Source organism: Yoonia sp. BS5-3, from assembly GCF_038069655.2.
GTDB classification, from domain to species: domain Bacteria; phylum Pseudomonadota; class Alphaproteobacteria; order Rhodobacterales; family Rhodobacteraceae; genus Yoonia; species Yoonia phaeophyticola.
Genome location: NZ_CP150951.2, coordinates 1,785,688 through 2,242,821 on the forward strand (window position 1 = coordinate 1,785,688; position 457,134 = coordinate 2,242,821).

Annotated in this window: 458 protein-coding genes, 4 tRNA genes, 2 pseudogenes and 1 riboswitch (2 of these 465 cut by a window edge); of the genes and pseudogenes, 218 read left to right on the forward strand and 246 right to left on the reverse strand. The window is 55.9% G+C overall.

The features are described 5' to 3' along the window. The 5 genes from AABB29_RS09000 to AABB29_RS09020 form a co-directional block, all read right to left on the reverse strand. Positions 1-224, reverse strand: the beginning of a protein-coding gene (locus AABB29_RS09000; protein WP_341367242.1) for a DUF4962 domain-containing protein. 2,104 nt of this gene lie to the left of the window's left edge; the window shows 224 of its 2,328 coding nt (coding positions 1-224); it begins with the start codon at positions 222-224; its stop codon lies beyond the left edge, outside the window. An 82-nt stretch (positions 225-306) separates the two neighbouring features. Next, positions 307-1,872 (reverse strand): sugar ABC transporter permease, encoded by a 1,566-nt coding sequence (locus AABB29_RS09005; protein ID WP_341367241.1) that lies wholly within the window; start codon positions 1,870-1,872, stop codon positions 307-309. Between the two features lie 27 nt (positions 1,873-1,899). Beyond that, entirely contained in the window at positions 1,900-2,781 is an 882-nt protein-coding gene (locus tag AABB29_RS09010) for a carbohydrate ABC transporter permease (protein ID WP_341367240.1), read from the reverse strand. 13 nt (positions 2,782-2,794) lie between these two features. Continuing rightward, positions 2,795-3,808: an ABC transporter permease subunit gene (locus AABB29_RS09015; protein WP_341367239.1), complete on the reverse strand. Its 1,014-nt coding sequence runs from the start codon at positions 3,806-3,808 to the stop codon at positions 2,795-2,797. A 2-nt stretch (positions 3,809-3,810) separates the two neighbouring features. Further along, positions 3,811-4,914, reverse strand: coding sequence for a sn-glycerol-3-phosphate ABC transporter ATP-binding protein UgpC (locus AABB29_RS09020; RefSeq protein ID WP_341367238.1), 1,104 nt, complete (start codon positions 4,912-4,914; stop codon positions 3,811-3,813). A gap of 342 nt (positions 4,915-5,256) precedes the next feature. Here AABB29_RS09020 and AABB29_RS09025 point away from each other — a divergent pair, with 342 nt between their 5' ends. Further along, positions 5,257-5,940 carry a GntR family transcriptional regulator gene (locus AABB29_RS09025; protein ID WP_341367237.1) on the forward strand — a complete coding sequence of 228 codons (684 nt, stop codon included), beginning with the start codon at positions 5,257-5,259 and terminating at the stop codon, positions 5,938-5,940. A 2-nt stretch (positions 5,941-5,942) separates the two neighbouring features. On the opposite strand, the gene AABB29_RS09030 is transcribed toward AABB29_RS09025, so the two are convergent. Both AABB29_RS09030 and AABB29_RS09035 read right to left on the reverse strand, forming a co-directional pair. After that, the gene (locus tag AABB29_RS09030) at positions 5,943-7,310 is read right to left on the reverse strand and encodes an MATE family efflux transporter (RefSeq protein ID WP_341367236.1); all 1,368 of its coding nucleotides are present in this window, start codon (positions 7,308-7,310) and stop codon (positions 5,943-5,945) included. A gap of 88 nt (positions 7,311-7,398) precedes the next feature. Further along, a complete protein-coding gene (locus AABB29_RS09035; protein WP_341367235.1) occupies positions 7,399-8,160 on the reverse strand; it encodes a hypothetical protein in 762 nt (253 codons plus the stop codon). A 62-nt stretch (positions 8,161-8,222) separates the two neighbouring features. On the opposite strand from AABB29_RS09035, the gene AABB29_RS09040 reads away from it, so the two are divergent. Continuing rightward, on the forward strand, positions 8,223-8,885 hold the full coding sequence (locus AABB29_RS09040; protein ID WP_341367234.1) for an SDR family NAD(P)-dependent oxidoreductase: 663 nt from the start codon (positions 8,223-8,225) through the stop codon (positions 8,883-8,885). Continuing rightward, positions 8,882-10,396 (forward strand): cryptochrome/photolyase family protein, encoded by a 1,515-nt coding sequence (locus AABB29_RS09045; RefSeq protein ID WP_373636887.1) that lies wholly within the window; start codon positions 8,882-8,884, stop codon positions 10,394-10,396. Before AABB29_RS09040 ends, AABB29_RS09045 begins: the two co-directional genes overlap by 4 nt. 82 nt (positions 10,397-10,478) lie before the next feature. Here the strand turns inward: AABB29_RS09045 and AABB29_RS09050 are convergent, their stop codons facing one another. Continuing rightward, a complete protein-coding gene (locus AABB29_RS09050; RefSeq protein WP_341367233.1) occupies positions 10,479-11,888 on the reverse strand; it encodes a 2-isopropylmalate synthase in 1,410 nt (469 codons plus the stop codon). 153 nt (positions 11,889-12,041) lie between these two features. On the opposite strand from AABB29_RS09050, the gene AABB29_RS09055 reads away from it, so the two are divergent. Genes AABB29_RS09055 through AABB29_RS09065 form a run of 3 tightly spaced genes read left to right on the forward strand, consistent with a single transcriptional unit; the run spans position 12,042 to position 14,727 of the window. Beyond that, positions 12,042-13,709, forward strand: a complete 1,668-nt coding sequence (locus AABB29_RS09055) for an NAD+ synthase (RefSeq protein ID WP_341367232.1) — start codon at positions 12,042-12,044, stop codon at positions 13,707-13,709. A gap of 35 nt (positions 13,710-13,744) precedes the next feature. Continuing rightward, complete coding sequence (locus AABB29_RS09060; protein WP_341367231.1) at positions 13,745-14,281, forward strand: hypothetical protein; 537 nt, start codon at positions 13,745-13,747, stop codon at positions 14,279-14,281. 17 nt (positions 14,282-14,298) lie between these two features. Beyond that, positions 14,299-14,727: a DUF1801 domain-containing protein gene (locus AABB29_RS09065; protein ID WP_341367230.1), complete on the forward strand. Its 429-nt coding sequence runs from the start codon at positions 14,299-14,301 to the stop codon at positions 14,725-14,727. Between the two features lie 38 nt (positions 14,728-14,765). Here AABB29_RS09065 and AABB29_RS09070 read toward each other — a convergent pair whose 3' ends face one another. Continuing rightward, on the reverse strand, positions 14,766-15,674 hold the full coding sequence (locus AABB29_RS09070; RefSeq protein WP_341367229.1) for an MBL fold metallo-hydrolase: 909 nt from the start codon (positions 15,672-15,674) through the stop codon (positions 14,766-14,768). 190 nt (positions 15,675-15,864) lie between these two features. Here AABB29_RS09070 and gltX point away from each other — a divergent pair, with 190 nt between their 5' ends. Continuing rightward, positions 15,865-17,184, forward strand: coding sequence for a glutamate--tRNA ligase (gltX, locus tag AABB29_RS09075; protein WP_373636888.1), 1,320 nt, complete (start codon positions 15,865-15,867; stop codon positions 17,182-17,184). Here gltX and AABB29_RS09080 read toward each other — a convergent pair. Genes AABB29_RS09080 through AABB29_RS09090 form a run of 3 tightly spaced genes read right to left on the reverse strand, consistent with a single transcriptional unit; the run spans position 17,181 to position 20,919 of the window. Further along, the gene (locus AABB29_RS09080) at positions 17,181-17,717 is read right to left on the reverse strand and encodes a gamma-glutamylcyclotransferase family protein (RefSeq protein ID WP_341367228.1); all 537 of its coding nucleotides are present in this window, start codon (positions 17,715-17,717) and stop codon (positions 17,181-17,183) included. The two genes, gltX and AABB29_RS09080, sit on opposite strands and share 4 nt — an antisense overlap. Then, positions 17,714-20,230 carry an FtsX-like permease family protein gene (locus tag AABB29_RS09085; protein ID WP_341367227.1) on the reverse strand — a complete coding sequence of 839 codons (2,517 nt, stop codon included), beginning with the start codon at positions 20,228-20,230 and terminating at the stop codon, positions 17,714-17,716. Before AABB29_RS09085 ends, AABB29_RS09080 begins: the two co-directional genes overlap by 4 nt. Beyond that, on the reverse strand, positions 20,227-20,919 hold the full coding sequence (locus tag AABB29_RS09090; RefSeq protein ID WP_341367226.1) for an ABC transporter ATP-binding protein: 693 nt from the start codon (positions 20,917-20,919) through the stop codon (positions 20,227-20,229). Before AABB29_RS09090 ends, AABB29_RS09085 begins: the two co-directional genes overlap by 4 nt. Between AABB29_RS09090 and AABB29_RS09095 the strand changes: the two genes are divergently transcribed. From AABB29_RS09095 to AABB29_RS09105, 3 genes are read left to right on the forward strand one after another with little or no spacing between them, the layout of a single operon-like run. Beyond that, positions 20,918-21,601 (forward strand): arylesterase, encoded by a 684-nt coding sequence (locus tag AABB29_RS09095; protein WP_373636913.1) that lies wholly within the window; start codon positions 20,918-20,920, stop codon positions 21,599-21,601. The two genes, AABB29_RS09090 and AABB29_RS09095, sit on opposite strands and share 2 nt — an antisense overlap. 21 nt (positions 21,602-21,622) lie before the next feature. Continuing rightward, complete coding sequence (locus AABB29_RS09100) at positions 21,623-22,186, forward strand: SOS response-associated peptidase (RefSeq protein WP_341367224.1); 564 nt, start codon at positions 21,623-21,625, stop codon at positions 22,184-22,186. A 38-nt stretch (positions 22,187-22,224) separates the two neighbouring features. Then, positions 22,225-22,428, forward strand: coding sequence for a dodecin family protein (locus AABB29_RS09105; RefSeq protein WP_341367223.1), 204 nt, complete (start codon positions 22,225-22,227; stop codon positions 22,426-22,428). Between the two features lie 75 nt (positions 22,429-22,503). Here AABB29_RS09105 and AABB29_RS09110 read toward each other — a convergent pair whose 3' ends face one another. The 15 genes from AABB29_RS09110 to AABB29_RS09180 all read right to left on the reverse strand — a co-directional run bounded on the left by AABB29_RS09110 (position 22,504) and on the right by AABB29_RS09180 (position 40,581). Next, positions 22,504-22,713, reverse strand: a complete 210-nt coding sequence (locus AABB29_RS09110; RefSeq protein ID WP_341367222.1) for a cold-shock protein — start codon at positions 22,711-22,713, stop codon at positions 22,504-22,506. Between the two features lie 238 nt (positions 22,714-22,951). Beyond that, entirely contained in the window at positions 22,952-23,158 is a 207-nt protein-coding gene (locus tag AABB29_RS09115; protein ID WP_341367221.1) for a cold-shock protein, read from the reverse strand. Between the two features lie 262 nt (positions 23,159-23,420). Beyond that, entirely contained in the window at positions 23,421-25,076 is a 1,656-nt protein-coding gene (gene ettA, locus AABB29_RS09120; RefSeq protein ID WP_341367220.1) for an energy-dependent translational throttle protein EttA, read from the reverse strand. Positions 25,077-25,167: 91 nt separating this feature from the next. Next, positions 25,168-26,091 (reverse strand): type IV pili methyl-accepting chemotaxis transducer N-terminal domain-containing protein, encoded by a 924-nt coding sequence (locus AABB29_RS09125; RefSeq protein WP_341367219.1) that lies wholly within the window; start codon positions 26,089-26,091, stop codon positions 25,168-25,170. 288 nt (positions 26,092-26,379) lie between these two features. Continuing rightward, positions 26,380-27,834, reverse strand: a complete 1,455-nt coding sequence (locus AABB29_RS09130) for a type IV pili methyl-accepting chemotaxis transducer N-terminal domain-containing protein (RefSeq protein WP_341367218.1) — start codon at positions 27,832-27,834, stop codon at positions 26,380-26,382. Positions 27,835-27,953: 119 nt separating this feature from the next. Next, positions 27,954-29,537 carry a substrate-binding domain-containing protein gene (locus tag AABB29_RS09135; RefSeq protein WP_373636889.1) on the reverse strand — a complete coding sequence of 528 codons (1,584 nt, stop codon included), beginning with the start codon at positions 29,535-29,537 and terminating at the stop codon, positions 27,954-27,956. Positions 29,538-29,992: 455 nt separating this feature from the next. Further along, a complete protein-coding gene (locus tag AABB29_RS09140) occupies positions 29,993-31,069 on the reverse strand; it encodes a BMP family ABC transporter substrate-binding protein (RefSeq protein WP_341367215.1) in 1,077 nt (358 codons plus the stop codon). 30 nt (positions 31,070-31,099) lie between these two features. After that, on the reverse strand, positions 31,100-32,014 hold the full coding sequence (locus AABB29_RS09145) for an ABC transporter permease (RefSeq protein ID WP_341367214.1): 915 nt from the start codon (positions 32,012-32,014) through the stop codon (positions 31,100-31,102). Next, the gene (locus AABB29_RS09150) at positions 32,014-33,102 is read right to left on the reverse strand and encodes an ABC transporter permease (RefSeq protein WP_341367213.1); all 1,089 of its coding nucleotides are present in this window, start codon (positions 33,100-33,102) and stop codon (positions 32,014-32,016) included. Before AABB29_RS09150 ends, AABB29_RS09145 begins: the two co-directional genes overlap by 1 nt. 51 nt (positions 33,103-33,153) lie before the next feature. Then, on the reverse strand, positions 33,154-34,677 hold the full coding sequence (locus AABB29_RS09155) for an ABC transporter ATP-binding protein (protein ID WP_341367212.1): 1,524 nt from the start codon (positions 34,675-34,677) through the stop codon (positions 33,154-33,156). After that, positions 34,674-35,414 carry a xanthine dehydrogenase accessory protein XdhC gene (xdhC, locus tag AABB29_RS09160; protein ID WP_341367211.1) on the reverse strand — a complete coding sequence of 247 codons (741 nt, stop codon included), beginning with the start codon at positions 35,412-35,414 and terminating at the stop codon, positions 34,674-34,676. The genes AABB29_RS09155 and xdhC overlap by 4 nt, the downstream gene beginning before the upstream one ends. Further along, a complete protein-coding gene (xdhB, locus tag AABB29_RS09165) occupies positions 35,411-37,729 on the reverse strand; it encodes a xanthine dehydrogenase molybdopterin binding subunit (protein WP_341367210.1) in 2,319 nt (772 codons plus the stop codon). The genes xdhC and xdhB overlap by 4 nt, the downstream gene beginning before the upstream one ends. Beyond that, entirely contained in the window at positions 37,726-39,081 is a 1,356-nt protein-coding gene (locus tag AABB29_RS09170; RefSeq protein WP_341369111.1) for a xanthine dehydrogenase small subunit, read from the reverse strand. The genes xdhB and AABB29_RS09170 overlap by 4 nt, the downstream gene beginning before the upstream one ends. 160 nt (positions 39,082-39,241) lie before the next feature. After that, positions 39,242-39,559 carry a metalloregulator ArsR/SmtB family transcription factor gene (locus tag AABB29_RS09175; RefSeq protein WP_341367209.1) on the reverse strand — a complete coding sequence of 106 codons (318 nt, stop codon included), beginning with the start codon at positions 39,557-39,559 and terminating at the stop codon, positions 39,242-39,244. Between the two features lie 89 nt (positions 39,560-39,648). Further along, positions 39,649-40,581 carry a glycoside hydrolase family 5 protein gene (locus AABB29_RS09180; RefSeq protein WP_341367208.1) on the reverse strand — a complete coding sequence of 311 codons (933 nt, stop codon included), beginning with the start codon at positions 40,579-40,581 and terminating at the stop codon, positions 39,649-39,651. Between the two features lie 71 nt (positions 40,582-40,652). On the opposite strand from AABB29_RS09180, the gene dnaE reads away from it, so the two are divergent. Then, a complete protein-coding gene (gene dnaE / locus AABB29_RS09185) occupies positions 40,653-44,156 on the forward strand; it encodes a DNA polymerase III subunit alpha (RefSeq protein ID WP_341367207.1) in 3,504 nt (1,167 codons plus the stop codon). 132 nt (positions 44,157-44,288) lie between these two features. Here the strand turns inward: dnaE and AABB29_RS09190 are convergent, their stop codons facing one another. After that, a complete protein-coding gene (locus AABB29_RS09190; RefSeq protein ID WP_341367206.1) occupies positions 44,289-45,146 on the reverse strand; it encodes an AraC family transcriptional regulator in 858 nt (285 codons plus the stop codon). A gap of 200 nt (positions 45,147-45,346) precedes the next feature. Here AABB29_RS09190 and AABB29_RS09195 point away from each other — a divergent pair, with 200 nt between their 5' ends. Beyond that, a complete protein-coding gene (locus AABB29_RS09195) occupies positions 45,347-45,844 on the forward strand; it encodes a hypothetical protein (protein WP_341367205.1) in 498 nt (165 codons plus the stop codon). Between the two features lie 151 nt (positions 45,845-45,995). Here AABB29_RS09195 and AABB29_RS09200 read toward each other — a convergent pair whose 3' ends face one another. Together AABB29_RS09200 and AABB29_RS09205 are read right to left on the reverse strand one after the other, a co-directional pair. Then, on the reverse strand, positions 45,996-46,199 hold the full coding sequence (locus AABB29_RS09200; protein WP_341367204.1) for a SlyX family protein: 204 nt from the start codon (positions 46,197-46,199) through the stop codon (positions 45,996-45,998). A gap of 9 nt (positions 46,200-46,208) precedes the next feature. Further along, entirely contained in the window at positions 46,209-47,000 is a 792-nt protein-coding gene (locus AABB29_RS09205) for a phenylalanine 4-monooxygenase (protein WP_341367203.1), read from the reverse strand. Positions 47,001-47,104: 104 nt separating this feature from the next. On the opposite strand from AABB29_RS09205, the gene AABB29_RS09210 reads away from it, so the two are divergent. From AABB29_RS09210 to AABB29_RS09230, 5 genes are all read left to right on the forward strand, one after another. Continuing rightward, entirely contained in the window at positions 47,105-47,566 is a 462-nt protein-coding gene (locus tag AABB29_RS09210) for an Lrp/AsnC family transcriptional regulator (protein WP_341367202.1), read from the forward strand. A gap of 48 nt (positions 47,567-47,614) precedes the next feature. Further along, the gene (gene hisS / locus AABB29_RS09215) at positions 47,615-49,090 is read left to right on the forward strand and encodes a histidine--tRNA ligase (protein WP_341367201.1); all 1,476 of its coding nucleotides are present in this window, start codon (positions 47,615-47,617) and stop codon (positions 49,088-49,090) included. Beyond that, on the forward strand, positions 49,090-50,163 hold the full coding sequence (locus tag AABB29_RS09220; protein WP_341367200.1) for an ATP phosphoribosyltransferase regulatory subunit: 1,074 nt from the start codon (positions 49,090-49,092) through the stop codon (positions 50,161-50,163). The genes hisS and AABB29_RS09220 overlap by 1 nt, the downstream gene beginning before the upstream one ends. Then, positions 50,163-50,855 (forward strand): ATP phosphoribosyltransferase, encoded by a 693-nt coding sequence (hisG, locus tag AABB29_RS09225; RefSeq protein WP_341367199.1) that lies wholly within the window; start codon positions 50,163-50,165, stop codon positions 50,853-50,855. Before AABB29_RS09220 ends, hisG begins: the two co-directional genes overlap by 1 nt. A gap of 384 nt (positions 50,856-51,239) precedes the next feature. Beyond that, complete coding sequence (locus tag AABB29_RS09230) at positions 51,240-52,175, forward strand: type IV pili methyl-accepting chemotaxis transducer N-terminal domain-containing protein (RefSeq protein WP_341367198.1); 936 nt, start codon at positions 51,240-51,242, stop codon at positions 52,173-52,175. Positions 52,176-52,215: 40 nt separating this feature from the next. On the opposite strand, the gene AABB29_RS09235 is transcribed toward AABB29_RS09230, so the two are convergent. The 3 genes from AABB29_RS09235 to AABB29_RS09245 are packed head-to-tail and all read right to left on the reverse strand — an operon-like array spanning position 52,216 to position 54,372. Then, positions 52,216-52,998: a YkgJ family cysteine cluster protein gene (locus AABB29_RS09235; protein ID WP_341367197.1), complete on the reverse strand. Its 783-nt coding sequence runs from the start codon at positions 52,996-52,998 to the stop codon at positions 52,216-52,218. A gap of 39 nt (positions 52,999-53,037) precedes the next feature. After that, entirely contained in the window at positions 53,038-53,931 is an 894-nt protein-coding gene (locus tag AABB29_RS09240) for a DMT family transporter (protein ID WP_341367196.1), read from the reverse strand. 9 nt (positions 53,932-53,940) lie between these two features. Further along, positions 53,941-54,372 (reverse strand): DUF1489 domain-containing protein, encoded by a 432-nt coding sequence (locus tag AABB29_RS09245; RefSeq protein WP_341367195.1) that lies wholly within the window; start codon positions 54,370-54,372, stop codon positions 53,941-53,943. Between the two features lie 172 nt (positions 54,373-54,544). Here AABB29_RS09245 and AABB29_RS09250 point away from each other — a divergent pair, with 172 nt between their 5' ends. From AABB29_RS09250 to AABB29_RS09260, 3 genes are all read left to right on the forward strand, one after another. Next, the gene (locus tag AABB29_RS09250) at positions 54,545-57,061 is read left to right on the forward strand and encodes an adenosylcobalamin-dependent ribonucleoside-diphosphate reductase (protein ID WP_341367194.1); all 2,517 of its coding nucleotides are present in this window, start codon (positions 54,545-54,547) and stop codon (positions 57,059-57,061) included. 410 nt (positions 57,062-57,471) lie between these two features. After that, positions 57,472-57,657: a hypothetical protein gene (locus AABB29_RS09255; protein ID WP_341367193.1), complete on the forward strand. Its 186-nt coding sequence runs from the start codon at positions 57,472-57,474 to the stop codon at positions 57,655-57,657. 78 nt (positions 57,658-57,735) lie between these two features. After that, a protein-coding gene (locus AABB29_RS09260) for an IS3 family transposase (protein ID WP_341365916.1) occupies positions 57,736-59,087 on the forward strand; the annotation gives its coding sequence in 2 pieces (ribosomal slippage) (positions 57,736-58,072 and positions 58,072-59,087; 1,353 coding nt in all). A 555-nt stretch (positions 59,088-59,642) separates the two neighbouring features. On the opposite strand, the pseudogene AABB29_RS09265 reads toward AABB29_RS09260, so the two are convergent. From AABB29_RS09265 to AABB29_RS09295, 7 genes and pseudogenes are all read right to left on the reverse strand, one after another. After that, a pseudogene (locus tag AABB29_RS09265) lies at positions 59,643-59,828 on the reverse strand (DDE-type integrase/transposase/recombinase); the annotation flags it as partial. A gap of 76 nt (positions 59,829-59,904) precedes the next feature. Beyond that, positions 59,905-61,125, reverse strand: a complete 1,221-nt coding sequence (locus AABB29_RS09270) for an amidohydrolase (RefSeq protein ID WP_341367192.1) — start codon at positions 61,123-61,125, stop codon at positions 59,905-59,907. Beyond that, positions 61,095-61,886: an arginine deiminase-related protein gene (locus tag AABB29_RS09275; RefSeq protein WP_341367191.1), complete on the reverse strand. Its 792-nt coding sequence runs from the start codon at positions 61,884-61,886 to the stop codon at positions 61,095-61,097. Before AABB29_RS09275 ends, AABB29_RS09270 begins: the two co-directional genes overlap by 31 nt. A 14-nt stretch (positions 61,887-61,900) precedes the next feature. Continuing rightward, on the reverse strand, positions 61,901-62,593 hold the full coding sequence (locus AABB29_RS09280; protein WP_341367190.1) for an ABC transporter permease subunit: 693 nt from the start codon (positions 62,591-62,593) through the stop codon (positions 61,901-61,903). Next, a complete protein-coding gene (locus tag AABB29_RS09285; RefSeq protein ID WP_341367189.1) occupies positions 62,593-63,306 on the reverse strand; it encodes an ABC transporter permease subunit in 714 nt (237 codons plus the stop codon). Before AABB29_RS09285 ends, AABB29_RS09280 begins: the two co-directional genes overlap by 1 nt. A 40-nt stretch (positions 63,307-63,346) precedes the next feature. Then, a complete protein-coding gene (locus AABB29_RS09290; protein ID WP_341367188.1) occupies positions 63,347-64,117 on the reverse strand; it encodes a transporter substrate-binding domain-containing protein in 771 nt (256 codons plus the stop codon). Positions 64,118-64,134: 17 nt separating this feature from the next. Further along, on the reverse strand, positions 64,135-64,932 hold the full coding sequence (locus AABB29_RS09295) for an ATP-binding cassette domain-containing protein (RefSeq protein ID WP_341367187.1): 798 nt from the start codon (positions 64,930-64,932) through the stop codon (positions 64,135-64,137). A gap of 62 nt (positions 64,933-64,994) precedes the next feature. On the opposite strand from AABB29_RS09295, the gene AABB29_RS09300 reads away from it, so the two are divergent. Beyond that, positions 64,995-65,642 (forward strand): TetR family transcriptional regulator C-terminal domain-containing protein, encoded by a 648-nt coding sequence (locus AABB29_RS09300; RefSeq protein ID WP_341367186.1) that lies wholly within the window; start codon positions 64,995-64,997, stop codon positions 65,640-65,642. A gap of 381 nt (positions 65,643-66,023) precedes the next feature. On the opposite strand, the gene AABB29_RS09305 is transcribed toward AABB29_RS09300, so the two are convergent. After that, positions 66,024-66,719 (reverse strand): helix-turn-helix domain-containing protein, encoded by a 696-nt coding sequence (locus tag AABB29_RS09305; RefSeq protein WP_341367185.1) that lies wholly within the window; start codon positions 66,717-66,719, stop codon positions 66,024-66,026. A 152-nt stretch (positions 66,720-66,871) separates the two neighbouring features. On the opposite strand from AABB29_RS09305, the gene AABB29_RS09310 reads away from it, so the two are divergent. From AABB29_RS09310 to AABB29_RS09330, 5 genes are read left to right on the forward strand one after another with little or no spacing between them, the layout of a single operon-like run. Then, positions 66,872-67,333 (forward strand): SET domain-containing protein, encoded by a 462-nt coding sequence (locus AABB29_RS09310; protein ID WP_373636914.1) that lies wholly within the window; start codon positions 66,872-66,874, stop codon positions 67,331-67,333. A gap of 13 nt (positions 67,334-67,346) precedes the next feature. Further along, a complete protein-coding gene (locus AABB29_RS09315) occupies positions 67,347-68,285 on the forward strand; it encodes a ThiF family adenylyltransferase (RefSeq protein ID WP_341367184.1) in 939 nt (312 codons plus the stop codon). A 34-nt stretch (positions 68,286-68,319) separates the two neighbouring features. Beyond that, complete coding sequence (locus AABB29_RS09320) at positions 68,320-68,865, forward strand: hypothetical protein (protein ID WP_341367183.1); 546 nt, start codon at positions 68,320-68,322, stop codon at positions 68,863-68,865. Positions 68,866-68,916: 51 nt separating this feature from the next. Then, a complete protein-coding gene (locus tag AABB29_RS09325) occupies positions 68,917-69,645 on the forward strand; it encodes a YqcI/YcgG family protein (RefSeq protein WP_341367182.1) in 729 nt (242 codons plus the stop codon). A gap of 15 nt (positions 69,646-69,660) precedes the next feature. Beyond that, positions 69,661-70,449 (forward strand): carbon-nitrogen hydrolase family protein, encoded by a 789-nt coding sequence (locus tag AABB29_RS09330; protein ID WP_341367181.1) that lies wholly within the window; start codon positions 69,661-69,663, stop codon positions 70,447-70,449. A 9-nt stretch (positions 70,450-70,458) separates the two neighbouring features. Here the strand turns inward: AABB29_RS09330 and AABB29_RS09335 are convergent, their stop codons facing one another. Continuing rightward, on the reverse strand, positions 70,459-71,322 hold the full coding sequence (locus AABB29_RS09335; RefSeq protein WP_341367180.1) for a DMT family transporter: 864 nt from the start codon (positions 71,320-71,322) through the stop codon (positions 70,459-70,461). Between the two features lie 1,105 nt (positions 71,323-72,427). Between AABB29_RS09335 and AABB29_RS09340 the strand changes: the two genes are divergently transcribed. The 4 genes and pseudogenes from AABB29_RS09340 to AABB29_RS09355 all read left to right on the forward strand — a co-directional run bounded on the left by AABB29_RS09340 (position 72,428) and on the right by AABB29_RS09355 (position 76,191). Continuing rightward, entirely contained in the window at positions 72,428-72,826 is a 399-nt protein-coding gene (locus AABB29_RS09340) for a GtrA family protein (protein ID WP_341367179.1), read from the forward strand. Between the two features lie 81 nt (positions 72,827-72,907). Next, the gene (locus AABB29_RS09345; RefSeq protein WP_341367178.1) at positions 72,908-74,698 is read left to right on the forward strand and encodes a hypothetical protein; all 1,791 of its coding nucleotides are present in this window, start codon (positions 72,908-72,910) and stop codon (positions 74,696-74,698) included. A gap of 140 nt (positions 74,699-74,838) precedes the next feature. Continuing rightward, a pseudogene (locus AABB29_RS09350) lies at positions 74,839-75,564 on the forward strand (IS6 family transposase). A 279-nt stretch (positions 75,565-75,843) separates the two neighbouring features. Next, positions 75,844-76,191, forward strand: a complete 348-nt coding sequence (locus AABB29_RS09355) for a hypothetical protein (RefSeq protein ID WP_341367177.1) — start codon at positions 75,844-75,846, stop codon at positions 76,189-76,191. A 139-nt stretch (positions 76,192-76,330) separates the two neighbouring features. On the opposite strand, the gene AABB29_RS09360 is transcribed toward AABB29_RS09355, so the two are convergent. The 5 genes from AABB29_RS09360 to AABB29_RS09380 form a co-directional block, all read right to left on the reverse strand. Then, positions 76,331-76,696: a hypothetical protein gene (locus AABB29_RS09360; RefSeq protein WP_341367176.1), complete on the reverse strand. Its 366-nt coding sequence runs from the start codon at positions 76,694-76,696 to the stop codon at positions 76,331-76,333. A gap of 143 nt (positions 76,697-76,839) precedes the next feature. Continuing rightward, on the reverse strand, positions 76,840-77,253 hold the full coding sequence (locus AABB29_RS09365; protein WP_341367175.1) for a hypothetical protein: 414 nt from the start codon (positions 77,251-77,253) through the stop codon (positions 76,840-76,842). 10 nt (positions 77,254-77,263) lie between these two features. Beyond that, complete coding sequence (locus tag AABB29_RS09370) at positions 77,264-77,740, reverse strand: hypothetical protein (protein ID WP_341367174.1); 477 nt, start codon at positions 77,738-77,740, stop codon at positions 77,264-77,266. Between the two features lie 323 nt (positions 77,741-78,063). Next, positions 78,064-78,270: a hypothetical protein gene (locus AABB29_RS09375; protein WP_341367173.1), complete on the reverse strand. Its 207-nt coding sequence runs from the start codon at positions 78,268-78,270 to the stop codon at positions 78,064-78,066. A 292-nt stretch (positions 78,271-78,562) separates the two neighbouring features. Continuing rightward, the gene (locus AABB29_RS09380) at positions 78,563-79,063 is read right to left on the reverse strand and encodes a porin (RefSeq protein ID WP_341367172.1); all 501 of its coding nucleotides are present in this window, start codon (positions 79,061-79,063) and stop codon (positions 78,563-78,565) included. Positions 79,064-79,420: 357 nt separating this feature from the next. On the opposite strand from AABB29_RS09380, the gene AABB29_RS09385 reads away from it, so the two are divergent. Continuing rightward, entirely contained in the window at positions 79,421-79,903 is a 483-nt protein-coding gene (locus AABB29_RS09385) for a hypothetical protein (RefSeq protein WP_341367171.1), read from the forward strand. Positions 79,904-79,956: 53 nt separating this feature from the next. After that, a complete protein-coding gene (locus AABB29_RS09390) occupies positions 79,957-81,159 on the forward strand; it encodes an alpha/beta fold hydrolase (protein WP_341367170.1) in 1,203 nt (400 codons plus the stop codon). 556 nt (positions 81,160-81,715) lie between these two features. Here AABB29_RS09390 and AABB29_RS09395 read toward each other — a convergent pair. Further along, positions 81,716-82,618 carry a LysR family transcriptional regulator gene (locus AABB29_RS09395; protein WP_341367169.1) on the reverse strand — a complete coding sequence of 301 codons (903 nt, stop codon included), beginning with the start codon at positions 82,616-82,618 and terminating at the stop codon, positions 81,716-81,718. Between the two features lie 108 nt (positions 82,619-82,726). Between AABB29_RS09395 and AABB29_RS09400 the strand changes: the two genes are divergently transcribed. The 4 genes from AABB29_RS09400 to AABB29_RS09415 are packed head-to-tail and all read left to right on the forward strand — an operon-like array spanning position 82,727 to position 85,805. Further along, positions 82,727-83,200, forward strand: coding sequence for a nucleoside deaminase (locus AABB29_RS09400; protein WP_341367168.1), 474 nt, complete (start codon positions 82,727-82,729; stop codon positions 83,198-83,200). A 33-nt stretch (positions 83,201-83,233) separates the two neighbouring features. After that, a complete protein-coding gene (locus tag AABB29_RS09405; protein WP_373636890.1) occupies positions 83,234-84,229 on the forward strand; it encodes an ABC transporter substrate-binding protein in 996 nt (331 codons plus the stop codon). A 5-nt stretch (positions 84,230-84,234) separates the two neighbouring features. Continuing rightward, positions 84,235-85,014, forward strand: a complete 780-nt coding sequence (locus tag AABB29_RS09410; RefSeq protein ID WP_341367166.1) for an ABC transporter ATP-binding protein — start codon at positions 84,235-84,237, stop codon at positions 85,012-85,014. After that, positions 85,014-85,805, forward strand: a complete 792-nt coding sequence (locus AABB29_RS09415) for an ABC transporter permease (protein WP_341367165.1) — start codon at positions 85,014-85,016, stop codon at positions 85,803-85,805. Before AABB29_RS09410 ends, AABB29_RS09415 begins: the two co-directional genes overlap by 1 nt. A gap of 258 nt (positions 85,806-86,063) precedes the next feature. Here the strand turns inward: AABB29_RS09415 and AABB29_RS09420 are convergent. After that, a tRNA-Lys gene (locus AABB29_RS09420) sits at positions 86,064-86,139 on the reverse strand. An 86-nt stretch (positions 86,140-86,225) separates the two neighbouring features. On the opposite strand from AABB29_RS09420, the gene dapF reads away from it, so the two are divergent. Genes dapF through AABB29_RS09440 form a run of 4 tightly spaced genes read left to right on the forward strand, consistent with a single transcriptional unit; the run spans position 86,226 to position 89,566 of the window. After that, complete coding sequence (gene dapF, locus AABB29_RS09425) at positions 86,226-87,053, forward strand: diaminopimelate epimerase (protein ID WP_341369110.1); 828 nt, start codon at positions 86,226-86,228, stop codon at positions 87,051-87,053. Continuing rightward, positions 87,038-88,309, forward strand: a complete 1,272-nt coding sequence (mtaB, locus tag AABB29_RS09430) for a tRNA (N(6)-L-threonylcarbamoyladenosine(37)-C(2))-methylthiotransferase MtaB (protein ID WP_341367164.1) — start codon at positions 87,038-87,040, stop codon at positions 88,307-88,309. The genes dapF and mtaB overlap by 16 nt, the downstream gene beginning before the upstream one ends. Positions 88,310-88,314: 5 nt before the next feature. Beyond that, complete coding sequence (locus tag AABB29_RS09435; protein WP_341367163.1) at positions 88,315-88,956, forward strand: glutathione S-transferase; 642 nt, start codon at positions 88,315-88,317, stop codon at positions 88,954-88,956. A 10-nt stretch (positions 88,957-88,966) separates the two neighbouring features. Next, positions 88,967-89,566 (forward strand): glutathione S-transferase, encoded by a 600-nt coding sequence (locus AABB29_RS09440; protein WP_341367162.1) that lies wholly within the window; start codon positions 88,967-88,969, stop codon positions 89,564-89,566. Positions 89,567-89,584: 18 nt separating this feature from the next. On the opposite strand, the gene AABB29_RS09445 is transcribed toward AABB29_RS09440, so the two are convergent. Continuing rightward, positions 89,585-90,232, reverse strand: a complete 648-nt coding sequence (locus AABB29_RS09445) for an outer membrane beta-barrel protein (RefSeq protein ID WP_341367161.1) — start codon at positions 90,230-90,232, stop codon at positions 89,585-89,587. Positions 90,233-90,661: 429 nt separating this feature from the next. Here AABB29_RS09445 and petA point away from each other — a divergent pair, with 429 nt between their 5' ends. The 3 genes from petA to AABB29_RS09460 are packed head-to-tail and all read left to right on the forward strand — an operon-like array spanning position 90,662 to position 93,475. Then, complete coding sequence (gene petA / locus AABB29_RS09450) at positions 90,662-91,246, forward strand: ubiquinol-cytochrome c reductase iron-sulfur subunit (protein ID WP_341367160.1); 585 nt, start codon at positions 90,662-90,664, stop codon at positions 91,244-91,246. A gap of 12 nt (positions 91,247-91,258) precedes the next feature. Further along, entirely contained in the window at positions 91,259-92,602 is a 1,344-nt protein-coding gene (locus AABB29_RS09455; RefSeq protein ID WP_341367159.1) for a cytochrome b N-terminal domain-containing protein, read from the forward strand. Positions 92,603-92,617: 15 nt separating this feature from the next. Then, complete coding sequence (locus AABB29_RS09460) at positions 92,618-93,475, forward strand: cytochrome c1 (protein WP_341367158.1); 858 nt, start codon at positions 92,618-92,620, stop codon at positions 93,473-93,475. Positions 93,476-93,506: 31 nt separating this feature from the next. Here the strand turns inward: AABB29_RS09460 and AABB29_RS09465 are convergent, their stop codons facing one another. The 4 genes from AABB29_RS09465 to AABB29_RS09480 all read right to left on the reverse strand — a co-directional run bounded on the left by AABB29_RS09465 (position 93,507) and on the right by AABB29_RS09480 (position 98,236). Further along, positions 93,507-94,238 (reverse strand): ATP-binding cassette domain-containing protein, encoded by a 732-nt coding sequence (locus AABB29_RS09465; RefSeq protein ID WP_341367157.1) that lies wholly within the window; start codon positions 94,236-94,238, stop codon positions 93,507-93,509. Beyond that, positions 94,225-95,754 carry a thiamine/thiamine pyrophosphate ABC transporter permease ThiP gene (locus AABB29_RS09470; RefSeq protein WP_341367156.1) on the reverse strand — a complete coding sequence of 510 codons (1,530 nt, stop codon included), beginning with the start codon at positions 95,752-95,754 and terminating at the stop codon, positions 94,225-94,227. Before AABB29_RS09470 ends, AABB29_RS09465 begins: the two co-directional genes overlap by 14 nt. After that, positions 95,730-96,719, reverse strand: coding sequence for a thiamine ABC transporter substrate binding subunit (gene thiB / locus AABB29_RS09475; RefSeq protein ID WP_341369109.1), 990 nt, complete (start codon positions 96,717-96,719; stop codon positions 95,730-95,732). Before thiB ends, AABB29_RS09470 begins: the two co-directional genes overlap by 25 nt. Positions 96,720-96,754: 35 nt before the next feature. Continuing rightward, positions 96,755-96,853, reverse strand: a riboswitch (TPP riboswitch). A gap of 60 nt (positions 96,854-96,913) precedes the next feature. After that, the gene (locus tag AABB29_RS09480) at positions 96,914-98,236 is read right to left on the reverse strand and encodes a dicarboxylate/amino acid:cation symporter (protein WP_341367155.1); all 1,323 of its coding nucleotides are present in this window, start codon (positions 98,234-98,236) and stop codon (positions 96,914-96,916) included. Positions 98,237-98,372: 136 nt separating this feature from the next. On the opposite strand from AABB29_RS09480, the gene aroC reads away from it, so the two are divergent. Further along, positions 98,373-99,476 carry a chorismate synthase gene (gene aroC, locus AABB29_RS09485; RefSeq protein WP_341367154.1) on the forward strand — a complete coding sequence of 368 codons (1,104 nt, stop codon included), beginning with the start codon at positions 98,373-98,375 and terminating at the stop codon, positions 99,474-99,476. 33 nt (positions 99,477-99,509) lie between these two features. Here aroC and AABB29_RS09490 read toward each other — a convergent pair whose 3' ends face one another. The 13 genes from AABB29_RS09490 to AABB29_RS09550 form a co-directional block, all read right to left on the reverse strand. Next, positions 99,510-99,923: a thioredoxin family protein gene (locus tag AABB29_RS09490; RefSeq protein ID WP_373636891.1), complete on the reverse strand. Its 414-nt coding sequence runs from the start codon at positions 99,921-99,923 to the stop codon at positions 99,510-99,512. A gap of 12 nt (positions 99,924-99,935) precedes the next feature. Continuing rightward, on the reverse strand, positions 99,936-100,649 hold the full coding sequence (locus AABB29_RS09495; protein WP_341367152.1) for a cytochrome c biogenesis CcdA family protein: 714 nt from the start codon (positions 100,647-100,649) through the stop codon (positions 99,936-99,938). A gap of 173 nt (positions 100,650-100,822) precedes the next feature. Next, positions 100,823-101,113 carry an HU family DNA-binding protein gene (locus AABB29_RS09500; RefSeq protein ID WP_341367151.1) on the reverse strand — a complete coding sequence of 97 codons (291 nt, stop codon included), beginning with the start codon at positions 101,111-101,113 and terminating at the stop codon, positions 100,823-100,825. A 131-nt stretch (positions 101,114-101,244) separates the two neighbouring features. Beyond that, positions 101,245-102,726, reverse strand: a complete 1,482-nt coding sequence (locus tag AABB29_RS09505) for an AMP nucleosidase (RefSeq protein ID WP_341367150.1) — start codon at positions 102,724-102,726, stop codon at positions 101,245-101,247. Further along, on the reverse strand, positions 102,723-104,519 hold the full coding sequence (ade, locus tag AABB29_RS09510) for an adenine deaminase (protein WP_341367149.1): 1,797 nt from the start codon (positions 104,517-104,519) through the stop codon (positions 102,723-102,725). The genes AABB29_RS09505 and ade overlap by 4 nt, the downstream gene beginning before the upstream one ends. Positions 104,520-104,575: 56 nt before the next feature. Further along, the gene (locus tag AABB29_RS09515) at positions 104,576-106,069 is read right to left on the reverse strand and encodes a response regulator (protein ID WP_341367148.1); all 1,494 of its coding nucleotides are present in this window, start codon (positions 106,067-106,069) and stop codon (positions 104,576-104,578) included. 94 nt (positions 106,070-106,163) lie between these two features. Further along, positions 106,164-107,129 carry an ATP-binding protein gene (locus AABB29_RS09520; RefSeq protein ID WP_341367147.1) on the reverse strand — a complete coding sequence of 322 codons (966 nt, stop codon included), beginning with the start codon at positions 107,127-107,129 and terminating at the stop codon, positions 106,164-106,166. Between the two features lie 130 nt (positions 107,130-107,259). Continuing rightward, positions 107,260-108,276, reverse strand: coding sequence for an ABC transporter ATP-binding protein (locus AABB29_RS09525; RefSeq protein ID WP_341367146.1), 1,017 nt, complete (start codon positions 108,274-108,276; stop codon positions 107,260-107,262). Then, complete coding sequence (locus tag AABB29_RS09530; protein ID WP_341367145.1) at positions 108,276-109,529, reverse strand: hypothetical protein; 1,254 nt, start codon at positions 109,527-109,529, stop codon at positions 108,276-108,278. Before AABB29_RS09530 ends, AABB29_RS09525 begins: the two co-directional genes overlap by 1 nt. A gap of 1 nt (position 109,530) precedes the next feature. Next, complete coding sequence (locus AABB29_RS09535; protein WP_341367144.1) at positions 109,531-110,745, reverse strand: carbohydrate ABC transporter permease; 1,215 nt, start codon at positions 110,743-110,745, stop codon at positions 109,531-109,533. Continuing rightward, complete coding sequence (locus AABB29_RS09540; RefSeq protein WP_341367143.1) at positions 110,742-111,986, reverse strand: sugar ABC transporter permease; 1,245 nt, start codon at positions 111,984-111,986, stop codon at positions 110,742-110,744. The genes AABB29_RS09535 and AABB29_RS09540 overlap by 4 nt, the downstream gene beginning before the upstream one ends. 107 nt (positions 111,987-112,093) lie before the next feature. Next, positions 112,094-113,446 carry an extracellular solute-binding protein gene (locus AABB29_RS09545; protein ID WP_341367142.1) on the reverse strand — a complete coding sequence of 451 codons (1,353 nt, stop codon included), beginning with the start codon at positions 113,444-113,446 and terminating at the stop codon, positions 112,094-112,096. A 33-nt stretch (positions 113,447-113,479) separates the two neighbouring features. Continuing rightward, the gene (locus AABB29_RS09550) at positions 113,480-114,544 is read right to left on the reverse strand and encodes a LacI family DNA-binding transcriptional regulator (RefSeq protein ID WP_341367141.1); all 1,065 of its coding nucleotides are present in this window, start codon (positions 114,542-114,544) and stop codon (positions 113,480-113,482) included. Between the two features lie 260 nt (positions 114,545-114,804). Between AABB29_RS09550 and AABB29_RS09555 the strand changes: the two genes are divergently transcribed. Next, on the forward strand, positions 114,805-118,869 hold the full coding sequence (locus AABB29_RS09555) for a hypothetical protein (RefSeq protein ID WP_341367140.1): 4,065 nt from the start codon (positions 114,805-114,807) through the stop codon (positions 118,867-118,869). A 61-nt stretch (positions 118,870-118,930) separates the two neighbouring features. Here AABB29_RS09555 and AABB29_RS09560 read toward each other — a convergent pair whose 3' ends face one another. Beyond that, positions 118,931-119,830, reverse strand: coding sequence for a LysR family transcriptional regulator (locus AABB29_RS09560; protein ID WP_341367139.1), 900 nt, complete (start codon positions 119,828-119,830; stop codon positions 118,931-118,933). A 118-nt stretch (positions 119,831-119,948) separates the two neighbouring features. Here AABB29_RS09560 and AABB29_RS09565 point away from each other — a divergent pair, with 118 nt between their 5' ends. Together AABB29_RS09565 and AABB29_RS09570 are read left to right on the forward strand one after the other, a co-directional pair. Next, on the forward strand, positions 119,949-121,478 hold the full coding sequence (locus AABB29_RS09565; protein WP_373636892.1) for a trimethylamine methyltransferase family protein: 1,530 nt from the start codon (positions 119,949-119,951) through the stop codon (positions 121,476-121,478). Between the two features lie 10 nt (positions 121,479-121,488). Next, complete coding sequence (locus AABB29_RS09570) at positions 121,489-122,388, forward strand: NAD(P)-dependent oxidoreductase (RefSeq protein ID WP_373636893.1); 900 nt, start codon at positions 121,489-121,491, stop codon at positions 122,386-122,388. Between the two features lie 2 nt (positions 122,389-122,390). On the opposite strand, the gene AABB29_RS09575 is transcribed toward AABB29_RS09570, so the two are convergent. From AABB29_RS09575 to AABB29_RS09610, 8 genes are all read right to left on the reverse strand, one after another. After that, positions 122,391-123,176, reverse strand: a complete 786-nt coding sequence (locus AABB29_RS09575; RefSeq protein ID WP_341367136.1) for a hypothetical protein — start codon at positions 123,174-123,176, stop codon at positions 122,391-122,393. A gap of 35 nt (positions 123,177-123,211) precedes the next feature. Continuing rightward, positions 123,212-123,574 carry a hypothetical protein gene (locus AABB29_RS09580; RefSeq protein WP_341367135.1) on the reverse strand — a complete coding sequence of 121 codons (363 nt, stop codon included), beginning with the start codon at positions 123,572-123,574 and terminating at the stop codon, positions 123,212-123,214. 83 nt (positions 123,575-123,657) lie between these two features. Then, a complete protein-coding gene (locus AABB29_RS09585; RefSeq protein ID WP_341367134.1) occupies positions 123,658-124,554 on the reverse strand; it encodes a dynamin family protein in 897 nt (298 codons plus the stop codon). Further along, complete coding sequence (locus AABB29_RS09590) at positions 124,554-126,638, reverse strand: dynamin family protein (RefSeq protein WP_373636894.1); 2,085 nt, start codon at positions 126,636-126,638, stop codon at positions 124,554-124,556. Before AABB29_RS09590 ends, AABB29_RS09585 begins: the two co-directional genes overlap by 1 nt. A 160-nt stretch (positions 126,639-126,798) precedes the next feature. Beyond that, the gene (locus AABB29_RS09595) at positions 126,799-128,238 is read right to left on the reverse strand and encodes a hypothetical protein (protein WP_341367132.1); all 1,440 of its coding nucleotides are present in this window, start codon (positions 128,236-128,238) and stop codon (positions 126,799-126,801) included. Then, on the reverse strand, positions 128,238-129,314 hold the full coding sequence (locus tag AABB29_RS09600; RefSeq protein WP_341367131.1) for a protein phosphatase 2C domain-containing protein: 1,077 nt from the start codon (positions 129,312-129,314) through the stop codon (positions 128,238-128,240). Before AABB29_RS09600 ends, AABB29_RS09595 begins: the two co-directional genes overlap by 1 nt. Then, the gene (locus AABB29_RS09605) at positions 129,298-130,131 is read right to left on the reverse strand and encodes an FHA domain-containing protein (RefSeq protein WP_341367130.1); all 834 of its coding nucleotides are present in this window, start codon (positions 130,129-130,131) and stop codon (positions 129,298-129,300) included. The genes AABB29_RS09600 and AABB29_RS09605 overlap by 17 nt, the downstream gene beginning before the upstream one ends. 63 nt (positions 130,132-130,194) lie before the next feature. After that, complete coding sequence (locus tag AABB29_RS09610) at positions 130,195-132,531, reverse strand: protein kinase (protein WP_341367129.1); 2,337 nt, start codon at positions 132,529-132,531, stop codon at positions 130,195-130,197. Positions 132,532-133,006: 475 nt separating this feature from the next. Here AABB29_RS09610 and AABB29_RS09615 point away from each other — a divergent pair, with 475 nt between their 5' ends. The 7 genes from AABB29_RS09615 to AABB29_RS09645 all read left to right on the forward strand — a co-directional run bounded on the left by AABB29_RS09615 (position 133,007) and on the right by AABB29_RS09645 (position 140,223). After that, positions 133,007-133,975, forward strand: coding sequence for a glyceraldehyde 3-phosphate dehydrogenase NAD-binding domain-containing protein (locus AABB29_RS09615; protein ID WP_341367128.1), 969 nt, complete (start codon positions 133,007-133,009; stop codon positions 133,973-133,975). A 179-nt stretch (positions 133,976-134,154) separates the two neighbouring features. Further along, positions 134,155-135,081 carry an ABC transporter ATP-binding protein gene (locus AABB29_RS09620; protein ID WP_341367127.1) on the forward strand — a complete coding sequence of 309 codons (927 nt, stop codon included), beginning with the start codon at positions 134,155-134,157 and terminating at the stop codon, positions 135,079-135,081. Further along, positions 135,078-135,839 carry an ABC transporter permease gene (locus tag AABB29_RS09625; RefSeq protein ID WP_341367126.1) on the forward strand — a complete coding sequence of 254 codons (762 nt, stop codon included), beginning with the start codon at positions 135,078-135,080 and terminating at the stop codon, positions 135,837-135,839. The genes AABB29_RS09620 and AABB29_RS09625 overlap by 4 nt, the downstream gene beginning before the upstream one ends. Before the next feature lie 38 nt (positions 135,840-135,877). After that, positions 135,878-136,672 carry a S49 family peptidase gene (locus tag AABB29_RS09630; RefSeq protein WP_341367125.1) on the forward strand — a complete coding sequence of 265 codons (795 nt, stop codon included), beginning with the start codon at positions 135,878-135,880 and terminating at the stop codon, positions 136,670-136,672. 160 nt (positions 136,673-136,832) lie between these two features. Then, positions 136,833-137,609, forward strand: a complete 777-nt coding sequence (locus AABB29_RS09635; RefSeq protein ID WP_341367124.1) for an SDR family oxidoreductase — start codon at positions 136,833-136,835, stop codon at positions 137,607-137,609. Between the two features lie 286 nt (positions 137,610-137,895). Continuing rightward, positions 137,896-139,752 (forward strand): excinuclease ABC subunit UvrC, encoded by a 1,857-nt coding sequence (uvrC, locus tag AABB29_RS09640; protein ID WP_341367123.1) that lies wholly within the window; start codon positions 137,896-137,898, stop codon positions 139,750-139,752. 12 nt (positions 139,753-139,764) lie between these two features. Beyond that, positions 139,765-140,223 carry a CYTH domain-containing protein gene (locus AABB29_RS09645; RefSeq protein WP_341367122.1) on the forward strand — a complete coding sequence of 153 codons (459 nt, stop codon included), beginning with the start codon at positions 139,765-139,767 and terminating at the stop codon, positions 140,221-140,223. Positions 140,224-140,236: 13 nt separating this feature from the next. On the opposite strand, the gene AABB29_RS09650 is transcribed toward AABB29_RS09645, so the two are convergent. From AABB29_RS09650 to AABB29_RS09660, 3 genes are read right to left on the reverse strand one after another with little or no spacing between them, the layout of a single operon-like run. Then, entirely contained in the window at positions 140,237-140,614 is a 378-nt protein-coding gene (locus AABB29_RS09650) for a methylglyoxal synthase (RefSeq protein ID WP_341367121.1), read from the reverse strand. Between the two features lie 5 nt (positions 140,615-140,619). Continuing rightward, positions 140,620-140,844, reverse strand: a complete 225-nt coding sequence (locus AABB29_RS09655) for a DUF1150 family protein (protein ID WP_341367120.1) — start codon at positions 140,842-140,844, stop codon at positions 140,620-140,622. Between the two features lie 3 nt (positions 140,845-140,847). Further along, on the reverse strand, positions 140,848-141,261 hold the full coding sequence (locus AABB29_RS09660) for an Hsp20 family protein (RefSeq protein WP_341367119.1): 414 nt from the start codon (positions 141,259-141,261) through the stop codon (positions 140,848-140,850). A gap of 232 nt (positions 141,262-141,493) precedes the next feature. Here AABB29_RS09660 and AABB29_RS09665 point away from each other — a divergent pair, with 232 nt between their 5' ends. From AABB29_RS09665 to AABB29_RS09680, 4 genes are all read left to right on the forward strand, one after another. Then, the gene (locus tag AABB29_RS09665; protein WP_341367118.1) at positions 141,494-142,606 is read left to right on the forward strand and encodes a hypothetical protein; all 1,113 of its coding nucleotides are present in this window, start codon (positions 141,494-141,496) and stop codon (positions 142,604-142,606) included. A gap of 177 nt (positions 142,607-142,783) precedes the next feature. Beyond that, positions 142,784-143,002, forward strand: a complete 219-nt coding sequence (locus tag AABB29_RS09670; protein WP_341367117.1) for a DUF465 domain-containing protein — start codon at positions 142,784-142,786, stop codon at positions 143,000-143,002. 136 nt (positions 143,003-143,138) lie between these two features. After that, positions 143,139-143,627 carry a 5-(carboxyamino)imidazole ribonucleotide mutase gene (purE, locus tag AABB29_RS09675; protein WP_341367116.1) on the forward strand — a complete coding sequence of 163 codons (489 nt, stop codon included), beginning with the start codon at positions 143,139-143,141 and terminating at the stop codon, positions 143,625-143,627. Continuing rightward, on the forward strand, positions 143,620-144,696 hold the full coding sequence (locus tag AABB29_RS09680; RefSeq protein ID WP_341367115.1) for a 5-(carboxyamino)imidazole ribonucleotide synthase: 1,077 nt from the start codon (positions 143,620-143,622) through the stop codon (positions 144,694-144,696). Before purE ends, AABB29_RS09680 begins: the two co-directional genes overlap by 8 nt. Positions 144,697-144,710: 14 nt before the next feature. Here the strand turns inward: AABB29_RS09680 and AABB29_RS09685 are convergent, their stop codons facing one another. The 9 genes from AABB29_RS09685 to ccoG form a co-directional block, all read right to left on the reverse strand. Further along, complete coding sequence (locus AABB29_RS09685) at positions 144,711-145,436, reverse strand: alpha/beta fold hydrolase (RefSeq protein ID WP_341367114.1); 726 nt, start codon at positions 145,434-145,436, stop codon at positions 144,711-144,713. Between the two features lie 41 nt (positions 145,437-145,477). After that, on the reverse strand, positions 145,478-146,098 hold the full coding sequence (locus tag AABB29_RS09690; RefSeq protein ID WP_341367113.1) for a DMT family transporter: 621 nt from the start codon (positions 146,096-146,098) through the stop codon (positions 145,478-145,480). A 296-nt stretch (positions 146,099-146,394) separates the two neighbouring features. Further along, positions 146,395-147,777: a DUF3179 domain-containing (seleno)protein gene (locus AABB29_RS09695; protein WP_341367112.1), complete on the reverse strand. Its 1,383-nt coding sequence runs from the start codon at positions 147,775-147,777 to the stop codon at positions 146,395-146,397. A 375-nt stretch (positions 147,778-148,152) separates the two neighbouring features. Next, entirely contained in the window at positions 148,153-149,799 is a 1,647-nt protein-coding gene (gene groL, locus AABB29_RS09700; protein ID WP_341367111.1) for a chaperonin GroEL, read from the reverse strand. A 72-nt stretch (positions 149,800-149,871) separates the two neighbouring features. After that, a complete protein-coding gene (locus AABB29_RS09705) occupies positions 149,872-150,156 on the reverse strand; it encodes a co-chaperone GroES (protein ID WP_339929426.1) in 285 nt (94 codons plus the stop codon). Positions 150,157-150,277: 121 nt separating this feature from the next. Then, positions 150,278-150,436 carry a cbb3-type cytochrome oxidase assembly protein CcoS gene (gene ccoS, locus AABB29_RS09710; protein ID WP_341367110.1) on the reverse strand — a complete coding sequence of 53 codons (159 nt, stop codon included), beginning with the start codon at positions 150,434-150,436 and terminating at the stop codon, positions 150,278-150,280. Then, on the reverse strand, positions 150,433-152,580 hold the full coding sequence (locus AABB29_RS09715; protein WP_341367109.1) for a heavy metal translocating P-type ATPase: 2,148 nt from the start codon (positions 152,578-152,580) through the stop codon (positions 150,433-150,435). Before AABB29_RS09715 ends, ccoS begins: the two co-directional genes overlap by 4 nt. Next, positions 152,577-153,029, reverse strand: coding sequence for a FixH family protein (locus AABB29_RS09720; RefSeq protein WP_341367108.1), 453 nt, complete (start codon positions 153,027-153,029; stop codon positions 152,577-152,579). Before AABB29_RS09720 ends, AABB29_RS09715 begins: the two co-directional genes overlap by 4 nt. After that, a complete protein-coding gene (gene ccoG, locus AABB29_RS09725) occupies positions 153,026-154,441 on the reverse strand; it encodes a cytochrome c oxidase accessory protein CcoG (protein ID WP_341367107.1) in 1,416 nt (471 codons plus the stop codon). The genes AABB29_RS09720 and ccoG overlap by 4 nt, the downstream gene beginning before the upstream one ends. A gap of 340 nt (positions 154,442-154,781) precedes the next feature. On the opposite strand from ccoG, the gene AABB29_RS09730 reads away from it, so the two are divergent. The 5 genes from AABB29_RS09730 to AABB29_RS09750 all read left to right on the forward strand — a co-directional run bounded on the left by AABB29_RS09730 (position 154,782) and on the right by AABB29_RS09750 (position 160,614). Beyond that, positions 154,782-157,211, forward strand: coding sequence for an EAL domain-containing protein (locus tag AABB29_RS09730; RefSeq protein ID WP_341367106.1), 2,430 nt, complete (start codon positions 154,782-154,784; stop codon positions 157,209-157,211). Positions 157,212-157,250: 39 nt separating this feature from the next. Next, positions 157,251-158,483: an MFS transporter gene (locus AABB29_RS09735; protein ID WP_373636895.1), complete on the forward strand. Its 1,233-nt coding sequence runs from the start codon at positions 157,251-157,253 to the stop codon at positions 158,481-158,483. Positions 158,484-158,564: 81 nt separating this feature from the next. After that, the gene (gene msrA / locus AABB29_RS09740; RefSeq protein ID WP_341367105.1) at positions 158,565-159,215 is read left to right on the forward strand and encodes a peptide-methionine (S)-S-oxide reductase MsrA; all 651 of its coding nucleotides are present in this window, start codon (positions 158,565-158,567) and stop codon (positions 159,213-159,215) included. Between the two features lie 72 nt (positions 159,216-159,287). Beyond that, entirely contained in the window at positions 159,288-160,172 is an 885-nt protein-coding gene (locus tag AABB29_RS09745; protein ID WP_341367104.1) for a 50S ribosomal protein L11 methyltransferase, read from the forward strand. A gap of 25 nt (positions 160,173-160,197) precedes the next feature. Continuing rightward, positions 160,198-160,614, forward strand: coding sequence for a hypothetical protein (locus tag AABB29_RS09750; protein WP_341367103.1), 417 nt, complete (start codon positions 160,198-160,200; stop codon positions 160,612-160,614). Between the two features lie 86 nt (positions 160,615-160,700). Here AABB29_RS09750 and AABB29_RS09755 read toward each other — a convergent pair whose 3' ends face one another. Continuing rightward, complete coding sequence (locus tag AABB29_RS09755) at positions 160,701-160,910, reverse strand: DUF1127 domain-containing protein (RefSeq protein ID WP_341367102.1); 210 nt, start codon at positions 160,908-160,910, stop codon at positions 160,701-160,703. Positions 160,911-161,217: 307 nt separating this feature from the next. Between AABB29_RS09755 and ruvC the strand changes: the two genes are divergently transcribed. The 16 genes from ruvC to folD all read left to right on the forward strand — a co-directional run bounded on the left by ruvC (position 161,218) and on the right by folD (position 176,625). Further along, positions 161,218-161,724, forward strand: coding sequence for a crossover junction endodeoxyribonuclease RuvC (gene ruvC, locus AABB29_RS09760; protein ID WP_341367101.1), 507 nt, complete (start codon positions 161,218-161,220; stop codon positions 161,722-161,724). Then, the gene (ruvA, locus tag AABB29_RS09765; protein ID WP_373636896.1) at positions 161,721-162,374 is read left to right on the forward strand and encodes a Holliday junction branch migration protein RuvA; all 654 of its coding nucleotides are present in this window, start codon (positions 161,721-161,723) and stop codon (positions 162,372-162,374) included. Before ruvC ends, ruvA begins: the two co-directional genes overlap by 4 nt. 40 nt (positions 162,375-162,414) lie before the next feature. Continuing rightward, positions 162,415-163,434, forward strand: coding sequence for a Holliday junction branch migration DNA helicase RuvB (gene ruvB, locus AABB29_RS09770; protein ID WP_341367100.1), 1,020 nt, complete (start codon positions 162,415-162,417; stop codon positions 163,432-163,434). 59 nt (positions 163,435-163,493) lie between these two features. Beyond that, positions 163,494-164,111 carry a hypothetical protein gene (locus AABB29_RS09775; protein WP_341369108.1) on the forward strand — a complete coding sequence of 206 codons (618 nt, stop codon included), beginning with the start codon at positions 163,494-163,496 and terminating at the stop codon, positions 164,109-164,111. Next, complete coding sequence (gene ybgC / locus AABB29_RS09780; RefSeq protein WP_341367099.1) at positions 164,108-164,494, forward strand: tol-pal system-associated acyl-CoA thioesterase; 387 nt, start codon at positions 164,108-164,110, stop codon at positions 164,492-164,494. Before AABB29_RS09775 ends, ybgC begins: the two co-directional genes overlap by 4 nt. A gap of 113 nt (positions 164,495-164,607) precedes the next feature. Continuing rightward, positions 164,608-165,282, forward strand: a complete 675-nt coding sequence (tolQ, locus tag AABB29_RS09785; protein WP_341367098.1) for a protein TolQ — start codon at positions 164,608-164,610, stop codon at positions 165,280-165,282. Positions 165,283-165,284: 2 nt separating this feature from the next. Continuing rightward, the gene (locus tag AABB29_RS09790) at positions 165,285-165,761 is read left to right on the forward strand and encodes an ExbD/TolR family protein (RefSeq protein ID WP_341367097.1); all 477 of its coding nucleotides are present in this window, start codon (positions 165,285-165,287) and stop codon (positions 165,759-165,761) included. A gap of 3 nt (positions 165,762-165,764) precedes the next feature. Next, positions 165,765-166,910: an energy transducer TonB gene (locus tag AABB29_RS09795; RefSeq protein WP_341367096.1), complete on the forward strand. Its 1,146-nt coding sequence runs from the start codon at positions 165,765-165,767 to the stop codon at positions 166,908-166,910. Between the two features lie 160 nt (positions 166,911-167,070). Continuing rightward, positions 167,071-168,387 carry a Tol-Pal system beta propeller repeat protein TolB gene (gene tolB, locus AABB29_RS09800; RefSeq protein WP_341367095.1) on the forward strand — a complete coding sequence of 439 codons (1,317 nt, stop codon included), beginning with the start codon at positions 167,071-167,073 and terminating at the stop codon, positions 168,385-168,387. A 76-nt stretch (positions 168,388-168,463) separates the two neighbouring features. Then, positions 168,464-168,991 carry a peptidoglycan-associated lipoprotein Pal gene (pal, locus tag AABB29_RS09805; RefSeq protein WP_341367094.1) on the forward strand — a complete coding sequence of 176 codons (528 nt, stop codon included), beginning with the start codon at positions 168,464-168,466 and terminating at the stop codon, positions 168,989-168,991. A 24-nt stretch (positions 168,992-169,015) separates the two neighbouring features. Continuing rightward, positions 169,016-169,831, forward strand: a complete 816-nt coding sequence (gene ybgF / locus AABB29_RS09810) for a tol-pal system protein YbgF (protein WP_341367093.1) — start codon at positions 169,016-169,018, stop codon at positions 169,829-169,831. Continuing rightward, on the forward strand, positions 169,822-171,087 hold the full coding sequence (gene tilS, locus AABB29_RS09815) for a tRNA lysidine(34) synthetase TilS (RefSeq protein ID WP_373636479.1): 1,266 nt from the start codon (positions 169,822-169,824) through the stop codon (positions 171,085-171,087). The genes ybgF and tilS overlap by 10 nt, the downstream gene beginning before the upstream one ends. A 104-nt stretch (positions 171,088-171,191) precedes the next feature. Beyond that, positions 171,192-173,090 (forward strand): ATP-dependent zinc metalloprotease FtsH, encoded by a 1,899-nt coding sequence (ftsH, locus tag AABB29_RS09820; protein WP_341369107.1) that lies wholly within the window; start codon positions 171,192-171,194, stop codon positions 173,088-173,090. 155 nt (positions 173,091-173,245) lie between these two features. Continuing rightward, positions 173,246-173,824 carry an MOSC domain-containing protein gene (locus AABB29_RS09825; RefSeq protein ID WP_341367089.1) on the forward strand — a complete coding sequence of 193 codons (579 nt, stop codon included), beginning with the start codon at positions 173,246-173,248 and terminating at the stop codon, positions 173,822-173,824. 144 nt (positions 173,825-173,968) lie between these two features. Beyond that, positions 173,969-175,645: a formate--tetrahydrofolate ligase gene (locus AABB29_RS09830; protein WP_341367088.1), complete on the forward strand. Its 1,677-nt coding sequence runs from the start codon at positions 173,969-173,971 to the stop codon at positions 175,643-175,645. An 80-nt stretch (positions 175,646-175,725) separates the two neighbouring features. After that, a complete protein-coding gene (gene folD, locus AABB29_RS09835) occupies positions 175,726-176,625 on the forward strand; it encodes a bifunctional methylenetetrahydrofolate dehydrogenase/methenyltetrahydrofolate cyclohydrolase FolD (protein ID WP_341367087.1) in 900 nt (299 codons plus the stop codon). Here the strand turns inward: folD and pdeM are convergent. The 16 genes from pdeM to AABB29_RS09915 all read right to left on the reverse strand — a co-directional run bounded on the left by pdeM (position 176,622) and on the right by AABB29_RS09915 (position 193,256). After that, the gene (pdeM, locus tag AABB29_RS09840; protein WP_341367086.1) at positions 176,622-177,287 is read right to left on the reverse strand and encodes a ligase-associated DNA damage response endonuclease PdeM; all 666 of its coding nucleotides are present in this window, start codon (positions 177,285-177,287) and stop codon (positions 176,622-176,624) included. The genes folD and pdeM overlap by 4 nt on opposite strands. 39 nt (positions 177,288-177,326) lie before the next feature. Next, entirely contained in the window at positions 177,327-179,732 is a 2,406-nt protein-coding gene (locus AABB29_RS09845; protein WP_373636480.1) for a ligase-associated DNA damage response DEXH box helicase, read from the reverse strand. 30 nt (positions 179,733-179,762) lie between these two features. Next, complete coding sequence (locus AABB29_RS09850) at positions 179,763-180,560, reverse strand: NAD(P)-binding domain-containing protein (RefSeq protein ID WP_341367085.1); 798 nt, start codon at positions 180,558-180,560, stop codon at positions 179,763-179,765. A 72-nt stretch (positions 180,561-180,632) separates the two neighbouring features. Continuing rightward, positions 180,633-181,943, reverse strand: coding sequence for an ATPase (locus tag AABB29_RS09855; protein ID WP_341367084.1), 1,311 nt, complete (start codon positions 181,941-181,943; stop codon positions 180,633-180,635). Positions 181,944-182,068: 125 nt separating this feature from the next. Further along, positions 182,069-182,590 carry a prepilin peptidase gene (locus tag AABB29_RS09860; protein ID WP_341367083.1) on the reverse strand — a complete coding sequence of 174 codons (522 nt, stop codon included), beginning with the start codon at positions 182,588-182,590 and terminating at the stop codon, positions 182,069-182,071. Positions 182,591-182,599: 9 nt separating this feature from the next. Further along, positions 182,600-183,463, reverse strand: coding sequence for a tetratricopeptide repeat protein (locus AABB29_RS09865; protein WP_341367082.1), 864 nt, complete (start codon positions 183,461-183,463; stop codon positions 182,600-182,602). 27 nt (positions 183,464-183,490) lie between these two features. Next, positions 183,491-184,057 carry a tetratricopeptide repeat protein gene (locus tag AABB29_RS09870; RefSeq protein WP_341367081.1) on the reverse strand — a complete coding sequence of 189 codons (567 nt, stop codon included), beginning with the start codon at positions 184,055-184,057 and terminating at the stop codon, positions 183,491-183,493. A gap of 13 nt (positions 184,058-184,070) precedes the next feature. Continuing rightward, on the reverse strand, positions 184,071-185,030 hold the full coding sequence (locus AABB29_RS09875) for a type II secretion system F family protein (protein ID WP_341367080.1): 960 nt from the start codon (positions 185,028-185,030) through the stop codon (positions 184,071-184,073). Between the two features lie 12 nt (positions 185,031-185,042). After that, positions 185,043-186,008: a type II secretion system F family protein gene (locus tag AABB29_RS09880; RefSeq protein WP_341367079.1), complete on the reverse strand. Its 966-nt coding sequence runs from the start codon at positions 186,006-186,008 to the stop codon at positions 185,043-185,045. Between the two features lie 5 nt (positions 186,009-186,013). Further along, positions 186,014-187,474, reverse strand: a complete 1,461-nt coding sequence (locus AABB29_RS09885) for a CpaF family protein (protein WP_373636481.1) — start codon at positions 187,472-187,474, stop codon at positions 186,014-186,016. Positions 187,475-187,485: 11 nt separating this feature from the next. After that, the gene (locus tag AABB29_RS09890; protein ID WP_341367078.1) at positions 187,486-188,730 is read right to left on the reverse strand and encodes an AAA family ATPase; all 1,245 of its coding nucleotides are present in this window, start codon (positions 188,728-188,730) and stop codon (positions 187,486-187,488) included. Positions 188,731-188,981: 251 nt separating this feature from the next. Then, entirely contained in the window at positions 188,982-189,638 is a 657-nt protein-coding gene (locus AABB29_RS09895) for an OmpA family protein (protein WP_341367077.1), read from the reverse strand. A 15-nt stretch (positions 189,639-189,653) separates the two neighbouring features. Next, positions 189,654-191,048: a type II and III secretion system protein family protein gene (locus tag AABB29_RS09900; RefSeq protein ID WP_341367076.1), complete on the reverse strand. Its 1,395-nt coding sequence runs from the start codon at positions 191,046-191,048 to the stop codon at positions 189,654-189,656. A gap of 512 nt (positions 191,049-191,560) precedes the next feature. Next, positions 191,561-192,391 (reverse strand): Flp pilus assembly protein CpaB, encoded by an 831-nt coding sequence (gene cpaB / locus AABB29_RS09905; RefSeq protein ID WP_341367075.1) that lies wholly within the window; start codon positions 192,389-192,391, stop codon positions 191,561-191,563. A gap of 341 nt (positions 192,392-192,732) precedes the next feature. Then, positions 192,733-193,041, reverse strand: coding sequence for a Flp family type IVb pilin (locus AABB29_RS09910; RefSeq protein WP_373636482.1), 309 nt, complete (start codon positions 193,039-193,041; stop codon positions 192,733-192,735). Between the two features lie 35 nt (positions 193,042-193,076). After that, positions 193,077-193,256, reverse strand: a complete 180-nt coding sequence (locus tag AABB29_RS09915) for a hypothetical protein (RefSeq protein WP_341367073.1) — start codon at positions 193,254-193,256, stop codon at positions 193,077-193,079. 349 nt (positions 193,257-193,605) lie between these two features. Between AABB29_RS09915 and AABB29_RS09920 the strand changes: the two genes are divergently transcribed. Next, positions 193,606-194,448, forward strand: coding sequence for a lytic transglycosylase domain-containing protein (locus AABB29_RS09920; RefSeq protein WP_341367072.1), 843 nt, complete (start codon positions 193,606-193,608; stop codon positions 194,446-194,448). Between the two features lie 2 nt (positions 194,449-194,450). Here AABB29_RS09920 and AABB29_RS09925 read toward each other — a convergent pair whose 3' ends face one another. From AABB29_RS09925 to dprA, 5 genes are all read right to left on the reverse strand, one after another. After that, positions 194,451-195,077 carry a 3-oxoacid CoA-transferase subunit B gene (locus AABB29_RS09925; RefSeq protein WP_341369106.1) on the reverse strand — a complete coding sequence of 209 codons (627 nt, stop codon included), beginning with the start codon at positions 195,075-195,077 and terminating at the stop codon, positions 194,451-194,453. After that, positions 195,074-195,769 carry a CoA transferase subunit A gene (locus tag AABB29_RS09930; protein WP_341367071.1) on the reverse strand — a complete coding sequence of 232 codons (696 nt, stop codon included), beginning with the start codon at positions 195,767-195,769 and terminating at the stop codon, positions 195,074-195,076. Before AABB29_RS09930 ends, AABB29_RS09925 begins: the two co-directional genes overlap by 4 nt. 77 nt (positions 195,770-195,846) lie before the next feature. Further along, entirely contained in the window at positions 195,847-196,506 is a 660-nt protein-coding gene (locus tag AABB29_RS09935) for a hypothetical protein (RefSeq protein ID WP_341367070.1), read from the reverse strand. Between the two features lie 94 nt (positions 196,507-196,600). Then, positions 196,601-199,198, reverse strand: a complete 2,598-nt coding sequence (topA, locus tag AABB29_RS09940) for a type I DNA topoisomerase (RefSeq protein WP_373636483.1) — start codon at positions 199,196-199,198, stop codon at positions 196,601-196,603. Between the two features lie 104 nt (positions 199,199-199,302). Further along, positions 199,303-200,436 carry a DNA-processing protein DprA gene (dprA, locus tag AABB29_RS09945; protein WP_341367069.1) on the reverse strand — a complete coding sequence of 378 codons (1,134 nt, stop codon included), beginning with the start codon at positions 200,434-200,436 and terminating at the stop codon, positions 199,303-199,305. Between the two features lie 428 nt (positions 200,437-200,864). Here dprA and AABB29_RS09950 point away from each other — a divergent pair, with 428 nt between their 5' ends. Next, positions 200,865-201,578, forward strand: a complete 714-nt coding sequence (locus AABB29_RS09950) for a metallophosphoesterase (RefSeq protein ID WP_341367068.1) — start codon at positions 200,865-200,867, stop codon at positions 201,576-201,578. A 114-nt stretch (positions 201,579-201,692) separates the two neighbouring features. On the opposite strand, the gene tldD is transcribed toward AABB29_RS09950, so the two are convergent. Beyond that, a complete protein-coding gene (gene tldD, locus AABB29_RS09955; protein ID WP_341367067.1) occupies positions 201,693-203,114 on the reverse strand; it encodes a metalloprotease TldD in 1,422 nt (473 codons plus the stop codon). Positions 203,115-203,295: 181 nt separating this feature from the next. Here tldD and coxB point away from each other — a divergent pair, with 181 nt between their 5' ends. The 10 genes from coxB (at position 203,296) to AABB29_RS10005 (ending at position 212,361) form a co-directional block, all read left to right on the forward strand. Further along, entirely contained in the window at positions 203,296-204,117 is an 822-nt protein-coding gene (coxB, locus tag AABB29_RS09960; protein WP_341367066.1) for a cytochrome c oxidase subunit II, read from the forward strand. Between the two features lie 82 nt (positions 204,118-204,199). Next, positions 204,200-205,132: a heme o synthase gene (gene cyoE, locus AABB29_RS09965; RefSeq protein WP_341367065.1), complete on the forward strand. Its 933-nt coding sequence runs from the start codon at positions 204,200-204,202 to the stop codon at positions 205,130-205,132. Next, positions 205,133-205,336 (forward strand): hypothetical protein, encoded by a 204-nt coding sequence (locus tag AABB29_RS09970; protein WP_341367064.1) that lies wholly within the window; start codon positions 205,133-205,135, stop codon positions 205,334-205,336. It abuts the gene before it with no gap. Beyond that, a complete protein-coding gene (locus AABB29_RS09975; protein ID WP_341367063.1) occupies positions 205,333-205,947 on the forward strand; it encodes a cytochrome c oxidase assembly protein in 615 nt (204 codons plus the stop codon). Before AABB29_RS09970 ends, AABB29_RS09975 begins: the two co-directional genes overlap by 4 nt. A gap of 26 nt (positions 205,948-205,973) precedes the next feature. Beyond that, entirely contained in the window at positions 205,974-206,777 is an 804-nt protein-coding gene (locus AABB29_RS09980; protein WP_341367062.1) for a cytochrome c oxidase subunit 3, read from the forward strand. Between the two features lie 91 nt (positions 206,778-206,868). After that, positions 206,869-207,549, forward strand: a complete 681-nt coding sequence (locus AABB29_RS09985) for an SURF1 family protein (RefSeq protein ID WP_341367061.1) — start codon at positions 206,869-206,871, stop codon at positions 207,547-207,549. A 5-nt stretch (positions 207,550-207,554) separates the two neighbouring features. Further along, the gene (gene thrC / locus AABB29_RS09990) at positions 207,555-208,940 is read left to right on the forward strand and encodes a threonine synthase (RefSeq protein ID WP_341367060.1); all 1,386 of its coding nucleotides are present in this window, start codon (positions 207,555-207,557) and stop codon (positions 208,938-208,940) included. After that, positions 208,937-210,205, forward strand: a complete 1,269-nt coding sequence (locus tag AABB29_RS09995; RefSeq protein ID WP_341367059.1) for a pitrilysin family protein — start codon at positions 208,937-208,939, stop codon at positions 210,203-210,205. The genes thrC and AABB29_RS09995 overlap by 4 nt, the downstream gene beginning before the upstream one ends. Next, a complete protein-coding gene (locus AABB29_RS10000; RefSeq protein WP_341367058.1) occupies positions 210,205-210,789 on the forward strand; it encodes a GNAT family protein in 585 nt (194 codons plus the stop codon). Before AABB29_RS09995 ends, AABB29_RS10000 begins: the two co-directional genes overlap by 1 nt. 162 nt (positions 210,790-210,951) lie before the next feature. After that, a complete protein-coding gene (locus tag AABB29_RS10005; protein ID WP_373636484.1) occupies positions 210,952-212,361 on the forward strand; it encodes an FAD-binding oxidoreductase in 1,410 nt (469 codons plus the stop codon). Positions 212,362-212,620: 259 nt separating this feature from the next. On the opposite strand, the gene AABB29_RS10010 is transcribed toward AABB29_RS10005, so the two are convergent. Both AABB29_RS10010 and AABB29_RS10015 read right to left on the reverse strand, forming a co-directional pair. Then, on the reverse strand, positions 212,621-213,151 hold the full coding sequence (locus AABB29_RS10010) for an adenine phosphoribosyltransferase (protein ID WP_341367057.1): 531 nt from the start codon (positions 213,149-213,151) through the stop codon (positions 212,621-212,623). Between the two features lie 12 nt (positions 213,152-213,163). Continuing rightward, a complete protein-coding gene (locus AABB29_RS10015) occupies positions 213,164-214,030 on the reverse strand; it encodes an S-methyl-5'-thioadenosine phosphorylase (RefSeq protein WP_341367056.1) in 867 nt (288 codons plus the stop codon). Between the two features lie 174 nt (positions 214,031-214,204). Here AABB29_RS10015 and AABB29_RS10020 point away from each other — a divergent pair, with 174 nt between their 5' ends. Further along, positions 214,205-215,821, forward strand: coding sequence for a SulP family inorganic anion transporter (locus tag AABB29_RS10020; protein WP_341367055.1), 1,617 nt, complete (start codon positions 214,205-214,207; stop codon positions 215,819-215,821). A gap of 18 nt (positions 215,822-215,839) precedes the next feature. Here the strand turns inward: AABB29_RS10020 and AABB29_RS10025 are convergent, their stop codons facing one another. Then, entirely contained in the window at positions 215,840-216,445 is a 606-nt protein-coding gene (locus AABB29_RS10025; RefSeq protein WP_341367054.1) for a flavin reductase family protein, read from the reverse strand. A 70-nt stretch (positions 216,446-216,515) separates the two neighbouring features. Here AABB29_RS10025 and AABB29_RS10030 point away from each other — a divergent pair, with 70 nt between their 5' ends. Next, a complete protein-coding gene (locus AABB29_RS10030; protein WP_341367053.1) occupies positions 216,516-217,016 on the forward strand; it encodes an N-acetyltransferase in 501 nt (166 codons plus the stop codon). A 30-nt stretch (positions 217,017-217,046) separates the two neighbouring features. Further along, positions 217,047-217,850, forward strand: a complete 804-nt coding sequence (locus tag AABB29_RS10035; protein WP_341367052.1) for an EcsC family protein — start codon at positions 217,047-217,049, stop codon at positions 217,848-217,850. On the opposite strand, the gene ptsP is transcribed toward AABB29_RS10035, so the two are convergent. Further along, positions 217,841-220,084 carry a phosphoenolpyruvate--protein phosphotransferase gene (gene ptsP, locus AABB29_RS10040; RefSeq protein ID WP_341367051.1) on the reverse strand — a complete coding sequence of 748 codons (2,244 nt, stop codon included), beginning with the start codon at positions 220,082-220,084 and terminating at the stop codon, positions 217,841-217,843. The genes AABB29_RS10035 and ptsP overlap by 10 nt on opposite strands. Before the next feature lie 38 nt (positions 220,085-220,122). After that, the gene (locus tag AABB29_RS10045) at positions 220,123-221,361 is read right to left on the reverse strand and encodes an aspartate kinase (protein WP_373636485.1); all 1,239 of its coding nucleotides are present in this window, start codon (positions 221,359-221,361) and stop codon (positions 220,123-220,125) included. Between the two features lie 174 nt (positions 221,362-221,535). On the opposite strand from AABB29_RS10045, the gene AABB29_RS10050 reads away from it, so the two are divergent. Then, entirely contained in the window at positions 221,536-221,745 is a 210-nt protein-coding gene (locus AABB29_RS10050; protein WP_341367050.1) for a hypothetical protein, read from the forward strand. A 12-nt stretch (positions 221,746-221,757) separates the two neighbouring features. Here the strand turns inward: AABB29_RS10050 and AABB29_RS10055 are convergent, their stop codons facing one another. Genes AABB29_RS10055 through AABB29_RS10065 form a run of 3 tightly spaced genes read right to left on the reverse strand, consistent with a single transcriptional unit; the run spans position 221,758 to position 223,361 of the window. Beyond that, positions 221,758-222,408, reverse strand: a complete 651-nt coding sequence (locus tag AABB29_RS10055; RefSeq protein ID WP_341367049.1) for an SDR family NAD(P)-dependent oxidoreductase — start codon at positions 222,406-222,408, stop codon at positions 221,758-221,760. A 21-nt stretch (positions 222,409-222,429) separates the two neighbouring features. Then, positions 222,430-222,834 carry a DUF1178 family protein gene (locus AABB29_RS10060; RefSeq protein ID WP_373636486.1) on the reverse strand — a complete coding sequence of 135 codons (405 nt, stop codon included), beginning with the start codon at positions 222,832-222,834 and terminating at the stop codon, positions 222,430-222,432. Positions 222,835-222,860: 26 nt separating this feature from the next. Continuing rightward, positions 222,861-223,361, reverse strand: a complete 501-nt coding sequence (locus AABB29_RS10065; RefSeq protein WP_341367047.1) for an NUDIX hydrolase — start codon at positions 223,359-223,361, stop codon at positions 222,861-222,863. A gap of 33 nt (positions 223,362-223,394) precedes the next feature. Here AABB29_RS10065 and AABB29_RS10070 point away from each other — a divergent pair, with 33 nt between their 5' ends. The 4 genes from AABB29_RS10070 to modC are packed head-to-tail and all read left to right on the forward strand — an operon-like array spanning position 223,395 to position 227,084. Further along, positions 223,395-224,552 (forward strand): acetoin utilization protein AcuC, encoded by a 1,158-nt coding sequence (locus AABB29_RS10070; RefSeq protein ID WP_341367046.1) that lies wholly within the window; start codon positions 223,395-223,397, stop codon positions 224,550-224,552. 38 nt (positions 224,553-224,590) lie between these two features. After that, positions 224,591-225,331 carry a molybdate ABC transporter substrate-binding protein gene (gene modA, locus AABB29_RS10075; RefSeq protein ID WP_341367045.1) on the forward strand — a complete coding sequence of 247 codons (741 nt, stop codon included), beginning with the start codon at positions 224,591-224,593 and terminating at the stop codon, positions 225,329-225,331. Next, positions 225,328-226,023, forward strand: a complete 696-nt coding sequence (gene modB / locus AABB29_RS10080) for a molybdate ABC transporter permease subunit (protein WP_341367044.1) — start codon at positions 225,328-225,330, stop codon at positions 226,021-226,023. Before modA ends, modB begins: the two co-directional genes overlap by 4 nt. Continuing rightward, positions 226,023-227,084: a molybdenum ABC transporter ATP-binding protein gene (modC, locus tag AABB29_RS10085; RefSeq protein WP_341367043.1), complete on the forward strand. Its 1,062-nt coding sequence runs from the start codon at positions 226,023-226,025 to the stop codon at positions 227,082-227,084. The genes modB and modC overlap by 1 nt, the downstream gene beginning before the upstream one ends. On the opposite strand, the gene AABB29_RS10090 is transcribed toward modC, so the two are convergent. From AABB29_RS10090 to AABB29_RS10130, 9 genes are all read right to left on the reverse strand, one after another. Next, positions 227,081-228,388 (reverse strand): glycosyltransferase N-terminal domain-containing protein, encoded by a 1,308-nt coding sequence (locus AABB29_RS10090; RefSeq protein WP_341367042.1) that lies wholly within the window; start codon positions 228,386-228,388, stop codon positions 227,081-227,083. The genes modC and AABB29_RS10090 overlap by 4 nt on opposite strands. Continuing rightward, positions 228,389-229,606 (reverse strand): 3-deoxy-D-manno-octulosonic acid transferase, encoded by a 1,218-nt coding sequence (locus tag AABB29_RS10095; protein WP_373636487.1) that lies wholly within the window; start codon positions 229,604-229,606, stop codon positions 228,389-228,391. 19 nt (positions 229,607-229,625) lie between these two features. Beyond that, the gene (neuC, locus tag AABB29_RS10100) at positions 229,626-230,750 is read right to left on the reverse strand and encodes a UDP-N-acetylglucosamine 2-epimerase (protein WP_341367040.1); all 1,125 of its coding nucleotides are present in this window, start codon (positions 230,748-230,750) and stop codon (positions 229,626-229,628) included. An 84-nt stretch (positions 230,751-230,834) separates the two neighbouring features. After that, complete coding sequence (locus AABB29_RS10105) at positions 230,835-231,485, reverse strand: ABC transporter ATP-binding protein (protein ID WP_341367039.1); 651 nt, start codon at positions 231,483-231,485, stop codon at positions 230,835-230,837. 2 nt (positions 231,486-231,487) lie between these two features. Further along, positions 231,488-232,261, reverse strand: coding sequence for an ABC transporter permease (locus tag AABB29_RS10110; RefSeq protein WP_341367038.1), 774 nt, complete (start codon positions 232,259-232,261; stop codon positions 231,488-231,490). A gap of 5 nt (positions 232,262-232,266) precedes the next feature. After that, on the reverse strand, positions 232,267-233,496 hold the full coding sequence (locus tag AABB29_RS10115) for a hypothetical protein (protein ID WP_341367037.1): 1,230 nt from the start codon (positions 233,494-233,496) through the stop codon (positions 232,267-232,269). A gap of 3 nt (positions 233,497-233,499) precedes the next feature. Further along, entirely contained in the window at positions 233,500-235,572 is a 2,073-nt protein-coding gene (locus AABB29_RS10120) for a capsular polysaccharide biosynthesis protein (RefSeq protein ID WP_373636488.1), read from the reverse strand. Next, positions 235,572-236,702: a polysaccharide biosynthesis/export family protein gene (locus AABB29_RS10125; RefSeq protein WP_341367035.1), complete on the reverse strand. Its 1,131-nt coding sequence runs from the start codon at positions 236,700-236,702 to the stop codon at positions 235,572-235,574. The genes AABB29_RS10120 and AABB29_RS10125 overlap by 1 nt, the downstream gene beginning before the upstream one ends. Positions 236,703-236,704: 2 nt before the next feature. Then, complete coding sequence (locus tag AABB29_RS10130; RefSeq protein WP_373636489.1) at positions 236,705-237,847, reverse strand: hypothetical protein; 1,143 nt, start codon at positions 237,845-237,847, stop codon at positions 236,705-236,707. Positions 237,848-238,279: 432 nt separating this feature from the next. On the opposite strand from AABB29_RS10130, the gene AABB29_RS10135 reads away from it, so the two are divergent. The 3 genes from AABB29_RS10135 (at position 238,280) to AABB29_RS10145 (ending at position 239,662) form a co-directional block, all read left to right on the forward strand. Then, positions 238,280-238,353: transfer RNA gene (locus tag AABB29_RS10135), tRNA-Cys, on the forward strand. Positions 238,354-238,476: 123 nt separating this feature from the next. Continuing rightward, on the forward strand, positions 238,477-239,394 hold the full coding sequence (locus tag AABB29_RS10140; RefSeq protein WP_341367032.1) for a DUF6538 domain-containing protein: 918 nt from the start codon (positions 238,477-238,479) through the stop codon (positions 239,392-239,394). Beyond that, positions 239,384-239,662: a hypothetical protein gene (locus tag AABB29_RS10145; RefSeq protein ID WP_341367031.1), complete on the forward strand. Its 279-nt coding sequence runs from the start codon at positions 239,384-239,386 to the stop codon at positions 239,660-239,662. Before AABB29_RS10140 ends, AABB29_RS10145 begins: the two co-directional genes overlap by 11 nt. 270 nt (positions 239,663-239,932) lie before the next feature. Here AABB29_RS10145 and AABB29_RS10150 read toward each other — a convergent pair whose 3' ends face one another. Then, on the reverse strand, positions 239,933-240,133 hold the full coding sequence (locus AABB29_RS10150; RefSeq protein ID WP_341367030.1) for a winged helix-turn-helix transcriptional regulator: 201 nt from the start codon (positions 240,131-240,133) through the stop codon (positions 239,933-239,935). 139 nt (positions 240,134-240,272) lie between these two features. On the opposite strand from AABB29_RS10150, the gene AABB29_RS10155 reads away from it, so the two are divergent. Further along, a complete protein-coding gene (locus AABB29_RS10155) occupies positions 240,273-241,286 on the forward strand; it encodes a 1-aminocyclopropane-1-carboxylate deaminase (protein WP_341367029.1) in 1,014 nt (337 codons plus the stop codon). Between the two features lie 72 nt (positions 241,287-241,358). Then, entirely contained in the window at positions 241,359-243,755 is a 2,397-nt protein-coding gene (locus AABB29_RS10160) for a transketolase (RefSeq protein ID WP_341367028.1), read from the forward strand. 687 nt (positions 243,756-244,442) lie between these two features. Here the strand turns inward: AABB29_RS10160 and AABB29_RS10165 are convergent. Both AABB29_RS10165 and AABB29_RS10170 read right to left on the reverse strand, forming a co-directional pair. Continuing rightward, positions 244,443-244,518: transfer RNA gene (locus tag AABB29_RS10165), tRNA-Ala, on the reverse strand. Positions 244,519-244,622: 104 nt separating this feature from the next. Beyond that, positions 244,623-244,949, reverse strand: a complete 327-nt coding sequence (locus AABB29_RS10170) for a TIGR02300 family protein (RefSeq protein WP_341367027.1) — start codon at positions 244,947-244,949, stop codon at positions 244,623-244,625. 111 nt (positions 244,950-245,060) lie between these two features. Between AABB29_RS10170 and AABB29_RS10175 the strand changes: the two genes are divergently transcribed. Together AABB29_RS10175 and AABB29_RS10180 are read left to right on the forward strand one after the other, a co-directional pair. Beyond that, the gene (locus tag AABB29_RS10175) at positions 245,061-245,750 is read left to right on the forward strand and encodes a SprT family zinc-dependent metalloprotease (RefSeq protein WP_341367026.1); all 690 of its coding nucleotides are present in this window, start codon (positions 245,061-245,063) and stop codon (positions 245,748-245,750) included. Positions 245,751-245,781: 31 nt separating this feature from the next. Then, positions 245,782-246,432 (forward strand): GntR family transcriptional regulator, encoded by a 651-nt coding sequence (locus AABB29_RS10180; protein ID WP_341367025.1) that lies wholly within the window; start codon positions 245,782-245,784, stop codon positions 246,430-246,432. On the opposite strand, the gene AABB29_RS10185 is transcribed toward AABB29_RS10180, so the two are convergent. The 10 genes from AABB29_RS10185 to sucC all read right to left on the reverse strand — a co-directional run bounded on the left by AABB29_RS10185 (position 246,422) and on the right by sucC (position 257,901). Continuing rightward, complete coding sequence (locus tag AABB29_RS10185) at positions 246,422-247,261, reverse strand: TerB family tellurite resistance protein (RefSeq protein WP_341367024.1); 840 nt, start codon at positions 247,259-247,261, stop codon at positions 246,422-246,424. The two genes, AABB29_RS10180 and AABB29_RS10185, sit on opposite strands and share 11 nt — an antisense overlap. Before the next feature lie 290 nt (positions 247,262-247,551). Then, positions 247,552-248,940, reverse strand: coding sequence for a dihydrolipoyl dehydrogenase (gene lpdA / locus AABB29_RS10190; protein WP_341367023.1), 1,389 nt, complete (start codon positions 248,938-248,940; stop codon positions 247,552-247,554). Between the two features lie 64 nt (positions 248,941-249,004). Then, a complete protein-coding gene (locus AABB29_RS10195; RefSeq protein WP_341367022.1) occupies positions 249,005-249,415 on the reverse strand; it encodes an MAPEG family protein in 411 nt (136 codons plus the stop codon). A gap of 59 nt (positions 249,416-249,474) precedes the next feature. Next, the gene (locus AABB29_RS10200) at positions 249,475-250,020 is read right to left on the reverse strand and encodes a L,D-transpeptidase family protein (RefSeq protein ID WP_341367021.1); all 546 of its coding nucleotides are present in this window, start codon (positions 250,018-250,020) and stop codon (positions 249,475-249,477) included. A gap of 519 nt (positions 250,021-250,539) precedes the next feature. Further along, positions 250,540-251,724, reverse strand: coding sequence for a 2-oxoglutarate dehydrogenase complex dihydrolipoyllysine-residue succinyltransferase (odhB, locus tag AABB29_RS10205; RefSeq protein ID WP_341367020.1), 1,185 nt, complete (start codon positions 251,722-251,724; stop codon positions 250,540-250,542). Positions 251,725-251,728: 4 nt separating this feature from the next. After that, positions 251,729-254,680 (reverse strand): 2-oxoglutarate dehydrogenase E1 component, encoded by a 2,952-nt coding sequence (locus AABB29_RS10210; RefSeq protein ID WP_341367019.1) that lies wholly within the window; start codon positions 254,678-254,680, stop codon positions 251,729-251,731. Next, complete coding sequence (locus AABB29_RS10215) at positions 254,677-255,165, reverse strand: DUF805 domain-containing protein (protein ID WP_341367018.1); 489 nt, start codon at positions 255,163-255,165, stop codon at positions 254,677-254,679. Before AABB29_RS10215 ends, AABB29_RS10210 begins: the two co-directional genes overlap by 4 nt. Before the next feature lie 93 nt (positions 255,166-255,258). After that, complete coding sequence (gene sucD / locus AABB29_RS10220; RefSeq protein WP_341367017.1) at positions 255,259-256,140, reverse strand: succinate--CoA ligase subunit alpha; 882 nt, start codon at positions 256,138-256,140, stop codon at positions 255,259-255,261. A 13-nt stretch (positions 256,141-256,153) separates the two neighbouring features. Further along, positions 256,154-256,711 (reverse strand): hypothetical protein, encoded by a 558-nt coding sequence (locus AABB29_RS10225; protein ID WP_341367016.1) that lies wholly within the window; start codon positions 256,709-256,711, stop codon positions 256,154-256,156. After that, positions 256,708-257,901: an ADP-forming succinate--CoA ligase subunit beta gene (gene sucC / locus AABB29_RS10230; protein WP_341367015.1), complete on the reverse strand. Its 1,194-nt coding sequence runs from the start codon at positions 257,899-257,901 to the stop codon at positions 256,708-256,710. The genes AABB29_RS10225 and sucC overlap by 4 nt, the downstream gene beginning before the upstream one ends. A gap of 189 nt (positions 257,902-258,090) precedes the next feature. Here sucC and AABB29_RS10235 point away from each other — a divergent pair, with 189 nt between their 5' ends. Further along, positions 258,091-259,113, forward strand: coding sequence for a glycosyltransferase family 2 protein (locus tag AABB29_RS10235; RefSeq protein WP_341367014.1), 1,023 nt, complete (start codon positions 258,091-258,093; stop codon positions 259,111-259,113). 72 nt (positions 259,114-259,185) lie between these two features. Beyond that, positions 259,186-259,551 (forward strand): hypothetical protein, encoded by a 366-nt coding sequence (locus AABB29_RS10240; protein ID WP_373636490.1) that lies wholly within the window; start codon positions 259,186-259,188, stop codon positions 259,549-259,551. Positions 259,552-259,666: 115 nt separating this feature from the next. Here the strand turns inward: AABB29_RS10240 and mdh are convergent, their stop codons facing one another. Then, positions 259,667-260,635, reverse strand: coding sequence for a malate dehydrogenase (gene mdh / locus AABB29_RS10245; protein WP_341367012.1), 969 nt, complete (start codon positions 260,633-260,635; stop codon positions 259,667-259,669). A gap of 403 nt (positions 260,636-261,038) precedes the next feature. After that, complete coding sequence (locus tag AABB29_RS10250; RefSeq protein WP_341367011.1) at positions 261,039-261,353, reverse strand: hypothetical protein; 315 nt, start codon at positions 261,351-261,353, stop codon at positions 261,039-261,041. Between the two features lie 201 nt (positions 261,354-261,554). Between AABB29_RS10250 and AABB29_RS10255 the strand changes: the two genes are divergently transcribed. The 9 genes from AABB29_RS10255 to AABB29_RS10295 all read left to right on the forward strand — a co-directional run bounded on the left by AABB29_RS10255 (position 261,555) and on the right by AABB29_RS10295 (position 267,451). Continuing rightward, on the forward strand, positions 261,555-262,400 hold the full coding sequence (locus AABB29_RS10255) for a CoA ester lyase (protein WP_341367010.1): 846 nt from the start codon (positions 261,555-261,557) through the stop codon (positions 262,398-262,400). Beyond that, positions 262,397-262,951, forward strand: coding sequence for an NnrU family protein (locus AABB29_RS10260; protein WP_341367009.1), 555 nt, complete (start codon positions 262,397-262,399; stop codon positions 262,949-262,951). The genes AABB29_RS10255 and AABB29_RS10260 overlap by 4 nt, the downstream gene beginning before the upstream one ends. A gap of 4 nt (positions 262,952-262,955) precedes the next feature. Next, on the forward strand, positions 262,956-263,159 hold the full coding sequence (locus tag AABB29_RS10265) for a DUF1737 domain-containing protein (protein WP_341367008.1): 204 nt from the start codon (positions 262,956-262,958) through the stop codon (positions 263,157-263,159). A 236-nt stretch (positions 263,160-263,395) separates the two neighbouring features. Continuing rightward, complete coding sequence (gene sdhC, locus AABB29_RS10270) at positions 263,396-263,779, forward strand: succinate dehydrogenase, cytochrome b556 subunit (protein WP_341367007.1); 384 nt, start codon at positions 263,396-263,398, stop codon at positions 263,777-263,779. A gap of 8 nt (positions 263,780-263,787) precedes the next feature. Next, the gene (sdhD, locus tag AABB29_RS10275; RefSeq protein ID WP_341367006.1) at positions 263,788-264,165 is read left to right on the forward strand and encodes a succinate dehydrogenase, hydrophobic membrane anchor protein; all 378 of its coding nucleotides are present in this window, start codon (positions 263,788-263,790) and stop codon (positions 264,163-264,165) included. Between the two features lie 17 nt (positions 264,166-264,182). Then, positions 264,183-265,988, forward strand: a complete 1,806-nt coding sequence (gene sdhA / locus AABB29_RS10280; RefSeq protein ID WP_341367005.1) for a succinate dehydrogenase flavoprotein subunit — start codon at positions 264,183-264,185, stop codon at positions 265,986-265,988. Beyond that, positions 265,988-266,326 carry a succinate dehydrogenase gene (locus AABB29_RS10285; protein WP_341367004.1) on the forward strand — a complete coding sequence of 113 codons (339 nt, stop codon included), beginning with the start codon at positions 265,988-265,990 and terminating at the stop codon, positions 266,324-266,326. The genes sdhA and AABB29_RS10285 overlap by 1 nt, the downstream gene beginning before the upstream one ends. Then, positions 266,326-266,631, forward strand: coding sequence for a hypothetical protein (locus AABB29_RS10290; protein WP_341367003.1), 306 nt, complete (start codon positions 266,326-266,328; stop codon positions 266,629-266,631). The genes AABB29_RS10285 and AABB29_RS10290 overlap by 1 nt, the downstream gene beginning before the upstream one ends. 40 nt (positions 266,632-266,671) lie before the next feature. Continuing rightward, positions 266,672-267,451, forward strand: a complete 780-nt coding sequence (locus AABB29_RS10295; protein WP_341367002.1) for a succinate dehydrogenase iron-sulfur subunit — start codon at positions 266,672-266,674, stop codon at positions 267,449-267,451. Positions 267,452-267,527: 76 nt separating this feature from the next. Here the strand turns inward: AABB29_RS10295 and AABB29_RS10300 are convergent, their stop codons facing one another. Next, positions 267,528-267,866: an H-NS histone family protein gene (locus AABB29_RS10300; protein ID WP_341367001.1), complete on the reverse strand. Its 339-nt coding sequence runs from the start codon at positions 267,864-267,866 to the stop codon at positions 267,528-267,530. 250 nt (positions 267,867-268,116) lie between these two features. Here AABB29_RS10300 and AABB29_RS10305 point away from each other — a divergent pair, with 250 nt between their 5' ends. The 4 genes from AABB29_RS10305 (at position 268,117) to AABB29_RS10320 (ending at position 272,941) form a co-directional block, all read left to right on the forward strand. After that, the gene (locus AABB29_RS10305; protein WP_341367000.1) at positions 268,117-269,487 is read left to right on the forward strand and encodes a 1-acyl-sn-glycerol-3-phosphate acyltransferase; all 1,371 of its coding nucleotides are present in this window, start codon (positions 268,117-268,119) and stop codon (positions 269,485-269,487) included. A gap of 310 nt (positions 269,488-269,797) precedes the next feature. After that, positions 269,798-270,619, forward strand: a complete 822-nt coding sequence (locus tag AABB29_RS10310) for a LuxR family transcriptional regulator (protein WP_341366999.1) — start codon at positions 269,798-269,800, stop codon at positions 270,617-270,619. A 100-nt stretch (positions 270,620-270,719) separates the two neighbouring features. Beyond that, a complete protein-coding gene (locus tag AABB29_RS10315; protein ID WP_341366998.1) occupies positions 270,720-271,355 on the forward strand; it encodes an acyl-homoserine-lactone synthase in 636 nt (211 codons plus the stop codon). 59 nt (positions 271,356-271,414) lie between these two features. Then, positions 271,415-272,941, forward strand: coding sequence for an AAA family ATPase (locus AABB29_RS10320; protein WP_341366997.1), 1,527 nt, complete (start codon positions 271,415-271,417; stop codon positions 272,939-272,941). A 6-nt stretch (positions 272,942-272,947) separates the two neighbouring features. Here AABB29_RS10320 and AABB29_RS10325 read toward each other — a convergent pair whose 3' ends face one another. The 13 genes from AABB29_RS10325 to trpS all read right to left on the reverse strand — a co-directional run bounded on the left by AABB29_RS10325 (position 272,948) and on the right by trpS (position 284,269). Next, complete coding sequence (locus AABB29_RS10325) at positions 272,948-273,697, reverse strand: TIGR02186 family protein (protein WP_341366996.1); 750 nt, start codon at positions 273,695-273,697, stop codon at positions 272,948-272,950. Continuing rightward, the gene (locus tag AABB29_RS10330; RefSeq protein ID WP_373636491.1) at positions 273,697-274,617 is read right to left on the reverse strand and encodes a sulfite exporter TauE/SafE family protein; all 921 of its coding nucleotides are present in this window, start codon (positions 274,615-274,617) and stop codon (positions 273,697-273,699) included. Before AABB29_RS10330 ends, AABB29_RS10325 begins: the two co-directional genes overlap by 1 nt. Positions 274,618-274,752: 135 nt before the next feature. After that, the gene (locus tag AABB29_RS10335; RefSeq protein ID WP_341366995.1) at positions 274,753-275,559 is read right to left on the reverse strand and encodes a purine-nucleoside phosphorylase; all 807 of its coding nucleotides are present in this window, start codon (positions 275,557-275,559) and stop codon (positions 274,753-274,755) included. Next, complete coding sequence (locus tag AABB29_RS10340; protein WP_341366994.1) at positions 275,543-276,511, reverse strand: ABC transporter permease; 969 nt, start codon at positions 276,509-276,511, stop codon at positions 275,543-275,545. The genes AABB29_RS10335 and AABB29_RS10340 overlap by 17 nt, the downstream gene beginning before the upstream one ends. Further along, positions 276,512-276,937 carry a hypothetical protein gene (locus tag AABB29_RS10345; RefSeq protein ID WP_341366993.1) on the reverse strand — a complete coding sequence of 142 codons (426 nt, stop codon included), beginning with the start codon at positions 276,935-276,937 and terminating at the stop codon, positions 276,512-276,514. 2 nt (positions 276,938-276,939) lie between these two features. Beyond that, complete coding sequence (locus tag AABB29_RS10350; protein WP_341366992.1) at positions 276,940-278,025, reverse strand: ABC transporter permease; 1,086 nt, start codon at positions 278,023-278,025, stop codon at positions 276,940-276,942. Continuing rightward, a complete protein-coding gene (locus tag AABB29_RS10355; protein WP_341366991.1) occupies positions 278,025-279,563 on the reverse strand; it encodes an ABC transporter ATP-binding protein in 1,539 nt (512 codons plus the stop codon). The genes AABB29_RS10350 and AABB29_RS10355 overlap by 1 nt, the downstream gene beginning before the upstream one ends. 80 nt (positions 279,564-279,643) lie before the next feature. Further along, positions 279,644-280,639, reverse strand: a complete 996-nt coding sequence (locus tag AABB29_RS10360) for a BMP family ABC transporter substrate-binding protein (protein WP_341366990.1) — start codon at positions 280,637-280,639, stop codon at positions 279,644-279,646. A 186-nt stretch (positions 280,640-280,825) separates the two neighbouring features. Continuing rightward, positions 280,826-281,245, reverse strand: coding sequence for a GNAT family N-acetyltransferase (locus AABB29_RS10365; RefSeq protein WP_341366989.1), 420 nt, complete (start codon positions 281,243-281,245; stop codon positions 280,826-280,828). Next, positions 281,242-281,901 carry a tRNA (adenosine(37)-N6)-threonylcarbamoyltransferase complex dimerization subunit type 1 TsaB gene (gene tsaB / locus AABB29_RS10370; RefSeq protein WP_341366988.1) on the reverse strand — a complete coding sequence of 220 codons (660 nt, stop codon included), beginning with the start codon at positions 281,899-281,901 and terminating at the stop codon, positions 281,242-281,244. Before tsaB ends, AABB29_RS10365 begins: the two co-directional genes overlap by 4 nt. Then, the gene (locus AABB29_RS10375) at positions 281,891-282,454 is read right to left on the reverse strand and encodes a NifU family protein (protein WP_341366987.1); all 564 of its coding nucleotides are present in this window, start codon (positions 282,452-282,454) and stop codon (positions 281,891-281,893) included. Before AABB29_RS10375 ends, tsaB begins: the two co-directional genes overlap by 11 nt. Positions 282,455-282,548: 94 nt before the next feature. Continuing rightward, on the reverse strand, positions 282,549-283,004 hold the full coding sequence (locus AABB29_RS10380; RefSeq protein ID WP_341366986.1) for a universal stress protein: 456 nt from the start codon (positions 283,002-283,004) through the stop codon (positions 282,549-282,551). A 248-nt stretch (positions 283,005-283,252) separates the two neighbouring features. After that, positions 283,253-284,269: a tryptophan--tRNA ligase gene (gene trpS / locus AABB29_RS10385; protein ID WP_341366985.1), complete on the reverse strand. Its 1,017-nt coding sequence runs from the start codon at positions 284,267-284,269 to the stop codon at positions 283,253-283,255. Between trpS and AABB29_RS10390 the strand changes: the two genes are divergently transcribed. Then, on the forward strand, positions 284,268-285,074 hold the full coding sequence (locus tag AABB29_RS10390) for a rhomboid family intramembrane serine protease (protein WP_341366984.1): 807 nt from the start codon (positions 284,268-284,270) through the stop codon (positions 285,072-285,074). The genes trpS and AABB29_RS10390 overlap by 2 nt on opposite strands. Here AABB29_RS10390 and murJ read toward each other — a convergent pair. From murJ to AABB29_RS10405, 3 genes are read right to left on the reverse strand one after another with little or no spacing between them, the layout of a single operon-like run. After that, positions 285,071-286,624, reverse strand: a complete 1,554-nt coding sequence (murJ, locus tag AABB29_RS10395; RefSeq protein WP_341366983.1) for a murein biosynthesis integral membrane protein MurJ — start codon at positions 286,622-286,624, stop codon at positions 285,071-285,073. The genes AABB29_RS10390 and murJ overlap by 4 nt on opposite strands. Positions 286,625-286,634: 10 nt before the next feature. Then, complete coding sequence (locus AABB29_RS10400; protein WP_373636492.1) at positions 286,635-289,448, reverse strand: [protein-PII] uridylyltransferase; 2,814 nt, start codon at positions 289,446-289,448, stop codon at positions 286,635-286,637. Next, positions 289,408-290,592 (reverse strand): penicillin-binding protein activator, encoded by a 1,185-nt coding sequence (locus tag AABB29_RS10405; RefSeq protein ID WP_341366982.1) that lies wholly within the window; start codon positions 290,590-290,592, stop codon positions 289,408-289,410. The genes AABB29_RS10400 and AABB29_RS10405 overlap by 41 nt, the downstream gene beginning before the upstream one ends. An 88-nt stretch (positions 290,593-290,680) precedes the next feature. Between AABB29_RS10405 and rsmI the strand changes: the two genes are divergently transcribed. The 3 genes from rsmI (at position 290,681) to gshB (ending at position 292,905) form a co-directional block, all read left to right on the forward strand. Beyond that, on the forward strand, positions 290,681-291,541 hold the full coding sequence (rsmI, locus tag AABB29_RS10410; protein WP_341366981.1) for a 16S rRNA (cytidine(1402)-2'-O)-methyltransferase: 861 nt from the start codon (positions 290,681-290,683) through the stop codon (positions 291,539-291,541). Further along, positions 291,538-291,900 (forward strand): YraN family protein, encoded by a 363-nt coding sequence (locus tag AABB29_RS10415; protein WP_341366980.1) that lies wholly within the window; start codon positions 291,538-291,540, stop codon positions 291,898-291,900. Before rsmI ends, AABB29_RS10415 begins: the two co-directional genes overlap by 4 nt. Positions 291,901-291,966: 66 nt before the next feature. Further along, positions 291,967-292,905 carry a glutathione synthase gene (gene gshB, locus AABB29_RS10420; protein WP_341366979.1) on the forward strand — a complete coding sequence of 313 codons (939 nt, stop codon included), beginning with the start codon at positions 291,967-291,969 and terminating at the stop codon, positions 292,903-292,905. Here gshB and AABB29_RS10425 read toward each other — a convergent pair. From AABB29_RS10425 to cobU, 4 genes are read right to left on the reverse strand one after another with little or no spacing between them, the layout of a single operon-like run. Then, the gene (locus tag AABB29_RS10425; RefSeq protein ID WP_341366978.1) at positions 292,902-294,416 is read right to left on the reverse strand and encodes a YifB family Mg chelatase-like AAA ATPase; all 1,515 of its coding nucleotides are present in this window, start codon (positions 294,414-294,416) and stop codon (positions 292,902-292,904) included. The genes gshB and AABB29_RS10425 overlap by 4 nt on opposite strands. A gap of 51 nt (positions 294,417-294,467) precedes the next feature. Then, positions 294,468-295,157 (reverse strand): glutathione S-transferase, encoded by a 690-nt coding sequence (locus AABB29_RS10430; protein WP_341366977.1) that lies wholly within the window; start codon positions 295,155-295,157, stop codon positions 294,468-294,470. 57 nt (positions 295,158-295,214) lie between these two features. Further along, positions 295,215-295,793: a histidine phosphatase family protein gene (locus AABB29_RS10435; protein WP_341366976.1), complete on the reverse strand. Its 579-nt coding sequence runs from the start codon at positions 295,791-295,793 to the stop codon at positions 295,215-295,217. Continuing rightward, complete coding sequence (gene cobU / locus AABB29_RS10440; protein WP_341366975.1) at positions 295,790-296,311, reverse strand: bifunctional adenosylcobinamide kinase/adenosylcobinamide-phosphate guanylyltransferase; 522 nt, start codon at positions 296,309-296,311, stop codon at positions 295,790-295,792. The genes AABB29_RS10435 and cobU overlap by 4 nt, the downstream gene beginning before the upstream one ends. Before the next feature lie 96 nt (positions 296,312-296,407). Between cobU and AABB29_RS10445 the strand changes: the two genes are divergently transcribed. From AABB29_RS10445 to AABB29_RS10475, 7 genes are all read left to right on the forward strand, one after another. Continuing rightward, entirely contained in the window at positions 296,408-297,286 is an 879-nt protein-coding gene (locus tag AABB29_RS10445) for an RNA polymerase factor sigma-32 (protein ID WP_341366974.1), read from the forward strand. 64 nt (positions 297,287-297,350) lie between these two features. Then, positions 297,351-298,544, forward strand: a complete 1,194-nt coding sequence (coaBC, locus tag AABB29_RS10450) for a bifunctional phosphopantothenoylcysteine decarboxylase/phosphopantothenate--cysteine ligase CoaBC (protein ID WP_341366973.1) — start codon at positions 297,351-297,353, stop codon at positions 298,542-298,544. Continuing rightward, on the forward strand, positions 298,541-298,996 hold the full coding sequence (gene dut / locus AABB29_RS10455; RefSeq protein WP_341366972.1) for a dUTP diphosphatase: 456 nt from the start codon (positions 298,541-298,543) through the stop codon (positions 298,994-298,996). The genes coaBC and dut overlap by 4 nt, the downstream gene beginning before the upstream one ends. Further along, positions 298,993-300,048, forward strand: coding sequence for a molybdopterin-synthase adenylyltransferase MoeB (locus AABB29_RS10460; RefSeq protein WP_341366971.1), 1,056 nt, complete (start codon positions 298,993-298,995; stop codon positions 300,046-300,048). The genes dut and AABB29_RS10460 overlap by 4 nt, the downstream gene beginning before the upstream one ends. Positions 300,049-300,084: 36 nt before the next feature. Continuing rightward, on the forward strand, positions 300,085-300,873 hold the full coding sequence (locus AABB29_RS10465; RefSeq protein WP_341366970.1) for a transporter substrate-binding domain-containing protein: 789 nt from the start codon (positions 300,085-300,087) through the stop codon (positions 300,871-300,873). A gap of 48 nt (positions 300,874-300,921) precedes the next feature. Then, positions 300,922-301,710: an amino acid ABC transporter permease gene (locus tag AABB29_RS10470; RefSeq protein WP_341366969.1), complete on the forward strand. Its 789-nt coding sequence runs from the start codon at positions 300,922-300,924 to the stop codon at positions 301,708-301,710. Positions 301,711-301,760: 50 nt separating this feature from the next. Continuing rightward, a complete protein-coding gene (locus AABB29_RS10475; protein ID WP_341366968.1) occupies positions 301,761-303,788 on the forward strand; it encodes a M3 family metallopeptidase in 2,028 nt (675 codons plus the stop codon). A 61-nt stretch (positions 303,789-303,849) separates the two neighbouring features. Here AABB29_RS10475 and AABB29_RS10480 read toward each other — a convergent pair whose 3' ends face one another. Next, a complete protein-coding gene (locus tag AABB29_RS10480) occupies positions 303,850-304,377 on the reverse strand; it encodes an SH3 domain-containing protein (RefSeq protein ID WP_373636493.1) in 528 nt (175 codons plus the stop codon). Between the two features lie 109 nt (positions 304,378-304,486). Here AABB29_RS10480 and AABB29_RS10485 point away from each other — a divergent pair, with 109 nt between their 5' ends. After that, entirely contained in the window at positions 304,487-305,473 is a 987-nt protein-coding gene (locus AABB29_RS10485; protein ID WP_341366967.1) for a D-glycerate dehydrogenase, read from the forward strand. A gap of 110 nt (positions 305,474-305,583) precedes the next feature. Next, positions 305,584-306,804, forward strand: coding sequence for a hypothetical protein (locus AABB29_RS10490; RefSeq protein ID WP_341366966.1), 1,221 nt, complete (start codon positions 305,584-305,586; stop codon positions 306,802-306,804). A gap of 9 nt (positions 306,805-306,813) precedes the next feature. Here AABB29_RS10490 and AABB29_RS10495 read toward each other — a convergent pair whose 3' ends face one another. Beyond that, positions 306,814-307,470: a hypothetical protein gene (locus AABB29_RS10495; RefSeq protein ID WP_341366965.1), complete on the reverse strand. Its 657-nt coding sequence runs from the start codon at positions 307,468-307,470 to the stop codon at positions 306,814-306,816. A gap of 177 nt (positions 307,471-307,647) precedes the next feature. On the opposite strand from AABB29_RS10495, the gene AABB29_RS10500 reads away from it, so the two are divergent. After that, positions 307,648-310,143, forward strand: a complete 2,496-nt coding sequence (locus AABB29_RS10500; protein ID WP_341366964.1) for an FAD-dependent oxidoreductase — start codon at positions 307,648-307,650, stop codon at positions 310,141-310,143. 54 nt (positions 310,144-310,197) lie between these two features. Beyond that, on the forward strand, positions 310,198-310,497 hold the full coding sequence (locus AABB29_RS10505; RefSeq protein WP_341366963.1) for a hypothetical protein: 300 nt from the start codon (positions 310,198-310,200) through the stop codon (positions 310,495-310,497). Positions 310,498-310,509: 12 nt separating this feature from the next. On the opposite strand, the gene AABB29_RS10510 is transcribed toward AABB29_RS10505, so the two are convergent. From AABB29_RS10510 to AABB29_RS10525, 4 genes are all read right to left on the reverse strand, one after another. Then, entirely contained in the window at positions 310,510-311,586 is a 1,077-nt protein-coding gene (locus AABB29_RS10510) for an FAD-dependent oxidoreductase (protein WP_341366962.1), read from the reverse strand. Further along, positions 311,583-312,515, reverse strand: a complete 933-nt coding sequence (locus AABB29_RS10515; protein WP_341366961.1) for an aldo/keto reductase — start codon at positions 312,513-312,515, stop codon at positions 311,583-311,585. The genes AABB29_RS10510 and AABB29_RS10515 overlap by 4 nt, the downstream gene beginning before the upstream one ends. A gap of 78 nt (positions 312,516-312,593) precedes the next feature. After that, positions 312,594-313,028, reverse strand: a complete 435-nt coding sequence (locus tag AABB29_RS10520; protein WP_341366960.1) for a hypothetical protein — start codon at positions 313,026-313,028, stop codon at positions 312,594-312,596. Continuing rightward, entirely contained in the window at positions 313,028-313,258 is a 231-nt protein-coding gene (locus AABB29_RS10525) for a hypothetical protein (RefSeq protein WP_341366959.1), read from the reverse strand. The genes AABB29_RS10520 and AABB29_RS10525 overlap by 1 nt, the downstream gene beginning before the upstream one ends. A 170-nt stretch (positions 313,259-313,428) precedes the next feature. Between AABB29_RS10525 and mgrA the strand changes: the two genes are divergently transcribed. From mgrA to dacB, 3 genes are all read left to right on the forward strand, one after another. Continuing rightward, positions 313,429-314,457: an L-glyceraldehyde 3-phosphate reductase gene (mgrA, locus tag AABB29_RS10530; protein ID WP_341366958.1), complete on the forward strand. Its 1,029-nt coding sequence runs from the start codon at positions 313,429-313,431 to the stop codon at positions 314,455-314,457. A 208-nt stretch (positions 314,458-314,665) separates the two neighbouring features. After that, a complete protein-coding gene (locus AABB29_RS10535; RefSeq protein ID WP_341366957.1) occupies positions 314,666-315,262 on the forward strand; it encodes a nicotinate-nucleotide adenylyltransferase in 597 nt (198 codons plus the stop codon). Further along, positions 315,259-316,725: a D-alanyl-D-alanine carboxypeptidase/D-alanyl-D-alanine-endopeptidase gene (gene dacB, locus AABB29_RS10540; RefSeq protein ID WP_341366956.1), complete on the forward strand. Its 1,467-nt coding sequence runs from the start codon at positions 315,259-315,261 to the stop codon at positions 316,723-316,725. Before AABB29_RS10535 ends, dacB begins: the two co-directional genes overlap by 4 nt. A 3-nt stretch (positions 316,726-316,728) precedes the next feature. Here the strand turns inward: dacB and AABB29_RS10545 are convergent, their stop codons facing one another. Continuing rightward, positions 316,729-317,148: a tellurite resistance TerB family protein gene (locus tag AABB29_RS10545; protein WP_341366955.1), complete on the reverse strand. Its 420-nt coding sequence runs from the start codon at positions 317,146-317,148 to the stop codon at positions 316,729-316,731. Between the two features lie 115 nt (positions 317,149-317,263). On the opposite strand from AABB29_RS10545, the gene AABB29_RS10550 reads away from it, so the two are divergent. The 14 genes from AABB29_RS10550 (at position 317,264) to ureG (ending at position 329,321) form a co-directional block, all read left to right on the forward strand. Next, entirely contained in the window at positions 317,264-318,832 is a 1,569-nt protein-coding gene (locus AABB29_RS10550) for a lysine--tRNA ligase (RefSeq protein WP_341366954.1), read from the forward strand. 110 nt (positions 318,833-318,942) lie between these two features. After that, entirely contained in the window at positions 318,943-319,347 is a 405-nt protein-coding gene (locus AABB29_RS10555) for a DUF4864 domain-containing protein (RefSeq protein WP_341366953.1), read from the forward strand. Between the two features lie 180 nt (positions 319,348-319,527). Then, the gene (locus tag AABB29_RS10560) at positions 319,528-321,816 is read left to right on the forward strand and encodes a glycosyl hydrolase family 28-related protein (protein WP_341366952.1); all 2,289 of its coding nucleotides are present in this window, start codon (positions 319,528-319,530) and stop codon (positions 321,814-321,816) included. 118 nt (positions 321,817-321,934) lie between these two features. Next, complete coding sequence (locus AABB29_RS10565) at positions 321,935-322,855, forward strand: urease accessory protein UreD (RefSeq protein ID WP_341366951.1); 921 nt, start codon at positions 321,935-321,937, stop codon at positions 322,853-322,855. A gap of 4 nt (positions 322,856-322,859) precedes the next feature. After that, the gene (locus AABB29_RS10570; protein WP_341366950.1) at positions 322,860-323,162 is read left to right on the forward strand and encodes an urease subunit gamma; all 303 of its coding nucleotides are present in this window, start codon (positions 322,860-322,862) and stop codon (positions 323,160-323,162) included. 37 nt (positions 323,163-323,199) lie between these two features. Beyond that, on the forward strand, positions 323,200-323,505 hold the full coding sequence (locus AABB29_RS10575; RefSeq protein WP_341366949.1) for an urease subunit beta: 306 nt from the start codon (positions 323,200-323,202) through the stop codon (positions 323,503-323,505). A 112-nt stretch (positions 323,506-323,617) separates the two neighbouring features. Then, entirely contained in the window at positions 323,618-324,319 is a 702-nt protein-coding gene (locus AABB29_RS10580) for a hypothetical protein (RefSeq protein ID WP_341366948.1), read from the forward strand. Between the two features lie 12 nt (positions 324,320-324,331). After that, complete coding sequence (ureC, locus tag AABB29_RS10585) at positions 324,332-326,092, forward strand: urease subunit alpha (RefSeq protein ID WP_341366947.1); 1,761 nt, start codon at positions 324,332-324,334, stop codon at positions 326,090-326,092. Positions 326,093-326,313: 221 nt separating this feature from the next. Then, the gene (locus AABB29_RS10590; protein WP_341366946.1) at positions 326,314-326,541 is read left to right on the forward strand and encodes a hypothetical protein; all 228 of its coding nucleotides are present in this window, start codon (positions 326,314-326,316) and stop codon (positions 326,539-326,541) included. Positions 326,542-326,634: 93 nt separating this feature from the next. Beyond that, a complete protein-coding gene (locus AABB29_RS10595; protein WP_341366945.1) occupies positions 326,635-327,228 on the forward strand; it encodes a hypothetical protein in 594 nt (197 codons plus the stop codon). 2 nt (positions 327,229-327,230) lie between these two features. Then, complete coding sequence (locus AABB29_RS10600) at positions 327,231-327,689, forward strand: urease accessory protein UreE (protein ID WP_341366944.1); 459 nt, start codon at positions 327,231-327,233, stop codon at positions 327,687-327,689. Beyond that, the gene (locus AABB29_RS10605; protein ID WP_341366943.1) at positions 327,637-328,314 is read left to right on the forward strand and encodes an urease accessory UreF family protein; all 678 of its coding nucleotides are present in this window, start codon (positions 327,637-327,639) and stop codon (positions 328,312-328,314) included. Before AABB29_RS10600 ends, AABB29_RS10605 begins: the two co-directional genes overlap by 53 nt. After that, positions 328,311-328,712: a DUF3995 domain-containing protein gene (locus tag AABB29_RS10610; protein WP_341366942.1), complete on the forward strand. Its 402-nt coding sequence runs from the start codon at positions 328,311-328,313 to the stop codon at positions 328,710-328,712. The genes AABB29_RS10605 and AABB29_RS10610 overlap by 4 nt, the downstream gene beginning before the upstream one ends. Further along, on the forward strand, positions 328,713-329,321 hold the full coding sequence (gene ureG, locus AABB29_RS10615; protein WP_341366941.1) for an urease accessory protein UreG: 609 nt from the start codon (positions 328,713-328,715) through the stop codon (positions 329,319-329,321). A gap of 2 nt (positions 329,322-329,323) precedes the next feature. Here ureG and AABB29_RS10620 read toward each other — a convergent pair whose 3' ends face one another. Next, the gene (locus AABB29_RS10620) at positions 329,324-329,986 is read right to left on the reverse strand and encodes a hypothetical protein (protein ID WP_341366940.1); all 663 of its coding nucleotides are present in this window, start codon (positions 329,984-329,986) and stop codon (positions 329,324-329,326) included. Between the two features lie 242 nt (positions 329,987-330,228). On the opposite strand from AABB29_RS10620, the gene acs reads away from it, so the two are divergent. Together acs and AABB29_RS10630 are read left to right on the forward strand one after the other, a co-directional pair. After that, positions 330,229-332,190, forward strand: a complete 1,962-nt coding sequence (acs, locus tag AABB29_RS10625) for an acetate--CoA ligase (protein WP_341366939.1) — start codon at positions 330,229-330,231, stop codon at positions 332,188-332,190. A 292-nt stretch (positions 332,191-332,482) separates the two neighbouring features. Then, the gene (locus AABB29_RS10630; protein ID WP_373636494.1) at positions 332,483-333,355 is read left to right on the forward strand and encodes a hypothetical protein; all 873 of its coding nucleotides are present in this window, start codon (positions 332,483-332,485) and stop codon (positions 333,353-333,355) included. 52 nt (positions 333,356-333,407) lie between these two features. Here the strand turns inward: AABB29_RS10630 and AABB29_RS10635 are convergent, their stop codons facing one another. From AABB29_RS10635 to AABB29_RS10645, 3 genes are all read right to left on the reverse strand, one after another. Further along, the gene (locus AABB29_RS10635) at positions 333,408-333,902 is read right to left on the reverse strand and encodes an ATP-binding protein (protein WP_341366937.1); all 495 of its coding nucleotides are present in this window, start codon (positions 333,900-333,902) and stop codon (positions 333,408-333,410) included. A gap of 70 nt (positions 333,903-333,972) precedes the next feature. Then, the gene (locus AABB29_RS10640; RefSeq protein ID WP_341366936.1) at positions 333,973-335,622 is read right to left on the reverse strand and encodes a di-heme oxidoredictase family protein; all 1,650 of its coding nucleotides are present in this window, start codon (positions 335,620-335,622) and stop codon (positions 333,973-333,975) included. 166 nt (positions 335,623-335,788) lie between these two features. Beyond that, positions 335,789-337,171, reverse strand: a complete 1,383-nt coding sequence (locus tag AABB29_RS10645) for a mechanosensitive ion channel domain-containing protein (protein WP_341366935.1) — start codon at positions 337,169-337,171, stop codon at positions 335,789-335,791. Positions 337,172-337,354: 183 nt separating this feature from the next. Here AABB29_RS10645 and AABB29_RS10650 point away from each other — a divergent pair, with 183 nt between their 5' ends. From AABB29_RS10650 to AABB29_RS10670, 5 genes are all read left to right on the forward strand, one after another. Then, positions 337,355-338,308, forward strand: coding sequence for a calcium-binding protein (locus tag AABB29_RS10650; protein WP_341366934.1), 954 nt, complete (start codon positions 337,355-337,357; stop codon positions 338,306-338,308). Positions 338,309-338,521: 213 nt separating this feature from the next. Continuing rightward, positions 338,522-339,925 (forward strand): 3-isopropylmalate dehydratase large subunit, encoded by a 1,404-nt coding sequence (gene leuC, locus AABB29_RS10655; protein WP_341366933.1) that lies wholly within the window; start codon positions 338,522-338,524, stop codon positions 339,923-339,925. Beyond that, positions 339,925-340,530: a 3-isopropylmalate dehydratase small subunit gene (leuD, locus tag AABB29_RS10660; protein ID WP_341366932.1), complete on the forward strand. Its 606-nt coding sequence runs from the start codon at positions 339,925-339,927 to the stop codon at positions 340,528-340,530. Before leuC ends, leuD begins: the two co-directional genes overlap by 1 nt. Before the next feature lie 247 nt (positions 340,531-340,777). Beyond that, positions 340,778-341,650, forward strand: a complete 873-nt coding sequence (locus AABB29_RS10665; protein ID WP_373636495.1) for a hypothetical protein — start codon at positions 340,778-340,780, stop codon at positions 341,648-341,650. An 89-nt stretch (positions 341,651-341,739) separates the two neighbouring features. After that, positions 341,740-342,657: an endonuclease/exonuclease/phosphatase family protein gene (locus tag AABB29_RS10670; protein ID WP_373636915.1), complete on the forward strand. Its 918-nt coding sequence runs from the start codon at positions 341,740-341,742 to the stop codon at positions 342,655-342,657. On the opposite strand, the gene AABB29_RS10675 is transcribed toward AABB29_RS10670, so the two are convergent. Further along, positions 342,592-343,503, reverse strand: a complete 912-nt coding sequence (locus AABB29_RS10675) for an epimerase (protein WP_341366929.1) — start codon at positions 343,501-343,503, stop codon at positions 342,592-342,594. The two genes, AABB29_RS10670 and AABB29_RS10675, sit on opposite strands and share 66 nt — an antisense overlap. Before the next feature lie 90 nt (positions 343,504-343,593). Here AABB29_RS10675 and AABB29_RS10680 point away from each other — a divergent pair, with 90 nt between their 5' ends. Next, positions 343,594-344,490, forward strand: a complete 897-nt coding sequence (locus AABB29_RS10680; protein ID WP_341366928.1) for a LysR family transcriptional regulator — start codon at positions 343,594-343,596, stop codon at positions 344,488-344,490. On the opposite strand, the gene AABB29_RS10685 is transcribed toward AABB29_RS10680, so the two are convergent. After that, complete coding sequence (locus AABB29_RS10685) at positions 344,487-345,029, reverse strand: hypothetical protein (protein ID WP_341366927.1); 543 nt, start codon at positions 345,027-345,029, stop codon at positions 344,487-344,489. The genes AABB29_RS10680 and AABB29_RS10685 overlap by 4 nt on opposite strands. A gap of 110 nt (positions 345,030-345,139) precedes the next feature. On the opposite strand from AABB29_RS10685, the gene leuB reads away from it, so the two are divergent. The 3 genes from leuB (at position 345,140) to AABB29_RS10700 (ending at position 347,985) form a co-directional block, all read left to right on the forward strand. Continuing rightward, positions 345,140-346,246 (forward strand): 3-isopropylmalate dehydrogenase, encoded by a 1,107-nt coding sequence (gene leuB / locus AABB29_RS10690; RefSeq protein WP_341366926.1) that lies wholly within the window; start codon positions 345,140-345,142, stop codon positions 346,244-346,246. 108 nt (positions 346,247-346,354) lie between these two features. Beyond that, positions 346,355-346,909 carry a DinB family protein gene (locus AABB29_RS10695; protein WP_341366925.1) on the forward strand — a complete coding sequence of 185 codons (555 nt, stop codon included), beginning with the start codon at positions 346,355-346,357 and terminating at the stop codon, positions 346,907-346,909. Between the two features lie 107 nt (positions 346,910-347,016). Continuing rightward, positions 347,017-347,985, forward strand: coding sequence for a DMT family transporter (locus AABB29_RS10700; RefSeq protein ID WP_341366924.1), 969 nt, complete (start codon positions 347,017-347,019; stop codon positions 347,983-347,985). Positions 347,986-347,995: 10 nt separating this feature from the next. Here the strand turns inward: AABB29_RS10700 and AABB29_RS10705 are convergent, their stop codons facing one another. Both AABB29_RS10705 and AABB29_RS10710 read right to left on the reverse strand, forming a co-directional pair. Beyond that, positions 347,996-349,558, reverse strand: coding sequence for an FMN-binding glutamate synthase family protein (locus tag AABB29_RS10705; protein ID WP_341369102.1), 1,563 nt, complete (start codon positions 349,556-349,558; stop codon positions 347,996-347,998). A 135-nt stretch (positions 349,559-349,693) separates the two neighbouring features. After that, positions 349,694-350,503, reverse strand: a complete 810-nt coding sequence (locus AABB29_RS10710; protein ID WP_341366923.1) for a division plane positioning ATPase MipZ — start codon at positions 350,501-350,503, stop codon at positions 349,694-349,696. A gap of 392 nt (positions 350,504-350,895) precedes the next feature. Between AABB29_RS10710 and AABB29_RS10715 the strand changes: the two genes are divergently transcribed. Beyond that, entirely contained in the window at positions 350,896-352,179 is a 1,284-nt protein-coding gene (locus AABB29_RS10715; RefSeq protein WP_341366922.1) for a DEAD/DEAH box helicase, read from the forward strand. A gap of 40 nt (positions 352,180-352,219) precedes the next feature. Here the strand turns inward: AABB29_RS10715 and AABB29_RS10720 are convergent, their stop codons facing one another. From AABB29_RS10720 to AABB29_RS10810, 19 genes are all read right to left on the reverse strand, one after another. After that, a complete protein-coding gene (locus AABB29_RS10720) occupies positions 352,220-353,032 on the reverse strand; it encodes a M90 family metallopeptidase (protein ID WP_341366921.1) in 813 nt (270 codons plus the stop codon). 17 nt (positions 353,033-353,049) lie between these two features. After that, complete coding sequence (locus AABB29_RS10725) at positions 353,050-353,364, reverse strand: DUF1992 domain-containing protein (protein WP_341366920.1); 315 nt, start codon at positions 353,362-353,364, stop codon at positions 353,050-353,052. A gap of 27 nt (positions 353,365-353,391) precedes the next feature. Then, positions 353,392-354,333: a hypothetical protein gene (locus tag AABB29_RS10730; RefSeq protein ID WP_373636496.1), complete on the reverse strand. Its 942-nt coding sequence runs from the start codon at positions 354,331-354,333 to the stop codon at positions 353,392-353,394. A 103-nt stretch (positions 354,334-354,436) separates the two neighbouring features. Next, a complete protein-coding gene (gene rpmE, locus AABB29_RS10735) occupies positions 354,437-354,658 on the reverse strand; it encodes a 50S ribosomal protein L31 (protein ID WP_341366917.1) in 222 nt (73 codons plus the stop codon). Between the two features lie 11 nt (positions 354,659-354,669). Further along, positions 354,670-355,053: a 50S ribosomal protein L19 gene (rplS, locus tag AABB29_RS10740; protein ID WP_341366916.1), complete on the reverse strand. Its 384-nt coding sequence runs from the start codon at positions 355,051-355,053 to the stop codon at positions 354,670-354,672. A gap of 321 nt (positions 355,054-355,374) precedes the next feature. Continuing rightward, on the reverse strand, positions 355,375-356,796 hold the full coding sequence (locus AABB29_RS10745; RefSeq protein WP_341366915.1) for a type IV pili methyl-accepting chemotaxis transducer N-terminal domain-containing protein: 1,422 nt from the start codon (positions 356,794-356,796) through the stop codon (positions 355,375-355,377). A gap of 94 nt (positions 356,797-356,890) precedes the next feature. After that, positions 356,891-357,691: a tRNA (guanosine(37)-N1)-methyltransferase TrmD gene (gene trmD, locus AABB29_RS10750; protein ID WP_341366914.1), complete on the reverse strand. Its 801-nt coding sequence runs from the start codon at positions 357,689-357,691 to the stop codon at positions 356,891-356,893. Between the two features lie 38 nt (positions 357,692-357,729). After that, positions 357,730-358,122 (reverse strand): VOC family protein, encoded by a 393-nt coding sequence (locus tag AABB29_RS10755; protein WP_341366913.1) that lies wholly within the window; start codon positions 358,120-358,122, stop codon positions 357,730-357,732. A gap of 81 nt (positions 358,123-358,203) precedes the next feature. Next, complete coding sequence (gene rimM / locus AABB29_RS10760; protein WP_341366912.1) at positions 358,204-358,710, reverse strand: ribosome maturation factor RimM; 507 nt, start codon at positions 358,708-358,710, stop codon at positions 358,204-358,206. Then, positions 358,710-358,850 (reverse strand): hypothetical protein, encoded by a 141-nt coding sequence (locus AABB29_RS10765; protein WP_341366911.1) that lies wholly within the window; start codon positions 358,848-358,850, stop codon positions 358,710-358,712. The genes rimM and AABB29_RS10765 overlap by 1 nt, the downstream gene beginning before the upstream one ends. Positions 358,851-358,911: 61 nt before the next feature. Continuing rightward, positions 358,912-359,316 carry a 30S ribosomal protein S16 gene (gene rpsP / locus AABB29_RS10770; RefSeq protein ID WP_341366910.1) on the reverse strand — a complete coding sequence of 135 codons (405 nt, stop codon included), beginning with the start codon at positions 359,314-359,316 and terminating at the stop codon, positions 358,912-358,914. Positions 359,317-359,364: 48 nt separating this feature from the next. Next, a complete protein-coding gene (locus tag AABB29_RS10775; RefSeq protein ID WP_341366909.1) occupies positions 359,365-359,661 on the reverse strand; it encodes a chorismate mutase in 297 nt (98 codons plus the stop codon). Continuing rightward, entirely contained in the window at positions 359,654-360,223 is a 570-nt protein-coding gene (locus AABB29_RS10780) for a GNAT family N-acetyltransferase (RefSeq protein WP_341366908.1), read from the reverse strand. The genes AABB29_RS10775 and AABB29_RS10780 overlap by 8 nt, the downstream gene beginning before the upstream one ends. Further along, positions 360,220-360,720 (reverse strand): GNAT family N-acetyltransferase, encoded by a 501-nt coding sequence (locus AABB29_RS10785; protein WP_341366907.1) that lies wholly within the window; start codon positions 360,718-360,720, stop codon positions 360,220-360,222. The genes AABB29_RS10780 and AABB29_RS10785 overlap by 4 nt, the downstream gene beginning before the upstream one ends. Beyond that, a complete protein-coding gene (locus tag AABB29_RS10790; RefSeq protein ID WP_341366906.1) occupies positions 360,717-361,229 on the reverse strand; it encodes a GNAT family N-acetyltransferase in 513 nt (170 codons plus the stop codon). Before AABB29_RS10790 ends, AABB29_RS10785 begins: the two co-directional genes overlap by 4 nt. After that, positions 361,226-361,774, reverse strand: a complete 549-nt coding sequence (locus AABB29_RS10795; protein ID WP_341366905.1) for a GNAT family N-acetyltransferase — start codon at positions 361,772-361,774, stop codon at positions 361,226-361,228. Before AABB29_RS10795 ends, AABB29_RS10790 begins: the two co-directional genes overlap by 4 nt. 40 nt (positions 361,775-361,814) lie before the next feature. Further along, entirely contained in the window at positions 361,815-363,302 is a 1,488-nt protein-coding gene (gene ffh, locus AABB29_RS10800) for a signal recognition particle protein (RefSeq protein ID WP_341366904.1), read from the reverse strand. A 156-nt stretch (positions 363,303-363,458) separates the two neighbouring features. Then, on the reverse strand, positions 363,459-363,917 hold the full coding sequence (locus AABB29_RS10805) for a hypothetical protein (RefSeq protein WP_341366903.1): 459 nt from the start codon (positions 363,915-363,917) through the stop codon (positions 363,459-363,461). Positions 363,918-363,969: 52 nt separating this feature from the next. Beyond that, positions 363,970-364,542: an NAD(P)H-dependent oxidoreductase gene (locus AABB29_RS10810; protein WP_341366902.1), complete on the reverse strand. Its 573-nt coding sequence runs from the start codon at positions 364,540-364,542 to the stop codon at positions 363,970-363,972. 104 nt (positions 364,543-364,646) lie between these two features. Here AABB29_RS10810 and AABB29_RS10815 point away from each other — a divergent pair, with 104 nt between their 5' ends. The 3 genes from AABB29_RS10815 to AABB29_RS10825 all read left to right on the forward strand — a co-directional run bounded on the left by AABB29_RS10815 (position 364,647) and on the right by AABB29_RS10825 (position 367,011). Beyond that, complete coding sequence (locus tag AABB29_RS10815; protein ID WP_341366901.1) at positions 364,647-365,525, forward strand: LysR family transcriptional regulator; 879 nt, start codon at positions 364,647-364,649, stop codon at positions 365,523-365,525. Further along, positions 365,522-366,415 (forward strand): DMT family transporter, encoded by an 894-nt coding sequence (locus AABB29_RS10820; RefSeq protein ID WP_341366900.1) that lies wholly within the window; start codon positions 365,522-365,524, stop codon positions 366,413-366,415. The genes AABB29_RS10815 and AABB29_RS10820 overlap by 4 nt, the downstream gene beginning before the upstream one ends. Before the next feature lie 89 nt (positions 366,416-366,504). Then, on the forward strand, positions 366,505-367,011 hold the full coding sequence (locus AABB29_RS10825) for a hypothetical protein (RefSeq protein WP_341366899.1): 507 nt from the start codon (positions 366,505-366,507) through the stop codon (positions 367,009-367,011). A gap of 283 nt (positions 367,012-367,294) precedes the next feature. On the opposite strand, the gene AABB29_RS10830 is transcribed toward AABB29_RS10825, so the two are convergent. From AABB29_RS10830 to AABB29_RS10840, 3 genes are all read right to left on the reverse strand, one after another. After that, complete coding sequence (locus AABB29_RS10830; protein WP_341366898.1) at positions 367,295-368,428, reverse strand: Hint domain-containing protein; 1,134 nt, start codon at positions 368,426-368,428, stop codon at positions 367,295-367,297. Between the two features lie 146 nt (positions 368,429-368,574). Further along, positions 368,575-368,895, reverse strand: a complete 321-nt coding sequence (locus AABB29_RS10835; RefSeq protein WP_341366897.1) for a metalloregulator ArsR/SmtB family transcription factor — start codon at positions 368,893-368,895, stop codon at positions 368,575-368,577. Between the two features lie 42 nt (positions 368,896-368,937). Then, entirely contained in the window at positions 368,938-369,123 is a 186-nt protein-coding gene (locus AABB29_RS10840; RefSeq protein ID WP_341366896.1) for a hypothetical protein, read from the reverse strand. Positions 369,124-369,233: 110 nt separating this feature from the next. Between AABB29_RS10840 and AABB29_RS10845 the strand changes: the two genes are divergently transcribed. The 7 genes from AABB29_RS10845 (at position 369,234) to AABB29_RS10875 (ending at position 373,710) form a co-directional block, all read left to right on the forward strand. After that, positions 369,234-370,121, forward strand: coding sequence for a LysR family transcriptional regulator (locus AABB29_RS10845; RefSeq protein ID WP_341366895.1), 888 nt, complete (start codon positions 369,234-369,236; stop codon positions 370,119-370,121). A 178-nt stretch (positions 370,122-370,299) separates the two neighbouring features. Further along, positions 370,300-370,638 carry an AtpZ/AtpI family protein gene (locus AABB29_RS10850; RefSeq protein WP_341366894.1) on the forward strand — a complete coding sequence of 113 codons (339 nt, stop codon included), beginning with the start codon at positions 370,300-370,302 and terminating at the stop codon, positions 370,636-370,638. Then, positions 370,628-371,386: a F0F1 ATP synthase subunit A gene (locus AABB29_RS10855; RefSeq protein ID WP_373636497.1), complete on the forward strand. Its 759-nt coding sequence runs from the start codon at positions 370,628-370,630 to the stop codon at positions 371,384-371,386. Before AABB29_RS10850 ends, AABB29_RS10855 begins: the two co-directional genes overlap by 11 nt. A gap of 57 nt (positions 371,387-371,443) precedes the next feature. After that, the gene (locus tag AABB29_RS10860) at positions 371,444-371,665 is read left to right on the forward strand and encodes a F0F1 ATP synthase subunit C (RefSeq protein ID WP_341366893.1); all 222 of its coding nucleotides are present in this window, start codon (positions 371,444-371,446) and stop codon (positions 371,663-371,665) included. Between the two features lie 79 nt (positions 371,666-371,744). Continuing rightward, positions 371,745-372,290 carry a F0F1 ATP synthase subunit B' gene (locus AABB29_RS10865; protein ID WP_341366892.1) on the forward strand — a complete coding sequence of 182 codons (546 nt, stop codon included), beginning with the start codon at positions 371,745-371,747 and terminating at the stop codon, positions 372,288-372,290. Between the two features lie 3 nt (positions 372,291-372,293). Further along, complete coding sequence (locus AABB29_RS10870) at positions 372,294-372,854, forward strand: F0F1 ATP synthase subunit B (RefSeq protein ID WP_341366891.1); 561 nt, start codon at positions 372,294-372,296, stop codon at positions 372,852-372,854. Between the two features lie 115 nt (positions 372,855-372,969). Next, entirely contained in the window at positions 372,970-373,710 is a 741-nt protein-coding gene (locus AABB29_RS10875) for a CPBP family intramembrane glutamic endopeptidase (protein ID WP_341366890.1), read from the forward strand. On the opposite strand, the gene AABB29_RS10880 is transcribed toward AABB29_RS10875, so the two are convergent. The 3 genes from AABB29_RS10880 to AABB29_RS10890 form a co-directional block, all read right to left on the reverse strand. After that, positions 373,711-374,478: a FadR/GntR family transcriptional regulator gene (locus AABB29_RS10880; protein ID WP_341366889.1), complete on the reverse strand. Its 768-nt coding sequence runs from the start codon at positions 374,476-374,478 to the stop codon at positions 373,711-373,713. Between the two features lie 107 nt (positions 374,479-374,585). Then, complete coding sequence (locus AABB29_RS10885; RefSeq protein WP_341366888.1) at positions 374,586-375,242, reverse strand: OmpA family protein; 657 nt, start codon at positions 375,240-375,242, stop codon at positions 374,586-374,588. Between the two features lie 117 nt (positions 375,243-375,359). Continuing rightward, positions 375,360-376,208, reverse strand: coding sequence for a bifunctional helix-turn-helix domain-containing protein/methylated-DNA--[protein]-cysteine S-methyltransferase (locus AABB29_RS10890; protein ID WP_341366887.1), 849 nt, complete (start codon positions 376,206-376,208; stop codon positions 375,360-375,362). A 93-nt stretch (positions 376,209-376,301) separates the two neighbouring features. On the opposite strand from AABB29_RS10890, the gene nth reads away from it, so the two are divergent. From nth to AABB29_RS10905, 3 genes are all read left to right on the forward strand, one after another. After that, a complete protein-coding gene (nth, locus tag AABB29_RS10895; RefSeq protein WP_341366886.1) occupies positions 376,302-376,946 on the forward strand; it encodes an endonuclease III in 645 nt (214 codons plus the stop codon). Then, entirely contained in the window at positions 376,943-377,932 is a 990-nt protein-coding gene (locus AABB29_RS10900) for an adenosine kinase (RefSeq protein ID WP_341366885.1), read from the forward strand. The genes nth and AABB29_RS10900 overlap by 4 nt, the downstream gene beginning before the upstream one ends. A gap of 293 nt (positions 377,933-378,225) precedes the next feature. After that, positions 378,226-379,419, forward strand: coding sequence for a C4-dicarboxylate ABC transporter substrate-binding protein (locus AABB29_RS10905; RefSeq protein WP_341366884.1), 1,194 nt, complete (start codon positions 378,226-378,228; stop codon positions 379,417-379,419). A gap of 59 nt (positions 379,420-379,478) precedes the next feature. On the opposite strand, the gene AABB29_RS10910 is transcribed toward AABB29_RS10905, so the two are convergent. Both AABB29_RS10910 and AABB29_RS10915 read right to left on the reverse strand, forming a co-directional pair. Next, the gene (locus AABB29_RS10910; protein ID WP_341366883.1) at positions 379,479-380,186 is read right to left on the reverse strand and encodes a hypothetical protein; all 708 of its coding nucleotides are present in this window, start codon (positions 380,184-380,186) and stop codon (positions 379,479-379,481) included. A gap of 93 nt (positions 380,187-380,279) precedes the next feature. After that, positions 380,280-381,077: a sulfotransferase family protein gene (locus tag AABB29_RS10915; RefSeq protein ID WP_341369101.1), complete on the reverse strand. Its 798-nt coding sequence runs from the start codon at positions 381,075-381,077 to the stop codon at positions 380,280-380,282. A gap of 147 nt (positions 381,078-381,224) precedes the next feature. On the opposite strand from AABB29_RS10915, the gene AABB29_RS10920 reads away from it, so the two are divergent. Together AABB29_RS10920 and AABB29_RS10925 are read left to right on the forward strand one after the other, a co-directional pair. Next, positions 381,225-382,802 (forward strand): DUF5928 domain-containing protein, encoded by a 1,578-nt coding sequence (locus tag AABB29_RS10920; protein WP_341366882.1) that lies wholly within the window; start codon positions 381,225-381,227, stop codon positions 382,800-382,802. 8 nt (positions 382,803-382,810) lie between these two features. Further along, positions 382,811-383,173, forward strand: coding sequence for an HIT domain-containing protein (locus AABB29_RS10925; protein ID WP_341366881.1), 363 nt, complete (start codon positions 382,811-382,813; stop codon positions 383,171-383,173). A gap of 25 nt (positions 383,174-383,198) precedes the next feature. Here AABB29_RS10925 and AABB29_RS10930 read toward each other — a convergent pair whose 3' ends face one another. Continuing rightward, complete coding sequence (locus AABB29_RS10930) at positions 383,199-384,134, reverse strand: ABC transporter ATP-binding protein (RefSeq protein WP_341366880.1); 936 nt, start codon at positions 384,132-384,134, stop codon at positions 383,199-383,201. A gap of 88 nt (positions 384,135-384,222) precedes the next feature. Here AABB29_RS10930 and AABB29_RS10935 point away from each other — a divergent pair, with 88 nt between their 5' ends. From AABB29_RS10935 to AABB29_RS10950, 4 genes are all read left to right on the forward strand, one after another. Then, positions 384,223-384,402: a zinc-finger domain-containing protein gene (locus AABB29_RS10935; protein ID WP_341366879.1), complete on the forward strand. Its 180-nt coding sequence runs from the start codon at positions 384,223-384,225 to the stop codon at positions 384,400-384,402. A gap of 536 nt (positions 384,403-384,938) precedes the next feature. Beyond that, complete coding sequence (locus tag AABB29_RS10940; RefSeq protein ID WP_373636499.1) at positions 384,939-385,742, forward strand: glycosyltransferase family 32 protein; 804 nt, start codon at positions 384,939-384,941, stop codon at positions 385,740-385,742. Beyond that, on the forward strand, positions 385,714-386,439 hold the full coding sequence (locus AABB29_RS10945; RefSeq protein ID WP_341366877.1) for a hypothetical protein: 726 nt from the start codon (positions 385,714-385,716) through the stop codon (positions 386,437-386,439). The genes AABB29_RS10940 and AABB29_RS10945 overlap by 29 nt, the downstream gene beginning before the upstream one ends. Positions 386,440-386,504: 65 nt before the next feature. Then, entirely contained in the window at positions 386,505-388,163 is a 1,659-nt protein-coding gene (locus tag AABB29_RS10950; RefSeq protein ID WP_373636500.1) for an ABC transporter permease, read from the forward strand. A 48-nt stretch (positions 388,164-388,211) separates the two neighbouring features. Here the strand turns inward: AABB29_RS10950 and AABB29_RS10955 are convergent, their stop codons facing one another. Next, a complete protein-coding gene (locus tag AABB29_RS10955; protein ID WP_341366875.1) occupies positions 388,212-389,234 on the reverse strand; it encodes an extracellular solute-binding protein in 1,023 nt (340 codons plus the stop codon). A 218-nt stretch (positions 389,235-389,452) separates the two neighbouring features. On the opposite strand from AABB29_RS10955, the gene comD reads away from it, so the two are divergent. Together comD and comE are read left to right on the forward strand one after the other, a co-directional pair. Further along, positions 389,453-389,959, forward strand: a complete 507-nt coding sequence (comD, locus tag AABB29_RS10960) for a sulfopyruvate decarboxylase subunit alpha (RefSeq protein ID WP_341366874.1) — start codon at positions 389,453-389,455, stop codon at positions 389,957-389,959. Then, complete coding sequence (comE, locus tag AABB29_RS10965) at positions 389,956-390,519, forward strand: sulfopyruvate decarboxylase subunit beta (RefSeq protein WP_341366873.1); 564 nt, start codon at positions 389,956-389,958, stop codon at positions 390,517-390,519. Before comD ends, comE begins: the two co-directional genes overlap by 4 nt. A 48-nt stretch (positions 390,520-390,567) precedes the next feature. On the opposite strand, the gene cbiB is transcribed toward comE, so the two are convergent. From cbiB to AABB29_RS10980, 3 genes are read right to left on the reverse strand one after another with little or no spacing between them, the layout of a single operon-like run. Continuing rightward, positions 390,568-391,467 carry an adenosylcobinamide-phosphate synthase CbiB gene (gene cbiB, locus AABB29_RS10970; protein ID WP_373636502.1) on the reverse strand — a complete coding sequence of 300 codons (900 nt, stop codon included), beginning with the start codon at positions 391,465-391,467 and terminating at the stop codon, positions 390,568-390,570. Continuing rightward, positions 391,464-392,399 carry a threonine-phosphate decarboxylase gene (locus AABB29_RS10975; protein ID WP_341366872.1) on the reverse strand — a complete coding sequence of 312 codons (936 nt, stop codon included), beginning with the start codon at positions 392,397-392,399 and terminating at the stop codon, positions 391,464-391,466. Before AABB29_RS10975 ends, cbiB begins: the two co-directional genes overlap by 4 nt. After that, a complete protein-coding gene (locus AABB29_RS10980; protein ID WP_341366871.1) occupies positions 392,396-392,770 on the reverse strand; it encodes a DUF1636 domain-containing protein in 375 nt (124 codons plus the stop codon). The genes AABB29_RS10975 and AABB29_RS10980 overlap by 4 nt, the downstream gene beginning before the upstream one ends. 201 nt (positions 392,771-392,971) lie before the next feature. On the opposite strand from AABB29_RS10980, the gene AABB29_RS10985 reads away from it, so the two are divergent. Beyond that, positions 392,972-393,358 carry a response regulator gene (locus AABB29_RS10985; RefSeq protein ID WP_341366870.1) on the forward strand — a complete coding sequence of 129 codons (387 nt, stop codon included), beginning with the start codon at positions 392,972-392,974 and terminating at the stop codon, positions 393,356-393,358. On the opposite strand, the gene AABB29_RS10990 is transcribed toward AABB29_RS10985, so the two are convergent. The 7 genes from AABB29_RS10990 to AABB29_RS11020 form a co-directional block, all read right to left on the reverse strand. Continuing rightward, entirely contained in the window at positions 393,327-394,301 is a 975-nt protein-coding gene (locus AABB29_RS10990) for a glutathione S-transferase family protein (RefSeq protein WP_341366869.1), read from the reverse strand. The two genes, AABB29_RS10985 and AABB29_RS10990, sit on opposite strands and share 32 nt — an antisense overlap. A 501-nt stretch (positions 394,302-394,802) precedes the next feature. After that, the gene (locus tag AABB29_RS10995; RefSeq protein WP_341366868.1) at positions 394,803-395,579 is read right to left on the reverse strand and encodes an anti-sigma factor; all 777 of its coding nucleotides are present in this window, start codon (positions 395,577-395,579) and stop codon (positions 394,803-394,805) included. Further along, positions 395,576-396,082: an RNA polymerase sigma factor gene (locus AABB29_RS11000; protein ID WP_341366867.1), complete on the reverse strand. Its 507-nt coding sequence runs from the start codon at positions 396,080-396,082 to the stop codon at positions 395,576-395,578. The genes AABB29_RS10995 and AABB29_RS11000 overlap by 4 nt, the downstream gene beginning before the upstream one ends. Positions 396,083-396,245: 163 nt before the next feature. Continuing rightward, a complete protein-coding gene (locus AABB29_RS11005; RefSeq protein ID WP_341366866.1) occupies positions 396,246-396,632 on the reverse strand; it encodes a hypothetical protein in 387 nt (128 codons plus the stop codon). A gap of 124 nt (positions 396,633-396,756) precedes the next feature. Continuing rightward, entirely contained in the window at positions 396,757-398,322 is a 1,566-nt protein-coding gene (locus AABB29_RS11010; RefSeq protein ID WP_373636503.1) for an alpha/beta fold hydrolase, read from the reverse strand. A gap of 279 nt (positions 398,323-398,601) precedes the next feature. Further along, entirely contained in the window at positions 398,602-399,069 is a 468-nt protein-coding gene (locus tag AABB29_RS11015; RefSeq protein WP_341366864.1) for a pyridoxamine 5'-phosphate oxidase family protein, read from the reverse strand. A 68-nt stretch (positions 399,070-399,137) separates the two neighbouring features. Continuing rightward, positions 399,138-399,620, reverse strand: a complete 483-nt coding sequence (locus tag AABB29_RS11020) for a hypothetical protein (RefSeq protein ID WP_341366863.1) — start codon at positions 399,618-399,620, stop codon at positions 399,138-399,140. Between the two features lie 365 nt (positions 399,621-399,985). On the opposite strand from AABB29_RS11020, the gene AABB29_RS11025 reads away from it, so the two are divergent. Both AABB29_RS11025 and AABB29_RS11030 read left to right on the forward strand, forming a co-directional pair. After that, positions 399,986-400,696 carry a hypothetical protein gene (locus AABB29_RS11025; RefSeq protein WP_341366862.1) on the forward strand — a complete coding sequence of 237 codons (711 nt, stop codon included), beginning with the start codon at positions 399,986-399,988 and terminating at the stop codon, positions 400,694-400,696. A gap of 314 nt (positions 400,697-401,010) precedes the next feature. Then, positions 401,011-401,994 carry a PIN domain-containing protein gene (locus AABB29_RS11030; protein ID WP_341366861.1) on the forward strand — a complete coding sequence of 328 codons (984 nt, stop codon included), beginning with the start codon at positions 401,011-401,013 and terminating at the stop codon, positions 401,992-401,994. Position 401,995: 1 nt separating this feature from the next. On the opposite strand, the gene uvrB is transcribed toward AABB29_RS11030, so the two are convergent. The 4 genes from uvrB to AABB29_RS11050 all read right to left on the reverse strand — a co-directional run bounded on the left by uvrB (position 401,996) and on the right by AABB29_RS11050 (position 406,960). Then, complete coding sequence (gene uvrB / locus AABB29_RS11035) at positions 401,996-404,188, reverse strand: excinuclease ABC subunit UvrB (RefSeq protein WP_341366860.1); 2,193 nt, start codon at positions 404,186-404,188, stop codon at positions 401,996-401,998. 32 nt (positions 404,189-404,220) lie between these two features. After that, entirely contained in the window at positions 404,221-404,847 is a 627-nt protein-coding gene (locus AABB29_RS11040; protein WP_341366859.1) for an aminoglycoside phosphotransferase family protein, read from the reverse strand. Positions 404,848-404,946: 99 nt separating this feature from the next. Then, the gene (locus AABB29_RS11045) at positions 404,947-406,059 is read right to left on the reverse strand and encodes an N-acetylglucosamine-6-phosphate deacetylase (protein WP_341366858.1); all 1,113 of its coding nucleotides are present in this window, start codon (positions 406,057-406,059) and stop codon (positions 404,947-404,949) included. Next, positions 406,052-406,960, reverse strand: a complete 909-nt coding sequence (locus AABB29_RS11050; RefSeq protein ID WP_341366857.1) for an ROK family protein — start codon at positions 406,958-406,960, stop codon at positions 406,052-406,054. Before AABB29_RS11050 ends, AABB29_RS11045 begins: the two co-directional genes overlap by 8 nt. A 205-nt stretch (positions 406,961-407,165) precedes the next feature. On the opposite strand from AABB29_RS11050, the gene AABB29_RS11055 reads away from it, so the two are divergent. Together AABB29_RS11055 and AABB29_RS11060 are read left to right on the forward strand one after the other, a co-directional pair. Next, positions 407,166-407,477: an ETC complex I subunit gene (locus tag AABB29_RS11055; protein WP_341366856.1), complete on the forward strand. Its 312-nt coding sequence runs from the start codon at positions 407,166-407,168 to the stop codon at positions 407,475-407,477. A gap of 63 nt (positions 407,478-407,540) precedes the next feature. Continuing rightward, a tRNA-Arg gene (locus AABB29_RS11060) sits at positions 407,541-407,617 on the forward strand. 56 nt (positions 407,618-407,673) lie between these two features. On the opposite strand, the gene AABB29_RS11065 is transcribed toward AABB29_RS11060, so the two are convergent. After that, on the reverse strand, positions 407,674-409,725 hold the full coding sequence (locus AABB29_RS11065; RefSeq protein ID WP_341366855.1) for a sulfotransferase: 2,052 nt from the start codon (positions 409,723-409,725) through the stop codon (positions 407,674-407,676). A gap of 220 nt (positions 409,726-409,945) precedes the next feature. On the opposite strand from AABB29_RS11065, the gene AABB29_RS11070 reads away from it, so the two are divergent. The 4 genes from AABB29_RS11070 to AABB29_RS11085 all read left to right on the forward strand — a co-directional run bounded on the left by AABB29_RS11070 (position 409,946) and on the right by AABB29_RS11085 (position 412,837). Continuing rightward, positions 409,946-410,149 carry a hypothetical protein gene (locus tag AABB29_RS11070; protein WP_341366854.1) on the forward strand — a complete coding sequence of 68 codons (204 nt, stop codon included), beginning with the start codon at positions 409,946-409,948 and terminating at the stop codon, positions 410,147-410,149. Between the two features lies 1 nt (position 410,150). After that, positions 410,151-410,273, forward strand: coding sequence for a hypothetical protein (locus AABB29_RS11075; RefSeq protein ID WP_341366853.1), 123 nt, complete (start codon positions 410,151-410,153; stop codon positions 410,271-410,273). Between the two features lie 101 nt (positions 410,274-410,374). Continuing rightward, positions 410,375-412,387, forward strand: a complete 2,013-nt coding sequence (locus AABB29_RS11080; protein ID WP_373636504.1) for an autotransporter domain-containing protein — start codon at positions 410,375-410,377, stop codon at positions 412,385-412,387. A 159-nt stretch (positions 412,388-412,546) separates the two neighbouring features. Beyond that, positions 412,547-412,837, forward strand: a complete 291-nt coding sequence (locus tag AABB29_RS11085; protein ID WP_341366851.1) for a hypothetical protein — start codon at positions 412,547-412,549, stop codon at positions 412,835-412,837. Here AABB29_RS11085 and AABB29_RS11090 read toward each other — a convergent pair whose 3' ends face one another. Beyond that, a complete protein-coding gene (locus AABB29_RS11090; protein WP_341366850.1) occupies positions 412,838-413,317 on the reverse strand; it encodes a hypothetical protein in 480 nt (159 codons plus the stop codon). It abuts the gene before it with no gap. 304 nt (positions 413,318-413,621) lie between these two features. Between AABB29_RS11090 and AABB29_RS11095 the strand changes: the two genes are divergently transcribed. The 5 genes from AABB29_RS11095 (at position 413,622) to AABB29_RS11115 (ending at position 418,934) form a co-directional block, all read left to right on the forward strand. After that, on the forward strand, positions 413,622-414,287 hold the full coding sequence (locus AABB29_RS11095) for a sugar transferase (protein WP_341366849.1): 666 nt from the start codon (positions 413,622-413,624) through the stop codon (positions 414,285-414,287). 99 nt (positions 414,288-414,386) lie between these two features. Beyond that, positions 414,387-414,644: a hypothetical protein gene (locus tag AABB29_RS11100; protein ID WP_341366848.1), complete on the forward strand. Its 258-nt coding sequence runs from the start codon at positions 414,387-414,389 to the stop codon at positions 414,642-414,644. Positions 414,645-414,647: 3 nt separating this feature from the next. After that, entirely contained in the window at positions 414,648-416,249 is a 1,602-nt protein-coding gene (locus AABB29_RS11105) for a hypothetical protein (RefSeq protein ID WP_341366847.1), read from the forward strand. A gap of 88 nt (positions 416,250-416,337) precedes the next feature. Beyond that, positions 416,338-418,365, forward strand: a complete 2,028-nt coding sequence (locus AABB29_RS11110; RefSeq protein WP_341366846.1) for a YjbH domain-containing protein — start codon at positions 416,338-416,340, stop codon at positions 418,363-418,365. Further along, positions 418,362-418,934 (forward strand): YjbF family lipoprotein, encoded by a 573-nt coding sequence (locus tag AABB29_RS11115; RefSeq protein WP_341366845.1) that lies wholly within the window; start codon positions 418,362-418,364, stop codon positions 418,932-418,934. The genes AABB29_RS11110 and AABB29_RS11115 overlap by 4 nt, the downstream gene beginning before the upstream one ends. A gap of 278 nt (positions 418,935-419,212) precedes the next feature. Here AABB29_RS11115 and AABB29_RS11120 read toward each other — a convergent pair whose 3' ends face one another. Further along, on the reverse strand, positions 419,213-421,138 hold the full coding sequence (locus tag AABB29_RS11120; protein WP_341366844.1) for a Wzz/FepE/Etk N-terminal domain-containing protein: 1,926 nt from the start codon (positions 421,136-421,138) through the stop codon (positions 419,213-419,215). A 176-nt stretch (positions 421,139-421,314) separates the two neighbouring features. Between AABB29_RS11120 and AABB29_RS11125 the strand changes: the two genes are divergently transcribed. From AABB29_RS11125 to AABB29_RS11155, 7 genes are read left to right on the forward strand one after another with little or no spacing between them, the layout of a single operon-like run. After that, on the forward strand, positions 421,315-422,526 hold the full coding sequence (locus AABB29_RS11125; protein ID WP_341366843.1) for a hypothetical protein: 1,212 nt from the start codon (positions 421,315-421,317) through the stop codon (positions 422,524-422,526). Beyond that, entirely contained in the window at positions 422,511-423,857 is a 1,347-nt protein-coding gene (locus tag AABB29_RS11130; protein WP_341366842.1) for an oligosaccharide repeat unit polymerase, read from the forward strand. Before AABB29_RS11125 ends, AABB29_RS11130 begins: the two co-directional genes overlap by 16 nt. Next, a complete protein-coding gene (locus AABB29_RS11135) occupies positions 423,847-424,431 on the forward strand; it encodes an acyltransferase (protein ID WP_341366841.1) in 585 nt (194 codons plus the stop codon). The genes AABB29_RS11130 and AABB29_RS11135 overlap by 11 nt, the downstream gene beginning before the upstream one ends. Next, positions 424,428-425,558, forward strand: coding sequence for a glycosyltransferase (locus tag AABB29_RS11140; RefSeq protein ID WP_341366840.1), 1,131 nt, complete (start codon positions 424,428-424,430; stop codon positions 425,556-425,558). The genes AABB29_RS11135 and AABB29_RS11140 overlap by 4 nt, the downstream gene beginning before the upstream one ends. Next, complete coding sequence (locus tag AABB29_RS11145; RefSeq protein WP_341366839.1) at positions 425,555-426,097, forward strand: acetyltransferase; 543 nt, start codon at positions 425,555-425,557, stop codon at positions 426,095-426,097. Before AABB29_RS11140 ends, AABB29_RS11145 begins: the two co-directional genes overlap by 4 nt. Then, complete coding sequence (locus tag AABB29_RS11150; RefSeq protein ID WP_341366838.1) at positions 426,094-427,014, forward strand: glycosyltransferase family 2 protein; 921 nt, start codon at positions 426,094-426,096, stop codon at positions 427,012-427,014. Before AABB29_RS11145 ends, AABB29_RS11150 begins: the two co-directional genes overlap by 4 nt. Continuing rightward, positions 427,011-427,766: a glycosyltransferase family 2 protein gene (locus tag AABB29_RS11155; RefSeq protein ID WP_341366837.1), complete on the forward strand. Its 756-nt coding sequence runs from the start codon at positions 427,011-427,013 to the stop codon at positions 427,764-427,766. The genes AABB29_RS11150 and AABB29_RS11155 overlap by 4 nt, the downstream gene beginning before the upstream one ends. Here AABB29_RS11155 and AABB29_RS11160 read toward each other — a convergent pair. The 14 genes from AABB29_RS11160 to AABB29_RS11225 form a co-directional block, all read right to left on the reverse strand. Continuing rightward, entirely contained in the window at positions 427,757-428,698 is a 942-nt protein-coding gene (locus tag AABB29_RS11160) for a phosphatidate cytidylyltransferase (protein WP_341366836.1), read from the reverse strand. The genes AABB29_RS11155 and AABB29_RS11160 overlap by 10 nt on opposite strands. Next, on the reverse strand, positions 428,695-429,336 hold the full coding sequence (locus AABB29_RS11165; protein WP_341366835.1) for a lysophospholipid acyltransferase family protein: 642 nt from the start codon (positions 429,334-429,336) through the stop codon (positions 428,695-428,697). Before AABB29_RS11165 ends, AABB29_RS11160 begins: the two co-directional genes overlap by 4 nt. 78 nt (positions 429,337-429,414) lie before the next feature. Further along, positions 429,415-429,696, reverse strand: a complete 282-nt coding sequence (locus AABB29_RS11170; protein ID WP_341366834.1) for a hypothetical protein — start codon at positions 429,694-429,696, stop codon at positions 429,415-429,417. Between the two features lie 29 nt (positions 429,697-429,725). Further along, complete coding sequence (locus AABB29_RS11175) at positions 429,726-430,406, reverse strand: PspA/IM30 family protein (RefSeq protein WP_341366833.1); 681 nt, start codon at positions 430,404-430,406, stop codon at positions 429,726-429,728. 92 nt (positions 430,407-430,498) lie between these two features. After that, positions 430,499-431,092, reverse strand: a complete 594-nt coding sequence (locus tag AABB29_RS11180; RefSeq protein WP_341366832.1) for a TetR/AcrR family transcriptional regulator — start codon at positions 431,090-431,092, stop codon at positions 430,499-430,501. A 68-nt stretch (positions 431,093-431,160) separates the two neighbouring features. Next, entirely contained in the window at positions 431,161-431,868 is a 708-nt protein-coding gene (locus AABB29_RS11185; RefSeq protein ID WP_341366831.1) for a phytanoyl-CoA dioxygenase family protein, read from the reverse strand. 4 nt (positions 431,869-431,872) lie between these two features. Beyond that, on the reverse strand, positions 431,873-433,105 hold the full coding sequence (locus tag AABB29_RS11190) for a mandelate racemase/muconate lactonizing enzyme family protein (RefSeq protein WP_341366830.1): 1,233 nt from the start codon (positions 433,103-433,105) through the stop codon (positions 431,873-431,875). A 66-nt stretch (positions 433,106-433,171) separates the two neighbouring features. Further along, positions 433,172-434,251 carry a zinc-binding dehydrogenase gene (locus AABB29_RS11195; RefSeq protein WP_341366829.1) on the reverse strand — a complete coding sequence of 360 codons (1,080 nt, stop codon included), beginning with the start codon at positions 434,249-434,251 and terminating at the stop codon, positions 433,172-433,174. Between the two features lie 73 nt (positions 434,252-434,324). Continuing rightward, positions 434,325-435,542, reverse strand: coding sequence for a TCR/Tet family MFS transporter (locus AABB29_RS11200; protein WP_341366828.1), 1,218 nt, complete (start codon positions 435,540-435,542; stop codon positions 434,325-434,327). A 45-nt stretch (positions 435,543-435,587) separates the two neighbouring features. Further along, on the reverse strand, positions 435,588-436,385 hold the full coding sequence (gene pcaD, locus AABB29_RS11205) for a 3-oxoadipate enol-lactonase (RefSeq protein ID WP_341366827.1): 798 nt from the start codon (positions 436,383-436,385) through the stop codon (positions 435,588-435,590). Then, positions 436,378-437,577, reverse strand: coding sequence for an endonuclease/exonuclease/phosphatase family protein (locus AABB29_RS11210; protein ID WP_341366826.1), 1,200 nt, complete (start codon positions 437,575-437,577; stop codon positions 436,378-436,380). Before AABB29_RS11210 ends, pcaD begins: the two co-directional genes overlap by 8 nt. Then, positions 437,574-438,545 (reverse strand): threonine/serine dehydratase, encoded by a 972-nt coding sequence (locus AABB29_RS11215; RefSeq protein WP_341366825.1) that lies wholly within the window; start codon positions 438,543-438,545, stop codon positions 437,574-437,576. Before AABB29_RS11215 ends, AABB29_RS11210 begins: the two co-directional genes overlap by 4 nt. After that, a complete protein-coding gene (locus tag AABB29_RS11220; protein WP_373636506.1) occupies positions 438,542-439,360 on the reverse strand; it encodes an alpha/beta fold hydrolase in 819 nt (272 codons plus the stop codon). The genes AABB29_RS11215 and AABB29_RS11220 overlap by 4 nt, the downstream gene beginning before the upstream one ends. Beyond that, positions 439,360-440,037 carry a haloacid dehalogenase type II gene (locus AABB29_RS11225; RefSeq protein ID WP_341366824.1) on the reverse strand — a complete coding sequence of 226 codons (678 nt, stop codon included), beginning with the start codon at positions 440,035-440,037 and terminating at the stop codon, positions 439,360-439,362. Before AABB29_RS11225 ends, AABB29_RS11220 begins: the two co-directional genes overlap by 1 nt. A 130-nt stretch (positions 440,038-440,167) precedes the next feature. On the opposite strand from AABB29_RS11225, the gene AABB29_RS11230 reads away from it, so the two are divergent. Continuing rightward, complete coding sequence (locus AABB29_RS11230; protein ID WP_341366823.1) at positions 440,168-440,602, forward strand: peptidylprolyl isomerase; 435 nt, start codon at positions 440,168-440,170, stop codon at positions 440,600-440,602. 320 nt (positions 440,603-440,922) lie between these two features. On the opposite strand, the gene AABB29_RS11235 is transcribed toward AABB29_RS11230, so the two are convergent. From AABB29_RS11235 to fabB, 3 genes are all read right to left on the reverse strand, one after another. After that, positions 440,923-442,026 carry an Imm7 family immunity protein gene (locus AABB29_RS11235; RefSeq protein ID WP_341366822.1) on the reverse strand — a complete coding sequence of 368 codons (1,104 nt, stop codon included), beginning with the start codon at positions 442,024-442,026 and terminating at the stop codon, positions 440,923-440,925. A 175-nt stretch (positions 442,027-442,201) separates the two neighbouring features. Beyond that, positions 442,202-442,993: an enoyl-ACP reductase gene (locus AABB29_RS11240; RefSeq protein ID WP_341366821.1), complete on the reverse strand. Its 792-nt coding sequence runs from the start codon at positions 442,991-442,993 to the stop codon at positions 442,202-442,204. Positions 442,994-442,997: 4 nt separating this feature from the next. Beyond that, complete coding sequence (fabB, locus tag AABB29_RS11245; protein WP_341366820.1) at positions 442,998-444,227, reverse strand: beta-ketoacyl-ACP synthase I; 1,230 nt, start codon at positions 444,225-444,227, stop codon at positions 442,998-443,000. 376 nt (positions 444,228-444,603) lie between these two features. Here fabB and AABB29_RS11250 point away from each other — a divergent pair, with 376 nt between their 5' ends. Genes AABB29_RS11250 through AABB29_RS11260 form a run of 3 tightly spaced genes read left to right on the forward strand, consistent with a single transcriptional unit; the run spans position 444,604 to position 448,574 of the window. Further along, the gene (locus tag AABB29_RS11250; protein WP_341366819.1) at positions 444,604-446,985 is read left to right on the forward strand and encodes a methyl-accepting chemotaxis protein; all 2,382 of its coding nucleotides are present in this window, start codon (positions 444,604-444,606) and stop codon (positions 446,983-446,985) included. A 49-nt stretch (positions 446,986-447,034) separates the two neighbouring features. Beyond that, entirely contained in the window at positions 447,035-448,030 is a 996-nt protein-coding gene (locus AABB29_RS11255; RefSeq protein WP_341366818.1) for a CheB methylesterase domain-containing protein, read from the forward strand. Positions 448,031-448,037: 7 nt separating this feature from the next. Beyond that, positions 448,038-448,574 (forward strand): chemotaxis protein CheD, encoded by a 537-nt coding sequence (locus tag AABB29_RS11260; protein ID WP_341366817.1) that lies wholly within the window; start codon positions 448,038-448,040, stop codon positions 448,572-448,574. A gap of 490 nt (positions 448,575-449,064) precedes the next feature. Here the strand turns inward: AABB29_RS11260 and AABB29_RS11265 are convergent, their stop codons facing one another. The 3 genes from AABB29_RS11265 to fabA all read right to left on the reverse strand — a co-directional run bounded on the left by AABB29_RS11265 (position 449,065) and on the right by fabA (position 450,476). Next, the gene (locus tag AABB29_RS11265) at positions 449,065-449,349 is read right to left on the reverse strand and encodes a transposase (RefSeq protein ID WP_341366816.1); all 285 of its coding nucleotides are present in this window, start codon (positions 449,347-449,349) and stop codon (positions 449,065-449,067) included. Further along, positions 449,346-449,579 carry a hypothetical protein gene (locus AABB29_RS11270; protein WP_341366815.1) on the reverse strand — a complete coding sequence of 78 codons (234 nt, stop codon included), beginning with the start codon at positions 449,577-449,579 and terminating at the stop codon, positions 449,346-449,348. The genes AABB29_RS11265 and AABB29_RS11270 overlap by 4 nt, the downstream gene beginning before the upstream one ends. 387 nt (positions 449,580-449,966) lie before the next feature. Beyond that, complete coding sequence (gene fabA / locus AABB29_RS11275; protein WP_341366814.1) at positions 449,967-450,476, reverse strand: bifunctional 3-hydroxydecanoyl-ACP dehydratase/trans-2-decenoyl-ACP isomerase; 510 nt, start codon at positions 450,474-450,476, stop codon at positions 449,967-449,969. Positions 450,477-450,636: 160 nt separating this feature from the next. Here fabA and irrA point away from each other — a divergent pair, with 160 nt between their 5' ends. The 3 genes from irrA to AABB29_RS11290 all read left to right on the forward strand — a co-directional run bounded on the left by irrA (position 450,637) and on the right by AABB29_RS11290 (position 452,462). Further along, entirely contained in the window at positions 450,637-451,053 is a 417-nt protein-coding gene (gene irrA, locus AABB29_RS11280) for an iron response transcriptional regulator IrrA (protein ID WP_341366813.1), read from the forward strand. A 71-nt stretch (positions 451,054-451,124) separates the two neighbouring features. After that, positions 451,125-451,859 (forward strand): hypothetical protein, encoded by a 735-nt coding sequence (locus tag AABB29_RS11285; RefSeq protein ID WP_341366812.1) that lies wholly within the window; start codon positions 451,125-451,127, stop codon positions 451,857-451,859. A 57-nt stretch (positions 451,860-451,916) separates the two neighbouring features. Beyond that, positions 451,917-452,462, forward strand: coding sequence for a transposase (locus tag AABB29_RS11290; RefSeq protein WP_341366811.1), 546 nt, complete (start codon positions 451,917-451,919; stop codon positions 452,460-452,462). Here the strand turns inward: AABB29_RS11290 and AABB29_RS11295 are convergent. Beyond that, positions 452,401-453,267 carry a hypothetical protein gene (locus AABB29_RS11295; RefSeq protein WP_341366810.1) on the reverse strand — a complete coding sequence of 289 codons (867 nt, stop codon included), beginning with the start codon at positions 453,265-453,267 and terminating at the stop codon, positions 452,401-452,403. The genes AABB29_RS11290 and AABB29_RS11295 overlap by 62 nt on opposite strands. Before the next feature lie 111 nt (positions 453,268-453,378). Between AABB29_RS11295 and miaB the strand changes: the two genes are divergently transcribed. From miaB to AABB29_RS11315, 4 genes are all read left to right on the forward strand, one after another. Next, a complete protein-coding gene (gene miaB / locus AABB29_RS11300; protein WP_341366809.1) occupies positions 453,379-454,695 on the forward strand; it encodes a tRNA (N6-isopentenyl adenosine(37)-C2)-methylthiotransferase MiaB in 1,317 nt (438 codons plus the stop codon). Between the two features lie 164 nt (positions 454,696-454,859). After that, positions 454,860-455,873, forward strand: coding sequence for a PhoH family protein (locus AABB29_RS11305; protein ID WP_341366808.1), 1,014 nt, complete (start codon positions 454,860-454,862; stop codon positions 455,871-455,873). After that, positions 455,870-456,388 carry an rRNA maturation RNase YbeY gene (gene ybeY / locus AABB29_RS11310; RefSeq protein ID WP_341366807.1) on the forward strand — a complete coding sequence of 173 codons (519 nt, stop codon included), beginning with the start codon at positions 455,870-455,872 and terminating at the stop codon, positions 456,386-456,388. Before AABB29_RS11305 ends, ybeY begins: the two co-directional genes overlap by 4 nt. A gap of 7 nt (positions 456,389-456,395) precedes the next feature. Then, on the forward strand, positions 456,396-457,134 hold the 5' portion of the coding sequence (locus AABB29_RS11315; protein WP_373636508.1) for a hemolysin family protein. Its footprint extends 152 nt past the window's final position; 739 of the gene's 891 nt are visible here — the first part of the coding sequence; it begins with the start codon at positions 456,396-456,398; its stop codon lies off the right edge, out of view.

A 457,134-nucleotide genomic window follows, 5' to 3' on the forward strand; every position in this document is an offset into this window, starting at 1 on the left:
GTAAAGAAATTAAGCGGCAGGTTGGTGAATGTCTGTGTCGACTTCGCCGGATAGGCCGGATCGGTGGAAATACGCAGCGTATAGCGTGCCTCGTCTTCGATGACGGGCAACCAGCTGAAACGCGGCGGATTTTCGGCAAGCTGTGTGTTTTCGTCGGGCCCGTATTGGATGGTCAAACGCCCAGTTTTGGGTTCATCAAGGACAATTTGGGCGTGGCCGGACATCGGTTGGTCTTTCTAATTGAGGTCTGAGAAAAGGCGGGAAGAGCAGCGTGAGCACCGCTCTTCCCAGGGAGGTTAGGGTCGATCAGCCACCGTATTGGCGTTGATAGGCTGAATTCATGACAGCGATCAGATCCTGGTAGCCCATGTTGTCGAGAGTCTCGATATAGGCGTCCCAGTCTTCCATCACGTCGCCATTGCCCAAGATCCAGCCTTGCTGGCGTTCGAGCATGTAGTCACGGATCGATGGGAAGGTGCGGTCATAAACACGCTGTTCGTCGGCTGTAAATGCAACGCCCAGGAACTGGTCGATCAGATAGTCACCTTCGTCATAAAGCGCGATGCCTTCCAGGGCGAACTCATTCGACCATTGCTTTTCATACTCGTAGTCTTGGAAGTAGCCACGGGCCTGAAGCTGCGATCCAACAGCATAAAGCTGGTTGTTCACAGGCTCACCATTGGTCAAGAATTCTTCGGTGAACTGCGGCGCGCCATCAACCATTGTATATTGCTCGCCTTCAACACCGAAGTTTGCAAGGCGGCGGCCTTCTTCGGTGAACCAGAAGTCGAAATACTTGATGGTTTCAACGGGATGCTCGTTCGAGATACCGATTGCCCATCCGTCAGGTTTGATCGGAATGCGGCGATGCTCTTCCATGCGGACGCCGGATACGGATGCTGGTGGGGCGAATGCCTTAAAAGCGAACCCATCAATCCGATCAGCCAAAGACGTGTTGTAGCCAGCGGTTGATGCGAACCAGTCATGGGTCATACCGCCAAGGTTTTCAGACAGCAGATATTCGCGTGCAGATGAGCCGCGGGTAAAGACCTCTGCATCAATAAGACCTTCTTCATACCACCGCGCCAGTCCGGCAATCCCATCGCGATAGCCTTCGCCTGCATAGGGGTGCTTTACTTCACCATCATCAACGTAGAAGTCGTGATAAGTGTCGGAACCAGACGAACGTCCGTCCCACAATGTGACCAAACGGATCAGCTCTGGCCATTGACGGGCAAAGTAAGGCACTTCGTCAGCGACACCGTTGCCGTTTGGATCGTCGTTTTTGAAGGCGCGCAGCACTTCTTCGACTTCTTCGACGGTCTCAGGAACTTCCAGACCTAGCGCATCCAGCCAGTCATAGCGGATAAAGTAAGCCCGGCCATATTTACCGTCTGGCAGATATGGGATGTAGTACATGTTGCCGTCGGCAGCTGAAATCGCGCTGGCGATCTCTGGACGCGCGTCGAAATAGGCCTTCATGTTTGGTGCGTGCTCTTCGATCAGATCGTTAAGCGGGTAGAATGCACCTTCTGGACCGTACTGGTTGACGAAGTCTTTCAGACGGCTGGAGCCAACGATATCTGGGATCGCACCGGCGGCCAGCATCAGGTTCAGCGCTTCGGTCCGGCCTGTGTTTTCCGACGTGCGCATGTTTGCACCCACGGTATCGTCGATCAGGTGGATATTGGTCAGCTTGCGTGCTGCCTGCTCGACCGGCCAGTCTTCGTTATATGTTGGATAACGTGCGTGGTTCATCTGGATCGTCAGTTCCAGAGGCTCGTCAACGATCAGCAGGTGACCATCGGCGAAAGCCGGTGAAGTCATCGCTGTCGTCGCAAGGATTGCAGACGTTATGGATAGTTTGCGCATGGTTTCCTCCCTATATGCGTTCGGTTTTTATTCTTTCACTCCGCCCAGAAGGATACCCTTTTCAAAGTACTTCTGGATGAATGGGTAGATAATCAGTACCGGAATAATTGAGCAAACAATAATCGCCGCAGAGACTGTTTCGAACGAATAGCTGGCATTCAGCTGCGTGGCTGTGAACTCAGGATCATCAGACAGGGTCGCGATTGTGTGACGCAGATAGACCTGAAGCGGGATCTTGTTTTCGTCTTGCAGTAGAACCATGGCCCAGAAGAAGCCGTTCCAACGGGCAACCATACAGAACAGGGCAACTGTTGCGATGGCTGGCTTGGCCAGTGGGACATACACTTTCCACAGAACCTGGAAATCATTGGCCCCGTCCATACGGGCCGCTTCCTCAAAGGAATCCGGGACACCTTCAAAGAAGTTGCGCAGCAGGATCAGGTTAAACCCGTTAACCGCAAAACCAATGATGATCCCAAAATAGCTGTCCAGCAGCCCAAGATCACGCATGTTCAGGAAGAATGGGATCAAGCCAGCGTTGAACCACATGGTGAAGGCCACCATCAGGTTCCAGAACCGGCGCCCGAATAGTTGCGGGCGCGACAGGGCATAGGCACCCGGGATCAAAAAGGCGAGCGATACCAGTGTCCCGCCGATCGTGTAGATGAAGGTGTTCCCGTAGCTGATCCAGAATTTTGAGTCGCCAAGGATATACCGGTAAGCCTCAACCGTGGTTTCAACCGGTGTCAGCACCACTGTACCAGCCGTTGCCGCAAAGCCCGAGCTGAGCGAGATCGCCGTGATATAGATGAACGGGTATAGCGTGGAGAGCGTGAAAATCCCAATCAGCACCATGTTGATGATGACGAAGGTTTTGTCGCCACGCGAATAAAGGTTCATATTTGCCATCAGCCTGGTCCCCCTACCACAATGATGTGCGCGAGAAGCGCTTGCTGATTGCGTTTGCGCTCATCACCAGGACGAATGCGACGACGGCGTTGAACAGGCCGGCTGCTGCGGCGAAATCGTATTGTCCGCTTTGCAGGCCCTGCCGATAGATGAAGGTGTTCACAACATCGGCCGTTTCATAGGTGGCAGGCTGATAGAGCACGATGATCATCTCAAACGACACTTCCAGCATGTTCCCGATCCGGATGATCAGCATGATGATGATCGTCGGCAGGATAGACGGCAGCGTGATCTTCCACATCATCTGCCAGCGGCTGGCACCATCGACCACGGCGCTTTCATAAAGCGTCGGGGACACACCGGCGATCGCCGCAAGATAAACGATGGATTGGAAGCCCGCCTCTTGCCAGATGGTTGTCCCGATAAAGATCGGGCGGAACCATTCGGGCCGCGTCAGGAAGTAGATCGGGTCAGCCCCGAACCAGCCCAAGACGGTATTCACGATCCCCACCGAAGGCGAGAAGGTTGTGATGACGATACCGGCGATGATCACAGATGAAATGAAGTGTGGCAGATACACGATGGTCTGTGCCGTCCTTTTGAAGGACTGGTTCAGCACTTCATTGAACATCAGTGCCAGCAGGATCGGCACCGGAAAGCCGATTAAGAGGCTGTAAAGACTGATGTAAATCGTGTTGCGTAAGGCGCGGAGGAACTGTTCGTTCCCGCCGGTCCAGAATGGATCGTCGGTGCCCAATGCGCTCCAATCAAATCCAAGCAGATTTTCAAAATGCTCAAGCCCGATCCACGGGCTGTTCGCGATGCCGCGAAAGATGCTGTAATCCTTGAACGCGATCTGAAGCCCGTACATGGGCTTGTAGAGGAATACGATCAGCCAAACGATGGTCGGCAGCAACATGGCGTAGAGCCGCCATTCGTTGCGCAGGTGGTCTTTGATCTTGGTCGCGCGGCTACGCTGCGCGAACTGCGATTTTGCGGGCGCGGTGCCGCTTTGGGTCTGCGCCATGGTCATGCTGCGCGCGTCTGCCCGGAAAGGGCGACCCCTGTGTCGGCGTCAAAGACTTTGATCAGGTCAGGCGCTGCCGTGAAACCGTTCACCGCATTCAGCATTTCCATATTACCCAGCGTTTCCGTACGGATGACGAATGGCTCGCCGCCAATGGACACGTGCAGCAGCGCCTCGGAGCCGAGTGTTTCCACCAGATCCAATTCGCATGACACAGAACCCGGTGCGGGCTCGGTCAGGATTTGCGCGTATTCCGGGCGAATGCCGACAATCACCGGACGCCCGACGGCGTTTTGCAAGCCGGGCAGCGCAGGCAAAGCCAAGCGGCCGCCAGAAAACTCGGCCACCGGACCGTCTGCGCCACTTGCGATTGTAGCTTTGATCTGGTTCATCGGCGGCGCACCAAGGAAGCCAGCAACAAACGCGTTGGCCGGGTTCAGGAACAGTTCCATCGGCGTGCCGATCTGTTCAATGCGCCCGTCATTCATCACTACGATCCGGTCGGCCAAGGTCATCGCCTCAACCTGGTCATGGGTCACATAGATGCTGGTCGCGCCAAGCCGTTTATGTAGTCTTTTGATCTCTGCACGCATTTGAGTACGCAGTTTCGCGTCCAAATTTGACAGCGGCTCATCAAATAGAAATACTTTTGGACGCCGAACAATGGCGCGGCCCATCGCAACCCGCTGGCGCTGACCGCCGGACAAATCTGCGGGACGACGCTCCATGTAGTCGGTCAGACCAAGGATGTTACCAACTTCTTCGATGGAGGATGCGATTGTATCAGCGCCCTCTTTGCGAATCCGCAGACCAAAGGCGATGTTATCGGCGACGTTGAGGTGTGGATAAAGCGCATAGTTCTGAAACACCATCGCAACATCACGGTCTTTCGGAGCGACGCGGTTCATCACGCGCCCATCGATGGTCAGTTGACCGTCCGAAATTTCTTCCAGCCCGGCGATCATTCGCAGGGTCGTGGATTTGCCGCAGCCCGAAGGCCCGACCAATACGACGAATTCTTTTTCTTCGACCTTAAGATCGATTCCATGAACGACTTGCAACGCCCCATAGGCCTTGACGATGCTTTCCAACTCTACGCCAGACATGGTTCCTCCCCTGATGCGCTTTTGCGCGGTCCCACTATTTTCATGCCCGACCGTTTGAGATTCGCCGGATTTCCAGCTGGTATACCAGTGGGCTAACTAGAATACTAGTATTGATTTAATCCTAGTAATCGTTTCAAATAGGTCGAACAATACAAAGGGTTAATAAGATGATCGCGGACATTCACACGGTAAAGGTTGCAGTGTCTGCTATGTCGAAATCCCATGACGTGCATTATTGCTGCGGCAATGCCGCAAAGCGGGGTGATGTGCCGTTGTTGCCCGTCAAAAACTGGAATTTTTCAGTAAGAGCGACTATTTACCCGCAACTACGGAGAAGAAGACATGCCTAACATGACCCAGACGCGGGACCGTCGTACAAGCGTGGATGTTGTATTTGACCACCTGTATGATGAAATCTCATCGTTGAAATTATTGCCTGGCGACAAGATTTCAGAGGCGGATATTGCCGCGCAATTTGGTGTGTCGCGTCAGCCGGTCCGCGATGCGTTCAGCCGCCTTGAAAACCTTGATCTTCTGCTGATCCGCCCGCAACGCGCGACCGAGGTAAAACGCTTTTCATCCCGCGAAATCACCAAATCCCGCTTTGTGCGGGCCGCTGTCGAATCTGAGGTCCTGCGCCGCGCCGCCAAAGAATGCGACCCGATCGGTGCCGCCCAATTGGATGCCGCGCTCACGCTGCAAGCTGCGACAGTGGCTGCTGGCGACTATGATAAATTCGGCGCGCAGGACTATGCATTTCACCAGACCCTTTGTGAGATTGCCAAGGCAGAATTTGCCTTTGAGGTGATCCAACAGGAAAAAGCGCGTGTTGATCGTCTGTGTGTTTTGAGCCTGTCAAAAGAAAACCGCATGACCCAATTGTTGAAAGATCATGAAACGATTGCGGCACGTGTGAAAGAGCATGATGCAGAGGGTGCTGTCGCCGCCGGTATGCAGCATTTGTCGCGTTTGGATGACACAATCACGGCGATCTCAAACGCTAACGAGGATTATTTCGACCCTTAGGATCAGTCGTCAAGCACCTGTGAATTTTTCCAATCCCCTTTGAGAAGGCGCAGATGGAAGGGCGGAAATTTGAACAGCTCTTCCACAAGCACGAGCGCAAAAACCCAAGCGACGTGCAGGTCAAGATAGAGAACGAAAAACGCGGTCAACGGGACTTTGCACAGCCATTGCCCGGCGATGAAGATGTTCATGACCCGGACTGTGTCACCCGATGCCCGCAAGGTCTGCCCGCAAATCGCGTTTGATCCTTTGGGAAAGGGCAGGATCAGCAGGATCGGTAGAAACGTGAACAACGCGGCAACCGTTTCAGGCTGCAGATTGTCATAAATCCGCTCTGACATCAGGCAGATCGCCAGATAGGACAGTGCGACTAATCCGGCTGCCACAAACGCCCCGCGCCATGCCCGCGATAAGAACGCATCCAGTGCAGGCTCTGCTGTGCCTTTTCCCAAAAGCTGCGCCATGGCGATCCCCGTGGCTTGCGCCCAGGCCATACCAAAGGTTCCCGCCGTTTGTACCCAGGGCAGGATCAACGCCAGCGCCGCAAACTCAAAGACGCTCATCTTGGCATAGATCAACATGCAGACTTGGTTGCCGAAGGTCACGCTAATGAAGGTGCCTGCAATGGGCACTGAAAAGACCCAATGGCGGCGCAGTGCCGCGCCAAATGTCGGCTTTGACCAGCCGGTGGCCTGCAGAGTATGCCGATCCGTGCGCCAAAACCGAGCGGCCAGAAAAATCATCCGCGTTGCCGAGGCCGCCGCGCTGCCCCATGCCGCACCGACCAGTCCAAGCTCTGGGAAACCATAAAGCCCGTAGATCAGCGCGATGCTGAGCCCAATATTGATCGGGACGGCGATGAGGAAACCAAAAAAGGTGATTTTGGTGCGACCGCAGCCATTGAAGTGCCCTTCAAAGCATTGCGCAACGGCCTCAAACAATACGACCAACAAAAACACATATAGATATGACGTCCCCTGGGCTGCGATTTCCGGGGTGTGCGCGAATGTGTCGATGATCTGCGATCCGAAAAACAGCACTAGCATGATGCCGATCGCGGTGGCGGCCACATTGATCAGCAATCCACATAGAAAGCTGGTTTTCAGGGCCGTCGGCCCTGTCGCACCAAAAGCCTGCGCGATGCGGATTTGCGTTGCATTCGAAAACGCCAGCAGGACGCCCAGCAGCAGCCCAGCCACCGCGCCAGCAAGGCCCATAGCCGCCAATGCGGGTTCACCCAAGGGCGAGACAAGGTAGAAATCGATGACAATGATGCCGTGCAGCATCACGGCTTTCAGACCAAGCGGCCAAGCTAAACCAAACAACCCCCAGGATGTTGGCGTATCATGTTCATGATCGGTTTTTTGCACGGTCTCGGTCTGAGATTGACAGGTTGCTCGAAGCTCTGACACCTAGAAGCTGCAACCGCCGGGTGCAATGCTGTAAGTTAACCCGAGGTCAAAACATCAGGCAATCCGGTCCGGGTGGCAATGGCTCTGCCCCGGCTGGCAGTGTGGCTTGATAGTCAAATGAGGCAATCGAGGCGCCGCCGTCAAACGCAATGAATACTTGGTTAGAACCCGGACGGATTGCGATGCCCTCTGGGTCTTGGCCGTAAGGCAGCAGGGATGTCGTCCCGAGCAATACGCCTTCTGCATCGAATTCATACAGCGAATTGGTGCCCTCCCAATCATCCACGATGAGCAGATGGCCTGTACGCGGGTCGCGCGCGATGCCTTGCGCCTCGGTCAGCGGCGGGTTGAGATCGCGCGTATTGATTTGCCGTTGAACGGTGCCGTCAGGATTGATCCACGTCATGCGTTCGGGATCATCTTCGACCATGATAATCGTGCCGTCATCATCAATGGTCAGACCTTCGGTATCGGCAAAGCCGACGCCAGATTGAAAAGGTCCCGCGAGAGGTTCACCATTTTTGGTGACCCGCTGAAAGCCGCCAAACCCGTCAGCAACCAGCAGGTTATTTCCTTCCAGTGTCACGGCCTTGATCCGGCTCAGGTCGCTGCCAAATCGGCGTAGTTCGCCCCCTTGCAGATTTACCAGAATGATCTCTGGTCCTTCATTGGCGATCCACAAACCGCAAAATGCAGGATCATAATCCAGACTGGCCGGCCGGTTGAGATCATAGCTTGTTTGATAGGTCAGTTCGAGCGCGGCAGCAGGTGCCCCAATCAATCCCAGGAATATGATGGCCAGTCGCATTGTCATCCTCCTTGTTCATTTCAAACGTGGCGCTAACTGAGACAAAGTCAAAGGAGAATTGCATGCGTGCTTTGGTGATCGGCGCAACTGGCGGGATCGGTTCAGCGATCTGTAACGTGCTGGAGCAGGACAAGTGGAACGTCACGACGTTGTCGCGGTCTGTCGATGGTTTCGACGTTGGTAATGCTGCATCTGTTGATCGTTCGTTAGATTTGCTGACCGAACCGTTCGATTTAATCTTTGTCGCCTTGGGCATTCTGGCGCCTCTGTGGGGGGCGCCTGAAAAGAACCTTGCCGGGATCAAGGCCGATGACATGGCCCGCGTGCTGTCCGTCAATACGATTGGCCCTGCACTGATCTTGCGGCACGCGGCGCGTTTGCTGCCACGGGATCGACCTTGTGCCATCGGTATCTTGTCGGCGCGCGTCGGGTCGATCGGCGACAATAGCTTGGGTGGGTGGCACTCTTATCGGGCCTCAAAGGCGGCGCTGAACCAGATTATCCGTGGTGCCGCAATTGAATTGTCGCGCACGCATGCGCAATCGGTCTGCGCGGCCTTGCATCCCGGAACAGTCGAGACGTCCTTTACTGCCAATTACGCGGGCAGGCACCCCATGGTGCCACCGCAGGACGCGGCCAGAAACCTGTTATCCGTTCTGCATGATCTGACCCCCGCACAGTCTGGCGGCTTTTATGACTATGCCGGGCAGGAAATCGCCTGGTGAGGTTGGTGTTGGTCCTTGGTGATCAATTGTCACCAAACCTGTCGGCGTTGCGCAAGACAGACAAAGCCAAGGACATGATCGTGATGGCCGAGGTCATGGCAGAGGCGTCCTATGTGCCGCATCACCCCAAAAAGATCGCGTTTTGCCTGACAGCCATGCGCAAGTTTGCAGATCAACTGCGCCAAGACGGCTGGCAGGTTGCCTATTCGCGTTTGGACGACCCGGATAATACCGGATCAATTACGGGTGAATTGATCCGGCGCGCAGCGGAAACGAACGCCAAAGGCGTTGTTTACACCGAACCGGGCGAGTGGCGTTTGATCAACGCTTTGGCAGATATGCCTTTGCGATCCCATTGTTTGCCAGATGACCGCTTTATCGCCTCACATGCTGAGTTTGATGATTGGGCCAAAGACCGCAAACAGTTGCGGATGGAGTATTTCTACCGCGATATGCGCCGCAAGACCGGTTTGCTGATGGACGGCGACAAACCGGAAGGGGGCAAATGGAACTATGACCATGACAACCGCAAACCAGCGCCTGATCAAATCAACTACGCTGGCCCCTTGCGATTTCCCTCTGATAACGATGTCCTGGACTTGGTCGAAGCCCGCTTTGCCCAGAACTTTGGCGATCTACGCCCCTTCTGGTTCGCCACAGATGCGGCGCAGGCCCAAGAACAACTGACCCATTGGCTTGATGGCGGACTACCGGAATTCGGCGATTTCCAAGACGCCATGCTGAATGATCACCAGTTTCTTTTTCATTCGCTTATCAGCTTTTATCTGAATGCGGGTCTTCTTGATCCGTTGGATGTCTGCAAACAGGCCGAAGCTGCCTATCGCGCGGGACATGCGCCACTGAATGCGGTTGAAGGGTTCATTCGCCAAATCATCGGGTGGCGCGAATATGTCAGAGGCATCTATTTCCGCGAAGGGCCTGATTATACCCGGCGCAATGCGCTGGACCATGATCGGTCGTTGCCTGCGATGTATTGGGGCGGTGAGACCCGTATGAACTGCATGGCTAAATCCGTCGGGCAAACACAGTCTGAGGCCTATGCCCATCATATTCAGCGCCTGATGGTGACGGGCAATTTCGCGCTTTTGGCTGGAATAGATCCGGGCGAAGTGCACGCGTGGTATCTGGCCGTTTACGCAGATGCTTATGAATGGGTTGAAGCGCCGAATGTCATCGGGATGAGCCAATATGCCGATGATGGGATCATCGCATCCAAGCCTTACATCTCATCCGGTAACTACATTCACAAAATGTCGGATTACTGCGGGTCCTGCGATTACCGCGTGCAGGATAAAACAGGGCCCGATGCGTGTCCGTTTAACCTGCTATACTGGCATTTTTTGGATCGTCATCGCGACCGATTTACCGGCAACCCCAGAATGGGAAATATGTATCGGGTTTGGGATCGGATGGATGAGGCCCGCCGCACGCGTGTTCTTTCCGAAGCTGGCAAATGGCTAGCGCGGCTGGACGCAGGCGAGGTCGTTTAGAGCGCGTGCTGCAACATCACGATGGTTCAAAAGCAAAACGGTCCCGAAAAGGGACCGCTTTTAGACAAAATCTTCAATCAGACTAGTCGTCAGCCGTTTCCGAAACCAATGCCCCATCTGACCAGATGCCGGTGCTTTCCTGACCGGTCGCATAGCGCATGGTACCGTTGCCTTCACGGCGGCCGCGTACGAATGCGCCCTCATAGACATCGCCATTTGCGTATGTCGCGACACCCTCGCCGCTGATTTCACCATCCTGCCAAGATCCGACATAGCTGAAACCGTCGGGCAATGTGATTTCGCCTGCGCCATTACGCTGGCCGTTCAGGAATTCACCCACATAAAGTGTTCCGTCTGCATATGTTGCGCGGCCAAGGCCGTTGCGCTGGCCATCGGCCCACTGACCTTCGTAGACGTAGCCATCTGCATAAGTCATCTTACCCTGGCCATGGTTCTTGGCGTTCAGAAACTCGCCTTCATAAACAAGACCGTTGACATAAGTTGCCACGCCGGTTCCGTTGATGACGCCTAGCTCCCACTCGCCTTCGTAGCTCGAGCCATCGGGATAAGTGATCTTGCCGGTCCCATCGGCCAAATCGGCAGAGAATGTGCCCACATAGACTGACCCGTCTGGATAGGTCACTTCACCGCTGCCATCGATCTGCCCAGCGACCCAATCGCCGACATAGACATAACCATCGGTGCCGCGGAATGTTCCGGTCCCTTCACGGCGGTCATTGACGAAACTGCCCTCATAGGTGTCGCCATTCGCATAAGTTACGGTTCCGGTGCCTTCGCGGCGTCCTGCAATCAAATCGCCTTCGTAAACATCACCATTAGGTTGGGTCAATGTGCCAACGCCTTGGATTTGGCCGTCAACCCATGCGCCGCTGTAAACCAGACCATCCGCCATTGTCAGTGTGCCGGTGCCATCACGTTCGCCTGCTTTCAGGGTGCCTTCGTAGATAGCGCCGTCAGGATAGGTGATTGTCCCTTCGCCCTCTTTCGTACCGTTGATCCACTCACCTGCGTAGACATAGCCACCAGGGCTGGTCATGGTGCCGACACCGTGATGCATGGCATTGCGGAATTCGCCTTCGTAGACGACGCCGTTGGCATATTCGGCAATGCCTTGTCCGGTGATGTTGCCGTCAACCCATTCGCCTTCGAACGTGCCGCCATCGGCAAATGTGATTCGTCCCTGACCTTCCGGTTTGCCGGCGACAAACTCACCTTCGTAAACCGAACCATTTGGGAATTTTGCTGTGCCCTGACCGCGAATCTCGCCCTCGACCCATTCGCCAATGTACTCATATCCGTTGGGAAGACGGTAGGTGCCGGTGCCGTCCTGAAGACCATTGACGAAAGTGCCTTCATAGACACCGCCATCATCATATTGTTTGGTTTGGACCGTTTGCGCGTGGGCGCTTGTTGCAAGTCCTGCCGAAACAAGGGCAATCGCCACACCTTTTGATAATCCAAACGTCTTCATCTTCTTCTCCATCTCTTCCCACCAGTCAGCAGCTTAAGTGAGGTCTTAAAACCTGACAACTGTCAACGGCCATATTCGGTTGTTATCTGACGCAAGCGCCTTTTCCCCGCCCGGCAATCTGATACATGCATTACAAGGCATTGGGACAAAACTATGACAAAATCTTTTCGAATTACCATGGCGCAATTAAATCCAACCGTGGGAGACATCGTTGGAAATGCGGCTTTGGCGCGCGCTGCATGGGCCGAGGGCAAATCGGCGGATGCAGATCTGGTCGCATTGCCTGAAATGTTCCTGGTTGGCTATCAAACCCAAGACCTGGTGATGCGCCCTGCCTTCGTGGCAGACGCACAAGATGCGCTGGTTAAATTGGCCGAGGACTGTGCCGATGGACCTGCCCTGACAATCGGCTGCCCGGTCATTGAAGAGGGGCGTCTTTACAACGCCTACTACACGCTGCGCGGCGGAAAAATCGCAGCCCGGATGCGCAAACATTTCCTGCCCAATTTCAATGTATTTGATGAGGTGCGCCTGTTCAAAAGTGCCGATATCGCCGGGCCCTTTACATTGGGCGATGGCCCCCGGATCGGTTGCCCGATTTGTGAGGATGCCTGGTATCCTGATGTCTGCGAAGCGATGGTCGAAAGCGGTGCTGAAATCCTGGTCGTACCAAACGGATCCCCTTATTTTCGGGGCAAATTTCCTATTCGCATGAACACAATGGTTGGCCGGGTTGTCGAAAATCAAGTGCCTCTGGTCTACTTAAATCTTGTTGGTGGACAGGATGATCAGATGTTTGATGGGGGCTCATTTGTCCTGAACCGCGGGGGAAAATTAGCACTGCAAATGCCCGTATTTGAAAGCGGCTATGCGCATGTTGATTTTGACCTCACCGACAAAGGTTGGGTCGCCCGCGAAGGTGACAAGGCCACGCTGCCCGATGACCTTGCTCAGGACTATCGTGTGATGGTCGAAGCACTGCGCGACTACATGCGTAAAACCGGTTTTGGAAAGGTCCTGCTGGGCCTGTCCGGGGGGATCGATAGTGCCATCGTTGCCGCCATTGCAGTGGACGCATTAGGCGCAGAAAATGTGCGCTGCGTGATGCTGCCATCTGAGTATACAAGCCAAGGATCATTGGACGATGCGGCGGCAGCGGCGACGGCGCTGGGCTGCAAATATGACACGATCAGCATTGCCGGACCGCGCGCAGCAGTAACCGAGGCGTTGGCCCCAATGTTTGAAGGGCTTGAGGCCGATTTGACCGAGGAAAACATACAGTCCCGCATTCGGGGGCTGTTGTTGATGGCGCGGTCGAACAAGTTCGGCGAAATGTTGCTTACGACGGGGAATAAATCCGAGGTCGCGGTGGGCTATGCCACAATCTATGGCGATATGGCGGGTGGATATAACCCGATTAAGGACATGTATAAGACTCGGGTCTTTGCAGCGGCGCGTTGGCGCAATGCCAACCACGCGCCCTGGATGAAAGGCTCGGCGGGTGAGGTGATCCCGGTTGCAATTATCGACAAGCCGCCTTCGGCTGAACTGCGCCCGGATCAAAAAGACGAAGACAGTCTGCCACCCTATGACGTGCTTGATGGCATCCTCGAAATGCTTGTCGATCAGGATGCCTCGGTCGCTGACTGCGTTGCAGCGGGTTATGATCGGACGACGGTAAAACGGGTCGAGCATCTGATTTATATAAGTGAATACAAGCGGTTCCAATCCGCCCCGGGGCCGCGCCTTTCCAATCGGGCGTTCTGGCTGGATCGTCGCTATCCGATCGTCAACCGCTGGCGTGACAACAGCGGGGGGTAGTTGGTTTTGGGGATGCAGCCAGTGGGATTATGTCGATGAGCTGGCGCGATACCTATATCAAGCAATCCTTTCGCACACGTCGCGCCGCAGGCGGTTTGTTGGTTTTTATTGCATTGCCCATCACATTGATCTGGCTGCGCTTTGGCCTTCCGTTGGCGTGGGAATTTGACGATCTTCTCTTCGTGCTTGGCGGCCCGGGGCTGCTACTGACTGGCCTTTGGGCGGCATTTCCGCAGGCAAGTCCACAGATCCGCATGATCATCGGTGACGAGATCGTGAAAATATACGTCGGTCAAGCTGAGCATATTGTGAAGCTGTGTGATCTACAGCAGATCACAAAAACCCGCCCCCTGACGTCAAAGTCGGACAGGCTGGCATTTGAAACAGCCGATGGGTCTGTTGTTTTCGACGTGATCCAACTGACCCATGAGGCAGATGACATCCTGAATCTGATATCAATACGCCTGGAAGGGCAGGGGCGTCATCTACATCAGGTGCGCACGGACGTTTTGGGGGCGCCCAGTGGCATTTGGACGGTCGCGCAGGGCAACCCTTTTGAGCGTGACGCCTGATGTGCTAATCTGATCTTATGGCTGACAATAAAACGAAACCAACAGAGCAGAGCGTGGCGGATTTTATTGCCGGGGTCGAACACGCGACCCGGCGGGCAGATGCCGAGGTTTTGGAGGCGATGTTCCGCAAAATCACAGGATGGCAGCCGCGCATGTGGGGCCCCACACTGATCGGCTACGGGTCCTATCACTACACCTATGATAGCGGACGCAGTGGTGACATGCTGGCAACTGGCTTTAGCCCCCGAAAGGCAAACTTGGTGTTGTATATCATGCCGGGATATCAGGATTTCGGTGAAATGATGGACCGGCTTGGCAAGCACAAGTTGGGTAAATCATGCCTTTACATCAACAAATTGGCTGACGTGGATTTAGACGTTTTGGAAGAGATCATTCGCGCCGGGCTAAAAGATCTCGGTAAACGCTGGCCCGTTACGCCAAGTTAGAAGAGGGCCGCCCAAATGGATCGGGCGGCCCGGTAGCATCAGATTAGCTGATAGCTATGCGGGATATAGCGGAAGCCATCGTCGCGTGTTTCGACAAATCCCAAACCCGGGAACGGCATGTGATAACCGATCAATGGCACTCTGTCAGCTGCGGCCATATCCAAGACACGGCGACGGGTTGCAGCGGCCGCTGCCTTGTCCATGTCAAAGCGGACTTCCCAATCAGGATAACCCAGTGACCAGATATAGTGGTTTGCGGCATCGGCCATCAGGAACAACTGCTTGCCGCCGCTTTCCAGCATGTAGCCCATGTGCCCGGGCGTGTGCCCGAATGTGGGAACTGCGGTGATCCCAGAACGCACAGCGTCGCCTTCGCCAATGAACGCGAATTTCTCGGCCAGAGGGCGGACCTTGGCTTCGAAATTGTCGTTTTCGGCACCGGCCCAGTGGTCAAATTCAACCTGGCCAGTGACATAGGCGGCATTGGTAAAGGTTTCAGCACCATTTTCGTCGCTGAGCCCACCGATATGGTCACCATGCATGTGTGTGATGACAACATGGCTAACATCTTCGGGCGTGTAACCTGCGGCGCCAAGCGCAGCGGTGGTTCCGGCAGGGTTCAGGCCAGTATCAAACAGGATCACCTCAGAGCCGGTATTCACAACCGTTGGGGTGAAAAAGAACTGTGCCACATCGTCAGGGATGAAGTTTGCTTCACTCACGTCTGAGAAAGTTTCGGCATCGACATTCATGCCGAAGATGCTTTGCGGGTCTTCAACGCTGCGGCTGCCGACAAGCAATGTGGTGACTTTGAACTCACCCAAGGTGAAATCGCGATGTGTGGGCAGGGCGGCTGCATGGCCGTCGGCCTGCGCAAAAGTCGGTAAAGTTGCGGCCATGGGCAGGGTCGCCCCTGACAATAGCGCTTGGCGACGCGTAAGTTTCATATGCGATAACCTTTCTATGGCGTAGTAAAGTTGGGTATCGCGAAGGTAGAGCGATCTGCGGGCAAGACAATATCGATGGAATGCAAAATATCGTGATCCTATCGATTTATTGCGTCTGCGCCATTCCAAAGCGCCGCACATGGACAAATATCATCAGTCGTGACAAAGCGTGTCCTGACAGGAGATTTCTATGACAACGACTCGTTTTGCCCCCTCCCCAACTGGCTGGTTGCATATCGGCAATCTGCGTGCTGCGCTATTCAACTATGCGATAGCACGACAGCAAGGCGGGACATTCATTCTGCGGATTGATGACACCGATGCCGAACGGTCGAAGGATGAATATATCCAAGGGATCAAAGACGATCTGACATGGCTTGGCCTGACGTGGGACCGGGTTGAGCATCAATCAGCCCGTATGGACCGTTATCTGGAGGCCAAGCAGCGCCTGATCGATATGGGCCGCTTGTATGAGTGTTTTGAGACGCCAACCGAATTGGATCTTAAACGCAAGAAGCAGCTTAATATGGGCAAACCGCCGGTCTATGATCGCGCCGCATTGAACCTTTCTGAAGCTGAAAAAGACAGCCTGCGGGCCGAGCGTGGTTCGCATTGGCGTTTCAAACTCGACCATGCGCGGATCACTTGGGAAGATGGGATTATTGGCGAGATTTCGATTGATGCGGCATCGGTCAGTGATCCGGTTCTGTTCAAGAATGACGGTCAAATCCTTTATACGCTGGCATCCGTTGTAGATGATACCGAAATGGGGATCACCGATGTTGTGCGCGGTTCGGACCATGTAACCAACACTGCAACGCAAATTCAGATGATTGAGGCGCTTGGCGGCGCTGTTCCGCGTTTCGCGCATCACTCGCTGCTCACTGGCCCACAGGGCGAGGCGTTGTCAAAACGTCTTGGCACGCTCGCCCTGCGCGACTTGCGCAAAGACGGGATCGCCCCGCAGGCAATCCTGTCGCTGATGGCGCGGCTGGGGTCGTCAGATCCGGTTGAGCTGCGCGCCCATATTGATGAGGTCGTCGCAGGTTTTGACATCAGCAAATTTGGCTCTGCCCCAACGAAATTCGACGCCGCGGATCTTGGCCCGCTGACAGCCCGCCATTTGGCAACGCTGGATGCCGGTGAAGTGTCAGACACGCTGACGGCGGCAGGTGTGCCAGAAGATCTGGCTGCGCCTTTTTGGAATGTCGTGCGTGACAATATCCGATCGCTTGATGATGTGGCTGGTTGGTGGGCCTTGTTCCGGGACGGGCCGACACCTTTGATCGCCGCGGAAGACGCCGATTTTATCGCGCAGGCTTTTGATCTATTACCCCAACTGCCCTACGGGCCAGATACCTGGGGCGCGTGGACAAGTGCCGTAAAAGAGGCCACGGGCCGCAAAGGCAAGGGCCTGTTCATGCCGCTGCGCAAAGCGATCACCGGGCGCGAACGTGGTCCGGAAATGGCTGATGTGATGGCGCTGTTTCAGGTCAGGCCAACGCTTTAGGTCAACCCACATTGGTTGAGATAGTGATCGACCAGGGCCGTTTCATCCGTCGAAAGCGTCTGATGCCGGGGGTATTGCGGCGCGGCGCGGTCGTCTGAAATCGGCTGCCAGTCATGTGTCGTCTCAAAAAAATGGGCAACACCGTCCTCACCAAAGACATGTAGATAGCCTTGGATGACCACATCCAGATAGCTACGCAAGATAGGTTGTTCCGGTTGGGTGGCCAAGTGCGTGGGTGCAACTTGGTAGACCGCTGTAGGCCGATCATGCGCTGTTTGATTTGTGACATCGCGGCGTTGATAGGCGGCTTCACGGGCATCCAACGCGGCCCAATCGCTGCCTGGGACATGCGCGATGATGCCCCTGATTGTCGTCTCGGTGCAGGGCTCTACCGACAAAAAAGCGACCTCGCGCAACCGTGTTGTTCGCCAGACCCGTCGCCAGCCCTTTAATGTGGCTGGCACCGGATTCGCGTAATCATGGGTCGCCAGATTGACGAGGCTGCCATAGCCGAAAAATGCGGGATCTGTCATTCGCGGGCCCGAAGTACGCGGGCTGGTTTCGCTGCAAGCGGCCGCCAGGCAAAGGCCAAGCCGGCGCCAAGCGTGGCCACCACCCCGCCGCCGATAATCAAAAGCGCGTTGGCCCAAATGATGCTGTAATCCGTTTCCATGATAAACGTCGATACGGCCCATCCCCCCAAAATGCCCGCGCCAAGCGCCACGATCCCGGCGGCAAAACCAAGCAGGGCGGCGCGCAGGGCGAAGCTGATCATGATGCTTTTGCGGGACGCGCCAAGTGTCTTAAGCACAGCTGCCTCATAGATGCGCATCCGCTCACCCGCAGCAGCTGCCCCAATCAAGACCAAGAACCCGGTCACCAAAGTGATCAGCGCGCCATAGCGGGTCGCGGCCGCGATACCCCCAACCAGTTCGATGACCTGATCAATCGCGTCTCTGATCCGAATGGCGGTAATGTTGGGGTAGGCGCTTGCAAGGTCGCGCAGAATTTGCGCCTCGGCCTGGGGTTCAGCGTAGACCGTGGAAATCCAGCTATGCGGCGCGCCCGAAAGGGCAGATTGGTTCATCGCAAGGACAAATCCGATCCCCGCGTCCTCCCAACTAACATTTCGAAAGCTGGTCACTTCACCAGTGATATCGCGGCCCAGAATATTGACGGTCATAGTGTCGCCGATCTGCAGGCCGATTTCGCGGGCTTCTTCCTCGGCAAAACTGATCTGGGGCGGTCCGTCATAACCTTCGGGCCACCAGTTGCCTTCGGTGATTTCGGTATTGTCTGGTTGTGCGTCAGAATAGGTCACGCCCCGGTCGCCACGCACAACCCAATGACCAGGCGCGAATTCCTGGGCGGGCATGTCGTTGATCCGGGTGATGATCCCGCGCAGCATAGGTGCGCTATCTACCCGGCTGACCGCCGCATCGCCATCCAGCCTGTCGCGAAACCCATCGATCTGGTCCGGTTGGATATCAACAAAGAAGTAGCTTGGCGCGACGTCCGGCAAGTCTTCGGAAAAGGAACTACGCAAATTACCATCGATTTGACCAATCGCAGCCAAGACGGTCAGGCCAAGGCCAAGCGATAGGACAACAGACACAGCCTCGCCATTTCGGGCGCCAATCGCACCCAGGGCCAATCGTATCGAAGTGCGCCCGCGTGCGCGCGGGATCAGCCGCCGCGCGAACCAGCGGATCAGGCCAGCGGCCAAAATCAGGATGATCAGCGACCCTGCGATACCACCTGCTGTCCAAAGCGTCAGGAATGCGGTTCCAGAGAAGTAGATTGCGATGCCAACCAAGGCGGCCACAAGCAGAATAAGTGCGACCACAAAGCGCTTAGCAGGAAGCAGTTTTGTCGCCCCAAATGCATCACGAAATAAGGTCGCGGCCCGTATGTCCTCGGTTTTGGCCAGTGGCCACAAGGTAAAGATCAGGGCGGTCAGTAGCCCGTATATGGCAGCTTCAATCAATGGCGCGGGATAGATCGCGAAGACCGCCGGAATGGGCAGGCGCGCTTCGATAATAGGACCAAACAAAAAAGGCAAAGCGCTGCCCAGGATCAGGCCGATAGCGACGCCCAACAGTGTCAATGCGCCGATTTGCAAGAAATAGGTCAGAAATATCGTGCGGCGGGTCGCGCCCAGTGTCTTTAGTGTGGCGATCACACTTGTTTTGCTTGCCAGATAGGCCCGCACAGCTGCCGACACGCCGACGCCGCCAACAGCAAGACCCGAAAGCCCAACCAGAATAAGGAAGGCACCGATACGTTCAACAAACCGGGCGACACCGCCTGCGCCGCGCCTGCTGTCGCGCCAACGCAAACCGCTATCGCGAAACTGCCCCTCGGCCGTGTCTTCAAGCGCTTGCAGATCAGCGCCGTCGGGTAAATCTAGCCGATAGTTCGTGGAAAACAGGGTTCCTTCGGTGATCAAACCTGACGTTGCAAGTGCTTCGGTCAGGACGATGATGCGGGGGCCAAGGCCAAAGCCGCCAGCGGCGTTGTCGGGGTAACGGTCAAGGATGGCGCGCAGGGTGAATGCTTGGTCGCCTAGCCGGAATGTATCGCCAACCTCCAAGGCGAGACGGTCGGCCAAAACCCGTTCCATCACCCCGCCGTAATCAGCAAGTGCGTCCTCTAAAGGTATTTCAGGAACCAGCTGGACTTGCCCCACCAATGGATAGGCGCTGTCCACAGCGCGGACTTGCGCCAATCCACGCTCGGTCTGTGCGTCACGCGTCACAACGGCCATGGATCGAAAATCGACGGTTTCTGAAACCTCTTCGGCGATTGATTGCATCCACGCCAGCTCATCCGCGCGGGCAAAGCGGTAGGTGAATTCGACCTCAGCATCGCCGCCAAGCAGGGCAGCGCCGTCGCGTTTAAGGCCAGCCTCAATCCCGGCGCGGACAGTGCCAACGGCTGCGATTGCGGCAACGCCAAGGGCAAGGCAGGCAAGAAAAACCCGAAAACCGCGCAAGCCCCCGCGCAATTCACGGGCGGCAAAACGGGACGCGACGGACAGGCTCATTCGGCGGCCTTTGACATCGCTTCGTCGATCCGGCCATCGCGCAATCGCACCACGCGATCACAGCGACTGGCCAGTTCGTTGGCATGGGTGACCATGATCAATGTGGCGCCATGCCGGTCGCGCAAGTCAAATAATAGATCGATAATCGCAGCGCCATTTGCTTCATCCAGATTGCCCGTTGGCTCATCAGCAAGCAGCAAACGGGGGCGCGGGGCCGAGGCGCGGGCAAGTGCCACGCGCTGTTGCTCCCCGCCGGACATTTGATTGGGATAATGATTGATCCGTTCGGCAAGACCGACGGCGTTCAACTCGGCCTCTGCCCGGTCAAAAGCATCACGTTGACCGGCCAGCTCAAGCGGGGTTGCGACGTTTTCCAATGCTGTCATTGTCGGTATGAGGTGGAAAGACTGAAACACGACCCCCATATTGTCCCTGCGAAAGAGGGCAAGCTGGTCTTCATTCATCGCGGTTAGATCCTGGCCGAGTGCCGTGATCTTGCCTGATGTTGCCTGTTCCAGCCCGCCCATCAGCATAAGGAGTGATGATTTGCCCGACCCACTTGGCCCCACGAGCCCCAATGTTTCGCCAGATGTCACCGTAAGCGAAATGTCATGTAAGATATCGACCTGTCCGGCGTTGCCATCAAGTGACAGGCAGGTATCGGTCATTGAGAGTATCGGATCAGGCATTCAGCACACTTTCGGTCTGGGTCTGACTTTTGCATATGGTGCGGGTGGTACATTGCGCAACCTCACTAGCGCGCTTTTGATAACAACCGGTTTCGCCCAGGCTGAAACGGTCACGATAGCGGCGCTGGGTGACAGTCTGACTGCAGGCTATGGTCTGCCGCAAGGGGACGGGTTTGTTCCTCAATTGCAGGCCTGGCTGGATGCGCAAGGGGCTGATGTGGAAATTCGCAACGCCGGCGTGTCGGGCGATACAACTGCCGGTGGGCTCAGCCGTGTCGATTGGACCCTAACCCCGGATGTTGATGCGATGATCGTGTCCTTGGGCGGCAATGATTATCTGCGCGGGATTGACCCTGCAGTGAGCCAGCAAAACCTGGATGGCATTCTCAGCGCGGGTGTCGCGGCTGATGTGGACATGCTGCTTGTCGGGTTGACGGTTGGTGCGAATTACGGGCTTGATTACAAATCGCAGTTCGAAGGGATGTACACAGAGCTGGCCGAAAAACATGACGTGCCGCTTTACCCTGATTATGCAATCGGGTTACGGGCTGCGGCTGGCATGCAGGACGGTATGATGGAATTTATGCAGGCAGATGGGCTACATCCCAACAAAGACGGGGTGGCGCTGATCGTGGCAGCGATTGGGCCGACGATCCTCGATCTTGTGGCAACAGCGCAATAGATCATGCCGGGCCGGTTCTTTTTGACCCGACCGATTATGGGTATCGCAGACCCGCCACGCCGGAATATTGCCCCAGGCGAACAGGTCATCACGCTCACTATGAAGGGCGCGGAACATATGCGATGGGGCATGATTCCGGTGGGGCGGGTGAACGCACGGGGGCGCCCGGTCATGGAAACTATCGTGAATGCCCGGTCTGAAACAGTCTTTGACAAATCGGCTTTCGCAGACGTCAAACGGGCAATTGTCCCTGTTGAAGGATGGTATGAATGGACCGGCGAAAAGCGGCGCAAGCAACCGTGGCGGATTTCGCGAAAAGACCGAGAGCTGCTTTACTTTGCGGCGATCTATGACGTCTGGGACGGACCGGGCGGCGTGCAGGTTCCGCAGGTCGCGACAATCACTTGTGCCCCGTCTGCCGATGTCCGTGAAATCCATCACCGCATGGGGGTGATCTTGGATGAGGATCAGTTGGATCCGTGGTTATCTGCGGATGACGAGAAAGCCAAAGCCCTGATGCAACCCTATCCCGATGGCAGGTTATCTGTCGAAAAAGCGGATGATGTGGACTGGAACGCACCATGACGCTAGACTTTCAACCCTAACAAGAATGGGAGAATATTATGTCAGTCGCTAAGGTCACAGAGATTATCGCATCATCATCCAAGTCTTTTGATGATGCCGTCGAAAACGGAATCAAAAAAGCCTCTAAGACGCTCAAAGGGATCACTGGCGCGTGGGTCGCTGATCAAAAGGTGACCGTGAAGGACGGCAAGATTGACGAATATCGCGTGGTCATGAAAGTCACCTTTGTCTTGCATGACTAAAGAGTGCGGGCAGACGATGCCCCAAAACAAAAGGGCGCCTGGTTTGGCGCCCTTCTTGCGTGATATACTGCGCCTTTAGTCGGCCAGTGTAAGGTTCACCGCAGCTTCGCGGCCATCACGGCCTGCTTCGATGTCAAAATTGACTTTCTGGTCATCTCTGAGGCCGGTCAAACCTGACCGCTCAACCGCTGAGATATGGACAAAAACGTCCTTTGAACCACCATCCGGTGCAATAAATCCGTAACCTTTGGTGGTGTTGAACCACTTGACAGTGCCTGAAGCCATGTCCTTGTCTTCCTTATATTTTCCGCTCGCGGGAGTGCAGCGGTCCGGCGCGGTCAAACTTCAATCGAAGGACTGGGCCGTAAGAGCAGACAGTGGTCGATAGAATAACGTCGCGTCTTAATCATGCCATAAAATGCGGCATATTGGAAGACAGTCATCAAATATTGAACTTATTGGCGGCGATACGCCAACAAAAAGGGCGCGCAACAGATTGCGCGCCGCTGGTATTCTGGGCGGGTTACGCCAGCGCGAGGTTCACAGCAGACTCGCGGCCATCGCGGCCAGCTTCGATATCAAATGTGACCTTTTGATCGTCTTGAAGGCCTGTCAGGCCCGAACGCTCAACGGCAGAAATATGGACGAAAACGTCCTTTGCGCCGCCATCAGGTGCGATAAAGCCATAACCCTTGGTTGTGTTGAACCATTTCACGGTGCCAGTTGCCATCGTGTTTTCCTTTGTATTTAGTGCCGCCCGCTTGAGTGCGACGGCCCGGCTTCTGCAGTTCAAAATCGAAAGACTGCAGCCGAAAGGGAAGACAGTGGGTCGAGTTGTATAACATCCGCATACCGCACATGGGGTCTTACGGTTGAAAAAGCAAGAATTTTTCTAAAGAGCGGCGCTTCGTCAAACTTGGTGAGTGAAGTAAAAGTAGGACGGGTGACCCCGATATCGGTTTTCCCGCCCCTGAATTTTTGCGTCGGTTCTGTTAACGCACGAATTTCTTGTGCTTCATCCGTTTTGGTTCCAGTGCGTCTGCGCCGAGCCGTCGCTTTTTGTCTTCTTCATAGTCGGTGAAGGCCCCTTGGAACCACTCCACATGGGCATCGCCTTCAAAGGCAAGGATGTGCGTGCAGATTCGGTCCAGGAAGAACCGGTCGTGGCTGATGACCACGGCGCAGCCGGCGAAATCGACCAGAGCGTCTTCGAGCGCGCGCAGCGTTTCGACGTCCAGGTCGTTGGTCGGCTCGTCGAGGAGCAGCACGTTGCCCCCCGATTTGAGCAGTTTGGCCATATGCACCCGGTTACGTTCACCACCCGACAGCATGCCGAGTTTTTTCTGCTGATCGCCGCCTTTGAAGTTGAAGGCCGAGCAGTAGGCGCGCGAGTTCATTGAGGCGTCTCCAAGCTCGATGATCTCGGCCCCGCCGCTGATCTCCTCCCACACGGTGTTTTCCGCATCAAGCGCATCGCGGGACTGGTCCACATAGGCCAGTTTTACCGTGTCGCCGTAGCTGACGGTGCCTTCGTCTGGTTCGTTCTGACCCGTGAGCATGGAAAAGAGTGTGGATTTACCCGCCCCGTTGGGCCCTATCACCCCGACGATGCCGCCGGGGGGCAGATCGAAGCTGAGGTTTTCAATCAAGAGCTTGTCGCCCATCGCTTTTTTCAGCCCGTCGACCTCGATCACCTTGGACCCCAATCGCGGACCATTGGGGATGATGATCTGGGCGCGCCCGACCTTGTCGCGCTCGGACTGACCCGCCATTTCATTATAGGCGGCGATCCGGGCTTTGGATTTGGCCTGCCGCGCCTTGGCCCCTTGGCGCATCCATTCCAACTCGCGCGCGAGGGTGCGCTGTTTGGATTTGTCTTCTTTGGCTTCGCGTTCCAGCCGCTTGGCTTTGGCTTCCAGCCAGCTTGAATAGTTGCCTTCATGCGGGATGCCAGAGCCGCGGTCGAGTTCCAGGATCCAGCCGGTAATGGCATCCAGGAAGTAGCGATCGTGCGTGACGATCAGGCAGGTGCCTTTGTAGTCAATCAGGTGCTGCTGCAGCCAGGCGATGGTTTCGGCGTCGAGGTGGTTGGTCGGTTCATCAAGCAGCAGCATGTCAGGCGCTTCGAGCAGAAGCTTGCAGAGCGCGACGCGGCGCTTTTCCCCGCCGGAGAGCGTGTCGACATTTGCGTCATCAGGGGGGCAGCGCAGCGCCTCCATGCTGATGTCGATCTGCGCGTCGAGATCCCAGAGGTTCTGGCTGTCTATCTGATCCTGCAGCTGCGCCATCTCATCGGCGGTTTCTTCGGAATAGTTCATCGCCACTTCGTTGTAGCGGTCTAGGATCGCCTTTTTGTCCGCCACGCCCAGCATGACGTTTTCACGCACGCTGAGGTTTGGATCAAGCTCGGGCTCCTGTGGCAGGTATCCCACGCGCGCACCTTCCGCGGCCCAGGCCTCGCCCTGAAATTCCTTGTCTTGGCCCGCCATGATCCGCATCAGCGTGGATTTACCGGTGCCGTTGACCCCGACCACCCCGATCTTGACACCAGGCAGGAAGTTTAGCCGTATGTTTTCAAATACCTTTTTGCCGCCGGGATAGGTTTTGGACACGCCGTCCATGAAATAGACGAATTGATTGGCTGCCATTTAAGGACGCTCCGCTGTATTGAGGTTTGACCCTAAATAGCTGCCCCATTGCTGCGTGGCAATCGGTCTTAGATCGGACGCCCGATGCGTGCTAAAGACCGAGTTTGGATGCGACCGAATAAAGCCCGACAACGGTGTTCATATTGCCGGTCATGGTGTTGGCGCCATTGAACATGATGCTGCGTTGTTCAGCATCCAGGCTGTGCCCGGCCAACACCCGATCGACAATTGGTTTCAAAATGGCCCAATCGCTGATCACGACATCAAGACCTGCCGTGATCTCTTCATTTGGCGGAAGTTTGATCCCGGCCTCTGGCATGCCATAGCGCAACGCGTTGAGAGACGTATCAAACATTTGTGCGGTTGCATCCAGCTCGGCTAGGGCCGTTTCAACATTTAGTCCAGATGATATCAGGCAGACATTTTTGGACATGCGCTGGGTCAACATGCGTTGGCGTCCGGCAATATCGATGACCAGTGCATCAGCTTGAAGCAGCGCTGTAGGGTCCGAATATTGCGCGGAAATCTGGCTGACCATGAGCTTTGCCATGTCTAGTAGGGGCGCGCTTTGATCGGCGAATGTCGCAACCGTTTCTGGGCTGCCTTGATCGGCTAGGATCGTCGCACCAGAAGCGGCGGCAGGCCCCCAGAGTTCACGCAGCTTCGACAGGCCGACCAGCGTGCGGCGTCGTTCCTCGGGGCCGATGATGCCAAGATCGTTATTGCCGAATTCTAGGGCGTCGACGATCATTTGGAATTCTTCCTTGGCTGCGCCAAGCGCTGGGCCGCTGATATTGGGATCGATATCTGCCGCGTAATTACAACCCGCTGCCACGATACGTTGGCTGAGCATACGCAGCTTTCCCGAAAAATCGATGCGTTGGCTGGCGCCGGTATCTTCAATAAATTGCGGGGTGTTCGTGTCTGCGTGAACGGATGTCGCGCCAGCGGCAAGGCCTAGCAACACGGCGATGCAGGTTAGTTTTCGGGGAAATTGTCTGGGAAAGATATGCATAGGTACCTCGTTGTACTGCGCCAGCAAAAAGGTGCTGACAGTTAAACTGAAACTGGTGAACGGAGGGTCAGGTCGCCAAATACCGTGGCGACAAGACTGACAAGGGCCTTGGTTTCCTTTCTGACTGTCGTTGTATCGAACCGCCAAAACACGCGGCCGATTGATTGACCTAAGGGCAACATATCTTCAAAATTTGCACAAAAAAAGGCAAAATTACCCAAAAGCTGCCAACAGATCGCGCGATCCGTGTCCAAGCTGATGGTCTGCGCGTGTCTGAGTGGCCGCCGATTACATCAGGTTTTGCACATTGATCCCGAACGCGATTGCACCAATCACTTCGCCTGTCTGCGGATCTTCGATCGCCAAGGCGGCTTGGGATTGATAAAAGCCGGTGCTTTCGTGGAATTCGATTTCAGAGATATGAAGTGCGCCCGGCCCGGCCAGAAACGTCTCACGCCAGATCGGTTCATCGCCCTGCCAATAGTCTGCTGTCTCAACGCTTTGGGCGACATTCAGGCCCTTGTTATCCATAACCAAAACCTCCGTCACGAAACCGGCTGTCATCATCTGCTGATCGTTCAACCAGACCGACAACGGATGGCTTAGCAAAGCTTGGGTATCCGGGGTCTGTGTTTCCGGATCGCCAGATTGCCAAGCGGCATCAAGTGCCGTGATCTCGGCTTGGGTCAAATCGGCATGACGCGCGTTCTGGGCTTTGACGGCTTCGATCAGGGCTGGGTCGGCGGTCCATTCGGTCAGGGCAGTGCGGGCGAACGCCTCAAGCGGGACACGATAAACGCCCTCTCTGCCGGGCGATGCAATGAGATACAGTGTAATTGTATTATTCATCGCAACAGAAAGCTGATCAGCCAAAGCCGCGGCATTGATCACATCATCCGGGCTTGGCGTTTCGCCAGCCAGCGCGGCATCAAATAGCGTTCGGCCCTCTTGCCATTGTGTGTAGGTGCGCTCCAGACTGTCTTTGACGGCCTCATTTGGGGGCGCGTGAATGCCTGCATCTGGAAAACCGTCGCGCAACGCGACCAAAGTGCGCTCAAACAAATCGACGGTTTCGGCAAGCTCATCCAATGTTCTTTCATCGCCCGTCTGGGTGGTCATTTCGCACATGGCGCGGGACATCCGATAGGCGAGGGCACGTTGCCGCAATGCAAAGTTTAGGACCGTTGCGTCGCTTTGCAGCAATTCCTGCGGATTTGAGTATTGGCCCGATATGACAGAAGCCAGCAGCACGCTTTGATCAAAAAGGCCAGCGTAGCTATCGCTGATAACAGCGGCATCATCATCGGTGCCGTTGCCATTTGCCAGACGGTTGGCCGAGGCGGCAATGGGGGCCCATGCAATCACGGTGTTGAACAAAGCATCAACGGTCAATGCGCGTGTTTCGGGCGTTGGAATGCCCAAGGCGGGGTTTCCGTGTTCCAATGCGGTGATGATGACATTGAAGTCATTCATTGTCACAGCCAATTCATATCGCGCGGCTTCAGCATCGATTTGGCCATGGAACCGGCAACTGGCCGAGGCAATAGCCTCAGTCAAAGATCGCAAATTGTCGGAAAGGTTCACGCGGGCTTTGCCGCCATCATAAAGATCAGGATCGATCAGTTGGGCAAAAGAGGTGCTTGGTGTCGCGACAGCACCCAACATGCCAATACCGAGTAGCGCACCTGCAAAAAGTCGACGGCATGTCGTTTTCTTTGGGGTAGAGGGGCGACGTTCGATCATGGCGTGTTCCAATCCGTTGATTGCAACCGATTGCTATTACGCCATGATCGTCACGTCGACGATATTTCAGGCGTTGCACCGTTTGTTGATCGCGGTGCAACACCAGATGACTTATCCGTTTAGGACTTGATCCAGACCTCAACCCGGCGGTTGATCTGACGCTCATTGTCAGATGTGTTACAGGCAGAGGGGGCGATTTCGCCAAAGCCTGTGGTCGAGAACGAGATATTGGACAAACGATCACCAGCAAAGCTTTGCATTTCGGCCAGCACCTGTTCGGCACGGCCAAATGACAGGGTGCGGTTGCTGTCGAATGCACCAACAGAGTCGGTGAAGCCAACGAACAGAACTTCGGTGCCGGCTGGCTGTGTTTCAAGATAGTCAGCCAGACGCTCAAGGTTCAGACGACCGCGCAGATCCAGATCTTGCGAACCAGTGCGGAAGCGGAACGTCGTCGACAAGCGATCATAGTCCAACATTTGGTCCAGCATATCGCGTGCAAAACCAGCCTCATACGCGTCCAGTGACGAGTCTTGCAATTGGCGGGCACGGGCGCTGTCCAGCAACTGCTCACGACGGTCGATGCCCAGATCGATAAAGCCCGCCTTGGCAATCACAACATCAGCTTGGTTTGAGGCTGCATATTCGATGAAATCTGCAGAACCGGCGGCGGCTGTATCTTCACGGGTGTAAAGGTACAGGAAACGTTGCAATGCATATTCTTCGGTCCGCGCTGAGAAAGCATCAGGCACCATGCTGATCCCGCAATCGCTGACCAGGGTCAGGGCGCTTGCACCACGTTGGAAGGCATAGCCGACAAACCCGATCGCATTGACATCAGCATTGACCAAGGCGGCCATTTCGTTGTTGTCGGTCACGATTTGCGCGCTGCCAGGCAGGGCAGGTGGGTTGGCACCAAAGACACCGGTTTCAAATACGTCACGTGTACCGGAATCAGCTTCGCGGCTGAAGAGTGTGATCGGGGCGTTGTCGCCACCAACCTGTGACCAGTTCGTGATAGAGCCGCTATAAATAGCGCGCAGCTGATCCAAGGTGATCGAATCGACCGGGTTGTCAGGGTGTGTGATAACCACAAGGCTATCAACCGCAATAATATGTTCTTGGGCCGGGCTGATCATGTTCCCAGCGCCATCGTCACGCAATGCGCGGGCCTCATCAGGGCGAATACGGCGGGCGGACATGCCGATTTCGGCGTCACCTTCCAAAAGCGCATTGAAAGCGCCGTTTGAGCTGGTGGATGTGACCAGGTATGTCCCCATCGGATCACCAAAGCCTTCATCGCCGATCATTTCGGCAAGGAACTGACCGCTCACGCCGGTCGCTGTCTGGGTGACTTCAGCGCCCAGATTGCCAGCAAAGCCAGCCAGCAGCAGAGGCATCACACCCTCACCAACCGTATCAGAACCAACGGCACGCACATCAGCACCTTCAGCACCGATCACCGGGCAGCCTGCGCCTTCACAGCGGACCCGAGAGGCCGAAATGCGCAGCTCACCCAACGCAGTGCGGATGACATAGTTGTTGTCTACAAATTCGACAAAGTCGCCGACCAGGTTAACCGTACCATCCGCAGAAAGCAGCGTGACTTCTTCGGCTTGGCTTGCAACCGGTGCGGTCAAAGCCGTGCAAAGTGCAAGCGCCGACACCAGGCTGGATTTTGTTGTCTGTCTTCTAAAGACCATTTGTTTCTCCATCATTCATTAGGCAAATCGGAATCTTGACGCGTTCACCGACGTTGAAACTCATGAACCAAAACCAGGGAATTGATACCAAACTGAAAACTAACCATCATCGTCATAGGCTTTTCGACCATCATAATCACTATTTCTCGGATGAATGTGAGAAAAGTGAGGCAGAAATTGTGTCTTATCCGAGAACAGTTATCCATATGGTTAACGGCCTCAAATCCGCTAGAGCGCTAATTTTCCAAGGGGTTTTTGGTAAAAGGACCGAATGTGTGGTCAAAGTTCTGACGTATTTACAACATCAGCCGCGTGGTCAGAACCTAATTGGGAAGGAGGTAAAGCGTTGGCATGCGCCTGATTCAGGCTGTTGTGATGCTGATAGCTTGCCGTGACACTTCAAATGAAAAGGCCCCACCAAGGGGCGGGGCCTTTGGGATGTATTGAAAGAACGCTTATTGCGGGATTTCGGCCGTCAGACCTTCTACATAAAAATCCATGCCCGCCAATGTGCCGTCATCGGCAACTTCGCCCTCTGCCAGCCAGGCCGAGCCATCTTGCTTGTTCAGCGGGCCAGTGAACGGATGATAATCACCGGTTTCCATTGCCGCAATCATTGCTTCGGCACTTGCCTTGATCTCGGCAGGAACGGCATCGGTGATTTCGCCAATCTCAACCATGCCTGGTGCGATCCCGTCCCACGTGTTGGTGGTTTCCCATGTGCCGTCGATCACAGCCTGAGTCCGGGCAATATAGTATGGGGCCCAGTTATCGATGATCGATGAAACGCGGGGGAAGGGGCCAAACTCGGCCATGTCTGAGGCTTGGCCGAAGGTGACAACATTGCCAGCAGCTTGTGCCGCAGCTTGGGGCGCGGTCGAGTCTGTGTGTTGCAGGATCACGTCGGCACCTTGTTCGATCAGAACAGTGGCAGCTTCGGCTTCTTTGGCTGGGTCGAACCACGTATAGGCCCAGATGATCTTGAACTCGACATCAGGGTTTACTTCCTTAGCGTGGATATAGGCCGAGTTAATGCCGCGGATCACTTCCGGGATCGGGAACGAGGCGATGTAACCGATGATATTGCTCTCGGTCATTTGGCCTGCGATATGGCCTTGCACAGCACGCCCTTCATAGAAACGGGCAGAGTAGACCGAGACGTTATCAGCCGTCTTATAACCTGTCGCGTGCTCGAATTTCACATCCGGGAACTGCTCGGCCACGGCGATGGTCTGATCCATGTAGCCAAATGAGGTGGTAAAGATCAGGTCAGCGCCTTGCAGCGCCATTTGGGTCATCACACGCTCTGCGTCGGGCCCTTCAGGCACGCTTTCAACAAAGACAGTGTCGACGGCATCGCCAAAATGCTCTTCGACGGCAAGACGGCCTTGATCATGTTCATATGTCCAGCCGCCATCGCCCACAGGGCCGACATAGACGAAACCGACGGTCGTCGTGTCGTCTTGGGCCTGGACGCCCGTTGTCATACCCAGCGCGAGCGTCGCGCTGGCGAGTAGTGTTTTCATTGTCATAAGTTTCCCCTTGGTGGTCTTGATAAGGCCTCAGCGTGAGGCATGGAATGATTGGCCCAGCGACCCGGGCGCACGTCCGGCACGCATAATAACCAGAACGACGATGGTGGCCAGATAGGGTGCCATGGAAAGATACTCCACTGGAATCGCCACACCAGCGGCCTGCAAATTAAGCTGTAGCACTGTCACACCGCCGAACAAATAGGCGCCGACCAAAAGACGGCCCGGGCGCCAGCTGGCAAAGACAACAATGGCCAGGGCAATCCAGCCCGCGCCAGCGGTCATTCCTTCGGTCCATTGCGGCACGCGCACAAGGCTTAGATAGGCGCCCCCAAGCCCGGCGCAGGCCCCGCCAAACATGATGGCCAGGATACGGACGCGGATCACATGATAGCCAAGCGCATGGGCCGCCTCATGGTTTTCGCCCACGGCGCGCAAAATTAATCCGGCCCGGCTATATTTCAAAAACGCCCATGTCGCCGCGACGATCAGTAACCCGACATAGACCATCGGGTCATGCTGAAAGACGATCGGCCCGATGAAGGGGATGTCGCCCAAAAGCGGGATGTGCCAATCGGGAAAGCCGGGTGCTTTGACCCCGATATAGCCCTGTCCCAGCAATGCAGACAGACCAAGCCCAAACAGGGTCAGCGCAAGACCCGTCGCGACCTGGTTTGACAGCAGAAACTGGGTCAATAGGGCGAAAACCAGCGATAGGACCGCACCGCCAAAAGCAGCGCCGACAAAGCCAAGCCAGGGGGATCCGGTATTCACCGCCACGATGAAGCCGCAGACAGCGCCTGTGATCATCATTCCTTCGACACCAAGGTTCAGAACGCCAGAACGCTCGACCACCAGTTCACCAATGGCGGCCATCAAAATGGGGGTTGCAGCCACCATCAGCGAGGCAAGCAACAAGACTGGGTTGATAGCAGACCAATCCATCACAGCGCCCCTTGGCCAGATGCGGCAAACCGCACGCGATAATTTGTCAGCACATCCACCGCCAGCAAGAAGAATAAGAGCATGCCTTGCATCAGCTGGATCGCGGCCAGTGGCAGACCAAGGTTGGATTGCGCGATCTCACCCCCGATATAGGTCAGCGCCATCAATCCGCCTGCTAGCAGGATGCCGACCGGGTGTAGCCGCCCGAGGAAAGCAACGATGATCGCCGTGAACCCGTAACCTACGTTAAAATCAATGCTGATCTGGCCTGCGGGGCCTGCAACCTCAAACAGTCCGGCAAGCCCGGCCAACCCGCCCGACAGACCCATGCAAATCAACACCAGGATGCCGGGGTTTACCCCGGCAAAGCGGGCGGCGCGGGGGCTCTGCCCGGCCAGCCGCACTTGGAAACCAAAGATATGGCGGGACAGGGCGATATAGGCAAAAATCACTGCGATTAGGGCAGCCACGACACCCCAATGCATCCCTGTTCCATCGATCAGCTCCAGGTTTGCCGCTGATGGGTAACGCGATAGGTTGCGACTACCTGGAAAGCCCTGGCCATCAGGGTTGCGCAGCGCGCCTAGTGCCATTGAGGCGAGCAGCTGCTCGGCCACATAAACCAGCATGAGCGAGACAAGGATTTCATTGGTGCCAAATTTGACACGCAGAATGCCGGGGATCATGGCCCAAAGACAGCCGCCGATCGCGCCTGCGATTACCATCAGCGGGAAGATGATGAAACTCTCGGCGGGGTAGAAAGCCAGGCCCACGGCGGCGCCGCAAATCGCGCCGATAATATATTGCCCCTCGGCCCCGATATTCCAGATGCCAGCGCGGAAGCCAAAGGAAAGACCAATCGCGATCAGGACAAGCGGGGCCGCCTTGATCAAGATTTGCGGCCGGTAAAACCACGCAAATTCTGAAAAGAGCGGGTCGAGGAAAATCGTGCGGATCGTTTCAAACGGGTTTTTGCCCAAGGCAGCGAATAGCAACCCGCCACAGACCATCGTCAGAACAACGGCGAGAACCGGCGTGGCAAATGTCCACATACGTGAAGAATGCGGGCGTTTTTCAAGCGTGATCATGACAGAGTCTGCCTTATCATTTTGCCGGAAATGCTCTCGCCGGAGGCATCCTTAGACGTCCACATGCGCCACCTCCATATCATGCGCACCGCCCAGCATCAGGCCGATTTGTTCAACTGTCAGCCCTTGCGCAGGGCGGGGCGGCGACAGGCGCCCCTCATTCAACGCGGCGAACCGGTCAGAGATTTCCATCAGCTCATCCAGATCCTGGCTAATGACGATGACGGCGGCGCCCTTAGAGGCTAAATCAAGCAAGGCCTGCCGGATAGCGGCTGCGGCAGATGCATCAACCCCCCAGGTTGGCTGGTTTACAACCAACACATCAGGGGCTTGCATAATTTCGCGTCCGATGACGAATTTCTGCAAATTGCCTCCCGAAAGGGACCGCGCTGTATTGGCTGGCCCGGGTGTGCGAACGTCAAAGGTCTTGATGACGTTATCTGCGAAACTGCGCGCCTTTGCCCAGCGCACAAAACCACGTTGGGTCAGTTTTTCGCGGATGGTCGCGGTCATCACCGCATTTTCGATCAGGGACATGTCGGGTGCGGCAGCATGGCCCATCCGTTCTTCGGGTGCGGCAAGCAATCCAATCTTGCGGCGCGCATTTGGGGGCATCTGGCCGATATCAGCACCTTGATAGCGAACCATCGCCGGGCTGACGCGCATCTCACCGGACAGGGCGGCGACCAATTCGTCCTGGCCATTGCCCGCAACGCCGCCAATACCCAGAACCTCGCCTTTTTGGACGTCTATCGTGATGTCTTTCAGTGTTGTGCCAAAACGATGAGGGGCTTTCGCACTGAGCCCTTTAAGCTCTAGCACGATTTCACCGGCGGGGCGGGCGGCCCTTTCGGGGACATGCAGTTTGGTGCCGACCATCAGCTCGGCCATATCCCGGGCGGATGTGCTGCGCGGATCACAAGTGCCAACAACCTGGCCCAGACGCAGGACCGTGGCGTTTTCGCAAAGGGTGCGAATTTCTTCCAACTTGTGTGAGATATAAAGGATCGCGGTGCCCTCTGCGCTTAGCTTGCGCAGGGTTTCAAACAGGATTCCAACCTCCTGAGGGGTCAGGACCGAGGTCGGCTCATCCATGATCAGCAGTTTGGGATCCTGCAGCAGGCAGCGGATAATCTCAACGCGCTGGCGCTCACCGGCTGACAGCTCGCCAACGACACGGGTAGGGTCCAGCGGCAGACCATATTGATCAGACACAGCGCGCACGCGCGCGGCGATTTCACTTTGGGCCGGGGGGTTTTCCATGCCCAGTGCGATGTTTTCGGCCACATTCAGCGCGTCAAAAAGCGAAAAATGCTGGAAAACCATCGCAACCCCAGCGGCGCGCGCAGCACGCGGTTCGGCCGGGGTAAAGGGCTGGCCTTCCAATGTCATTGTGCCACTATCAGGCTTCACGAGGCCATAAATGGTTTTGACCAGCGTTGACTTGCCCGCGCCATTTTCACCCAAAAGCGCATGAATTTCCCCGCGCCCAATATCAAAAGAGACATTTTTGTTGGCGACCACGCCGGGATAGGCCTTGGTCAGACCGCGCAGTTGCAGCAAATAATCGGTCATGCGGTGCGGTCCTTGGGTTGGCGTGACGACCCTGTGATCATCACGTTTGCCACACCAAGCGCAAGGGCCGCCGGATGCTTTCCAAGGCTTGGATCGCCAATCGGACACGCGATGCGCGATATCTGGGCCGGATTATGCCCCAGCTGCGCGAGCCTGTTTTTGAAGCGCGCCCATTTGGTCGCCGATCCGATCAATCCCGCGCTGGCAAATGGTTGGCTTAGCACCGCGTGGCACAGTTGTAGATCCATTTCATGGCTGTAAGTCAGGATAAGATGCTCTGCATTCGCGGGCGCATGTTTGACAACCGCGGCAGGATCCTTGGCGACTAAGACACTCACGTCCGTGTTTGGAAACCGGTCGGCGCTGGTATCAACCCATGTGATCTCGAAATCGGGGAGGGGGGCCATGACATGCACGATTGCGCGTCCAACATGGCCAGCGCCATAGATCCATAAGGGGCGTTTCGGGGTGGCATCCAGCATATCCGTCTGTTCCCAAACGAGCGTGACCGAGCCACCACAACATTGGCCAAGGCCGGGGCCGAGGGCGATGGTGCGGCTCTGCGTGGACAGACCGTCGCGCAGCATGGCCTGCGCTTGGGCAATTGCATCCCATTCAAGCGCGCCGCCGCCAATGGTACCCGCGATACGGTCCGGCCAGACAAGCATCTGCGTTCCTGCATCGCGGGGGGTTGAACCTGCGGTTTTGCTGATTGTGATGCGGATTGGCAGGCTCATGCGCGGGCGCGTCCAACGGCGCGTAGAATTTCTTCGGGTGTGGCGGGGGCCTGTAAGTCGGGGTAGTTTGATCCGCTGGCTGCGACCGCATCGGACAATGCCAGAAAGGCGGAAATGCCCAGCATGAACGGCGGCTCACCCACAGCCTTGGAACGATAGATCGTCTGCGCCGGGTTGGGGGCGTCCCAAAGGGCGACCTTAAAGATGTCAGGGCGGTCTGAACAGGCCGGGATCTTGTAGGTGGCAGGGGCATGGGTGCGCAACTGGCCTTTGTCATCCCAGACCAGTTCCTCGGTCGTCAGCCAACCCGCGCCTTGCACATAACCACCTTCGACCTGACCGATATCAAGCGCTGGGTTCAATGATGCACCTGCATCATTCAAGATATCCGTGCGCAGGATACGGTTCTCACCTGTCAGGGTGTCGATCACGACTTCGGTCAGGGCGGCGCCCTGCGCAAAATAAAAGAACGGGGTGCCTTCGCCCTTGATGCGGTCCCATTGCAGGCCTGGCGTTTTGTAAAAGCCGGTCGCCGATAGGCTGACCTGATTGTGATAGGCCGTTTGCGCGGCTTCGGCAAAACTAAACACGTGCGGGCCCACATGGACTTTGCCATCTGCAAAACGAACTTCATCCGCCGTAACCTGATGTAACTCGGCCAGGCAAAGGGCGATCCGGTCGCGGATGGTATCGCAGGCATTGGCAACGGCCATACCGTTCAGATCCGACCCGGATGAAGCCGCCGTGGCGGATGTGTTCGGGACCTTGCCAGTATCGGTCGCAGTGATCTTGACGGCAGAAACATCGATGCCGAAACGATGCGCGGCCACTTGCGCCACTTTCTGAAACAGGCCTTGGCCCATTTCAGTACCACCGTGGTTCATATGCACCGACCCATCCTGATAAACATGGACCAAGGCGCCCGCTTGGTTCAGATGGGTCAGGGTGAATGAGATACCGAATTTCACAGGGCTAAAGCCGATACCCTTTTTCAGGATCGGCTCTTTGGCATTCCATGCGGCGATGGCGGCGCGGCGCCCCTGATAATCTGCCTGTTCCAACAACTTGTCGGTCATGTCATGCAGGATGAAATCAGTGACCGGCATATGATAAGGCGTTGTCTGGACGCTGGCGGGGGTCCTCTGGTCGGGCGTCGCTGCGGTTTCGGCCCCCATCGGCGCATAGTAGTTGCGGCGGCGGATCTCGGCAGGGTCCAACTGAAGCGCCGCTGCGACATGGTCCATCACGCGCTCAATCCCCAGCACCCCTTGGGGGCCGCCAAATCCGCGATAGGCGGTTGCCGATTGGGTATTGGTGCGCAGCCGATGCGAGGTGATCCGCGCGCTGGGCAGATGATAGGCGTTGTCGGCATGCAGCATGGCGCGATCCGCCACCGGCAGCGATAAATCAAGCGCCCATCCACAGCGGGTCAATTGTGTGAAATCGACGCCCAGCAGGCGGCCATCCCCATCAAAACCCGCAATGTAATGAATGCGAAAATCATGGCGCTTGCCCGTGATGATCATATCATCATCTCGGTCATACCGCATCTTGCAGGGCTGCCCTGTCTGCTGCGCGCCGATTGCACATGCAACGGCCAGTGCGTTGCCTTGGCTTTCCTTGCCGCCAAAGCCGCCGCCCATGCGGCGCACTTCGCAGCGCACCGCGTGCATGGGCAGACCCAAGGCGTCGGCTACTTTGTGCTGAATTTCGGTTGGGTGCTGGGTGGAGCTATGCACCAGCATATCGCCACCTTCTTGTGGCAGGGCGAGCGCCGCCTGACCTTCAAGATAGAAATGCTCTTGCCCGCCCATATTAATGCAGCCCTGCACTTGATGGGGGGCCTTGGCCAGGGCCTCGGTCACATCGCCTTTGGTCCAGATGCGCGGGCCTTCTTCAAACCGGCTTTCTGCGGCCAAGGCGTCATCAATCGTCAGGATTGGCGTTTGTGCGTCATAGGCAATCTGACCAAGACGCGCCGCTTTGCGCGCCGCAACATGTGTCTTGGCGATGACCAGAAAAAGGGGCTGGCCGATGTAATGGACGGTACCATCAGACAAAAGCGGCTCATCATGCACCGAGGGTGAGACATCATTGGCATAGGGCAGATCATCGGCGGTCAGGACCGCAATAACATCAGGCGCGGCGGACACGGCGCTCAGATCCATTTTCGTTATTGTGCCGCAGGCGATCTCTGACAGCCCAAATGCCAGATGAAGCGTATCTGCGGGCGATGGAATATCATCAATATAGCGGGCCGCGCCGGTCACATGCAGGGCAGCAGCATCATGGGGCAGGGGTTTTGCGACGCTCATGCACCCACCTCCAGCACTGAGGTCGCATTGCCGGACAGGTCCGCAAAATAGCGGCGCAGCAGGTTCTGAGCGGCCTCCAACCGATAGGCGGCAGAGGCGCGCATGTCGCTCATCGGTTTGTAGTCGCCTGCAAATTTGGCGGCTGCGTTTTCTACGGCCTCAGCTGACCAGGCTTGCCCAAGCAATGCAGTTTCCACCGCCTTTGCCCGATGCGGCGTGCCTGCCAGGCCGCCAAATGCGATACGGGCATCGGTGACGATCCCGTCGCTCAGGCTGACATTGAACGCACCGCAAAGGGCCGAGATGTCTTGATCAAACCGTTTCGATATTTTGTAGCAACGCAGTTGCGGGGCATGTTTGGGTAGGGTGACAGCAGTGACCAACTCACCGGGCTGACGATCCTGCTTTCCGTAGGTGATAAAGAAATCCTCAATCGGCATGTCGCGCGTGACTGAGCCACGGCGCAGATGCAGCGTGGCGCCCAATGCAATCAGTGCCGGTGGGTTGTCCCCAATGGGCGAGCCGTTTGCAATATTGCCCCCGATCGTGGCGGCATTGCGTACTTGCTCAGATCCGTAACGACGGATCATTTCGGCGTATGAGGGGTGATGGTCGCGGATCAGCCCCAAAACCTCACTCATGGTGACCGCAGCACCGATGCGGATATCAGTGTCTGAGACATCGACCGCCCGCAATTCGCGGCAGCGGCCCAAAAAGGCCACTTTGGGCAAATCCCGCAATTGCTTGGTCACCCAAAGACCCACATCCGTGGCGCCGGCAATCAGCGTGGCGTCTGGGTTGTTCGCATACCAATCGGCCAAGGCATCCAGGCTTTCCGGCGCGAAGGGTTGCGGCGCGACAGGCGGCAAATCATCCTTCATCCAGACCGGCACGGGTACATCCGCTGCCGCTTCGGCGGCGCGCATAATCGGCGCATAGCCGGTGCAACGGCACAGATTGCCTGCCAAAACATCATCGTGATCCGTGCGGCCCTCCAGATGGGCTGCGGCCATCGAGGCGATAAAGCCTGGCGTGCAAAACCCACATTGGGAGCCGTGATGATCAACCATCGCCTGCTGAACAGGGTGCAAGGCGCCATCAGGGCCGGATATCCCCTCGACAGTGCGCACGGTCTTTCCATGCAGTTGGGGCATGAAAAGAATGCAGGCATTAAGCGATTTCGCACCCGCTTCATCGCCGACAACGACCGTACATGCGCCGCAATCGCCTTCATTACAGCCCTCTTTGGTGCCGCAAAGTCCGCGATCTATCCGTAACCAATCCAGCAAGGTTTGGGTCGGGTCAACCTCTGCCCGCACGGTTTCCCCATTGAGAAGAAACGTGACATCCATGATGTAAACCTGCCGCCTTACCAAACGCGATTCCAGGCGCTCAGAGGTCGATGCGGCGTAGACCTCTGCCCGGTTCCAGCGGTCATCAAAACCGGAGAACCTGCACAATGCAAGGGTCTTTGGGTGAAATTCGCTGAATGTTCTTGCGATTGCCCGCAGATTAGGCGCTTTGGCCATCCGCATCGCAGGGGGTTTCGGGGCGTGTCTCCCAAATCTGGCGTTGCCATGCCAGCCAGCCCTGTGCTTCTACCAGGGGGGCCGTTTCGATATGGCATGTCCGGACCCGCCCTTTCTTGATCGAACGGACGATCCCGGTGTCTTCGAGAACCTTTAGATGGCGCATGAAGGTCGGCAGGGCCATCTGATGCGGCTGGTGCAGCTCGGACACGCTGGCAGGGCCAGCAGCAAGACGTTCAATCACCGCCCGGCGGGTCGGATCTGCCATTGCAGCAAAGAAAGAATCGAGTTTGTTAGTCATGCCGCTAACGATTGGGGGCATCACGGCGATAGTCAACATCGCCGATGACAGGCGGGCCATCCACCGCTACGGGGTTGGCGTTGCATGGGTCAATGGCCTGAAATCAGCGCGTCTTTCATCCTGGGCACCCATGTTTGGGTGGTTTTATCGAGAATGGCAAAATTGCCTGCCAGGCCCCAATGGCACCAGCCGATCCCGTGGGCATCGGCCTCTTCGCGGACGGCCTTTGTCCAGCGGGCGCGCTGGCTTGGGTCGGTTGGGGTGGTCACACCAAATTCGCCCAGCAACACCGGCGCATCATAGCTGCCCGCCAAGGCCATATCGCGGCGCAAGATCTCTCGGTCATCCTTGTCGCCCCATCTTCCGGGTGGGGGCGGTGCGTCCATCCAAGGGGCCATTTGATGGGTGAATTCCCATGGCACATAATAGTGGAACGACAAGGCCGTGCGCGCATCGGGCTGGTGAAGATCAGCCAAGGCCTCAACGCTTGCCCAATCGCCACCTTCGATAATCACCCAGCGGTCCGGGTTTGATGCTCGTATGGTCGGTAGGACAGCCTCAAACAGGCGCATTGCCTCGTCCGTGGCCAACGCCTCGCTTGGTTCGTTCAGCAGTTCAAAGATCAAGCGGTCATCATAACCAGCATAATGGGTGGCAAGCTCCGTCCAGATGGCCGCAAACTTTTCGGCCTGCCCCGGCGGGTCGCGCATCAGCGCCTCAAAGTGATGCAGGTCAAGGATAACACTCAGGTCTTCGGCGGCTGCCCAGCTGATCACCTCATCAACACGGGCCAATATCTGCGGGGACAATGCCCCATCCCAATGGGCGTTGAACCGGACCGGCAGGCGGATCGTATTAAAGCCCTGATCAGCGATCCAAGCAATGTCGCCTCGTTCAATCCGGTAACCCCAATCGCCTTCGCGTGGGGCCTCAAGCGCCTGATCCAGGTTGACGCAGCGCTGCACCGGAAAGGGTTGCGCCCAGGCCGGCGCGACCAAAAGACAAAGGAAAATCGCACGCATATGCGGCAGCCTAAGCGCTGATCCACCTTTTGTCATCTTGCGGCTGACGGCCCATCAGCTAGGGTTCGGCCATGGCTTCTGATCCCCGATTCATTCACCTGCGCGTCCATACCGAATATTCCCTGTTAGAGGGGGCGGTGCCGGTCAAAAAACTGCCCGGACTGGCCGCTGGCATGGACATGCCCGCAGTCGCCGTGACCGATAGCAACAACATGTTTTGCGCTTTGGAATTTTCCGAAGGGGCTAAGGGGGCGGGTATCCAGCCGATCATCGGCTGTCAGGTCGATGTGGGCTATGCCACGGTTGAACAGGGCAAACGTCCCGAAGATCCCGCGCCTATCGTGCTGCTGGCCCAAAACGAGACCGGGTATGAAAACCTGATGAAGCTGAACTCTTGCGCCTATCTCGATGCCGAGGGTCAGCTGCCGCAGGTGACGGTGGATGAGCTGGGCCAGTATAGCGCGGGGCTGATTTGCCTGTCGGGCGGGCCAGATGGCCCGATTGGTCGCCTGCTGCGGCAAGGCCAACGCCCCAAGGCCGACGCGCTGATGGACCGGCTCGCGGCGATCTATCCGGAGCGGCTGTATGTAGAATTACAGCGCCATCCGGGTGATGGCGGCCTGCCCGAAGCCGAACAACTATCCGAGCGCGGCCATATCGAATTGGCCTATGCCAAGGGGTTGCCGCTGGTCGCCACAAATGACGCCTATTTCCCCAAGACCGAACTCTATGAGGCCCATGATGCCCTGATCTGTATCGCCGAGGGCGCCTATGTCGATCAGCAAGAGCCCCGCCGCCGTCTGACCCCGCAGCATTATTTCAAATCGCCGCAAGAGATGGTGACCCTCTTCGCGGATCTGCCTGAGGCCATCGAAAACACCGTAGAAATCGCAAAACGCTGTGCCTTCAAGGCTTACAAGCGCGACCCGATCCTGCCGAAATTTGCCGATGACGAGGTGGCCGAACTGCGCCGTCAGGCCGAAGAGGGGCTCAAGGCGCGATTGGCCGTCATCCCGCATGCGGCAGAGGTGGCCGAATACGAAAAGCGGCTGGAATTTGAGTTAGGGATTATCGAAGGCATGGGCTTTCCCGGCTATTTCCTGATCGTTGCCGACTTCATCAAATGGGCCAAGGAGCATGGCATCCCGGTAGGGCCTGGCCGGGGGTCTGGTGCGGGCTCGCTTGTGGCCTATGCCTTGCTGATCACCGACCTTGATCCGCTCCGCTATAGCCTGCTGTTCGAACGGTTCCTGAACCCCGAACGCGTCTCGATGCCCGATTTCGACATCGATTTCTGCATGGACCGCCGCGAAGAGGTGATCCGCTATGTGCAGGAAAAATACGGGCGTGATAAGGTCGGACAGATCATCACCTTTGGTGCGCTTTTGTCCAAGGCGGCGGTGCGCGATGTAGGCAGGGTTTTGCAGATGCCTTACGGGCAGGTGGACCGGCTGTCCAAGATGATCCCTGTCGAAGGGGTCAAACCTGTCAGCATCGAAAAGGCGCTCGCCGATGAGCCGCGCTTGCGCGAAGAGGCGCAGGCCGAAGAGGTTGTTGACCGGCTGCTAACCTATGCCCAGCAGGTCGAAGGACTGCTGCGTAATGCCTCGACCCACGCCGCTGGTGTCGTGATCGGGGATCGCCCGCTGGACGCGCTTGTGCCGCTTTATCAAGATCCACGATCCGACATGCCTGCGACCCAGTTTAACATGAAATGGGTGGAACAGGCGGGGCTGGTGAAATTCGACTTTCTGGGCCTGAAAACCCTGACGGTGATCCAGAACGCCGTGAACCTGATCCAAAAGGCGGGGCGACCATTGAATATGGCGGCCGATGGCACCCAGCTTTATGAAGCGCCTGCGGGGTTTGAATACGATATCGGGGCGATCCCGCTGGATGATGAACGCTCTTACGCGCTTTATTCCAGCGCCAAAACGGTCGCCGTGTTCCAGGTGGAAAGCTCGGGCATGATGGATGCGCTCAAGCGCATGAAGCCAACCTGTATCGAGGATATCGTGGCGCTGGTGGCGCTTTACCGTCCCGGCCCGATGGAGAATATCCCCACCTATTGCGAGGTGAAGAACGGCCAGAAAGAACTGGAGTCGATCCACCCGTCCATCGATTACATCCTCGAAGAAACCCAAGGCATCATCGTCTATCAGGAACAGGTGATGCAGATCGCGCAGGTCATGGCTGGCTACAGCCTGGGCGGTGCAGACCTGCTGCGCCGGGCGATGGGTAAAAAGATCAAAGAGGCGATGGATGCTGAGCGCCCCAAATTCGAAGAAGGGGCTAAGAAAAACGGGGTGGACGCCAAGAAGGCGCGTGAGGTCTTTGACCTGCTCGAGAAATTCGCCAACTACGGCTTTAACAAATCCCACGCAGCGGCTTACGCGGTTGTCAGTTACCAGACCGCCTGGCTGAAAGCGAACCATCCGGTGGAGTTCATGGCAGGCGTGATGAACTGCGATATCCATTTGACCGACAAACTGGGGGTCTATTTTCAAGAGGTCAAAAAGGGACTGGGGCTGGACTACACTCCGCCTTGCGTAAACCGCTCGATGGCGACCTTCGACGTGCATGAAGGCAAACTGGTCTATGCGCTGGGTGCTTTGAAAAACGTCGGTGTCGAAGCGATGAAACTGATCGTTGAGGCGCGTGATGCAGGCAAGCCCTTTGTAAACCTCTTCGATTTTGCGCGCCGGGTGGATCTGAAACGCGTGGGTAAACGTCCGCTTGAGATGCTGGCGCGGGCCGGGGCGTTTGATGTGCTCGATCCGAACCGGCGGCGTGTGTTTAATAGTTTGGATTCACTTGGTGCTTATTCTGGTGCGATCCATGATCAGAAGGCGTCAAACCAGGTGTCGCTTTTTGGTGAAGCGGGTGAGGATCTGCCCGAGCCGCGTCTGGCGGCGGGTGATGACTGGCTGCCAGCCGAGCGTTTGGCCGAAGAGTTCAAAGCCATCGGTTTCTACCTGTCGGGCCATCCGCTGGATGATTACATGGGCCCGCTGAAACGTCAGAAGGTGATGACGCTGGACGACGTGATGGCCCGGGCCGAAAGGGGTGCCGCGATCGTCAAAATGGCAGGTACTGTTTCAGGGCGGCAAGAACGGAAATCGGCGCGGGGCAATCGCTTTGCCTTCGTTCAACTGTCTGATCCTACAGGACAATATGAAGTCACCATGTTCTCAGATACGCTTGAAGCTTCGCGCGATTTTCTGGAAACCGGTGCGCAGGTTGTCTTGCAATGCGAGGCGACGATGGAGGCTGATCAGCTGAAACTTCTGGGCCGTTCGGTCTCGCCCATTGATGCGGTTGTGGCCGATGTTGGCGGCGCAGGCTTGCGGGTCTTTATTGACGGGCCAGAGGCGATTGGGTCGGTTGCATCTGTCCTGAACAATGCGATGCAAGATGGTGTTCGGGCCAGCAAGGGGCCGATTTATTTCTGCCTGATGGGCGATGATTTGCCCGGCGAGGTCGAGCTGGATCTGGGCCAGGAATTCCCGGTGAACCCGCAGATCAAGGGCGCGTTGCGCAGCCTGGGTGGCGTGATCGAGGTCGAAGACGCTTGATACAGATTGCGTACAGAAGCTGTACATACAGCGTATGTACAGCCGTGCTTTCGTGACATGAAAAACCGGTGGGGGTCCGTCACGCGATTTGCATGACCATCTAAATCGAAGCTGGCTTCGGATGAGCTTGATCTACACCAGTGGAAGCCGAATTTCTGTTCTCAGGTCGATTGATGGCGTCGTTTTTGGATCATCGATATACACCTCGAGCGCGGGTGCGTGTCGCGGTTCTAATCCTGATCCTGGCAGCCAATGACCATACAACCATTCATATGCCGCCTTTAACGTTGGATACGGTCCTTTGTGTTCCAGAACGGCGTATTTGCCGCCAACAACATCGAAGTATTCAAGACCGTTGAGCTGATCTGGAAAGCCAGGTAGCGTGGAGATAGCAACATGAGATCGAAGCTCTGACTCTGGTCTGGCTTCGGGCGGGTCGTGGTAGATGACGAATAGCTCACCCACGTTATCCATGAGAGAATTGGCCATCAGCGCGCCGCCAAGTGTTTTGAACGCGCCGCCGATTTTTCGGTAGGGACCTATATGTGGAACCCCCGCTGCTTGAACGCCCTTAAGGTCTTTCACAGTGATCGGATATATGTCGTCTCCTATGGGGTTAACTTTCAAAAAGTTATTGATTTGAGTGCCTTGTGCGCGAAATTCGTTTGGTGAAACACCATGCGCAAGTTTGAAGGCGCGGGAAAAGCTCGCCAGATTTTTATAACCAACCTGCTCTGCGACCGTCCGGACAGGCGCATCCCCCTCAACCAATGCATTTGCTGCCTTGAGCAACCGCAGCCTTCGCACGGCATTTGACAATGTTTCATCCGTCATTGCACGAAAGACGCGATGCCAATGATACCGGGACATGCAGGCGATGTCGGAGAGCCTGTCGAGGCTCAGCTCCTCATCCAGATTCTCGTAGATGTAGCAAAGGACGCGATTGAGCCTTTCTTCGTACCTTACAAACGGACGGTCATGCGCTGCCATCTGACTAACTCCTGCATTGGTTGGGAAAAACCTATGTTAGGTCGCGTATGCTTGTATTGCTGAATTTGCTTTGGCTGCAATTTTGAAGCTGCTGTCCGCGATATCGTCGAATTTCGGGAAACGGATTCATCTATTGGTTGATCATTGATCCTGCATTTGATCTTAGGCATGCGGGGGTTGGAAAACGGAGTGATTTTGTAATGAAGAAGCTGACAATGATTGCAGCGGCGCTTTTGGTAACGGGGTGTACCAGCCCGATTGAGATTACGGGTGAAGACGTGACAGCCCGTATTCGAGATGGTGTCAATCGGGACCGTCTGACAAGTTATCGGCCTATGGAAGTGCGCAGTTTTGTCACGCAAAATGGCCAACAGATTGAGCTTGCCGGTTTGCCATGTGAGCTGACATCAGACGAAATCACGGCAAATATTGTCACACCAGCGCGCGTGAACCTGCCCCGTTTTGTCCAATCGGGAGAGTATGAAGACCGGGGGCGTCCGGGCCAAATGCAGATCCGCTGCGAAGGCGGTGGCTATGAGGGGGCCGAGACGATATTTGCCCAAGACAAGCAAGTCGGTACCGCGACAAATGCGGGTATCGGCGGCGCGATCCTGACCACCGTTGTGACGGCCGCAATCGCCAGCAGCACCCCGTGGCAATATCCACCGGCAACCCGCGTTCCTGTGCGGGCTGAATAAGGGGCAATTGTGATGCGTAGGATGGGTAGAAACCCATCTTGCCTACAGCATTCCGCCTTTAACCTGAGACATCGCGCATCACTTTTCGCGTTCGACCGCGAGGGAGAGGCAGCGAATAAGCGCTTCAGGTTTAAGGCGGAATGCTTTAGCATCACCAATGCGGCGGCTTTTGATCGGCCAGCGGGACCGTTCCGCCTGCATCAATTTCGCGCGTGGCTTCCCGCTCCATCAACATAGCGAGACGGCGCTTTGCCAGCGTCAATTCCGTCTCTTGCCGGGCGACGATGTCGGACAGCTCTTCCACCGTGCGGGTCAGATGTGCGATTTGTTCTTCTAGATGGGTGATATCGGCCATAGCGGCCTTTTAGCTGGCTTCCTTTGCCTCGAAAAGGGGCGGCAGGTCACCGAGGGCCTTTACGTCGTCTATCAGCCTGCCAAAATCGGCATCGAGCGCAGCCGAGAGCTGGTCGAAACTGTCGATGACAAAATAAACCGGTTGCACGATATCGATCCGGTAGGGCGTGCGGAACATCGTCAGCAGATCAAAGGGCTGCATCTTTGCGTCCTGTGACATTGCATGCGCCGCCTCTGCCGGGGACGAAACGATCCCCGCCCCATAGGCCCGCAGCCCGTCCTTGGTCTGGATCATCCCGAATTCGACGGTGAACCAAAAGAGCCGGAACATGTGCCAGCTATATCCCTTGCCCAGCTCTTTGGCTTTTTTGCCAAAGCCTTCGATGAAATCGGCATAGGCATCATTGGTCAGCATCGGGCAATGGCCGAAGACTTCGTGAAAGAGGTCCGGTTCTTCGATATAGTCCATATGCTCGCGCCGTCGCAGGAAGGTGGCCACGGGAAATTTGCGCTGGCTCAGCAGGTCGTAGAACTGCGACGGCGGGATGATCGCGGGCACCCCTTCGGCCCCGGCCCCCGTCAGCGCGTGTAGCTTTGCGTCGATGTCTTTGACCTGCGGGGTCTTCGCGGGCCCCAGCCCCAGCTTTTCGACCCCGTCTAGATATTCTGGCGCGACTTTGCCCGGCAGGAAGGCCATTTGCCGGGCGAAAAGCTCGCCCCAGACGGCATCATCGTCGGTGGAATAGGGGTAGTAGCCTTCGGCGTCGGGCTGCAGGGACGTGTAGCTGGTGTCTTTGGGCATGGCGCGGCTCCTTTTCACCAGTTTCGCCCCGTATTGGGTAAATTTTTGTTCATTTTATACGACGTTTTGAGTATTTTTGGAAAAAAGAAATTGGATTCTCTGGAATGCTGGAATTTTCTGATCAAGAGCGGGCATTGCTGCGTGTGCTGCAGGGGGATGCGGGTTTGTCCTTGGCGGAACTGGCTGAGGCGGCGGGCATGGCGAGTTCGACCGTTTGGCGTAAGGTGCAGGAATTTGAAAAGCTGGGGCTGATCCGGGGCAGGGTGGCCTTGCTGGACCCGGCCAAGGCGGATGCGCGCCTTTGTGTCTTTGCCACCGTGCGCCTGTCTGATCATGCCGAAGAGGCGATTGCAGGGTTTTCGGCTGTCATTGCCGCCCATCCTGAGATTATGGAAGCCCATGCCATTTCGGGCAGTGCCGATTACATCCTGAAAATCCGCTGCGCCGACGTGGAAAGCTATGAACGTTTCATGACCCAGAGCTTGCTGCGCTCGCCGCTTGTGAAATCGGTTGTGTCCTCATTCAGTCTGAAAGAGCTGAAATACACGACTGCATTGCCCCTGTGACATTGCCGGGTTAAACGGCCAGCGGAATCCAAACACAGGACCAGTCAGATGGCCAAGGACAAGAAAGCCCCCCGCCCCAAGGCGCTGCCGCCAAAGGGCTTCCGCGATTATTTTGGTGCCGAAGTGACCGAGCGCACTGAAATGCTGACCAAGATCGCCGGGGTGTACCATCGTTATGGCTTTGACGCGCTGGAAACGTCCGCTGTTGAAACGGTTGAGGCCTTGGGCAAGTTCCTGCCCGATGTGGACCGCCCGAATGAGGGGGTCTTTGCCTGGGAAGAGGACAAAGACTGGCTGGCTCTGCGCTATGACATGACCGCCCCTTTGGCCCGTGTGTACGCTCAGTTCCGTAATGATCTGCCCACCCCTTATCGCCGTTATGCGATGGGCCCCGTCTGGCGCAATGAAAAGCCGGGGCCGGGCCGGTTCCGGCAGTTTTATCAATGCGATGCGGATACGGTTGGCGCGGCCAGCGTGGCCGCAGATGCCGAGATTTGCGCGATGCTGGCCGATACGTTGGAAGAAGTTGGCATTCCGCGCGGCGACTACGTGATCCGGGTGAATAACCGGAAAGTGTTGGATGCGGTGTTGGAGAACATTGGTCTGAACGAAGACGATACGTCCAAAAGAGAAGCCGTGCTTCGCAATATTGATAAATTCGACAAGGTAGGTCGCGAAGGTGTTTTGCTTCTTTTGACAGGCGGGCGACTGGATGAATCTGGCGCATTTATCGACGGCGTCGGCTTAAGTGCGCAGCAAGCTGAAATTGTACTGGCCTTCTTGAATTCGACCGGTGATGGCAATGCGGAGTCGCTTGAGCTGCTAGGGCAATTGATTGGCGACCGCCCGGTCGGGCAGCAAGGTATTGAAGAATTGGAGACTATTTCCAACTTGCTGGCTGCTCAGGGATATGATGAAGAACGTATTAGGATTGACTCTTCGGTCGTCCGTGGTCTGGGTTACTACACTGGCCCCGTTTACGAGGCAGAGCTGACCTTTGAGATCAAGGATGAGAAGGGGCGGCCGCGTAACTTTGGCTCGGTCGCCGGTGGTGGTCGTTATGACGATCTGGTCAAGCGCTTTACCGGGCAGGTCGTGCCTGCCACGGGTGTTTCGATTGGGGTGGATCGGCTTCTCGCTGCTTTACGTGCAAAGGGCCGGGTTGGCTCTGCCGCCGAAGGGCCGGTGATTGTCACTGTCATGGATAAGGCCCGCATGGCCGATTATCAGTCGATGGTTGCTGATCTGCGCAATGCCGGTATCCGCGCTGAGGTTTATCTGGGCAATCCCAAAAACTTTGGTAACCAGTTGAAATATGCGGATAAGCGCGGCTCTCCGGTTGCGATCATTGCCGGTGGCGACGAGTTCGACAAAGGTGTTGTGCAGATCAAGGATCTGATCCTTGGTGCAGAGATTGCCAAGAATGCCACGCTTGAGGAGTGGAAAGACCGCCCCAGCCAATACGAAGTGCCGCGCGATCAGATGATCGCCAAAGTGCGCGAGATTTTGGACGGGCAGGGCTGATGCCTGCATCCCCCGAAACTTTGGCCGAAGCGCGCCGCCTTCGGACCCTTTTTGAGGACCGTAGCGCGCAGGTCGTCAAGGCGGATGTCTTGCAGCCTGCCGAAACCTTGCTGGACCTATATGGCGAGGATATTCGTGCGCGCGCTTATCTTACCTCTGACCCGCTGCGCGGCGAGATGGTGCTGCGCCCGGATTTCACTGTGCCCGTTGTCCAGATGCATATGGAAAGCCAGGCGGAGCCTGCCCGCTATACCTATGCTGGCAAAGTGTTTCGCAAGCAGGAAACCGATGAAACCCGCGCCAATGAATATGTGCAGGTCGGCTATGAAGTTTTTGACGGGCAGGACCCGGCGGGTGCGGATGCGGAGGTGTTCAGCGCGATTGCCGAGGCTTTGGCTGGCTTGCCGGTGAAGGCCGCGACGGGGGATATTGGCATTCTGACTGCTGCGGTGGCCGGGTTGAAGACGATTGAGACCCGCAAAGCCGCGTTGCTGCGCCATATCTGGCGTCCGGGTCGGTTCAAGTCATTGCTGCGCCGCTATGGTGCGGCAAAGGTTCCGGCCAAACGTGCGGCCCTGCTGGCCTCGGGTGATCCGTTTGCGGGTACTGGTCCTGAGATTGGCCTGCGCAGCCGCGCTGAGGTTGAGGCGCGCATCGCCGCGCTGCGCACCGATGCTGAAGCTGCGCCGATTTCGGCTGAAGAGATCGCCCTGATCGATGAAATCCTTGGCCTGCGTGAGACGGCCCCGAATGTGCTGAGCGCGCTGAGCGATATTGCGGTCGATATGCCGTCGATCAGTCCGGCGCTGGACCGAATGCGCGCCCGTCTGGATGCGATGGCCGGGCGGGGTGTCGATGTCGATACCTTGGAGTTTGAGGGCAGCTATGGTCGTACCTCGCTTGAGTATTACGACGGGTTTGTCTTTGGCTTTACCCTTGTCACGCGTCCTGATTTGCCGCCTTTGGCGACAGGCGGGCGCTATGATGCACTGACAGCGCAGTTGGGGCAGGGGCGCGCCGTGCCTGCGGTGGGTGGCGTGATCCGCCCAGATTTGGTTTTGGAGGCGCGGTGATGCTTAAGCTTGGTGTGCCCTCTAAGGGCCGGTTGATGGAAAAGACGTTTGACTGGTTCGGCAGCCGCGGGATCACCCTGCGCAAGTCCGGTTCTGACCGTGAATATGCGGGGGCTGTTGACGGGATCGATGGGGTCGAGCTGGTGCTGCTGTCGGCGGGGGAAATCCCGCGTGAGCTGGCGGCGGGCAATATTCATTTGGGTGTGACCGGCACCGATCTGATCCGTGAAAAGCTGGCCAATTGGGAAACGCGCGTGGCCGAGCTGGCCCCGATGGGATTTGGCGGCGCTGATCTGATCATCGCCGTGCCCCAGGCCTGGGTTGATGTCGACACACTGGATGATCTGGACGCGGCCTGCGCTGCCTTTCGCGCCCGACACGGGTTCCGGTTGCGTATTGCCACCAAGTATCATCGTTTGGTGCGTGAATTTCTGCGCGAGCAGGGCGTTGCCGATTATCAATTGGTTGATAGTCAGGGCGCAACCGAGGGTACCGTCAAGAACGAGACCGCCGAGGCGATTGCCGATATCACCTCAACCGGTGAGACGTTGCGTGCCAATTGGCTGAAGGTGCTGGATGATGGGATGATCCATGCGAGCCAAGCGACATTGCTGCGCGGCCGCCGTCGGGAATGGACGGATGAGCAGCGACAGACCTTGAAGACCTTGCAGATGATCTTGGGTATTTCCTAAGCTCGCGCGCTTTTTTCGTTCGTATCTGATTGGTCTTTTGCGCGAATTTCTCAAATACTCCGGCGCCGGTTCGGCGTATCGTGTGTGCGATTTTGATCGTTCATGATTAAGAAGTAGTCAGTTTACGAAACGTCATGCTTGTTGTTCTCCTTTGAGGTGAGTAAGACGGAGTAAAAGTTACCCAAGGCCACCGCTCCATCGCCACCCCTTTCGAAATTTTTCGAAGGGGTGGCTGAGTTTGGAGCGTTGCGTACCCTATGTGCGTAAAGAACGGGCTTTGTTTTGAACGGCCTTGCGTTTATAATAAACATTCCAGCATCTTAACTGTTCGTTGGTTGTCGTTACTTGCCGGAACTTGTCGCAACAACCTAAACGGACAATCAGATGAAACTGACCCAAATTCTTGCAATTAGTATCTGTTTTTTCGCACAAACAAAACAACTTACGGCTGAAGATTGGATCCACGATAAGCCGCTGGATCCGGATGATCAGTTGGTCGATTTTGTTCCAGATACCGGTGCTGCAGACCGGATAAATGCGGCGGACCGCTTGCGGACTTTGTCGCAGGAAATCTCTGCAGAGACGTGTTTTCTACATAATGCGGTTCTGCCCGACCATAACCGGGCGGCCCTAGGGCAGAGCATTGCGGAGTTTGGTGATATCCTTGACGCTTTGCTGCATGGTGATGCCGCGCGGCATATTATTGGTGCTGAACAAAACCCCAAGACAATTCTTGAGATCGAGGCGATCAAGGCAGAATGGTCCCCCCTATATGCGGCCGCTGAGCAGGTTTTGGCAGACCCCACGAATGCTGCCGCTGTACATCAGATATATGGTCAGTCAGAACATCTGCTTGCAACTACGTCACATCTTTTGGGTGAACTTGAGGCGGAATATTCGCATCCGACTGAGGTCTTGATGTCTGATGTTTTGCTGATCGAGTTTGCCGGAAGACAGGCGATGCTGACCCAGAAAATCGCCTATGACACCTGTCTGGTCTGGTCTGGCTTTGGTGGGCAGGAGCAAATCGATGAACTGCAGAAAATCTGTGATGACTTCGATGAGATCGCACGCGCATTGCATGATGGTATGCCAGCGGTAGGGATTGTGCCTGCGCCGACCGAGGCTATTCGCACCGCCCTGGAGGAGGTCATCGTGGACTGGGACATCGTACGCGCCCAGATCGGGAAAGTTACGCAGGATGGCGGGATTGATGACGAGACGATTAGTTGGATCGATGAGGTTATGACCCAGAAGATGCATCGCATGGAAGCGATTATCACGCTGTATGTCGAATATTCACGCCGCGCATTGATCTAGCATTTTTTTCGGGGGTGGCTGCGATCCGTCGCTGCCACCCTTATCCCCCTGCCGCATGGCTTCCGTCTTTGCAGGCTATTTCCAATGCGCTGGGCTTTTGCCGTGTGTTGGTCAATGCATCCAGCCCGTCAATCGCCCCGGAGGTGACTGCCGCCATGCTGTAGGTGTGCACCTGGCTGATCCCTTTTAGCGCTTGCCGGCAGAGGGCGTGGATTGCCAGATAATCCAGATGACTGCCAAGTAACCCCGCCCCTTGTTCGGTGCCGCCTGCCGCATTGGCCTCGCAGGCGGCTGCATCCAGGGAAAGGAAAGACCGGCAGATCATCGGGCGTGCCTCATAGGCCCGGCATCCGCGGGTTTCCGGGTCAAGTGCGGCGCAGGCCTCTGGATGCCATTCCCGCCCGTCTGGATCCCCTTTGAAGGGGATTAGGGCTGTGTGCAATTGCGTGGCTTCAAATTCAGTGATGACCCCGCCTTCGCCGCCCGAAAGGATACAGCAGAAGGCGCACCCTTGTTTGCACGCGGCCTTGCGCACGGCATCGGGCGGGGTTTTCAGCATTTCGTCGCGTACCGCATGTCCAAGCCGCCAAGCGGCTTGCCCGCTGGCTATTTCGCGTACCACATCCTGGATTGGCATACCGTAATTTTGGGCCGATTGCAGATAAGCTTGCAGTATCCGTTTGGCCCGGGTCTGCGCCCCATCGGGGATCGACTTTACCCGCGCCTTTGCCACCCGATCAGCCAAGTCACCGATTGTCAGCGGCGCGGACTTGCCCTGTTTCTTGGCCAGCCGCCGGGCAGCGCGTGAGGAGGTCGGTTTCATGCAGCGTCCTTGTCGTTCGTCATGACTATAGGTGCCAGATCACGGCCGTCCAGCGTTTGGCACCGCCCTTACAGGCCAGAGTTCCAGCAAGCCAGCGCCAATGACCAAACCCCCGCCGAGCATTTCCAGCGGCGACAGATATTCGCCGGCCAGAAGCGCAGCCGAGCCTGCCCCCACGATCACCTCGGACATGAGCAAAATTCCGATCCGTGCCGGGTCGAGCCGCAAGGTTGCCCACATCAATGCGATCATGGCCGCCGCCCACCAAAGCCCGCCAGTGCCTATCACGATGACCAGGCTGGTCCAGATATGTGTGACCTGCGGTGCGGGACCCAGCCACAGCGCAAGGACGCATGCCGCACTACACGCCCCTGTCGCAAAGATTAGGGCCGCTACCGCAGGCGCCATGTTCGACTTTACGCGTATTCCTGTCGAGGCCAGCGACCACAAGATGCCCGATAGCAGCCCCATCCACTCGCCCAGATTGCGCGGGATGGGCCAGGTTCCGTCGGCGCTGAGCATGATCGCCAGCCCAGTCAGGCCAACAATGATCGCCCAAATTCTGAGCGCGGGCGTGGGCCAGCCGAAAATGTAGCGCCCGATGATGGTGCTCCAGACCGGGGTGAGAAAGAACAGCAGTACGGTGATCGTGACTTGTCCGTAAAGGAACGCAACCGAATAGAGCGTGAAAGCCACCCCGCCCAGTGCGGTTGCCGCGATCCCGAGCGCCGGGCAGGCGTTGATCCTATGCAACTGTCTTGCTGCAAAGGGGAATATCAGAAGGCAGGCGGCCATCGTAATCGCAAAGGTTCCCCAAGCCCCGCCAAGCCCTGCCTGCCCCAGGGCGCGGACAGGTATCCAGTAAAAGCCCCATAACATCCCGCTGCCGATGGCCAATATGCTTGCGATAAGCGTGACGCGTGCCGGTGTCATCGCGCGGCGCTATCGCACGCCAATCGCTGCGAGCGCTTTGGACATTTCAGGGGGCAGGGCTTCTTCCTCTTGCCGCCCATCAGGCAGATCGCCCGGTGCGTCGCTGACGGGCAGATAGCGCCAGCCTTGAAAGGCCCTTTTGGGTGTCGCTTCGACCCGGATCAGCCCGGGTTTACAAACAATGGCGCAGCGCCGGATTTCGTCGGCGCCAATATATTCATCCAGTCGCAGGATGGGCTGTCGACACAGGATTACCCCTTTGATCACCCAGTAAATTGATCCTCCATTAAGGATTTCATCCCCGCGTTTCGGCCACATCCGTGTAATATGGCGTGGCAAGCCATCTTCGGTCTGCGCGCGTTTGCTGGATTGCCACGCATCTAGCCCGGCAACATCTTCGGTTCCGACCGATAGCTTTACAAGATGTACGCAGCTTGCCAATTGAGGGCCCTAGATGTAGTATATAAATCGTCATTACCCGGCCCCAACCGATTCTGGAACCCGTGCCGGTAAACTAGTGCTTTTCGCTGTGCTTTCAATTGACCTGTGACCTTCTGCGACCTATCGTCAGCACCCTGCTGCCGCCATCAGAATCAATCCCGAGGATCCGCCAATGACCGCCTTCGCCGCCCCAATTGCTGAACAGATTTGGGATATGAAATATAGGTTCAAAGCGGCGGATGGCACGCCTGTTGATGAAACGGTTCAGGACACCTGGCGCCGGATCGCCAAAGCCCTGGCCGCCGTCGAAAAAGACCCCGGCGCTTGGGAAGACAAATTCTATAATGCCTTGGCGGACTTCAAATACCTACCTGCAGGGCGCATCACTGCTGGGGCAGGTACGGCACGGTCCGTGACCCTATTCAACTGTTTTGTCATGGGTACGGTCCCGGACGACATGGGCGGCATTTTTGATATGCTCAAAGAGGCCGCCCTGACCATGCAGCAGGGTGGCGGGATCGGTTATGATTTTTCAACCATCCGCCCCAAAGGCGCTGCTGTGCAGGGTGTTGCCGCCGATGCCTCTGGCCCCCTGTCTTTCATGGATGTCTGGGACGCGATGTGCCGCACGATCATGTCTGCCGGATCGCGCCGGGGGGCAATGATGGCGACAATGCGCTGTGATCACCCGGATGTTGAGGATTTTATCACAGCCAAATCCGATCCCGCCCGGCTGCGGATGTTCAATATGTCTGTACTGATCACCGATCCGTTCATGGAGGCCGTGAAGGCGGACGCCCCATGGGACTTGGTATTCGACGGCGAGGTTTATCGCACCGTGCAGGCCCGCGATTTGTGGGATGCGATCATGCAGTCCACTTATGAATACGCCGAGCCTGGGGTGATCTTTATCGACCGCATCAACCAGATGAACAATCTGAATTATTGCGAGACGATTGCTGCCACGAACCCCTGCGGCGAGCAGCCCTTGCCCCCTTATGGTGCCTGCCTTTTGGGCTCGATCAATCTGGCCCGTTTGGTGACCGACCCGTTTGTGGATGCGGCGGCCCTTGATGAGGACGCGTTGACCGATCTGGTCGCCACGGCGGTCCGCATGATGGACAACGTGGTCGACGCCTCGCGCTTTCCGCTTGAGGCGCAGGCCGCTGAAGCACAAGCAAAACGTCGCATCGGTTTGGGAGTCACTGGTCTGGCTGATGCTTTGCTGATGCTGGGGCTGCGCTATGGCTCGGATGAGGCGGCGCGTCAAACCGAGCGCTGGACGCACGCGATCGCCCGCGCCGCATATCTGGCGTCGTCCCATTTGGCGACCGAAAAGGGGGCCTTCCCTTTGTTCGACGCGGATGCCTTTTTGACCAGTGGTGCAATGCAAGACATGGATGATGACGTCAGGGATGCAATCCGTCAAAATGGCATACGAAATGCGCTTTTGACGTCGATTGCCCCGACAGGCACGATCAGTCTTTATGCGGGCAATGTGTCCTCTGGGATCGAGCCGGTCTTTGCCTATGCCTATACCCGCAAGGTCTTGCAGAAAGACGGGTCGCGCACCGAAGAAGAGGTTGTCGACTATGCTGTCCAGATGTGGCGTGATCTGAAAGGGGATGCGCCCTTGCCTGACTATTTTGTCAACGCACAAACGCTGGCACCCCTGGATCATGTCCGCATGCAGGCCGCAGCGCAAAAGTGGATCGACAGTTCGATTTCCAAAACGATCAATTGCCCGGAAGATATCAGCTTTGCCGAATTCAAAGAGGTCTATATGGCCGCTTGGGATCAAGGCTGTAAGGGCTGCACGACTTACCGGCCCAATGATGTGACGGGGTCGGTGCTGTCGGTGTCTGAGGAGCCGAGCCCGAAAACATTTGGGGAGCGCTTAATTACTGCACGCAAGAGGTCTGGTAAGACCCAAAGTGAAGTTGCGATAGATGTGGGTATTTCTCAGGCCCACGTTTCCCGGCTTGAGGGCAGTAAAAAGGCAGACGCCGATCTGGTCGATAAGCTTGCAAAATCAACAAACGTTTCGGGTTCATGGTTGTTGTTTGGTGAGCAAGATATGCCCGGCGCAGCTGAAATAGCTTCAAAGTCGCAAGGAAGTGCACCGTCTGAGGTCGTCGTTGATGCAAATGCTGGTGACGTAATTTACATGTCCGAACCCCTGGATCGCCCACAAGAACTGGATGGCGCGACCTACAAACTCAAATGGCCGGACAGCGAGCATGCGATCTATATTACGGTTAACGACTTGGTCGTCGCCGACCATCGCCGCCCGTTTGAGGTATTCATCAACTCCAAGAATATGGAGCATTTCGCCTGGACTGTTGCGCTGACCCGGATGATCTCGGCCGTATTCCGGCGCGGAGGCGATGTGTCCTTTGTGGTGGAAGAGCTGAAGGCCGTCTTCGACCCGCGGGGCGGCGCCTGGATGCAGGGCAAATACGTGCCTTCCATTCTGGCGGCGATCGGCGGGGTTATTGAGAAACACATGATCGCCACAGGGTTTCTTGCTGGGGAAGGGATGGGCCTTAAGGCGGACCCGCAGGCGGATGTGGTGGCGATCAATAGCGGCCCGCGCGGGAAAGCCTGTTCGTCATGCGGGTCGTATGAATTGCGCATGGTAGAGGGGTGCATGACCTGCGGTTCCTGCGGCTATTCGAAGTGTAGCTAACCGGGCATAACCGTTTTGTGGATGCTCCCAAAAGTTTTGCCATTTTTGCACTAGGGATTGCCATATAGGACCCAAAGATTTGCCATTGGCTAATTTTCGGGACCTTTGTTGAGCTAACATGCAGTTTTCTGCCAAGAAGTGCGGAAAGCTGACTTTCGCTATCTCAAAACAATCCCGTCGCGGAACCCGGTCACACGCAAAGCAGCGGCGGTTGTGTTGCCAGAGGAGCTAGATCGGTTTCTCGCGGAGTACATTCCCGCCAAATCCTTGGCCGCGGCTCTTAGGACGAAAACGAAATCAGCCATCGCACGCATGAAGCGGCGTGGTATTGAACCAATGGAAATGACACATTTCTGCGTTGGCACAATCTACGAGCGCAAACTGGTTGCAACCGAACTGGGCATCGAGCTTTGAAACTACTGATACTCTCTGACCTCCACGATGATTTCTGGGCCGAGGCCAATCGCAATCCATTCGAAGGTCTGCAGGATCTGATGGGCGAGCTAGATCACCTCGTGATCGCGGGGGATCTGAGCAACAAGCCAAAGGTCCGATGGAAGTTCGCATTTGAAAGACTGTCCCGGTTGCATGTCTGACGTCAGCGCCTATGGGACAGTTTAGGCCGATTTGATAAGGGAGGGTTTCTGGCACATCGTAACCACCAAGGAGTGGAGATGAGACAGAAACCCGGAACACGTAAGAGCCACGGTGATAAGGTCGTCAAAGACATCCGCCGTGCGACGCGCAAACAGTATTCCGCCGAAGAGAAGATTAGGATCGTGCTGGACGGCCTTAAGGGTGAGGACAGCATTGCCGAGCTTTGCCGTCGAGAGGGCATTGCTCAGAGCCTGTATTATAGCTGGTCCAAAGAGTTCCTTGAAGCGGGCAAGAAGCGTCTGGCTGGCGACACGGCCCGTGCAGCGACGTCGACCGAAGTCAAAGACCTTCGTCGGGAATCCCGTGATTTGAAAGAGGTCGTCGCTGAACAAGCCCTGGAGCTACGGCTGCTCAAAAAAAGCATGCTCGGGGATGGGGAGGACGACGAATGAGGTACCCCGCATCTGAGAAACTGGAGATCATTCGCCTGGTCGAAGGCTCGCATCTCCCGATCAAGCGAACCCTGGACAAGCTGGGGATTCCCAGGACCACCTTCTACCGCTGGTACGACCGGTATATGTCAGGTGGCCCCGAGGCGCTTGACGATCGTAGTCCGATACCGTCACGGGTCTGGAACCGCATTCCCGAGCCCATTCGAGAGAAGATCAGGGACCTGGCTTTGCAGGAAAGCGACCTGTCTCCGCGCGAGTTGGCCGTTCAGTTTACTGATACAGAAAAGTATTTTGTGTCAGAGGCTTCCGTATATCGCATCCTCAAGTCTTATGATCTGATCACCAGCCCGGCCTATGTGGTTCTGTCAGCCGCCGACGAGTTCAAAGAAAAGACAACGCGTCCCAACGAGCTATGGCAAACCGACTTCACATATCTGAAGGTCATCGGATGGGGCTGGTTCTATCTCAGCACTATCCTCGATGATTACAGCCGCTACATCATCGCCTGGAAGCTCTGCACAACGATGAAGGCCGAAGATGTGACCGATACGCTCGACCTCGCGCTGCAGGCTTCGGGCTGCGATCAGGCGACGGTGCTGCACAAGCCGCGCCTGCTCAGTGACAACGGGTCGAGCTACATCTCGGGCGAACTGGCTGATTGGCTGGAAGATCAGAAGATGGATCATGTTCGAGGTGCGCCATATCACCCGCAAACCCAGGGCAAGATCGAAAGGTGGCATCAAACGCTAAAGAACCGCATTCTGCTTGAAAACTACTACCTGCCCGGTGATCTCAGACAACAGATCGATGCCTTTGTCGATCACTACAACCACCGGCGTTATCACGAAGGCCTGCAGAACCTCACGCCTGCCGATGTCTACTTCGGGCGCGGGGAGACTATTTTGAAACAACGAGAAAGGATCAAGCGAAAGACCATCGAAACGCGACGCTTGCTTCACCGCAAATCCGCCGCATAATCACGACAGCCAGATGCGCCAGACCCTCTCTTAGGTTAGGCAGCCATCTGTCCCAAAATCCCTGACGACGGACACAGGCGACCAAAACGGCGATGCGTTGGACAGGTGTAAGCGAACGGACTGCGAGGAACTGGATTTCTGGCACTCATGCGCCGGCAGGAGAACATCTGGTCGAGTTGATGAGGAACTCTAATACTGTGTTCTTAGCGGTGCTCTCTCTCGCAGGACGCGGCGAGGCGCATGTGTTTGCCAACCTGGATGTGGTTAGAACGGAACTCGAAACCAGGCTGAAGGCAATTGGTACTCTTCAAGAGCAGGGACACCCGGTCAGAACAAGGAATTGACCAAAATTTCGGATTTTACCCTTGAATGGCAGTTTTATGGGGTCATGAATGGCAAAACCACATACAATGCCAAAATCCGGGTTGAATGAATTCAAAGGCTTATAAAAGTGAAATGGCAATACTATGGGGCAATCTACACCGTTTTTGTGGACGTACCCAAAATTTTGCCATTTTGACCCCAGGGATTGCCATTTTGATCTCATAGTTTTGCCATTGAGGTGTCCTGCAACCATTCTGCCAGATCCCTTGAGACATAACTGGATCCGTTGTCGCTGAGCAGACGTGGCTTGTGAACGACATGAACTTGATCGCAGCCGGATGCCTGCAACGCCAAGTCTAGCGTGTCAGTCACATCTTCAGCACGCATGGTCGTGCAGAGCTTCCAGGAGACGATGTAGCTGGCTGTGCAGCGAAAGCTCACTTTGTCCGCGTCTTGCTTGTTCGTGGACGACGCAGCACAAGGCGGCTAGACTTCATGTTCCGCTATTGTTCTTCACGACGCCCAAATATGCACGTTCGGTCCAGTTGGGCCGACTTCGCGCTTCGACCAACCTCGCGAAGAATGACGCGCCAATCGCGGCGATACTGTCATCAAAATCGAATGTTGCGCTATGCAGGCTTGGGCCGGGTCCCTGGCCGATGAACAGGAAACACCCTGGGCAGGTTTCCAACATGTAGGAAAAGTCCTCGGCGACATTATGTGGGGCGGAATCCGCATCCACGTCAGCCAAAGTCGCGGCGACTTTGGCTGCAAATGTTGTTTGCGCCATATGGTTCACGAGCGGCGGGTAGTACTTCGCATATTGGAAACGACAGGGCATGTCAGTGGTTTCGGCGAGTTGTGATAGGCGCGCTTCGGCCTCTACACGGAAGGCGGCGCTTTGTGTGCGCACAGATCCGGTGAGCATCGCACTGTCTGGAACAACATTCGTGGCCTCACCTGCCTGAGCCACCGTGCACGCAACCACGCCTGGGCCGTGTTTCGTGGATAGCTCGCTTTCAATCTTGGAAACACCTTTGATCAGTGGGGCCAGCTGCGTGATCGGATTGCGGCACAGATCCGGGTAGCCCACATGCCCCCCTTGTCCTTGCACGTCAAAACGAAAGTCATCAACTGACGCCAAAAACGGGCCTGATCTTGTGTGAAATGATCCCAGCGCTTTGCCGGGTAACGTGTGCAGGGCGTAGACTTCGGAAATTGCAAAGCGGTCAAAGACACCAGCCTCGACCATAATCCTACCGCCACCGCTGAGTTCTTCGCCAGGCTGAAAGATAAGCGCGACGCGACCGCGAAAATTGCGATGCGCTGCCAGATATCGCGCGGCGCCCAGCAACATTGTGGTATGTCCGTCATGACCGCATGCATGCATGACACCGGGTCTTTTAGATATCCATGCCGCACTAGTCTCTTCATGGATTGGGAGAGCGTCCATGTCGGCCCGCAGCCCAATCGTGGGTCCATCGCCTTGGCCATCAATCAGCGCGATGACACCGGTTTCGGCAAGGCCGCGATGGATCATGGTGATGCCAAATTCCTTGAGGCGAGCCACAACAAAATCGGCCGTTGCATGGCATGCTAGATCAAGCTCGGGATGTGCGTGCAAGTGCTGACGCCAAGAGGTCAGGTCGCCTGCATAGTCCGCGATCTGGGGGATGATCCCTGTCACGACGGGCTGAACCGAAGCGACAGGCACGACATTCCGCCGTCCAACTTGGCCGCTTCGCTGTTCCCAATTTCACGTATCTCATAACCTGCAGCAAGCAATTGATCGCGGGTGCGCGGGAAACCGGCGGGCATGATGACCAGATTGTTAAAGCGGATGGAATTGGCGCATGCTTCTTCCCCATCAGCAGTATGAATGACGTTGTACCCTTTAAAGCAGCCAGAGCGATCTAGCCGTTTGGTTGCAAGGATCGTTTCGCCGTCCAGAAGCGAGCAATCCGTCTTGAAGTGCAGAACGTCCGGCGGCGTATCGACCACCCGCACTGCATACCTCCACCGGTCCACAAGGCGGATGAATTCGTCCACGCCTGCCTTGTCGGTGCGGGCAGACAGCCCAATCAGGATCTCGCGTTCGGTTGTCAGAATATCGCCACCCTCGATGAATCCTGGCCCCTCAATACACACAACTTCACTATAAAGCGTTTCTAAATGCGGGGCCATTTCCCGAGCCTCGCCAAGCCGCGTTGGCGCGCCCGGACGCATTATGACAGCGCCTTCTTGGAGGCAAAGTGCTGCATCTTCGACAAAGACGGAGTCGGGGAATTCTTCCATCGCGTCCAACACGGTGACCTCTGCGCCGGTGCTGCGCAGAGCCGCGACATAATCTGCGTGATGCTGTTCAAACCTCGCCAAATCCGGCGCGCCCACGTTAACAGCACGCAACCCATCAACGCTGCTGCGTGATGGTTTGCGGCTAATGGCATGGGAGAACGTAAAGCTTTTGTCAGACATGGTATTACTCTGAATTAGGTGTTGGGGATCTTGCGGCGGTTTTCCAAAAAGCGGAAGAGCACCACAAGACAAAGGGTCAAAAAGACGTAGATGGCGGCGACAAACAGCAGGGGTTCATAAACGCGGTAGGTTTCCTGTCGGACAATCGACCCGACGCCGTAGACTTCGAAGACAGTAATCGTCGCGGCAAGTGGTGTCGCCTTGAGCGTCAGGATAAACTCACCTGCGAGCGTTGGAAAGACGTTTTGCAAGGCGCGTGGCAGCCAGACCCGGCGCAAGACCTGAAGAGGTGACATACCAATGGCGCGCGCTGCTTCCAGTTCGCCTTTGGGCACGCCTTTGAATGCACCGCGCATGATTTCACCTTCGTAGCCCGCAACACTAAGCGTGAAGGCAAACACAGCATAGGGAAATGCATCGCGCAGAAACGACCAGATCATTGTTTCGCGAATGCCGGGTATCGAGGGGAACAACGAACCCAGCCCATAGTACACCAGCCAAAGCTGGATCAGCAGCGGCGTACCACGAATGACAGTGCAGAACGCCCGGGCAGCCCAAGCTAACGGCCAAGGTCCGGTCACTTGCACCAACCCGATTGGCACCGCCAACATCATGCCAAAAAAGATCGACAGCCCCAGCAATTGCAGCGTGAGCCATATCCCTTCAGCAAAGCGAGGCGCGTATTCCGGTAGCCAGTCCCAGACCATCAGTGCACCTTCGCCTCTCCGCGCCGCAACCGCCGCTCGAGCAGGCTAAACAACAGGGTCGAGACAAGCGTCAGGGCCAGATAAAGCGCCCCTGCGGCCAGGTAAAACGTCAGATATTCCTTCGTCGCCCCGGCGGCCTGCCGCGTTTCAAGCGCGAGTTCACTAAAGCCAACCACCGCAAGCAGCGCTGTGTCTTTCGTCGTGATCAGCCAGAGGTTTGCCAACCCCGGCAACGCAAACGGCAACATCAAAGGAATGATAATACGGCGGTGCATCAAGATTGGCGACATGCCGATGGATTGGGCTGCCTCAATCTGTTGGCGCGGAACAGCGTTCAGGGCACCGCGAAAAACTTCTGTTGAATAGGCTCCCTGCACAAACCCAATCACGTAGATGCCTGCCCAAAGACCGCTGATTTCCACCCTCTCAAAACCAAGAGATGTGAGCACCGCGTTCAACAAATCCGTCCCTGCGTAGTAAAGCAGCAGGATCAGCACCAATTCAGGGACCGCGCGGATTAGGGTTGTGTAGAACTCCAATGACCAGCGCAGCACCGGGCCGCCATAGATTTTCCCCAAGGCCCCGAAGAACCCGATGCACAGGCCCAAAGCATAAGCCCCAAGCGCGATCTGAATGGTTGATACCAGTCCGCGCAGCAACGCCCCGCCCCATCCGGGTGGCTGTAGGGCCAAAAGATCAAATACAGAGTTCATGAAAAATTTGGGTGCCGGAAAAAGCCGACACCCTTTTGGCTTATTCGCCGCCGTAGATGTTGAAGTCGAAGTACTTATCAGAAATTTCCTGATAGGTCCCATCGGCGCGGATCTGGGCGATTGCTGCGTTCAAACGCTCGGCCAATTCCGTGTCACCTTTACGAATACCGCCACCGACGCCGGGGCCAAAAATCGTCTCATCGATCAGCTCGCCTTTGATTTCATAACCAGCACCTTGTTCACTGGCAAGGAACCCGGACAACGCAAGGCTATCGGCCACAACCGCATCGACACGACCAGAAAACAAGTCTTGGTTGTGTTCATCGAAGGTCGAATAGGTTTTCACCTCAGCAGTATCAGAGAAGTATGCATCGACATAGTTGGCGTGTGTCGTTGCCACCTGGACGCCTACGATTTTACCGGCAAGGCTGGCCGGATCACCGGAAATGTCAGAGTCCTTTGGCCCGACAATCACGGCAGGTGTACTATAGTAGCGATCCGTGAAGTCGATGGTTTGCATCCGCTCTTCGGTAATCGACATCGAGGCCATGATGACATCGAACCGTTCGGACAAGAGGGCTGGAATGATGCCATCCCAAGCGACAGGTACGATTTCGCACTCTTCTTCCATGGCGGCGCAGACCGCGCCAATAATTTCAATTTCCCAGCCGGTATATGCGCCATCGGCCCCTTTTTCAGAGAATGGCGGATAAGGCTCGGCTGCGATGCCGACTTTTACGTCTGCCAAGCCCATGCTTGCCGTAAGTGCGACAACAGCGGTAAGTGCTGTTGTTTTGATCATGTTCTTCATTGTTATCTCCCAGTTGATTATGAACGGTGAATGGAACTGACAAATGCGCGGCATCTGTCGCTGGATGGGTTGTCAAAGACCTGACTTGGCGGGCCTTCTTCTTCGATAATTCCGTTGTGCAGATAGATCACACGATCCGACACTTCGCGGGCGAACCGCATTTCATGTGTGACAAGCAGCATTGTGCGCCCTTCTTCGGCTAATTCGCGGATCACGTTCAGCACTTCGCCGACAAGTTCAGGGTCAAGTGCAGAAGTCGGTTCGTCAAACAGCATCACATCCGGCTGCATCGCAAGGGCCCGCGCAATCGCAGCACGTTGTTGCTGCCCGCCCGAAAGTTGCGCAGGGTATGCATCGAATTTTTTTCCTAATCCAACGCGTTCAAGCACGGTCTTAGCTTCGGCCATTGCGTCAGACTTGGGGCGTTTTTGAACGTGAAGGGGGCCTTCCATAACGTTTTGCAGGACGGTCATGTGCTGCCAAAGATTGAAGGATTGAAAGACCATGCCCAGACGGCTGCGAAATCTCTCGGCTTGCCGTCGGTTGGCGGCTTCTAACCCTGCTTTTCCAGTCTTCAGCGCAAGCGTTTCGCCGTCCAGGATAATGTCACCTGCCGTAGGTTTTTCCAGCAGGTTCACACAGCGCAACAGGGTACTCTTGCCAGACCCACTGGCGCCAATCAGCGATATGACCTCGCCCTTCTGTGCTGACAACGAAACGCCTCGTAGCACTTCGAGCGAGCCGAACGTCTTTCGCAGGTTTCGCAGCTCCAGACTATTGGCTGGGTGTTGTGAATTGGCAGCGGTTGTGGTCATTCATACACTTCTATCACTCTCTAATGATGGCTATACAATTGTATAGTCGCAGGAAAAGCAAGATGGTTGTGCGATATGACGCAAAGCTGGAACACGGATTGACCATAATTCAGGCAAAAACACCGCCGGATGATGGAAAAACGCGTCTCATAAAGGGCGCGATGCATTGCGTCGCCGATCACGGGATTTCTGGATCAAGTGTCCGCAGGATTGCCGAATATGCGGGTGTCACACCGGGCCTTGTGCGGCATCATTTTGGAAACAAGGATACGCTGCTGGCAGAATGCTATCGTGACCTGAACACACTGGCCTTGCAGCGTATGGCACAATCGTTTGCGGATGATGGGCAAACGCTTAGCGCGCAACTCAGGGCGGCCCTTCATGCTTTCTTCCCCGAAGACCTGCGGGATGTTCGTAAGATGCGCGTCCTTGTTGCATTTTGGGGCGCAGTGCTGACCACAGACGCCTTTGCGGATGTTCAGAAAGAAACGAACTCTGCGTTTTATGATTTCCTCGCGGGCCTGTTGCGGCGACACTTGGGGGATCGCGCAGATTTGGCAATGCTTGCAGACGCCGTTATGGCATTAATCGACGGGCTTTGGTTAGAATGCTGTATGAACCCGGACCACATGACGCCAGAGGCCGCAATTGAGAGGGCGCATCATTTTTGCTGCCTTGCGCTAGAATCTCTTCAGTCGGTCGATAGGTGAGCTGGAACACTCGAGTGCGATTTGTGGCAGTAAGCTCGATCGCAAGACTGATTACAAGCCACGGCAAGATTCGCAAAGAACAAGCATAAGCGGCCCCGTTCTACCCCCAAATCACGTAATTGTTGCCTAAGCAGTCATTGGCGCAGCAGCGACGAAAGCTCACTTTGTCCCGCATTGCGTGAGTTCGCTTGTACTGAGAATTTGCAGGCGCAGCGAATGTCTCCTTCGACCGGCCGCATCGCAGTATTTAATATCGTCGACGGATGGCGGCTATGAGCCCATAGCGGTCATCATAGATTTACGTTGCGTGCGCTCGCAGAGCATAGATCGCTGCAAGTGCATAAAATCTGCTGTTGCTGCGCAGCCCCAAAAAGTGGCCATTTATTCAACGCCCACAAGTAACTCGCTCGGCTCACTGTCCAATCCTAGTTCACTGACAAGGAACTTCTTACCAAGATTTGTCACCGTGACGGAACGGTCATCTCTTGTTCTTTCAATAAACGACTTAGAAAGCATGCCTTGCGCGATCGAAGAGCCAAGTATCCCAGCGACATGCGGCCGCCGCTCGCTCCAATCCAAACATCTCGGTGCAAAGCGTCCCCTTTTTCTTGAAATAACGTGGGGATCAATTTCTAGCGCTCTAAAGAGAACGTGTTCTGTGTCCAGTAGTTGAAAACTCTCATCATTCATTGCCAAGACGCCCCCTCTAACCAAAACATCCGTGATTGAAGTCCCCAATCTTCCAGCCAGGTGATTATAACAAAATCGACCGGTCCGCAGCCGGTCTTCAACAGGTTTAGGCTCTCTTATACTGAGATCTAATTTCGTGGCGAGCGCTTCAATTGCTTCGGCAATATCTTCACTCGCCAACTCGAAGTACCTGTGACGTCCGCACTTTCTAACCTTAATCACGTTCAGTTCCGTGAGAATGGATAAATGACTACTGGCTGTTTGCCCAGAGATTCGCGCACGGTATGCAAGTTCACTGGCCGGGAGCGCTTTGCCTCCAAACAGAGCGATGAGTATGGCGACCCGGCTTCGGTGGGAAACCGCTTGTCCAAAACTTTCCAGCTCCAAAATCTCGTCCTTTCAATTGGTTACGATAAACATACTTGGAGTCCGAGTGCCCAGTATCAATGACATTTCGCCATTCATCGTAGCGTTAAGAATTGCAAAAACCTAGCTGTTAGGCAATCTGAATCTACCATCATAGGTTGCAGGAGCACATGATGAACCTTGCCACTAAAGAGAGCATAGAAGACTTAAGCGAACCTACCAGTTTCGAGTTATTTCAAGCAAAATTGGAGATTTCTAATTGCGTTCACAAAGGGCGCTGTTTGGTTGCCGCGCAGTCTTTCAACCAGGGAGACCTAATCGTTGAAGCACCGGCATACGAACTTCCGAAGTGTGATCTGGACCCCGTCCGGCGCTTAGATTTGTACAAGTACATTTTTTTCGACCCATCGGTATACCGTTCGCACAGAGATCACGCGGAACCATACCTAGTTTTTGGCCCGCTGGCATTTTGCAATCACTCACCATGTCCGAATGCCTTTGTTCAATGGTACAAGCATGGCTCCATAGTCACCGTGAAACTTCGGGCCAGTGACGACATCTCGAAAAATGAAGAAATTACAATGCGGTATGCGAATATCGGTCAGTATCCTGGCGCGTCAAGTTGGGAACAATAGAGAGGAAAGAGAAATGTTGAAGAAACCAAGAATTATTCGCCACGATGCGAATTTTGACGAGAAGTTTTACTGGGATCGGGTAAATCGCAACGGTTGTTTCTTAGGCGTAGACGAAGCTCAGCAACGCTTGTCGCAAGAAAAACTGCGCGACTCTGTTGTGGGCGTTGCTGGATGCGGCGGTATCGGCGGTCTTCTTGCTATGACACTAGCCCGCCTTGGCGTCGGTCACATTAAACTAGCCGACCCCGACAGCTTTGAAGCATCAAATATCAATCGTCAGCTCGGCGCTGGACAAAACACGTTAGGTCGCAACAAAGCGATTGTTGTCGGCGAGTTCGTTCGCGAAATGGTCAGCGATGTGACCCTTGAGGTGTTCCCAGAAGGGATCCAGACCCATACTGCCGAGACTTTTGTCGATGGATGCGACTTGGTTTTCGACCAAACCGATGTTTACCTGATAACTGAACGCTATGCTCTTCATGACGCGTTCCAGAACCACGAACGCACAAAGTGCATCCTTGCTTCATGTGTTTGGGGTTGGGGCGCAAATATCTACAAGTTCGAGCGAGGAGGGGTCACACTTAAGGACCTCTTTCAAATTCCAGAAGGAAAAAAGCTCGATAAGGATGATGTTGACACCCTCATTAGAATGCAGCTCAATTATCTCCCGCGATTTCCTGACTTGGATGGTATTCTCGATTGGATGGGTGATGTTGGTAACGTCCCGATTAACGCAGTAACACCGCCGCTTTCATGCTATATGTTGGCCACTCGAGCAGCTCTTGTTCTCTGTGATCTGGAGAAACAGCCTTACTGTGAACCGCTCCCACCAGTACCCTCTTATTATTGGTATGATTCCGCCACTTGGCATAGCGGCATCCATCAATTTGATGGAAATTGGGTCAACATCGATGAGCACCAAAAGCACTTCAAGGGTGCAAAGGTTGCTTGAGTGATTAGGGATGGTTTCCTGGATAATCGAGCATATGGGCGATCCGCCCCAGGATACCATCTCCGTCTGGACAACTGTCTACAAAACGGAGCTCGGTTGGATCGCCGACGTGGATGAGAAATTTGTCTGTGACGATTTCCATAACGGATGCGTACACCTACTGGCCTATCTCGATGGTGAGCCTGTCGGTACTGCTAGGGTCGTTTTTCCATGCAATGGATACCTTCCCTGCGAAGGAAAAGCAAATGACAAGACAGTTCTCCGTGATTGCAAAAACAAGGCTGAGATTACGCGAGTTATGGTCATAGACCGTTTTCGCAAGATGACTTTTCCTTGTTATCCGAACGGTATTTATGACGCACTTATGCAACGTGCCATAACCGTTTGCCAATCGAACCTTGTTGAACTGGTAGCAATGGATGTGCGTATACAGAGCAGCAAAAATAGCATCTTCCGCAGCCTGAAGAAGTTCGGCTTCCTGCCTACCGGGATCTCATATCCTGACCCGTTGGGAGTCCACTTTCCCGATTGTACGACCGTGATCTTAGACACGAAATCCAAGGTCAGGCAGCCAGTTTAGCGAACCTCTCGCGAGGCGAACTGCCCAAGCACTGACAAGGGAGCATCGACTATGCTTATTGCGCAAAAGGAAATACCCGAAACTTCACCTGCTTGGCACCACACGGTGCTCCACGATCTAAGTCTCCGGCTGGAAGATGAGCAAGGATTCCCCTGTATCTTTTCAAAAAACGCTTTCGCTCGTGGACTTGTTAAGCTGTGTTTTGTCGAAGACAACCTTAGCCAATCACTCCGTCAGTTGGCAGATGACTTACGCTTGTACGTCAAGTTGTCAGACCGGTGGGATGGAAATCTTGGAACAGCCTATCCCCTTGTCGTGGCATTCTCACAAAATGCCATCCAGTCTCAGTCATTGGAAGATTACCATGCGTTTGGATGGTGGATTCTACAGCAACTTCATGACTTTGATGAGAAGCCCTGGCCAGAGGGAGTTTCCACGGATCCGCACCACCCGTATTGGAGCATGTGCTTTCACGGGATGCAGATCTTCGTCAACATGAGTTGCCCTGCTCACGAACAGAGGCGTAGCCGAAACCTGGGCAGTCATTTGCTATTTATAATAAATCCAAGAGAACGTTTCGATGTCGTGGCGGGTGACACTGACGCGGGTCGAAAGGTGCGCGCCAATATTCGATCAAGGATCGAGAAGTATGACCAGCAAAGCCATTGCCCCCAACTAGGCAGTTTCGTGGCGGGTGAAATAGAATGGTGGCAGTATGGCATAACAGACGTAAACACCACCGACCGCGCAGACAAGTGCCCCTTTCGATCGAATACCTGACTGATGGCTGGCCAAATGCGGATTTCTTTTGTCACAGGTGCTTCCGCTGACACGCCTTTCGTTGATCAGCTGGAATGTATCTGCCGTAAGGCACTCGATCAGCGGTCTGACGCCATACTGTTACCCGAAATGCCTGCTGGCAAATGGGTCTGTGAAAACAAACCGTTCGACGCAGCGCTTGCCCGTAACTGGGTCGCACAACACGAAAAAATTGAGGAAGCATTGTTGGAAACAGGGTGTTCCTTCTTTTTCACTCGGCCGGTTGCTTACCGTGGTCGGTTGGCGAACCAAGCTATGTTTTTATCAGAATCCCATCGGAAAGTTCTCCATACCAAACAGATTTTTCCCAACGAACCTGGCTGGTTTGAGTCCGACTGGTTTTTGCCGGGCACCGATCAGTTCCGAACGATGAAACTTGGCGGCGTAACTGTGGCGTTCTTGATCTGCACGGAGTTGTTTTGGCCAGAAATGGCCCGAAGCATGTTTGATGAAGAAATCGATGTTTTCTTAGTACCGCGCGCAACAGGTGGGTCAGAAGAAAAATGGTTGGTAGCGGGGCGCTTACTGTCCCATGTTACTGGTTCATTTGTAGCAAGTAGCAACCGGAATCATGTCGTACAATCAACTGACACTGGCTTTTTGGTACGTCCGGACGGATCATTCGAAACGCACTCAACGCCACAGTTGGAACCGGAAGTCTCAACTTTCACAATGGATACAAAGTGCGTTTGCGATGGGAGACGTAGCTATCCTGCCTATATCAAGACTCCTTATCGATTGGTTCCTTGTCGCAACGACACATGATTGCTGAGTTTAAGAACTCGCCCGTCTTGCTGTTCCGACGATGTATATCAGAGATGCTGCGACAACTAACGCGCCGCCGAGCACCGTTTTTGTGCCAAGTTCTTCATTAAACAACATGAATGCCCAAACTGGTGCTAAGGGTATTTCCAAAAGTCCGAGAAGCGCCGCTGCCAGTGCGGGAATCCTAGATACCCCGGCTAAGTAAACACCAAACCCAAGACCTACATTCACGAGGCCGTAGAGTGCTAACCAGGTGAAGTCTATGGTTGATACGGCAAAGCCGGTCGAAAACGGCGCAACAACCAAAACTGCTAAATATGCTGACAGATAGGCGCATTTGGAAGAGTTGGCTGACGGGAAATATTTTGCCAGGACAGTGATTGCTGCCATAAAAATCGTCATTAGCATTGCAAGCCCTAACCCGACAAAATCTAAAAAACTTTGCCCTCCCCAAGCCAATATACCGATACCAAAGGCGCTTCCGACAGCTGCAATGATCCCGACAGAGGTTGGCGTTTCATGCAGAAGTAACCAGGCAAGAACCATTGTCACCAGCGGCACCGCACCGTACACGAACGCTACGTTGGCAATTGATGTGAAGAAGAACGCTGAAATGAAGCAAGTCATCGCAATGGCTGAGACACCTGCAATGATCACTTCACCAGTTGAGAACTTAAGCAGATCTTGTAGCCCTTTGTCGCGCGACAATCCATAGTGGATGAGCATTACAGCAAGCCCACCAAATACAGAGCGCCATAGCAGAGTCGTGGCTATATCCGTCGATACGACCCTTGTGAAGAGTCCGGCAGTGCTCCATGACAATGCAGCAATGATGACTAGGGTGTATCCGGTTAGTTCGCCACGTGATGTCATTTTGTTCCCATAGACGCATTTACGTTGCCTACAGTAGATGAAATTGCCCACGCCAGCTAAGCCAATCAGTTCGAGAGTTGTCGAGGTATTGACTAGAGGCACGATAGCCAGTCGTGGCCCCGATAACAGCGGGAAACCAAGATTGGTGTCGCTCGCTATGTTGTGTCCAGCACCCCCCAAAGTTTGGATTGTGGCTCGGTCATATGACTAAAGCGACTGCTTTGACCGCATCATCCGTAGTGCAGCAAGCGCAAACGCAAAAAGCGTACCGACGTTGCATCGGCAACTCTGCGTTTGTAAATGGCGGTTCCGTCCAAGTGTCGGTGGTCCGTGCTCACAGCCGCGAAAGCACGGTACCGCTTCACACCAGATCAACACGCCCGAATGACCGGTTCGGCGACTTGTGCCGCGTTGCAACGTTAGACTTGCCGCCCACGCAAAAAAATGCTGCGTCAGCGAAGATCCAAGGTTTAGTCTGTCCGCCATACTGTGAGTTCGCTTGTGCTGAGATTTTGCAGTCGCAGCGAATGGCTGGTTCGACGGGCCGTACCGCAGCATATTATACCTTAGACAGACGACGGCTTTGGGCCGTCTTCGATGAGCCACTTTACCAAACAACTGCAGATGCTGCGCATGCTCCGAGGACCGCAAGGAGCCCCAAAGTAGTGTAGCAGACATTCAAACAAGACTGCCAGACAACCGCACTGTCCGCGATCCGTCAATTCGCCAGACCCCCAATTTCGCTGTTGCAGCGAAAGTCCGGTTTGTGGACCGCACCGCAGTATGGATCGCTCTCCAAGGACGGCACGACGAATGCACATTCATGCACCTTCGACAGTGGCAGTCGCTCGACATGCCCTTAAGGCTCAGTTTTTACACTTGCTCAGCCGATTTTTGATAATGGCTGCCTTTAAAATCAATCGTGATGTATGAACACCCGCATTCAAAATCAGAAGCACGCGGCTAACACAACATTGCCAGACTGCCAAATGCACAGATATTTGCGACAGAACCGATTTGGTTGTCTTGATAAGGTTCAATCGATCGGGCAAAAACGTCTACAATAAGTAATATCTGCGACGTTATCCTAAGGGACCAGTGGCTGATGATGAAATCAGAGTTAGTGACGCAGATTATGCGCTTTGGTGTCGTCGGCTCTGTCGGCTTCATAGTTGACGCGAGCTTGCTTTGGCTATTTTTGTCACTCGGTGTCAATCCATACCTAGGACGTTTGATGTCTTTCCCGATCGCTCTCGTGACGACATGGGCACTGAATCATAAATGGACGTTCGGTGCGACACATCACGCACACCGCAAGGGGCATTTCCGACGTTATTTGGGTGTGCAGCTGACGGGTATGTCTGTGAATTATATGACCTATTCCCTTGTCATTACCATTTTGGGAAGAGACGATTTCGTGATACTTTCAGCACTTGTTGCGGGTTCCTTTGTTGGGATGTTCATTAATTTTTGTGGTGCTCGATACATCGCATTTCGGGTCTAGTAGCTCTGACCGAACAACGCGACGCCCCTTACCAGGACTACGAATAACAACCCTGATACCCTACAAGATTGGCTTCTTCTCATGCAAAAGATCGACGGAACTAGCATTCCAATCGAAAAAGCCTTTTGGGCAGTACTGGTCCTTGTCATAGCCATTATCTTGCTGAAGGCTGGGGTTGCCTCAGGTGACATCCGGTCAGTCTTTTCGACCGCAGGAAATGATGAAGTCATGCGCCTGGTTGTTGTACGCGACTGGCTGGGAGGGCAGGCTTGGTACGACACCACACAGTACCGGCTGATGCCGCCGGAGGGCGTTGTGATGCATTGGTCGCGGTATTTGGACGCGATGATCGGAGCCATTATCGTGACACTGTCATGGGTGGCTCCAATTGAAACCGCCGAGATGTTGGCTGTCGCCATCTGGCCCACGATATTGATGCTGCTTTTGGTGGCTATGTTCGGGTTTGGAACACGTCGTATCTTTGGCCCCGGACCGGCATGTTTTGCAATGTTTTGTGCGGTGTTTTGGCCTTTTACCTCTGATTTTTATTTCAGTGTGGGCCGCATTGATCATCATAATGTGCAAGTAGTGATGCTGGTGGTCATGACATTGTCGGCAATTTGGCCCAATCGTATATGGACGTCAGGGTTCTTAGCCGGATTCTCTGCCGCGTTCTCGCTGGCCATTGGGCTGGAGAACCTGCTCTACATCCTTGTGCTTGGTCTTTTGCTGCTTATTCGTGCAATTCTCGATGTGGCCGAGGGCACTAGCCGACGCCTTCTGGCCTTTTGTCTTGCGCTGCCTGTCGCTGCCATCGTGTTCTGGATTGGTCAAACACCGCCCGCGCGTTTGCTATATCCAGTGTGCGATCAGCTTGGTACACCAGTCCTGACGTTGATTGCAATTGCTGTTGTGGCAAGTGCTGCGGGCATGTTGCCGTTGATCAAGCGTCCATTGTTTCGTCTGGCGATCAGCGGAGTGGTGACGATTGTTGGTTGTGCTGTGGCTTGGCCACTTCTTAGCCCCTGCCTTGCCGGTCCCTACGCTTTGCTTCCAGAGGTCGTGCAGAAGATCATTAGTGGTTCGATAAACGAAGCGCTTCCGGCAGTCCTATTCGCGTCGAAGTTTCCAATTTTGTATAATAGTATGATGACTCCAGCTGTAGGCGCAATCGGGCTTGCTGCTTTGATTTGGTGGTCAGAACGAAAGCGCCCGGATGTTGATGCTGTGCAGCGAGATGCTGTGGGTCAGTTGTTGTTCCTGAGCTTAGTCGGTTTTCTGGCATCGTTTTCTCAAATCAGATTGTTGTCTATGACATCCCCTGCCGTGGTGCTATTGGCCGGCTACGGCTTGTGGCGTTTGTTTTGCGTCTGGCGGATCACACGACTGGCGGGTGACGCTGCGAAGTCTATGGCCGCGAGCGTGGTCATACTCGCCCCATTTCTGATCGAAGCTCCCTTGCGACAACTGCAGCCTACGGTGCAAGCGCAAGGGGCAAGCCAAAGCGGCAGCTGTCGTGATTTTGAGGCGATGTCGGCGTTGGGTGATTTGCCTCCGGAGCAAGTTTTGACCCCCATGAACTTAGGTTCGTTGTTGCTGTTGGCGACGCACCACCAAGCACTATCCGGTCCATACCACCGTAGTTCGGATGCGTATACTAACGGACTTTTACCTTTTCAGATGCCTGAAGTTGAGATGAAAGAGTATGTCATCCGAAGTGGAGCCGTTTATTTGATGTTATGTCGTGGTGCAAACTACGGCGATGGCTTTGCAACAGAACTTGCCAAGGGCAGTGCGCCAGATTGGTTGCAGTTGGTGGATGTCGAAGCCGGAAGAATCATGATGTTTGAAATTCTATTACCTGACATCTGATGTTCCTACAGAGCGTGCCGCACAATCTAAAATTGCTGAAGTCCATGATGGGAGGTTCTGTCGCAAATATCTATGCATTTGGCAGTCTGGCAATGTTGTGTTAGCCGCGTGCTTCTGATTTTGAATGCGGCTGTTCATACATGACGATTGATTTTAAGGGCAGCCATTATCCAAAATCGGTGGTTCTATATGCGGTTTCTTCTACGTCCGTTACGGGGTTTCATATCGCGATCTTGAAGAGATTATGGCCGAACGCGGTGTTGATGTCGACCATGCCACTCTGAACCGTTGGGTTGTGAAATACGCGTCACAGATTGCTGCTAACGCGCAAGCCAAAAAGAGACCAACGGCCTGTTCCTGGCGCATGGACGAGACTTACATCAACGTTCGGGGCAAGTGGACCTATCTGTACCGTGCAGTCGACCGTGATGGTTAAACGCTTGATTTCATGCTCGCGCAGAATCGCGACACGGCTGCAGCACGGCAATTTTTCAAAAGTGCAGTTGGCATCAACGGTATCCCGGAGCGTATCGTCCTCGACAAGAGTGGAGCAAATCTTGTTGGATTGCAGAGTCTCAATGTCATCCTCAAATTTACGGGTATTGGTCGGTCCACCGGCATCGCGCAATCTAAATATCTTAACAATATCGTTGAGCACCCCTCTCGGTGATTGCCGCGCATTCATCTGCCGGTCAAGGGATCATCGTTTCATCAAGCGGATCACACGCCCAATGCTCGGCTGCAAAGCGTTCCATTCGGCGGCAGCAACATTAGCTGGGATCGAAACAGCACACATGATCCGCGAGGGCCAACTTGGCCAAGCAGGCACCTCAGCATTCAAACAATTTGCTGAACTCGCTGGATAACGGTGTCCGCAGAAAGCCGCCCTACAAGCTAACCAAAAATTTGCGACACAGCCGGTTTAGGTCATCTCTTGGGTTCTGTCGCAAATACCGCTGTTTGGATCCATAAGTGCTGACCGCAGACAAATATGGCGTACTATCCCATATAGGATATTCCGTTTGGGGCACTGTCGCTTAGCGTTGTGGGCAAGGATTTGACTGCCGTTCACGCAGCTTTGCATCTGTATTGCTTGATAATTGTGTCGGATCAATTGCGTGAAATGCCTTAAAAACAGGATCAAAATGAAACATCATATTCTTTGCCTTTTGTCCATAGCCACGCCAACCGTCGGCTTGGCCCAATCCTTCGGTGATGTCGCTGGTTGCGCCGTTGCAAGCGGTGCCACTGTGCAGACCGACACACTGTTTTTGTGGGACGGCGATTTTGTTCACCGCATGGAAGCGCGGTGCCCGGTGACCTTTACCCATCGGATCGGCGGTGGGGCCTTTTTGCTGGATCTGACATGCGAAGGGGAAGGTGAAAGCTGGAACGTGTCCTACCTGCTTGAGCCAACCGCCGATTCAGATGGCTACCTAGCCACGCCCGCTGGTGGCGAGGGGCCGTGGACAGAGCTGCGTTTATGCGAATGACCGGTGGTTGGAACCGTATGTCTAAGGCTTCAAGCAATCGACCTGAAACTTGGATCGTTGCTCGGCTCGTTGCTCGAATGCGAAAAGTGCTAAACGATAGTTCAGGTCAAAAGTCGAACCCGACACCAGTCGCCAATCCCTATTTTTCTGCCTTGGGATAATAAGGGGTTCCAATCAGGCATGCCGCCAGCACGATCTTGATGGCGAGCAAACACCCACATGCCGCCAAAACATGCATCACGCTATTTGGGCGCGGCACATAGTCCCAAGGCAACACCTCAGCGATCGTGAGGACGCTAAAGACCACCAGCATCATGTCGGGTAAGCCGCTGAGCGCGACCGCAACCGTACCCAATTGACCGGATTTGAACACAAACAACAAACAGGTCAGCGCGATTGAAAAGACAACCCCGGTTACGATCAGAGGCGGTTCCATCCCAAAGGCCAGAAAGTCCCGCAGGTGACCGCTACTCACCTCAGGCACCACCAGCATACGACGATACATAACCCCAACGCTTAAAAGCGCGAGAAACCCCATCGCGGTAACCAGATTCACCGCCACGAGAATATTACTAAGAGCAGGTCGTTTTTCAAATGTCATTGGATTTTCGCGGCCAGTTTTTGGTTGGGTTTGTATGGAACCTGCGTTCAGTCGATAAACGAACATAGATAGCTATCATGTGCCCAGCCCCGCACGGGCAGCGCACGGTACTCTTGCGGATAACCGGCCGGTGTGTGTGTCCGTGATCCACTGACAACCCGCACCCAATTGCCGATACGATCCCTCGTGTCGACCTCAAGAATGGCCAATCGGTTAAACGCCCTCACTTGTTCATATTCTGACCCTGGCCCGTCACGCACCGACAAGAACCCGTCTGGCCCATTCACATTGCAAACCATTGCTGAAAAAACGCCCGGACTATTGTAGGGCCACGTATCCACGCGTGCGAGCCCGCTAAGATAGACGGACCCGTAGGTTCGATCTTCTGCAAGGCCAGCTGTCGCGCAGATCACAGACAAGAACATCGTAACAACACATTTCATATTCGTTTTCTCTGTCATTTTCAGATCGTTAACGATTGAAGGTTTCCAGTTCCAACCGCGCGTTACAGTATTCCCCATCATAGGTGCCCACCCAGACATCAACCCGGCCATCAAGCGGGCGCGTGAGAACGATACGTGGATCAAGGTTTCCGTTATCGTCATCATCGTAGTACCAATTTGTTGAAGCGGTATTGATCAGCAAAGCAGAGTCGCATTCACTGACGACGCTAAGCACAAGCTGGTACCTGCCCATTTCGCTGAGGTGAAATGAGAAATCCGGGGACGCGGTAAAATAGCCCGCACCTGTGTCTGTGCCAGGCTGGATGTGGCGGCAGTTCCAAATGTAATTCTCCCCACCTGCCACAACACCGTAGGATTTCCTGGCAAAAAGTTGCGGCCCGGATACCCTGTGCGTCTCGGACGCTGTCTGATTATAGCTGGGGCATGCTGCGGCAGCACTGGATAGGCCAATTGTCGTCGCGATGGCGCAAAATAAATACTTCAAGACACATTCCATTCTAACGTGATGATACAAGCCTGCAGACTGGCTTGGTTCTGATTACACGGTTAACAATAGTGTCGGAGACATTTGGCGGAATATCCCAAACGGGATAAAGGCGCGAGATATCGGCGATGCTTATGATAAACCCAAATCGCATAAGCGATGATTTCACGGGAAAACGACAGCCCTTTAGGCGTGGCATATCAGACGGAATTTTCATTCAAGCCAGCTAAAAGGCAGAAGAACTTGGCAATGCCAATGACCCTATTTGGACCCATCGGCGCTGAGTTCAAACAGGCCGTGACCAATGCGCGGCTACGCAAGCATTATGCATTCAAAGGCGGGAACATCCGGTGCCACTTGCGAAAGATCAAAGCTGCAAGACACAGTGTAAAGCCGCAGCCAAATCCATCTGCCCCCAAAAAGTTCACACTTGCTAGCCGGCCGATAATCCCGGTCAGGAAGCCACAACCGATTCCAACGCAGGCTGCGACTGACACAAACCAAACCAGTTCTAAGATATGCTGTTTCATCGCCACCCTTCGTCCCTTGATGACCGTGCAATGCTTGCACAGGATAGATAATTTTTAGCATGTCCGCTCCGACAGCCAATATCCTATGTGGGATATTGGCTTCTGTCGCAAACACGACGTTTGGCCGCGGAGATGTGTTCTTTGACCACAATTGTCCAGCGGCTGCAGCAAACCGCTTGAATGCTGAGATGGCTGTATGACCAAGTTGGCCCTTGCAGATCATGGGGGTTCGCGTGGACCCCCTCGGTTCTGCAAGGAAGTTCTAACCTAACTGGCGACGCTGGATTAATGGCTAGAATTTGTATGACGCGCGAAGAGACAGCACATTTATATCCAAATCCACACCAGATGCTGTACTTGTTGTGACGTTAAAGTCTTCGATACGGCTCGAAGAATACTCGGCACCAAGCAAAAAGTTATCTCCAACAGCATACATTATGCCGATACCCACCATTGGACCCGCGCCATCAGCCGAAGTTCCGTCGATAGACATGTCGAATTCCGTCGAACCCGCGACAACATATGGCATGATCTTTCCAAGATCGTAGCCAGCGCGGAGCTTGACCACAGCGGTGTCATACTCTTCATTCGCCGTGCCAACAGCCAGATCGGCATCAAGTCTATTATACGCAAACTCGCCACCAAGAACAAATTTTCCGAAGTCATACATGTAGCCGACATGTGCGCCAACTGCGCTCAAGTCCTCAGTCCCACCGACCCCCACGAATTCCCCAGCCCCCAGCTGTGCACCGATGTAAAAGCCGCTCCAATCTTCTGTGATTGGTGCTTCCACGGTTGCGATCGTCGGTATTTACTCTGGAGCAACGGTTTGAAGACCACCAGCGGCTACCGAAAAAGGCGCTGCGGCCGCACAGACCAAAACAGCAAATATTTTATGCATTCTCATAGATTTCATCCGTTATTTAGCGTTTCACATCGCTCCTGAAGAGTTGCCGTTCGCAACATCTCGTTCAGGAGGTCAGCATTTTGTTGTGGGATGGTTATGGTGGTGCAAATGTCCCAGTTGGGATAATCGCGCATTTTGCGCCGGAACGAGATTGAACTTTTGGGACTTACACGGAACCATTCCAATGCACAGAATTCCTGATTTGCTTTACATGGCCGATATGATTTAGCGCCCTCGGGGCGTGTGAAAGCTTTTGAGAAGATGAATTTAGAAAGATCAGCGGCCGAATTCGCAGAACTAAGTGACGCGGAGATTGTGGCACTTGCATATAAACTGTCGGCCGGAACCGAACGTTATAATGCTTTGTTCCATGCTTTGACCACAAGGCTTGACAATGCTGCTGGGCCGCAGCCGGATGCCCCACCCCCCGATGAGGTTGTCGCGTCGTCATTGTCCCAGCTTGAGCCACATTTCGAAAATGCGACCGATTTGTTACATGATGTCCTTGAAAGAAAGGAAAAGCCGAAACACTCTGTCAGATCGATGGAGAGCGATCTTCGGCCATGTATGCTGGTGTCGGCGACAGGGCGGCTGAACTATGTGAATCGTGCGGCGCGCCAGCAATTTGATGTCACGATCGGCGACTATCTTTCACAGATACATTTTGAGCCGGGCCACTTCGCAAGGTTCAACAAGGCACTTATTGAACCCCTGAGGGGACGCTGACTGCAACCTTTAGCCTTGCCCGGGCAGATAAAGAAGGTTTCACGCAGGTCACCTTGCGACATGTCACCAATGATGACGACAACACAACCGTCGGTCAAATTGTGGCGCTCACATCGTCTTGGAACGATAGTCTGGCGCAAAGATTCAAAAGCGCCATGAACCTGACACCTGTGGAACTGGACATCGTGCGGACAATTGTCATGGGACGCAGGTTGAAACACCTGGCCGAGGCCCGCGGTCGCTCTGTTGGAACTGTGCGGCTGCAAGCCAAGCAATTGCTCAAAAAGCTCTCGCTGAACTCGCAAACCGAACTTGTATCGCTTTATGCAAGCTTTGGTGAGCTCACAATTGGATCGTCAGCGGATAATTCAGGCGGACAAGCCGAAGCTGATCCGCAGAAAATACATGTTTTGCCCGACGGTCGCAATCTATGTTATGCGATGGCGGGCCCCCGCGGTGGCATGCCTGCATTGTTTTTTCCGGCGTTGATCGGTGGGATCACACTCACACCGTTTATGCGGCAGTGCTTGTTCGAAAGTGATATATTGCTTATCACGGTCTGGCGCCCCGGACTTGGCCAGAGCGACCCTGATGGCCCGCCTGGCTTTGAAAGTTTTGCACGCCATTGCGCGGATATTGAACATCTTTTGGATGAGCTAGACATATCTGCCTGCCCCGTCATTGGTCATGTTACCTCAGCCATGTTTGCCTGTGCTATGGCGCATTACTGCCCCGAACGTGTATCACATGTTGTCTGCGTGAATGGGATTGTGCCCAGCTATTCTGGCCCGCATGTCCAACATCTTAGCAAAATCGAGCGCCTCCGCGCGTCCGTGCTGCGCAGTGCCCCGAAAATCGCACGCATGCTGGTCCACAGTTTGTTGGCCAAAATCGAAAGCGGCTTTGACGACGAGTTCCTAAAGTCTTACCTTAAAAGCCCCCAAGATCAAAAGACCATACGCGATGATGCCATCCGATCCGGGTTTCGCAATGCCCATGACATCATAACAGCGCAGAGTTACGATGGTTTTTTGCATGAGCTACAGTTGGCGGCGCTCGATTGGCGCCCGCTTTATGATAATCCGACAAAGAAGATCACGTACCTCATCGGAGATGAAAATCACTGTTACACGCCGAAAGCTGTTGCTGTGTTTATAGCGGATCGGGCCAAACTGCATTTTGAAACCGTTGAGAATGCAGGTCATCTGTTACTTTATCAGAATTTCAAGAAGATACTTAAGCAGGTAAAAAGCTAGGGCATTATTTTCGGCAATGGGGTCGTCTTAGTCAAGGGATTTTGCGCAGTCGAACTGATCCGCCAGAGCGATCCGGTTCTGTCGCAAATATCTGTGCATTTGGCAGTCTGGCAATGTTGTGTTAGCCGCGTGCTTCTGATTTTGAATGCGGCTGTTCATACATGACGATTGATTTTAAGGGCAGCATTATCCAAAATCGGTGGTTCTGTCTGACGTCAGCGCTTATGGGTCCAAATATGGTTAAGACCAATGTGCGTTCGGGGCTTGTTACGCTCGTAAATGCGAGGAGCGTCAAACTCCGTTTCGTCGCGCATTCGGATGATTCAAAATTTGATGTAGTTAGCGACCGTAGGGAATGCTGGCAATGTCTGCTTTCGGGAAGCTGCATCGCAGCACTGGAACCAGCACTGAAGGTCTCCTTCGGGCCGAAACGGATTGCTAAGAGCTGTTTCGGCCCAAGCAAGCACTTGCCGACGTGCCCTTTAGGCATGTCGCTTAAGTGGGAGTCGTCTAAACGCAAATGTCAGATACTGGTTAACAGCACCTCTGTCACGGTCTATTCCCCAAGATCAGTCAACGTTGTTTGAATCGCCCTCATCACGACGGGCGTTGCAGCCGCTAAGTCGTTCCCACGGCAAATCGCTGTTGAAAGTGTCTCGGTCAGTCGCCGAACGGCCAGCGGGCGGAACGTTAGTCGCCCTGCATCGACATCATGGGCCACGTCAGGCCACGTCAGAAAGCCGACGCCGCGACCACGCCTGAGAAAGTGCAAAATAGCTGGAACTGAATTGCTGGTGACATGCACGTCCGGGCTGACCCGCACGCTGAGGATTTCGCCAATCAACCGTGTGTGCATTGACAGCGCCGAACTGGGCAGGCACAGCGGAAAATCCAGCGCTTCCTTAAGTGAGATCGGCCCTTCACCCGACGGCCCATATCCCGGTGCGGATACCACGCCGAGGTGATATTCCTTGGTGTCCGCGACGACCATGCTGGTGAGTTTGGGCAAGTTGAAAGCGACGACGACATCAAGCTCATGCGCTTCGGCGCGACTGATGATTTCAGCCGTTGAACCGATGACCAGATCCAGTTCGACGTTGTTAAAACTCTCTTCCAGACGCTCGATCACGGACGGGATCCATGTGTCGACCAGACTGGCCATGGTGCCAAGTCGCAAACGCAAGTCTGCCTTTTTCTGATCGCGATGGAAGTGTTTGGACAAGGTGACATCTGCGGCCAGCCACTCGGTCGCCGCCGCGCGCAGCTCCGCCCCTTCGGCGGATAGAACGACCCCTTCGGAGCTGCGGATCAGGAGCTTTTTCCCATAGCTTTCTTCCAACATTTTGATCTGCCTGCTCAGCGCAGGAGCAGAGATGTTCAGCTTTTCAGCGGCAGCGCGGATCGACCCGGAATGGGCCACAACCACAAAGGACTTCAGTTCTTTGGAAAATGCGGACATGGCTTAGTGTTCCATTTTTTCGTACACGGCGTGCGTTTTATTCTACTTTTTCAAACACACTATTTGATCCTAGGATCGGTGTAACCACCCAAATACCGAAAGAGCCCGATGACCCCCCGTGATTTAGAATTGCTACAAGAAACCATCTGTCTGGCCGATCAGTCCCGTGAAACGGGCAACCATCCCTTTGGCGCGCTTTTGGCGGATGCAGATGGCAAGATCCTCCTCTCAAGCGGAAACACCCACAGCACCGATGGGGGCACGGGGCACGCAGAGCTGAACGTCGCCCGCGCCGCCGCCGCGCAATTCACGCCGGATTTCCTTGCGACCTGCACGCTCTACACCTCGGTCGAACCCTGCAGCATGTGTGCTGGCGGCACCTATTGGGCGGGCATTGGCAGGCTGGTTTACGGCATGACCGAAGAACGCCTCGCCGTGCTCACGGGTGACAACGAAGAAAACCTGACGATGTCGCTGCCCTGCCGAGAGGTTCTGGCCGCAGGCCAGCGCGACGTCACTGTCGAAGGCCCCATCCCCGAACTCGAAGAAGACATTGCACGATCACACAAAGACTTTTGGTGATCCCCCAATCCTCCCAACCATGAAGGAAACATCATGAGAAAACAGATCATTAGCACACTCGTACCAGCCCTTTTCGCAGCCGGCGCTGCCACGATGGCGACAGCACAAGACGTTGTGACCTACCAGCTCGACTGGCTGCCCGGCGGCGACAAGTCCCCGATCTATGTCTGCATCGAAGAAGGTTTTTGTGCCGATGCAGGGATCGAAGTAGAAATCGTGCCAGGTCGCGGCTCAACAGAAGCGATCACCAAGATCGCGACAGGCACGTCGGACATTGGCAGCGCCGATATCGGTGCACTGATGGCCGCTGCGGCTACGGAAGAGGTGCCCGCCACGGCGATCATGTCGATCTTCAACACCGGCCCCCATGCGTTCTACACCTTGGCAGGCAACGGCATTGAGAGCTTCACGGACATCGAAGGCAAATCGGTCGCGACGTCGCCATTCACCTCATCCAACGTCTATCTGCCGCTGGTGTTGGCCGACAACGGCCTGACGGAGGACGCGATTGAGCTGACCAACGCCGACCCCGGCGCGCTTGGCCCCCTGTTGATGACGGGCCGCACCGATGCGATCATCGCATGGCTGACCAACGTGTCGATCTTTGAAGCCCAAGCCGCGGAGGCAGGCAAGGAGCTGATCATTCTGCCATGGTCCGATGCGGGGCTTGAGCTCTATTCAGCGGCGCTGATCGCCAATGATACCTTCTTGGAAGAACGCCCCGATGTCGCTCGTCGGTTTGTCGCAGCCTTCACGCAGTCTTTGGAATTCGCCAATGCGAATCCGGCGGCGACGGGCGCGGCTGTTGCAGCGATTGTCCCCGAACTGGATGCGGCCATGGTCGAGGCGGCGTGGATGGACTCGTCCGTCTTGGCCTTCAACGAGATCACCGAGGCCTTCCCCCTTGGCTCATTTGATGCAGACCGCGTGGCAAAAACATGGACGCGCGTCGCCGCCGCCCAAGACCTGGACCCAGCCGCTTTTGACCCCGAAACGGTGATCGACCGGTCGTTTGTTGCGGCGGAGTAAAACCAATGGTCCGTGCTCCTGATGCCATCACCTTTGCCGACGTTGGGCAGACCTTCGCAACCCGGACAGGGCCTCTGACGGCGCTGTCTGGGGTGGACGTAGCAATCAAGCGCCATGAATTTGTGGCCGTCCTTGGGCCTTCGGGCTGCGGAAAATCAACGCTTCTGCGGCTCACTGCGGGGCTTGTGAAACCCACCGAAGGCACCGTCAGCGTGTTCGATATGCCAGTCACACAGCCCCGCGATGACGTCGGGATCGTGTTCCAGCAAGCAACACTTTTGCCCTGGGCCAATGTCGAAGACAACGTCGCCTTTCCCGCCAAACACATGCGGGGGCGCATCAGCAAACAAGACCGTGAGGTTGCGCAAGATGTGATTGCCAAGGTCGGCCTGGCGGGTTTTGAAAAACGGCTCCCGCGAGAGCTTTCAGGCGGGATGCAACAACGGGTCGGCATTGCACGGGCCCTGTTTCGCAACCCCGATATCCTGTTGATGGATGAACCGTTCTCGGCGCTTGACGCCCTGACCCGTGATCAAATGGGCTACGAACTGCTTGATCTTTGGCAATCCAGCCCAAAGACGGTCCTGTTTATCACACACTCCATCCCCGAAGCCTTACTGCTTGCCGACCGTATTCTGGTGATGAGCGCGCGGCCCGGCAAAATCATTGCAGACTACAAGGTGCCGCTGGGGCGTCCGCGTGATGAACACACCTTGCGTGCCACAGAAATCCAAGACCTCGCCACCGAGCTACGCGATCTGTTGATCGCAAAGGAGACCGTCTGATGTCCCTCCCAACCCAAGACCCTCTGATGGCCCGCTTGATGCGCACGCCCGGCTTGTTGCCTGCACTGACCTTCGCCATTCTGTTGATTGTGTGGGAAGCCTCCACATGGCTGTTCGCCATCCCGACCTATATCCTGCCCGGCCCGTCACGCATCATCGGCGGCTTTGACGCAGTCCCCTTTGCCCGCTGGATGGAACATATCTGGGCGACCCTGCGTGTGGCCTTGATCGGGTATGTCGTCGCAATCGTTGTGTCGTTGCCCATCGCCGTGGGCCTTGCAAAGTCGGAATTCATGGCGCTGGCGTTCTATCCGCTTTTGGTTGTCATCCAATCCGTGCCCGTCGTCGCTGTCGCCCCCATCATCATCGTGGTGCTGGGCACCGATGACGCGCCGCGTGTGCTGATCACCTTCCTGATCGCATTCTTCCCGCTGGTGGTTTCCATGACAACGGGGCTGCGGGCGACGCCGCCGGAACTGATCGAACTGTCCAGATCCCTGCGCGCGCCTGCGTACCGCGAGATCACACAGATCCGCCTGCCTTTTGCGACGCCTTACATCTTCTCCGGGTTGCAAATTTCCATCACGCTTGCTGTCATCGGGGCCGTCGTGGCCGAATTCGTCGCAGCGGATGCAGGCATCGGATACTTCATCCAGTTTTCAACATCCATGTTCCGCCTGCCAGAGGCTTGGGCCGGTCTCACATTGCTCGTCGCGATGTCGCTGGTCTTGTTCCAAAGCGTGGGCCTCGTCCAAAAGCTGATCATGCCCTGGTCTCTGCCTAAAGAGTGAACCAGAGCGTGGGTTGCGGAACCAGTTGTCGAATGGTCTGGAGATTTCGTGGTTGCAGCGAAGGTCCGCTATGCGGGCTGCGCTCGCAGAATTGTCGTAAGTTGGCCAAAGTCCGCAATGGGCCGCTAGCAATCAAGGAGGCGGCATCTCGCCAACACAAAACCTAGCTACTCGTAGCAAAGAGTTAATATTCAAACGAAAAAGCGAAACACTTTTGTCAAAAGAGACAAACCAAGTGTCATCTTACATGGAGGAAAATGGTGAGCCGTGATGGGTTCGAACCATCGACCTACTGATTAAAAGTCAGTTGCTCTACCAACTGAGCTAACGGCCCACGTGGGGGGCTACTTAGAAAGGCAGGGCGTCGCGGTCAACCCCCAAAAGTCGACATGGCTGGATATGTCTGATTGCATTGTCTATATGCCCGCTATGGCTTTGAACGATGAGACATATCTGCCCTTCATGAAGATGCATGGGCTGGGCAATGACTTTGTTGTCGTGGACGAGAGGGAATCGCCCCCTCGCGTTGATTCTGCCTTGGCCATTGCTATCGCCGACCGTCATCGCGGGGTTGGTTTTGATCAGCTTGCGGTCCTGTCGCCGACCGATCAGGCTGATGTGCGTCTTACCTTTTGGAATAGTGATGGATCGCAAGCTGCCGCATGTGGCAACGCCACCCGCTGTATCGCGCGGTATCTGATGCAAGAAAGCGGTAGCGTTTCCTTGCGGATACAGACCGAACGCGGTCTGCTGCATGCGGTAGATGCCGGTGGTGGCTTAACTTCGGTCAATATGGGCCGGCCCATGATCGATTGGCAGGACGTTCCATTGGCGCATGACATGGATACCCTGACGCTGCCTATTGAGGGCGCGCCCACGGCCACCGGTATGGGCAATCCGCATTGCACGTTCTTTGTGGCGGATGCTGAGGCGGTCGACCTTGAGGCGCGGGGGGCGGAGATAGAGCATCACCCCTTGTTCCCCGAACGTACCAACGTGCAATTCGCCAGTCAGATCGGTCCAGATCATCTCCGCATGCGCGTTTGGGAGCGCGGGGTGGGTGTTACGCTTGCCTCTGGCTCATCATCTTGTGCGACGGCGGTGGCGGCGGTTCGGCGTGGTTTGGCGGGGCGTGATGTCAAGATTGATCTCGATGGCGGACAAATCGCGATTTCCTGGCGCGATGATGGGGTTTGGATGACTGGCCCCACAGCGCATGTCTTTGATGGCAAATGGCGGCTGTCATGACAACAAAGCCTCCTGTCTTTTCTAATCACGGATGCCGCTTGAACGCCTACGAGGCCGAGGCCATGAAGGATTTGGCCAGTGCTGCGGGTGTCACGGATGCTGTTATTGTGAACACCTGTGCCGTCACGTCTGAGGCAGTGCGTAAGGCGCGCCAGGATATTCGTAAGTTACGCCGCGATAACCCCGATGCAAAGCTGATTGTCACCGGATGTGCCGCCCAAACGGAGCCCGAGACTTTTGCCGCGATGGCAGAGGTTGATATTGTCATCGGCAATACCGAAAAGATGGATCCGGCCACCTGGCAGGGCATGACGCCCGACCTGATCGGCGCGACCGAGCCGGTGCAGGTAGATGACATTATGTCCGTGACCGAAACGGCAGGTCACCTGATCGATGGTTTTGGGACCCGCAGCCGGGCCTATGTTCAGGTTCAAAACGGCTGCGATCATCGCTGCACCTTTTGCATTATCCCTTATGGTCGCGGAAATTCACGATCAGTTCCCGCAGGGGTCGTCGTCGATCAGATCAAGCGCCTTGTCGGCAGCGGATACAATGAGGTTGTTTTAACGGGTGTTGACTTGACCAGCTGGGGCGCAGATTTGCCTGCAGCACCCAAGCTGGGCGATCTTGTTATGCGTATCCTCAAGCTGGTGCCGGACCTGCCAAGGCTGCGGATCAGCTCAATCGATAGTATTGAAGTTGACGAAAATCTGATGCAAGCGATCGCGACCGAACCACGTTTGATGCCGCATCTGCATTTGTCTTTGCAGCATGGTGATGATCTGATCCTGAAAAGGATGAAGCGGCGGCATTTGCGCGATGACGCCATTCGGTTCTGCCAAGACGCGCTGGCGCTCCGGCCGGAAATGACCTTTGGGGCAGACATTATCGCCGGGTTCCCGACCGAGACGGACGCGATGTTCGCAAATTCGCTTGCTTTGGTGGACGATTGCAACTTGACGTGGCTGCACGTGTTCCCCTACTCGCCGCGCCCCGGTACGCCCGCCGCGCGGATGCCGCAGGTCCACGGACCGATAATCAAGACACGCGCGGCCGCTTTGCGCGCGGCCGGGCATCGGAAAATGGCACAGCATTTGCAGGCTCAGATCGGGAAAACGCATCAGGTCTTGATGGAAAACCCTCGCATGGGCCGGACGGAGCAGTTTGCTGAGGTGCGCTTTGGTGATGACCAACCCGAAAGTCAGATCGTTCAGGCCGTGATATCCGGGCATGAAAATGATCAATTGGTGGCGTAGGCGCCATGGCCCGTCTTCCACATCTTTGGTCATTTCGGCGTTGCCCCTATGCGATGCGCGCCCGGCTTGCGATAGCGGCCAGTGGTTTGCAGGTTGAGCTGCGCGAAATTCTTTTGCGGGAGAAACCAAAGGCTTTCTTGGATACCTCTCCCAAGGGAACCGTGCCTGTGCTTTGCGCCGATACGGTTGTTGAGGAAAGCCGGGATATCATGATGTGGGCGCTGTCAAAAAGTGATCCGCTGGGTTGGCTAGACATGCCGCCTGAGGGGGATGCTCTGATCGATACTTGTGACGGCCCGTTTAAACAGGCGTTGGATCACACCAAATATGCGGTCCGTTTTCCTGATCTTGATATCGCCGAAGAGCGCGACAAAGCTATGGTATTTCTGTCAGATTTGAACGACCGGTTGCACGAGAGGCCCTATCTGATGGACGTAGACCCAAAGCTTGCGGACATGGCCATCCTGCCGTTCGTGCGTCAATTCGCAAATACGGACCGTGCATGGTTTGATCGCCAAGGGCTCGGGCCGCTGACCGCTTGGCTTGATCGTTTTCTAGCTTCAGAGCAGTTTACGGCGATTATGACGAAATACCCACCATGGGTTCCCGGGCAGAAGCCAGTTATTTTCCCCCCATCACAAATCTAAGGATTTTATCATGCAATTGCTGATTTCGCCCGCATCCCCGTTTGTTCGCAAGGTGCGTGTGCTGCTGCGCGAAACCGGGTTGCTTGGGCAGGTCCAAGAAGTGGAAACAAGCACGTCTCCATTGGCATCTGACGCTGCGCTTGTCGCGGCGAACCCGATTGCAAAGATACCGACCTTGATCCGCACAACTGGTCCAGCGCTTTATGACAGCCGAGTCATCACGCGATTCTTGAACGATTACGCGGATGCATCGCTTTATCCAGAAGCGCGCATTTGGGACATTTTGGCGCTTGAGGCGACGGCGGACGCGATTATGGAGGCGGCGGTTAGTATGACATATGAGGCTCGATTTCGCCCAGAAGAGGCGCAGTCAGCCGATTGGGTCGAAGCCCAGTGGAATAAGGTAAATCGCGCGATCTCTGCCCTGAATGACCGCTGGATGAGCCATCTGTCAGGTCCATTAAATATGGGTCAGATTGGAGCAGCCTGTGCGCTGTCTTATGTCGATCTGCGGCATGACGCGCGGCAGTGGCGCAATGGGAACGCGGAACTGGCCGCCTGGCACGCGGCGTTTTCGAAGCGTGAAAGTATGGTTGCAACTGCGGCCTAGACCGATCTGAACAGGTGATCAGAAGTTAAAGCTAACGCCGACATTTACGGCGTTGGTCACGATATCCGTTTCCAGCGTTCCACCTGTTTCCAGATCAGCCGTATTCGAGGAAAAAGTACCTTTATACTCACCAAATACGGACCATTGGTCGTTGATATCGTAAGAAGCGCCTGCAATCACCGTCGCGGCAGGGCCGGTTAACTGGTAACCGAATGTCTCTGACGATCCATTGGTCACCTCAACATGCGGCAGTGCAAACCCTAGCCCGCCGCCAACATAAGGCGTTACGTCCCCGAAGGCATCATTCCAGCGGCGATACGCATTGACAGTCAATGTGTTCAGACCATCGGTGAATTCCAGTACGTCATACCCGGCTGGCAGGTCGTCATTTTCCGGGTAGACCTTGTTATGCGCGAAATCGAGCCCGTAACCAAAGCTTTGCGATTGCCAGCGGGTGGCGCGAATCCCGTAGTAAATCGGTGCCTCGCCAGACCGACCTTCCCAATCCTGGGTGAAATCATCATCTGCGATCACATCATCGCCGCGAATCGTGATATCAGACGATGGCGCAGATTGTACGCCGCCATAAAAACTAAGCTCCACCTCGGCGAAAGCCGATGCGGGGGCAAAAGTTAGACAGCATATGAGTGCGGCAGCACGATTCATAAGGCGGGGTTCCCGAAGCGAGAGTGGTATCTTTGGCGTATAGGGACGCTCTTATGCTGACAATAAAACATTAAGTGAGGCTTAAGCGAATCCCGCAATCTGTGTCGCCACTGTCACAAATGTCCGAGTTTTAAGGGAAATTTGCGGAATCTTGCCGATAGGCTCGGCGGATTTTGGATCATGATTGTGACGCGCGGTGTTCTGTATCCGGGTGATTTTACGTTTCCGCTCGAAATCCGATTCTGGGAAGGTGTTAACCAACTCTTGGTGCTTTTGCGTCAAGTGAGTCTATAAGACGGGCCTGCGCCCGATTGTCCGCTGGACGTGGCTGGTTTTGATGGCTAAACAGCGGCAGAACGGGCAAGTGGCAGCATTTGTCCGAGTTTCGTATGGGCCGTTTGCCCAACTAAAGAATCGGAGATGCACCCAGTGTCATACGCAGACGACCACCAGGGCACACGCCGCGACTTTATCTATTACGCAACCGCCAGTGCGGGCGTTGTTGTAACAGGTGCAGCAGTCTGGCCGCTGGTCAACCAAATGAACCCATCAGCAGACGTTTTGGCTTTGGCCTCGATCCGCGTTGATGTTGCAGATGTCGCCCCTGGCACGCAGCTGACAGTATTGTGGCAAGGTAAGCCGGTCTTTATCCGGCACCGGACAGGCGCTGAGATCCAGGAAGCCGCGGCACAAGACGCGGATTTTGATAGTTTCCCCGACAAAAATGCACGCAACGATAATATTGATGCTGCGGCACTGGCAACGGACGAGAACCGGACCGTTCCATCGCCCGAAGGTGAAGGGGCAGGGGCCTGGATCGTACAAATGGGCGTCTGCACGCATCTTGGCTGTGTGCCGCTTGGCGACGGTGCTGGTGATTTTGGCGGCTGGTTCTGCCCTTGCCACGGCTCGCACTATGATCTCGCTGGCCGGATCCGCAAAGGTCCTGCGCCAAGCAATCTGCCTGTTCCACCCGCCGCGTTCGTCGACGGCACGACAATCGAACTCGGTTAAGGAGAGAAAGCCATGGGCGGTATTCCCCACGACCATTATGAACCCAAGACGAGCGGCGAAAAGTGGCTGCAATCGCGCCTTCCAATCGTCGGGTTGCTTTATGACACATTGATGATCCCCACTCCCAAGAACCTGAATTGGATGTGGATTTGGGGGATCGTTCTGGTCTTTACGCTGGTGTTGCAAATTGCGACCGGCATCGTTCTTGTGATGCATTACGTACCGCATGTCGATATGGCCTTTGCGTCGGTCGAGCATATCATGCGTGACGTGAACGGCGGACATATGATCCGTTACTTCCATATGAATGGCGCGTCACTGTTCTTTGTCGCGGTTTATGCGCATATGTTCCGGTCGCTTTACTATGGCTCCTATAAAGCCCCGCGCGAGGTGACGTGGATCGTCGGGATGCTGATGTATCTGCTGATGATGGGAACGGCCTTTATGGGCTATGTGCTGCCTTGGGGGCAAATGTCTTTCCACGGGACAGCCGTGATCACAGGCCTGTTTGGTGCGATCCCGTTCGTGGGTGAAAGCATCCAGACATGGCTGCTCGGGGCGAATGCGGTTGGCCAACCAGCGCTGAACCGGTTCTTCTCGCTGCATTATCTGCTGCCTTTTGTTTTGCTGGGTCTGACGATCGTGCATGTTTGGGCGTTCCATACGACCGGGAACAACAACCCAACTGGTGTTGAGGTCCGTCGCGGCTCGAAAGAGGAAGCGGCCAAGGATACGCTGCCATTCTGGCCCTATTTCGTGATCAAGGACCTGTTTGCGCTTGCCGTGATCCTGACCGTCTTTGTTGCGATTGTTGGTTTCATGCCGAACTATCTGGGCCACCCAGATAACTACATTCCAGCGAACCCGCTGGCGACACCATCGCATATCGTACCTGAATGGTATTTCTTGCCTTTCTACGCCATCCTGCGCGCCTTCACGGCTGATGTCTGGGTCGTGCAGATCGTACAGTTCCTGAGCTTCGGGATCATTGATGCGAAGTTCTTTGGGGTCCTGGCGATGTTTGGTGCGATTGCCGTTATGGCGCTCGCCCCATGGCTCGATACATCAACAGTCCGCTCGGGTCGGTATCGGCCAGCGTTCAAATGGTGGTTCTGGCTGCTGGCTATCGACTTTATGGTTTTGATGTGGGTTGGCGCGCGCCCGGCTGAATTCCCGTATGATTGGATTTCGCTGATCGCCTCGGCTTACTGGTTTGCCTACTTCCTGGTGATCCTGCCATTGCTGGGTGTTTTGGAAAAACCTGATACGCCGCCGGCGACCATCGAAGAAGACTTCAACGCGCACTACGCGCCGAAGGGCGACGGGGCTGCACCCATTGCCAAGCCGGCCGAGTGAGAAAGGACGATACTCATGTTCCGTAAGTTCACTCTCACAGCTGCGACAACGCTGGCCCTGTTCACAGGACCGGTCATGGCCGCAGAGATCGAAACCGAAATCCATGATTTCGCGTTCTCCTTCGAAGGTCCGTTTGGTAGCTTTGACCAGATGCAGCTGCAGCGCGGCTTGCAGGTTTACACAGAAATCTGCGCGGCCTGTCACGGGCTCGAGCTGGTAGCATTCCGTACTTTGTCCGATGACGGTGGGCCGGGCCTGCCTGAGGATCAGATGCGGGCCTACGCCGAATTCTACGAAGTGTTCGATCAAAGCCTGTTTGACGGCGAAGGCGATTTTCGTCTGGCGACCCCAGCTGATAAATTCCCATCGTCCAGCCTGTCCAATGCGCCGGACCTTAGCCTGATGGCCAAGGCACGCGCCGGTTTCCACGGCCCCCACGGGACCGGGATCAACCAGTTTGTCAAAGGTATGGGCGGCGCAGAATATATCGCCTCGCTGCTGACTGGTTACCATGATGAGCCTGAATGCGCCCCAGAAGACGAGCCTATGGATGGCTACTATAACGTCGCGTTTGCGGCAGGCGGTTTCCCGGACTCTTGTATCGATGACCACGGGCACCATATGGTCCCAGGCAGCTGGATTTCGATGGCGCCTCCGCTCTATGGGGATGATGTTGTCTATGCGGACGGCCATTCAACCGATCTGGAACATGTGGCTGAGGATGTGGCCGCATTCCTGATGTGGACGGCAGAACCGAAAATGATGGCACGCCAGCAGGCTGGCTTGACTGGCTTCCTGTTCCTGGTCGTCCTGTCTGTGCTGCTATATCTGACAAACAAGCGTCTTTGGGCGCCGCATAAGCACAAAGACTAAAACCAATGGTTTTTGACCCAAAGGCCCGCGTTTAACGCGGGCCTTTTTCGTTGGGCTGATTGGTCGACTTTTGTCCAAGATACGTGATGAAAGCCTCCGGTGGATTGGCAAACAGATCAGCCGTCGGGCTTGGAGGCTGCACGAAACCGTCCGCAACCAGCGCCACATCATCTGCAATACGCTGAGCATCCGCTGGATGGTGAGTGACCATAATGACGGTCTTGCCGGTGGCCGCCAGCAGATGCTGGACCAGATCAAGCATTTCGTCTTTTAGACCCGGTCCAAGCGCTGCGAAAGGTTCGTCCAGCAATGTGACTGGTCTGTCGCCAAGCAAGATGCGGGCAAGCGCGGCGCGGCTTTGTTGCCCGCCAGACAATGCTCCAGGTTTACGGTCGGCAAACCCGTCAAGCCCGACACGAACCAGCACATCTGTGACGGCCCGTTTCTGGTCGGTCGATAGTCGCAAGCCTGCGGTCAGCGCCAATCCGACATTCTGGCCGATGGTCAGGTGTGGAAACAGGTTATTATCTTGAAAAAGAATGCTCATCGGCCGTTGCCCGGGCGGGTCTTGGTGAATGTCACGTCCCTCCCAGACCACCCGACCAGCAACGGGGGTAAGGAAACCAGCCAAGGCCGCCAGCAGGGTCGATTTACCTGCGCCGGAGGGGCCGATTAAAGCTGTCACCTTGCCCGGCGCAAAATCCAAATCCGCGCGAAGTGTAAATTCGCCTTGCCTTAGTCTCAGATCGTCACATGTCAGCATTTACGCGTCCTCCGCGATCACAAATCCAGAACAAGGCCAGGCTTAGCGCCAGCAAAATCAAAGCGGCACCTGCGGCTGCCTCCATTCGGTAAGCCCCCATCAAGCGATACATCGCCAGGGGCAACGTTTCCTCGGACTGTCCAGCAAAGAGTGTGATCACACCCAGATCACCCATGGATAAAGCTGCCGCCAAGCCAGCGGCGAACCCCAAAGGGCGCCGCACGCGTGGAATGACGACAAGTCGCACCCAGGCCCATCCGGTCAGGTTTAAAGATGCGCCGAGGCGGCCAAAATCGACCGTGCATTGCGCAACTGCGGGGGCAATGGCGCGTAGCGCGAAGGGCAGTGCCAGCGTCGCGTTGACCAGCATCGTCACTGGCAGGGCGACATCCGCAGGACGGATGAACGGAAAGACAATCAAGAAAGCACCGGTTCCGACCACCAGCCCTGATGCGGCAAGCGGCAAGACCCCGATGACGGCCACCATTGCGCCGCCCCGCAACGCAAGGCTCAGCGCCATAGTGACACATAATGCAGAAGACCCGATCGCGACGACGACCGAACGCAGCGCAGCGGGCCATACGGATGCAGGAAGTTCGAGCAATCCAGGTAGGCCGCGTAGTACAATCATCCCCAGCGGCACCAATAGAAAAAGGGCCGAAGCCGCAATCATCAGATAATCTAGCCATGCGCGGGACAAGTCCCAGCGCTGCACAACCCGGTCAAGCCCGGCCCCCATCGTGCCAAGCGCACTTACCCGCCATGCAAACACAGCGGCAATCACACAGATGAAAAATTGGATACAAGCCAGCAATGCCGCACGGTTAAGATCAAAGTCAAAGCGCAATGCCTGATAGATTGCCAGTTCAACCGTTGTTGCGCGGGGGCCACCGCCAAGGGTCAACGCAACTGCGAAACTTGTCAGGCAGATCAGGAAGATCACCAAAAATGCGCTGGGCAGGACACTGCGCAGCATGGGGATCTCCAACAGCCCTGTCACCGACACATCCAGCGTCGCGGCCAGCCGAAACCGTTCTGCGGGAATGGAGAGCCACCCTTGCAAAATCAGCCGAATGGCAAGCGGCAGGTTAAAGAACACATGGGCTAGAACCACACCGTGAAACCCAAATATCGAAATCGGGGAAAGGCCCACAGCCACAAGTAACGTATTCAAAAGGCCCTCACGGCCAAAAACAGCCAACAGCCCCAGAACCGCGACGATGACGGGCAATAGAAACGGGGCGCCAAGCAACGTGATCAATACCTGCCGTCCGGGAAACTGACGTCGGGCCAATGCCCGGGCTACTGGAATAGCCAGCACGACACTGATCAAAGCAGAAGCAAGGGCCTGCAGCACTGTAAAACGGATCGCGGCCCAATCAGCTGAAGACAGGCCGCCGGACCACTCGGCGCGGAAGGCGACCGCACCGAGTGTGCCAATTGTCAGGATCAGCACCAGCACCACCGCAGCCGCGCAGGGCCATCGCGGCGCTATTGCGAAAGCGCGGCGCGCCATTCATCCAATGCCGCGTCTCGCCCTGCAGCAGCTTCCTCGGGCGAGAATAGCAGCGCCTTTGCAGGTGTCAGCAACGTGTCGAACCCGGCGGGCAGCCCATCTGTTGGGGTGACGGCCGGATACATCCAGTTTGTCGTTGGAATGACGCTTTGGAAACCGTCAGACACCATGAATGCCAGGAATTGATCAGCTAGTTCAGGCTGGTCGGTTCCGGCAACTTTGCCTGCGACCTCAACCTGCATGTAGTGACCTTCGTCAAAGGCCCATGCGCGTTTGCTGTCGTCATCCTCTGCAATCAGGTGATAGGCGGGCGAGGTTGTGTAGGACAAAACCGCATCCGCTTCGCCATCAAGGAACATGCCATAAGCCTCAGACCAGCCGGGGGTGACGGTAACAATATTGTCCGCCAGATCAGCCCAGATCGTATCGGCCTGATCGCCGTAGGCTGCTTTCACCCACATCAACAGTCCCAGGCCTGGGGTGGATGAGCGCGGGTCCTGGATGACGATCTTTGTCTCACTATCGGCGAGGGCGCGCAGCGATGTGGGCGCTGGTGCCCCTGTATTTCCCACAAATGCAAAATAGCCCCAATCGAAGGGAAGGAATTCAGCGTCGTCCCATGCGATAGGCAGGTCAAAATCGACATCAACGCCATGCGGTGCGAATAACCCGGTTTCGCGGGCTGCTGCCGTCAGATTGGTATCAAGTCCCAGAACGATATCCGCTTCGGTACGCGGCCCTTCAAGCTGCAGCCGTGCCAGCAGTGCGGCGCCATCACCAGCGCCAATGAATTGCAGATCGCAGTTACAGGTTTCTTCAAACGCAGCTTCAACAGCCGGGCCGGGGCCCCAATCGCTGACGAAACTGTCATAGGTCATGACTTGCAGCACCGGGGTCTCGGCCAAAGCGCCAGTGGCGCAAAGGGCAAGTCCCGCAACAGCTGGCAGATAGGTGGTTTTGGTCATCATATCCTCCAAATGCGACGGACGGATTTGGGGATAGCGTTTAGGCTAACCTTCCCTCCGCCGGTCTTAACCGGTTCAGGTTCAACGGGTCCGCATGATGCATCTCAGCCAGATTGGCCCCCCGAGGTACGCTGTGAATACGGGTTGAAGAGGGAAATGAAAAGGGCCGCTGCAGCAGCGGCCCTTTTTTGGGTTTAGGCGACTGCCCCGTGGGGCATTTCAACATCGTCATCGTGGACGACGCCCGCGTTTGGATCATTGAAGACTTCAAGATCGATCTTGCCTTCGCCCTTGGCGACGATCGATGTGACAACCGCATCACCCGTGATATTCACGGCTGTTCGGATCATATCCATCAGACGGTCAACGCCCAAGATGATGGCGATACCCTCGATCGGCAGGCCGACCTGGCTCAGGACCATGGTCAACATGACCAAACCAACACCCGGTACACCTGCGGTCCCGATTGAGGCCAACACAGCCATGCCAATCACGGTCATATAGCCAGCAAGACCCAGGTCAATCCCATAGACATTTGCCAGGAACACTGTTGCAACACCCTGCATAATCGCCGTTCCATCCATGTTGATGGTGGCACCGAAAGGAATGCAGAATGACGCAACTGAATCGTTCACACCGACCCGCTCGGTCACCGATCTGTAGGTCACTGGGATAGTGGCGTTCGAACTTGCCGTTGAAAAAGCAAAAAGCTGCGCCGGACGCATCTTACGCATGAAGGTGATCGGGTTCAGACCCGCCAATACTTTGAGCATCCCCGGCAACGTGACGAACAAGTGGATCATCAGCGCGGCGACCAGTGTGATGACATAGCCCATCACCGGCATGAACAGACCGATCCCTTGCTCTGCGAAGGTCTTGGCGATCAGGCAGAACACACCATATGGGGCGAAATGCATGACGATCTGTACAACCTTCATCATCAGCTCATTCATGTACTCGCAGCCTTTGACAAAGTCTTCGGACTTAGCGCCCAGCATCAGCACAGCAATGCCCAGAATGACCGTGTAAAAGATCACCTGCAGCATCTCGCCATTGGCAAATGCAGCAATCGGGTTGGTTGGAACGATATTTGCAAACACAGACCAAACAGTTGGCGCTTCACGCCCGGTGACGCCGGTTGTATCGATTCCCTGCATGTCAAAGCCCTTACCGGGACCAATCAACGAGGCCAAAACGATGGCAACGGTAATCGCCATGGCCGTGGTCCCAAGATACAAAAAGAACGATTTTGTGCCGACACGGCCCAAAACGCGGACATCACCAATACCTGTGACCCCGCCTAGCAATGAGAAAAAGACCAGGGGCACGACAAGCATTTTCAATGCGTTGACAAACATCGTGCCGATCATTGCAAACAAGCCCGCAACAACATGATTGTTTACAAATTCACTGCCTATCATGTTGAAAATCACGCCAACGACGATACCAAGGCCCATCGCGATCATGATCTTCATTGTCAGTGACATCCCTGTGCCACCACTCGTTTCGGTAGTCATTTTTATACTCCCCGTTGTTAATCGCTCTAGCTTTGCACAACTTTCGCGAATGACAAAACATTCGGCGGTTCCAAGCTTGATTGAATACGATCAGGGTTTGCTGTAACCGATGGCTGATCAATACTAAGGCACTCTTATGTCACTGAACAGCTTCGGCCACCTTTTTCGTTTCACCACATGGGGCGAAAGCCACGGGCCTGCCCTCGGGGCTACGGTCGACGGCTGTCCGCCGGGTGTCCCGCTGGAAGCGTCGATGATCCAGCAGTGGATGGACAAGCGCCGCCCGGGGTTGAACAAGAATACGACCCAGCGGAATGAGCCTGATGCCGTTAATATTCTGTCCGGCGTTTTTGAGGGGCAAACAACCGGAACGCCGATCCAACTGATGATCCAGAACACGGATCAGCGTTCGAAGGATTACGGCGATATCGCCAACACATTCCGTCCGGGCCATGCCGATATAACCTATCACCAAAAATATGGTCTTCGGGATTATCGCGGCGGCGGGCGGTCCTCGGCCCGCGAAACCGCGTCGCGGGTTGCGGCTGGCGGAGTAGCACGCGAGGCGATCAAAGCCATTGTGCCGAACGTCCAGATCAAGGGTTACATGACCCAGATGGGTGCAAAGCAGATTGATCGGACCCGTTTGGACTGGGCGCAGATTGATCAAAACGACTTTTTCTGCCCCGATGCGCAGGCGGCAGAAGAATGGAATGATTACCTTGGCTGGCTCCGCAAGGATGACCATAATTCGGTCGGGGCTATCATTGAGGTTGTGGCGCGCGGTGTGCCGGCTGGTATTGGGGCGCCGATATATGGCAAGCTTGATACGGATTTGGCTGCGGCGATGATGTCGATCAACGCGGTCAAAGGTGTAGAAATCGGCGAAGGCATGGCCGCGGCAGCGCTGACAGGGCGCGATAACGCGGATGAGATTTTCATGGGGCAAGACGGGCCAGAATACAGCTCAAATCATGCAGGCGGCATCTTGGGTGGGATCAGCACGGGGCAGGATATTGTTGTGCGCTTTGCGGTAAAGCCCACGTCGTCAATCCTGAGTCCGCGCAAATCAATCCGCATGGATGGCAGCGCCACCGAGGTGGTGACCAAAGGCCGCCATGATCCTTGCGTCGGCATTCGGGCCGTGCCGGTAGGCGAGGCTATGATGGCCTGCGTGATTCTTGATCACCTATTGCTCGACCGGGGACAAACGGGCGGTAGACGCGGGCAAATCGGCTAAGTGCGACCGCGTCCCGGACTCGATCCGGGACCTCTACGAGGTCGCATTAAGCGCTGTATCCATAAGCGCCTGAATATCTGCCGTTGATGTACGTGCAACAACGCGCCCGAGCTCTTGATCGCCCTTCATCACCACCAATGTTGACCGTCGGGGGATGTTCAAGTCACGTGCCAGTTCGCTGCGGCCATATTCATCCCAATCGACATTGATGAAAGTGATAGCTTCATCATAGGCTGGGTTTTCACTGCGTAAATTTCCGATCACGCGTTCTTGGGCGCGGCAGGTGGTGCACCAGCTGGCTTTGAAATCAAGGAAAACGATGTCTCCAGCAGCCAGGCGTTCCTTGACCAGGCCGGGCGTATATTCCAGCGTTTCAGAGGCCAGGCTGATCGTAGGCAACACAGCAAGTGCGGCGGTAGATGTAATGAATTCACGACGTTTCATCATATTTCTCCTTGTTCAAAAACGGACCGACAGATCCTGTAGCCAGAATGGCAAATGGTCGAGCAACCAGATTTCGGCATAACGGTGCAGGTTCAGAAGCAGGGCAATTCCGAGCCCGATAAAGATCACTCCGGTGATTGTACGAACGCGCCCCGAAATGGCGCGCAGCCAATCGCGGCGCCGTCGGATGGCATTTTGCGCGCCATAGGCAAGCACAATAATGATCGTCGAAATCCCCAGCGCGAAGCTAAGCATCGTGCCCGCAGCCAGCCAGAGGCTCTCCCCCGACGAGGCCAGCGCAATCGCGCCGCCCAGCGTCGGGCCGACACAGGGCACCCAAACGGCGCCCAGCAATGCGCCGCCCACAAATTGCCCCGAAAGACCGTCGCGGTTGACGTCATCCATCCGCGCGTCAGCCCGGGCAGACATGCCTGCTGTCACGGCTGTAAAGCGGGTCGAAAATTGCGGGATCAGCAAGACCAACCCAAACAGCACCATAATGGCCGCACCAGCGCGGGCTATCATGACATCATCAACGCCCAGGCTACGGCCGAAAACCGCAACGGTCATCCCGACGATCACAAATGACAGGCTCATACCGGCCGCTAAAATAAGCGGTCCAGCACGTCCGGCCTGCAATGCGGTTGCCAAGACGATAGGCAAGACCGGCAGGACGCATGGGTTGATCAAGGTCAGCAGCCCGGCAAGATATCCAAAAAAGAAATCCATGACGTTATTTGCGCGGATTGCACGTGTTTTGTCAGCCCCCTACAATGTGACAGCCGGTCACTTTGGCGTGGGCTCCGAACATAGGGGCCGCCGCATTTCGACGCAAAAAAAGGGTCACCAAATCGGTGACCCTTCGAAAACTCGCGATTTGGCGCAAGCGCCAAAAACAACGCTTAGCCGTTGACGCTATCTTTCAGCGCTTTGGCGATTGTCATTTTGACAACCTTGTCAGCTTCTTTCTTGATCTGCTCGCCGGTGGCAGGGTTGCGCACCATACGCTCTGGGCGCTCACGGCAGTAGATCTTGCCAACACCAGGCAAAGTCACGGCGCCACCGCCGGAAACTTCTTTGGTGATGATGCCAGTCACGGCGTCCAGCGCAGAGCCTGCGGCCTTCTTGTCCATGCCTGTTTCTTCGGCTAGTGCAGCAACCAGCTGCGCTTTTGTCATTGGTTTTGTCGCCATTTTACTGGTCTCCCTCGTTCGCCCCACCTATGGGGCACTTTGCCCGCTCATATAACGGTATGTAGTGGTACACCACAACGATTAGTGTAGGTTTACAAGGGAAAAAGGCGCTTTTTTGTGTTTTTACAACCTCAAAGGAAGGCCGTCTCTTCAAAACTCCGCAATTTCCGGCTGTGAATGCGCTCCAGCGGCATATCGCGCAGCCTTTCCATAGCACGGATTCCAATCATCAGATGGGCAGCAACCTGTGTTTTGTAGAATTCCGAGGCCATCCCAGGCAGTTTCAGCTCGCCATGTAGCGGCTTGTCCGAGACACAAAGCAGTGTTCCATAGGGGACGCGAAATCGAAATCCGTTTGCCGCAATCGTGGCGCTTTCCATATCCAGCGCAATCGCACGGGACTGCGAGAGGCGCTGCACAGGTCCAGCCTGTTCGCGCAGTTCCCAATTGCGGTTATCGATCGTGGCAACAGTGCCGGTGCGCATGATCCGTTTTAGCTCATAGCCTTCCAGCTCGGTCACATCCGCCACAGCCGTTTCCAGCGCGATTTGGATTTCCGCGAGCGCAGGGATTGGCACCCAAACCGGCAGGTCATCATCCAAAACGTGATCTTCGCGCAAATAGGCATGGGCCAACACGAAATCCCCGAGCCGCTGGGAATTGCGCAGACCCGCGCAATGGCCAACCATCAACCAGGCGTGCGGACGCAGCACGGCAATATGATCCGTGGCCGTCTTGGCATTCGAAGGACCAACGCCGATATTCACCAAGGTAATTCCGCCACCGCAGGCGCGCTTGAGATGATAGGTCGGCATTTGCGGCAGTTTCGCCGGGACCGGCATGGGCGCATCGGCATCAGTGATTTCAACATTGCCGGGACCAACAAACGCGGTATAGCCGCTTTGCGGGTCCGCAAGCATGTGGCGGGCGTAGGTTTCAAATTCTTCCACATAGAACTGGTAGTTGGTGAACAACACATGGTTCTGGAAATGCTCAGCCGCGGTCGCCGTGTAATGGGCAAGGCGGGCCAAGGAATAATCCACGCGCTGGGCGGTAAACGGGGCCAAGGGGCGGGCACCATCAGGATAGGTAAAGCCTTCGCCATTGACGATGTTGTCATGCGTGGTGGTCAAATCGGGCACATCAAAACTGTCGCGCAGGCTGAATTCCATCGATCCATCCTGCGGGACGGTAAGCCCCGGATCGTTCGCGGCAGCGAAATGCACCGGCATCACCGTGTCTGACGCGCCAATGATCACAGGCATACCATGGCTTTTGATCAACAAAGCGATCTGCTGCTCCAGATAGGACGCAAACAGATCAGGGCGGGTGATGGTCGTGGCATAAGTGCCCGGTTCCGCCACATGGCCAAACGACAGGCGTGTATCCGTCTTGGCATATGTGGTCGTGGTCAGGCGGATCTCGGGGTAAAAGGCGCGCACCCGGGTCGCAGGCTGACCCTCCACCAAAGCCTTCGCAAAATTGGTAGACAGAAAAGTGACCGCCGCGCTGTACAGTTCCTGCAGCCGCTCCACAGCGTTCTTCGCATCCGTGAAAGCCTCAGGCTGCGGAATATCCGGTGTTTCGATGCTCACCTGTTGCGCCATGTTCATGCGTTTTCCTCAAAAAGTTCCGTCAATTCGAATTTGTCCACGTCGACCAAGCCAAGATCAGAGATGCGCAACGACGGAATGACAACCAGCGCCAACAATGAATGCTGCATATAAGCGTTGTTCAGCGTGCAGCCGCAAGCCTCCATCGCGCGGACCATCTGGTCAGCTTTTGCTGCAACCTCGGCTGCGGGGCTGTCCGACATCAGGCCGGCGATGGGCAGTTCCACCAGCGCCAGCTCTGCGCCGTCTTTCCAGACAGTCACCCCGCCACCAACCTCACCCAGCCGGTTCGCTGCGGCCGCCATCATCGCCCGGTCGGTTCCCACAACAATCATGTGATGACTGTCATGCGCCACGGTTGAAGCCATGGCCATCCGGCCCTGATACCCAAATCCCGAGACGAACCCATTGGTCACATCGCCCGTTGCGCGGTGCCGTTCCACCAATGCGATCTGATATGTATCATCCTTGCCCGCAACGATCCCATCCACGACTGGCAGTTCAGCGGTCAACGCCTGTGTCGGGGCCTGATTTTCGACAACGCCAATCACCTTGGCTTTGACCGAATTTGCGCCCGCCGGTGCAGCAATCGCAAAATCATCCTCGGTCAGCACCTTACCCATGCGCACTGTTTTGCGCGCATCCTCAGGCCAGTCGAAATGCGGACAATCCACCGTGATCTGACCATCCATCGCCACAGTCTGCCCGCGCGCAATGACATGCTCAATCGGCAGGGTCTTCAGGTCCGAGGTCAGGATCATATCCGCCCGCCGCCCCGGCGTAATAGACCCTAACTCTCGCTCTAACCCGAAATGCGTGGCCGTGTTAATCGTCGCCATCTGCAACGCCACCAGCGGATCACACCCGCAGTCAATCGCATGGCGCACGACGCGGTTCATATGCCCGTCATTGACCAAGGTCCCGGCCATGCAATCATCCGTGCACAGGATAAAGTTGCGCGGATCCAGCCCCTTTTCGGTAACGGCGGTAATCTGGCTTTCCACATCATACCAGGCCGAGCCCAACCGCATCATCGACCGCATCCCATTGCGAACGCGGGCAATGGCATCCGCCTCAGCGGTGCCCTCATGATCGTCAGCGGCACCACCCGCGACATAGGCACTAAACGGAATACCCTTGTCGGGGCTCGCATAATGCCCACCCACAGTCTTGCCCGCATTCATGGTCGCGGCCATCTCGGCCAGCATCTGGGGATCACCATTAATCACACCGGGAAAGTTCATCATCTCGCCCAAGCCGATAATCCCCGGCCAAGCCATCGCCTCGGCCACGTCCTCCGCAGAGATCTCAAACCCGGTCGTCTCCAACCCGGGGGCAGAGGGCGCACAGGACGGCATCTGCGTATAGATATTGATCGGCTGCATCAGCGCCTCATCATGCATCATGCGCACACCATCCAGACCGAGGACATTAGCGATCTCATGCGGATCGGTGAACATGGTAGTGGTGCCATGGGGGATGACAGCAGCAGCAAACTCAGCCGGGGTCAGCATGCCGCTTTCAATATGCATATGGCCATCGCACAGACCGGGGATCAGATAGCGACCCTCGGCCTCAATCACACGGGTATCAGGGCCAATACAATGGCTGGCATCGGGGCCCACATAAGCAAAGCGGCCGGCAGCGACAGCAACTTGCCAGTCCAAGACTTCGCGGGTCTGCACATTGACCAGCTTACCGCCACAAATAACAAGATCAGCACCGTCACGCCCCGCAGCGACAGCAACCAAACGAGAGGCCGACTCGGCCCATGATTTGAAGTGAATTTCCATCCCCAATGGTTTCACCGTTTTGGGGGAGGTGCAAGAGGGCAGATCGGGGTCCCCGGTCAGTCGGCGCTAAGCACCGATCGTATGGCAACCATCAGGGCGTCAGGCTCAACCGGCTTATGCAGGACGGGGCCAAGCGTGGCCTCATCATGGTGATCCAGCTTTTCAGTATAGCCCGTCAGATAAATGAATTTCATCGTTGGATGCTGGGCGCGGACCAGGCGCGCGAGCTCTAGCCCATCCAAACCGGGCATCTTGATATCGGTGATGATCAGATCAAGCTTTGCACCAGCCTCGATAAAGGTCAGCGCGGCTTCGCCGGTCATGACCATCTCAACATCATAGCCATCCTGCGCGATAATTTCCTTGGTCATCACAGCTAGGATTGATTGATCCTCCACTAGCAGAATGCGGGCATTTGACGGCTTGGCTGTTTCCGTCGTGGTGCTTTCGTCGACTATGTTTGTGGGCTTAGATCCGACCGGTAAGATCAGGCAGATCTCGGTGCCGTGGCCTTCCTCTGATTGCAGCAGCAATTTGCCGTTGTTGTCCTGGACAAAGCTTTGGGCCATCGCCAGGCCAAGGCCCGTACCATTGCGATCCTGCTTTGTTGTGAAAAACGGATCGCTACAGCGGGCCATGACATCCGGGGACATTCCGCAGCCATTGTCACGCAGCCGAATGTGCAGCATGTCGTCTTCCTGTGTGACGCGGACAGATATCGTACCGATACCGCCCGTGGCGCGAATGGCATCATCGGCATTCAGGACGAGGTTCAGCAGCACATTCAGCAATTGGCCGGGGTCGCAGCAGGCCACAAGGTCTTCCGGCTCAGCGATATCCAACATCACCTGCGCTGCAACCGACGCGGCCGCCAAGGCGCGCAGATCAGCCATTGTCGCGCGCAGAGGGGCGGAATTGACCGCGTGGTCGGTATTGCGGGACAAGGCAACCAATCGCCCAGCCAGGTTTTTGCTTTCCTCAATCACTTTCAGGGCGGTGTGGATCTGTTGTTTTGCCTTATCGGTCACGGCCGTCGGTTTTAGAAATTCAATGCAATACCGCAGCGCGCCCAATTGATTGTTGAAATCATGGGTGATGCCGGCGGCCAATTGACCCACGGCATCCAACCGGTTTGAGCGTTCAAGCGCCTTGCGTTTCGTGTTTAATTCGCGCTGGTTTGCGGTGTGTTCCATCACGCGATCAATCGCAGTCCAAAGCGTTGCCGCTGTCAGATCGCGTTTAGGCAGGTAATAGGACGCACCAGCCAAAAAGGCATCGGTTGCAGCTTGTTCATTGCCCTGACCTGTAAGAACAATGACCGGCAGATTTGGGCGGGCTTCGCGTAGCTTGGCCAGAACGTCCAACCCATCCTCGCCATCAAGGCGCAGGTCAAGCAGGACGCAATCAAAGGCCTGCTCTTTGGCGTGACGCATGGCGCCCGCACCATCAAAACAGCCGATGACGTCTACATCTGACTTTCCGTTTTGCAACAGGTCGGCAACCAGTTCTTGTTCTTCAGGGCTGTCATCTATCAGCAGAACTGAAATCATATTGTGGGTACTCCGCCACACCGGTAGAGGGATGCAAAATAATCAAAGGTTGTTTTTGTTTTCACTAAATCGCCCCAAAGCTGTTGTAGACTTTTTACGCCGCCTCTGGCGCTAAGGGAAGTGTGACGTAGAAGGTTGATCCTGTTCCAAGCTCAGACGTGAAATCGACAATCCCGCCATATTGCGCAACGATCTTGCGCACGAACGCGAGGCCAGAGCCCGTGCCAGGGTCTTCATCGGCAAGAAATCTATAGTCCTCACGTTTGTTAAGGCGGCTGAAAATCTGAAAGACCTTTTCGTGATGCTGGTCGCTGACGCCAATCCCATTGTCGCGCACAAAAATCGCATCTTTCAGCGTTTGGCCGTTGATCTCCACCGAACTGACAAAGCCGATTTCAACATGCTTTTGGGCATTTTCATTATACTTGATCCCGTTCAGGATAAGGTTTTGCAGGATGGTTTTTACGTCGACCCTTGCTGCCAAAAGGGTGGGGATCGGACCTGTTTCGATAATCTCGCCACCGCGTTCGGCCAGCCAACCGGATAATTCATTGCGGATCGTGTCGATCACCTGATGCGGCTCGACCAGATCGCTTGGCCCATCATTATGGCCAAGCCGCGAGAAAAACAGCAGATCCGAGATTAACTGCTGCATGCGGCCCGACAGCTCGTTCATGCGCAAAGCCCGTTCACGCGCTTTGGGGGGCAATTCCTCGCGTAGTAGAAAATTGGCGTTGATACTGATGCCGCGCAGGGGCTCTTTCAGGTCATGACTGGCAATATGCGCAAATTCGTCCAATTCCCGATGGGATTGGGCCAGATCCTCGGTCAGCTTGTCAACCTGTTGCTTGAGCGCATGTTCACGGCTGGCGTGCCGCTTTTCCAATGCAACCACGCGGACCCGATACCGCTGCCGTTGCCAATAAAGAAGGCCAAGCAACAACAGGATCAAAACGATCGCCATGCCGGGTAACAGACCGCCATTCAGTGACGTTTGGCGTTCTTGCGCGGCGACAGGCGTGCCTAGAATGCCAAGCGTAAGCACTTGGCAAAAAAGCAAAAAGAGGCGCTTTTTCCAAATCATATGGCGACAACCAGACGCAGAGGGACTTACGAACATAGCAGGGCTCCTGCCGCACTTAATCACACGCAACAATAAGTTGTAAGCGCCCTTTTGGGGCCGTGAGATACTAAGTGATACGCAAACCGTCCTGGTCAAACCCGTGCAAATTGTCCTCTGGTATCGATAGACCGACCTGATCACCGACCTTGTACGCGGTATTGCCATTTACACGTACTGTAATCTGACCGGCATCGCCGCAGTTCAAAATCACAAAGGTGTCGGCGCCAAGATATTCCAGCAGGTCGACCACGCCATCCAATTGGCCAGTGCCCGGCGACACCAAATCAATATGTTCGGGGCGCATCCCAATGGATATCGCACCTGTCGGTAGATCGCGTCCAGTGATCGTAGTGGCCGGAACCACATTCATCCGGGGCGAGCCGATAAATTGCGCGACAAACAGATTGGCCGGGTTCTCATACAGCTCGCGCGGGGTGCCCACCTGTGCGATCTTTCCGAACTCAAGCACCACGATCCGATCGGCCAGTGTCATCGCCTCGACCTGATCATGGGTGACGTAGATCATCGTCGATTTCAGCTGCTGATGAAGTTTTGCGATCTCATATCGCATTTCCACACGCAGCGCGGCATCGAGGTTCGACAGCGGCTCATCAAATAAAAATGCAGTGGGGTCGCGCACGATCGAGCGTCCAATCGCCACGCGTTGGCGCTGCCCACCTGAAAGGTCCTTGGGACGACGATCTAGATAGGCATCCAGTTTCAGAACGCGTGCGGCTTCGTCCACTTTGGCGGCTACCTCAGACTTTGAAAGCCCGGCAGATTTCAACGGAAAGCCAACATTGTCGCGCACCGACATATGCGGGTACAGCGCGTATGATTGAAAGACCATCGCCAGACCACGCTTATTGGGTGGCTCGGCAGTCGCATCACGGTCACCGATCATGATCTGGCCACGGGATGTTTCCTCAAGCCCGGCGATCATACGTAAAAGGGTGGATTTTCCGCATCCAGAGGGGCCGACAAAGATCACGAATTCGCCTTCGTTGATCTCAAGATCGACGCCCTTGATAACTTGCGCCGTGCCATACCATTTTTCAACGGATTTGAGGGTGATCGACGACATCAGGCTGCCCCCCGTTTATCTTCGCGATGATCACTGGCCCAGCCTAGCCAGACAGCCGCGGTCCAGGTGAACGTCTCGCCCCCGGCGGGGGTGCCATCAAGCGGATTGTAATATTCAGCAAAGCCATGGCGGCTGATCAACTGGGCAGTATCGTCGCGGATGCGCCGACCCAAATCAGATAGGCCCTGCTCTTCCATGCCCGAACCGACAAGATAATTCATGATAGGCCATGTCGGCCCGCGCCAATACCGCAAAGGATCAAAACCAACAGCGGCAGGGTCAAAACTGGGTAGCGCATATGTGGCTGCGTCCAGCATCCGTTCAATTGCAGGGCGGGCGCGTTGGTCATTCAGGCCAGCGTACCAGCACAGCGCCGACGCGTTGGACAAGACATCGTTAAACTTTCCGCTATGCACATCGCGGCTATCATAGCATTGCATATCTGCATTCCACAGAGTCTCGGCGCCAGCTTCCAATGTGGCAATCCAGTCTTCAATTTCCGCGACATCCTCGCCAAAGCGGCGGCCCATCGTGATCATATCGCGCAGGGCGCGCAGCAAGGTGAACGTCATCGTGGGATCGGCCACGCGAAACGGGTTGATCTTGGCCAGCGCGCCATGGTCCCAATTCACCGAAACGCCCAGCTGCACCAGCTTTAGATAGCGATCGTAATCGTATTTTGTGGGGCGCATGGCCGGATCAACATGTGTGGTATCGCGCCGGGTGTACGCACCGACATCGCGCACATCGATTGCACGCATCGCATTATCCCAGTCGGGTGCATTATCGCGCCCAGCTTCCCATGGATGGGTGACACAGACAGCCCCGCGATCCAGCCGCCAGGTCATGAACCAACGATGCCATGCATGCAGTTTTGGCCAAAGGGCACGTGCACGCGGGGCGCCTGCCGGGTCCATTGCCAGCATCTTGGCCATGAATGTCGCGGCCACGGGGGGCTGTGTGATGCCAGAGGAAGGGATCGGCCCGCGCCCTTGCCAGACATCCGGCCCCGGAAAGTATCCAGGGTCGGGGCGATGGAACAGAATATGGGGAACCATCCCGTCATCCCATTGGCCCGACAGCAAGGTTTCAAGCTCGGTCCACCCGCGATCCGGGTCAAAGGTTGTAAAACCCCACGCGGCAAATGCGCTATCCCAATTCCACTGATAAGGATAAAGCCCATGGGTCGGCAGGGTATAGCGGCCCTTGTCATTCAGGCGCAGCGTCGCGCGGGCTTGTTCGGTCAGGTGCATATCATCCCTTTACTGACCCGGCGGTCAGCCCTTTTGTCATAAAGCGCTCAAGCCCAAGAAACAGGGCCATGATCGGAACGGTGGCAATTACAGAGCCCGCCATCAGATGTTGGCGCGGAATCTCGGATGAGTTCAGCGACGCGATGCCGCGTGTCAGCGTGAATTTCGATGGATCATCCAGCAGCATGAAGGCGAGCAGGAATTCGTTCCAGGCGATCATGAAAACATATAGCGACACCGAGGCAAGCGCGGGCAGCGAAAGCGGCAAGGTGATTTTCCAGATGACGGCAAGACGGCTTAGCCCGTCCATCAGGCCGGCCTCTTCGACCTCGGCGGGCAACCCGCGAAAATAGCCTTGTAGCATGTAAAGGGCGACGGGGATGGTGGTGACCGGGTAGATCATCACGATGCCGCTGAACGTATTGCGCAGCCCGGTTGTGGAAAATGCGATATAGATCGGCAAGGCCAGCACGATCATCGGGACCATGTAGATCAGCAAGATCGACCGGGAAAAAAGGGCGCGCCCCTGAAAGCGAAGGCGCGCGACCGCATAGGCCCCCGGGATCGCAAAAGCGAGCGTGATGATCACTGTCAGGACCGAAATGAAGAACGAGTTGAACAGATAGGTCCCAAAATTAAACTGCGTGAATAGCTCATCATAGGATCGGAAAAGCGCGGCCCCTTTTGACAAATCAATCGAAAAATCGAGCGGGTTCTGCATCAGCTCCGCTTGATTTTTGAAGCTGGTCATCACCATCACATAAAATGGGATCAGCACGATGGCCGAGAAAAAGATGTAGCCAAACCCGGTTAGAAAACGGATCACAGCGCGTTCGAATTCATGGCGGTTCAAGGCACCGTGGGGCAGGTCATCCAAAATCACATGGACCGAATAGGTAAAGGCCGTTGATAGCGCGATGGCGGCAAATGCAGACGGAAACCATCCCGTCTCAGTGCCAATGCTCAATGGGCCGAAACCCATCACGATCAGGATGGCAAGGGCAATCGTTCCCATCACCTCGCCCCAAAAATCACCCAACCGATGGCCGATGGTCCAGCCGATGATACCGCCCCAGAACAAGGCAAATAGCAGATGCGGGCGAAAGGCGGCGCCGGTGGCAAAGCTCATGATGACAGCGATGGTCGTCGACAGGACCACCATCCAAAGCGCCCCCAGAAGTGGGCTGGTGACAGCGTTAAAGCGCAGCGCTCTCATAGCCCTTCCTCTTGGCTGATGTATTTCAGAAAGAAGACCGAAAAGGTCAGCAGGCAGGCAAAGATCACAACTGCCACAGCCGCACCCGCCCCGATATTCGATACAGCAAAGGCCTGTTCATACACGTTGACTGTCAGGGTGCGGGTGCCCGCATTGCCACCCGTCAGCAGGAAAATGTCGTCGAACTTGTTAAAGGTCCAGATAAAGCGCAGCAGGAAAAGCACGCTGAGAATGCCCAGCAATTGCGGCACGCTCAAATACCAGAATTGCTGAAAAGGCGAGGCACCATCCATATCGGCGGCCTCATACATGTCGCTGTCGATGCTCTGCATCCGGGCCAGAATGAACAGGAAGGATAATGGAAAATAGCGCCAAATCTCAAAGATCGTCACCATGATCAGCGCCAGCGGACGTTCACCAAAAAAGTTGATGGCTTGGGGCGTTACGCCCATTTGCACTAGCAGCGCATTGGCCGATCCCGAGAAGGGGTCGAACAAAATCAGCCAGGCAAAGGCGACCGCGATGACCGGGGCGACATAAGGAAACAGGTATAGACCGCGCAATATGCCTTGCCCGCGGAATGATTTATTCAGCAACAGTGCCGCGAACAGCCCGACAACAAGGGCCCCAATTGTGCCGAACACTGTGTAGAACAGCGTGACCCATAGAACCTCGAAAAATTCGTCGCCGCTGAAGAGACGCTTGAAATTGTCCAACGTGAACGTGGCATTGGTCAGCACATTTGATGAGGTGCCAGTGGTGCTGGCCGGGCTGTCTTGCGGACGCAAGCCGCCGTCCAGATAGGCCTGTTCGATGATGACAGGCAGTGTGATCGTCTCGCGTGTGCCTGGATCCCAGTCACCCAGATCGCAGCGCAGGGCGCGATCATCGAGGATGCAGCGTGGATCAACCTCTTGCACGTTCAGGCCAAGGGGGAGGGTGTCAGCGAATGTGACGCCGGCAATCGGCTGATCTTGCGAGGAATTGCGCAACCGATAACGGATCACGGCTTCATCCCCGACAGCGTCGTCATCGCCGCGAATGTCTTCGCGCAAGACCACTTCAGGCGCACGCAAATCGGCAAGCTCAACGGGTTTGAAGGAAATCCAAAAAATAGCAATCAGAGGCAACAGAATGACCAGTGCGACAGCTGTCAGCGTTGGCAATAGCAGGCCCCAAGCCAAGCGGGCCTCGCGTTTTGCCAATGGGCCGGTGCCAGTGGGCGGTGAAAGTTCAGACATCGGTTCCCCAGACTACGTATCGGATCACCCGTCCCGGACTTGATCCGGGACCTCCACCACTGGCGTCCGGCAGAGGCCCCGGATCAAGTCCGGGGCGGGATGCGCGTTTATTGAACGGCCGCGATAGCGTCGTTCAGCGCGGCCACGGTTGCCGCCGCATCACGTTCACCGTCGATATATTCACGGACCAAACGGTTGATGACCTGTGCGTTGATAATGGCCGAGGCGGCCGATAGCTGGCCATCCGTCACACCCCAGCGCTGGGCGACATCAAGACCGCCGACGATTTCTTCAATCATGGATGCTTCATAAAGATCACCAAGCGGGGCCTTGCGGTCGACACCGACATCCAGCGTGGCCCAAAGATCCGCATAGGCGGTCGGATCATCTTCGGTGCCGCGGCGGACTGGGAATTTCCCTTCTGGCGCAATGGCAAGTGTCTGCTCATAGCCATCAGACATTGAGAATTGGACAAATTCCATGGCCGCATCGGTTGATGCATCCGATGTGATGCCAAAATACCGAACATCGCCCCAGGCGGCACCATCGGGGTTGGATGGTCCTGCAAAATTGGTGACGACGCCGGTTGCGGCAGCCAGATCACGGCTTTGCGGATCATCGTTGATTGTTGGTGGGGCGCTGTCACGTAGACCAGCCAGCTCATCCAGGATGAAAGGCGACCAGATAATCATCGCGGCATTGCCAGAAAAATATAGGGTGCGCGACTGATCCCAATACAAATCACCCGGGGGGGATGCCTCGGCAATGGCTTTGTAGAATTCCAGCACCTCGATCGTCGCCGCCTCATCCAGGGGCTGCACACCGTCGGGGCCAACCGGCGAAACGCCATTAGCGAGGAAAACATGCTCCAGCACTTGGCTCATGAAGTTTTCGTCAATTTTGGTCGCGGCGACAAAACCATACATCTCCGGTGGATTATGTAGGGCTTCCAAAGCGGCAAGCACATTGGCGTAGGAATTTGGCGGCTCCAATCCATTTTCCGCAAAAAGATCGGCGCGATAGACCAGCATCTGCGTCCAGCCATCCACCGGAACCGAGGCAAACCCACCATCAGCTGCGGCCATTTCAAGTGCCCCGCTGGCAAAAGTGCCCAGTCCCAACGCATCGATGACATCGGTCGCGGCATCAATATCCAGAATACCAGCCTCGGCCCAGGGGGCGGAATATTGCAGGGTATGATAAATCACATCGGGCAGATCGCCCGCCGCAAACGCAGCCGTTGCACGGGTGCCCAGATCAGTTTCTGAGACTGGGATCACTTCGACCGTATGGCCCGTGGCCGCCTCAAACTCGGCGGCCATCGCTTCTTGCCGGGCAAGGCGTTCGGGCTGCTCCTCAATTGTCCAAAACCGCAGTGTTTCGGCGGATAAGGCCGTCGCTGATAGGGCAACAGCCATGGCTGCACCTGCACGTAGATATGACATCTTGCTAATCTTCATATTTTCCTCCCGTTTGTATGTCTTAATTTGTCTTTAGGCTACGGGGCAGGGCCCCGTTGATCCGCGTTGAATAAAGGTCGCCGAAACAGTCTCGCGCAGCTCTTCTGCCGGCGCGCCCTGGATGCGCATGATCAAAAGGGCGGCAAGCTTTGCACCCGCTTGTTTGTTGTCGACAGAAAACGTGGTCAGCGGTGGGCGCAGATGGGTCCCCTCCAGAATGCCATCATATCCAATGATAGATAAATCGCGGCCGATCGACAATTTGCGATCCGCAGCCGTCTGATAGACGCCCAACGCAACTTGATCGAGGGCGCAGATAATCGCTGTGGGGGTATGCGGCATATCAAGTAAGCGTGATGCGGCTTGGGCACCTTCCTCCATCGTGACAGCGTTTTCTACAATAAGGTTGTGGTCAACTTCCAGGCCAGCCTGCGCCATGCCTTGGGCAAACCCATCGCCGCGTAGCTTGGCGTATGTATATTGTGTGCCGCCATTCACAAAGCCGATCCGGCTGTGTCCCAATGCGGCCAAATGCAAAACGGCGTCACGCATGGCGTCTTCACCGCGAATATCGAACCAACTGCATTCATCCGCGTCATCTTGTCGGCCAAAAAGAACAAAAGGCACTGTTGCGGCGCGCAGCAAAGCGACACGTGGATCATTGACCATCGACCGGGGTAAAATAAAACCATCCGCTTTGCGCTCGCGCAAAAGCGCGCGGATCGTCTCGGTTAAATGGGCGTCGCTGTCAGCGGATGCGACGGTCAGGGTGTAGCCCGCTGTCGTGGCGCCCTCGGACAGGCCGGCCAGAAATTCGGCCAGGAATGGACGCTGTGCATCGTGATCGGCCAGCTGCAGCACCAGGCCAAGGGATCTTGTGCGGCCGGTCCTGATCGCCTGCGCTTGGCTGAGTGGTTGATAGTTCATCTGCTCGGCCATGCGTTTGACGCGCAGCTGGGTGGCCTGCGAAATATCGGGATAGCCATTCATGGCGCGGGACACGGTCGATTTTGTCAAATTCAACGCCGCAGCGACATCGCTGATGGTCACACGGGTAACAGATCTTTCGGCGGGCATAATTGCGGATTTCTGTGACATGTCTTTGTCTCCCCCGACTCAAGGTGATGTCCGAAACCGGTTTCGGCAAGATTTATGTGAATTATTTCTGGACGACCTTAGGGTCACAAATATTATTTGGAATCAATACTTTAATTCGTTTCGGTTACTTCTTTACGCGGGTAAAAATTGTTCCCGCGACGAAAACGAAGGTTAACGAAGAATTAATTCCTGAGCCAACGCGTAACACCTGTGGACCGGCCAAAACGGCACGGAATAACGAGTTATCAAAGGATACGATCATGCCTCGTCAAACCTTCCCATCCCTCTCTTCGCTGGCTGTCAGCAACCGCAAACGCACCATTTCATATGTCGCGCTGACGCTTGGAATCATCAGCTATCAACCCGCCGCCGCGCAGCAGGCCGTGGTGGTCAGCGATGGGGACATCGTAACCGATACTGTGATCCTCGACGGGGATGGCGACAGCCTTGATGTTCAGGTTGGTGGTCAGATCGCCACGACAGGTGACAATAACGATGGGGTCATTGCCGAGGGTGCAAATGTGACCCTCGACAACGCGGGCGAGATCACAACTGCCGGTGACGGGGCTGATGCCATTCAAAGTAACGGGGCAGACGCCATCATTACCAATGATGGCCTGGTTGAGACCCTTGGCGACAACAGCGCCGGAATCGTGGCCACCGGCGATGGGTCGGTTGTTACCAACGCCGGTGAGGTATCAACCAATGGCGATAACGCCCACGGTATTGTGGTCAGCGCGGATTTTGATGCGCAGGATGTCGAAGACATTCTTGATGAGGACGGTAATTTTGATGCCGCTGCCTTTGACGCGCAGGCGATCAACGCCGAAGACGCAACCATCTCGACATTGGGCGACGGCGCCGATGGGATTGTTGTCAGCGGGGCCAATGGGGCTGCGCTGAACCAAGGCCTTGTTGAAACAGTTGACGAAGATGCCGAGGGGATTGTGGCCTCTGGTGACGGGGCGATTGCAATCAACACAGGTGATATCAACACGCAAGGTGAGGATGCCGAAGGTATTTTGGCAGATGGTCAGGGCGCCGTTGTGGTCAATCTTGGGAGCATTGATACCAGCGGTACGGATGCGGCCGGGATCGAGGCCGATGGCGATGATGCACTTGTCCTGAACGCGGGCAGTATTTCCACAACCGGTGAGGACTCCGAAGGTATCCGTGCAGGCGGGGCAAATGCTGTTGTCGGAAATGTAGCCGATGTGACAACCACAGGCGACAATGCCGAAGGCATTGTGGCCAATGGGGAAAATGCGCAGGTCGTCAATGATGGCGCGATTACAACGTCGGGGGATGCCGCGGAAGGGATCGAAGCAAATGGCAACGGTGCCAGTGTCACATCTACAGCCGCCATTGAAACCCAAGGCGCAGGTGCGGAAGGGATCATCGCAGGTGGTGATGCGGCGCAAGTGACCAATGCCGATCAGATCATAACCTCAGGTAGCGACGCCGAAGGCATTGAAATTGGTGGGGACACGGCCCTTGCAACCAACACCGCAGATGGGGCGATCACCACAACCGGCCAAAGCGCCGACGCGATTCTGGCCAATGGTGAAAATGCAGAGGTACAGAACGCAGGATTGCTATCGACCCAAGGGGACAATGCGAGCGGTATTTCCCTTCAGGGCGCGGGCTCGGTCGCGACAAACCAGGGCAATATCAGCACAACTGGTGAAGATGCCGACGGTATCCTGGTTCAGGCCGGCGGTGCCGAGGTCACGAACGAAGAGCAAATCACAACCACCGGGATCGATGCGCAAGGGATCAGCGTGGATGGGTCCGATGCGATCGTCGTGAACACAGCCGATGGCACCATCCAGACCTCAGGTGGCAGCGCGCAGGGTATCAAGGTCCAAGGGGATGCGGCCGTAGTCAGCAATCTTGGTTTGGTCGCAACATCGGGCGACAGCGCCGATGGCATCGAAATCACAGGCGATGATGCGCTTGTGACAAACGAAGGATCGATCACAACCACCGGCACGGATGGGAACGGGATCAGTGTGATTGGCGATAATGCCAATGTGACAAACGTAGCGGATGGGGAAATCCGTACAACTGGGGAAGGCGGCACAGGTATCGCGGTCAACGGTGCAGACGCCGTGATTAACAATCAGGGCCAGATCACAACAAGCGGCGAGGATGCGGCAGGGATCAATCTGGCCGGTACAGGCGGCACTGTGACAAACAACGCGGCAATCGAAACAACAGGCGACAATAGCGAAGGTATCGTATCAACATCAGTAGGTGCAGCGCTGAGCAACACAGGCGATATCACCACTGCGGGTAACGGGTCTGACGGGATTACGGCTGCTGACGCGGCCTCTGTGACCAATGATGGGGCGATCACGACGGGCGCGAACAACGCCAAAGGGATCATTGTCAGCGGCACGGGGACTGCAGTAACCAACAACAACGCGATTACAACATCCGGTGCGTCAGCCTCTGGCATTGAATCGTCCGCGACCGACGCGGTGATCGCAAATACCGGCGATGCGACCGTCAGCACATCTGGCGCATTTTCATCGGCGGTGAATATCAGCGGCGCAGGCAGCAGCTTTACAAATGATGGCGGGCTCAGCAGCACCGGGTTTTTCTCGGATGGGGTTTCGGTATTTGCGTCGGACGTCAGTATCGAAAACACCGGGCAGATTACGGCCACCGGCGGCGCGTCATCGGGCATCTTTGGCAGTGGTGACAACCTGGCCGTGACAAACGAAAATATCATCAGCAGCGCACAAGGAACGGCGGTATCGCTCAATGGGGCAAACGCTATTGTCAGCAACACCGATGCGATTTCGGGCACATCCGGGGTCGTGATCACTGGCGATAACGGAACGGTTACAAACGAAAATGCGATCACCGCAGATCTGAATGGTGGTGGGGTCAGCATCGCAGGCGGGACGGGCGGTCTGATCACCAATACCGGGACCGTTGCATTATCTGGTGCCGATAACGGGCAGACGACGGATAACGGGTTTGGGCTGTCGATGGGCAACATCAACGGGCAGATCATCAATGACGGGCTTGTGGACAGTTCCTTGTCTGACGGGGACGCGGTCCAATTGCTGGCCGAAGGAACATCGCTGATCAACACGGGCAGCCTGATCAGCATCGGCGATGGATCAGCTGCGGCTGTCAGTGGCGGGGTTGGGTCGCAGGATGTGACATTCCTTGAAACCACGCAGTTCACCGGGGTGATTGATCTGGGGCTGGGCGAAGACAGCCTGACCATCGATGCAGGCGTATTGCCAGAAGGCGTGTCAGTCCGGGTTTCGACCTTCGGGGTGACGGAATTCGATCTGGATGAGGATCTAAACCTGCAATTCGTGACATTTGCAGATGATTCAAATGCAGACCCAAGCGATGATCAGATCGATGTGGTTGCCATCGAATTCACCGCGCCGTCGGTCTCCAATGAGGTCACAAATGCGCTGACAGACAGCACCCGTGCGATGATCGATGAAAACGCGGGGTACAAGGGTGTCTGGGCCAGCGTGATCGGGCAACAGCAGTCGGTCGGCGCAAATGATGGCTTCGCTTTGGCACACACACAGGAATACGCGGGCGTTGTGGCCGGATATGAAGGTGTGGTGCAGGGGCGTGACCTGGGCTTTGTGCTGGGCGGCGCCACGACGCAGATCGAAACTGATACCGCCTCGATGAGCATCTCGGGCGGCAGTTATTTCGGCGGTGCGTATTATACTGAACCGCGCGCGGACGGACGCAATACGATCAGCTTCATGGTCGGGCGGCAAAGCTTTGACAGCGAGCGTCTGGTCTTTGACACGGCTGTCGCGGCGGATTTCGAAACGGCCGAGGCACAGATGGACAGCACGTTCTTTAACGCATCGGTCAGCTCCACGGGTATGGTGCGCAAGCTGGGCAATGCCGAATTGCGGCCATCTGCGGCATTGAACTACACGCTGACTACTTTTGATGAGTTCGAAGAAACAGGCAGCACCGGGTCAAACCTGCGGGTTGATGATCGGATCGGCCAAGCGCTGAGCGGTCGGAACCAGATGGCGATTGGTTTCACAGCCGGTAACTTTGACATCGAAGCGCGGGCCGGTATTCTGGGACGCCTCAGCGTCGAAGGCGCTTATGAGGCGACGTTGGTCCAATCTGGCGGCATCAGTGACGCATTTGACTTTGATGTGCTGGATGACGAAGCCTTTCTGGGCGGCTATGTCGGGACGCAGTTCAGTTACAAGCAACGGGCAGGTTTCAACCTAATTGGCGATGTCGAATTGCAGCGCGGACTGAATGACACGTCTGCGGTTGCGGCCAGCCTGAATGCGCAGTTCAAATTCTAGACGCAGGACCGATGAATGACGTTGCGGGCCGTATGCCAACGGCCCGCAATCGTTTTTAGGGCTACGATTTCCCTAAAACCTTCGCTGTTCTTACCACTTTTCGCTCGGCGCGGGGTTTGTTGAAATGGCGGCCCAGCTCGCGCATCAATCGGCGGTATGAGGCGCGGTGACGATTGCGCAGATTGACCCCGGCAAAAACAGGTTGGTTGATCACGGGCGCATCCGCGACAAGACCACAATGCCCCGCAGCAACAAGATCATCGGCAGAGCGGCGCAAGACATAAGCGGTGCCGGACAAAGAGGTCAGCAAATCAACCATCGCTGCATTCTGACCCACCGATAGCGACACGTTGTTCAACGACGGCAGAATGGCTGCGTGGGTATGGGAAAAGGCAGGGGCGTAATTGCCCAAAATATAGCTTTCTGCGGTGACATGTTCCAACGATGGAACCATGGTGGATACCATGACATAGCTTACCTCGCCCAACGCTTCGAAATACAAGTCAGGATGGGATTGCGGAGTGTATAGCACGGCAATGTCCTGCGCGCCCGACACAAGATCCAGACACATCTGCGATGAATAATCGGCCTCAAAGAAAAAGACAGTATCTGGCAAAGCGGCGCGAAACTGGCCAATCAAGGGGCTAATCAGGCCGCCCACCAGGTCATGCTGCAACCCGATCCGCATTGTAACCCCCGCGATGGCCGTGTCGCGGGCGGCATTCAATGCGGTCACCCAGGCGTGGCGTAAGGCACGGGCATGCGGCTCAAATCGCAGACCTTCGGTCGTCAGCGCGGTGCCAGAGCGCGAGCGTTGGAACAACTTGCGCCCGACATTTCCCTCCAGTGCCTTGATGCGGCCAGATACGGTCGATTGCGTGACGCCCAAACGCTCAGCGGTTTGGTTAAAGCTCTGGGTTTGGCACAGGTCCAAAAAGGTTTCGATCAGCTCAATCTGCATAGCATGTATTCTGCACTAATCGGAAAAGGCGATCAATAATGACCGGAATGGCGAATTGATACGTCTTTTAATCCGGCGCAATACTTGGGCGTGACAGTCTCATGAGAAGGGTTTGAACATGAACAGGCCAATCAGAAGAAGCGGCGGACGCGCCGCACGGGTTGCCATGCGAAGCGCGCCTTTGGCCGAAGATAAACGGCCGGTGCGGGCGGGGCTGCCGGGTGGTAAATTTCAGGCGCTGACCGATGCCGAGGTGACGCGAATCCACCATGCAGCGCTGGACGCGCTTGAACAGATCGGGCTGTCACAGGCCCCGCCTTCGGGCGTTGAGATTCTGACCAAAGCGGGGGCAATCCTGGGCGATGACGGGCGTCTGCGGTTCCCGCGCGCGCTGGTCGAAGACATGCTGGCAAAGGCTGCGCGGAATATCACGCTGCATGGGCGCGACCCGAAATATGATTTGGACCTGTCGGGAACCAATGTGCATTTCGGTACTGCAGGTGCGGCGGTGCATGTGGTGGATGTCGAAACCAACACTTATCGGGACAGCACAGCGCAGGATTTGCACAACGCAGCCAAGATCACCCATGCGCTTGATAATGTGCATTTCTTCCAGCGGGCGATGGTGGCGCGGGATATTTCGGACAATCTCGAAATGGATCTGAACACGATCTATGCCTGCACATCCGGGACAACCAAACATATCGGCACTTCCTTTAGCGAACCTGATCATGTCGGGCCGGGGCTTGAGCTGATCTACAAGCTCGCCGGTGGCGAGGAAAACTTCCGCGCGCGGCCTTTCATATCCAACTCGAATTGCTTCGTCGTGCCGCCGATGAAATTTGCCGAAGAAAGCTGCATCGCGATGGAACAGTGCATTCGGGGCGGAATGCCCGTGCTGTTGCTGTCAGCTGGGCAAGCGGGTGCCACAGCGCCTGCACCGATCGCGCTGGCGATTGTGCAGGCGGTGGCGGAATGTCTTGCCGGGGTCGTCTATGTGAACGCCCTTGCACCGGGACATCCGGCAGTCTTCGGAACCTGGCCATTTGTGTCAGACCTGCGAACAGGTGCCATGTCTGGCGGTTCGGCCGAGCAGGCGCTTTTGACAGCGGGCTGCGCGCAGATGCACCGGTTCTATGATCTTCCAGGCGGCGCGGCGGCGGGCATTTCGGATGCGAAAGTGCCAAACATGCAAGCAGGATGGGAACAAGGGATCACCAATGTGCTGGCCGGGCTTTCGGGGCTGAACATGGTTTATGAATCGGTCGGCATGCATGCGTCGCTGCTTGGGTTCTGCTTGGAATCGCTGGTGCTGGGGGATGACGTGCTGGGGCAGGTACTGCGCTGCGTGCGCGGGATTGATGTGACCGAAGACAGCACTTCGATCGAAGCAATGAAGGCGGTCTGCCTTGATGGGCCAGGACATTACTTAGGTTCAGAACAAACGCTTGAGCTTATGCAAACCGAATATATATACCCGACCTTGGGCAACCGGATGAGCCCAAAGGAATGGAACGAAGCAGGACGCCCGGATTTGATCGAAAGCGCCATCGCACGAAAGAACAAAATCCTGGCCGAGGCGCAGATGAAATTTGATCCTGAATTTGATGCGGCGATCCGGGCGGACTACAACATCTACTTCACGTAAAGGAATACCCATGCATTACGGCTATATCGGCCTTGGAAATCTCGGGGCCAATTGTGCGGCGTGTCTGCGGCGCGCAGGCATGGATGTCACGGTGACAGATCTTCGCAAAGACGCCGCGACTGATCTGTTGGAACTGGGCTGCAACTGGGCGGACAGCGCCAAAGCGGTGGCGGCCAATGTGGATCATGTCATCACCTGTCTGCCGTCCCCGACAGTGTCAGAAAAAGTGCTGGATCAGATTTTCCCGGTGATGAAAAAAGGCAGCCATTGGATCGAAATGTCCACGCTAGGGCGGGATGAGATGCTGGCCTTTGCGGAAAAGGCGGCAGGATTTGGCATCCGGGCGATGGAATTGCCGGTCACCGGCGGGGTGCACCTGGCGGCCCAGGGGAACATCACGATGCTGGCGGGCGGGGACAAAGATATGTTCGACCTGCACCTGCCCGCGTTGCAGGCGATGGGAAACCAAGTGTTCCATATGGGGCCGCTCGGCTCTGCGGCGATCATCAAGGTGATCACGAACATGCTGGCCTTCATTCATCTGAAAGCCTGCGGCGAGGCGCTGATGCTGGCCAAACGTGGTGGGCTTGATCTTGGGCAGGCTTGGCACGCGATCAAAGCGTCTTCAGGAAATTCCTTTGTGCATGAAACCGAAGGGGCATTGGTGCTGAACGGGTCTTATGATGTGGCCTTCAACATCGATCTTGCGCTCAAGGACCTTGGATTTGCGATGGGGTTTGGCAAGGAATTCGAGGTGCCGCTTGATCTGGCAGCTGCAACGGCACAAACGTATGTGGCGGCGCGGGCGGCCTATGGTGGGGATGCTGAATCGCCCATGATCGTGAAGCTGCTCGAAGATTTGCTAGATACAGATCTGCGCGCCGAAGGGTTCCCCGCTCGGCTGACCTGATCCTAGCTGGTAATCGCCTGCCAGGATGCCGCGAGGGCGGCAATCTGGTCAGGTGCGAAGGTGCATAGGCAGACCTCATCACCGGCCATGGCGATCGCGACGGCTGTACCTGGGCCTAATGCTCCTTCAAGACAGGTCAAATGCGGCCCGCTGGCAACTTTGCTGGAAAGCTCTTTTTGGCGTTTCCGAAAAGCAGTGACCTGATCGTCCCAAATGCTTTGCAAAGGGGCGGTCTCACCTGCGGCCTCCGAAGCGGTGCGCCCGCCCTCAAAATAAAGATAAGCCGTCAGGCTTGAAGCATTCGCCGTCATGAAACGAACAACCGGTGGAGCGGGGCGGGCATCCAGGTCGACATCCCAAATATCGGCAAGATCAGTGGCCAATATCCCGGCATCGGCACTAGTGCCGAAGCGCTCAGCCGGTTTGCTACGCACGGTCACGCGGCTGGCACCTTCACAAAGCAAACGGAGCAGAGCGCCCGCAGCTTTCAGCGGTGCTTTCTCTTCGCGGGACAACACCTGACCAACAACCTTATCGGCACCGGCAGTGCCCGCCGTGATATCAAGTAAGCCGCGCAACCTGCGACCTGCGACAATCGCTGATACCTCAACCTCGCCGATGGTGAAAACCAAGGTCCGTTCCAGAACGACATTATCGATTTCGCGCAAAATGGCTGCCAGGGCCACCTCACCGCTATCGGGGCTGATGACGCGGGCACCTGCGACATACACCTCATCCTCGGCTGCCAAAGCAGCCAATTTTTCGGTCAGTGCGGTTAGTTCGTTCACGTCCACTTGTCCCGTTTCAATAACTCACCTAGCCCTTACGCCCCGCTGCTGATCTGTTCAAGGCACGCGCGGGCCTCTGGCAGAAATGCCGCAACATCAAGGCTGGGGTGAAAGATGCAACACAGCACATCTGATGGCTCTTTCTTGGCGCGCAAGAAAATACGTAGTTGTTCAGGCCCGCTAACGATCGCGGTTTCTCCCGGGGCGGTGCCAATGGCCAGTTTGCGGGATGTGCCCAAAGTGAGCGCGGCCTCGGCACAAAGGTTATCTAGTTTTTCGCGCGGATGGGCTGTACCGGTATTTGTGACCAGAATCATCTGCGTCGACAAATCTGCGAATGCGATTGTATCGCACCCGGAAAACTTATCTTGTAAGGCGTCTAACGCGTCAGCGACCATGGCCCGAGGCTCTCCGATTGTCTTCTCACATCTTGACTACGGCAAAATGTGCGAAGGGGAAAGCCCGGGTAAATGGATGAATGCTAATGCGATCTGATGATTGGCTCAGCCGATGGCGCGGTCGGAGTGTCGGCAGGAGCCTCTTCTGGCGGGGCAGGACGCTCGGCCGTTTCGCCGTTTTCAGGTCGGGCGCGTTTGACACGGCGGGGCATAACCGTTGGCAAAACAGGGTCGGGAATGGGCTGACCATCTGGCAGATTATAAAGTGGCTCTGTCGTGCGTTTGGCAATTTCGGTCAACTTATCGATCGTGGCGATCAACCGCTGAACAAAAGGTCCAGCACCACTGGCATCCCATAGTTCATAATCCTCACCTGCACGCAGGGCCTGGATCAGGGAAATTGGATAGATACCGCTGAACTGTTCCTTGGTCTCCCGCTCAACCCGTTTGATGACGCGGCCACGATCACGATCCGTGGTCAGCTTGTCATAACGGGTGATCAGCAGGATCGAGTGGTCACGCACCGCCTGCGGCATGGTATTCCAAACCGCAGATTCGGATTGACGCCAGGCCTGCGTGGCATGGGTACACCAAATCACCGCATCGACCTCTGGCAGCATCCGTTCCCATACATTCGAAGACATGTTCGGGTCAGAAATACCGGGAAAGTCGATCAGATCGCAGACTTCCAGAATATCAGCTTCCAGGAACAACCGAATGGCGTGGGTTTCTTCAACGGGAATCGATTCCAGATTTTCAAGCGACACAGGCTCGGTGCTGCCATCAACATCGATACGATAGGGCGTCTCGGTGCCGCTGGAAATCCAAACCGGTGACAGGCGGGTCGCCGTTACCTTTTCGGGCAGCGGGCGCGCGCCCAGCAAAAGGTTGGAAAGTGTGCTTTTGCCAGCACTAAATTCGCCCATTAGCGCGATGCGCGGTTTACGCGGGCCAGCTGCAGCAGGGGTATCATCACTCATTAAGCTGTTCCTTCCGCTTCAGCGGGGGCCGCATCGCTGAGTTCTTCAAAGATGTAATCAAACAGATCTTCGCGTTCCTGCTGGGCGGTGATGCCAAAGATATCTTTCAGATCATCAACACCAAGGGCTGATTTGTCACTGACATCGGTCAGCAGACCGCGCTGCTCAGACAGAAAATCGCGCAGTTCGCGTTCAGCCATGGCGCGGATATCTTCAGATTGCCGAACCTTAAGCTCATCTACGATAGGGGCCGTCTCAGCTTCGATCAGGTCATAAAATCCGCTTGCAAAAGCGCGATAGCCTTTGCGGCGCTTCCACCAGCCCTTCCACCAGGATGTCTGCAGATCAAGGGCAATGGTCTTGCCCAGCGACACTGGTGCCGGAATCTCCGGCGGGGCAGGTGGGGTGATGGCAAAGTTTTCAACGTCAACGCCAAAGGCACTGCGATATGTCTCAGCCAGATCACCTGCGGCGGCGCCAAAGACCTGATCACAGGCGGATGCGACATTGCGGCGCATCACCTGATAGCTGGTGCGCAAAAGCATCCGCAGACCATCGGGGCTATATTGCCAAATTTCGTCTTCGCCATTGGTCTCCAGATGCTGCAGCAGGGATTCCAAAGCGCGGTCCAGAAAACGCTTATGAGATTGGTCAACACGCGATCCAAATTGCTGAAAGACGATATCCAAACGGTCATTCAGGAATTTCAGATTGTCGGCTTCAACCTTATCAAGATGGGCGTTCAGCTGGGCCTTCGGCATGACCTTGAGATTGTTATTGTCAAGGCGCATGGTCACAATGGCATTTGACGCACGCACACCGCCCACAAGGTTCAGGGCGCGTTTGCGGGATGCGGCCAAAACTTCGGCGCCAGGACCTTCGGCAATACGCTCGGACAACGCTTTGAACAGCTCCGGCACGCCGGACAGGTGCCAAACCAGCTCATTGGTAGACATGCCCGCGGTATCCGCGTCCAAGGATGCTTCTGCCCAGTTAAACATGGCCTCAGCACTGTCAGATACGATATTATCGATCGTCTCGCCAAGGGCGAGATTGGCCCAATAGGCGCTGCCGAAAATCAGTTGAGGGTCTTCGGGGCCATTATGATCAGCTAATGTTTGCAAAATGCTGTCGCGAATTTCAGGCACCTGTTCGCCCGGGTTCGACAATTCATCGATCCGGTTGACGAAGATCACGACCTCTCGGGCTTTGACGTTCGATATCAGACGGATCAGGCCCATATCCATTGAGCTAAGCGCCTGGTGGGCCGACAGAACAACGACGCAGATGCGGCTATCACGCAACGCGTTGATGGTGATTTGCTCACGCATCATAAATGTATCGTTCACACCGGGTGTGTCACGCAGACAAAGCGGCATGGGGATCGATTTGGCGTCAAGGAACAAATCGGCCGATTTGGTGATATCGGCAAAACGACCCTGCTGATCCTCTTCTTCAAGATCTTCGAAATCATCGCCCATGCAGACATAGCGCTGGACCAAATCATCATTCAGCTCAGCATAGTTATGCTTCTGGCCCAAGAGCAGCTCAAACTTGCGACCAAGACGGGCTTTGGTCTTTTCACGCATCTCGGCGATTTGCTGCCGAACTTTCTCTAATTCGTCATCGGCACCTGCGCGGGCAGACAATTCACCGATTCGGCCACCGTTTTCGACGAGGTGATCCCATTCGCCCTGGCTAAAAAACTGGAAGGTTGCGGTTGGGGCATCATCCGGCAGGGGGGCATTCAGGTGCAATGACGTGACAACCGACGTCCATGGGTTGACGTCGGCAGGTAGCAAATCAGGACGACCCACCATGGCATTTACCAAGGATGTCTTACCCGATTTGATCTGGCCAATCATTGTTATGCTCGGTTCGAACGCGCGTAACTGCTTGATAAGGCGAGATGATTTCTTTTCCGTATCACTGCCACCCAGCTTCACGACATCCGCAAGCGTCGCTTCGAGATCCACAACCTCGTCGTGGAAGTCTTCAAGCTTTTCCAAGCCCAGGCGCATGAAAGGGTGGTGCGCTGCAGGAACTTTGTACCCGTCCCCTTTGGCCAGCTCTTCCATCTTCATTCTTGTCCGTCCTCAATATGCGTACTGAAACCACCTTTATCAGTTGTTCGTCCGGTCGCCAAATCGAAGACTAACACTGAATTTATTGCGATAAAGGAAACAGATCAGGTGGGCAACATTGTGGCGTATTTTATACAAATTGTTCAACCGTAACGCTGGGTTACGCCGCCAATTCCGCCTGCAACTCGTGTTTAAGCTGCAACATAAGGCTCACAGCCTCAATTGCAGCGCTGTCACGTTTTTCCATTTGCATCAATTGAACCAGGTCTGTGGCGTCAAATGCGGTGTCGCGGGCGCGGTGCAGGGCCTCATCGCTCTCATCGCCATTCACATTCAGGTGATCGCTCAGCCACTGCACATGCTCAACTGTCTCGGCAATAATTTGCGCAGGGGCCGATTTTCCCATGCCGCCGGTCATATCCAGCATGGCGCGCCCATTTTCGGTCAGATATTGCAACGCTTTTTGATAAGCGGCGCGTGTTGCGGGTTTAAGTTGCACAACCTCTGCAACGGGCTCAGGCTCAGGCTCAGGCTCAGGCTCTGGGATGGGCTCAGGCTCTGGGATGGGTTCGGGTTCGGGTTCGGGGGCAGCTTCAACAACGGGTTCCGGCACCGGTTCCGGCTCAGCAGCGGGCTCGGGCGTCGGCTCTGCGGGGGGCTTTTCTTCTGCAGATGTGTCTTGCGTGACCTCAGGCTCATGGGGCTTTGCAGTCGCACCAATAACGGCGCTCAGCACGTCTGCATCCTGCTCTGGAACGACGTCCGTGCGGGTCTGCAACACATCCTCATGCTGCAACAGCAGCATCTCGGCCAAATCCAAGTAGGACTGACGACCGCGATCAACCTGCTTCAGAACGGCCGAAATCAATGCCAGGCCACCACTGCTGCGCATTCGTTCCTTATCGACAGAGCCGTCGACATGACGAGCCGCAATCGCATCCAGAGTGGCAATCGGTAGGATATCGGTGAATTCAGGCGCAACAAGCGTGCGGGTCGCTTCCAGAATCTGGTCTAGGTTTCCATTTGCGCGTTGAACATCGGCCTTGGTCAGCATCAGGAATGCGTGGTCTTTCAACACATCAGGCATCTGGGCCCAAATAGCCTGTTCATCCTTGTCAAAGGCCTCTGTACACCAAATACCCAGCTCGCTGCGCTTTGAGGCCCATTGGCTCGCCTTATGCAGCGCGTTTACATTGTTCGGGGTGACGACCTCTAGCACGGAAATCTTTTTCAATGCAGGCAGCGGCATATGAAGCTCGACAAAAACGGGCTTCAATTCGGCGATGTCATAGGCATTGGCCGTCGCCAACTGCTTTTTCGAACCATCAGGCAAGGTGCAGACAGCGGACGGTTTATCAGCATAGGTAATCTGGGTCGTGGGCAGCTTGACGTCATCGGGCAGCACTTCGCGGCCCAAAAGCAGGTTCACCACAGCGGATTTGCCAACGCGAGGGCGGCCCATAACGGCAATACGGATGGTTTGCTGCAACCGGTTCAGGATTTGCAAGGCCCGTTCAGCAGCAGGGGCAGGCAACCGCTCTGATGCGATGGCCTGCGCCAATTGTTCCTGGATCTGGTTTCCCAGCTGTTGATTCGGCATTACTTACCTCCAGCGGCTATCTTAGCCTGAGGGGTAGCCTCATCAACCTCCTGTGTCTTGTCAGAATCGCCGGCTTCATCGACTTTCTTGACTGGCTTCACCTCTTTGATGACCGGCTTTGCCTCAGCATCGGCGGCATCAGGGACCTTGGCCGGTGGATCAGCGGGCACTGGGGCCTTCTGCGCCACCTTTTTAAGGTCCTCGGTCTCAACAACACGGGTTGTATTGGCTGTGTGGGCTTCAACATAACCAGCTGGCTTGGCGCGGATGGCGCGGATGACCGGCTTGTTGTGGTTCAGCTTGATCACAGAGAAGGTACAGTTGTCCTGATCCGGATCGGCCAATGCTTCGATCGCTTCCAGCAAGTGACCGGCAATCTCAGCCGATTTCTTGCGACGGTAACGATGCAGGATACGCTGGATCTTGTCCTCTTCAAGATATTGCAGACCGTCACTTGAGACGACAACAATGTCACCAACCTGCAATTCAAACGGGGTTTTGGGGCAATCAGATTTTGCCACACGGTCCCCAAGGATCACAGAAGTCAGACAGTTCCGGTCTGGGTGGTTCTTGCCCGCTTCTGCGTCAAGCAAGCCAGATTTGACCATAAAGTCGATCTGAGGGGCCATCGAATGGTCCTCATTCAGCTGCTGCATCTTACCTGAACGGAAATGGTACAGCGGGCTATCGCCAATAGACATCCAGAACATCCGGTTCTCGATCAGAACGAGCGAGACCAATGTGGCACCCATACCCCGGGTTTCGGGATGTTCGGTGACATGTTCGCGGACAACATTATTGGCGTTGACAGCGGCCGCAGTCAAATATTGCGGGATCTCAGTCTCAAAATCCGTAAAGTTCGCGCTTTGGAACTTCAGCTCACTATAAACTTCGGTGACAACGATCTTACTGGCAACATCGCCAGCAGCATGGCCACCCATCCCATCAGCAAGAACAACGACACCGCTGTCCATGCCGAACGGAAAGTCGGTGACAATCGCGTCCTCTTGATAATCTCTACCGCCCTGACAAATCGCCGAAGCGACGTCAAAACGGGGTTCAGGCGATCGCCACATCTTCATCCTCCCCAGGTGTACCTTCGGACCAGTTGAATGTTGGGCCGCAAAGCGCAACGAACCGAAGGACAGTCTCGCCAAGACGAATAACATCACCCGATTGCAGGGCTTCGTTACTGATCAATGGCTTGTCGTTTAAGCGGACAATATTTGACTTGCCGCCGTGACCCAGTAAAAATTCTTTATTATCAGGGTCATACACAATCGCAGCATGGTTAGTGCGCGAAATTGAGTTGTCGCCGAAATCAAGCTTAACAGCTTGATCGTCACCGCGACCAATTTGGGACATACCGGTCTGCAGGGCAAAACACTCGCCGCGGCCGGGGCCTTCGGTCACAACGATCCAGCCCACAGGAAACTGAACACGTTGGGTCGGGGTGGCGGTTGGCACGTCGTTGAACAGATCAACAACCTCGCCGTCAGAGCTTTCAAATCCGATCAAGCGGGTCTTGGTGCGGCGCGAACGGCCTGGGGCCCGGGTCGCTTCCGCTGCTGGGGCCGCAGCAGGGGCTGCGGACGGCAGGGTTGGCGCCGTTGAAGGCAGCTCGGTCGAACCACCGTCATCCTCAAGGTCCCAAATATTGACCTCAGAGGCTTCATCCTCGGCATTAACAACGCGCACATCGGCGTCGGCGGCCGCTTTGGTCTTTTCAGCAACATCGGTCAGGATATCCGTGACAGCTGCGGGCTCTTTTTCGTCGGCAAGAGCACCGATTGTGTCACGATAGGATTGCTCTAAACCACCAGAGCCACGCTTAGGGGCTTGGGATTGCGCGTCACGCTTTTTCCTTCCGATGAGATCACGAATAAATTTCATGTTACCTACCTTCCAAACTTCACAATAGACGAGGCCCCGGCAGAGGGGGCACCCGTCTCGCGTCTATTCCGCAGCGCCTTCATAATTCAGCGATGCAACCCACATACTTCCCTCACGTTCCACAGCGAACGTGAACTGTTTCGTTCCATCCTCAAGCTCACGCGTGAAGATGTTGCGCAGGCTGTCTTGTGCTGCGACTTCCTCGGCGGTTGGGATGTATGACTTAATGACATCACCAACCAGCAAACCACCGGCAGAGGCATCAGACACAGCCGTTACAATGGCGCGCCAACCTTCCGTGGTAAATGCGGTCTCAAATGCGGTGCCATTCAGCAACGCGACCTCTTCAATGACAGGAACAACCCATTCCTGATCTGTCTGCTCACCCGTTGCCGGATTCAGCGTACCGAAGGTGACAGGGACCGTACCATTGGTGGCCGAAATATCGGCATCCTGGCGTAGAACCTCTGCAATATCGGCAATAGCGGTAATCGGGGTGCCGTTTACAGATGTAATAACAACACCCGGCTGGACCCAAACTGGGGAAACAGCCGCAACCTCGGCAATAATATTAGAGCGCTCACCAGCTGGGGCGAAGGGCAGTTGAACATTCCAGTTCACTTCAACCTCTTGCACCTCAGGTACCACTTCGTTGCCAGGTGTAACGGCGGTGATGTCAAGCTCAGGACCGCTGCCAATTGCTGCGATCTGATCCGGCGTTGTTGGCAAAGTCACTTCGGCAGTGTCCGAATCCGCCGCAGGACGGTTACCTGACTGATCAGGGAAGACCGTGTTCGCGGCTGGTTCATTCACGTCAGGGCGCGGCGTATCAACAGGCTCTGGAAGCGGCTCTGGCTCAGGAATGGCTGACAGTTCAACACTTTCCGGACGCACAGCTGGGCGAACGGTCGGCGTTGGATCATCAGCGATTTCGGGGCCTTCAACGATCAGAGGCTCAGCAGTCGGCTCTTCGACAATAACAGGGGCAGGCACCTCTGGGGTCTGCTCTTCTGCAACGACCGGCGCGGTTGGCTCGGGTGTTTCGGTTACCGGATCTTCGGTGCCAACGGATGCGGAAGACTCAGTACCCAACTCCACGATAACAGGGCCGGTCCCATCAACGATGACAGGGGCCGGGGCTTCAACGACCGGTGCAGGGGCTTCAACCTCTGGCTCGGCAGTTGCAATCTCTTCGGCCTCTTGCTCAACGGGTGCAGCTGCCGTCTCGGTTTCCGTCGCGGTCTGTGCGGGCGTTTCCGTGACAGCTTCTTCAGATGCTGCAGTGGTCGCTGCAGGTGCAGCCTCCTCACCACCGCCCAATGTAAAGACACCGACACCCACCATCAGGGCAACAACAGCCGCCGAACCCAACAGCAGTGGCATTTTCGATTTCGATGCTGGGGCGTCCTCTGCAGGGGCTGCCGCATCGACACGGGCGCCGCCGGCCACTTTCAAAGGCGTCACATTGCCTTCGAGGCCATCCATGAGGTTGATCCAGTCTGTCGCAGACTGAACCCGATCTTTTGGCAAAACGGCCAGGGCCTTATCGACGGCAGCCAAGAAGTTGTCTTCATAATCCGGGAAGCGGCCCAACAGGGGAACATAAGGATCAGGTTCACCGGATGCGATCGCAGCCAAACGCGCCTGCGAATTCGGGGGCACGTCTTGTGCGATCAAATGATAGAAAGACGCAGCAAGGGCATAAAGGTCACTGCTTGGGCTCTGCTCAGAACCGGCAATGTAAAATTCCTGCGGCGAATAGCCATCCTTTACGACGCGCAAGGCGGACAGAACGCGGCTTTGCTTGGTGGCCTCTTCACGGGCAGCACCAAAGTCGATCAATACCGGATGCAGATCCTGGTTGATCAGGATGTTGTCGGGCGAAATATCACGGTGCAGGATACCCTGATCATGGATAAAGCCCACGGCACCAAGAACCTCTTTCAGGATATTCTTGATTTGCGGCGGGGTCAGGGTGTGGTTGGGATCTTCAATCGTATCAAGCAGATCGCGACCCTCAACAAAATCCAGCGCCATATAAGCGGTGTCATTGTCTTCAAAAACCTGGTGCACACCCACGATATTCGGGTGGTCCAACTTGGCAAGGCTGCGGGCCTCTTGGACAAACAGGCGGACAATGGATTTCAGCTCGTTCTGGTGCGCGCGCGAACGGGCTTGCACAACATAACGGCTACGCCGGCAAAACGCGCCGGGGAAACACTCTTTAATCACGATCTTCCGGTCGAGACTGTCTTTGGCAAGATAAGTAATGCCAAAGCCGCCCGCATTCAGGAAGCTGTCGATCGTGTATTGGCCGTGCATCAGCTTTGTGCCCGGCTTCAACTCGTCGACAAAGCTGTCTTTGTCGTCGGCGTTATCTAGTATTTGTGCCTTAGCCATCTAGTACATCCAGCTCTCAAACATCATCGGCCAGATCATATTCCCCCGGCCCTTGTTATTTTTCTGTCATTCAAATTAGGCCAAAAAGTGACGCTAACTTGTTGTTTGGTGGTTCTTAATCGGGGGATCGATGGAAGATTACCAACGAATCCCGAAACAGTCCTTGGCGATTTTTCGCCGATAGCGCCCATTTTCACTGGGTTGACGCTAGGTTTAAGCCGAAACCAAGGATTTGTGCACCCGTACTCGCGATTTTTTGCCACCTTAATCAAAGTTTGTTGCAGTTCGGTCGATTTTATTGGGTCAGTTAACCACTTCTTAACCCGAATCGATACCGATTCCTTATCTTTTGGTAAACATCTCAGCCGCGTCACAGACACGTTGCCTATATAGAGGGCAGAAAGTCGTAATAAACCCCGCTTGTAAGAAGTGACGTAACGGTGCAGCGTCCGCCTTAATCAAAGCGAGGAAGAAGATGCGCAAGGTTTTTATCAATGGCTTCGGGCGAATCGGTCGGACCGCGCTCCGGGCTTGGGCCGGGGGCGCATGGCCGGATATTGATATCGTCGGCATTAACGACATCGCTGAGGCTGACCTTTGCGCGCATCTTTTTGCCTATGACAGTGTTTTCGGGCCCTTCCCGGGGACGGTCACCTTGGACGACGGGGCGCTTGTGTTGAACGGCAAGCCTATTGCTTTGCATCAAACACCCGATCTCAGCACGATTGATCTTAGCGGTGTCGATATTGTCTTTGAATGTACCGGCAAAGCCGGGCAACGGGACATTGCGGCGCGCGGGCTTGGTGCCGGTGCGGGGCGTGTGCTCATTTCGGGGCCATCCGATGCGGCCGACCTGACACTGGTGCTTGGCGCGAATGAGGCGCTGCTGAAAGAACAGCCAATTGTCTCAAACGCGTCCTGCACAACCAATGCGCTGGCACCGATTGTGCGGCTGATTGATCAGACATGGGGGCTGCAAACCGGATGGATGACCACAATCCACTGCTATACCGGTAGCCAGCCGACCATCGACGCACCGCGCGGGGACATGCTGCGTAGCCGGGCGGCGGCATTATCAATGGTGCCGACAACAACATCCGCGCAAAGGCTTCTCAATGCTGTGCTGCCCGATATCGCCGGGCGGATCGAGGCGGCAGCGGTGCGCGTTCCGGTGGCCTCGGTCTCGGCGGTTGATCTGACGGTCACCTTAGACAAGCCGGCTCAATTGGAAGAGGTGCACGCGGTCCTGCGCGCGCAGTCAGGGATCATCGGCTGGACGGATAAGCCGCTCGTTTCTACAGATCTGCGATCACGGCCCGAAAGTCTTGTGGTGTCATTGCCCGAAACACGGGTGACTGCTGGGGGGCTGGTGCGGGTTTTCGGCTGGTATGACAATGAATGGGGATTTTCCTGCCGGATGCTGGATGTGGCAAGAATGATGTAAGGGGTCCGTCGTTTCGGACCGGTGTACATACGCCATATGTACAGGTTCTGTACGCAATCTGTATCGGAACAACGCGACAATCGATGTGCGCCAATGCACATATGGGTCTTCCCGCTGGCCACTTTCCCTTTTGGACGCACCAGCATAACGTTTAGTTTACTCAATCCGAAGGACGCATAATGTCTGCAATTGTCTCAGTTCAGAACCTGCGCAAATCATATGCCGGGGGCTTTGAAGCGCTGAAATCCGTGAACCTCGATATCGAAGAGGGTGAAATTCTGGCATTGCTGGGCCCTAACGGCGCGGGAAAAACGACTTTGATTTCAACGATTTGCGGGATCACTGTACCAAGCTCTGGCGCGATAACGGTTGGTGGGCACGACACGCAAACCGCCTTTCGGGCCGCGCGGAAAATGATCGGTCTGGTCCCGCAGGAAATCAATCTTGAACCCTTTGAAACGGTGATGAGCAGTGTCAGCTTCTCACGCGGCATCTTTGGTAAACCGCGCAATGATGCCTATGTCATGGATATCCTCGAAAAACTGTCTCTGGCGGATAAAAAAGACAATAAAATCATGACCCTATCGGGGGGCATGAAGCGCCGTGTGTTGATTGCCAAGGCGCTGAGCCACGAACCCAAAGTCCTGTTCCTGGACGAGCCGACAGCAGGCGTTGATGTCGAACTGCGCAAAGACATGTGGGACGTCGTTGCGGCGCTGAAAGCCTCGGGTGTGACGATCATTCTGACGACCCATTACATCGAAGAGGCCGAAGCGATTGCCGATCGGATTGGCGTGATTAACAAGGGTGAAATCCTGCTGGTGCAGGACAAGACCGATCTGATGGCCCAGATGGGGCAAAAGCAGCTGCGGATTGAGCTGGCCGCGCCGATTGACAAAATCCCCGACGGTTTGGCCGCATATGATCTGATGCGGTCGGATGACGGGCAATATCTGACATATAGCTACGATACTGAAGGCGAGCGCACGGGGATCACAACTTTGCTTGGCGATCTACAAAAAGCGGGTTTGCAAATGAAAGATCTGCAAACGCAGCAAAGCTCGCTTGAGGATATCTTTGTCGGTTTGGTGAAGGAAACATCATGAATTTCAACGCAGTCATGACCATCTACCTGTTCGAGATGAAACGGTTCTTTCGGACAATCACGCAAAGCCTGATCTCGCCGGTGCTGTCGACATCGCTTTATTTTGTGGTCTTCGGAACCGCCATCGGCAGCCGTATCCAAGAGGTGGAAGGCGTCAGCTATGGGGCGTTCATCGTGCCGGGGTTAATCATGCTCAGCGTGATGACGCAGGCCACGTCAAACGCCAGCTTTGGGATCTATTTCCCCAAATTCATCGGCACCATTTATGAGCTGCTATCAGCGCCAGTCAGCTTTCTTGAGATCGTCGCCGGCTATGTCGGGGCTGCGGCGACCAAGGCGATGTTTATCGGGCTGATCATCTTTGGGACATCGTTTTTCTTTGTGGACATCACGGTGGCGCATCCGCTTGCAATGATTGCCTTTTTGACGCTGACCTGCATCAGTTTTTCGCTGCTTGGCTTCATTATCGGCATCTGGGCGGGGAACTTTGAACAGCTGCAATTGATCCCGCTGCTGGTGATCACACCACTGGTTTTCCTGGGGGGGTCGTTCTACTCGGTCTCGATGCTGTCACCGGTTTGGCAGACCATCACGTTGTTTAACCCGGTTGTCTATCTGATCAGCGGTTTCCGCTGGGCGTTCTTTGGAACGGCGGATGTGGATATCGGGTTGTCGCTGCTGGCCATTGCTTTCTTTACCGGGCTTTGCCTGACAATCATCTGGTGGATATTTCGGACAGGATGGCGGATCAGACAATGACACTTGCGTGCGGGGCGTAATGGCCTAAGTACGATGTCATGAAACGCTTTATTCCATTTATGAAATCCGAACCCTTTGTGGCCGTCATTCGGCTGCAAGGGGCGATCAGCAACGGGGGCCGTGGACTGGACAATCCAGGCCTGACACCCGTGATTGAAAAAGCCTTTGGCAAGGGCAAACCTGCGGCTATTGCGCTGGAAATTAACTGCCCTGGCGGATCGCCCGTGCAATCGTCTTTGATTGCGGCACGCATTCGCCGTCTGGCTGATGAAAAGAAAATTCCCGTCTTCGCCTTTGTTGAGGATGTCGCCGCATCCGGCGGCTATTGGCTGGCCTGCGCGGCTGATGAGATTTTTGTGGATGATTGTTCGATCACCGGTTCAATTGGCGTCATCAGCGCGGGCTTTGGGGCGCCCGAAGCGCTGGCAAAATATGGGATCGAGCGGCGCGTGCATACAGCCGGGAAATCCAAATCGCAGCTTGACCCGTTCAAGAAAGAAAGCCCAGCAGATGTCAAAAAGCTAAAGTCGTGGCTGGGCGATATCCACGAGACTTTTATCGCTTATGTCAAATCGCGGCGCGGCACCAAGCTGTCTGATCATCCTGATCTGTTCACCGGTGAGATTTTTGTCGGAAAGAACGGTGTTGATGCCGGATTGGTCGATGGCATCGGCCATCTGGCCCCAGTGATGAAAGAGCGGTTTGGCGACAAGATCAAGTTCCGGCGTTACGGCCAGAAAAAGCCACTTCTGGCCCGGTTCGGCAGTCAGATCGTCGGTGACACGCTCGCCAGTATCGAAGAGCGTGCCGCTTTTGCGCGGTTCGGGCTGTGATCCTTAAAGTCATCTTCTTTTTCCTGGCATTCATGATGGTGCTGGGCATTTTCGGAAAGTGGCGTTTTCCGGGACAAGAGCGTTTGGCCAATGCCAAATGTCCAAAATGCCTGCGCTATAAGATCGGCAAAGGCCCCTGCGCTTGCGAGAAAGAAAAACGATGAAAGCCCTTGTGACCGGAGCAGCTGCGCGGCTTGGCCGTGCGATGGCCCTCTATCTGGGTGCGCGGGGCTATGATGTGGCTGTCCATTATGCGGGCTCGCAAACTGATGCGGATACGGTTGTGCAAGAGCTGCAGACGATGGGCCGAACGGCGGTCGCGCTACAGGCTGATCTTTTGGATGAAAATGCGGCACAGTCCCTGGTCGGGCGGGCGTCAGATGCGCTGGGCGGTCCACTGACCTGTCTGATCAACAACGCATCGATCTTTGAATATGATACGGTTCAGACGGCAACCCGCGAAAGCTGGGATCGTCATCTTGAATCGAACCTGCGCGCGCCCTTTGTTCTCACCCAGCATTTTGCGGCCCAAGTGCCTGATCCAGTACTGGATGATATGGATGAACCCGTCGCGCAGGCTTTGGTCGTCAATATGCTGGACCAAAGGGTGCATAAGCTGACCCCGGAATTCATGAGCTATACAATTGCCAAGATGGGGCTTTGGGCGATGACCCAAACGACGGCGCAGGCCCTGGCGCCGCGTGTACGGGTAAACGGCATTGGCCCCGGGCCCACATTGCAGGGGCACCGGCAAAGCAAATCGCATTTCGACAGGCAGCGCGCCGCGACCATTCTTAAGCGCGGTGCGAACCCGGGCGATATCACTGCTGCACTTGGATATTTCCTGGATGCGCCCGCTGTTACCGGGCAAATGCTGGCTGTTGATGGGGGGCAACATCTTGTCTGGCAAACGCCCGATGTACTTGGGGTTGAGTGATCTTGGGCCAAAGTTACGCACCGGACGCGGCCTGCAGTCACAAAACCGTCACAATTAACCGTTTTTTCAATGCGTTAAGTAAATATCAATAAAAATATCCAATGTTTTCAGGGGTCTGAAAAATTGCTTAATTTTTGTGCAGATAGGTGAAGTCAGCCGAAAACAAAGGAAATTTCCTGTTCTCAAGGATTAACCCACCGAGTTATCCACAGGAATCGTGGATGTCTTTCCTCTTGCCCCGAACCGCTTACCATTGCAGCCAAAGGAGAATCACGGACCCGTGAGCATGACCGAGCCAGCAAAAACCGGATATGATGTGATCGCAGGATATCTGCGCACGCTTGACAGCTCGCCCGGGGTGTACCGGATGCTGGATGCAGAAAGCCGCGTTTTGTACGTCGGCAAGGCGCGCAGTCTGAAAAACCGGGTCAGCAGTTACAGCCGCCCTGGGCAGCACAGCCCCCGGATTATGCGCATGATCCGCGAAACCGCCAGCATGATGTTTCTGACCACGCGTACAGAAACCGAGGCGCTGCTGCTGGAACAGAACCTGATCAAGCAGCTCAAGCCGCGCTACAATGTGCTGCTGCGCGACGACAAAAGCTTTCCCAATATTCTGGTTGCCAAGGATCATGATTTTCCCATGATCAAAAAACACCGCGGCGCAAAAAAGCAAAAGGGCAATTACTATGGCCCCTTCGCCGGGGCAGGGGCCGTGAACCGGACGCTGAACCAGTTGCAGCGCGTGTTCCTTTTGCGCAATTGTTCGGACAGTGATTTCGAAACCCGCACGCGGCCTTGCCTGCAATATCAGATCAAACGCTGCTCGGGCCCCTGTTGCGGGCTGATCAGTGCAGAAGATTATGCTGGTTCTGTCCAGGATGCCGAACAATTCCTGCAAGGCCGCACCAAGGGCATTCAGGAAACGCTCGCCGCCCAGATGCAAGAGGCCAGCGAAGCGATGGAGTTTGAGCGCGCCGCCGCCCTGCGCGACCGGATCAAGGCCTTGACCCAGGTCCAGTCTGCGCAGGGGATCAACCCGCAATCCACGGCAGAGGCCGACGTGATCGCCCTTCACCGCGACGGCGGTCAGGCCTGCGTACAGGTGTTTTTTATCCGCGCCAATCAGAACTGGGGCAACCACGATTATTACCCGCGCGTCAGCGGAGACGAGGACCCATCCGAGGTGATGGAGGCGTTCGTCGGCCAGTTCTATTCCAACCGCGAACCGCCCCGCATGGTGATCCTGTCCCATGGGTTGGACAATGACGATCTGATGGCCGCTGCCCTGGCCGAAAAGGCGGGCCGCAAGGTTGAGGTAGTCATCCCCCAACGCGGCGAAAAGGCAGAGCTGGTGCAAAACGCGCTCCGCAACGCCCGTGAAAGCCTAGCCCGGAAGATGTCGGAAACCGCTACGCAGGCCAAACTGCTGAAAGGCGTGGCCGAGGCCTTTGATATGGACAAGACCCCGCAGCGGATTGAAGTCTACGACAACTCGCACATCCAAGGGGCCCATGCTGTCGGCGCCATGGTTGTTGCGGGCCCTGATGGCTTCGACAAAAACCAATACCGCAAGTTCAACATCAAGGGCACTGACCTGACCCCCGGGGATGATTTCGGGATGATGAAAGAGGTGCTGACCCGCCGCTTTCAACGCCTGCTGAAAGAGGACCCGGACCGTAGCACCGGCACATGGCCGGACCTCTTGCTGATTGACGGAGGGGCAGGGCAGGTGAGCGCTGTGCAAGAAATCATGGATGATCTGGGCGTGGCCGACATCCCCATGGTCGGCGTGGCCAAGGGCGAAGACCGGGATGCAGGGAAAGAGGAATTCTACCGCACGGGCAAACCCGTGATGGCACTACGGCACAACGACCCGGTGCTTTACTTCATCCAGCGGATGCGGGACGAAGTGCACCGTTTTGCCATCGGCACGCACCGGGCGAAACGGTCCAAAGCCATCGGCGCCACTCCGCTGGACGATGTGCCCGGCGTTGGGGCGGCCCGCAAACGCGCGCTACTGGCGCATTTCGGATCGGCCAAGGCAGTGGCACGGGCAAACTTGGCGGACCTCAAGGCGGTGGATGGGGTGTCCGCGAATATGGCGCAGACAATCTATGACTTTTTCCATGAAAACGGGTGAGGATTTGCGGTGATGGCGCAAGAAATCGAACGGAAATTCCTAGTCGACTGCGATCACCCTGAAGTGCGGGCACTATTGGCAACGAAACCCAGATACATGCGGCAAGGTTACATTATGTCGGACAAAACGGGTGTGGTGCGGGTGCGGATCGCAAATGATGCGGCCTTCCTGACGATCAAGGGGCCGTCAGTTGGGATCGCACGGGATGAGTTTGAATATCCCATCCCTGTCGCAGATGCCGAAGCCATGCTGAACACGATGTGCGACGCCGTATTGGCAAAGCGGCGATATTACCACCCGCTTGCAGGTGGGCTGATGGTGGAATTGGATGTCTTTGAGCAGATTGATCTGGTTCTGGCAGAGGTCGAACTACCGGATGAGCAAGCCCGTTTTGCGCGGCCTGACTGGCTGGTGGAGGAGGTCAGCGATGACCCGCAATATTTCAACAACAACATTGCCGCGCGGATTTAAGTTGCTCCGTCGGTCAGCCGTTTTGCGGTAGGGCCGCCAGAACGGCCGTGGCTGAGGATCGGTTCACGGCCAACGGCGTGTCATAAAGAATGGCAAGCCGGAGCAGTGATTTCACATCGACATCATGCGGCATGGCCGACATCGGATCGATGAAAAAGAACAGTGCATCCAGCTTGCCTTCGGCAATCATGGCACCCAGCTGGGCGTCACCGCCTTTGGGGCCGCTCAGCAGACGCTCAACACTGAGATGTGCCTGATCCGTCAGCCTTTGACCGGTTGTCCCGGTGGCGACGATCCGAAATTGGGATAGCACGCTTGCATGATCCTGCGCCCATGCAACCATCAGATCTTTTTGGGCGTCATGGGCGACTAGGGCGATACTTGCAGGCACAGGGCTTAATGCACCGTCATCGGTGTCATGTCATTCTCGCGGGCGAGATGAAAGGCAAGCTTGCGGTTGGCGACAAGGGCCAGCTGTTCACCAGCGGCGTTGTGCACGGCAAATAGCTGTTCCAGATCGCCGACATCTTCGCGCAGTTCTTCGGGCAAATCAGCAACCGCAATGGGTTTGACATAAACGATGTCCTGACCGCGTTTCTTGGTCTCGTATTTCGTATTCATGCTTTACCCTTTCCTGATTGCAATTGTTTGAATGACCTTGTCCGGGACAGCCCGCGTCAGATCGACATGAAGCAAGCCGTTTTCGATCACGGCTTCACCGACATCCACGCCATCGGCCAAAACGAAAGAGCGTTGGAATTGCCGCGCGGCGATACCGCGATGCAAAAATACGCGCCCGTCGCTATCGTCATCCTGGCGGCCGCGGATCACGAGCGCACTGTCCTCGACCGTGATGGCCAGATCAGATTCCGCAAAGCCAGCGACGGCCAGCGTGATCCGATAAGAATTTTCCGATGTCTGTTCGATATTATAGGGTGGGTAGCCGTCATTCCCGCTTTTTGCGGTGCGTTCTACAAGACGTTCGAGCTGCTCAAACCCAAGCAGGAACGGATGCGTTCCCAAAGCCAATTTTGTCATCAGACATGTCCTTCTGCGCAAGCGACTGTCGGTTTTAGCCCCATTTTGGCGACCTCTGCAGAAAATATGGGGATCAAACGGCTATTGATCAAGGGAGGAATTCGCACCCGGACTTTTGGCCTTTGGCGCAGGCGTTTGTGGAACATTCTTGCCGATGCCAGTTTGCCACCTTTACAGATCACGATCGATGTCCTGATAATGTCGCCATTTACTGTTTTAGGAATGAAGCCAGATGCATATTCGGATCGCGTTGATTTGCGCAATGATACATACGGCCGCCGCGGCTGAGACGATTTCTACACTCACACTTGATTGGAATGAGGACGGGTTTGACGATATCGCGCGGCTTGATCATTCAAGCACTATTGATGGCCGGGCCGACCTGCTTTTGTTCGAAGGCAGCGCCGGTGGGCAAGTGCTTGTCCAGGTCGCCGCCGATTTTGCCCGCGCGCCCATACACCCCAATATAGAGCTATTGCTATTTGCCGGCACTGCGGCAAACCGCCTGGAAATTGTGGAAACCGGCACCGTTGTTGGACCTGATCTTTGGTGGTCAAAGACCCAACTGCGCTACGTAGATGACGGCTTTGTCGTTGACGCCAAAGAGACACAGCAAACGCCTGCACTTTTTTCCGAGGCCGGAATGACCCGCTGTTTTGTCGATTTTCGCGACAAATCAATCGGCGGGGGTAACGACATTGTCGGAGATGTCACTACAACGGACGCAGAGCCGATGCCATTGGGGTTCTGGACGGCATCTACCTTTGAAAACCTGATGGGTGATGTGGTCTATTCTGGCTGCTCTGTGGACCCGTATCTTTATGACGATCCCGACCGACCTGATGGGTATTTCTTGCAAGAGCTTAGCCTTGATTGGAATGGGGATGGCTATCTGGATCACGTCGCATTGTCTGAAACCTATACAGATTATCAGCTTGCCGTGTTTCTGGGCGATGCAAACGGCGGGGCGCGTCTGACTTCGGTTGGCAGCAATCTGCGCCCCTTTGACCCGCAACGGTTTGAGCTACGCAAACCGCCTGGACGTGCAAGTGCAGTTGAACTTACTCTTTTTGGCTCATCAAACACCGAAAGCAGGTTTCGGAATGACGTGATGACACGGTTTGTTTGGCAAGAGGATGAACCGGTTGTTGCCGGTTTCGCCGTTTGGCAGACACACAAAGAAACAGAAACCGGGATTGACTGTGTATGGGATTTTCAACGCGGGCGACAGATCAACGTCTACTCAGATGCCTGGTTTGATGATCCGAAATATGACGCCCCCTACACATTTGGAGATTGGCAAAATCTATCCCTTTCCGACCTAATTGGCGCCTGCCGTCCATAGTCTGAAAAATCTGCTTTTTTTAAACGGAATATTAGCCGATTGGTTGGACATTCTGCACCGTAGTGAGGGGCGGGAATTGGTTTGGGTGCCGCAACCAGCCGTAACTCACTTTAGGAACTTCTTTGTAAGCTCCTTATCTGTTAGGGTGATCGCAAACGGAATTCGGGCGCATTACAGATGAATACATCCGCCAAGATGGAACAGGACGAGGTGCTTCGCGTAAAGCTTGAGGTGCTTAAGCGCGAACATCGGGACCTGGATGAGGCGATTGACGCCCTGCATGAGCGCAGCGCGTCTGACATGCTGACACTCAGGCGTCTTAAGAAGCAAAAGCTGGCGCTGAAAGATCAGATTGTTGCGCTTCAGGATCGGATTTTCCCCGATATCATCGCCTGAAAAATTGCGTTTGATAACATAGCCTGAACATATGGCATCACTGAATGCCTAAATCTTCGATTGTCGCCCAACAGACATTGCAGCCCACAGCGCCTTGGCTATAGTGCCGCTTCCTTTTGCTATGGGACTTTCAAACATGACCCAACCCTTGGTCGGTATTATCATGGGCAGCCAGTCTGACTGGCCCACCATGCGCGAAGCAGCAGATGTTTTGGATGAGCTGGGCGTGCATTTTGAGACGAAAATCGTCTCGGCCCACCGTACCCCGGACCGGTTATGGGACTACGGGAAAACGGCTGTGGATCGCGGCTTGCAGGCGATTATTGCAGGCGCAGGCGGCGCGGCGCATTTGCCCGGTATGATGGCCTCAAAAACCCGGGTGCCCGTGATTGGTGTGCCTGTGCAGACAAATGCGCTTTCTGGGGTTGATAGCCTTTATTCCATTTTGCAAATGCCCCGGGGTTTTCCGGTTGCGACTATGGCGATTGGTGCGGCTGGGGCAAAGAATGCGGGGCTGATGGCGGCCGGTATTCTGGCCTTGCAGGATGCCGAACTGGCCGAGCGTCTGGATGCCTGGCGTGCAGCTTTATCGGCCTCAATTCCTGATGAGCCGACAGATGACTAAGCCGCTGCCCGTGGGGGCGACCATTGGTATTTTGGGTGGTGGCCAGTTAGGCCGTATGTTGGCCGTTGCAGCTGCGCGGCTTGGGCTAAAAACCCATATCTTTGAGCCGGGCACAAACGTACCTGCAGGTGATGTTGCCCACCAGATGACCACCGCCAGCTATGACGATGCCGCGGCATTGCGCGCCTTTGGTGAAGCGGTGGATATCATCACCTATGAGTTTGAAAATATCCCAACATCGGCTCTGGATATTCTTGAGGCTCTGGCCCCCATCCATCCTGGCCGCAATGCGCTTGCTACCAGCCAGGACCGGCTGACTGAAAAGACTTTCCTGCAGGATTTGGGGCTTCAAACCGCGCCTTTTGCAGATGTTACCAGCATGGCTGATCTGGATGCTGCCATCGCGCAGATTGGAACCCCGGCGATCCTGAAAACCCGCCGTATGGGCTATGATGGTAAGGGACAAGCGCGGATCATGGCCCCGGGCGAGGCTGGCGCTGCATTTGATGCAATGGCCGGTGCGCCCGCCATATTGGAAGGGTTCGTGGATTTTAGCCATGAGGTCTCGGTGATTGGTGCGCGTAGCCCTGAGGGGGCCGTGGCCTGCTATGACCCGGGCGAAAATGTCCATTCAGATGGTATTTTGCGCACCACAACAGTGCCCGCCAAGCTAAGCCCAAGTCAGCGGACGGATGCGGTGTTGATCGCCGCGAAAATCCTGAATGCGCTGGATTATGTCGGCGTGCTGGGGGTCGAGCTTTTTGTGACGCCCCAGGCTTTGATCGTGAATGAAATCGCCCCGCGGGTGCACAATTCCGGCCATTGGACGCAAAACGGCTGCACAATCTGCCAGTTTGAACAGCATATTCGGGCGGTCGCGGGATGGCCTTTGGGCGATGGAGCGCGTCACGCCGATGTGGTGATGGAAAACCTGATCGGCGATGATATGGACCGCGTTCCTGCCTTGGCCAAATCGGGTGCGGCGATCCACCTTTATGGCAAGGCAGAGGTCAAGCCAGGCCGGAAAATGGGGCATGTGAACCGGGTTATCAAGGCAGTCGGGACCTGACCCTAAGGCCTGTCTCAGTCCGGCGCCAGAATGACGTCCAACAGATCCAGCGTGTGGTTGAAACGGCCTTCGCGCAGGAACAAAAGGACCTCTTCCATGACGACAGGGTTGTTCATCATGAAAGTATGCGTCACTGGCAAAACGATGAAATCGCGCATCCCGTCTAGCCGGGTTGAGGCGACAGATACTTTGCCGTCATCGGGCCCCTCAATCAGGGCGGAATAAACCGGGTTGAGGGTGCGATCACCGGCGATCACGCCGATCTCGTAGGGGATATCCTCAAGCGTATTTGGCACGCTATCACTATCGGTTCCCAGTTGAAGCCCCGCAGGTCCGTTGACCCATTGAAAGGGTTCAAAATCACCAAAAACATCGACCAGTTCAGACCCGCTATTGGGCGGCCCAAGCATGACGACGCGGCCCATCTTGGCGGGTCGTTGATTGGTCAGCCAGGCACGGACAAGAATACCGCCCAAGGAATGGGTCACAAAATGCACACGCCTGTCGCCACATGCGGCCACATCCTCGGCGACATGTTCTTCGACCAAGGTCTGGATTGTGGCAGTCGTGGAGGGATAGCCGCGATTGACCACCAGATAACCTGCGTTCTCAAGATAGAACTGCATCGGGGTCAGGGATATCTCGCTCCGGGCAAGACCGTGAAACAGGACCACGCAATCCTCTGCCAGGGCGGCAGAACTGGTGAATATCGCAAAGATGGTCAGGCAAAGACGTTTCATGTGTTTAGATGTAGCATAGCTCGCGCGTTGCGAAAGCTCCTCTATTTTGCGGGACGCAACGATACGGCAATGCCGCCCAAGACAAGCGCCCCGGCAATGATCAATCGCAGGTTCAGCGTCTCACCTAGCAGGATGACACCGGCCAGCACGGCAATGACGGGCACGCTCAGCTGCGCGATCCCAGCCATGGTTGTGGGCAGTTGCGGCAAAACGCGATACCACAGCGCATATCCCAGGCCCGAGGTTATGGCCCCAGCGACAATGGCGGTGATCAGCCCGCCAAGCGGCGGCATCGCCGCGATACCGGGCAATGCCACCAACGCCACGGTTGGCAGGCATAACAGAAAATTGCTTGCGGTAGCGCCCAGCGCATCAGGCTCGGTGCGCCCCAGCAGCGTGTATGCCGCCCAGCTGATGCCCGCCGCGGTCATTGAAAGAGCACCCAAAGCAGGGGGCGGCGTTGCGCCGCTGGGCCAGAGCAAAATGCATAGCCCAACCAAGGCAATACCGGCGCCCAGCCAGCGCATCGGGGGGATATTTTGGCGCTCAATGACCGCCCAGCCAAAGACAACGACCTGCAAGACGCCAAAAAGGATCAATGCACCAAGCCCTGCATCTAAGGTGATGTAGGCCCAGGAAAACCCGATCATATAGATGGCCAACGCCAACGCGCCTGCAAATCTTTTGGGGATCAATACGGCAGGGGGGCTGCTGGCGCCCGGCGACCAGAACCCAAAGCATGGCCGCACCTGCGGCGGTGCGGATCGCGGCAAATGCCATAGGGTCCATACCAAACTGGGCGACGCCAACCCGGTTCAGGATCGAATTTGCGGCAAAGGCCACCATGGTCAGGGTAACAAGCAGAAACAGCGTCATATGTGTGGGGCCTATTGCGTTTCCCGCCACTTGACCCGGCAGGAGGGCATGGCGCAAGCCCCCTGTTATCACCCCTGCGTCATCATGATGGTGTCCAAAGCAATGTGGTGGGGTGAAATTGCGACCATGCGAACCAAAAGGCCTGGTGACTGCCTAGATCCGTACCATCTGTGCCGACAGCCCTGATCCCACCTGCATCAAGACGCAACCGCACGTTTTCATATCCGATCTCGACCCCTTGTTGCAGCGCGGCAAAGGCGGTGGCACGTGGAAAGGCGACGGGTTTGCCGCTGGCGGTCACAACGCCGATCACATCCTCATGGACCGGCAGGCGCGGATCAACATTGCCCACCGGAAAGATCGGGCCATCCGCATCGCGGCCATTGCGGAAATCGAAATCGCGGCCAAGTGCGAGCGCTTCGACCAGCACGGTGGTTTGCGGATATTGCGCCTTCCAGGTGCCCCAATCGGTGGTGATGACAGTGGCCTGTTCCAGCTGAACCCCGCGATCAGCCAGCGGGCCGGTCACGGCATGGCCGAGGAATGTATCGAACACAGAATATGTATTCAGATCATACATCACCTTATTTGAACGGATCAAAAGACCCGATGTGCGCAGGATCGGCCGGTCGATCCCACCAGGCAGCTGATCGGTGAAATAGGCCTGTGCGGCGCCGCAGAGGGTGCAATAAGGAATACCCAAATCGCGCCCGCCAAGCGTGTCATTGACCATCTCGCGCACTTCCATGATGCGGCGCGGATAGGCGCGATATTCGCCATTCACTGCGATGCCAAAGACGATATCATCGTCTTTCAACCAGGTCGCATCGGCGGCGCTGCTCACCTCAGGGTTATCGGCCGCAGGAATGCAATTGCAGGGATCATCCGTGGTATCATAGGGCCGGTTGTCAATATTGACGCCGCCCCAGGACACCATCCGCCAATCGATGTCACCTTCGATAAAGATACGCTCCCACCCTGGTACAAACTGGGTAAAGATGGCGCGTTTTGCCTCCAGATAGCCCGGATAGGCCGGAATATCCCATGCGATCAGATGATCGGTTAGCTCGCCCCAGCGGGCGATGGATTGATATTCAATCTGCAAAAGCGCAGCGCCCGCATTGGCAAGGGCCGTGTCAAATTCAGCCCGCCAGGTAAAGCGCATCATATCCGCAATGACCCATGCCAGTCGTGGATCGCCGGATTCGGTGATCTCGGACAGCGCGATCTGTTGGTCGTGTCCCCAAGCGGACTGGGCAAGGCTATCGATGAAGACGACACGCACTGCATCCTGCAGATGTCGGGGCAGGGGCCCCTCTGGCACCGCGGGCGGTGTGCCGAATTCGGCGATCACATATTCCGGCAGCGGGGCGGTATCGGCAACGGTGGCCGAGGGTCGCAATGGGATCGCGAGCAGGGACAGCAAAAACAATAGGGATAGAGTGTTGGGGAAAATGCGTCTCATCAGCGAACCTTTCCAGAACAATGCGCAATTTTGCAAAGGGGGCGAAAAATCCCCCGGCGCAAACGTTGTTTCAGAAAATAGCCGGTTTGCGGATCACAATTACCCCAATTTGCCGTGATCAGCGCCGGGGGGCAGCCCTTGGAAAAATGAAAAGAGCGGCCCAGAAGGACTGCCCTTTAAGATTTTGTGCAGAATGCGGGGCCAAAGCTCTCGGCATTTTCTACGAAGACGCCTGCCGCTTTGCTGCCTGCGCCGAAACGCGAAAGGGGCGCCCAAGTAGAGCGCCCCTCTATTCTTCACTTTACATGTTCTCGGCATTCGCTGCGCAAACGCCTGCCACATGATCGTCGTTTTTGCCCAAGGGCAAAGAACGACTTACATCATGCCGCCCATGCCGCCCATGTCGGGCATGCCGCCGCCGGCAGCTGCTGCGCCTTCTTTGGCTGGCTTGTCTGCAACCATGGCTTCGGTTGTGATCAACAGACCAGCAACAGAAGCAGCGTCTTGCAGCGCTGTGCGGACAACTTTGGCAGGGTCGATTACGCCGAAGCTGAACAGATCGCCATATTCTTCGGTCTGTGCGTTAAAGCCGAAGGATGCATCATCGCTCTCACGGATTTTGCCGGCAACAACAGAGCCGTCAACACCAGAGTTTTCAGCGATCTGACGCAGAGGCGCTTCGATTGCTTTCTTAACGATTGAGATACCAACGTTCTGGTCAGAGTTTGCGCCTTCCAGACCTTCCAGCGCCTTACCGCCTTGGATCAGTGCAACACCGCCGCCGACAACAACGCCTTCTTGAACAGCAGCGCGTGTCGCGTTCAGGGCGTCATCGACGCGGTCTTTACGCTCTTTGACTTCCACTTCGGACATGCCACCAACGCGGATCACAGCAACACCGCCTGCCAGTTTGGCAACGCGCTCTTGCAGCTTTTCACGGTCGTAATCGGACGATGTTTCTTCGATCTGGCCGCGGATCTGGTTGACCCGTGCTTCGATCTCGGCCTTGTCACCTGCACCGTCGACGACAGTTGTTTCGTCTTTGGTGATGTTAACGCGCTTGGCAGAGCCCAGCATGTCGATCGTGACATTTTCCAGCTTCATGCCCAGATCTTCTGAGATGACCTGACCACCTGTCAGGATCGCGATGTCCTGCAGCATGGCTTTACGGCGGTCGCCGAAGCCAGGGGCTTTCACAGCAGCGATTTTCAGACCGCCGCGCAGTTTGTTGACAACCAGAGTTGCCAGCGCTTCGCCCTCAACATCTTCAGCGATGATCAGCAGGGGCTTGCCAGACTGGATCACAGATTCCAGCAGGGGAACCATTGGCTGCAGCGAAGACAGTTTCTTTTCGTGCAGCAAGATGATCGCATCTTCCAGCTCGGTTGTCATTTTGTCAGGGTTGGTGACAAAGTAAGGGGACAGGTAACCGCGGTCGAACTGCATGCCTTCAACAACATCGGTTTCTGTTTCCAGACCTTTGTTTTCCTCAACGGTGATGACGCCTTCGTTGCCAACCTTCTGCATCGCGTCAGCAATCTGCTTGCCGATTTCAGCTTCGCCATTGGCAGAAATTGTCCCAACCTGGGCCACTTCGTCGCTGTCGGAAACCGGACGAGACGCTGCTTTGATCGCTTCAACAACTTTTGTTGTCGCCAGATCGATGCCGCGCTTCAGGTCCATTGGGTTCATGCCAGCAGCAACGGATTTCATGCCTTCGCGGACAATCGCTTGGGCCAGAACTGTTGCTGTTGTTGTACCGTCACCGGCTTCGTCGTTGGTGCGGCTGGCCACTTCTTTGACCATCTGCGCGCCCATGTTTTCGAACTTGTCTTCCAGCTCGATCTCTTTGGCGACAGAAACACCATCTTTGGTGATGCGTGGGGCGCCGAACGATTTGTCCAGAACCACGTTGCGGCCCTTGGGGCCCAGAGTAACCTTCACCGCGTTGGCGAGGGTGTTGACACCTGTCAGCATGCGATTGCGTGCTTCTGTGTCGAATTTGACGTCTTTAGCAGCCATTTTCATGTGCTCCTTCAATTTCGATAATATCTCAGCGTTGGGTGCACAGGTCTGCGCACCACATCACAGGGCTTACATGGTGCCCAGAATGTCGCTTTCTTTCATGATCAACAGATCTTCGCCGTCGATCTTGACTTCGGTGCCGGACCATTTGCCAAACAGCACTTTGTCGCCAGCTTTGACGGCCATCGGGATCAGCTCACCGCTGTCCTTGCGGGCACCTTCGCCGCAAGATACGATCTCGCCTTCGGCAGGTTTTTCTTTGGCGCTGTCAGGAATGATCAGACCGCCCGCTGTCTTTTCGTCACTTTCAATGCGACGGACCAGTACACGGTCGTGAAGTGGTGTAAATGCCATTTCAGAACTTCTCCAGTTCGTGTTTCTCCCACGTTAGCACTCACCAAGGTTGAGTGATAACGGAGCGTAAGTAGGAAACACCCAAGCCCGAGTCAACAGGGCGATGCGAAGAATACAAAAATCAGCGGGAAGGCGGCGGCGTATCATCGTCTGACAGGATGCGCCAGGCATCCCCATCCAGATCATCATATTGGTTTGACCGCAAAGTCCACAGAAACGCAGCCAGCCCAAGACCGCCAAGGATGAGCGACACAGGGATCAAGAAAACAAGCACATTCATAGCCGCCCTCTTAGCCGCAAAGCGTTCAAAAGAACAGTGATGGAAGAGGCCGACATCGCAATTGAGGCGATCAGCGGTGTGGCAAATCCCGCCAGTGCAACGGGCACGGCGATCACGTTATATATTGTCGATATGGTAAAATTTTCGACAATGCGGGCCTTGGCCGCACGGGCGACGGCGGGCAGCTCAATCAATGGGGTCAGGCTGTCATTCAGCAGCACGATATCCGAGGCGGCACGCGACGCATCTGCCGCGCTCGCAGGTGAGACCGAGGCATGCGCCGCCGCCAAAGCCCCGGTATCATTCAGCCCGTCCCCGACCATAAGAACATGCGCACCTGCATCGGCCAGCTTGGCAATATAGGCGATCTTGTCTTTGGGTTGGGCCTCTGCCTGCCATGATGAAATGCCCAGTTGCTGGGCAATCGCGGCGGTCTCGGCAGGGTCATCGCCCGACACCAAATGCACGGACAACCCCAGCTCCTGCCAGCTGTGCACCAATGCTTGGGCACCCTCGCGCAGTGCCGCGCGCAAGGTGATCTTTTGCGGGCGATTGTCGCCGATCTGAACATAGGTACCGCGCCCCGCGCCCAACCAATGGCCCGCGCCCAGCCGCACATCTTGGCCTTGATAGATCGCGCTGATCCCCTTGCCGGGATGTTCCTGCTGGTCGGTAATTTTCGCGGCTGTCACACCGTCCAACGATGCGGCAATGGCCTGTGATATCGGATGGGTCGCGTTTTGGGTCAGCGCAAGGGCGACGGCTTGGGTCTGCGGATCAAGCGTTTCGCGGGCAGCGCTGGGCATGGTCAATGTGCCTGTTTTGTCAAAAACAACCGTGTCTACCTCGGCCAGACGTTCAAGCGCGGTGCCGTCCTTCACCAACAGCCCGGCCCGAAACAGGCGTCCCGCCGCCGTGGTCGATACCGCAGGCACGGCAAGGCCCATGGCGCAGGGACAGGTGATAATCAGCACTGCTACAGCGATGTTGAGCGACAGACGGAAGTCGCCGGAATAAAGCATCCATCCGGCAAAAGCCGCGACGGCCATCAGATGCACAACCGGGGCATAGACCGCAGCGGCCCGGTCGGCAGCTGCGGTGTATTTGTTGCGGACGGCCTCGGCCTCGTCCACCATGGTGACCATTTTGCGCAACGTTGTGTCTGCGCCGACCGTGTCCGCGCGGATGATCAGTGGGCCGGTCATATTGACCTCTCCTGCGGTGACTTTTGTGCCAACCTGCGCGGTAGCAGGGCGGCTTTCGCCGGTCAGCAATGCGCGGTCCAGCTGGCTTTGCCCTTCGGTCACCGTGCCGTCGACAGGGATACGTCCGCCGGGCAAGACCTGCACCAGATCGCCGATCGCCAGCGCGGCAAAATCCACCATTTCCCTTGTATCGCCGGCAAGGCGCATGACACGCGGCGCTTCAAGGGCCGAAAGTTGCGCGGCGGCGGACGCGGCGGCCTTGCGGCTGCGATGATCCAGATAACGCCCGATCAGCAAAAAGAAAGTCAGTGTGACGGCGGCATCAAAATAGGAATGCGCACCGCCATAAAGGGTCTCATAAAGCGAAATCCCTGAGGCCAGCAGAATCGCCAGTGAGATCGGCACATCCATATTGACCTTGCCCACTTTCAATCCGCGCCAGCCATTTGCGAAAAAGGGCTGCGCCGCATAGATCAGCGCCGGGATTGCGATGCAGGCGGTGATCCAGTGGAACATATGCATCGTGGCGCCAACCGCGCCAGACCAGACCGCGACGGATAGCAACATGATGTTCATATTGGCAAAGCCGGACACCGCCAGACGGGTCATCAGTCCCCGCCCATAAGCATCGGTCTCATTGCCCAAAAGGCTGCGATCCAGCAATCGCGCTTCGTAGCCGGCCAGCTCTAAGGTGTCGATCATCGCCTCTGGTGTGACGGGCTGATGGGTGCCCACGGTCACCCGTTTCATCGACAGGTTCACGCGGGCACTCGCCACGCCGTCCATCGCGCAGAGCGCCCGCTCGACCCCGTTGATACAGGCGACGCAATGAATGCCCGGCAAGGAGAGCATGATCTGCGCGGACCCGTTCGCCGCCGCTTTTTCCAGCGGGGCTTCGGGCAGGCCGATACAGGCCGGGCAGGCGGCGGCTTCGCTCATTGGGCGGTGATCGGAAAGCGGCGGCGGAACTTGGTCCCGTCAGGGGCAATCAATTCCAGCCGCAGGTTCCAATACCCGTCTTGGGCAGTGACAGGCGCGGTCAATGCGCGGCCATCCCAAGTGAAGGCAGGTGTGCTGTCTTCGCCCGTATTTGTGGCACGGCCCAGGACGGCCCGGGTGACTTCGGCCTCGACCGGCGTGCCTGCAGCGTCTTGGATGGTAACGCGCAGGACACCGCCAGTGATTGTGGCCGAGACATCCCAGCGCAGCGCGTTTTGCGCGGCGCGGTCGGCCTCAAATTGTTGGCTGACCACATAGGAATTGCGGGTCTCGACCCCCGGAAAAGTCGCGATTGCATTAAAGGCCAGCGTCAGATTGACGGCCAGGATGATGCCAAATCCGCCGACCATCAGGGCCAGCATATGCCATCCAGTGAATTCACGGGTCATTGTTGGGCTCTCCCATTGAAAATCGTGTCTTTATGCGCCCGCTCGCCCGAAACGAGATCCTCGACCCAGAACCGCAGATCAACCCGGTCGCGGCTGGCTGCCGGATCATTTGGGCGGGCCGAGACATAGACGCGTTGCAGATAGGTTTCATTGGCCGGGACCATGATGCCGCGCTGGCCCGTGCCTTCCAGATCGATGCGCAGGGTGTCATCAGCGCTGAGCGACAGATGAAACATCCGGTCCTCCCCATGTTTATTGAGCAGGCGAATGTCATAGATATTGCGTATCGTTCCATCGCTGAGCGTCACAAAGGTCGGGTTACGGATCGGGGAGACGGTCATCTCGATCTCGGCCCGGATGAACAATGCAAAGACAAGCCCGACCCCGATGGCGGCCCACAGAGATGTGTAAAGTACCGTTCTGAAACGGAAAACATGCTGCCAGAGCTTTTTGGCCGGTTTGCCCTTTGCCTCTTCTTCCTGATCCGACAGGGCCAGATAATCGATCAGCCCCCGGGGTTTGCCGATTTTTGCCATGACATCATCGCAGGCGTCGATGCAAAGCGCGCAGGTGATGCATTCCATCTGTTGCCCATCGCGGATGTCGATGCCCGCAGGGCAAACATTTACGCAGGCCATGCAATCGATGCAGTCGCCGGTGGTGTTGTCATGCTTCTTGCCGCGTGGCTCACCCCGCCAATCGCGGTAGGCGACGGTCAGGGTTTCAGGATCCATCATCGCTGCCTGAATACGCGGCCACGGGCACATGTAGTTGCAGACCTGTTCGCGCATGAAGCCACCAAAGACAAAGGTGGTTGCCGTCAGAATGCCAATTGTGGCCCAGGCGATAGGAGGGGCTTGCAAGGTGATCAGGTCATGCGCAAGGCGCGGCGCATCGGCGAAATAGAAAACCCACGCCCCACCAGTGGCCAATGCGATCAACAGCCATACTGCCCATTTTATCAACCTTAACCGTATCTTACGGGCAGACCAGTTTGCATTCCAAAGTCGTACCCGCGCGTTTCGGTCCCCTTCGATCCAGCGTTCAACCAGAATGAAAAGATCCGTCCAAACGGTCTGCGGGCAGGTATATCCGCACCACACACGGCCAAGCGCTGAGGTAAACAAAAACAGGCCGAGGCCGGCCATTATGAGTAGTCCGGCGACGAAGTAGAATTCGTGGGGCCAGATTTCGATCCAGAAGAAATAGAACCGCCGATGCGCCATATCCACGAGCACGGCCTGATCGGGCAGGTTCGGGCCGCGGTCCCAGCGAATCCATGGCGTCAGATAATAGATGCCCAAGGTCACGCCCATCACCCACCATTTCAGGTTCCGGTAGAAGCCTTTGACTTTACGCGGAAAAATCGGCTCTCGCGCGGCGTAAAGTGGCTGGTTCTCGGCTGAGGACATCGCTTACCTGCAAAGAAAGGGTTCTGTTCGCAGGATCGCTTTTAAAGGCTGGGCGGGTTTGGTCCTTGATGTGGATCAAACAGGCGCATGGGCCGGGTTAACGCGCCCATTGGCCGATTAGCGGGATATGCATTGCGTAAATATCTTGTACATATCCTGTACGTACACGAGACCTGATCGGCATGGGATAAAGGCGCCGTGCGTTACGGGACGTGACAATGCACTACTTTTGCAATTATCGACATACATATTCGCTTTTTATTAACCTTTGGGTTGATCTGGCGGGCTATCGCCTGTCTGATTGGGCGCAAGAAATTCTGTAATTGGTTAGGACGTCGCATTGTATCAGGGGAGTGTTCAGGTCTCACCAGCTGACCGCCAGCTGATCGCCGCGCTGATGCAGCCCGTCGCCCTGTCGGACCGTTTCGGCCGCATCCTGGTGCAGAACGATGCGTTCACCCAAATCCAGACCGATACGTTACATGATCCGCTCAGGCGCAATGTCGCAGATTTTCTGGATGCGGCGACACAGCCAGGTTTTGCAGCCTTCCAAGAACAAATCGCTGCTGACACAGTGGACCCCGCATTGCGATTTGAAAGCACGGTTTCACTGGCCGGGACGGTCTATGCGCTGGTGCTGTCGCCCTTTCATGCCGAGAGCAAATCGGGCTTGATCCTGTGCCAGCTCGTGCCGCTGACGCGCGCAGCTGACGCCCGGCTTGACTATTTGTTAGAGCATTTTGATCAAGGCATCTGGGAGCATGACCTGCGCACGGGCAGCTTTTGCGTCTCAAAGGTTTGGCGCAGTATGCGCGGTCTTTCGGACGACGCGCCTATTTTGGGATATGAAGATGACTGGCTGAATGATGTGCATCCCGATGACCGGGATGAACTGCGCGATGCGGTCGACCGTCAGGCCGGTGGCGATATGGATACGATCCATATCCAATATCGCCAGCGTCATGCCGATGGGCACTGGATGTGGATCCTTTGCCGTTCAAAAATTGTGGAGATGACAACCGACCGTCGGCCGCTGCGCATTGTGGGCACTGATACGGATATTTCCGAGATGCACCGCCGGGAAAGTGATATGCGCCAACTGACAAATAAATTCAAAATGGCCATCGATGTGTCGCGCATTGGTATCTGGGAATATGATCCTGCAACGAACAGTGTGCATTGGGATGACCGCCTGCTTGAGATTTACGGTAGGGAAGGCGAGGACAATATCAGGTCCGGCGATTCCTGGGAGACATATATTCACCCTGACGATCAATCCCGGGCAATTGCCCTTGCTGAGGAAAGCCTGCGTAACCGCACGGAATTTATCGCTGATTTTCGTATCACGCGTCCAGATGGTGAAATCCGCTATGTGCGTAGCCTGTCCCGCTTTACGGAAGACCAAATTCAGCAAGACAAGCTCATCGGCGTGAATATCGACATCACGGATGAGTACCGGCGCAATCTGGAACTAGAGCAGGCCCGCGCAAAGCTGGAATATGATTCCAATCATGATGCGCTGACCGGGCTTGCCAATCGCCGATTGCTTGATGAGCGCACGAAGACCCGGTTTTCCAATCTTGGCCCGGCGGATCGCTATGCCGTTTTGCATATCGATCTGGACCATTTCAAACAGATCAACGACACGTTCGGCCATCCCGCCGGAGACGCGGTGCTGATCCATGTTGCGACCGAATTGCGGTCGATCATTGGGACCCATGGCCTGGCAGCCCGCACGGGCGGCGACGAATTTGTCGTGTTCTTTGAGCACGCGCCCAAAGATGTGCTGCTGCAGGGGATCTGCAAAGCGATCATCGCAACGCTTCGCCAGCCATTTATCTATGATGGCCAACACTGCGTGTTGGGGGCAAGCATCGGATGTGCCATCGGGCAGGGGGCCCCCAAGCACTCTAATGACGTCTTTGTTCAGGCGGATGCCGCGCTTTATGCCGCAAAGCAGGCCGGGCGCGGATGCTATTGCTTCTTTGACTCCATGACGCCGATTGGCACCAGCGCCGAATATGGTGCCCGTCAGGCCCTGATCGATGCGTTGTCCCATGACGAATTATGCTGCTATTTCCAGCCCCAATATGCCGCCCGCGGCGGCCAGATGGTTGGGGTTGAGGCGCTTGTTCGCTGGGAATGCCCAGATCGTGGACTGTTGCTTCCGCATATGTTTATGCCGCAGGCCGAAAGCGCGGGTCTGACCGACCGGATTGATGCCTATGTTTTTGAACAAGTCATTGCCCTGCAATCGCAATGGTTTACCCAAGGCATTGAATATCCCCCTGTTGCGATCAACGTTTCGCGCCAACGGTTCGAATCAGATGAGCTGCTGGATCATGTGCGCGCCCGGCTAAAACCGCATCACGCCATCGTCTTTGAGCTGCTTGAGACCGCTTTTTTGGATAATCTTTCGGATGATCAACTGGATCGGATCACTGCTTTGCGTGCCCTGGGCATCGGTATTGACCTGGATGATTTTGGGTCCGGCCATTCTTCGATTGCCGCTTTGCAGGCCGTCCGGCCGGACCGTATCAAGGTTGACCAAAGCCTTGTTGCCCCGCTGACATTTCGGTCTGATCAGTTGAAGACCTTGCAATTGCTGTCGCAGATTGCCCGCCTAGAGGGCGTGGGCATTGTTGTTGAAGGTCTGGATGCTTCTGATCATTTGACCGCCATCAACACGCTGGATTGCGATGTTTTGCAGGGCTTTGCCTTGAAACGCCCCATGCCCCTTGATGCGTTTGAGGCGTTGTTGCGCGATTGAGCCTCGCTTTTGCGCTGCAAGCGGCGTAACCCTGCTGTCATGAAGATCGTCCGTCTTGAGGATGCCCATCGTCTGCCCGTCTGGCGCAGGCCTGCGACGCTGTTATTTGTCATGGCGATGGCCATGCCTGTTGCTTTTGCGACCTGGTCCGCCCTGTTGAATAACTTCGTGATCGAAGTGGCCGCCTTTGATGGATCGGATATCGGCTGGCTGCATAGCGTCCGCGAAATTCCCGGCTTTTTTGCCATTGGTGTCATTGCCCTGATCATGTTTATCCGTGAACAGGTTTTGGGCCTTATTTCCCTGATTTTGCTGGGTGCTGCGACTGCGGTCACCGCCCAGTTCCCGCAGATGGCCGGTATCCTGACCGTCACGATGCTGTCGTCGATCGGCTATCATTATTATGAGACCGTCAATCAATCATTGCAGCTGCAATGGATCGACAAGGCCCGCGCCCCGCAAATGCTGGGCTGGCTTTTGTCGGCTGGTTCCGCCGCCACCTTGGTCGTTTACGTCTTGATCGCCCTTAGCTGGGATCGCTTTAGTCTGACCTATAGTTTTGTCTACTGGATGGCCGGCGGCTTTACCGCGCTTGTCGCCCTGTTTTGCCTGATTGCCTATCCCCAGTTTGAATCCCCCCATCCGCAGCTGAAGACCTTTGTTCTGCGCCGCCGCTATTGGCTGTATTATGCTTTGCAGTTCATGTCTGGTGCCCGCCGCCAAATCTTTTTGGTCTTTGCCGCCTTTATGATGGTCCAGAAATTTGGGTTTGAAGTCCACCAGACCACCCAGCTTTTCATGATCGCTTTGGTCGTCAATATCGTGGTTGCCCCGGTGCTGGGCCGGATCGTTGCCTATTTTGGCGAACGCCGTGCCCTGGTTGTTGAGTATATCGGCCTTTGCATCGTTTTTGCCGCCTATGCCGGTATCTACTATCTGCATTGGGGCGTGGTTCTGGCCGTTGTCTTATATGTTGTGAACCAGATTTTCTTTAGTCTGGCCCTGGCGATTAAGACCTATTTCCAGAAGATCGCTGATCCGCAGGATATTGCCCCGACCGCCGCTGTTGCCTTTACCATCAACCATATTGCGGCGGTGTTTCTGCCCGTCGCGCTGGGCTATGTGTGGGATTATTATTCGCCGGGTTTGGTTTTTGTTCTGGCGGTTGCCATGGCCTTTGGATCGCTCGTTCTGTCCTTGCTGATCCCCCGCCATCCGGCCCCCGGCCATGAGACCGTGTTCCAAACCCGTCTATTCGCCCCGGCAGAATAGCCTACACGCAAACGTGGTCAGATCGCTCTGGTGCGTGGCTGCCCCCGTCCTATCTAAGAGAAAACAAAACGGAGTTTTCAGATGTTTTTCAAACAACGGTCCAAGTCTGAAATGGTGACCCAAGATGCCGCATTGCCGGGCCGCCAAACGCCGATTCCGACGGCGCAGACCCATTTCATTTATCAAACGCCCTTGCAGACGGATATCCCCCCAGGATCCGAGCAGGCCATGTTCGGGATGGGCTGCTTTTGGGGTGTTGAGCGGATGTTCTGGGCGCTTGAAGGCGTGCAGATGACCATGGTGGGCTATGCGGGCGGTTACACGCCCAACCCAACCTATGAAGAAGTATGCACCGGCAAGACCGGCCATAACGAGGTTGTCCGCATCATCTTTGATCCCGCAGCGATATCCTATGACCGGCTGCTACAACAATTCTGGGAAGGTCATGACCCGACCCAAGGGATGCGCCAAGGCAATGATGCGGGCACGCAATACCGGTCGGGGATCTATACCTATTCGCAGGCCCAAAAAACAGCCGCCGACGCGTCAAAAACGGCCTTTGCCCCACGCCTTTCTGAGGCCGGCTACGGTGCCATCACGACCGAGATCGTCGATGCGCCGACCTTCTATTATGCCGAGGATTATCATCAGCAATATCTGGCCAAAAATCCTGCGGGCTATTGCGGGCTTGGGGGAACCGGCGTGACCTGCCCGATTGGCGTTGTCAGCTGACACCCCCACGACGCCTTGACCCGTTCTAGTCCAGGGCCTAACCGGGTGCCGGAAACTTGGAAGGCACCCGATATGACAACATATTCCGCTCTGACCACTTTGACCGGCGAAGACGCGGCCTATGCGCTTGCCGATGCGATGGAGACTATCACGCCTGAACCCACGGGCGTTGGCGTGTTTGAGCTAGAAGACGGATCAGGCCTGTGGGAGGTCGGTGGCTATTTTACCGATGCGCCCGATGCTGCGGCCTTGGCTGTGTTGTCGGCCCTTCATCAATCAAAGCCCTTCCTGATTTCGGAAATTCCCGACCAGGATTGGGTATCAAAAGTGCAGCGTGATCTGCCGCCCGTCGAAGCGGGCCGTTTTTTTGTTTATGGCGCGCATGATGCGGACAAAGTGCCGGATGACAAGATTGCGCTGCGGATTGAGGCGGCGATGGCCTTTGGGACGGGGCATCACGGAACAACTTTGGGATGTCTGCGCGCCTTTGATCATTTGCTGAATGAGGGTTTTGCTGGCGGGTGTATTCTGGATGTGGGCTGCGGTACGGCCGTGCTGGCGATGGCTGCGGCCAAGGTGCTGCCCGATGTGATTCTGGCCAGCGACATTGATCCGGTTGCTGTCGATGTCGCCGCTGCAAATGTGGCAGCAAATGGGCTGGCTGGCCGGGTCGATTGTGTGGTCGCTGCGGGATTCGCAGCGCCTGAATTGGCAGATCATGCGCCATATGATCTTGTCTTTGCCAATATTTTAAAGGCCCCTTTGATCGGTTTGGCACCTGATATGGGACGCCATGTCGCGGATGGGGGCTATGTGATTCTCTCTGGTATCTTGAATGAACAGGCCGATGAGGTGGTCACCATTTACGCAGAAAACGGGTTCAATCTGTTTAAAAAAGACCAGATTGTTGACTGGACGACACTGGTTATGAGCAAAAACGCACCAAAAGGGGGATAAATTTCGATACCGCGTGCGAAACGGCTTGTTTTCAGCGATTTTGTTAGGGAACAATGCCATATTGTTTGAGAGAGTTGATTTTTTGGAGGGTCTGATGGCTCAAGCCCATGTACCATTCGATAAACGTTTGAAGCGGATCGTGCGCAATCATGACCGCATGGCGAACGGTGTCGTGAAAACCGTAAACTCTGATGGCCTGATCGTGGTCAAGCCGCGGGTGTTCAAACCGCGTTTTCCGCTGAAGGGTCTTTTGGCAATTGTTGTTCTCGGCTTCCTGTTTAAGGGCGTCATCTATGCAACTTTGGGATCCGAGCAATACGCAGAGCGCGTTGCTGTTCTTCAGCAGGGTTCAATGCTGGAGCAAGCGGGCGCTTGGATCATGCAGCCTGACCCCGCAACACTGCTGGTCGCAGAAGGTGTTGGTACAGTCCTGTCCCAGTAATTTTAGCTTCTCTTATCGAAAAGGCCGCGCCCTGAATTGGTGCGGCCTTTCGCGTTTTACCGTGGTGATGTTTGCGGCTTGCCCGTCTAGCGGCTTGTCCGGCGTGCAACCTCTGCGATGTCGCCGCGACTAAGGCCGATATCGTCCAATTCGCGGGCTGTCAGTTTCGACAAAGTTTTGCGTGTGATGCGGGCGTCATTCCAGCTTGCGACGGTCGCAAAAGCTGATCCGAAAAACGATGTGAAGTGACCGGCGGAGTGGCCGGTCGAAGGGCGGGTTGTGTCAAAAGCGGCCATGGCCATCATCCTTATGTATGCAGCATCGCTGCGTTATTCTGATGCGCCGCATGTAGGCCCGATTTCCAAATCTGACTAGTGACATTTTGGCAAAGGACATATGCGTTTTCATCATGCCTCATTTTTGGGCGCATTTTGCCGTAAATCGTTTATTTACAAATGTTTAAACCCGTCGCTTTTGAGGGGTCTTTTGTCGCCTTTGCTGCGGGTTGATCTGCCTTCTGCAAAATAACCACTGTCAAACCCACTTGGTCTTTGTTCGCCTTTTGTGCTAACCCTGTCGCAACACTATAAAAAGGGGCGAGCGATGCGTGTTTTGGGGATTGATCCCGGTCTGCGCAATATGGGCTGGGGGGTCATTGATGTGTCAGGCCCGCGTCTGAGCCATGTTGCCAATGGCATTTGCCGCTCAGCCGGGGATGATCTGGCGGTTCGGCTTTTGTCATTGCATGATCAATTGACCGATATTATTGCCACCCATCGCCCGGATGTCGCTGCTGTTGAGCAAACCTTTGTCAATAAGGATGGTGCGGGTACGCTGAAGCTGGGCCAGGCCCGGGGCATTGCCATGCTGGTCCCCGCCCAGGCGGGTTTGCCCATTGGCGAATATGCCCCCAATGCGGTCAAAAAGGCTGTGGTCGGCGTTGGCCATGCCGAGAAGGCCCAGATCCTGCATATGGTCAAGCTGCAGCTTCCTGGTGTTCAGGTTGCTGGCCCGGATGCGGCTGACGCCTTGGCGATTGCCATTTGTCACGCCCATCACGCCCAATCTGCCGGCACATTGGCCCAAGCTTTGGCAAAGGCAACCGCATGATTGGCAAAATCGCAGGCCGTCTGGAATATCGCAGCACCGATCATGTCCTGATCGATGTGCGCGGCGTTGGCTATATTGTCTATGTTTCGGACCGTGTCATGGCAGGCTTGCCTGCCAATGGTGAGGCGGTCGCCCTTTATACCGATTTGCTGGTCCGCGAGGATAATCTGCAGCTATTCGGTTTTACGACCTTGATCGAGAAGGAGTGGCACCGTTTGCTGATGTCCGTCCAGGGCATTGGGGCCAAAGCCTCAATGGCCATATTGGGTACGATTGGCGCCGAAGGCGTCAGCCGTGCCATTGCTTTGGGCGATTGGAGCGCCATTGCCAAGGCCAAAGGTGTTGGCCCCAAGACCGCGCAACGTGTTGCGATTGAGCTAAAGGATAAGGCCCCCAATGTCATGGCCATGACAGGCGCAGAGCCGGAGGCGGATGACGTGATCGAAACAGAGGCTCCGGCCCCTGTTCGCCGTGCGTCCCCCCCAAAAGCGAACCCGGCGCAGGCCGAAGCCCTGTCTGCCTTGGGCAATCTGGGTTATGCCCCCGGTGATGCCGCCGCCGCCGTTGCCGAGGCGATTGGCGCAGAGCCTGATATGGATACTGCCGGTTTGATTCGCGCGGCCTTGAAGTTATTGGCCCCGAAAGGGTAGGCAGTAACGCGTGGGTTTCACCCACCCTACGGAGCATGGCATGAGTGATATCGATCCGATGATGCGCCCCGACCCGCAGCCTGAGGATGCGGATCGTGCGCTGCGTCCGCAGACTTTGGATGAGTTTATTGGTCAGCGCGATGCTCGTGCCAATCTGAAGGTCTTTATCGAAAGCGCGCGCCGCCGGGGTGAGGCGATGGATCATGCGCTGTTTCATGGCCCGCCCGGTTTGGGCAAGACCACGCTGGCCCAGATCATGGCCCGCGAATTGGGCGTGAACTTCCGTATGACCTCGGGGCCTGTGCTTGCCAAGGCGGGAGATTTGGCAGCGATTCTAACCAATCTGGAAGCCCGTGATGTGCTTTTCATTGATGAAATCCACCGCTTGAACCCTGCGGTGGAAGAGGTGCTGTATCCCGCGCTGGAAGATTTTGAGCTGGATTTGGTCATCGGTGAAGGCCCAGCAGCCCGCACGGTTCGGATCGAGTTGCAGCCCTTTACCCTTGTGGGGGCCACTACCCGGATGGGTTTGCTGACCACCCCTTTGCGGGATCGCTTTGGTATTCCGACCCGGCTTGAGTTTTACACCGAAGACGAGTTGCATCAAATCGTCACGCGCGGCGCGCGGTTGATGGGGGCGCCTGCCTCGGATGATGGGGCCGCAGAGATTGCAAAGCGTGCCCGCGGCACCCCGCGGATTGCGGGCCGTCTTTTGCGCCGGGTTGTGGATTTTGCGATTGTCGAAGGGGATGGCACAGTAACGCAGGCCATTGCAGACCGCGCGCTGACCCGGTTGGGTGTCGATCATTTAGGGCTGGATAATGCTGATCGCCGGTATTTGCGTTTGATTGCTGAAAGCTATGGTGGCGGGCCAGTGGGCGTTGAGACCATCTCGGCGGCTTTGTCGGAAAGCCGCGATAGTCTTGAAGATGTGATCGAGCCCTACCTGCTGCAGAAAGGGTTGATCCAACGCACGCCTCGTGGCCGGATGCTGGCGCAGGCGGCTTGGACACATTTGGGGTTAGCAGCGCCAAAACCACAGAGTGATTTGTTTGGGTAGGGCGATCAAATTTCGCGAAATTTGATCTTGCCTCGGGCGGGAGTATTTTGGGCAAAATGATGGATGATGTTGCGCAATTCTTTACACGTGCCGATGACGCCTATGTGTTTGCCCGTTGGGGTCGGCCGATTGTCCCGGTTGTTTTTGGTGTGGATGATGCCACCCTTTCGGTTTTCAAAGGTGCGATTGAGGCGCTTGTGCTGCTTGCTGATCATCAAATGGCCGAGACCGATCCGGAACTGGGCGTCAATGTCATGATGTTCTTTTGTCGCGATTGGGCGGAATTGCCGGATGTCCCCAATCTTGATCAGCTTGTGCCCGATTTGATCCCGCTTGTCGCCAAGCTACAAGCCGCAGATGCCAATCAATACCGGATCTTCCGCTTTGATCCGTCGGGTGCCATCAAGGCCTGTTTTGTTTTCCTGCGGATGGATGCGCATTTGGAGGCGGTGCCCGCCGACACATTGGCCCTATCCCAGGCCGCGCAGTTGATTCTGTTGTGGTCCGATACCGCGTTTGACCAAATGCCGCCCCTGGCAGTCATCGAAGGGCAGGCGGTTCTGCGCCCAGAGATTGCCGATGTCATTCGCGCCGCCTATGATCCGGTCATGCCAGCTGCCGCGCAGGATGCCAGCCATGCGTTGCGCCTGGCTGCAAGGATGACGAGGCCGGCATGATCCATCAGTTTCCTATTCGCGTCTATTATGAAGACACTGATCTGGCGGGCATTGTCTATTATGCCAATTATCTGAAGTTCATCGAGCGTGCCCGTAGTGAATGGGTCCGCGAGATGGGGATTGATCAGGTTCAGATGAAGGCGGAGGGTCTTGTCTTTGCCGTCCGCCGTGTTGAGGCGGATTATCTGATACCTGCGAAGTTTGATGATGAATTGCTGGTCGAGACGGCCATGGAAGAAGGCTCTGGCGTGCGGCTGGTCGTCCGGCAGGATGTCAAACGCGGCCCGGATCTGCTGTTTTCTGCCATTGTCACCATCATTTGCATGAACGAAACGGGCTCAGTCATGCGTCTTCCGGCGGCAATTCGCCGTCCTATGCACTAAAATACAGCCCTTTTTGCAGATGTGATGCGGGATTGGTTGGATTTCCCCGCGACGATGCGTTATGCTTTGTCCTAATCAGAGCCCAAAATGGGCCAACAGGCAGAGCAGGCATTATGGAAGTAGCACACGACTTCACCATGTGGGCGCTATTCGCGCGCGCAACCATTACCGTAAAAATCGTCATGATCATGCTGATCGTCGCATCCGTTTGGTGCTGGGCCGTGATCATCGACAAGACCCTTCAATATCGCAAAGCCCGTGCTGAGGCGGGTGTTTTTGATCGCGCATTCTGGTCGGGTGAGCCGCTTGATGGCTTGTTTCACAAGATCGGCACGGACCCTGACGGCCCGTCCGAAAAGATTTTCGTCGCGGGCATGACCGAATGGCAGCGTTCCCACAAAGAGGATGGCGATTTGATTGCCAATGCCACCTCGCGCATTGACCGTTCGATGGATGTGGCGATTTCCAAAGAGGCCTCGCGCCTGCAAAAAGGGCTGCCTGTGCTGGCCACGGTCGGTTCAACCGCCCCTTTCGTGGGTCTTTTTGGGACCGTTTGGGGCATTATGAATGCTTTTATCGAGATCGCTGAGGCGCAGACCACCAATCTGGCTGTTGTTGCCCCGGGCATCGCCGAGGCCTTGCTGGCCACTGGTTTGGGTCTGCTTGCCGCTATTCCGGCCGTGATTTATTACAACAAGCTTTCAGCAGATAGCAGCCATATCCTGAGCGGGTATGAAGCTTTTGCTGATGAGTTCGCCACGATCCTTAGCCGCCAGTTGGATAGCTGATCATGGGCGCCGGTGTCATGAATGGTGGCGGTGGCGGAGATGGCGGCAGACGTGGTCGCCGCCGGTCCCGCCGGACCCAGCCGATGTCCGAGATCAACATCACGCCCTTTGTGGATGTGATGTTGGTTTTGCTGATTATCTTTATGGTCGCCGCCCCTTTGTCCGTCGTCGGCGTTCCGGTTGAGCTGCCCCAATCTGCCGCTGACCCTTTGTCCGGTGATGAAGAAGAGCCATTGACAGTGACCATCACGCTTGAAGGTGCTGTCATGATCCAAGAGACCGAGACCGCCCAGGATGAGCTGGTGGCCCGGCTTACGGCCATTGCCGCCGAGCGTGACAGCAACAAGATTTTCCTGCGCGCTGATGGCCGCAATAACTGGAACCGTGTCGCCGAGATTATGGGTCTGCTGAATGCGGCGGGCTTCTCGGATATTGGTTTGGTCACGGATGTTGCGACGCCTGCAGGTTCTGGCGGGTAAGCCATGCGCACGACCGGCACCACAGTTTCTGCAATTGGCCATGCCGGGTTGATCGGTTGGTTGATCTTGGGCTGGGGCTTTGACGCCGAGCCGTTGGAGTTTTCGACAACCACGGTCACGGTGATCAGTGGTGAAGAATTTGAACAGGCCCAAGCCGCAAGCACCCCGGACCCCGGCGCTGCGGACCCGGCCACACCGACCCCGCCCGAAGTTGACGTAACGCCACCATCCGCACCTGCTGCTCAGGAGCCGCCGGACCCAACCCCGCTGCCTGATCCGGTTGAGCCTCCGGCCGAGGACACACCGCCACCGTCTGCCCCTGTGCCGCCAGCACCCGCAGATGTGAGTGACGATCTGCCGATTGAACCACCGGCCCCCGTCACTCCGCCGCCAACGCCCGATGTTGAGATCTCTGATCGCCCGACCCCACGGCCGGCTGAACGTATAACGTCGCAGCCCAACGACCCGCCGCCGCCGGACGCGAGCGTGGATGATATCGTGCGCGAATCTGTCGCGCCAGATGACGACGCCCCTGCGGATATTGTCGCGGAAGAGCAGGACCCAACCGCGCCTGAAGCCAGTGCGCCTGAGATCGCTATTGCTGACGAAGAGCCGTCAACCGTGCTTGAGACATCAATGCGCCCGCAAGTCCGCCCGTCCCGCCCAGAGCCACCTGCGCCTGAGCAGGTGGCAGAGGTTGCAGACACTCAGGAACCGGTTGAACCTACTGAGCCAGACACCAACGCGGCGGATGCGGCCGCAGAGGCATTGGCAGAGGCATTGGCCGAGGCCACGGCTGAGCCGGCGGCAGAGGCACCTGCAGCCGATCCCGGTCCCCCGATGTCCGGTGCCGAGCGTGACAGTTTCCGGATTGCTGTGAACGGTTGTTGGAATGTTGACCCCGGATCAGTTGCTTCCCGGGTGACTGTGGAGGTTGGGTTTAATCTGGACCGCAATGGCCTTGTCCAAGGTGATGTACGCTTGATTTCATCAAACGGAGATCAAGCTTCTACAAATACAGCCTTTGAGGCGGCGCGGCGGGCCATCCTGCGCTGTCAGTCTGGCGGTTATCAGCTGCCTGCGGAAAAGTATGAGCAATGGAAAGAAGTCGTTATCACATTCGATCCAAGTGGGATGAGGCTGCGGTGACGGATGATGAAGGAATGCCCCGATCGCGCCCTCAATGGGTCAAATTTGATTGTGGTCGGCAAAGACACGCGCAGGTGAGGTGAAATGAGAAATCCTCCCTGTTATAAAGGAAAGAGAGCACGTTTCGGGACAGAACCCGGACAGGCGGAGTGAGGCGAAAATGATGAAACGTATTTTGGCAGTCTTGTTGGTTTTGGTACTAGCTGTACCGGCCATGGCGCAAAACGGTCCCTTGCGGCTGACGATCACCGATGGTGTGATCGAACCCATCACCTTTGCGGTCCCTAATTTCGAGGCTGAGAATGCGCAGGCCCAGCAGGTGGCGTCGGACCTGTCCCGTCTTGTGGTCCAGGATCTGGCTGGCACTGGCCTGTTCCGCGAGGTGCCCTCAACGGCCTTCATTTCGCAGATCAGCTCATTCGCGCAGCCTGTCGCCTTTGCCGATTGGCGCGCGGTGAATGCACAGGCTTTGATTGTTGGCGCTGTCACTGTGAGCGGTCAGCAATTGGTCGTGAAGTTCCGCCTTTATGACGTGTTCTCGGGCCAGGAGCTGGGCGATGGTTTGCAGTTTGCCGGCACTGTCGCGGGCTGGCGTCGGATGGGTCACAAGGTGGCCGATGCCGTCTACAGCCGTATCACCGGCGAGGGCGGCTATTTTGACAGCCGCGTCGTCTTTGTGTCTGAAAGTGGCCCCAAGGATAACCGTCTGAAGCGCTTGGCCATCATGGACTATGACGGCGCAAACCTGCAATTTCTGACCGATAGCAGTGCCATCGTCCTGGCCCCGCGCTTTTCGCCCAATGGTGACCGGGTCCTATATACCAGCTTTGAGAGCGGCTTCCCCCGGATCAATGTGCTGAATGTCGCCAATGTGGGCCGTCAGCAATTGCAGACTGCCCCGGGTGATATGGCCTTCAGCCCCCGCTTTTCCCGCGATGGTCGATCAGTGATCTACAGCCTGTCCAATGGCGGCAATACCGATATCTATCGCACCGATCTGAATTCTGGCCAGCATGTGCGCCTGACCTCGGCCCCATCGATTGAGACCGCGCCCAGCCTGTCCCCCGATGGCAGCCAGATCGTTTTTGAAAGCGACCGGTCCGGCACACAGCAGCTTTATATCATGTCTGCCAATGGTGGTGAGGCCCGTCGCATTTCCTTTGGCGAGGGCCGTTATGGCACCCCCGTCTGGTCCCCGCGCGGCGACCTTGTTGCCTTTACCAAACAAAATGCGGGCCGGTTCCATATTGGCGTGATGCGCACCGATGGGTCAGAAGAGCGTTTGCTGACAGCATCGTTTCTGGATGAGGGCCCGACATGGTCCCCCAATGGCCGGGTGATCATGTTCAGTCGCGAAACCCAAGGCGCGGGCGGGACATCAACCATGTATTCGGTTGATATCTCGGGGCGTAACCTGAAGGCTGTACCGGTTCAGGGCGGTGCCTCTGACCCTTCATGGGGTCCGTTGCAACCGTAATGATGTGTGATTCCCTCAAACAAGAACCCGTGCTATAGTCGGGTCAAATGAGCAGATAAAAACAGGAAACAAACCTATGAACATCTTTAAAAAGGCGGCGGTTGCCCTTTTGATTCTGGCCACAGCGGCCTGTACCAACCCTGACCGTTTTGGCGGCGGTGCTGGCGGCGCGGATGGCGCGGCGGGTGCTGCAGGCCTGAATGGCGCAGCTGCCGGATCAGCCGGTGATCCAGCAAGCCCTCTTTATTTCAACCAGACTATTGGTGACCGCGTTCTCTTTGTCGTTGATTCCTCGACGATTTCTGATCAGGGCAAGACAATTCTTGATGGTCAGGCCCAATGGCTTTTGGCCAATGCCGATTATCGCGCTGTCATCGAAGGCCACGCCGATGAGCAGGGCACACGCGAATATAACCTGGCCTTGGGCAATCGCCGCGCCAATGCCGTGCGCGAATATCTGGTGTCACGCGGCGTGCCAGCCGCCCGTTTGCAGACCACCAGCTTTGGCAAGGAACGCCCGATCGAAGTTTGTTCGAACGAAAGTTGCTATGCCAAGAACCGCCGGGCTGTTACGGTACTTTCATTCTCGGCTATCACAAGCTGATCTTGAACAAAGGAAACACCGCCTATGCACCGTCTAGCCCTTGTCTGCGCCCTGTTGATGGCCCCTTTGCCCAGCATCGCGCAGGAGGAAACCCTTGCCGATATTCGCCAGCAGCTGACCGTTCTATACGTTGACGTCCAGCGCCTGCGCCGCGAGTTATCGACAACAGGAGGGCTGAATTCCGGTGTGACTGGCAGTACCCCATTGGATCGGCTGAACGCGATTGAAGCGGAATTGCAGCGTCTGACTTCAAAATCAGAAGAGCTTGAGTTTCGCGTCAATCGTATCACCGTGGATGGCACCAACCGCATTGGCGACCTGGAGTTTCGCCTTTGCGAGCTTGAGGCCAATTGCGACATCAGTCAGCTTGGCGAAACCCCATCCCTTGGTGGCGGCGATCTGACCACTGGCGTTCCGGCGGTTGCCCCTCCTGCGACCACTGGCGGCCCATCCGTCGCCATTGGCGAGCAAAGCGATATCGAGCGGGCGCAGGAGGCGCTCGCTGCCGGTGACTTTCGTGGGGCTGCGGACCAGCTTGCGGCCTTTAGCCAGACCTACCCGGGTAGCCCGCTAGCCGCCGATGCCAGCTATTTGCGCGGCGAGGCCCTGGAAGGTCTTGGCGATATGACAGATGCCGCCCGTGCCTATCTCGAAGCGTTTTCAGGTGATCCGACAGGCCCCAAGGCCCCAGATGCTTTGTTCAAGCTTGGCACGTCCCTTGGCGCTATTGGCCAGACCCAGGATGCTTGCCTGACTTTGGCTGAAGTGAATGTCCGCTTTCCCGGCAATCCCGCTGTGGCGGATGCGCAGTTTGCGATGCAAAACCTGGGATGCCAGTAACGGGCACGCCCCCTTCCGACCCAGATGATGCGCCATTGCTGCAAGTTGCCTGCGATGCGTTTTCCCCTGATTTGCCGCCCAAAATTGCCGTTGCCGTTTCTGGCGGCGGCGATTCAATGGCGCTGTTGCATCTGTATCTGCGGCTTGCCCGGGCCCAGAATACACAAATTGCAGCGGTCACCGTCGATCATGGATTACGCCCTGAAGCTGCCGATGAGGCCGCCATGGTGGCCCGGTTCTGCGCCCGGCATGACATTTCACACACTATCTTGAAATGGGATGGGTGGGACCGGACCGGCAATCTGATGGCTGCTGCCCGCGCTGCCCGTTACCGTTTGATTGCTGGCTGGGCTGCATCGCAGAGCATAGCAGATGTTGTGCTTGGCCATACCCTAGATGATCTGGCCGAAACCTTTCTGATGCGCTTGGCCCGGAAATCCGGCCCCGCTGGTCTTGCTGCTATGGATACGCGTTTTATCCGTCATGGCATTACCTGGACCCGCCCCCTGGCTGCGCAGTCCCGTGCCGACTTGCGTGCCTATCTGCGCCGCCATGACATTGCATGGGCCGATGATCCCACGAATGAAGATGACCGTTTCGACCGTATTCGCGCCCGCAACGCGTTGGACGTGCTGGCCCCTTTGGGGGTCACTGTTCCGGTCCTTGGGGCCGTGAGCGCCGCGATGGGACAGGCGAGTGATGCTTTGCATCATTACGCCCGCATCGAATCGCGCCGTTATGTTGTGCAGGATCGCTGTGATCTTGTCCTGCGTTTGGGACTGACCGGTCCGCTACCGACCGAAATCAAACGCAGGCTTTGGGCCGCTGCGATCCAATGGGTGAATGGCGCGGACTATCCCCCCCGGCAGGCCGCCTTTGCGGATGTGATTGATGGTCTAACAACCGATGGCGCGCGCACAGTGGCTGGCTGTTTGATTACCCGCAAAGGCGATGACTGGCGTGTCGCCCGCGAATTGCAGGCCGTCCAAGGACAGAGCTGTGCAACAACAGATCTATGGGACAGCCGTTGGCAGATGGATGGCCCCCATGCCCCCGCATTGCAGGTGCGCCCGTTGGGCGAGGGGATACGCGATTGCCCTGATTGGCGGGACGCCGGGTTGCCGCGTGCGTCATTGATGGCGACCCCTGCCATCTGGCGTGATCAGGCGTTAATTTCGGCCCCGATGGCCGGATTATCGGCAGGATGGACAGCGCAGATTATCGCGGATTTTCATTCATCGGCGTTTGCGCATTGAAGATTAAGGTTTTGCCTCTATTTTAGAGGAAACGCTTGTGATGCGACTCTGTCGTTCCACTTCCCCATTTCAAAGGAGTCTTCCCCTTGGGCAACGCGCGTAACATGGTTTTTTGGGTGATCCTGTTTGTCATGGTTCTGGCCCTTTTCAACCTTTTCAGCAGCGCACCGGGCGCGGCAAACTCGCAAGAGCGCAGCTATTCCGAATTTGTGGATGCTGTGGAAGGCGGTGATGTCACCAGTGTCACGATCGATGGCGAGAACGTCCGTTACATCGAGGGTGGCCGCAATTATTTCACCATCCGCCCTGAGGATGCCGAAATCACCGAGTTGTTGATTGGCGCTGATGTACCCGTTGATGTCGTGAGCCAAGAGACCTCGTTCTTCCAAAGCTTCTTGCTGAGCATTCTGCCCTTCCTGCTGCTGATCGGCGTGTGGATCTATTTCATGAACCGGATGCAAGGCGGCGGTAAAGGCGGGGCTATGGGCTTTGGTAAATCCCGTGCCAAGCTGCTGACGGAAAAGCATGGCCGCGTGACATTTGATGATGTGGCTGGGATTGATGAGGCCAAGGAAGAGCTGGAAGAGATCGTTGAATTCCTGAGAAACCCCCAGAAATTCAGCCGCTTAGGCGGTAAAATCCCAAAAGGCGCCTTGCTTGTTGGTCCTCCGGGTACTGGTAAAACTTTGCTGGCCCGTGCCATCGCGGGCGAGGCGGGTGTGCCGTTCTTCACCATTTCAGGCTCTGACTTTGTTGAGATGTTTGTCGGTGTCGGCGCCAGCCGTGTCCGCGATATGTTCGAGCAGGCCAAGAAGAACGCCCCATGTATCGTGTTTATCGATGAGATCGATGCCGTCGGCCGGTCCCGTGGTGCAGGCTATGGTGGCGGCAATGATGAGCGCGAGCAGACCTTGAACCAATTGCTGGTCGAGATGGATGGTTTTGAAGCCAATGAAGGCGTGATCATCGTGGCCGCAACGAACCGCCGTGATGTGTTGGACCCCGCCCTGTTGCGTCCCGGCCGTTTTGACCGTCAGGTCACCGTGTCGAACCCCGATATCAAAGGCCGTGAAAAGATCCTTGGCGTGCATGCCCGCAAGATCCCGCTTGGTCCTGATGTGGATCTGCGCGTGATTGCACGCGGAACGCCGGGTTTTTCCGGTGCCGAGCTGGCCAATCTGGTCAATGAGGCCGCGTTGACGGCGGCCCGTATTGGGCGCCGGTTTGTCACTGGCGCGGATTTCGATTCGGCGCGTGACAAAGTGCTGATGGGGCCAGAGAAACGATCGATGGTCATGTCTGATGACGAAAAGTCGATGACGGCCTATCATGAGGCTGGCCATGCTTTGTTGGCGTTGAAATTGCCGAAACATGATCCGGTTCATAAGGCAACAATCATTCCGCGCGGCCAGGCGCTGGGCATGGTGATGCCGCTGCCTGAAAGTGATCGATTGAGCTGGCACAAGGATGAGCTGGAGCAGAAGATTGCCATGGCGATGGCGGGTAAAGCTGCCGAAATCCATAAATTTGGTGCTGAATCCGTATCAGGCGGTGCGGCCAGTGATATTCAGCAAGCCAGTCAGATGGCCCGGACAATGGTTATGCGGCTTGGGATGTCTTCCGCCGTAGGCAATATCGACTATGGCGAGGCTGCTGAAGGCTATCAGGGCAATACGACAGGTCTGTCCGTTTCGGCCAAAACCAAAGAAACCATCGAAAACGAGGTGAAGCGCATCATTGACGAGGGCTTTGATCTGGCGCTGGAAACGATCGAGAAAAACGAAGTTGAGTTTGAGCGTATCGCCCAAGGTCTACTGGAATATGAGACACTCAGTGGCGATCAGTTGAAACGCGTCATGAATGGTGACACGCCGGACCCTGATGATGGCGATGATGAGCCATCAGATAAGGGTGGGATGCCATCGGTTACCGCGATCCCGAAAACAAAGCCGAAGAAGCCCCGCGCATCTGATGGCGGGATGGAGCCGGAACCTTCCGCATAGTTCGACAAAACACCGCCCCGCTGGGCGGTGTTTTCGTATTCAGTGTCGGTGCAAAGTGACGGATGCGCGAAGACCACAGTTTGCAATACTGTGAATCCGGTTTGAAGCGATCGCGCTGATCCGTTAGCAAGGGGTTGAGATAATAGGAGTGCCCCATGCCAGCATTGACCCCCACGCAAATCATTGGAGAAGTCGCCTGGATCGGGCGTGTTGCGGATCGCGACGCCTCGTTGAAATCAGAGGCTTTGGAAGCTGCTGAATTGACCTATGCGGGGATTGCAGGCGAGGTGCATGGCGGTGTCACCCGCCCATCTTGCAGCCGCGTGGTCGGCCAATATCCAAAAGGCACCGAAATTCGCAATGTGCGCCAGCTATCTGTCGTATCGGCTGAGGAGCTCGCCGAGATTGCAGAGGCTTGCGGGCTCGCGGCCTTGGATCCTGCATTGATCGGCGCATCGATGGTGATCAAGGGTATTCCTGACTTCAGCCATTTGCCGCCATCCTCACGTCTGCAGTTTCCAGATGGATCTGCCCTCGTGATTGATATGCAGAACCGGCCCTGCCATTTGCCAGCCAAGCCCATCAATGCGGATCATCCGGGAGCGGGTGATAAGTTTAAAGCGGCCGCCAAGGGACGCCGCGGCGTGACGGCGTGGGTTGAGCGCCAGGGCAATGTGCAGGTTGGCGATGCGGTGCGCCTTCATGTGCCCGACCAACGCGCATGGCAGCCATAGGTTTCCAATCCGAAACGCGGCGCTACATTCTCGCCGATTCCAATGCTGAAAATGTCGCAATCGCGGTGCATTTGCTGGCATCCCCCCGCTAGAAGCGACATGGACCACATGCGGCATTCGCCCCGAGGATCAGGGAAATCTTCAATGGAATACAAGTCGGATATCGAGATCGCGCGCGCAGCCCAAAAGCGGCCTATTCAAGAAATTGGCGCAAAGCTGGGTATCGAAAGCGATGATTTGCTGCCCTATGGTCATGATAAGGCCAAAGTGAGCCAACGCCTGATTGATTCCGTACAAGACCGGCCTGATGGCAAGCTGATCCTGGTGACGGCTATCAATCCGACCCCTGCGGGCGAGGGCAAGACCACCACGACTGTGGGTCTGGGCGATGGGCTGAATGCGATTGGCAAGAAGGCGGCGATTTGTATTCGCGAAGCCTCGCTCGGGCCGTGTTTTGGCATGAAGGGTGGGGCTGCCGGTGGCGGCTATGCCCAAGTGGTGCCGATGGAGGATATGAACCTGCATTTCACAGGTGATTTCCATGCGATTACCTCGGCCCATAACCTGCTTTCGGCGATGATTGATAACCATATTTACTGGGGCAACGCGCTTGAGATCGATATCCGCCGTATCACCTGGCGCCGCGTCCTGGATATGAATGACCGCGCTTTGCGCCAGATCACCACATCCCTAGGCGGTGTGGCCAATGGGTTCCCGCGTGAGGCAGGTTTTGACATTACAGTTGCCTCTGAGGTCATGGCGATCCTGTGCCTGGCCCGTAATCTGGAAGATCTGCAGAAACGGCTGGGCGATATTATTGTGGCCTATCGGCGCGACCGTTCGCCCGTTTACTGCCGCGATGTCAAGGCAGATGGAGCGATGACCGTTTTGTTGAAAGACGCGATGCAACCGAACCTGGTGCAGACGCTTGAGAATAATCCGGCCTTTGTACATGGCGGCCCCTTTGCCAATATCGCGCATGGCTGCAATTCGGTGACGGCTACGACGACCGCCCTGAAACTTGCCGATTATGTGGTGACTGAGGCCGGCTTTGGTGCTGATCTGGGTGCCGAGAAGTTCATGAATATCAAGTGCCGCAAAGCGGGGCTGGCCCCTGCTTGTGTTGTGGTTGTTGCCACGGTCCGTGCGATGAAGATGAATGGCGGCGTGGCCAAGGCTGATTTGGGTGCCGAGAATGTTGATGCCGTGAATGCAGGCTGCGCCAATCTGGGCCGCCATATCGAGAACGTCAAAAGTTTCGGTGTGCCTGTTGTTGTCGCCATCAATCATTTTGTCACGGATACCGATGCCGAAGTCGCTGCTGTCAAAGCCTATGTTGTGACCCAAGGCGCCGAGGCGATTTTGTGCAAGCATTGGGCGGAAGGATCAAAAGGGACCATCGATCTGGCGACCCGTGTTGCTGCGATTGCCGATGCGGGTGAAGGTGACTTTGCCCCGATTTATCCTGATGAGATGGGTCTTTTCGAGAAGATTGAGACCATTGCCAAACGCATTTACCGCGCTGACGATGTGGTTGTGGATGCCAAGATCCGCGACCAGTTGAAGCAATGGGAAGACCAAGGGTATGGCGATTTGCCGGTTTGCATGGCCAAGACCCAGTATAGTTTCACGACGGATCCCAGCCAGCGCGGTGCCCCGACCGGCCATTCGGTCCCTGTGCGTGAAGTGCGCTTAAGTGCCGGTGCTGGGTTTGTCGTCGCCATTTGCGGGGAGATCATGACGATGCCCGGTCTGCCCCGCGTACCCTCGGCTGAGCAGATCATGCTGAATGATGCCGGGCAGATTGAAGGTTTGTTCTAAATCGGGTGGGGCGCCGCTCGTCCCGGATCAGGTCCGGGACATCGCCCCGCCCACCCTCCCGCTTTTTTGGAAAGATGAAAATGACTGCAACAGTGATTGATGGAAAAGCCTTTGCCGCAGGTCTGCGCGATCAGATTGCGGCGCATGTCGCCCGCCTGAAGCAAGACCATGATGTGACGCCGGGGCTAGCTGTAATCCTTGTCGGCGATGACCCGGCAAGCGACGTCTATGTCAGTCACAAACATAAAGCGACCGTTGCTGTCGGGATGGAATCCTTTGAGTATCGTCTGCCCGCGGACACGACTGAGGCTGCGCTATTCGAACTGATCGATAAGCTGAACGCGGATCCGGCGGTTCATGGTATCCTATGTCAGTTTCCGGTGCCTGATCATTTGGATGAACGCCGCACCGTTGCCCGTATTGACCCGGGCAAGGATGTCGACGGTCTGAGCGTCACAAATGCCGGCCTGTTATCGACCGGTGGTCCGGCTTTGGTCAGCTGTACGCCGCTTGGTTGTCTGATGCTGCTGCGCGATCAGATTGGCGATATGACCGGGAAGAATGCGGTTGTGATTGGACGCTCCAACCTGTTTGGCAAACCCATGGCGCAGCTGTTGTTGCAGGCCAATTGCACCGTGACCATTGCCCATTCCCGCACGCAGAATATCGAAGCGCTGTGTCGCGGCGCGGATATCCTTGTTGCGGCTGTCGGCCGTGCTGAGATGGTCCAGGGTGACTGGGTGAAGCCGGGCGCTGTTGTCATTGACGTGGGCATTACCCGCGTTGCCCATCCTGAAAAAGAGGGCAAGACCAAGTTGCTGGGCGATGTGCATTTCCAATCGGCTGCCGATGTCGCGGGCGCGATCACGCCGGTTCCGGGCGGTGTGGGGCCGATGACCATTGCGTGCCTTTTGGCCAATACTGTCACGGCCTGCTGTCGTGCCCATGGGCTGGATGCGCCGGAGGGTCTGACGGCTTAACTTGCCCGCTGCGGGAATTTCCTAAGTGGTGTGGCCACCGCTTTATGCCCGGTCAGAACAGCGATCGCGTTTTTGTCGAATAACTGGTCCAATACGGGCGCATCGCTGGAAAGCCCGCCTGTATAGGCCCCATATGCCGGTAGCACCACGCGGGCTTTGTCATAGATAAAGGCTGGCCTGCTGCGCCCCGTCACACGGTGCTTTGGATGATAGTGGCCTGACACTTCGCCGCTTTGCGCCGTCGCAATATGCCGAAAACATAACGTCCCGACGGTGAGTTCGGCCAAATGCGTCCCGCCGAGATCAACCGGCCCGGGATCATGGTTTCCCTCGATCCAGATCCATTCTCGTCCCGCTTGCAGACCCGTCAGAAGTAACCGCATGTCATCATGCAGGCTGTCGATGGCTTGCAGATCATCAAAACTATCGCCGATGCAGATCACCATTTTGGGGCTGATCGCATGGACATCGCTCTGCAGTTTTTCCAGCGTCTGGCGCACCTCATAAGGCGGTAGCATCACCCCGCTGCGCCGTGCGATCCGATCCGATTTGCCAAGATGCAGGTCTGAGACGCAGAGCAGCCCATGGGCTGGTAGAAAAAGCGCGCCGGATGGCAGCGCCCTGCATTGCGTGTCTGCAAGAGTGAAATCATGCTCGTTCATGGTCTGTTCTTTGCTTCATTCTACGTGCTCTGGCAAGGATCAAAGCGTCGCGACCCCCGCACTTTCCATCAATTGGGCTGCCGCCTCTTCAAGCAGCCGGTCCTGGGCAGCGCCAGCAACAGGGATTTTCCCGACCTCAAGGAACAGTGGTGCGGCAAGCGGTGTGACACGGTCCAACACCACATGATCGACGCGCCCTGCCGTGCGCGCCAGCATTTCCTCAATCCGGCCGAAATCGACAAGGCCGCGCAGCGCCTCTTCCCGGGTGATTTGCAGCATCAGATGGTCAGGATCATATTTTGACAGCGTGTCATAAAGGATATCGCTGGAGAATGTCGCCTGCCTGCCGGTTTTGCGGTTTTGCGGCAGGTTCCGTTCGATCAGACCGGCGATGGTTGCGGCGCCCCGAAAGGTCTTTTTCATCACTGCGTTGCCGGACAGCCAGGTTTCAAAATCAGCCCGCAGATTGCTGGCGTCAAAAAGCGGTGCGGGATCGGTCACAAGGTCGAGCCCCCAGATCAGCGTTGCATAGTCTGTGGCGACAAAGCCAAGCGGGTTCAGATCCAGCTCTTCCATCCGCTGCGTCAGAAGCATGCCCAGCGTTTGCATGGCGTTGCGCCCGGCAAACCCATAGGCGCAAAGATGTTGCCGCCCGTCATGGGGGAAGCTTTCAACGAGTATGCGGTCAGCCTCGGGCAGTTTGGACTTGCTGCGTTGTAGACTTAGCCATTCGGCCGTGTGCGTAGGCAGGCCGGGCCAATCATCTTGTGCGAACATGCCCAAAATGCGCTGGGACAGCTGCGTGGAATTGGCAAATTTCGTTCCCATGAACGTGGCGATCTTGGGTTTTTTGTCGCCCTGCCGCGACACTTGAACGGTCATTTCCTTGAGATTTTCATAGCGCACGACCTGGCCGCCAATCAGGAATGTATCGCCTGGGGTGAGTGTGGCGGCAAAGGCCTCTTCGACCTCGCCCAAGGGTTTGAAATTGCCCTTGAGCCTGACTTTGAGCGTGTCGCTATCCTGGATCGTGCCGATATTCATGCGGATGCGTTGCGCGGCCCGCGGGTCGCGCAATTGCCACCCCCCGTCGGGTGTTTCCTGTAGCCGTTTCCATTTATCATAGGCTCGCAGCGCGTAGCCCCCCGTGGCGCAAAATGTGAGGCAGTCGTCAAAGGCCGCCCGCGTCAGGTCACGATATGCGCCAACGGATGTGATTTCTTGATAAAGCGCATCGGCGTGGAATGGCCCGCTGCAGGCCGTGATCAGGATATGTTGGCACAATACGTCCCGCGGCCCGGCCCCTTTGGGATCGCCATCAAGCGCGTGAGCTTTCACCGCTTCGAGCGCAGCGACACATTCAACGACCTCAAACCGGTTTGCAGGCACCAGCAATGCCTTGGACGGCGCATTATAACGGTGGTTGGCCCGCCCGATCCGCTGCACCAGACGTTTGACGTTTTTCGGCGCGCCAACCTGAATGACCAGATCGACATCACCCCAATCTATCCCAAGATCGAGCGAACCTGTGCAGACAATGGCCCGCAATTCACCGGCGACCATGGCAGCCTCGACCCGCTCACGTTGTTCGCGTGCCAGGCTGCCATGATGGATGCCGATGGGCAGATCATCGCTATTGGCCAGCCAAAGATTATGAAAGAAAATCTCGGCCTGGGCGCGTGTGTTGTGAAAGATCAACGTGGTTTTGTGTTTCTTTACTTCGTCCAAGACCGCCGGGATCGCATAGGCCGCACCGCCCCCTGTCCAAGGCGGTTTTTCATCGGTTACCAGCATTGCGATATCCGGATCGGGCCCGGGATCGGCGTGGATAATCGGGCAGGGCATCGGATGGGCGGCCAGCTCACTTGCGATGGCTTGCGGGTCTTCGACTGTGGCGGAAAGTCCGACGCGGCGTAGACCTGGCGCGAGCGTTTGCAACCGGCTGAGCGCCAGCATCAGCTGATCGCCCCGTTTGCTTTCGCTGAGCGCGTGGATTTCATCAATGATGACCCGCTGCAGCCCCTGAAACATGCGCGGCGCGTCCTCATAACTGATCAGTAGCGCCAGCGATTCCGGGGTAGTCAGCAGGATATGCGGCGGGTCCGCCCGTTGTCTGCGTTTTTGCGTGTAAGACGTGTCGCCCGTCCGGTCTTCGATCCGGATGGGCAGGTTCATTTCATCGACGGGGTTACGCAGGTTGCGTTTGATATCGGCAGCGAGCGCTTTGAGCGGCGAGACATAAAGCGTGTGCAACCCCTGATGCGTCCCATCTGCCAGCTCGGCCAGCGAAGGCAGAAAACCAGCGAGCGTTTTGCCCCCCCCTGTGGGCGCGATCAACATCAGTGCGGGCGCACCAGCCTGATCAAGCATCGCTTGTTGATGCGGATGAATATCCCAGCCCCGCTGGTTGAACCAATCCTCAAATTTTTGGGGCAGGGCGATCATGCGCTTAACCTGCTCTGCCTTTGCGATGGGTCAAGACCCATCTTTCGGTTTGTTGCGCGGTTTGAGATTGCGAATGGTTGTTTGTACGGCCTTGGGCAGGGTGGCATCCTTGCCGCCGGCCAGATCAAGGGCTGCCTCAACATCTTTGACCAGGATGCCGATCGTATTGTCTGCCGCATAGCCGTCCCGCGCAAATTCGATGCTGTCAAAACCAGAGGCGAGCCAGTTTTGCCCCGAGGCGCTGTTGATCAGGTTCAGCAACTTGTCCTCGGCAACCCCCGCCGCATCTGCCCAATCAAGCACCAGCCGTGTCATGGCGGTATTGGAGGCCGCCAGCAGGTTATTCAAAACCTTGGCTGTCATCCCTGCGCCATAGTCGCCCATATTGTAAATCTCTTCCCCCATGGCCTGAAGCAGGGGCATGATCGGCGCGGTGTTTCCGCCCGTCATAAAAGTTAGCGTTCCTGCATCGGCTTTGACTTGTGCCCCGGACATAGGCGCATCGATCAGGGCGATATGGGCCGGTATCCTATCACGCAAACCGATCACATAACTTGGCGGCAGGGTCGAGCTGATCACGACGGTTTTTAGATCAGTGGCCCGCCGCACCACCGCTTGATCAGCAAGCAAAAGCGCGTCGGTTTCCGCTGTGTCACGTACGACGCTGATCAATGTGGTCAGCCCATCACAAAAACTGTCGATATCTGTGCCGGCGCCATCAACCTTACGAACATCAAAGCCGCGCGCATCATGTCCGGCGCGCCGCAGATTAGCGAGCATACCCGCCCCCATTCGTCCGCAGCCAGCGACCCCAATTGCGTCTTTCATAGATGCCCCCAAACAAAAAGCTTCCCGCCAGACTAGGGGGAAGCTTTTGATTTTGGAACCGAAGGGAAGGGGTTAGTGAATAATCTCTTCTTCCTTCACGAACATGTTCGCCCAGGCCCGGTCTATCAGGTCTGGCGACATCTGGTAGGGGATACCCTCGAATTCGCAGATCGAAATCATCTGGTCGATCAGGAAGATCGGTTGATAGTTTGCGTAGACATTGTCGATTTCCGGGTAGCGCACGTTCAGAAGATGCACGAGCGTTTCTTCGTCCAATGGCATTTTCCGTTTCCGCGCAACCATTGCAAAGATTTTCAGGAAGTCTTCCTGATTTGGCCCGTCGATCTTGATCTTGTAGAAGATCCGGCGCAAAGCCGCCTTATCGAAGATCGCATTCGGGTGGAAGTTGGTTGAGAAGACCACAAGCGTATCGAAGGGTACTTCGAATTTCTCACCTGATTGCAGGGCCAAAATATCCTTGTTTTCTTCCAGCGGAACAATCCAACGGTTCACAAGGGTTTGGGGTGGTTCGGCCTGACGTCCAAGGTCGTCCACGATGAAGATGCCGCCGGTCGATTTCAGCTGCAAAGGCGCCTGATAGGTCCGGGCCGTTGGGTTATAGACAAGGTCGAGCATCGAAAGCGACAATTCACCACCGGTGATCACTGTTGGCCGTTCACAGCGCACATAGCGCGTATCAAACCGCCCGGATGTCCGGCGCAGGCTGTTGGGATCGTCCACGTCATCCTCTGCCGCACTGTGCACGATCGGGTCATAGACGGTGATCACCTGACCGGAATATTCGATGGCGCGTGGTACATAGATCTTATCACCCAGCGCATCCCGAATCCCGTTCGAGATGGATGATTTACCATTCCCCGGAGGGCCGTACATCAGGATTGAGCGACCGGCGCTTACCGCAGGGCCCAAATTTGACAGAAGATCATCAGGCAAAACCAGATGCCCCATGGCGGTGGTCAATTGGTCGCGCGTGATTTGGATGTTCCGGATCGACTGCCGCTGAATCTGTTCACGATAGATCGAAAGCGGCACTGGCATCGCGCCGTAATATTCAGATTGACCCAACGCATCCAGCGCACGCGCGCGTCCCGCATCGGTCAATTGGTAGCCCATTTCATTGCCGCTATTGGCGTTCAACGTACCTGTCGCCTCTAGCAGGCGCTGCTCGCGGGCCATGTCGACCAGTTCTTGCGTGACTGGGATGGGCAAGCAAATTGCGCGGCTGATGGTCGAGACCAGATCAAGGTTCATCCGGAACATCGTCTTGATCAAAATATCCCGCATCATCGCCATTGGCAGCAACATACCTTCAAGGGTACGCGGTGCCGGCGGTGCCATTACACTGGAAGTTTGGACATTCATATCGATCCCACCCATCAATCACGGACAAGTGCCGCAAAAGCATGCGGCGTTGTGGTTAAGATTACAGCCTATTATGGCTAAATAGTGAATAAAGATGTTCGGCTCTGAGGCAATGCTATTTCTGCTCAGCGGTAAACCGCCACCGCGATGAGGTAGAACAAAAGCGTCATACTGAGCACCAGGCCTTTGGGAAAAGCGTGGTTCAGCCCGAAAATACCGCCCCTAAGATGTTCTGAACGTGCCTCCCAGCTTTTCCAATCGGGCGCCAATTTATGTAACGACGTGTAACGGAAAATGCCGTGCATAGTTAACCCGGCCAAGGCGCAGGCCACAAATAATTGCGCGATAGAATATAGGTCACTCACGACAACATAAGGGGCCATCACGGCCAGCATTTTGGCGTCGCCGCCGCCCATCAGCCGTAGTGACCACAGCGCCATGCCGATAATCAAAACGAAGGGAAAGTGCAGGAACTGCCAGAAATAGGTACGCAGCCCAAAGGCAAAAGGGCCGAGCACGATAAACACAATTAGCAACACCAACATAGACTGGTTGGTGATTTTCATGGAACGCATATCGTTCCATGAAATATACATTGCCAAAGGAATGACAGCGGGAAGAAACCAATATGCCGTCGCCGCTGTCATATCTAAACCTTAGTTAACTGCGTTATTTTCAAGTGCTTCAAGCGCGCGGACTGCGGGCTCAAAATACTGTGGATGAGTTTCGATCGCTTCGGCCAAAAGTGATTTGCCGATCGACACGTCATTCTGCTTAATCGCCGCCAGCGCCATCGTGTGCAGCAACTGCGCCCGCTCGACCTGGGTCATTGGGACGACCGGCAGGGCATATTGGCGCTGTGCGCCGCGTGCCAGAACAAGGTTATTCTTAGCGGTGAACAGATCATCATCAAAACGGAGTGCGTCAATGAACAACCGCTCCGCCCCCGCATAATCGCCCCGGGTCAGTTTAGAGTAGCCCCAGTTGTTATAGACGGATGCGGGACGCGTCGTCAGACCAACGGCTGTCTCGTAAAAGCTATCAGCCTTGTCCCATTGTTCGCGACTATCTGCCACCATGGCTTCGAGCCGGTAGCGTTTGAACGTTTCGTACGTGGGTGGAATAGTGTTCAGGGTGGTGGCCGCTTCGTCCCAGCTGTTGTTCCGAATATAAGCGTCTGCCAACTCAACACTGTCCTCATTGCTGGACTCAGGATGGTTGATCACGGTTTGCCATGCTGGGATGGCTTCTTGCGGGCGGTTGGCCCGAACAAGTGATTTCGCCAGTCCGCGTTGTAGCTCAATCCGTCCTGGGTCATTGGCATTGGCATTGTTAAAGTATGCGACGGCTTCATTTGCGTCGCCAACAGTTAACATGATGTCGTTGAGATTGTTTTCGTCAACAACATTCAGATCTTGCAAAGCCCGTTCGACTTCTGCCTGACCGTCGGTTGCTGGAGGGGAACATGCGGACAGACCGAGGGTTGCCGCACAAAGCGTCATAAAGATTGGGTGGCGCATGTTTCTGCGTCCTTTTGCTGCTCTTGCCTATAATGGTTCTTCCGACATGAGTATAAAGTCGCCTGTACCCCGCCGGATCAGATTGAAGTTCTGATTTTCTTGTAGCCCAGTATCGCCCGGATTTTCCAATTTTGCGAGCGCTAAGCGCAAATTATCGCGAATTTCGTCCGAATTCCCGTTATCTGCGGCAAAAGCACGACGGAAAACCTCGCTTGCTTCGGCGATTTGGCCCCTTTCCATCAAAATAACACCCAAGTTATTCCAAGCTGGTGGGAAAAGCGGATCCTCTTCGACCGCGCGGCGCATCCAACGTTCAGCTTGCCCAAGGCGCCCAAGCCGCAGATTTGCGGAACCAATGGCTGACAGCGTGTCCACATTGAAGCCTTGCTGCGCGGCCGCACGGTTATAGGCTTTGAGCGCCAATTCATACTCACCGGCGGCCATTAAGCGGTGGCCGACGGTGAGACCGTCAACATTGCTGGGCCCAGATACGCCAGGGGCAAAGACACCATCCGCCGAACGGTTAAGGCCGCCTGATGAGCAGGCGGCCAGTAGTACAAATATGAGGCCCAGGCTGACCCGCTTGATTGGCATTTCGAGGCGAACCTTATGTGAGGTTGACGACAATCGCGTGGATGGAAGGCCCAATCAGAATGGCCATCAAGGGCGGAACCGTCAACATCATCGTCGCCAAAGTCATCTTTGTCGGCAATTTGTTTGCCGCTTCTTCGGCACGCATCACACGTTTGTCGCGCATCTCGGCCGAGTATACCCGCAGGGCGTCGGCAATAGAGGTACCAAATTGCTGGGACTGGACCAAAACCGTCACGAAGCTGGTGATATCTTGCACACCGCACCGATCGGACATGTCCTTTAGGACGCTCGTTTTGTCCTTACCGGCTTTTGCTTCCTGGCTTACAATCTCGAATTCTTCGGCAAGGTCCGGGAAGCCGGCGCGCATTTCCGCCGAGACCCGCAAAATCGCCTGATCAAGAGATTGGCCCGCTTCAACGCAAACCAGCATCATATCAAGACAATCAGGGAAAGCGTTTGTGATTTCTTTTTGCCGGGTCGCCAGTCGCCGTGCCACCCAGTATTTTGGCAAGACATAGCCGATCGCGCCGGGAACGCCGATCATGAGGATCAGTTGCTGCGTGCCTACTGTCACCTGCGAAGCCTGAATCATCGCGTAGATTGTGCCCGCCACGAGGCCAAAAATGCCCAGTGCGAACTGAATAAAGTTATAAATACGCACGGCATTCTGGCTGCGATAGCCAGCCTGCATCAGCTTGAGTTTCGCCGCCGAGAACTCTTCTTCGTTTTGGGGCTCAAGGAAGTTGGAGTACTTTTCCAACTTATCCTTGCTGCTGGCAGAGCGCAGCTTTTCGCCTTTGGCGTTCTTGCTTGATACAGTGTTGCCAGCTCTTAGCTTATCAAGCGGATCTTCCTCACGTTTCAGCAGGACTGGCAATGTGAGCAGGATCAGGAAAACACCAAGCAATCCGACGATGATAAGCGGGCCGAAGGGGCCAAGTGCGTCACTGATCGCTGTTTGAATAGCTTCCATTGAGAGGCCTCCTTAGACTTTGATGTTTACGAGCGCGCGCATGACAATCAGGTTGAGAACCAGGAATGCGGCAATGACGAAACATGCAGGGATGAAAAGTGGGCTTTCCATCACTTCGTCAAAATAGTCTGGCTTCACCAAGGTAATCAGCACCAGTGCGATAATTGGGAAAGCCGATAGCAGGTTGCCGGACCATTTTGCCTCAGCCGTGATCGCTTGAACCCGCCGGAACAGCCGAAAACGGGCCCGGATCACTTTGGCCAAGCCATCAAGAATTTCGGCAAGGTTACCACCTGAAGTCTGCTGAATCGTCACGGCCACAGCCAGGAAGCGCAAATCCTGATTGTCCAGACGCTCAGCCATTGCCTTGAGGCTTTCTCCGATATCCCGACCATAGGCGGCCTCATCGGAAATCATACCCATTTCGGTGCCAAGCGGATCAGCCACCTCACGCGCAACAATTGCAACCGCATTCGAAAACGGGTGACCGACGCGCAATGAACGGACCATAAGCTCAACTGCTTCGGGCAGCTGTTCACCCAGCATTGCCATACGTTTGCCCGCTTTACGTGCAACCCAGACATAGACACCGCCGACCCCCATGAGGACCGCGACAACGATCCTGACGGCCAGCGCAACATCTGTCAGCACTGAAAGCAGGCCGAATGCAGCGACGCTTACCACACCCATCACAATCACAAGCTGAGAAGGCGTGAATGCGATATTGGCCAGCTGCGCTTTGTTCGCAAGCATCGAGTAAACCGGGATGCTTTGCGACTTCATGTGTTGGGTCATCTCCTTGCGGAGTTGTTCCAGCACCTGTTCACGGTTGCCGCCCTTGTCCAGCATGTCCAGACGGCGGTTAACCTTACCGTCCATGCTGATGGATTTACCAAAAATGACCAGATACACACCCTGAACCAGGGCGAGAACCGCCACAAAGATCAGGATGTAGATAATCGGTTCGGCAGAAATCATTGAGGTTACTCCGCAACCATGGGTTCAAAGATAGCAGGTGGCAAATCGTAACCCCAGAGCTTGAACCGTTCAGAGAAGTGGCTGCGCACACCTGTTGCCGTAAAGTGGCCAATGATTTTGTTGTCAGGTGTTAGGCCGACGCGCTGGTAGCGGAAAATCTCTTGCATCGAGATAACGTCACCTTCCATCCCCGTGATCTCGGTGATCGAGACCATCCGGCGTGAGCCGTCCTGCAGACGCGACGCCTGCACAATCAAGTTCACAGCAGACGCAATCTGGCTACGCATCGCTTTGATCGGCATTTCGATCCCGGCCATCGCAATCATGTTTTCCAAACGGGATACACCATCGCGGGCAGAGTTGGCGTGGATCGTGGTCATGGACCCGTCGTGGCCGGTGTTCATGGCCTGCAACATGTCGATAACCTCTTCACCGCGGGTTTCCCCCACGATGATCCGGTCAGGGCGCATACGCAGGGCGTTTTTCAGACAGTCGCGCTGTGATACGCCGCCTTTGCCTTCCACGTTAGGTGGACGGCTTTCCATCCGGCCTACATGGGTCTGCTGCAGCTGAAGTTCCGCTGTATCCTCGATCGTCAGGATACGCTCGGCATCATCGATAAAACCGGACAGCGCGTTCAGGGTTGTTGTTTTACCAGAACCGGTACCGCCTGAAACGATCACGTTAAGGCGGGTTGAGACGGCAGCCTGAAGATACGCGGCCATTTCTTCGGTGAAGGCACCGAATTTTACCAGTTCTTCGATGCCCAGCTTATCCTGTTTAAACTTACGAATCGAGACGAGCGACCCGTCCACCGCAATTGGTGGGACCATTGCGTTGAAACGCGAACCGTCGGCAAGACGGGCGTCAACATAAGGATTGGATTCGTCCACACGCCGACCAACCGCAGAAACGATCTTATCGATAATCCGCAGCAGGTGTTTTTCGTCCTTAAAGGTAATGTCTGTCAGTTCTAGACGGCCATCACGTTCGACAAAAATCTGTTGTGGGCCATTGACCAGAATATCGTTGACAGAAGGGTCTTTCAGCAAAGTTTCGAGCGGCCCAAGACCTGTTACCTCAAAGAAAAGATCCTGGCTGAGCGACTGACGTTCCTCGCGGTTGAGCACGATGCCCATATCCTCAAGGCTTTCATTCGCAATCGCGTTGATCTCTGTCCGTAATTCTTGTTCGGATGCAGTTTCAAGCGCAGCCAGGTTCAAGTTGTCGAGCAGAGATTTGTGCAATTCCAGCTTGATTTCCTGCAACCGCTCTTTGCGCTTGCGCTCTTTGTCCATCGGCCCAACGCTGGCGGGGCTCTTGGCTGGCATCGCCCGCATCAGCGGGGCCTTTTTTTCCTCAGCTGCCGGCGTCGTGGCCGGCACTGGGGCGACGTTTATCTTTGGCGTACCTGGCGCAGGTGCTGGGGCTGTCGGTGCGGACGGCTTTTTGTATTTTGAAAACATAAACTTACCTCTTAGCTTCGCGCTTCAGCAGCATCGGCCTGATTGACCTCGTGCACGGATTTCGCAAGTTTCAAGATCTCCTTACGGAGCGCATTTTTACCCTGACCTTCTGCCAATGGTGTGCCGTGATCGGCGCTTTGCATAACGGGTTTGCCGCCATCCGGCAGCAGAACCTCAACCGATATGCCAAGGCTTTCTGACAGCCGTTTGACCCGGGCCTTGCCGTTTAGATCTGTAAAGCCCGGCGCGCGGTTCAAGACAAAGCGGATTTTTTCAAACGGCAGGTCTTCTGATTGCAATGCACGCTTGAGCCGTAGGGTGTTCTGGGCTGAACGCATATCCAGTTCGATCATCGAGAAGTAAACATGCGACAGCTCAAGAACCGTTTGTGTCCACTCCACCATAGTGGTTGGCATGTCGATAATGACATAGTCGAAATTCAAACGCGCCATCTCAATGATCCGCGCGATGTCGTCAGGCGTGATCATATCAAGCGGAATCATGTCCGTTGGGGACGTCAGGACATGCAGTTTTTCGCCATATGTCAGCAAGGCTTGCAGGAACATTTCTGTTTCCATCGCCTCGGTGTCGGTCAACATTTCCAAAACCGCTTCGCGGCGCGGTAGGTCTAGATATGTCGATGCAGTGCCAAACTGAAAGTCCAAATCCAGCAAGCAAACCTTCGGCGGATTGTCGTCATCGATATTCGCCAATTCCCACGCCATGTTGACGGCAAGCATGGTTGCCCCTGTGCCGCCTGCGAGGCCTTGGATGGGAATAATGACGCCGGATTTATCACCGGTTGCCTTGAACTGACGGTCACCCCCGGCTTGCTGCACGGGTTCTTCGGCGGTCAGGACACGCTCAATCGCGCGGGCTAACTCGTTTTCCGGCAGCGGATAGGGGACAAATTCATCACCGCCCTGGCGCAGCAACTGGTGCAACGCGGCTGGGCTGACATCTTCGGCGATCAGGATAACTTTGATCTTGGCCGCTTTCGCAGTCTCAATGACATTGGCAACCATTTCCAGATTGTCTTCGTCATTGGCATCCATCGCGATTGTTACGAATTGGAGCCCACGAGCATCAGGCTGCGCAAGAAATGTCGCAGCGTCCTCAAAGCTAAGATCACCCCACGAATCGCCAAGGGCGGCCTCCATATCCTCAATCAGAAGATCAAAAATCTGGACGTCGCGGCTGATGGTACAGGCGACAATTGGCGGTGGGTCGCTTTGAACGACCGGGCTCGTATTCATAGTCAAACGTCCTTATCGGTTTGATCGCTATCGCAATATGCCACAGATCGCACGGTGAACCACCCAGGGAATCGCCGATGGTCCGCTGCAGGCCGCAGCATACCTCTTGTTCATAAATATCGGGGTAAATCGTGTCGAGATTTGGACCAAAAGATCGTAATTGTGCGAAATATTGCGACGATCATGGAAAAAATCTGGAAGTGTTGACGCCGGATGCATGATCCGGCGTCAAACATATCGGCGGGTTTTGGCTAGCCGCCTGTACCCGTCTCAATTTGCGCTGCTGGCCCAGCATGCGGCGGAACCGCCCGTTCAATGTATTCACGGAAGATTACATTCGCGTATTTGCCGTTCAGCAGAGCTGGATCGTTTTCAACGAACCCGGACACTTCGGTCACGGTCCGGCGATTACGACGCTCACGTCCTTCTGTCACGACAAGCGGCTGTGTTTCGCCGAATGATGTGACTGCCTCAAGCCTGTTGCGATCGATCCCTTGCGCAGCAAGGAAGGATACGACCGCTTGTGCGCGGCGCAGACCCAGCGACCGGTTGTAGCCTTGGCTACCAACCAAATCGGTGTGACCGTAGACAGTGAAACGCACTTCAGGGAATTGACGGATCCAGTTTGCCTGCTGCGTCAGTGTTGCACGCGCTTCGGCGTCCAATACCGTCGAGTTGAAGGCGAAGTTCACCGTCGAATTCACGTCAGCTGCGAAACGACGCGCCAGGTTGATCGTATAGTCCTGTTGCCCGGTTTGAACCAAAGCGTTGTTCATCGTGGCGTTGCCAAAGTCACCGGAGTCGACCGAAGAACCTGCCTCAGAGTAGAATGATGAGAAGGTTGGATCAACCGGTGTGCACCCTGCGAGTGCGGCTGCGGCAATTGCCGTTGTCATTAAGTATTTCATTGACCTGTGCTCCAATCATTCATCCAGGACATAGCCGTAGGACCCGCTAAAGTCCTGGCGTGCCACTTCGCCTGCACCGCCGGAAGCTGGTGCGTCAGTTCTTGCCACCCGGCCAAAGAGGAACAAATCCTGCTCCGATGGGGGACGAACGCGGTCAGTTGGTAGTGCATATGCTTCGCCACGTGTTGGTGTGACAAGGTGCGGTGTTACAATGATGACCAGCTCGGTTTGCTCGCGCTGATATTCAGCACTGCGGAACAACGCCCCGAGGATAGGAACATCACCAACCCACGGCACCTGGTTGCTCAGGTCAGTGAACTCGTCCTGCAGCAAGCCGGCAATTGCAAAGCTTTCACCATCACGCATTTCAACGGTTGTTGTTGTTTCACGACGTGTGAAAGCATCAATCGTGAAGTCGTCGATCGTGATACCATTGGCTTCATCAATCGCCGATACTGCAGCAAGCAATTCAAGATTGATGATGTCACGATCAACAACGGTTGGGGTGAAGTTCAACTCGATACCAAACGGCTTATACTCGATGGTGATCACGTTGTTCAGGTTGCTCACCGGAACAGGATATTCACCGCCGGCAAGGAAAGTCGCTGCTTGACCGCTAAGCGCTGTCAAGTTTGGTTCGGCCAGTGTCCGAACAATGCCCCGGCTTTCTAGTGCTTCGAGCAAGACCCCGACGTCAAATTCGCCAGCGCCAAAACCGAAAAGAACGGCACCACGGCTTTCCGCTTCGGGAACCAAAGCAGAGTTCCCAGAAAACGCAGATGTCGTCAAACCGCCGACGGCCCCGCCACTATCGAGTGAGAGTGAGGTCGACAACGCTTTACTTACGGAACGCTGCATCTCGGCAAAACGCACTTTCAGCATCACCTGCTGTGTGCCGCCTACCATCATCAGGTTTGAAACCCGATCCGGTGCATAGCGGTTTGCCAAGTCAAGCGCACGATCAAGACGCGCTGTTGAGCTTACGGTGCCCGACAGAACGATGCCATCATTGGCTGTGCGGACTTCAATATTCTCACCGGGCAGAATTTGCGTCAGGCGCTCTTTGAATTCTGCCATGTCTGGTGAGACATGCACCTCAACATTGGTGATCAGACGCCCATCGGCGCCCAATAGTGTCAATGTCGTGCGCCCAGGCTCTTTACCGAGCACATAGATCGTGCGGTCGGACAAGCCCGAGATATCTGCAATGCCGGGATTCGCGATGGAAAGTTCCGCGAAGGGAACATCGCTCTCCACAACAACGGCCCGGTTCATCGGGACGCTAAGGGCACTGGACGCCGCGCCGCGCAGAACGCGCAACGTTTCGGCCGGTGCCATTGTCGGTGCCGCTGCTGTTAGCGACAACGTCAAGCCGGTTAATGCGGCTTTCAAAAATCGATTGTAGTTCATAAGTGACCTGCCTCTCCGATCACGCCTCGTTTATGGGTCTTAGTGCCCTGGATGGAGCGACCATGCGTCAGCTCTGCATTTTTATCAAGAATCAATGTGTTGGACGTCGAACCGAATGTGGATAAATCGCAACACTCTGAAATTTGGTGTCTGTTGGCACCCTTATCCAGCTGCATCGAAAGGCGGCATCGACGCAAGTTGTAGTAGCAAACGAGGCCCGCGACACTTCATTTCGAAGTTGTATTTTCCACTGCCTCGCATCTCAAAGAACACTTCTTTGCCGTCCAAGTGGGATAAATGCACAGTTGTAAAATCTGTTGTTGACGGATTGATGTCGTCTTAAGGGCGTCGGGGGCAAGTCTGTTGCCGGCTGACTATATCGTGCGCCGCATATGCTGGAGCGGCAAAAGCGCGCGTTTAGGGCATCGGTCGGACGGCATGGGTCAATTATAAAGAAAGAGGCGCAGCCGAACAGTCGACCGCGCCTCACGCATAACTTGGATATAGGAATACTATTCCGTGCAGGGAACTTCTTCCTGAATACGCTCTGTCCCAACACGGCGTGTGACGAAGCATATTTCTTCTTCTTCTTCTTCTTCCTCTTCGACGATCCCTAGTACCGTGGACACGTTTGTCGAAATAGCAGGCGCATCTCCAGTTGTTTCGTCGCTGCTACCAACGGGCGTGATCGAAAGCTGTCCGGCGCTATCCAATGCTCTCAGATCAGCAAAGTCTTCCGGAGATACCTGCAAAACAACACCGCGCCCGCCACCGTTGCCGTCAGCGTCGGGTGCTTCGATCGCGATAATTTCAAGACGTGACTTCACAAGACGAGAAATATCAAGGGCGTCGCCGACATTGCCTACCCAATACATATCTACAAAGTCGCGAATCCGCAACTCACCAGCGAAAGCACGCGTCATTTCATCAGGCAAAGGAAATGCACGCATGCCCGGGTCAAGCAAAGCTGTGATTCCTTGCGGCGCACCGGGGCGGGTCACTTTTGCTTCGACAATGGGTTCATTGACACGAACCGGCACTGTCACGACCCTAGGGACATTGATTCCTTCCGGAAAAAGTTCCTCCTCGGTCCGAAAAACACCCTCTGGAAGGTTGGCTTCAGCGTATTTGATAAGTTGGACGTCATCTTTCGTCAGCCGTTCGCCATATGTTAGATCCCGTACGGGCGAATAGACATCGACAACGGTCACTACATTGTTGGCTTTATCATAAGCTTCTGCAAGTGCCGCTTCTTGCGCGGCGAAATGTTGGTTAACAAGATAGACCGCAAAGCCGGCCAATCCCATGCCCACCAACAGGACCAATCCAAACACTGCGCGCATCTTCTTTACCTCGTCTTGTCGTTCTCATTCACGTTAATTTCGGGTTAACGTCTACATTATAACCATCAAACTGGAACAGCTGGGCTGCAACTTTTGGTCAACTTCTATATATCGACATCAAAACAGCTATACTTGCAATACGCTGCTGCCGTTATGGTTCGGTTAATCCCCTATCATCACTGATGCATGAAGCAAAGCAGTGAAATCTTCCGGTCTGCAATAATACAGGGCGAGGGGATGTAGTTTGAAACATGTGCGCGCCTTCATACGCGCTAAAAGCAAAACCCGCGCCATTGGTTTCGGAACGGGTTTAAAGGAAGCTATCTGTCTCGCGAGGATGTCTATCCCGGGTTCGTCTCTTGAGACCTCACCGTTTCACCAATTTCGTTAGCGAGATTAATTGCACCGCCATCAAAGGCCGCAACGATGAAAACACCTAACAAAACAATGCCCGCGGTAAGCACGACATAGTCAACTGTAATGGCGCCGTCTTCATCCGCAGCAAACGTCACCAAGGAGCGCCAGACTATACTCAACATTTCTTCACCCCTTTCCACCACATTTGCCCGTAAAGCCCCCGCCAGAAAGGGATGACAAATGGTGCGTAAAAAAAATTGCGCCGCAAGTGATGCGGCGCAACTTAACTTCAACTCGAAGCTATAGAACGCCTCGATAGCGGCAGCAATTAGCCGATATCGATGTTGCCCAGCTCGTCTTGGATGTCGTTTGCCAGGTCCTGTGCGCCAGTACGGATCGCAGCAGCAACGGCCAGGCCGAGCAGAACAATAGCAGCTGTCAGAACAACGAAGTCAACTGTTACAGCACCGTCTTCGTCGTTTTTGAAGTTCTTAATAAAGTTAAGCATTGTAGTCCCTCCTCAGGGTATCGCTTGAGTTTTCATTCCTCGCTGGGTCTCCTGAACCGCTATGGCTCTCTCGATCCCCGTCTTGGATGAGTACTTATAGCCCATGGAATGGGGCGGGAGTTTGGCGCGTTTGGCGTTTTTTCTGTCCCTAACGTTTTTTTTGATGGAAAATTATTAAGGTATTGATTTTATTAATTTATTATCTCTCTTGATGGTGGTTCATATGTTAACTGCGTTGCCAAAAAGCCCTTAATCGGGCCAAAAATGCGAAATTGTTCTATTGAATCTAGCGTTTTGGCGGAATCCTGCCATGCTGAATCCAATAATAAACGGCGAGCAGGATCAAAAAATGAATCGTTCCGTTATCGGTGCGGCGGCTTTGGCTGCCGTTTTATCTGTATCCCCCGTGGCGGCAGAGGTTCTGCGTCTACAGCCAGATTTCACCTTTAAACGTGTTCCCGTACCGACCGGCGATGCCGTTGGCCGTATCACTGTACAAATTGACCCCGATGCCCCGCGGCTCGGGCCGGTTTATGCGGACCCGGAAGAGGAAACAGCCGCCCCGTCGACAGATGATGTCGCACCAGCATTGCCCGTTTCGGGTCTTGAATGGTTTTGGGCAGGGGTTTCGCCGGATGCGCTGGCCTCTGGTCCCGCGCGTTTCATGAAGGCGATGGAGTTTATCAATAGCCCGCCCGAAGGCCACCGCGTGCCGTCACCACGTTTGCAATCGCTCCAGGATATTGTGAACGCGCATGGTCTGCATATCTTGCAAGAGACAGTTGGCACGAATGTATCGCCTGCGTTGGTTCTGGCGGTGATCTCAATCGAAAGCGCTGGCCGTGTTGATGCGGTTAGCTCAGCCGGGGCCGAAGGGCTGATGCAGCTCATCCCCGCGACCGCCGCGCGATTTAATGTCAGCGATAGCACAAACCCGGCCGAGAACATCAAAGGGGGCGTGGCCTATCTGGCGTGGCTCTTGGATCATTTCGACAATGATCCGGTACTGGCACTGGCCGCTTACAATTCGGGCGAGGGAAATGTCGCCAAATATGAAGGCGTGCCGCCGTTTGCTGAAACGCGGGCCTATGTGCCCAAGGTGCTTGCGGCATGGCAGGTGGCAAAAGGTCTTTGCCGAACCCCGCCCGAGCTGATCACGGACGGGTGCGTTTTTAACGTCAACGGGATCTGAAGTTAGACCAGCGTCGCCTCAGTGGCGGCGCGCAGTTCCTCTTCGGTCACACCGTCGGCGGTTTCGACAATCTTCAAACCGCCCTCAACCACATCCAGAACGCCTAAATTCGTGATGATCCGATCCACCACGCCTTTGCCCGTCAGAGGCAGCGTGCATTCTTTCAGCAACTTGCTGTCGCCGTGCTTGTTGGTGTGATCCATCACGACAACGACGCGTCCAACACCTGCAACCAGATCCATGGCGCCGCCCATGCCTTTGACCAGCTTGCCCGGAATCATCCAGTTGGCCAGATCGCCGTTTTCGGCCACTTCCATCGCGCCCAGGATCGCCATGGCAATCTTGCCGCCGCGGATCATGCCGAAGGATGTGGCAGAATCGAAATAGGCGGTCTGGGGCAGCTCGGTGATCGTCTGTTTACCGGCATTGATCAGATCTGCGTCTTCTTCCCCATCGATAGGGAAGGGGCCCATGCCAAGCATGCCGTTTTCGGACTGCAAGGTCACTTCAATCCCTTCTGGGATATAGTTAGATACCAATGTCGGAATGCCGATGCCAAGGTTCACGTACCAACCATCTTGCAGTTCCTGCGCAGCCCGCGCGGCCATTTGATTGCGATCCCACATTATGCTGTCCTCACTGTGCGCTGCTCAATCCGCTTTTCGTGTTCGCCCTGGATCAGACGGTGCACGTAAATGCCGGGCAGGTGGATCGTGTCGGGGTCAAGTGAGCCTGTCGGCACGATCTCTTCCACTTCGACGACGCAGGTTTTGCCGCACATAGCAGCGGGCGGGTTGAAATTGCGGGCGGTCTTACGGAAGACCAGATTGCCGGTCTCATCCGCTTTCCAGGCTTTGACGATGGACAGATCAGCAAAAATGCCTTCCTCCATGATGTAAGTCTCGCCGTTGAAATCCTTGTGCTCTTTACCCTCGGCAATGACGGTGCCGACACCGGTTTTGGTGTAAAAGCCGGGTATGCCGCAGCCGCCCGCGCGCATACGTTCGGCCAGCGTGCCTTGGGGGTTGAACTCTAGTTCCAGCTCGCCAGACAGATATTGGCGCATGAATTCGGCATTCTCACCCACGTAAGAGCTGATCATCTTTTTGACCTGTTTGGTCTGGAGCAGGATCCCGATACCAAAATCATCAACGCCTGCATTGTTTGAGGCAAAGGTCAGATCCTTGGTGCCGGCGTCTTTGATCGCATCCAGCAACAATTCCGGAATACCGCAAAGACCAAAGCCTCCGGCGGCGATGAACATGCCGTCAAACAGCAAGCCATCCAAAGCGGATGCTGCGTCTGGGTAAATTTTCTTCATACAAGGACCTCCCAATTCTGGGCGCAACATGGCGAGGGCCTTACTTAGAGTCAATAATTTTGCTGCAGTGCAGCGGTCTACCGAAGCGTGGCGAGGAAAGACACAAGCTCTTGGACCTGCGTGATCAGGGTTTCAGCGCTGCTTTGCGGCGCGGGGTCAGGGCCGGTCATTGCCGGCCAGCCTACAGTTGCCACCAGATCATTTTGTAGGGCGATCGCCGGTGCACGGCAGCCTGTTTCATCGCAGTAAATCACAAGATCATAGGCACTGTCATAAGGCGACGCGACCTGACAACTGAATGCTCGGCTGGCGATATCAGCAGCGCATAGGTAATCCGGCCCGCGTGTCTGAACGGCGTGCCCAGCGGCGAGTATGGCGCGATGCAGGTCCGCGCTTTGCGATGCTGCGGTTGCAGCATTGTCACTATGCGAAATGCGTAATTCTGTCAGGTCAAGGCCGGTGCGGGCGGGATCATAAGTGATGCTGGTGACCACCGGGATCGGATTCCCATGCCCATCCGAGGCGCGCGACGGGACGGTGACGCACTGCGTTTGCCCGTCTATCAACAAGGGCGAACCGGCAAGGCTTTCGGCGCGTAGAATGGGACCGCCACGATAGGTCACGCCATCCGCACCCTTTTGGCCGAAATCGACAAAGCGGTAATAATCGGGGCAGTCTTCGGCCAAAGCGGGCAGGGGTGCTGCGCAAAAGAGTATTATAAGAAGTGTCGCTTTCATCTGTTTCCCAAACCCGGGCTGGATTTGGGGAAGAGTGAAATAGGAAGGTCCAACATGGCAACGCCCTCGCGAAAACGTGAGGGGGGAAGCTGCCTTAGCTTGCCTTCTTCTTTACTGCCGTCTTTTTCGCGGGGGCCTTTTTCTTGGCGGTCGGTTTCTTTTTCGCAGGCTTCTTTTTGCCAGACTTGGCCGCGCGTTCATCAATCAGATCGACAGCCTGGGCCATGGTCAAATCGCTAGGCTCAATCGTGTCGGGGATTGTCGCGTTGATCTTTTCCCACTTCACATAAGGCCCGTATTTGCCGTCAAAGATATTAACCGGGCCGCCCGCCTCGGGGTGCTCGCCCAATTCGCGGATCGGGGTGGCCGCAGCGCCGCGCCCGCGCCGAGAGGCTACTTTTTCGGCCAAAAGCTGGACCGCGTGGTTCATGCCTACGGTCCAAACATCTTCAATCGTCGGCAGGTTCGCGTTCGTCCCGCCCTTGAATGATGTGTTTTCGGCATGTTTCAGATACGGCCCGTACCGGCCCAGATTGGCCCAGACATTTACGCCGTCCTCGGGGTGTTGACCGATGAGGCGGGGCAATTCCAGTAGGCGCAGCGCTTCTGGCAGACCGATTTCTTCGGGGTTCCAGCCTTCTGGCACACCCGTCCGCGGTGGCTTTTTATTGTCTTCGGTCACCTGCCCGCGTTGCACATAAGGGCCAAATCGCCCCTTGAAGACACGGATTTCATCGCCCTGATCTTCGCCCAGCAGTTTTCCATCAGGTGGGATGGCCGAAGCTTCGGCTTCGGGGTCCGGCGGACCGAAGGGCCGGGTATAACGGCATTCAGGATAGTTTGAGCAACCGATAAATGCCCCGCCAGAGCGCGCCGTCCGCATAGACAGGCGGCCAGTCCCGCAGTTGGTACACAGACGCGGATCGGTTCCATCCTCATTGGGGGGGAACAGATGCGGCTCTAGCACCTCATTGATCTTTTCCAGCACCTCAGTGATGCGCAGATCGGCGGTTTCGGCAACCGCTGCCGAGAAGTCACGCCAGAACTGGCCGAGCACTTGTTTATAGTCCGCATCGCCCGCGCTGACCTCATCAAGCTGGTTTTCCAGATCTGCAGTAAAGTCATAGCCGACATATTTGCGGAAATAGTTCGACAGGAACGCCGTAACCAAACGGCCTTTGTCCTGCGGGATCAGACGGTTTTTGTCTTTCTCCACATAGCCGCGATCCTGAATGGTCGTCACGATTGAAGCATAGGTCGATGGGCGGCCAATCCCCAGCTCTTCCATACGTTTGACCAGTGTGGCCTCGGTATAGCGGGGCGGGGGCTGGGTGAAATGCTGTTCAGGGTCGACCTTGGTCTTCGCGGCCGCTTCACCTTCGACGAGCTGCGGCAGGCGCTTGCTATCCTCATCCTCGCTGTCGTCTTTGCCTTCTTCATAGATGGCGATGAAACCGTCAAAGACCATCACCTGACCATTGGCACGCAAGATCACCTGTTCATCCGCGCTGGTCAGATCGACGACCGTGCGTTCCATTTTGGCGGCGGCCATCTGGCTGGCCATGGTGCGTTTGTAGATCAGATCATAAAGCTTGCGCTGATCGGTATCGACGATCTTGGCGCTGGCGGTGTCCACCATCATATCGGTGGGGCGGATACATTCGTGTGCCTCTTGGGCGTTTTTGGCTTTGTTTTTGTAGATGCGCGGGCTGTCGGGTAGATAGTTGTCGCCGAATTTGTCCTTGATCGCATCACGCGCACCGGTCACGGCCTCGGGGGCCATGTCGATCCCATCGGTCCGCATATAGGTGATCAAACCCGCTTCATAAAGGCGCTGGGCGACAGACATAGTCTGTTTGGCCCCCATGCCGAACTTGCGGCTGGCCTCTTGCTGCAGGGTCGAGGTCATGAAGGGTGGCGAGGGGTTGCGGGTCGCGGGTTTCGCCTCAACCGATTTGACCACTAGATCACGCGAATTGATCGCCTGGACCGCCATTTCGGCCTGGGTTTCGTTGCCCAGATCAAATTTATCCAGCTTCTTGCCTGCCAGATGGGTCAGGCGTGCTTCGAATTCTTGACCGCGTGCGGATTTCAGCAGCGCCTTCACCGTCCAATATTCTTGATTGCGGAAAGCTTCGATTTCCATCTCGCGTTCGACGATGATCCGCAGGCAAACCGATTGCACACGGCCTGCCGATTTCGCGCCGGGCAGTTTGCGCCACAGAACAGGGGACAGGTTGAAGCCGACCAGATAATCAAGCGCGCGGCGGGCCAGATAAGCCTCAACCAAAGGCTGATCGACCTGGCGGGGGTTTTGCATCGCGTCAGTGACAGCGGATTTTGTGATCGCGTTAAAGACCACGCGGCTGACGGGCGTATCCTTTTTGATGGCCTTGCGGGCAAGAAGGGCCTCGGTCAGGTGCCAGGATATTGCCTCGCCCTCGCGATCGGGGTCGGTGGCGAGGATCAGTTCGTTGTCATTTTTCAGCGCATCAACAATGGCTTTGATATGCTTTTTGCTATCGCTTGCGACTTCCCATTTCATGTCGAAATCGTCGTCTGGCAGCACGGACCCGTCCTTTGGCGGCAGATCACGGACATGCCCGTAGGACGCCAGAACCGTATAGTCCTTACCCAGATAGGTGTTTATTTTCTTGGCCTTAGCTGGGGATTCAACGACGACAACTGGCATGAGAGTCCTTTGTGAACGCGGGGCTTGTATAAGTCGCGCAAGATGTGGCGAGCCTTATACGATTGTCAATGCGACGTTTTTTGATCATCGCACAAGGGGGAAAATCAGCCAGTTTTCGCCAATAACCCACCGGCTTGCCGCGTGATTTTCCCATCAAGTTCCAAATCGACCAAGACGGGCGCGACACTTGTCGCTGGCGCGGCGATATCGCGCAAAAGCTGGTCTTCGGCAATTGGTGTGGGCCCCAAGCGCGATAGAATCATATTGTGTAACTTGGCAGTGTCCCGCAGTTTTGGCGCGGCTTTCGCAGGTGGTTTGAGGGGCAGTTCCGGTGCTGCGGTGTTGATCGCGCCGACGGCTTCAATCACGTCTTCTGCGTTGCGCACCAATGTTGCACCGTCCCGCAGCAGCATGTTGCAACCGGCCGCCCGCGCATCGAATGGATGGCCGGGCACGGCCAGTACGTCGCGGGCTTGATCAAGGGCGTTGCGCGCTGTGATCAAACTGCCTGATTTTGCGGCCGCTTCCACGACAACCACCGCGCGCGCCAGGCCCGAGATAATCCGGTTACGCATTGGAAAATGGCGTGCCTGCGGTTGCAGCCCCATCGGCATCTCGGAAACGATGAGCCCCTTTTGTTTGATTTTGTTAGATAATTCTGCGTTCTCGGCGGGGTAGATCACATCGACACCCCCAGCCAGAACCGCAATCGTACCACCCTCTAATGCGCCGTGATGGGCGGCGGTGTCGATGCCGCGGGCGAGGCCGGAGACGACGGTGAAACCTGCCGCTGCCAGGTCTGTCGCCAGGCGTTTGGCCATGCGCGTTCCAAGCGAGGATGCGTTCCGTGCCCCGACCAGCGCGATCATGGGGCGGCCTAATAATGCGGTTTGTCCCAAGCACCACAAAAGCGGAGGGGCGTCAGCGAGGTCGGCCAGCCCCGCAGGGTAGTCGGGCGTGCCATGTATCAGCAAGCGCGCGCCCGCCGATTTTGCGGCTGCCAATTCGGCTTTTACCACACCGATCGGGCAGATTTCATAGCCCGACACACCTGCTGATTTTGCGATTTCTGGTAGTACTTTCAAGGCGTTGTGGGCACTGCCGTGTTCAGCCAAAAGCCGATGATACGTCGCCACACCAACCCGGCGAGAGCGCAATAGGCGGAGCCGGTTGACCGTGTCGTCTTCCGTGGTGGGTAGGAGTGGGGGGTGAGTGGAAGAGGTGTGTTTTCCAGTCATCCTTTAGCTCCGCCATATTGCCTGAACAGAGGTAATTTGTCGGGGTTAACGAGGTATGAAGAAAGTTCCCGTCATTTGTCGAAAAAATGGGTGTTGATCATTAAACCTATGATTTTAGGAAAAACTTCGCATATGCATCGCGTACAGAAGCTGTACAGAACCTGTATGTACAGAGTCTCTGCCTCCCCCATAAATAGCGGGGTCGCTGCGCGGTGTTCGAACGATGCGTCGAATCGGAGATTGGAATGCGACCCTAAGTGTTCGCGCGGCTGTTTCGGTTCGGTTCGTAATTTCGTGACCAGTGCCAGATTTTTTGTGCCGCTTAACGAATGTCTGGTTCGAGCCCATCTCGACGGATGCCTTGCCCCGCACGAACGTCCGGTTCGAACAGGATGGCACATCCTCCAATAAGCTTCTAATCTGAAATTATGGACAAAGTCATTTACGCTATCGGCGACGTACATGGTCGGGACGACCTACTAGGTGAGTTGCACGAGCACATTTGTAACCACCACGAACTGATGCATTCTGGCCGAGATGCCGAATTGATCCACATAGGAGATTACATCGACGGTGGCGCACAGAGCCGCGAAGTCGTTGACCGGCTTATGGCAGGCCTGCGCGGTTTTCGGACTACATGTCTTCTTGGAAATCACGAAGCGATGCTGCTGGAATGCTTGGCCACCGATAATCGACAAGCTTGGTACACATGGCTTTCAAATGGTGGTGAAGAAACCGTTGCATCATTTGGCATGTCTCTCCGTTTTGGCGGGTACGATCCTGATGAGCTTCTTGCGAGCTTAGGTGAAGAAAGAGTTGCTTGGCTTAGATCGTTGCCACTTTCCAGAAGTGTCGCGCCATATTTCTTTGTTCACGCTGGAATTGTTCCGGGCGTACCAATTGATGAACAAGAACCCAAAGATATGCTTTGGATTAGATCACGCTTCCTAGAGAGCGACGAAGATCATGGCTGCATAGTTGTGCATGGTCATACTCCGGGTGACGAACCTGTGGTTAAGGCCAATCGCATTTGCATCGATACTGGTGCAACGTCCAATGGTCTGTTGACCGCAGTTGTATTGGATGGGGCTGCTGCTCCGATCTTCTTACGCGCGGTCGGACGCCCCGGAAAAAACGGTTAGTGTTGCCGAAACCGGCCATTGGCGCATTCGCAGCGAATTCACCCTTCGTCCGCATAACGCCTGTTCATTGGGAAACAGTTCCCAAAGCCGCTTTCAGCTATATTGGGTGCTGATCTAAGCCGCCGCTCCGCCAACTGTCAGCCCGCCGATCATCAGGCTGGGTTGTCCGACGCCCACTGGTACCCATTGCCCTGCTTTCCCGCAGTTCCCCATGCCCGGATCAAGTTCCATGTCGTTGCCGATCCCGCGGATTTGTTTGAGCGCGGTCGCCCCGTCCCCAATCAGCGTCGCCCCTTTGACAGGCGCCCCCACGATCCCGTTTTTGACCCGATATGCCTCGGTACAGCTGAAGACGAATTTGCCGTTGGTGATGTCGACCTGTCCGCCGCCAAAGCCCACGGCGTAGATCCCGTCTTTGAGGTCAGCCACCAAGCTTTCAGGGGCCGCATCGCCCGCCAGCATATAGGTGTTTGTCATCCGGGGCATGGGCGCGTGTGCGTAGCTTTCGCGTCTGCCGTTGCCTGTGGGGGCCACTCCCATCAGCCGCGCGTTTTGCCGGTCTTGCATGTAGCCCACCAGCACCCCGTCTTCGATCAGCGTGTTTTTGGCGCTGGGCGTGCCTTCGTCATCGACGGTGATAGACCCCCGTCTGTCGGGGATCGTCCCGTCATCGAGCACCGTCACCCCTTTGGCTGCGATTTGCTGCCCCATCAACCCTGCAAAAGCGGATGAGCCCTTGCGGTTGAAATCCCCTTCCAGCCCGTGCCCGATGGCTTCATGCAGCAAGATCCCGGGCCAGCCGGGCCCAAGCACCACATCCATCACGCCAGCGGGGGCTGCTTCGGCGTCAAGATTGACCAAGGCGATCCGTAGCGCTTCGCGGGTTGTGCTTTCCCAATTGTCCCGGCTGATCAGACCGATCAACCCGGCCCGTCCGCCGCCGCCCGCCGCGCCGCTTTCGCGTTTGCCGTTTTGTTCAACAATGACGCTGACATTGAGCCGCGACATCGGCCGCGTGTCGGTGACAAGCGTGCCTTCGGGGCGCAGGATCAGCACCTCTTGGTGGGATGCGGCCAATGTGGCGCTGACTTGGACAACCCGTTTGTCCAGCCCCCGTGCGAACGCGTCGATTTCCCGCAGCACGTCAACCTTGGCCGGAAAACTGGCCTGCAGCATTGGGTCTTCGTCACTATATAGTTTGCGATTTGTCCCCGCAGGTGCGGCCGCCATCGTGCCGCCCCCATCGCCAACCGCAAGCCGTGCTGTTGCCACCGCCCGCCGCAAGGCATGTTCATCGATTGTGGTTGAATGGGCGTAACCGGCGGTTTCCCCTTTCACCGCCCGCAGGCCGAACCCTTCGGAGGCATCGAAACTGGCGGTCTTAACCCGACCGTCATCAAATGACAGTACCTCGGATTTGCGCCGTTCGAGAAAGAGCTCGCCGTCATCGGCGCCGGCGGTTGCTTCGTTCAGTAGCCGAAGGGCGGTTTGCTGATCGAGATTGGTTTCAAACGGGCGGAATGGATCAGCGGACATTCATTTTTCCTTTGCAGGGGGCAGTTTCAGGGCAAAAGCGCCGTTTTGACGCAACACCGGTTCTTGAGTTGTTCATCAAGATATGGGACATGACCCTGCGAATACAACGGGATTCCGTCTTGTGGGCGAGCCCTTTGCAGTAAAGAATCGCCCCCTGGGTGTAACGAAGTTAGGGTATATTATGGGACTGAAACGCATCGCGACCTCATTTTGGGCAGCTGCTGGTCTGATTCTTGCGGGCGTGCCTGCCCGCGCGCAGGATATCGTTGGTCAGGACCTGGAAATCGTCGGACGCCCTGTTGATGGCGCCACCGGCTTTCAGCCCGCCGCCACCGAATTGGCCCGCGATGTGCAGTGGTTGGACAATTTGCTGCTGATTATCATCACCGTGATTTCCCTGTTTGTGACTGGTCTGCTGGCCTGGGTTGTCATTCGCTACAACCAAAAGCGTCAGCCTGTGCCCGCCACATTTACCCATAACTCGCCCCTTGAGGTCGCCTGGACTGTTGTCCCGATTATCATTCTGGTCTTTATCGGTGCCTTTTCACTACCCGTTTTGTTTAAACAGCAAGAGATCCCCGAGGCTGATCTGACCATCAAGGTCACCGGTTATCAGTGGTATTGGGGCTATGAGTATGTTGACGAGGGTGTCGAATTCGAAAGTTATATGCTCGGCCGTGACGAGCTGGAAGAATATGGTTACAGCCAGGATGAATATCTGCTGGCCACAGATACAGCCGTCATCGTGCCTGTCGGCGCTGTTGTTGTCATGGATGTCACTGCTGCTGACGTGATCCATTCCTGGACCATTCCTGCCTTTGGCGTGAAACAAGACGCCGTGCCCGGCCGTTTGGCCCAGTTGTGGTTCGCCGCCGAGCGTGAAGGGATATACTTTGGTCAATGCTCTGAGCTGTGCGGTAAGGATCATGCTTATATGCCGATCACGGTCAAAGTCGTCAGCCAAGAGGTCTATGACGATTGGTTGGCTGAGGCGACCTCTTAACGCGCCGATGGGTTGAAAACCCATTTTGCAACCTAACTGAAACAAAGGCTGGGTATACGCCCATCTGATGTAAGGGACTGGGATGACGGATTTTACCGCCATAGACACACCACATGAGGCCGGGATGGGCGATTATTTCGCCCTGCTGAAACCCCGGGTGATGTCGCTGGTGGTTTTCACCGCACTTGTTGGTCTTTTGGTTGCCCCTGTCCCGGTGCATCCGTTTGTGGGCTTTGTTGGTATTCTTTGTATCGCCGTTGGGGCGGGTGCCTCGGGCGCTTTGAACATGTGGTGGGATGCCGACATTGACGCCAAGATGAAGCGGACCGAGGGGCGCCCGATCCCGTCTGGCCGGGTGCAACCGGGTGAGGCGCTGGGCATCGGTCTAGCCCTTTCAGGTTTTTCGGTCATTCTTTTGGCGCTGGCCACCAACTTCTTTGCCGCTTTCCTGCTGGCCTTTACGATCTTCTTTTACGCTGTCGTCTATTCGATGTGGCTGAAGCGGGCGACGCCGCAGAATATCGTCATCGGCGGTGCGGCTGGCGCATTTCCCCCAATGGTTGGCTGGGCCATTGCGACCGGCGGCGCCAGCATTGAAAGCGTGCTGATGTTCGGCCTGATTTTCATGTGGACGCCGCCCCATTTCTGGGCGCTCGCCCTTTTTGTAAAGTCCGACTATGGCAATGCGGGCGTGCCGATGCTGACCGAGACCCATGGCCGCGACGCGACCCGTACCCATATTTTGGTCTATACAATTCTGCTGCTGCCCGTGGCGATCGGGCTTGCCTTTACCAGCATTGGCGGCCCGATTTATCTGGCTGTCGCTGTGCTGATGAATGCCTGGTTCCTGAAAGGCGCCTACGACATCTGGCGCCGCGACGATGCGGCCTCTGAGGCCGATCGTCACAAAGTCGAAATTAACGTCTTCAAAGTCTCGCTATACTATTTGTTTGCCCATTTCTGTGCATTGCTGCTGGAAGCGGCCCTGCGTCTTTATGGGCTAGGGGGCTGGTAAATGCCGATTGAGGTCGAACATGAGCTGCACACCCGCCGTAAAGGCCGGAATTATGGTGTTGGCCTGCTGTTGATCGGCTTTATCGCGATTGTTTTTGGCCTGACAGTTGTCAAAGTATTGCAGCTTGGTGATGCTGGCCAGTTTGAACGAACCGACCATGTGCTGCGCCCGCAGCTGGTTCCAGAAGAAGAGGTGAGCGAATGAAAATTCTTCCCAATCTTCAAGGCCCCCAACGCACCGCCGCGCAGGCCGTTTGTGTTGTGATCTTCATGGGCGGGCTCGCCTGGGCCTCTGTCCCGTTTTACGATTGGTTCTGCCGGGTTACCGGTTTTGGCGGCGCGACCAACGTCGTCGATGCCGAAAGCGATGTGATTCTTGATCAGACCATCAAGATACGCTTTGATGCCTCGCTTGAGCGCGATATGCCGTGGAGCTTTCAGCCCGAGGTGCGCGAGATGGAAATTCGCATCGGCGAAACCGGTCTTGCCTTTTACGAGGCGCATAACCCGCTGGATGTCCCCATTGCCGGGCAGGCCGCCTATAACGTCACGCCGTATGAAGCCGGCGCATTTTTCGACAAGATTGAGTGCTTTTGCTTTACCGAGCAGGTGCTGATGCCGGGCGAGACCGTCATGATGCCGGTCAGCTTTTTCGTCGATCCTGCGATCGTAGATGATCGCGAGGGCCAATATGTGCATACGATCACGCTAAGCTACACGTTCTACGAGATCGATTTACCCGAGGATGCAGTGCAGGCCGCGCTTGCCCCGGAAACTTTGACACCTGCGTCGCAAGACGCCATACACACGAACTGAAGATCAGCCGATAGGGAACGCACCAGATGGCGCATGTAAAGAACCACGATTATCATATTTTGCCACCCTCAATCTGGCCGATGCTGAGTGGCATCGGATCATTTGTGATGCTGTTTGGCGCTGTGAGATGGATGCATGGCTCTGGCCCGTACATGTTCCTGATCGGCTTTGCTGCGGTTCTTTACGTGATGTTTGCCTGGTGGTCTGATGTGGTCGCTGAAAGCAATGCAGGCGATCATACGCCGGTGGTGCGGATCGGCCTGCGCTATGGTTTTATCATGTTCATCATGTCCGAGGTGATGTTCTTTGCCGCATGGTTCTGGTCGTTCTTCAAACACGCCATGTACCCGATGGAAAGCTATGTCGGCTCGACCTATACGCAGCCAGAGTTCTATCAGGTTGATGCGTTCCACCTGCCGTTGATGAACACGCTGGTTTTGCTGTGCTCTGGCATGGCCGTGACCTGGGCGCACCACGCGCTTGTCCATGAAAACAACCGCAAAGATGTTGAGAATGGTTTGCTTTTGGCTGTGGTTCTGGGCATCTTCTTTACCTTCCTGCAGGGCTATGAGTACTGGTATTTGCTGGCCTCTCAGGATTGGACTTTTGGCGGGGATGAGTTCTTTTCGAACTTCTTCATGGCCACCGGGTTCCACGGTTTTCACGTGATTATCGGGACCATCTTCTTGTTCGTTTGCTATCTGCGCGTCCGTGCCGGTCACTTCACACCTGAAAAGCATATCGGTTTTGAGGCCGCTGCCTGGTATTGGCACTTTGTGGATGTGGTGTGGCTGTTCCTATTCTTTGCCGTCTATATCTGGGGCATTTGAGCGCGATGATCTGGTAAGATGGGTTTCGACCCATCTTGCAGTCGTTTGGACGCGCGGGTGATCACCCCGCGCGTTTGCTATTTTGAGGCGCATGATGTTGCGTAAAATACTCTTTCCATTGATCCTTGGCCTGTCTGGCTGCGCCGTGCTGATCAGTCTTGGCCTTTGGCAGGTTGAAAGGCTTGCCTGGAAGGAAGATATCCTGGCCGATATCGCAGCCCGTCTTGCTGCTGATCCCATGCCACTATCGCTGGATGTGAACGAAGAGGCGCATGAGTATCGCGCCGTGACTCTGACGGGCATGCCAACCGGGGATGAATTGCATGTGCTGGTCTCGGGCACGCAGGCCGGGACTGGTTATCGTGTTATTTCAAAAATGGTGACATCTGATGGCCCTATCCTGGTTGATCTGGGATTGCTGCCGCTTGATGCCAAAGATGCCGCCCCCTTCATTGCCCCGATGCAGATGACGGGCCGTTATCTGTGGCCCGATGATCAAAATGACAGCACCCCCGATCCCGATCTGGCCGAGAATATCTGGTTCGCCCGCAACATCCCGGCCATGTCGGCGGCGTTGGACACCGCGCCGCTGATGGTCGTACTGACATCAGCGGACCCGGCCGATCCCCGCATTACCCCGCTGCCCATCACGACTGCCAATATCAAAAACGATCATTTTGAATATGCGGTCACATGGTTCTTGCTGGCGGTGGTCTGGGCCACTATGACCCTGTTCTTGATAGGCCGCACCATCAGATCAAAGGACACCTGAGCCCCATGCGCTATATCTCGACCCGCGGGACCGCCCCTGAATTGTCATTTGAAGAGGCGATGCTGACCGGTCTTGCCCGCGACGGGGGCCTTTATGTCCCTCAAGACGTGCCGGTCCTGACCCACGCCCAGATCGCTGCGATGGCCGGCAAATCTTATGAAGAGGTCGCATTTGATGTCATGCGCCCCTTTATCGGTGACACTTTTACGGATGCCGAATTCAAGGGTCTGATTGATCAGGCCTATGCCGGTTTTGGCCATGCCGCCCGCGCCCCTTTGGTGCAGCTGGATGCCAACCATTATCTGCTTGAGCTGTTCCATGGCCCGACCTTGGCCTTCAAGGATTTTGCCATGCAATTGATTGGCCAGATGTTTCAGGCCGCCTTGTCCCGCTCGGGTGATCGCGTGACGATTGTTGGCGCAACGTCGGGCGATACAGGCTCTGCCGCGATTGAGGCCTTTCGCGGCTTGGCGGCCGTGGATGTGTTTATCCTGTACCCGCATGGCCGCGTGTCTGAGGTGCAGCGCCGCCAGATGACCACCCCGGTTGAGGCCAATGTGCATGCTTTGGCTGTGGATGGCGATTTTGACGATTGTCAGGCTGCCGTGAAAGACATGTTCAATGATTTTGCCTTCCGTGATGAGGTCCGCCTGGCCGGTGTCAATTCGATCAACTGGGGCCGTGTGCTGGCGCAGGTGGTCTATTACTTCACCGCGGCTGTCTCTTTGGGTGCCCCGCATCGCGAGGTCAGCTTTACCGTGCCTACTGGTAATTTTGGCGATATCTTTGCGGGCTATATTGCCAAGAAGATGGGCCTGCCCATTGCCGATCTGGTTGTCGCAACCAACCGCAATGACATTCTGCACCGCACTTTGGAAACGGGTGCCTATACCAAGCAGGGTGTCACCCCGACCATCAGCCCTTCGATGGATATTCAGGTCAGTTCCAACTTTGAACGCGCCTTATTTGATGCCTATGGCCGCGATGGTGCGGCGGTGGCGGCGCAGATGGAGGATCTTAAATCGGGCGGTTTTGAGATCAGCCAAGGCGCCTATCAGATGCTGAAAGAGACGTTCAAATCCGGCCGTGCCTCGGAAGAAGACACGAATGCTGCCATCAAGACCTATTTTGCGCGGCACGGCGAATTGCTTTGCCCGCATACAGCCGTTGGCGTGCATGTGGCTGAGCCGCATCTGGGCCGTACCCCAATGGTCACATTGGCCACAGCCCATCCCGCCAAATTCCCCGATGCGGTGAAAGAGGCAGCAGGTGTGACGGCGCCTCTTCCCCCGCGCATGGCGGACCTGTATGACCGGCCCGAACGCCTGACGCGCGTCTCGGGGGATCTGGCCGCCTTGCAGGCCGTCATTAGGGAACGGATCACGCATTGACGATTGAACTGCACACGCTGTCCAACGGTTTTCGGATCGTGACAGAAGACATGCCTGGCCTGAAATCGGCCAGCATCGGTATTTGGGTCCAGGCCGGTGGCCGCCATGAGCGCCCCGAACAGAATGGTATCGCCCATTTTCTAGAGCATATGGCCTTTAAAGGCACCAAGACCCGCAGCGCGTTGCAGATTGCCGAAAGCATCGAAGATGTTGGCGGCTACATCAACGCCTATACCAGTCGCGAGATGACGGCCTATTACGCGCGCGTTCTTGAGGATGACGTGTCTTTGGGCCTTGATGTGATTGCCGATATCCTGCTGAACCCGCTTTTTGACCCCGCCGAGATCGAGGTTGAGCGCGGTGTGATCTTGCAAGAAATCGGTCAGGCGCTGGATACCCCCGACGATATCATTTTCGATTGGCTGCAAGAGGTGGCCTATCCCGATCAGCCCCTTGGCCGTACTATTCTTGGCCCCACTGATCGTGTCAGTGCTTTTAGCCGCGACGATTTGCAGGCTTTCGTGGGCGAGCATTATGGCCCCAATCAGATGATTCTGTCCGCCGCCGGTGCGATTGATCACGATGCCATCATTCGTCAGGCAGAGGCCCTGTTTGGCCATTTGCCCGCCATCGAACGCCCCGCAAGCCTGCTGCAACCTGCCTGCTTTAGTGGCGGAGAGCGCCGCGAGGTCAAGGCGCTTGAGCAGGTTCATTTTGCCCTTGCCCTTGAGGGGCCGACCTATCTGGACCCATCGATCTATACTGCGCAAATCTATGCCTCGGCCATGGGCGGCGGTATGTCGTCGCGCCTGTTCCAGGAAATCCGTGAGAACCGCGGTTTGTGCTATACGATTTTTGCGCAGGCGGGTGCTTATGAAGATACCGGTCTGACCACGATCTATGCTGGCACAAGCGCCGCGCAGATCGAAGAGTTGGCTCATGTCACCATGGACGAGATGAAGCGCGCCGCATCTGATATGACTGCCGCCGAAGTCGCTCGCGCCCGCGCCCAAATGAAAGCCGGTTTACTGATGGGCCTTGAAAGCCCGTCAAACCGCGCAGAACGGTTAGCCCGTTTGCTATCTATCTGGGATCGCATTCCAAGCATTGATGAAACCATCGCGCGGATTGATGCGGTCACCACTGGTGATGTAAAGGATTTTGCAGGCCAGATGGCCGGGCAAGCCACAACAGCCATGGCCCTATATGGCCCTGCTGAGGCGGCACCGACGCTTGATGCGTTGAAAGCCAGATTGGCTGCTTAATGCTGCGCGCCCGTCGGAAGATCCGCATCGAAGCTGAACGGCTGACTCTGCGCCCACCAGTGCATAGTGATTACCGCGCCTGGGTCGCGCTGCGCCAGCAAAGCCGAGATTTCCTAACCCCGTGGGAACCCACATGGGCCCCTGATCATCTGTCCCGCAAGGCCTTTACCAATCGTGTGTATTGGGCGCAGCGTTCAATCAGCAATGGCACGGCCGTTCCGTTATTCATGATCCGCCGTGAAGATCAGATGTTGGTTGGGGCCATCACCCTTGATCACATCAGTCGCGGCCCAGCCCAATCAGCCACCACCGGTTACTGGATCGGTGCCCCTTTTGCCCGGCAGGGTTTTATGCGCGAGGCTATCAAGGCGGTTGTTCATCATGCCTTTACCACGATGGATCTTAGCCGGATTGAGGCCGGATGCCTGCCCGAAAATGCCCCGTCGCGCCGGTTACTGGAACAATGCGGCTATAAATACGAAGGCGTCGCCCAAAGCTATTTGCAGATCAATGGCCGCTGGCGAAACCACGTGCTTTACGCAAATCTGCGTCATGACCGTCGCGGCAAAACGGACGTTGGCTGATCCCGTTAATTTGCAGTTGGACAGCTTTCTGTTTTGGCCCATGTAGGGGGCTAAAGGGTCATGTGAAAAATCTGAATCAGGTGACGCTGCCTGAAATCAAAGACCTGATACGCGATGTATCGGATATTTTGCCAAGCGCTATACAGACAGGGGAACGATCTGATGCTCAATCCAGTGACCACAGCCTTTGAAACACAGCTTCGCGCGATCCTGCCAGAGACCGCATTCAAAGCTGATCCGACCCCCTACCTGACAGAGCCGCGCGGTCGTTGGACGGGGCAGGGATTTGTGGTTGCGCCAGCCAGTACACAAAAGGTTGCCGCCGTCGTACGTGCCTGCGCGGATGCAAAGATTGGTATTGTCCCCTATGGTGGCGGCACCGGGTTGGTTGGTGGCCAATTGCAATATGATGGCCCGCCCCCGGTCATTTTGTCGCTGGAGCGCATGAACCAGATTCGCGACATCTATCCTTCGGAAAATGTGCTTGTTTGCGATGCAGGTGTCATCCTCGCCAATGTGCAAAAGGCGGCAGAGGATGTGGATCGGCTTTTTCCGCTGTCGCTGGCCTCTGAAGGCTCTGCCCGGATTGGCGGTTTATTGGCGACCAATGCGGGCGGCGTGAATGTACTGCGTTATGGCAACGCCCGCGCCCAGTGTCTGGGGCTTGAAGTGGTCCGTCCTGATGGCACTATCTGGCATGGCCTGACCCGTTTGCATAAGGACAACACCGGCTATGACCTGCGCAATCTGATGATTGGCGCAGAGGGCACATTGGGCATCATTACCGGCGCTGCGTTAAAACTGTCCCCCCGTCCTGTGGGCATTGGCGCGGCAATGATGGCTGTTCCGTCCCCAGATGCTGCCTTGGCCTTGCTTGCCCTTGCCCGTACCCAGCTTGGTGATGGTATCTCAGCCTTTGAGATCATCCACCGCCAAAGCTTTGAATTTCTTGCCGAAGTTGGCCCCGAGATCAAATCACCCTTTGCTGAAATCCCCGAATGGTGCGTGTTGATTGATGTGGGTCTGGCCGCCGGGCTTGCGCCCAATGAGGCTTTGGAGGCGCTGTTTGTTGCCGCCTTTGATGCCGATCTGGTCACCGATGGTGCCGTCGCCCAAAGCCATGCGCAGCGCACCGCCTTTTGGCATATTCGCGAAAGTATCCCCGAGGCGAACCGCCGGATCGGATCGATCAGTTCACATGATATTTCGGTCCCGCTGAGCGCGATCCCGACCTTCATCACCCGCGGCGCAGAGGCGCTTGCCGCGTTGGGCGCGTTTCGGATCAATTGTTTTGGCCATCTGGGTGACGGCAATTTACATTATAATGTGTTCCCCATGCCCGGTTTGACCCGGGCCGATTATGAGGCCGCGCGCCCGCAGGTGAAACGCGTGGTACATGACTTGGTCCATCAGATGGCTGGTTCGGTCAGTGCTGAACATGGGATTGGCCGGCTCAAGGTGGATGACCTTGCTAAATACGGTGATCCGGCCAAGCTAGAGATGCTGCGCGCAATCAAAAAGGCGCTTGATCCCGATGGTATCATGAACCCCGGGGCGGTGGTTCGCCTTTGATCCGTCCGGACGCCTCCGGCGGGAGTATTTTCCGGAAATAAGAAGTTGTTAAGGACGATCCGATAAAACCCTCCGGCGGTACAGGCTGGAGAGCCGATGATCGTGAAATGAGAAGTCGCCCGGCACCGGATCTGACAAAGATCGGTCTGTAGCGGACAGCGGGGCCGGGCGCATTTATCTTCTTATTTCCAAAAATACTCGCCTATAGCGTTTCGATTTTATCCTTGATCCAAGTATAAATCGGAGTGCTTTAGACGCTTTATGCCCCTTCAAACGCACAAAGCGCATGCACATCCATGCCCATCGCTTCAAGCCGTTTGCGCCCACCCAATTCGGGCAGGTCGATGATGAAGGCGCAGCCGATTACTTCGGCCCCGAGCCGTTCGATGAGCTTTATTCCAGCCTCAGCCGTTCCACCTGTCGCCAGCAGGTCGTCCACAAGCAGAACCTTGTCGCCAGGCTGCAGCGCGTCATCATGTACTTCCACGACCGCTTCGCCATATTCCAATTGGTAGGCTTGTTCGATGGTTTTGCCGGGCAGTTTGCCTTTCTTGCGGATTGGCAGAAATCCGACGGATAATTGGTGCGCGATGGCCCCGCCCATGATGAAACCGCGCGCTTCGAGCCCCGCGACCTGATCGATTTGCATACCCGCATAAGGGTGCAGCAATTGATCGACCGCGATCCGAAATCCTCGCGGGTCGTTAAACAGCGTTGTGACATCCCGGAACATGATCCCTTCATGCGGGAAATCGGGGATCGTGCGGATGTAGTCTTGGACAGTTTTCATGTAGGGGGCTTTCTAAAGAACGCGGCCAGCGATGGCATCAAGTTTGGCGGTCAGGGTTGGGTCCCGTTTTTCGGGCGCTGTCATGATGGCGTATTCCAATGCGCGGTCGCAGCCAAGGGGGCAGGGCGCCCGTTCGGTTCCAAGAAGGCCCGGAAGTTTCGCGATCAGTGCCCGTGCCTTGCTTCCGTTGCCCTGAAGTGTCGCGATGATTTCGGTGATATCGACCGCCCCGTGATCGGGATGCCAGCTATCGTAATCGGTGATCATGGCTACGGAGGCGTAGCATATCTCGGCCTCGCGGGCCAATTTCGCCTCGGGCATATTGGTCATCCCGATCACATCACAGCCCCAGGCGCGGTAAAGCTTACTTTCGGCCATTGACGAAAATTGCGGCCCTTCCATCGCCAGGTAGGTGCCGCCCCTGTGGATGGTGATCCCGGCGTCCCGCCCAGCGGTTTCGCAGGCCTCGGATAGCCGATCGCAGGTGGGATGTGCGACGCTGACATGCGCAACGCAGCCGGTTCCAAAGAACGATTTTTCGCGTGCAAAGGTCCGGTCGATGAATTGATCGACGATCACAAAATCACCCGGCGCCAGTTCTTCGCGAAAGGACCCGCAGGCGCTGACGCTGATGATATCTGTCACGCCCAGCCGTTTGAGCGCGTCGATATTGGCCCGATAAGGAACGGTTGTGGGTGAGTGCACATGTCCGCGCCCATGCCGCGGCAGAAAAGCCATATCGACCCCATCCAAGACCCCCGTCAGGATCGCATCCGAGGGCGCCCCCCAGGGGCTTTCGACGCTCACCCAGTCCGGGTTTTGCAGCCCTTCCATGTCGTAGATACCAGAGCCCCCGATTATCCCGATTTTCGTCTTCATTGGTCACCTCATCTTAACCCACATCAAAGACACTGATGCGGAATGAAGGAAATGTGAACCCCGCGCGCCGTGCCGATGCTGCAACAGCCGCAATTGCGTGCCACGCAAGGGGTGACAAGTGCTGAGTGGTGGTTTAGGGCAGCGATAACAATCCCCGTGATGACAGGAATCCCCATGGCCCGCGCTCTTTTAGCGAGTTTCGCAGATAGTCTTTCGCTTAGTGACCCGAACGCCCCGTTGACCCCTGGCCAGCTGCGCATTGATTTGCTGTCTGGCCTGACGGTTGCCCTGGCACTGGTTCCTGAGGCTGTGGCATTTGCCTTTGTTGCCGGGGTAGAGCCTTTGGTTGGTCTTTACGCTGCTTTTATCGTCGGATTGATTACGGCTGTCTTTGGCGGTCGTCCTGGTATGATTTCGGGTGCGACTGGCGCGCTTGCGGTGGTTATGGTCAGCCTCGTGTCCCAACACGGGGTTGAGTATCTGTTTGCGACCGTTGTTTTGATGGGCCTGATCCAGATTTTTGTCGGCATAATGCGCTGGGGGAAGTTCATTCGGCTGGTCCCGCATCCTGTGATGCTGGGCTTTGTGAATGGTCTGGCCATCGTGATTTTCCTGGCGCAGCTCGGTCAGTTTCAGGTACCCGGCACGTCTCATGGCGGCGGCCATGGTGTGGCGAGCGGTGAGTGGCTTTCGGGCGCGCCGCTATATCTGATGTTGGGCCTTGTGGCCCTGACGATGTTGATCATCTGGCTGATGCCGCGGATCACAAATGTCATCCCAGCGCCTTTGGCCGGGATTGCGATTGTAGCAGCGATTGTTATTGGTTTTGGGTTGGATGTGCCGCTAGTCGGCGATTTGGCCAGTATTGAGGGTGGTCTGCCCCCTTTCCACGTACCAATGGTGCCACTGACCTGGGACACGTTTGAGATCATCTTGCCTTATGCGCTGATCCTGGCCGCCATCGGTCTGATCGAAAGTCTTCTGACCCTGAACCTTGTTGGTGAAATGACTGGCAAGCGCGGCGGTGCAAGTCAGGAATGCCTCGCCCAGGGCGCAGCAAACACTGTGACCGGCTTTTTCGGCGGGATGGGCGGCTGTGCGATGATTGGGCAATCCATGATCAACGTTAAGTCCGGGGGCCGGACACGGGTCGCCGGTATTGCCGCTGCCCTGTTCCTGCTGGGTTTCATCCTATTTGCCAGCAGCCTGATTGAGCAAATTCCGCTGGCTGCTTTGGTCGGTGTGATGTTCATGGTTGTGATTGGCACATTTGCCTGGAACTCATTGACGATCCTGCGCAAGGTGCCCCGCACAGATGCCTTTGTGACTATCTTGGTGACCATTGTGACCGTGGCGACAGATTTGGCCACAGCCGTTGTGGTGGGTGTGATTGTTTCGGCCCTCGCCTATGCCTGGAACAACGCGACGCGTATTCATGCCAAGACCTATGAAACCCCTGAAGGTGCCAAAGTTTATAAGATTCAAGGGCCGCTTTTCTTTGGCTCATCGGATGGATTTACCGAGCTGTTCCAGTTGGAGAAGGACCCGCAGCTTGTCATCGTCGATTTTGATGACAGCCGCGTTGTTGATCAATCGGCCTTACAGGCGATTGAGGCAGTCGCGATGAAATATGAGCAAGCGGGCAAGCGTATTCAATTGCGTCATCTGACACCGGATTGCCATCAGCTGCTTTCAAAGGCCGGTCACTTGATTGTCGATAGTGACGATGATCCTGATTATGCTCTGGCGGTCGATTACAGCGTGAAGACCGGCATTATCGGCGGGCATTAAGCCCCGCCGTTCTGCCGCCTAGCTGCCGGGGCGTTCAAGGCTGAATGCCTCGTCGATCACGGAATAATCCTTGTAGCCAAGACGTGTCAGCGGCTTGAAGCGCGTCACATCAAACATGCCGTTGACCAGACAATCATCGCGCAGATGCACGCCGGTAACTTCGCCGAACACCACCAGGTTGGCCGCACCCGGTAGTTGCACAACTTGTGTTAGTTTGCATTCCAGTGTCGCCGGGGCGTCTGCAACGCGCGGGCAGTCGATCGTGCTGCACGCGGCCTTTTGGATCGACGCGAGGGCGAATTCATCCGTTGCCCGGTCCCATGGTCCCGCGGTTTGGTTCATCATGTCCCGTGCGGCGTATTCCACGATATTCACGGCAAACACGCCGGTGTCGCGGATATTGGCAACGCTGTCTTTGGTGTCGCCGCGGTCTGGCTTGGCACTGGTTGATGCGAACATGACCTGTGGCGGCTCATATGCCACGGCGTTAAAGAAGGAATAAGGCGCCAAATTGTCCTGCCCATCTGCCCCGCGCGTGGCGATCCAGCCAATCGGGCGCGGTGTGACGACGGCGTTAAACGGATTATGGGGCAAACCATGCCCATTTTTGGGTTCGTAGAACATGCTGTGGCCTTTTCGTTCGATTGCCCAAGGGGTAACGTCGCCGCACGCCTTTGGCCAGACGAAAGACAAGATGCAACAAACCCAGATTCATCTGGCCCCCGAGACCCCTGATGACTGGTGGGAGGTCGAAGCGCTTTATGATTTATGCTTTGCGCCGGGCCGTTCTGCCTTATCATCGTATCGGCTGCGTGAAGGCGTTGATCCGATCGCGCCGCTTTGTATGACGGCCCGGGATAAGGATGGGGTTTTGGCAGGCGCTGTGCGCAATTGGCCGGTTCGGGTCGGGCAAGATGTGACCATCCTGCTGGGCCCCATTGCGGTGCATCCCACGCGCCAGGGCGAGGGTGTGGCCGGTTTGCTGATCCGGGCCTGCCTGGCGCAAGCCCGCACCGATGGGTGGGAACGGATCATGCTGGTTGGGGATGCGCCGTATTATCGCCGGTTCGGTTTTCAGCAACTGCCCGCTGTCCGGATGCCGCCGCCGACCAACCCTGAGCGGGTGCTGGGCCTTGCCCTGTGCGAAGGCGCGTGGGAGGGTGTAAGCGGGCTTGTGGAACCGGCCCGCGATTGAATTTCGTTTTGGCAAGCCCATCTAAGACATATGAGCGACGCTGATATTCTGATGAAAGAGATTAACCCCGCAAATCCGCCCGAGCCCCTATCCACGGCGGCCCGGTCCGAAATTGCTGATCTGGCTGAACGTCAACGCAAAGCCAATGGGCTTTTGATGCAGGCTGTAAATTTCGTAGGGGGGCAGCTTGAGGATACGCTAAAAATGCTTCCTTCGGCCAGCCGCGCGCGCGTCGATGACGTAGTCCGCGCAGCGCTGCAGCAAAGCTATGACTTGGCGAGCAAATCACGCGGCGGTGTCTGGCAGACGATAGGCTCGGACCGCATGCATCGTTTGATTGGCACGGTCTCTGGCGCGGTTGGGGGCTTCGGCGGCCTACCTACCGCGATTGCAGAATTGCCCGTTGCCACGACTGTAATTTTCCGGGCCGTGCATCATGTCGCGGTAGAACATGGCGAGGACCCGGATGCGGTAGAGACCCGGATGCAATGTCTTGCCGTTTTTGGCACTGGCGGGCCGACCGATGCCGATGATGGCGTCGATATCTCATTCATCGGTGCCCGGTTGGGGATTTCTGGCGCGGCGGTGAATGGATTGATCAGCAAGGTTGCGCCAAAATTTGCCGCTGTCTTGTCCCAGAAATTGGCCAGCCAGGCCGTTCCTATTCTGGGGGCTGCCGCCGGGGCTGGCACCAATTATGTCTTTGTGGACTACTATGTTGCCATGGCCCATGTGCATTTTGGCTTGCGCCGTTTGGCCCGTATTCATGGCGATGACGCTGTCGCGGAAGAGTTCCACCGCTGCTTGGCCGCGGGGCGCTTGCCTCAGACCTGATAGACAAGCCAGTCGGCCACAGCGCGCCGGACGGATTGTTCGCCTTTGGCTATCGCATCATCCATAACCGCGCGCACATCGTTCAGATCAATCCGCCGCAACAGGTGCTTTACCGGCCCGATTGAGGCCGGGCGCATCGATAATGTGCGCAGCCCGAGCGCGGCGAAACACAAGGCTTCGACAGGGCGGCCTGCATCCTCGCCGCAGAAAGACAGCGGCGTATTTGATGCTTCGCACCGCTGGATCACCTGTTTGATGAAGGACAGAAAGCTGACATCCAGCGTGTCGTAGCGTTTGCGCACCCGTTCATTTTCACGGTCTGCAGCAAAGAAGAACTGCTTGAGGTCATTGCCGCCGATAGAAATGAAATCGACCTCTTCAAAAAACGCATCCGGTGCGAAGCCGAGCGAGGGCGTTTCAAGCATCGCGCCAACCTCAAGCTTTTCAGGTAGCGGGTGCCCAAGCTTTGTTTCTCGCGCGATGGCCTTGTCCATCTCGGCCCGTGCGGCCCGAAATTCGCTGATCTGCGTGATGAAGGGGAACATCACCGCCAAGGGCTGTCCATTGGCGGCCCGCAGCAATGCCTGCAATTGCATACGCAACACGCCGGGCTTATCCAGCCCGACCCGAATGGCCCGCCATCCCATTGCCGGGTTCGGTTCATCATTGGGCTTCATGTAAGGCAGGACCTTATCCGACCCGATATCAAGCGTTCGGAAGGCAACTCGCTGGCCCTGGGCCGCATTCAATACCCGCGTATAGAGCGCCGAAAGTTCCGCCCGCCTGGGCATTTGATTGCGGATCAGGAATTGCAATTCGGTCCGAAACAGCCCAACGCCTTCTGCCCCAGAACCTGCAAGCGACGGCAAATCCGCGATCAGGCCCGCGTTCATCTGCAATGCAATGACCTGGCCGCATTTTGTTTCGGCAGGCAGGTCGCGAATGGACGCATAGCGTTCTTGCGCGCGCGTTTGCATCGCGATCTTGTCGCGGAAAGCTGAATGCACGGTGTCGTCGGGCCGCAGATGCGCAATGCCTTGTTCGCCATCCACAAGGATCGTATCGCCGTTCAATGCCTCACGCGTGACGCCTTTGGCGTTGATAATCAGCGGAATGGCCCAGGCTCGTGCGACGATCGTGGCGTGGCTACCGACCGAGCCTTCCTCTAACACGATCCCTTTGATCTTTTTGCCATATTCCAGCAATTCGCCGGGTCCGATATTGCGGGCTATCAGGATTGGATGGTCGGGCATATCAGCCCGCACATCTGCCCCTTGCCCGGTCAGAATGCGCAGCAGCCGGTTTGACAGATCGTCAAGATCATGTAGCCTTTCGCGCAAATAAGGATCAGCTGATTTCGACAGCCGCGCCCGCGCCAATGATTGTTCTTTTTCAACGGCCGCTTCGGCTGAAAGACCGTTTTCAATATCGGCCTTCATCCGTCTGAGCCAGCTGCTGGAATTGGCAAACATCCTGTAGGCTTCAAGCACTTGCGCCTGTTCGGGATCGACCGTTCGCGCCCCGACCAGCATATTGTCGACGGCTTTGCGTAGCTCATCAATGGCGCTGACAAGCCTTGTATGTTCCTGCGCAGGATCGTCCGAGATCGGATTGGTCACCACAACGCGCGGCTCGTGCAAGAACACTTCGCCCTCGCTTGCGCCTTCTTGCGCCACCGATCCGCGCAGCAAAACGGGTTGCTGATGCCGGGCTGACAGGGCGGCCCCTTCGCCGACAAAAGCGCCCAGTTCGGTCATCTCGGCGATTACCATCGCAACGATTTCAAGCGCGTAGACTTCGTCGGGCGTGTATTCCCGTGCCTCTTTGGATTGCACCACCAGCACGCCCAGCACATCGCCCAAGCGTTGGATCGGCACACCGCAGAATGATGAATACCGTTCCTCGCCGGTTTCGGGCATGTATCGAAAGCCCTTTTCAGCGGGGGCGTCGGGGGTGTTGATGACCGATCTGTTCTTGGCCGTTCGCCCGACCAGACCTTCACCAAGACGCATGCGGGTCTGGTGAACGGCTGAGGCCTCAAGCCCCATGGTTGCGCAGAGTTCAAGTGTTTCGGCATCCCGAAACAGGTAGATCGAACAAACCTCGGTTCCCATCTGATCTGCGATCAGATTGACAACACTGTCTAGCCGGGCCTGACCTTCGTTGTCAGCCGCAAGGACCTCGCGCAAGCGTCCAAGAAGCTTGCGGCTTTCGCTTTCAAACCGATCTGGCATTGGTCCCCCGCGTCACGGCAAGACCCCCCAGAGCTGGATCAGGCCGCCTTTTCCAATTCGAAAGCATCATGCAGGGCTTGGACGGCAAGTTCCATGTATTTTCTGTCAATCAGGACGGAAATTTTTATCTCTGAGGTTGTAATGACCTTAATATTAATCCCCTCATCGTGGAGTGCCTTAAACATTTGCGCTGCGACACCCGCATGACTGCGCATCCCGATTCCCACGACGGAAACCTTGGCGACCCCTTCATCGGCGATCAGATCATGAAAGTTGATCTCGCCCGCTGCTTTCGCCTCTTCCATGGCTTTGGAGGCGCGCAAAGTCTGATCAACGGGGCAAGAGAACGTCATATCCGTCCGCCCCTCTTCCGAGATGTTTTGCACGATCATATCGACATTCACCCCGGCCTCGGCCAAGGGCCCAAAGATCGCGGCGGCGATCCCGGGCCGGTCGGCGACCGAAATCAGCGTCATCTTTGCTTCGTCCCGGGAATAGGCGACGCCGGCAACAACATTTGATTCCATGATTTCCTCCTCGTCGCAGACCAGCGTTCCGGCGCTGTCCGACGGTTCTTCGAATGATGACAGGACCCGCAGGCGTACTTTGTAGCGCATGGCCAGTTCGACGGATCGGGTTTGCAGGACTTTCGCACCAAGCGAAGCCAGTTCAAGCATTTCTTCAAATGCGATCTTGTCCAGTTTGCGTGCTTTGCTCGCGATGCGCGGATCAGTCGTGTAGACCCCGTCGACATCGGTGTAGATATCACAGCGTTCGGCCCCGAAAGCGGCCGCAAAGGCAACTGCTGTGGTGTCAGAGCCCCCACGGCCCAGTGTTGTGATCCGTCCGTCGGGGCTGATCCCCTGGAACCCGGCCACAACGGCGACTTTCATTCCTTCGCCAAATTTTGCGTTGATATTGTCTGTTGGGATTTCTTCGATCCGCGCGCTCGCATGCGCATCGTTTGTTTTCAGCGGCACCTGCCAACCTTGCCAACTGCGGGCCGGAATTTCCATTTCCTGCAGCCGCAGCGCCATCAGCCCCGCGGTGACGTTTTCACCCGATGAGACGATCGCATCATATTCGCGGGCGTCATAAAGGGGGGAGGTTTCCTTGACCCAGCCTTCCAGCTCATTTGTTTTGCCGGACATCGCCGAGACAATGACGATCACGTCATAGCCATTGGCCACCTCGCGTGCGACCCGTTTGGCGGCGCGGGCGATCCTGTCCAGATTGGCGACAGATGTTCCGCCGAATTTCATAACAAGCGTTGGCATTGATCTTCCAAGGTCTTGGGTTCGATTTTCTAGCAGTCCTTTAATGGCCGCACCGGACAAGGGCAATGCGGAACTGCGGGGCAGGGGGCCGGGCATGTGGGAAGAGTTTGGTTTTCTTCCCCGTGATCATGCGCCCCTTCGTTGTGATGATGCCGAAACTAGGAAGGGACGGAAGTGGAACGCATCGCACTTATATTGGCAATGGAACTATCCGACAGCGAACGGAATGCTCTGGCCAAGGTCGCCGGGTGCCATGCCGCCGTGCCTGATCCGCTTGTCGTGCAATTGCGGCGTTTGCGACTGATTGACCCGGATGATGTACGGCCGACACCGCTGGGCCGTGATGTTTTGCGCCTTTTGCGTCAAGATCGCAAAGCGTCCTGATGTCAACACGACCTAGTAGGCGTGCGTGGTCCCATCCCATGTTTCAAAACAGCCGGTGCTGCTTAGCGATAGCGCTTCAAACCGGGCCATCAACCCGGTCTTCGCCTCATCAACGGTGATCGCCGCGGTCGCCCCGCCCATATCGGTTTTCACCCAACCGGGGTGATAAATGCCGACGCTGATCCCCTCAGGTTCCAGATCGGTGGCCAGATTGCGCCCAAGGTTCAAGACAGCAGCCTTGCTGGCCCGGTAAATGTAGCTGCCGCCCGGCGCACGGGTGTGTGAGGCCATTTGCGATGAAATGATGGCGATTTTGCTGTTCGGCGACCGGCGCAAAGCGGGCAGAAGATGTTGGATCGTCAAAAAGACGCCCGTCACATTGGTTGCAAAACTGTCCGCCCACATACCGGCAGGAAAGCCATCCTCAAGCGCCTCGCCCTTGTCCAGATAGACCCCGGCGTTGCACACCAGCAGGTCAAGCGCGGTGTCCCCCAACCTGTGGGCCAGGTCCCGATGTGATCCGGGGTCGGTCACATCAAGCTGCCGCATCGCGCCATCATCAGCCTGTCGATGGGTGCCAATCATATTTGCGCCCTGCGTGCGATAGCCGTCAAAAAGCGCTTTGCCGATGCCCCGACTGGCCCCTGTGATCAAGATGGTCATATGCTTCCTCCTGTACCCGGTTCAATTGGTTTTTTTGCGCGGCACAAAGGGCAGGGGCAGGACCGGAACACCGTCTTCGACCAGCTTTTTGGCATCGTCGATTTTCGCCTCGCCATAGATGGGCCGTTCGGGGATCACGCCATCATGCATATCCCGCGCTTCTTGCACAAAAGAGTTGCCGACATAGTCGGAATTTGCCTCAACCTCATCACGTAGCTTGTGCAGTGGGTTTTCCGCCGGTTTGGGCGGCGCAATGGTCTTTGACGTGCTTACCGCCGGGGCCATGATCGTTTTGGTCACGGCGGTTGACCCGCAAGTCGCGCAACTGACCATCCCAGCAGCAACAAGCCGATCAAAGGCGTTGCCCGATTGAAACCAGCTTTCAAATTCGTGGTCTTTGTCGCATTTCAGATGGAAGCGGATCATGGCGGGCTGCGTTGTTTCAATGGCGTCTAGGTAGACTTTTTTGCGGGGTGTGCAAGTTTAAGCATATGCTGCGGATTAAAGGTTGCCACGATGTGCTTAAGTTCTGGTTCAGATAGTTTTTTGGCAGCCTTTTTCTGACTGAACCACTTGCGCCGCCGCTGATGTTTTTCCGGCCAGTCGCTATGGGTATGACGCACGTGAAGGGGATAGACCATGGTGATGATTGGCGCGTTGTCCAGTTTATGTGACCTGCTGTAGCTGAATACGCCCAAGCAGATATCGGTTGTTTCACCGCTGAGCCCGGCCTCTTCAAAGGCTTCGGTTGCCGCTGCTGCCGCCGGTGTTTGCTTGTGCATTGGCCAGCCTTTGGGAATAATCCAGCGTTTGCGTGTCCGGCTGGTGATCAGGCAGATTTCGACCTTGTCATTCTTGATCCGCCAGCAAAGTGCCGCGAATTGCGCGCGCACATCCGTTTTGCGCCCGCCGCGCAATTTAAGAGGAAGTTGCCGCGCCGCTTTTTTTGCCATGGTTCCTGTCTGAAATTGCGTTACATCCACGCCATGGCAGACGTTATGCATGGGCCGCAGGATCGGGCAACCCCCGATCCCAGATTTATCGGCTCTGAGATTTATCGCAGCTCAAGTTATGGGGATTGGCACCCTTTGCGGGTCCCGCGTGTGTCGACGGTGATGGATCTTTGCCGCGCTTTGGGGTGGTTGCCACGGGACCAATTTATCAACAGTCCACGCGCAAAACCGGCGGCTTTGACCGGGTTTCATACCCCGGCTTATATCGCGGCGCTTCAGGCGGCGGAAGCCGCACAGCAAGTCTCTGACGCGGTGCGTTTGCGCCACGCATTGGGTACGCCGTCCAACCCCGTCTTCACCGAAATGTATCGCCGTCCGGCCACCTCGGCTGGCGCTTCGTTGCTGGCGGGCGAGTTATTGGCCAAGGGCGGTGTGATCTATTCCCCAGCGGGTGGCACCCATCACGGTATGCCAGACCGGGCGAATGGGTTTTGCTATCTCAATGACCCGGTCTTGGCGATCCAATCGCTTCGCCGGAATGGGGCGGCGCGCATCGCGTATGTTGATATCGATGCCCATCATGCGGACGGTGTGCAATATGCGTTTGAGGATGATCCGCAGGTGCTGCTGATTTCCATCCACGAGCAAAATCGCTGGCCCCGCACGGGTGCATTGTCCGAACGAGGGGTCGGGCAAGTGTTTAATCTGCCCGTCCCGGCGGGCATGCATGATGATGACATGGCGCTGATCCGCGATGCTTTGATCCTGCCCCGTGTCGCAGATTTTCGCCCCGATGCCATTGTCCTGCAATGCGGTGCGGATGCTGTGACAGAAGACCCGCAATCCCGGCTGACCCTGTCCAACAATGCGCATTGGGCGATTGTTGCAGCGCTGCGCGGCATGGCGCCGCGCTATCTGGTGCTGGGTGGCGGCGGGTATAATCCGTGGTCCGTTGGCCGCTTATGGACAGGCGTCTGGGCCGCGCTGAACGATTGCGACATCCCAGATGATTTGCCTGGCAATGCCCAAGATGTGTTGCGCGCCCTGACCTGGAAGGGACCCCGACGCGACGTGCAGCCGCAGCCGCATTGGATCACCACCTTGCGAGACACACCGCGCCCCGGGCCGATCCATTCGGACATCCGCGCCAGCCTGCATGTCTTGGCGGCAAATAGCGCGCGTTGGGTCTAAGACTTGCCTTGCTGCCCCAAGCGCCGGATAGTCGCCCCATGATATGCCGTGTCCTTGCCGTGATCAGTTTCCTGTGTGCCGCCCCTGTCGCCAGGGCCGAAGTGATCGTCTTTGCCGCGGCCAGTCTTAAAGAGTCCATTGATGCGCTGGCCGCCCAATTTGACGGTGTTGTGGTGTCGTATGGCAGCAGTGCGACACTGGCCCGTCAGGTCAGTTTGGGCGCACCTGCTGATGTGATCCTGCTGGCCAATACGGAATGGATGGATGCGCTGATCCAGGGGGATCAGATTGTTCCCGCGTCAGTTGTGGATTTTGCGAGCAACCGGCTTGTTCTTGTTGGTTCTATCGGCGCTGATGAAGTGATGCTGACCCCTGATGCGTTGCTGGCGGCGTTGGGGCAAGGGCGTCTTGCGGTTGGTATCACCGCAGCTGTTCCGGCTGGGATTTATGCAAAGGCCAGCTTGCAGTCCTTGGGACTGTGGGACAGCGTGTCATCCCATTTGGCCGAGATGGACAATGTCCGATCTGCGCTGGCCTTGGTAGTACGCGGGCAGGCCCCGCTTGGTATCGTTTATCAGACGGATGTGCAGGCAAGCGATGCGGTGCGGGCCTTGGCGGTGTTTCCCCAGGATAGCCATCCGCCCATTCGATATCAGGCGGCGTTGGTCCGCGGGCATAGCGCTGCGGCTGCGCCTTTTCTAATGGCTCTGATGGGTTCCAACGGGCAGACGCTTTTGGCCGAGGCGGGTTTCCTGCCGGCGCAGGTAGGGCTGGAATGACCGATTGGCTGGGTCCGCAGGAATGGGCGGCGATCCGGCTGTCGCTGCGTGTCGCTGTGGTGGCCACGATCTGCGCCTTGCCGTTGGCGATCTGGGTTGCGCATCTGCTGGCGCGCAAGCGGTTTCCCGGGCGGCAGTTGTTGAACGGAATTGTCCACCTTCCGCTGGTTTTGCCGCCTGTCGTGACGGGTTATCTGCTGCTTGTTGTCTTTGGCCAGCAAGGGCCGATTGGCGCGCTGCTATCTGAGCATTTCGGGATCACTGTTGCATTCCGCTGGACGGGTGCTGCGCTGGCCGCAGCGATCATGGCGTTTCCCCTGATGGTCCGATCAATCAGGATCGGGATCGAGGCGGTCGACCCCGGGCTTGAAGCGGCGGCCGCAACGTTGGGTGCCTCGCGCGCACGCATTTTCATGACCGTGACATTGCCTTTGGTCTTCCCGGCGGTTCTGGCCGCCGCTGTGTTGGGTTTCGCCAAGGCGCTGGGCGAATTTGGCGCGACGATCACCTTTGTTGCGGCGATCCCCGGGCAGACCCAAACTATTCCTTCGGCGATTTACGGGCTGTTACAAGTGCCGGGCAGTGAGCCTGCGGTCTTGGGGCTTGTCACCGTATCAGTCATTTTGGCGATGGGTGCGCTTTTGCTATCTGAATGGCTGGCCCGCCATATGGCGCGCAAGGTCGGCGCCTGATGCTTGAGCTGCATATCCAAAAGAGCCTGGGTGATTTTGCCCTCGACATCCAAGCGGAGGCCCCCGCCGGGGTCACCGTCATTTTCGGACCTTCAGGGTCTGGCAAGACGTCCGTGGTCAACGCAGTTGCCGGTTTGATGAGGCCTGATCAGGGGCGGATCGCCATCGGGGATCGTGTTCTTTTCGACCGGGCGCAGCGGGTCAATCTGCCGGTCAATCAGCGCCGTGTTGGCTATGTGTTTCAGGATGCGCGCTTGTTTCCGCATCTCAGCGTCAGGCGAAACCTGCATTATGGCGGGGATCATGATGCAACGCGCGTGATCTCGGTTTTGGGGCTTGAGCCGCTGTTGGACCGGCGCCCGGCCGGATTGTCGGGGGGCGAGCGTCAGCGGGTTGCTTTGGGCCGCGCCTTGATGTGTGATCCGCAAGTATTGCTGATGGATGAACCATTGGCTGCCCTAGATGCTGGCCGCAAGGCAGAGATCCTTCCCTATATCGAACGGTTGCGGGATGAGGTGAAAATCCCGATCCTCTATGTTACACATGATGTGTCTGAGGTCGCCCGTTTGGCCAACACGCTTCTGGTCATGAAACAAGGACGGGTCGTGACCCAAGGACCTGTTGGCGATGTGTTGTCGCATCCGGGTACGGTGCCATTGGTCGGCGTGCGTGCGGCTGGGGCGGTGATTGTAACCAAAGTTGCCGGGCGTCTTTTGGATGATGGCCTGACCGAGCTGGCCTTTTCTGGCGGACGTCTTCTGATGCCGGGAAATTTGGGGGTGCTGGGGCAAAAGGTACGGCTTCGGATACCGGCACAGGACGTGATCCTGGCACGCGAGGCCCCGCGCGATGTCAGCGCCTTAAACGTATTGCCGGTCACAATTTCGGGGATCGAACAGGGGCGCGGCCCGGGTGTGGCGGTTGGGCTACTGGCCGGTCAGGATCGGCTGCTGGCGCGGATCACACAGCGCAGTTTGCACCGGATGAATCTGGATGTAGGCCAGCAAATCTATGCGATCATCAAAGCAACGGCCGTCGGTCCCGAGGATGTGGGCCACTAAATTGACGTGCTTTCGACCTTCAACGCTTTGGGGATGGCGGCCAGCGTACGGGTCACACCGCCTGCATGGGCGTTATAAAATTCGGTGATCTGCGTGTCACCGGCATCGGGTGGTGCCAACACGGCATTGAGTAAGGCCGTTGCATCAGGGACAATCGTGCAGACCCCGGCTGCGATGGCTTCGGTCGCAGGGTATTCGATTGTCCAGATATGCGGGCCCACGATGACAGGTTTCTTCAACGCCAATGGTTCGATGATGTTATGGGCGCCTTTTTCAACAAAACCGCCGCCAACGATAGCGCGGTTGCAAAGGCCAAGATAAAAATACATCTCGCCAAAGCTGTCCCCAAGAAGGACATCAATATCTGCGGCCTGTTCTTTCAACGCCAGGTTATCGTCTAGAATATCGGACCGGCGCGCATAGCTGATCCCGGTATCAGCCAGCATTTGGGCCACCTCATCAAACCGTTCGGGTGCGCGCGGCACATAGACGAAAAAAACGCCCTCTGTTTGTTTGATCATGTCCAAATAAAGCGCATCTTCGCCCTCGACCACGCTTGTCAGCGTGATTGTGGGGCGATCCCTGGACAGGGCTGCACGGGCGGTCTTTGCGGCATTAAGATGGGCCTGCGGGATCGGTTGATCAAAGCGCAATTCGCCTGTGATATGAATATTGGGCATCCGTGCCGCTGCAAAGCGTTCGGCCTGACCTGCGGATTTGACAAAACCGCCGGCAAACCCGCGCAATAGCTGCGCCCGAATCCCATGCCCAGAGCCGTCTTTTTCAAAACTTTTCTTCGGATATTGGGCGTTACACATGAAAAGCGGGGTACGATTGCGGTGGCAGGCCGTGATCATGCGCGGCCAAATCTCGATCTCCATGACCAGCCCAAATTTGGGTGTGAAATGCTGCAGAAAGCGGCGATAGGCAAAGCCAAATTCGAAAGGCACCCAAACGGTCTGAACGCGGCCCGCCGCGATTTCAGATGCAAATTCGCGGGTTGCCTCGCGCCGTCCGGCCGGTGTGAAATGGGTTGTCAGCACCGTTTCACCTTGGTCGAGCAAGGCCCGTATCAACGGGGTCGCGCTGCGCATCTCACCTAAAGATACGGCGTGAACCCAGACCGGTTTTTCCAAGTGGGCCTTATGCCTGCCAAAACGCTCGGCGATATGTTGGCTGTAAAGCGGGTCTTTGCGGCCCCGCCGCCACAAATAAATGATGACAACGGGCAGCAGCAGCCACCACATCAAGGCGTAAGCCCAAAGCGCGAGGCGCAGCTTGAAAGTTGGAAAAGCCGCCTGCATTTAGTCACCCACCAATTGGACCAATCTTTGGACCAGCTTGTCTGTTTGCGCGCCCGCTTGGGTCACGGCAATCTGCGCATTTTGCGCAATTGTCGGCAGGTCATCGCTGTGCAACCTTTGGCACAGCATATCTGCATCAGTCACCGTAATTGCGCCGCCGGTCTCATTTAGTGTCTGAAAGTCGTTGGCGAAATTCGCCGTCCTTGGGCCGTGTAGGATTGCGGTTTCCAATGCTGCGGCCTCCCATGGGTTATGCCCTTCTGTGGCATCAAATGTGCCGCCGATCAACGCCGCCCCAGCCAAGCGGTATAGCAGGCCTAAATCGCCAAAGCTGTCGCACAGCCAGACGGGATCATCGATTTGCGGAACCTGCCTGGCAGAGCGTTTGGGGACATTGTGCAGCCCAATATCGGTCCGGTTCGGGAAACGTGGGGCGATAATCAGCAGCGCATTGGGGTTGTCTTTACACAGCTGCCGGTGTGCTTGCAGTGCGACGTCTTCATCGGCTTTATGCGAGGGTGCGGCGATCCATACGAAGCGCCCGTGCAAGGCGCTCGAGAGCGCCTCAAATTCATCCAAATCGCATCCAAGGGCAGGAGCCGCAGGTTTCAGCGAACCTGTGACTTCCACTTTTGCACCAAGCGCGGTCAGATGTTGCGCGGTCTGTTCATCCTGCGCAGTCACAAGATCCATCGCTTGATACAGATCACGGTAGAGACCCTTTGCCTTACAATGCGCGCGAAAAGACTTTTCGTTCATTCGGGCCGCGACAATGGCCTGCGGGATGTGCCGTTTGGCCAAATCGCTGACAAAACCGGGCCACAGATCCTGTTCGGCCCAGATACACAGATCTGGCCGGAAATGGTCCAAAAAGCGCTTGCGCGGGCCGGGGGCGTCAACGGGTAGAAACTGATGAAACGTGGCGGATGGCAGGTTTTTTGAAAAAACCTGCGCGGAGGTTGCGGTGGTTGATGTCACCAAAAACCTGGCGTCAGGCCGCGCGTGATGCAGCCGTGCGATCAGACCGCGCAGCGACAATACCTCGCCCAATCCCACGGCATTCAACCAAATCAGCGGGCCATCAGGCCGAGGCGCCAGGTTACGACCCAGCTTTTCAACCCAGCGCGTCTGATGTTCCTTGCCTGCGGCCAGACGTTTTTTCAAAATGTAAGGCGCGACTGCGGGCAATATGTGGCTGGCCGCCAAATAGGTTCTCAAAAGCAGACCGCGGTGCATGTCAGTCGGCAAGGTCGTGAAACGTCTTTTGCAGGGATTTTTCCCAAAACGCATCGGTTTGTAGAATGCTGACAAAACGCTCAGCTGCGCTGCCGCCGCCAAAGGCGTCATGGCGGGGGTACGACTTCCCCCATTGCGCGCGCAGGAAATCCGCGATCTTGTCTGCCTCTTGCGCATCAGCAAAAAAGACAGATGGGGATTTCGCACGGTTCGTCTGCCTGCTGCCGATATCAAGCGATGGCAGGCCAATAAACGGGGCCTCGCGTACACCCGCAGATGAATTGCCCACCATGAGGGCGGCGTTTTTCATGAGCTCTGAAAAATGCGCAAAACGCATCGAAGGAAGCACCCGGAAGCGGGCATTGGGCAGGGCGTCAATGGCCGCGAAAATACCAGCTGAGCCGGGGTCGTTATTCGGGGCGATCACAACGAAACTGCGATCTGAGGCGGCGAGGCTTGCAAACAAGGCCTCGGCCTGTGCGCCCATACTGGCCGCTTCAGATGTGACCGGATGGAAGACGCAGATACCATAGTCATCAAATGGCAGATCATAGCGCGATTTCACATCTGCAAGGCTGACGCCAGATGGGCCGGCGTGAAAATCAAGCTCGGGCGATCCGATGGGGTGGATGTCGCCTTGGGCTTCACCCAACGCCATGACCCGGCGCGCGGCATCATCAGACGATACGAAATGATGACTGGCCAGTTTGGTGTTACAGTGGCGGTAGATCTCGTCGATGGTTCCTGACACTTCGCCGCCCTCGATATGGGCACAGCGCACGTAATTCGTGGCGCAGACAAGGGCGCAGGCCAGCGCTTCGACCCGGTCGCCGTGGATGACCACCAAATCGGGCTGATGTTCTTTGAGGAAATCGGAAAAACCTGTGACTGTTTTGGCCAGCACCATATCCTGAGGATCACCCGCGCGTTGATTGAGAAACTCATGGACCGACACACCTTCGGTTCGGTGTACCTCAAGCTTGGTCAGCCCGTAGCGTGCAAGCATATGCATGCCGGTGACGAAAAATGACACGTCAAAGCCTGCATCGCGGGTCGCGATGGCCAAGGGCTCTAGCTTGCCAAAATCGGCGCGGGTGCCTGTAACAAAAAGGATGGATCGGGGCATCTTGTTTCCAAATCAACGACTTGCCCAGTAGCGTAGGCAGGATTGCATCGTCAACTTATCCCCATGTGCCAGGAAAGGGAACTGTCAGGCCAGCGCCTTGTAGTCGGTAATCAATGCGTCAAGGTCATCGTAGTAGTAGACCCCATCCGAGCCAAGCAGCAGACCGCAATCGCAATAGGACTTAATGGCATGTTCAGAATGCGAGATCATGATGATCTGGCTACTCAGCAGTTTTTCTGAAAAAACCTCTTGGCTTTTGATTTTGAAACGCTCATCGCCGACGGCCGTGATTTCGTCGATCAGATAGACTTGGAAATCAATTGCCATGCTCAGACCAAAGGCGAGCCGGGCGCGCATGCCGCTGGAATAGGTCTTGATCGGTAGGTTCAGGGATGGGCCCAGTTCGGAAAACCACTTTACATAGTCGATGACTGCTTCAGTGTCTTGATTATAGATCCGTGCAACAAAACGGGTATTTTCCAAACCGGTCATTGAGCCGTTAAAGCCACCTGAAAAACCAAGTGGCCAGGACACCATGGTTGAACGATAAATGCGCCCGCTATCGGGTTGTTCGACCCCGGCGATCATGCGCATCAGGGTCGACTTTCCGGCCCCGTTCTGCCCCATGATTGCAACGTTGCGCGCTGTCGGGAAGGTAAAGCTCAGGTCGTCAACAATCGCCTTACGCACGCCCTTGAGCTGGTAGGATTTGGAAACATGTTGAAGCTCAATCATCCCTAAACCCGCTTCTTGCGAAACAGCCTTTCGCCGGACAGGCCCAAAAGCGTCATCAAGACCGCTAGCCCAATGGGATAGGTCTGGTCCAGTACTGTGCTTTCGTAATTGATATAATAGCCACTGCGCACCCATTCGATCAGGTGTAACACCGGATTCCAGCGTAGGATCGCTATGGCCTCAGGTGGCAATAGGCTTGGGATATAGAAAATCCCCGACAACAGAAAAAGCGGTCTCGTAAGCACTTTTTCGATATGCGACCATGAATGAAACAGCGACATGATCACAGCATTTAGGGTGCCAAAACCAAACCCCAGAAACGCGGTGCTGGCAAACGCCATAAGCAATCGTTCTGGATAGGCGGGAACGTCAGCCAGCCCCAGAACGCAGAGCGATCCGTAAAAGAGCAGCATAATCAATGTGTAGGTCACAGAGATCAGGATCAAACGAGCGAATAATGCGTCGGTTTCTTTGATCAATGGATAGGTCAGGAGTGCTTTGTTGGCATCAAATGCTGTCATGAGCGTGTTTGACAGTTTGTTAAAAAACTCGAGTGTCAGGATGCCAGTGGCAAAGAAAAGCGCGAGGCTTGCACCGAAAGGTGGTTGCCGGTCGATGAGCGAAAAGATGAATACCAACAGGCCGACGCTTGCGGCAGGCGTGATGATCGCCCAGAGATATCCGATCTGGGACGTCCCAAAAGCAGCGCGCGTTTCCCGCAATATCAGTGCAGCGATGACCCTTGCTTGCACCCCGAGCAATTGGCGGGTTGTCATCACGCTCATGAAAGGTGATCGCGCACTGAGTAGACAATAAGCGTCCCGATGCCCCAGACGCTGACCGCGATGGCAATCACAAGCAGGATATTTTGCAGGCGTTTAGGATACATCGCCTGCTCTGGTTTTGCGGGCAAAGTAAACACGGCAAGATAGCGCTGCTGGCGATCTGCATCCGTCCGTGCCTGTTCAAGCGATGTCAGCGCTGATTGATATACTTGCTGCGCAAATTCCTTTTCCACCACCAGAGTTTCAAATGTCGCCAAAAGGCCGGACATGGCCGCTGTTTCTGTTGCGGCCCTGGGGGCATCACCAGAAATGGCGGCCTGGCGCGCGGCAATCTGGTCTTCGATCGCCTCCGCCTGATTGCGCAACGCCCGCAAGGATGGCGCGTCGTCATCAAGGGCCCCTTCGATCGAGGCGATCCGCGCGCGCAAGTCGATCAAACGGCTTTCTAAGCCGCCAACAAGTTCGATATCAAGCTGGGCCGATGCAGCAGGGTTGATTGAGCTTTCTTGTTCTCGAAAATCCCGTATCTGCTGCAACGTGGTTCGCAGCCTTTCTTCCGCGCGCGTCACCTCAGCTTCGGCAAATCGTACCGAGTCCCTGCGCGCCGAGACGGACAATGCATTCACCAATTCGTCTGTGTATCGCAGGACAAGCGTCGCGATTTGCTCTGCCTGGTCAGCGGAGTAGGCTTGGACCTCGACTGTGACGATGCCCGAGGTGGAATCAAAACTGGTGCGGATCATGCGCCCCCAATAACGGACGACTTCTTCGATACTCAGCGCTTTGCCCATGCGTGAGAGAGGATCGATTTCCGGGTTTGTGAATGCGCTGCGGATATCCATATCGCTCTGAAGTCGTTCGACGATGTCGCGACTTCTAAGATACTTAAGCACGATATATGAATCCGAGGTTGTCGATCCCGCGCTTGCCAACCCTGTAAGGGCGCCGATACCGTCAATGCCTGCGCCCGCATTCACGCCGCGTACGGCGAAGCCTGCAGTCGCAGCATATCGATCCGAAGCGATCACCGCGAAATAGTAGCTTCCCAAGGCGCTGGGCAGCAGGACGCAAAGGATAAAAGACAATGTGAGAATGCGGCGCCGTTTCTGGCGTGGTCGGACGGTCGTGACAGACCCTACAGCCTCAGCTTTGGGTTTGCTGGATAGCGGAATGACTTTCGGCTTGGAAGCATCGGTTTCGGTGTCTTGCGCAACGTCCTGTGTCATCGATTAAGCACTTCGTTTTAAGCCAGATTGGGCCCAGAATCGTAGGATCGATCGCAAAATGCGTCGCACGAAGTGGGGGCGGGACGGCCCGCGGCGGCGCCATTCTGTCAGTTCAGTGATCGCTCTTTCCGGTGTCGTTGGCCGTCCCGAAACACGGCTGATGTAACGTGGGTAGGTGATCAATGTGCCTGCGGCCAGTTCCGCAATGGTCAGCCTTGTGCGGCGTCTGGGGACAGCAATGATATCCTGGGTGAGCCCCCACCCGGCGTAAAACGGTTGGCCGTAGCATGTGACAGGAATACCCCTTAACAAAGCTTCAAAACCCATGAGTGATGTCAGTGTGTGCACTTCATCCACATGCGCCAACATCGCGGCTGGATCCGTATCCGTCACAATCAGATCGCAGTACTGTTTGGCGGCATCATCCTGTTTGCCCGCGCGCCTTAGCCCTGCCACCACATCAGGATGGGGCTTGTAGATGATATATGCGTCTTCGTTTTGGGCGCGGACCGCTTGCAAGAGGCCGATATTCGTTTTGACGTTGGGACAACCCGCCCGAACCGATGCATCGGTTTCGACCTGACCCGGCACCAGGATGCGCCGCTTGTCAGTCTTTGGTGGATGCCAGGTTTTCCTGCCGGTGTTATATTTCGACACCCCAGCGTTCAGTATTGCGACGATCAGGTTTTGCGCGCGTTCAACGGTCTCTGCATCGAACGATTTGTTCTGCAATATGTTTTCCAGCCGCGACGGCTTTCGGGGGTCAAAATAGATACCAATATCATCAAAAACCCATGACAAGGGCCGGATCAGATCGGCGCCCAGCCCAGATGACCGAAGAAACCCGTCTTCGATCCTGAGAGGAGTTTGGTTTCCATCAGGGGGCGTGGCCTTTTGCCCCCAAACCGCGACTTTTGTATCATTGGACGGCGCCGAACCATCGCGGATAAATTGAATATCTGTCGTCGGGAGGAACTGTTGTAGGATCCGTTTTTTCCAAGGTGAAAACCCAACTGCTTGAATCCGCATTGGCGACGTCGCCATAATATGCCGTTGCAATCCGATATGCCGGATCACGATCTCTGCCTCGCATGGGCACTGTGTTTCAGGGTCAAGATAGCGCGGGTATTTTATGAGTGCGGAATGGACCAGTTGCGCCAAGCTGGCGGTGCCGCGTCGTTGCGAGGCTTGCGGTCTATCATTGGTCAATCCCCAGCCGGAATAAAACGCGTTCCCAAAGCAATGAACCGGTTTTCCCCAAATTAACGCTTCAAACCCGATCTGCGACGTTACTGTGTAGACCGCGCGCGCGTTTGCTATCAGCCGGACGGGATGGCAAGCATCAGCAATGATCTGTACCCGCGGATTTTGCTGCAAGGTGGCGATATTGAAATGACCGCATTTGGCTTGGTTGACCTGATCCGGGTGGACCTTCAGCAAGACTTGAGCGTTGGGGTTTTCTTCAAGAGCAGCGCTTAGCATTCTGTCGAAATCTGCGCCGGCCGCACCACCGTATGAGATCGAATGGTCCCCCGCGACCTGATCAATGACAAGGACATAATCCTGGGGCAGATTGCCCTGATACTCGGGTTGGTCATTGTATTTTGATACACGTTGGTCGCGCCATAGCGCCATGAGCGCAATTGTCCGTGCCTCGTCCGTTGCCGTCAGCGGCGTGGTGATATGACTTTCAAGATCATTGGCGGCGCTGGCATCGTAGTAGACACCTTGGGTATCACATATGATTGAGAGAGGCGGATCATCCCGTCCAACCGAACGCAAGAAGCCGTCCTCGATCAAAAGGCAGTCTTTCTTATCCCGTGCAGCGATCCGAGTTGCGCGCTGTCCTGACCACTTGCGGCCCCAACCGACGATTGTTTTTGCGTGATCTTTGCGCAACCTGCTGTGAAAACGCGGCTGCATTCCAAGAAGAAGCCCCAAATGTGGATCGTCACAAAGGTCCATTGACGTAGCGGAAATCGCGCCTTTTGACCCCAGGGTGGTCAACCTGAGCCATTGTGGCAGTTTGCGTAGCCTGTTTAGTTGGCGCCGAGCCCTTGTTGTAAGCAGCGACATCAATTGACCAGCCCATCAATTGTGTTCGTCGAGCTAAGTAGCGGCGACAAGATTGTCGCGGTGAATTTTTGTAAATCGGTGGCCGGAGCATTGGCGACATAGATGATGTCCTTGTCGTGCATGGCAAAGGCGCCGGCTATGAAAAACGCCTCGGGCTCTGACAAATCCAACCGGTAGATTGTAGGTATTTCCCGCGGATCTGTTTGTTCTGGCGCAGCAATACCAGCTTGGGAAAGGCGTTGCGCCGTTTCATACCGAAACAGGAAAACGCCATCTGCATCAGCTTGGTTGTCATCCAACCCACCAGCTTGGGCCAAAGCTTCTGCAAGTGTGACGTTTTCGGTGCGAAAAGGTTGCAGATTTTGTGCGCTGACGGCACCGAAGGCCGTGAAACTGCGTGGACGGTGCCGCACCTGAATCGTATCCTCGGGGCGAAGCCAGATGTTATTGCGTGTATTGGCGAGCACCGTGTCCATACGCGCGGTAGCGCGTGTGTTGCCGCGTGTGACGATCAACTCGGTTTCAAAACTGGGGGCTTGGGCGCCGCCAGCCCGCGCGATTGCTTCAATAAGCCGAATGCCATTTGGGGGGACATCGAATTGCCCGGGGGCCGTCACATCGCCGACAACAGTCAATTTTTGACTTTCGCGCGCCACAAGTGCGACCTGTACCTGTGGGTCAATCGCTTGCCCTTGAAGTTTTTCGGTGATTTCATCACGCAGATCTTCAACGCCGAAGCCCGCGACGCTAATCCGCCCGGCATACGGAATGAAGATGGACCTGCTTTGATCGACTGTAATGGTCAGCTGGGTCTGCTTGGTCTCGGCCGTTGAGAATAATCCGTCTGATGATGCCTCCCAGATTGAGACGGCAAGTGTGTCGCCGATCCCGATATTCGGACGAGCTGGGCGGGCTGAATTCGTTCCAAACTTATCCTCAATCGAACGAATTTGGGGTTGCCCCAAAATAGCAGCATTCTGAGCCGTCATTGGGATGACGACAAAGTCGGCAGCCTCGTTTGTGGCGTTCTCAGGGATGTCTTCAGCGGCCGGCCCGGAAGAGGGGAGCGCGGCGCAACCTTGCAATAAAAGCTGAACGACCAAAGTAAAGAGGACAAGACGGTTATGCATGGTCAGGAGGCAGCTTTCATTGGGATGACGGTGTCTGCAATCAACGCCTCTGGGGAGGACACCTCTTGCAATTTTTCAAAGACTGACTGCGCTGCCACGGTCATGCCGATGTGACTGTAGAAATCCCCAGGCTTAAGCGCCTCTTGCTTGATCCACTGAATATAGTTCTGGCGCAGCTCAGGGCTCGCAACATGCGTCGATGTCCAGAACGCATCGAAATCTGCAGTGATCATCGCTAGCTTTTCGTGCGCATAGATGGCTTTTCCCAAGACCATCAACGGGACGCCATGAAAGATGGCCGAAAGGCCCGACGTGCTGTTTACCGTGATCATACCCGCGCTGTGACGTGTCAAAAGGCCAAGCGACCCGGTATCGATGATATCGACGCGGCTCGCGACGCCGCAAGCGTTTGCGACGTTGTTGATCATGGGGTTCAGTTTGTTATGACCGCGGTCCATGGGATGAATTTTGAACACCAGTCTTGTGCCCGGCGGTGCATGTGTCGCGAATGACTTAATGCTTTCTGAAATCAGTCGTTTTGAGTTCCAACCGCTAGCAAATCGCGTCAGATTGGCGTCGCTGCTAACTTGAAGAGGGACCAGATAATAGCGCTTGTCCGTATGCTCTAAGAGCTGCTGCACCTTGGCGAAGTTGCGTTCACCGCCAATCACGCGGCGGGACAGATTGCGGGCCCAGTAGAACGCCTCTTGCAAGAGCGGGGTCTGGCGATGAAACATGCCGCGACGTTTGCCAAACGTCGTCAAATTGCGCAGGATATAATAAAGTGCGCCATAGAAAATAGCTTTGCGAAAGCTGCCATAAACTTCGCCGTTTCGGGGCGGTTCGCTATTGCGTTTCCACGTCTCTGCGACCTGCCCAGCCAAAGGAGAGCTGGCATTGTTCCCCCCCGTTTCCACGGTGACAAACCCCGGGCGAATATAACCTTCTTCCAATGAGATAACATCAACATTAGCGTTTGCAGCAATATCGCGGGCAACGATATGCGCTGGCCGTTCAGAGCCAAACAGTATGATCGTCTCAAAATCGCCAAATGCCAGTATCTGTTGGAGCCAATCCGCCCAACTTTCCTGCGGGCCATTGAACTGGAGTAGATTGTGCCCCTTGCAGAAAACCCTATCACCCATGTGAAAAGAAACCCGCCAAGCATCAATGTTTTGAGACAGCAGAAAGGACTGCAATCTACAGAAAAACGGACCAACTGGCCCCTGAAGCAGTAGAATCCGTTTCGGCAAACGCTGATGACTTACGATGTCACTGGCCAAAGATCTGAACACTGAATCAGCCCGTGGCGCAAATGTTTCATGGCCGATACGCTTCCAAGGTAGTGAATGCACTTCTCACCTCCGGCTCTAAAATGTTGGCACATCCGATGTTCTTGTGGTTTGGGACGCTCTTTCTCCAAAGAGCGGAAATTAGTTAACAAACCGCGAAGATGATTGGGCTAAGCAACGCCGAAGCAAAACTTTTGCCTGAGCTTGGCTTCATATCGATTTGTTTAACAGAAACCGAGGTTGGCGCTTGACCTTATCGCATCGTCTGCGTAGTCAAACAGACGCGGCGAGTTGGCGGAGTGGTTACGCAGCGGATTGCAAATCCGTGTACACCGGTTCGATTCCGGTACTCGCCTCCAATCATTCTTCTTGACCCCAAATACCCAATGATTTCAATTAACACCATGTTTTACAGGGTGTTTCGATCTAACGTGTGCAAACGCTTGTGCGAAATTGTGTACGAAGGCGGTCAGGACCAGGACATGAAATATCTCAAGCCACGAGGCGGTTGGTACCACTTTGAACGAGTGGTCCCTACTGATGTTCGGCATCTCATTGAGCAGAAGGAATGGTGGCATTCCCTTGATACCGACAGCAAAGTTGAAGCTGAAGCCCGTTGTAGACGCAGAACGGTCGAAACAGACGAACAGCTAAAGCAAGCCAGAAGCGGCACTTACGGCCGTCTGAGCCAAATTGAGGTCGAAGACCTTGCCGCTCAATGGAGCATCGACTTTCAACTGATCAATCGTGAGAACATTGCACGTGAAGCCTATCCAGATGTCTGGGGCGAACTGGAACCCATCGGAGACGAAGCGCCCCGCCCCATCATTCGGAAGAAAACCGACCTGACACAGTATGTGACGGACTGGATGAACAGGACAGGCATCACTGCGATCACAACTGATACGCCAGATTTCGAGGCACTACTTGACGCTTGTTTGGAGGAGTACCACGTGTCCAACCCTGAGATATCAAGCCAGTGGAAGGATATGATAGCTGAACTTGGCGGCCCCACCGCCTCGACTTTCGGGACATTGAAGAGGGTCAAGAAAGTTGATCCGAGCCGCAGGCTTTCCTGCGCTTTCAAGAAGTATTTGGAAGGAAACCCAGACCTTAGTGACAGCGCGGTGTCAGACTTTGGGACTGGCGTCCGTCGTTTCATCGAGTTCTGCGGTGATCTCGACGTTGAAGAGATAGATCGAACACATGCTGAGAAATTTCGCGATGGTCTGATCCGCCTTCCTTCCCGACCGCCCAATAAAATCCGCGAACTCACCATGCCCAAGCAACTCGACTGGGCTGACACAAACGAGACAAATACTCTTCAACGCGGTGCAATTAACAAAAACCTTCAGGGAGTGAAGCTGACGTTAGACTATGGACGGGACTGTGACGCCTGATCCGATCACCGAAGCGGTGTCTGGTCGTACGCTGGCGGCAGGCGACACGCGTCTCACCGCAGGTGCGAATGGGGCCTTGGTTGGCACTTTGGCAAACGGTGACACGCTGTCGGGTACATGGCGGATCAGCGGTGGAAAGTGGTGTCGGACCCTAACACAGCCAACGCGGTTTGTAGGACCAGAGGTCTGTCAGGACGCCGCATTGGCGGATGGCCAGTTGGTCGTCATTGGTTCCAACGGTAGCCCGACGACATATGTAATCGAGTAAACGTCTGTATTGGCGATGTCAGAATAATGGCATCGCCTGTCCAGCCAATTTCCGAAGAATACAAATGAAATCAATTGGCATAGGTGGCAAAGCCTATCGCCCAGACGATAGGCTTTGATCTGCTCAGCACATCCTCAGACCGACAGGCCATTCTGGAACGATTGTATCAGCGTCAGGCAATCCGCCGTGAAATCGGTGTCCGTCCGCTAAATATTCCTGTGCTTTACGAAAGGAAGAAACAGTTGATTGCTGAATCCCGATACGATGAGATTAAGAAACCCTATGTTGACGCCGCCCTACCGATTGAATGTAGCCTTCGTTGAACAGTCGCTGTGTGCGTCGATGACAGGTCGCGGCACTCACATTCACCTTAATAGCAAGGTCTGCGTTGGTCAGGCGTCCGTCCTGTTGGAGTAGGCGAAGGATGCGCTTATCGATTCGATTAAGGGTCCCGATGGAAGAATCTTTCATAACTGTCAGATCTGGTGATATTAACTTAAACTATCCCAGAAAAGATATACGTAATACCTAATAATGATCGGCAATTTAGAAAGCACTCATCAGATAAACTGCGCTACCCTGATCCCAACAACCAAATCAGGAGACACCCATGCTGGAAAAATTTGAACGTTATCCACTGACCTTTGGCAAAACGCCGATTGAGCACCTTCCCCGCCTGACCGAGACCCTTGGCGGTAAGGTCGAGATTTACGCCAAACGCGAAGATTGTAACTCTGGCCTTGCCCAAGGCGGTAACAAGCTTCGCAAGCTTGAGTATATCGTGCCTGATGCGATTGCTTCGGGTGCAGACACATTGGTGTCCATTGGCGGCGTTCAATCAAACCATACACGTATGGTCGCGGCGACCGCTGCTAAGATTGGGATGAAGTGCCGCCTTGTTCAAGAAGCGTGGGTTCCTCACGAAGATGCTGTCTATGACCGTGTGGGTAACATCATGATGACTCGTCTGATGGGCGCAGACAGTAGGCTTGTTGATGATGGTTTCGATATTGGCATCCGTACCAGTTACGAAGAAGCCATTGAGGATGTTAAAAACGAAGGTGGCAAGCCCTACGGTATCCCCGCAGGTGCGTCCGTTCACCCGCACGGTTGCCTTGGCTACGTTGGGTTTGCTGAAGAAGTCCGTGAGCAAGAAGCAGAACTGGGTTTCAAGTTTGACTACATCGTCGTTTGTGTCGTCACTGGCTCAACGCAAGGTGGGATGATTGTTGGCTTCAAAAAAGATGGTCGTGCAGATCGTGTCATCGGCATCGACGCATCCGGTACCGTTGATCAGACCCGCGCACAGGTGAAAGAGATCGCGAACAAGACCTGCGATTTGATCGAATGCGGCTACTCGATTGAAGACGAAGACATCCACATCAACCCAGATTATGCCTATCCCGCCTACGGGGTGCCAAGCGCCGAAACCAACGATGCGATCCGTCTGGCCGCACAAACTGAGGCGATGATCACTGACCCGGTTTATGAAGGCAAATCCATGCAAGGCATGATCGATTTGGTGAAAAAGGGTTTCTTCCCCGAAGGCTCCAAAGTGCTTTACGCGCACCTCGGCGGCCAGCCTGCATTGAACGGGTACAGCTATACCTACCGCAACGGCTGATGCGGCACACAGGGTGCGCCTATGCGAAACAGGCGCACCCGCACATCTGAACACCACTGAAAGTCCATCGGCATGTCTGAGAACTCGCAACACCTGAAGACCGTTGAGCAACGCCTGCTTTGGCTGTCTCACTGGATGATCCATCATGCCAATCATATCCGCCCCAAGGTAGATGGGATCAAAGTTGGCGGCCACCAGGCGTCATCTGCGTCGATGGTATCAATGATGACGGCGCTCTACTTTTCGGCATTGCGGCCAGAGGATCGGGTTGCGGTCAAACCCCATGCGTCACCAATTTTTCATGCGATGCAGTACCTGATGGGCAATGTGCCTCTGGAAAAGATGGAGAATTTCCGTGGCTTTAGTGGGGTGCAAAGTTATCCATCACGTACCAAGGACATAGATGACGTGGATTTCTCAACCGGGTCAGTTGGGCTTGGCGTTGCCATCACATCTTTCGCATCCATGATCCAAGATTATGTAAAGGCCAAGACATGGGGCAAAGAGGTCCCTTTGGGCCGTATGGTGGCCTTAATGGGTGATGCCGAATTGGATGAAGGCAACATCTATGAGTGCCTCCAGGAAGGTTGGAAAAACGACCTACGTAACACTTGGTGGGTGATCGATTATAATCGCCAGTCTTTAGACGGCATCGTCCGTGAAGGGCTATTTGAGCGGGCTGAAAAAATCTTCGATGCCTTCGGTTGGGACGTTGTACGAATTAAGCACGGTGCGTTACAGCGGGCCGCATTTGAGGAACCAGGTGGGGACAGGCTGCGTCAGTGGATCGATGATTGTCCAAACCAACTGTATTCTGCTTTGACCTACATGGGCGGTTCGGTTTGGCGGCAACATTTGATGGATGATCTTGGGGATCAAGGCGATGTCACAGCCCTGTTGGGCAGTCGCGATGATACCCAACTCGCGGCACTGATGGAGAACCTTGGTGGGAACTGCGTTGACACCATGGCCGAGGTCTTTGCTTCTATTGATCATGACCGCCCCGTTTGTTTCCTAGCTTATACGATCAAGGGTTGGGGCACCCCGATTGCGGGCCACAAGGACAACCACGGCGGCCTGATGACCAAGGCGCAAATGCTTGATTGGCAGAACGATATGGGTGTTCTTGAGGGGCAAGAATGGAACCCCTTCGCTACGATTGAAAATGAGGCGGGCTTTAAAGGCTTCCTTGATAGGGTCCCGTTCTTTGCTGCAGGGATACGGCGTTATGACGATGACTTTCTGCCAGTGCCCAAGGTTGAGTTAGAGAACGACCGCGAAATCTCAACCCAAATGGGTTTTGGCAAAATACTCGATACCTTGTCCAAAGGTAACTCCACGCTGGCAGATCGCATCTTGACAACATCGCCTGATGTTACTGGGACAACAAACCTAGGACCATGGGTGAACCGCCGCAAACTCTTTGCACGAACGGCACAAGCTGACACCTTCAAGGACTTTAAAATTCCATCCACAGCAAAGTGGGAGTTTGCACCCGAAGGTCAGCACATTGAGCTTGGCATTGCTGAGATGAACCTGATGCTCTTATTGGGTGCCGCAGGTTTGTCTCATTCGCTGTTTGGTAAACGATTGATCCCCATCGGTACCGTATATGATCCCTTCGTGTCCCGTGGATTGGATGCTCTGAACTATGCCTGTTACCAAGATGCGCGGTTCATCCTTGTCGGAACCCCGTCTGGCGTCACATTGGCCCCTGAAGGTGGTGCGCATCAATCTATTGCCTCACCTCTCATTGGTATGTCTCAGGATGGTCTAGCCGCCTTCGAACCAGCCTTTGTTGACGAGCTTGCCGTAATCATGGAGTGGGCGTTTGACTACGTGCAGCGCGACGGCAATGGCGACCCTGATGAACGCACATGGCTACGCGACGAAACTGGTGGATCAATCTATCTGCGTCTCACCACCAATCCTATTGAGCAGCCTGGCAAACGAGCCGATGACGCCTTCGTTCAGGGGGCTGTCGATGGGGCGTACTGGCTCAGAAAGCCAGGCCCCAATTGTTCAATTGTCATAGCCTACCAAGGGGCTGTGGCACCTGAGGCGATTGCAGCGGCAGGGCTGATTGGCGAACACCGCAGAGATGTTGGTGTCTTAGCGGTGACATCTGCGGATCGTCTAAATGCAGGTTGGACCGCCGCCCAGCGCGAACGTGCGCGTGGCAATGTCAAAGCGCAAAGTCACGTCGAAAAGTTGTTGAGCGATCTCTCTGGCAACTGCACAATCGTAACTGTAATTGATGGTCATCCTGCGACCTTGTCATGGCTGGGTGCCGTGCATGGTCACCAGACCATTCCACACGGCGTGGAACACTTCGGCCAGACAGGTTCCATTGAAGACCTGTACCGACACTTTCGCATTGACCGCCATTCCATTGCGGAGTCGGTTAGTGAACTGACCGTCGGGGATCGATCACCATCAGCAGCGTGGAGGTCATTGTTGCCATCATAGCTGCCCTTTACGAAAGTTCGAGTGCGGTAGAAACATTCGAACTTAGAATCCAATTTTCGAGCAAATTTGCTACAACAAAATGCTACGGTTGGGTGATCCCAATTGCCATATAGTTATAATTTATATTGATTTTATTAACATAGGCGTATCCTTCCTACGTCTACGCCACTTCATCTGGCACCCGAAGCCCTCTGGTGAAGAATTGTGTGAAAACGTGTGCGAAGACGAAAGTTTGAAAGTCAATTAAGTCATTGTTATTTAAAGATTAAGAGTATTCACTTCTTGAGTCCGGTACTCGCCTCCATTTCTTTCTAAATCAATGGGTTGGTGCTTTGGTTGTCGGGTGTGACACAAAGGGAGACACACCCAATCATGTTATCATCCTACCTCTGCACATCTCGGCATGGGGTTTTCTATTTTCGTTGGCCACTTCCACGTTACAAGGATGGAACTCGTAGAACTGTGAGGATAACGTCCCAAAGTGCTAGCTCGTTTGGGGCAGCGTGCTCTTAGAGATAACCGAATGGTACTACGGTTTTCGTTTTGCCATGAGCTCGGCAAGGGGTACCGGAAGTAATAAATCCCATGCCTTGAAGAACTTACATAAGATGCAATCTTCATCTGTTGTGTTCCACCTATGTGTAACACCAGATATTCAAGTATCTAAGTCATTGCGTTTAAGAGATATGGTGGAGCCTAGGGGAGTCGAACCCCTGACCTCTTGCATGCCATGCAAGCGCTCTCCCAACTGAGCTAAGGCCCCATCGTGGTGATCTTTGATCACCGGGTGCAGCATTTGCTGCGGGTTGCTGTCTACGCAGCACCCCGGGCGAGATCAAGTGCTAATCGCGCCCGGATGACAGGAAATCAATCCTCGTCTTCTGTTGGCACGTCCGCCAATTCATCCAGCGATACCGTATCTTCGTCATCATCTTCGAGAACGTCATCACCCAGATCGACGTCATCGGTGTCGGTGTCGTCATCATCAAGCACCAGATCGTCTTCGTCGCTGACGTCTTTTGCCTTGGCCGATTGCGCATCCTCGGCGTCGGCCACCATGGTGCGGGTTTTGGCCGTATCAACGGCGACTTCTTTGCCCGTGTAAGGGCTGACAATTGGTGTCGCGTTCAGGTCGTAAAAGCGTTTGCCGGTTTCGGGGCAAAGTCGCTTTGTGCCCCACTCTTCCTTAGGCATAGGCTATCCCTTCAAAATCTTGCGCCAACCCTTGCGGGTGATCGGTGCCAACTGCCATAAGCAGGGGGCGGTGTCAAAGCCTTTGGCACATGAAAACATGAGTAGCTGGATATGGGCCGTCATACGCTGAATGGCAACCCCCCGATCGACGTCAGTTTGCGCAGATCGCGCCGTGCAAAGCGGCTTTCTCTGCGTGTGTCGCGGCTTGATGGCCGTGTCACGCTCACGTTGCCGCATCTGGCGGCTGAGCGCGAGGGAATCAGTTTCCTGCGCGCCAAGGAGGCATGGCTTAGATCCCATCTGGATCAACTGGCGCCGGTGCAGACCGTGGCGATTGGTGAGCAGATCATGTTGCGAGGAAAAATGACCCCGATTGTTGCAGGTGAGGGCAAGCGGCTGGTGATTGCGGATCAGCAAATCGCGGCGCCAGGGCCTGAGGGTTTGGGGCTGAAAATCAAGGCGCAGCTGCGCCAAATTGCACGCAATGCCTTGGTCGAAGCGTCGGATCGGTATGCGGGGCTGCTTGGGCAGTCATATACGCGGATTTCGATCCGGGACACACGGTCGCGCTGGGGATCTTGTTCAAGCCAAGGGGCGTTGATGTATTCATGGCGCTTGATCATGGCACCGCCATCGGTGCTTGATTATGTGGCCGCCCATGAGGTCGCCCATTTAGTGGAAATGAACCATTCAGCCGCCTTTTGGGCGGTGGTTGAGAAGATATGCCCAGGATACAAGGCCGAACGTGATTGGCTACGTCAGCATGGTGACCGGCTGCACAGGGTTAACTTCGACAATTGACGTAACTTGTGTTTGTGATCACAACAGCACCATGATGATCCAGCCACGCCCTATCGATCCAAGTTCTGCCGCGCATGAGCGCGTCTATCGCGCCTTGCGCACCCGAATCATGCATGGCGAAATTGAACCAGGTACCGCCCTGACCCTGCGCGGTATTGGCGAGACCTACGAGGTTTCGATGACCCCCGCACGCGAAGCGGTGCGGCGTCTGGTTGCCGAAGGGGCATTGTTCCTCTCATCTTCGGGGCGGGTGTCGACGCCGGAATTATCAAATGACCGGATTGAAGAACTGGCGACGCTGCGCGCCTTGCTTGAGCCTGAGCTGGCATCACGGGCACTGCCCCGGGCGCATTTTGCGCTGATCGACAGGCTTGATGCGATCAATCAGGGTGTCAGTCAGATGATCGCACGACATGATGCAACCGGCTATATTCGGATGAATTTGGAATTTCACCGCACCCTTTATTTGCGGGCGCAGGCGCCTGCGATGCTGGCGATGGCCGAAACGGTTTGGCTACAACTCGGGCCCACGATGCGGGCGCTGTATGGGCGCCTCAACCGGACAGAGCCGCCTTATCATCACAAGTTGATCCTTGGCGCGCTTAAGGCGGGGGATGAGCCGGGCTTGCGGCTGGCTGTGCGGACGGATGCGACCAAAGGTCTGCGGATGCTCAAAGGGTAGCGGGGTATTTTTCCAAATCATCCATTGCCGTGCTGAGAACGCGGCGGAAATCTTCGGCGGGCATGCCCAAACCATGCGCCAGATTTGTCGCAAAGTGATATTGGCCATTTTGCATCCGACCGCTGGCCATGGCCACATAAAGGACACCCTGCATCATGGTGTCTTTTTCCCGATCGCGCAGGCCTTTGCCAAGGTCGATATAATCCTCGGGCAGCAAATTCGGATCAAGATGATCGGCCACCCGAACGACATCAGATGTTTGATAGTTCCGCCGGGTCAATCGGCGCGCAGCATTGTTGACAACCGCTAGCTCGCCCGACGCCATCACACCGCTGGCACTGCCCGCATGGCACATTGCCATCAATATCCGGGACGAGGCTTTGCTGCGCAACGGCGCGCGCAAGTCATAGCCCAGCAGTGATTTAATCCGCCGAATGATGACAGCGATTAAGCTAAGCCCAATTGCGACCCAAAGCCCATAGTTGCGTACATTGCGCTCAAGGCTGTTGCGGGCCCGCGCGGGCAGATCAGCAGGCACCAGCTCTAGCGACTGGGCTGTGATCATCTGTTCTTCCGTGAAGCCGCGCGCGATCGTGTTGCAGCCATCGCCAGACAGGACGTAGCCCTGTACATCGCTTACCATTGTCAGGCCGAGAATTTTGAAATCGCGAGTGGCATAGCAAAGCGACATGCTGTTGCTGGGGCCATCGGGAATCGCCGTTTCGGCCACGAATTCCAAGCCATCATAATATCCGGTATCGTTTGAATATGCATATGCTTGGCTACCAAAGAGGAAGGCCAAAAACGCTGCAAAAATGACTTGTTTCATCTGCTTCTCAGATCGTTTTACTCAGTACTGGACTATGTAATTCTAAAAATGTGGCGCACTTATGTTTGACTGGGACCTTGTCTGCGGCAATTTAATTAATTGGTCATCATTGTCCGCATGGAGGCAACAGAAAGTGGGTTAATGACCAATTTATTAACTAACTGTGGGGGATAGCGAAACAAAAATCGGACTTGTCAGCGGTTTTTGTTGTTGTGCGGCGTTTGCTATAAACTGCAGATGCGTTTCGCCATGACCAATTAGGTGACAGCGAAACGCGTTGATGGGATAACTTAGGCGTGGATTGCGCCATCGCCGCAAGCCAAAGCGGCTTCGCGCACCGCCTCAGAATAGGTCGGGTGCGCGTGGCAGGTGCGCGCCAGATCCTCGGCCGCAGCGCCGAACTCCATCGCGACGCAAATCTCATGGATCAGATCGCCTGCCATCGGCCCGATGATATGCGCCCCAAGGACCCGATCTGTTGCGGCGTCTACTAGGATTTTCACGAAACCGTCGGCTGCGAAATTGGCCTTGGCCCGCGCGTTCCCCATGAACGGAAACTTCCCGACTTTATAGGCACGCCCTTGTTTTTTCAGGGATTCTTCGGTCTCGCCGACATTGCCCACCTCGGGGTGTGTATAGATCACGCCGGGGATGACGCCGTAGTTTACGTGCGGATGCTGGCCGGCAATGCCTTCGGCGCAGGCCATGCCTTCGTCTTCGGCTTTATGGGCCAGCATCGGCCCGTCGATGGCGTCGCCGATGGCGTAGATACCAGAGACGTTGGTGGCGTAGCGGTCATTGGTTTTGATCTGGCCGCGCTCTGAAATTTCGACGCCAAGGGCCTCAAGCCCCAGACCATCGGTGTAGGGCTTGCGGCCTGTGGCGACCAGAACGGTATCAGCGACAACCTCATGTTCGCTGTCGTCTTTGCGCAGTTTGTAGGTCACTGTGGCCTTACCGCCCTTGACAGATGTGCCCTGCACGGCGGCGCCGAGGGTGAATTTAAGCCCTTGCTTTGTAAGCATTTTCTGGAACTGACGGGCAATCTCGGCGTCCATGCCAGGGGTGATGGCGTCAAGGAATTCGATCACCTGCACTTCGGCCCCCAAACGTGCGTAGACTGAACCCAGCTCAAGCCCGATGACACCCGCGCCGATCACGACCAACTTTTTGGGAACCTTGGGCAATTCCAGCGCGCCGGTCGAGGTGACAACGGTTTTCTCATCGACCTCAACACCGGGCAATGAGGACGCCTCGGACCCCGAGGCGATGATGATGTGCTTTGCCTCATGGACCTCATCACCGACCTTGACTTTGCCTGCTTCAGGGATGGACCCCCAGCCTTTCAACCAGTCTACCTTGTTCTTTTTGAACAGAAATTCGATGCCGCCGGTGTTCTGCGAAATCGTATCGGATTTATAGGCCAGCATCTGTTTCCAATCCACAGAAGGGGCTTTGCCCTTCAGGCCCATGGTCGCAAAATTATGCTCGGCCTCATGCAGCATATGGCTGGCATGCAGCAGGGCCTTGGAGGGGATGCAGCCCACGTTCAGGCAGGTGCCGCCAAGGGTTTCACGGCCTTCGACGCAGGCCACTTTCATGCCCAGTTGGGCGCAGCGGATGGCTGCGACATAGCCGCCGGGGCCGGCTCCGATTACGATGACGTCATAGCTGGACATGGGGTCTCCTTCGCGGTGCAAGACGTGGTACAGATTGCGTACAGAACCTGTACATACACAGGGGTTAAATCAGCGCTGATAGTATCATCAGCATGGTTGAGAGAAACCCCACAAACCAGATCAGCGACCGCCATGGGGCGAGGCCGAAATAGTAGGCGGGGACATAAAGGATGCGGGCGCAGAGGTAAGTCCAAGCGCAGATGGCGGAAAAGCCGGTGCCCTTGTCGGCAAGCGATATGATGACAACGGCGATGGTGTACAGGATCAGCGCCTCAAAATGGTTGTTCAGAGCGCGGTAAAGGCGGCCGGTCTTGTCCGACAAAAGCTCAACCATTGGTTTGCCAAGACGGCTGGCATCGCGGGGCGACATCGTCTTGCCGGGTCCCAATTCGATATTGGCCGGGATCGCCATCAGGCAGAATTGGAGCCCTTGTAGCAAAGCAGCCAGCCCCAACACGGTGAGTTCGGTTGTCATGGCGTTGCCTTTATGAGGTCCCGGGTCAAGCCCGGGACGGAGGTCCAGTTTGGCATGGCTTATTCCTCTATCCGGATCGGGGTGCCATTGGGTACCAGCGACCAAATTTCGCGCATTTCTGCATTGGTGACCGCAATGCACCCGTTTGTCCAATCAACCCGGCGCTGGAGCGCGCCGAGCCAACCCCAGCCGTTCAGGATTCCGTGGATCATGATGTTCCCACCGGGCGAGACGCCGCGTGCCTCTGCCTGGGTGGTGTCATTTGCATTGGGGTATGAGATGTGTAGCGACAGATGCGCGATGGAGTTTTCGTTGCGCCAGTCGATGGTGTAGTCACCAGTCGGTGTCCGTTCGTCGCCTTCCTGGGTTTTATGCCCTTCCGGATTGCCGCCCATTGAAATGTCGTAGGTGCGTATGACTTCACCGTTCCGCAACAACACCAGTGCGCGGTCGCTTTTGTCCACAAAGACCATGTCAGCCTGCTGCTCCATTGGGGCCATCGGGGGCGGGGTGCCGGAGCCTTTGCGCAGCATGACTTGGGTGTAGCCTGCGGTGCCGAGGCCGAGGAGGAGCAGGAGGGCGAGAGGTTTGAGGAGGCGGGTCATGGCGCCCACAACAGTCGACGAAGTGTTTCGAAAATACAGCCTGCCGTAAGAATTAGCCCCATAACGCCATATATCCAAATTGTGTCCATCTGCCTCGGAAAGTCAAATAATTCAAATGCTGCAGGGAGCGCGATGGCGAGCGCGATAAACCATGAGTTAAGTAGCTTGAACCTATTTAGGTGAACAGCGAACATGAATGTCAGTAGCGGACCCGTTGTCATAGCGATCACCCCTGCTATGGGAATAACAGCATGAATGAGGACATTTTTCGGCGTCCTGATCGATGTCGTTTCTTCTCCGAGGGGTAGGAATGGCCAAGTAACGACGGCTAGTATCACTGAGAAAAGCAGAATTTCACCAACGAGCTCTTTCCAGCCAATTGAGGGTATCTGTACTTTTTGATCAGTCATTGCGCATCATGGCTCTTGTTCCGCCCGGCATTGCCGGGCAGCGCCCGGACCTCCCCCATGGGGAGGGCGCTTCGCACCCACCCCGAGGTCCGAGCGCTGCCCTATGTTGTTACAAATCCATCAACAACCGCCGTGGATCCTCGAGCGCTTCTTTCACCCGTACGAGGAATGTCACCGCACCCTTGCCGTCGACGATCCGGTGGTCGTAGGACAGCGCCAGGTACATCATGGGCCGGATCACGACCTGGCCGCCGATGGCCATGGGCCGGTCCTGGATTTTATGCATGCCGAGGATGCCCGACTGCGGGGGGTTCAGGATGGGGGACGACATGAGCGAGCCGTAGACGCCGCCGTTGGAGATGGTGAAGGTGCCGCCTTGCATTTCGGCCATGCTCAGCTTGCCGTCGCGCGCTTTGGCGCCTTTTTCGGCAATCGCCTTTTCGATGGCCGCAAAGGACATCTGGTCGGCGTCATTGATCACAGGCACCACAAGGCCAGTGGGTGTGCCGGCGGCGATGCCCATATTGACGTAGTTTTTATAGACGATGTCTGTGCCGTCGATTTCGGCGTTCACCTCGGGCACTTCGTTGAGCGCATGCACGCAGGCCTTGGTGAAGAAGGACATGAAGCCCAGTTTCACGCCGTGCTTTTTCAGGAACAGGTCTTTGTATTCATTGCGCAGGGCCATGACCTCGGTCATGTCGACCTCGTTATAGGTGGTCAGCATGGCCGCTGTATTCTGGCTGTCTTTCAGACGCTTGGCGATGGTCTGGCGCAGGCGGGTCATCTTGACCCGCTCTTCGCGGTCGGCCTGATCGGCGGCCACAGGTGCGCGCGGGGCAGCGGCCGGAGCCGGGGCAGGGGCTGCGATGGCGTTCAACACGTCCTCTTTCATCACGCGCCCGTCTTTGCCCGTGCCAGTGACGTCGGTCAGGTTGTTTTCGGCCATCAGTTTCTTGGCGGATGGGGCGTCTTCGACATCCTTTGCGGCCGCTGCGGGGGCAGGGGCGGCTTCGGCTTTGGGTTCTTCTTTCTTGGCAGGGGCCGGGGCGGCGTCGCCTTCGGCGATTTGTGCCAGCAGCGCGTCAACGCCAACGGTTTCGCCTTCGGCGGCGACGATTTCAGACAGGGTGCCAGCGACGGGGCTGGGGACCTCAACCGTGACCTTGTCAGTTTCCAGCTCGCAGAGCATTTCATCAACCGCCACGGCATCGCCGGGCTGTTTGAACCATGTGGCCACGGTGGCTTCGGTCACGGATTCGCCAAGGGTCGGGACGCGGACTTCGGTACTCATGTTCTTATCCTTTGATCGTCAGCGCGTCATTCACGAGCGCTTCTTGTTCTGATTTGTGTTTGCTGGCCAGGCCTGTTGCGGGCGAGGCCGCGGCGGCGCGTCCGGCGTATGTCGGCCGCGCGTGTTTGGCGTTGATCCGTGTGAGGACCCATTCGATGTTGGGTTCGATAAAGCTCCAAGCGCCCTGGTTGCGCGGTTCTTCCTGACACCAGACCATTTCGGCCTGTTTGAACCGTTCAAGTTCCTTGACCGCCGATTGCGCGGGGAAGGGGTAGAACTGTTCAAATCGCAGCAGGTAGACGTCATCGATGCCGCGCTTGTCGCGTTCTTCGAGCAGATCGTAGTAGACCTTGCCCGAGCACATGACGACCTTTTTGATTTTGTCATCGGCCACCAGTTTGGTGTCGGAATTGCCTTGTTGCGCATCATCCCACAGCACCCGGTGGAAGGAGGACCCGGTGGTGAATTCCTCTTTCTTGGAGACCGCCAGTTTGTGCCGTAGCAGCGATTTGGGCGTCATCAGGATCAGCGGTTTGCGGAAGGTCCGATGCAGCTGACGCCGCAGCAGGTGGAAATAGTTCGCAGGTGTTGTGCAGTTGGCCACGATCCAGTTGTCGCCGCCGCACATGGTCAGGAACCGTTCCAGACGTGCGCTGGAATGCTCGGGCCCTTGCCCTTCGTAGCCATGGGGCAGCAGGCAGACGAGGCCGGACATGCGCAGCCATTTGCTTTCGCCTGAGCTGATGAACTGGTCGAACATGATCTGCGCGCCATTGGCGAAATCGCCGAATTGCGCTTCCCAGAGCGTCAGCGCGTTGGGTTCGGCCAGCGAGTAGCCATATTCAAAGCCCAGCACCGCATATTCGGACAGCATCGAGTCGATGACTTCATACTGCGCCTGTCCCTCGCGGACGTGGTTCAGCGGGTAGTACCGGTCTTCGTTGTCCTGGTTAATCAGGCCTGAGTGCCGGTGGCTGAATGTGCCGCGTGTGCAATCCTGGCCGGACAGGCGGACCGGGTAGCCTTCGGTCAGCAAGGAGCCGAAGGCGAGTGCTTCGCCGGTGGCCCAATCGATGCCGGTGCCGGTTTCGAACATCTTGGCTTTCGCGTCCAGAAGACGCCCGACGGTTTTGTGCAGCGGGAAGTTTTCAGGGGCTGTCGCCAGCGCCTTGCCCACGTCATCAAAGGTCTTTTCGTCAATGGCGGTGACGCCACGCTGGTAGTCTTCTTTGCGGTTTTCCAGGTGGGACCACTTGCCATCAAGCCAGTCGGCTTTGTTTGGCTTATAAACCTTACCGGCCTCGAACTCTTCATTCAGCTGCGACTGGAAGGCCGCCTTCATATCTTCGATTTCGCCTTCCGGGATAAGCCCATCCTTGACCAGCCGTTCGGTATACAGCGTCAGTGTGGTCTTTTGCTTTTTGATCTTCTTGTACATCAGCGGGTTGGTGAACATCGGCTCATCGCCTTCGTTATGCCCAAACCGGCGGTAGCAGATGATGTCCAGCACCACGTCTTTGTGGAATTTCTGGCGGAATTCGGTGGCCACCCGGGCGGCATGCACAACCGCCTCTGGATCGTCGCCGTTCACATGGAAGATCGGTGCCTCGACCATCAGCGCGATGTCGGTCGGATAGGGGCTGGAGCGGCTGAAATGCGGCGCAGTTGTGAACCCGATCTGGTTGTTCACCACGATGTGCATCGTCCCGCCAGTCTTGTGTCCCTTGAGCCCCGACAGGCCGAACCCTTCGGCGACGACGCCCTGACCGGCAAAAGCCGCGTCACCATGTAGGAGGATCCCCATGACCTTTGTCCGGTCTTCATCGTTGATCTGGTCCTGTTTAGCGCGGACCTTACCCAGAACAACGGGATTCACCGCCTCAAGGTGGGAGGGGTTCGCGGTCAGCGACAGGTGCACACTGTTGCCGTCAAAGGCCCGGTCAGAGGACGCACCGAGGTGATATTTCACATCGCCAGAGCCATCGACATCTTCGGGCTTGAACGATCCACCCTGGAATTCGTTAAAGATCGCCCGATAGGGTTTTTCCATCACGTTGGCGAGCACCGACAGACGCCCCCGGTGGGGCATGCCGATAACGATATCCTCAAGCCCCAACTGGCCGCCGCGCTTGATGATTTGTTCCATCGCGGGGATCAGGCTTTCGCCGCCATCAAGGCCAAAGCGCTTGGTACCCATGTATTTAACATGCAGGAATTTCTCGAAACCCTCAGCCTCGACCAGGCTGTTCAGGATCGCCTTGCGCCCTTCTTTGGTAAAGGCGATTTCCTTGCCATAGCCTTCGATCCGCTCTTTCAGCCAGCCGGCCTCTTCCGGGTCAGAGATATGCATATATTGCAGCGCGAAGGTGCCGCAGTAGGTACGGCGGACGATGGCGAGGATCTCGGTCATCGTGGCCATTTCCAGGCCCAGCACATTGTCGATAAAGATCGGACGGTTCATGTCCGCATCGGTGAAACCGTAGGATTTTGGGTCAAGTTCCGGGTGCGGCGTGTTTTCCCGCATCTCCAGCGGATCAAGATCGGCGATCAGATGCCCCCGGATCCGGTAGGCGCGGATGATCATCAACGCGCGGATGCTGTCCAGGACAGCGGCGCGCACCTGATCTTCGCTGAGATCAACGCCTTTGGCGGCGGCTTTGTCCTTGATCTTTTTGCCTGCAGCTTCGGGTTCGGCAGGCCATTGCCCGTCAAGTGCTGCTGTCAGGTCATCGTTCGGCACCGGTGGCCAATCCATGCGCCCCCATGATGGGCCTGCGGCCTCCGCCTTGGCCTCCGTTGGCGCATCGCCCAAGGACCTGAAGAAGGCTTGCCAGCTTTCGTCAACCGCATTTGGGTTGTCGGCATAGCGGGCGTAGAGCTGTTCGACATACTCGGCGTTATGGCCTTGCAGGAAGGAAGATGCATGGAGGATGTCGTTTGGGGAGTGATCGTTCATGAGGGGACCTCATTAGGGTTAGGGCCGTATTTGTTAGTACTGGGATCTGATGGACGGCGTAGGAAAACGACCAACGCCATAAGCACAAATGAAAAAAGCGAATATCCTGCAATCAGTGTTGCTAGGGTCGGCATGCTCGCTGCAACGTTACCCGATTGATATGTGTCGATAAGTTTGGGAATTTCCGCTTCGCTAAATCGTGCGATCTGCATTGTCACTGCGATTATCGCAAAAGGTACAAACACCAACCAGCCCGGTTTTCCAACATCTTGTATTCTTCGATAAGCTGCTGCGAAGAGTGGTATCGCAAATAGCATTGCAGCTGTGATGTAAGACACGTCCATTTCGGAAGCACCGGTAATTTCAAGACCAAGTAGAGCAACTACCATAAATCCATAAAACCACCAAAATTCAGACCGTGAGGCGCGGCCTTTGAATTGGAATGACCTGGCAAGGCAAGTCTTGATGGATTGTGCGGGTCCCATGGCGGGGTCCTGTATGAGCTCCCGGGTCAAGCCCGGGACTGCGGTATCACGGTTTGCGAAGTCCCGGACTTGATCCGGGACCTCAGAGTCAATTTATCCAATTGCTTTCAGCACGGCTTCGCCCAAAGTCGCGGGGCTGTCGGCGACGACAATCCCGGCGGATTTCATCGCTTCGATCTTGCTTTCCGCGTCGCCTTTGCCGCCTGCGACAATCGCACCGGCGTGGCCCATGCGGCGGCCCGGAGGCGCGGTGCGTCCGGCGATGAAACCGGCTGTGGGCTTCCAGCGCCCTTTTTTCTTCTGTTCGGTCAGGAATTCGGCGGCTTCTTCTTCCGCAGATCCGCCGATTTCGCCGATCATGATCATCGAATGTGTTTCATCATCGTCCAGGAACATGTCGAGCACGTCGATATGCTCGGTCCCTTTGATCGGGTCGCCGCCGATGCCCACGGCTGTGGACTGGCCCAGGCCGCTGTCGGAGGTCTGCTTGACCGCCTCATAGGTCAGTGTGCCGGAGCGTGACACGACGCCGACCGAGCCGCGCTTGTGGATGTGGCCTGGCATGATGCCGATTTTGCACGCATCAGGCGTGATCACGCCGGGGCAGTTGGGCCCGATCAGGCGAGAGGAGGACCCTTCGAGCGCTTTTTTGACGCGCATCATGTCCAGCACCGGGATGCCTTCGGTGATACAGATGATCAGTTCCATTTCAGCATCGATCGCTTCGAGGATACTGTCTGCCGCGAAGGGCGGGGGCACGTAGATGACCGAGGCGTTGGCTTCGGTTGTGGCTTTCGCCTCATGCACGGAGTTGAAGATGGGCAGGTCCAGATGGGTCTGCCCACCTTTGCCGGGGGTCACGCCGCCAACCATCTTGGTGCCATAGGCGATGGCCTGTTCAGAGTGGAACGTGCCTTGCGAGCCGGTGAGGCCCTGGCAGATGACGCGTGTGTTTTCGTTTACGAGAATGGCCATATTGGTGGCTCCATTAATTTTGATGATTGATAGCTATTCGGATGCTTGATCTGGGGAGGATCAGGACTTGAATTGCTTCCGATGTGTAAGTGAGCGTTCCCTGTTCTTCGACGAAGTCGTTTTCCGAAATGTCGAGCCGCGCCGCCAATTCAGACTTGACGACGTCGAGCGCAGCCAAGGTTCTCGCTACATTTGCCGATATACTGTCGTCGGGCGCATCAACATTCGGATCATATGCAAAGACGCATGAAAAATTATCACCGGAACCTGCGAGCAGAATAATAATCCTCCCAGAAGCGTCTGTCGCAGAGTTTGGGCCCGTAAACTCGTAACCATCAAGCGCAATGATTGCTTCCTCAGCCTTCGCTTTGTCGCCGCCGGATGCCAAGCATATGGATGCAAGATCATCAATTGCACTGACGATGGCGGGATCGTCAGTGTCCGATTGCGTCACCGCAGCTACGATGGCGGGATCATCGGTTTCCGATTGCGGAACCACACCTTCGTTAGAAACAATCACTAGCCAGTATGCGCCCGCAAAAATAAGAGCTGCCAGAACTAGAAACTTCACCCCTTAACCGCCTTCACGATCTTCTCAGCGCCGTCCTTCAGGTCGTCTGCTGCAATCACGTCAACGTCGGAGTTGTTGATGATATCTTTGCCTTTTTCGACGTTTGTGCCTTCGAGGCGCACGACGAGGGGAACTTGCAAGCCGACCTCTTTCACCGCAGCGATCACGCCTTCGGCGATGACGTCGCAGCGCATGATGCCGCCGAAGATGTTCACAAGGATGCCCTTAACGTTCGGGTCAGAGGTGATGATTTTGAACGCCTCGGTCACTTTTTCCTTGGTCGCACCGCCGCCCACGTCGAGGAAGTTGGCAGGCTCAGCCCCGTAAAGCTTGATGATGTCCATTGTCGCCATGGCAAGGCCCGCACCGTTGACCATGCAGCCGATTTCACCGTCGAGCGCGATGTAGTTCAGATCGTATTTTGAGGCGGCGAGTTCCTTGGGGTCCTCTTCCGTCTCATCGCGCAGGGCGGCGACATCGGCGTGGCGGTAGACCGCGTTGCCATCGAAGGACACCTTTGCATCCAGCACCTTCAGGTCGCCACCATCGGTCACGATCAACGGGTTGATTTCCAGCATCTCCATGTCTTTTTCGACAAAGGCTTTGTAAAGCTGGCCCATCAGTTTGACGCATTGCTTGACCTGCGCCCCTTCGAGGCCAAGCGCAAAGGCGACGCGGCGGCCGTGGTAGGGCTGGTAGCCTGTGGCCGGATCAACGGTGAAGTTCAGGATCTTTTCAGGGGTTGCTTCGGCAACCTCTTCGATGTCCATGCCGCCTTCGGTCGAGCAGACAAAACCGATCCGGCTGGTGGCGCGATCCACGAGCAGGGCGAGGTACATTTCTGTCTCAATCCCAGAGCCGTCTTCAATATAGATGCGGTTGACCTGCTTGCCTGCGGGGCCTGTCTGATGCGTGACCAGCGTGCGGCCCAGCATTTTCTTGGCTTCTTCGGCCGCTTCTTCAACCGATTTGGTCAAGCGGACACCGCCCGCTTCGCCTGCGTCAGCCTCTTTGAATTTGCCTTTACCGCGGCCACCTGCGTGGATTTGCGCCTTGACCACCCAGAGCGGTCCGTCAAGTTCGCCAGCGGCAGTTTTTGCGTCTTCGGCTTTCAAAACGGCGCGGCCGTCGGATACTGGCGCACCAAAGCTGGCGAGCAGCGCTTTGGCCTGATATTCGTGGATATTCATAAGAGCATGTCCAATTTGGCTTCGGTTGCCCTTGGTTAGACCACAATGGTTTACGCTATTCTAACCCATTTTTTGCGAAATCCGGAATAATGCGACATTTGTGATCACACGGTGAAAACGTGTGATCACAAATGTCGCCATCAATCGCGAAACCGCGCGTAGCATGGCCGTTTGAAAAGATTCGTGTAGATGTTACGCAGGGACATGGAAGCGCAGAAATCAACTTGGGCGGTCGTTGCAACTGTGGATGAGCCGCCGGTGCTGATCCGGACGTTTGTTGCCTGGTATTTGCATTTGGGGGCGTCGGAAATCTGGCTCTATTTTGATCGCCCGGACGACCCGGCGGCGGCGGATGTCGCCGAAATGCCTGGCGTTGAAGTGATTGCATGTGATGCGGTGCATTGGAGACGGCTGGGCAAGAGCCGCCCGCAAAAGCATCAAATTCGGCAAATGCGCAATGCGGGTGACGCCTATCGGCGCAGCCATGCCGATTGGGTGCTGCATGTTGATGCGGATGAATATTTGCGCCCAGGTGGGTCTGTTGGTGAATGTTTGCATCAGCTTGGTCCGCAGACCCAGGTGGGTGTTGTGCCCGTCGCGGAGCGTATTTTTTCGGACCCAGAAGGTACGATTTTTGACGGGGCCTTTCGCCGCCCATATCTTGGCAAGCCTCGCGATGGGCGGAAATTGTTTGGGCCAGCCTATGATCTGACCTATCGCGGGCTGACGGGGCACGCGATTGGCAAGAGTTTTGCGCGAACTGGTGCGCCCCTACAGATGTCTATTCACAGACCCAAACCGCTTGGCGCGGCCGATTTGATGGCGCAGACCCTTGATCACGCAATCCTTTTGCATTTCGATGGGCTGACCCGGCTACATTGGGTCTATAAACTGTTGCGCAAGGCAGATGCTGTGTTGAACCGCGGCGGTATGGCCCCGTCACCGCATCGGCAAAGGCAGATTGATGCTGTTCTGGACTGCCCAAGCAGTGGATTTGATCTTCATGATGAGCTGAAATGTATAGGGCCTGCGTTGCAGGCGATTTTGCAAACGCATGATCTTTGGCTTGATCCAGGATTTTCGCCTGTCTCGGTTTTGCAGGAGTGGTTTCCGAAGGATGGCAGTGATGTTTCAGCGGCTGCATTTGATGCTTGGCTTTGGCACAACAAAGGCGATGTGCTAGATCAATTTGGGATGGAGCGGGAGGCATAGCCCATGCCTCTGGTCGTTTGCGATATGGCGGGGTAGGGTCGTCGCCAATAGAAAATATATCGTGAGGACATCATGAAAAAGTTGGGTTGGGCAGTTGCGGCGGCGCTGGTTTTAGGCGCTTGTTCCGGCGGTGGTGGCGGAGGAACGTTGCCAGAGGGGGCAGTTGAGGTCACAGAGAACCGCGTTGATGGATATTTGGCATCCGATAGCCGACGTTATGACGTGCGCACATATGTCGTTCCTTTTGAGACACCGTATTACATCACGTTAACGCCTGCGGGTCGTACATTTGGCTTTGCGGAGGCGGGACGTTTGGCAGGATCTACCGCCGCCCAATATATCAAGACCCGTGGTTGCACAGATACGCTGAGCCGCTTGGCCAGTCAGGATGTGTACGATCCGGTCAGTGATACTTGGACGATTGTGATCAGTTGCTGATCAAGAAGAATAGATCGTCTGGCCATGGTTCATCGCGCGAATGCGCCGAACATGGTCTGACAAAGCAAAACGGGCGTCCATTTGGGACGCCCGTTTTGTATTCGTTTGCGAAGTCTTAGCTAAGGCTGCCGTCGATCCCTTTGCAGGCTTCGACCAGACCTTTGACCGCGTCGACAGATTTGTCGAACATGGCTTGCTCTTCTTTGTTCATTTTGATTTCGACCACACGCTCGACGCCGCCAGCACCGATGATGGTCGGCACACCAACATAGAAGCCGTTCAGGCCGTAGCCGCCGTCAACGTAGGCTGCGCAAGGCAGAAGACGTTTTTGATCTTTCAGATAGGCCTCGGCCATTTCGATTGCGGATGTGGCGGGAGCGTAGAACGCGGACCCGGTTTTCAGCAGGCCAACGATTTCTGCGCCGCCGTCGCGTGTGCGCTGTACGATCGCGTCCAGCTTGTCTTGTGTGGTCCAGCCCATCTCAACCAGATCGGGCAGCGGGATACCGGCAACTGTTGAATAACGTGTCAGCGGCACCATTGTGTCGCCATGTCCGCCAAGCACAAATGCAGTCACGTCGCGCATGGAGACATCAAATTCTTCGGCAAGGAAGTGGCGGAACCGCGCAGAATCGAGGACACCAGCCATGCCGCAGACTTTTTCAGTCGGCAGACCAGAGAATTCGCGCAGCGCCCAAACCATCGCATCAAGCGGGTTTGTGATACAGATGACAAAGCTGTCAGGCGCGTGGGCTGCGATGCCTTCGCCAACAGATTTCATCACTTTGAGGTTGATCCCAAGCAGATCGTCGCGCGACATGCCTGGCTTGCGTGCAACACCCGCTGTGACGATGCAAACATCTGCGCCAGCGATGTCCGCATAGTCATTTGTGCCCTTCAATGCCACGTCGATGCCAGCAACCGGGCCCGACTCTGCGATGTCGAGCGCCTTGCCGCGGGCGATGTCACCCTCTTCGGCGATATCGAACATGACGACATCGCCAAGTTCTTTGATTGCAGCGAGATGCGCAAGGGTGCCGCCGATTTGTCCGGCGCCGATAAGGGCAATTTTGGGTCTGGCCATGGGATCATCCTGTCCTGGTTCGTTTGGCGGAGTCCCTAGTCCTTTGCGCCCTTGGGTGCAAGTGTGCGGCATTTCAAGCCCGCCCACATAACCGTTATAACGGCTAAAATGAGAGACTAGGCGAAGCGTGCCGAAACGCCTTCAGGACGCAGCACTTACCCAACAATTTTTGGTGGTTATAGGTATTGCGCCGCCTGTTGTCGGCTTCGCAATGGGTCAGGCGATATTTTCGTCAAGAAAATAGCTTACTGCTGCAAAACAAAGCGCATATTTGCGCGAGGGCAGCGCCCGGAAAAAGGAGGCGAGGCGCGGGAAACCCCCTACGATTCGGGGAATTTCCTTGCCAGTTCTAGGCGCGCAACATTGCCGTGATGCGCGCCCGATTTTCATATTGGGGGATCAGTTAGGTGCCTTGGTCGACATTCGGCAAGGCTTCATTCAGATGTTGAAAGGCTTGGCCAGCCGCCACGAGGCAGGTTGGACCGCCGGGGCGTGTCATCGTAATTGTCCATGTGCCGGTATCGGTCGATGCGAAGACTTCGATGACCGAATTATCGGCGCCGAGTCCGATGGATTGCCGGCTTTCGCCATACCGGACGGCCAGACGTTCAACCACGGTTTCATGGGCGGCACAATTGCGGGTTTGCGCATGTGCATGATTGGCAGCAAGGAACATCGCACCGATGCCGAAAGACATAAGAAATAGATTACGCTTCATTTGGTTCACCTTCTAGCGAGAGGACGACCGCGGCACAGTTCCGTCGCAGTCAGGCAAGTGGAACAAATTCTGAAAGTAACTTGACGCAAATTGGTTAATACACCGTGACGGGCACTGTATTTTTGGATCAAAAGCCTTTTGCGCTTGAGTGGCTAGCCATTGTCTGTCGTTATCTAAGCACCAGATTCATAGGTGAAAATTGTGTCAGACCGCCCTTATCGTTCGGCTCTTTATATTCCTGCTTCAAAGCCCCGCGCGCTGGAAAAGGCGTTGGGTCTTGCGGCTGATGTCATCCTGTTTGATCTGGAGGATGCGGTTGCCCCTGCCACCAAGATTGCCGCGCGCGAGACGTTGAAAAATGCGCTGGGCGAAAGGGGCAGCTATGTTCCTCGGATGCGCATTGTCAGGATCAATGGGCTAGATACCGAGTGGGGGCGCGATGATGCGCGGGCGCTTGCCGTCATGCAATGTGATGCAGTGTTGTTGCCCAAGGTGGGCTCACCTACGCAAATCGATGAGATCACCAATATGCTGCCGGGATTGCCGATATGGGCGATGATCGAAACACCTGCTGGTGTTCTGAACGCGCCCAAAATTGCCGCCCATCCGGCGGTGACTGGTTTGGTTATGGGTACGAATGATCTTGCGCATGATTTGCGGGCGCATGGGCGTGCGGCATTGGGGGCCGCCTTGCAAATGACGGTTTTGGCGGCGCGCGCAGCTGGGATTGCTGTTTTGGATGGCGTCTATAATGCGTTTCATGACCAGGATGGGCTGCTTGCCGAATGCCAAGAGGGCCGAGCCTTGGGGTTTGACGGCAAAACCTTGATCCATCCAGACCAGATCGCCACGGCGAACGCGATTTTCGCCCCAACCCCCGATGAATTGGCCCAGGCCCGTAGGCAGATCGTGGCCTTTGAGCAAGCCGAAGCGGCCGGGCAGGGGGTGGCCGTTCTGGATGGCCGGATCGTTGAGAACTTGCATGTCACGTCTGCTCGGGCGATTTTGGCCAAAGCTGACGCCATCGCCGCATTGGAGACATCATGATCATCCTTACCTTTGGCGTCGCCCTTTGGTGGGCGGCGCATTTGTTTAAACGGCTTGCCCCTGCGGCGCGCGGAAGCCTTGGTGATAGGGGCAAGGGGCTGGTTGCCCTGCTCATCGTGATCAGCGTTGCTTTGATGGTGATTGGATACCGCGCTGCGGACGGTACCTACTACTGGGGCCGTGATCCGATGAAGGTTGGTATCAATAATCTTTTGATGATTTTTGCATTCTATCTGTTCGCTGTGGCCGGTCCAAAGGGCGCCCGCGTTTGGTTGGGCACCAAACTGCGTCATCCACAATTGACCGCTATCGCGACCTGGGCCATCGCCCATTTGATTGTAAATGGCGACACGCCATCATTCGTTTTGTTCGGTGGTCTGTTGGTTTGGGCAATTGTTGAGATCGCGCTGATCAATGCCCAAGACGGACCATGGACACCGCCCGAACGGGCGCCTTTTAAGAAAGAAGTGATCGCGATTGTCGCCACTTTGGTGACCGTTTTCATCGTGATGGGCATACATTACGCATTGGGCGTCACACCATGGGGATAGCGACATGAAGATCTACAGAATGCTAACTGCGGACGATACGGCTGCGTTTTGCCACAAAGTGTCTGAGGCCCTTGCAAAGGGTTGGGAACTATATGGCGATCCGACTTATGCGTTTGATCATGCAAATGGGGTGATGCGCTGCGGGCAGGCGGTGACAAAGGATGTCGACACCCCCTACAGCCCGGATATGAAACTGGGTGAGCAGTGAGTAACCCTACTAAGGCATAATCGGGCAAGACGCCTAGTGTGATCAAAACGGAAGCTTCGATCGAATTTTGTGATCACACTTTTTTCGACTGTGATCACAATTTGAAAAAACTCGCTCTGCTGTGACCATTTTTCACAACTTAGTAGCTTTCGTCTGCGTGACTCTTATGTCTGAATGGTGCAAACAAGTGCCAGCTATCGTCTTGCCGACGATGAAGCCAGCGAAGGGAACCAACAATGGCCGACGTGAACCGAGGCAACCGCCCGTTATCACCCCACATTTTGATTTACCGCCCGCAGATGACGTCGATGTCATCGATCATGGTGAGAATTACAGGTATCGCAGTCTTTGTTCTGGCCATTCTGGTCGTCGCATGGCTCATGGCCGCTTCTACATCTGAAACCGCTTTCGCCGGGATGAATGGATTTTTGACCGGTTGGTTTGGCGATTTGATCTTATTCGGCGGCACATGGGCGCTGATCTATCATATGCTGGGCCGCCTGCGTCACGTGGTTTGGGATTTTGGCTATTGTCTGGATGTCAAAAAGTCGGAGGACCTTGGCGCAGGCATGTTTGTCTTGGCCACCCTCCTGACCATCTTCTTCGTCATCGTTCTGTAAGAGAGGGCATGAGCATGAAATATGTTACCGACCGCAAACGTGCCCAGGGTTTAGGAGCCTCCCGTCAGGGTACGCATCATCATTGGCAGATGATGATGACCTCAATCGCCCTTGTTGTGATTGTTCCCGTATTCATTATGACTTTTGGCTATGGTCTTGGCGGCACCTATGAAGAGGTGATCGCCTATTTCAGTAAACCTTTCCCGGCGCTTGTTCTCGCGGTGAGCATTATTGTTATCGTCTATCACACCATGCAGGAAACGCTTGTTGCGATTGAGGATTACGTTCCCGGCAAAGCCGGTAAGCTTACAATCGTCGCAGTGACCGCATTTGGTTATCTGCTGATGTTAACTGGTCTTTTCGCCGTCGCGAAAATCGCGCTTTAACCCCCGGAGCAACTTTTATGGCAGCTTACGAATACGAAACCCATGTCTATGACGCGATTGTTGTAGGGGCCGGGGGCGCTGGTTTGCGCGCTACATTGGGTCTGGCTGAACAAGGCCTGCGCACGGCTTGTATCACCAAGGTTTTCCCGACACGCTCGCACACTGTGGCGGCTCAGGGCGGTATTGCGGCATCCCTTGGCAATATGGGCCCTGATAGCTGGCAATGGCATATGTATGACACCGTAAAGGGGTCCGACTGGTTGGGTGATACGGATGCGATGGAGTATCTGGCCCGCGAAGCCCCCAAAGCGGTTTATGAGTTGGAGCACTACGGTGTTCCATTCAGCCGGACGGAAGAGGGTAAGATTTACCAGCGCCCCTTTGGTGGTCATACGACCGAATTCGGTGAAGGCCCCCCGGTGCAACGTACCTGTGCAGCGGCTGACCGGACTGGTCATGCTATTTTGCATACGCTGTATGGCCAGTCTTTGAAGCAACAGGCTGAGTTTTACATCGAATATTTCGCCCTTGATCTGATCATGTCAGACGATGGCATCTGTCAGGGCGTCATCGCGTGGAAGCTGGATGACGGCACCATGCATGTGTTCAACGCCAAGACAGTTGTTCTGGCCACTGGCGGTTATGGCCGCGCCTATTTCAGCGCGACCTCAGCCCATACCTGCACCGGGGACGGTGGCGGTATGGTTGCCCGCCAAGGCCTGCCTTTGCAGGATATGGAATTCGTGCAATTCCACCCAACGGGTATCTACGGCGCCGGTTGCCTGATCACCGAAGGCGCGCGCGGTGAAGGGGGTTACCTGACCAATTCTGAGGGTGAGCGCTTTATGGAGCGCTATGCCCCGAATTATAAAGACCTTGCCCCACGCGATTATGTTAGCCGCTGCATGACAATGGAAATTCGCGAAGGGCGCGGTGTTGGGGCGAATGGGGATCATATCTCTTTGAACCTCAACCACTTGCCATCTGAGGCATTGGCCGAGCGCCTTCCCGGTATCTCTGAATCGGCCAAGATTTTTGCGGGCGTCGATGTGACGAAAGAGGCGATCCCGGTCCTGCCGACTGTGCACTACAACATGGGCGGTATCCCGACGAATTATCACGGTGAAGTTCTGAACCCGACCAAGAAAGACCCCAACAGGATTGTGCCAGGTCTGATGGCTGTTGGTGAGGCGGGCTGCGCATCTGTTCATGGCGCGAACCGCCTTGGATCGAACAGCTTGATTGACCTTGTCGTCTTTGGCCGCGCCGCCGCGATCCAGGCCGGTAAGGTCGTCGACCGCGATGCGCCAAACCCAACGTTGAACCAGGCATCTGTTGATGCGTGTTTTGATCGGTTTGATGGGGTTCGTCATGCAGACGGCAGCGTCCCCACTGCGGACCTTCGTCTTGAGATGCAGCGCGCCATGCAGGCCGATGCGGCCGTGTTCCGCACCGATAAGACGCTGGCCGAAGGTGTTGAGAAGATGACCGCGATTGCAGGTAAAATGGACGATCTGAAAGTGACTGATCGTAGCCTTGTCTGGAACAGTGATCTGATGGAAACGCTGGAGCTTGAAAACCTCATGCCGAACGCGTTGGCGACTATTGTCAGTGCTGAGGCACGCAAGGAAAGCCGCGGCGCCCATGCGCATGAGGATTACGCAGAGCGAGACGATGAAAAGTGGCGCGTACATACGTTGTCACATGTTGATGCTGCGAAGGTAAAGCTCAGCTATCGCCCGGTTGTGACCGCGCCGCTGACCACCGAAGCGCAAGGTGGTATCAGCGAAGCAAAGATTGCGCCGAAAGAAAGGACGTTCTAATGCGAATTCTTCCTCTTACACTGGTGGCTGCGTTTGGTTTGTCAGGCTGCCTTGACGGGGCAACCTCGGTTGATGACGTTGCCCGAAGTGGTGCCAAGACAGTTGTGAATGGCATTGTTGAGGCCCGGTTCCCCGGCGTTGATGCATCTGTCGCAACGGATTGTATTATCGATAACGCCTCGGCGTCTGAGATTGTGACGATTGGCCAAGCCGCTTTGACGGGAACGACGGATGCAACGACATCGCTGGTGCTTGAGATTGCTCAGCGCCCGGATACCGTTTCCTGCATCGCCGAAGATACATTGGGCGTCGGGGATATCCTGTCGGTGCTCGGCTGATGATCTGCCGGGCCCCTGCCTATATACTGACAGTTTGTGGGGTGCTTTTGGCGGCCTGCGAGACGACACCACCAACGCCTGAAGAGGCGGCGCAGCGTTGCGAACAACGTGCGCAGGCGGCGCAGGCGCCAGATGTTTCTGGGAATGTTGGCATTAACAGCCAAACTGGCACCTCAGTCGGTCTCAGTATCGGCCTAAGTGCAGACTTGCTGCGTGGACGGGACCCTTTGGAAGTTTACGAGTCCTGTGTGATTGACCTGACAGGAGAGCCGCCGATCCGGCCGCCTCGCTTGTTGGTCTTGTGATGAAGAATGTTTGGATGCTCTTGACGGAAGGAACATCAAAATGGTGCAACTGACACTGCCCAAGAATTCCCGTATGACAACGGGCAAGACATGGCCAAAGCCTGAGGGCGCGACAAACCTGCGCAAAGTGCAGATCTATCGCTGGAATCCAGATGATGGAAAGAACCCATCGCTCGATACGTATTTTGTCGACATGGATACATGTGGCCCGATGGTTTTGGATGCGTTGATCAAAATTAAGAATGAGATTGATCCAACACTGACATTCCGCCGTTCTTGCCGAGAGGGCATTTGTGGATCCTGTGCGATGAATATTGACGGGATCAATACGCTCGCCTGTATTTATGGGATGGATGAGATCAAGGGCGATGTGAAAATCTACCCGCTGCCGCACATGCCGGTTATTAAGGATTTGATCCCAGATCTGACCCATTTCTACGCACAGCATGCCAGCATCATGCCGTGGCTTGAAACCAAGACGAACCGGCCTGCGAAGGAATGGAAGCAGTCTATTGAAGATCGCAAAAAGCTGGACGGTCTTTATGAATGTGTGATGTGCGCCTCTTGTTCCACATCTTGCCCGTCCTACTGGTGGAACGGCGATCGTTACCTTGGGCCTGCTGCCTTGCTACACGCATATCGCTGGATCATTGACAGCCGGGATGAAGCCACCGGCGAGCGGTTGGATGAGCTGGAAGATCCTTTCAAGCTCTATCGCTGTCATACGATCATGAACTGCGCCAAGACCTGCCCCAAGGGCCTTAACCCTGCATCGGCAATTGCGCATATCAAAAAGATGATGGTCGAACGGGTCGTTTAAGACACTGCCGTTTTAAATGGGAATGCCTGGAAAATGATCCCGTCAAATTGGCGGGATCATTTTTTAGGTCAATGGATCAGATTTCCATAGCGTCTGGCGTTGCGCCGCTGGCGATAGCGGCTTTGAACCATTCCGGCTGACGTCCTTTGCCTGTCCATGTTTGGTCAGGGTTATCGGGGTTACGGTATTTTGGTGCAGATGCCGTTTTCGGGCCCGGTTTGCCTTTACGCGTTTTCTTTTCCGCAACGCTGCCGGTGATTTCAGCAAGCGAAAATCCATGAGCCGCCGCCGCTTTCTCTGCAGCTGCAAGCGCATTCTTTTTGTCTTTTGCAGCTAGCTTATCGAGTGCTTTGTCGATTTGTCCCTTGAGCTTTTCCAGCTCTTTGCGTGTCATTGATTTGAGGTCGGGTTTCATTTCTGCCTTCCTATGCGATGATCATCGCCCTTTATCAGCTTAAACGGTATTTTCCACCTCTCAATTAATGCGTCTCTATCCAAAAGTGTAGTCGGCTCGGGATTTCGCGTTGATAAGTTTGTGATCGGAATGGAACGTGCCCTTCGTCAAGGTTTCAGATTCTGTCGGTGGGAAAACACTTTAGTCACAGCTTCAAAGCGCTGTCGAAGATGGGATTTACGCGGCAATCGAACCCTGTCACCCTTGCGCCATGACGCAAACTGTTTCCTTACCTTTGTGGGTTTTTGTACTGATTGTCCTTTTTGCTGGCGTCACGTTTGCATCCCATTTCTTGTTTCCATCGGTCCGTTGGTTTTTCCGCAAGCGTGCCGAACGTGTCATTGCGCAGTTGAACGAGCGTCTGCAGCGCCCGATTGAACCGTTTAAGCTGGCCCGCCGCTATGATATGATCCAACGCTTAATCTATGATCCTGAAGTCACGCAGGCCATCGTCGAATATGCCCGCAAAGAGCAGGTTCCCGAGAATGTCGCATTTGAAAGGGCTAGTCGTTACGCGCGTGAAATTGTGCCGTCATTCTCTGCGACCGCGTATTTTAGTATCGGTATTCGCTTGGCGAAATGGTTGTCGAAGTCGCTGTATAATATTCGATTGGGGTCCTTTGACCGTAAACGCCTGGCTGAGATTGATCCTGACGCGGCCGTTGTTTTTGTCATCAATCATCGCAGCAATATGGATTATGTATTGGTAACATATCTTGCGGCGAATGCTGGCGCGTTGTCTTATGCGGTTGGTGAATGGGCGCGGGTCTGGCCACTTTCACCGATAATTCGTGCGATGGGGGCTTATTTCATCAGGCGCAAATCGCGGGGTGCTTTATATCGCAAGGTATTAGCCCGATATGTCCAAATGGCCACGCAGGGTGGGGTGAGCCAGGCCGTTTTTCCAGAGGGCGGGCTGAGCTTGGATGGAAAACTAGCATCGCCGCGCCTGGGATTGCTCAATTACATCATCGATGACTTCGACCCTGAAAAACGCGAAGTGATCTTTGTTCCCGTGGCTTTGAACTACGATCGCGTTTTGGAGGACACATTCCTGATTGCTGCGGACAAATCCGGAAAGCGCCGGTTCCGCCCGCCATTACTCAACGTTCTGCGCCGGGTGTCTCGTCATTTTTTGTTGCGTATGACCGGACGTTTTCGCGGATTTGGAACGGCATCGGTCAGTTTTGGTGAACCTTTGGAATTGTCGACATTCATTCAAGATGAAACAGGTGATCCAACATCAAAGGTTGCCGATGAACTTATGCGCCGCATTTCGGATGTCGTTCCCGTCTTGGGCATGCCGTTGGTGGCACGACTAATTTTGCAAAGCGGCCCGATCCTACGAGAAGAGCTTGAGACGCGCGTTGACGATATGGTCCGCTTTTTGACAGACCGTGAATTGCCAGCGCCAAGCCGCCATCCACGTGTGATTGTCGCGGATGCGTTGAGCCGCATGTCAGCCAGGCGATTGATCGATGAGACAGATGAAGGCGTTGTCGTTACTGAACTTGGACGGGACATCCTGACCTATTATGCGAACTCAATTGCCCACCATTTTCGCGCGCTAGAAGGCGCCTGATAGTCGTAGCTGTTGATGCTTTTAGTCAGGTATTTGCCCAATAAAATATGGATTTCCTTCCAAAAAACCGCTGTCGACCCGCCATTATTGGGGGGTTTGAAGACGTGAATAACTTTGTAAGAATCTTCATGCTACCATGGGTTGTTAACACTTCGTTAATGATTAATAGAGAGTTTGGTTATGGGACATGAATGGATAATCGATGTACTCGCCGATCTGAAGTCGTTCGCCAGCACGAATGATCTTCCGATTTTGGCGTCACAGCTCGATGAGGCTGCGCTGATCGCATCTGCTGAGATCAGTAGCGCGCATGAGAAACCGTCCCGACAGGTGGGAGGTAACGGCCCTGGAACTGGACTCGTTTTTGCAGGAACTGGAGCAAGCAGACGCGCTTGAGCAAATCCAAGACTTGATCATTGGGCTGCGTGATGCATTCGCAATTGATCATGTCGTTTATCACTGGGTCAGCGCCGATGGGGAGCAATACGGCTTTGGCACCTATGACCCGGCCTGGGCAGAGCGTTACGCCGAAAAGGATTATATTCGCGTTGATCCCGTGATCATCGGGTGCTTTCAGCGCTTTCATCCCGTCGATTGGAAACGACTTGATTGGTCTTCAAAGGCCGCGCGCGCATTTCGGAAAGATGCGCAGACCTATGGCATTGGCACGCAGGGCTTCTCAATTCCCATCCGTGGTCCAAATGGGCAACTCGCCTTGTTTACCGCATCTCACACAACGGATGACGAAAGCTGGGCGGAATTCACGACCAATCATCAACGTGACTGGATTTTGATTGCCCATTACTTGAATCAAAAAGCGTTGGAATTGGAAAAGGGGCGGGCACCCGAGCCTATCCGCGCGTTAAGCCCGCGAGAAACTGACGCCCTGACATATTTGGGGATGGGCTATAGCAGGGGGCAAGTGGCCGATTTGCTAAGCATTTCTGAGCATACTTTGCGAGCCTATATCGAAAGCGCGCGCTTCAAGCTAGGCGCCTTGAATACCACCCACGCGGTCGCCCGCGCCACAAGTGAAGGTTTGATCCTGATTGGTGGGGCTGCACGGGCGGCCAATGGAGGGTGGCCGGGGCGCAAAACTGATGACAAAGTCCTGAAAATTGCGGCTAGTTAATAATTATTAACAAATCATTAATAGCTCGACCGACGCGTTAACCTTTGCGCGGCAGAGCCAGCCTAGTCTCAAGCCATCATCAGCTTGAGAAGGGTCAGAAATGCTTCGTTACATTTATGGAAATGCGCTATCGGAATACCCTGTTTTGCAGGACACCATGCATCGTGATCGGGCCAGTCAATTTGCCGAACGTTTGAAGTGGGACGTTCATGTCGACGACAAGGGCTGGGAGCAGGATGAATATGACGCCATGAACCCGCTTTATGTCATTTGGGAAAATCGGGACGGTACCCATGGCGGCTCAATGCGGTTCCTGCCGACGACCGAGCAAACGATGGTCAATGACCATTTCTCGGAACTCTTAAACGGCGTCGATATTCGCAGCCCTTTCATTTGGGAATGCACGCGCTTCGTCCTTGGCCAGGGCGCAAATTCGCGGGTGGCGGCAGCGATGATGCTTGCTGGGGGCGAGCTGATGCGCGCATTTGCCCTGACCCATCTATTGGGCGTGTTTGATCCGCGCATGGTACGGATCTATTCGATGATTGGTGCATCGCCCGAGGTGTTGGGCAGCGCGGGTGAGGGCCGTGATAAGATCAGCGTTGGTCTGTGGCCTTTCCGGCCAGAGGATCGCATCAAAGTTCTCAAGCGCGCTGGACTGTCGTCTGAGATATCAGAGCATTGGTTTGCCCGATCATTTGGTCATGCCGTATCTGAGGTAAGAAAGGCCGCTTAGGCCGACGATCTTTCACGCGCGCACTGGTGATGCCGCGACAGCCAAGATAGTGTCGCGGCATGAACGCACCCAACATTACATTCTCCGACGATCAGGCCGAGGCCTGGGACAGCGTTGCGCTCGCGATGCGTCAATCAGGTGTCGATCTTGACGACAGTCTGCTGCAACCGCCGCAGGCCGATAGCACGTCTGTGTTGGCCGTGATTGGCAAAGCTGGATCCGGCAAGACGATGCTTCTTGCTAAGCTCTATGAGGCGTTGGAAGAGGCGGGCGTTGACGTTATTTCGGGTGATTGGGAAGGCAAGAAACGCAAGGACCGGCGCACCTTGGCCATTTTGGCGCCTACCAATAAAGCCGCCAGTGTCTTGCGTAATCGCGGCGTGCCTGCCACGACCATTCACCGCATTCTTTATACGCCGGTTTATGATCCCGAATACGAAAAGGTTGCTGAATGGCTTGCCGGGCAGGGGGAGCGCCCTGAAATTGAAGGCCTGACTGAAATCGCGCTTGATCGCGCGTTTTCTTCTTACCAGGCAAATAAATCCGTTCCGGCGGCGCTGGCTGCCGCTGGGCTGCGCGGGTCTGATTTCATTACAGGTTGGAAACGTCGGGAAGAGCCTTTGGATATCGGGTTCGTCGATGAAAGCTCGATGCTTGATGAAAAGCAGTTCTCGGACCTGCAAGAGATTTTCCCGACGCTTCTTCTATTTGGTGATCCGGCGCAATTGCCTCCTGTACAAAGTTCTGGCGGCATGGTGTTTGAAACGCTGCCAGAAAAACGTGTTCTGACCTTGAACCGTATCCATAGACAAGATGCCGGTAATCCGATCCTTGATCTGGCGCATGCTTTGGCCGATCCGCAGCTTGATTTTCGCAGCTTTGAACAGATGGTCGAAGAGGCTGCGAAGACGGATGAACGTGTCGTGCTGGCGCAGCGTGTTGAGGCTGATCTGATGGCCCGATCACCCTGTTTGGTCTGGCGCAATGCGACCCGCATCCGTTTGATCCATGCGTTTCGGGCGGCCTTTAATGCCCCCGCGGATGAGCTGCTTGCAGGTGAGCCCCTGATTTGCGACGGTATCGAATTGCCACTGAAACATCGCAAAAGACGACTTGATCTTGAGGCGAAGGGCCTGATTAAGGGCGCGCAGGTTATCTATCTGGGGCCGGGAAAGCGCCCCGGGTTTTCCAAACTGCATGTCATGGGTGCCGAGGACCCGCGCGTCGGCGTTGCCAGCATTGTCAAAATCGAACAGGGCGGCGAAGAAGAACCATTTATCCCTTTTGCTGCCAGCATGGGCGCCACTTTTCTGCATGGTGCAGCCGTCACAATACATAAAGCGCAAGGGTCGCAATGGGACACGGTGCAGGTTTTTGCACCGGATATTTACGCCGCGTCGCGCATGGGACGCGTAGAGGCGGGCCAACCATTGTGGAAGCGACTGGCCTATGTGGCGATCACGCGGGCAGAGACGCAATTGCGCTGGGTGGTGCGCAACCGCCTTGGCCGTCCTGAAGGTGTTCTGCGCATTGATGATCTTGCTGTGCCCCAAGCCCCGCTTGAGCTAAAAAGCGAGGAAGGCTAAGCCCGCTTAGCGGCGTAGCATTGTGAATGCCGCAGAAGCGCCCCAACCTGCTGCGATTGCAATGGCCAGCGACATCAGCCCGTAGAGAAACGCGTTTTCATGGGCCAGATTGTACAGCCAGCGTTCGAGCCCAACTTTTTGAACCGGAATTGTCGTCAGATATTCATCGATCACCCGCCCATTGCGGGTTAGGAAAATCCGCGCTTCGTATTCACCCTCGGTCAGATTGGCAGGCAGAGTGATCGCTGTACGAAAAAGCGTTTCGTCCTCAAGGTCTACCTTGCCTTCCAGGACTTGGTACAGCTCTTCTCCGGCGCGGATACGGATCAACGCTTGCGTGAAAGCAGGGCTATCATTGACCCCAGCCCCGACAGAACGAATGGCGCGTGGGATTGTGATGCGATATCGCAGGTCCTCAACATCGCGCAGAACGTCGCCTATTGGGGCATTTGTGGCAACTGCATAAAATGAAGGAGCTGAGTCAACCTCGACCTCATCGCTATTTACCCAGATCCCCAGCCGCCTGTCTTTACGCCGCACGGTGACAGGCAGATCAGGGCCAGCGACTGTCACGATGACGCCAAGTTCGCTTTTGTCGGGGATCGGGGCTTCGCGCTTGATTGCGCCGAATAGCAGGATTTCGGACCCTTCGAATGTGGCGGTGATCGCCACTTGGTCCCGGCTGAGGCCAAGTACAATTTCTTCGGCCTTTGCGGGGGCAGCCAGGGACAGCATTAGGATGAGCAGGCGGAGCATCAGTGACCTCCTGCGCCAAGCGAATACAGCTCGGCTGGCTGCACCAGAAGATCAAAGGCCAGTTTGCCGCAGACGGCGAGCACCATAATGGCCAACAGAATACGCAGCTGCTCAGCCTTCATCTTGACCCCGATCCGGGTGCCAATTTGTGCGCCAATAACACCGCCAACCAGCAGCAAGACAGCGAGCACTACGTCAACAGTGTAGTTCGTGGTCGCATGCAGCATCGTGGTAAATGCAGTCACAAAGATGATTTGGAACAGCGAGGTTCCGACCACCACTTTCGTGGGCATGCCCAACAGGTAGATCATGGCGGGCACCATGATAAAGCCCCCCCCGACACCCATGATTGCAGCAAGAACACCAACCAAAACCCCAACCAAAAGCGGCGGGATGACCGAGATATAAAGCCCCGATACCCGAAACTTCATCTTGAAGGGCAGGTTATGTACCCAATTATGTTTACGGCGCGTTGGCATCGGTGCGCCGCCTGCTTTGCTGGCTTTGCGGATCGCTTTAAGGCTTTCGATGAACATCAGCGTGCCGATCATGCCCAGAAAGACGACATAGCACAGCTGTACCAACAGCTCGACCTGACCCAGCGACTTCAGGTAGTTAAACAGCATGATCCCAAGGCCTGATCCGATTAGGCCCCCGATCAGCAGCACCGTTCCCATTTTCAGATCGACGGTCTTTCGTTTGAGATGCGCAAGAACGCCGGAAAAGGATGAGGCGACGATCTGGTTTGCTTCGGTCGCTACGGCCACAGCCGGTGGAATGCCGATAAAGAACAAAAGCGGTGTCATCAGAAAGCCGCCGCCGACACCAAACATGCCAGATAAGACGCCCACAATCCCGCCAAGCCCGAGTAACAGGAAAGCGTTCACCGAAACCTCGGCGATGGGAAGATAAATCTGCATGAACTATTCCGGGCGCTTGTGCCCCTGCGCGACACCAAAACGATTTCGGTGCCGCCTGTCAAATGCTGTGGCGCAGTTTATGCTGCAATTGCAGCATTTCCGTCACGTGGAGCTATCGGTGCGAAGGATCTGGACCTATGCGCGGGCCTTCAAAAAGCTGCGTAGAACAGTTTCCAGCTTGGCGGCGCCGATGGGTGCCATGGCTTTGGTATGTTCGTGACTGATTGATTCATCGCTCATGCCGGCGGCCATGTTCGTGATGGTCGATATCGCCGCCGCCTTCAGCCCCAGAAACCGCGCCAGGATCACTTCGGGCACGGTTGACATGCCCACAGCGTCTGCCCCAAGCATGGCAATGGCCTTGATTTCGGCCGGGGTTTCGAAGGACGGGCCCGAGTACCAGGCATAGACGCCCTCGGCCATTTCTGTGTCAGAGCCCTCTGCCGCGGCCCGCAATGCCTGCTGCAGCGCTGGATCATAGGCGTCGGTCATAGGTACAAACCGCGCATCTGTCGGCTCGCCGATCAAAGGGTTCAGCCCGGAAAAGTTGATGTGGTCGGTCAGGCACATGATCGAACCGGTCGGCATATCGGGCCGCATCGATCCGGCGGCGTTCGTTGCGATCATTGTATCCGCGCCCAGTTCTTTGAGCACTTCCAAGGGCAGCCGCATCACATCCGCTTTGCCACTTTCGTAGTAATGCGCACGCCCGCCGAAGACCGCAACCCGGACCCCTTCCAGATCGCCAATCACAAGATTAGGGTTGTGCCCCGAGACACCCGCATGGGGAAATCCGGGTAGGTCGCTGTAGGGGATGCTGACCCCATCAACGGTGTTGGCGATATGCCCAAGGCCTGACCCCAGGATCAGACCGATACTGACCGGGGCGTCCCCTGCGGTGGCTCTGATTTGGGTGGCGAGGGCTTTAGCGTTCTTTGACATACGGGTCGCCTCCGGCACGTGGGGGGATGGCCTTGCCGACAAAGCCCGCAAGAATGACGACCGTCAGGATATAGGGCAGTACGTCAAGCAGTTGTCCGTTCACTTGGAAGCTGAGCACTCTTTCGATGACGTCAGGCCGCAGCGACATCGCCTGCAAGAAGCCGAAGAGCAGGCAGGCATAAAGCGCGTACCAAGGCCGCCATTTCGCAAAGATCAGGGCGGCCAGGGCGATAAACCCACGTCCGGCGCTCATGTCTTTGACAAAACCGGCTTGCAACGCTGTGGCCAAGTAGGCCCCGGCAATACCGCATAGGATGCCGCAGATGCCCACTGCCGCGTAACGCAGCCAGATAACCGATACACCTGCAGTATCAACTGCCGCAGGGTTTTCACCCACGGCGCGCAGGCGCAGACCAAAGCGGGTCCGGTATAACACCCACCACGTCAGGGGCACCATCAAGAGTGCCACATAGACCAAGGCAGTGTGACCGGAAATAAGTTCATAATAGATCGGCCCAATGATGGGCACATTTTGCAAGGTTTCCGCAAAAGGCAGTGTGATCGGATTAAAACGTGCCCCGCCAGATAATTGTGGAGTCCGTCCACCTTGGGAAAACCAGCTTTGTGCGATGACCACGGTTAAACCGGCGGCAAGGAAATTGATCGCAACACCGGAGATCAATTGATTTCCGCGAAAGGTGATTGAGGCAAGGCCGTGGATGACCGAGAGGCTCATCGAGGCACAGATGCCCGCCAAAAGTCCTAGCCAGACACTGCCTGATACAGCGGCTATTGCCGCTGACAAAAACGCTGCTGCGAGCATTTTCCCTTCCAACCCGATATCAAAAATACCGGCCCGCTCGGAATACAGGCCTGCAAGACAGGCCAGCAAAAGCGGGGTTGCCAGACGCAACGTGGCGTCCAGCATTTGTAGAAGGGTCGCAAAGTCCATTTAGGCTGCTTTCTCCATCAGGAAGGGGAAGAGGGCGAAGAAGCGGTCAGCCACTTCCGGATTGCTGCGCAGGGCATCTTCGGCCTCGGCCTGGGTGATGTCGTTTGCCTGCGGTTTGTCGCGCCGCATGAAAAACTGCAGCCCCAGCATGGCGTCGAAACGCTCGTCCGTGATGAACGGATCATGCGGGATGCGGCGCATCACGGCTTCATTTGGCCGAAAGACGTTGGCCCGGTTCTTGACCGCCAGAAGCGCGATCAGATGCGGGGGCACGTCGTTGCCGGGGATGTTTTCGATCACCATGTGAATCCATTGATGGAATTCCTCCATTGTGATCATGCCAAGTGCCAGACAGCTGAGCACAAAGCCCAGATCTGCACCGGTGTCGTCTTCGACACCTATTTTGAGTGGTCCTGTCATTTTCATTATTATGCTCTCCTCATGCTCAGGAATAACCGCTGCAGCGGCATGCGCACCATATTGTCCAGTGCGCCCGTAAAGAGGATCACCAATGCCTGTATTACGATGATCAACTCACGGGGTATCGACGTCCATAGGGCGAGTTCTGCGCCGCCTTGATATAGAAAGCCGAAAAGAAGGGCCGCCACCAATACCCCGAAAGGATGGTTGCGCCCCATCAGTGCGACGGCGATGCCAATAAAGCCCGCCCCCTCCACTGCGTTCAGGACCAGCCGTTCGGCCTCGCCCTGTACGTTGTTGATGGCCATCATGCCGGCGAGTGCGCCTGAGATAAGCATGGAAACCATAATGATCTTGGTCGGGCTGATGCCCGCGTATTTTGCGGCCGATTCGGATTGTCCGAAGGACCGGATTTCATAGCCCAGCCGCGTCCGCCAGATCAGCGCCCAGACAAGGACGCAGGCCGCGATGGCCACAAAGAAGGTCACATTCGCCGGGGCACCGCGAAACAGCGGTGTTTCACCGAAGCTGAACATGTCTTGGAAAGACGGCAGTTGCGTCGCTTCTGGGAATTTGGGTGTTGCGGGCTCCATCCCTGGGGCTTTCAAAGCGCCGATCAGCAGATAGTTCAGCAAAGCTGCCGCGATAAAGTTGAACATGATCGTTGTGATCACGATGTGGCTGCCGCGTTTTGCTTGCAGGAATGCTGGGATTGCAGCCCAGGCCGCGCCAAAGATTGCGGCCATCACGGATGCGCCCAAGAGTGCGAGCGTCCAATGGGGCCACGGGATGTATAGACAGGCTAAGGCAACGCCAAGCCCGCCAAGGACGGCTTGCCCCTCACCGCCGATGTTGAACAGGCGCGCATGAAAGGCAATCGACACAGCCAAGCCAGTGAAAATGAAGTTTGTTGCGTAATAGAGCGTGTAGCCCCAGCCGTAGGTGGACCCAAGCGCGCCTTCGATCATCAATTGCAGTGCGGCCAACGGGCTTTCGCCAATTGCCAAGATCACAAGCGCAGACAGCACAGCCGCAAGCAGGATCGAGATCAGTGGGATCAAGATCACGTCAGCCCATTTTGGCATCGCGTCCATTACGCTGGTTCTCCGCTCATACCTGCCATGAGAAGGCCCAGTTCTTTTTCGTCCGTTTCTTGAGGCATGCGTTCGCCCATCATTTTTCCGTCGAACATAACGGCGATGCGATCTGAGAGCGACAAAATTTCCTCTAACTCTACGGAAACTAACAAAATAGCTTTGCCCTGATCCCTAAGTGCAACAATCTGCTGGTGGATGAATTCGATGGCACCGATGTCTACGCCTCGTGTGGGTTGCCCGATCAGCAGTAAATCAGGGTTGCGCTCAATCTCGCGGGCGAGCACGACTTTTTGTTGATTTCCGCCGGAAAAGTTCTTGGCTGCCAGCTTTGGGTCAGGGGGCCGCACGTCGAAACGGGCCATCTTTTCTTCGGTATCCTGCCGGATTGCTGCATGATCCATAAACAGTTTTGAGCGTTGATAGCGCGCGTCATGGTGATAGCCGAAAGCGGTGTTTTCCCAGGCCTGAAAGTCCATGATCAGCCCCTCGCGCTGCCGATCCTCGGGTACATGGCTGATCCCGCGCGCGCGGCGGCTTTGCCCGTCAGATTTCGCACCCGTGAGGTCAATTTCCTCGCCATTGACCATAATTGTCCCGGTGGCGGCGCCATAGCCGCCCAAGACCTCAAGCAATTCCGATTGGCCGTTGCCCGCAACCCCAGCGATCCCGAGGATTTCACCAGCATGCACATCGAAACTGACACCTTTGACCCGGTGAACGCCTTTGTCATCGGTCACATTCAGGTCTTTGACTTCAAGAATCTTATGCCCGACCTGCGCAGGTGCTTTATCAACCCGCAACAGAACCTTGCGGCCTACCATCAGTTCGGCCAGCTCAGGCGGGCTTGTGTCGACGGTCTTGACGGTTGCGGTCATCTCGCCCCGCCGCATCACGCTGACCGTGTCGGTGATGTCCATGATTTCACGCAGTTTATGCGTGATTAGGATGATCGTCTTACCTTCGCGTTTCAGGTTTTCGAGGATGCGAAACAGGTGGTCGGCCTCGGCAGGGGTCAGAACCCCGGTGGGTTCGTCCAGAATGAGGATGTCGGCCTTGCGGTAGAGCGCTTTCAGGATTTCGACACGCTGTTGCATCCCGACGCCGACCTCTTCGATCAAGGCGTCAGGGTCGACGTTCAGTTCATATTCTTCAGCGAGACTTTTCAGCTCGCGGCGGGCGCGGGTCAGTGACGGACGCAGTAGTCCGCTATCTTCGGCACCCAAAACGATGTTTTCGAGGACAGTGAAGTTTTCAACCAGCTTAAAGTGCTGGAACACCATGCCGATGCCCGCAGCAATCGCTGCTTGGCTGTCAGGAATTGCAGTTTTGCGACCTGAGATGAAGATTTCCCCGGCATCTGCTTTGTAAAAACCATACAAAATCGACATCAGCGTCGATTTGCCCGCTCCGTTCTCACCAATAATCCCGTGGATTGTGCCGGGCATCACGCGGATCGAAATATCCTTGTTTGCCTGGACTGGTCCGAATGCCTTGGAAATGCCTTTTAGCTCAATAGCGGGGGCTATGTCGGTCATTGCGATATGCGCTCCTGAATGCAAAAGGCCGCGCGGAAAACATCTGCGCGGCCTCTGTTTTTGTGGCCTATCTGGCGGTCTTAGAAGTCAAGCGCCGGGCAGGTTTCGTCGCTTGAATAGTCATGTACGACCAGCGATCCGTCCGCCATTTGCGCCGCTGCTGCATCAACTGCGGCTTTCATTTCATCAGATACCAGTTCCGCGTTGAACTCATCCAGCGCATAGCCAACGCCTTCATTTGCAACGCCCATCACGTTAAAGCCTGTTTCCAGGTCGACGCCTTGTGACATGGCCTCATAAACCGCGTTATCGACGCGCTTCATCATAGATGTCAGAACCTCACCGGGGTGCAGGTAGTTTTGGTTTGCATCAACGCCGATGGACAGGATGTCTTCGTCAGCGGCCGTTTGCAGAACACCAACGCCGGTACCACCGGCAGCAGCAAAGACAACGTCGGAACCCTGGCTGATTTGCGCCAGTGTCAGCTCAGAGCCTTTTACCGGATCGTTCCAAGCAGCAGGCGTCGTGCCGGTCATGTTGGAAATGACAGTTGCATCTGCATTCACCGCCTTGACGCCCTGGGCATAACCGCAGGCAAATTTGCGGATCAGCGGGATATCCATGCCGCCGACGAAAGACACGGTGTCTGTCTCGGATGCCATCGCTGCCATCATGCCAACAAGGTAAGAACCTTCATGCTCATTGAACACAACAGAGCGGACGTTTGGCGCATCGACAACCATGTCGATGATCGCAAATTTTGTGTCTGGATAGTCAGCTGCGACCTCGGACAAGGGTGTTGCCCAGGAAAAGCCTGCCATCACAATCGGATTGGCGCCTGATTCAGCAAAGCGGCGGATCGCCTGCTCACGCTGTGCATCGGATTGGATTTCAACCTCGGCATAAGAACCGCCTGTTTCTGCCGCCCAACGCTCGGCACCGTTATAGGCGCTTTCGTTGAAAGACTTGTCAAACTTGCCGCCAAGATCGAACAAGATGGCAGGGTCGGCAGAGGCCGCACCGGCTGTCAGTGCCACTGCGGCGGATGCACCAAGAAATTTTTGAATAAGGGTCATATTTGTCTCCCAAGTCGTTACAAGAAGGGGTTCGCGCAAAACACGCCCCTCAGTTTAAAGCCGAGCCGATCTTTGTCGGGTCATCGTAAGATAAGGCCTTGCCTTGCTGGGAAGATCAACAGGTTTTTGGTGCTTAGGGCCAGAGTTGCGGCCATATTTGCGACTTATCTGCCGCCTGACGCCGCGTTATCTTGCGCCAATGTCCTTGCTCAGGACACAAGCACCGATAGGTGCCCCATCTTTAGGCAGATAATATCCGGGCCGATACCCAACCTGCCCATAGCCCGCCCCTGAATAGAGGGCCAAGGCGGCTGCATTGTTTTCGGCGACTTCCAAAAACATCCGTGTTGCGCCAGCGTTTACGCAGTCTGCTTCAGCATCAGCCAAAGCATCACGGGCAAGCCCCTTTCGGCGAAAGGCGGGATCTGTTGCAAGCGTAAGTATCTCGGCCTCATCTGCGATCACCCTTGTCAGGACTATGCAGTGCGTATCCCCATGCAATTGCACCCCCTTTTGCCCCAAAAGCGCGCTGAACTCAGTCTCGGTCCATGCGCGGGTCTCGCGAAAGGCCTTGCTGTGCAGTTGCGCAAGCGCCGCCGGTGTCATGTGAGGATCTTTGGCGCGCGATCACGCGGCGGGGCGGCGTCAGCGCTGCGAATGTACAGTGGCGAGGGACGTGTATGATCCGTGCCGATCCTGCTGGCAGCGATGCGTGCCATTGCCCCGATTGTCGGGCTGTTTTGCTGTGCGACCGCAAGTCCCGTGATGCCGGACAACATATCTGCGACGGGCCCGACAAGGCGCGGCGGGTCGCCGTTGATCTGGCGCAGGTGTGGGTCCACTGTATCGTAGATCGCCGCATCCGAAATCGGTCCATCGCCTAGAAACATCTGTGCATAAACCCGATCCCGGCGCGCATCGAGGCATGACAAAATGCGGCCTTCTAGCCCGTACGCTTGGGCTTCGAGGGTCGAAATACCAATGGCCGGTTTGCCCAGGCCCAACGCAAGTCCGCGCGCGGCGGCGACAGAAATGCGTATTCCGGTGAAATTACCGGGGCCAATCCCAACGCCGATGGCATGCAGATCGGACCAAGCAAGACCATACTCTGCCAACATTTCATTGAGCATTGGCATCAAATGCTCGGCCTGACCTTTGGCCATTTCATCGATGCGGGTGATGACTTGATCGCCCAACAACAAAGCGGCGGCGCAATGCGCCGCCGATGTATCAAAGACAATCAGTTTGGGTTCAGGCGGCAACGGGCCGTACCTCGACCACCTCGGGGATGTAGTGCCGCAGAAGATTTTCGATCCCCATTTTCAATGTCAGTGTTGAAGATGGGCACCCGGCGCAAGCGCCTTGCATGTGCAAATAGACAACGCCCCGATCAAACCCGTGAAATGTAATGTCACCGCCATCTTGCGCGACAGCGGGGCGCACACGGGTATCGAGAAGCTCTTTGATCTGGCCGACAATTTCAGCGTCTTCACCGGTATGTTCTGCATGCCCGGTGGCGGGGGCATGGTCTGCGGCCATGACAGGTTGACCCGATTGGTAATGCTCCATGATCGCGCCCAGGATGCCGGGTTTGATATGATCCCATTCTACATCATCGGATTTCGTAACCGTCACAAAATCAGTGCCAAAGAACACGCCCTCAACGCTGCCAGTGCCAAAGATACGTTTGGCCAGTGGCGAATGCTCTGCCGCCTCGGCGCTGGGGAAGTCAGCCGTGCCAGCCTCAAGCACATTTTGCCCGGGTAGGAACTTTAGTGTCGCGGGGTTCGGTGTGGATTCGGTCTGGATAAACATAGCGGGAAACCCTTTTTGTCAGGCTTCAGATATGCGCCTGCGTGGTGCATATGTCAAGGATTAGAACGGTTCTAAGTTTCGGGTGTGGCCACAATCAAGTGATCGCCTCAAGCCGTTCTTTCGGCAAATCCCCGGGTACAATCGTGATCGGGATCGGCAAGCTGCCGGATTGGCGGCTCAGATGCGTGACCAGTGGACCAGGTCCTTTACCGTCATTGCCTGCACCCAACACAAGAACGCCAATCTCAGGATCTTCCTTGATCTGGTTCATGATTTCATCAAGCGGCTCGCCCTCACGAATGACCAGCTCAGGGTGAACATTTTGTTTGTCGCGCATCCATTTTGCAAAGACTTCGAAATGAACTTCGATCCGCTCGCGGGCCTCGGCGCGCATGATTTCCCCGACGCCGATCCAATGATTGAACTCATCTGGGGGGATGATCGACAGGATTGCGACGCCGCCACCTGAATGCGCGGCGCGCATTGCCGCAAAGCGCATTGCATTCAAACATTCCCGGCTATCGTCAAGAACGACGAGAAATTTACGCATGATCGACTCCCTCTGGTGGCCAACTGTGCCGCAACATGCAGGCGGTGGCAACGATTGTTGCGCATGGGGAAGTGCATTGATCTTTGTGGCTAGCGGTCATGGGCGTCCGGTGCCGGGGAACACCGGACGCTTGCAAGACCAAGGCAGCAAGGGACGGGACAAGACGCTGCTTGGGGGCAGGTTTGTGACCTGCCACACCAACGGTCGCATTTGATGGATTCAATTTTGTGACAGAACGGACGCCCCGATCAGGAACGGAGCAAACCCACAATATCATATGTCTTGCGCAGAATAGGATCCGCAATCGCGCGGGCTTTTTCGGCGCCCGCGCCAAGGATGCGGTCAATCTCGGCCGGATCATTCATAAGACGCGCCATCTCATCCGAAATCGGGGCCAGTTTTGCCACGGCCAAATCCGCAAGCGCAGGCTTGAATGTACCCCAGCCCGCACCCGGATATTGGGCAATAACGGCTTCGGGTGTTGTGTCGTCAAGGGCGGCGTAAATCTCAACGAGATTGCGGGCTTCGGGACGATCGGCCAGACCTTCGACTGTTTCGGGTAAAGGCTCCGGGTCAGTTTTGGCCTTCTTGAATTTCTTGGCAATCCGGTCCGCATCATCGGTCATGTTGATGCGTTCCATATCGCTTTCACCGGATTTCGACATTTTCTTTGTGCCATCGCGTAAGTTCATGATGCGCATGGCAGGGCCTTCGATCACCGGGTCGGTCATCGGAAAGAAATCCGCTTTAAAGTCGTGATTAAACTTGGCCGCGATATCGCGGGTCAGCTCGACATGCTGTTTTTGATCTTCGCCAACGGGCACATGGGTCGCGTGATACAGCAAAATATCGGCGGCCATCAGTGACGGATAGGCATAAAGACCCAGCGATACCTTTTCGGCATTGGCGCCAGCTTTGTCTTTGAACTGGGTCATCCGGTTCATCCAGCCGACACGGGCGACGCAATTAAAGATCCAGCCCAGCTCTGCATGGGCAGGGACCTGGCTTTGGTTAAAAAGGATTGACTGGCTCGGGTCCAGACCAGCCGCCAGATAGCCAGCTGCGACTTCTCGGGTCATATTGGCCAGCTCTTTGGGGTCCTGCCAAACGGTGATGGCATGCAAATCAACAACGCAGTAGATCGTCTCCATCTGCCCCTGCATCCCGACGAACCGTTTGATCGCGCCCAGATAATTGCCCAAGGTCAACCCACCCGAGGGTTTGATCCCCGAAAAAACGCGCGGTGTGAAAGATGTATCAGTCATGGTGCAAAGTCCGGGCTGGATTTCAGGGCAGGGGTCGCATACCCATGCCAGACGCACCCGTCAACTTCAACAGCCCCGGACGATCGATATGGAGCCTGAGCAAGACACCCCGCTTGAAAGCCCGTTCAACGCGCTTCCACCGCTTATCGTGGCGCTTGCGCTATTGATCATTGGAATTGAGGCGTTTTTTCAACTGGCAGAACATGGTGTGATTGGCGGCCCGACAGCCATTGGCTGGCGTTTGGACGCGGTCAACCAATATGGCTATTCGCCCAATGTGCTGGACCGTGTGTTGACGGGCGGCGATTACTCTTTTGATATGTTGATCCGCTTTGTGACCTATCCGTTTATCAATATGGCCCTGACCCAGGTCGCATTTTGCGCGGCACTGACGTTGGCCTTGGGTAAGTTCACGGCAGAGTTCTACGGCAGTTTCAAAACCGGGGCCGTATATTTTTTGACTGCTGTTGCAGGTGCGGTAGTCTACGGTCTTTTAGTTGATGGGCAATTTCCACTACTGGGTGGGTTCACGCCCGTTTACGGGCTGATCGGCGCGTATACCTACGCGTTATGGCTGCAGTTGGGCAAACGGAACGAAAATCAACTGAAAGCCTTTCGCCTGATCGGCGTGCTGCTGTTCCTGCAACTCGTCTTCGGCATCGTCTCAGGCTTTCTCTATGAGGTGGCGCCGCCGCCAACATGGATCGCAGAGCTTAGTGGGTTTGCGGCGGGTTTTCTGATGGCTGTGCTTCTTGCACCTGGAGGCTGGGGGCGGTTTCTGGCGCGGATGCGCCAAAGGGCTTAGCCGCGCAGACTACGCCGAAATTCGGATAATTTGAACGCGCCGATGGTTTGACCGATTGCAAAATAGCTTGCCATCCCGGTCAGAACGAGGGCGAGCAAGGCCAGATAACGCAGCCTGGCCAGATCAAACCACGGTCCCATGATCTGTGAAGCAACCGCAAGAACGATACCCATTCCGATGGCCGCAATCACAATCCGTGGCAGACGGGTTTTGAATTGGGTGTCTAGCTTGGCGGCATCCCCCATCGTGCGGGTGCCGCGTACCAGCAAAACAACCATCGCCCAGCCCGTCAGCGTCGTGCCGATCGCGGCCGCCGCAAAGCCAATCAGCGGCGATAGGCCAATGGCCAGCACTGCATTCAAGACCATGGCCGCCACCGCATAGTAGAATGGGCGCTTTGTGTCTTCGCGTGCAAAAAACAGCGGCTGCAATGTCTTTTGTAAGACAAATGCAGGCAGGCCCAGCCCATAGATCGCAACCGCCAACGCGGTTGATTGGGTGGCTTCGGCGGTGAACGCGCCGCGTTCGAATAAGACGCTGACAAGGGGGACGGGAATAACCATCAAGGCAATGGCGGCTGGGATGGTCAGTGCCAGGCTGATCTCGGATGCGCGGTTAAACGCATCGCGCCCACCTGCTGCGTCGCCTGCGCGCAGCCTGCGGGATAGCTCTGGCAACAGAACGATGCCGACCGCGATGCCAACAACCCCAAGAGGCAGTTGGTAAAGCCGATCGGCATAGTTCAACCAGGCGAGCGCTCCATCAAAATAGCTGGCCACCTGACGGCCAACCAGCAGGTTGATTTGCACAACACCTCCAGCCAGTGCCGCTGGGGCGGCGATGATGGCCAGACGTTTCAGCTCTGGCGTCATGTGCGGGCGGCTGAAACCAAGGGAGAAACCAGCGCGCTTTGCGGCAAACCAGACAAGGGCCAGTTGGGCCAGGCCGGCAAGCGGGATTGCGTAGACAAGCAAACGGCCCATACCGCTTTGATCTGCGCGGTCCAGCACAGCGGCGCCGATGATCAAGGTGGCGACCAGAATGACGTTCAACAAAACTGGGGCCGCTGCAGCGGCTGCAAAGCGGCCCGTCGCGTTCAGAACGCCCGACAGAAGGGCCGATAATGAGATGAAAAGGATGTAGCAAAAGGCGATCCGGCCATATTGGACGGCTAGATCAAACCGCTCCGTACCGCGCCAGCCGCTGGCCATAAGGGTCACCAGCACAGGCATAAAGATCATCGCCACAATGGTGAAAATGATCAGAATGCTACCAAGCCCGACAAAGGCATCCTGTGCAAATTTGTGGGGGGCTTCATCGGCTTCGAGCTTTTTGGAAAACATCGGGACAAAGGCCATATTGAACGCGCCTTCGGCAAAGAAACGGCGAAACAGGTTGGGCAGCGAAAATGCGACAAAATAGGCCTCTGCCGCAGGGCCGGTGCCCAGATAAGCCGCAATCATGATGTCACGGACAAAGCCCAGGACGCGGCTTAGCAACGTCCATAAGCCGACCGTAAAGAAACCGGCCATCAGGCGGATCGGTTTCATTGGTATGCCTTCATGCGTTCGCTCTTTCTGCACCTTGGACAATCGCCTCGCGCAGCTTGCGTTCGAGATTGGCAATCTTGGTGTCCGAGTGGAATTTCAGGCCGACCATGTCCTTGACGTAAAAGGTATCGACGACCTGCTCGCCATAGGTCGCGATGACAGCTGAGGCGATATAGACACTGTTGTTGGCCAGGGTGCGCGTCAGGTCAAACAGCAGACCCGGACGGTCGCGGGTGTCGACCTCGATGATCGTATAAATCTCAGAGCCATCATTATCAAAGCTGATTGTCGTCGGAACCCTAAAGGCGCGTTCGCGTTTGCGGATTTTGTCCTTATCTTTCAGGGCATCACGCGGTACGACTTCGCCCTTCATCGTACGCTCAATCATCTTGCGCAGGCGGGGCAGTCTGGATGCCTCATAAGGGCTGCCATCGCCATCTTGGATCCAATAGACGGCGGTCGCATAGCCATCTTTGGAGGTATAGCTGCGCGCATCCACGATATTGGCGCCGACAAGCGCCAGCGCGCCGGTCATGCGGCTGAAGACGCCGGGATGGTCAACCATGGCAAAGCAGGCGCGGGTTGCGTCGCGATCCTCGTCCAGCATGATATCGATACGGATTTCGTCATCCGGGATATCACGCAGCAGACCTGCGATGACGACCTTCGCTGACAGCGGTAAGCTTTGCCAATAGGGGCCGTAATGCCGGCCAATCTCGGCCTTGATTGATTTGGCATCCCAGTCGCTGAGTGCAGCGCGCAAGGCGCGTTTGCCTTCGGCCTCCAACGTGTCACGGTTAAGATCTTCCAGACCGGTCTGCAGGGCCTCTTTAGTGGATTTGTAAAGATCGCGGATCAGCACGGCTTTCCAGTTGTTCCACGTTCCCGGCCCGACACCGCGAATGTCGCAGACAGTCAGCACCGTCAATAGGTCAAGGCGTTCAACCGTTTTGACAGCTTTGGCAAAGCCCTTGATGGTGCGCGGTTCAGAAATGTCGCGCTTTTGGGCGACGTCCGACAGCAACAGATGATTGCGGACCAGCCATTCTACAGTCTCGCATTCCTTTTTGTTCAGGCCAAGACGCGGCGCGATCTTGCGTGCCATCTGTGCGCCCAGAACCGAATGATCCTCATCCCGGCCTTTGCCAATATCGTGCAGCAGCAACGCCACATAAAGGACACGGCGGTTGATCCCCCGATCCAAAATACCTGACGCGACTGGCAGTTCTTCGATCAGCTCTTTGCGCTCAATCTGGGCAAGGTGGCTGATGCATTGAATAGTATGCTCATCGACGGTGTAGTGGTGATACATGTTGAACTGCATCATGGCGACAATGGGCGTAAATTCGGGGATGAATGCGCTGAGCACACCCAGCTCATTCATCCGGCGCAACGCGCGTTCGGGATTGCCATGTTTCAGCATCAGATCAAGAAAAATGCGCCGGGCTTCTTTGTCCTCGCGCATATCCGCATCGATCAGATGCAGATTGGCGGCCAGCAGGCGCATCGCATCGGGATGCACCAAGGTGCCGGTGCGCAGAGCTTCCTCAAAAATGCGTAAGAGATTTAGCTTATTGGCCAGAAATTCGGTCTCGTCGGCCACCGTCAATCGGTTCTGCTTGATGGCATAAGGCGCCTTGGCCCGCTTGCGGCGGGTCAATAAGCGGGCCAGCATGGGTTCGGATTTGGTATGGTTCGCCTCTAGGGCGGTCAGGAAAATCCGGGTCAGCTCGCCAACCCGGGTGGCCTGCCTGAAATAGGATTGCATGAAATGCTCAACCGCGCGGCGCCCGCCCTTATCAGTGTAGCCCATGGCGCTGGCGACCTCGACCTGTAGATCAAAGGTCAATTGGTCCATTGCGCGCCCGGCGATCAAATGCAGATGGCAGCGCACGGCCCAAAGATAATCCTCCGCGGTGACGAATGTCTCAAACTCTTGCGGCGTGAAAACCTTAAGATCGACAAGATCAGCGGCGTCTTTGACGTCATTGACGTATTTACTGATCCAGAAAAGCGATTGCAGATCGCGTAGACCGCCCTTGCCCTCTTTGACGTTCGGCTCAACTACATAGCGTTGGCCACCCTGTTTGGTGTGGCGCTTGTCCCGTTCGGCCAATTTGGCCTCAATGAAGTCGCCGGCTGTTGTCTTGAACAAATCAGACCAAAGCCGCGCGCCCAACTCAGCCGAGAGGTTTTCATCACCAAACAGATGCCGATACTCAACAAGCGAGGTGCGGATGGTATAGTCTTCACGCGCCAGACGCAGGCAGTCTTTGACGGTGCGGCTGGCATGGCCAACCTTCAATTTAAGATCCCACAGAATATAAAGCATCGATTCGATGACGCTTTCCGCCCAGGGGGTGATTTTATATGGCGTCAGAAACAGCAGATCGACATCCGAATAAGGGGCCATCTCGCCGCGCCCATACCCGCCGACTGCAATCAGGGACAGACGTTCACCATCTGTGGGGGTTGCCAAAGGGTGCAGGATTTCCTGCGCGATCTGCATAACGATGCCGATAACCTGATCGGTCAGCCAGCTATAGGCGCGGGTGGTCGGGCGGGCGGCAAATGGCTGGGCGCGAAAGGCGGTTTTGATCGCCTCCAACCCTTGGTCGCGCGCAGCGGTCAGCCTGGCGACGGTCAGTTTGCGCACATCCTTTTCAGGCATACCATTGGACAGCGACGTCATGATGTCTGAAATCACAGCGTCACGGTCAAAAATAGAAGACGCCGGACAGATCAATCCATCCGGCGCGTCGATGTGTTGCGCGGTATCGGGGTTAGAGCCCGGGGCTACCAAAGCTGCGTGGAGCTGAGTCAAGGATCACTACCTGCTTGTCTTGAATGGTCGCAATAGCCAATGCCCGCTCGTTCAGGCCATTGGGTAGCAGACGGAATGGGCCAGAAGTACCGCTAAAACCTTGGGGTGTCGTTAAAGCATCTTTCGTCAGTGCTTGATCACTGCCAGATGCGACCAGTGCGCCAATAGCCGCAATACCATCGTAGGCTAGCCCGGCCACAGGGTGCGGTCGCGAGCCATAAGTTGCCGCATAGCGGTTTTCAAACAGGGTCGTTGTCGATCTCTCAGGCATCGCGAACAAACCGCCGTCCAGTCCGGGTAAATCCGCCAGCTGCGGCAGGCTATCCCAACGGCTAAGACCAATAAATCTGATAGTGTCATTGTTCAGCCCAGCATCGGGCAGTGCCGTAGCAATAATTGGCAGGTCAGCGTTCCCCGTAGCTGTCATGAAAACAGACTGCGCGCCTGAGTTGCGGATTGCCGAAACAATTCTCCGTGTCGATGAGAAAATACTCTGCTGAGAAAGCCCGTAGCTTTCGACTGCGACAAGCTCAGCACCATAGGCTTGCACTGCGCTAGCGATTGCATCCCTACCGACCGTGCCGCCATCATTCTGGGCATGCACTATTGAGTAACGATTGATACCTTGCCTTGTTGCGTAACTTACTAAACGTCGCGCCGTATTATCGAATGTAGTGCCAAGAACGAATACATTTCCTCCCGCAATTGTCGTTGTGTTTGAGAATGCGAGAACATTAATATTGTCGTTTGCTACGGCGACACCAGCGGCATTCGCGGCCTCGCCATAGAGCGGCCCGATAATGATCTGTGCACCTTCGTTTGCGGCTTGCGCAGCTGATGCGGCTGCCTGGGTTGGGTCACCACCCGCAGTATTGTAAACACGCAACTCGATCTTTGCCCCCTCGAGATCCGCAATCGCCAGCCGGGCGGCGTTCTCAAGGTCTTGTGCTATTAGATTGTCATTTGACTGTAACGAACCACCAGGAACCAGCAGCGCAACTTGCACTGGATCGTCCGGGTCGATTTCGGGGCCGACATTCGCATTTGGATCGACGGTGATGTCGCAGGCGGCCAGCCATGCGAGCGATAGAAACGCAAAAAGATGCGCCATTGGCTTGCGGGCGTTCTGAAAACGGGCAAACATGGTTGGTATCCCTCCTGAATCGTATGACCGCAATAACACCGGCCTTTCGTTGGGGACACCATAAAGCAGGGGGCAGGGGGGTCCAGATATGAATTTCAATACCAAGCCACTCTCTGCCGGGCTGTATTTTGTCGCGACACCAATTGGCAGCGCGCGTGATATGACGTTGCGGGGGCTCGATATTCTGGCCTCTGCCGATCTGGTCGCCGCCGAAGATACGCGCACAGCCCGCAAACTGATGGAAATTCATGGCGTTCCGTTGAATGGGCGGCAGGTCGTGGCGTTTCATGATCACAGCGGTGAGGGACCAACCAAACGGTTGACCGATGCGATCGCAGCAGGAAAATCGGTGGCTTATGTCTCAGAGGCGGGCACGCCGCTTGTTGCCGATCCAGGGTATGAGCTGGGGCGTGCGGTGATTGCACAAGGGCTGCCCGTGACATCAGCGCCCGGCGCATCGGCTGTTTTAGCGGCCCTGACGGTTTCAGGGCTCGCGACAGATCGCTTTGCGTTTGTAGGGTTTCTGCCCGCAGCGAAACAGCAGCGCGAGACCGAGATCGCGATGCTTCGTGATGTGCCATTTACGTTGGTTTTCTATGAAAGCCCGAAACGCGTTGCAGAAATGTTAGCAAATCTACGCGATATCTTGGGGGCAGACCGCGAGGCGGTGCTGTGCCGCGAGCTGACCAAAAAGTTTGAAGAGGTCGTGCGCGGGAACTTGGGCGATCTTGCCGATCAATTTGCGGCGCGGTCAGTGAAGGGCGAAATCGTTGTGCTGGTCAGCCGCAAAGGGGCTGTCGATATCGCCGCGCAGGATGTGGATGCGGCATTGAAAGAGGCGATGAAAACAATGCGGATCAAAGATGCAGCGACGGTGGTTGCGGGTGCGCTGGGGTTGCCGCGCAGGCAAGTTTACCAAATTGCCCTTGGTCTAAAGGATGATGAATGACCGGATCTGTTGGGTATCACGCAGGGCGGGTGGCCGAAGATATTGTTGAACGGGATTACCTGCAACGCAATTGCAGGCCGCTCGCGCGGCGATGGCGGGGACACTCTGGCGAAATCGACCTTATCTTGCGGGATACGGACGGTGCAGGGCTGATTTTCGTTGAAGTGAAGAAAAGCAAAAGCTTTGGGCAGGCATCCCGCAAGCTCGGGCCGCGCCAGATGGAACGCATTTGCAGCGCAGCCAGTGAATTTCTCGCGAATGAGCCATGCGGTCAACTGACCGATCTGCGGTTTGATGTGGCGCTTGTAAACGGCGCCGGGCAAGTCCAGGTGATTGAGAACGCTTTCACAGGCATGTGATCCCCCCGTTGCACCCGGCATCCAGCTGCGTCATGTATCAGTCAGACATTCTGATAGGGTTGCCTTATGCCTCTTAAAATCGCTTTCCAGATGGACCCAATCGGCCCGATCGATATCGACGCCGACAGCACCTTTCGCATTGCCGAAGAAGCGCAGGCGCGGGGGCATGAGCTGTTCTATTACACGCCGGATAAATTGGCCTTTGATCAGGGGCGCGTAACCGCCCGCGGCTGGCCGTTGACCGTACAGCGGGTCAAGGGCGATCATTTCCACTTGGGCGACGAAACCACTCTGGATCTTGCCGATGTCGACGTGGTCTGGTTGCGTCAAGATCCGCCATTTGACATGGGTTACATCACGACCACGCATATCCTGGACATGGTCCATCCCGATACGTTGGTCGTGAATGATCCGTTCTGGGTGCGTAATTACCCCGAAAAGCTGCTGGTGTTGAATTTCCCTGATCTGACGCCGCCGACCATGATTGCGCGCGATCTTGAGACGCTGAAAACCTTCCGTGCGGCGCATGGCGATGTGATTCTCAAACCGCTTTATGGAAATGGCGGGGCAGGCGTGTTCAAGCTGAAAGAAGGCGACAGCAACCTTGCCTCCCTGCATGAGCTGTTTTCGGGCATCAACCGCGAGCCACTGATTATGCAAAAATTCCTTCCCGATGTCTCAAAGGGGGACAAGCGGGTGATTTTGGTGGACGGTGAAGCTGTGGGCGCGATTAACCGCGTCCCTGCCGCTGGTGAGACCCGCTCGAACATGCATGTGGGCGGGCGACCAGAGAAAGTGGCGCTGACGGACCGTGACCGCGAAATTTGCGCTCAGATCGGCCCACTTTTGCGCGAGAAGGGACAGGTTTTCGTTGGTATTGATGTGATCGGCGAGTGGCTGACCGAAATCAACGTCACATCACCCACCGGCATTCAAGAGCTTGAGCGTTTTGACGGTACGAATGTGGCCGCCAAAATCTGGGAAGCGATTGAGGTCCGGCGCTAAACCTCTTTCGACATGGCCAAACGATAGCTGACAGCCTCGGCCACATGCGGTCTGCGGACGTCTGGCGCGCCATCTAAGTCAGCGATGGTGCGCGCGACGCGCAGCACACGGTGATAGCCACGCGCCGACATGCCAAAACGCTCGGCCACTTTGACCAGCAAGGCGCGCCCTTCTTCATCCGGCGTGGCCACATCATCCAGAAGATGCCCCTCAGCATCGGCATTTACACGCGCCGTTGGATGGTCGGCAAAACGCTCGTCCTGCACTTGGCGGGCCGCGGCGACACGCGCCGCCACATCTTGGGACTTCTCGCCATCTTCAGGTAAATCCAGATCGGTAAAGGCGACAGGCGGCACCTCAATCCGCAAATCGAACCGGTCCATCAAAGGCCCGGAAATCCGACCCATGTATTCTTCTCCGCAGATCGGCACCCGGGCACATGCCCGGCCCGGATCGGTCAAATATCCACATTTGCAAGGGTTTGCTGCGGCCACCAGCATGAACCGGCAGGGGTATCGGACATGGGCATTTGCACGGGCGACGACAACCTCGCCGGTTTCAATCGGTTGGCGCAGTGTTTCTAACACAGTGCGGGGGAATTCAGGAAACTCATCCATGAACAAGACGCCATTGTGGGCCAGACTGATTTCACCCGGTTTGGCATTGCGTCCTCCGCCAACAATGGCGGCCATGGATGCGGTATGGTGCGGTTCACGAAAGGGGCGTTCGCGGTTGATACCCCCTTCATCCAAAAGGCCTGAAAGCGAATGGATCATTGATGTTTCCAGCGCTTCGGCGGCCGACAATGTCGGTAATATGCCGGGGATGCGGGCGGCCAACATTGATTTTCCTGACCCGGGTGAGCCGACAAGCATCAGATGATGACGCCCTGCCGCTGCAATCTCAAGCGCGCGTTTGGCCCGTTCCTGGCCTTTGACCTCTGACAGGTCACGGTTGCCGGCGCTATTGTGAACCTCGCCCGGTTCGGATTGGGTTAGCACATTCTGACCGGTATAATGGCGGACGACCTCTGCTAGGCTGCGCGGCGCGATTACCTTTGCGGCGCCGACCCACGCAGCCTCAGGTCCGCAGGCATGGGGGCATAACAACGTCCTGTCGTCCTGCGCCGCGGCCATGGCCGCCGGCAGCGCGCCAATGACCGGAACCAAGGCACCATCCAAAGACAACTCACCCAGTGCAACGGTCTGTTCTGCATCTTCTTGGGGAATGATCTCAAGCGCCGCAAGAAGCGCCATCGCTATCGGCAAATCGAAATGCGATCCTTCTTTGGGTAAATCTGCTGGGGACAGGTTGATCGTGATCCGTTTCGACGGCAATGCGATGGCCATGGCGGTCAGGGCAGCGCGCACCCTTTCGCGCGCCTCGGATACGGCCTTGTCCGGCAATCCGACAATCGTGAAGGCCGGAATACCAGGCGTGACGGCACATTGCACCTCGACCAGGCGGGCCTCAATCCCTTCAAACGCCACCGTGTAGGTTATGGCGACCATTGCGAACTCTCCGTTTTGGTTAACGGGTAGTTGGCGGTGGTTTAAGAATGGTTAACCAGCATCACCTGGCCAGGGGCGGCGGCCCAACGGCATCGGATACGGCCATGGATCGTAGTGTTCTTCCTGTGAGGCCGCGCGCCAGGCTAAGAAAGAGGGGTCTTTGAGGTGGCTGTCCACATAGCTTTGCGCCGCCTCGCTGATCGGTAAATCATAGGCTGTGATCCGCAGGGCAACCGGCGCATAAAAGGCATCAGCAATGCTGTAATTCCCAAAAAGCCAGGGCCCATCCGCCCCATGCCGCGCGCGCGCCAAGGCCCATAGCTCTTCGATTCGGGCGAGATCTGCCCGGACGGCATCAGATGGCGCGAACCCTTCCCAAACATGGGTGATCATATTGGGGCAATCTTCGCGTAAGGCCATGAAACCAGAATGCATTTCCGCCGTGATGCACCGGGCAAGCGCACGCGCGGCAGGATCTTGCGGATAAAGGTTCACCTCGGGATGACGCTCTGCCAGTGTTTCGGCCATTGCAAGACTGTCGGTCAAAACATGGCCCTCGGGGGTCTGCATCGCAGGTACGGTCCGGGCCGGGGCAAGATGGGCGAGCTCTTCGCGGTAGGTCCCGGCGTAAAGCCCCACCATATGGGTTTCGAAATCCAGACCGAATTTTTCAAACAAAAGCCAGCCACGCAACGACCAGCTGCTGAAGGTGCGATCACCGATATAAAGTTGATAAGTCATAGGCCCAACTTACGGACAGGTGCCCCGACGGCAAACGACCATTTTTGAAAAGAGCTATCACGGAAGGTGATTGATCTTGCCGATCTGCCATTCACCATTCTTAACGGACATATCGGTGACCGACAGGTTGTCTATCTTATGCCCCATTGCGTCATAGGCATGACACGCGGCTGCCTTTTGAATTTGGGTCATAATCACGCCAATATGGGCCACAAGAACAATATCAGAGCCTGAATGGGCCGTGCAAAGCTGCGCGACAGCGTCGTTGACACGTTGGGCCACCGCATTCCAGCTTTCGCCGCCGGGCGGGGCCAAATCTCCGGGTTCTTCCCAGAACCTGCGGCTTAGCGCCGGGTCGCGTTTTGCGACCTCGTCAAAATGCAGACCGTCCCAATCACCAAAGTTAAACTCGCGCAGACCTGGTAGGTTTGGCAGACGGCGACGCTCCTGGCCAATCGCATCTGCGGTGGCCGATGCGCGGATCAGGTCGGACGAGACGACAATTGCGTCCTGCGGTAGATATGCAGAAACCCGATCAATCAGCGGCTGGTTGGACAAATCGGCAGGTACATCGCGCCAGCCGACAAAGGCCTTCTCATGGGTCGGGCCATGGCGCACCCACCAAAGTCGGGTCATGCACCCGGCCCCTTCAACATCATGGGAAGTCCCGCGATGACGTTTACAACATGGTCGGCTTGCGCTGCGATCTTTTGATTAAGCAGACCTTGTGCGTTCCGAAAGTGACGCGACAGGGCATTGTCTGGCACGATGCCCATGCCAACCTCGTTTGAGACAACCACAACCGGGCTTTCGCATGCGCCCAAAGCGGCCAACAATTCTTCCGATTTGGCGGCAACGTCATGCTCGCCTAAAATCAGATTTGTCAGCCAAAGTGTCGCGCAATCGATCAAAACGGCCTGGCCTGATGAAAGGGGCTTTAAGGCCGCGGCAACGGCAATCGGCTCTTCAATCGTGTGCCATCCGGGGCCGCGCTGGGCCTGATGGCGATCAACTTTTTGTGCCATCTCATCGTCAAAAACCTGCGCAGTCGCGATGTATACAGGATCTAACCCCATGCGATGTATAAGGTTTTCAGCGTAGGCAGATTTGCCAGAGGCAGCACCGCCAAGAACTAGCGACAGTTTTGGTATCATTTTGTTTTGGCTTTGCGTGATCCATTCAGCTTACCCTTGCGTAACAACACCAGACAAAAAAGTTAATGGCTCGCACGCTCACTTGGGAGAATAAACATGGCTGGTACCGGTTTTTCTGATCAGACGTTGTCACGCACCGCAATGAAAGCTGAACTGCTCGATGCCGAGACGGAACTCGCGCTTGCATATGCTTGGCGCGATGATCGCGATGTCCAGGCGCTGCACCGGCTCATATCGGCCTACATGCGTCTTGCGATCTCAATGGCGTCCAAGTTTAAACGGTATGGCGCGCCGATGAATGACCTGATCCAAGAAGCGTCGGTTGGTTTGATGAAAGCTGCCGACAAATTTGACCCAGACCGGGGCGTGCGATTTTCGACCTATGCGGTCTGGTGGATCAAAGCGTCGATCCAAGATTACGTCATGCGAAATTGGTCGATGGTGCGGACCGGGTCCACTTCGTCGCAAAAGTCTCTGTTTTTCAACATGCGCCGCGTGCAAGCACGGCTAGAACGCGAAGCGGCTGCAGAAGGCAAAGAGATCGACAAGCAGGAATTGCGCGAGCTGATCGCGATTGAGGTCGGCGTGCCGCTGCATGATGTCGAAATGATGGAAGGGCGCCTATCGGGGTCTGACTATTCCCTGAACGCCACGCAATCGACCGAAGATGAAGGGCGCGAGTGGATCGACGTTCTTGAAGATGATGGTCCGCAAGCCGCAGAAACCGTCGAAAACGCGCATGACAATGACACGTTGCGGCACTGGTTGACGACCGCTTTACGCTCTTTGAATGAGCGCGAACAATTCATCGTGCGCGAACGTAAACTGCGTGACGATCCTCGGACCCTGGAAAGCCTGGGTACCGAGCTTGGCCTTTCCAAGGAACGTGTGCGCCAGCTTGAGGCAGCGGCCTTCGGCAAAATGCGCAAAACGCTCGAGTCGCAAAGCCCCGAGGTTCGCGGGTTCTTGAACTGATCCTGTCATTGTCTTTCCGGTCTGATCTGACCTAGTGTCGGCTGGAACAAGACCGGGGAGCCAGATGCTGGCCAACAAACATATTTTGCTGATCATCGGGGGTGGTATTGCCGCGTTCAAATCGCTTGATCTGATCCGGCGACTGCGCGAGCAAGGCGCGCATGTTACCCCGGTGATCACACAGGCGGGCACCGCTTTTGTGACCCCGCTCAGCGTCTCAGCGTTGTCAGCGACAAAGGTCTACCAAGACCTTTTTGATCTGACCGATGAGGCCGAGATGGGACATATCGAATTGTCTCGGGCCGCCGATCTGATTGTCGTGGCACCAGCCACCGCAGACCTGATGGCCAAGATGGCAGGCGGCCAGGCCGATGATCTGGCCACGACGCTTTTGCTGGCAACCGACAAAAGGGTACTGATTGTCCCCTCAATGAATGTGCGGATGTGGACCCACCCCGCGACGCAGCGCAATCTGAAAACACTCAAACAGGACGGCATCCTTATCGTCGGACCAGATGAGGGTGATATGGCCTGCGGTGAATATGGGCCAGGTCGGATGGCCGAAGTGCCAGATATCATCGCTGCAATCGACGCGGGTCTATCCGGCGGGCCTCTGAAAGGGCGCCATATCCTTGTGACGTCCGGGCCAACGCATGAACCGATTGATCCGGTGCGCTACATCGCAAACCGATCATCTGGCGCGCAAGGCACGGAGATAGCGCGTGCGCTTGCCGGGCTTGGGGCCGATGTGACCTTTGTGACTGGTCCCGCTGATGTCCCGCCGCCGCAGGGTGTGAATGTGATCAAGGTCGAAACAGCGCAACAAATGCTGTCGGCTGTGCAAAACGCGGCTCACGCCGATGCGGCCGTCTTTGCGGCGGCTGTTGCCGATTGGCATGTGGCCAATGCCGGAACAAGCAAAATCAAGAAAGACAAGACAGGCTTGCCAGAGCTGCACTTTGCAGAAAACCCCGATATCCTCGCGACTGTTTCACAAATGACGCAAGGACGGCCCGATCTGGTGGTTGGCTTCGCCGCCGAAACTGATGATGTCGTCGCGAATGCAACGGCCAAACGTGCGCGTAAGGGCTGCGACTGGATTGTTGCAAATGATGTCTCTCCGGAAACGGGGATCATGGGGGGCAGCGAAAACGCTGTCACGCTGATTACTGCAGGCGGGGCCGAGGAATGGGCGCGGATGGGCAAAGATGCCGTCGCCGCAAAGCTAGCAAGCCGGATCGCTGAAGCAATAAAATGAGCGTGGATATCAAATTTCAATGGGAGGACGGCGCAGACGCCGATCTCGGCTTACCCCGCTATGAGACGGCAGGGGCTGCGGGTGCGGATTTGCGGGCGAACTTGACCGATCAGCAAGATCTTCTTCTTAAGGTGGGGTGCCATACGCTCATCCCGACGGGGTTGCGCATGGCCGTTCCTGCTGGGTTCGAGGTTCAGATCAGGCCGCGTTCGGGGCTTGCCCTGCGCTATGGGATCACATTGCTAAATTCGCCAGGCACGATTGACAGCGACTATCGCGGACCGGTTGGCGTTATTTTGGTCAACCTGGGGCAAGAAGATTTCACCATCATGCACGGTATGCGGATTGCGCAAATGGTGGTCGCACCGGTCGCGCAGGCACAGTTCATGGTCACGTCGGCGCTTGACGATACAGCGCGCGGATCAGGCGGATTTGGATCGACCGGTCTATGATCATGGTCGGCGCTATGATTGCCGCGCTCTGGGGGATTGGCGCGGCAATGAAAACCCCGACCAGCGTGCGCTGGAACATGATTTCGATCCTGCTGGTTGGCGTGATGGCGATCCATGTTGCCCTGCCCGACGGTCATCCGTTGCGTATGGCACTTGGCGGCGATGCGCGGCTTTGGGGGCTTGTTTTTGCGTTCGGTTTTATCGTTTGGGGATACCGGAAGCTGTTGCAAAATTTGCGGGCGAGGGTGCGCCAAAGGGATGAACCCAAACCGCAGCAAGGCAGTTTTTCGGACGCCGAACTGGACCGCTATGCCCGGCATATTATCCTGCGCGAATTGGGCGGACCAGGCCAAAAGGCGCTGAAAGACGCCAAGATCCTGGTCATCGGCGCAGGTGGGCTGGGCGCGCCCGCGCTGCAATATCTGGCTGCTGCGGGGGTCGGGACAATCGGGGTTATTGATGATGACCTGGTTGAAAACGCCAATCTGCAGCGTCAGGTCATCCACACGGATCGCAACATCGGACTGCCTAAAACCCGCTCAGCAGCTGAGGCGATGACTGCCCAAAACCCGTTTATCACCGTGCGCCCCTATGCACGCCGTCTGACCGAGCAAATCGCAGCCGATCTTTTTGCCGATTATGATCTGGTTCTGGATGGCACCGATAATTTTGAAACGCGCTATCTGGTGAATCAAACGGCCGTTGCGACAAAAACACCGCTGATCGCTGCAGCACTGACCCAATGGGAGGGGCAAATCAGCCTCTATGATCCGCAGCGCGGCACGCCGTGCTATGCCTGCGTCTTTCCCAATGCGCCTGACCCAGCGCTAGTGCCCAGTTGCGCCGAGGCTGGCGTGATCGGGCCACTTCCCGGCGTGATCGGTGCGATGATGGCGGTTGAGGCGATCAAACTTGTGACAGGCGCAGGTGACGGGCTTGGCGGGCGTTTGATGATTTACGATGCGCTTTATGCGCAAACCCGGACCATCGCGATCAAACCCCGCACCGATTGCCAGGTCTGCGGCGGGCAAGGGTTGCATGCATCGCAGTGAGCCCCATACTGCAGGAACAAAATTCATTCAGGGGAGATGACCATGAAATTCCTTAGCGCCTTTGCCGCTGCGCTTTTTGCCACCGCTGCCGCCGCTGACGGGCATCTGCCCGATCTTGAGGGGCGCGAAATCGTTGTCGTCACCGAAAATGCCTATCCGCCCCTGCAATTCATCGATCCTAATGGGGACGCGGTCGGCTGGGAATATGATGCGATGGCTGAGATTGCTGATCGGCTGAATGCGACCATCCTGTATGAGAACATTAGTTGGGATGCGATGATCCCTGCTGTCTCGGAAGGGCAGTTCGATCTGGGCATGACCGGGATCACTATTCGCGAAGACCGGGCTGAAGTTGTTGATTTTTCTGATAAATACATGACCTCAGAAATGGTGATGATGGTGCGCGGCGATGAAGATCGCTTTGCCGATGCGGCCAGCTTTGCCGCTGATGATGATCTGTTAATGGCCGCACAACCCGGCACCACGCCGTTTTACGTGGGCGTTTATGACGTTCTTGACGGCGATGAGGCAAACCCGCGCATCAAGCTGATGGAAACATTTGGCGCCACGGTCCAAGCTTTGCGGACCGGCGATGTTGATTTGGTTCTGACAGATGGAACTGCGGGCAATGGCTATGTTGAAGCCTCTGATGGCGGTTTAAAGATCATCGGCGAAAAGCTTGGGACCGAGGATTTTGGTTTTATCTTTCCCCGCGGCTCTGATCTTGTGGCGCCAATCAATGCGGCGATCGCAGATATGCATGCCGATGGTACGATCGATGCGCTGAACACCAAATGGTTCCTGGACTACAAACTGGGTGAATAACCCCAAGCAAGAGGTCCCGGGTCGCGGCCCGGGACGGCGGAGCGCCGTTTGATCCCCACATCCCCCAATGACAAGGATTTCCCCTGGTGGTTAGTAGCTGTCGTGGCGATTGGGGGCTATCTGTTTTGGCAGGTGCTGACCGTTGATGCATATAGCCGGGTGCTGTCCACGCTACGGCGCGGGATCTGGGTGACGGTCTATGTGACCTTCGTGTCCTACTTTTTGGCTTGTCTTATAGGGCTGGGTTTGGCGTTGGCAGGACTGTCCAAATCGCTGATTTTGCGGCAGGTTGCGCGGTTTTATATCGAAATCATGCGCGGTATCCCGATCATCGTCCTGCTGCTTTATGTGGCTTTCGTGCTTGCACCCGCTTTAGTCGCCGCATGGAATGTGGTCCGCGAAACCTTGGGTTTTGATCCCATTCGTAATCGGGATTTTTCGCTTTTGTGGCGCGCGGTTATCGCGCTGACCCTTGCCTATTCATCCTTTCTGGCAGAGGTTTTCCGCGCCGGGCTGCAATCCGTTGATGAAGGTCAAATCGAAGCCGCCGAGGCGCTGGGCCTGTCCCGCTGGCACCGGTTCCGCTTTATTGTCTTTCCGCAAGCACTGCGCATGATCCTGCCGCCGCTGGGAAATGACTTTGTGGCGATGGTCAAGGATTCCTCGCTGGTCAGCGTTTTGGGCGTCACCGACGTGACCCAATTGGGCAAGGTCACAGCCGCCGGGAATTTCCGGTATTTTGAGACTTATAATGTCGTGGCATTGGTCTATCTGACGATGACCATCACATTATCGCTGGCCCTACGCCGTTTTGAAAAACGCATGCGCGATCGATAGCTGGTCACCTGCCAGCCCCCAGACTAGATTAAGCGCAAAGGAGATTTGCAATGACAAACCCACTGCTTGAGACATGGACGACCCCCTTTGGCTTGCCGCCGTTTGATCTGATATCAGATGATGATTTCATGCCAGCGGTTGAGACGGCGTTGACGCAGTCCCGTGCGAATATTGCCGCGATTGCAGAAAACCCGGACGCTCCGGATTTTGCCAATACGATTGAGGCACTTGAACGCGCGGACGAACAATTAAGCCGCGTGCTGGGCGCGTTTTACAACCTTGCAGGCGCAGATAGTAATCCAAAGCGGGAAGAACTGCAGCGCAGCTTTGCGCCGATGCTGAGCGCCTACAGCTCGGAAGTGTCTGAAAACAAGGCGCTCTTCGCCCGTATCGAGACGGTTTGGGATGCTCGGGATGATCTTGATCTGACGGATGAACAACAGCGGGTGCTGATGCTGACACGGCGCGGTTTTGTGCGCGCCGGGGCGCAGCTTGAAGGCGCCAAGGCCGACGACTTGCGCGAGGTGACATCGCGCCTATCGGTGCTTGGCACGGACTTTATGCAAAACCTGCTGGCAGATGAGCGCGACTGGTTCATGAAGTTGTCTGATGATGATCTGACTGGCCTGCCGGACTTTGTTGTCGCAAGCGCGAAGGCCGCCGGTGAAGAAAAGGATGCAGGCGGGCCTGTTGTGACTTTGTCGCGTTCATTGATCGTGCCGTTTTTGCAGTTTTCTGACCGCCGCGATCTGCGCCAGAAAGCCTATGAGGCTTGGGGTGCACGCGGGGCAAATGGCGGGGAAACCGATAACCGTGCTATTGCCGCTGAAACGCTAAAGCTTCGCCAGAAACGCGCGGAATTGCTCGGTTATGATAGTTTCGCAGATTTCAAACTGGAAACCGAAATGGCCGGAACACCCGATGCCGTGCGCGACCTGCTGATGCAGGTTTGGACCCCCGCAAAAGCGGCGGCAGAGGCCGATGCCGCGGTGCTGGAACGGATGCTGCATGCGGATGGGTTTGACGGCCCGCTTGAGCCCTGGGATTGGCGTTATTACTCTGAAAAGCGCCGCAAGGAATTGCACGATCTCGATGAGGCCGAGCTGAAACCATATCTGCAACTGGACCGTATGATCGAAGCGGCTTTTGACTGTGCAAACCGGTTGTTTGGGTTGTCTTTCAAGCCCATCGACGGCCCCGTCTATCACCCGGATGTCCGCCTTTGGGAGGTCACCCGCGACGGTGCCCATATCGCTGTTTTTATTGGTGACTATTTTGCGCGCGGCTCAAAACGATCCGGCGCGTGGTGCGCTGCGATGCGATCCCAGCAACGGCTAAGCGGTGATGTGCGCCCCCTTGTGGTGAATGTCTGCAACTTTGCCAAGCCCGCGCAGGGGCAGCCTGCGCTGTTGTCTTATGATGATGCCAGAACCCTGTTCCATGAATTTGGGCACGCGCTGCATCAGATGCTGTCAGACGTGACTTACGAAAGTATTAGCGGCACGTCCGTCGCGCGGGATTTTGTTGAATTACCCAGCCAGCTTTATGAACATTGGCTTGAGGTACCTGCGGTTCTGGCCGCGTTCGCCACCCATGCCGATACCGGCGCGCCAATGCCAGACGATTTGCTTCAGCGCATGCTCGGTGCGGCGACCTATGACATGGGTTTTCAGACGGTCGAATACGTCGCATCGGCCCTTGTTGATCTGGGTTTCCACGACGGGCCTGCACCAGCGGATCCGATGCAGAAACAAACTGAAATCCTTGAAGAAATCGGCATGCCTCGCGCCATTCGGATGCGCCATGCGACACCGCATTTTGCCCATGTCTTTGCCGGTGATGGTTACTCAAGCGGCTATTACAGTTACATGTGGTCCGAGGTCATGGATGCGGACGCGTTTGCCGCCTTTGAAGAGGTTGGTAACCCGTTTGATCCGGCCACAGCCAAGCTGCTGGAAGAGACCGTTTTGTCATCGGGCGGTTCGGTGGATGCGGCCGAGCTTTACAAATCCTTCCGCGGCAGATTGCCGGGGGTTGAGGCGCTGCTAAAGGGGCGCGGTCTGGACAAAGCGGCCTGATTTACGCCGTACAGACGGCGTACAGAAGCTGTACATATTCTGTATGTACAGCGCCCGGCGTTTAGTCCCGAATTTCGGCGGGGAAAACACCCCACAGCTGCGCCTTGGGCACCCAGCCCCGGTAGCCGCCAGCGTTCAACTGGCACCAATCGGGATTACATTCGCCCAGTCGGGCGACCACGCCAGGCTCTAATATCGCGTTCTCAAGTGCATCTGGTTCGGGGCGTGCGCGCAGCGGCGTCGCTTCGCCTTCGATCACAACGGTGCGTGCGCCCGACAGCATGGTGTAATGCACCCAGCCACCTTGCCCGTCGCGGTCGATCACCCGGCGCCAATGGCCGTATTCGGCAATTACCTGCAAGGGCATGTTCCGGCGTTTGAACACCCAATCGATCCGGTGCGACAAGGATGGCCCCCGCCGGACATTGGATTCGGACGCTTTGAGCGAGACGAAGCGCGGTAGTGGCAGATTTGTTTCCGGGCCAAGCGTCGGGGCGGAGGCTTGCTGTGCCTGCAGCGGGCCTGCGAAAAAAGCGCCTGCGCATAACACGACCAAGACCATGCGGAACCATTGCAAGCATGCACCCATTTCTTTGCCTTTTACCACTCGTATTCGGCGCGCAGTTCTTGTGCTGCGCATCCCTTTGGCGCAACCTGCCATGACAGAGCCGTTTTGAAAAGCCGGGGGAGGGATTTGCATGTCAGCGCGACGTCTGAGTGTTGTTGTTACGCGACGGTTGCCCGAAACCGTTGAAACCCGGATGAAAGAGCTGTTTGACGTCACCTTGCGCGACGATGACACCCCCATGACAGCCGATGCGCTGGCCGAAGCGATGGCGAACGCCGATGTTCTGGTGCCAACCATCACCGACCAGATTGATGCCGCATTACTGGGCCGTGCAGGCGATACGCTAAAGCTGATCGCGAATTTCGGCTCGGGCATCGACAATATCGATGTGGGTGCGGCCCGCGAGCGCAGTATTCACGTCACGAATACTCCGGGCGTTGTGACCGAAGATACCGCAGACATGGTCATGGCCCTTATTTTGGGGGTGACGCGCCGCCTTGCCGAAGGTCTGCGCCTGGCGCAATCGCGCGATTGGACGGGTTGGTCGCCCACGGCGATGCTGGGCGGCCGGATCAAGGGGCGCCGTCTGGGCATCCTGGGCATGGGCCGGATTGGCCAGGCCGTCGCCCGCCGTGCCGCCGCCTTTGGGATGCAGGTCCATTACCATAACCGCAAACGACTGCGGCCCGAGATCGAGGATGATCTGGACGCCACCTATTGGGAAAGTCTTGATCAGATGGTTGCCCGTGTCGACGTGCTGTCGATCAACTGCCCCCATACACCGTCAACGTTCCATCTGATGAACGCCCGCCGTCTGAAGCTGATGAAACCTGAAGCCGTCATTGTCAACGCATCGCGCGGCGAGGTGATTGACGAAAATGCACTGACTCGCATGTTGCGTTCCGGCGAGATCGCAGGCGCTGGTTTGGACGTTTTTGAGCGCGGACATCAGATAAACCCTCGCCTGCAATCCCTGCCAAATGCGATATTGTTACCGCATATGGGTTCGGCCACTCTTGAAGGTCGGATCGAAATGGGCGAGAAAGTCATTGTAAACATTAAGACCTTTGCTGATGGCCACAGGCCACCAGATCTGGTCGTCCCATCCATGTTGTGATCTTCCCGTGACGTTAAGGTTTTAGTGATCTCTGGGGCTGTATATTAGTACAAAATATAAATCAGAAGTTTTGTGCTTTGACACAAACTCGTCTGCCAGAGGAGTGTGTTATGCGTATACTGTTACCTCTGTATGGTTTGGTTCTGACAGCATTTGCGGTTGCTGTTTTGTTTGTTTTCAAATCCGGTCTTGATGATTACGTCGCGGCGCGTGGTCTTGCGGCAAGCGCTATCGTGGCCCCCGATGGCTGGGAGCTGCGGGACTATAAGCGCGCGGATGGTGAGTTGATCACGCAAGCCGTTTTCGACCCGGCTGTCACGGATACCACGCAACAGCTTTTGGCACGTTTTGAAACACGCGATGGCGGGATTTCTCAATCAACCTTGACCACGTTCCTACGCGGGGATGAACGGCTTGCTTTGCGTATCAGCAAAGCCCCGCATATGCCCCCGCGCCAGTCGCTTGCTGCGCGCTTTGGCCGGGTGGACGATAGTCCTGATACGCAAGAGGAACGCGAAGGCGTGTTCGCCACCTTGGCGGGTCTGCCGATCATTGAAGAGCCTCGTTTTTCACATGGCGACGGTGGTTCCGATCCCATGCCGGTCAATTACCGACATTTCACAACAGTGATCGGTGATCAGGCCGTTGATGAGGTGCTTGAAGTGTCCATCCTGACCAATGCCAGCGATGCCGCTGTTCTGACGGTGCTCAACAGCCTCGATATGGAGGTTTTGCACGCCCAATTGCCCACCCCGGACCCCCGTGTGATTGTGTCGGCTGGTGTGTTGAGCCGCGACCCCCTGCCGCTGTCAGATGCGCCGCCACTGCCATCGCCGGCCTATCGCGCCATGCAGCTGCTGGCTGCGGGTAAGGTTTTTGATGCCCCTTGGCAAGATGCGCTGATGGATATCCGTATGGGCAAAATCGACAGCTGGGATGATCTAAAGGTGCGTTATCCGCAAGTTGATACCCTGCCTGTGGCTTTGCTGGACGTGCTTGACGATGGCACCCATGAAAACGCCGCCCGTTATTTTGCAGCTATCCTTAGCAATAGCGGACGTGCCTGGTCGGCCCATGAATATCACGTGTTGGCGACAATTTCTGCTGCCGGGACAACGCAATCTGATCTGGCTGAGTATCTTTCGGGCCAGTTTGATATTGCGCCAGAGGTTATCGCCTTGGCACAGCGCCTGCCCGAAGCAGCACCTGATCTGGGCCCGGAAACGCAAGTTGTCCAATCTGAGGTCGCGGCGCCCGTCACGGGCCTGCGTAACGGCGCCACCTGCGTCATGGAAAACGGTTTTCGTCGCTGCACCGTGATGAGCAATTGACGCGGCGGGCTATTGCCCGCCCGCCCAATGGGTGGGCAATGCCCCATTGCCTTGCCCCAAATCAACGATTTCCCGGTAATGCCTCATCGCGTGCGCCGGGAAACGGCGTTTGGGATTTACCGACAGTTGTTTGACCTGTCCCATGTGGTTGAATGCACCTGGCAGGTTGGGCACGACATCATCAAATCGATTGATCAACAGGCATTTTTCATCATGCTTCACCGGCCCTTTCACGGATTTGGGCCGCGGCGCTGCAAATCCAATCCCTGGCGCGCCATAGCTTTTGGATAAAATCTGTGTGGCTGCCGCGCCCAATGAATGTCCGATGACATATTTTGGCCGGATATTCAGCGTCTTGAGCCAGTCAAAGATCACGATTGAATAGGCCAAAAAGCCCTGATGCCAGGTTGTCCCGGAATGGCCCTTGGCCGTGCCATCGTCGCTCATTTGCAGCTGTTGGTGGCCCAGTCGCAGCGGGCGCAGGTTATAGCGCAGATAGTCCCGGACCGAGTTGGACCCCGGTAATAGCAGGATATCACCCTCTAGAATATGCGCCTGCACATCCTGATGCGGGCAGGAATGCATCACCTTCGGCGATGTGATCCGGTTTGCGGTATAGCTTGCCTCGGCCAAAATTGCCGCGTCTTCGATTGAAAATCTCATCATGTTAAATCCCTCTCCTAAGGGCGAGCAGAGCATATTCGCGGGCCCGCCGTATAGTGAGGAAACCCTGACTGTAGCCGCGTTGCTGTCGCAATCGGGCAATGAGGCGTCGGCTGCTTCTGACGCGGCGATGCGGTTTCGCGCATCTTATGCTAGAAGTGGCCAAGAGGAGTTGCCGTGATGAAAACGCAAGTCAAAGCATTGGTTGTCGGCGGCGGCGCCGTTGGCACATCAATTGCCTATCACCTCGCCAAGGCCGGGTGGGACGATGTGATGCTGCTGGAACGGGACGAGCTGACCTCTGGCTCGACCTGGCATGCGGCGGGTCTTTTGCCGCTTTTCAACATGTCGTATGCGACGACCCATATCCATAAATACTCGGTCGATTTTTACAAAACACTTGAAGCTGAAACGGGCCTGAATGCTGGTTTTGCCGTCGTGGGCAACCTGCGTATCGCCCAGACGCAGGAACGGATGGATGAGTATATGCTCTATGCCGCCACTGCCGAGACCTGCGATGTGCCCTACGTCTGGATGACCCCGGATGAGATTAAGGAAAAATGGCCGCTGGTCCGCACCGATGATCTGAAAGGTGCGCTTTATCACCACACCGACGGCTACATTAACCCGGCCGATGTCACCCAGGCCATGGCCAAGGGCGCCCGCCAGCGCGGCGTGATGATTGAACGCAAATGGCAGGCGGATGCCTTTCACTGGACGGGCGAGGCCTGGGAAGTCACCTGCACAAAGATGGTTGAGAAGGGCGGCAATCTTGTTCCTTCAGAGGAACAGATCGTTATCACCGCCGAACATGTCGTCACCGCCAGCGGCAATCATGCCCAGACCACGGCTGCCAAGCTGGGCATCAAGATACCCGCCATTCCCGTCGAACATCAGTTCATTGTCATGGATCAGGACCCGGCGCTGGTGCAGTTCCGCGCCGATGGCCAGGCCGAACACCCGGTGATCCGCGATGCGGATGCGCAGTCTTATGTCCGCGAAGAGCGGGGCGGATGGATCCTGGGCGTCTATGAAAAAGGTGCCCCGGCCGTTTTTGAATTTGGCGTGCCGGACAGTTTTCGTGCGGATCTTTTCCCGCTCGATCTGGAGCGGATTGAAGAGCAGTACATGGCCATGATCCACCGCATTCCGTCTTGCGAGGACAGCGGGCTGAAGGATGATTTCAACGGGCCGATTTGTTACACGCCGGATGGTAACCCGTTGGTGGGGCCTGCGCCGGGACTGACCAATATGTGGCTGGCCGAGGGCTTTAGCTTTGGCATCACGGCGGCGGGCGGCACTGGCTATTATCTGGCCCAGATGATGGTCGAAGGGGAGGCCGAGATTGATATGGCGAGCCTTGATCCCAAACGCTATGGCGATTGGATGACGACTGAATACGCGGCGCGCAAGAATGAGGAATGCTACAACCACGTCTACATCCTGCATCACCCGGATGAGGAACGGCCCGCTTGCCGGCCATTGCGCACCTCGCCTGCCTATGACCGGCAAAAAGTCCGCGGCGCACAATTTGGTCAGGTCAATGGCTGGGAGCGTCCGAATTATTTTGCCCCTGAAGGCTTCAGCGATCTGGAAAGCCGGTCATTCCGCCGTGGCGGTTGGTGGCAATACGCGGTGGAAGAGGCGAAAGCCATTCGGGAAGGCGTCGGCCTGATTGATGCCACCGCCTTTGCCAAACACCGGATCAGCGGGCCGGGGGCGACGGGTTTTCTGGATTGGTTTACCTGCAACAAGCTGCCGAAGGTGGGTCGGATCAACCTGACCTATGCGCTGACGGCCCATGGCACGACGCGCACGGAATATACGATCATCCGGGTGGCTGAGGATGATTATTACCTCGTCTCGGCCGGGGCCTGGCATGCCTATGATCAGGATTATCTTTACAAGGCAGTGATGGCGCAAGAGGCCGAATTCGGCCGCATCAACGAAGAGGACGTGACGACCAAATGGGGCGTCTTCGCCATCGCCGGTCCGAAATCTCGTGATGTATTGGCCGAGGTGATCAAGGATGCTGACCCGAAGACGGCCCTTTCGAACAAGCGGTTCCCTTGGCTGTCCATGCGCGAAATCGAACTAGGCATGTGCCCGGTACGGGCTGTGCGTGTAGCCTACACAGGCGAGCTGGGCTGGGAGCTGCACCACCCCATTGAGATGCAGAACTATCTGTTTGATTTGTTGGAAAAGGCGGGCGAAAAGCACGGGATGAAGCTGGTAGGTGCGCGCGCGCAGAACTGGCTACGTCAGGAAAAATCGTACCGCGCTTTTGGCAATGAGCTCGGGCGGGATGCGACGCCGCTTGAAGCGGATTTGCCCCGCTTTGTCGATCAAAGCAAAGCGTTCCACGGCAAGACCGCGATGCTGGACAAGGGCATCCGGTCAACTTGTGTGACCTTGCTGATCGATGGACCTGAGGATGCTGATCCCTGGGGGCGCGAGGTGCTTTATGATCAAAACGGCGCCCGGGTTGGGCGGCTGACATCGGGTGGTTACTCCGTGGCCTTCGGCAAGTCGATCGGTCTGGGTTATGTCAAACCGGACGCGGCGGCGGTTGGCACGAAGCTGCAGGTCAAGATGCTCGACCGGCTTTGGCCTGCGGAGATTGTTGAAGACAGCCCCTATGACCCGCAAAATGCACGGATCAGGATTGACGGATAAGCCGCCTGATCCCGTAAGATGGTCGCGACAGGATTCTACAATGCGAGGTTGATCATGGCGGACAAAATTGAGGTTGAGAATATCAACACACCCGGGCGTGTCACCCGAGTGGATGCTGCGAAATATCAAGCGATGAAAGCTGCGATGCTGGGGACCTTGCCGACAAGCGCGCCGGGGATGACGGCAAAGGAATCTAAAGAAGCTGCAAAGCCGCACCTGCCTGAAGACCTATTTCCGGGCGGCGCCACATCCGGTTGGTGGCAGAAATGCGTGCAGCTTGATCTAGAGGCAAAGGGGTTGGTTGTCCGTGAAGACACCAAACCCCTGCGGTTCCATCAGGTGCAGCAGGATTAGCATCACGCAGCGTTACCGGTCGGCAAAACGAGCGGGCGACAGTTGCGCCATCGTTTCTATGGGCAATGCATATGTGCCCCCACCGATGATGTCGGCCAAGGCTTGGCTTGCGCCCGGTGCCGATTGCATCCCGTATCCTCCTTGCCCTGCACACCAGATAAAGCTGCTATCGTTGACATCTGGACCCAAAACCAAATTGCGATCCGGCGCGAAGGTGCGTAACCCGGCCCACGTGCTGAGCGGCCTTGTGACTGGTTCGGTCACATAGGGCTGATAGCGGGCGAAACCTTCGGCAATCGTCATGTCATCGGCATAGGCATCATGCGGCGTTGTTGGGTCTTCTTCGGCGGGTGACACGATCAGAGCGCCTGCATCCGGTTTGGCGTACCAATCCTCGCCCGGGCCGAAAAGCATAGGCCAGTTGCGCGGATCATGCCCGCCTGGGGCCGCGATCCGCGCCATTGAGCGGCGCAGGGGCGTGAAACCCAAAGGCGGGATACTGGCCATATCTGCAATCTGATCGACCCATGCGCCGGCCGCATTCACGATGTTTTTTGCGTCATAGGTCTCGGCCGCGGTTGTGACCTGCCAGCCATGACTTGCGCGTCTGATCTGCGTCACTTCACGGCCTGTCAGGATTTGCGCCCCGTTTTCTTGGCCCATCTGGCGGAAACTTTGCAGCAGGCGGTCGGTGTCGATATCCCAAGCATCCGCATGATACGCAGCGCGATCGATGTTGTCTGCCCGCAGAATGGGGATCATGTCCTGGGCTTCTGACACTGCGATGTCTGTCAGCTTGAGCGATTTTTTGTCTGCTTCAAATGCCTCTGCTTCGGTTGATGTGCCAACCAGCATAATGCCGCGCGGGCTGAGCAGTTCTTTGTCTTCGTGAAATGCGCGGCTGGCTGCGTTCAATGCGATTGTTGTTGGTGCGCCATAGTTTTCTTCAAACATCGCGGCCGAGCGGCCCGATGCGTGGTATCCCAAAGCGGTCTCGCCCTCTAAAACGACGGTCTTGCCCAGCTTAGATAGCCTGGCCGCGGCGGATATCCCCGCAATCCCGCCGCCAATGACCAGAAAGTCGATCACGTCTCTTCAAGCCGATCAGTGGCGGGTGCGGGCGTCACGCTGAGCTGCGTGATTTCTGCGTAAAGGGCAGGGGGCATATCGAAGGCTTCGGCTGCGAGGGACGGTTGCAATTGCGCGACCGAGCGCGCTGAGATGATCGGTGATGGCCTGGCTTGATGTGCTGCAACCCACGCCACAGCAAGCGTTGCCGGGGCCACGTCAAGCCGCCCGGCGAGATCCAGCAAGGCCTTTGCCGTCTGGTGCATCCATTGTTGATCGTACCGCGCTTTGTATCTTGGATCATCGGTTAGCCGCCCGGCTTCGCCCTTGGCGTATTTTCCGGTCAGCAACCCGCCGCCAAGCGGCGAATATGGCATGATCGCAATCCCTTGATCCCGGGCCATTGGCAAAAGCTCGACCTCGGCTTGCCGTTTGACAAGGCTATACATCGGCTGGATCACGTCGATTTTGGTGCCAAATGATTGCGCGACGCTTTGGGCTTTCATCACTTGCCAGGCTGCGTAGTTTGACACGCCGATATGCCGGATATGCCCTGATGATTGCAGCTTTGCCAATGTCTCGAACGTTTCTTCGAGTGCGGTGTCATCGTCAAACCGGTGCATGTAAAGAAGATCAACGGTATCCTGATCCAACTGTTTGCGGCAGGTGTCGAAATGCGCGGTGATATTTGCCGCCGATGCCCCGCCAACATAGCCGACCTTGGTCGCCAGATAGATGTCATCGCGCTGGTCTTTGATCAGTTGCCCCAGGATCGTTTCAGACGCGCCGCCGGTATAGCCAACGGCTGTGTCAAAGTGATTGATCCCCGCTTCGCGCGCAGCATGATACATCGCAGTGCTTGCGCCTTTATCAGCAGTGCCGCCAAATTGCATTGTTCCAAAGGTCAACCGTGAAAGAGGTTGGCCGTTTCGTGTTGTCAGTTGTTCCATACCAGCACAGTGGCATGGTTGTATGGCAGTGAAAAGACAGAGGCTGCTGGCCCGCGCAATGCGTGCGCGGGCCAGCTTTTATTCTGCGGCAATTTGGCTGTTATCCGTCACAACCAGATCACATGCGTGGCAGGCTGTTCGCCCTGTTTGGCTATACCAGCGGCATGTGCCACGGATCGGGCAGGGCGGCAGATCATCGCGAAGCGGGACTTTATGTGCCTCAAGATGTCCAAGCACCCTGTCGATCACGCCGCATCTGTCACCGGTCCATTGGCTGCAGCCGCTTGTTTCGCATTTGGCCGCAAAGCGCATCCTTTGTTCGGGGGCACCATGCGCCTTGGCCTGCTGAACGAATGCTTCATCGATAGGCATTGCCGTGCGCAGATTATGAACCCGGCCATCGGACCCTTTGACGCCAAGCAGCGTAGCGCCCGGGGCGCAGCGTGCACTGGGGCAGGTGCGATCCGCCCCAGTGTCTGGGTCCGCTGTATCGCCCCCATCGGGGCGGGCCATCAGAAGCTGCCGATGCGTTTGCCCCATTCCCCTTCGATATCTGGGATACCGTCGAGATCCGGGTGCAGGATAATTCCCCACCATTCACGTGGGAATTTCACGGCGAAGGGCTTGTCGTATCCAAGCCGCGCGATATGAGCCAAGGTCACAGATTGCAGTTCATTTTGAAGCTGCGCCTGATCTTCCTTGGACATGGGGACATCCCCGGTATCGATTGCAAAACGTGCCATAAGAGCACTCCCTTTTTTGTTAAATTGAATGCCGCTAAAAATGAGTTGCGACATCGTCATTCTATCATAGGGCGTGCCTTCGCGAGGGTAGGGATTTCCAGACCCTTGTGGATTGACTTCGTGGACGTTGCATGGTGCGTTGCCCCCGAAATCGTTATAGGGAGCATCCGATGGCCTACCATCCAGCTGAAGACCGCTATGAGCGCATGCAGTATCGCCGCTGTGGCGCGTCGGGGTTGAAACTGCCTGCGGTCAGTTTGGGGCTCTGGCACAATTTTGGCCATGATACGCCGCATCAGACAAAGCAGGCGATTTGCCGCAAAGCCTTTGATCTTGGGATCACGCATTTTGATCTGGCCAATAACTATGGCCCGGCCCCGGGGGCCGCAGAACATGCTTTTGGATCGATCCTGTCGGAGGATTTCGAAGGCTACCGGGATGAGTTGATTATCAGCTCAAAGGCGGGATACCGCATGTGGCCCGGCCCCCATGGTGAGATGGGTAGCCGCAAATATCTGGTTGCCTCTTGCGATCAGTCGTTGAAACGGATGGGGCTTGATTACGTCGATATTTTCTATTCGCACAGGTTTGATCCTGAGACCCCGCTTGAGGAAACAATGGGCGCGCTTGACTACATTGTCCGTTCAGGGCGGGCGCTTTATGCCGGGATTTCGTCCTACAACGCCGAGCGGACCCGCCAGGCCGTTGCGATACTTAAGGATTTGGGCACGCCCTGTCTGATCCATCAACCGTCCTACAATATGCTCAACCGTTGGGTGGAACGCGACGGGTTAAAAGACACGTTGACCGAGCTTGGCGTCGGATCGATTGCATTTACGCCCTTGGCACAAGGCATGCTGACGACAAAATATCTGGGCGGTATTCCCGAAGGCAGCCGCGCCAGCCAAGGAAAATCATTGGCCAAAACGATGTTGTCAGAGGCGGCGCTGAGCAACATTCGCAAGCTGAACGAAATCGCCGAAGGGCGGGGGCAAACACTGGCGCAAATGGCGATTGCCTGGGTTTTGCGTGATGGCGGGATTACCACGGCGTTGATCGGGGCTTCGAAACCGTCGCAGGTTGAAGATTGTGCAGGCGCTATTACCAATTTGGATTTCACCACCGAAGAATTAGCGCTGATCGATGAATATGCGGATGAAGAGCAAATTAATCTTTGGGCGGCGTCCTCGGAGACCTGACAAGGCCACCAACGGGATGGGTTGGGACCCACCATATGTTGACATTGCTGTGCCTAAGCCAAGAAACCGTGCGTTCGATCATTGACATGCCCCATTTCGAAATGGCTAGTACAGCGGGACGGAAACGAGCCCTTTTATATGTGCAAACAGGTAGTTGACCCAGGATGAACCGGTTGGCGTTTAAGCCCAAGATGCAGAGAATGCCAAAGTGAGCAGTCACGCCAAGGCACATCGCGGTCAGGTTGTTGGCCTGCTGGGTGGCTCATTTGATCCGCCACATGCGGGGCATGTGCATATCACACGCGAGGCGCTGAAACGTTTTGGACTGGATCGCGTATGGTGGCTGGTATCGCCGGGCAACCCGCTTAAGACCCATGGGCCAGCCGCCTTGCCTGATCGGATGCAAGCGGCCCGCGCCATGATGCGGCACCCGCGTGTCACCATCACGGATATCGAGGCGCAACTGGGCACGCGCTATACGGCGCAGACCCTGTCGGCCTTGCGCGCCCGTTACCGTGGCGTGCGCTTTGTGTGGCTTATGGGGGCGGATAATCTGGCGCAGTTTCATCGCTGGCAGGATTGGCGCCAGATCATGAATACTGTACCGGTGGGTGTCATGGCGCGGCCCGGCGATCGTATCGCGGCGCGCATGTCGAAGACGGCCCGTATCTATGCGCATGCAAGGTTGCCAAGCGGCGCGAGCCACCTTCTTGGCCGGTCGCATGCACCTGTTTGGTCCTTTGTTAACCTGCCCATGACAGATCAATCGTCATCAGCCATACGGGCAAGAGGGGAATGGTCATGAGCCTGTCGCGCCGTGCCTTACTGGCCACTGGTCTGTCGTCTTTCGCCACGGGGCTTGTTGCGGCGCCTTTGCAAAGTTCGATGCGCCCTATCGCCCGTGTGGTGCCCGAGGATGCGGTGGCCCAGCATATCGCCCGTTCGGGATTGTCCGGGCAGGTTGCTTTTGTTGCGGCTGATATCAACACGGGCGAGATTGTCGAAAATATCGCCCCGGATTTGCCGCAGCCACCGGCAAGTGTGACCAAGGCTTTCACCGCGCTTTATGGGCTGGAAACGCTAGGCGTGGATTATCAATTTGAAACCCGTATTATCGCAGCCGGGCGCGTTGAAAATGGCATTTTGGAGGGTGACCTGATCCTGGCGGGCGGAGGGGATCCCAATCTGGTGACCGATGACCTTGCCGCCTTGGCGCAAAGCCTTAAAGAGACGGGTCTGCGCGAGGTAAAGGGCGATTTTCTGGTTTGGGATGGGGCGTTGACCAATCTTGATGAGATCGACGCCGAGCAAGAGGATTATTTGGGTTATAACCCAACGGTCACCGGGCTGAACCTGAATTTCAATCGGGTGCATTTCGAATGGAAACGCGCCGGTGAACGGTTTGAGACGACCATGGATGCGCGCAGCGAAAATTACCGCCCTGCCGTCTCAATTGCACGGATGCAAATTGTCGATCGGGCATCGCCGGTGTTTACTTACCGCGATTTGGGCGAGATTGATGCTTGGACAGTTGCCAGATCGGCCCTTAATAACGCAGGTTCCCGTTGGCTGCCCGTCCGTCACCCCGCGCTCTATTGCGGTGAGGTTTTTGCGACATTTGCGCGAAGCCACGGCATTGTTCTGCAACCCCCAAAGGAAGTCGCTGACCTGCCAGATGGGCCGGTATTGGCGACCCATCGCGGGGTGCCGATGACGAATTTGATGCAAGGTATGTTGCGTTATTCAACCAACCTAACGGCTGAGGCGACGGGGCTGAAATCAACCGCGCATGCGGTGCGGCAAAATCGCGGGCTGCGGACATCGGCGCTTGGTATGGCGCGTTGGGCGGCTGATCGGGCGCCCGGCACCGCCCCTGCATTTGTCGATCATTCGGGTCTTGGGGATGCCTCGCGCGTAACAGCAGGCGATATGGTGCGATTTTTGCTGGCCGATAATGTGCGCCCAACGCTGCATCCGATCATGCGAGTGATCCCATTGGTGGATGCAGATCGGAACGCGATTGCAAATGATCGGGCGCTGATCCGCGCAAAAACCGGAACCTTGAATTTTGTCTCAAGCTTGGCGGGATATATGCGCACATCTTCGGGGCGTGATTTGGCATTTGCCTATTTCGCATCCGATCTTGAAGCGCGTGACGTCGGCAAACAGCATGGCAGCGAAAACCCACCTGGATCGCGGTCTTGGAATACCCGTGCGCGCCGGTTGCAGCAGCAGATCTTGCAGCACTGGGCCCTCCGCGCAAGCTAGAGGTTATAGAGTCATATGCCGTGCGCGCGCGCCGCGCTCGATGGCTGCGGCGTGCAGACGATCAATATTCAGCTCTTCGCGGATTTCCTCAAGCATCCGGTTTTCGGGCCCCGCGATTCGACCATCGGCGGCGGCAACATCGCAAGCCAGCGCATAGGCGGTTTCAAACAGGTTTTCGGGCAGGGCATCACGGATCAGTCCAAACAGGGCTTCTAAGCCGTCAACAGGCTCAAGCAGTTCAAAAACCATCTTGGACATCCGAGGTAGCCGTTCGGCGTCATATCCTGCGAAGACGGGTAGGTTGTTGATCTCATTGCTCATTTTGACCAATTCTGCGGTGCGGATATTCTCATCCGAAGCAGACATTGCAATCATCAATGCGACAAGCGCATCCTGGGCGGTCATTGGGGCGTCTTCGATCATGGTGCAATCCTTTGGTTACCCGCGACATTTATTGACGCTTGCCCCTTGTCGCAATAGGGAGTGCGCTGTGTTGTCGCTATTGGGGCGGTAACCTTTTTCAAACGTGAGAAAAATCATGAGCAATTTGCGTGACGCTGCGATGAATTCCAAGGCTTGGCCCTTTGTTGAGGCGCGCGCATTGCTCAAACGGTACGGGGGCAAGGCCCCTGAAAAAGGCTATGTTCTGTTCGAGACAGGTTATGGCCCTTCAGGGCTGCCCCATATCGGCACCTTTGGTGAGGTGCTGCGCACAACGATGATCCGCCGCGCGTTTGAGGTGATATCTGATATTCCAACCAAGCTGATCTGCTTTTCCGATGATCTGGATGGGATGCGCAAAGTGCCGGGCAATGTGCCCCAGCAAGAGATGCTGGCCGCGCATATTCAAAAGCCGCTGACCAGCGTGCCTGATCCGTTCGGTACCCATGAAAGCTTTGGCGATCACAACAACGCGATGCTGCGGCGGTTCCTTGATACTTTCGGGTTCGAATATGAATTCTATTCGGCGCGCGAATTCTACCGCTCGGGCCAGTTTGACGAGGTGCTTTTGCGTGCAGCGGCCCGCTATGATGATGTCATGGCCGTGATGCTGAAATCCTTGCGTGAAGAACGGCAGGGCACTTATGCAATCTTCCTACCGATCCATCCTGAAACGGGACGCGTGCTTTATGTGCCAATGAAGCACGTGGATGGCGAAAAAGGTGAGATCACTTTTGACGATGAGGATGGGCGCGAATGGACGCTGCCTGTCACGGGCGGCAACGTAAAGCTGCAATGGAAGCCCGATTTTGGCGCCCGGTGGGCGGCGCTTGATGTTGATTTTGAAATGTATGGCAAAGAGCACGCCACGAATACGGCGATCTATGACCGGATTTGCGAAATCCTTGGTGGCAAGAAGCCGAACCACTTTTCATACGAGCTGTTCCTTGATGAGAAGGGTCAGAAGATTTCCAAGTCTTCTGGTAATGGGATTTCGATTGACGAATGGCTGTCCTATGCGGCGACCGAAAGCCTGTCCTATTTCATGTATCAAAAGCCCAAGACGGCCAAGCGTATGCATTTTGATGTGATCCCCAAGGCGGTGGATGAGTATCACCAGCAGCTGCGCGCCTATGCCGATCAGGATGACACAGCCCGTTTGAACAACCCGGTCTTCCATATCCACGGACACAATGTGCCTGCCTCGGATATGGTGGTACCCTTTGCGATGCTGTTGAACCTGGCGTCGGTTTCCGGGGCTGAGGATAAAGAAACCCTCTGGGGCTTTATCCAGCGCTACGCGCCCGAGGCCTCGGCCGAAAAGAACCCGCAAATGGATCAGGCCGCAGGCTTTGCTGTGCGCTATTACAATGATTTTGTGAAGCCGACGAAAGTCTACCGCGCGCCAACCGATCAAGAGCGTGCAGCCCTGCAAGATATGCTGGATCGCCTGAAGGTGTGGGATACCGGACTGGACGCCGAAGAGCTGCAGACCATGGTTTTTGCCGTCGGAAAAGAGCATGGGTTTGATCCACTGCGCAGTTGGTTCACGGCGCTGTATGAGATTCTGCTTGGCGCCTCGCAAGGCCCGCGCTTTGGCGGTTTTATCGCGCTTTACGGGATCGATGAGACGATGAAGTTAATCACCGAAAAGCTGGCAGAATAGCATTGATCTGGCATCGCGCCCCTTTTGTCGCGATGCCATCAACCAACCAAAAGAAAATCTGAAGGCCTAGTTCGCCCGTATCAAGAATGTCTGGATATGGGAGCGCGGAAATGAATAGGTTTTTGGGATTTTTCATTGGATTTTGGCTGCTGTTGTCGCCTGTATTCGCGCAGGATGCGCGTGCGATCGAGGGCGTGATCGGAAACCAGCTGCAAGCATTCAACGATCGTGATGTGGATGCCGCTTGGCAATATGCCAGCCCGAACATCCAAGCCATTTTCAGAACACCCGAAAACTTTGGCCAAATGGTGCAACGGGGTTATCCAATGGTGTGGAACAATGCAGATGCGCAATTCCTAGAGCTTCGCGAAATTGCTGGCAGGCTTTGGCAAAAAGTCATGATCCGGGATGCGCGCGGCGGGCTGCATCTGCTTGATTACGAAATGATTGAAACCGGGGCAGGCTGGCAGATTAACGCCGTGCAACTGTTGCCGGCCCCCGATGTTGGTGCCTGATCGGTTTCGCGACATAAAGCAGTTGATCATAGCCTTTCTTTGACGGCCTACGCACATGTTGCACTGCACACCGTCACGGTTGTCCAAGCTGCTCTTTAGAAATCTTGCATAGCTCTTACCGCTGGTAGCCGCGCGTTTTGGCGGGGCGTTTTGCTTTCAGCTGTCAAAGAGGATTTCAAGATGAACAAGGCGATTACGGATGGTATTGTTTTTCAACCATTGCCCTTTTCCGCCGGGCTTAGCATTTGGTCAAGCGGCGATGGGACGCCCGGGTCTGATACCTATGCTGTCAGCGGATCAGGGGTTTTTGTCGCTGCGGATCAGGATTTTGCCGGTTGTCTTGAGGTCCTCAAAGTCGATTCCGTTACCAATGTGCGCTATATGGGCGAGACACCTGTTTTGCCGGGCTGCTATCTGCGTGTCACCGCGCGGGTCAAGGCTGTTGCGGGTGCACTTCCATCGGTGCGCATCTCTGGCTGGGCAGGGCTTGCTGGCGGTGCACAGGCGACCGGGTTGACCGAATATGGACCAGCCACTCAACTGACGACATATGGCGAAGTGGTCGAGGTCAGCGCCGTCATCGCAACCGCCGATCGGACCGGCGTTGATATGGTTTGGACTGGCGCGAATTACGGGCATATCGGGCTTGATCTGACAGGTGCAAATGGCGGGCTGGTGCGGATCGACGATATTCAAATCGAAGATATCACATCCGTTTTCACCCGCGATTTGGTCGGTCTGGTTGATGTGCGTGATTACGGGGCCAAAGGCGATGGTGTCACTGATGACAGCGCGGCGTTCGATGCCGCAGATGCCGCCGCAAATGGTCGGACCGTCATTGTCCCCGAAGGTGACTACCTGCTTGCCAGTGATGTCAGCATGCAAAGTTCGGTGAACTTTATCGGGCGGATTGTCCAAGCGCCGGATTATCATTTCATTTTGCAGCGCGAATACAACTACGACAGCTATTTTGACGCTTTCCAGGACGAGGAAACCGCCTTTAAGAAAGCCTATCAGGCGTTGATCAACTTTGCCGATCATGAATCGCTGGATCTATGCGGTCGCCGGATCTTATTAACCGAGCCTGTGGACATGCAGGCCTGCGACCCAAGCCGCGACCGCTTTGAGACCCGCCGCGTAATCCGCAATGGCCATTTCCAGCCCGAGGATGGGGCGGTCTGGGACACGACCGAGGTCACATCCCAGGCGACCTATTCTGCCAGTGATGACAACCGCCTGACCAATGTCGTCAATATCGCCAGCATTCCGGTCGGTGCCTTGGTGCAGGGCAACGGCGTGGGCCGCGAGGTCTATGTGACGTCCGTCAATGTCAGCGCCGAGACGCTTGAGCTAAGCCGCCCGCTTTATGATGCGGAAGGGTCGCAAGAATTCACATTCACCCGCTTCAAATACATGCTGGATTTCTCAGGCTATGTGAAATTCAGCCAGTTTATCATTGATGATATTGAGTTTCAGGGGCGTGGTATCGCGAGTGGCATCATGTTGGCCCCCGATGGCTTTACTTTCCATATCCGCGATTGTTTCATCAACAAACCCAAAGACCGCGGTCTCACCTCGCCGGGTCGTGGTTGCCAGGGGATGATGATTGACCGCTGCAATCTGATCTCGGATGAGCAGGATGTGCCGGTGGCTGACCGGGTCAGCATCGGGTTCAACGCCAATGCCAATGACGTCAAAATCCGCAATAACCGGACCAGCAAATTCATGCATTTCTGTGTGCTTGCCGGATCGGGTAGCTTGATTGCCGGAAATCACTGGTTCCATGGCGATGATGAAGTCAATGGCGTCCGTAAGGGCGGGGTCGTCATCACATTGCCTAACCCCAAAAGCATATTCACCGGCAATTATTGCGATAACAACTTCATTGAATGGACAAATGAGCATTCCAGCTCGCCTGCGCTGGGCGCGCAGTTTTCCTTTGGTGGGCTGACGATTACCGGGAATATGTTCACCACCAATGATGTGGCCGATTGGTTCAATTTCATTGTGATCAAACCTTATGGGGCGAACCACTTTATCAACGGATTTGCTGTGGTCGGAAATGTGTTCCGGTCGCTCAATGGTCGTATTGACCGGGTTGAGAATGTCGACACGACTTTTGCGGATCTGGATTTCAGCCGCACCCGTAGTTTTGAATTCACCGGCAACACGTTCCACAACGTGAATGAACCTGTCTCGAACCCCGTTTCGTTGTCCCATACCCAAGCAACCGAGGCCTCGACATGGGTGATGGATACGGACACCAGCCTGCCATTTGGCGGTGTCGCTAAGACTGTCGAAAGCGTGATGCCAGTTGGGGAAATTACGGATACCAGCGACGCCCGCCGCCATGATTTCCCATGGGCCGAGGGCGGACAGGGGGCGGATTCGCGCTCGGTGCACCTGAATTGGCCCGTCGCGGTAAAAGGGGCTGTGCGTTATCAAGTTCGGATGGACGATACGATCTAGAGGCCATGTCGCCGCCTATGTTTGGTTGACAAAAAGGGCACCCTTTGGGTGCCCTTTTTCTATTTATGCGATCCTATTTGCCTGCAAATTAGGCAAGCGTTCGCAATCAGGGCAAAACTTGACGCGATTTTGCTGGTCCTCTCTGGCCTCATTGCCTGTTTCTTTGGCAGTTTGTCCGGCGAAGACTGACCGACAGGATCCGACGATCACCTACGCTGCCGAAATTCGTACCACTGATGCCGAACCGCTTGCGCCCCGCGCGCAGGGCGTTTTGCGTTTGGCCGCCAAGCGCCGCGATGCACAGACGGTGATCGCCGATCTGCGCCAGGAAGGATCGCTGAAGGCGCTGTTTCCGCAGGTCCGTGGTCATGCGCTGGACGCGGTGTTTCTGAATACGGCTGGCGGGCTGACGGGCGGCGATCGGATGCAGATCGACATACAGGCGCAGGCGGACGCGCATGTGATTGTATCCTCGCAAGCTGCGGAGCGGGCCTATCGCGCGCAGCCAAATCAGATTGCGCAAAGCGAAGTTCGTTTGCAGGCCGCACCGGGTGGACGCATCGATTGGTTGCCACAGGAAACGATCCTGTTTGATCAGGCCGCGCTGAACCGCCGCTTGGAGGTCCGGCTGGCTGGTGACGCGTCGGCCCTTTTGGTCGAGCCCATTATCTTTGGCCGCGCTGCGATGGGCGAAACGGTTGAGACATTGCATTTGCGCGATCAATGGCGCGTGTGGCGGGATGATGAACTGGTGTTCGCGGATGCGGTCCGCCTGATTGGCAAAGCGCAACAGATGCTGCGCGAAACTGCCATTGGCGGCGGGGCAGCGGCGATGGCGACGGTTTTGTTTGCCAGCCCGCAAGCGGCCGCATTTGCCGAACGGCTGACCTTGCCTGACACAAGCGGTGTGAGCCTTATCCGCGATGACGTTCTGCTGGTGCGGATGCTCGCGGCGGATGGCTTTGCGCTGCGAAAGCAGGTAATCCCTGTTGTTGAAGCGCTGTCCACAGCGCCCATCCCTCGTGTTTGGAGACTATAGACACATGCAACTGACCCCTCGCGAAAAAGACAAGCTGCTGATCGCCATGGCCGCTGAGGTCGCGCGCAAACGGCTAAACCGCGGTGTGAAACTGAATTACCCCGAGGCCATTGCCCTGATCACCGATGCGGTGGTCGAAGGCGCGCGTGATGGGCGGTCTGTGGCAGATATGATGGAGGCCGGGGCGCAGGTGATCACCCGCGATCAGGTTATGGACGGGATCGCCGAGATGATCCACGAAGTCCAGGTCGAGGCGACTTTTCCAGATGGCACCAAGCTGGTGACCGTCCATGATCCGATCCGCTAGGCGGATCGGTGAGGCTGAACAAGAAGGGGATACATGAATGAAACCCGGTGAATTGATTGTCGCAGATGGACATCACACGCTGAATGGCCAGGCCCATGTTTTGACGATAGAAGTGGCTAATACAGGAGATCGACCAGTTCAGGTCGGTTCGCATTTTCATTTTGCCGAAACAAATGCGGCCCTGGATTTTGATCGGGATACTGCGCACGGGATGCGTTTGGACATCGCCGCTGGAACCGCCGTCAGGTTTGAGCCCGGCCAGCGCCGCGAGGTGCATTTGATCCCGATTTCCGGTGCCCGCCGGGTCTTTGGGTTTAACGGTAGGGTCATGGGGGACCTGTGACGCAGGCAGCGTTCATAAGGCCTCTTATGCTGCGATGCAGAAAAATGCTGCATCGCAGAGCAAAACACGCTATGATTGATGCAATTGCAACTCTGCCCAAAAGGGGACAAAGATGACGCCTGCATTCACATTGACGATCTCAGCCCAAGCCCTGCGCGTTTCCAGCGCGGTCATCGGACAGCAAATGCAGCTGGCCGACCTGATTATTGACCAAAGCGTCGCGATGCAGCGCGCGATGTTGCCCGGTGAGGTTGTAAAAACCCCCAAGCCGGTGGCCCCCAAAGCCCCGGCCTCGAAGCCCAAAAAAGCCAGCGCTGCAAAGAAGCCTGCTGCGAAACAAGCATCTAAAAAGGCGCCGCCGCAAACCAAACCTGCCGCTTCAACAGTAGCCAAAGCTGCGAAAGTCACGCCAAAGCCCGCTGTGAAAGCTGCGCCAGCGAAGCCTGCGCCGAAGGTGGCTGCCGCGCCCAAGCCAGCAGCACAGAAGGCTGCACCTGCCTTGAAAGTGGTCAAACCAGAGCCCCAGGAAACACCTGCCGCACCTAAGGTTGAGACCAAGAAAGCGGATGCGCCGAAACCGGTTGCCAAAGCGGCGCCAAAGCCGGCTGCACCGAAAAAAGCCGCAGCAAAACCTGCAACTGCGAAAAAACCTGCCAAGAAAACGGCGACGGCCAAGACAAAGCCAGCCGCCAAGAAAAAACAAGCAGCGGCGACCAAGACGCCGCCTGCTACGACTAAAAAAACCACAAAATCAAACACAATCACGGTGCCTGATACCCCTTGGGATGGTCAGACTGCACCTGCAAAGAACTAACCGGAGACACCTATGCCAGCCACGATCTCGCGCGCCGATTATGCCGCAATGTTTGGTCCAACAATCGGAGACCGCGTCAGGCTGGCCGATACGGACCTGATTATTGAAGTCGAGCGTGATCTGACGGCTGAAAATGCCGGTGCAGCGACGACGGGCGGCGCCGGGGCGAACGCCCTTTTATATGGCGAAGAGGTCAAGTTCGGCGGTGGCAAGGTGATCCGCGATGGGATGGGCCAAAGCCAGGTGACCCGCGCAGATGGCGCTGTCGATACGGTGATCACCAACGCGTTGATCGTCGATTGGACGGGCATCATCAAAGCAGATGTTGGCCTGAAAGACGGTATGATCGTGGCTATCGGCAAGGCTGGCAATCCCGATACGCAGCCGGGCGTGGATATCATTATTGGCCCAGGGACCGAGGCAATCGCCGGTGAGGGGCGCATTCTGACCGCAGGTGGTATCGATAGCCATATTCACTTTATCTGCCCGCAGCAAATCGAAGATGCGCTGCATTCAGGCCTGACCACGATGATCGGCGGCGGCACTGGCCCCGCGCATGGCACATTGGCCACTACATGTACGCCCGGGCCTTGGCATATCGGGCGGATGTTGCAGGCGGCGGATGCTTTTCCGATGAACCTTGCCTTTGCGGGTAAAGGGAACGCATCAATGGCTGCCCCGCTTGAGGAACAGGTGCTTGGCGGGGCTTGCTGTTTGAAATTGCACGAAGATTGGGGCACCACCCCGGCTGCGATTGATACTTGCTTGTCGGTTGCTGATGCCATGGACGTGCAGGTGATGATCCATACCGACACGCTGAATGAAAGCGGCTTTGTGGAAAATACGGTTGCGGCCATGAAGGGCCGGACCATTCACGCCTTCCACACCGAAGGCGCAGGTGGTGGGCATGCCCCTGATATCATCAAGATCTGCGGAGAGGCGCATGTGCTGCCGTCCTCTACAAATCCAACGCGTCCGTTTACTGTGAATACGGTGGATGAACATCTTGATATGCTGATGGTCTGCCATCACCTGGACAAATCGATCCCCGAGGATGTGGCCTTTGCCGAAAGCCGTATCCGGCGCGAAACCATCGCGGCTGAAGATATCCTTCATGACATGGGCGCGTTTTCAATCATCGCATCTGACAGCCAGGCCATGGGCCGCGTGGGCGAGGTGCTGATCCGCACATGGCAGACTGCCGACAAAATGAAAAAGCAGCGCGGCGCGTTGCCTGAGGAAACCGGCGACAATGATAACGTCCGCGTCCGCCGGTATATCGCGAAATACACGATCAACCCGGCCATCGCGCATGGCATTTCGGGGCATGTGGGGTCAATCGAGGTCGGCAAACGTGCCGATCTGGTGCTGTGGAACCCCGCCTTTTTCGGTGTGAAACCGGAAATGGTTTTGATGGGCGGCACAATTGTTTGTGCGCAGATGGGTGATCCTAATGCGTCCATCCCGACCCCGCAGCCGGTTTATACGCGGCCCATGTTTGGGGCCTATGGCCGGTCGGTTGAAAACTCGGCCGTAACCTTTGTCAGCGCCGCAGCGCAGGATGCCGGTCTGGGGGATCGTCTGGGGCTGGCCAAAACAACGCTACCGGTTGTGAACACGCGCGGTATCGGCAAGACTGACCTAAAGCTGAACGATGCAATGCCGGCGGTTGAGGTAAATCCCGAAACCTATGAGGTCCGCGCAGATGGCGAATTGCTGACCTGTGAGCCCGCGCAAGAGCTGCCCATGGCGCAGCGTTACTTCCTTTATTAAGTCTTAAAGGATCAAGTTTTGCGAAACCAAAGTGCCGTTTCAGGTACTTTGGCTTCCACGTTTTGCCCGCTGCACAAGAAATCACCAGTTTTGAAAATTCAGCCAGATGCTGCTATGCAGCATTTGCATAGGCGTTTTGCAGGATCAATGATTGTCCCGATCGCTGCCGCCGCCTACCTTCGTGTCAGGGAGGAAACAACGCAAACACGAGGTTTCCTAAGATGAGCTACACTGCTGACAACACATTGATTTCCAATCGCGAAATGATTGGGCAGCTTCTGACACGGATTGGCAACGCACTTGCTATTCCCTTTGTCGCCATGGTCGAGGCCAGCGCCGCCAATGCCATTTTGGAAGAGCTGAACGAAACAACAGATGAAGAATTCGCAGCGCAAGGTACGACACGTGCTGACGCGGCACTAAAAGCGTTCGGTCGCTACGGCTACTAAACGGGTTTGGGGCCTTAGGGCCCCATCTTCTGCCATTGCATCCAGCGCAAGGTTGCGTAGTCTACCGGGGTCTTTGATCGAAGGATTGCCCCGATGAAACTGCAAATCTTGCTGCTGAGTGCCGTTGCCGCTCCAGCCATTGCTGAATGCCCTGCTGCGGGCGATCTATCCGGTGGTATCCGCGCCTATACGGACGATGGTGGCTATGAGGATTATCAGTCGCTCCGTGACGGGGTCGTTGAAATCAATGTCGTCTATGACGATGGCTATACCGGCCGCATGCTGCTGGCACAGGGGACTTACATTCTTGATGCGGTGGATACCGAAAACGGCAAACCCGTTGCCGATACGCGGCTGACCTACGCATATCCCGTCAACGCGCAAGACATGCCGATCCCGCAGGCCGATGCGCGCTGGTCTGGCCGGATCAATCTGCGCGACCTCGATGGTGTTTTCCAAGAAAGCCAATCCCATCGCTGGGGGCCAGTCACACGCGCTACTTTTGGCGCTTGCAGCTATGATACGATCGTCGGAAAAATCGATTACAAAGGGGATGGCTACAGTTTTCAGGAAGAGATTCAGTACCTTCCCGAACTGGGGATTGGTCTATTGACCGGCTATACTGATGCTGCCGAGGGTATCGATGATGTATACACCTATATATCCATCGAAAAGCTGCAGAACTGACGATGACTGCTACGGCCTACAAGCTTCACCCACATACCCATGGCGCGCCCGCCGCGACGGTGTCGCTGACTTATGATGCGCGATTGCTGCGCCGCAAACGTCTGGTGACGGATGGTGGCGTGCCTTTTCTGGTTGATTTGCCGCAAACCACATCCGTCAATGCTGGCGAGGCCTTTGTGCTCGAAGATGGCCGCGAGATTCAGGTTGTGGCGGCGGATGAGCCGTTGATGCGCGTCACTGGCGATCTGGTTCGCCTGGCTTGGCATATCGGCAACCGGCACGCGCCCTGCGCGATAGAAGCGAGCGCAGTGGTCGTGCAGCGCGAAAAGGTCATGCGCGCAATGCTGGAACAATTGGGCGCCACAGTCACAGATTTTGACGGCCCCTTCACGCCGGAAGGCGGCGCATATGGCCATGGGCGCACCATGGGCCATGATCACAGCCATACACATGCGCACTGATCAGCTTTTGACACTGACGCAATGGCTGTCGCCGGCTTACCCGGTGGGGGCTTTTGCCTGGTCGCATGGGCTAGAGCGGGCCGTTGGCCGGGGCGATGTCAGCAATGCCGCTGATCTATCGGATTGGCTGGAGGCGGTTTTGTCCAAAGGGGCAGGGCGGTCGGATGCGATATTGCTTTGTGCGGCCTATGGCGCGGACGAGATTGACGATATCGCCGCACTTGCCGCCGCACTTGCCCCATCGCTTGAACGTAAAATGGAAACCTTGCAGCAGGGCGCAGCCTTCGCCGCGACAACGCGGGCCGTTTGGGGGTTCGATCTGCCTGATATGGCCTATCCGGTTGCCGTTGGGCGGGCCGCAAGCCTGGCTGGGTTGCCGCTGGAACCGGTGGTTCATGTCTGGTTGCAGGCCTTTGTCAGCAATCTGGTGCAATGCGCCCAGCGGCTTTTGCCAATTGGGCAAACGGCAGGCCAGCAGATCTTGCATGCTTTGAACCAGGACATCGTTGTCGTGGCGCAAGAGGCGCTGAACGCGTCGCTTGATGATGTCGGATCGGCTACATTCGCGGTTGATACAGCCTCGATGCAGCATAAGGGAGAATATGCGCGGATCTTCCGTTCATGACGGCTCTTTTGACAGGCGCTTTGGTTATTCTGGCAGTGATTCATGCCCTTTGGGGGCTTGAGATTTGGGTGCCTATCCGGGATGAGGCACGACTGGCCCGCACGGTTGTCGGCGCGCGTGGTGTCACGCGGATGCCCGGCGCGATCCCTTGCTTTTTGGTTGGGCTTGGCCTGCTGATCATCGCCATTGCGCTTTGGTTTCCGCAGGTTTTGCTTGGAAAACTCATCTTATGGGGCGCTGCCGCTGTTCTCATGGGGCGCGGTGGTATTGCCTACACGCGGTTCTGGCGCAAAATGACCCCCGAACAGCCCTTTGCAACCTATGACAAAAAATACTACGCACCGCTTTGTCTGCTGCTGGGCGGTGGGATTGTCTTTGTTCTGCTAAGAGGTATCTAAATGTCGCCAAATGGACCTTTGCGCGTGGGGATTGGTGGGCCGGTCGGTGCCGGGAAGACCACGTTGACCGCTGCTTTGGCGCAAGCCCTGAAAGACAAGCACAGTCTTGGCGTGATCACCAACGATATTTACACGCAAGAGGATGCCGAGGCGCTCATGCGCATGCAGATCCTGCCTGCGGATCGGGTGATGGGGGTCGAAACCGGTGGTTGCCCACATACCGCTATTCGCGAGGATGCTTCGATCAATCTTGCTGCCGTGGCCGAGATGCGCGAACGCCATGATGATCTTGAGCTGATCCTGATCGAAAGTGGCGGGGATAATCTGTCAGCGACTTTCAGCCCTGAATTGGCGGATATGACGATCTATGTAATCGACGTGGCCGCGGGCGAGGAAATTCCGCGCAAGGGCGGGCCAGCGATCACGCGCTCGGATATTCTGATCATCAATAAGGTTGATCTGGCGATGCATGTTGGTGCCTCGCTTGAGGTGATGGAACGGGATGCCGCGCGCATGCGGGGCGATCTGCCCGTTGTCTTTGCCAGCTTGCGGCACGGCAAGGGCATAGATGAAATCTGCGCGTTGCTGCAAGAGATTGGCGGACTGTAAACCTAATAAGTGGTCCAAATATCGAATTTCAGCGCGCTGCCCCTGTCCCCAGTCAGCGCCTGCACGGCCCCGACGCCAACCCGATACCTGTCATTAATGGTAAATAGGATCGATGGGCTGATCTTTGCATAGATATCGTCGTCAAAACCTTCGCCGGTTTGAAGCTGCAGCGTTGTCGTCCAACGATCCGTAAGGTTATGCCCCCAGGTGAAATCGGCCTTTGACCGGAAAACCTGATCGATATCGCCATATGTGGCCGTGTAATCGACCGCGAGCCAGCCACGATCCAGCCCGCGCCCCCAGGACAGGCCGCCCCGCATCAGCCGCTCCATCGGGTTATACTCATCCACGCGGGCGCCCAGCGCAAAGCTGGCAGCGACCTTGTCACGCCGCGTTGTGTCGCCCAATGGGAAACGCGCAAAGGCAAATCCGGTGTCAATCCGACCCTGATCAGCCGTGTGGTAATCAATGCCCACAGTCATCAGGTGCGATAGCCCATATTCGACATAGAGGGTCGGGTCATAATGGACAGGCAATTCGGCCCCGTCAGATAGAAGTAAATTTCCGCCCGATGCGATGAATAGCTGGCCCTTCTCGCGGGCCCAGGCCCCTGCATGGGCAGGCTGCGCCGCGATCAGGCAGATGAAAACGATGAAAAAGCGCATGAAAAACCCTAAAGACCAGCAAGACTTTGTCTGGTTTTGGTTAATGCGCGGTTAAACGGCCTTCACCACGAGATGTAAATTTATTGACACCGCATACGTTGAATTGGTGTCAATATTCACAAATTCAGAACATGCCGCCCCCTGCCGCTTGGATTCTCGGGCGATCTGATGATGATAGCCAGCGGAGGACGGCGTAGCTTTGCGCCAACAGAACGATCGATAACGAACAAGGGGGAGCGGCGATGACCAGCCAACCAGACACGACATATCCGCCATCAGCCGATATGGCTGCAAATGCGCATGCCGATAAGGCGACTTATGATGCGATGTATCAAGCGTCTATCAATGATCCAGAAGGTTTCTGGGCCGAGCACGGCAAGCGCGTTGACTGGATCAAACCCTATACCAAGGTCAAGAATGTCAGCTTCGCGCCGGGCAATGTTGATATCAAATGGTTTGAAGATGGCACGCTGAATGTAAGCGCCAATTGCATCGACCGCCATCTGGCGACACGCGGCGACCAGACTGCGATCATTTGGGAACCTGACAGCCCTGACGACGCTGCTTTGCACATTACCTACAAGCAGTTGCACGAAAAAACACAGTTGATGGCCAACAGTCTCAAGGCGCTTGGGGTTGGCAAAGGGGACCGCGTGGTTCTTTACATGCCGATGATCCCGGAAGCGGCCTATGCGATGCTGGCCTGCGCGCGTATCGGGGCCATCCACTCGATTGTCTTCGCTGGTTTCTCGGCTGACGCCTTGGCGGCCCGGATCTCTGGATCGCAGGCAAAGGTTGTGATCACCGCAGATGGTGCACCACGCGGCGGGCGTGTGACGAACCTTAAAGACAGTGTCAATCAGGCGCTGATCAATGTCATGCATGATTGCAAGTGCCTGTGCGTCCAACGGACCGGTCAGCAGATTGCCTGGCGCGAGGAAGGTGACTACTGGCTGCATGAAATGGAGGCAGAGGTCAGCCCCGATTGCCCGCCCGAAGAAATGAATGCCGAAGACCCGCTTTTTATTCTATACACGTCCGGCTCGACCGGTCAGCCCAAAGGCGTGGTCCATACGACAGGGGGCTATATCGTTTATGCCTCAATGACCCATCAATACACGTTTGATTATCATGATGGTGATATCTTCTGGTGCACCGCTGATGTGGGCTGGGTTACGGGCCATAGCTACATTGTTTATGGGCCGCTGGCCAATGGCGCCACGACCGTGATGTTTGAAGGCGTGCCCACCTATCCTGATGCCGGCCGCTTTTGGCAGGTTTGCGAAAAGCACAAGGTCAACCAGTTCTACACGGCACCAACGGCCATTCGGGCGTTGATGGGCCAAGGCAATGAATTTGTCGAAAAATATGACCTGTCGGATATCAAAGTGCTGGGCACGGTGGGTGAACCGATCAATCCCGAGGCGTGGAATTGGTACAATGATGTGGTGGGCAAAGGTAAAGCGCCCATCGTTGACACATGGTGGCAGACCGAAACCGGTGGGCATCTGTTGACCCCACTTCCGGGCGCCATCGCGACCAAGCCGGGATCGGCCACGGTGCCTTTCTTTGGGGTGCAGCCGGTAATCCTTGAGCCAACGACGGGGGAAGAAATTCACGACCTGGCGGCCGAGGGTGTCTTGTGCATGAAAGACAGTTGGCCCGCGCAAATGCGGACGGTCTGGGGTGACCACGAACGGTTCGAAAAGACCTATTTCAGCGATTACAAGAACTACTACTTCACCGGGGATGGCTGTAAGCGCGATGCGGATGGCTATTACTGGATCACAGGCCGCGTCGATGACGTGATCAATGTCTCGGGTCACCGGATGGGCACCGCCGAGGTGGAAAGCGCATTGGTCGCCCATGCTAAAGTGGCCGAAGCCGCTGTTGTCGGCTATCCGCATGATATCAAGGGGCAGGGGATCTATGCCTATGTGACCTTGATGAACGGACAAGAGCCGTCCGAAGAGCTACGTAAAGAGCTGGAAACTTGGGTGCGGGCTGAGATTGGACCGATTGCGAAGCCCGATTTGATCCAATGGGCACCTGGGTTGCCCAAAACCCGCTCGGGCAAGATCATGCGGCGCATCCTGCGCAAAATCGCCGAGGATGATTTCGGCGCGCTGGGCGATACATCCACGCTTGCTGACCCATCCGTGGTGGACGACTTGATCGAAAACCGGATGAACCGCGAAGCTTAGTTCTCGGAAGAGTAATATCTGCCGCCCTGAAAGGCACGCTTTTGGCGTGTCTTTTTGGGTGCGGATTTCGCGGGTTATGACCCGCCGATCACGCCTAGAGGATAAAAGGCGCATGATGTCCCACTTGACCAATTTGTGGACATTTTGGACTCTCTGTCCTGTTTTCTTGACGATTTTTCACAGACGAACACTTGTGACATTGATCTCCAGCGCCAAAGCATGCAAAGGAATTGTTCGATCCCTGCATTGCCGAGGATCGCTTAACTAGCATAAATGAATGAAAGATGATCTTGTGAAAAAAAATTCAATTGCGATTGTATGTTTTGGAATTACCGCATTTTCGGCCGTGCCTGCGTGGTCCCAAGTACTGGGTTACGGTGAAATCACCGGCAGCTATACAGAAGGTGACCGGGGTGATAATGAACCAACCGATGATTTCAGTACCATTGGCATAGCAGGGGCTGTTGCTTATGCGATAAACCCTCAAATGCGCCTTGCCTTTGACATTGCGCTGAACGCCAATAACGGTGGCGAAGATATTTTCGATGGCCAAGAGGTCGGCAATGACGGCGAAATCGCAGTGCATTTCCTGTATGATCTGTCCGCAGGTGCAACCATCGGTGCATATCTGAGCGGGGGCATTGCACAATCCGAACGCGACGAGCCTTTGGAAGAGTACCCTTTTGCATCATTTGGCATTGAAGGTAGCATGGCTTTCAACGAGCAGTGGAGCGGGTACGCACAGCTTGCCGCGGTTGATCAATCAGATGACGATTTGGGCAGCGGCGGCTATAAGGAAGGGTACGCGCTGCGCCTGGGTGGTACTTATCAGTTCAACGAAAGCACTTCATTCTATGCAGATGTCCAATATGGCGAAGCCAAAGATTATGAAGATGCAGATGAAGATGGCGAATTTGCACGTCTTGCGCTTGGTGGTGAAACCCTCATCAACGCGACAGATTGGGCCGTAACCTATGAGATTTCGCGTGAATCCTATGTTCCTGATGAGGGTGCTGATTCAAACGATACCCAGGTCGTCACGGCCACATTGGGTGCGCGTTATTATTTTGGCGGTGCACGGCCCTCTGATTTGCGGGATGCGGGTGTCATTGGCACGCCCGACATCGTCAGTCGCGCAAGCTTGTTCACCAGCGCCGCTGACTAGTTTTGGTGCCAATGGGGCGGATACTTCGCTCCATTGGCGACCTGAAACGTTACTATGAGACGTTATGCATCACGATATCGAACCCTTCATTGGGGCCTGGCATAACGAAGTGTTTTGCGAGCTGATGAAACTGCGGGGCGCTTAGGGCAAACGGGTGGTCTCCGGCGGCATTGCGTGCCCGCAGGCGCTTAAGGCACGCCGCGTCTGAGACATCGAGGACATGCAATTGATGTGCCGCGCCGCTTTCGTCGATGATCTGGCGCAGCCAGCGGCGGGCAGCCAAGGTGTTTGCCTGAAAATCCAAAACAACCGCGTTGCCTGCTTTCAGCAATGACACAACATGCGGGCCCATCACGGTGCGCAGTTTTGTCATGCAGCGCGTATAGTCTGACAGGCTGGTCAGCTCGCCTATGAACAACGCATTCAGCCAATCATCCTCCGAGATGATGATGGTGCCTGATGCTTGCCCCAAACGGGCCGCGAGGGTGGATTTTCCTGATGCGGGTTTGCCGCACAGCATGTGGAGAACTGGTTTTGTACTCGTCATCAAAAGCGGCCTTTTCTATCCGCATGAAACTCATATTACTTTTTTATGTCCAGCCCGTTGCGACCGGGCGTCAATGATCCTCTTCTTCGCCTTCACTATGGATGACGAGGTTTTCAAGGAAAGCCACCAATTGCAGCTGCGCATCTTCTGAAAGCGCTGCATAGGCATCACGGCTTTGCGTGCCTTCGCCAGCATGCATCATGATGGCTTCATGCAAGGTTGTTGCGCGCCCATCGTGCAGCCAGGGTCCGGTTGTGCCAACACCTGCCAGCGAGCGGGTCATGAACATCTCAGCCCCGATCCCAAGCGGGCTTGACGGATCAGCCAATGCCGCGCCCATATCGTGTCTCTTGAAATCGGTGTACCAGTTCACAACGCCCCGCCCGGTGGTGTCGGTCTTGACCGCGCCCAGATGGTACATTTCGCCCGAAGCCAGCGTGACCTGATTGTTTGGTGGGTCGGTGCGCATGTCAAAGGCCAGCGCCGTATCCTGACGTAGACCATGATCGACAGGGGCTGATCCGTCAGGAAACACCATATCGTAATAGCCGGGGGTCCGGCTGGGTTCGCGGAAGATAGGTTCGTCAAGCACCATCTCGGATACATGGCAGCTGGTACAGCCCACAGCAGCAAAGCTTTCCTGTCCGGCCATGATTGCGCTTCGGTCTTCATCTGCAAGTTCGGTCAATCCAAGATCGGCTAGCTCGACAAGGCTGGTTGGACGTTCCAACGCGGCCATGTAAATCGTCAAGGCCGTCAGATCGCCAACCGTTAGTTCGCTTGTGACCCCGTCATAATCGCCATCTGCATCACCAACCAATTCCACACCCTGAAGACCCATTTCATTATGGGCAGCGCCGCGGGTAAAGCTCCGCAGGGTGGCTTCATTCCCTTTCCAGCCAAAGGGTTTGATGACCAGATCGTCGTCGATGCCAGACAATCCGCTGACATCAATATCGACCGAGCAGGGCGCCTCGGCGGTGCGTGTAAAGCCTAACGTGCCAAAGGCGACACCCTTCGTGACCAGGGTCGCCGTTGCGCTGCCTTGTTCGCAGGCCATCATGCGGGCACCTTCGCGCTGCAGATATAGATCAAGGCTCATCTCTTCGGCCAGACGCTGCGGTATGGCCAATGCAAAAAGCGGGGTCGTATTCCGCTCCAGATATTGGGACGGATCGCCGGTATGGGCCGGATCAAGCACAACATTCATGGCGACACCGCCTGCACCATTGGCCAGCGGGGCACTGTGACAGCTGATGCATTGGGTCGCGTTCGCACCGCCCTCACGCGCTGGGAAATGGGTGCCCCATTCGCCGGGGCCGTTCAGATCAGCGCGGGGAAAGCGGCTGAAACGGCGCCCTTCCCCGATATTGGCGCCCACGCCCTGTTCGGCGGTAAAGCTTGCTTCAGTCAGCTCATCGCCCATCTCAAAGGCAAAAGCGAATGCCTCTTCCCGCTGGCCACTTGTGACGAGCTGGTTCAGATAGAGCTGATCAATCGGTTCCAGCGCATGTTCTTCTTCATCGGCCTCTGCTGCGACGTCAACGGCGTCGGGGGTTGCCGGTTCGGTCGTATCACTAGAGCCAGCTTCAACCGCGGCGGACATCAAAGCAGGTGTATCTGCTGATGCTGTGTCTTCGGGATCGGGCTGTATGCTTTGGAAATAGATGAAGCCACCGACAAGGATGCCAACAAATAATATTGCTCTGATAATATTCATGTCCGCGCGCCCCCGCATGTTGTGAACCACGTCCAAGAAGCAGCATCACAAACGCGTGATCAACCGGGAATCAGGTAGAGCCTGAGTATTGGCGCATCGCCGCCGATATACAGGTAGGGGTCAGCGATAATATGTCTGGAACGTTGCAGTCTGTATCAAACGTGGCTCAGTCGCTGACAGTCTTTCTGATGCCAGGTTCTGACGCATCCTGGTTCAGCATCGTTACCTCACGCTGTGGGAATGGAATGCTGATCCCGTTCTCGGCAAATGCATCCCAAAGGGCCAGATAAACATTGCCTCGGATGTTGGTCAGGCCGCCAGTCGGGTCTCTGATCCAGAAACGCAGCACATAATCGACGGAACTGTCCCCGAAGCCCACGATATGACAAACGGTATTCTTGTGCGTCAGCACGCGGTCAACACTTTGGGCGGCCTCAATTGCGATCCGGCGGACATCATGGGGGTTGTCGTGATATGCGGTGCCAAAATGAATATCGAGCCGTACGAAATCGCTCGAATGGGACCAGTTCACCACCTGCCCGGTGATCAGGTCTTCGTTGGGGATCAGATATTCGCGTCCGTCCCGGGTAATGACCGAGACATAGCGTGCGCCAAGCGCGTTGATCCATCCAAATGTATCGCCCAGGCTGATCACATCGCCAGGTTTGATGGATTTATCCAGCAGGATGATGACGCCTGAAACGAGGTTGGACACAACCTTTTGCAGCCCAAAGCCAAGCCCGACACCAATCGCCCCGGACAGCACGGCCAAGCCTGTCAGATCGATCCCCAAAGCGCGCACACCCAAGAAAAACGCAGCGCCGTAAAAGGCGATTTGCGCGGCTTTGACGATCAGGACCTGCATCGATGGGCTGATATCAGCGTTGCGCTTGATCCGGCTGGCCGTCGTGGCGGTAAAGAACCGGGCCAAAGTGATCAGCACTCCAAGGATGACCAAGGCCTGGATCAGCAACAAAAGCGAAAAGCGGATATCGCCGACCGAAAACCCAGCGCTGTCCAAAAGCTGCTCGGCGGGGTCTAGCAGGTTCAGGATGCGCAATGTGACATAGGTCCAGGCGCCATAGCGCACCGTTTTACGCAGGCTGGGGCTTTTGATCAGGCGGGTGAGAAAGACAACAGACAGCCAAGCGAAGGCCAATGTGCCAATGATTGACAAAAGGTAGCTGCGGCTGGGCCAGGTGACCTCGCGCATGATCCAGATGGTCGCCCAGATCAGGGTGACAAAGAAGATGGCGCGCAGCCGCTGATGGATAATGGCCAATATGCGCATACGCCATTTGGGCCAGTCCTGACGGGCACCCATCCATGCCCTGATGCGGGGGCCCAAAACAGCGCGCAATATATGTGCCAGCGCGAATAGCCCCAGCGCGATCCCAATCTGATAAAGGTTCCACGTACGAAAAAGGCCTTCAAACGCGGTTTGTCCTTGCGCCAGTAAATCAGTGCCAATGCTCAGCACTTGATCAATCTCAGGGTTGGTCCCGGCGATGACATCGTCGGGGCCGCGCATGGTGACGTGGCGAGACATCGTTTTCCTTCATTTGAACCTTTGTTCAGAAACTGTCGCATGGGGTGGGGTCACCAGGCAAGTGACCCTGGGATCGGCGCAGGATTGCAACATCGATAACCATGTTTCCAACGCGGCCTTGCTGCATCTATAGACAAGGGTTAATAATCCCCTAATTTGCGATTGACCGGACTGGAGCTGACGATGGACCTCACCTTATTACTTGCCCTTCTGGGGTTGGGCGTTCTGGTCATTCCTGCCCTTGGGGGCGACGATGATGATGACAGCGCGGATGAAGATAACACCATCCGCGGCACCTCCGAAGATGATGAGCTTGAAGGCACTACTGACGGAGAAGAGATCCTGGGCTTTCTGGGCGACGATATCATCAACGGCAATGGCGGCCTTGATATCCTGCGGGGCAGCGGCGGTGAGGACACGATCACTGGCGGTGCGGACCGGGATGAGATTTATGGCGGCGCGGATAATGATGAGCTTTTCGGACTTGGCGGTGACGACACTATCGAAGGCGGCGGCGGTAACGATGTTATCGACGCAGGCGAAGGTAGCGATATCGTACGTGCCGGCGCGGGCGATGACACGGTCTACGGCAATCTTGGCACCGATACACTGCGCGGTGAAGATGACGATGATGATCTGTTCCTGTGGGGCAATGAAGGTACAGCCTTTGGCGGCGAAGGGGATGATGATCTGATCATGGTCACAGGGCGCGGTGTGCTTGACGGCGTTGCTGGGACCAACACGTTTTACGCGCTGGCCAATGATGACGATGAACAGCAGACCGTCGCGATCATTCAAGAATTGGGCGACGGTGATCAAATCGTCATGACAATCGATACCGATGATGCAACGGTGGTAGGCGAAGATCTTTTGGTGACAGTCACCGAAGGCACAATTAACGGGATCGAAGGTTACAATGTTGAAATCGCGTTCGCCGACGAATCTGATGAACCTGCCCAGTTTGAAACCTCACGGGTCTTCATTTACGGGCGTAGTTTAGACATCGAAGATGTTGTCGCCTCAATCCAAGTCGATGTGACTGTTGACGCAGAACTGACGGTCGAAGGGGCGCAAGCGACATTTGACGCCCTAGAGCCAGATGCACCTGCGCAGACCGACCCGGTCGTGACCCCATAAACCCGGTCGAAATCCCACCCAATGCCACAGCCCTTGCGGCATTGGGCTTGCCTGTGTATCTGAGCGGGTATGATTCAGGTTTTTGATATGGACGATCGTGCACGACTGCCTTGGCGGTTTTTTGGTGCGATCTGTACGATTCTTGCACGGGGCTAATCCCTGCTCTGCCCGCATACCTGACATTTACTGACATTTGAAAACGGGAGAGGACCCATGTCCCCCAAAACGCTCTACGATAAAATCTGGGACGCCCATGTCGCCCATGAAGCCGAAGATGGCACCTGTCTTTTGTATATCGACCGCCATTTGGTGCACGAAGTCACCAGCCCGCAGGCCTTTGAAGGGCTGCGTATGGCAAATCGCTCGGTCCGGGCACCGGACAAAACGATCGCCGTGCCGGATCACAACGTGCCCACCACGCTTGACCGGGCCGATGCGACCACGATGACTGAAGATAGCCGCATCCAGGTGGCCGCGCTGGATAAGAACGCCAAGGAATTCGGCATTCACTACTATCCAGTCTCTGACGTTCGTCAGGGGATTGTGCATATCGTCGGGCCTGAGCAGGGTTGGACATTGCCCGGCATGACCGTCGTTTGCGGCGATAGCCACACGGCGACCCACGGGGCTTTCGGGGCGCTTGCCCATGGGATCGGAACCTCTGAGGTTGAACATGTGCTGGCGACCCAGACCCTGATTCAGAAGAAATCGAAAAACATGAAGGTCGAGATCACAGGCAAGCTGCAGCCGGGTGTGACCGCCAAGGATATCACCTTGTCCGTCATCGGCGCGACAGGCACGGCAGGTGGCACCGGCTATGTTATCGAATATTGCGGCGAAGCGATCCGCGATCTGTCGATGGAAGGCCGCATGACAGTCTGCAACATGGCGATCGAAGGCGGCGCGCGCGCTGGTTTGATTGCCCCCGATGAGAAGACCTTTGAATATTGCAAAGGCCGTCCGCACGCGCCCAAAGGGGCCGAATGGGAAGCAGCAGTCGCATATTGGAAAACGCTCTTCACCGATGAAGGGGCGCATTTCGACAAGGTCGTAACAATCAAAGGCGAAGATATCGCACCGGTTGTCACTTGGGGAACATCGCCAGAGGATGTGTTGCCGATTACAGCCAATGTTCCTGCTGCCGGCGATTTTGAAGGCGGCAAAGTCGGGGCGGCCCAGCGGTCGCTTGATTATATGGATCTGACACCAGGTACGCCGCTGTCTGATATCAAGATCGACACTGTCTTTATCGGGTCATGCACCAACGGGCGGATCGAAGATCTGCGCGCTGCTGCTGAGATCCTGAAAGGCAAGAAAATCGCGGTTGAGCGTGCGATGGTTGTGCCCGGCTCGGGCCTCGTGCGGGCGCAAGCCGAAGAAGAAGGGCTTGCGGAGATCTTCAAAGAGGCTGGCTTTGAATGGCGTCTTGCTGGCTGCTCAATGTGTCTGGCGATGAACCCAGACCAGTTGCAACCGGGCGAGCGTTGTGCGGCCACGTCAAACCGCAACTTCGAAGGGCGGCAAGGGCGGGGCGGACGCACCCATCTGATGTCGCCGCAAATGGCTGCCGCAGCGGCGGTGACCGGAAAACTGACTGACGTGCGGGAGATGATGTAATGCAAAAATTCACAAAGCTCACAGGCATCGCCGCGCCGCTGCCCTTGGTGAATATCGACACTGATATGATCATCCCAAAGCAGTTCCTGAAGACGATCAAACGCTCAGGCCTTGGGGTTAATCTGTTTGATGAGATGCGCTACGATGATGACGGCAATGAAATTCCCGATTTCGTGCTGAACAAACCGCAATACCGCGAGACGCAGATCCTTGTCGCAGGGGATAACTTTGGCTGTGGATCGTCACGTGAACACGCGCCTTGGGCGATTGCCGATTTCGGGATCACCTGCGTGATTGCGCCCAGCTACGCGGATATTTTCTATAATAACTGCTTCAAAAACGGTATCCTGCCTATCGTGCTGCCGCAAGAGCAGGTAGATGTGCTGATGAAGGATGCCGAGAAGGGGGCCAACGCACGCATCGAGATCGACCTAGAGGCGCAGACGATTACTTCTTCGGATGGGGACGTCTTCAATTTTGAAGTCGACGCCTTCAAAAAGCACTGTCTGATGAACGGGTTAGACGATATCGGCCTTACCATGGAAAAGGCATCAGCCATTGATGCGTTTGAGGCACAGATGAGCGCGCAGCGCCCCTGGACCTGATCAAAAAACAAGGGCGGCAATCATAGGTTGCGTGATTGCCGCCCGGCCCCGAATATGTGACAAGTTTCGTATATCGTTTCGTATCTATTGCTTGCAAAGACGCACCACTATCTGTTCAAATTGTTGAATAATTTGCCGTGTGTAGCTAGACTTGTTGTATTATAAGATGGCCTCCGGCAAATTTTCGAAAACAGGATTTGCGGCCGGTTTTTTGACTGACGCAGTAATAAGACAGGGGACGCGACCGATGTCGCAAAGTCCACAAGAGGGCAAATTTGCAGTTTTCTCGCGCCTACCTGCCGCGTTCGTTCGCGCAGTTATGGTCGTGATCCTTATTGTGCTGCCCTCGGCTCTTTTGGCAACAAATGCGTCTGAGGGGACGCAAATTATTGCGCTTGTTGCTATATTTGCGGCGCTGTTCACCATTGTCGAATACAGTGCGAGCAGCCCCAGCCTGGTCGAGTTTCGGGATGCGCCACCGTTTAATCGGACCCGCTTTTCGGCGCTTTTTGCGACAGTATTGTGCCTATCCGTAATCTTCCGGGGCTATCAATCGCCCTCAATCATTACCGAGTTTTTTCAAGACAGTGGCAGTCAGATCGGACGGGCGATTGATTTTCCGTTTTCGCCGGTCCGGTTGATGGTGCTGACCATGCCTGCCGATAGCGACCCACGGGTGGTTGAACGTCTGCGCGACGCGGCGGGGCTGGCCTATATGATCGCGATGATTTCGATTGCTTGGTTCGTGATCCTGCTGCGCCTGCGCCATTGGCCGCGACGCGGTGGAGCATTTAATGTCTGGGTCAATCTGCCCACATTCGATCCGACAGCAGGCGGTGATGTTGTCCAGCGGCTACAACGCGACGGACGGGTTAACATTATCTTAGGGTTTCTTTTACCATTCCTGGTGCCAGCAGCGTTAAAGCTGATCTCGTTCTTTGGGACGCCGATCCAGCTTGACGATCCACATACGTTGATCTGGACAGTAACAGCATGGGCCTTTCTTCCAGCCAGTATCCTGATGCGGGGCGTGGCGCTCAGCCGGGTGGCAAGCATGATCGATATTCAGCGCAAGATGGCCTATGCGCGCGCAGCGTCAGACGATTATCAACCAGCCTGATCCTTTGTTGCCTGCCTTGTCTTGGGCAGGCTGAACAGCTTCGGATTGCGACATTTGCTGCCCCGCTTAGCCGGGATGGACCGGGTCTGCTGCTGCGGGACATTCGCAAAGGTGAGGATGATCAGATCGCAGCCATCGCGCAGGTGATCGCACATACTGATCCTGATATCCTTGTTCTGACGGATTTTGATTATGATCTGGAAGGGCAGGCGCTGACGGCATTTAATGCCTCGCTTTCTTCAGGTTACCCCCATGTCTTCGCGCTGCGGCCCAATACTGGGATCGCGACGGGCCGCGATATGGACCAGAACGGACGCCTGGGCGAGGCCCGTGATGCGCAGGGCTATGGACGCTTTGCGGGCGATGGGGGCATGGCGATCTTATCACGGTTGCCGATCATGGCCGAAGATGTGCAGGAATTTTCATCGCTGCTTTGGAAAGACCTACCCGGGGCGATATTGCCCGAACTGGACGGCGCACCGTTCCTACCAGACCAGATCACAGCGGTGCAGCGTTTATCCTCAAGCGGGCATTGGTCGGTGCCGATCCAAATGGAAGATGGTGAGGTGTTCCATCTTTTGACGTTCGCGGCGACCCCGCCTGTGTTCGACGGACCCGAAGATCGCAATGGGCTGCGCAATCGTGATGAATTACGTCTGTGGGAGGCGTTCCTGGACGGCAGTTTTGGCCCAGTTCCGGCCAGTTTTGTGATCGCGGGCAATGCAAATCTTGATCCCGAAAACGGGGCTGGACTGACAGGCGCCATGGCGGGTTTTCTGGCACGGCCTGATGTGCAAGATCCCTTGCCTGGCCTGCCAACTGCTGATTGGGATGATGATGGGCCAGGTGATCTGCGGGTTAGCTATGTCCTGCCGTCGGTAGATTGGCAGATCAGCGCTGCGGGCGTGTTCTGGCCCGCAGCAGATGATCCAGCGGCCGCCTTACTCGGCGATGATGGTCTGGCCGCCGGGGTGCATCATCTTGTCTGGGTGGATGTCCGCCGGTAGCCCGCTGAGCATGACAGTCTCAAGATCGGTCGCATGAAAACCGGGCAAAAGACGTTCGAATTTCGCAGACCCGATCTGATGGGGCATGTGATAAAGATAGCGCATCTCGTGCATTTCGCGGGCCAATTCCCAAAATGGGCTTAGCAATCGCATAAGCCACCAGGCGAATGCACCGACCTTGATCTTGCGTCCGCTGCGCGCCTCAAGAACTTTGTGCAGATCAGTGATGGTGAAAGCATGGCCCGGAAAGGGGATATCCTCAAACGAGGCGAGTTCACCGCGCATATCGGCTAGCATCACTGCTGCGCGCGCCCAATCGGGGACATAGGCATAAGCCAGCAAGATGTCAGGATCGGCGGGGGCGGCGATACGGCCTTTGGCAATCTCGCGCATGATCAACATGCTCATGATGTCGCCATTGCCGAGCGGGTCAATGAAGTTGCCGGCGCGCAGGACGATGGTTGGTACGCCTGCATCGCGATAAGCTGCCTCCATCTCGATCCTGATTTGGCCCTTGCGGGTCTGGGCAGTCTGCGGGGTGTTCTCATCCAAAAGGCCGGGACGATCACCATAGTTATAGATATTGCCGGGCAGGATCACCGCCGCGCCGCTGGCTTTGGCGGCGGCGATAACCTGGGCGGTGATTGCCGGAATGGTGCGTGCCCAATCGTGATAGGCAGGCGGGTTTAGGCCGTTGACGATCACATCCGCGCCCATGGCGGCCTGCGTCATATCACCTGTCTTGCGATCATAGTGGCGGACCTGCCAACCGGCATTCCAAAAGGCGTCTGCGGAATGGCTTCCGATCTTGCCTGATCCGCCTAAGATCAACACTGTCTTTGTCATGATACGCTCCATTTGTTGTCACGGCGACATTCGGCTATTCATTCATCGATTGAAATTGCTAAAAATTGCAGATCATGTATTCATTTGTGAATGGATAAATCGATTGATAAGTTGGATTGGTCACTTGTGCAGGCGTTTTTGGCTGTCGCGGAGACCGGCAGCCTGTCGGGCGCGGCACGGGTGATTGGGGCCAGTCAACCAACGCTTGGGCGGCAGATCAAACTGATCGAAACGCAATTAGGGGCCGAGCTGTTCTATCGCCAACCGCGGGGCCTGATGCTGACCAAGACGGGTACTGATCTGGTCGGACCGGCAAAGGCAATGCGCGACGCTGTGCGGCAAATCGCATTGACGGCGGCCGGGCAACAGGAACAGTTGGAAGGGACAGTGCGGATCACGGCAAGTGTGACCACCTCAGCGATCCATCTGCCGCCGATCATCGCGCACATTCGGCGGCTTGAGCCTGATATCGCCATCGAACTGGTCCCCAGTGATGACACCCGCAACCTTCTGTTCCGCGAGGCCGATATCGCCGTGCGCATGTACAGGCCAACGCAACTGGATCTGGTCACGCAGCATATCGGCGAAATCGAGCTGGGGATGTTCGCCGCCAAATCATATCTGGCAGCGCACGGGACGCCGCAAACGCTTGATGACTTCGCTGCGCATGATTTTGTCGGCTACGATATCAATACCCAGATCATCGAAGGGTTTGCCGCCTTCGGGATGACGGTGAACCGCGATACGTTCAAAACCCGATGCGACGATCATCTGACCTATTGGGAGCTGGTGCGCGCAGGCTGCGGGGTCGGCTTTGCGCAGGCCGATATCGGGCGTGCTGATCCCGATATTGTTGAAATCGACATGGATATTGATTTGCCAACCCTACCCATTTGGCTGACAGCGCATGAGGCAATGCGGCAGACACCCCGTATAAGACGGGTATGGGGCCTTTTGGCAGAGGGGCTGAAACCCGTGGTGATCTAGTCAATCGGAGGCATGCCAAAACGCTGGCGCATTTGCTGATAGATTGCCGCACGGGCTTTGTCTTTGGTCCTGTTGCGCGGTTCAAGCGCTTTGAGAACCCGGCGCGGATCACAGACCCAATAAGACACGCCCTCTGCCACATGCTGGGCCGCGCCCTGCATCAAGGATGCGTAAGGGTCAGCATGTGCAATGACGATATCAAGAGGGCCGAAAGCCGTTACAAAAAGCCAATCCAGATTGTCGGCATCCGGTGGGTCAGGGCGCCAGTTCGCACAGGCCTCAAGCGTGCCGCGTGCGCCGCCCCAGCCATCCAGATAGGCGGCCACAGCATTCAGATGTTTCAGACAATCGGCCAGACGGCGCAGATTGTCCTCCGACAGGTCCGGGACAACATCCAGATCGTTCGGAATGATATCGGCGCCATGCAAGGATAGCACCGCTGATCCGCACATGACCCAGCGCACCGCATAGGCATCCAGTGCCGCGATCAGCGGGGCAGGTTGCAAAGGCGGGCGATCCTTGGGGCCAAATGACGACATATGCCGATCATAGCACAACCCGCGGTGGGCTGCTGCACAAGGCTCTTGCTTGAATATTCCGGTGGGTCGGGCTAGTGCACTGGCAACGCAAAACCCAAGGAATTTATGTCATGTCCAACCCATCCCTTTTGATCCTCGCCGGTGACGGTATCGGCCCCGAAGTCATGGATGAGGTGAAACGGATCATCAACTGGTTCGGGGACAAGCGCGACCTGACATTCGATGTGTCCGAGGACCTGGTCGGCGGTGCAGCCTATGACGCGCATGGTGTGCCCCTGCATGATGACACAATGGCCAAGGCACAAGAGGTGGACGCCGTTCTACTGGGCGCGGTTGGCGGGCCGAAATACGATGATCTAGATTTCAGCGTAAAGCCGGAACGCGGCCTTCTGCGCCTGCGTAAGGAAATGGATCTTTTCGCCAACCTGCGTCCCGCCCAATGCTTTGACGCTCTGGCGGATTTTTCATCCCTCAAGCGCGATATCGTTGCAGGCCTTGATATTATGATCGTGCGCGAGCTGACATCGGGCGTCTATTTCGGTGAGCCACGCGGCATCCATATGGAAGACAATATGCGCGTGGGTGTAAACACGCAGCGCTATACCGAGGCCGAGATTGAACGCGCCGCCCGCGCCGCCTTTGAGCTGGCGCGCAAACGGTCGAACAAGCTTTGCTCGATGGAGAAAGCGAACGTCATGGAAAGCGGTATCCTGTGGCGCGACGTGGTGAACGAAGTGCATCAGGCCGATTACGCCGATGTGGAACTGTCCCATATGTATGCCGACAACGGTGCGATGCAGCTTGTACGTGCGCCCAAGCAGTTTGATGTGATCCTGACTGATAACCTCTTTGGTGATATCCTGTCCGACTGCGCGGCAATGCTTACCGGCTCGCTTGGCATGCTGCCATCGGCTTCGCTTGGCCTGCCAATGGCCAATGGACGGCCCAAGGCGATGTATGAGCCGGTACATGGCTCAGCCCCCGACATCGCAGGGCAGGGCAAGGCGAACCCGATTGCCTGCATCCTGTCCTTTGCTATGGCGCTACGTTATTCCTTTGATGAAGGGGCCGAGGCTGATCGTCTGGAAGCAGCGATTGAAAAAGTACTGGCCGATGGCGCCCGCACCGGCGATCTGATGGGGCCAGAGGGTGGCACCCCGCTGAGCACGACGCAGATGGGCGATGTGATCATCGAAGCGCTTGAGGCTTCGCTCTAGATTCCGGCAATCCTTGGCATGCGGCCAGCAATTGATCGGCCGCGTGACCAGCTCAGTCTTCGCGAACAGGCATGGACGGGCGGGCGCATGCTTTGCTAGGATCGGGGCATGGGTTCACTATATGCAGCGCAAGCCTACAATAACGCCTGGGCAAATCACCGGCTGATCACGGCATGCCGCCAGTTGCCCGCGGATCAGTTATCGCAGGACCGGCAAGGCTTTTTCGGCTCGATCATTGCAACGCTTAATCACATCCTCATCGTCGATTGGTTTTATGTCTCCGCATTAGAGGGGCGCTGCATGGGGCAAAGCGCCTTTGTTGACGAGATTCCGCATCCGGGCATCGCAGAATTGGCTTTGCAGCAACGGCAAATCGACGAACGGTTCATCAGACTGTGCGAGGCCCCGACGGCAGAGCTGGAGGGGCGCAAAATTGAACTACTGCGCCGCGGCAGTATTCAGATTGAACGGTTCGACCGCACGTTTCTGCATCTGATCCAGCATCAAATTCATCACCGGGGCCAGGTGCATGGCATGCTGTCCAGCACTGATGTTCCCCCGCCACAACTGGATGAGTTTTATATGGCCTGGGACGCAGACCGGCAATTACGTGCACCTGACTTTTCCAAACTGGGTTTTTTCGAAGACAAAATCTGGGGTTAAGACCAAACCCTTTTCGCGGGATCGCATTTCTCTTTTGCAACGCCGGTGGTTGACAGAACGTCAGGATCAGCCATCACTGTGCCAGGACACAGGAAAAGGAATGACCCATGTCCCCTAACGCAAAGGGCGCGCTATTCGCCTTATTCGCCTTTGGCGTGTTTGCGACCCATGACGTGGTCGTCAAGATTCTTGGTGGGATTTATTCCCCCTTCCAGATCGTGTTCTTCAGTGTCTTGCTCAGCTTTCCCTTGGCAACAGTTACGCTGATGCGTGATGCGAAGCCGGGCAATCTGCTGCCGGTGCATCCGTGGTGGATGGCGCTGCGGACGGGGGCTGCGGTGGTGACCGGGGTCTGTGCGTTCTACGCTTTCTCGGTCCTGCCATTGGCGCAGACCTATGCGATCCTCTTTGCTTCGCCGTTGCTGATAACCATTCTTGCGATCCCGGTTTTGGGCGAAAAGGTGCGGCTGCGCCGCTGGCTTGCGGTTCTGGTCGGGCTTGTGGGGGTGTTGATCGTGCTGCGGCCCGGCTCTACCACGCTGAATCTTGGCCATCTGGCGGCTATGACATCGGCGGTTGGTGGGGCTGTGGCCTCAATCGTGGTGCGCAAAATCGGCGCGGATGAACGGCCCGTCGTTGTCCTGCTCTATCCGATGATGGTGAACTTCGTTGTGATGGCCTGCGCGCTGCCATTTGTTTATCAGCCGATGCCGATTGAACATCTGGGGATGCTGGGGATCATCGCGGCCTTTGCCTGGACCGCAAACAGGCTTTTGATCAAAGCCTATCAGGACGGCGAGGCGGCCATCATCGCGCCCATGCAATATAGCCAGATCATCTGGGCCAGCGTCTTTGGGCTGATGTTCTTTGATGAGGTCATCGATCAGCCGACGATGATCGGCGCAGGTGTGATCATCGCCAGCGGGCTTTACATTGTGCTACGTGAAAGCAAGGGCGGCGGATCCGAGAACACGCCGGTGCTGCGGACCAGATCGCGTTCAGAAACAGGGACCACTCCGCGCGTGTCGCTATTCATGCGGATCGCAGGCAAAACCCCGCCCCGTCAAGAGGATTAGAGCGTTTTGATCACGCGGCCTCTGGGGGCGCAAAGCTATGCGGTGTCGCGCGCGCCCAACGTTCCCGGTAGATAGGGTTATCGTCGCCATCATCCAGCAAAAACCCCTCGCGCAGATAGCTATAGACATCAGCAGCTTCGGTCATTTGCCCATCTCCGGCACGCGTCATGAAATGATAGGGCAGAAAACCACAAGGGTTATCAAGGCCGGCAGCGCCGGCCATTTCGCCCAAGGCTTTCAACGTGTTTCGATGAAACCGCGCAACGCGCTCTGATTTGTCCGGCACGTTCAGCGCCTTTTGACGCAGCGGATCTTGGGTGGTCACACCGACGGGGCAATGGTTCGTATGGCAAGCCTGCGCCTGAATGCAGCCGATGGCAAACATATAGCCCCGTGCCGAATTGCACCAATCGGCACCCAGCGACAGGGCTCGGGCAATATCAAAGGCACTGACAATCTTGCCCGCAGCACCGATCTTGACCTGATCGCGGATACCGGCACCGCGCAGCGTGTTATGAACAAATGTCAGCCCTTCTACCATGGGCATACCAACATGATTGGCAAACTCTAGCGGGGCAGCGCCAGTGCCGCCTTCGGTGCCATCCACAACGATGAAATCTGGAATGATATCGGTCTCAAGCATCGCTTTGACCATGCACATAAATTCGCGCCGGTGGCCGATGCATAGCTTGAAACCAATCGGTTTGCCGCCCGAAAGCGTGCGTAACTGACCAATGAATTGCATCAACTCCATGGGGTTGGAAAATGCGCTATGGGCAGCGGGCGAGACACAATCAACGCCCATCGGGATATCACGGGCCTCGGCAATCTCGGGGGTGATCTTGGCGGCAGGCAGCATACCACCATGGCCGGGCTTTGCACCCTGGCTCAGCTTGATTTCAATCATCTTGACCTGATCAGCGCTGGCCTGTTTGGCGAATTTATCGGGGTTGAACGTGCCGTCATCATTGCGGCAACCAAAATAACCAGAGCCGATTTCATAGATCAAATCGCCGCCGCCTTCACGGTGATAGCGGCTGATACCACCTTCGCCAGTGTCATGGGCAAAGCCACCCGCCTTAGCGCCGTTATTCAAAGCCAGAATGGCGTTGGCCGACAATGAGCCAAAGCTCATAGCCGAAATATTATAAAGCGACGCGCGATAGGGTTGGGTGCATTTGGGCCCGCCCACAGGAACGCGAAAATCGGTATCTTCGAAATGGGTCGGTTGAACAGAGTGGGTCAGCCAGGAATAGCCAGCTTCATAGATCTTTTCATGGCTTCCGAAGGGGCGCTTGTCTTCGGCACCCTTGGCGCGCTGATACACAAGCGAACGTTGCTCGCGGCTAAAGGGCTGCTCTTCCTGATCGCTCTCGATCAGGTATTGGCGAATTTCAGGCCGAATTTTCTCGAATAAGAATCGCAGATTGCCTAAAACCGGATAGTTGCGCAGCACGGCATGGCGATCCTGGGTCAGATCATGCAGACCCAGCAGGGTCAGCCCGGCAAAGACGATGAAAAAGACAAAGACCCAGGGTACCCAAAACCCGACAATCACGCAGATCAGCGTCATGGCGGCGACGAAAACAAGGGTCGCGTAGCGTTGTAGCGAAATCAATTTGTCCAAAACGGGTCCTCCTTGGACGTACAGTAGGGCCCTGTTTTAGTTAAAGAAAGGTAGTTTGCTGTGCTATCGATGACAGGTTGATCAAAAATCCGGGACCACGCCGGGCAAATCAAGCGCCTTGATCAGCTCGCGCAGCTCTTGGCGGGCGGCGACGTTTGAGATATTCATGCCCTTCACGCCAATATCGCGCAGATCCAGCAAGGTCAGACCGCGGGGGAACAATTCGCGGAAAATCACGCGCTCATTAAAACCGGGGGCGGTACGGAACCCGATACGCTTGGCCAGTTTCGTGATGGCGCGGTGCATCTTTTCTTTATTGACCATGGCCTGCGCACCCAACCGGTTGCGTACGACAATCCAGTCAATTGGTTTCAAACCCGCTTGCGCCCTAAGCTGGCGGGCATTCCAGACCATTTCGGAATAGACGGACGGGCCTGTGATCTCTTCGCCATCACTATCGACATGGGCGAGCAGATCGAAATCGATAAAGCTGTCATTAAGCGGGGTGATCAGCGTATCTGCCAAGGAATGGGCGACCTGGCTTAGCCTTGTGTGCGAGCCGGGGCAGTCGATCAGAATGAAATCGCAATGGGGCTCCATCTGGGCGACAGCCATCGATAGCCTGCGATCATAGGCGTTTTCACCTGGCTGCAGGCTGTCCTGATCGATATCAGGCAAATCCTGATAGCTTGGGGTTGGCAAGCTCAACCCCTTTTTGTTCAGGAAAGCATTGCGGTTGGTGATATAACGGGCAAGCGTTTTTTGCCGCAGGTCAAGATCCAAAGTGCCGACAGAATGGCCGATACGGGCCAAAGCTGTTGCCACATGCATGGATACGGTCGACTTACCCGCACCACCTTTTTCATTGCCCACAACGATAATATGCGCCAACGCACCCACCCCAGATATAGTATTCAGAGGCAGTTTATTTGGTTCATGATGGGTTTGGAAGGCAGGAAAGGGCTTTGGGACGTGTTAAAATGCACGCAGCTGATCGGGTGCGACCGGGCGAACCCTTGACACTGGGGCCGCAAGCCATCATTTGCCACACAACCGACGCAAGCTGCCGCGTGAGCAGGGCGCGGGCTTATGCCCAACGCAAGGCGTCGCTTAAACATTCAGGTTCCCACATCACGCAGGGGGTCCCGCGCCAAATCGGCGCCCGGACAATGCGGTCTTGGCTGTCAGCATATTGGCGCAACCTTGCAGAAGGCCCCGGCATCCGGTCGGCGGCCAATGATATGCGCAGGCGCTCTGCCTGCTGAAAGATAGGACAATCCTTTATGGATTTTGATATGCTGGGCCTCGCGCCCCGACTTGTAAACGTGCTCAAAGAGCAAGGGATCACCGATCCTACGCCGATCCAGACCCAAGCCATCCCGCATGCGATGAACGGGCGTGATGTCATGGGGCTGGCCCAAACTGGGACCGGCAAGACCGCAGCTTTTGGGCTGCCCATGATCAATGCGCTGCTGAAGGCCGGATCGAAACCTGGGCCCAAGACGGTGCGTGGGTTGATCCTCGCGCCCACGCGGGAATTGGCCAAACAAATCGCCGATAACCTGACCGCCTATACCAAAGGAACACATCTGAAAGTGGCCCTTGTTGTAGGCGGGGCCGGTATTGTGGGGCAAACCAAACGCCTGGCGAATGGTGTTGATCTGCTGGTGGCAACACCGGGGCGGCTGATTGACCTGATCGACCGGCGGGCTGTACGGCTCGACCAGACCCGGTATCTGGTGCTGGATGAGGCCGATCAGATGCTTGATATGGGCTTTATTCATGCATTGCGGCAGATTGCGCCGCTCTTGGCAAAAGATCGGCAGACGATGATGTTCTCGGCAACGATGCCAAAGCTGATGAACGAGTTGGCCAATACGTATTTGAACGATGCGGTACGTGTGCAAGTGAACCCGCCCGGACAGGCGGCAAAGAAGATCAACCAATCGGTGCATTTCGTGGCACAAGCGGCCAAGACCGATCTGCTTGTCGAATTGCTGGATAAACACCGGGATGAGCTGGCACTGGTTTTTGGACGCACCAAGCATGGCTGCGAAAAACTGTACAAGACGCTTGAAAAGCGTGGCTTTGCGGCGGCTTCGATCCACGGCAATAAATCACAGGGGCAGCGTGACCGGGCGCTGACGGCCTTTAAAGAGGGCAAAGTGCGGGTGCTCGTGGCGACAGATGTGGCTGCGCGGGGGATCGATATTCCTGATGTGCGCCATGTCTATAACTACGATCTACCGAATGTGCCCGACAATTACGTGCACCGGATCGGACGAACGGCGCGGGCCGGGGCTGATGGGGCGGCAGTGGCGCTTGTCGCACCTGATGAGATGATCGAACTGCAAGACATCGAAAAGACGATGAAAGAAAAGATCCCCGTGGCATCAGGGCGGCCATGGGAAGTTCAACCGGGTCAGAAAAAGCGGCCCAATGGCGGCGGACGACGCGGCGGTGGCGGCGGCGGTGGAAACCGGCAGGGCAAACCGGGCGGGGGGAAGCCTGGCGGCAACCGGCGGCGCGGCAGCGGCAATCGGTCACGCGGAAAATCTGCAGCCTAAGGGTATCGGGGGCATCATGCCCCCGTATCTATTTTGGGGGTCAGCCCCAATTGACCGGATCAAGATGAAGTAGCTTTGAAAGCTGCGCATAAACATCAGGCTCTTCTGCCTGCAGCTTTGCGGGCTTTTCAAAAAAGGCTTCAATGATCACGGCAAAGAACTCTTGATGGTTTTCAGCGCCGTAGGCATCGATCACGGTTTTGCGGCCCTTGGCGACATTATCTTCGTGACGCGCAAACGCATCCAGCATGACCCGTTCCCATTCTGCAAAGCTTTGGCCCTTGCTGAGCAAGGGAACGGCATTGGTCGATCCGGACAGATTGTCCAGCTGATGGGCAAATTCATGCAAAACAAGGTTCTGGCCGTCTTTTTCGTCCAAACCGCCCTGCGCGCTATGCGGCCATGACAGCACCACCGGCCCGAACGCCCAGCTTTCGCCCAACCGTATCTCGCTGGTTTCGTTCACGATAAATCCATCATGCGATGTCTGCCGGGATTTGAAGGCGCCGGGATAGACCAAAATGGTGCGCAATGATTTGTACCAAGCGTCGGAATTGGCAATCAACAGACAGGCCTGTGCGGCAATAGACAGACGCATTGGTTCTGTCACCTCCAATCCGGCGCAGCCGATGATCTCGGTCTGGTGCAAAAACAGATTGATTTTCCCTTCCAGCTTAGGGGCAATCTGGGGCGGCAATTGCTTTGTCAAAGGGACCTGATCGGCAACGATCCGTCGCTGCTCTTCGGTTAACGGACTTGTCAGCAACCGGCGGTGCAACGCCTTTTTTTGCATCAGCCGAAAACCGGTAAAACCACCAAAAAGGACGAGCAATGTAAAAAGAAATGGGATCAAAATAGCGCGCCGATCAATCAACCATATTTACGAAATGCGTCCATCTCGATGGCCAGTTTCGTTTGAAGTTCAGACAGGTAGGTCATTTCTGCCTTGCGGGCATCTTCGTCCACCAGCGTTTTCAATCGCGCCTGAGAGGCCAGTATTTGCTGGCGCAAGATGACCACAGGTGATTTGGCGTCGGCCTCTTGCATCATGCGGTTCAGAACCGCATTTTGGGGATCGTCCAGATGTGGCAAGGGTTTACCTGCGCCTGGCAGATTATCAAGATCACCGCGTTTCTCGGCGTCTTGGACAATTTGATCGATCAAGTGGCTTAGCGGGTGATGCATAGGGTTATCCTGAAGATATGCGGAAACCTACCACTCTGACAGGGCGTCTTCAAAGACAGAAAAGGCGGGTTTTTCCCTTCCGCGACGATCAAAAAGTCCTGACCGGCTGTGGTAAGAGCCATTGTCATCGATCAACTTGAAATAATAGGCGCGTGCGATGGGAAGTTGCCGGATCGCCGCCAAATAGGCTGCCAGACGCGCGGCCTGATAATAAGGATCATCGGGCTCCAACTCGGGCGAAGGGCCGCCGAACTCGGTCACCCACACGGGCCGCCCCACCGTAAGGCCAGCAAACCAAGCCACAGCGCTTTGCCAAAGCCCATCGGCATCATAAAGATGGATATCAGCCACATCATAATCGGCGTTCTGCAAGACATAGGTGACCTCTGCAATCGTTCGTGCATTGCGATCGGCATCGGTTACGCAAAACCCCTGCTTGATCTCGGTCAGGTCGATACCGGGCAGGGTAAAGCTCTGCGCGTTCTGGCAATAAGCATGGGCGTATGCCGCCCGGCCAGTGATGCCGCCAAGAACAATCGTCAGATCGGGGGCCTCACGGCGTATGGTGTCGGCAAAACGGGTGTGCAAGGCAAGGAACTCTTGGGTAGAGCCGACAAATTGGTTATCCCATTCGTTCCCAAACTGGATCGCATCAATATCATTGCCGACAGCGGCCACCAATGCAGTCAAATATGCCTCTAGCGGGGCATCCGCCGTAATCAAACAGGAATGGGCATTGCGCCTGGCGCAGGCGGCATCGGGCGCGTCGCTTTGGACAGTCAACAAGATCGACAAGCCAGCTGCGCGCAGATCATCGATCCGGCGGCGCAGGGGGGTGAAGTCTGGCGCCATGCCCCGGCGGTTCCAATTCTCGGCAAAGCGGATATGGGTCAGGTCCAACTTATCCATGACGTCGATGGTAAAGTCGCGTTGTTCGCCGGTCGCGACCGGCGGAAAGCTGATACCCAATTCGGGGGAAGCTACGACATAGTTCGCAACGCAACAAAAAACGCCGGCGCAGAGGGCACCGGCGTTTTTAAATTGCACGATGGGTTGTATCCCATCCACGGTCTTAGAAACCAAGACCTGCGTATTTGTTTTTGAACTTGGAAACACGGCCGCCCGCATCCATCAGGCGTGTGCCGCCACCGGTCCATGCAGGGTGCACGGATGGATCAATATCCAGCGCCATTTGGTCGCCTTCTTTGCCCCAAGTGGATTTCATCTGAACCACAGTGCCATCGGTCATTTTGACGTCGATGATGTGATAATCTGGGTGAATATCTTTTTTCATGACGGCGATCCTTACGCTTCAGCGCCCTTAGGGGCCTTGTAGTTGGTAACTTCTGCGATCCGTGCGGATTTACCACGGCGCGAGCGCAGATAGTACAGCTTGGCGCGGCGGACACGGCCACGGCGCACAACGGTGATGCTGTCGATATTGGTGGAATGCAGGGGGAACACACGCTCCACGCCTTCACCAAAGGAAATCTTGCGAACGGTGAATGAGCCAGCGATGCCCTTCCCGTTCTTACGTGCGATGCAGACGCCTTCATAGTTCTGCACCCGGCTACGCGAGCCTTCGGTCACTTTGTAACCAACGCGGATGGTGTCACCCGCTTTAAAGTCGGGGATATCTTTCCCCAGCGCAGCGACTTGCTCCGCTTCGAGTTGTGCGATCAGGTCCATCTGACACGCTCCTTTGATATGCTTGCGGTTATCCGCAATGGTTTTTGCGTGGCTCAGAGCTCTGTGTCGTTACCGGGTCCGCTTATGCGCCCGCCAGAGATGCGTCATCATTGTTTCTTGTGGCTGTCCGGCCTGTCTGGTGAGGAAAGGTCAACGCAGACCTGCTCAATATCCAGGTGGTTCCATAAACCAATACCCGGAATCAGCAGGCTGACCGGGGATGGCTGCGTATAGGACGCGCGGGACCTGTGATCAAGAGCTATTGGGCAGGCGATATGCATGGCGGCGTGCATTTCTGCCGCGCCGCCACGCCTTGCAAGATTACATCAGGTTCTGGACGTTGATCCCAAATGTGATGGCCCCGATGACGGCGCCAGTGGCCGGATCGACAATCGGCAGTGAGGCTTGGGATTGATAAAAACCGGTGCTGTCGTCAAATTCGACATCCCCGACATGCAGCGCCTCGGCGCCGACCAGATAAGTCTCTTGCCATTTAGCCTCATCACCTTGCCAGTAATCGGATGTCTCAACGCTTTGGGCGACATTCAGCCCCTTGTTGTCCATCACAAAAACCTCGGTCACAAAGCCGGCCGTCCCGGTCTGCTGAGACCGCAACCACTCTGACACAGGATGTTCCAATAGGCCGCTGATCAGCGGGCCGCCATCTGCACCGGCCTCGGCGCGCCATTCTTGATCAAGGGCGATCACCTCGTCGTCGGACAGATCCGCATGGCGAACATTTTGTGCGTTGATGGCGGCGATCAAGGCCGGATCGGTCAGCCAGTTTGCCAGTTCACCCTTGGCATAGGCTTCCAGCGGCACGCGATAGGTGCCCTGTTTGCCAGGGGTCGCGATCAAATACAGGGTGATCGTATTGTTCATGCTAACGACAATGTCATGCGCCAGATCTGTCACGGCGATCACGTCATCAGAGCCGGGGGTTTGACCGGCAAGGAAAGCATCAAGAAAGCCGCGCTCTTCCTGCCACAGGGCTAAGGTCTGATCCAAACTATCGGCAACAGCATCCGTCGGGGGCGGATTGATCCCGGCTTCGGGCATGCCGCTGCGCAAGGCAACCAATGTACGCTCAAATAGGTCAGCGGCGGTTTCCAGATCGGCAAGGGTTTCGGGACCACCTGTGCCTGTAGCCAATTGGCATATGGCCCGGGACATCCGGTGTGCCAAAGCGCGTTGGCGGCCAGCAAAGTTCAAAATGGTAGCATCACTTTGCAGCAATTCCTGCGGATTGGAATATTGCCCCGAAATCTCGGCGGCCAATACCACGGTTTGCTCGAACAGGGCCGCGCGACCGTCTGCGATTGCGGCTGCGTCTGTCTCAGTGCCGCGATCCGATACAAGGCGTGCGGCGGATGCGGCGATTGGGGTCCAGGCGCCGATCGTTTCCTGGATGGTCGCTAGGGTACGGCCGCGGGTTTCGGTGGTGGGAATACCAAGCGCCGGGTTGCCATGTTCAAGACCTGCGAGGATCACATTGAACCGGTCCATGTCAGCGGCCAAATGCTGCTTGGCGTTATCTGTGTCGATACCTCCGTGGAACCGGCAGCTGGCAGCCGCCACGGATTCGCTAAGCGCACGCAAGCTGGCCGAGCGGTTCACACGCGCTTTCCCGCCATCATAAAGGGCAGGGTCAATAAACTCGGCGGTTGCGATTGTGGGGGTTGTTGTTGCACCAAAAACAGTCGGGAGGCCTAAAACGGCCGCAAGGATCGTGCCCTTTTTCATCACTCAGTACCTTCATTTTACTCGTAAAAAACATAACAGTTTTGAGATTAATCTGCGCAAATGGCGGATTTAGGGCACGAAAGAGGCAGGGCTGTCAGGACTTTGTTTTGACTTTATGTGCGTCCCACAAATCGGGCCGCCGGGTCTTTGTGATCTCTTCGCTTTGGTCTTTGCGCCATTGGGCAATCTTGGCATGATTGCCTGATAACAGCACATCCGGCACAGGCCGTCCGCGCCATTCAGCTGGCTTGGTGTATTGCGGATGCTCCAGCAGACCGCCCGAATGGCTTTCATCAACAGCGCTTTCGGCATTGCCCAATACACCGGGCAACAGGCGGACGGTTGCATCGATCATGGCTTGGGCTGCGATCTCGCCCCCTGTCATGACAAAGTCGCCCAGGCTGACTTCTTGAATGCCGAAATGTTCCAGCACACGCTCATCCACGCCCTCAAAGCGGCCGCAAAGCAGTGTGACGCCGTCCTGGCGGGCCCAATCGCGGGCCATGGCCTGATCAAAGCGGCGACCACGGGGGGACAAATAGACCAAAGGCATCACGCCCTTGGCAGCACGGCGGGCATCGGTGATGGCTTTTTCCAGCACATCGGCCCGCAGAACCATCCCCGCGCCGCCACCGGCCGGAGTGTCATCCACATTGCGATGCTTGCCAATGCCGTAGTCGCGCAGATGATAAGTCTCAAGGCGCCAAAGCCCGTCTTGCAATGCTTTGCCCGTCAGGCTTTCGCCCAGAACGCCGGGGAAAGCCTGCGGAAAAAGGGTGATCAGCTGCGCCGTCCAAGCCTTGGCGAGTGCAGGGACATCCGTCATCAACTCACGAGGTTTCAAGGTCGGGCGAACAGCAATACGGCCAGCGGATTTGGGGGTCTTTTTACTCATGGCCTTCATCTAGATTATTCGGAGGCACATGGAAACCATCAGCCCTTGGCGACGAACTCTACCTTGATCCGATCCGGGTCTTCGATGAAAAGCGCGTAATAGTCCGACCCGCCATTTGCAAAAGGGTAGCGATCCTCATAAAGGCGGGAAATGTTCTGTTCGACGCAAAATTGATGCAGCGTGTCGACACCCGCACGGTCAGGCACCGTAAAAGCCAGATGGTTTAGGCCAACCGCGCAGCGATGATAAGGTCGGTCTGCGTGCCGATCTTCAACGTGTACGAAGGTCAGATAGGTCTCTTGTGCCGCTTTCAGGGTGAACCCGTTTTCCCAATGATCGGTTTCCAGATAGCCGACATGTGCCAATAGCGGCGTCCAAAAGGCGCGCGACAGTGCCAAGTCAGAGACGTAGATTTCCACGTGATGCAGCATTGGTTCGGATCTCGTTACGGGCAGTCTTAGGCTAGCATGCCCGGCCCACCTGCACCACGCTGGTAGCAGCTGCCCGCAGCTTTAGGCGAAAAGCCCCTCTGGGGGGGCCGCGATTATCCGTTTTGTGGCCAGATCTACAGTAGGTACAATCGCCTTAGTAAACGGCAGCAGGACCGTTTCCGATTGGCCAACAGGTAAAATCTCAAGTAGATCACCGGCGCCGTGGTCCATGACGTTTTTGACGGTCCCAAGCTGCACGCCGCCTGTGTCCAGCACCGTCAAGCCAATCAGATCGGCGTAATAGTATTCATCATCGGGCAGCGTTGGCATCGCATCCCGGTCGGCGTAAAGGGCGACGTTGCGCAGCGCATCGGCCTCTTCTTTGGTGACGATCCCATCAACACGGGCGGTAAAGCCGCCCTTCAGCTGGCCGGTCAGCACGATCTGGGCAAAGCTTTTGCCGTCTTCGGTATAAAGCGGTGTATAATCGGCGATTGCTGCGGGGTCGGCGCAAAAGGACTTCAGACGCACCTCGCCATGCACGCCAAAGGCGCCGCCTAACGATCCAACCTGTACGCGTTCTGCCATTACTCCATCCCGATGCAAATATCGTAGATCCAAAGACCACCCACGTTACGGCAATTCTCTTCTGCTTTCGACCGTTCAAACAGGATGCCAGCCACAAAGGCGAACATGACCAGAATGATGGTACGGATTAAACGAAACATGAGCCTTCCCGAAACGAGGGGCGATGGCCCGGGGAAGAACCCCCGGGCCATATGCGTTGGCTTATTCTTCAGCCGCGGCTTCTTCTGCTGGGGCTTCTTCGGCCGGGGCGTTGGCAGCTTCTTCAGCAGCTTTTGCCTTTTCAGCCTTTTCCTCAGCGCGGGCCTGCGCGGCCTTGCCTGGGGTGCCCTTCTTGGGGTTGTTGCGCTCTTTCTTGGGCAACTCGCCGGCAGCTTCCAGCATGCGGCTGACACGGTCTGTTGGCTGTGCGCCTTCGCTGAGCCAGTATTTCACGCGCTCCATGTTCATTTTCACGCGCTCTTCGCTGTCTTTGGGCAGCATGGGGTTATATGTGCCCAGCTTTTCGATGAAGCGGCCATCGCGCGGCATGCGGCTGTCGGCCGCCACAATCGCGTAAAATGGACGTTTCTTTGAGCCGCCACGGGCCAAACGGATTTTCATAGCCATCAGATTTTCTCCTTAAAGATGGTGGTGTTAGCGTGGGTTTCACCCACCCTACGATTGGTGTTGTTTGTGGTGTTGGATGACTTCCTGAATGATGAAATTCAGAAATTTCTTGGCAAATTCCGGGTCAAGATCGGCCCGGTTTGCAAGATCAGTAAGCCGCGCGATCTGCTTTTCTTCGCGCGCGGGGTCGGATGGGGGCAAATCGTGTTCGGCTTTGAGTGCGCCGACGGCCTGCGTGTGTTTAAAGCGCTCGCCCAAAGTATAGACGAGGATCGCATCCAGCCGGTCAATGCTTTCGCGATGCCCTTTGAGGATTTCTGCGGCGCGGGTGACATCATCAGCCATCTGCCTGCTCCTTTAGTTCGTGTCGAAAAACAAAAGCTGTATCGCTCAGGGCCGCCTCGGCAGCAGCATCGCGCTGCCCGCCCAGCCGGGTGGAAACCGCTGCTGACCGCGGATGACCTGCATCCACATAGCTGACGACGCTGCTGCGCCCTTGGCTGCGGGCAAAATCCAGCAGGGCTTGGCCTGCCTCGGTTGCGACGCCCTGGCCTTCAGCATGATCGTTCAGCATCCAGCCAATCTCAACCTCTGGATCGCCCCACTCGTGATCAATGGCGGCAAAGCCCAGATGGGTGCCATCCGCCTTGGCTTCAATCGAAAACAGCCCGATGCCGCGCAAAAGCCAGCTGGCGATCATCTGGTTATAATCGAGCCAGGCATCCAGATCGCTGCCGCCTTCATGGGGCCAACGCTCGGAATGGAAGATCGTGCAATAGGCGTCAAACTCGTCGATCCGGGGCGCGCGCAGGCGCAACCGCTCGGTTTCCAGTACCGGAACCGTCGCTTGCAGCTGCGCGGTCAGTGCCGCTGCGAAGCCTGTCGGGGGTGTCAGCCAAGGTTTCATGCGGCACCTCGGGTATGCCGATAGACCAAAGTGCTCGGATACGGCGGGGTGCGCGCGTCCGGATCATGCACCGCACCCAGCTTTTGCGCGACCTTGATCGAGGCCGGGTTTTGATCCCAGATATAGCTGACAGCACTGTCCAGATCAGTCGTGGCGAAGGTGTGATCAAGTATGGCGCGCGCGGCTTCTGTGGCGATGCCGCGATTTTCGAACCCGTCAAAGATAAACCAACCGCATTCAGGTTCGGGGAAATCAGGAGGGTGCACCAAGCCCACACCGCCGATCATGGCGCCATCCAATTCCACGGCCAAAGTGCCAAACCCGTAAAGCGGCCAGCTGGCAGTATCATTGGTAAACCAGGTCCATGCTTCATCGCGGGTCTTGGGCCCACCCATCGTGACAGAGCGGGCGCCGGCCATAAACGCCGCGTAGGTGTCAAAATCGGCCCGCGCATAGGGACGCAACGTCAGCCGTTCGGTGTGCAATGTCGGGATCATGCGAGAACCTCTGGGATCGGGTGCCGCCAGATATGCATCAACCCATGGGTTGCATGTTCATAGGTTTCGCCATCTACGCAGCCCATCCGTCTGGCCAACGCGACAGATCGGGTGTTTGCAGGGTCCACAAGGCTGACGGCCGTGGTCCAGCCCAGCGTGCCATAGGCATAGCTGCGGGCCGCAAGGGCGGCCTCATAGGCGATGCCGCGCCCTTCGGCTGCTTCAAAGACGGACCATGCAATCTCGGGCTCGGGCCAGCCTTCGGGATAGAGCAACCCTACAATTCCCAAAGGTTCATCGGTCTGGCGGTCGGCCACCATCCAGCGCCCAAAGCCGCGCAATGTCCAATGCCCGATGATCTCGGCCAATTGCGCAAAGGCCTGCGCCCGGCTGAAAGGCCCGCCCAACATCTTGGCGCGTTCCGATCCGCGAAAGGCGGCATAGGCCTCAAAGTCGTCCGGCCGTGGCGCACGCAGGGTCAGGCGCTCTGTGTGCAATGTCGGGATCATGCGATGGCCTCGGCGGCTTGGGCCATGGCGCGTTTGTCGTTGTAAGGCAAATGCCGGAAAAAGATTACCTTTTCGCCGTCGACCACATCGCGGCGTTCTTCCATGGCCCCAAGACGCGAGGCCAGACGGATCGACCGGAAGTTCTCTGGCGCGATGAGCGAGATCAAAGGCTCAAGCCCCAATGTGCGCCCGGCCCATTCCCGTACGGCACAAGCCGCTTCAAAAGCGTAGGATTTGCCTTCAAACCCGTCGAACATATGCCAGGCCAGCTCAGGCTGGGGCCATTCAATATGGTTGATGATGCCGACCCGGCCAGCCGCGACGCCCGTGGCGCGTTCTGTCACCGTAAAGAACCCGTAGCCATGCCACTGCCAGTGGCCGATCCCTGCCAGAAAGCCGCGCCATGCGTCGCGCTCCGACCCTTTGCCGCCCACAGCCTCCATCCGGTCAGACCGGGTTACCCACGCGGTAAAGGCGGCCATATCGCTTTTCTGCGGGCCGCGCAGCACAAGGCGTGCTGTGGTGAGGGTCGGGGCGGGTGTCACCCTTGGACCCTCCGGGAGGAGTATTTTGGGAAATAAGAAGTCATTTTTTCTTGCCGAAACCGGACAGACCTGGAGGCAATTGCATGCCGCCGCCGCCGAGGCCTGGCATCCCCGCGGGCATTTTGCCTTGCAGGGCTTTGGCAGCCTCTTCCATGGCTTTGGGGTCATTCATATCGGGCATCCCGCCTTTGCCCATCATGCCCTTCATGGCCTGCTTAAGCATCCCGCCTTTGCCCATCTTTTTCATCATGCCGGCCATCTGCTTGTGCTGCTTGACCAGCTTATTCAGCTCGGACACTTCCAGACCGGCACCCTTGGCGATGCGTTTTTTGCGGGATGCGGCCAGTAGATCGGGGTTCGCGCGCTCTTTCTTGGTCATGGAGTTGATCAGGGCGATCTGGCGTTTGAGAATGCTGTCATCAAAGCCAGCCTGATCCATCTGTTTGGCCATTTTGGCAGCCCCGGGCAGCATGCCCATCATGCCTTCCATGCCGCCCATCTTCATCATCTGTTCCAGCTGCATTTTCAGGTCGTTCATGTTGAACCGGCCCTTCTGGAACCGCTTCATCATCTTTTCGGCCTGTTCCGCCTCGATCGTCTCTTGGGCCTTTTCAACCAGGGCGACGATATCGCCCATCCCAAGGATGCGGCCCGCGATCCGGTCTGGCTCGAAGGTCTCAATGGCGTCGAGCTTTTCGCCCAAGCCCACAAAGCGGATCGGCTTGCCCGTGATGGCCCGCATCGACAGAGCCGCACCGCCGCGACCGTCACCATCCATCCGGGTCAGGACAACGCCGCTCACGCCGATCTTGTCGTCAAATTCCTGGGCCACGTTCACCGCGTCCTGCCCGGTCAGGCCATCGACCACCAGCAAGGTTTCACGCGGGTTGGCCACATCGCGCACCTCGGCGGCCTGCGCGATCAGTTCCTGATCGATATGCAGCCGGCCTGCAGTGTCCAGCATATAGACGTCATAGCCGCCAAGGCTGGCCTGGGTCTTGGCGCGTTTGGCGATTTGGACCGGTGTTTCGCCTGGGACAATCGGCAGCGTATCGACGCCGATCTGCCCGCCCAGGATCGCCAGCTGCTCCATCGCGGCAGGGCGGTTGGTGTCGAGCGAGGCCATCAGCACGCGCTTGCCCTCACGATCCTTTAGCCGTTTGGCCAGCTTGGCGGTTGTCGTGGTTTTACCCGAACCTTGCAGGCCGACCATCAGGATCGGGGCAGGTGGGTTGTCGATTTTCAGTGCGCCAGGATCTTCGTCGCCGGTCAGGATATGTTGCAGCTCATCATGGACGATCTTGACGACCTGCTGACCGGGGGTGATCGATTTGGTGACAGCCTGACCTGTAGCCTTTTCCTGCACGGCCTTCACGAAGTCGCGGGCGACGGGCAGCGAAACGTCCGCTTCGAGCAGAGCGACGCGTACCTCGCGCAGAGCGGTTTTCACATCATCCTCGGACAGCGCACCCTGTTTGGTCAGCTTGTCAAAGACGCCGGAGAGGCGGTCGGATAGATTTTCAAACATCGGCCATGGCCCTCGTTTCGTTTCAGTTGCCCGCTTCATATAGGAAGCGATGCGATAAAGCAGTAGCGCCCCCGTGGGCGCGACGCGCTGACGGAGGGCGATCCCCTAAAGAGCGGGGACCGGAAAGCTGGTGCTATCCGGGTGTTGGAAAGGCGTTTATGCCTGCGGAGGCTGTGAGTCAACATCCATGGATAGCCAGGCGTTGATGGAATTGGCCACGGCGACAATGGCGCTCTCGCCGGTGCGCCAGCTTGGTAGGATATGAATATCGGGAGGATCGGCTGTGGCAAATATCAGCGCGAGGTTTGGTGGTGGACGAACGCCTTTGTAAGCGAGAATCAGGCTCAGGTCCTTCCAGATATTTGCCTCAATCATGTCGGTCAGCTGATGGCTGATTTGATCCGTTTTGCGAAAGTAGGTTTGGGTCACCGTCACGGTTCCCAAGCCACGGTCCAGTATGACGCGCACAGCATGAAAGGAAATGAGCCCGGTCGCAAAGGCGATAAGACCACCGGCAATAAGTGAGGCCATCGCCATCTTAGCATTATTTGTGACGACCCCCATGACAAGACCGCCAATCGCGCAGGTCGCGACAGTTGCAAAAGCAGTATCCATGGGTGTGGTTTTGCCTCGGCGATCAAAAGATCGGGCGTGTTCTGGATGATTTTCAAGACAGTACCGCACGTGATTGTCCCGTGACTGACATTCGTATCGGTTCGACCTCATTGGCGTGCTTTATATCGATCTCTGCAATGCCCAAAAAGCCGAGCACTTGGCGCAGATGGGGCGTTGCGAAATCCAAGGGGCCGCCGATCTCAGTTCCGCCCGAGGCGGTTGCGATAATGGCGCGCTTGCCCGTGAGCAATCCGACCGGGCCGTCGGATGTATAATGGAATGTGACCTTTGGGCGGGCGACCAGGTCGACCCATGCTTTCAGCGCGGCCGGCATGCCAAAATTATAGACCGGCAAACCGATCACGATCGTGTCGGCGGCTTGCAGCTCGGCAATTAACGTGTCGGACAAGGCCAGCGAAACATGATCGGCATCGGTTCGGGCGTCGGCTGGAACCAAACGGGATGCGATCCAAGTGCCGTCAATCTGCGGCAAAGGGGTTGCAGCTAAATCACGGCGGATGACGCGCTCCGGGGCGAGATTTGCAACCAGTTTGGCGGTTGCCGCACGCGTGGTTGACCCGCTCAGGGTGCCTGATGCGTCGATATGAAGGACAGTTCCGGTCATTGCTTTTCTCCTGCAATATGCATGTAGGGGTAATCTAGGCATTGCATTTTTGAACGAAATGCCGGACTTTCCACATGTTATGTTTGCACGCGCACAGGTTTGGCATGGACAACTGGGACGAAATACGGACGGCCTATCAGGTGGCCAGCAGAGGAACCGTTAGCGGGGCGGCTGAGGCGCTGGGCGTGCACCACGCCACGGTGATCCGGCATATCGATGCGCTCGAGCAGCGGTTGGGGGTGAAACTGTTTCAGCGGCATCCGCGGGGATATACGGCAACCGAAGCGGGGCAGGACCTGTTGCAAGTGGCCAAAGCCACTGACGATCAATTCACGCAGCTGGCCGGACGGATCCGGGGGCAGGGGGAAGGGGTCTCGGGGGATCTGGTGATCACCTCGCTTGATATGCTGTCCTCGGCGCTGACGCCTGTGATGGTGGCATTTCAGGTGGAACATCCTGAAATCACGATCAGATACCGGACGGGGGATCGGGTGTTCCGGCTGGAATACGGCGAGGCGCATGTGGCGATCCGGGCAGGGTCGATGCCCGAAGAGCCGGACAATGTGGTGCAGCCATTCATGTCACAGCGGTTTTCGCTGGTAGGGTCAGAGGCTTACATCGCCCGGCACGGATTGCCCCAATCGGAAGAGGACCTGCCCAATCATTCCTTTGTTGTCTTCGACAATGAAAAATCGCGGGCGCCTTTCGGGATCTGGCTTCGGGAAAGGGTGCCCGAGGCGCGGCTGACTTATCGGGCGACGGATAACCGGAACATGCTGGATGCCATTTTGGCCGGGGCAGGGCTTGGCTTTGTCGTCACTCAGGAACTAGAGCGGCCAGAGCTGACCGAAGTATTGCCAAGCCAAGATGAATGGTCTGCGCCGCTCTGGCTGGTGACACATGTGGATTTGCACCGGACCACCAAAGTACAGGCATTCCTGACCTTCTTGAAGGCACATATGAAAGACATACCCGGCAGATGAAACCAGCTTATGCAGGGCATCTGGCGATGCTGGCTTTTTCACTTCTGGTGGCGGGATCATTTGCGCTTGGGGTGCTGTCGGCCAATGACATTAGCCCGATGGCATTGAACGCGGTACGGTTCTGGATCGCGGCGGGGGTGATCGGGGCGACGGTTCTGGCGACAACGGGGATGCAGCGGCAGGCCTTGGCGGCGCCATGGCGTTATGTTGTGCTGGCGGGGTTCTTCACAACCTATTTTGTATTGATGTTCGAAGGGCTGAAAACGGCCCCGGCGGTCAGCGCTGCAGCAGTCTTTACGCTGACGCCGGTGCTGACAGCGCTCTTTGGATGGTTGCTGTTGCGGCAGGTGCTGACCCGGCGAATGGCGCTGGCGCTGGGGGTCGGGGCTATCGGGGCGCTATGGGTGATCTTTGAGGCAGATTTCGACGCGCTGCTGCGGTTTGAAATCGGACGGGGCGAGCTGATCTATTTCTGCGGCTGCATCAGCCATGCAGTCTACACGCCAATGGTGCGCAAATTGCACAGGGGTGAGCCCGCAATCGTCTATACATTCTGCACCCTGCTGGCCGGGGCGATGATCCTGACGGTGCTGGGCTGGGGGGATTTGCGGGAAACGGATTGGGCATCCTTGCCAGGGATCGTCTGGGTGACGATCGGCTATACGGCCGTTTTCGCTAGCGCCGCGACATTTACCTTGCTGCAATTTGCCACGCTGCGGCTGCCCAGCTCAAAGGTGATGGCCTATACCTATCTGACGCCCAGCTGGGTGATCGCTTGGGGGACCGCCCTGGGGGGCGGGACGCCAGCACCTGCAGTACTGCTCGGGGTTGGGCTGACAATCATTGCTTTGCTGCTTTTGCTGAAGGACGAACACCCGTTCACGGGGTAATCACAAAACTGTTGCGACGGAAACATGCGAAGGCTGCGTTGAAGGTGCAGGTTTCGCAATGGAAGCCAGATCAATACAGGAGCATGAAAATGCAAAGAACAACAACAGCAATCGCCGGCGCAATCGCAACTGTACTGGCCCTTTCCGTCGCATTGCCAGTGATGGCGCAATCCGCAGATGACCAGGGCGCACGCGAAGATCGGCGCGGTCAAAGCGAACAAGGTCACGGCCAACGCCGTGACAGACAGCGCCTGGCCGAATTCCTTGAGCTGTATGACACCAACGCCGATGGCGATATCACACAAGAAGAGGTGGACGCCGTCCGCGCGGCACGGCTCGCTGAGTTTGACGCCGATCAAGACGGGCAGCTGAGCCTTTCGGAATACGAAGCGCTGTGGCTGAATGCGATGCGCGAACGCATGGTCGACCGGTTCCAATCCCATGATGATGATGGTGATGGCTTGGTAACCGTGGATGAGTTTGGCGAAAATTTCGCAAATCTCGTTGAGCGGGCAGACCGGAACGATGACGGCGTGCTGAACGCTGATGATCAGCGCCGCCCCGGCGGCGCGCGCCCAGATACTGAAACCGAATAACAATATAATCGGTTTTCAGTGCATTCTGTCATAGCCGTGTCGCCGGGATGCAGGACCTCTCTCCAGCGTTTCGATTTTAACTTGAAACTTCATGCATCACAAATCGCATTCGACCGTCAGGGAGAGACAGCGAATTGTGATTCAAGTGTAAATCGAATTGCTCTTGTGCTGCATCGGGCGATCATGCCGCGGCAATGATTGGCAGAATGTAATCACCCACCCTGTCACGTCCCTGCAGGGTGGGTGATGCTTTTCTTAATTTAACGGGAAAGAGCGGGCAGCGTTATCCGGTGAAAAGCTCAAGCAACGGTTTGTTATTGCGGAGATGCCGGTCCACCAACTGCCTTTGCATTTTGCCCGATGGGATCAGACAGGCATGGGGCCTTGTCAGCGCCTGATCGGCCAATTGCGGAAAAATCGCAAACAGCTCCGCACGCGCGGCAGCAGGCAGACTTTTCAACCCTTCTGGCCCGGCAAACAGGCTCTCGGTTGGGGTGCCTTCCGCAAACAGCACCTCGTGATCATCCAGCAAGATGTGAAAATAGGTGATGCTATCGACCTCTTCATCGATATAGATGCCGGGCAGCGCGGTCAGCTTGATTGCCGCGATCAAGACATCCGTTTCACCGAACATACGCGCCGCCACCTTTGATGAGACCAGCACACGATGCTGGCGGGACACCAAAAGGTCACGCTCTGGCAGCCCGTGGCCCAAAGCCCCTGCGGTGATCCGCACTGGATAAAGATGGGGCTGACAGCCAAGGGTTCCGGCCGAAAATCGCCTTGATCCAAGCCAGCGAATTGGTTTGTCCGTCCCATCGCGGGTGCAGATCAGATCACCCTCACGCAGGGCCTCAACCGGTTGCGGGCCCGATGGCGTCAGGATCAATGTGCCACCTGCGAAACAAACGATGTCAAAGACGGTATCATCCAGCCCGATTTCGACACCGTCGAAATTACCGGGGGATTGACCGCTTGAACCGACAGCACCAAGCGAGGTGATCGGAATATTGAACACGATCTGCCCGACACTGCCGTCCCGGAACTGGCCGCCGGAAATTGTACCATCGGGATTGATCGTGTGGGTGGATGTGGTGCCGACATTTGCAAAAGACGCATCGCCGCTTGCAATCATATCGGCCAGATCGACGACCACACCGTCAATGATGACGTTGTAAAACTCATCAACATCGCTGCCCTGAAAAGTCACGGATGCGCCGATCACAGGTTGATCAAACGTGACCAGAACCGTGTCTTGGCCCTGCGCGCCGATCTTGGCGGAATTGTCTCCGTGAAAGGCCTGATTGATGGTCTGCGCACCGTCAGTGACGGTATAGCCAACGCTCTGCCCGTCGCCATCGGTCAACGTGCCGGTGGCGCCTTGTGTGTAGTCATCAATTACGTCGACAAACGCCATCTTCGCTGCAAACCCGTCTTTCTTATGTAGGGTTTATATAGAAGAACGAAAAAAGGATAACATACCTAAAAGATAGGAATGTCTCTGGGTGGGGCGGGGCTGTACATACGGCGTATGTACGCATTCTGTACGGTATCTTGCAGCCGTCAATCCAGCTCTTTGGCCAAAAACGCCTCAAACGCATCCAGATCCAAGGCTTCCATCTGGCCAAAGCCCTGCATCCAAACTGACGCCTCACGCAGCGCATCTGGTTCCAGCTTGCACCACTTCACACGGCCGCGTTTTTCCTGCGAAATCAGTCCGGCTGCAGTCAAAACGCCCAAATGTTTAGAGATCGCGGCAAGTGACATATCAAAGGGTTCAGCCACATCCGTTACCGCCATGTCATCTTCAAGAAGCATCGACAGAATCGCCCGGCGGGTCGGATCTGCAAGAGCTGCGAAAATGATATCAAGCGGTTGGCCCATGACCTGCACTGCTAACAGTCCAGGCAGGTGCAGGCCAGCCTTTCATAACAATGGGTGATCTGCGCTTTCAGAGGGCCAGACAAAGCGCAGCCGGGCTAATTCTGCGACGGACAGGCCAATATCCCGTGCCTGATGGTCACTGATTTGCTTTGAGAATCCCGCGTTAAACCGGGTTGGAAATTTGGCAAAGCGATCCCGTTTGCCCACGCGTGTGGTCATTATTTTCATGGTCGTTCCTGACATGATTGATGTTTTGTGCCTCAAGGATGCGGCATCAGGTTTGAAACATCAAAGTGAATTTCTTGACATAACATGTGCAAAAAAGGCACGTTTTATCGATGGTGCGTTCCCTTCCTCCACTGAACGCTTTGCGGGCCTTTGAGGCCGCAGGGCGCCATCAAAGCTTTAGCCGCGCAGCCGATGAGCTGGGTGTCAGTCACTCGGCTGTCAGCCGTCATGTGCGCGGGCTCGAAGACCGATTGGGCGCGCAGCTTTTCCGCGATCTGCCGCGCGGGGTCGAATTGACCCAAGCAGGCGCGCGTTATCTGGCCACGCTCACCCCCGCCTTTGATCGGATCGCGGAGGCGTCTGAAATGTTCGACCCGCAGCCCGCCGGGCAGGTCACCGTGGATGCCGAGCCTCTTTTCGCCGCCAAATGGTTGATCCCCCGCTTGAGCGATTTTTACACGCGTTTTCCTGACGTTGAACTACGCCTGAAGGGCAGTAACGCCCTTGCGGATATCGATAGATATGAGGCTGATCTTGCGATCCGCTTCCTCCATGCCGGCCCTGCAGCCCAAAGCGGACCGATGATCAGTAATCAGCCACTATATCCCTTTGCGGCGCCATCTTTGGTGCCAGAGGCAATATCGGCCGAGGCATTGCTGAAATTGCCGCGCCTGCGGGACAGGCGCGAAGATACATGGCAACATTGGGCCGCGTTGGCGGGATTGCCATTGCCTGAAACGGCGGACGGCGCATGGCGGATGCCCGTCGCCATGGCCTATGAGGCCGCATTAGCCGGACATGCTGTGCTGCTTGTCTCAAGTGAGGTGACCGCAGATGATGTTGCCGCCGGACGATTGGTGCAATGCTCTGACATTGGGTTTCGGATGGGCAGTTATCACTTTGTGCTGGGCGAAGGGGTGACGCGGCGCAGCGCGGTGCGGCTTTTTCGCGATTGGTTGCTGGATCAAAGCGCCGGGCTGCGGTCAGATTTGGGATAGTCAACCGCTAAGTTGAATATCCCAAAGCCCCTATTGGACGCTGTCTGCGGGTCAGGCAGGGTCACCGATAGAGTTTATTATTCCGATAAATCAAATACTTATACGGGCGACTCTGTTGCTTGACTCTGATCGGGGGCGCACCTAGACAACCTTTAACCTTCCGAGGGGCTGAAAACCGATGTCCGACCCGCAAGATGCTGACCGCCTCAAGGCGCTTGAAGCAAAAATCGCGGCGCTCAAAGCACCGGCTGACGACAAAAGCCATTCGGAGGAACATTATTCGCAAGCGCAGCTTGCCTGGCGAATGGTGATAGAGCTTGTTTCCGGTCTTGGGATCGGATTTGGCATCGGATACGGGCTGGATACCGTTTTTGGAACCCAGCCTTTCTTGATGGTGCTTTTCATATTCTTGGGCCTCGCGGCGGGTGTTCTCACCATGGTGCGGTCGGCCAAGGAAGTGCAGGAAAAACAACTGGCCGCAGCCAGTGAAGACGAGGGTGACGCACGTGGCGACTGAAACTGACGCACATTCCGAAGGTGGTCTGGTATTTCATCCGCTGGACCAGTTTATCGTCAAGCCGCTTTTCGGCGATGGCGCAGTGCACTGGTACACGGTCACGAACGTAACGCTGTGGATGGCCGTAGCGCTGCTGGCGATCGTTGGTGTCTTTGTGCTGGGCAGCCGGGGCCGCGCTGTCGTCCCCACGCGCATCCAATCCATTGGTGAGCTGATCTACGGTTTTGTTTACAAGATGGTTGAAGATGTTGCAGGCAAAGATGGGGTCAAGTTTTTCCCATACATCATGACGCTGTTCCTGTTCATCTTGTTCGCCAATTACTTGGCCTTGATCCCGCAATCCTATTCGGCGACATCAATGATTGCCGTAACAGCGGTGCTTGGTTTTGGTGTCTTCATCGCGATCACCGTTCTGGGCTTTGTCCTACATGGCACCGCGTTTCTGGGTCTGTTCTGGATGAAGGACGCACCAGCATTCTTGCGGCCGGTCATTGCCATTATCGAGTTGATCTCTTACTTCGTGCGCCCCGTCAGCCATTCGATCCGTTTGGCCGGTAACATTACCGCAGGCCACGTTGTTCTGAAGGTTTTTGCAGGCTTTGCGCAGGTCGCGTTGGTCAGCCCATTTGCCATCTTGGGCATCGTCGCAATCTACGGTCTTGAGGTGCTGGTTGCCGGTATCCAGGCCTACGTCTTTACCATCTTGTTGTGCGTCTATCTGAAAGATGCATTGCACCCCGCTCACTAAAGGTTTGGTTGGGGCAAATCCCAATCTTCGTAACTTCCAATCGTAAGGAGATTTCTCATGGAAGGTGATATCGCAACACTCGGCGCTGGTCTGGCTGCTATCGGTTCTGGTCTGGCTGCTATCGGTGTCGGCAACGTGGCTGGCAACTACCTGGCAGGGGCACTGCGCAACCCATCTGCTGCTGCGTCGCAGACTGCCAACCTGTTCATCGGTCTGGCATTTGCAGAAGCTCTGGGGATCTTCTCGTTCCTCGTCGCTCTGCTGCTGATGTTCATCTAAGCATCAACACCCATATCCTTACGGCCGGTTGGCGCTGCATGTGCCAGCCGGTAAACTTTCAAGGTATTCGGGGGCCATCATGGCAACAGAAACAACAGAAGCCGCAGGAGCATGCGTCGACGCCGGGGGCAGCGCCCTTGGGATGCCGCAACTTTGTGCGGATTGGATGTCCAACCAGGTTTTCTGGCTGGTGGTCACGCTTGTCGCGATCTTTTTCGTGATGACACGTATTGCATTGCCGCGCATTGGGGCTGTGCTTGCGGAACGGTCTGGTACGATCACGAATGATCTGGCCGCAGCCGAAGAGCTGAAGAACAAAGCGACAGAAGCCGAAGCTGCCTATGAAAAGGCCCTGGTGGATGCGCGCGCCGAAGCGGCCAAGATCGTCGCTGAAGCGAAAGCCGAAATTCAGGCGGAATTGGATGTCGAGCTGCAGAAGGCCGACGCCGAGATTGCCGCCAAGACAGCCGAAAGCGAAGCGGCGATTGCCGAAATTCGCGATGGTGCTGTGAAAAGCGTGACAGCCGTCGCCAAGGACACCGCCAAAGCACTGGTGGCGTCGATGGGCGGTACGGCAGATGCGAAAACCATCACCGCTGCGGTGAATGCACGGATGAAAGGCTAGACCATGAGACTGACACTTACAGCGCTCATTGCCCTGGCTGCTTCCCCTGCATTCGCAGCTGGCGACAAACCTTTCTTTTCGCTGGGCAATACTGACTTTGTCGTCTGGATCGCCTTCATCATCTTCGTTGGCATCCTGATTTACTTTAAGGTGCCCAGCCAAGTTGGTGGCTTGCTTGACAAACGTGCCGAGAGCATCCGGTCTGAGCTGGACGAAGCCAAGGCGCTGCGCGAAGAGGCGCAGTCTTTGCTGGCCTCTTACGAGCGCAAGCAAAAAGAAGTCCAAGAGCAGGCCGCCCGTATCGTTGCATCTGCTAAGGAAGAGGCGACAAATGCCGCCGCTGCCGCCAAGGATGATATTGCTGCATCAATCACACGCCGTCTGGCTGCTGCGGAAGAGCAGATTACCAGCGCGCAAGCCTCTGCTGTGAAAGAGGTGCGTGATCAGGCGATCACAGTTGCTGTTGGTGCTGCCAAAGACGTGATGGCCAAGCAGATGGATGCGAAATCGGCCGGTGCGTTGATTGACGAATCCATTGCAACCGTCGGCGAGCGTTTGCACTAAAACGCCCATGACACGATTTTCAAAAGCCCGGATGATCTGTTCATCCGGGCTTTTTTATTGACAGGGCGGGCCTGCATTGGAAGGTTTGTCACCGGGGCCGAGCGGGAGAGTTCACATGCCCAGCCTACGGCTGGCGCTGCGTATGATGCTGGTTTATTTTGCTGTCATCGCACTTGCCACTACCTATCGCTTTGTCTTGAACGATCCGCCAGGCGACACAATGGCGATGCTGCGCGGTCTGCTGCCCGTGCAGCTATTTATGGCCGCCTTTCTCGTCTTCGTTGTGACGCGTTTTGCCGGTTGGGCGATAGTTGGATTTGGGCCGCTGCAATGGCCGGTCCTGCTCTGGCTGTGCCCTTCTGTGTTTCTCATGGTGATGATGCTGTGGGGCTTGGACCTGGCGCAGATTTATGCGCAGGTTGGTCCTGGCCTGTGGCTGCTGGTTCTGGTTCCGTTTCTGATCGGGTTCAGTGAAGAGCTGATGTTTCGTGGGCTGTTGCTACGCGGGGTCATGACGCGCCTACCGGCCGGTCAGGCGATGTTGCTAAGCGCTGTATGCTTTGCACTTTTGCACGGTTTCAACGGGATCGGTCTGCAGGCGGTTTGGCCGACAATCCAGAATATGGCCTTAGCATTCTGTGTTGGGTTTTTCCTGGCACCGCTTGCGCTAAAGCTGGGTAACTTGTGGCCGGTGATCATCTGGCACGCAATCTGGGATCTTCTGGTGTTTTCCAGCCAGATCAGTGGCCTGGTCCATCCGGGCACGCTGTTTGCCATTCTGATCCAGGCGGTGCTGTGTATCTGGTTATGGGCCGATATGGCGCGGCAGGACAACGCCGTGCGGAACGTCGCCTAGTTAGCGGCGCAGCTCATGTTCGAACCGTTTTTGGGCATAGGTTTCGTTCTGTTCGGATTTTTGATGATTTGACAGTGAAACCTCGACAAAGTTCAAATGCATCTCGACCGCGGCGCGGGCTGCTTCTGGGTCGCGCTGTTGCAGGGCGGTGTTGATCTGCCGGTGCTGGTCGAGCAACACGTCACGCGTGGTCCGTTGCTTGAACATGATCGAACGGTTGTAAAACACACCTTCGCGCAGCAGCTCATACATTGAGCGCATCATGTGCAGCATGATGATATTATGGCTGGCCTCAATGATGGACAGATGAAAATCGGCGTCCAGACCGGCCTCGGTCGCGGGATTGCGCTTTTGATGGGCCGCTTCCATCTTTTGAAAGATCGTGTCGATGACCTTCAGATCGGTATCGCTGCCCAGCTTTGCGGCACGCTCGGCGGCTAAACCCTCCATATCGCGGCGGAAGCTGATATAGTCGAAGACCGCTTCGTTATGCTCTGAAAACAGCGAAACCAGTGCCGGTGCAAAGGCCGAGCCCAGCACATCGGCTACATAGACCCCGGCACCCGCCTTAGAACTTAGCAAGCCGCGATTTTGCAGATCAGCCAGTGCTTCACGTAATGAGGGGCGTGAGACATCCATACGCTCGCTCAGCTCGCGCTCGGACGGGAGCCGCTCACCAGGCCGCAAAATGCCGCGCAGGATCAGACCTTCGATCTGGCGGATAACGCCATGCGACAGTTTTTCTTGCTGGACGGGTTCAAAGGGCATGGAAGGGGCAATCAGTCATTGGTCAAATGATATGACCAATCCTGCCGGGCGACAATGAAAAAGGGGCCGCAATGCTGCGACCCCTTTCAAGACAGATCAAACCGGAATTAGTTTGGTGTGATGATGATCTCAACCCGGCGGTTTGCCTGACGGCCAGAGGCTGTCTGGTTTGACGCAATCGGTTGGTTCTCACCGGCACCGATTGAGCGGACACGGCTAGGTGAAACACCGCCGCTGAACAGAACCGAAGAAACAGCCTGCGCGCGGCGCTGGGACAGATCCTGGTTATAGGCGGCCTCGCCTGTGCTATCGGTGTGGCCGATCACGTTGACGGTTGTGTCCGGATAATTGTTGAGCGAGCTTGCAACGATGCGCAATTCACGCTGCGATACGGACGAAACGGCTGTGCTGTCTGTCGCAAAGAGCAGGTCCTGGCTAAGGACAACTACCAGGTTGTCGCCGTTGTTGGAAACGCCCACATCGCTGCGCAGCTGGCGACGCAGTTCTTCGGCCTGACGGTCAAGGCTGTTGCCGATGCCAGCGCCGACACCCGCGCCCAAAGCAGCACCGATCAGTGCGGCTTGGTTCCGCTCGCGGACGGTGCCGTCGTTATTTGTCAAAGCACCAACTGCGGCGCCGCCCAACGCGCCGATCAATGCGCCCTGCTGCGTATTCTCGTTTGCGTTAGGGCCCGTTGGGTCACATGCCGCTACAAGTGTCAGCGATGCCGCCGCAAGTACCAGGGGAAATCTTTTAATAGTCATGGTCATGGTTCCATTTGATATGGGTGCGCAAACTGCGCGTTTTGGATAGCACAGCATATGCCTTGTTTGCCCATGATATCCAATAACGATAGAATGAATAGCAAGGTTTTGCCTACTTTACTGAGGTATTATACCTGCATCCGCCCGCGCCGACTCCCACGCCAGCATGGCCCGCTTTACCGGCAATCCCCAATGATAGCCGCCCAAAGCGCCGGATTTGCGCAGCGCCCGGTGGCACGGGATCAGCCAGCTGACAGGGTTGCGCCCGACGGCGGTGCCCACGGCGCGCACGGCTTTGGGGTTGCCGATGGCTGAGGCGATTTCCGAATAGGTGGTCACATGTCCTGAAGGGATGGTCAGCAATGCCTCCCACACTTTCAATTGAAAAGGTGCGCCGATCATATGCAGCTTGGTTTCGCCGTGCATCCCAAGCGCAGCTGTCGCCCAGTCCCGCAGAAAACTGGGATCTTCGACAAAGCGGGCCTTGGGCCAACGCCCCTTTAGATCGGCCATTGCAGGTTCCGCCCCGGCTTCGGCTGCGAAGGCCAATCCGCAGATCCCGCGCGTGGTGCCCATGATCAAGGCCGGGCCAAAGGGGCTTTCGAACCAGCCCCAGAAAACCGTCAGGTCAGCGCCATCACGGGCGTAATCACCGGGGCTCATCGCTTCCCATTTTACAAAGAGATCATGCAGCCGCCCGCTGCCTGACAACCCTACCGCATGGGCTGTCTCAAGCGTTGTAAACCTGTCCCGCAGCAGCGTTTTGGCGTGGCTCAGCGTCAGATATTGTTGGTAGCGTTTGGGCGAGACCCCGACCCAGGATGAGAAAAGGCGCTGAAAATGGGCGGGGCTCATGTTCATCTCAGCGGCCAGATCGGCCAGGCTGATTGGGGCGTCGCTGGCGGCATCAATTGCCTCAATGGCGCGCCGCATGACCTGGTAATGATATGTCTCTGTCTGTTCCATAGGGTCAAACTATGGCGGTGTGCGACCATTAGCGACCCGGAAATTGCGCATCCGGCGCTTGCCCCGCCTTTTGCGGCAAGGCATACCGGCCCAATGGCAAAACAGCTTGATTATCATACGATCCGCGAGATTTTCAGCCGGTTCCACGCGGCAGAGCCTGAACCCAAGGGCGAGCTGGAACATGTGAATGTCTATACATTGGTCGTGGCCGTTGCATTGTCGGCCCAAGCCACCGATGCGGGTGTGAACAAGGCCACGCGCGCCCTGTTTCAGGTTGCTGATACGCCCCAAAAGATGCTGGATCTCGGCCTTGAGGGGCTGACCGAACATATCAAGACAATTGGTCTTTTTCGCCAAAAGGCCAAGAATGTCATGAAGATGAGCCAGATACTGGTGGATCAGTTTGGCGGCGAGGTCCCCAATTCCCGCGCCGCCCTGCAATCGCTTCCCGGGGTCGGGCGCAAGACCGCAAATGTTGTGCTGAACATGTGGTGGGCACAGCCCGCTCAGGCCGTTGATACGCATATCTTTCGGTTCGGCAATCGCAGCGGCGTGGCCCCGGGCAAAGATGTGGACGCCGTTGAGCGGGCGATCGAAGACCATATCCCGGCCGATTTTCAGCTTCATGCCCATCATTGGATGATACTGCACGGGCGCTACACCTGTGTCGCCCGGAAACCAAAATGCGGGGCTTGTTTGATCCGCGACCTATGTCAGTTTGAGGAAAAGAACCTATGAATAATTACGATGTGATCGGGATCGGCAACGCGATTGTTGATGTGATCAGCCATGCCGAGGATACGTTCCTTGATCACATGGGGATCGAAAAAGGCATCATGCAGTTGGTCGAACGTGACCGGGCTGAGGTCCTTTATGCTGCGATGCAAGACCGCGTTGAAACCCCCGGCGGGTCGGTTGCCAACACCATTGCCGGCCTTGGAAGCTTGGGTCTTTCGACGGCCTTTATCGGCAAGGTCAAGGATGATGCTTTGGGCCGGTTCTACGCCAAGGGCATGGAGGAGGCCGGGACTGCGTTCCCCAATCCCCCGACCCCTGAGGCCGAAGCGCCCACATCCCGGTCGATGATCTTCGTCTCGCCAGATGGGGAGCGGTCGATGAATACCTATCTGGGGGCCGGGGCTGATCTGGGACAAAAAGATGTTTCAAGCGACCTATTTGCAGGCAGCAAGATCCTTTTCCTTGAGGGATATCTTTTTGACAAGGATGACGGGAAGACGGCCTTTACCGCGGCGGCGCAATCTATGCGGGCGGCGGGCGGCAAGGCGGGGATCACACTTTCTGATCCGTTTTGCGCCGATCGCCACCGGACAGATTTTCAGCGCTTGATCCGGGACGATATGGATTTTGTTCTGGGCAATGCCGCAGAATGGACAACGCTTTATGAAACAGATGACCTGGGTCAAGCGCTCGATCAGGCGGCTTCTGTTTGCGATACGGTGGTTTGCACATGTTCTGGCGATCCAGTGCTGTTGCGCCGCGCTGGCGAACAAGTTGCTGTTCCGGTGCAGAAAGTTGTCCCTGTTGATGCAACCGGGGCGGGTGATCAATTTGCGGCCGGTTTCCTTTATGGATTTGCGACGGGTCAGTCGCTTGAAACCTGTGGGCGTATGGGGGTCGTTGCCGCAGCCGAAGTGATCGGCCATATCGGCCCACGCCCCAAGGCCGATCTTCGCAGCCTATTTGCCCAACAAGGGCTTGTATGATTCAGGTTGAGCTGACTGCGGGCGATACGTATTTCTGATTGTTTTTCATCGGATTGGGGGCGCTATGCCCCCTTTTTTTCGCGCAAATATGGGAAAACTTGCGTGGCTTGGCTGATTAGCCCACAATAAACCATCTTTCGGCAGATTTTGGTCTCATTGTTCCCTTAGGTCATACAAACTGGAAACTGAGTCGCGACATGATTGACCATTGGTACCTTCGGCCTTGGGGTCGTATGAAAGTCTAAGACCAGAAGAATGAGATTGAGAACAAGAGTTCAAATGAGGAAGGCCACATGTTTCGTCTAATCGAAAATGCCAATCGCTCTCTTGCAGCAGCGTTTTGTGTATCTGCCGCCCTGAGCATGCCAAATCTGGCGGGCGCGCAGGAAGTTACTCTACAGACCCAGGACGGGAACACCGTATCGGGCCAATTGATTGAGTTTACCGATAACGTTTACGTAATCGACTCGGTCCTTGGCCGTTTGAACGTGCAGGCCGACCAGGTTGAATGTATCGGTGCCGCTTGTCCGAGTCTGGACGCAGGCCCCGTTGTTTGGGAGGTCTCGCTATGGGGTGGCCGCCGTGCGTTTACCGAGCACCTTGAAAAACTGGCCGAGCTGGTCGACGCAAAAACGGGCGGTGATTTCACGCTGAACCTTGTTTATGGTGGTTTGGCTGCGCCTGCGGAAAATCTGGATGGGATTGCGGCAGGGACTTTTGAAATGGCCCAGTTCTGTGCGGGCTACCATCCCGAAAAGAACCCTTCCTTGAACGTGTTGGAGTTGCCTTTCTTGGGTGTGCAAACGCTCGAGCAGGAGCTGGCCGTGTCTTGGGCCGTTTACGAGCATCCTGCCACGCAAGCCGATATGGCACGCTATAATGCAACGCTGTTGATGCCGACACCGCTGCCGCAGCAAAACATCATGGGTACAGGTCAGCCGCCAACATCTTTGACCGACTTCCAGACCATGTCGATCCGGGCAACCGGCGGTATTGGTGACGCGGTTGCGGCACTGGGTGCCAACCCCGTCGTTCTGCCTGCACCTGCGACGGCTGAAGCCATGGCATCAGGTGAGGTCCGGGCCGTCAGCTTTGCACCGCACGCCCACGTTGCTTTTGGTACGATTGAGAACGGGTCCTGGTGGACAACAAACCTGAACCCAGGAACGGTGAATTGTCCTGTCGTGATCCACACGCCTGCATTGGACGGCCTGTCGGCTGAGCACCGCGATGCACTGCTATCTTCGGTGGATGAAGCGCTCGATCACTACATCAACTACTACACCGAAGTGACGCTGAGAGCCTGGGATCCTGCGCTGGAAGAGCGCGGCGTGATCCAATTGACCTTCGGCCCTGATATCCTTGCGACCATTAACAGTGCGGTTGCCGCACCGTCGGCAGCGAACTGGATCATTCAGAACACAATTGACGGCCTGCCAGCGCAAGAGCTGTATGCCTTGGTGCGCGATACATTGGCGGAATTCTAGGCGCCAAACGCCTTTGAATAGCAGTTAGTGAGGCCTCCCGCGACATGCGGGAGGCTTTTTTATTGCGTGTCGAAGGCCTTCAGCCACAGCGCGTCCAGCGCATCGATTGCTGCTGGGTCAAACCTGTTTTCTTCTTTCCAATATTTGCCAGATGGCACGAAATAGCCAAGCCGCTGCTCCTCTGATTTGGCGCGCTCGAAGATCGTCAGATTGGGTTTCTTGCAGACCACAGACTTAAGAGATTCTGGACGGGCACGGGGAAAAACAAGGCGGCTTTCATCGGTTGAAAGATTGACCATGGCGCAATTCCGCTGCGCTGCGATGGCCATCAGCCGGGATGATTTTGCTTCAAGTGATCGCAGCGATATGTCTTTGCGCAGTGGATCTGCCGTACCCTTTCCGTAGAAATGGGTTTTCTGGGCCGATGTGTAAGTCATATCGCACCCCATCATCGCGATGACCTTGGGCTTTAGGGCCAGCAGGGCCCAATAGGCTGCTGTGAAGGCCATCGTTCCGCCCGCATAGACAAACCCGCCCAACTGATTTTGCAGCGGAACATAGTCCTTTGCGGTGATGATTTGCTGATCGGGGCGCAGATCGACAGGCTGGCGTTCCGTTGGGAAATCTTCGGGATGGATCAGGATGTCCCAATCAGGGCGGACCGCCCAGGCGTTGTTTATGGTGACAATCCGGTCGAACAGATCGCGTGACCAATCGCGTGCCGCAACGACGTTTGGAGCACTCCCTAAGATCAATACAACGGACATGCATTCCCCATTTCACGTTCAAACTGAGGAGTTAGCGCAGGATGTATAACCGTCCAGCCAGACCAAATTTCGCGAAATTTGGTCGCCCCGGTTCTACTGTCCTAGTTTTGCGTGCACTTCGTCTAAATCGATCTCACCGATTGGCATCTTATTTGCCGGATTTTCGAAATCATATTTGAAAATCCGGAAATCCTTTTTGTACATCTCATAGACGATATGCATCGACAGATCGTCGAAATAATCCTCAACTGGATGGGCGCGTCTGGGGCCGTGCCCTTCGCTTTCGTTGAACCTTGGGATGTCGGACAAGATCACGGGCTGGGCCGTTTCGATTCCGTCCAGCACTTGCTGCATCCCTTCGTTGAATTTCTCGGTCCAGAATATCTTGTCATAGCGGCCGCCATTGACGATGAAGGTCGCAATATGACCAGACATCGCAGACCAATGAATGTCCGGCTCCATCGGGCGTCGCCAACGGATGGTATCACGCGCAAATAGCAGAAAACGGCGAAAACTCTTGATCTGGTCAAACTCAAAACCGCTCTCTGGGTCGCCCACCTCAATGCCGTATTTCTGTACCAGGAGAGGAACCAGATTGCCCCGATAATATTTGCCATTGCGTTGCACGCCGCAAATCTTGTCAAAGAACGAGGACAAAATACGGGTATAGGGATTCCGCACACATGTGAAAGCATAGCTTTGGTGTGAGCTGACGTTTGACCGTATCAGATCCTGACTGTCATCCAGCGCCCATTTATGGATACCGGATTTCGCGTCGTGGATATCCCCATCGTAAAAGCTGCCATGATCCGAATAATACATGATCTGCCCAATGGTCGAGCAGGCACATTTCGGTACAACGCGGTAAACGACGCTTTGGCTTGTCGTCATCCAGGTTCCGGGAAAATTCGGCACAGGGTACTCCTTTTACTGCCGACGCAGCGACGTCCCTTTCAAAGCAAAGAAACCCTGTCACTTCAACGCCTGTTCGCGCTATGAAGCAGATCAATAGTGTAAAACGAGTCAATCACGCAAGAAATGGCAAGAATCGCCTTCATTCTTCTCTGTCACAAGAACCCGGATGCAATCATCCGGCAGGCCGAGCAACTGACGGCAGCTGGTGACTGTATCGCTGTGCATTTTGACGCCTCGGCCGATGCCGCCGATTACAATGCCATCCTAAATGGTTTGCAAGACAATCCCAATGTTACTTTTGCCAAGAAGCGGGTGAAATGTGGTTGGGGCGAATGGAGCCTCGTCCAAGCTACGTTAAATGCCGTCGAAGCGGCGGTTGAGGCCTTCCCCCATGCCAGCCATTTTTACATGGTCTCGGGCGATTGCATGCCGATCAAATCCGCTGGGTTTGCCCATCAGTTCCTGGATGCACATGATTGCGACTTTATTGAAAGTTACGACTTCTTTGACAGCAACTGGATCAAGACTGGTTTTCGTGAAGAGCGGTTGATTTACCGGCATTTCTTTAATGAGCGTACGCAAAAACGCCGTTTTTATTGGGGGTTAGCCTTGCAACAGCGGCTAGGGCTGCGCCGCAAGATACCTGAAGACCTGCAGATTATGATCGGCAGCCAATGGTGGTGCCTGCGCCGGCGCACGATCGAAGCCTTGCTCGATTTTGTTCAAGAACGCCGGGATGTGATGCGTTTCTTTCAACGAACCTGGATCCCGGATGAGACGTTTTTCCAAACGCTGGTCCGCCACCTTGTGCCGGGACGCGAGATTGAATGCCGCACGCTGACCTTCTTGATGTTCACCGATTACGGCATGCCGGTGACTTTCTATAATGACCATTATGATCTGCTCTTGGGACAGGACGCGTTGTTCGCACGCAAGATCAGCGTAGAGGCGTCCCAGCTTCATGAACGGCTCGGGGGTCTTTATGCCAGTGATCAGATGGAATTTGAGATTTCCAATGAGGGGCGAACACTGTTTCAGTTTTTGACCGGGCGGGGCCGGGTGGGGCGCCGCTTTGCCCAGCGGTTCTGGGAACAGGAAACAACGTTGGGGCGCAACCGCGAGCTGATGATTATTGCCTGCAAGAAATGGCATGTAGCCAAACGGCTGGTGGCAGGCATACGCGATCATACGAATGTGCCTGCGGTCGAGTATCTCTTTAATGAGGAAGACGCCGCTTTGCCCGATCTTGGCGGCATAGAGACGACCCTTGAAAAACGGTCGCGTCATCGCCGGGCCCTGATGCGGATGATCTTTGATCATTTCGAGAGTGACCGGCTGATCATCTGTCTTGACCCGTCCAGTCTTGATCTGATGTCCGACTTTTTTGCAGATCGTGCGACGGTTCGTCTTCTGGAAATTTCCTGTAGCTTCGACGATGATTATCTTGCCGGTCACGCGCGCCGCGTCGGTCTTGCTGGACCCCAAACCGGGGCAGACACGATGGCCCGCCTTTTGCCGACGATCCGCCACGATATGGTGTATGAACGGGATATGATGCGTGATGCGGATTTTCCGAATATGACACGCATATCCGACACCGGATCGGTCGATGCGAATGCTCATGCCATCGCCCAGTTTCTTGGGGTAAGCCTTGAGACGGGTAAGACATTGGCCGAAACCCCGCATCTTTTTGTTGATTGAGGACTCCGATGGAATACAGCTACGACGATCAGAATATCTTTGCCAAAATCCTGCGGGGTGAGATCCCGAACCAGACGGTTTATGAAAGCGAGCATGCGCTCGCGTTTCGCGATATCAACCCGCAGGCGCCGGTGCATGTGCTTGTGATCCCCAAAGGGCCCTATGTCAGCCTAGACCACTTTGCCCGCGACGCATCACAAGAGGAACAAGTTGGCTTTATGCAGGCTGTCGCGGAAGTGTGCCGGTTGACCGATACCGATGGTGGTTTCCGCGCGATTTGTAACACGCGCACCCACGGCGTGCAGGATGTGCCGCATTATCATATGCATATCATTGGTGGTCGCCAATTGGGACGCATGCTGCAGGGGTGATCAAAATTCTAGAATTTTGATGGCGCTATCCCTCACGCGATGCGGTGAGGGATAGGAAAACCTCTTCCAGATGCGCCTCTTGCGTGTGTACGTCTTTGATCGTGATTCCGGCATCACGCACCAATGACAGGATCTGCTCTGCCGGCGTTTCACTGCTTTTGTAGGTAAAAGTCAGCCGGCCATCGGTCTGACGCGCACCGGTAATGTTGTTCGGCAAAGAGGGCAGTTCAACCGCCTGATCGGGGGTGATCACCAGTGTCTTGCTATCCAACCGCCCCAATAAGTTCGTGGTACTGTCACGTACAATCTGTTCGCCGTGATTGATGATGGCGATCTCATCACACATTTCCTCGGCCTCTTCGAGGTAATGGGTGGTCAGGATGATTGTCATACCGTCATCATTCAGCTTGCGTACATTGCGCCACAGCATATTGCGCAATTCGATATCGACGCCTGCTGTAGGCTCGTCCAGGACCAAGACCTGCGGGGTATGGACCAAGGCTTTGCCCAACAAGAGCCGTCGCCGCATCCCGCCTGATAATGAGCGGGCATAGGCGTCGGCCTTGTCGGTAAGGCCAATCAATTCCAGGATTTCTGCAGTTTTGCGCTGCGCCTTTGGAACGCCGTATAGCCCGGCTTGGACATCAAGCGAACCTGCGGGCGTAAAGAACGGGTCAAGATGCGGTTCTTGCGGCATGATCCCAATGGCCGCGCGGGATTGGCGCGGGTTCCGATCTTGATCAAAGCCCCAGATATTGACTGATCCGGCTGATTTGACCACCAGCCCGGCTAAAATATTGATCAGCGTCGATTTTCCAGCGCCATTTGGCCCAAGAAGCCCGAAGATGGAGCCGCGCGGGATGTTCAGATCAATTCCCTTCAATGCTTCTTTGGCGGGGCTTTTGCCTGTCGCGGCATAGGTCTTTTTCAGGCCTTTGATTTCGATTGCGTTATCGGTCATGCTGCTACTTCCCCAAAAGCCTGGGCTGCGTTATATCAACAGTGATCTAAGGCGGGCAACGGCCCGCGGCAAGCAGACAGGACGCTTCATGACGACACCCGCCCCGGAAACCCGAATTGTGCAGGATTGGCGCGTGGCTTGTGATGGCGGCGAAGGGGCATTGGGCCATCCGCGTGTATGGCTGCAAATCCCCAAAGAGCAGGGCTGGATCGAGTGCCCCTATTGCGATGCCAAGCTGATTCATCAAACGGCCAAGGAACGCGTTTAATACCGCGCGGTGACTTTGCCAAGTGGATGGACGAACCACCCGGCAAGACGAATAGCCACCGTATATTGGCATGCGCGACCCAATAGCGCGGCGACTCGGCCAAGCGATGCGAGATATTGCTGTCGATGAACCCCGCGCCACCGACACAAAGTACTTTCGTTTTGGATGTAGTTTTCCTGTTTTGCTCCGAATGAAGTCGTAAGACGGGAACAGGTTGTGGTTTGAAGCGCCAACTTGCCGATGCAGATGCGGCCGCCACGTTCGGCATGTTGTCGCAAACGCATGACGAACATCTGCTCTTTCGTTGACGCAAGGGAATGCTTCTGAAAACGTCTAACATATCAGGCTTTTGGTGAAAGGTGGTCTGACATTCGGCGCGGCCATGTCGAAATTAAGCGCTGGCGCAACAAGGGCCGCGAAGTAACGCGTGCCGCAGAACGGCAAAGCAGCTGAAGGTTCACATGGCCAGCAGAACTTTTGCCGGTAAATATCATCAATGATTACAAAGATAATTCATCAGACCTGGCGCGACCAAAGTGTTCCTGAACCCAGATTGGGAATATCGGCTTTGGACGGATGATGACCTGTCTAAGCTGGTTGCTGACCACTACCCCGACCTCGAGGGTCTTTTTCATAGTTATCCGAACCCGGTGCAGCGGGCCGATCTGGGACGCTATTTGATCTTGCATCACTGTGGCGGGATATACGCTGATTTGGATATTGAATGCGTCGCCCCCTTGGCCGCCATCCAGAATGAAACGCGTATTGTCTTTGCCGAAGAACCCGCCGAGCACCACATCCCTGCGCAGTCTTTGGGCCTGCCAGTTTTTCTGTTTAACGGCGTGATCGCTAGCCCAAAGGCGCATCGATTTTGGCCGCACTTGATCAATGTTTTGAAAAAATGCGCCCATGCAAAAAACTATGTTCTTGAATCGACCGGACCACTTGCGCTGACGGGTGCGTATCTCAGTTTTGATGCGCCAGAGACAATATCGGTTAACTCCTGTCACCTTTTCAACCCAATCACGGATAAGGGGCACTTCAGCCAGAGCCGGCCACATGGTGATTTCGCAGATCATCACCTACGCAATCATTATTGGCGCGGTTCTTGGTATCGTTGCCGGACAACATCACGGTTGCAACGCCTTAAGACATCCTGCCGAAGGTTGAAATATCGCCTCGGGCGCGGGCCTTATCTGGATAAAGAAAAGCTACGCGCGCAAATCGATACTGCTACGCTTTATCGGCCCATCAGCCCCACCGACGAGAATGTGTGCATTTTGATCCCCGTGCGCGATGCAGCACCATTTCTTGATCGTTGCTTTGCTGTCGGCAATTGACTACCCGCGGGATCGCCTTAGCGTGGTTTTCTGCGAAGGGGGCAGCAAGGACCAAACCGCCGAAAAACTGTCGCAGTTGGTTGCGGCCCACAAAGCCCGGTTTCGCAGTATCACGGTCATAAACTCTGACTGTAAAAACGCGCTTGATCAGTCCACGCGTTGGCTGCCGCAGCTTCAATTTGAACGGCGGTCCAATCTTGCGCGGGTCCGTAACCGTCTTGCTGATGCAGGCATCTCCGACGATACCCATTGGGCGTTGTGGATCGACGCTGATGTCTGTGATTACGACCCGGGCATTGTGAGACGTTTGATCGCTGCACGCGCGGAAGTTGTGACGCCTGACTGCGTGCGCGACTGGGATGGCCCGAGCTACGATCTGAATGCCTTCAATGATGATGGTGAGCTGCGCAACCATGCATATTACAAGCATGTGAAGGCAGGGCTTTACATGCCGCCTGCCGATAGACGTACCCGGCGCCACCTGCATGTTTTTCGTTTCCTGGACAGGGTACCGTTGTCATCGGTGGGCGGGACGATGTTATTGGTGCATGCTTCTGTCCATCAAGCGGGGATCCGTTTTCCAGAGATCCCCTATGATCACCTATTGGAAACCGAAGGCTTCGGACGCATTTGCCGAGACTTTGGGATACAACCCTTTGGCCTGCCAAATCTCCAGATCAAACATGTTAAGTCATAGGACCGTGACTTTAAGAAGTGCATCTGCCGTTGCTGTTGCCTGATTGATTGAGGTAGTCGGGTGTGATGAATGTTCAGGCTAGACAACCCCGCAGGATACGCCGATTTGCGACGCCGTTGATTTACGGCATTGCGGCTTTGGTGACTGCGATCTGTGTGCTGCCTTATTTGGGGGTTATCCTGTCTGCGGTCACAGGCTCTTTTGCGACCCTGGCCCATCTTCTGGATACCGTCCTGCTGCGTTATTCACTGACGACCCTGTGGTTGCTGATGATTGTCATGACACTCAGCGCGGCCATCGGAACGGGGGCGGCGTGGCTGGTCACCATGACCTCTTTTCGGGGGCGGAAATGGTTTGAGATCGCGCTGGCGCTGCCCTTGGCCTTTCCGGCCTATGTGTTGGCGTATGGGTATACCCATGTGCTGGATCATCCAGGCATCGTGCAGACAACGTTGCGCGATCTGACAGGCTGGGGCCCGCGCGATTATTGGTTCCCCGAGATCCGGTCGCTTGGCGGTGCAGGCGCGATGCTTAGCCTTGTGCTTTATCCTTATGTTTATCTGCTGGCCCGGGCGGCGTTTACAGCCCAAGGGGGCACGGCATTCCTGGCAGCCCGTGTGCTGGGCAAATCGCCCCTGCAAGCCTTTCGGTCAGTGTCTTTGCCGATGGCGCGTCCGGCCATTGCATCGGGTGTGATGCTTGTTGCGATGGAAACCATCGCGGATTTCGGCACGGTTTCCTATTTTGGGGTGCAGACCTTTGCAGTTGGGATTTACAGCAGCTGGTTTGCCATGGCCGACCGTGCAGCGGCGGCGCAGCTGGCGCTGGGCCTGCTGGCCTTTGCGCTGCTATTGGCCTTTCTGGAACGCTACAGCCGGGGGCAGGCGGCCTATACGGATGGGCGCAAGCGGCAACAGATGCAGCGGATCACGCTAAGCGGCGGCCAGCAGGTATTGGCGATCGTCTTTTGCGCGATCCCGGTTGTACTGGGCGTGATTGTCCCTGTGCTGACCCTCAGCACGATGGCAACCGGATCAGAGCAAAATTTGCTGAGCCCCCGCTATCTGGGTTTTATCCGCAATTCCATCACCTTGGCCGGGATCGCGGCGGTGCTGACGGTGCTGGCCGCGCTGATCCTGGGTACGTTGCACCGGGTTGGGCCGACCCGGATAACCGTCACCGCCCTTTACATGGGCCGGATCGGTTATGCGGTGCCGGGCGGTGTGATCGCGGTGGGGCTTTTGGTGCCCTTTGCGCTGTTCGACAATACGCTTGATGCATGGATGCGGGCGCAGTTTGATATCTCAACCGGTCTGTTATTCACCGGTTCGATCTGGCTGCTCGTGATGGCCTATATGATCCGCTTTCTGGCCGCTGCAATTGGCGCTTATGAGGGCGGTATCGCGGCTGTGGGCCCGAATATGGATGCTGCCGCCCGGACACTGGGCCAGGATATGCCGGGCATGGTCCGCCGCGTGCATATGCCACTTTTGCGCACCAGCCTGCTGACCGCCGGGTTGATCGTCTTTGTCGATGTGATGAAGGAATTGCCCGCGACGCTGATCATGCGCCCGTTCAACTATGACACATTGGCGGTGCAGGCCCACCGGCTTGCCTCGGATGAGCGGCTGAGCGGCGCGGCAGTGCCCAGCCTGGTGATCGCCGCCATCGGGTTGATCCCCGTCATTCTTTTATGCCGCCGTATCGGGCGCGAGAGCCAATAAAAAAGGGCGCAGCCATTGCCGCGCCCTTTTGGATCGATGTGCCGGGGATTATTCCCAACCAACTTCGTTGAAGATGGCCTGCGCCGCTGGGACGTTCTGGGCAACTTCGCTTAGATCAACCGCATCTGGGCGGAAAAGGCCCAATGTAGCTACAGATGCGGACAGACCCACGCCGGGCACCGCTGGGTATTCGTCATTGCCAGCGCTGAAATATTGCTGCGCCTGATCAGAGGACAGATATTCAAGGAACGCGATGGCGTTATCACGGTTCGGCGCATGTGCAGCCACACCGCCACCGGATAGGTTCATATGTGCCCCTTCAGCATTTTGCGCAGGGAAGACCCAGCCGATATTGGCCACGGCATCTGCATCGAGCCCGTCAACGTCCTTACGCAGCGCGCGCGCGAAATAATAGGTGTTTGAGACCGAGATATCGCACTCACCCGACACAAGACCGCGCAGCTGGTCGGTATCACCGCCCTGCGGATCACGGGCAAAGTTGTTCACAACGCCAGCAGCCCATTCCTTGGCCGCGGCCTCACCATGGTTTTCGATGATCGATGACAGCAATGTTTGCGAATAAACATTGGTTGATGAGCGATGGCAAACCTGACCTTCATAGGCAGGATCGGCCAATGCGACATAATCCATTGGCGGGTTCGTTACGTCGCTTTTATCATAAAAGATGATCCGCGCGCGTTGGCTGAAACCAAACCATTGATTGTCTGCATCTTGCAGCGCTTCTGGGATACGGGCCTCAAGGATGTCGCTGTCGATAGATTGCAGAACGCCTGCGGATTTTGCGCGTTCGAGGCGGGATGTATCGACGGTCAGCAGGATGTCAGCGGGCGAGTTGGCGCCTTCTGCTTCCATCCGTGCGATCAGCTCATCCGCGTTGCCTTCGATCCGGTTGATTGTAATTCCGGTTGCGTCGGTGAAGTCAGAGTATAACCGCTCATCCGTATCATAGTGGCGCGAAGAATAGAGGTTTAACTCACCTTCCGCTGCAGCAGTGGTCGCAATCGCCGAAATGGTGATGGCAAGGATCGTCTTGGCGTGAAATGACGTCATTGGGCGTTTTCCTTTGTGACTGTTTTTGTCGGGAATGGTTCTAGCGTCGTTTGTGCGCATGTCTAGCTTTTCTGATAGAAATCGTCAGATAATTTCTACCCGACGCATGTGTTCTGGCGCCAGGGATCGTGAAGGCCCTCGTTTTGCAATGGCTTGATTTTCACGCCCGCGCTTGCCAGACCTGTCCCATATGCGTCCGCTATAGGAGAACCGCTCAGGTGAGTATCAGCAAGAAGATCGTGGATGACTTTGTCGCCAACGATATATCATTTGTCACGACCGTCCCCTGCAAACAGCTTGCCGGTGTCATTGATGAGGTCGAGGCCCGCCCCGAAATCCACCATATCCCGGCCAATAAAGAAGATGAGGGTATGGGGCTGTGTGCCGGTGCTTACATGGGCGGCAAGCGCCCGGCCATTATCATGCAGAACACCGCTATTGGTGTCACCATCAACACCCTTGTTACGCTGACGCAGTTTTACCGGATGCCGCTGCCTATGCTGATCAGCTATCGCGGCGAGCTGCGCGAGCCTGTTGCCTGCCAGGTTGAAATGGCCGTGCATACCAAGGCCTTACTGAACCAGCTGCACATCCCGACCTATCATTTCCACAAGGAAAGCGACGCGGCCGAGCTGGACGCGATTTTGAAATACACATTCATGTGCAATAAACCCGTTGCTATCCTGACCGATGCATCATTCTGGGGAGGCTACGGCGACCAATGATCCGTTCCGAAGTATTACGCGAAATCGCACCCATCCTGCGCGACCAACTGGTCATTTGTAACATCGGTCTGCCCAGCCAAGAGCTGCATATGATCGATGATCAGCCGACCAATTTCTATATGCTTGGCACGATGGGCCTTGCTTCATCCATTGGGCTGGGTCTGGCGCTGGCCCAGGATAAGACGGTGATTTCCATCGATGGCGATGGCTCTGTGCTGACCAATTTTGGTACGCTGCCGACAATCGCCAATAATGTCGCGGACAACTATATCCTGTTGATCATCGACAATGGCTCTTATGGCTCAACCGGGGATCAGCCCACCTATGCGGGCAAGAAAACCTCGCTTGCGGCGGTGGCGAAGGCCTGCGGCTGTGACAATGTCATCGAATGTCAGGACAAGGATACCGGCCCGGTGCTGCAGGCCGCGATTGACAGCAAGAAGATGACCGTCATCGTGTGTAAATGCGACAGCGGCAATATCAAACTGCCCGTGATCACCAAAGATCCGGTCGTGATCCGCGACCGGTTCATGAAAGCTGTCGCAGGCGACGCGGCCTGATCTGCGACTGTAAAGACAGCGTACAGCATCTGTACAGATGCTGTATTGCTACCAAAGCAGGGTTGCGATGATCGCCAGACCAAAAGCTACGGCCCAGCTTCGCCAGAGCACAGCGACGCTTTGATCGATATGATCAAGCGTTAGCTGATGCTGCCCTTCCGGGTTCACAAACGGATAGTCCTGTGTCTGCCCATCATAGCTGCGTGGCCCGCTCAGGGCGACATCGATGCCATGGGCCATCGCGGCCTCGGGCCATCCGGCATTGGGCGAACGGTGCAGGGGCGCATCGCGCAGGATGGCCGCGGGACCGGGCCGCGATGTCACGGCCCAGATCACCGCAGCCGTCAACCGTGCCGGGATGAGATTCAGCAGATCGTCCAGCCGGGCGGCGGCCCAGCCAAAGGCTGCGTGCCGGGGCGTGCGATAGCCGATCATGCTGTCTGCCGTATTGACCACCTTATAGATCAAAAGGCCCGGCAAACCGCCAACCGCGAACCAAAAGATCGGGGCGATCACCCCGTCTGAAAGATTCTCGGCCGCGCTTTCAATGGCCCCCCGCGCAACGGCAGACCCGTCCATGGCGCGTGTGTCGCGCCCAACGATCATTGCAACGGCCTGTCGCCCGTCACCCAAGGACAGGCGCAGCGCGTCTGCGACGGCGCTGACATGCTGTGCCAGTGATTTCTGGGCCAAGAGCATGGCAAGCACCATTACATCCACCACAACGCCCGGTAGCGCCTTTAGCCCCCATCCCAGCAGCCCTGCGCCCGCGCAAAGCCCGAGGACCGTCAGAATGCCGCTTTGTTTGGGATGGGTGCCGCCGTTAAAGCGGGTATCGCACCAGCCGATTAGTCGCCCCATGAGCACGGCAGGATGCGGCACCCGGGACCACAGCCAGCGCGGCTCGCCCAGGAGCGCATCCAGCAGCATCCCCAGGATCAGCGTCACAGCGCGTCCTGCAATTGTGCCCATCGATCTGTTGGCGGCAGGCCAAGCCGTAGCCAATCATCGGCATAGGGAAAGACGCGCGACCAGACGTGATGCCGGGCCAGCTGATCTTGTGCTGCGCGGGCGTTCTGAACGCGGTAGAGCCGAAACAGGGTTGTCCCGCCCAGCGGCTCTGCCCCTTTTGAAATCAGCAGCGTATCAAGCCGCAACGCGTCTTTTTGCAACCGCGTCCGGGTTTCATCGGCCCAGGTTGGATCGGCCAGCGCCTCGGCCCCGATATGCAGCGCTGGGCCCGAGACTTGCCAAGGCCCCAGCAGATCGCGCAGCTGCCCGATGATCGCCGGATCACCGATCGCAAAGCCAAGCCGCAGTCCAGCCAGACCCCAAAATTTGCCAAAGCTTTTCAGGATCACTGTGCCGGGCCGATCGGCCAGCCGCATCAGCGATGCATCGGGCGCCACATCGCCAAAGCTTTCGTCAATGATGATAGACTTTGCGGTCAGCTCGGTTTTGCTCCACAGTCGCCCGTCCGGGTTGTTTGGATGCACGGCAACCATCACGTCGCCAGGGGCTTGCCCAAGGCGCCAACCGGCCGCCTGAAAGGCCGCCCCATGTTCGTTATAGGTGGGCCCGGGAATGCAAACATCACCTTTGGGAAAGACATAGGGCAGGGCGGCAATAATCGCGGAGGCGCCGCTGGCTGCGATGATATCGGCCCCCTCGGGGACCTGCCAAAATCGGCGGGCGAGGCCATAGAGCCGGGTAAAAGCGGCCTTGTCCGGCAGGGCGGTCCAAGCGTCCGGCGGCAGCGATGGCGACGGGTAGCTGACCGGGTTGATCCCGGTGGATAGATCCAGCCAACCGGTGCGTGTGCCGCCATATTGGGCGATTGCGGCGTCCAACCCGCCGCCGTGGTCACGTGTGTGGTTCATGCGTCGTCGGGGAGTGGGGGGTGGCGGGTCACGAAATGCCCTTTGATTTCTTGCGGCCATTCCCGGTAGGGCACTTGCCCGGTCTCGGATGTGGAATGGGCCAGCGCATAAGCGACGATGGCTGATGCGGCCTCGGGTGTGGGGGCGAACTCACCCAATGTATAGCAGAGCTTACCATGCCCCTGGATGGCCACATTGCAGGAGTTTTTACACCCCATTAAGCATGATACGCGGCGCGTTTTGACACCGGACAACCCAGTTGCTGCGGCCTCGATCAAGGTTGCCAGCGACTCGCCATCTGTCTGGGCCATATCGCCTTCAGACCATCCTTCATTTTTGCATGTGTCGCAGGTGGTAATCCAAGTTGTCATTCAATCAGAGCCTGTTTTTTAACGTGTTTCTGCGGCGGATTCTTGCCGGTTTTACAAGCTTTATCCGCAAATCCTACCTTTTGGTACATCTTAACGCGCACGTTAACCGTTCGTTAGGACTTTAGGCAGACTTGTGTTCATATTGGGTTCATTTACGACTTGTTGACCCTGGGTGGGAAGTGAGTGACTGCTGGAGTGGAAATGCGTGTCTTGATCGTACAGAGCAATGCGAATTTAGGGGGCCTTTGGCGCCGCCATCTTGAGCGATTGCAAGCCACCGTTACGCTGGTATCCACCGGCGAGGCGGCGCTGTCACTGCTGGAAGAGAGCAGTTTCGATGTCATCGTGCTGGATCTGGTATTGGAAGAGGGTAGCGCCCTGACCATCGCCGATTTCGCCGAATTCCGGCAGCCTGAGGCCAATGTGGTCTTTGTGACTGACACAACCTTCTTTTCAGACGGGTCGATCTTTAACCACAGCGCCAATGCCCGCGCCTTTATCCAAACCGCGACCCCGCCCAAGGACCTGGCCGCGATTGTGCATTACTATGGCAGCGCTAGCCCCGGCCGTGAGGTTGTTCCAGCGTAGAGACCGGGTTGATCGGCAAAATCCGATGCGGATTGATGCTGTCGTGACTGTAATGATAATGGCGCACGATGTGCTCCATATTCACCGTCTCAGCCACGCCAGGAAACTGGTAGAGCTCGCGCAGATAGCCTGACAGGTTCTGATAATCGGCGATGCGATTGCGGTTACATTTGAAATGTAAGTGATAGACCGGGTCAAAGCGGAGCAGCGTGGTCCAGAGGCGCCAATCAGCTTCGGTTAGCACGTCGCCCATCAGGTAACGATTGCCTGCGAGCCGTGCCTCGAGCCAATCCAGCGTATCAAAGAGCGGGTAGACGGCCGCGTCATAGGCCTCTTGCGTGGTGGCAAAGCCCGCTTTGTAGACCCCGTTATTGACTGTGTTGTAAATCCGGTCGTTGACCGGGGCGATATCGTCCCGCAGATGCTCTGGCCAGTAGTCGTCCCGGTTGCCGGTCAGATCATCAAAGGCGCTGTTGAACATGCGGATAATTTCCGAGGACTCGTTTGAGACAATCGTGCCCTGCACCTTATCCCACAAGATCGGAACAGTGACCCGGCCCGACATATCGGGCATTGCCTTGGTGTAGACCTCGCGCGCGAAATCAAATCCGAATAGCCGGTCACCGGTGGCCCCGTTGCCATCTGTTTCAAAAGTCCAGCCTTCGGACAGCATGTCCGGATGCACGGCTGAGATATCAATATGATCGCCAAGCCCCTTGATCGCCCGAAAAATCAGCGTCCGATGCGCCCAGGGGCAGGCATAGGACACATAAAGATGGTAACGCCCGCCTTCGGCCTTGAACCCGGCGCGGCCAGAAGGGCCAGCAGACCCATCCGCAGTGATCCAGTTGCGAAAGGCCGCATCCGCCCGTTTGAATGCGCCGCCCGTGGATTTGGTATCGTACCAGACATCGTGCCAGGTGCCGTCGACAAGTTGACCCATCTGAATGCTCCTTTTTGGTTGGCCCATCACCTAGCGATTGCATGGATGTAGGCCAAGGCCGGTCAGGGCGCAGCTTTGGTGCGCCTCCGCACAGGTAAGGCGGGTGTCGTCTGGTGCTTTCGGGGGTTTTGAGGCTTGTTTAGCCCGTGGGAATCCGCATTTTCTTGATCATTTGGTCAATTAAAACGGTTTCTCACACGGTTTCTCACACGTTTGTGCCAACGTTATATCGTTATGAAGGTCGATGGGTCATGCGATTTTGCGTTGGACCTATGCAAATTCACAAAACGTAGCCGTTTGGGCCGAACCGATAAGGAAAACAATATCATGTCTCACCCAGAGCAAGCAACGTGGCGCGAAAATTTCGCTACGTCAATTGGGTGCGGCGATATTTCTCAGATAGAATTATCCGGCAGGTATTCCCCGTCTGCTGTGGCGTTATGCCAAGTCGATGCTGGACGTGCAGAGGCATCTGCGGCCCCGACCGAGGCCTTGCAGGTTCTAGATGTCCAAAGCGGCGCTTGCCGCGATATCGTTCAAGCCAGGCTGGCCTTCGGGGCCGATCACGACATAGTCGGCACCATTCGCGCTCCAGGATACGAAATCAAAGCCGTTGATGGTCTGATCGTTAAATTCGGGCGGCGTGTCGCCGGGGCGGCTGCTATTTTGCAGGCAAAGCGCAATCACCGTGCCGTCCGCTGTGCGATACATCAATTGCGCAACCGGTTTGGCATTGGCCACCAGCAAACGGCCGCCTTGGAATGTCAGCCCGTATTGGGACAAGTCGGGAATGGAAAAGCTGGCCCCAACGGTGTTGCCCAGCCAGGTTTCGATATGATCGGATTCGTCCGCGCCCACCTCAACAAGATGACGGCCCTGGCTTGCGTAAACCGCATGGTAATCGGCAACAGCCGCCAGCCAACCCGCCGTTTGTACGGGCGGTGGGGTCTCACCCTTCAGGCTATAGCCGCCAAGACCGCCAATGGCGAACATCACAAGGCTTGCAGCCAATGTGCCCCAGATGGGGCGTTTGGCAGCAGCGGCCGCGGGACGTTCGGCAAGCGGCGTCGCTTTAATCTGTTGGGCCAGCGCAAAGGGAACCGGATCGTTCAATTGCGTGTCAAAGATTTCCTGGGCCAAGGCATCTGCTTTAAGCAGCGCATCCATTTCGACCCGCGCGTCCGGCTCAGCCTCTAGGCGCGCTTCGACGATTGCGGCCTCTGCCGCATCCAACTCGCCATCAAGATATGCGCTTAGCTGTTCTGAAAAGTCGGTCATGACCGGGCACTCTCCATCACTGACATGCTTGCAACAAGCATTTTACGCGCTCTGTGAATACGGCTCATGACGGTGCCAATTGGAATACCCAGCAGTTCAGAGGTCTCGCGGTAACTGTAGCCTTCCGCGCAAACCAGCAGCAAAGGTTCGGACAATTCCGGATCAAGATCGCTGACCTTCGCGCGGACTTGCTGCGCTGTCAACACATCGTCGGTGTTGCTTTCAACGCTCAATTCGCTGGCCTCTTCTGCGGGCACCTGGCCCTGACCCTGACGCACATTGCGTTTGCGGATTTCGCTGACCCACAAATTGCGTAAGACGCGGAACATCCAACGGTCGAGCGGTTGCGAAGGATCGTATTGTTCCCATTTCTGCAAAGCGGCCGTGCAGGCGTCCTGCAAAAGATCGTCCGCATCGGGCCCGGACCGCGTCAGACTCAACGCAAAACGGCGCAGGCGCGGTAGCAGCCCGATCATCTCCGTTTTGAACTGGTCGGGCGTCATCGCGATCGCGCCTATCTGTTGCGAAAAGGGTCTTGTTTAGCTGGTCCATACTCTGCGATTTTGCGTCGGGTTTCAATGGTTAGGGTTCAAGTTTTTGCGTTATTTTGCAGGAAAATAGCGCCTTCCTGCACTTGGGCAAACCGGGGATTGAACGGCCGCCTATTTATTCGGCAATGCGCCACAATCCGGCGATGCCGTCGCCCGTTTTTTGTCCCGGAACGACGTCCCCGGCCCATAGATAAAGCGGGGCACCATCCTTGGCCCATTGGGCGATGCCGTCATGGCGCATGATGATCGTCAGCCCATCGACCTCAGCGTTAAAATCGACCTGGTAAGGTTGCCAGGTACGGGCGCAATTGTCATAGCAATGCGAGAGATGTGGTTCATCGCGCGCGAAAGTGTAAAGGGTCATACCCTCGGCTGTGGTCAGGTGAGTGCCTGTTGTGGCCGGCGGCGTGAATTTTACCGCAACCTGCGTGGCTTCAAACGCATAGGCATCGCTGCAACCGGCGACAAACAAACCAAGGGCGATTGCGGAAAACAGTTTCATTTCAAGGGTCCTACATAGCTTAACGCGGCGTGTTTGTGCCGCTCTCACTATGGTTACGCTTGAAAGGGGGACTTTATTCTTGCGCTTGTGAATTTTTTTATCACGCGGTTGTAGTGCGAGAATGTTATCTCTGCTCTTCTAGGAATTGATTAATTTCATCCATGCAAACCTGCCAGGCTGGTTCGTCCCCAAGAATGATATGGCTGCGGCTTTCCAGCGTAACCATGCGCGCATTTGGAATGCCTGCCGCCAATTCGCGCCCCTGATCAAGCGGGATTCGTTGATCATCACGCGCATGCAGAACCAGTGTTGGCACCGTCACTTTGGCTAGCAGGTGACGCACGTCGATATGGCCAAACGCCTCTTGAAAGCGCACAGCGTTTTCCGGCGATGTTGTCTGCCGTTGGAAGTCATCGAACCAGGCCAACCTGTCAGCATCCGCATCGGGCATGAATGTCTGCGAAAAAATATGGCGATAGGCCGGATTGGCAGTGCCCCATCCCAGCCGCGTCAGTGTTAGCACCGCCTCGCGCCTTTCGCGTTCTTCATCGGGCATACCGATCCGCCAACCGGCCGCATATCCGCCAATCAAAATCAGCGCTGAGACACGTTCGGGATGCCGCACGGCGTAGTCAATTGACACCGCGCATCCTTGCGACATGCCCAGCAGTGGAAAGCGGTCCAGTTTTTGACTGTCCACAACGGTTTCAAGGTCGCGCACGAAGGATTCAAAGCTGATCTCGGGGGCGTTCCAATCGGACAGCCCATTGCCGCGTTCATCATAGCGAATAAAGGTATGATTTTGCGCCAGCGCCTGAAAGGTTTTGCCCCAGATCGGACTTTGCCAATCCAAGTCCAGATGATTCAACCAGTTTGCTGCTTTGACCAAGGGCGGCCCTGAACCCACCTTTGCGTATGCTATTTTGACGCCATCCTCTGCAGTGCAAAAACCGATAGATTGGCGTTGCTGTCCTGATGCGCGCGGCGTCTGAAGCTTGCGGGCAGCCCCCGCCCATTCCCGCGCGGCAGAGCCCATTTGGGTCTTGTACCGCTCAGCGATGACAGTGGCCTCATCGGTTCGGCCCACATCGGTCAGCTTTTGCCAAAGGATATGGGGCGCGTCATGCGACAGCGGCTCAAGCCGGTTCCAGACCCGGAGCCATTTTACCGCTTCGGAGTCGGTAATGTCGTTGGACGCGGTCAGTTTGCGGATGATCCCGCCGCGCAGATTACGCAGTTCTTCCTGTTCGCCCTGCAGCCAAAGTTGGTAATCCTCGGCCCGGGAAAGCTCGAGGCTGGCGAGCGGCTTTTGCGACAATAACGTGGCCGCCCGCCGCAACGCATCAGTTGCTATTTCAGGCGTATCATGGACCTGCCGGACAAAGTGATAATCCAGCGCGATATCGGTCATATCGAGCGCGATCGTGTCTTGTTCGGCGATCAGAGGGGAGGCGCCATCGCCCTTTAAAAGTTGGCGAATTTTGCTGAGTGACCAGCGCAACGCCCCGCGCGGGTCGTTGGTGTTGTCAAACAGCATTTCGCAGAGATGTTCGCGCATTTGCGGCCGTTCGGTGATCGCCAGATAGGCCAAAAGCGCGCGTGTCTTGCGCGATGAGACCAGCGGGATGTCGACCCCGTTCCGCAGGAAGGACATCTGCCCCAAGATATTGATTTCAAACGTTTTCGTCATACCTATTTCCGCGCCGCTTCTGGTGCGTCGGGACGGTGTGACAAAGGTTTTTCGACCGAGTTCTGCTGTGCTGTCATCATGAATGGCTGATCCTAATACGCAGGGTGTTTCGGAGCAGTTACGCGAGTGGTGTCGAGATTATTCTGAGAATTATTCTATAATATCGTTTTTTTGAGAATGCCACAGGTCCTGATCCTCTCGGACGTCAGGGCGATCCTTGTGTATTCATGGCGTACAGAATCCGTACATATGCTGTACGTATAGGCAGCTATATACTCGTCAGGTCAGGTCGGCTAAGGTGAGCCGGTAGGCTTTGCCAAAGCCGCCGTTCAGATGCACATCTTCCGGTACCAGCTGGTACATCTGGAAATCTGTGAAATCGTAATAAAGTTTGGCCTTGGGGATCGCGCCCAGCCAGGTCTCTTTCAACGCCGCTTTGTCGGCTTGCAGCGCGCGGCATTGCAATGTCATGCGCGGATGGGTCAGCGGATCGCCTTTGTCGCCCGGCTCGCCCACCAGGACCGAGCATGCCGGGTTGGCGCGCAGGCCGCTGGTATGCGCCGAAAGGGTCGAGATTAGGGTGAGAACCGCGCCTTCATGCCAGAGCATCGCTGTGCGGGCGACATAGGGTGCGCCGGTATCGGGGGATGTGACGGCCAAAGCGCCAAAGCGGGTGGCCCTCAGTATATCCGCCGCAAGCGCGCGGGAGGCATCATCGGTCGGGTTGATCGGGTCGCGTTTTGTCATGGTAGAAAAACTGGTCCTTGGGGCGTTTCACAATGGCCTGCAGTGCAGGATCAGAGGATTTGCGGAAGTCAATGCACGGGTTGGTTCTGCAGCCCGCCTGTATTGAGCAGGGCAATTTGACGATTGCCACGTTCGAACAGGCGACAAGAGGCATCGATTGCGCGATCCGCGATGGCGCGCGAGGCCTCTGGTTCGATGTGGGGCTGATCAGCATGATGGTAGCAGGCCCGATGCAGGACATGGAGCAGGTCGTGACAGTACAGCATCAGCGACTCGTCGCTTTCATTGATTGCCGCAATACGTTCTGCTTCCTTGTCGAGAAACTGGAGGATGAGCAGCCGTCTTTGGATTGAGATATCACGCGGCGCATAGATCGTCTCTGCCGGCAAAGCTAATTTTTCGGACAGTCCCAGGATGACCACCGGATAGGTCAAAGCAATGGCGTCATAGTCCGACGCGGCTGTTGTCTCGGATGCTTCAAAATCGGACAAGACGTCTGTCCAGAACGCAATCCGTTTTCTTTGATTGCGGTGGTAAAGCCAATTTAGCATTTTCTCTGGTCCTGGTGGGCTCGAATTTGTTCAAGTAATTGATAAATTTGTATATTATTGCGTTAGGTTCCCGTGTTACCGGCGACGCCCGGCCAGGTTTGTTTCAGAATATCCGATCCCAGTATTCGTGCCTCTTCGGTGGTTTGGTTGATTGTCATGTGATCCCCCGTGGAAGGCTAGTTTCGGACATCTTAGGGATACTGACGAAGACTTTGAAGTTAGTAACTGATCGAGATGCGTTGCCGGACAGATGCCAGCTGCCTTTCGCATTGGCGAGTCTCTGGGAGACTTTCACGGAGAAATCTGCTATTGATGAGCATCTATTTTGAGATCGATTTTTTATTTTGACTTGAAAGGGCGTATTCATGGGAAACGACGCTATCGGTGCATTTGAAAAATTTCTTCAGTGGGGGCCGATTGGGCTCGCGGGGCTAATGCTCGTTTTGGTCATTTTCGCAATGGTGACAAGCGAGCTGACCAAGTTGCGGGCGATGTTGCTTTCGTTCTTTATGCTTATTGGCGCAGGTTGCTTTGGAGCCGCGTTGTACTTCGACAGCATGGATCGCGGTGGCAACCATAATCTGGTCTTGTCCGTCTTGCCGAATGATGTTGAGCAAAGCGGCTATCCGCCGCCATCCATTAAGATAAATGGTCAGGAAGTGAGCCGGGACGAAGCATTGTACATCTCGGGCACCACCATTTTGCAGGTTGACGTGAACAGCGCCATCATTGCTTTGCGTCAGGCCGAAGAAAAGGTGGAGGAGGCCGCAGCAATTGCCTCAGAAACCCGACAAGACCTGGAAGCAGCCACCGCTGCCACGCGGACCCTTGAGAGAGAAATCGCAACAAAAACAACAGAGTTGGCCCGGGCTGATCGAGCCATCGCACAGCAACAAGTAGCGCTAGAGGACGCGCAAGAGGCGGGCGTTGCACTTGCTACACAAGTTCGAGAATTGACATTGCGAATTGATGACATGGATCGAGACGCGCTTGCCCCCGTTGAGCGAGATCTGTTGGTGATCGAACGACAACTGGAATTTTTCAACAACCAGCTAGTCATACCGGCGCAGCCCTAATCCTAACGCTTTCGCCGCTTCACATTACCGCCCCGTTGCCTGGGTTGGTTGCCATCTGATCCCGAGGGGGTGGTGGGTTTCACCCACCCTACGTGGATTTGCGTGGGTGTTGAAGTGGGCATCATGCACCAAATAACGGGTCCGACATTCGGGCGGAATGGACTGATGCGTGCCGTTGCAAATGGGTGGGTTGGGAATGTGACGCGTAGGAACGCACACTCTATGATTGCTGGATCAACTAGGCGCGTGCGTGGTTGTGATAGTGTTCCGTATCGGGTACCGATGTTGCATCATTGATCAACCCAGAGTTTATAATGATCCGACTTTTTCTCGATGCAAACATCTTGTTAGATTTCTTCAGGTTTGGCGCTGATGATTTGATAGAAGTGAGGAAACTACTTACACTTATCGAGGATGACGAAGTAAAGCTATTTTCAAATCAACTGCTGCGAGATGAAGTTAGTCGGGCGCGAGATGCTGAAATTGCCAAATCACTGGAAGAATTGAGGGCACAAAAATTCAATCTTAAAGCTCCGAACTATTGCTCAGATCTAGAAGAGCTAACAGCCTTGAAGCTAGCATTGAAAACCGCAAATGAGCTACATACGGACCTTCTCAAAGCATTGAAGGCGAAAATTTCGTCGAAGACGATAGCGGCAGATGTCTTGCTTGCCGACCTTAACGACAAAGCCTCAGATATTGATATAACTCCTGAGCTATTAGAACTCGCACAACGACGTCAAATGTTCAACAATCCGCCTCGAAAGCGGAAGGACTCTGTCGGCGACTCACTTCACTGGGAGGCATTGATGTCTACGGACAGCGGTGTCAATTTTCACATAGTCAGCCGAGATGGAGACTTTGGTTCGGACCTCGAACCAGAAAAAATAAAGGACTTTCTGCTGGATGAGTGGAAGAGGAAATTCAATGCATATGCTTCAATCACATTGCATAAGTCGCTAAGCGACTTCTTTCGTGTAAAATTCCCTGATATCAAGCTTTCGGAGTTAGCAGAAAAGAGTTCACTAATTGCACAACTCCAATCGTCACCGAATTTTGCGACAACTCATTTTCTGATCTCGAAGCTGAATGAATTTGGAACTTTTACAAATGGCCAAGTTGTACGGCTTTTTGCGGCACTGCTGGAAAACCCTCAGGTAAGCTGGATAGCTACCGACGATGACGTGCAGGCATTCTATCAAAAGCTACAGCCCAGTGCCTACGTGGTACCTGATGCCAGCCAACTTGAGTTAGCAGAAATACTAGACGTACAAAGCGACTTCTTTTTGCCGTTCTAGTTCACTTCCTTTTCCCATACCGCGACTTGCCGCCACGCATGCCACCGCGTCCGCCGGTGCTCCGCCCCGCTGCTTTCTGCGCATCGTCGACCGCTTTTTCCACCGCTTGTTGCCGCGCGAGAGGGTCGTCGCTGATCGTCATATCAACCGTTTCGAGCCGTTTGATTTCGTCCCGTAGCCGGGCGGCCTCTTCGAATTCCAGGTTTTCAGCCGCTTTGCGCATGTCGTCCCGCAGCCCGTCCAAGACGGCCTGTAGATTGGCCCCGGCCATGGGTTTGTCGACCTTGGCGGTGACCCGGTTCATGTCTACGTCGCCTTTGTAGAGACCTGCCAGAATATCCTCGACGTTCTTTTTCACCGTTTGCGGCGTGATCCCGTGTTCTTCGTTATAGGCCAACTGTTTCGTCCGCCGCCGGTTGGTTTCCTTGATTGCCCGGTCCATGGAACCGGTGATCTTATCAGCGTACATGATTACGCGCCCTTCGGCGTTTCGCGCGGCCCGGCCCACGGTCTGCACGAGCGACGTTTCCGACCGTAGGAACCCTTCCTTATCCGCGTCCAGAATGGCCACCAGCCCGCATTCAGGAATGTCGAGCCCTTCGCGCAAGAGGTTGATCCCGATCAGCACGTCGAAGGCCCCAAGCCGCAGGTCGCGCAGGATTTCGATACGCTCAATCGTGTCGATGTCGCTGTGCATGTAGCGGACCTTGATCCCTTGTTCATGCATGTATTCTGTCAGGTCTTCGGCCATCCGTTTTGTTAACGTGGTGACCAGCGTGCGGTAGCCATCGGCGGCCACCTTGCGCACCTCGTCCAGCAAGTCGTCCACCTGCATGTCTACGGGCCGGATTTCGATTTCCGGATCGATCAGCCCGGTGGGCCGAATGATTTGTTCGGTGAAAACGCCGCCCGCTTGGTCCAGCTCCCATGATGCAGGGGTTGCGCTGACAAAGATCGATTGTGGGCGCATAGCGTCCCATTCTTCGAACTTGAGCGGCCGGTTATCCATGCAGGAGGGCAGCCGGAACCCGTGTTCGGCCAGCGTGAATTTGCGCCTGTAGTCGCCTTTGTACATCGCCCCGATCTGCGGGACAGAGACGTGGGATTCATCGGCAAAGACGATGGCGTTGTCGGGGATGAATTCGAACAAGGTCGGGGGCGGCTCACCGGGCGCGCGGCCTGTCAGGTAGCGCGAGTAGTTCTCAATCCCGTTGCACACACCTGTTGCCTCGAGCATTTCGAGATCGAAATTGGTGCGTTGTTCCAGCCGCTGTGCCTCAAGCAATTTGCCGTCGGCGACCAATTGATCCAGCCTGATCCGCAGTTCTTTTTTGATGCCCTGGATCGCCTGCTGCATCGTGGGCCGGGGGGTCACATAGTGGCTGTTCGCATAGATGCGGATTTTTTCGAAAGTGTCCGTCTTTTCCCCGGTCAGCGGGTCAAATTCGGTGATGTTTTCCAGCTCTTCCCCGAAGAAAGACAGTTTCCACGCCCGGTCATCGAGGTGCGCGGGCCAGACCTCCAAGCTGTCGCCGCGCACCCGGAAGCTGCCGCGCTGGAAGGCTTGATCATTGCGCCGGTATTGCTGGGCAATCAGGTCGGCCATGATCTTGCGCTGGTCATACTCGCGCCCTGCATGCAGGTCTTGCGTCATCGCGCCATAGGTTTCGACCGAGCCGATGCCGTAGATGCAGGATACCGAGGCGACGATGATCACATCGTCCCGTTCCAGCAGCGCCCGCGTGGCCGAGTGCCGCATCCGGTCGATCTGTTCGTTGATCTGGCTTTCTTTTTCGATGTAAGTGTCGGACCGCGCCACATAGGCTTCGGGTTGGTAGTAGTCGTAGTAACTGACGAAATATTCGACGGCATTGTCGGGGAAGAACCCTTTGAATTCGCCGTATAATTGCGCCGCGAGTGTCTTGTTGGGGGCAAGGATGATCGCGGGGCGCTGCGTTTCTTCGATCACCTTGGCCATTGTAAAGGTTTTGCCGGTGCCGGTTGCACCCAGCAGGACCTGATCGCGCTCGCCTTCGTTGATACCGCCCGAAAGCTCGGTGATTGCGGTTGGCTGGTCGCCCGCCGGGTTAAATTCTGTCTGTAGCGCGAAGGCCTTTCCGCCTTCCAGCTTTTCGCGGGTTTTGACGTCCGGCGCGGGGTTGGACAGGTACATATGCGTGTCGTCTTGGGTCATGGGGCGGCGCGGTCCTTTGGATGGTCGCGGGGTTAGGTCTGATGTGATGCGTCGAGCAATGCGGTCAAGTAGGGTTGCAGTGCGGGTAGGTTGGGGTCTTTGCTCTTACCGCGCAGAACATTCAGTCCCAATGTGATGGTCGCCCATTGGATAACCCGGCGCGGTGTTGCACCAACAAAGGGCGCCAGTTGTGCAGCGCGGGCCTGTGTCCGGTCCAGGAAATCGCTGGTGCATAAATCGCAATACGGCTTGAGCAGCGCCTTGGCAAATTCATAGGCCGGGTCACCGCGTAGCCCCTTGGGATCGATCAGGCGGGGTCCTTTATCCGTCTGGATGACATTACCCCAATTGAGATCGCCATGTATGACCTGCTCGGCCGGATTGCTGCGTCGCAGTTCATCGAACAATGCGTGCCAAATGCTGTTGAGGTAGATAGCCGGGCCCGTGCCCGGCTGGAGATGACGTAGGAAGTTGATCCCGCTGCCTTCGCCAGACCGATGCAGTGCCTTGTATGTCTTAAGCACCGCAGGCCCGCGCGGCGAGGCCACTTTGAACACAAAGGCCCGCCGCGTTTTTTGCAACAGATGCAGATCGGTCAGTTGCCATTTGGCGGCGATTTTTTTGGTGACGTCAGGCAGTGTTGAGGAATGGTTATTCACGGTGATCCTGCCGCCCAAATGGGCGTTGGCTTGGGGTTTCTTGGGTGGGCGCTATCCTCTGCCTGTCGGCCCGAAGATGCAAGAAGCCGTCCTGACACGTTATGTCAGTAGAATGTCGCTTAACGTGCCATGCATCGATAAATCGGCGTTCAGGATCAGCGTATCTTCGGTCTTTTGGCCGATCAATTGCCCCTGCCTATCGGCGCCGATGCAAGCTGCCGGGATCGTTGTGGCCATACGCAGCGCAGATGCGGCAGGGATCCCAACCTTTTGGACAAGCCGGGTCAGGGCTGCGGCCATAGTCAGATGCGCCCCGGCCAGCGCGCCTTCGGCGTTCACCAGTTTGCCATCCTTCAGCTGGATGGTCTGGCTATAAAGTTCAAATTGATTGGGGCCGCCGACCGTGGCCATTGCGTCTGAGACAAGGAACATTCTATCCGGGGTGGGACGTGCCCGGATTGCCAGCCCGAGCATGCTGTCATCAACATGGTGGCCGTCGCAGATAATCCCGGCGTAACAATGACTGTTGATCGCCGCCCCCACGGCGCCGGGTGCCCGCCCTTCCATCGCGGACATGGCGTTGAACAGATGTGTGATACATGTGGCGCCCGCAGCGATTGCCGTCTGCATTTGATCTGCGGCTGCATTGGTATGCCCCAGTGACACGACGGCCCCCAGCCCTGTCAGCGTCTTGATCTGGGCCGCAGTGCAGCTTTCCGGGGCGAGCGTGATCATCACCCCCAGCCCTGCTTTGCGCAACCCGCCTACGATGTTGATCGTGTGATCATCAAGCGGGCGAATGAAGGTCCCCGCATGGGTGCCACGCTTTGCCGGGGCGATATGCGGCCCTTCGATATGTAGCCCGAGCATCCCCGGCGCGTCTTTGGCCGAAATGGCTGCATCAGCTGCGCGGGCCAACACATCGGGATGATCGGTGATCACCGTTGGCATCAGGGCGGTGGTGCCAAAACGCCGATGCGCGGCCAGGATGGTTTTGATCCCCATCGCATCTGGCTGGTTATTGAGCATCACCCCGCCACCGCCATTCACCTGCAGATCGACAAAACCCGGGCTGACCAGGCCGCTGATCTGCCGCGCGGTGGCAGGCGCTTTTTCAATGCGGGTGATTTGACCATCATCAAGCAAGACCCCCAGACCCGCATGAATGCTGTGCCCGTCGAAAAGCCGATCTGGCGCGATCCATTCACCCATGACGCATCCCTTCCTGCCAGGCTGCATAGGCCGCCCCCCGCGCACCGCTGCTGCTGCCGCCTGCGGCGGTCACAATTGGTGGTGTCGGGAAATCGGCCAGCCGCGCGCGCATCAGCGCCGCTGTGAGATCATCCGCCACCCCTCCCACCTGGCTCAGCCCGCCGCCGATCACGATGATATTGGGATCAATCGTCAGGGTCAGGTTCCGCATAAGATCGGCCACCAGATCGCACCAGAGCGTCCAGACAGTTTGCATGTCGCCGTCTTTGCGTGCAGTGATTTGTTCTGGCGGTAAGACCTGCCCGGTCAATGCGTTGCAAATCCGCGTCAGGCCAGGCCCTGCGATCAATGTCTCGGCGCAGCCAATGCGCCCGCAGCCGCAGCGCACCAGCGGTAGCCCATATTCGGCGACCAGATGGGCCGGTGCGGCGCTGTGCCCGACTTCGCCTTGCATTTGATTGGGCCCGTGCAAGAGGGCCCCATCAATCGCGATCCCGCCGCCAATCCCCGTGCCCAGTGTCATCGACAGGACGATTTTGTGCCCGCGACCTGCGCCAAACACAGCCTCGGACAGGGCCATGGCTTTGCAATCATTCAGATAGGTGATGGGCTGCCCGGCGGCTGCGCTGATATCTGCTGGAAGCGGATGCCCGGAGGCACAAAGATTGGCTGCAAGAACCAATCCTGTGACTGGATGCACAAGCCCCGCCGCCCCGATCCCAATTGGCAGATCAGGGCCCGTCTGTGCCTGTGCCCATGCGATATGCTGGCCCAGCATGTCCAGCAGCGCCGTATAATCGGATGGGGTCGCGCTGCGCCTACTTGCGCAGGTATCCCAATTTTCATCAAAGAGCTGGATTTCCGTCTTGGTCCCCCCAAGATCGATGCCTGCCGCGATCATGGTCAGGCTTTCACGCGAAAAAGAGGGGCTGAATACAAGAGCGTGTCCATTTTGGCTTCTGACCTGCCGGGGGCTAAGGTGCGGGTGAAGTTGAACTGGAACCGCTTGCGGGTCAATCCATGTGTGCCCGTAAACTTGGACATAATGACGTCTTGCGCAGGGCCTCTATCCTCCGGTATTTGGGCCATAGCCAAGGGAGACTGCGATGCCTGCACGAATCTATAAGCCAGCGAAAACCGCCATGTCATCTGGCACAGCCAAGACCCGGCATTGGGTGCTGGAATATGTTGCGGACACGGCCCGCGAGATTGATCCGCTGATGGGCTGGACGTCATCGAAAGATACGCAGGCCCAGGTCAAGCTGAGCTTTGACAGCAAAGAGGCCGCCCTTGAATATGCCCGCGACAATGGCATTGATGCGGCTGTGCAAGAGCCCAAAACGCGCAAAGCCAATATCCGCCCCGGCGGCTATGGTGAGAATTTCGCAACCAATCGTCGGGGCGCCTGGACCCACTAAGCCGGCTTGCTGATCTTCGGTCTTGCAATACATGCCTGTCCTGCGCAATACCTCGGGCCGAGCGGTCCGGTAGCTCAACTGGATAGAGCAGCTGACTTCTAATCAGCAGGTTGAGGGTTCGAGTCCTTCCCGGATCGCCATATTTTTTTCGCAACCTGTTTTGGTGCTTGTTTCCAGTTTTCCCTGACCCGCGGTGTCAACCAAACCTGATATGGTTGTCGCCAATCGTTTCGACCAGCGGCTGGAGCTGTTTTTCGTACACTTTCCATTTGGCTTTGGATGACTTGTAAAGCGGCTGGCGTACCTGTTGCAGGCTTGAGGTTCGTACCCGGCGTTCCCCTTTGTAAAACTCAAGGCAAGCGGCATCCCATTCCAGATCGCAATGGTCGATGATCCGGCGTGCCTCGGTTTCGAAATCGTCAACGAGGTTTTCGTAATGGACCGTGTGAAACGCCCCTTTGGGGAGCGTTGCATGCCAATGGTCCATCAGGCGGACATAATTGTTGTAATAACGCCCTAGTTCCACTTGATCATAGCTGTGCAGCTGGCTGCGTTCGAACACGCGGGTGAAGCAGGACAAGCAGGTATCGAACGGGTTGCGGGCGATATGGATGATTTTAGCATTGGGCATCAGCGCGTGGATCAGCCCGACCATGTGAAAATTGGCGGGCATCTTATCCACGATATGCGCTGTGCCAGGTGCATGTTTGTCCAGGTTGTCGATATAGGTTGTGATTTTGCGCGTCAGCTCGGCCCCGGCCATGTTCGCGACATTTGTTGCCAAATCCGAGCGTTGCCCATCGGCATGTAGGCCAAACAGATTGTTCATGTCGTTTAGCTCGCCTGCGCCAAAGACTTCCGGATGGGCGTTGAGAATGGATTCGGTCAATGTGGTGCCTGAGCGCGGCATACCCAGCACAAAAATGGCCTGATCGGACTGGATTGCATGTGTCCGCAAATCGGCGATAAATGCTGCATCGAAGGTTTTGATCAGGTTGTCGGTCGCGAGGTCCGACCGGCCTGCATCATAGTCGATGATGCGCCGCTTGATCCGCGCCCCTTCGGCGAAATGCGAAAATGCATCTTCATAAGCTTTCATATCCTCATAGGCTTTGCCCATGGCATAATGAAAGGCGACGGCCTTGGCCGGGATCATCTTATCGGCCGTTGCTGCCGCGTCTTTGAGCGCCAGGAAAACCGGATGATCGGCGCTCATTTTTTCAAGGCGGGCCATGGCGACATGGGCCGATAGCGGGTCTTGGGATTGTTCAGCGGCGGCTTCGAAAACTGCTTTGGCCTGCGCAAAGTCGCCTTTTTCCATCATCAGATGACCCAATGCGATGCGGGTCGCGCTCATTTTTGGGTTCAGCTCTCGCGCTTTTTCATAGTTTGCGAACCCGGCCTCGACGTCGCCCAAATTGGCCTGGGCCATGCCGATTTGATGATAGGCACCTGCGTTCTGCGGATCCAGGCGTGCCGCTTTTTCCGCCTCGAGCAGGGCAAGCTGCGGATGGTTCTTTTCATAAAGAACCTGCGCCAGCCCCACATAGCCATCGGCTTTGTTTTCATCCAAAGCGATGGCGTTCCGAAAGGCTGTTTCGGCGGCATCCAGATCATTGCTGACCATGTGCAAGCGGCCAATATTGCGTTGCAGCTCAGGATCGCGAGGCGCTGTGGCGACACGGTCTTGGGTCAATTTTTCCGCTTCGGCGTAACGCTCGGCCTCGATCAAGGCAGAGGTCAGGTTATTGGCCGCGTCCGTATAGTGCGGATTGGCGGAATAGGCCTGCCGATAATAGTCAATGGCGGCGTCCTGGTCGCCTTTGTCCCGTGCGATGCTGCCCAGATTATTGAGAGCAGGTCCAAAATCAGCGTTGAGTGCGATCGCACGCTTTTGGCTGGCTTCGGCCTCGATGGGCTCGTCAGCATCGTAATAGGCCAGACCGAGATTGGAATGCGCCGCAGGATTGCTTGGGTCCAATTGGATCGCACGTTTGCCGGTGTTGATCGCCTCGTCGTATTTGCCAGCCTTACGCAGAATCTCAACAAAATTGACCAGGAACCCCGGATTATTCGGCTGTAGTTTGATGGCCTGCGCCATTGCCTTGAGCGCAGGATCTAACTGGTTGGTTTGAAAAGCAATGAGCCCCAGCATTTGGTGCGCATGTGCATGTTGCGGGGCGGCTTGAACCACTTTGCTGAACAAGGTGACGGCAGGTTTGAATTGCCCTTTTTGATAATGTGCCATGCCTTGATCAAAGGCTTGCGCAACTGTCAGGTTTTGGCTGTTTGCTATCGCTTTTCCTGTCCGGTTCGGACAGTACAATGTCTGCATAAGATATTCTGATCGACAAAGATGCGTTCGGAACGATTGCAAATTCAGGGACCATCGACGCTTTCGTATCTTCACCCACGACCTATTATGCGCTGGCCTAGGTATTGTCGTTGGCGGGGATTTGGGTGGTACCATGACAAATGATGGTACGATCTCTGCCAATGTCAGCGGGCCGGCATCGGCCTTTGCCTATCGTGTAGGCGTCTTTGGCGGCATCAGTGGCGCGTTTGATCATGCGGGCACAATCGCGGCGGAAGCCAACGCGACAGGGGCTGGAGAAGCCGAGGCGATTGGGGTTGGCATCGATGGTGCGCTGACGGAAATCATTCAGCAATGAGGTGTCAATCTCTGCCACCGCGATCAATAGTGGATCGGATAATGCGACGGCTTATGGCGTCGATATCGGCGCAATCGAAGCCGCCTTTAGCAATGCCGGGACGATCAGTGCTGTAACATTTTAGGGACTACAGGCGTATTTGAAAATTCGGGTTCGATCACCGCTCAGGCGATAGAGTCGGGCAGCGATTACTTCGCCGAAGTCTATGGCATAAACTTCAACACAATGTCTGGTACCTTTGACAATAGCGGCACAATCAGCGCTGCGGTCTTTGGTGAGGCTGAAAGCGCCGAAGCCACTGGCTTGCGTGTTGGCTCGGATTTATCGCAGCGTCTCGAGAATAGCGGCATGATCACGGCCTTCGCTGCGGCGACGTCGTCTGTTAGTGCCATCGGTCTTGATCTTGACGGTATTTCGGGCGAATTTTTGAACAGTGGCACCATCAGCGTATCATCTGTCGCTGAATCCGGTGAGGCCTATGGTTATGGCCTCTATTCAGCCGGTGATGTTTCTGGAAGCCTGACCAATAGCGGCACTGTGGCGGCCAGTGCAGATGCTGAGTCTTATGCGACAATCTATGGTATCTATCTGAGTTCGGGCGTTTCTGGTGAATTGACCAATAGTGGCACGATTACCGCATTTGGTGTTAGCCAATACAGCACGGCCGAGGCTGTTGGGGTCAGTGCCATAGGTACGTCGGCCGGTGTCATCAGTAATACGGGCACGATTGCGGCAGCGGCCACCAATTCCGGGTCTAGTGAGGTCGGGCTGTATGCAGTTGGTGCCAATGTCTCGCATTTAGATACGGATGGAAGTTTCGAGAATTCCGGCATCATATCTGCGGCAACCGACAATGTCGGTTCGTCAAGCTATGCGTCTGCCTATGGTGTTTATGTCGGCGACCTTGATGGCACCTTCTCAAACACCGGTACGATCAGCGCGACGGTCAATGGTGTTACCAATACAAGCAGCGCCGCCGTCTATGGACTTTATGTCGGCACATTCGATGGTGAGATCACGAACGCCGGCACCATTTCGGTGAGCGGTGACGCACAGGATGCCTATGCGATCTACCTTGGCGGCGGCACGGGTACGCTGAACCTGTCTACTGACGATGATATAACTGGTACCATCTCAGTTGCTGAGCATGATGTTAATCTGGTTGCAGATGACAGCAGCACGGTCTTTGTGTTTGAAGATCGCGACACTGCTACGGGTGTCTTTGATGCAAGCGTGACCAACGACACCGTCGCCTGGTTTGTCGAAGACGAGGGCGGTACCGCCCCAATCTATGCCGCTGTCGCAGCCGCCGATATTCAACTGAATAATGGTTCCTTGGCTGGAATTGGCGCCCTTGCGGATGGGCTTAGCGCAGGCCTGCCGACAGGTTCGGCGCCTGAGGCGAGCCGCGGTCATCTGTCCTTTGATGAGGGCACGCCCGGGTTCCGCCCGTTTGTGTCGGCCAATATTTCAACCACAGAATATGATGGCGTTGATCAGGCGAACGCCGCTGAAGCGACTATCTTTGACGGCACTTTTGGCTATGCGGGGCAGTTGGCCTCTGGCCTGGGTGTATCGGTTGGGGCGGGCGTTTTTTCGGTTGATGGTTCCTCGGGCCCGAATGACTATACCAGCAATGGTTTCTTCGGTGGTGTGACACTGGGACAAGACGTCGGCGGCTTTGTATTGGAGGGCGGCGTTGGGTTCGGTGCGATCGGGACTGAGAATGCCCGTGGTATAGATGGTAGCGATGACGCGGAAGCCACGATTGATAGTCTTTTCACCACCGTCCATGCCGGGTTGTCCCGTGGTTTTGCCATGGATAACGGCCTATCCGTTACCGGTTTTGGTCAGGTCCGACATACCAGCCTGGCGGTAGACGAATATGAAGAGAGCGGCTCGATCGCGGATGCAACGGTTGACGACTACACAACTGCCACCACCGAGCTGAAACTTGGTTTGGAGGGCGCCTATGCCGTTGGTGAAACAGGCACAGTCACTGGCGCCGTAACATACACATCGCGCGTTGCGGGCGGCGATGACGATATTGACGTCACCGTTTTCGGTGCGACGGAGCTCCTTGCTTCGACTGCAGCGGATTATTCCGGCGCAGGTGCCGAGATCGGCTATGAAATGGCGTTCGGCACGGGTGGTTTCCTGAATATCGGTCTTAGCCAAGAATTTGGTGATGGGGCGACCGGTCCGACGGCCGCTGCCGGTATATCTTGGTCGTTCTGATCGCGACACGTATTTTGCGTTAAGCCCCATCTTGCCGAGGTTGATGGGGCCTGACCGTAGGCGACGAAATACTGGGTTTCTCTGATTGAGTTGCCCAGTATTTTAACCTTTCGTAAGCACTTTTCGCGTCCATTGCAGATTATGGGAATGAAAGATCATATGATGTCCAGACTGCTGCCGTTATGTCTGGTTTGTCTTCAGACGGGACCAATTGCGGCCCAGCAGCTACCTGATCCGGTTGCTCTTGCCGAGGCACAGGGTGTTTGTGTCCCCTTTGGTGTCGCGTCGGCCCGATTTGATGACGCTGGGGTTCTCCGTGTGACTTGCGCAGATGATGCGACGGCCTTCGTTCCTATTTTGGGTGGTTTGGCACCATTGCTGGGTGCAGGCGGTGTTGCGGCGATTGCTGCGGCGATTGCGGGCGGCAATAGTACCCCCGACACACAATAACTATCCGTCAGGATTTCCAGAGCAGGCCTGGTACCCCAGCGCGATCAGGGATGCCCCGCTGATCCGATAATAGCCGGAAATTCGGTGCCGTGCTTCTGACAGGAACCAGTCCCGCAAAGGTGCATTGTAATGTCCCGCCATGACGGCTGACCAATGTTCGAAGCGGTCGGGGGGCAGTGCCCGTCCGCGTTGGCTGGGCCCATGGAACCCAAAGATCGTTTCGGGATCAACGCAGACCTGTTCCGCTCCCAGATACATCGTGCAGGACGAGTAGCAAATCCGCCCCCGCAGCTGGACCTGGATATCGCGCGCGTTCAAGTCGCTGATTTCGCGTGCGCGCGCGCCGATCAACCCGCCGCGGTCATTTTGCACAATAAGTGCCGCTTGGCTTTGCGCCGAGGCCACTGACCCGGCCGCACCAAGGGCCATGGTAAGCCCAATCGCGCAGGCGAACACGCCCCGCATCCGATCTACTATCATATCTCACCCTTCACATCGCAGCATGCTGCGATTCCCACGGAAGCGATTCACACCTCATCTTGTTAACAAGGTGTTGCGTGTAGAGCTTAACACATTTTCATCTAAAATTGTAACTTATGATTGCCCACACGTATGACGTGTTATTCTTAACGGAAGCTACTGATTTATTTGTGTAAATGTTATTTGTTCTGGATTTGTCCGGGCGCCGATTAAGCACTCTTTAACCGGCAAATTTGAGTCTTGTTAACTACGATGCGGCGGCCTTTCGCCCTTCGCAGACTGGGTTAAAGGGACGAGTGCGACGATGTTTGATTTTCAAAATGACGCGACAGATGACGTATATCTACAGCAGGTTGATTTCGGTCAGACCGTGCCCTTTTCGCCGCCTGACATCGGTTTGCCAAAACGTATCTTTGATTATGCGCTGGCGCTTTGCTTGCTGGTTCCGCTGGTCGCCTTTGCTGCGCTGCTGCTGATCCTGAACCCATTTATGAATGCAGGCCCGTTGATGTTCTGTCAGCAACGGATGGGCCATCATTGCAAACCTTTCACGGCTTTGAAATTCAGGTCCATGTTGCCGGCAGATCCCGCTGCGCGCGGTGCCTTTGATGCTTTGGAAACCGACCGTATCACTGCTTTGGGTCGGTTGATCCGCCGCAGCCGTATTGATGAGCTTCCGCAAATACTGAACGTTCTACGCGGAGAGATGAGTCTGATCGGCCCGCGCCCTGACAGCTATGACCACGCCTGCGTTTATCTGCGTGAGATCCCGGGTTATGCGGCGCGCCATCAAGTCATGCCCGGGATTAGTGGTTTTGCCCAAACCGAGGTTGGTTATGTCGATGGTCTTGAGGGCGTAAAGCGCAAGGTTGCTGCGGATAACTACTACATTGCCAATGCTTCATTCTGGTTTGATCTGTGGATCACCTGGCGCACCGTTTATGTCGTGTTGGCGCGCCGCGGCGCCTGACCTTTGCCCCGCTGTTGCGCCGCGCACCGCACGCCCTACAAATGGGCTGGTAAGGTTGGCTGATTAGGTCTGTGTCTCATCCTAATCCTGGAGAGACCAATGCCTGATCCTTTTGAGACCGACTATGTCAACCTCACCTCGCCTGCCGTATCCCAATATGCCATTTTGCCATCCGATACTGAGGACCTGCCGGTTCGTCCGCGGGCCATTTATGTGAACACCTCTGGTACGGCCGTTTTGAAAGACAGCGCGGGCGAGGTGGTCAGCTATGAAGTTGGTGCCGGTGCCATCCTAAGCTTTCGTGCAGACCGGGTTTTGGCTACCGGGACGACCGCCCAGCTGATTGCGTGGTACTAATTCATGATCGGTCTGGACCTTTCCCTGGGCCAGCTGCAGCGGGGTGTGCCAACCCCGCAACCGCTGGCCTCTTTCTTTGAGCAAGGGCAGGGCGCGCATGTCGCGCTGGCCAATGGTGCAAATGGCAATCTGTCCGTCTGGACCGAACTTTCCCCAAACCACGCCGCTTGGATGCAGTTGGATAACGACGATCCCGCGACCCGTTTTTCATGGCGCGAAACACTGCTGATGGAGCTGCGCAATATATACCCCGTCGGCGCGTTGACTTTGTCGAGCGGTTGGTCGCAATTGCAGTCATCCGGTTCGGGCTTGTCGGGCAGCTATACGGGCAATCGGGCTGTCGCCACATCCTCGGTCACGGCATCTGCAAGTGTCACCGTTGACCGGGCAGCCCCCTATGATGTGTGGATCCACTACACCGCCCGCACCAGCGGCGGGTATTGCCGTGTTGATATCGACGGTGCCCAGACCCTTGTGAACGAGATTGAGGATCCTGCGTCCCTTGGATTTAAGGCCTTTCCGACCTATTCTGACGTTGATTTGCAGCGCCGTCAGTCGATCAAGATCGCCAGTGGTTTGACCGGGAGCCATGATATCGTTTTGACCAATGGCGGTGCCGCATCCCCCGGTGGGAATGCCATCATGATTGAGGCCGTTGCGATTACTGGATCGCTGGATGAGCCGCGTATCCTTCCACCGCTTTGGCAACCTGGCGTGACCTATGAGATGGGTGATGAGGTTCAGTTTGGCGGGCTTTTCTATTCTGCTCGCGCCAATGGTGTCAGCGGCAATGCCGGTCCGACCCATACTGGCGGGATCGCTTCTGATGGTGCTTTGGATTGGCGCGCCGACAATCGCCCGACTTATCCGAAATTTATTGCGATCGATTATGCGTCTGAACGCGAATATGCCATGCGCTTTACCCCGGATGTATCCGCCACTGAGCTGGGCGGTCAGACCCATGGCAACGAGACGTTGCAAGCCCGCACTATTCAACTGGATGGCGCACCGTGGGTTCCTTCAACTGTTGGTAACGGGCTGAGCGTTGGCGCCCAGATTGCCATCACTGAGGATCTGACATGGCAGTTACAGACTGGTGAGGCCATTGGCGATTGCCAGCTGGTGCGCACGGTGACGCCGGGCCAAGTTTATCATGCGGTGAATGCAACCGGCACCGGTACAGAAGTTGCCTTTGAGTGGTTCTATGCCGGGATGCTACCCATGGTCCGCTGGGATGGCGAAAGCGGTAGCACCGTGATCGATAGTCTGAGCGCGCCCAGCACAACGCCGGTTGCCTTGACCGACTACGCTGGAACCAGCCCGGCCAATATCGATTTCCCCGATGCCCAGCGCATCGGCCTGCTGGCAGATCTGGCGCAGGGCGATTTGGTCTACGGGCTTGAGGCGGGTGCGCTGCCCGGAGCCAGCAACGTGGTTAACGACTTCGATACCTTTTTGCGTCCTAACTTGGATGCCAGCTCAGAGAGTGGCAGCCTCGATTGGAAAGCCAAGGCCTATATCACCGGGAGTGCGGATGGCGGTTTGAGTTTCGGCGCGGGTGACGCGTTGCGCTTTTACAGCCGGCACGTATTGAAGGTAACCTAGGCCGCTATGCGGACCAGCCTGCGCGTCTTTTGATGTGCAGGCCCCTGTTGGGGTTTTCGGCCTAGAACGGGCCAAAATTGGGATTGTGATGCGCCGTTTGTTACTTATCGCATTGGGTTTGGTGTTGGTTGGCACGCTGGCCGCAGGTCAGGATACCCCCTTGCGATACAACAGTTATGGCGCGCCTGGCCTGATCGATATGCCTATTGCCAGCTCTGCCCCTGATGCAGAGCTGGCTTTTTCCGCCTCGACCTTTGCTGGTCAGACCCGCGCAACACTGACGTTTCAGGTGACCCCGCGCCTGTCCACCAGCCTGCGTTATGCCGCATTGCAAGATGTGCAGGCTGCGGGTGGGGCGTTTTATGATCAGATATTGGATCGCAGTCTGGCTTTGCAATATCGCCTGGTTGATGAAGGTCGTCTGCGTCCGGCGCTGGCTATTGGTGTCTCTGATTTTGTTGGTACTGGCATCTACGCGGGTGAGTATCTTGTTGCTAGCAAATCACTGCCCGGCGACCTTGCCGCGACGATGGGGTTGGGTTGGGGCCGTTTTGCTGGTGTTGGCGGTTTCGATAATCCGTTGGGGGCCAGCTTTGCCGATCGGCCGATGCGGGATTTTGGCGTCGGCGGCGCGCCCTCGCTTGATACGCTTTTTCGTGGTGACGCTGCTATTTTCGGTGGGCTACGATGGGCTCCGGACCCCCGTTTTGATCTGGTGGTCGAGTATTCATCCGATGCTTACATTTACCAAGATGGTGTTGCGTTTACGCGCCGCAGCCCATGGAATGTCGGGCTAACCTACGCCCCGCGACCGGATCTGCGACTGTCAGCCTATTATCTTTATGGGTCAGAGATCGGCACGCAGCTAAGCTATGTAATCAACCCGCGTGCGCCGCCCTTTGGCACCGGTTTTGGGGCGCCTGTAATGCCGACTGTTCCCGCTGCGGATCTTTCTGCCGCCCTAGCCGCGGAAGGCATGGCCCTATCGTCTTTGCAGATGGAGGGTGAGCGCGCCTATGTGGCGGTTGCCAATACACGGTTTGCCCCTTCTGCGCAGGCCATTGGCCGCACGATGCGTGTTTTGGATCGGGAACTGCCGCCGTCTGTTCGTATTGTTCATATTTCTTTGGTCGAGAATGGTCTGGTCGGGCCCGCTGTGGTTCTTGATCGTGCCAGGTGGCAGGACAGCGTTTTCGCGGGTGATGGGGGCGCGGCTTTTGCCCGGTCGATTCGTTTTGCCCCGCCTGTTGCCGGTGTGCCGGTACCACCCACCTCGCGTTTTTCATGGAACGTTGCCCCCTATCTGACGCCAAATTTGTTTGATCCCGATGATCCGCTGCGCGCCGATTTTGGTCTGGCGTTTGACGGACGGTGGGCGTTGCGACGCGACGTCATTCTTGCGGGCACGTTGCGCCAAAAGCTTGCTGGAAATCTGGATGCGGCGACACGCATGTCAGATTCTGAATTGCCGCATGTCCGCAGCGATTTTGCCCTATATGACCGGGAAGGCGATGCTGATATCGCCGATTTGACCCTAGCCTGGTACGGACAGCCCGGGCCAGACCTGACCACCCGCCTGAGCTTTGGTCTGTTGGAGCCGATGTTCGCCGGTGTCTCGGCCGAGCTATTGTGGCGCCCGCCTGGGCAACATTGGGCCATGGGTGTTGAGGTCAATCAACTCATACAGCGCGATTATGACGGTGCGTTTGGGTTGCTTGACTATGAAGTCAGCAGTGGCCATGCCAGCCTTTATTGGGAAGACGCTGGCGGTTATGCGGCGCAGCTGGATTTGGGCCGCTATTTGGCCGGTGACTGGGGCGGCACGCTGACGCTGTCGCGCCGTTTTGCCAATGGTTGGAAGCTGGGCGTTTTTGCCACGCTGACGGATGTTCCTTTTGAAACGTTTGGTGAGGGTTCATTTGATAAGGGCGTCGTTCTAAATGTGCCGCTGAGCTGGATCAGCGGCCAGCCCCGCCGTGATGCGCTGGCGCGGACGATCCGACCTGTCACGCGCGATGGGGGCGCGCGCGTTCATGTTGAGGGCCGCCTTTATGAGCTGAGCCGCCCCCAGACAGCCCGCGTGATTGATGATACCTGGGGGATGTTCTGGCGATGAGGTTATTGTTTCTGTTGCTCTTGGCCGCCTGTGCCCCGGCGCCTGATGGGGCCGCATTGCGCGCGACTTTCGATGCCAAGACTGTTGCCCGTTTGCAGGTGCCCGTCTTGCTGTTGAGCAATGATGATTTCGCGTCGGCGCTGGTGCCTGTGGCGCAAGACGACGGAGCGCAAGTCTGGCAAAGCCGTGATCCGATCCAGATATCGGATCAGTCTGGCGTTGTGATCGCAACCCGCGGTCTGGGGCATGATCTGATGGCGGGGGAGGTGGCTGATGCCGTAGCGGCGCTGCAATCGGCTGGGGGCGTATATACCCGTGTCTGGGTCCATCTTGATGGGGATTTGCGTCTTGTCCGCCGTGAGGAGCGTTGTCGTTTGTCACCTGAACGAATGGTGCGTCATCAGGCATCGAGCGGGGCAATCGACCTGCGTGTCGTGGTCGAGATCTGTGGTGATGTGGACCCAATCACAAACATTTATCACGTTGACGGGGACGGTTTGATCTGGTGGTCGCAGCAATGGATATCGCCCGCGTTGGGATCGGTTACGTTAGAGCGGGTGACCCGCTAAGCCATTTGGCTTAGGGCCTGTGGTCATTCATTTTGACCCACCCGTTTCTGTCCAAAATTGCGCAGTTCTAGGAGCATGCGCGCAGGACTAACGGGTTAATTCAAGCGCGTGTGACAACGAAGTGGGCAATTTTGGCGAAACCCCTACGCGGCGCGGCGCATTTTGCCTCTGTCATCGCCGACTTTCCCTTCCGATGACCCACATCGCTGTGGTCAAATCATCTTGTCAGCGGCAAAATGTGTCTCGCGCGGGTGGGTCAAAATGAATGACCACAGGCCCTAGAGCGTAGCCGCGCCGATGGGGTGCGCCTTACCCGAAGGCCAGATTGATGCACCTGCGGTTTTTTGTTTCCGTATATCCACCCCGGTCAACACGAAACCGGTGATCGGGGCTTGTGCCCCCTCAAGCGCTTGCTGCCCGGCCCGTATGGTTTCGGGTTTGGTGCGGTCGCATTGCACCGCGTAAATCACTGCGTCGCTATGTTGCGCGAGAACCAGTGTATCGGGCGCTGGCAAAACCGGCGGCGCGGCGATGATGATGTGATCGTATCTTTCCCGCATCCTATTCAGAAACATATTAAAGTTTCGGCTACAGAACAGATCGGCGGGATGGGCGTTTCCCGCATGTGTCCGCAGCACGTCGACACCCCAGCGTCGGTCGCTATGGATCATTGCATCGCCGTCTTGTGCGCCTTTGATGATTGCGTTCAAATCGCCGTTGGCCTTACTGTTCCTGAGATCACCGTCAAAAACCAGAACGGACCGCCCCAAATCATGCAGTGCCTGGCCAAGTAAGAAGGCCGTGTCTTTTTGCCCGTCATCGACCAGCCCTGAAGTGCAAAGAATTGTCTGTGCGCTGTCCTCTGCGGCCTGCAGTAAAACCGCGGCGCGCAGGGTCCGTGCGGCATCCTTTACGGGAGGTTTTTTGCGCCATTTAGCCGGTAACTGCGCCATCACCGGCAAACCAGTTGCGTCTGCCAGCGCATCGGCTGTGCGGATGCCGGTTCGCCGCGCGGCCTGCAGGACCGCCAGCATGATCCCCACTGCGACACCAAGAAGACCAGCCATGGCCAATATCAGCATCTTGCGGGGCGCGACATATGTCCCTGGTTCTGCGATGTTGAGGATCCGGCTACGCGGCGCGCTGAGTCCGCTTTGCAGGCTGACATCCTGCAGCCGGGACAGAAAGGTTTCGTACAGAACGCGTGTGGCGTCTGCCTCGCGCCGCAAGTGTTGCAGCTGGGCCAGGCTGGCCGACTGATCGGCCAGCTGTGCGGATAGATTGGCGCGGTAAAGTTCGAGCGCGGCAATTTGGTTGCTAAGTTGCTGGCTGTCAGCCGACAGACTGGTGCCCGTTGCCGATACCTGTGTTCCATCGTCCAATTTGGTGAGGGCTGCGCGGGCCTCTTGCAGACGATTGTCTGTTTCAATGGCTTGTCTGCTGATGGCATCCAGCGTTGCCTCATCGCCGATTTGCGCCCGCGCGATCAGTTCGGTGATTGCGTTTTCCTTTTCGGCCAGTTCGATTTGCAATTCGAAGACTTTTTCAGACAGCCAGGTTACCGCAGTTTCCGAAGTGCTGAATTGCGTGTTGATCTGATCAACGAGGTATAGATCGGCCAATGTATTTGCGATTGTCGCGGCCGTTTCCGATTTGCCTGTGGTCGCGGTAATAGACAAAACCGCGCTGTCGCGCTGGGTTTGGATAGAGATTGTGTTGCGTAGGTTTTCGACCGTTTTGGCGCGGATTGCCGCCTGATCTGGCGCGGGTGTTGTGCTGCCGGAAAGCCAATCGCGCATCTGATTTCGCAGCCCTGTGATGGACCACTGCGCGACCGGTGTTAAGTAGCGGTTAAAAGCCGGATCCGTCTGCAAATTCAATGTATCGACGACCTGCTCAAGCAAATGTCGTGAGCGTAGGATCGCAACCTCGGTATTGAGATTGCCCGTGCCGCCAGCGGATGAAACACCGTTTTCAGTAATGGCAAAACGGTTTGTATCGACATGCAGTGTCGTTGTTGCAGCATAACGCGGGCTGGCGATTGCGAAGGCGTAGTATCCGGCCAATAAAAGCATCGCAACGGTCGATAGAAGTATCACCCATTTGCCCCGCCAGAGTGTTATGATCATCCCGGCGATATCCAAAGGCTCTACCCGTGCAGCCTGAGAAAGATCAAGTATATGTCCAGCGTTGTGATGCGTCATTCAGGGGGCCTTTTGGTGCCTTTGGTTCGACCGGAAACAATCACAACAGGGTTAACCCCAAATTAATCACAATGAATCAGGACTAAAGAAATCAAGGCAGGGCATGACGCTCTTCCTGAGGCAATGGTTCTTGAATGGTTCATCGGATAATCAGCAAATTGGCACAGCAGCATGCGATGGGCACCCTTGCCCTACGTGGCGGCATTGTCGGGCTGAATTTCGTGATCATGATTGGGCTTGCCGCATATCTGGGTCTGGATGCCTTTGGTGCGTTGGCCGTGGCATGGGGGCTGGCATTGGTGGCCGGAACGGTGTTGTCCCTAGGCGGCCCGCTGATGTTATTGCGTCATTTGACAGATGGCGGCGGTTTGTCATCTCAGGTCGTTATTTTGCAGGTCATGGTCCTGCCGTTTCTGCTCGCGGCTATCGCGTATCCGCTGCTTGAGGCGGTCTTTCCCGGATCGCCCTGGCTTGCGATTTTACTGGCTGGGCTTGGTATTAATCTGGTGACCTGCCTTGCCAGCATCATGCGCGCGCTCGGAAGTCTGCAGCTATCCATGGCGTTGCGCGATGCGGGCCCGCAATTGGCCCTGGGGCAGGCTGTTGTGTTTGGCGCGCATACTGGCGACATGGTCTTGATTTACACATTGTTCTGGCTGGGCCTTTTTGCTGCGTTGGCGGGGTTTTGGTGCGTCCGGCACCCACGGTTTAACAGTTTGATCAAGCCGCGCGGGAAGGCCGCCGATATTGCCTGGTCCCTTTGGGGGACAGCCGTGCTGGGCACCGGGCTTGCTCAGGTGGATATCATTGCCGCCGCACATCTTTTGTCGCCCGAAGAGGTTGGCCTTTATGCGTTGCTGCGCCGCCTTGCAAACCTTGTGGCACTACCCGTTTCGGTTGCGACCTGGGTCAGTGCGGCCCCGGTGTCGGCCGCCTTTGGCGCCCGCGATATCAGACAATTGCAACATGCCAGCGCCAAGGGAAGCCAGATTGCGTTTTTGCCGTCTTTGATTTTGTTTGCTGCGGGCTGCGCCGTTTTGCCGTTGTCATCGTGGATCTTGGAGGACGCAGCGGGCGTGCTTGCCTTGATCCTGCTGATCGGCGCATTGGTGCAGGCTATTTTTGCATCCAGTTACACCGTTGCGACACTGTGTGCGCAGGCCCATTGGGCGGCCGGTGCGCGCCTTCTTAGCATCGGACTTTATCTGATTTTGGCTTTTCATTTGGGCGCATCGGCCATCGGCCCGATCCAGAATGCACTTCTTTATGTTGGCGCCATAAGCGCAGGAAGCCTGGGGCTGTGGGTCGTGATCTGGTGGCAAATGGGCGTTGATACATCGGTGATGGTCTTGATGCGCGAAAAGGGGGCGGTATGGCGGCTGTCCTGATCGGTCTACTTGCCCTTTTTTGCACCATCCTGCCATTTTGGATGGGCCAGCGCTATGGCGTGTTGCGCATGGTGTCGCCCATGCATTTGCTGAGCTATTTTACGCTTTTCGGCTTTTTGCTGAAGGTGATTGTCAACACGCAGATGCCAGAGTTGGCTTTCTATCGGCGTTTTGTTGATAATCCGTGGGGGGATCAGTTGGGCGCGCTTTACCTGGCGCTATTTATCTTGGCGATGTGTTTAGGATATCGGCTGGCGTGCACGCCTGTACGACGGTCGCAAAACATCCAGGCCGCGCGGATTGTCGCAGCCGGATTGACCCGGCGCGGGGCGTTAAGTGCGATTGCCTTTGCTATGACGCTTGGCACGATCATAATCATCCTGCGCGCGCGGGGGCTCGCCGCTTTGGACCTGACCGCCTTGGCGGGGCTGAACAGTGCAAAGCAGATCAACGTGAATGCTGATGGCGTGGGTGCCACGCTTGCTGGCATCAAGACCTTTTTCATCGTTCCGAAGTTTGCGTTTGTTTTGTTTTTGGCGCATGCGCTGGTCTTGGGTCAGCGGGCAAGCTGGGTTTTGGCGACCGTGTTGGGCGCATTACTGGTGCTGATTGCCCTTGTCTCTGGCGATCGTTTTGAACTGGTTGAACTGGGGATCTTTGTGCTTGCGACACTCGCACTGACGGGGGTTCGCTTGCGTGGGCGTCTTTTAATCGCGGGCATGATATGCATTTGCGGGCTGGCCGCAGTTTCTGCCTATATGACAATCCTGCGACAAGGCGGGCAGGGGCACGGGTTGCTACAGCAAATTGTGGGATCGACCTATTTTCTCGATATTAATACCGCCATTATGGTGACGGACCGTGTGCGGCCCGAGGATTATCTTTGGGGTGATAGTTATACTTGGTGGCGATTTGGTTGGATCCCTCGGGCGATCTGGGCCGAGAAACCTGCCATCGATTTGGGGGTCTTTTTCAAGCAGGTGATCATGGATGTGCCCACCGGCGGTGCATTCAATGTCACGGGGCCCGGTGAGGCCTTCATCAACTTTGGATGGGCGGGCGTGCTCGTGGGCGCGGTGCTTGGCTGGGTTTATCGCAGAGGCGAAGAGCTGTTGCTGTCAGCGCAGATGATGCTTGGGGCCGCGTCTGCGTTTTTGTATCCGATGCTTTTCTATCCGTTCATTCAGGCCACGCTTCAATCTTCATTCAGCGCCTTTATCGTTGGTGCTGCCGCTCAGCTGGTGCTGATTGTTGCAATGACTGCGCTGTTTTTGACCCGTTACCGTTTGACCACGATGCCCCCTGAAAGGCAGGTTTTGCATGCTGCTTAAAGCTATATTTCGCCCCGTTTTCTTGGCTTTCGCGCTATCTGCCAAAATAAAGCGGCGTCTCGGCCTATATACGGCAACGTATTTCCATCGCGCCCGCCTTGCGCGGGTCGGCAAAGGGTGCCTGTTTCAGCCCGGTGTTCGATTTGCCAATCCTGCGGTCGTCAAGATAGGTCGGGACTGCTATTTTTGGAGAGGCTGCGAAGCCTCTGCCGAAATCGGCGATGCCCCCTTGATGATTGGCGATCATGTGCAGATCAACCGTGATGTGCACCTGGATGTAACCGGCGGGCTATCGATTGGTGCGGGCACGTTGATTTCCGAAGAAGCGGTGATCTACACCCATGATCATGGGTCCGACCCGCGATCTAGGCCAACTCCGATGGGTAAGTTTATCGGCAGTCATGTTTGGATTGGTATGCGCGCGGTGATCCTGCCGCAATGTCGCCGGATCGGCGAGGGGGCAATCATTGGTGCGGGTGCCGTCGTGACCAAAGATGTGCCCGCCGGTGTCACAGTCGCGGGGAACCCGGCCCGCATTGTTGCCACGGGTACAGCAGTGGAGGTCGCAGCATGAATATTCTGCATGTAACCCCGGCGTTTTATCCCGCGACCTATTGGGGCGGCCCGATCTGGTCGACAAAGGCGATTTGCGATGGGATTGCAGGGCGGGGCGGGTTCGATGTCCGGGTGTTAACAACAGATGCCGCAGGACCCGCGATAACGGCGCGTGTCGCCCCCCAAAGCTTTGCCTATCCGGTCCATTATGCCCGGAGGATTGCTGGACATGCCATTGCCCCGGGGCTGTTGCGCAAGTTGATCCCAGCGATCGGTTGGGCTGATGTTATCCATCTGACTGCAACTTACAATTTTCCGACGCTTCCGACATTGATGATGGCCCGGTTGGCGGGCAAGCCCGTGGTTTGGTCCCCGCGTGGGGCGTTGCAGGCGACGGCCTCTTGGTCAGACGCGCCGCGTAGACGGATCAAACATCTGTTTGAGAAAGGCGCGAATGTGCTGCGCCCTGCGTCTTGCGTCTTACATGTCACGTCTTCTACGGAGGCAGCTGAGAGCACGCAGCGACTTGGCGCGATAGAGACCGCCCTGATCCCCAATTCTGTACCAATTCCAGAGATCGTACCCGTCCGCCCCGATGATGGTCATTTGCGCCTGCTGTATCTTGGCCGGTTGCACCCCAAAAAGGGGCTGGATCTGCTTATCGCTGCGATGAAAGCACTGCCAACACAGACACGTTTGGATATCTATGGCACCGGAGATCCTGTTTATGTCGCCAGTTTGAAGGCGCAAATCGGTGATGATGCCCGGATTGTTCTGCATGGCCATGCTGACGATGATCGCAAAGCGCGGGCTTTTGCCAAGGCTGACTTGTTTGTGCTGCCCAGCCATTCTGAAAACTTCGGTATTGCCGTGGCCGAAGCATTGGCCCACGGCGTGCCTGTTATCACAACCACGGCAACCCCTTGGTCGCGGGTGGATATCATGGGATGTGGGCGCTGTATCACGCTTGGCCGCGATGATTTGGCTGAGACCATCAAAGCGCTGCCGCGCGATGACTTGCCCGCAATGGGCCTACGCGGCCGGGCCTGGATGCGCCGTGAATTTTCGCCGCAAGCCATGACTGACGCGTTTGCAGATCTCTATCGCAGCTTGATCAGCGCGGACAAAACAATGGTTCTGGCATGAGTATCCAGGCGGATATCACGGCTAACCGCAGCAAACGCAATTGGAGACATCGCGCGTTGATGGGTCGGTGCCTGTGGTGGTTGGTGACGCCCCTGTTCAGGCTGAGCCCGCGCCAATTTTGGGTCTGGCGCGTATGGCTTTTGCGTTGTTTCGGGGCGCAGGTTGGTGCAGGTGTCCATGTACATCCGAGCGTGCGGATCATGATCCCCTGGCATCTCAGCATCGGCGATCAGGCGGCCATTGGCGATGCTGCGATCCTATACGCACTTGGGCCGATTACGATTGGGCCGCGTGCGACCGTGTCGCAATATGCGCATCTTTGTGCGGGCAGCCATGATTGGCGTGATCCGGCACGTCCTTTGATAAAGGGCCCCATTCAGATTGGCGCGGATGCCTGGGTATGCGCCGATGCTTTTGTCGGGCCGGGGGTGCGCATTGGCCGTGGCGCTATTCTTGGCGCGCGTGCCGTCGCCATGAAGGACTTGGCCGCAGGCCATATCGGCACCGGCAATCCAATGCAAAGCAGGGTGGCCGCATGACCCCGTTGACAGTTATCATCCTGACCCGTGACGAGGCACGCCATATTGGGCGGGCTATTGCCTCGGTCCGTGACATTGCGACCCGGATCATTGTCGTTGACAGCGGTTCAACCGATAACACGGGACAGATCGCCAAAGCGGCCGGCGCTGAGGTGCTTTTCAATCCATGGGTCAATCAGGCGGTCCAGTTCAACTGGGCCCTTGATCAAATCAAGAACGCCCCCGGCTGGGTCTTGCGGCTGGATGCCGATGAGGTTGTGACGCCTGCGCTTGCCGCCGAAATTTCATCCGGCTTGCCAGAAGCAGACGGCATTTATGTTGGGCGCCGCATGCATTTCATGGGCCAGCCTGTACGCCATGGCGGTCTGTTTCCCATCCGGATATTGCGCCTTTTCAAAAATGGTGCCGGGCGTTGTGAAAACCGGTGGATGGATGAGCATATCATCGTTGATGGCCCAACAGCTGATTTCACTGGCGATATCATCGACGACAACCTGAATACGCTGGATTGGTGGGTCGCTAAGCATAACAGTTACGCCAGCCGCGAGGTTGTCGATATCCTTAATCGGACCCATCAAATTTTGCCGCAACAGACAATCGGAACCTTGCGCAACGGCCAACAGGCCGCAGTGAAACGCTGGATCAAAGAGCATCTTTATGCGCGTCTGCCCGGCGGCTTGCGTGCTGGGCTCTATTTTTTCTATCGCTTTGTACTGCGTCTTGGTTTTCTGGATGGGCGTCAGGCCCGCGCGTTTCATGTACTGCAGGGCTTTTGGTATCGCTATCTGGTGGATGCAAAGCTGGATGAGGTGCGGCGTTACATGGCGGCACATGATGCCGCCCCGCAAGAGGCGATATCTGTGGTTTTGGGCATTGATATCAACGCAATTTCGCAAACGGATCGGCAGGCTGCATGAAAATTTCGGTCGTTACAGCAGTTATGAACGGTCGGGCGACTTTGCCCTCCTGCTTGCAGAGCCTTTTGGTGCAATCCCATCGCGATATCGAACATGTCGTCCAGGATGGCGGATCGACTGATGGTACATTGGCCTATTTGCGGGCGCATGGGCATCCGCAGATGGCGCTTTTGTCGGCCCCCGATAACGGGATTTATGACGCGATCAATAATGGTATCAAACGTGCCAGTGGCGATGTCATTGGTTTGCTTCACGCCGATGATCAATTGGCTGGTCCGACCGTACTTGCCGCAGTTGTGGATGCGCTGAGCGATCCTGATATCGATGGTGTCTATGGGGATTTGCAATATGTCGCGCGCGATGATGAGACCCGGGTGATCCGTCATTGGAAGGCGGGCGCCTTTGCACAGGCAAAGTTGAAGCGCGGTTGGATGCCGCCGCACCCCACGCTGTATTTGCGCCGCGCCGTGTTTGAACGCTGGGGCCTTTATGATACGAGCTATCGTATCTCAGGTGATTATGATGGCATGTTACGCTTTTTGGCGTCTGGTCAGGTGCGCCTGGCTTATGTTCCGCATGTGATGGTGCGCATGAAGATGGGCGGCGTGAGTAACAAATCCTTTGCCCATATGATCCGCAAGAGCCGTGAAGACTATCGGGCGATCCGCCATCATAAAATTGGTGGAATGGGGACCCTGGTGGGTAAGAACTTGTCCAAGATCGTCCAGTTCGGCGGGCCGCGTCAGCCGTAGAAATATTTGGAAAGGTGATAGAAGATGGGCGCCGCGAAGATCACGCTATCAAGCTGATCGACAAATCCGCCTTGCCCCGGGATCAGATGCGACCAGTCTTTGACCCCGCGATCACGTTTGATCGCCGCTACAACAAGGCTGCCGAACATCCCCACAAGCGATGCGACACCGGCCATGATCATCGCCCCCCAAAGCCCGAAAGGTGTGATCCAACTTAGCAAGCCGCCAATTACCATTGCGCTGATGACGCCGCAGAACAACCCCTCCCATGTTTTGGGCGATAGGCCGGGGGCGATGCGTGTTCTGCCGATCCGCCGCCCAAAGAAATATTCGAGCAGATCGCCCAATTGCACCACCATGACAAGGAATGCGACCAGTAACAGGCTGCGCTCCCCATAGCCGAAAATTTCAAGGTTCATCAGCGCCGGTACATGGCTGACGCAGAAGACGGAAATCATAAGCGCCCATTGGGTTTCAGCCACGCGCATCAAAAAGCGTTTTGCGTTCCCGCGCAGCGCTGACACGATGGGCAGTAGCAAGAATGCGTAAACCGGAATGAAAATCGCATAGAGCCCGTCCCAGCCAAGCCCGACAAAGACGTATTGCAAGGGCAATACTGCAAAGAAGGCCAGTGCAAGCGATAGGTGATCGGCTTGTGCCTTGGCCGTTAAGGTCAGAAATTCGCGCAGTGCGGCGAATGACGCAAAGGCGAAAAGCGTCATGATACCTGCCCGGCCCAGCAACAGCGCCCCGCCGATAAACGCGACCATGCCCCACCAGCTTTGAACCCGGGTCATGTAAGTGTCCAGCATCGGGTTGTTAAAACCCGGCTCTTCGCGGGCGCGCAGCACCTCGCCCAGGAAGGTCATTGCAATCAAAATGCCGAAGCTGCCCAGGGTAAGTAACAGAATATGCTCGGTCGTGCTGTTCATGTCCGGTCCTCAGGGGCGAGGGCTATGAGCGCGTCAGAGGCACGTTTGAGAAACGCGTCTTTGCTTTCACCTTCTTTGACATGGATCGGTTCGCCAAATGTCACGGTGCAGATCAGGGGCAGGGGGATCACTTCGCCTTTGGGCATGATCGCGGTCAGGTTCGCAACCCAAGTTGGGACTAGATCCACATCTGGCCGTGCAACACCCATGTTATAAAGCCCGGCTTTGAACGGCAGCAGCGGATCATCTGTCATATTTCGATTGCCTTCGGGAAAGATGATGAGCGACGATCCTTCGTCGAGTGCTGCGATGATTTTGTCCATTGGTTTGTCTTTGACCTCAGGCCGGCGGTCGACGAGCACGCAGTTGAATACCTCCGGCCCGACAAAGGCGCGGAGCTTGTTTTTCAGCCAGTAATCTGCTGCCGCCACGGGCCGCACCGTTCGGCGCAGCGCTGGTGGAAGGACGGACCAGATCATCGGCATATCCGCGTTAGAGGTATGATTGGCGAAATAGACCCGCTGCCGCGGCACCGGTTCGATCCCTTGCCAATCGGCGCGCACTGCGGTGATTGCGCGGGCAAAGACGCGGATGGATTGGCCGACGATACGGGCCGCAAATTGACGCAGAAATTTCATGTGATCAACTTTGACGAAGCATTGTGCGTTTGGAAAGGGTTAAGCCCTGCCCGCGAAGATCACGGGCAGGGGCAGCCATTAGATTTTGTCGTCGCCGACGAAGTCTGACAGCAGCTTTTCGTTTTTGGCTTCTTCCAACCGCTGAATGCGGTCTTCGGACAACCGATCATCGAAACGGTATTTCACGAAATTGACCAGTGCCAGGGTCAAAAGCAGGATGCCGATGCCCCAGTAGCCCTTGGTCGAAAGTGGCACATCTGGCGACAGATAGAGCGAGAGCCCCAGCATGAAATAGGCAACCAGAACGGCAAAGCCGTTAAAGAACATGATCATCGTGTTGTCGGAACGGGTCGGATTCATTGTTTTATCTCCTTAATCGAACGGTGTTGTTACTTTTGTTTGGTTTTGAGGCGCTTGAGGACGTCATCGGCGGTTGACCGTGTAGCGGCCCCAAACCCTGCATCGGCCATGCGATCTGCGATCGTATCGCCAGCCAAGTCGCGGTTGATATCTTGTAGGATTTCGCTGCGTTCAAACGGGTCGTCTTTGCCTAGCACACGGTTTATCAGCTCTTCAGCTTCTTCGACGGCCCCGTCTTGTAGACCTGTTACCGTCATCTGAACTTGCATTTTTTGTTCGCGGCGAACAGCGCGGGCCTGAATTGCACCCTGTTTGAGGTCGATAATCCGGCGATGCCCGCTTTCGATGGAACTGCGCAGGCGGATCACTTTTTGATCAAGCCGATCCAGGGTTTCGCCACGGATGGTTTTTTCGTTTTCCATCGTCGCAATGGCGCGGGCGGCCTCATGCGCCATGTCTTCACGATCACTGTCCAATGCTTCCTTCGCGCGTTTGGTCAGATCGTTGATCCGCGTCTTTAGCGCAGCATATTGTTTTTCTTCGGAACGTTGACGTTGGATCAGGCTGGCCAAGGTGCCTTTTGCGGCACGTAGGCTGGTTTCGCTTTCGCGGATCTTTTGATCGATCAGTTCAATGGCAAAGGCGTCGCGGACCCGGTCTTCGGCGCGCGCATTTTGCCCATGAATTAATGTAGCAAGTGTCTTGAGCATCTGTATCTCCAGTAAATGAACATCGTTCAAATATTGAGATAGCGATGCTGACGCTGGATTGCAAGGGAATAATGAACGATGTTCACACTTTTTTAGGAGCTCGTGATTTGTCGTAGGACAAGCGCGATCATCCGTTCGATTTCATCGGTCGGTACGCCGGCGCTTGCTTCGTCCAGACCCAATAGGACGATACCATGGATCGATGAGAAAAGCGCGCGGGTCAAAAGTTCTAACTCATGCGCATCACGGTCCGGGAAGATGACCTGAAGCGGGTTCGCGATATAGGCAAAGAGTTGACCCATTTCTTGCAGGTACCAATCCGGTGCGGCCTCACCGGGCGCACGCTCTACGTCAAAAAGCGCCCGCCAACTGAGGTGATTTTCCGCAGCAAACCGGTGATAGGCTTGCGCCATAATCACCAATTGTTCAGATGGGTCCTGCGGTGCTTCTGCCAAGGCGGCGGCGACATCAGCCCCCAGTCGGTGAAATGTCCGTGCGTTTACCGCCAAGACTAGATCAGTCAAATCGCCGAACACATTGTAAATGGCGCCGACAGCGCATCCGGCTTCTGATGCCAAGTCGCGGGCGCGTAAAGCTGATAACCCTTTTTCCGAGATTGTCCGCTCGGCGATCAAAATCAGGTTTTCACGTAATGCCGCGCGCCGCGCTGCCACTTTCCCAGCCATATGCACCCTCTGCCTGAACCTTTGTTGGTTGTAGGCCAAGAGATAGTGCATGGAAAGGGCCGCCGCATTTACAGGCGCTGCGCGCCTAAATCTTGCCATTCAAGTGGGGGAGGAAGCGCGAAAGATGCGCAGTCAACCCTGAGCACCCGTCGCCCTGAGGGCACCCTTGCCGGTTTGGAGCAGTGTAGTGTCAGCATTTTCAAAACCAGAACATCGCCCCGTTGCGCCTGGCAAATTTCGATGGGCAGTTTTCCTGCTTCTGTCTCGGCCGCCGCCGCAGTAATGATCCCCTTTTTGTGGCTGCCCAAAGCAAGCGCCATTGCCCCATTGTCTTCATCTGTGTCATCCAAATGGACACGCACGAACAACATGTTCTCAAGCACCTGTTGCGGGGGTTCACAATGCCAAATGCCCGACTTTTGCGTCCAGTTCGTATAACCCGGCAAATTGGCCCGATCCTTTACCGCGATCACCCGATCTTGGTGCCATGGAACACCCCAATTGGTGGCTTCAGATTTGTTAAAAGCCACAGTTCTGACCGGATGCGTTTCGGCGTCGATCCACCTTAAGGCCCTTAGCAGAGTGCCGTCTGCGCGCAGGGCGTGGGTCAGCGTCGTTGATCGTGCCAAACGTGCCCCAGCCTTGGTTTGGGACGCTGCGGCTTGATCAAAGAGCTGCAGGTCTTGTTCAGAGATCGCTTGCCTTAGCCAAAGACGCCCCTCGGTTTCGAAGGTTGTCTTCGCGCTTTGCCGGGCCATGCTTGCGCCACTTGTCATTTGATTAGCCTTCTTTGACCGGCGCGCCCCCCGCAAAGGTGTTTGTGTCATGATAGCTGATCGGTTCTTCCTGCATTTCAAGGTGCAGCCCGTTCCCAGTATAGGGGTTGGCCCGGGCAAGCGCTTCGTCAAAATCGATCCCAAGGCCGGGTGCAGTGGGCACCGGGATATAGCCATCCTCGACAGTGATGCTGTTTTTGATCAGCGCGTCATGGAAGGGCGTTTCGATGGTTTCGGCCATCAATATGTTTGGAATTGATGCGGCCAGCTGCACATTGGCGGCCCATTCCACCGGACCGGCATACAGGTGCGGCGCGATCTGGGCGTTGTAGACTTCAGCCATCGCGGCGATTTTTTTCGTCTCCCAGATCCCCCCGGACCGGCCAAGCGCGGGTTGCAAAATTGTTGCCGCGCCGCTGCGCAAGACCGGGGCAAATTCAGCTTTTGTCGTCAGGCGTTCGCCTGTGGCAACGGGGATGCTCACCGCTGATGCGACCTTGGCCATGGCGTCGACATTGTCTGGTGGGATCGGCTCTTCGTACCAAAGCGGCGAATAGGGTTCGAGCGCTTTGCCCAGCCTAATCGCGCCGCCAGTTGAGAATTGACCATGTGTGCCGAAGAGCAGGTCCGCCTTGTCGCCTACTGCCTCGCGGATCGCTTTGCAGAAACGGACCGACAGCGCAATATCATGCATCGACGGCATATGCCCGCCCCGAATGGTGTAGGGTCCTGCCGGATCAAATTTGACGGCTGTGTACCCTTTCTCAACCATATCGGCGGCGACTTCTGCCGCCATGTCCGCGCTTGCCCAGAAATCTGGCAGTGGGTGTGATGGCCGCGGATAAAGATACGTATATGCCCGGATGCGTTCGTTCACCCGCCCGCCAATCAGCGCATGAACAGGCCGGTCCCGATCCTTGCCTAAGATGTCCCAACAGGCCATTTCAAGTCCGGACCAGGCGCCAATGACAGTCAGGTCAGGGCGCTGCGTAAAACCTGCCGAAAAGACCCGGCGATACATCAATTCGATATTTTCTGGGTTTTCGTCTGCCATATGCCGGGAAAAGACATCGTGGATGACGGCCTTCATTGCCTCTGGCCCTATGGAAGAGGCATAGCATTCGCCGTAACCGACGACCCCGGTGTCGGTTGTTACCTTGGGAATGATCCAATAGCGCCCGCCCCAACCGGGGGCCGGCGGTGCTGTGACGATGATATCAAGATCGGCAAGTTTCATACGTGATGCCCCTTTGAGCGGCCGGCAAGACGGGTTTGACCCATCCGGCATAGCACTGGTGTTCAGTTAGTCGAACACAATCACGTTGCGCTTGGCACTGCCAGTCTTTGTATCGGCAATTGCCTCATTAATCTGCTCTAAAGGCCAGCGCCCCGAAATAAGCTCGTCCAGTTTGAGCCGCCCCTGTTCATAAAGATCGACCATCCAGGGGATATCCCGCGAGATCACGACATCGCCCATCTTTGAGCCGACCATCCCTTGCCCGGTTGCTGCTAGCATAACGGGTTCATAACTGGACATTGCACCCGAATGGGGCATGCCGACCATGATCACCTTTCCGCCGTTGCTAAGATATTTAGGTGCAGTGTCATAGGCCGGGATTGCGCCTACCGTGACAAATACCGCATCTGCGCCGCGGCCAATTGCCTGTTTGGCCGCTCGCCACGGTTTGTCCGTTGTCGCCAAGACCCCGTCGGTTGCACCAAAGTCACGTGCGATGGCCAGTTTCTCTTCGGACATGTCAACAGCAACGATCCGGCGGGCACCCGCAATGCGTGCGCCTTGAATGGCATTCAGACCGACGCCGCCCGCGCCAATCACAACCACGTCCTGTCCAGCTCGCAGGGCTGCCGCATTCACGACCGCACCCACCCCTGTGATCACGCCGCAAGCCAAAAGCGAGGCGGCAACCATTTCAATCCCATCTGTCAGTTTGACAACCTGGCTTTGATCAACAACGACCTTTTCAGCAAAGCCGCCCGTATGCATTGCCTGATGTAGGGTTTCACCGTCTGCGCCGGTTAGGGGCCCGCTTACCATGTCAGTTTCGCATGCGACGGGCTTTCCACCCGAACAGGATGGGCAGGCGCCGCAGGCCCGGATCAATGTGACTACAATGGGATCGCCGACTGCAACCCCGCGCACCCCTTCACCAATAGCTGTGATATGGCCTGCGGCTTCGTGCCCATAAACGGCGGGCAAGGTACCGCCCCAGCCCCCGTCGATAAATGAGATATCTGAGTGGCAGATTGCGCAAGCTTTCAATGAAACCTCGACCTCGCCCAATTGCGGGGCGGCGAGTGTGACCGTTTCAATGGTCAGTGGCGCACCAAATTGTCGGCAAACGGCTGCTTTGATTTTGGTCATCGGCTTGTCCTGCTCCCTTGATCTTACAAGACTTTGTGTCGCTACCGGAGCGAACTCAAGCCTGAACGCGACGTTAGGAGGTCTTTGCGCGCTGTGGTCGCGGTGTTTGCAGGAACACTGCAATACAAAAGATCGTCAGCATCGCAGACAGCAAGAAAGGTGCACCCGGCAGATGGATCGGGGCATCCCCGTCCGTGAAATACCAGAAAGTCCGTGTAACGATGAGAGGCGCAACAATTGTCGCAACCGCATTAAGCGAGGTCAGCGTGCCTTGCAGCTCACCTTGTTGGTCGTCCGATGCCGTACGGGACATGATCCCTTGCAAAGCCGGATCGGCGATAGAGCCAAGCGCTGCCAGTGGCGTCAGGGCAAGCACGACCCAGCCAATGGGCACAATGGCAATCAAGGTGAAGGCCAAAACGTCGATGGACAGCCCCAGGAGCACGGTCTTGCGTTCGCCGATCCGGTTTATGATTGGTTTGATCAACAGCCCCTGTACGATCGCGATGCCGATTCCGAATATCCCAAGCGATAGGCCGATCATGCCCGGGCCCCAATCAAATCGTGCAACCCCGAAATAGGCCCAGACGCCCGGATAGACGAAAAACGCGACCGTGTAGACAAATTTGACCAGCATGAGTCGTTTGAGCCCCGGCAATCTGCCGATATTCTTAAACGCGCCAAATGGGTTCGCCCGCCGCAATGAAAACGGCCGTCTCATTTTGTTCGTGACAGTCTCTGGCAGGATGAAATATCCGAAAATCGCATTCGCCCCAGCTAGAAATGCCGCCCCCCAGAAAGGTGCGCGTGTCCCAAATTCGGCCAAAACCCCGCCAAGGATCGGCCCCAGTACAAAGCCAACGCCGAAGGCCGCACCGATCAGTCCAAAATGCGCGGCTTTTTCGTGTGGTTCAGATATATCGGCCATATAGGCAGCTGAAGTTGATTGGGTGGCTGCCGTAATACCCCCAATAATCCGCCCGATGATCAGAAGCCATATCGTATGGGCCAAGGCCATCAACACGTAGTCAAAAGCCATGATCACAAGCGAAATGATCAAGATGGGTCTGCGGCCATAGCGATCAGACAGGTTCCCCACTGTCGGTCCAAAGAGAAACTGCATCACCGCGAAGATCGTTGTCAGCGTCCCGCCCCAGATGGCGGCTTGCCCCAGCCCGTTGCCGCCGACTTCTTGCAGAAGATCGGGCATTACCGGCATAATCAGGCCGATACCCATACTATCCAGCATGACGGAAATCAGGATAAATGTCAGGGCAAGGCGTTTATTCATCGATCCGCAGTTAAACTGTTCAGTTCACTTTGCAAAGGGGCGCTTTCAGACGTGTCGCAAATGTCCGGTCGCTTCAATGAAATTATAGATGTGATTGGCGTATATTTCCGGTGCTTCGACGCAGGGCAGGTGACCCGCGCGGCGCATCAACGTGAATTTCGATCCAGGTATCAAATCAATGGTTTCGCGCACCAGATCAGGCGGCGTCGCCCCGTCTTCAGCCCCTGCAATGCCTAAAGTAGGTACCCGCAGTCCGCTGGTTGGCGTAAAAAAATCCGTGCCAGCAATGGCATGGCACACCCCGATATATCCCTCTTGCGGCGTTGCTTCCAGCATGGTTTGCCAGTTCGACATCGCCGCGCTGCCGTAGAAATCACGACTGAACCATCGCCGCATGATCATGTCTGAAAGGGCGGGCAGACCTTTGGCGGTGATCGTATCGACCCGGTCTTGCCACAAGGGCGGTGTGCCAATCTTGGCTGCCGTATTCGACAATACCAGCGAGCGTATCAGATCCGGTCTTTTCACAGCCAGCCCTTGGGCGATCATCCCGCCGACTGATAGCCCGACAAACATCGCGTCTTTGACCTGCGCTGCATCGCAAACCGCTTCGGCGTCGCCGACCAATTGCCCCATCGTATAGGGCCCATTGGGCACATCAGAGCGCCCATGGCCGCGTTTATCATAGCGGATGATCCGCAAACCCTTGGGCAAAAATGGCAGGATCGGGTCCCACATATGCAGATTGGTTCCAAGCGAGTTTGCAAAGACCACTGGTGCACCGTCTTCGGGCCCTTGGATATCCATATGCAACGTCACGCCGCTGCGCGTGACCTTATCCATCGGGATCACCGATCACCATATGTGCCATGATCTGCCCATGATCAGAGGCGAGCTTGTTATAAGGCGCCTCGGGATGGGAGCCATCGGTCAAGTGGTCGTTCAGCACGCTAAAATATTCCATCTCGCCTATTTTGCCCGTAAATTCTGGTAGAAAATGACGCGACATCAGGATTTGATCGATGCTTTCGAAGACCCCGCCAAAGGCAGATGTGTAGACCATGTCCCGCAAGGATTTCTTTACAAAGAGCTTTTCGGCCGAATAAAGCCGGACCCTATTTATCTTTTCCTGAATGATCTCATTTTCCGCGTCGGAATACCGATCCCGCCGGTCTTTGGCGTCGTGTCGCCGAATCCAGGCATAGTTTTTGAACGGGGCTTCGCCCGTCAAAATTTCAGAGCTAACCGCGTGTTCGCTGTCGTTGAAATCACCCAGCACCATGACCGGATTGCCTGCTTCAAGTTCAGCAAGAATGGCGCGGCGCAGAACCCATGCTTCGGCCATACGCCGCAGCGCTGCCCGAAGTGACCCCATTGCCCGACCAGCCGGATCATAGTTGACCAGATCAGCCTCGGGCGGAAAGGGCGCATCAGGGTTTCTTGGGAATTCGCCCAACTTGGATTTCAGGTGGCAATTGAAGACCGTAATCACCTGGTCATCTACAGGGATTTTAACCTTTAGGATTGGACGGCTGAGCCGCTTGATCTGGTAGGTTCCGCCATCGCTACCATCAAGGTCGCTAAAGGGGACATCCAATGCTTCCGGTAAATCCTGTATGATCTCTGGCTGTCCTTCGAACCCAAAACGCGACAGGATTGCAACGCCGGGCCGCCGCTGCCCGGGACCGCCATCAAAGCTGTTTGGAGCAAATGCTAACGCCGCTTCGGTGTAAGGTTCATAAGCCAGTTTTCGGAAAATCGCCTTGCGCGCGTAACGCTTTGATCTGTCCGGAATATTCGCCTGATTTGCGGCAAGTCCCAGTTCATCGGTTTCGATAATCACGTCCCGCAGTGCGGCCTCGGTAAAGATCTCTTGAAAACACACAATATCGGCATTCATTGTCAGCAATTGGTCTGACAACCACGCCCGTTTCCATGCGTATTCTTCGGGTGTGTATTCCTCGAACCGGTAATATTCTTGTTCGGGATCAATCAGATTTTTGACGTTGAAACTGGCGATGGTGAAGCGGGTCATGACAAGGTCTCCAAGGCTTTGGCGAACACGGCGGCATCTACATTTCCGCCAGTAGCGACGGCGATAACAGCGTCACCCTCAAAGGTGCCAGGGTGAAAAAGTGCCGCAGCCAGCGCTGCCGCCCCACCAGGTTCGACGACGATCCGCAGCCGCTCAAACGCAAGGGCCATGGCGCGCAGACATTCATCTTCGCTGACCACGATCCCCGGTCCGCAATGGGTCTGCATGATCGGAAAGGTCAGATCGCCCGGTTGCGGTGTGATGATCGCATCGCAAAGCGAACCGCTTAGCCGGGTATTCCGCTCAATCTGTCCGCTGGCCAGCGATCGGGTCACGTCATCAAACCCTTCCGGCTCGGCGGGGCGGACCCGCAGCCCGGGCGCTTCTGCCGCCAATGCAAGCGCAATTCCCGAGGTCAGCCCGCCCCCGCCGCAGCAAACGGCCACATCTGCCTGGGTGACGCCCAAGCCCGCCATGTCCTCTGCAATCTCCAGCCCGCAGGTGCCTTGCCCTGCGATGACCTGGGGCTCGTCGAAAGGTTTGATCAGGGTCAGACCTTTTTCATTCGCAAGGCGCGCGCCAATTTCGTCCCGGTCTTCAGTGCCGCGATCATAAAGCACCACTTCGGCCCCCAAGGCCCGGGTATTTGCGATTTTGACTGCAGGTGCGTCACTGGGCATCACAATGACCGCCGGGGTATTATGTTCGCGCGCTGCGAGCGCGACGCCCTGCGCATGATTGCCGCTGGAAAAGGCAATAACCCCGGTCTTCAGCGCGTTGTCAGTCAGGGCTGACACAGCTGACCAGCCACCGCGAAATTTAAATGAACCGGTATGTTGCAGGCATTCAGCTTTCACAAAGACCCGGCGGCCCGCAATTTCATCCAGAAACGGGGATGTCAGGATCGGAGTGCGCCTTGCATGGCCTTGGATGCGTTGGGCAGCGGCCCGGATCATATCGATATTCATGCGTAGTTTTCCTGCCATTGTCTCAGCGCATCGAGCGCTTGGGGTTCATCCAAAAAGGGCACATGCCCGCGTCCGGGTATGTTGGCGCAGATCATGTCCGGGCGTCGTGCGCGCATGGCCTCTGCCGTTTGCGCGCTTAGAAGGTCGGAATTTGCGCCGCGTATCAGCGCCAGCGGCAGGCCAACAAGCGCATCAAAAAGCGGCCAAAGGTCGGGTGTTGGGCTTGCGCTGGCCGCAATCATGGCATCGCGCAGCTTTGGATCGTAACGAATGACAAGACCCTGTTCGGTTTCGCGATATTGGCCCCGAACCTCGGCCAGCCAGCGCTCCATCGGCACATCTGTGAAATCGGTCCAAAGTTTTGCCCGGGCTTCGGCCGCTTCCTGATAGGTTTTTTGTGCCGGGTTGTGCCCGATATAATCCATGATGACATCAAGCCCGGCTTCTTCAATCACGGGCCCAATATCATTCAGTGCAACACCAAGCAGCCGGTCATGGGCCGTGGCAGCTAGCATCATCGCAATGATCCCGCCGCGAGACGTGCCCAGCAGCGCGGCTTTTTCGAGCTTCAGATGACCCATGAGTTCCAAAATATCCCGCGCTTCTTGCGGAACTGTATAGGTGCTGTGATCTGCCCAATCTGATTGCCCGCGCCCCCGATAATCGGGGCGGATAAGCCGCCCCGTTAAATGAGGGGCGACGTGATCAAAATCGGCGGCGTTCCTTGTCAGGCCGGGAAGCGCGATGATGGGGGTGCCGGTGCCCTCGTCAAGGTAATGCAGATTGACACCATCCGAGGTTTGAAAGAAGGGCATTAGCGAAGCTCCGGTATGGTGGTCAGGTCAGGCAAGACATGTTGGGGTGTGCCGTATAGTCGATCCATGGGTTCACCCGCTCGGTTCACCCATGCGGTCTGAAACCCATAGCTCGCCGCACCTGCCGCGTCCCACCCGTTTGATGAAACAAATAAGACGTCAACTGGCGGGCATCCAAAGCGTTGGCCGACCATGTCGTAAACCCGCCTGTCCGGCTTGAAGACGCCGACATCCTGCACTGACAAAACGTCGTCTAGCAAAGATCCGATCCCGGCGGACGATACTGCACCTGATAACATGTCTGGTGATCCGTTCGACAGAATCGCCGTCGTCATGCCCCGTGCTTTCAGTGTTTCTAGCATTTCGGGCACTTCAGGGTAGGCGGCCAATTCCCAGTAAAGCTCTAACAAACGGGTACGGGTCTGCGGGCTGCTTAACCCATTGGCCTCAAGCGCCCAATCTAACCCATCTTGCGTGACCTGCCAAAAATCGCAGTGCTGATCGGCCACCGCCCGCAGCCAAGTATATTGCAATTGCTTAAGCCGCCAATCCCGCGCCACCGCAGGCCAAGTCGTTCTGAGGTCTTCGTGTTCCGGCTCTTGTGCGGCCTGCGCCGCTGCGGCGCCCACATCAAAGAGTGTTCCATAGGCATCAAATACATAGGTCGTCAGCGGCATTGCTACCTCCTGTTTTGGGGCACTGTGTCATGGGCGGGCGAAGCCGAAAAGAGGCAAAGCCATTTGCATTGTGCCCAAGGCAGGCGTAGCGTCACACAACGCCATGATCCAAACATGAAAGATGAATGCGATGAGCCAGGCAAAAGCAGGCGATACCGTCCGAATGAATTACACTGGCACCCTGAGAAATGGCGAGCAGTTTGACAGTTCCGAAGGGCGTGATCCTCTGGAGTTTGTGCTCGGGTCAGGTCAGATTATTGCGGGTCTTGATGCTGCAATTGCTGGAATGGCTGTTGGCGATACAAAGACGGTCAATGTGCCCTGCGCTGACGCTTATGGCGACCTTAACCCGGCGGCCCGCCAGGCGGTCCCGCGCGGCGAAATTCCAGACAATATCCCAATTGAGCCAGGCACCCAATTACAAATGCAAACGCCTCAAGGTCAGGTGGTCCCTGTCACGGTTGCCGAAGTGACGGATACAGAAGTGATACTTGATGCCAATCACCCACTGGCGGGACAGGATCTGACCTTCGCCATCGAGATTGTCGGGATTGATGCGGGTTAACCGTTTGTTTGCTTTTGCGATGGCAGGGCAAGTGGGCGCGCGAATCGTCTGTTAACGTTGGGTTCTGTGGCGATTTCGCCGGTATGGAACCCGTACAAAATGCGTACAGAACCTGTACGTACAAATTTCCGCACGCACCCCGATGAATACTGCGGGCGTTGCGTGGTGCCTACTGTCAGATGAATTTTGAGGTCAGGTCCGAGACTGATCCGGGGGTAGCGTCTTGTATCTTGCAGTGAACGGCAGCTTAGAGCCCGAATTGCATAGTTTCTACGGCGCAGCGAAAGTCCGGTCCAGCTGCACACGATAGCGGTAGTTTGTCAGTCTTGGCTACCCGTCCCCGGCTGAACAAATGGTAGAAACACATCCCTCATGTCTTTCACATGCGCGGTATCTAGTGGCACCTTCAAACGCCAAGCTTTCTTTGTCTGTGCGAAATCTGGATCTTCAAAATAATCCAACACCTCTGCTGGGGACATCCCGCAATCTGTGCATAAGAATAGGTAGGGCCAGCAACTATCCAGCGTCGCTAGAACCTGTTTGCTCAGCCCAAACGAATATTCCTCAAGGAACTGATTGGGTTGGTCTATGGCTGCAAGACGCTCAAATTGAGTCCGTACGTCGAACCGTTCTCTTCTGAGTGTTCCTTTATGGTCCTTGAAGCTTGTGACGTGGAATCGGCCTTCGTGTCTGTAGAAATCCACCTGGCCAAGTCGCAGTACATCACCCCAGCCTCCTTTCTTTCTTTTACCGCTCATAACCCAAGTCATATCCGGACACTGGGCCGTTAGCGCATCCATCACCTGCCCGTATCGCGGGCAATGAAGCGTCAAATAGACGGAGACCTCGGGCTCCTCGTCATCAAACGCAAAGGCCTCACCCACCTGAATTTCCATCCGGTAGTCCCAGAACATGTCGAGGGCATAGCGTTTTTTTCCGAGGTCACGTAAATTCATAGGTCGTATGATTTCGCGGATCAAAGCCTGATCAAGCGTTTCATTGAAGTAACGGGATTCTTGCGGCGGTTCCTCCACCATCGGAAAATAGGGTGACAAGTACGGATCATGGCTGCGCGTGAGGCCTCCGCGGCGCAGCGTAAACACCTGAAACTCATTGTCCCGTCCATTTGAATCTTCATCGTCATGGCAGGACAGAATGCCGTAGGACCCCGGCGCCTTTGCTGCGATCCACTCAAACAGCGCGACCACATCAGGCCAGTCTCCGCCTGCGTGGTTACGACAGCCCATGACAAAGAGCCTCCAAGCGCCATTGATGTTTCGAAAGCTGGCTTCGCACCAATGGCGCTTTGCAAGCTCCTCAATCCGTTCCGCTACTTCGGCACAGACAGCGTCGAGTACGGCGTCGTCCTCATCCTCTTCGCGATACGCCTCTCGGATCGTGGCCCAACCCTGATATTCAATCACTTCCTATCCAGACTCAAACAATTGCATCAGAAGCAGTAAGGCAGAGAAAGGCTTTTGCCTAGCTTATCTCATCTCCTTAGCCGCCATTGGCGCAGCCGCAGCGAAATGGCGGTTTGTCCGCACAGCAGATATCGTGTCGGGACTAAGCGTTTGAAAACTACGCCGCCTTCCAGGTTCAAACCAGATGATCTGGCTGCGGCATCCCCAAGACGTGGAAGCCCCCATCGACCCGGATGATTTCGCCCGTCGTGCAGGCACCGGCGTCGGAGGCCAGATAGACGGCTGTGCCACCGACGGCCTCCAATGTTGCGTTGGCTCGCATCGGTGTGTTCTGCTCTGTGTGTTTGTAAGTCTTGCGCGCCCCGCCGATGGCTGCGCCTGCGAGGGTTTTCATCGGCCCGGGGCTGATCGCGTTCACACGAATGCCTTGTGGCCCCAGGTCGTTGGCCAGATAGCGTGTGGTGCTTTCCAGTGCTGCTTTGGCAACGCCCATCACATTGTAGAAGGGTGTCACCCGATTGCTGCCCTGGTAGGTCAGCGTTAGCAAGGTACCGCCCTCTGGCATCAGCTCAGAGGCTCTGTTTGCCACGTCGATGAAAGAATAACATGAGATCGCGAGTGAGTTTTTGAAATTGTCGCGGCTGGTATTGATGAACCGGCCTGTCAATTCTGATTTGTCCGAAAACGCGATGGCATGCACGACAAAATCGAGGCTACCCCATTTATCTTTGAGCAAGGCAAAGGCCGCATCCATGCTTGCGTCATCGGTCACATCGACATCGACCATCAAGTCGGACCCGATGGATTGCGCCAATGGCTCTAACCGTTTGCCAAATGCTTCGCCCTGATAGGTAAAGGCCAGCTCAGCACCAGCCTCTGCCATCGTTTTGGCAATCCCCCATGCAATCGACCGTTCATTGGCGACGCCCATGATCAGGCCCCGTTTGCCGTTCATTGAAAGTGTCATGAATTTACCCTTGGAACTTTGAAAGCAGCATTGATCCGTTTGTCCCGCCAAACCCAAACGAATTGGTCATCACAGTATCCAGCCCCGCGTTGTCGACGCGGGCTGTTGCGATTTCAGCCGCAGCTAGGGCCGGATCCAGCGTTTCCACGTTAATGGAAGGCGCGATGAAGTCATCCTGCAACATTAACAGGCAATAGATTGCTTCTTGTGCACCAGTTGCACCTTGGCTGTGTCCTGTCATAGATTTTGTCGAACTGATCGGCGGTGTGCTACCCTGTCCAAAGACGCGGCGCACGGCCTCAACCTCGCCCACATCGCCCACAGGGGTCGAGGTGCCATGAGCGTTGATATAGCTGACTTTGCGTCCTTCGGGTAATGTTTCAAGCGCGAGTCGCATCGCCCGCTCGCCCCCTTCACCGGATGGGGCGACCATGTCGTGCCCGTCTGATGTCGCGGCAAATCCGGTGACCTCTGCATAGATTTTGGCGCCGCGTGCTTGCGCGTGTTCCAGATCTTCCAGCACCACAATCCCGCCGCCGCCTGCGATGACAAAACCGTCGCGATCCGCATCAAAAGCGCGCGAAGCTTTTTCTGGCGTATCATTGTATTTCGAAGACATCGCACCCATCGCATCGAAGAGGCAGGAGAGCGTCCAGTCCAGCTCTTCCCCGCCGCCTGCGAACATCACGTCCTGCTTACCAAGCATGATCTGCTCAGCCGCGTTGCCAATGCAATGCAGGCTGGTAGAGCATGCCGATGTGATCGAATAGTTGATCCCCTTGATTTTAAAAGCTGTCGACAGGTTTGCCGAGATCGTTGAAGACATGCATTTAGGCACCGCAAATGGCCCGATCCGCTTTGTCGCGCCTGTGTCTTTCACCATGTTGTGGGCCGTGAGCATCGCCGAGGTAGACGGCCCGCCCGAGCCTGCCACCAGCCCGGTGCGCGGGTTAGAAACAGTGTCTTCGTCGAGGCCCGCATCGGCGATCGCTTGGCTCATCGCAATATGCGCGTAGGCCGCGCCCGGGCCCATGAAACGCAGGGTGCGTTTATCGACATGTTCTTTGATGTCGATTTTCAGGGTGCCTGCAACCTGGCTGCGGAACCCGTGTTCGGCCATCTCTGGGCTGGCTTCGATTCCGGACTTTCCATCCTTTAGTGAAGCGGTCACCTCTGCCGCATTGTTTCCAATGGGCGATACGATCCCCAAACCCGTAATAACAACACGGCGCATGACGCTTCCTCTCGTGGTTTCAAGAGGTGTTTAGGCGAGCCCGGGCGAGGGGGCAAGTCTGGTGGTGATCTCACGCATTCATACCTGGTCTAAGACGCATTATTGCTGGTTGCGCGGCGCATGTGTCGATGCAATCGTTATCCAAACGATGACTAAAGGTGTCATAATGCCCGAATTTTTGTGATTTTTGTGTCCCGCTGAGATCGAGACCGATGCGAGAGCACTCAGCCAATTCCAGCAATCTATATTCCCTATTGTGCTTGATGGCGGTCTGCGGCCACTCGTTCGTAAGCTATGGCACCGTGAACCAGTTCTTAGGACTTGTCGGTTTTAAGCGGGTGCGATGTCCGCCCCTACTACCGATTGAGGTTCAATTATGTCGCTGTCGAAGTTGAATAGACTGTCAATAAAGCTCCCGGCTTTCGTCGCTGCTGTGATAGCAGCGGTTGCGCTGTGTTTGGCAACGCTGACCTATTTCGGTGGTCGCGAAGCCGCGCAGCAGGAGGCGCAGCTAAAGCTGAACTTACTTATTGAAAGCCGCGCTGACGGCTTGCAGGCCTGGTTTGATCAAATCGCGCGTTTGACGCAGACAGTTGCCAGCAGTCCGTCCGCCGCTGCAGCGATGATTGATTTTTCCTCAATCTGGAGCGCCCTTCCGGAAACGGCACGAGAGGACATTCGCCAAGACTACACGACACGTAGCCCTTACGCTGCCGGTGAACGGCAAAACCTTGATCGTGCTGATGGCGAGCATCCTTATCATGAAATTCACGCACGGTATCACGAATTCATGCGAAACGTCAATGAAATCAATCATTTCTATGATGTCTTGCTTGTGGATACCGATGGGAACATCGCCTACTCGGTCTTCAAGGAGAGTGATTTTGGACAAAATGTCATCAGTGGTGCATTGGCCGACTCTGGCATCGGTAGAGTGTTCCAACAAGCAGTTGATCAAGCCGGGGATACGACGCGTTTTTCTTCCTTTGATACTTACGCCCCCAGCAACGGTGCCGTCGCGGCATTTGCGTCGGCACGGATCTATGACGCTTCTGGCCAATTCATCGGTGTCTTAATCGTACAAATCAACGTTGGTGAATTTGAGACAATTTTGAACGATCCCAACGGGCTTGGTGAAACCGCAGAGACATTTATTGTCGATCGTGCGGGTCACATGGTGATTGGCAGTCGGTTCGAAGACAGCGCCCGCGCCTTCGAGCAAATTCCTGTTACAGATCATATCGCTGCGGCCTTACGCGGAGAAACGGCGTATCTCGACGCTGCGGTAGGTCTCTCGGACCCATCCGTCATGACGATTTCCCAACCAGTCGTTTTGGGGGATACCTCCTACGCTCTGGTTGCCGAGGAGGCGCAGTCTGAAATATTTGCTCATCTGCGAGAACAGCGCAATTGGATTGTGATCGTATCGATTTTGCTGATTGCTGTCATGGGCACGCTTGCATGGGCCTATATCCGCACTGTCACGGCGTCGCTAAAAAATCTGAGCCACGAAATGGGGCTTATATCAGATGGTGATTTTGGGTTGACTGTTTCGGCCACGAAGCGGCCAGACGAAATCGGCGATATTGGACGTACACTTGTGGACTTTCAATCCAAGCTAGAAATTGCGGCCGAACAGGAACGGCAGCGCGAACACGCACAGATTGAACAACAAGAGGTTTTGGACACGTTACGCCGAAGCCTCTTGGGACTGGCGGATGGCGATTTGTCCAAAAAAATCGATCAAGAATTCAGCGTGCAGTATGATAGCTTGCGCAAAGACTTTAATGATACAGTTCAAACGCTTAACCGGACGATTTCACATGTGGTAGAAGCCGCAGGCAGCATTCAGCATGGTGCAAACGAGATCAGTCAAGCCTCGGACGACCTCTCAAACCGCACAGAAAACCAAGCGGCAACTCTTGAACAAACGGCCGCTGCACTTGATCAATTGACGGCCAGCGTGAAATCCGCCGCCGATGGAGCCAAATCGGTAGAAAACATCGTCACCGAAGCGCAAGCTGAAGCCGAAGAAAGCGGCAAAATTGTTGGTGACGCCATTGCTGCCATGAACGAAATTGAGAAATCGTCAGAACACATTTCACAAATAATCGGTGTCATCGACGACATCGCATTTCAGACTAATTTGCTGGCCCTGAATGCGGGAGTAGAAGCCGCGCGCGCTGGTGAGGCGGGTAAAGGTTTCGCCGTCGTTGCTTCTGAGGTACGTGCCTTGGCGCAACGTTCTTCCGAAGCTGCCAAAGAGATAAAGGCTCTGATCAGCGGGAGTGAAAAACAAGTTGAAAAAGGCGTAGAACTTGTTGGTGGCGCTGGAACAGCACTCGGCAACATTGTTCAACGGGTTACGCATATTTCCGAGTTGATCCGCAGTATCTCGACTGGCTCGGCTGAGCAGGCCATAGGTCTGGGTGAAATTAACATTGGGGTCAACCAACTTGATCAAGTCACACAGCAAAACGCGGCGATGGTTGAGCAAGCGACTGCAGCCAGCCACGTGTTAAGGACCGATGCGACACGACTTCAGGAGTTGGTCGATAAGTTTGATACTGGCAAATCGACCAATGTTGTCAGTTTCGACACCGGCGGAGACATGAGGGGAAAGGAAACGCCGGACGTGGAATTTCAAGCACCGTCTGTGGTCGAATTTGACCCGGTTCCCGCCGCTGCAAACAAACAACACGCGGGAGGCGGGCAAATGAATGTCGCGGTTGCCCAAGGCGATTGGATCGATTTCTGACTTTTATTTAGCGGTTTGAGAAAATCAGTATTGAAAGGGGAGCGTAGCAGTGCCGACGGCAAAGATAGTCATCGCAACGCCGTATGCTGAAGACCTGCGTCGTGTTCAACAGATGCTTAGGAAGGCCGGCGGCCTGAGAATTGTGGCTCATGTTCCTGGGTTGATGGAGCTATTCAATAAGGTGGAGCATGACCCGCCCAATATGGTACTCATCGCGGAGGATCTTTGCGGAAGTGCAGACTTTGAACTCATCGTGACCTTGTTTCGGGCACTTGATGTTCGTTGGATGAAATTCGGTAGCGTGAACAGGAGCTCGTTCAATGGGCAAATTGGCCTCCAAGAGAGCAAAGCAGGACTGTTTCCGGTTGCTTTGGACGGCAAAGAAGACCTTTTCCTAGCGCAATTGAGGTCTGTTCTTCTGGCGCGGCAAAATGCAAGTTTGCCCACTGTTTCGAAACGGCCCGCTGCAGCAAGATGTTACAAACGTATGATTTTGATAGGATCGTCGACTGGTGGTGTGGATGCTTTGAAAACCGTTCTCTCAGATTTTGATATCGATTGTCCCCCAACAGTTGTCGTGCAGCATACGAGCCAAGGTTTTGGCAGGGGGCTTGTTGCTGTTCTCAACCGATCGTGTGCTGCGGATGTCTGCGCTTATACACCGCAGATGCCTTTGGAACGAGGTACGGTCCATGTCATTGCTGGAGTTGACCATCACGCAGTCTTTACCGATCGAGGTAAATCCAACCTAGAGCCTAACTACGACCCACCAATGTCAGGTCACCGGCCGTCAGTTGATAAGCTGTTTTTGTCGGCGGTCCCATACGCGAGGGAGGTTGTTGCCGTCGTTTTGACCGGTATGGGACAGGACGGTGCCCAAGGTTTGCTGGCATTGCGAAATGGCGGTGCTAGGACAGTCGCGCAAGATCAGGAAAGTTCGGTTGTTTATGGCATGCCAGGCGCGGCATGGTCGATGGGCGCCGCTATGCGGCAATTGCCTCTTAAAGATATCGGTTCGGGCCTATTGGCCGAAGCTGAAAGGTAAATAAAAAGTGACTTACGGCACCGAAACGACGAATGGAAGCATGTCGCGTAATATAACTGTCATTCAGGGGTCCATTGAGATTTCTGACGACCCAACTGTAACGCTGACGACCATTTTGGGTTCGTGCGTTGCTGTTTGTATGTGGGATGAAGAAATGAAGGTCGGAGGCATGAACCACTTCCTGCTGGCAGAAGGCCGAGATCACAATGCTATCAAATATGGAGCATATGCGATGGAGATGCTGATAAACAGGCTGGTCCGCGCAGGTGCGCGTCGGAACTGTTTGCAAAGCAAAGTTTTCGGAGGGGCCGCCGTATCAAATTTTGCTAGTGATATCGGCAAAAAAAACGGTGATTTTGCGATCAACTTCCTCAATACAGAGGGTATCCCTTGCCTTGGCCAAAGTCTGGGAGGCACAAAGGCGAGGCGGGTGAGATTTGTTCCAACTACGGGCAGTGCGCAGATGCTTTTTGTGTTACCCACAGAAGTCCAGACAGAAAAGCCATCAGAAGCTGGAATAGCTGCGGATATTACAATGTTCTAGGATAGCGGGTAGACCGCCGCTCTGGTACCTGAAGCTAAACTCGGCGTCTGATTGGAACTTTCCGTCGTGGTTGCTGCCAGCTGGAAACGAACGAGATGAATGTCGCGGGTGCGTTCAAATTGTAGCTACGTCCTGATGCCGTGAGGGCTGGGGCTTCAATGGCATTCAATCTTTTGCCGGGGATATCTCTTATTACTTTTAGCGTTCGGCAGAAGGGAGAGGCAGCGAAACCGTCATTCGAGTTTAGGGCCGAACGCGCACCGATAGATTTTCGTTTTACATGGCAACGGATCCTGCGAGCAACTGCGTCGATTGTTGTCACCGTGCATAGACCCTAGGTATGTTCAAGGTATCCAATCACACTACGACTGTGGTTCGTTGCTTCTGACCCAGCCCCCTAATCCGGGCCGCTTAGGTGTAGAATCCGTTCCGGCTACTTTCTGTTGGTTTGGTTGTGGTCAAGGCCTGCTGAGCGGAGCCTTTACGGAGCTCACGCGAGGCAGGCCGGGGTGTTACGGTTGAGATTGGCGTAGACGGCCCGAGCCAGCCCGCCTACAGATGTGTGCGGTGTTTCTGTATTGTGGTCGATCCTCCAGTTTTGAATGATCCGGCGCGCCTCAGCGAGGTTGCCGAAGATGTATTCATTCAAGCATTCGTCGCGCAGCTGGCCCTTCGAGCTTTCCCAAAAGGCATTCTGCATTGGTTTTCCGTGCGCGATGTAGTGCCCGCCCACGTCCGTGTCCTGGCGCCATCTAAGCACGGCATGCGATGTCATTTTCGTCCCGTCGCCAATGGCTCTCGGACCCGTGGCGCATCCATTGGCAACTCGGAGACCATCATGTCGGGCTGGCCGCGCCTGCGGATCAACTCATCCCGTTCACGGGTAATGCGGGCATCAGACAAGGAACGATCCACGACTGTTGCCAGCGCCTCGCCCGCGCAATCATCCACGATGCACAACAGACACATTGGCGTAGCGATTTTTGGTTTGCTGATTTGACGCACGGTGCCCCATTTACGGTTCAGAGAGGAACCTTTTCGGCTGACGTCGGTTGGAACGGTTTCCAAATTTGAACAACTTGGATCGCAGGGGCTAGGTGCGTATCTGAGGCATTGAGGTGTGGCTTGGGGCACGGTGACGATTAACCACTGGCGAAGCCGGGACAAACCAGATTGGTGGCGATGTCGCAATTGGGGAAGATACAAACGTCGCTACAGACAAGGCGATGTTTGTACCAGGCTCTATGCGTTCATTTAGGATGGTCTTTGGGACGATGCGGCTTGCACAACACTTAAGCTGTGTTCAGGCTTATGTATGCGACCGGTCTACACCGCGACCCTGACTTAGAACCGATTAAGCGCAGCCGCTTGGACAACACGAGAAGATGACGCTTAGCCTTCGCTTAGCACCACCCGCATGTCTTTGACTTGGTAGATTTCTTCCCCATCGGCCTCAACAGTTCCGTTTGCGACACCCATCGTCAGTCTTCGGGTTTGCAGTGCTTTGGTGAAATCAACCTTGTAGGTCAGCATTTTACGATCGGGTTGCACCATACCGGTCAGCCGCACCTCGCCGACGCCGACGGCCATTCCGCGCCCTTTCCAGCCGCGCCAGCCAAGATTGAAGCCCGTCAATTGCCAAAGCCCGTCAAGCCCGAGACAACCTGGCATGATTGGGTTTCCTGGAAAGTGACATTCAAAAAACCAAAGGTCCGGCGTGATGTCGAACTCAGCCAAAACATGCCCCTTGCCATGCGTCCCGCCGTCATCCGATATTTCGGTGATCCGGTCCATCATCAGCATGGGTGGGGCGGGGAGTTGCGCATTGCCAGGGCCGAACAGCTCTCCTCTGGCGCATTTCAACAGGTCATCTTTGTCAAAACTGGAAGGAAAGTTAGCCATATCAATGGTCTCATTTTTGTCTGCTACGATTGCACCCATCTAGCATTGTGGGCTCTGTAAGAGCAAGAGAATGGTGGATTCATGCCGCTATAGCCTCTTTGCGATTGATCCTAGACCTATTTGTCCCATATTGTATCAGGAGGCAGCGGCAAGAGCGACCATGACTGAGACTCAGACTAAACGTAGTGCAAATTGGCTGGCAGGCGCGGGACTTCGGCCCACACGCCAACGTATGACGTTGGCAAATCTGCTGGTTGGCGACGGGAATGACCGGCATGTTACGGCCGAAAGCCTTTTTGAAGCGGCCACTGACGCTGATGAAAAAGTGTCGCTCGCCACAGTTTACAATACTTTGCGTGCATTCTGCGATGCCGGTTTGATGCGTGAAATTACAGTCGATGGCGCCAAGAGTTATTTTGACACCAATATGACGGATCATCCGCATTTCTATTGGGAAGATAGTGCAACGTTGACGGATGCACCTGCTGAGCAGCTTGAAATTTCAAAATTGCCAGATGTGCCTGAAGGCGCAGAGATTGCATCCGTTGATGTGGTGATCCGGTTACGCCGGAACTGAATTTCACGGTCCCGCCTTGCGCAAGCAAGTTTGTCGCATCATCCTTCAGTCGGATTTGATAATGACAATTCGTGAGACCTTTTGTGCCTGAAAAACATCGTGAAGATATGGTGCTGTCCTATCATCGGGTGCGCACAGCATTGGGCCTTTTGGGCATGGCGCTCCCCCTGGTTCTGATCATCGGTGGCCTGATGGATTACCGCCGAATTGAGCCATCTATCAGTGATTTTTATCATACCACATACCGCGATATCTTTGTCGGGACCCTTTGTGCCATTGGCGTTTTTTTGATTTGTTATCGCGGCTATGGCCGTGTTGAGGCCGATTATATTGATGACGACTGGTTGGGCACCATCGCGGGGATCTCGGCATTTGGCGTTGCATTATTTCCTAACGAAAGTCCGACGGCCCAGATTGCGACGATGACCCAAAACTTGGTGGGCATCGGCGCCAGCCCGCTTTTTCATTATTCTTCGGCTCTGATTTTCTTCACCTGCTTGGCCGTGTTTTGTTTGAGTAAATTTGCGCGCTCGGCAAAACCACATCGGCGGAAGATTTACCTTTTATGTGGTTGGACAATTGTTCTTTCCCTTATTGGCATTGCCGGGGCTTCGGCGATCAAGATCTTGGGTGATGGGGCCGCCCAAGTCTTTGTGGTGCAATATGGGTTGGTCTTTTGGTTTGAGGCAATTGGCATTTGGGCGTTTGGTTTGTCGTGGCTTGTAAAAGGTCGGGCCGATATCGCTATTTTGAAATTGGCGGGCCACGATCCGGGACCAGATGAAGATGATCCATTGCGTTCTTAAGGCGGATCCTACGATGGTGTTTACCGTCAATTAACCACGCTGGTGCAGGCTTGCCCAATGACGCTTGAGACCCGCCGCTATGTGCCAGGAGGCACTTATTTCTTTACCGTCCGCCTGCAGGATATGACATCCGACCTTTTTGTGCGGGAGGTGGAGCTGCTGCGCAGTGTCACTCGCCTGTGCATGAAGCGTTGGCCTTATAAGATCGCGGCGGCGGTTGTGCTGCCAAGTCAGGTTCACATGATTTGGGTTTTACCAGACGGGGATGCGGATTTTTCGAAGCGTTGGCGTTTGATCAAATCCGGCTTTTCCCGTCACGTACCCGCACCCGACTATGTTGCACCCAGTCAGTTTCGCCGGGGTGAGAAAGGTATTTGGCAACGTGGCTTTTGGGAACATCGGATTCGGGATGTTGCGGATTTTGATCGGCATATGCATGTTATCGCGACTGCACCTGTTCAGGCCGGATTGGTAAAAAGGGTTGGTGACTGGCCGTTAAGTTCGGTGACACAACACAAAAGAAACGCTGAACCAGTGCCCCTTAGAACCACTGTCCCGGCTCAAGCAGACCTAAATCCAATAGTTGCTGAGCTTGCCAATTGAACTTTTCGGATTGCCGCCAGTGAAAGCTATCGATGCTCTGCCGACTGCCCGGGTTGCGGCGCAGCGCCTTGGCCGTTCTGAATGAAGCCACCGCCGCAGTCAGGCTATGGTGCCAGGGGCACGCGATTGTGTTGTATTCTGGGTCATTGAATAACCGGTCCGTAGACATCAGTAGCCCCTGCTTTGCTTTGAACAGCGAAACACGGTCAATCCGTCGCCGTGTCTGTGCGATATGTTCTTCAAAGCGCCAACGCAGCCCTCCAAAGACGTCAAGTTGCCTGTCAAGCGTTTCGCCGGCGATGTCTTGTCGGGCCAAGGCATAATAGCCTGATTTGTCAAAATAAGCGTCATCCGTAGAGACGCCGTTTGGGTGCGTCCCCAGATCACGCGCATACAGATCAACCACATAGCTTGCGACAATATTGCGTCGTTCCTCGGTGACAAAACCCAGCATTTCAACGGCGCTTCGGTCTTTGCTAAACGGGTAGAATAGATATTCGGCGTTGTAGCCGTAATAAACCCAGCGGCCGATCATTGCGGGCATCAGGGTGTTGACCAAGGTGGCCAGCGCGTCGGGGCTGCTGACATCGCAATCAACCCGATCAATTTGTCCATCCAGACCTGTTGGCAGCGCAATGTTACCGTCACCACAGGCAATAATCTGGCTAAATCCCAAATCTAAATGGTGCTTGATTGTGCTTTCGATCTCGATCTCATCCTCGATCAAAATCAAAGCCAGCGGCCCAGACGGGGCAGATTGCCGTAAGGCCACGCTCAAAGCAGAAAGATCAGGATAGTGGGTCATTATTCGGTCCAGCGAAGCGAGCGCCTAAATTCGGTCAATTTGCGCCGCATTGCAAGCATAGCTGTGACCCGTTAGAAGGCGTCCGATCCACCCGCCATGAAGAGTCTGAATATGTCCGCGCCTAAGAAGCTATTTATCAAGACTTACGGTTGTCAGATGAATGTCTATGACAGCGAACGCATGGCTGAGGCGCTGGGCGGTAAGGGCTATGTCGAGACCAAAAGCCCTGATGATGCGGATATGATCCTGCTGAATACGTGTCACATCCGCGAAAAAGCCGCTGAAAAAGTCTATTCCGAACTGGGGCGGTTCAAGGGGTTGAAAGCGGAAAACCCGGACTTAAAGATTGGCGTTGCAGGATGTGTTGCGCAGGCCGAGGGCGAAGAAATTATGCGCCGCCAGCCGCTTGTCGATCTGGTTGTTGGGCCGCAAAGCTATCATCGTCTTCCTGCGATGGATGACGCCGTTCAGACGGGCGCCAAGGCGCTCGACACGGATTTCCCGGATGATGACAAGTTTGAAACGCTTAAAAAGCGCGCGAAAGCCAAGCGCGGCCCGACCGCTTTCTTGACCGTTCAGGAAGGGTGCGATAAATTTTGCGCCTTTTGTGTCGTGCCTTATACACGCGGCGCTGAAGTATCCCGCCCTGCAGATCGTGTGATCCGCGAGGCGCAAGAACTGGTTGAGGCCGGCGTACGAGAAATCACGCTGCTTGGTCAGAACGTGAATGCTTATCACGGCCATGACGATGGCTTGGCCGGGCTGATCTGGGAACTGGACAAAGTCGACGGGCTTGAGCGTATTCGTTTCACGACATCGCACCCCAATGACATGGATGACGCCCTGATTGAGGCCCACGGCACCTGCGACAAGCTAATGCCTTATCTGCATTTGCCGGTTCAGTCGGGATCCGACCGTATTTTGAAGGCAATGAACCGCAAGCATACTGCCGAAGGTTACATACGCCTCATCGAACGTATTCGCGCGGCCCGCCCTGATTTGCTGCTGTCTGGTGATTTCATTGTGGGTTTCCCTGGCGAGACCGAGGATGATTTTGAAGATACGCTGCAATTGGTCCGTGATGTGCATTACGGTCAGGCATACTCGTTCAAATATTCGACTCGCCCCGGCACCCCGGCAGCCGAAAAGCCGCAATTGCCCGATGATGTCATGAATGATCGTCTGCAGCGCTTGCAGGCCCTATTGCGCACGCAGCAGCAACAAACCCAGGCCGCAATGGTTGGACGCGAGGTTAAGGTTCTGTTCGAAAAGGCTGGCCGTGAAACAGGGCAGATGATCGGCAAGTCCGAATATCTGCATGCTGTCTATGCAGAGGCGCCCGCAGACGTGTTGGGGAAAGTATGCATGGTCAAAATCGTTGAAGATAGCCCAAATTCGCTAAAGGGTGTATTGCTGCCTGTTTCGTAGCAATCCTCAAATCCTCGGTTTCGTTTGCGACAACGTTGGCATGCTGAATATTTGGATGCTTCCTGCTCGAATATGTGTCACTCCGGTGACAATTCGGCCTACTGTCTTGCGCCTTGTCTGCAGACTTGCCACCATGAGTCTGTAAAGACTCAAAGGAGAGCTGCTTGGCCACTGGTGCCCTGACCCCACCCGCTGACACCGTCACCGAAACCCTGCTGGAGTTTCCCGATAACTTCCTGCTGATCGATCTTTGCGGCGAGTATGATCGCAACCTGACCACGATTGAAGAAAGTCTTGGCGTGCAGATCCTGCGCCGGGGCAATCAATTGGCCGTGATCGGCGATGAGCCGTCCCGCATGGATGCCGCAAAGGTATTGCAGGCCATATATGCCCGTCTTGAATCCGGTCGAAGCTTAGAGCCGGGTGATCTGGACCGCGAATTGCGCATGGGAAATGATGCGATGTTTGACCCGCAAGCGGGTGATGATCAGATCGAGCTTTTCCAAGGCGACACGTCCCGGGTCGAAATCAAAACCCGCAAAAAGTTGATTGAGCCGCGCACGGATGCCCAGAAGGCCTATGTGAAATCCTTGTTCGACAAGGAACTGGCCTTTGGCATTGGTCCTGCGGGGACCGGCAAGACTTATCTGGCTGTCGCCGTGGGCGTGAATATGTTGATCAGCGGCCATGTCGATAAGATCATCCTGTCCCGTCCTGCCGTAGAGGCCGGTGAAAAGCTGGGCTATTTGCCTGGTGATATGAAGGACAAGGTCGATCCTTATATGCAGCCGCTTTATGATGCGCTGAATGACTTTCTGCCTGGCAAGCAGTCTGCCAAGATGATCGAGGAGAAAATCATCGAAATTGCGCCCTTGGCCTTTATGCGGGGACGTACCTTGTCGAACGCATTTGTCGTTTTGGATGAGGCGCAAAACGCCACCACTATGCAAATGAAGATGTTTCTCACCCGTCTGGGCGAAGGATCGCGCATGGTGATTACAGGGGATCGCACGCAAATCGATTTGCCGCGCGGGGTAAGTTCGGGGCTATCGGATGCCGAACGGCTGCTTAAGAATATTCCCAAGATCAGCTTTAACTATTTCAGCGCAAAAGATGTCGTCAGGCATCCGCTCGTCGCTGCGATTATCGAAGCGTATGAGGCGGATAAGCCCGAGTGAGTGTTGACTGTGTGGTCGAAGAGACGCGTTGGGGCGATATCGCTGAGCTTGCTCAGATCGCTTCGGACGCTGTCTTAAGTAGGCTTGGCATGCTGCCGGATGCCTATGAAATCAGTGTGTTGGCCTGCAATGATGCGCGGATCGCTGCGTTGAACGCGGATTTTCGGGGCAAGCCGCAACCGACAAATGTGCTTAGTTGGCCGTCAGAGGAGCGGTCGTCGCAGATTGACGGCGACATGCCTGATTTACCAAAGCAGGGTCCAGATAGTGAATTAGGTGATATCGCTATCGCTTTTGAAACATGCATGCGTGAGGCCGAGGCGGCCAACAAGACCATGCGTGATCATACACTTCATTTACTGATCCATGGCACCCTGCATTTGCTGGGTTTCGATCATGAACGTGACCGCGACGCCACCCTTATGGAAGGGTTGGAAACAGAGATACTTGGCAAACTGGGTATTTGTGACCCATATAAGGATCGATTGGCTCAATTTACGGGCCTGTATAGGTAAGGAAAAAATGGGCGACACCGGCGACGGTCCATCTATCGCAGCGCAAAGCGCGCAACTGGACCAGACAGAAAAACAACCCGGGCTTTTTGCCAGGCTCCGCGATGCAATTCGCCCCCCCGCAACGCCAGAGATACTTGACGAGGTATCCCCCGACACAGCGCGCCATGCTGGCGCCGTCCTTGGTATGCTGAACCTGCGCCGGATGCGGGTTGAAGACGTGGCCGTTCCCAAACCCGACATTGTGGCCATTCCTTTGGGGACGACCAAGGATGAATTGGTTGAGACCTTTCGCGAAAGCGGTCTGACCCGCCTGCCTGTTTATGACGGCACCTTGGATACCCCTATCGGTTTTGCCAATCTCAAGGATTTTGCGCTTCAGTACGGGTTTAACGGGGATCAGCCGGAGCTTGATTTGCGCAAACTGATCCGCCCCCTGATTTACGTTCCACCGTCCATGCCGCTTGGTGTGCTGTTGCAAAAGATGCAGGCAGAGCGCACCCATATGGCCCTTGTCATTGACGAATATGGCGGTACCGATGGTCTTGTGACCATTGAAGATGTCATCGAACAGGTCGTCGGTGAAATCGAGGATGAGCACGATGTCGAAGAAGCCAAAAGCTGGGTGATGGAAAAGCCAGGCTGCTATTTGGCGCAGGCCCGCACCGAGCTTGATGATTTCGAAACCGAAATCGGGATCAAGCTGACCGAACATGCCGACATCGATGAGGAAGAAATCGACACGCTGG

Bases quoted from the DNA above. Each gene is read 5' to 3' on its own strand.
- AABB29_RS10320 (WP_341366997.1), top strand. From the start codon at position 271,415: ATGAACGCACCCAACATTACATTCTCCGACGATCAGGCCGAGGCCTGG.
- AABB29_RS10465 (WP_341366970.1), top strand. From the start codon at position 300,085: ATGACCATGAAATTCCTTAGCGCCTTTGCCGCTGCGCTTTTTGCCACC.
- dnaE (WP_341367207.1), top strand. From the start codon at position 40,653: ATGGCTTCTGATCCCCGATTCATTCACCTGCGCGTCCATACCGAATAT.
- AABB29_RS09970 (WP_341367064.1), top strand. From the start codon at position 205,133: ATGCCGATTGAGGTCGAACATGAGCTGCACACCCGCCGTAAAGGCCGG.
- AABB29_RS11135 (WP_341366841.1), top strand. From the start codon at position 423,847: ATGCTGCTTAAAGCTATATTTCGCCCCGTTTTCTTGGCTTTCGCGCTA.
- tldD (WP_341367067.1), bottom strand. From the start codon at position 203,114: ATGTCCGCTGATCCATTCCGCCCGTTTGAAACCAATCTCGATCAGCAA.
- groL (WP_341367111.1), bottom strand. From the start codon at position 149,799: ATGGCTGCTAAAGACGTCAAATTCGACACAGAAGCACGCAATCGCATG.
- AABB29_RS10170 (WP_341367027.1), bottom strand. From the start codon at position 244,949: ATGCCTAAGGAAGAGTGGGGCACAAAGCGACTTTGCCCCGAAACCGGC.
- AABB29_RS09240 (WP_341367196.1), bottom strand. From the start codon at position 53,931: ATGACACCGGCACGCGTCACGCTTATCGCAAGCATATTGGCCATCGGC.
- AABB29_RS09155 (WP_341367212.1), bottom strand. From the start codon at position 34,677: ATGACCGATTATTTGCTGCAACTGCGCGGTCTGACCAAGGCCTATCCC.
- ureG (WP_341366941.1), top strand. From the start codon at position 328,713: ATGTCGCCAAATGGACCTTTGCGCGTGGGGATTGGTGGGCCGGTCGGT.
- AABB29_RS10595 (WP_341366945.1), top strand. From the start codon at position 326,635: ATGAAACTGCAAATCTTGCTGCTGAGTGCCGTTGCCGCTCCAGCCATT.
- AABB29_RS09565 (WP_373636892.1), top strand. From the start codon at position 119,949: ATGAACAGGCCAATCAGAAGAAGCGGCGGACGCGCCGCACGGGTTGCC.
- AABB29_RS09490 (WP_373636891.1), bottom strand. From the start codon at position 99,923: ATGATGAAACGTCGTGAATTCATTACATCTACCGCCGCACTTGCTGTG.
- AABB29_RS09920 (WP_341367072.1), top strand. From the start codon at position 193,606: ATGAATCGTTCCGTTATCGGTGCGGCGGCTTTGGCTGCCGTTTTATCT.
- AABB29_RS10240 (WP_373636490.1), top strand. From the start codon at position 259,186: ATGAAAAAGTTGGGTTGGGCAGTTGCGGCGGCGCTGGTTTTAGGCGCT.
- AABB29_RS09110 (WP_341367222.1), bottom strand. From the start codon at position 22,713: ATGGCTTCAGGCACTGTCAAGTGGTTCAACACCACCAAAGGTTACGGA.
- AABB29_RS10150 (WP_341367030.1), bottom strand. From the start codon at position 240,133: ATGAAAGATTCTTCCATCGGGACCCTTAATCGAATCGATAAGCGCATC.
- AABB29_RS09630 (WP_341367125.1), top strand. From the start codon at position 135,878: ATGAAACGCTTTATTCCATTTATGAAATCCGAACCCTTTGTGGCCGTC.
- dacB (WP_341366956.1), top strand. From the start codon at position 315,259: ATGAGCCTGTCGCGCCGTGCCTTACTGGCCACTGGTCTGTCGTCTTTC.
- AABB29_RS09330 (WP_341367181.1), top strand. From the start codon at position 69,661: ATGCGGATTTCTTTTGTCACAGGTGCTTCCGCTGACACGCCTTTCGTT.
- AABB29_RS09625 (WP_341367126.1), top strand. From the start codon at position 135,078: ATGAATTTCAACGCAGTCATGACCATCTACCTGTTCGAGATGAAACGG.
- fabA (WP_341366814.1), bottom strand. From the start codon at position 450,476: ATGGCTAACTTTCCTTCCAGTTTTGACAAAGATGACCTGTTGAAATGC.
- AABB29_RS11100 (WP_341366848.1), top strand. From the start codon at position 414,387: ATGCCTGATCCTTTTGAGACCGACTATGTCAACCTCACCTCGCCTGCC.
- AABB29_RS11290 (WP_341366811.1), top strand. From the start codon at position 451,917: ATGACGCTTGAGACCCGCCGCTATGTGCCAGGAGGCACTTATTTCTTT.
- AABB29_RS10815 (WP_341366901.1), top strand. From the start codon at position 364,647: ATGGACAACTGGGACGAAATACGGACGGCCTATCAGGTGGCCAGCAGA.
- dut (WP_341366972.1), top strand. From the start codon at position 298,541: ATGAGCGTGGATATCAAATTTCAATGGGAGGACGGCGCAGACGCCGAT.
- AABB29_RS10780 (WP_341366908.1), bottom strand. From the start codon at position 360,223: ATGAAACCTTGGCTGACACCCCCGACAGGCTTCGCAGCGGCACTGACC.
- AABB29_RS10590 (WP_341366946.1), top strand. From the start codon at position 326,314: ATGAGCTACACTGCTGACAACACATTGATTTCCAATCGCGAAATGATT.
- AABB29_RS09975 (WP_341367063.1), top strand. From the start codon at position 205,333: ATGAAAATTCTTCCCAATCTTCAAGGCCCCCAACGCACCGCCGCGCAG.
- AABB29_RS10700 (WP_341366924.1), top strand. From the start codon at position 347,017: ATGTCCCCTAACGCAAAGGGCGCGCTATTCGCCTTATTCGCCTTTGGC.
- AABB29_RS09980 (WP_341367062.1), top strand. From the start codon at position 205,974: ATGGCGCATGTAAAGAACCACGATTATCATATTTTGCCACCCTCAATC.
- odhB (WP_341367020.1), bottom strand. From the start codon at position 251,724: ATGAGTACCGAAGTCCGCGTCCCGACCCTTGGCGAATCCGTGACCGAA.
- AABB29_RS09590 (WP_373636894.1), bottom strand. From the start codon at position 126,638: ATGAAGATGGAAGAGCTGGCCAAAGGGGACGGGTACAAAGTTCCTGCA.
- AABB29_RS10195 (WP_341367022.1), bottom strand. From the start codon at position 249,415: ATGACAACCGAACTCACCGTGTTGGGGCTGGCTGCTTTGCTACAAGGG.
- AABB29_RS09285 (WP_341367189.1), bottom strand. From the start codon at position 63,306: ATGAACTCTGTATTTGATCTTTTGGCCCTACAGCCACCCGGATGGGGC.
- AABB29_RS10260 (WP_341367009.1), top strand. From the start codon at position 262,397: ATGATCATCCTTACCTTTGGCGTCGCCCTTTGGTGGGCGGCGCATTTG.
- AABB29_RS10340 (WP_341366994.1), bottom strand. From the start codon at position 276,511: ATGGACTTTGCGACCCTTCTACAAATGCTGGACGCCACGTTGCGTCTG.
- AABB29_RS10210 (WP_341367019.1), bottom strand. From the start codon at position 254,680: ATGAACGATCACTCCCCAAACGACATCCTCCATGCATCTTCCTTCCTG.
- AABB29_RS11010 (WP_373636503.1), bottom strand. From the start codon at position 398,322: ATGACGAAAACGTTTGAAATCAATATCTTGGGGCAGATGTCCTTCCTG.
- AABB29_RS10515 (WP_341366961.1), bottom strand. From the start codon at position 312,515: ATGGAACAACTGACAACACGAAACGGCCAACCTCTTTCACGGTTGACC.
- AABB29_RS10010 (WP_341367057.1), bottom strand. From the start codon at position 213,151: ATGAAAACTGTCCAAGACTACATCCGCACGATCCCCGATTTCCCGCAT.
- uvrC (WP_341367123.1), top strand. From the start codon at position 137,896: ATGACCGAGCCAGCAAAAACCGGATATGATGTGATCGCAGGATATCTG.
- AABB29_RS10635 (WP_341366937.1), bottom strand. From the start codon at position 333,902: ATGACGAGTACAAAACCAGTTCTCCACATGCTGTGCGGCAAACCCGCA.
- AABB29_RS10380 (WP_341366986.1), bottom strand. From the start codon at position 283,004: ATGCGTAAATTTCTCGTCGTTCTTGACGATAGCCGGGAATGTTTGAAT.
- AABB29_RS09525 (WP_341367146.1), bottom strand. From the start codon at position 108,276: ATGTCGTCGATCACCCTCAAATCCGTTGAAAAATGGTATGGCACGGCG.
- AABB29_RS09830 (WP_341367088.1), top strand. From the start codon at position 173,969: ATGGAATACAAGTCGGATATCGAGATCGCGCGCGCAGCCCAAAAGCGG.
- AABB29_RS11090 (WP_341366850.1), bottom strand. From the start codon at position 413,317: ATGATAGTAGATCGGATGCGGGGCGTGTTCGCCTGCGCGATTGGGCTT.
- AABB29_RS09580 (WP_341367135.1), bottom strand. From the start codon at position 123,574: ATGGTCGCTGACGCGTTAGACGCCTTACAAGATAAGTTTTCCGGGTGC.
- AABB29_RS09480 (WP_341367155.1), bottom strand. From the start codon at position 98,236: ATGACTACCGAAACGAGTGGTGGCACAGGGATGTCACTGACAATGAAG.
- AABB29_RS09440 (WP_341367162.1), top strand. From the start codon at position 88,967: ATGCAATTGCTGATTTCGCCCGCATCCCCGTTTGTTCGCAAGGTGCGT.
- AABB29_RS09315 (WP_341367184.1), top strand. From the start codon at position 67,347: ATGTTGAAGAAACCAAGAATTATTCGCCACGATGCGAATTTTGACGAG.
- AABB29_RS10430 (WP_341366977.1), bottom strand. From the start codon at position 295,157: ATGACTTATCAACTTTATATCGGTGATCGCACCTTCAGCAGCTGGTCG.
- xdhC (WP_341367211.1), bottom strand. From the start codon at position 35,414: ATGAGCCTGCCAATCCGCATCACAATCAGCAAAACCGCAGGTTCAACC.
- AABB29_RS11295 (WP_341366810.1), bottom strand. From the start codon at position 453,267: ATGACCCACTATCCTGATCTTTCTGCTTTGAGCGTGGCCTTACGGCAA.
- AABB29_RS10975 (WP_341366872.1), bottom strand. From the start codon at position 392,399: ATGAACCACACACGTGACCACGGCGGCGGGTTGGACGCCGCAATCGCC.
- AABB29_RS09105 (WP_341367223.1), top strand. From the start codon at position 22,225: ATGTCAGTCGCTAAGGTCACAGAGATTATCGCATCATCATCCAAGTCT.
- AABB29_RS10900 (WP_341366885.1), top strand. From the start codon at position 376,943: ATGAATAATTACGATGTGATCGGGATCGGCAACGCGATTGTTGATGTG.
- AABB29_RS09170 (WP_341369111.1), bottom strand. From the start codon at position 39,081: ATGGATGTCACGTTTCTTCTCAATGGGGAAACCGTGCGGGCAGAGGTT.
- AABB29_RS10030 (WP_341367053.1), top strand. From the start codon at position 216,516: ATGCAACAAACCCAGATTCATCTGGCCCCCGAGACCCCTGATGACTGG.
- AABB29_RS10180 (WP_341367025.1), top strand. From the start codon at position 245,782: ATGATGATCCAGCCACGCCCTATCGATCCAAGTTCTGCCGCGCATGAG.
- rimM (WP_341366912.1), bottom strand. From the start codon at position 358,710: ATGGCAGAACGCGTACAGGTTGGATCGTTAGGCGGCGCCTTTGGCGTG.
- AABB29_RS10310 (WP_341366999.1), top strand. From the start codon at position 269,798: ATGAGAAACCGTCCCGACAGGTGGGAGGTAACGGCCCTGGAACTGGAC.
- AABB29_RS09670 (WP_341367117.1), top strand. From the start codon at position 142,784: ATGAATACATCCGCCAAGATGGAACAGGACGAGGTGCTTCGCGTAAAG.
- AABB29_RS09465 (WP_341367157.1), bottom strand. From the start codon at position 94,238: ATGCTGACATGTGACGATCTGAGACTAAGGCAAGGCGAATTTACACTT.
- AABB29_RS10850 (WP_341366894.1), top strand. From the start codon at position 370,300: ATGTCCGACCCGCAAGATGCTGACCGCCTCAAGGCGCTTGAAGCAAAA.
- AABB29_RS10725 (WP_341366920.1), bottom strand. From the start codon at position 353,364: ATGCATCACCCGCTAAGCCACTTGATCGATCAAATTGTCCAAGACGCC.
- murJ (WP_341366983.1), bottom strand. From the start codon at position 286,624: ATGAAACCGATCCGCCTGATGGCCGGTTTCTTTACGGTCGGCTTATGG.
- AABB29_RS10490 (WP_341366966.1), top strand. From the start codon at position 305,584: ATGCGTATACTGTTACCTCTGTATGGTTTGGTTCTGACAGCATTTGCG.
- AABB29_RS09125 (WP_341367219.1), bottom strand. From the start codon at position 26,091: ATGCATATCTTTCCCAGACAATTTCCCCGAAAACTAACCTGCATCGCC.
- AABB29_RS09180 (WP_341367208.1), bottom strand. From the start codon at position 40,581: ATGCGTGCGATTTTCCTTTGTCTTTTGGTCGCGCCGGCCTGGGCGCAA.
- AABB29_RS09720 (WP_341367108.1), bottom strand. From the start codon at position 153,029: ATGACCCGTGAATTCACTGGATGGCATATGCTGGCCCTGATGGTCGGC.
- pcaD (WP_341366827.1), bottom strand. From the start codon at position 436,385: ATGGATAAGGTCACGCGCAGCGGCGTGACGTTGCATATGGATATCCAA.
- AABB29_RS10045 (WP_373636485.1), bottom strand. From the start codon at position 221,361: ATGCCAACGCTTGTTATGAAATTCGGCGGAACATCTGTCGCCAATCTG.
- AABB29_RS10695 (WP_341366925.1), top strand. From the start codon at position 346,355: ATGGGTTCACTATATGCAGCGCAAGCCTACAATAACGCCTGGGCAAAT.
- AABB29_RS11160 (WP_341366836.1), bottom strand. From the start codon at position 428,698: ATGAACAGCACGACCGAGCATATTCTGTTACTTACCCTGGGCAGCTTC.
- sdhD (WP_341367006.1), top strand. From the start codon at position 263,788: ATGAGCATGAAATATGTTACCGACCGCAAACGTGCCCAGGGTTTAGGA.
- AABB29_RS09130 (WP_341367218.1), bottom strand. From the start codon at position 27,834: ATGATCGAACGTCGCCCCTCTACCCCAAAGAAAACGACATGCCGTCGA.
- AABB29_RS09410 (WP_341367166.1), top strand. From the start codon at position 84,235: ATGGTCCGTGCTCCTGATGCCATCACCTTTGCCGACGTTGGGCAGACC.
- AABB29_RS09655 (WP_341367120.1), bottom strand. From the start codon at position 140,844: ATGAATACGAAATACGAGACCAAGAAACGCGGTCAGGACATCGTTTAT.
- AABB29_RS09365 (WP_341367175.1), bottom strand. From the start codon at position 77,253: ATGACAGAGAAAACGAATATGAAATGTGTTGTTACGATGTTCTTGTCT.
- AABB29_RS09755 (WP_341367102.1), bottom strand. From the start codon at position 160,910: ATGGCCGCTTTTGACACAACCCGCCCTTCGACCGGCCACTCCGCCGGT.
- AABB29_RS09150 (WP_341367213.1), bottom strand. From the start codon at position 33,102: ATGATCACGCTTGAAAAACGCCCGCATTCTTCACGTATGTGGACATTT.
- AABB29_RS11070 (WP_341366854.1), top strand. From the start codon at position 409,946: ATGACAAATGATGGTACGATCTCTGCCAATGTCAGCGGGCCGGCATCG.
- AABB29_RS09205 (WP_341367203.1), bottom strand. From the start codon at position 47,000: ATGCCCAAAGACACCAGCTACACGTCCCTGCAGCCCGACGCCGAAGGC.
- AABB29_RS10415 (WP_341366980.1), top strand. From the start codon at position 291,538: ATGACCGGATCTGTTGGGTATCACGCAGGGCGGGTGGCCGAAGATATT.
- AABB29_RS10870 (WP_341366891.1), top strand. From the start codon at position 372,294: ATGAGACTGACACTTACAGCGCTCATTGCCCTGGCTGCTTCCCCTGCA.
- AABB29_RS11265 (WP_341366816.1), bottom strand. From the start codon at position 449,349: ATGACATCGCATGCCGTGCTTAGATGGCGCCAGGACACGGACGTGGGC.
- AABB29_RS09320 (WP_341367183.1), top strand. From the start codon at position 68,320: ATGGGCGATCCGCCCCAGGATACCATCTCCGTCTGGACAACTGTCTAC.
- dprA (WP_341367069.1), bottom strand. From the start codon at position 200,436: ATGACTGGAAAACACACCTCTTCCACTCACCCCCCACTCCTACCCACC.
- AABB29_RS11055 (WP_341366856.1), top strand. From the start codon at position 407,166: ATGCCTGCACGAATCTATAAGCCAGCGAAAACCGCCATGTCATCTGGC.
- AABB29_RS10015 (WP_341367056.1), bottom strand. From the start codon at position 214,030: ATGAAGACGAAAATCGGGATAATCGGGGGCTCTGGTATCTACGACATG.
- gshB (WP_341366979.1), top strand. From the start codon at position 291,967: ATGCCTCTTAAAATCGCTTTCCAGATGGACCCAATCGGCCCGATCGAT.
- AABB29_RS10755 (WP_341366913.1), bottom strand. From the start codon at position 358,122: ATGCTGCATCACGTGGAAATCTACGTCTCTGACTTGGCACTGTCGCGC.
- AABB29_RS10110 (WP_341367038.1), bottom strand. From the start codon at position 232,261: ATGACAACCCGCCAATTGCTCGGGGTGCAAGCAAGGGTCATCGCTGCA.
- thrC (WP_341367060.1), top strand. From the start codon at position 207,555: ATGCGCTATATCTCGACCCGCGGGACCGCCCCTGAATTGTCATTTGAA.
- fabB (WP_341366820.1), bottom strand. From the start codon at position 444,227: ATGCGCCGTGTTGTTATTACGGGTTTGGGGATCGTATCGCCCATTGGA.
- cpaB (WP_341367075.1), bottom strand. From the start codon at position 192,391: ATGCGCGCAGTGTTTGGATTGGTCCTGTTGGTGGGCATGGGATTGGCC.
- AABB29_RS09555 (WP_341367140.1), top strand. From the start codon at position 114,805: ATGCCTCGTCAAACCTTCCCATCCCTCTCTTCGCTGGCTGTCAGCAAC.
- AABB29_RS10890 (WP_341366887.1), bottom strand. From the start codon at position 376,208: ATGGAACAGACAGAGACATATCATTACCAGGTCATGCGGCGCGCCATT.
- AABB29_RS10545 (WP_341366955.1), bottom strand. From the start codon at position 317,148: ATGATCGAAGACGCCCCAATGACCGCCCAGGATGCGCTTGTCGCATTG.
- AABB29_RS09020 (WP_341367238.1), bottom strand. From the start codon at position 4,914: ATGTCTGGCGTAGAGTTGGAAAGCATCGTCAAGGCCTATGGGGCGTTG.
- AABB29_RS09605 (WP_341367130.1), bottom strand. From the start codon at position 130,131: ATGAAATTTATTCGTGATCTCATCGGAAGGAAAAAGCGTGACGCGCAA.
- tilS (WP_373636479.1), top strand. From the start codon at position 169,822: ATGCCAGTAACGGGCACGCCCCCTTCCGACCCAGATGATGCGCCATTG.
- AABB29_RS09250 (WP_341367194.1), top strand. From the start codon at position 54,545: ATGACCGCCTTCGCCGCCCCAATTGCTGAACAGATTTGGGATATGAAA.
- AABB29_RS11180 (WP_341366832.1), bottom strand. From the start codon at position 431,092: ATGGCTGGGAAAGTGGCAGCGCGGCGCGCGGCATTACGTGAAAACCTG.
- AABB29_RS11250 (WP_341366819.1), top strand. From the start codon at position 444,604: ATGTCGCTGTCGAAGTTGAATAGACTGTCAATAAAGCTCCCGGCTTTC.
- AABB29_RS11115 (WP_341366845.1), top strand. From the start codon at position 418,362: ATGAGGTTATTGTTTCTGTTGCTCTTGGCCGCCTGTGCCCCGGCGCCT.
- AABB29_RS11130 (WP_341366842.1), top strand. From the start codon at position 422,511: ATGGCGGCTGTCCTGATCGGTCTACTTGCCCTTTTTTGCACCATCCTG.
- irrA (WP_341366813.1), top strand. From the start codon at position 450,637: ATGACTGAGACTCAGACTAAACGTAGTGCAAATTGGCTGGCAGGCGCG.
- AABB29_RS11105 (WP_341366847.1), top strand. From the start codon at position 414,648: ATGATCGGTCTGGACCTTTCCCTGGGCCAGCTGCAGCGGGGTGTGCCA.
- ptsP (WP_341367051.1), bottom strand. From the start codon at position 220,084: ATGCCAGATCGGTTTGAAAGCGAAAGCCGCAAGCTTCTTGGACGCTTG.
- trmD (WP_341366914.1), bottom strand. From the start codon at position 357,691: ATGAGTAAAAAGACCCCCAAATCCGCTGGCCGTATTGCTGTTCGCCCG.
- AABB29_RS10175 (WP_341367026.1), top strand. From the start codon at position 245,061: ATGGGCCGTCATACGCTGAATGGCAACCCCCCGATCGACGTCAGTTTG.
- AABB29_RS10285 (WP_341367004.1), top strand. From the start codon at position 265,988: ATGCGAATTCTTCCTCTTACACTGGTGGCTGCGTTTGGTTTGTCAGGC.
- AABB29_RS11195 (WP_341366829.1), bottom strand. From the start codon at position 434,251: ATGACCAAAATCAAAGCAGCCGTTTGCCGACAATTTGGTGCGCCACTG.
- ettA (WP_341367220.1), bottom strand. From the start codon at position 25,076: ATGGCAGCCAATCAATTCGTCTATTTCATGGACGGCGTGTCCAAAACC.
- AABB29_RS09355 (WP_341367177.1), top strand. From the start codon at position 75,844: ATGAAACATCATATTCTTTGCCTTTTGTCCATAGCCACGCCAACCGTC.
- AABB29_RS11140 (WP_341366840.1), top strand. From the start codon at position 424,428: ATGAATATTCTGCATGTAACCCCGGCGTTTTATCCCGCGACCTATTGG.
- AABB29_RS09615 (WP_341367128.1), top strand. From the start codon at position 133,007: ATGCGCAAGGTTTTTATCAATGGCTTCGGGCGAATCGGTCGGACCGCG.
- AABB29_RS09175 (WP_341367209.1), bottom strand. From the start codon at position 39,559: ATGACTAACAAACTCGATTCTTTCTTTGCTGCAATGGCAGATCCGACC.
- ffh (WP_341366904.1), bottom strand. From the start codon at position 363,302: ATGTTTGAAAATCTATCCGACCGCCTCTCCGGCGTCTTTGACAAGCTG.
- AABB29_RS10640 (WP_341366936.1), bottom strand. From the start codon at position 335,622: ATGAATATTATCAGAGCAATATTATTTGTTGGCATCCTTGTCGGTGGC.
- AABB29_RS10090 (WP_341367042.1), bottom strand. From the start codon at position 228,388: ATGCAGGCGGCTTTTCCAACTTTCAAGCTGCGCCTCGCGCTTTGGGCT.
- AABB29_RS10995 (WP_341366868.1), bottom strand. From the start codon at position 395,579: ATGACCGACTTTTCAGAACAGCTAAGCGCATATCTTGATGGCGAGTTG.
- AABB29_RS09060 (WP_341367231.1), top strand. From the start codon at position 13,745: ATGAGCTGGCGCGATACCTATATCAAGCAATCCTTTCGCACACGTCGC.
- AABB29_RS09405 (WP_373636890.1), top strand. From the start codon at position 83,234: ATGAGAAAACAGATCATTAGCACACTCGTACCAGCCCTTTTCGCAGCC.
- cobU (WP_341366975.1), bottom strand. From the start codon at position 296,311: ATGATACCAAAACTGTCGCTAGTTCTTGGCGGTGCTGCCTCTGGCAAA.
- AABB29_RS09230 (WP_341367198.1), top strand. From the start codon at position 51,240: ATGAAACTGACCCAAATTCTTGCAATTAGTATCTGTTTTTTCGCACAA.
- AABB29_RS10505 (WP_341366963.1), top strand. From the start codon at position 310,198: ATGGCGGACAAAATTGAGGTTGAGAATATCAACACACCCGGGCGTGTC.
- AABB29_RS09220 (WP_341367200.1), top strand. From the start codon at position 49,090: ATGCCTGCATCCCCCGAAACTTTGGCCGAAGCGCGCCGCCTTCGGACC.
- AABB29_RS10215 (WP_341367018.1), bottom strand. From the start codon at position 255,165: ATGGGACCCGCACAATCCATCAAGACTTGCCTTGCCAGGTCATTCCAA.
- AABB29_RS11170 (WP_341366834.1), bottom strand. From the start codon at position 429,696: ATGAATCCGACCCGTTCCGACAACACGATGATCATGTTCTTTAACGGC.
- AABB29_RS09715 (WP_341367109.1), bottom strand. From the start codon at position 152,580: ATGAGCGAAGCCGCCGCCTGCCCGGCCTGTATCGGCCTGCCCGAAGCC.
- ccoS (WP_341367110.1), bottom strand. From the start codon at position 150,436: ATGAATGTGCTTGTTTTCTTGATCCCTGTGTCGCTCATCCTTGGCGGT.
- AABB29_RS11150 (WP_341366838.1), top strand. From the start codon at position 426,094: ATGACCCCGTTGACAGTTATCATCCTGACCCGTGACGAGGCACGCCAT.
- modA (WP_341367045.1), top strand. From the start codon at position 224,591: ATGATATGCCGTGTCCTTGCCGTGATCAGTTTCCTGTGTGCCGCCCCT.
- AABB29_RS10880 (WP_341366889.1), bottom strand. From the start codon at position 374,478: ATGCCCTTTGAACCCGTCCAGCAAGAAAAACTGTCGCATGGCGTTATC.
- ccoG (WP_341367107.1), bottom strand. From the start codon at position 154,441: ATGTCCTCAGCCGAGAACCAGCCACTTTACGCCGCGCGAGAGCCGATT.
- AABB29_RS10685 (WP_341366927.1), bottom strand. From the start codon at position 345,029: ATGTCGTCATTTGGCCCCAAGGATCGCCCGCCTTTGCAACCTGCCCCG.
- AABB29_RS10555 (WP_341366953.1), top strand. From the start codon at position 318,943: ATGAATAGGTTTTTGGGATTTTTCATTGGATTTTGGCTGCTGTTGTCG.
- AABB29_RS09505 (WP_341367150.1), bottom strand. From the start codon at position 102,726: ATGAACATGGCGCAACAGGTGAGCATCGAAACACCGGATATTCCGCAG.
- AABB29_RS09560 (WP_341367139.1), bottom strand. From the start codon at position 119,830: ATGCAGATTGAGCTGATCGAAACCTTTTTGGACCTGTGCCAAACCCAG.
- AABB29_RS09065 (WP_341367230.1), top strand. From the start codon at position 14,299: ATGGCTGACAATAAAACGAAACCAACAGAGCAGAGCGTGGCGGATTTT.
- AABB29_RS10130 (WP_373636489.1), bottom strand. From the start codon at position 237,847: ATGGGTGATAGGGTTTTCTGCAAGGGGCACAATCTACTCCAGTTCAAT.
- AABB29_RS10775 (WP_341366909.1), bottom strand. From the start codon at position 359,661: ATGGCTGATGATGTCACCCGCGCCGCAGAAATCCTCAAAGGGCATCGC.
- AABB29_RS09685 (WP_341367114.1), bottom strand. From the start codon at position 145,436: ATGAAACGTCTTTGCCTGACCATCTTTGCGATATTCACCAGTTCTGCC.
- AABB29_RS10055 (WP_341367049.1), bottom strand. From the start codon at position 222,408: ATGACCATCTTGATCACAGGGGCCAGTCGGGGCATCGGCAAAGCGCTT.
- AABB29_RS10495 (WP_341366965.1), bottom strand. From the start codon at position 307,470: ATGATGAGATTTTCAATCGAAGACGCGGCAATTTTGGCCGAGGCAAGC.
- AABB29_RS09415 (WP_341367165.1), top strand. From the start codon at position 85,014: ATGTCCCTCCCAACCCAAGACCCTCTGATGGCCCGCTTGATGCGCACG.
- AABB29_RS09530 (WP_341367145.1), bottom strand. From the start codon at position 109,529: ATGCACCTGACCGAACAAGCCCGCGCGACGCTGCGCCTGAATGACAAG.
- AABB29_RS09090 (WP_341367226.1), bottom strand. From the start codon at position 20,919: ATGCCTGATCCGATACTCTCAATGACCGATACCTGCCTGTCACTTGAT.
- AABB29_RS09870 (WP_341367081.1), bottom strand. From the start codon at position 184,057: ATGCCAATCAAGCGGGTCAGCCTGGGCCTCATATTTGTACTACTGGCC.
- AABB29_RS10200 (WP_341367021.1), bottom strand. From the start codon at position 250,020: ATGACCCGCCTCCTCAAACCTCTCGCCCTCCTGCTCCTCCTCGGCCTC.
- AABB29_RS10000 (WP_341367058.1), top strand. From the start codon at position 210,205: ATGCTGCGCGCCCGTCGGAAGATCCGCATCGAAGCTGAACGGCTGACT.
- comE (WP_341366873.1), top strand. From the start codon at position 389,956: ATGATCCGTTCCGAAGTATTACGCGAAATCGCACCCATCCTGCGCGAC.
- AABB29_RS09040 (WP_341367234.1), top strand. From the start codon at position 8,223: ATGCGTGCTTTGGTGATCGGCGCAACTGGCGGGATCGGTTCAGCGATC.
- pal (WP_341367094.1), top strand. From the start codon at position 168,464: ATGAACATCTTTAAAAAGGCGGCGGTTGCCCTTTTGATTCTGGCCACA.
- AABB29_RS09140 (WP_341367215.1), bottom strand. From the start codon at position 31,069: ATGACAATGAAAACACTACTCGCCAGCGCGACGCTCGCGCTGGGTATG.
- AABB29_RS10425 (WP_341366978.1), bottom strand. From the start codon at position 294,416: ATGGTCGCCATAACCTACACGGTGGCGTTTGAAGGGATTGAGGCCCGC.
- AABB29_RS09660 (WP_341367119.1), bottom strand. From the start codon at position 141,261: ATGACAAAATTGGCTTTGGGAACGCATCCGTTCCTGCTTGGGTTTGAG.
- AABB29_RS10155 (WP_341367029.1), top strand. From the start codon at position 240,273: ATGCTGGAAAAATTTGAACGTTATCCACTGACCTTTGGCAAAACGCCG.
- AABB29_RS09790 (WP_341367097.1), top strand. From the start codon at position 165,285: ATGGGCGCCGGTGTCATGAATGGTGGCGGTGGCGGAGATGGCGGCAGA.
- AABB29_RS09550 (WP_341367141.1), bottom strand. From the start codon at position 114,544: ATGTCACAGAAATCCGCAATTATGCCCGCCGAAAGATCTGTTACCCGT.
- AABB29_RS10915 (WP_341369101.1), bottom strand. From the start codon at position 381,077: ATGACGACAAGCCAAAGCGTCGTTTACCGCGTTGTACCGAAATGTGCC.
- AABB29_RS11045 (WP_341366858.1), bottom strand. From the start codon at position 406,059: ATGGGTGAATGGATCGCGCCAGATCGGCTTTTCGACGGGCACAGCATT.
- modC (WP_341367043.1), top strand. From the start codon at position 226,023: ATGCTTGAGCTGCATATCCAAAAGAGCCTGGGTGATTTTGCCCTCGAC.
- AABB29_RS09930 (WP_341367071.1), bottom strand. From the start codon at position 195,769: ATGAAGAAAATTTACCCAGACGCAGCATCCGCTTTGGATGGCTTGCTG.
- AABB29_RS09795 (WP_341367096.1), top strand. From the start codon at position 165,765: ATGCGCACGACCGGCACCACAGTTTCTGCAATTGGCCATGCCGGGTTG.
- AABB29_RS11030 (WP_341366861.1), top strand. From the start codon at position 401,011: ATGATCCGACTTTTTCTCGATGCAAACATCTTGTTAGATTTCTTCAGG.
- AABB29_RS09195 (WP_341367205.1), top strand. From the start codon at position 45,347: ATGAAGAAGCTGACAATGATTGCAGCGGCGCTTTTGGTAACGGGGTGT.
- pdeM (WP_341367086.1), bottom strand. From the start codon at position 177,287: ATGAACGAGCATGATTTCACTCTTGCAGACACGCAATGCAGGGCGCTG.
- ybgC (WP_341367099.1), top strand. From the start codon at position 164,108: ATGATCCATCAGTTTCCTATTCGCGTCTATTATGAAGACACTGATCTG.
- AABB29_RS09645 (WP_341367122.1), top strand. From the start codon at position 139,765: ATGGCGCAAGAAATCGAACGGAAATTCCTAGTCGACTGCGATCACCCT.
- AABB29_RS10575 (WP_341366949.1), top strand. From the start codon at position 323,200: ATGAAACCCGGTGAATTGATTGTCGCAGATGGACATCACACGCTGAAT.
- AABB29_RS10020 (WP_341367055.1), top strand. From the start codon at position 214,205: ATGGCCCGCGCTCTTTTAGCGAGTTTCGCAGATAGTCTTTCGCTTAGT.
- AABB29_RS09845 (WP_373636480.1), bottom strand. From the start codon at position 179,732: ATGATCGCCCTGCCCCAAAAATTTGAGGATTGGTTCAACCAGCGGGGC.
- AABB29_RS10840 (WP_341366896.1), bottom strand. From the start codon at position 369,123: ATGAAAATAATGACCACACGCGTGGGCAAACGGGATCGCTTTGCCAAA.
- modB (WP_341367044.1), top strand. From the start codon at position 225,328: ATGACCGATTGGCTGGGTCCGCAGGAATGGGCGGCGATCCGGCTGTCG.
- AABB29_RS09010 (WP_341367240.1), bottom strand. From the start codon at position 2,781: ATGGCAAATATGAACCTTTATTCGCGTGGCGACAAAACCTTCGTCATC.
- AABB29_RS09455 (WP_341367159.1), top strand. From the start codon at position 91,259: ATGGGCGGTATTCCCCACGACCATTATGAACCCAAGACGAGCGGCGAA.
- rplS (WP_341366916.1), bottom strand. From the start codon at position 355,053: ATGGACCTGATCGCACAACTCGAAGCGGAGCAAGTCGCTGCGCTGGGG.
- AABB29_RS10610 (WP_341366942.1), top strand. From the start codon at position 328,311: ATGACGGCTCTTTTGACAGGCGCTTTGGTTATTCTGGCAGTGATTCAT.
- gltX (WP_373636888.1), top strand. From the start codon at position 15,865: ATGACAACGACTCGTTTTGCCCCCTCCCCAACTGGCTGGTTGCATATC.
- AABB29_RS10785 (WP_341366907.1), bottom strand. From the start codon at position 360,720: ATGATCCCGACATTGCACACCGAACGGCTGACGTTGCGTCCCTATGCG.
- AABB29_RS11005 (WP_341366866.1), bottom strand. From the start codon at position 396,632: ATGAAACTGTTTTCCGCAATCGCCCTTGGTTTGTTTGTCGCCGGTTGC.
- AABB29_RS10350 (WP_341366992.1), bottom strand. From the start codon at position 278,025: ATGGACGCGATGCCAAAATGGGCTGACGTGATCTTGATCCCACTGATC.
- AABB29_RS10325 (WP_341366996.1), bottom strand. From the start codon at position 273,697: ATGCTCCGCCTGCTCATCCTAATGCTGTCCCTGGCTGCCCCCGCAAAG.
- AABB29_RS10680 (WP_341366928.1), top strand. From the start codon at position 343,594: ATGGATAAATCGATTGATAAGTTGGATTGGTCACTTGTGCAGGCGTTT.
- AABB29_RS10550 (WP_341366954.1), top strand. From the start codon at position 317,264: ATGAGCAATTTGCGTGACGCTGCGATGAATTCCAAGGCTTGGCCCTTT.
- AABB29_RS09445 (WP_341367161.1), bottom strand. From the start codon at position 90,232: ATGAATCGTGCTGCCGCACTCATATGCTGTCTAACTTTTGCCCCCGCA.
- AABB29_RS11095 (WP_341366849.1), top strand. From the start codon at position 413,622: ATGTTTGATTTTCAAAATGACGCGACAGATGACGTATATCTACAGCAG.
- AABB29_RS09275 (WP_341367191.1), bottom strand. From the start codon at position 61,886: ATGTCTGACAAAAGCTTTACGTTCTCCCATGCCATTAGCCGCAAACCA.
- AABB29_RS11240 (WP_341366821.1), bottom strand. From the start codon at position 442,993: ATGACACTTTCAATGAACGGCAAACGGGGCCTGATCATGGGCGTCGCC.
- AABB29_RS10065 (WP_341367047.1), bottom strand. From the start codon at position 223,361: ATGGCAAAAAAAGCGGCGCGGCAACTTCCTCTTAAATTGCGCGGCGGG.
- AABB29_RS10825 (WP_341366899.1), top strand. From the start codon at position 366,505: ATGCAAAGAACAACAACAGCAATCGCCGGCGCAATCGCAACTGTACTG.
- AABB29_RS09855 (WP_341367084.1), bottom strand. From the start codon at position 181,943: ATGAATGTCCAAACTTCCAGTGTAATGGCACCGCCGGCACCGCGTACC.
- AABB29_RS10265 (WP_341367008.1), top strand. From the start codon at position 262,956: ATGAAGATCTACAGAATGCTAACTGCGGACGATACGGCTGCGTTTTGC.
- AABB29_RS10250 (WP_341367011.1), bottom strand. From the start codon at position 261,353: ATGAAGCGTAATCTATTTCTTATGTCTTTCGGCATCGGTGCGATGTTC.
- AABB29_RS09935 (WP_341367070.1), bottom strand. From the start codon at position 196,506: ATGAAAGCGACACTTCTTATAATACTCTTTTGCGCAGCACCCCTGCCC.
- AABB29_RS10875 (WP_341366890.1), top strand. From the start codon at position 372,970: ATGCCCAGCCTACGGCTGGCGCTGCGTATGATGCTGGTTTATTTTGCT.
- AABB29_RS10860 (WP_341366893.1), top strand. From the start codon at position 371,444: ATGGAAGGTGATATCGCAACACTCGGCGCTGGTCTGGCTGCTATCGGT.
- ruvB (WP_341367100.1), top strand. From the start codon at position 162,415: ATGAGTGATATCGATCCGATGATGCGCCCCGACCCGCAGCCTGAGGAT.
- AABB29_RS09235 (WP_341367197.1), bottom strand. From the start codon at position 52,998: ATGAAACCGACCTCCTCACGCGCTGCCCGGCGGCTGGCCAAGAAACAG.
- AABB29_RS11020 (WP_341366863.1), bottom strand. From the start codon at position 399,620: ATGCTAAATTGGCTTTACCACCGCAATCAAAGAAAACGGATTGCGTTC.
- AABB29_RS10930 (WP_341366880.1), bottom strand. From the start codon at position 384,134: ATGACCGATAACGCAATCGAAATCAAAGGCCTGAAAAAGACCTATGCC.
- leuC (WP_341366933.1), top strand. From the start codon at position 338,522: ATGTCCCCCAAAACGCTCTACGATAAAATCTGGGACGCCCATGTCGCC.
- AABB29_RS11155 (WP_341366837.1), top strand. From the start codon at position 427,011: ATGAAAATTTCGGTCGTTACAGCAGTTATGAACGGTCGGGCGACTTTG.
- AABB29_RS10120 (WP_373636488.1), bottom strand. From the start codon at position 235,572: ATGTCGCTGCTTACAACAAGGGCTCGGCGCCAACTAAACAGGCTACGC.
- AABB29_RS09865 (WP_341367082.1), bottom strand. From the start codon at position 183,463: ATGCGCCACCCAATCTTTATGACGCTTTGTGCGGCAACCCTCGGTCTG.
- AABB29_RS09070 (WP_341367229.1), bottom strand. From the start codon at position 15,674: ATGAAACTTACGCGTCGCCAAGCGCTATTGTCAGGGGCGACCCTGCCC.
- AABB29_RS09300 (WP_341367186.1), top strand. From the start codon at position 64,995: ATGGTTGTGCGATATGACGCAAAGCTGGAACACGGATTGACCATAATT.
- AABB29_RS10295 (WP_341367002.1), top strand. From the start codon at position 266,672: ATGGTGCAACTGACACTGCCCAAGAATTCCCGTATGACAACGGGCAAG.
- AABB29_RS10345 (WP_341366993.1), bottom strand. From the start codon at position 276,937: ATGAAAATGACAGGACCACTCAAAATAGGTGTCGAAGACGACACCGGT.
- AABB29_RS10475 (WP_341366968.1), top strand. From the start codon at position 301,761: ATGACAAACCCACTGCTTGAGACATGGACGACCCCCTTTGGCTTGCCG.
- AABB29_RS10920 (WP_341366882.1), top strand. From the start codon at position 381,225: ATGGCAAGAATCGCCTTCATTCTTCTCTGTCACAAGAACCCGGATGCA.
- AABB29_RS09190 (WP_341367206.1), bottom strand. From the start codon at position 45,146: ATGGCAGCGCATGACCGTCCGTTTGTAAGGTACGAAGAAAGGCTCAAT.
- AABB29_RS10835 (WP_341366897.1), bottom strand. From the start codon at position 368,895: ATGGGCCAACCGCTTGATATCATTTTCGCAGCTCTTGCAGATCCGACC.
- AABB29_RS10650 (WP_341366934.1), top strand. From the start codon at position 337,355: ATGGACCTCACCTTATTACTTGCCCTTCTGGGGTTGGGCGTTCTGGTC.
- AABB29_RS09610 (WP_341367129.1), bottom strand. From the start codon at position 132,531: ATGGCTAAGGCACAAATACTAGATAACGCCGACGACAAAGACAGCTTT.
- AABB29_RS10990 (WP_341366869.1), bottom strand. From the start codon at position 394,301: ATGGGTCAACTTGTCGACGGCACCTGGCACGATGTCTGGTACGATACC.
- coxB (WP_341367066.1), top strand. From the start codon at position 203,296: ATGGGACTGAAACGCATCGCGACCTCATTTTGGGCAGCTGCTGGTCTG.
- AABB29_RS09325 (WP_341367182.1), top strand. From the start codon at position 68,917: ATGCTTATTGCGCAAAAGGAAATACCCGAAACTTCACCTGCTTGGCAC.
- AABB29_RS09055 (WP_341367232.1), top strand. From the start codon at position 12,042: ATGACAAAATCTTTTCGAATTACCATGGCGCAATTAAATCCAACCGTG.
- sdhA (WP_341367005.1), top strand. From the start codon at position 264,183: ATGGCAGCTTACGAATACGAAACCCATGTCTATGACGCGATTGTTGTA.
- AABB29_RS09890 (WP_341367078.1), bottom strand. From the start codon at position 188,730: ATGAATACGAGCCCGGTCGTTCAAAGCGACCCACCGCCAATTGTCGCC.
- AABB29_RS11015 (WP_341366864.1), bottom strand. From the start codon at position 399,069: ATGACAAAACGCGACCCGATCAACCCGACCGATGATGCCTCCCGCGCG.
- AABB29_RS10865 (WP_341366892.1), top strand. From the start codon at position 371,745: ATGGCAACAGAAACAACAGAAGCCGCAGGAGCATGCGTCGACGCCGGG.
- AABB29_RS11175 (WP_341366833.1), bottom strand. From the start codon at position 430,406: ATGCTCAAGACACTTGCTACATTAATTCATGGGCAAAATGCGCGCGCC.
- AABB29_RS10335 (WP_341366995.1), bottom strand. From the start codon at position 275,559: ATGTCAAAGAACGCTAAAGCCCTCGCCACCCAAATCAGAGCCACCGCA.
- AABB29_RS09515 (WP_341367148.1), bottom strand. From the start codon at position 106,069: ATGATTTCAGTTCTGCTGATAGATGACAGCCCTGAAGAACAAGAACTG.
- AABB29_RS09985 (WP_341367061.1), top strand. From the start codon at position 206,869: ATGATGTTGCGTAAAATACTCTTTCCATTGATCCTTGGCCTGTCTGGC.
- AABB29_RS10060 (WP_373636486.1), bottom strand. From the start codon at position 222,834: ATGATCCGCTTCCATCTGAAATGCGACAAAGACCACGAATTTGAAAGC.
- AABB29_RS11085 (WP_341366851.1), top strand. From the start codon at position 412,547: ATGATGTCCAGACTGCTGCCGTTATGTCTGGTTTGTCTTCAGACGGGA.
- sucC (WP_341367015.1), bottom strand. From the start codon at position 257,901: ATGAATATCCACGAATATCAGGCCAAAGCGCTGCTCGCCAGCTTTGGT.
- AABB29_RS10620 (WP_341366940.1), bottom strand. From the start codon at position 329,986: ATGCGCTTTTTCATCGTTTTCATCTGCCTGATCGCGGCGCAGCCTGCC.
- AABB29_RS10290 (WP_341367003.1), top strand. From the start codon at position 266,326: ATGATCTGCCGGGCCCCTGCCTATATACTGACAGTTTGTGGGGTGCTT.
- AABB29_RS10600 (WP_341366944.1), top strand. From the start codon at position 327,231: ATGACTGCTACGGCCTACAAGCTTCACCCACATACCCATGGCGCGCCC.
- AABB29_RS10005 (WP_373636484.1), top strand. From the start codon at position 210,952: ATGCTCAATCCAGTGACCACAGCCTTTGAAACACAGCTTCGCGCGATC.
- AABB29_RS11120 (WP_341366844.1), bottom strand. From the start codon at position 421,138: ATGACGCATCACAACGCTGGACATATACTTGATCTTTCTCAGGCTGCA.
- AABB29_RS09775 (WP_341369108.1), top strand. From the start codon at position 163,494: ATGGATGATGTTGCGCAATTCTTTACACGTGCCGATGACGCCTATGTG.
- AABB29_RS09735 (WP_373636895.1), top strand. From the start codon at position 157,251: ATGAAGATCGTCCGTCTTGAGGATGCCCATCGTCTGCCCGTCTGGCGC.
- AABB29_RS10980 (WP_341366871.1), bottom strand. From the start codon at position 392,770: ATGACAACTTGGATTACCACCTGCGACACATGCAAAAATGAAGGATGG.
- AABB29_RS09035 (WP_341367235.1), bottom strand. From the start codon at position 8,160: ATGCGACTGGCCATCATATTCCTGGGATTGATTGGGGCACCTGCTGCC.
- AABB29_RS10580 (WP_341366948.1), top strand. From the start codon at position 323,618: ATGACGCCTGCATTCACATTGACGATCTCAGCCCAAGCCCTGCGCGTT.
- AABB29_RS09050 (WP_341367233.1), bottom strand. From the start codon at position 11,888: ATGAAGACGTTTGGATTATCAAAAGGTGTGGCGATTGCCCTTGTTTCG.
- miaB (WP_341366809.1), top strand. From the start codon at position 453,379: ATGTCCGCGCCTAAGAAGCTATTTATCAAGACTTACGGTTGTCAGATG.
- AABB29_RS10305 (WP_341367000.1), top strand. From the start codon at position 268,117: ATGACGCAAACTGTTTCCTTACCTTTGTGGGTTTTTGTACTGATTGTC.
- AABB29_RS10365 (WP_341366989.1), bottom strand. From the start codon at position 281,245: ATGACACCGGCGGCGCTTGCGCAACTGCACAGCAAGGCCTTTCGCGAG.
- hisS (WP_341367201.1), top strand. From the start codon at position 47,615: ATGGCCAAGGACAAGAAAGCCCCCCGCCCCAAGGCGCTGCCGCCAAAG.
- AABB29_RS09470 (WP_341367156.1), bottom strand. From the start codon at position 95,754: ATGGCGCGCCGCGCTTTCGCAATAGCGCCGCGATGGCCCTGCGCGGCT.
- AABB29_RS09545 (WP_341367142.1), bottom strand. From the start codon at position 113,446: ATGAAGATTAGCAAGATGTCATATCTACGTGCAGGTGCAGCCATGGCT.
- AABB29_RS11215 (WP_341366825.1), bottom strand. From the start codon at position 438,545: ATGAATATCGATATGATCCGGGCCGCTGCCCAACGCATCCAAGGCCAT.
- AABB29_RS11125 (WP_341366843.1), top strand. From the start codon at position 421,315: ATGGGCACCCTTGCCCTACGTGGCGGCATTGTCGGGCTGAATTTCGTG.
- AABB29_RS09540 (WP_341367143.1), bottom strand. From the start codon at position 111,986: ATGTCTGAACTTTCACCGCCCACTGGCACCGGCCCATTGGCAAAACGC.
- AABB29_RS09005 (WP_341367241.1), bottom strand. From the start codon at position 1,872: ATGCGCAAACTATCCATAACGTCTGCAATCCTTGCGACGACAGCGATG.
- AABB29_RS09295 (WP_341367187.1), bottom strand. From the start codon at position 64,932: ATGACCACAACCGCTGCCAATTCACAACACCCAGCCAATAGTCTGGAG.
- leuD (WP_341366932.1), top strand. From the start codon at position 339,925: ATGCAAAAATTCACAAAGCTCACAGGCATCGCCGCGCCGCTGCCCTTG.
- ybgF (WP_341367093.1), top strand. From the start codon at position 169,016: ATGCACCGTCTAGCCCTTGTCTGCGCCCTGTTGATGGCCCCTTTGCCC.
- tolQ (WP_341367098.1), top strand. From the start codon at position 164,608: ATGGAAGTAGCACACGACTTCACCATGTGGGCGCTATTCGCGCGCGCA.
- AABB29_RS11220 (WP_373636506.1), bottom strand. From the start codon at position 439,360: ATGCCCTTCTTTCAAACCTCGGATGGTGTCAATCTGCATTACCTTGAC.
- AABB29_RS11225 (WP_341366824.1), bottom strand. From the start codon at position 440,037: ATGCCGCTGACGACCTATGTATTTGATGCCTATGGAACACTCTTTGAT.
- lpdA (WP_341367023.1), bottom strand. From the start codon at position 248,940: ATGTCCAGCTATGACGTCATCGTAATCGGAGCCGGCCCCGGCGGCTAT.
- AABB29_RS11080 (WP_373636504.1), top strand. From the start codon at position 410,375: ATGTCTGGTACCTTTGACAATAGCGGCACAATCAGCGCTGCGGTCTTT.
- AABB29_RS09210 (WP_341367202.1), top strand. From the start codon at position 47,105: ATGCTGGAATTTTCTGATCAAGAGCGGGCATTGCTGCGTGTGCTGCAG.
- AABB29_RS10830 (WP_341366898.1), bottom strand. From the start codon at position 368,428: ATGGCGTTTGTCGACGTAATTGATGACTACACACAAGGCGCCACCGGC.
- AABB29_RS09600 (WP_341367131.1), bottom strand. From the start codon at position 129,314: ATGTGGCGATCGCCTGAACCCCGTTTTGACGTCGCTTCGGCGATTTGT.
- AABB29_RS11190 (WP_341366830.1), bottom strand. From the start codon at position 433,105: ATGAAACTTGCCGATCTTGATATCATCGTCACAGCACCGCCGGCCCCC.
- AABB29_RS09200 (WP_341367204.1), bottom strand. From the start codon at position 46,199: ATGGCCGATATCACCCATCTAGAAGAACAAATCGCACATCTGACCCGC.
- AABB29_RS09115 (WP_341367221.1), bottom strand. From the start codon at position 23,158: ATGGCAACTGGCACCGTGAAATGGTTCAACACAACCAAGGGTTATGGC.
- cyoE (WP_341367065.1), top strand. From the start codon at position 204,200: ATGACGGATTTTACCGCCATAGACACACCACATGAGGCCGGGATGGGC.
- rpsP (WP_341366910.1), bottom strand. From the start codon at position 359,316: ATGGCTATGAAAATCCGTTTGGCCCGTGGCGGCTCAAAGAAACGTCCA.
- AABB29_RS11025 (WP_341366862.1), top strand. From the start codon at position 399,986: ATGGGAAACGACGCTATCGGTGCATTTGAAAAATTTCTTCAGTGGGGG.
- AABB29_RS09340 (WP_341367179.1), top strand. From the start codon at position 72,428: ATGATGAAATCAGAGTTAGTGACGCAGATTATGCGCTTTGGTGTCGTC.
- ureC (WP_341366947.1), top strand. From the start codon at position 324,332: ATGCCAGCCACGATCTCGCGCGCCGATTATGCCGCAATGTTTGGTCCA.
- AABB29_RS10125 (WP_341367035.1), bottom strand. From the start codon at position 236,702: ATGCATAACCGTCTTGTCCTCTTTACTTTGGTCGTTCAGCTTTTATTG.
- AABB29_RS09850 (WP_341367085.1), bottom strand. From the start codon at position 180,560: ATGAAAGACGCAATTGGGGTCGCTGGCTGCGGACGAATGGGGGCGGGT.
- mdh (WP_341367012.1), bottom strand. From the start codon at position 260,635: ATGGCCAGACCCAAAATTGCCCTTATCGGCGCCGGACAAATCGGCGGC.
- ruvA (WP_373636896.1), top strand. From the start codon at position 161,721: ATGATTGGCAAAATCGCAGGCCGTCTGGAATATCGCAGCACCGATCAT.
- AABB29_RS10765 (WP_341366911.1), bottom strand. From the start codon at position 358,850: ATGTTTCGTTTAATCCGTACCATCATTCTGGTCATGTTCGCCTTTGTG.
- AABB29_RS09895 (WP_341367077.1), bottom strand. From the start codon at position 189,638: ATGAAATACTTAATGACAACGGCAATTGCCGCAGCCGCACTCGCAGGG.
- rsmI (WP_341366981.1), top strand. From the start codon at position 290,681: ATGAATTTCAATACCAAGCCACTCTCTGCCGGGCTGTATTTTGTCGCG.
- AABB29_RS09885 (WP_373636481.1), bottom strand. From the start codon at position 187,474: ATGTTTTCAAAATACAAAAAGCCGTCCGCACCGACAGCCCCAGCACCT.
- AABB29_RS09400 (WP_341367168.1), top strand. From the start codon at position 82,727: ATGACCCCCCGTGATTTAGAATTGCTACAAGAAACCATCTGTCTGGCC.
- AABB29_RS10160 (WP_341367028.1), top strand. From the start codon at position 241,359: ATGTCTGAGAACTCGCAACACCTGAAGACCGTTGAGCAACGCCTGCTT.
- AABB29_RS11050 (WP_341366857.1), bottom strand. From the start codon at position 406,960: ATGATCGCGGCAGGCATCGATCTTGGGGGGACCAAGACGGAAATCCAG.
- AABB29_RS10390 (WP_341366984.1), top strand. From the start codon at position 284,268: ATGGTGCAAAGTCCGGGCTGGATTTCAGGGCAGGGGTCGCATACCCAT.
- AABB29_RS10570 (WP_341366950.1), top strand. From the start codon at position 322,860: ATGCAACTGACCCCTCGCGAAAAAGACAAGCTGCTGATCGCCATGGCC.
- AABB29_RS09290 (WP_341367188.1), bottom strand. From the start codon at position 64,117: ATGAAGAACATGATCAAAACAACAGCACTTACCGCTGTTGTCGCACTT.
- dapF (WP_341369110.1), top strand. From the start codon at position 86,226: ATGCCCGCTATGGCTTTGAACGATGAGACATATCTGCCCTTCATGAAG.
- AABB29_RS11145 (WP_341366839.1), top strand. From the start codon at position 425,555: ATGAGTATCCAGGCGGATATCACGGCTAACCGCAGCAAACGCAATTGG.
- AABB29_RS10935 (WP_341366879.1), top strand. From the start codon at position 384,223: ATGACGACACCCGCCCCGGAAACCCGAATTGTGCAGGATTGGCGCGTG.
- AABB29_RS10665 (WP_373636495.1), top strand. From the start codon at position 340,778: ATGTCGCAAAGTCCACAAGAGGGCAAATTTGCAGTTTTCTCGCGCCTA.
- AABB29_RS10525 (WP_341366959.1), bottom strand. From the start codon at position 313,258: ATGGCACGTTTTGCAATCGATACCGGGGATGTCCCCATGTCCAAGGAA.
- trpS (WP_341366985.1), bottom strand. From the start codon at position 284,269: ATGACTGATACATCTTTCACACCGCGCGTTTTTTCGGGGATCAAACCC.
- ftsH (WP_341369107.1), top strand. From the start codon at position 171,192: ATGGTTTTTTGGGTGATCCTGTTTGTCATGGTTCTGGCCCTTTTCAAC.
- AABB29_RS09825 (WP_341367089.1), top strand. From the start codon at position 173,246: ATGCCAGCATTGACCCCCACGCAAATCATTGGAGAAGTCGCCTGGATC.
- acs (WP_341366939.1), top strand. From the start codon at position 330,229: ATGACCAGCCAACCAGACACGACATATCCGCCATCAGCCGATATGGCT.
- AABB29_RS10520 (WP_341366960.1), bottom strand. From the start codon at position 313,028: ATGGCCCGCCCCGATGGGGGCGATACAGCGGACCCAGACACTGGGGCG.
- AABB29_RS09860 (WP_341367083.1), bottom strand. From the start codon at position 182,590: ATGACAGCGGCGACGGCATATTGGTTTCTTCCCGCTGTCATTCCTTTG.
- AABB29_RS09435 (WP_341367163.1), top strand. From the start codon at position 88,315: ATGGCCCGTCTTCCACATCTTTGGTCATTTCGGCGTTGCCCCTATGCG.
- AABB29_RS09585 (WP_341367134.1), bottom strand. From the start codon at position 124,554: ATGAGTGATGATACCCCTGCTGCAGCTGGCCCGCGTAAACCGCGCATC.
- AABB29_RS09635 (WP_341367124.1), top strand. From the start codon at position 136,833: ATGAAAGCCCTTGTGACCGGAGCAGCTGCGCGGCTTGGCCGTGCGATG.
- AABB29_RS10715 (WP_341366922.1), top strand. From the start codon at position 350,896: ATGGATTTTGATATGCTGGGCCTCGCGCCCCGACTTGTAAACGTGCTC.
- AABB29_RS09680 (WP_341367115.1), top strand. From the start codon at position 143,620: ATGACTAAGCCGCTGCCCGTGGGGGCGACCATTGGTATTTTGGGTGGT.
- AABB29_RS09595 (WP_341367132.1), bottom strand. From the start codon at position 128,238: ATGCCGAATCAACAGCTGGGAAACCAGATCCAGGAACAATTGGCGCAG.
- AABB29_RS09900 (WP_341367076.1), bottom strand. From the start codon at position 191,048: ATGAACTACAATCGATTTTTGAAAGCCGCATTAACCGGCTTGACGTTG.
- xdhB (WP_341367210.1), bottom strand. From the start codon at position 37,729: ATGAGCGTCGCAAAACCCCTGCCCCATGATGCTGCTGCCCTGCATGTG.
- sdhC (WP_341367007.1), top strand. From the start codon at position 263,396: ATGGCCGACGTGAACCGAGGCAACCGCCCGTTATCACCCCACATTTTG.
- AABB29_RS10300 (WP_341367001.1), bottom strand. From the start codon at position 267,866: ATGAAACCCGACCTCAAATCAATGACACGCAAAGAGCTGGAAAAGCTC.
- AABB29_RS10460 (WP_341366971.1), top strand. From the start codon at position 298,993: ATGATCATGGTCGGCGCTATGATTGCCGCGCTCTGGGGGATTGGCGCG.
- AABB29_RS11000 (WP_341366867.1), bottom strand. From the start codon at position 396,082: ATGACGCCCGACCAGTTCAAAACGGAGATGATCGGGCTGCTACCGCGC.
- AABB29_RS10355 (WP_341366991.1), bottom strand. From the start codon at position 279,563: ATGACCGACATAGCCCCCGCTATTGAGCTAAAAGGCATTTCCAAGGCA.
- AABB29_RS09570 (WP_373636893.1), top strand. From the start codon at position 121,489: ATGCATTACGGCTATATCGGCCTTGGAAATCTCGGGGCCAATTGTGCG.
- sucD (WP_341367017.1), bottom strand. From the start codon at position 256,140: ATGGCCATTCTCGTAAACGAAAACACACGCGTCATCTGCCAGGGCCTC.
- AABB29_RS09705 (WP_339929426.1), bottom strand. From the start codon at position 150,156: ATGGCATTTACACCACTTCACGACCGTGTACTGGTCCGTCGCATTGAA.
- AABB29_RS10885 (WP_341366888.1), bottom strand. From the start codon at position 375,242: ATGACTATTAAAAGATTTCCCCTGGTACTTGCGGCGGCATCGCTGACA.
- mtaB (WP_341367164.1), top strand. From the start codon at position 87,038: ATGGCGGCTGTCATGACAACAAAGCCTCCTGTCTTTTCTAATCACGGA.
- AABB29_RS10500 (WP_341366964.1), top strand. From the start codon at position 307,648: ATGAAAACGCAAGTCAAAGCATTGGTTGTCGGCGGCGGCGCCGTTGGC.
- AABB29_RS11165 (WP_341366835.1), bottom strand. From the start codon at position 429,336: ATGAAATTTCTGCGTCAATTTGCGGCCCGTATCGTCGGCCAATCCATC.
- AABB29_RS09745 (WP_341367104.1), top strand. From the start codon at position 159,288: ATGACAACATATTCCGCTCTGACCACTTTGACCGGCGAAGACGCGGCC.
- AABB29_RS09135 (WP_373636889.1), bottom strand. From the start codon at position 29,537: ATGGTCTTTAGAAGACAGACAACAAAATCCAGCCTGGTGTCGGCGCTT.
- tolB (WP_341367095.1), top strand. From the start codon at position 167,071: ATGATGAAACGTATTTTGGCAGTCTTGTTGGTTTTGGTACTAGCTGTA.
- AABB29_RS10140 (WP_341367032.1), top strand. From the start codon at position 238,477: ATGAAATATCTCAAGCCACGAGGCGGTTGGTACCACTTTGAACGAGTG.
- AABB29_RS10235 (WP_341367014.1), top strand. From the start codon at position 258,091: ATGTTACGCAGGGACATGGAAGCGCAGAAATCAACTTGGGCGGTCGTT.
- AABB29_RS10905 (WP_341366884.1), top strand. From the start codon at position 378,226: ATGTTTCGTCTAATCGAAAATGCCAATCGCTCTCTTGCAGCAGCGTTT.
- AABB29_RS10790 (WP_341366906.1), bottom strand. From the start codon at position 361,229: ATGATCCCGACATTGCACACAGAGCGCCTGACCCTGCGTGCGCCACGG.
- AABB29_RS09280 (WP_341367190.1), bottom strand. From the start codon at position 62,593: ATGGTCTGGGACTGGCTACCGGAATACGCGCCTCGCTTTGCTGAAGGG.
- AABB29_RS10445 (WP_341366974.1), top strand. From the start codon at position 296,408: ATGGCTGGTACCGGTTTTTCTGATCAGACGTTGTCACGCACCGCAATG.
- ruvC (WP_341367101.1), top strand. From the start codon at position 161,218: ATGCGTGTTTTGGGGATTGATCCCGGTCTGCGCAATATGGGCTGGGGG.
- AABB29_RS09145 (WP_341367214.1), bottom strand. From the start codon at position 32,014: ATGGATTGGTCTGCTATCAACCCAGTCTTGTTGCTTGCCTCGCTGATG.
- uvrB (WP_341366860.1), bottom strand. From the start codon at position 404,188: ATGACCCAAGACGACACGCATATGTACCTGTCCAACCCCGCGCCGGAC.
- AABB29_RS10955 (WP_341366875.1), bottom strand. From the start codon at position 389,234: ATGACGTCATTTCACGCCAAGACGATCCTTGCCATCACCATTTCGGCG.
- AABB29_RS10705 (WP_341369102.1), bottom strand. From the start codon at position 349,558: ATGACGCTGATCTGCGTGATTGTCGGGTTTTGGGTACCCTGGGTCTTT.
- coaBC (WP_341366973.1), top strand. From the start codon at position 297,351: ATGCTGGCCAACAAACATATTTTGCTGATCATCGGGGGTGGTATTGCC.
- topA (WP_373636483.1), bottom strand. From the start codon at position 199,198: ATGCCAGTTGTCGTCGTTGAATCCCCAGCTAAGGCCAAGAAAATAAAC.
- AABB29_RS11065 (WP_341366855.1), bottom strand. From the start codon at position 409,725: ATGGCACATTATCAAAAAGGGCAATTCAAACCTGCCGTCACCTTGTTC.
- AABB29_RS10360 (WP_341366990.1), bottom strand. From the start codon at position 280,639: ATGACCCTTATTCAAAAATTTCTTGGTGCATCCGCCGCAGTGGCACTG.
- AABB29_RS09915 (WP_341367073.1), bottom strand. From the start codon at position 193,256: ATGCTTAACTTTATTAAGAACTTCAAAAACGACGAAGACGGTGCTGTA.
- hisG (WP_341367199.1), top strand. From the start codon at position 50,163: ATGCTTAAGCTTGGTGTGCCCTCTAAGGGCCGGTTGATGGAAAAGACG.
- AABB29_RS10985 (WP_341366870.1), top strand. From the start codon at position 392,972: ATGCGTGTCTTGATCGTACAGAGCAATGCGAATTTAGGGGGCCTTTGG.
- AABB29_RS09875 (WP_341367080.1), bottom strand. From the start codon at position 185,030: ATGGAAGCTATTCAAACAGCGATCAGTGACGCACTTGGCCCCTTCGGC.
- AABB29_RS09695 (WP_341367112.1), bottom strand. From the start codon at position 147,777: ATGAGACGCATTTTCCCCAACACTCTATCCCTATTGTTTTTGCTGTCC.
- AABB29_RS10910 (WP_341366883.1), bottom strand. From the start codon at position 380,186: ATGTCCGTTGTATTGATCTTAGGGAGTGCTCCAAACGTCGTTGCGGCA.
- AABB29_RS10105 (WP_341367039.1), bottom strand. From the start codon at position 231,485: ATGATTGAGCTTCAACATGTTTCCAAATCCTACCAGCTCAAGGGCGTG.
- ade (WP_341367149.1), bottom strand. From the start codon at position 104,519: ATGGAAATTCACTTCAAATCATGGGCCGAGTCGGCCTCTCGTTTGGTT.
- AABB29_RS10950 (WP_373636500.1), top strand. From the start codon at position 386,505: ATGAATGTTCAGGCTAGACAACCCCGCAGGATACGCCGATTTGCGACG.
- leuB (WP_341366926.1), top strand. From the start codon at position 345,140: ATGTCCAACCCATCCCTTTTGATCCTCGCCGGTGACGGTATCGGCCCC.
- AABB29_RS11110 (WP_341366846.1), top strand. From the start codon at position 416,338: ATGCGCCGTTTGTTACTTATCGCATTGGGTTTGGTGTTGGTTGGCACG.
- thiB (WP_341369109.1), bottom strand. From the start codon at position 96,719: ATGACCAAAACCACCTATCTGCCAGCTGTTGCGGGACTTGCCCTTTGC.
- AABB29_RS10025 (WP_341367054.1), bottom strand. From the start codon at position 216,445: ATGTTCTACGAACCCAAAAATGGGCATGGTTTGCCCCATAATCCGTTT.
- AABB29_RS09375 (WP_341367173.1), bottom strand. From the start codon at position 78,270: ATGAAACAGCATATCTTAGAACTGGTTTGGTTTGTGTCAGTCGCAGCC.
- AABB29_RS09535 (WP_341367144.1), bottom strand. From the start codon at position 110,745: ATGAGAGCGCTGCGCTTTAACGCTGTCACCAGCCCACTTCTGGGGGCG.
- AABB29_RS10645 (WP_341366935.1), bottom strand. From the start codon at position 337,171: ATGTCTCGCCACGTCACCATGCGCGGCCCCGACGATGTCATCGCCGGG.
- AABB29_RS10485 (WP_341366967.1), top strand. From the start codon at position 304,487: ATGTCAGCGCGACGTCTGAGTGTTGTTGTTACGCGACGGTTGCCCGAA.
- AABB29_RS10810 (WP_341366902.1), bottom strand. From the start codon at position 364,542: ATGACCGGAACTGTCCTTCATATCGACGCATCAGGCACCCTGAGCGGG.
- AABB29_RS09495 (WP_341367152.1), bottom strand. From the start codon at position 100,649: ATGGATTTCTTTTTTGGATATCTTGCCGGGCTGCTGACCTTGATCAAC.
- AABB29_RS10745 (WP_341366915.1), bottom strand. From the start codon at position 356,796: ATGAAAAAGGGCACGATCCTTGCGGCCGTTTTAGGCCTCCCGACTGTT.
- AABB29_RS11210 (WP_341366826.1), bottom strand. From the start codon at position 437,577: ATGACCCGCTTCACCATCGCCAGTTTCAACGTCAAAAATCTGATTGAT.
- msrA (WP_341367105.1), top strand. From the start codon at position 158,565: ATGTTTTTCAAACAACGGTCCAAGTCTGAAATGGTGACCCAAGATGCC.
- AABB29_RS10605 (WP_341366943.1), top strand. From the start codon at position 327,637: ATGGCCATGGGCGCACCATGGGCCATGATCACAGCCATACACATGCGC.
- AABB29_RS10330 (WP_373636491.1), bottom strand. From the start codon at position 274,617: ATGCAGATTTATCTTCCCATCGCCGAGGTTTCGGTGAACGCTTTCCTG.
- AABB29_RS09620 (WP_341367127.1), top strand. From the start codon at position 134,155: ATGTCTGCAATTGTCTCAGTTCAGAACCTGCGCAAATCATATGCCGGG.
- rpmE (WP_341366917.1), bottom strand. From the start codon at position 354,658: ATGAAAAAAGATATTCACCCAGATTATCACATCATCGACGTCAAAATG.
- AABB29_RS10035 (WP_341367052.1), top strand. From the start codon at position 217,047: ATGAGCGACGCTGATATTCTGATGAAAGAGATTAACCCCGCAAATCCG.
- AABB29_RS09080 (WP_341367228.1), bottom strand. From the start codon at position 17,717: ATGACAGATCCCGCATTTTTCGGCTATGGCAGCCTCGTCAATCTGGCG.
- AABB29_RS11200 (WP_341366828.1), bottom strand. From the start codon at position 435,542: ATGAATAAACGCCTTGCCCTGACATTTATCCTGATTTCCGTCATGCTG.
- AABB29_RS10925 (WP_341366881.1), top strand. From the start codon at position 382,811: ATGGAATACAGCTACGACGATCAGAATATCTTTGCCAAAATCCTGCGG.
- AABB29_RS09015 (WP_341367239.1), bottom strand. From the start codon at position 3,808: ATGGCGCAGACCCAAAGCGGCACCGCGCCCGCAAAATCGCAGTTCGCG.
- AABB29_RS09310 (WP_373636914.1), top strand. From the start codon at position 66,872: ATGAACCTTGCCACTAAAGAGAGCATAGAAGACTTAAGCGAACCTACC.
- AABB29_RS10560 (WP_341366952.1), top strand. From the start codon at position 319,528: ATGAACAAGGCGATTACGGATGGTATTGTTTTTCAACCATTGCCCTTT.
- AABB29_RS11230 (WP_341366823.1), top strand. From the start codon at position 440,168: ATGAGCCAGGCAAAAGCAGGCGATACCGTCCGAATGAATTACACTGGC.
- AABB29_RS09395 (WP_341367169.1), bottom strand. From the start codon at position 82,618: ATGTCCGCATTTTCCAAAGAACTGAAGTCCTTTGTGGTTGTGGCCCAT.
- AABB29_RS10315 (WP_341366998.1), top strand. From the start codon at position 270,720: ATGCTTCGTTACATTTATGGAAATGCGCTATCGGAATACCCTGTTTTG.
- AABB29_RS10115 (WP_341367037.1), bottom strand. From the start codon at position 233,496: ATGACACAGGACGTTGCGCAAGACACCGAAACCGATGCTTCCAAGCCG.
- AABB29_RS10675 (WP_341366929.1), bottom strand. From the start codon at position 343,503: ATGACAAAGACAGTGTTGATCTTAGGCGGATCAGGCAAGATCGGAAGC.
- AABB29_RS10375 (WP_341366987.1), bottom strand. From the start codon at position 282,454: ATGTTTATCCAGACCGAATCCACACCGAACCCCGCGACACTAAAGTTC.
- aroC (WP_341367154.1), top strand. From the start codon at position 98,373: ATGTCACTGAACAGCTTCGGCCACCTTTTTCGTTTCACCACATGGGGC.
- AABB29_RS09500 (WP_341367151.1), bottom strand. From the start codon at position 101,113: ATGGCGACAAAACCAATGACAAAAGCGCAGCTGGTTGCTGCACTAGCC.
- AABB29_RS10185 (WP_341367024.1), bottom strand. From the start codon at position 247,261: ATGAAACAAGTCATTTTTGCAGCGTTTTTGGCCTTCCTCTTTGGTAGC.
- purE (WP_341367116.1), top strand. From the start codon at position 143,139: ATGACCCAACCCTTGGTCGGTATTATCATGGGCAGCCAGTCTGACTGG.
- mgrA (WP_341366958.1), top strand. From the start codon at position 313,429: ATGGCCTACCATCCAGCTGAAGACCGCTATGAGCGCATGCAGTATCGC.
- AABB29_RS09345 (WP_341367178.1), top strand. From the start codon at position 72,908: ATGCAAAAGATCGACGGAACTAGCATTCCAATCGAAAAAGCCTTTTGG.
- AABB29_RS09880 (WP_341367079.1), bottom strand. From the start codon at position 186,008: ATGATTTCTGCCGAACCGATTATCTACATCCTGATCTTTGTGGCGGTT.
- AABB29_RS09665 (WP_341367118.1), top strand. From the start codon at position 141,494: ATGCATATTCGGATCGCGTTGATTTGCGCAATGATACATACGGCCGCC.
- neuC (WP_341367040.1), bottom strand. From the start codon at position 230,750: ATGCCCCGATCCATCCTTTTTGTTACAGGCACCCGCGCCGATTTTGGC.
- AABB29_RS10805 (WP_341366903.1), bottom strand. From the start codon at position 363,917: ATGGATACTGCTTTTGCAACTGTCGCGACCTGCGCGATTGGCGGTCTT.
- AABB29_RS09360 (WP_341367176.1), bottom strand. From the start codon at position 76,696: ATGTATCGTCGTATGCTGGTGGTGCCTGAGGTGAGTAGCGGTCACCTG.
- AABB29_RS09085 (WP_341367227.1), bottom strand. From the start codon at position 20,230: ATGAGCCTGTCCGTCGCGTCCCGTTTTGCCGCCCGTGAATTGCGCGGG.
- AABB29_RS10405 (WP_341366982.1), bottom strand. From the start codon at position 290,592: ATGTTTGCCCGTTTTCAGAACGCCCGCAAGCCAATGGCGCATCTTTTT.
- AABB29_RS11185 (WP_341366831.1), bottom strand. From the start codon at position 431,868: ATGACAAGTGGCGCAAGCATGGCCCGGCAAAGCGCGAAGACAACCTTC.
- AABB29_RS09950 (WP_341367068.1), top strand. From the start codon at position 200,865: ATGGACAAAGTCATTTACGCTATCGGCGACGTACATGGTCGGGACGAC.
- AABB29_RS09460 (WP_341367158.1), top strand. From the start codon at position 92,618: ATGTTCCGTAAGTTCACTCTCACAGCTGCGACAACGCTGGCCCTGTTC.
- AABB29_RS09335 (WP_341367180.1), bottom strand. From the start codon at position 71,322: ATGACATCACGTGGCGAACTAACCGGATACACCCTAGTCATCATTGCT.
- AABB29_RS10070 (WP_341367046.1), top strand. From the start codon at position 223,395: ATGGCAGACGTTATGCATGGGCCGCAGGATCGGGCAACCCCCGATCCC.
- AABB29_RS09025 (WP_341367237.1), top strand. From the start codon at position 5,257: ATGCCTAACATGACCCAGACGCGGGACCGTCGTACAAGCGTGGATGTT.
- AABB29_RS10480 (WP_373636493.1), bottom strand. From the start codon at position 304,377: ATGGGTGCATGCTTGCAATGGTTCCGCATGGTCTTGGTCGTGTTATGC.
- folD (WP_341367087.1), top strand. From the start codon at position 175,726: ATGACTGCAACAGTGATTGATGGAAAAGCCTTTGCCGCAGGTCTGCGC.
- nth (WP_341366886.1), top strand. From the start codon at position 376,302: ATGGCAAAACAGCTTGATTATCATACGATCCGCGAGATTTTCAGCCGG.
- AABB29_RS10435 (WP_341366976.1), bottom strand. From the start codon at position 295,793: ATGACCCGACTTTGGTGGGTGCGCCATGGCCCGACCCATGAGAAGGCC.
- AABB29_RS10820 (WP_341366900.1), top strand. From the start codon at position 365,522: ATGAAACCAGCTTATGCAGGGCATCTGGCGATGCTGGCTTTTTCACTT.
- AABB29_RS10845 (WP_341366895.1), top strand. From the start codon at position 369,234: ATGGTGCGTTCCCTTCCTCCACTGAACGCTTTGCGGGCCTTTGAGGCC.